This window comes from Streptomyces aurantiacus, assembly GCF_027107535.1.
Taxonomy (GTDB): domain Bacteria; phylum Actinomycetota; class Actinomycetes; order Streptomycetales; family Streptomycetaceae; genus Streptomyces.
In genome coordinates this window covers 7,379,870-7,841,242 of the sequence record NZ_CP114283.1, presented here as the reverse complement: position 1 = coordinate 7,841,242, position 461,373 = coordinate 7,379,870, and the positions used below count along the sequence as shown (strand labels likewise).

General features: G+C 70.6%; 367 protein-coding genes, 6 tRNA genes, 3 rRNA genes, 5 pseudogenes and 1 riboswitch (2 of these 382 only partly in view). Of the genes and pseudogenes, 255 read left to right on the top strand and 126 right to left on the bottom strand.

From position 1 onward, the window contains the following. The 4 genes from O1Q96_RS36555 to O1Q96_RS36540 form a co-directional block, all read left to right on the top strand. On the top strand, window positions 1–455 hold the 3' portion of the coding sequence (locus O1Q96_RS36555) for a hypothetical protein (protein ID WP_269252203.1). 154 nt of this gene lie to the left of the window's left edge; the window shows 455 of its 609 coding nt (coding positions 155–609); its start codon lies off the left edge, out of view; its stop codon occupies window positions 453–455. A 190-nt stretch (window positions 456–645) separates the two neighbouring features. Further along, window positions 646–837 carry a hypothetical protein gene (locus O1Q96_RS36550; RefSeq protein WP_269252202.1) on the top strand — a complete coding sequence of 64 codons (192 nt, stop codon included), beginning with the start codon at window positions 646–648 and terminating at the stop codon, window positions 835–837. Between the two features lie 179 nt (window positions 838–1,016). Continuing rightward, entirely contained in the window at window positions 1,017–4,067 is a 3,051-nt protein-coding gene (locus O1Q96_RS36545; protein ID WP_269253873.1) for a helix-turn-helix transcriptional regulator, read from the top strand. A gap of 90 nt (window positions 4,068–4,157) precedes the next feature. After that, window positions 4,158–4,445 carry a DUF6191 domain-containing protein gene (locus tag O1Q96_RS36540; protein WP_419587085.1) on the top strand — a complete coding sequence of 96 codons (288 nt, stop codon included), beginning with the start codon at window positions 4,158–4,160 and terminating at the stop codon, window positions 4,443–4,445. A gap of 75 nt (window positions 4,446–4,520) precedes the next feature. On the opposite strand, the gene O1Q96_RS36535 is transcribed toward O1Q96_RS36540, so the two are convergent. Both O1Q96_RS36535 and O1Q96_RS36530 read right to left on the bottom strand, forming a co-directional pair. Next, on the bottom strand, window positions 4,521–5,729 hold the full coding sequence (locus tag O1Q96_RS36535; protein WP_269252200.1) for a PQQ-dependent sugar dehydrogenase: 1,209 nt from the start codon (window positions 5,727–5,729) through the stop codon (window positions 4,521–4,523). Between the two features lie 144 nt (window positions 5,730–5,873). Further along, on the bottom strand, window positions 5,874–6,887 hold the full coding sequence (locus tag O1Q96_RS36530; protein WP_269252199.1) for an aldo/keto reductase: 1,014 nt from the start codon (window positions 6,885–6,887) through the stop codon (window positions 5,874–5,876). A gap of 75 nt (window positions 6,888–6,962) precedes the next feature. Here O1Q96_RS36530 and O1Q96_RS36525 point away from each other — a divergent pair, with 75 nt between their 5' ends. From O1Q96_RS36525 to serA, 6 genes are all read left to right on the top strand, one after another. Beyond that, window positions 6,963–7,904: a 2-hydroxyacid dehydrogenase gene (locus tag O1Q96_RS36525; RefSeq protein WP_269252198.1), complete on the top strand. Its 942-nt coding sequence runs from the start codon at window positions 6,963–6,965 to the stop codon at window positions 7,902–7,904. Between the two features lie 231 nt (window positions 7,905–8,135). Further along, complete coding sequence (locus O1Q96_RS36520; RefSeq protein ID WP_419587008.1) at window positions 8,136–11,267, top strand: putative bifunctional diguanylate cyclase/phosphodiesterase; 3,132 nt, start codon at window positions 8,136–8,138, stop codon at window positions 11,265–11,267. Window positions 11,268–11,506: 239 nt separating this feature from the next. Further along, the gene (locus O1Q96_RS36515) at window positions 11,507–13,363 is read left to right on the top strand and encodes an acetolactate synthase large subunit (protein ID WP_269252197.1); all 1,857 of its coding nucleotides are present in this window, start codon (window positions 11,507–11,509) and stop codon (window positions 13,361–13,363) included. Window positions 13,364–13,389: 26 nt separating this feature from the next. After that, on the top strand, window positions 13,390–13,917 hold the full coding sequence (gene ilvN, locus O1Q96_RS36510) for an acetolactate synthase small subunit (protein WP_217454185.1): 528 nt from the start codon (window positions 13,390–13,392) through the stop codon (window positions 13,915–13,917). A 142-nt stretch (window positions 13,918–14,059) separates the two neighbouring features. Next, window positions 14,060–15,058: a ketol-acid reductoisomerase gene (gene ilvC / locus O1Q96_RS36505; RefSeq protein WP_217454186.1), complete on the top strand. Its 999-nt coding sequence runs from the start codon at window positions 14,060–14,062 to the stop codon at window positions 15,056–15,058. A 369-nt stretch (window positions 15,059–15,427) separates the two neighbouring features. Further along, on the top strand, window positions 15,428–17,017 hold the full coding sequence (gene serA / locus O1Q96_RS36500; RefSeq protein ID WP_217454187.1) for a phosphoglycerate dehydrogenase: 1,590 nt from the start codon (window positions 15,428–15,430) through the stop codon (window positions 17,015–17,017). A 194-nt stretch (window positions 17,018–17,211) separates the two neighbouring features. On the opposite strand, the gene O1Q96_RS36495 is transcribed toward serA, so the two are convergent. After that, entirely contained in the window at window positions 17,212–18,780 is a 1,569-nt protein-coding gene (locus tag O1Q96_RS36495) for an MFS transporter (RefSeq protein ID WP_269252196.1), read from the bottom strand. 97 nt (window positions 18,781–18,877) lie between these two features. Here O1Q96_RS36495 and O1Q96_RS36490 point away from each other — a divergent pair, with 97 nt between their 5' ends. Further along, window positions 18,878–19,528 carry a TetR/AcrR family transcriptional regulator gene (locus O1Q96_RS36490; RefSeq protein WP_269252195.1) on the top strand — a complete coding sequence of 217 codons (651 nt, stop codon included), beginning with the start codon at window positions 18,878–18,880 and terminating at the stop codon, window positions 19,526–19,528. Here O1Q96_RS36490 and O1Q96_RS36485 read toward each other — a convergent pair. The 6 genes from O1Q96_RS36485 to O1Q96_RS36460 all read right to left on the bottom strand — a co-directional run bounded on the left by O1Q96_RS36485 (window position 19,476) and on the right by O1Q96_RS36460 (window position 27,251). Beyond that, window positions 19,476–20,240, bottom strand: coding sequence for an ABC transporter ATP-binding protein (locus O1Q96_RS36485; protein WP_269252194.1), 765 nt, complete (start codon window positions 20,238–20,240; stop codon window positions 19,476–19,478). The genes O1Q96_RS36490 and O1Q96_RS36485 overlap by 53 nt on opposite strands. After that, on the bottom strand, window positions 20,237–21,271 hold the full coding sequence (locus tag O1Q96_RS36480) for an ABC transporter ATP-binding protein (RefSeq protein WP_269252193.1): 1,035 nt from the start codon (window positions 21,269–21,271) through the stop codon (window positions 20,237–20,239). The genes O1Q96_RS36485 and O1Q96_RS36480 overlap by 4 nt, the downstream gene beginning before the upstream one ends. Next, window positions 21,268–23,109 carry an ABC transporter permease subunit gene (locus tag O1Q96_RS36475; protein ID WP_419587007.1) on the bottom strand — a complete coding sequence of 614 codons (1,842 nt, stop codon included), beginning with the start codon at window positions 23,107–23,109 and terminating at the stop codon, window positions 21,268–21,270. Before O1Q96_RS36475 ends, O1Q96_RS36480 begins: the two co-directional genes overlap by 4 nt. Beyond that, the gene (locus O1Q96_RS36470) at window positions 23,106–24,599 is read right to left on the bottom strand and encodes an ABC transporter substrate-binding protein (RefSeq protein WP_269252192.1); all 1,494 of its coding nucleotides are present in this window, start codon (window positions 24,597–24,599) and stop codon (window positions 23,106–23,108) included. The genes O1Q96_RS36475 and O1Q96_RS36470 overlap by 4 nt, the downstream gene beginning before the upstream one ends. Window positions 24,600–24,816: 217 nt before the next feature. Next, complete coding sequence (locus tag O1Q96_RS36465) at window positions 24,817–25,479, bottom strand: HAD family hydrolase (protein WP_269252191.1); 663 nt, start codon at window positions 25,477–25,479, stop codon at window positions 24,817–24,819. Between the two features lie 248 nt (window positions 25,480–25,727). Then, entirely contained in the window at window positions 25,728–27,251 is a 1,524-nt protein-coding gene (locus O1Q96_RS36460) for a PucR family transcriptional regulator (protein ID WP_269252190.1), read from the bottom strand. A 171-nt stretch (window positions 27,252–27,422) separates the two neighbouring features. On the opposite strand from O1Q96_RS36460, the gene O1Q96_RS36455 reads away from it, so the two are divergent. Together O1Q96_RS36455 and pruA are read left to right on the top strand one after the other, a co-directional pair. Next, a complete protein-coding gene (locus O1Q96_RS36455) occupies window positions 27,423–28,349 on the top strand; it encodes a proline dehydrogenase family protein (protein WP_269252189.1) in 927 nt (308 codons plus the stop codon). Between the two features lie 251 nt (window positions 28,350–28,600). Beyond that, complete coding sequence (gene pruA, locus O1Q96_RS36450) at window positions 28,601–30,232, top strand: L-glutamate gamma-semialdehyde dehydrogenase (RefSeq protein WP_269252188.1); 1,632 nt, start codon at window positions 28,601–28,603, stop codon at window positions 30,230–30,232. A 168-nt stretch (window positions 30,233–30,400) separates the two neighbouring features. Here pruA and O1Q96_RS36445 read toward each other — a convergent pair whose 3' ends face one another. Beyond that, window positions 30,401–32,314, bottom strand: coding sequence for a glycoside hydrolase family 97 protein (locus O1Q96_RS36445; RefSeq protein WP_269252187.1), 1,914 nt, complete (start codon window positions 32,312–32,314; stop codon window positions 30,401–30,403). A gap of 487 nt (window positions 32,315–32,801) precedes the next feature. Here O1Q96_RS36445 and O1Q96_RS36440 point away from each other — a divergent pair, with 487 nt between their 5' ends. After that, a complete protein-coding gene (locus O1Q96_RS36440; protein ID WP_269252186.1) occupies window positions 32,802–32,930 on the top strand; it encodes a hypothetical protein in 129 nt (42 codons plus the stop codon). A gap of 61 nt (window positions 32,931–32,991) precedes the next feature. Here O1Q96_RS36440 and O1Q96_RS36435 read toward each other — a convergent pair whose 3' ends face one another. Then, the gene (locus tag O1Q96_RS36435; RefSeq protein ID WP_269252185.1) at window positions 32,992–34,602 is read right to left on the bottom strand and encodes a purple acid phosphatase family protein; all 1,611 of its coding nucleotides are present in this window, start codon (window positions 34,600–34,602) and stop codon (window positions 32,992–32,994) included. Window positions 34,603–34,755: 153 nt separating this feature from the next. On the opposite strand from O1Q96_RS36435, the gene O1Q96_RS36430 reads away from it, so the two are divergent. The 7 genes from O1Q96_RS36430 to O1Q96_RS36400 all read left to right on the top strand — a co-directional run bounded on the left by O1Q96_RS36430 (window position 34,756) and on the right by O1Q96_RS36400 (window position 45,973). Beyond that, the gene (locus O1Q96_RS36430; RefSeq protein WP_269252184.1) at window positions 34,756–35,796 is read left to right on the top strand and encodes a 3-isopropylmalate dehydrogenase; all 1,041 of its coding nucleotides are present in this window, start codon (window positions 34,756–34,758) and stop codon (window positions 35,794–35,796) included. A gap of 274 nt (window positions 35,797–36,070) precedes the next feature. Beyond that, window positions 36,071–37,159 carry a branched-chain amino acid aminotransferase gene (locus O1Q96_RS36425; protein WP_269252183.1) on the top strand — a complete coding sequence of 363 codons (1,089 nt, stop codon included), beginning with the start codon at window positions 36,071–36,073 and terminating at the stop codon, window positions 37,157–37,159. Between the two features lie 102 nt (window positions 37,160–37,261). Continuing rightward, window positions 37,262–37,756 (top strand): hypothetical protein, encoded by a 495-nt coding sequence (locus O1Q96_RS36420; RefSeq protein WP_269252182.1) that lies wholly within the window; start codon window positions 37,262–37,264, stop codon window positions 37,754–37,756. 190 nt (window positions 37,757–37,946) lie between these two features. Beyond that, window positions 37,947–39,212: a TolB family protein gene (locus tag O1Q96_RS36415; RefSeq protein WP_269252181.1), complete on the top strand. Its 1,266-nt coding sequence runs from the start codon at window positions 37,947–37,949 to the stop codon at window positions 39,210–39,212. 329 nt (window positions 39,213–39,541) lie between these two features. Further along, complete coding sequence (gene cimA, locus O1Q96_RS36410; protein ID WP_269252180.1) at window positions 39,542–41,182, top strand: citramalate synthase; 1,641 nt, start codon at window positions 39,542–39,544, stop codon at window positions 41,180–41,182. Between the two features lie 277 nt (window positions 41,183–41,459). Next, complete coding sequence (locus O1Q96_RS36405) at window positions 41,460–44,480, top strand: glycoside hydrolase family 3 protein (protein ID WP_269252179.1); 3,021 nt, start codon at window positions 41,460–41,462, stop codon at window positions 44,478–44,480. 149 nt (window positions 44,481–44,629) lie between these two features. After that, complete coding sequence (locus tag O1Q96_RS36400) at window positions 44,630–45,973, top strand: hypothetical protein (RefSeq protein ID WP_269252178.1); 1,344 nt, start codon at window positions 44,630–44,632, stop codon at window positions 45,971–45,973. 183 nt (window positions 45,974–46,156) lie between these two features. On the opposite strand, the gene O1Q96_RS36395 is transcribed toward O1Q96_RS36400, so the two are convergent. The 3 genes from O1Q96_RS36395 to O1Q96_RS36385 form a co-directional block, all read right to left on the bottom strand. After that, window positions 46,157–46,939 (bottom strand): S1 family peptidase, encoded by a 783-nt coding sequence (locus tag O1Q96_RS36395; RefSeq protein WP_217454375.1) that lies wholly within the window; start codon window positions 46,937–46,939, stop codon window positions 46,157–46,159. Window positions 46,940–47,098: 159 nt separating this feature from the next. Further along, a complete protein-coding gene (locus O1Q96_RS36390) occupies window positions 47,099–47,779 on the bottom strand; it encodes a response regulator (RefSeq protein ID WP_269253870.1) in 681 nt (226 codons plus the stop codon). 125 nt (window positions 47,780–47,904) lie between these two features. Next, on the bottom strand, window positions 47,905–49,341 hold the full coding sequence (locus tag O1Q96_RS36385; RefSeq protein ID WP_269252177.1) for a sensor histidine kinase: 1,437 nt from the start codon (window positions 49,339–49,341) through the stop codon (window positions 47,905–47,907). A gap of 156 nt (window positions 49,342–49,497) precedes the next feature. Between O1Q96_RS36385 and O1Q96_RS36380 the strand changes: the two genes are divergently transcribed. Genes O1Q96_RS36380 through O1Q96_RS36370 form a run of 3 tightly spaced genes read left to right on the top strand, consistent with a single transcriptional unit; the run spans window position 49,498 to window position 52,771 of the window. Further along, on the top strand, window positions 49,498–50,430 hold the full coding sequence (locus O1Q96_RS36380) for an ABC transporter ATP-binding protein (protein ID WP_269252176.1): 933 nt from the start codon (window positions 49,498–49,500) through the stop codon (window positions 50,428–50,430). Beyond that, entirely contained in the window at window positions 50,427–51,971 is a 1,545-nt protein-coding gene (locus O1Q96_RS36375; RefSeq protein ID WP_269252175.1) for a DUF1349 domain-containing protein, read from the top strand. The genes O1Q96_RS36380 and O1Q96_RS36375 overlap by 4 nt, the downstream gene beginning before the upstream one ends. Further along, entirely contained in the window at window positions 51,968–52,771 is an 804-nt protein-coding gene (locus O1Q96_RS36370; protein WP_331276084.1) for an ABC transporter permease subunit, read from the top strand. Before O1Q96_RS36375 ends, O1Q96_RS36370 begins: the two co-directional genes overlap by 4 nt. Window positions 52,772–52,875: 104 nt before the next feature. Here O1Q96_RS36370 and O1Q96_RS36365 read toward each other — a convergent pair whose 3' ends face one another. The 4 genes from O1Q96_RS36365 to O1Q96_RS36350 form a co-directional block, all read right to left on the bottom strand. Beyond that, entirely contained in the window at window positions 52,876–53,370 is a 495-nt protein-coding gene (locus O1Q96_RS36365; protein WP_269252174.1) for an N-acetyltransferase, read from the bottom strand. A gap of 9 nt (window positions 53,371–53,379) precedes the next feature. Then, window positions 53,380–53,652, bottom strand: coding sequence for a hypothetical protein (locus O1Q96_RS36360; RefSeq protein WP_269252173.1), 273 nt, complete (start codon window positions 53,650–53,652; stop codon window positions 53,380–53,382). Between the two features lie 113 nt (window positions 53,653–53,765). Further along, window positions 53,766–54,938: a Cmx/CmrA family chloramphenicol efflux MFS transporter gene (locus O1Q96_RS36355; protein ID WP_269252172.1), complete on the bottom strand. Its 1,173-nt coding sequence runs from the start codon at window positions 54,936–54,938 to the stop codon at window positions 53,766–53,768. 356 nt (window positions 54,939–55,294) lie between these two features. Next, window positions 55,295–55,834, bottom strand: a complete 540-nt coding sequence (locus O1Q96_RS36350) for a hypothetical protein (protein WP_269252171.1) — start codon at window positions 55,832–55,834, stop codon at window positions 55,295–55,297. Between the two features lie 115 nt (window positions 55,835–55,949). On the opposite strand from O1Q96_RS36350, the gene O1Q96_RS36345 reads away from it, so the two are divergent. Then, window positions 55,950–56,549, top strand: a complete 600-nt coding sequence (locus O1Q96_RS36345; RefSeq protein WP_269252170.1) for a YdeI/OmpD-associated family protein — start codon at window positions 55,950–55,952, stop codon at window positions 56,547–56,549. 248 nt (window positions 56,550–56,797) lie between these two features. Here the strand turns inward: O1Q96_RS36345 and O1Q96_RS36340 are convergent, their stop codons facing one another. Next, window positions 56,798–57,409 carry a YceI family protein gene (locus tag O1Q96_RS36340; protein WP_269252169.1) on the bottom strand — a complete coding sequence of 204 codons (612 nt, stop codon included), beginning with the start codon at window positions 57,407–57,409 and terminating at the stop codon, window positions 56,798–56,800. 259 nt (window positions 57,410–57,668) lie between these two features. On the opposite strand from O1Q96_RS36340, the gene O1Q96_RS36335 reads away from it, so the two are divergent. From O1Q96_RS36335 to O1Q96_RS36325, 3 genes are all read left to right on the top strand, one after another. Then, window positions 57,669–60,005 carry a polysaccharide lyase 8 family protein gene (locus O1Q96_RS36335; RefSeq protein WP_269252168.1) on the top strand — a complete coding sequence of 779 codons (2,337 nt, stop codon included), beginning with the start codon at window positions 57,669–57,671 and terminating at the stop codon, window positions 60,003–60,005. A gap of 154 nt (window positions 60,006–60,159) precedes the next feature. After that, complete coding sequence (locus tag O1Q96_RS36330) at window positions 60,160–61,752, top strand: acyl-CoA carboxylase subunit beta (RefSeq protein WP_269252167.1); 1,593 nt, start codon at window positions 60,160–60,162, stop codon at window positions 61,750–61,752. Window positions 61,753–61,812: 60 nt separating this feature from the next. Next, window positions 61,813–62,004 (top strand): acyl-CoA carboxylase subunit epsilon, encoded by a 192-nt coding sequence (locus O1Q96_RS36325; protein WP_217454373.1) that lies wholly within the window; start codon window positions 61,813–61,815, stop codon window positions 62,002–62,004. Between the two features lie 303 nt (window positions 62,005–62,307). Here the strand turns inward: O1Q96_RS36325 and O1Q96_RS36320 are convergent, their stop codons facing one another. From O1Q96_RS36320 to O1Q96_RS36285, 8 genes are all read right to left on the bottom strand, one after another. After that, on the bottom strand, window positions 62,308–62,889 hold the full coding sequence (locus O1Q96_RS36320; protein ID WP_006375305.1) for a GTP-binding protein: 582 nt from the start codon (window positions 62,887–62,889) through the stop codon (window positions 62,308–62,310). Then, the gene (locus tag O1Q96_RS36315; protein WP_217455050.1) at window positions 62,870–63,451 is read right to left on the bottom strand and encodes a DUF742 domain-containing protein; all 582 of its coding nucleotides are present in this window, start codon (window positions 63,449–63,451) and stop codon (window positions 62,870–62,872) included. Before O1Q96_RS36315 ends, O1Q96_RS36320 begins: the two co-directional genes overlap by 20 nt. Window positions 63,452–63,541: 90 nt before the next feature. Beyond that, complete coding sequence (locus O1Q96_RS36310; protein ID WP_055614026.1) at window positions 63,542–63,955, bottom strand: roadblock/LC7 domain-containing protein; 414 nt, start codon at window positions 63,953–63,955, stop codon at window positions 63,542–63,544. A gap of 10 nt (window positions 63,956–63,965) precedes the next feature. Continuing rightward, a complete protein-coding gene (locus O1Q96_RS36305; RefSeq protein WP_269252166.1) occupies window positions 63,966–67,235 on the bottom strand; it encodes a sensor histidine kinase in 3,270 nt (1,089 codons plus the stop codon). Between the two features lie 373 nt (window positions 67,236–67,608). Then, window positions 67,609–68,184 carry a GTP-binding protein gene (locus O1Q96_RS36300; RefSeq protein ID WP_055520027.1) on the bottom strand — a complete coding sequence of 192 codons (576 nt, stop codon included), beginning with the start codon at window positions 68,182–68,184 and terminating at the stop codon, window positions 67,609–67,611. After that, window positions 68,165–68,563, bottom strand: coding sequence for a DUF742 domain-containing protein (locus tag O1Q96_RS36295; RefSeq protein WP_217452560.1), 399 nt, complete (start codon window positions 68,561–68,563; stop codon window positions 68,165–68,167). The genes O1Q96_RS36300 and O1Q96_RS36295 overlap by 20 nt, the downstream gene beginning before the upstream one ends. Window positions 68,564–68,667: 104 nt before the next feature. Further along, the gene (locus O1Q96_RS36290) at window positions 68,668–69,081 is read right to left on the bottom strand and encodes a roadblock/LC7 domain-containing protein (protein ID WP_044471908.1); all 414 of its coding nucleotides are present in this window, start codon (window positions 69,079–69,081) and stop codon (window positions 68,668–68,670) included. 9 nt (window positions 69,082–69,090) lie between these two features. Continuing rightward, complete coding sequence (locus O1Q96_RS36285) at window positions 69,091–72,897, bottom strand: sensor histidine kinase (RefSeq protein WP_269252165.1); 3,807 nt, start codon at window positions 72,895–72,897, stop codon at window positions 69,091–69,093. 600 nt (window positions 72,898–73,497) lie between these two features. Between O1Q96_RS36285 and O1Q96_RS36280 the strand changes: the two genes are divergently transcribed. From O1Q96_RS36280 to O1Q96_RS36240, 9 genes are all read left to right on the top strand, one after another. Continuing rightward, on the top strand, window positions 73,498–73,695 hold the full coding sequence (locus tag O1Q96_RS36280; RefSeq protein ID WP_269252164.1) for a hypothetical protein: 198 nt from the start codon (window positions 73,498–73,500) through the stop codon (window positions 73,693–73,695). A 103-nt stretch (window positions 73,696–73,798) separates the two neighbouring features. Next, the gene (locus tag O1Q96_RS36275) at window positions 73,799–74,587 is read left to right on the top strand and encodes a fumarylacetoacetate hydrolase family protein (protein ID WP_269252163.1); all 789 of its coding nucleotides are present in this window, start codon (window positions 73,799–73,801) and stop codon (window positions 74,585–74,587) included. Beyond that, window positions 74,580–76,055 (top strand): glutamate--tRNA ligase, encoded by a 1,476-nt coding sequence (gltX, locus tag O1Q96_RS36270; protein ID WP_269252162.1) that lies wholly within the window; start codon window positions 74,580–74,582, stop codon window positions 76,053–76,055. Before O1Q96_RS36275 ends, gltX begins: the two co-directional genes overlap by 8 nt. Before the next feature lie 251 nt (window positions 76,056–76,306). Beyond that, on the top strand, window positions 76,307–77,074 hold the full coding sequence (locus O1Q96_RS36265) for an HAD family hydrolase (protein ID WP_269252161.1): 768 nt from the start codon (window positions 76,307–76,309) through the stop codon (window positions 77,072–77,074). Between the two features lie 90 nt (window positions 77,075–77,164). Continuing rightward, window positions 77,165–77,236: transfer RNA gene (locus tag O1Q96_RS36260), tRNA-Gln, on the top strand. Between the two features lie 41 nt (window positions 77,237–77,277). Beyond that, window positions 77,278–77,350 (top strand) — tRNA-Glu (locus tag O1Q96_RS36255). A gap of 62 nt (window positions 77,351–77,412) precedes the next feature. Then, window positions 77,413–77,485: transfer RNA gene (locus tag O1Q96_RS36250), tRNA-Glu, on the top strand. 21 nt (window positions 77,486–77,506) lie between these two features. After that, a tRNA-Gln gene (locus tag O1Q96_RS36245) sits at window positions 77,507–77,578 on the top strand. A 21-nt stretch (window positions 77,579–77,599) separates the two neighbouring features. Then, window positions 77,600–77,672 (top strand) — tRNA-Glu (locus O1Q96_RS36240). A gap of 142 nt (window positions 77,673–77,814) precedes the next feature. Here the strand turns inward: O1Q96_RS36240 and ndgR are convergent. Next, complete coding sequence (gene ndgR, locus O1Q96_RS36235) at window positions 77,815–78,531, bottom strand: IclR family transcriptional regulator NdgR (RefSeq protein ID WP_007384919.1); 717 nt, start codon at window positions 78,529–78,531, stop codon at window positions 77,815–77,817. Between the two features lie 192 nt (window positions 78,532–78,723). Here ndgR and leuC point away from each other — a divergent pair, with 192 nt between their 5' ends. The 4 genes from leuC (at window position 78,724) to O1Q96_RS36215 (ending at window position 82,051) form a co-directional block, all read left to right on the top strand. Beyond that, on the top strand, window positions 78,724–80,154 hold the full coding sequence (gene leuC / locus O1Q96_RS36230) for a 3-isopropylmalate dehydratase large subunit (protein WP_269252160.1): 1,431 nt from the start codon (window positions 78,724–78,726) through the stop codon (window positions 80,152–80,154). 5 nt (window positions 80,155–80,159) lie between these two features. Further along, a complete protein-coding gene (gene leuD / locus O1Q96_RS36225; protein ID WP_217452553.1) occupies window positions 80,160–80,753 on the top strand; it encodes a 3-isopropylmalate dehydratase small subunit in 594 nt (197 codons plus the stop codon). Between the two features lie 267 nt (window positions 80,754–81,020). Beyond that, window positions 81,021–81,251: an SCO5555 family protein gene (locus O1Q96_RS36220; protein WP_269252159.1), complete on the top strand. Its 231-nt coding sequence runs from the start codon at window positions 81,021–81,023 to the stop codon at window positions 81,249–81,251. 137 nt (window positions 81,252–81,388) lie between these two features. Further along, window positions 81,389–82,051, top strand: a complete 663-nt coding sequence (locus O1Q96_RS36215) for an HU family DNA-binding protein (protein WP_269252158.1) — start codon at window positions 81,389–81,391, stop codon at window positions 82,049–82,051. Between the two features lie 66 nt (window positions 82,052–82,117). Here the strand turns inward: O1Q96_RS36215 and O1Q96_RS36210 are convergent, their stop codons facing one another. Both O1Q96_RS36210 and cofC read right to left on the bottom strand, forming a co-directional pair. Next, a complete protein-coding gene (locus O1Q96_RS36210) occupies window positions 82,118–82,318 on the bottom strand; it encodes a hypothetical protein (RefSeq protein ID WP_269252157.1) in 201 nt (66 codons plus the stop codon). Window positions 82,319–82,467: 149 nt separating this feature from the next. Then, entirely contained in the window at window positions 82,468–83,100 is a 633-nt protein-coding gene (gene cofC, locus O1Q96_RS36205) for a 2-phospho-L-lactate guanylyltransferase (protein WP_269252156.1), read from the bottom strand. A gap of 146 nt (window positions 83,101–83,246) precedes the next feature. Between cofC and O1Q96_RS36200 the strand changes: the two genes are divergently transcribed. The 3 genes from O1Q96_RS36200 to O1Q96_RS36190 all read left to right on the top strand — a co-directional run bounded on the left by O1Q96_RS36200 (window position 83,247) and on the right by O1Q96_RS36190 (window position 86,338). Then, window positions 83,247–84,062, top strand: a complete 816-nt coding sequence (locus O1Q96_RS36200) for a lysophospholipid acyltransferase family protein (protein ID WP_269252155.1) — start codon at window positions 83,247–83,249, stop codon at window positions 84,060–84,062. A gap of 65 nt (window positions 84,063–84,127) precedes the next feature. Next, window positions 84,128–85,078: an NAD(P)H-dependent glycerol-3-phosphate dehydrogenase gene (locus tag O1Q96_RS36195; RefSeq protein WP_419587084.1), complete on the top strand. Its 951-nt coding sequence runs from the start codon at window positions 84,128–84,130 to the stop codon at window positions 85,076–85,078. A 102-nt stretch (window positions 85,079–85,180) separates the two neighbouring features. Next, complete coding sequence (locus tag O1Q96_RS36190; RefSeq protein WP_269252153.1) at window positions 85,181–86,338, top strand: D-alanine--D-alanine ligase family protein; 1,158 nt, start codon at window positions 85,181–85,183, stop codon at window positions 86,336–86,338. 81 nt (window positions 86,339–86,419) lie between these two features. Here the strand turns inward: O1Q96_RS36190 and O1Q96_RS36185 are convergent, their stop codons facing one another. Then, window positions 86,420–86,911: a DUF3515 domain-containing protein gene (locus O1Q96_RS36185; RefSeq protein WP_269252152.1), complete on the bottom strand. Its 492-nt coding sequence runs from the start codon at window positions 86,909–86,911 to the stop codon at window positions 86,420–86,422. 20 nt (window positions 86,912–86,931) lie between these two features. Next, window positions 86,932–87,165: an Lrp/AsnC family transcriptional regulator gene (locus O1Q96_RS36180; RefSeq protein WP_217452544.1), complete on the bottom strand. Its 234-nt coding sequence runs from the start codon at window positions 87,163–87,165 to the stop codon at window positions 86,932–86,934. Between the two features lie 233 nt (window positions 87,166–87,398). Here O1Q96_RS36180 and O1Q96_RS36175 point away from each other — a divergent pair, with 233 nt between their 5' ends. After that, window positions 87,399–88,364: a thiamine-phosphate kinase gene (locus tag O1Q96_RS36175; protein WP_217452543.1), complete on the top strand. Its 966-nt coding sequence runs from the start codon at window positions 87,399–87,401 to the stop codon at window positions 88,362–88,364. Beyond that, the gene (gene thiD / locus O1Q96_RS36170; protein ID WP_269252151.1) at window positions 88,361–89,179 is read left to right on the top strand and encodes a bifunctional hydroxymethylpyrimidine kinase/phosphomethylpyrimidine kinase; all 819 of its coding nucleotides are present in this window, start codon (window positions 88,361–88,363) and stop codon (window positions 89,177–89,179) included. The genes O1Q96_RS36175 and thiD overlap by 4 nt, the downstream gene beginning before the upstream one ends. 135 nt (window positions 89,180–89,314) lie before the next feature. Here the strand turns inward: thiD and rpmB are convergent, their stop codons facing one another. Continuing rightward, window positions 89,315–89,500: a 50S ribosomal protein L28 gene (rpmB, locus tag O1Q96_RS36165; RefSeq protein ID WP_079164833.1), complete on the bottom strand. Its 186-nt coding sequence runs from the start codon at window positions 89,498–89,500 to the stop codon at window positions 89,315–89,317. Between the two features lie 248 nt (window positions 89,501–89,748). On the opposite strand from rpmB, the gene O1Q96_RS36160 reads away from it, so the two are divergent. After that, window positions 89,749–91,533 (top strand): DAK2 domain-containing protein, encoded by a 1,785-nt coding sequence (locus O1Q96_RS36160; RefSeq protein ID WP_269252150.1) that lies wholly within the window; start codon window positions 89,749–89,751, stop codon window positions 91,531–91,533. A 94-nt stretch (window positions 91,534–91,627) separates the two neighbouring features. Here O1Q96_RS36160 and O1Q96_RS36155 read toward each other — a convergent pair whose 3' ends face one another. Further along, window positions 91,628–94,609 carry a tetratricopeptide repeat protein gene (locus O1Q96_RS36155; protein ID WP_419587083.1) on the bottom strand — a complete coding sequence of 994 codons (2,982 nt, stop codon included), beginning with the start codon at window positions 94,607–94,609 and terminating at the stop codon, window positions 91,628–91,630. Between the two features lie 8 nt (window positions 94,610–94,617). Beyond that, complete coding sequence (locus tag O1Q96_RS36150) at window positions 94,618–96,456, bottom strand: HSP90 family protein (RefSeq protein ID WP_269252148.1); 1,839 nt, start codon at window positions 96,454–96,456, stop codon at window positions 94,618–94,620. A 164-nt stretch (window positions 96,457–96,620) separates the two neighbouring features. Between O1Q96_RS36150 and recG the strand changes: the two genes are divergently transcribed. The 8 genes and pseudogenes from recG (at window position 96,621) to mutM (ending at window position 104,246) form a co-directional block, all read left to right on the top strand. After that, entirely contained in the window at window positions 96,621–98,831 is a 2,211-nt protein-coding gene (gene recG / locus O1Q96_RS36145; RefSeq protein WP_269252147.1) for an ATP-dependent DNA helicase RecG, read from the top strand. 161 nt (window positions 98,832–98,992) lie between these two features. Then, window positions 98,993–99,589: pseudogene (gene rsmD / locus O1Q96_RS36140) on the top strand (16S rRNA (guanine(966)-N(2))-methyltransferase RsmD); the annotation flags it as partial. Window positions 99,590–99,615: 26 nt separating this feature from the next. Further along, window positions 99,616–100,095, top strand: a complete 480-nt coding sequence (coaD, locus tag O1Q96_RS36135; RefSeq protein ID WP_217452563.1) for a pantetheine-phosphate adenylyltransferase — start codon at window positions 99,616–99,618, stop codon at window positions 100,093–100,095. A 110-nt stretch (window positions 100,096–100,205) separates the two neighbouring features. After that, window positions 100,206–101,285: a F0F1 ATP synthase subunit B gene (locus O1Q96_RS36130; RefSeq protein ID WP_269252146.1), complete on the top strand. Its 1,080-nt coding sequence runs from the start codon at window positions 100,206–100,208 to the stop codon at window positions 101,283–101,285. A 129-nt stretch (window positions 101,286–101,414) separates the two neighbouring features. Further along, window positions 101,415–102,053 (top strand): YceD family protein, encoded by a 639-nt coding sequence (locus tag O1Q96_RS36125; RefSeq protein ID WP_269253868.1) that lies wholly within the window; start codon window positions 101,415–101,417, stop codon window positions 102,051–102,053. Between the two features lie 2 nt (window positions 102,054–102,055). Next, entirely contained in the window at window positions 102,056–102,229 is a 174-nt protein-coding gene (gene rpmF / locus O1Q96_RS36120) for a 50S ribosomal protein L32 (RefSeq protein WP_006139588.1), read from the top strand. A gap of 7 nt (window positions 102,230–102,236) precedes the next feature. After that, window positions 102,237–103,127: a ribonuclease III gene (gene rnc / locus O1Q96_RS36115; protein WP_269252145.1), complete on the top strand. Its 891-nt coding sequence runs from the start codon at window positions 102,237–102,239 to the stop codon at window positions 103,125–103,127. A 258-nt stretch (window positions 103,128–103,385) separates the two neighbouring features. After that, on the top strand, window positions 103,386–104,246 hold the full coding sequence (gene mutM, locus O1Q96_RS36110) for a bifunctional DNA-formamidopyrimidine glycosylase/DNA-(apurinic or apyrimidinic site) lyase (protein WP_269252144.1): 861 nt from the start codon (window positions 103,386–103,388) through the stop codon (window positions 104,244–104,246). On the opposite strand, the gene O1Q96_RS36105 is transcribed toward mutM, so the two are convergent. Beyond that, entirely contained in the window at window positions 104,219–104,608 is a 390-nt protein-coding gene (locus tag O1Q96_RS36105) for a winged helix-turn-helix transcriptional regulator (protein ID WP_217452534.1), read from the bottom strand. The two genes, mutM and O1Q96_RS36105, sit on opposite strands and share 28 nt — an antisense overlap. 133 nt (window positions 104,609–104,741) lie before the next feature. Then, window positions 104,742–105,872, bottom strand: a complete 1,131-nt coding sequence (locus O1Q96_RS36100; protein ID WP_269252143.1) for a CAP domain-containing protein — start codon at window positions 105,870–105,872, stop codon at window positions 104,742–104,744. Between the two features lie 131 nt (window positions 105,873–106,003). Between O1Q96_RS36100 and O1Q96_RS36095 the strand changes: the two genes are divergently transcribed. From O1Q96_RS36095 to O1Q96_RS36080, 4 genes are all read left to right on the top strand, one after another. Further along, window positions 106,004–106,285, top strand: a complete 282-nt coding sequence (locus O1Q96_RS36095) for an acylphosphatase (RefSeq protein WP_269252142.1) — start codon at window positions 106,004–106,006, stop codon at window positions 106,283–106,285. Between the two features lie 391 nt (window positions 106,286–106,676). Continuing rightward, a complete protein-coding gene (locus O1Q96_RS36090) occupies window positions 106,677–106,880 on the top strand; it encodes a hypothetical protein (protein WP_107021972.1) in 204 nt (67 codons plus the stop codon). A gap of 216 nt (window positions 106,881–107,096) precedes the next feature. Further along, window positions 107,097–110,879 (top strand): AAA family ATPase, encoded by a 3,783-nt coding sequence (locus O1Q96_RS36085; RefSeq protein WP_269252141.1) that lies wholly within the window; start codon window positions 107,097–107,099, stop codon window positions 110,877–110,879. A 399-nt stretch (window positions 110,880–111,278) separates the two neighbouring features. Then, window positions 111,279–112,697 carry a sugar porter family MFS transporter gene (locus O1Q96_RS36080; protein WP_269252140.1) on the top strand — a complete coding sequence of 473 codons (1,419 nt, stop codon included), beginning with the start codon at window positions 111,279–111,281 and terminating at the stop codon, window positions 112,695–112,697. An 84-nt stretch (window positions 112,698–112,781) separates the two neighbouring features. Here the strand turns inward: O1Q96_RS36080 and O1Q96_RS36075 are convergent, their stop codons facing one another. Further along, on the bottom strand, window positions 112,782–113,756 hold the full coding sequence (locus O1Q96_RS36075; RefSeq protein ID WP_217457943.1) for an LLM class flavin-dependent oxidoreductase: 975 nt from the start codon (window positions 113,754–113,756) through the stop codon (window positions 112,782–112,784). Between the two features lie 436 nt (window positions 113,757–114,192). Here O1Q96_RS36075 and ftsY point away from each other — a divergent pair, with 436 nt between their 5' ends. Continuing rightward, window positions 114,193–115,380: a signal recognition particle-docking protein FtsY gene (gene ftsY, locus O1Q96_RS36070; RefSeq protein ID WP_269252139.1), complete on the top strand. Its 1,188-nt coding sequence runs from the start codon at window positions 114,193–114,195 to the stop codon at window positions 115,378–115,380. An 82-nt stretch (window positions 115,381–115,462) separates the two neighbouring features. Here ftsY and O1Q96_RS36065 read toward each other — a convergent pair whose 3' ends face one another. Further along, window positions 115,463–116,116, bottom strand: coding sequence for a bifunctional DNA primase/polymerase (locus O1Q96_RS36065; RefSeq protein WP_269252138.1), 654 nt, complete (start codon window positions 116,114–116,116; stop codon window positions 115,463–115,465). A 438-nt stretch (window positions 116,117–116,554) separates the two neighbouring features. Between O1Q96_RS36065 and nsdA the strand changes: the two genes are divergently transcribed. From nsdA to ffh, 5 genes are all read left to right on the top strand, one after another. After that, window positions 116,555–118,039, top strand: coding sequence for a transcriptional repressor NsdA (gene nsdA / locus O1Q96_RS36060; protein ID WP_269252137.1), 1,485 nt, complete (start codon window positions 116,555–116,557; stop codon window positions 118,037–118,039). A 387-nt stretch (window positions 118,040–118,426) separates the two neighbouring features. Next, window positions 118,427–119,767: an ammonium transporter gene (locus tag O1Q96_RS36055; RefSeq protein WP_269252136.1), complete on the top strand. Its 1,341-nt coding sequence runs from the start codon at window positions 118,427–118,429 to the stop codon at window positions 119,765–119,767. After that, window positions 119,764–120,102, top strand: a complete 339-nt coding sequence (locus O1Q96_RS36050) for a P-II family nitrogen regulator (protein WP_269252135.1) — start codon at window positions 119,764–119,766, stop codon at window positions 120,100–120,102. The genes O1Q96_RS36055 and O1Q96_RS36050 overlap by 4 nt, the downstream gene beginning before the upstream one ends. Window positions 120,103–120,127: 25 nt before the next feature. Further along, the gene (locus tag O1Q96_RS36045) at window positions 120,128–122,575 is read left to right on the top strand and encodes a [protein-PII] uridylyltransferase (protein ID WP_269252134.1); all 2,448 of its coding nucleotides are present in this window, start codon (window positions 120,128–120,130) and stop codon (window positions 122,573–122,575) included. Window positions 122,576–122,765: 190 nt separating this feature from the next. After that, window positions 122,766–124,319, top strand: a complete 1,554-nt coding sequence (ffh, locus tag O1Q96_RS36040; RefSeq protein ID WP_217457950.1) for a signal recognition particle protein — start codon at window positions 122,766–122,768, stop codon at window positions 124,317–124,319. Between the two features lie 229 nt (window positions 124,320–124,548). Here the strand turns inward: ffh and O1Q96_RS36035 are convergent, their stop codons facing one another. Further along, on the bottom strand, window positions 124,549–125,406 hold the full coding sequence (locus O1Q96_RS36035; protein WP_269252133.1) for an MDR/zinc-dependent alcohol dehydrogenase-like family protein: 858 nt from the start codon (window positions 125,404–125,406) through the stop codon (window positions 124,549–124,551). Between the two features lie 1,182 nt (window positions 125,407–126,588). Between O1Q96_RS36035 and O1Q96_RS36030 the strand changes: the two genes are divergently transcribed. From O1Q96_RS36030 to O1Q96_RS35950, 17 genes are all read left to right on the top strand, one after another. Then, window positions 126,589–127,185, top strand: coding sequence for a hypothetical protein (locus tag O1Q96_RS36030; protein WP_217457952.1), 597 nt, complete (start codon window positions 126,589–126,591; stop codon window positions 127,183–127,185). A gap of 320 nt (window positions 127,186–127,505) precedes the next feature. Further along, window positions 127,506–127,925 carry a 30S ribosomal protein S16 gene (gene rpsP / locus O1Q96_RS36025; protein WP_269252132.1) on the top strand — a complete coding sequence of 140 codons (420 nt, stop codon included), beginning with the start codon at window positions 127,506–127,508 and terminating at the stop codon, window positions 127,923–127,925. Between the two features lie 2 nt (window positions 127,926–127,927). Continuing rightward, window positions 127,928–128,167, top strand: coding sequence for an RNA-binding protein (locus O1Q96_RS36020; RefSeq protein WP_005479813.1), 240 nt, complete (start codon window positions 127,928–127,930; stop codon window positions 128,165–128,167). A gap of 104 nt (window positions 128,168–128,271) precedes the next feature. Continuing rightward, on the top strand, window positions 128,272–128,877 hold the full coding sequence (rimM, locus tag O1Q96_RS36015) for a ribosome maturation factor RimM (protein ID WP_269252131.1): 606 nt from the start codon (window positions 128,272–128,274) through the stop codon (window positions 128,875–128,877). Then, window positions 128,877–129,698, top strand: a complete 822-nt coding sequence (trmD, locus tag O1Q96_RS36010; RefSeq protein ID WP_269252130.1) for a tRNA (guanosine(37)-N1)-methyltransferase TrmD — start codon at window positions 128,877–128,879, stop codon at window positions 129,696–129,698. Before rimM ends, trmD begins: the two co-directional genes overlap by 1 nt. Window positions 129,699–129,833: 135 nt before the next feature. Beyond that, window positions 129,834–130,184: a 50S ribosomal protein L19 gene (gene rplS / locus O1Q96_RS36005; RefSeq protein ID WP_217457956.1), complete on the top strand. Its 351-nt coding sequence runs from the start codon at window positions 129,834–129,836 to the stop codon at window positions 130,182–130,184. 44 nt (window positions 130,185–130,228) lie between these two features. Beyond that, window positions 130,229–130,987, top strand: coding sequence for a signal peptidase I (gene lepB / locus O1Q96_RS36000; protein WP_269252129.1), 759 nt, complete (start codon window positions 130,229–130,231; stop codon window positions 130,985–130,987). Next, the gene (lepB, locus tag O1Q96_RS35995) at window positions 130,980–132,065 is read left to right on the top strand and encodes a signal peptidase I (RefSeq protein WP_269252128.1); all 1,086 of its coding nucleotides are present in this window, start codon (window positions 130,980–130,982) and stop codon (window positions 132,063–132,065) included. The genes lepB (O1Q96_RS36000) and lepB (O1Q96_RS35995) overlap by 8 nt, the downstream gene beginning before the upstream one ends. Next, a complete protein-coding gene (gene lepB / locus O1Q96_RS35990; RefSeq protein WP_269252127.1) occupies window positions 131,950–132,900 on the top strand; it encodes a signal peptidase I in 951 nt (316 codons plus the stop codon). The genes lepB (O1Q96_RS35995) and lepB (O1Q96_RS35990) overlap by 116 nt, the downstream gene beginning before the upstream one ends. Window positions 132,901–132,979: 79 nt before the next feature. Next, on the top strand, window positions 132,980–133,726 hold the full coding sequence (gene lepB, locus O1Q96_RS35985; protein ID WP_269252126.1) for a signal peptidase I: 747 nt from the start codon (window positions 132,980–132,982) through the stop codon (window positions 133,724–133,726). Next, entirely contained in the window at window positions 133,716–134,300 is a 585-nt protein-coding gene (locus O1Q96_RS35980; protein ID WP_419587006.1) for an NUDIX hydrolase, read from the top strand. The genes lepB (O1Q96_RS35985) and O1Q96_RS35980 overlap by 11 nt, the downstream gene beginning before the upstream one ends. 55 nt (window positions 134,301–134,355) lie before the next feature. Next, window positions 134,356–134,664 carry a DUF2469 domain-containing protein gene (locus O1Q96_RS35975; protein WP_055510545.1) on the top strand — a complete coding sequence of 103 codons (309 nt, stop codon included), beginning with the start codon at window positions 134,356–134,358 and terminating at the stop codon, window positions 134,662–134,664. 118 nt (window positions 134,665–134,782) lie between these two features. Then, a complete protein-coding gene (locus O1Q96_RS35970; protein WP_269252125.1) occupies window positions 134,783–135,154 on the top strand; it encodes a YraN family protein in 372 nt (123 codons plus the stop codon). Continuing rightward, window positions 135,154–136,776 carry a YifB family Mg chelatase-like AAA ATPase gene (locus O1Q96_RS35965; RefSeq protein WP_269252124.1) on the top strand — a complete coding sequence of 541 codons (1,623 nt, stop codon included), beginning with the start codon at window positions 135,154–135,156 and terminating at the stop codon, window positions 136,774–136,776. Before O1Q96_RS35970 ends, O1Q96_RS35965 begins: the two co-directional genes overlap by 1 nt. Beyond that, window positions 136,773–137,915 carry a DNA-processing protein DprA gene (gene dprA / locus O1Q96_RS35960; protein WP_269252123.1) on the top strand — a complete coding sequence of 381 codons (1,143 nt, stop codon included), beginning with the start codon at window positions 136,773–136,775 and terminating at the stop codon, window positions 137,913–137,915. Before O1Q96_RS35965 ends, dprA begins: the two co-directional genes overlap by 4 nt. A 277-nt stretch (window positions 137,916–138,192) precedes the next feature. Next, on the top strand, window positions 138,193–139,029 hold the full coding sequence (gene whiG / locus O1Q96_RS35955; RefSeq protein ID WP_217457963.1) for an RNA polymerase sigma factor WhiG: 837 nt from the start codon (window positions 138,193–138,195) through the stop codon (window positions 139,027–139,029). 227 nt (window positions 139,030–139,256) lie between these two features. Then, window positions 139,257–139,814 (top strand): TetR/AcrR family transcriptional regulator, encoded by a 558-nt coding sequence (locus O1Q96_RS35950; RefSeq protein ID WP_269253866.1) that lies wholly within the window; start codon window positions 139,257–139,259, stop codon window positions 139,812–139,814. 415 nt (window positions 139,815–140,229) lie between these two features. Here the strand turns inward: O1Q96_RS35950 and O1Q96_RS35945 are convergent, their stop codons facing one another. Beyond that, a complete protein-coding gene (locus O1Q96_RS35945) occupies window positions 140,230–140,859 on the bottom strand; it encodes a M23 family metallopeptidase (protein WP_269252122.1) in 630 nt (209 codons plus the stop codon). A gap of 281 nt (window positions 140,860–141,140) precedes the next feature. Here O1Q96_RS35945 and rpsB point away from each other — a divergent pair, with 281 nt between their 5' ends. The 5 genes from rpsB (at window position 141,141) to O1Q96_RS35920 (ending at window position 145,862) form a co-directional block, all read left to right on the top strand. Further along, window positions 141,141–142,100: a 30S ribosomal protein S2 gene (gene rpsB, locus O1Q96_RS35940; protein ID WP_269252121.1), complete on the top strand. Its 960-nt coding sequence runs from the start codon at window positions 141,141–141,143 to the stop codon at window positions 142,098–142,100. Window positions 142,101–142,251: 151 nt separating this feature from the next. Beyond that, window positions 142,252–143,088 carry a translation elongation factor Ts gene (gene tsf, locus O1Q96_RS35935; protein ID WP_217457966.1) on the top strand — a complete coding sequence of 279 codons (837 nt, stop codon included), beginning with the start codon at window positions 142,252–142,254 and terminating at the stop codon, window positions 143,086–143,088. 207 nt (window positions 143,089–143,295) lie between these two features. Next, window positions 143,296–144,069: a UMP kinase gene (gene pyrH, locus O1Q96_RS35930; protein WP_269252120.1), complete on the top strand. Its 774-nt coding sequence runs from the start codon at window positions 143,296–143,298 to the stop codon at window positions 144,067–144,069. A 120-nt stretch (window positions 144,070–144,189) separates the two neighbouring features. Continuing rightward, window positions 144,190–144,747: a ribosome recycling factor gene (gene frr, locus O1Q96_RS35925; protein ID WP_107021830.1), complete on the top strand. Its 558-nt coding sequence runs from the start codon at window positions 144,190–144,192 to the stop codon at window positions 144,745–144,747. After that, window positions 144,747–145,862, top strand: a complete 1,116-nt coding sequence (locus tag O1Q96_RS35920) for a phosphatidate cytidylyltransferase (protein ID WP_269252119.1) — start codon at window positions 144,747–144,749, stop codon at window positions 145,860–145,862. Before frr ends, O1Q96_RS35920 begins: the two co-directional genes overlap by 1 nt. 272 nt (window positions 145,863–146,134) lie before the next feature. On the opposite strand, the gene O1Q96_RS35915 is transcribed toward O1Q96_RS35920, so the two are convergent. The 4 genes and pseudogenes from O1Q96_RS35915 to repSA all read right to left on the bottom strand — a co-directional run. Beyond that, complete coding sequence (locus O1Q96_RS35915; protein ID WP_269252118.1) at window positions 146,135–146,377, bottom strand: hypothetical protein; 243 nt, start codon at window positions 146,375–146,377, stop codon at window positions 146,135–146,137. A 1,205-nt stretch (window positions 146,378–147,582) separates the two neighbouring features. After that, window positions 147,583–148,818, bottom strand: a complete 1,236-nt coding sequence (locus O1Q96_RS35910) for a tyrosine-type recombinase/integrase (protein ID WP_269252117.1) — start codon at window positions 148,816–148,818, stop codon at window positions 147,583–147,585. Next, window positions 148,818–149,031: pseudogene (locus O1Q96_RS35905) on the bottom strand (helix-turn-helix transcriptional regulator). Before O1Q96_RS35905 ends, O1Q96_RS35910 begins: the two are co-directional and overlap by 1 nt. Next, a pseudogene (gene repSA / locus O1Q96_RS35900) lies at window positions 149,025–149,819 on the bottom strand (replication initiator protein RepSA); the annotation flags it as partial. The pseudogenes O1Q96_RS35905 and repSA, both read right to left, overlap by 7 nt. A 110-nt stretch (window positions 149,820–149,929) precedes the next feature. Between repSA and O1Q96_RS35895 the strand changes: the two are divergent. The 3 genes from O1Q96_RS35895 to O1Q96_RS35885 are packed head-to-tail and all read left to right on the top strand — an operon-like array spanning window position 149,930 to window position 151,657. Continuing rightward, entirely contained in the window at window positions 149,930–150,319 is a 390-nt protein-coding gene (locus O1Q96_RS35895) for a helix-turn-helix domain-containing protein (protein WP_331276083.1), read from the top strand. A 30-nt stretch (window positions 150,320–150,349) separates the two neighbouring features. Beyond that, the gene (locus tag O1Q96_RS35890) at window positions 150,350–151,153 is read left to right on the top strand and encodes a tetratricopeptide repeat protein (protein WP_269252115.1); all 804 of its coding nucleotides are present in this window, start codon (window positions 150,350–150,352) and stop codon (window positions 151,151–151,153) included. An 18-nt stretch (window positions 151,154–151,171) separates the two neighbouring features. Continuing rightward, window positions 151,172–151,657 carry an NUDIX domain-containing protein gene (locus O1Q96_RS35885; protein ID WP_269252114.1) on the top strand — a complete coding sequence of 162 codons (486 nt, stop codon included), beginning with the start codon at window positions 151,172–151,174 and terminating at the stop codon, window positions 151,655–151,657. Between the two features lie 530 nt (window positions 151,658–152,187). Here the strand turns inward: O1Q96_RS35885 and O1Q96_RS35880 are convergent. Both O1Q96_RS35880 and O1Q96_RS35875 read right to left on the bottom strand, forming a co-directional pair. Further along, window positions 152,188–152,415, bottom strand: coding sequence for a hypothetical protein (locus tag O1Q96_RS35880; protein ID WP_269252113.1), 228 nt, complete (start codon window positions 152,413–152,415; stop codon window positions 152,188–152,190). A gap of 120 nt (window positions 152,416–152,535) precedes the next feature. Beyond that, entirely contained in the window at window positions 152,536–153,006 is a 471-nt protein-coding gene (locus tag O1Q96_RS35875; RefSeq protein ID WP_269252112.1) for an SPW repeat protein, read from the bottom strand. Window positions 153,007–153,412: 406 nt separating this feature from the next. On the opposite strand from O1Q96_RS35875, the gene O1Q96_RS35870 reads away from it, so the two are divergent. The 8 genes from O1Q96_RS35870 (at window position 153,413) to O1Q96_RS44700 (ending at window position 160,673) form a co-directional block, all read left to right on the top strand. Then, on the top strand, window positions 153,413–153,799 hold the full coding sequence (locus O1Q96_RS35870; protein ID WP_269252111.1) for a hypothetical protein: 387 nt from the start codon (window positions 153,413–153,415) through the stop codon (window positions 153,797–153,799). A 232-nt stretch (window positions 153,800–154,031) separates the two neighbouring features. Further along, on the top strand, window positions 154,032–154,670 hold the full coding sequence (locus O1Q96_RS35865) for a hypothetical protein (RefSeq protein WP_269252110.1): 639 nt from the start codon (window positions 154,032–154,034) through the stop codon (window positions 154,668–154,670). Window positions 154,671–154,891: 221 nt separating this feature from the next. Then, window positions 154,892–155,998 carry a dual-specificity RNA methyltransferase RlmN gene (rlmN, locus tag O1Q96_RS35860; protein ID WP_269252109.1) on the top strand — a complete coding sequence of 369 codons (1,107 nt, stop codon included), beginning with the start codon at window positions 154,892–154,894 and terminating at the stop codon, window positions 155,996–155,998. Between the two features lie 207 nt (window positions 155,999–156,205). Then, window positions 156,206–157,321: a thiamine ABC transporter substrate-binding protein gene (locus O1Q96_RS35855; protein ID WP_269252108.1), complete on the top strand. Its 1,116-nt coding sequence runs from the start codon at window positions 156,206–156,208 to the stop codon at window positions 157,319–157,321. 107 nt (window positions 157,322–157,428) lie between these two features. After that, a complete protein-coding gene (locus tag O1Q96_RS35850; RefSeq protein WP_269252107.1) occupies window positions 157,429–159,042 on the top strand; it encodes an ABC transporter permease in 1,614 nt (537 codons plus the stop codon). A gap of 2 nt (window positions 159,043–159,044) precedes the next feature. Then, the gene (locus tag O1Q96_RS35845; protein WP_269252106.1) at window positions 159,045–160,076 is read left to right on the top strand and encodes an ABC transporter ATP-binding protein; all 1,032 of its coding nucleotides are present in this window, start codon (window positions 159,045–159,047) and stop codon (window positions 160,074–160,076) included. A gap of 10 nt (window positions 160,077–160,086) precedes the next feature. Beyond that, complete coding sequence (locus tag O1Q96_RS35840; protein WP_419587005.1) at window positions 160,087–160,482, top strand: maleylpyruvate isomerase N-terminal domain-containing protein; 396 nt, start codon at window positions 160,087–160,089, stop codon at window positions 160,480–160,482. Then, complete coding sequence (locus tag O1Q96_RS44700; RefSeq protein ID WP_419587004.1) at window positions 160,464–160,673, top strand: hypothetical protein; 210 nt, start codon at window positions 160,464–160,466, stop codon at window positions 160,671–160,673. Before O1Q96_RS35840 ends, O1Q96_RS44700 begins: the two co-directional genes overlap by 19 nt. 136 nt (window positions 160,674–160,809) lie before the next feature. Here O1Q96_RS44700 and O1Q96_RS35835 read toward each other — a convergent pair whose 3' ends face one another. The 7 genes from O1Q96_RS35835 to O1Q96_RS35805 form a co-directional block, all read right to left on the bottom strand. Then, entirely contained in the window at window positions 160,810–161,463 is a 654-nt protein-coding gene (locus O1Q96_RS35835; RefSeq protein ID WP_269252105.1) for an LAETG motif-containing sortase-dependent surface protein, read from the bottom strand. A gap of 166 nt (window positions 161,464–161,629) precedes the next feature. Next, a complete protein-coding gene (locus O1Q96_RS35830) occupies window positions 161,630–162,763 on the bottom strand; it encodes an LOG family protein (RefSeq protein ID WP_269252104.1) in 1,134 nt (377 codons plus the stop codon). Between the two features lie 24 nt (window positions 162,764–162,787). Then, complete coding sequence (locus O1Q96_RS35825; protein ID WP_269252103.1) at window positions 162,788–163,195, bottom strand: VOC family protein; 408 nt, start codon at window positions 163,193–163,195, stop codon at window positions 162,788–162,790. 121 nt (window positions 163,196–163,316) lie between these two features. After that, complete coding sequence (locus O1Q96_RS35820; protein ID WP_269252102.1) at window positions 163,317–164,999, bottom strand: hypothetical protein; 1,683 nt, start codon at window positions 164,997–164,999, stop codon at window positions 163,317–163,319. Next, window positions 164,981–165,718 carry an ABC transporter ATP-binding protein gene (locus O1Q96_RS35815; protein WP_269252101.1) on the bottom strand — a complete coding sequence of 246 codons (738 nt, stop codon included), beginning with the start codon at window positions 165,716–165,718 and terminating at the stop codon, window positions 164,981–164,983. Before O1Q96_RS35815 ends, O1Q96_RS35820 begins: the two co-directional genes overlap by 19 nt. Window positions 165,719–165,959: 241 nt before the next feature. Continuing rightward, complete coding sequence (locus O1Q96_RS35810; RefSeq protein WP_269252100.1) at window positions 165,960–167,357, bottom strand: aspartate aminotransferase family protein; 1,398 nt, start codon at window positions 167,355–167,357, stop codon at window positions 165,960–165,962. Continuing rightward, entirely contained in the window at window positions 167,342–167,857 is a 516-nt protein-coding gene (locus tag O1Q96_RS35805) for an Lrp/AsnC family transcriptional regulator (RefSeq protein ID WP_217457981.1), read from the bottom strand. Before O1Q96_RS35805 ends, O1Q96_RS35810 begins: the two co-directional genes overlap by 16 nt. A gap of 188 nt (window positions 167,858–168,045) precedes the next feature. Between O1Q96_RS35805 and O1Q96_RS35800 the strand changes: the two genes are divergently transcribed. The 5 genes and pseudogenes from O1Q96_RS35800 to O1Q96_RS35780 all read left to right on the top strand — a co-directional run bounded on the left by O1Q96_RS35800 (window position 168,046) and on the right by O1Q96_RS35780 (window position 172,143). Beyond that, the gene (locus tag O1Q96_RS35800) at window positions 168,046–169,485 is read left to right on the top strand and encodes a gamma-aminobutyraldehyde dehydrogenase (RefSeq protein WP_269252099.1); all 1,440 of its coding nucleotides are present in this window, start codon (window positions 168,046–168,048) and stop codon (window positions 169,483–169,485) included. 89 nt (window positions 169,486–169,574) lie between these two features. Further along, window positions 169,575–169,745, top strand: a pseudogene (locus O1Q96_RS35795) (spermidine/putrescine ABC transporter substrate-binding protein); the annotation flags it as partial. Between the two features lie 131 nt (window positions 169,746–169,876). Further along, window positions 169,877–170,557 (top strand): DUF6308 family protein, encoded by a 681-nt coding sequence (locus O1Q96_RS35790; RefSeq protein WP_269252098.1) that lies wholly within the window; start codon window positions 169,877–169,879, stop codon window positions 170,555–170,557. Window positions 170,558–170,691: 134 nt separating this feature from the next. Continuing rightward, the gene (locus O1Q96_RS35785) at window positions 170,692–171,522 is read left to right on the top strand and encodes an SGNH/GDSL hydrolase family protein (RefSeq protein WP_269252097.1); all 831 of its coding nucleotides are present in this window, start codon (window positions 170,692–170,694) and stop codon (window positions 171,520–171,522) included. Window positions 171,523–171,546: 24 nt separating this feature from the next. Then, on the top strand, window positions 171,547–172,143 hold the full coding sequence (locus O1Q96_RS35780) for a PadR family transcriptional regulator (protein ID WP_269252096.1): 597 nt from the start codon (window positions 171,547–171,549) through the stop codon (window positions 172,141–172,143). A gap of 52 nt (window positions 172,144–172,195) precedes the next feature. Here the strand turns inward: O1Q96_RS35780 and O1Q96_RS35775 are convergent, their stop codons facing one another. Then, a complete protein-coding gene (locus tag O1Q96_RS35775; protein ID WP_269252095.1) occupies window positions 172,196–173,341 on the bottom strand; it encodes a serine hydrolase domain-containing protein in 1,146 nt (381 codons plus the stop codon). 254 nt (window positions 173,342–173,595) lie between these two features. Between O1Q96_RS35775 and O1Q96_RS35770 the strand changes: the two genes are divergently transcribed. Together O1Q96_RS35770 and O1Q96_RS35765 are read left to right on the top strand one after the other, a co-directional pair. Continuing rightward, window positions 173,596–174,873: an alginate lyase family protein gene (locus O1Q96_RS35770; RefSeq protein WP_269252094.1), complete on the top strand. Its 1,278-nt coding sequence runs from the start codon at window positions 173,596–173,598 to the stop codon at window positions 174,871–174,873. 45 nt (window positions 174,874–174,918) lie between these two features. Then, window positions 174,919–176,598, top strand: coding sequence for an RNA polymerase sigma factor (locus tag O1Q96_RS35765; RefSeq protein WP_269252093.1), 1,680 nt, complete (start codon window positions 174,919–174,921; stop codon window positions 176,596–176,598). A 3-nt stretch (window positions 176,599–176,601) separates the two neighbouring features. On the opposite strand, the gene O1Q96_RS35760 is transcribed toward O1Q96_RS35765, so the two are convergent. Both O1Q96_RS35760 and O1Q96_RS35755 read right to left on the bottom strand, forming a co-directional pair. After that, a complete protein-coding gene (locus O1Q96_RS35760; RefSeq protein ID WP_269252092.1) occupies window positions 176,602–177,285 on the bottom strand; it encodes a glycerophosphodiester phosphodiesterase in 684 nt (227 codons plus the stop codon). Window positions 177,286–177,303: 18 nt separating this feature from the next. After that, a complete protein-coding gene (locus O1Q96_RS35755) occupies window positions 177,304–178,473 on the bottom strand; it encodes an adenosine deaminase (protein WP_419587082.1) in 1,170 nt (389 codons plus the stop codon). A 53-nt stretch (window positions 178,474–178,526) separates the two neighbouring features. On the opposite strand from O1Q96_RS35755, the gene O1Q96_RS35750 reads away from it, so the two are divergent. Beyond that, the gene (locus O1Q96_RS35750) at window positions 178,527–179,426 is read left to right on the top strand and encodes a DUF4190 domain-containing protein (RefSeq protein WP_269252091.1); all 900 of its coding nucleotides are present in this window, start codon (window positions 178,527–178,529) and stop codon (window positions 179,424–179,426) included. A 139-nt stretch (window positions 179,427–179,565) separates the two neighbouring features. On the opposite strand, the gene O1Q96_RS35745 is transcribed toward O1Q96_RS35750, so the two are convergent. Continuing rightward, window positions 179,566–180,150: a riboflavin biosynthesis intermediates N-glycosidase gene (locus O1Q96_RS35745; protein ID WP_269252090.1), complete on the bottom strand. Its 585-nt coding sequence runs from the start codon at window positions 180,148–180,150 to the stop codon at window positions 179,566–179,568. Between the two features lie 207 nt (window positions 180,151–180,357). Here O1Q96_RS35745 and O1Q96_RS35740 point away from each other — a divergent pair, with 207 nt between their 5' ends. The 8 genes from O1Q96_RS35740 to O1Q96_RS35705 all read left to right on the top strand — a co-directional run bounded on the left by O1Q96_RS35740 (window position 180,358) and on the right by O1Q96_RS35705 (window position 190,155). Then, window positions 180,358–181,878: a gamma-aminobutyraldehyde dehydrogenase gene (locus O1Q96_RS35740; RefSeq protein ID WP_269252089.1), complete on the top strand. Its 1,521-nt coding sequence runs from the start codon at window positions 180,358–180,360 to the stop codon at window positions 181,876–181,878. A gap of 49 nt (window positions 181,879–181,927) precedes the next feature. Further along, a complete protein-coding gene (locus tag O1Q96_RS35735; protein ID WP_269252088.1) occupies window positions 181,928–183,172 on the top strand; it encodes a polyamine ABC transporter substrate-binding protein in 1,245 nt (414 codons plus the stop codon). Further along, window positions 183,169–184,341: an ABC transporter ATP-binding protein gene (locus tag O1Q96_RS35730; RefSeq protein ID WP_419587003.1), complete on the top strand. Its 1,173-nt coding sequence runs from the start codon at window positions 183,169–183,171 to the stop codon at window positions 184,339–184,341. Before O1Q96_RS35735 ends, O1Q96_RS35730 begins: the two co-directional genes overlap by 4 nt. Then, entirely contained in the window at window positions 184,341–185,270 is a 930-nt protein-coding gene (locus O1Q96_RS35725) for an ABC transporter permease (RefSeq protein WP_269252087.1), read from the top strand. Before O1Q96_RS35730 ends, O1Q96_RS35725 begins: the two co-directional genes overlap by 1 nt. Then, window positions 185,271–186,071, top strand: a complete 801-nt coding sequence (locus tag O1Q96_RS35720; protein WP_269252086.1) for an ABC transporter permease — start codon at window positions 185,271–185,273, stop codon at window positions 186,069–186,071. Window positions 186,072–186,117: 46 nt separating this feature from the next. Next, the gene (locus O1Q96_RS35715) at window positions 186,118–187,545 is read left to right on the top strand and encodes an NAD(P)/FAD-dependent oxidoreductase (protein ID WP_269252085.1); all 1,428 of its coding nucleotides are present in this window, start codon (window positions 186,118–186,120) and stop codon (window positions 187,543–187,545) included. A 205-nt stretch (window positions 187,546–187,750) separates the two neighbouring features. Then, window positions 187,751–188,203 (top strand): bifunctional DNA primase/polymerase, encoded by a 453-nt coding sequence (locus tag O1Q96_RS35710; protein ID WP_217457996.1) that lies wholly within the window; start codon window positions 187,751–187,753, stop codon window positions 188,201–188,203. A gap of 128 nt (window positions 188,204–188,331) precedes the next feature. After that, window positions 188,332–190,155, top strand: coding sequence for a chitinase (locus O1Q96_RS35705; protein ID WP_419587002.1), 1,824 nt, complete (start codon window positions 188,332–188,334; stop codon window positions 190,153–190,155). An 88-nt stretch (window positions 190,156–190,243) separates the two neighbouring features. Here the strand turns inward: O1Q96_RS35705 and O1Q96_RS35700 are convergent, their stop codons facing one another. Next, window positions 190,244–190,951 carry a phosphatase PAP2 family protein gene (locus O1Q96_RS35700; protein WP_269252083.1) on the bottom strand — a complete coding sequence of 236 codons (708 nt, stop codon included), beginning with the start codon at window positions 190,949–190,951 and terminating at the stop codon, window positions 190,244–190,246. A gap of 489 nt (window positions 190,952–191,440) precedes the next feature. Then, complete coding sequence (gene gabT, locus O1Q96_RS35690; protein ID WP_269252082.1) at window positions 191,441–192,775, bottom strand: 4-aminobutyrate--2-oxoglutarate transaminase; 1,335 nt, start codon at window positions 192,773–192,775, stop codon at window positions 191,441–191,443. A 311-nt stretch (window positions 192,776–193,086) separates the two neighbouring features. Between gabT and O1Q96_RS35685 the strand changes: the two genes are divergently transcribed. The 4 genes from O1Q96_RS35685 (at window position 193,087) to rpmF (O1Q96_RS35670) (ending at window position 199,171) form a co-directional block, all read left to right on the top strand. Next, entirely contained in the window at window positions 193,087–195,210 is a 2,124-nt protein-coding gene (locus O1Q96_RS35685) for an ATP-binding protein (RefSeq protein ID WP_269253863.1), read from the top strand. Between the two features lie 179 nt (window positions 195,211–195,389). Beyond that, the gene (locus O1Q96_RS35680) at window positions 195,390–197,093 is read left to right on the top strand and encodes a PucR family transcriptional regulator (protein ID WP_269252081.1); all 1,704 of its coding nucleotides are present in this window, start codon (window positions 195,390–195,392) and stop codon (window positions 197,091–197,093) included. 335 nt (window positions 197,094–197,428) lie between these two features. Next, a complete protein-coding gene (locus tag O1Q96_RS35675) occupies window positions 197,429–198,874 on the top strand; it encodes an aldehyde dehydrogenase family protein (protein ID WP_269252080.1) in 1,446 nt (481 codons plus the stop codon). Between the two features lie 126 nt (window positions 198,875–199,000). Continuing rightward, complete coding sequence (gene rpmF, locus O1Q96_RS35670; RefSeq protein ID WP_217458004.1) at window positions 199,001–199,171, top strand: 50S ribosomal protein L32; 171 nt, start codon at window positions 199,001–199,003, stop codon at window positions 199,169–199,171. Between the two features lie 87 nt (window positions 199,172–199,258). Here the strand turns inward: rpmF (O1Q96_RS35670) and O1Q96_RS35665 are convergent, their stop codons facing one another. Continuing rightward, entirely contained in the window at window positions 199,259–202,096 is a 2,838-nt protein-coding gene (locus O1Q96_RS35665; protein ID WP_269252079.1) for a glycoside hydrolase family 3 C-terminal domain-containing protein, read from the bottom strand. Window positions 202,097–202,468: 372 nt separating this feature from the next. Here O1Q96_RS35665 and O1Q96_RS35660 point away from each other — a divergent pair, with 372 nt between their 5' ends. The 7 genes from O1Q96_RS35660 (at window position 202,469) to O1Q96_RS35630 (ending at window position 213,550) form a co-directional block, all read left to right on the top strand. Next, window positions 202,469–204,151, top strand: coding sequence for an extracellular solute-binding protein (locus O1Q96_RS35660; RefSeq protein WP_269252078.1), 1,683 nt, complete (start codon window positions 202,469–202,471; stop codon window positions 204,149–204,151). Between the two features lie 4 nt (window positions 204,152–204,155). Beyond that, window positions 204,156–205,253 carry an ABC transporter permease gene (locus tag O1Q96_RS35655; RefSeq protein ID WP_269252077.1) on the top strand — a complete coding sequence of 366 codons (1,098 nt, stop codon included), beginning with the start codon at window positions 204,156–204,158 and terminating at the stop codon, window positions 205,251–205,253. Then, entirely contained in the window at window positions 205,250–206,200 is a 951-nt protein-coding gene (locus O1Q96_RS35650) for a carbohydrate ABC transporter permease (protein ID WP_269252076.1), read from the top strand. Before O1Q96_RS35655 ends, O1Q96_RS35650 begins: the two co-directional genes overlap by 4 nt. A 156-nt stretch (window positions 206,201–206,356) precedes the next feature. Then, window positions 206,357–208,591 carry an exo-alpha-sialidase gene (locus O1Q96_RS35645; protein ID WP_269252075.1) on the top strand — a complete coding sequence of 745 codons (2,235 nt, stop codon included), beginning with the start codon at window positions 206,357–206,359 and terminating at the stop codon, window positions 208,589–208,591. Further along, a complete protein-coding gene (locus tag O1Q96_RS35640; RefSeq protein ID WP_269252074.1) occupies window positions 208,588–210,576 on the top strand; it encodes a beta-galactosidase in 1,989 nt (662 codons plus the stop codon). The genes O1Q96_RS35645 and O1Q96_RS35640 overlap by 4 nt, the downstream gene beginning before the upstream one ends. Beyond that, window positions 210,573–212,786, top strand: coding sequence for a glycosyl hydrolase family 95 catalytic domain-containing protein (locus tag O1Q96_RS35635; RefSeq protein ID WP_269252073.1), 2,214 nt, complete (start codon window positions 210,573–210,575; stop codon window positions 212,784–212,786). Before O1Q96_RS35640 ends, O1Q96_RS35635 begins: the two co-directional genes overlap by 4 nt. A 50-nt stretch (window positions 212,787–212,836) precedes the next feature. After that, window positions 212,837–213,550: a glycoside hydrolase family 12 protein gene (locus O1Q96_RS35630; RefSeq protein ID WP_269252072.1), complete on the top strand. Its 714-nt coding sequence runs from the start codon at window positions 212,837–212,839 to the stop codon at window positions 213,548–213,550. Between the two features lie 76 nt (window positions 213,551–213,626). On the opposite strand, the gene O1Q96_RS35625 is transcribed toward O1Q96_RS35630, so the two are convergent. Together O1Q96_RS35625 and O1Q96_RS35620 are read right to left on the bottom strand one after the other, a co-directional pair. Further along, window positions 213,627–215,696 carry a glycoside hydrolase family 31 protein gene (locus O1Q96_RS35625; RefSeq protein WP_269252071.1) on the bottom strand — a complete coding sequence of 690 codons (2,070 nt, stop codon included), beginning with the start codon at window positions 215,694–215,696 and terminating at the stop codon, window positions 213,627–213,629. A 115-nt stretch (window positions 215,697–215,811) separates the two neighbouring features. After that, on the bottom strand, window positions 215,812–216,825 hold the full coding sequence (locus O1Q96_RS35620) for a LacI family DNA-binding transcriptional regulator (RefSeq protein ID WP_269253862.1): 1,014 nt from the start codon (window positions 216,823–216,825) through the stop codon (window positions 215,812–215,814). Window positions 216,826–217,209: 384 nt separating this feature from the next. Here O1Q96_RS35620 and O1Q96_RS35615 point away from each other — a divergent pair, with 384 nt between their 5' ends. The 7 genes from O1Q96_RS35615 (at window position 217,210) to O1Q96_RS35585 (ending at window position 226,980) form a co-directional block, all read left to right on the top strand. Beyond that, window positions 217,210–219,156, top strand: a complete 1,947-nt coding sequence (locus O1Q96_RS35615) for an acyl-CoA dehydrogenase family protein (protein ID WP_419587001.1) — start codon at window positions 217,210–217,212, stop codon at window positions 219,154–219,156. Between the two features lie 275 nt (window positions 219,157–219,431). Next, on the top strand, window positions 219,432–220,721 hold the full coding sequence (gene dxr / locus O1Q96_RS35610; protein ID WP_269252069.1) for a 1-deoxy-D-xylulose-5-phosphate reductoisomerase: 1,290 nt from the start codon (window positions 219,432–219,434) through the stop codon (window positions 220,719–220,721). After that, window positions 220,718–222,022 carry a M50 family metallopeptidase gene (locus O1Q96_RS35605; RefSeq protein ID WP_269252068.1) on the top strand — a complete coding sequence of 435 codons (1,305 nt, stop codon included), beginning with the start codon at window positions 220,718–220,720 and terminating at the stop codon, window positions 222,020–222,022. Before dxr ends, O1Q96_RS35605 begins: the two co-directional genes overlap by 4 nt. A gap of 167 nt (window positions 222,023–222,189) precedes the next feature. Continuing rightward, window positions 222,190–223,347: a flavodoxin-dependent (E)-4-hydroxy-3-methylbut-2-enyl-diphosphate synthase gene (gene ispG / locus O1Q96_RS35600; protein WP_269252067.1), complete on the top strand. Its 1,158-nt coding sequence runs from the start codon at window positions 222,190–222,192 to the stop codon at window positions 223,345–223,347. Between the two features lie 225 nt (window positions 223,348–223,572). Next, window positions 223,573–224,421 (top strand): GNAT family N-acetyltransferase, encoded by an 849-nt coding sequence (locus O1Q96_RS35595; protein WP_269253861.1) that lies wholly within the window; start codon window positions 223,573–223,575, stop codon window positions 224,419–224,421. Between the two features lie 145 nt (window positions 224,422–224,566). Next, window positions 224,567–225,139, top strand: coding sequence for a GNAT family N-acetyltransferase (locus tag O1Q96_RS35590; RefSeq protein ID WP_269252066.1), 573 nt, complete (start codon window positions 224,567–224,569; stop codon window positions 225,137–225,139). Between the two features lie 143 nt (window positions 225,140–225,282). Then, window positions 225,283–226,980, top strand: coding sequence for a proline--tRNA ligase (locus O1Q96_RS35585; protein WP_269252065.1), 1,698 nt, complete (start codon window positions 225,283–225,285; stop codon window positions 226,978–226,980). A 52-nt stretch (window positions 226,981–227,032) separates the two neighbouring features. Here the strand turns inward: O1Q96_RS35585 and O1Q96_RS35580 are convergent, their stop codons facing one another. From O1Q96_RS35580 to O1Q96_RS35570, 3 genes are read right to left on the bottom strand one after another with little or no spacing between them, the layout of a single operon-like run. Continuing rightward, window positions 227,033–227,926 (bottom strand): aminoglycoside phosphotransferase family protein, encoded by an 894-nt coding sequence (locus tag O1Q96_RS35580; RefSeq protein WP_269252064.1) that lies wholly within the window; start codon window positions 227,924–227,926, stop codon window positions 227,033–227,035. Between the two features lie 27 nt (window positions 227,927–227,953). Further along, complete coding sequence (locus tag O1Q96_RS35575) at window positions 227,954–228,442, bottom strand: ferritin-like domain-containing protein (protein WP_269252063.1); 489 nt, start codon at window positions 228,440–228,442, stop codon at window positions 227,954–227,956. After that, entirely contained in the window at window positions 228,439–228,987 is a 549-nt protein-coding gene (locus O1Q96_RS35570) for a hypothetical protein (RefSeq protein WP_269252062.1), read from the bottom strand. The genes O1Q96_RS35575 and O1Q96_RS35570 overlap by 4 nt, the downstream gene beginning before the upstream one ends. A gap of 206 nt (window positions 228,988–229,193) precedes the next feature. On the opposite strand from O1Q96_RS35570, the gene rimP reads away from it, so the two are divergent. The 9 genes from rimP to O1Q96_RS35525 all read left to right on the top strand — a co-directional run bounded on the left by rimP (window position 229,194) and on the right by O1Q96_RS35525 (window position 241,725). Then, the gene (gene rimP / locus O1Q96_RS35565; RefSeq protein ID WP_269252061.1) at window positions 229,194–229,712 is read left to right on the top strand and encodes a ribosome maturation factor RimP; all 519 of its coding nucleotides are present in this window, start codon (window positions 229,194–229,196) and stop codon (window positions 229,710–229,712) included. Between the two features lie 2 nt (window positions 229,713–229,714). Then, window positions 229,715–230,749, top strand: a complete 1,035-nt coding sequence (nusA, locus tag O1Q96_RS35560) for a transcription termination factor NusA (protein ID WP_217458024.1) — start codon at window positions 229,715–229,717, stop codon at window positions 230,747–230,749. Window positions 230,750–230,851: 102 nt separating this feature from the next. Next, window positions 230,852–231,148, top strand: coding sequence for a YlxR family protein (locus O1Q96_RS35555; RefSeq protein WP_217458025.1), 297 nt, complete (start codon window positions 230,852–230,854; stop codon window positions 231,146–231,148). A 146-nt stretch (window positions 231,149–231,294) separates the two neighbouring features. Continuing rightward, on the top strand, window positions 231,295–234,471 hold the full coding sequence (infB, locus tag O1Q96_RS35550) for a translation initiation factor IF-2 (RefSeq protein ID WP_269252060.1): 3,177 nt from the start codon (window positions 231,295–231,297) through the stop codon (window positions 234,469–234,471). A 315-nt stretch (window positions 234,472–234,786) separates the two neighbouring features. Then, window positions 234,787–235,083 (top strand): DUF503 domain-containing protein, encoded by a 297-nt coding sequence (locus O1Q96_RS35545; RefSeq protein WP_217455331.1) that lies wholly within the window; start codon window positions 234,787–234,789, stop codon window positions 235,081–235,083. A 67-nt stretch (window positions 235,084–235,150) separates the two neighbouring features. Next, window positions 235,151–235,627, top strand: coding sequence for a 30S ribosome-binding factor RbfA (gene rbfA / locus O1Q96_RS35540; protein WP_269252059.1), 477 nt, complete (start codon window positions 235,151–235,153; stop codon window positions 235,625–235,627). After that, window positions 235,624–236,529 (top strand): tRNA pseudouridine(55) synthase TruB, encoded by a 906-nt coding sequence (gene truB / locus O1Q96_RS35535; protein WP_269252058.1) that lies wholly within the window; start codon window positions 235,624–235,626, stop codon window positions 236,527–236,529. Before rbfA ends, truB begins: the two co-directional genes overlap by 4 nt. 319 nt (window positions 236,530–236,848) lie before the next feature. After that, window positions 236,849–240,634: a trypsin-like peptidase domain-containing protein gene (locus O1Q96_RS35530; RefSeq protein ID WP_269252057.1), complete on the top strand. Its 3,786-nt coding sequence runs from the start codon at window positions 236,849–236,851 to the stop codon at window positions 240,632–240,634. Window positions 240,635–240,768: 134 nt separating this feature from the next. Further along, window positions 240,769–241,725: a bifunctional riboflavin kinase/FAD synthetase gene (locus tag O1Q96_RS35525; RefSeq protein ID WP_269252056.1), complete on the top strand. Its 957-nt coding sequence runs from the start codon at window positions 240,769–240,771 to the stop codon at window positions 241,723–241,725. A gap of 86 nt (window positions 241,726–241,811) precedes the next feature. Here O1Q96_RS35525 and O1Q96_RS35520 read toward each other — a convergent pair whose 3' ends face one another. The 7 genes from O1Q96_RS35520 to O1Q96_RS35485 all read right to left on the bottom strand — a co-directional run bounded on the left by O1Q96_RS35520 (window position 241,812) and on the right by O1Q96_RS35485 (window position 253,200). Then, window positions 241,812–242,822, bottom strand: a complete 1,011-nt coding sequence (locus tag O1Q96_RS35520) for an oligopeptide/dipeptide ABC transporter ATP-binding protein (RefSeq protein ID WP_269252055.1) — start codon at window positions 242,820–242,822, stop codon at window positions 241,812–241,814. Beyond that, window positions 242,819–243,820, bottom strand: coding sequence for an ABC transporter ATP-binding protein (locus O1Q96_RS35515; protein ID WP_269252054.1), 1,002 nt, complete (start codon window positions 243,818–243,820; stop codon window positions 242,819–242,821). Before O1Q96_RS35515 ends, O1Q96_RS35520 begins: the two co-directional genes overlap by 4 nt. Beyond that, window positions 243,817–244,827, bottom strand: a complete 1,011-nt coding sequence (locus O1Q96_RS35510; RefSeq protein WP_269252053.1) for an ABC transporter permease — start codon at window positions 244,825–244,827, stop codon at window positions 243,817–243,819. Before O1Q96_RS35510 ends, O1Q96_RS35515 begins: the two co-directional genes overlap by 4 nt. Then, window positions 244,824–245,891, bottom strand: a complete 1,068-nt coding sequence (locus tag O1Q96_RS35505) for an ABC transporter permease (protein ID WP_269252052.1) — start codon at window positions 245,889–245,891, stop codon at window positions 244,824–244,826. The genes O1Q96_RS35510 and O1Q96_RS35505 overlap by 4 nt, the downstream gene beginning before the upstream one ends. 69 nt (window positions 245,892–245,960) lie before the next feature. Beyond that, entirely contained in the window at window positions 245,961–247,802 is a 1,842-nt protein-coding gene (locus O1Q96_RS35500; protein WP_269252051.1) for an ABC transporter substrate-binding protein, read from the bottom strand. Window positions 247,803–248,171: 369 nt separating this feature from the next. Beyond that, complete coding sequence (locus O1Q96_RS35495) at window positions 248,172–252,479, bottom strand: SCO5717 family growth-regulating ATPase (protein WP_419587000.1); 4,308 nt, start codon at window positions 252,477–252,479, stop codon at window positions 248,172–248,174. A gap of 424 nt (window positions 252,480–252,903) precedes the next feature. Further along, window positions 252,904–253,200, bottom strand: coding sequence for a DUF397 domain-containing protein (locus O1Q96_RS35485; protein WP_269252050.1), 297 nt, complete (start codon window positions 253,198–253,200; stop codon window positions 252,904–252,906). A gap of 290 nt (window positions 253,201–253,490) precedes the next feature. Here O1Q96_RS35485 and rpsO point away from each other — a divergent pair, with 290 nt between their 5' ends. The 5 genes from rpsO to O1Q96_RS35460 all read left to right on the top strand — a co-directional run bounded on the left by rpsO (window position 253,491) and on the right by O1Q96_RS35460 (window position 258,985). Then, window positions 253,491–253,781: a 30S ribosomal protein S15 gene (rpsO, locus tag O1Q96_RS35480; protein ID WP_107021727.1), complete on the top strand. Its 291-nt coding sequence runs from the start codon at window positions 253,491–253,493 to the stop codon at window positions 253,779–253,781. A 340-nt stretch (window positions 253,782–254,121) separates the two neighbouring features. After that, window positions 254,122–256,344, top strand: coding sequence for a polyribonucleotide nucleotidyltransferase (locus O1Q96_RS35475; RefSeq protein ID WP_269252049.1), 2,223 nt, complete (start codon window positions 254,122–254,124; stop codon window positions 256,342–256,344). Beyond that, window positions 256,341–257,720 carry a M16 family metallopeptidase gene (locus O1Q96_RS35470; RefSeq protein ID WP_269252048.1) on the top strand — a complete coding sequence of 460 codons (1,380 nt, stop codon included), beginning with the start codon at window positions 256,341–256,343 and terminating at the stop codon, window positions 257,718–257,720. Before O1Q96_RS35475 ends, O1Q96_RS35470 begins: the two co-directional genes overlap by 4 nt. A 54-nt stretch (window positions 257,721–257,774) precedes the next feature. Then, a complete protein-coding gene (dapB, locus tag O1Q96_RS35465; RefSeq protein WP_269252047.1) occupies window positions 257,775–258,527 on the top strand; it encodes a 4-hydroxy-tetrahydrodipicolinate reductase in 753 nt (250 codons plus the stop codon). Window positions 258,528–258,532: 5 nt separating this feature from the next. Beyond that, complete coding sequence (locus tag O1Q96_RS35460) at window positions 258,533–258,985, top strand: tetratricopeptide repeat protein (RefSeq protein WP_269252046.1); 453 nt, start codon at window positions 258,533–258,535, stop codon at window positions 258,983–258,985. Between the two features lie 82 nt (window positions 258,986–259,067). Here the strand turns inward: O1Q96_RS35460 and O1Q96_RS35455 are convergent, their stop codons facing one another. After that, a complete protein-coding gene (locus tag O1Q96_RS35455) occupies window positions 259,068–259,628 on the bottom strand; it encodes a hypothetical protein (RefSeq protein ID WP_269252045.1) in 561 nt (186 codons plus the stop codon). A 125-nt stretch (window positions 259,629–259,753) separates the two neighbouring features. Continuing rightward, window positions 259,754–259,993 (bottom strand): hypothetical protein, encoded by a 240-nt coding sequence (locus O1Q96_RS35450; RefSeq protein WP_269252044.1) that lies wholly within the window; start codon window positions 259,991–259,993, stop codon window positions 259,754–259,756. Window positions 259,994–260,222: 229 nt separating this feature from the next. On the opposite strand from O1Q96_RS35450, the gene thyX reads away from it, so the two are divergent. From thyX to O1Q96_RS35410, 8 genes are all read left to right on the top strand, one after another. Then, window positions 260,223–260,963 (top strand): FAD-dependent thymidylate synthase, encoded by a 741-nt coding sequence (thyX, locus tag O1Q96_RS35445; RefSeq protein ID WP_269252043.1) that lies wholly within the window; start codon window positions 260,223–260,225, stop codon window positions 260,961–260,963. A gap of 223 nt (window positions 260,964–261,186) precedes the next feature. Further along, window positions 261,187–262,086 carry a 4-hydroxy-tetrahydrodipicolinate synthase gene (gene dapA / locus O1Q96_RS35440; protein WP_269252042.1) on the top strand — a complete coding sequence of 300 codons (900 nt, stop codon included), beginning with the start codon at window positions 261,187–261,189 and terminating at the stop codon, window positions 262,084–262,086. Window positions 262,087–262,220: 134 nt separating this feature from the next. After that, window positions 262,221–263,906, top strand: coding sequence for a ribonuclease J (locus O1Q96_RS35435; RefSeq protein ID WP_217455314.1), 1,686 nt, complete (start codon window positions 262,221–262,223; stop codon window positions 263,904–263,906). A 518-nt stretch (window positions 263,907–264,424) separates the two neighbouring features. Continuing rightward, a 16S ribosomal RNA gene (locus tag O1Q96_RS35430) occupies window positions 264,425–265,952 on the top strand. A gap of 312 nt (window positions 265,953–266,264) precedes the next feature. Then, window positions 266,265–269,387, top strand: a 23S ribosomal RNA gene (locus O1Q96_RS35425). A 100-nt stretch (window positions 269,388–269,487) separates the two neighbouring features. Next, window positions 269,488–269,604 (top strand): 5S ribosomal RNA (gene rrf / locus O1Q96_RS35420). The 16S, 23S and 5S rRNA genes sit together here, the layout of an rRNA operon. 99 nt (window positions 269,605–269,703) lie before the next feature. Continuing rightward, the gene (locus tag O1Q96_RS35415) at window positions 269,704–270,381 is read left to right on the top strand and encodes a DegT/DnrJ/EryC1/StrS family aminotransferase (protein ID WP_269252041.1); all 678 of its coding nucleotides are present in this window, start codon (window positions 269,704–269,706) and stop codon (window positions 270,379–270,381) included. 82 nt (window positions 270,382–270,463) lie between these two features. Continuing rightward, a tRNA-Thr gene (locus O1Q96_RS35410) sits at window positions 270,464–270,536 on the top strand. Between the two features lie 73 nt (window positions 270,537–270,609). On the opposite strand, the gene O1Q96_RS35405 is transcribed toward O1Q96_RS35410, so the two are convergent. Beyond that, entirely contained in the window at window positions 270,610–273,357 is a 2,748-nt protein-coding gene (locus tag O1Q96_RS35405) for a SpoIIE family protein phosphatase (RefSeq protein ID WP_269253859.1), read from the bottom strand. Between the two features lie 317 nt (window positions 273,358–273,674). On the opposite strand from O1Q96_RS35405, the gene O1Q96_RS35400 reads away from it, so the two are divergent. From O1Q96_RS35400 to O1Q96_RS35355, 10 genes are all read left to right on the top strand, one after another. Next, window positions 273,675–279,161: a HAMP domain-containing protein gene (locus tag O1Q96_RS35400; protein WP_269252040.1), complete on the top strand. Its 5,487-nt coding sequence runs from the start codon at window positions 273,675–273,677 to the stop codon at window positions 279,159–279,161. Window positions 279,162–279,485: 324 nt separating this feature from the next. Beyond that, window positions 279,486–280,172 carry a response regulator gene (locus O1Q96_RS35395; protein WP_269252039.1) on the top strand — a complete coding sequence of 229 codons (687 nt, stop codon included), beginning with the start codon at window positions 279,486–279,488 and terminating at the stop codon, window positions 280,170–280,172. Window positions 280,173–280,533: 361 nt separating this feature from the next. Further along, a complete protein-coding gene (locus tag O1Q96_RS35390; RefSeq protein ID WP_269252038.1) occupies window positions 280,534–283,275 on the top strand; it encodes a DNA translocase FtsK in 2,742 nt (913 codons plus the stop codon). 310 nt (window positions 283,276–283,585) lie between these two features. Next, window positions 283,586–284,431 (top strand): helix-turn-helix domain-containing protein, encoded by an 846-nt coding sequence (locus tag O1Q96_RS35385; RefSeq protein ID WP_269252037.1) that lies wholly within the window; start codon window positions 283,586–283,588, stop codon window positions 284,429–284,431. A 140-nt stretch (window positions 284,432–284,571) separates the two neighbouring features. Further along, window positions 284,572–286,053: a 30S ribosomal protein S12 methylthiotransferase RimO gene (rimO, locus tag O1Q96_RS35380; protein WP_269252036.1), complete on the top strand. Its 1,482-nt coding sequence runs from the start codon at window positions 284,572–284,574 to the stop codon at window positions 286,051–286,053. Next, window positions 286,050–286,856, top strand: coding sequence for a CDP-diacylglycerol--glycerol-3-phosphate 3-phosphatidyltransferase (gene pgsA, locus O1Q96_RS35375; RefSeq protein WP_269252035.1), 807 nt, complete (start codon window positions 286,050–286,052; stop codon window positions 286,854–286,856). Before rimO ends, pgsA begins: the two co-directional genes overlap by 4 nt. Continuing rightward, on the top strand, window positions 286,853–287,398 hold the full coding sequence (locus tag O1Q96_RS35370; protein ID WP_269252034.1) for a CinA family protein: 546 nt from the start codon (window positions 286,853–286,855) through the stop codon (window positions 287,396–287,398). The genes pgsA and O1Q96_RS35370 overlap by 4 nt, the downstream gene beginning before the upstream one ends. 109 nt (window positions 287,399–287,507) lie before the next feature. Next, a complete protein-coding gene (locus tag O1Q96_RS35365; protein WP_269252033.1) occupies window positions 287,508–287,882 on the top strand; it encodes a helix-turn-helix domain-containing protein in 375 nt (124 codons plus the stop codon). Between the two features lie 288 nt (window positions 287,883–288,170). Continuing rightward, a complete protein-coding gene (locus O1Q96_RS35360) occupies window positions 288,171–288,641 on the top strand; it encodes a Dps family protein (RefSeq protein WP_269252032.1) in 471 nt (156 codons plus the stop codon). A 365-nt stretch (window positions 288,642–289,006) separates the two neighbouring features. After that, window positions 289,007–289,273, top strand: a complete 267-nt coding sequence (locus O1Q96_RS35355) for a hypothetical protein (RefSeq protein WP_269252031.1) — start codon at window positions 289,007–289,009, stop codon at window positions 289,271–289,273. A gap of 137 nt (window positions 289,274–289,410) precedes the next feature. Here O1Q96_RS35355 and O1Q96_RS35350 read toward each other — a convergent pair whose 3' ends face one another. The 3 genes from O1Q96_RS35350 to O1Q96_RS35340 form a co-directional block, all read right to left on the bottom strand. Continuing rightward, a complete protein-coding gene (locus O1Q96_RS35350; protein WP_269252030.1) occupies window positions 289,411–290,175 on the bottom strand; it encodes an SDR family NAD(P)-dependent oxidoreductase in 765 nt (254 codons plus the stop codon). 196 nt (window positions 290,176–290,371) lie between these two features. Continuing rightward, a complete protein-coding gene (locus tag O1Q96_RS35345; protein ID WP_269252029.1) occupies window positions 290,372–291,190 on the bottom strand; it encodes an Fpg/Nei family DNA glycosylase in 819 nt (272 codons plus the stop codon). Between the two features lie 54 nt (window positions 291,191–291,244). After that, a complete protein-coding gene (locus O1Q96_RS35340; protein ID WP_269252028.1) occupies window positions 291,245–296,212 on the bottom strand; it encodes an ATP-dependent helicase in 4,968 nt (1,655 codons plus the stop codon). Between the two features lie 194 nt (window positions 296,213–296,406). Here O1Q96_RS35340 and O1Q96_RS35335 point away from each other — a divergent pair, with 194 nt between their 5' ends. Genes O1Q96_RS35335 through O1Q96_RS35325 form a run of 3 tightly spaced genes read left to right on the top strand, consistent with a single transcriptional unit; the run spans window position 296,407 to window position 298,335 of the window. Then, the gene (locus O1Q96_RS35335) at window positions 296,407–297,309 is read left to right on the top strand and encodes an AraC family transcriptional regulator (RefSeq protein ID WP_269252027.1); all 903 of its coding nucleotides are present in this window, start codon (window positions 296,407–296,409) and stop codon (window positions 297,307–297,309) included. Next, entirely contained in the window at window positions 297,272–298,030 is a 759-nt protein-coding gene (locus O1Q96_RS35330) for an AzlC family ABC transporter permease (protein ID WP_269252026.1), read from the top strand. The genes O1Q96_RS35335 and O1Q96_RS35330 overlap by 38 nt, the downstream gene beginning before the upstream one ends. Next, complete coding sequence (locus tag O1Q96_RS35325) at window positions 298,027–298,335, top strand: AzlD domain-containing protein (RefSeq protein ID WP_217459443.1); 309 nt, start codon at window positions 298,027–298,029, stop codon at window positions 298,333–298,335. The genes O1Q96_RS35330 and O1Q96_RS35325 overlap by 4 nt, the downstream gene beginning before the upstream one ends. 69 nt (window positions 298,336–298,404) lie before the next feature. Here the strand turns inward: O1Q96_RS35325 and O1Q96_RS35320 are convergent, their stop codons facing one another. Further along, window positions 298,405–299,349 (bottom strand): hypothetical protein, encoded by a 945-nt coding sequence (locus tag O1Q96_RS35320; RefSeq protein ID WP_269252025.1) that lies wholly within the window; start codon window positions 299,347–299,349, stop codon window positions 298,405–298,407. An 80-nt stretch (window positions 299,350–299,429) separates the two neighbouring features. Here O1Q96_RS35320 and O1Q96_RS35315 point away from each other — a divergent pair, with 80 nt between their 5' ends. The 4 genes from O1Q96_RS35315 to recX all read left to right on the top strand — a co-directional run bounded on the left by O1Q96_RS35315 (window position 299,430) and on the right by recX (window position 303,339). After that, complete coding sequence (locus O1Q96_RS35315) at window positions 299,430–299,624, top strand: DUF3046 domain-containing protein (protein ID WP_217459445.1); 195 nt, start codon at window positions 299,430–299,432, stop codon at window positions 299,622–299,624. 60 nt (window positions 299,625–299,684) lie between these two features. Next, a complete protein-coding gene (locus O1Q96_RS35310; RefSeq protein WP_269252024.1) occupies window positions 299,685–300,947 on the top strand; it encodes an AI-2E family transporter in 1,263 nt (420 codons plus the stop codon). A 271-nt stretch (window positions 300,948–301,218) separates the two neighbouring features. Next, window positions 301,219–302,343, top strand: a complete 1,125-nt coding sequence (gene recA / locus O1Q96_RS35305) for a recombinase RecA (protein WP_269252023.1) — start codon at window positions 301,219–301,221, stop codon at window positions 302,341–302,343. Window positions 302,344–302,346: 3 nt separating this feature from the next. Further along, complete coding sequence (gene recX, locus O1Q96_RS35300; protein WP_269252022.1) at window positions 302,347–303,339, top strand: recombination regulator RecX; 993 nt, start codon at window positions 302,347–302,349, stop codon at window positions 303,337–303,339. 377 nt (window positions 303,340–303,716) lie between these two features. Here the strand turns inward: recX and O1Q96_RS35295 are convergent. From O1Q96_RS35295 to O1Q96_RS44365, 3 genes and pseudogenes are all read right to left on the bottom strand, one after another. Continuing rightward, window positions 303,717–304,148, bottom strand: a pseudogene (locus tag O1Q96_RS35295) (rhodanese-like domain-containing protein); the annotation flags it as partial. Next, window positions 304,145–304,696 carry a cupin domain-containing protein gene (locus O1Q96_RS35290; RefSeq protein ID WP_269252021.1) on the bottom strand — a complete coding sequence of 184 codons (552 nt, stop codon included), beginning with the start codon at window positions 304,694–304,696 and terminating at the stop codon, window positions 304,145–304,147. The gene O1Q96_RS35290 and the pseudogene O1Q96_RS35295, both read right to left, overlap by 4 nt. Before the next feature lie 76 nt (window positions 304,697–304,772). Beyond that, window positions 304,773–304,844 carry a putative leader peptide gene (locus O1Q96_RS44365; protein ID WP_309544753.1) on the bottom strand — a complete coding sequence of 24 codons (72 nt, stop codon included), beginning with the start codon at window positions 304,842–304,844 and terminating at the stop codon, window positions 304,773–304,775. 335 nt (window positions 304,845–305,179) lie between these two features. Here O1Q96_RS44365 and O1Q96_RS35285 point away from each other — a divergent pair, with 335 nt between their 5' ends. Beyond that, window positions 305,180–306,049: an IS5 family transposase gene (locus O1Q96_RS35285; protein ID WP_269246383.1), complete on the top strand. Its 870-nt coding sequence runs from the start codon at window positions 305,180–305,182 to the stop codon at window positions 306,047–306,049. 22 nt (window positions 306,050–306,071) lie between these two features. Here O1Q96_RS35285 and O1Q96_RS35280 read toward each other — a convergent pair whose 3' ends face one another. Together O1Q96_RS35280 and O1Q96_RS35275 are read right to left on the bottom strand one after the other, a co-directional pair. Beyond that, the gene (locus tag O1Q96_RS35280) at window positions 306,072–307,667 is read right to left on the bottom strand and encodes an FAD-dependent monooxygenase (RefSeq protein ID WP_269252020.1); all 1,596 of its coding nucleotides are present in this window, start codon (window positions 307,665–307,667) and stop codon (window positions 306,072–306,074) included. Between the two features lie 283 nt (window positions 307,668–307,950). Continuing rightward, window positions 307,951–308,553, bottom strand: a complete 603-nt coding sequence (locus tag O1Q96_RS35275) for a response regulator transcription factor (RefSeq protein ID WP_269252019.1) — start codon at window positions 308,551–308,553, stop codon at window positions 307,951–307,953. A 902-nt stretch (window positions 308,554–309,455) separates the two neighbouring features. Between O1Q96_RS35275 and O1Q96_RS35270 the strand changes: the two genes are divergently transcribed. Then, entirely contained in the window at window positions 309,456–309,806 is a 351-nt protein-coding gene (locus tag O1Q96_RS35270; protein WP_269252018.1) for a hypothetical protein, read from the top strand. Between the two features lie 572 nt (window positions 309,807–310,378). Here O1Q96_RS35270 and O1Q96_RS35265 read toward each other — a convergent pair. From O1Q96_RS35265 to O1Q96_RS35250, 4 genes are all read right to left on the bottom strand, one after another. Then, window positions 310,379–311,284 carry an amino acid ABC transporter permease gene (locus O1Q96_RS35265; RefSeq protein WP_269252017.1) on the bottom strand — a complete coding sequence of 302 codons (906 nt, stop codon included), beginning with the start codon at window positions 311,282–311,284 and terminating at the stop codon, window positions 310,379–310,381. Continuing rightward, a complete protein-coding gene (locus O1Q96_RS35260; protein ID WP_269252016.1) occupies window positions 311,281–311,949 on the bottom strand; it encodes an amino acid ABC transporter permease in 669 nt (222 codons plus the stop codon). Before O1Q96_RS35260 ends, O1Q96_RS35265 begins: the two co-directional genes overlap by 4 nt. A gap of 95 nt (window positions 311,950–312,044) precedes the next feature. Further along, window positions 312,045–312,890 (bottom strand): glutamate ABC transporter substrate-binding protein, encoded by an 846-nt coding sequence (locus O1Q96_RS35255; RefSeq protein WP_269252015.1) that lies wholly within the window; start codon window positions 312,888–312,890, stop codon window positions 312,045–312,047. Between the two features lie 96 nt (window positions 312,891–312,986). Further along, entirely contained in the window at window positions 312,987–313,763 is a 777-nt protein-coding gene (locus O1Q96_RS35250; protein ID WP_217459586.1) for an amino acid ABC transporter ATP-binding protein, read from the bottom strand. Between the two features lie 281 nt (window positions 313,764–314,044). On the opposite strand from O1Q96_RS35250, the gene O1Q96_RS35245 reads away from it, so the two are divergent. Together O1Q96_RS35245 and O1Q96_RS35240 are read left to right on the top strand one after the other, a co-directional pair. Then, window positions 314,045–314,731 carry a response regulator transcription factor gene (locus O1Q96_RS35245; RefSeq protein ID WP_269252014.1) on the top strand — a complete coding sequence of 229 codons (687 nt, stop codon included), beginning with the start codon at window positions 314,045–314,047 and terminating at the stop codon, window positions 314,729–314,731. Between the two features lie 9 nt (window positions 314,732–314,740). Then, window positions 314,741–316,147, top strand: a complete 1,407-nt coding sequence (locus O1Q96_RS35240) for a sensor histidine kinase (RefSeq protein ID WP_269252013.1) — start codon at window positions 314,741–314,743, stop codon at window positions 316,145–316,147. A gap of 115 nt (window positions 316,148–316,262) precedes the next feature. Here O1Q96_RS35240 and O1Q96_RS35235 read toward each other — a convergent pair whose 3' ends face one another. Next, window positions 316,263–317,264 carry a TAXI family TRAP transporter solute-binding subunit gene (locus tag O1Q96_RS35235; RefSeq protein WP_269252012.1) on the bottom strand — a complete coding sequence of 334 codons (1,002 nt, stop codon included), beginning with the start codon at window positions 317,262–317,264 and terminating at the stop codon, window positions 316,263–316,265. Window positions 317,265–317,425: 161 nt separating this feature from the next. On the opposite strand from O1Q96_RS35235, the gene miaB reads away from it, so the two are divergent. From miaB to O1Q96_RS35220, 3 genes are read left to right on the top strand one after another with little or no spacing between them, the layout of a single operon-like run. Further along, window positions 317,426–318,946 carry a tRNA (N6-isopentenyl adenosine(37)-C2)-methylthiotransferase MiaB gene (gene miaB / locus O1Q96_RS35230; RefSeq protein WP_269252011.1) on the top strand — a complete coding sequence of 507 codons (1,521 nt, stop codon included), beginning with the start codon at window positions 317,426–317,428 and terminating at the stop codon, window positions 318,944–318,946. Window positions 318,947–318,975: 29 nt separating this feature from the next. Next, entirely contained in the window at window positions 318,976–319,242 is a 267-nt protein-coding gene (locus tag O1Q96_RS35225) for a hypothetical protein (protein ID WP_217459591.1), read from the top strand. Between the two features lie 34 nt (window positions 319,243–319,276). Then, a complete protein-coding gene (locus O1Q96_RS35220; protein WP_269252010.1) occupies window positions 319,277–320,062 on the top strand; it encodes a class III extradiol dioxygenase subunit B-like domain-containing protein in 786 nt (261 codons plus the stop codon). Window positions 320,063–320,273: 211 nt separating this feature from the next. Here the strand turns inward: O1Q96_RS35220 and O1Q96_RS35215 are convergent, their stop codons facing one another. Both O1Q96_RS35215 and O1Q96_RS35210 read right to left on the bottom strand, forming a co-directional pair. Continuing rightward, the gene (locus O1Q96_RS35215; RefSeq protein WP_269252009.1) at window positions 320,274–320,558 is read right to left on the bottom strand and encodes an antitoxin; all 285 of its coding nucleotides are present in this window, start codon (window positions 320,556–320,558) and stop codon (window positions 320,274–320,276) included. 25 nt (window positions 320,559–320,583) lie between these two features. Continuing rightward, window positions 320,584–320,886, bottom strand: coding sequence for a hypothetical protein (locus O1Q96_RS35210; protein ID WP_269252008.1), 303 nt, complete (start codon window positions 320,884–320,886; stop codon window positions 320,584–320,586). A 182-nt stretch (window positions 320,887–321,068) separates the two neighbouring features. Here O1Q96_RS35210 and miaA point away from each other — a divergent pair, with 182 nt between their 5' ends. The 6 genes from miaA to hflX all read left to right on the top strand — a co-directional run bounded on the left by miaA (window position 321,069) and on the right by hflX (window position 329,356). Continuing rightward, complete coding sequence (gene miaA / locus O1Q96_RS35205) at window positions 321,069–322,007, top strand: tRNA (adenosine(37)-N6)-dimethylallyltransferase MiaA (RefSeq protein ID WP_269252007.1); 939 nt, start codon at window positions 321,069–321,071, stop codon at window positions 322,005–322,007. A gap of 108 nt (window positions 322,008–322,115) precedes the next feature. After that, window positions 322,116–322,637, top strand: a complete 522-nt coding sequence (locus O1Q96_RS35200) for a hypothetical protein (protein WP_269253858.1) — start codon at window positions 322,116–322,118, stop codon at window positions 322,635–322,637. Window positions 322,638–322,724: 87 nt separating this feature from the next. Continuing rightward, on the top strand, window positions 322,725–323,594 hold the full coding sequence (gene dapF, locus O1Q96_RS35195; protein ID WP_269252006.1) for a diaminopimelate epimerase: 870 nt from the start codon (window positions 322,725–322,727) through the stop codon (window positions 323,592–323,594). Window positions 323,595–323,763: 169 nt separating this feature from the next. Beyond that, the gene (locus O1Q96_RS35190; RefSeq protein WP_269252005.1) at window positions 323,764–325,896 is read left to right on the top strand and encodes a RelA/SpoT family protein; all 2,133 of its coding nucleotides are present in this window, start codon (window positions 323,764–323,766) and stop codon (window positions 325,894–325,896) included. Between the two features lie 268 nt (window positions 325,897–326,164). After that, a complete protein-coding gene (locus tag O1Q96_RS35185; RefSeq protein ID WP_269252004.1) occupies window positions 326,165–327,679 on the top strand; it encodes a M1 family metallopeptidase in 1,515 nt (504 codons plus the stop codon). A 183-nt stretch (window positions 327,680–327,862) separates the two neighbouring features. After that, the gene (hflX, locus tag O1Q96_RS35180) at window positions 327,863–329,356 is read left to right on the top strand and encodes a GTPase HflX (RefSeq protein ID WP_269252003.1); all 1,494 of its coding nucleotides are present in this window, start codon (window positions 327,863–327,865) and stop codon (window positions 329,354–329,356) included. 79 nt (window positions 329,357–329,435) lie between these two features. Here the strand turns inward: hflX and O1Q96_RS35175 are convergent, their stop codons facing one another. Next, entirely contained in the window at window positions 329,436–330,638 is a 1,203-nt protein-coding gene (locus tag O1Q96_RS35175) for a trypsin-like serine peptidase (protein WP_269252002.1), read from the bottom strand. A 188-nt stretch (window positions 330,639–330,826) separates the two neighbouring features. Then, window positions 330,827–332,056, bottom strand: coding sequence for a trypsin-like serine peptidase (locus tag O1Q96_RS35170; protein ID WP_269252001.1), 1,230 nt, complete (start codon window positions 332,054–332,056; stop codon window positions 330,827–330,829). 327 nt (window positions 332,057–332,383) lie between these two features. On the opposite strand from O1Q96_RS35170, the gene O1Q96_RS35165 reads away from it, so the two are divergent. The 5 genes from O1Q96_RS35165 to O1Q96_RS35145 all read left to right on the top strand — a co-directional run bounded on the left by O1Q96_RS35165 (window position 332,384) and on the right by O1Q96_RS35145 (window position 341,302). Beyond that, window positions 332,384–333,856, top strand: coding sequence for a diaminobutyrate--2-oxoglutarate transaminase family protein (locus O1Q96_RS35165; protein WP_419586999.1), 1,473 nt, complete (start codon window positions 332,384–332,386; stop codon window positions 333,854–333,856). Window positions 333,857–334,080: 224 nt separating this feature from the next. Beyond that, on the top strand, window positions 334,081–336,051 hold the full coding sequence (locus O1Q96_RS35160; RefSeq protein WP_419586998.1) for an IucA/IucC family protein: 1,971 nt from the start codon (window positions 334,081–334,083) through the stop codon (window positions 336,049–336,051). Between the two features lie 39 nt (window positions 336,052–336,090). Then, window positions 336,091–336,948 carry a GNAT family N-acetyltransferase gene (locus O1Q96_RS35155; protein ID WP_269251999.1) on the top strand — a complete coding sequence of 286 codons (858 nt, stop codon included), beginning with the start codon at window positions 336,091–336,093 and terminating at the stop codon, window positions 336,946–336,948. Window positions 336,949–337,005: 57 nt separating this feature from the next. Continuing rightward, window positions 337,006–339,213 carry an IucA/IucC family protein gene (locus O1Q96_RS35150; RefSeq protein ID WP_269251998.1) on the top strand — a complete coding sequence of 736 codons (2,208 nt, stop codon included), beginning with the start codon at window positions 337,006–337,008 and terminating at the stop codon, window positions 339,211–339,213. Window positions 339,214–339,313: 100 nt separating this feature from the next. After that, a complete protein-coding gene (locus O1Q96_RS35145) occupies window positions 339,314–341,302 on the top strand; it encodes an ATP-dependent DNA helicase (protein ID WP_269251997.1) in 1,989 nt (662 codons plus the stop codon). Between the two features lie 117 nt (window positions 341,303–341,419). On the opposite strand, the gene lexA is transcribed toward O1Q96_RS35145, so the two are convergent. Further along, window positions 341,420–342,202 carry a transcriptional repressor LexA gene (gene lexA, locus O1Q96_RS35140; RefSeq protein WP_217459604.1) on the bottom strand — a complete coding sequence of 261 codons (783 nt, stop codon included), beginning with the start codon at window positions 342,200–342,202 and terminating at the stop codon, window positions 341,420–341,422. 518 nt (window positions 342,203–342,720) lie between these two features. Between lexA and nrdR the strand changes: the two genes are divergently transcribed. Continuing rightward, entirely contained in the window at window positions 342,721–343,269 is a 549-nt protein-coding gene (nrdR, locus tag O1Q96_RS35135) for a transcriptional regulator NrdR (protein WP_269253856.1), read from the top strand. A 152-nt stretch (window positions 343,270–343,421) separates the two neighbouring features. Then, window positions 343,422–346,319, top strand: a complete 2,898-nt coding sequence (locus O1Q96_RS35130; RefSeq protein ID WP_269251996.1) for a vitamin B12-dependent ribonucleotide reductase — start codon at window positions 343,422–343,424, stop codon at window positions 346,317–346,319. Between the two features lie 195 nt (window positions 346,320–346,514). Here O1Q96_RS35130 and O1Q96_RS35125 read toward each other — a convergent pair whose 3' ends face one another. Further along, window positions 346,515–347,048 (bottom strand): TerD family protein, encoded by a 534-nt coding sequence (locus O1Q96_RS35125; RefSeq protein WP_269251995.1) that lies wholly within the window; start codon window positions 347,046–347,048, stop codon window positions 346,515–346,517. Between the two features lie 150 nt (window positions 347,049–347,198). On the opposite strand from O1Q96_RS35125, the gene O1Q96_RS35120 reads away from it, so the two are divergent. The 3 genes from O1Q96_RS35120 to O1Q96_RS35110 all read left to right on the top strand — a co-directional run bounded on the left by O1Q96_RS35120 (window position 347,199) and on the right by O1Q96_RS35110 (window position 348,864). Further along, window positions 347,199–347,804, top strand: a complete 606-nt coding sequence (locus tag O1Q96_RS35120; protein ID WP_217459607.1) for a DUF4937 domain-containing protein — start codon at window positions 347,199–347,201, stop codon at window positions 347,802–347,804. A gap of 82 nt (window positions 347,805–347,886) precedes the next feature. Beyond that, window positions 347,887–348,546, top strand: coding sequence for a histidine phosphatase family protein (locus O1Q96_RS35115; RefSeq protein ID WP_269251994.1), 660 nt, complete (start codon window positions 347,887–347,889; stop codon window positions 348,544–348,546). A gap of 90 nt (window positions 348,547–348,636) precedes the next feature. After that, window positions 348,637–348,864 (top strand): hypothetical protein, encoded by a 228-nt coding sequence (locus O1Q96_RS35110; protein WP_269251993.1) that lies wholly within the window; start codon window positions 348,637–348,639, stop codon window positions 348,862–348,864. A gap of 18 nt (window positions 348,865–348,882) precedes the next feature. On the opposite strand, the gene O1Q96_RS35105 is transcribed toward O1Q96_RS35110, so the two are convergent. Further along, the gene (locus tag O1Q96_RS35105; protein ID WP_269251992.1) at window positions 348,883–350,124 is read right to left on the bottom strand and encodes an IS110 family RNA-guided transposase; all 1,242 of its coding nucleotides are present in this window, start codon (window positions 350,122–350,124) and stop codon (window positions 348,883–348,885) included. Window positions 350,125–350,723: 599 nt separating this feature from the next. Between O1Q96_RS35105 and O1Q96_RS35100 the strand changes: the two genes are divergently transcribed. Next, the gene (locus O1Q96_RS35100) at window positions 350,724–351,635 is read left to right on the top strand and encodes an ADP-ribosylglycohydrolase family protein (RefSeq protein ID WP_269251991.1); all 912 of its coding nucleotides are present in this window, start codon (window positions 350,724–350,726) and stop codon (window positions 351,633–351,635) included. A gap of 662 nt (window positions 351,636–352,297) precedes the next feature. Beyond that, the gene (locus O1Q96_RS35095) at window positions 352,298–353,770 is read left to right on the top strand and encodes a DUF4153 domain-containing protein (protein WP_269253855.1); all 1,473 of its coding nucleotides are present in this window, start codon (window positions 352,298–352,300) and stop codon (window positions 353,768–353,770) included. Window positions 353,771–353,984: 214 nt separating this feature from the next. Here O1Q96_RS35095 and O1Q96_RS35090 read toward each other — a convergent pair whose 3' ends face one another. Further along, window positions 353,985–355,532: an MFS transporter gene (locus tag O1Q96_RS35090; protein ID WP_269251990.1), complete on the bottom strand. Its 1,548-nt coding sequence runs from the start codon at window positions 355,530–355,532 to the stop codon at window positions 353,985–353,987. 192 nt (window positions 355,533–355,724) lie between these two features. Between O1Q96_RS35090 and O1Q96_RS35085 the strand changes: the two genes are divergently transcribed. From O1Q96_RS35085 to O1Q96_RS35075, 3 genes are all read left to right on the top strand, one after another. After that, the gene (locus tag O1Q96_RS35085) at window positions 355,725–356,348 is read left to right on the top strand and encodes a TetR/AcrR family transcriptional regulator (protein WP_269251989.1); all 624 of its coding nucleotides are present in this window, start codon (window positions 355,725–355,727) and stop codon (window positions 356,346–356,348) included. A gap of 92 nt (window positions 356,349–356,440) precedes the next feature. Then, window positions 356,441–357,142, top strand: a complete 702-nt coding sequence (locus tag O1Q96_RS35080; protein WP_269251988.1) for a ribonuclease HII — start codon at window positions 356,441–356,443, stop codon at window positions 357,140–357,142. 68 nt (window positions 357,143–357,210) lie between these two features. After that, window positions 357,211–357,840 (top strand): hypothetical protein, encoded by a 630-nt coding sequence (locus O1Q96_RS35075; protein WP_269251987.1) that lies wholly within the window; start codon window positions 357,211–357,213, stop codon window positions 357,838–357,840. 519 nt (window positions 357,841–358,359) lie between these two features. On the opposite strand, the gene O1Q96_RS35070 is transcribed toward O1Q96_RS35075, so the two are convergent. Next, window positions 358,360–358,986 carry a hypothetical protein gene (locus O1Q96_RS35070; RefSeq protein WP_269251986.1) on the bottom strand — a complete coding sequence of 209 codons (627 nt, stop codon included), beginning with the start codon at window positions 358,984–358,986 and terminating at the stop codon, window positions 358,360–358,362. Window positions 358,987–359,207: 221 nt separating this feature from the next. Continuing rightward, window positions 359,208–361,370 carry a RecQ family ATP-dependent DNA helicase gene (locus tag O1Q96_RS35065; protein WP_269251985.1) on the bottom strand — a complete coding sequence of 721 codons (2,163 nt, stop codon included), beginning with the start codon at window positions 361,368–361,370 and terminating at the stop codon, window positions 359,208–359,210. A gap of 132 nt (window positions 361,371–361,502) precedes the next feature. Here O1Q96_RS35065 and O1Q96_RS35060 point away from each other — a divergent pair, with 132 nt between their 5' ends. From O1Q96_RS35060 to O1Q96_RS35030, 7 genes are all read left to right on the top strand, one after another. Beyond that, the gene (locus tag O1Q96_RS35060) at window positions 361,503–363,281 is read left to right on the top strand and encodes a DUF4192 domain-containing protein (RefSeq protein WP_269251984.1); all 1,779 of its coding nucleotides are present in this window, start codon (window positions 361,503–361,505) and stop codon (window positions 363,279–363,281) included. 204 nt (window positions 363,282–363,485) lie between these two features. Then, complete coding sequence (locus O1Q96_RS35055) at window positions 363,486–365,570, top strand: glycogen debranching N-terminal domain-containing protein (protein ID WP_269251983.1); 2,085 nt, start codon at window positions 363,486–363,488, stop codon at window positions 365,568–365,570. Window positions 365,571–365,698: 128 nt separating this feature from the next. Then, complete coding sequence (locus O1Q96_RS35050) at window positions 365,699–366,457, top strand: NUDIX hydrolase (protein WP_217459616.1); 759 nt, start codon at window positions 365,699–365,701, stop codon at window positions 366,455–366,457. 125 nt (window positions 366,458–366,582) lie between these two features. Next, a complete protein-coding gene (locus O1Q96_RS35045; RefSeq protein WP_269251982.1) occupies window positions 366,583–368,346 on the top strand; it encodes an ABC transporter ATP-binding protein in 1,764 nt (587 codons plus the stop codon). Window positions 368,347–368,508: 162 nt separating this feature from the next. Beyond that, window positions 368,509–369,396, top strand: a complete 888-nt coding sequence (locus O1Q96_RS35040; protein WP_269251981.1) for a FadR/GntR family transcriptional regulator — start codon at window positions 368,509–368,511, stop codon at window positions 369,394–369,396. Between the two features lie 409 nt (window positions 369,397–369,805). Further along, the gene (locus O1Q96_RS35035) at window positions 369,806–371,347 is read left to right on the top strand and encodes an RNA polymerase sigma factor (RefSeq protein ID WP_269251980.1); all 1,542 of its coding nucleotides are present in this window, start codon (window positions 369,806–369,808) and stop codon (window positions 371,345–371,347) included. 133 nt (window positions 371,348–371,480) lie between these two features. Further along, the gene (locus tag O1Q96_RS35030) at window positions 371,481–372,296 is read left to right on the top strand and encodes a S1 family serine peptidase (protein WP_269251979.1); all 816 of its coding nucleotides are present in this window, start codon (window positions 371,481–371,483) and stop codon (window positions 372,294–372,296) included. 112 nt (window positions 372,297–372,408) lie between these two features. On the opposite strand, the gene O1Q96_RS35025 is transcribed toward O1Q96_RS35030, so the two are convergent. After that, window positions 372,409–372,639 carry a DUF7455 domain-containing protein gene (locus O1Q96_RS35025; protein WP_055513118.1) on the bottom strand — a complete coding sequence of 77 codons (231 nt, stop codon included), beginning with the start codon at window positions 372,637–372,639 and terminating at the stop codon, window positions 372,409–372,411. Window positions 372,640–373,079: 440 nt separating this feature from the next. Between O1Q96_RS35025 and O1Q96_RS35020 the strand changes: the two genes are divergently transcribed. The 6 genes from O1Q96_RS35020 to O1Q96_RS34995 all read left to right on the top strand — a co-directional run bounded on the left by O1Q96_RS35020 (window position 373,080) and on the right by O1Q96_RS34995 (window position 379,999). After that, entirely contained in the window at window positions 373,080–375,203 is a 2,124-nt protein-coding gene (locus tag O1Q96_RS35020) for a DNA gyrase/topoisomerase IV subunit B (RefSeq protein ID WP_269251978.1), read from the top strand. A gap of 264 nt (window positions 375,204–375,467) precedes the next feature. Next, on the top strand, window positions 375,468–375,992 hold the full coding sequence (locus tag O1Q96_RS35015) for a DUF1453 domain-containing protein (protein ID WP_269253854.1): 525 nt from the start codon (window positions 375,468–375,470) through the stop codon (window positions 375,990–375,992). Next, entirely contained in the window at window positions 375,989–377,140 is a 1,152-nt protein-coding gene (locus tag O1Q96_RS35010; protein ID WP_269251977.1) for a sensor histidine kinase, read from the top strand. The genes O1Q96_RS35015 and O1Q96_RS35010 overlap by 4 nt, the downstream gene beginning before the upstream one ends. Further along, complete coding sequence (locus tag O1Q96_RS35005) at window positions 377,137–377,817, top strand: response regulator transcription factor (RefSeq protein WP_269251976.1); 681 nt, start codon at window positions 377,137–377,139, stop codon at window positions 377,815–377,817. The genes O1Q96_RS35010 and O1Q96_RS35005 overlap by 4 nt, the downstream gene beginning before the upstream one ends. 104 nt (window positions 377,818–377,921) lie before the next feature. Then, window positions 377,922–378,410: a DUF485 domain-containing protein gene (locus O1Q96_RS35000; protein WP_269251975.1), complete on the top strand. Its 489-nt coding sequence runs from the start codon at window positions 377,922–377,924 to the stop codon at window positions 378,408–378,410. Next, complete coding sequence (locus tag O1Q96_RS34995; protein WP_269251974.1) at window positions 378,407–379,999, top strand: solute symporter family protein; 1,593 nt, start codon at window positions 378,407–378,409, stop codon at window positions 379,997–379,999. The genes O1Q96_RS35000 and O1Q96_RS34995 overlap by 4 nt, the downstream gene beginning before the upstream one ends. Window positions 380,000–380,066: 67 nt before the next feature. Here the strand turns inward: O1Q96_RS34995 and O1Q96_RS34990 are convergent, their stop codons facing one another. From O1Q96_RS34990 to O1Q96_RS34970, 5 genes are all read right to left on the bottom strand, one after another. Further along, window positions 380,067–380,747, bottom strand: a complete 681-nt coding sequence (locus O1Q96_RS34990; protein WP_269251973.1) for a response regulator — start codon at window positions 380,745–380,747, stop codon at window positions 380,067–380,069. Beyond that, window positions 380,744–382,429, bottom strand: coding sequence for an ATP-binding protein (locus O1Q96_RS34985; protein ID WP_269251972.1), 1,686 nt, complete (start codon window positions 382,427–382,429; stop codon window positions 380,744–380,746). The genes O1Q96_RS34990 and O1Q96_RS34985 overlap by 4 nt, the downstream gene beginning before the upstream one ends. Before the next feature lie 73 nt (window positions 382,430–382,502). Beyond that, a complete protein-coding gene (locus tag O1Q96_RS34980) occupies window positions 382,503–383,453 on the bottom strand; it encodes a ferredoxin family protein (protein WP_269251971.1) in 951 nt (316 codons plus the stop codon). 671 nt (window positions 383,454–384,124) lie between these two features. Further along, window positions 384,125–384,361, bottom strand: a complete 237-nt coding sequence (locus O1Q96_RS34975; protein WP_217459629.1) for a hypothetical protein — start codon at window positions 384,359–384,361, stop codon at window positions 384,125–384,127. Between the two features lie 189 nt (window positions 384,362–384,550). Then, the gene (locus O1Q96_RS34970; protein ID WP_269251970.1) at window positions 384,551–385,096 is read right to left on the bottom strand and encodes a DUF6082 family protein; all 546 of its coding nucleotides are present in this window, start codon (window positions 385,094–385,096) and stop codon (window positions 384,551–384,553) included. Window positions 385,097–385,416: 320 nt separating this feature from the next. Between O1Q96_RS34970 and O1Q96_RS34965 the strand changes: the two genes are divergently transcribed. Then, window positions 385,417–386,469: a CobW family GTP-binding protein gene (locus tag O1Q96_RS34965; RefSeq protein ID WP_269251969.1), complete on the top strand. Its 1,053-nt coding sequence runs from the start codon at window positions 385,417–385,419 to the stop codon at window positions 386,467–386,469. 57 nt (window positions 386,470–386,526) lie between these two features. Here the strand turns inward: O1Q96_RS34965 and O1Q96_RS34960 are convergent, their stop codons facing one another. Further along, window positions 386,527–388,986, bottom strand: a complete 2,460-nt coding sequence (locus tag O1Q96_RS34960; RefSeq protein WP_269251968.1) for a DNA gyrase/topoisomerase IV subunit A — start codon at window positions 388,984–388,986, stop codon at window positions 386,527–386,529. 406 nt (window positions 388,987–389,392) lie between these two features. On the opposite strand from O1Q96_RS34960, the gene O1Q96_RS34955 reads away from it, so the two are divergent. The 4 genes from O1Q96_RS34955 to O1Q96_RS34940 all read left to right on the top strand — a co-directional run bounded on the left by O1Q96_RS34955 (window position 389,393) and on the right by O1Q96_RS34940 (window position 394,285). Then, window positions 389,393–390,766, top strand: coding sequence for a M16 family metallopeptidase (locus O1Q96_RS34955; protein ID WP_374106240.1), 1,374 nt, complete (start codon window positions 389,393–389,395; stop codon window positions 390,764–390,766). Then, on the top strand, window positions 390,763–392,151 hold the full coding sequence (locus tag O1Q96_RS34950) for a M16 family metallopeptidase (RefSeq protein WP_269251967.1): 1,389 nt from the start codon (window positions 390,763–390,765) through the stop codon (window positions 392,149–392,151). Before O1Q96_RS34955 ends, O1Q96_RS34950 begins: the two co-directional genes overlap by 4 nt. Window positions 392,152–392,383: 232 nt before the next feature. After that, window positions 392,384–392,544: riboswitch (cyclic di-AMP (ydaO/yuaA leader) on the top strand. 12 nt (window positions 392,545–392,556) lie between these two features. Beyond that, window positions 392,557–393,330, top strand: coding sequence for a M23 family metallopeptidase (locus O1Q96_RS34945; RefSeq protein WP_269251966.1), 774 nt, complete (start codon window positions 392,557–392,559; stop codon window positions 393,328–393,330). 262 nt (window positions 393,331–393,592) lie between these two features. After that, window positions 393,593–394,285, top strand: a complete 693-nt coding sequence (locus O1Q96_RS34940; RefSeq protein WP_217459635.1) for a GntR family transcriptional regulator — start codon at window positions 393,593–393,595, stop codon at window positions 394,283–394,285. A gap of 308 nt (window positions 394,286–394,593) precedes the next feature. Here the strand turns inward: O1Q96_RS34940 and O1Q96_RS34935 are convergent, their stop codons facing one another. Continuing rightward, a complete protein-coding gene (locus O1Q96_RS34935; RefSeq protein ID WP_121406547.1) occupies window positions 394,594–394,875 on the bottom strand; it encodes an HPr family phosphocarrier protein in 282 nt (93 codons plus the stop codon). 245 nt (window positions 394,876–395,120) lie between these two features. On the opposite strand from O1Q96_RS34935, the gene O1Q96_RS34930 reads away from it, so the two are divergent. From O1Q96_RS34930 to O1Q96_RS34915, 4 genes are read left to right on the top strand one after another with little or no spacing between them, the layout of a single operon-like run. Continuing rightward, the gene (locus O1Q96_RS34930; RefSeq protein WP_269251965.1) at window positions 395,121–398,066 is read left to right on the top strand and encodes a bifunctional acetate--CoA ligase family protein/GNAT family N-acetyltransferase; all 2,946 of its coding nucleotides are present in this window, start codon (window positions 395,121–395,123) and stop codon (window positions 398,064–398,066) included. 41 nt (window positions 398,067–398,107) lie between these two features. Continuing rightward, window positions 398,108–398,695, top strand: a complete 588-nt coding sequence (locus tag O1Q96_RS34925) for a DUF5998 family protein (RefSeq protein ID WP_269251964.1) — start codon at window positions 398,108–398,110, stop codon at window positions 398,693–398,695. Then, window positions 398,695–399,882, top strand: a complete 1,188-nt coding sequence (locus tag O1Q96_RS34920) for an alkaline phosphatase family protein (RefSeq protein WP_269251963.1) — start codon at window positions 398,695–398,697, stop codon at window positions 399,880–399,882. Before O1Q96_RS34925 ends, O1Q96_RS34920 begins: the two co-directional genes overlap by 1 nt. 49 nt (window positions 399,883–399,931) lie before the next feature. Continuing rightward, window positions 399,932–400,588 (top strand): thymidine kinase, encoded by a 657-nt coding sequence (locus tag O1Q96_RS34915; RefSeq protein ID WP_269251962.1) that lies wholly within the window; start codon window positions 399,932–399,934, stop codon window positions 400,586–400,588. Window positions 400,589–400,659: 71 nt separating this feature from the next. Here O1Q96_RS34915 and O1Q96_RS34910 read toward each other — a convergent pair whose 3' ends face one another. Beyond that, window positions 400,660–401,454 (bottom strand): VOC family protein, encoded by a 795-nt coding sequence (locus O1Q96_RS34910; protein ID WP_269251961.1) that lies wholly within the window; start codon window positions 401,452–401,454, stop codon window positions 400,660–400,662. Window positions 401,455–401,768: 314 nt separating this feature from the next. Between O1Q96_RS34910 and O1Q96_RS34905 the strand changes: the two genes are divergently transcribed. Further along, window positions 401,769–402,596, top strand: a complete 828-nt coding sequence (locus O1Q96_RS34905; protein ID WP_269251960.1) for a sulfurtransferase — start codon at window positions 401,769–401,771, stop codon at window positions 402,594–402,596. 115 nt (window positions 402,597–402,711) lie between these two features. Here the strand turns inward: O1Q96_RS34905 and sepH are convergent, their stop codons facing one another. From sepH to O1Q96_RS34890, 3 genes are all read right to left on the bottom strand, one after another. After that, window positions 402,712–403,800 carry a septation protein SepH gene (gene sepH / locus O1Q96_RS34900; protein ID WP_269251959.1) on the bottom strand — a complete coding sequence of 363 codons (1,089 nt, stop codon included), beginning with the start codon at window positions 403,798–403,800 and terminating at the stop codon, window positions 402,712–402,714. A 449-nt stretch (window positions 403,801–404,249) separates the two neighbouring features. Further along, window positions 404,250–405,569 carry a D-arabinono-1,4-lactone oxidase gene (locus O1Q96_RS34895; RefSeq protein ID WP_269251958.1) on the bottom strand — a complete coding sequence of 440 codons (1,320 nt, stop codon included), beginning with the start codon at window positions 405,567–405,569 and terminating at the stop codon, window positions 404,250–404,252. After that, window positions 405,529–406,767, bottom strand: a complete 1,239-nt coding sequence (locus tag O1Q96_RS34890) for an MFS transporter (protein WP_269251957.1) — start codon at window positions 406,765–406,767, stop codon at window positions 405,529–405,531. Before O1Q96_RS34890 ends, O1Q96_RS34895 begins: the two co-directional genes overlap by 41 nt. A gap of 173 nt (window positions 406,768–406,940) precedes the next feature. On the opposite strand from O1Q96_RS34890, the gene O1Q96_RS34885 reads away from it, so the two are divergent. Next, window positions 406,941–408,068: a ferrochelatase gene (locus O1Q96_RS34885; RefSeq protein ID WP_269251956.1), complete on the top strand. Its 1,128-nt coding sequence runs from the start codon at window positions 406,941–406,943 to the stop codon at window positions 408,066–408,068. After that, window positions 408,068–408,892, top strand: coding sequence for an inositol monophosphatase family protein (locus O1Q96_RS34880; protein ID WP_269251955.1), 825 nt, complete (start codon window positions 408,068–408,070; stop codon window positions 408,890–408,892). Before O1Q96_RS34885 ends, O1Q96_RS34880 begins: the two co-directional genes overlap by 1 nt. Window positions 408,893–409,036: 144 nt before the next feature. Here O1Q96_RS34880 and O1Q96_RS34875 read toward each other — a convergent pair whose 3' ends face one another. After that, window positions 409,037–409,210, bottom strand: a complete 174-nt coding sequence (locus O1Q96_RS34875) for a hypothetical protein (protein ID WP_169801958.1) — start codon at window positions 409,208–409,210, stop codon at window positions 409,037–409,039. Between the two features lie 388 nt (window positions 409,211–409,598). Between O1Q96_RS34875 and O1Q96_RS34870 the strand changes: the two genes are divergently transcribed. The 4 genes from O1Q96_RS34870 (at window position 409,599) to O1Q96_RS34855 (ending at window position 413,100) form a co-directional block, all read left to right on the top strand. Then, entirely contained in the window at window positions 409,599–410,252 is a 654-nt protein-coding gene (locus tag O1Q96_RS34870) for a response regulator transcription factor (RefSeq protein ID WP_269251954.1), read from the top strand. A 5-nt stretch (window positions 410,253–410,257) separates the two neighbouring features. After that, entirely contained in the window at window positions 410,258–411,502 is a 1,245-nt protein-coding gene (locus O1Q96_RS34865) for a sensor histidine kinase (protein ID WP_269253853.1), read from the top strand. A gap of 391 nt (window positions 411,503–411,893) precedes the next feature. Then, complete coding sequence (locus O1Q96_RS34860) at window positions 411,894–412,190, top strand: DUF4193 domain-containing protein (RefSeq protein WP_005481602.1); 297 nt, start codon at window positions 411,894–411,896, stop codon at window positions 412,188–412,190. A 13-nt stretch (window positions 412,191–412,203) separates the two neighbouring features. After that, window positions 412,204–413,100 carry a hypothetical protein gene (locus O1Q96_RS34855; protein ID WP_269251953.1) on the top strand — a complete coding sequence of 299 codons (897 nt, stop codon included), beginning with the start codon at window positions 412,204–412,206 and terminating at the stop codon, window positions 413,098–413,100. 150 nt (window positions 413,101–413,250) lie between these two features. On the opposite strand, the gene O1Q96_RS34850 is transcribed toward O1Q96_RS34855, so the two are convergent. Further along, window positions 413,251–413,712, bottom strand: a complete 462-nt coding sequence (locus O1Q96_RS34850) for a DUF3093 domain-containing protein (RefSeq protein ID WP_217459649.1) — start codon at window positions 413,710–413,712, stop codon at window positions 413,251–413,253. Between the two features lie 58 nt (window positions 413,713–413,770). Here O1Q96_RS34850 and O1Q96_RS34845 point away from each other — a divergent pair, with 58 nt between their 5' ends. From O1Q96_RS34845 to O1Q96_RS34800, 10 genes are all read left to right on the top strand, one after another. Next, complete coding sequence (locus O1Q96_RS34845; protein WP_269251952.1) at window positions 413,771–414,355, top strand: PaaI family thioesterase; 585 nt, start codon at window positions 413,771–413,773, stop codon at window positions 414,353–414,355. Then, window positions 414,352–414,873, top strand: a complete 522-nt coding sequence (dut, locus tag O1Q96_RS34840) for a dUTP diphosphatase (RefSeq protein ID WP_217459651.1) — start codon at window positions 414,352–414,354, stop codon at window positions 414,871–414,873. Before O1Q96_RS34845 ends, dut begins: the two co-directional genes overlap by 4 nt. A gap of 1 nt (window position 414,874) precedes the next feature. Then, window positions 414,875–415,627, top strand: coding sequence for a DUF3710 domain-containing protein (locus tag O1Q96_RS34835; RefSeq protein WP_217459652.1), 753 nt, complete (start codon window positions 414,875–414,877; stop codon window positions 415,625–415,627). 295 nt (window positions 415,628–415,922) lie between these two features. Then, window positions 415,923–416,555, top strand: coding sequence for a hypothetical protein (locus tag O1Q96_RS34830; protein ID WP_269251951.1), 633 nt, complete (start codon window positions 415,923–415,925; stop codon window positions 416,553–416,555). Between the two features lie 262 nt (window positions 416,556–416,817). Beyond that, window positions 416,818–418,041 (top strand): alginate lyase family protein, encoded by a 1,224-nt coding sequence (locus O1Q96_RS34825; protein WP_269253852.1) that lies wholly within the window; start codon window positions 416,818–416,820, stop codon window positions 418,039–418,041. Window positions 418,042–418,100: 59 nt separating this feature from the next. Beyond that, window positions 418,101–418,796: an ABC transporter ATP-binding protein gene (locus tag O1Q96_RS34820; RefSeq protein WP_217459654.1), complete on the top strand. Its 696-nt coding sequence runs from the start codon at window positions 418,101–418,103 to the stop codon at window positions 418,794–418,796. Between the two features lie 283 nt (window positions 418,797–419,079). Next, window positions 419,080–421,638: a sensor histidine kinase gene (locus tag O1Q96_RS34815; RefSeq protein ID WP_269251950.1), complete on the top strand. Its 2,559-nt coding sequence runs from the start codon at window positions 419,080–419,082 to the stop codon at window positions 421,636–421,638. Next, window positions 421,635–422,318: a response regulator gene (locus O1Q96_RS34810; RefSeq protein ID WP_269251949.1), complete on the top strand. Its 684-nt coding sequence runs from the start codon at window positions 421,635–421,637 to the stop codon at window positions 422,316–422,318. Before O1Q96_RS34815 ends, O1Q96_RS34810 begins: the two co-directional genes overlap by 4 nt. A gap of 167 nt (window positions 422,319–422,485) precedes the next feature. Next, window positions 422,486–422,884 (top strand): OB-fold nucleic acid binding domain-containing protein, encoded by a 399-nt coding sequence (locus O1Q96_RS34805; protein WP_055615472.1) that lies wholly within the window; start codon window positions 422,486–422,488, stop codon window positions 422,882–422,884. 3 nt (window positions 422,885–422,887) lie between these two features. Then, window positions 422,888–423,607 (top strand): DUF3159 domain-containing protein, encoded by a 720-nt coding sequence (locus O1Q96_RS34800; RefSeq protein ID WP_269251948.1) that lies wholly within the window; start codon window positions 422,888–422,890, stop codon window positions 423,605–423,607. Window positions 423,608–423,682: 75 nt separating this feature from the next. Here O1Q96_RS34800 and O1Q96_RS34795 read toward each other — a convergent pair whose 3' ends face one another. Together O1Q96_RS34795 and O1Q96_RS34790 are read right to left on the bottom strand one after the other, a co-directional pair. Then, the gene (locus O1Q96_RS34795) at window positions 423,683–424,360 is read right to left on the bottom strand and encodes a potassium channel family protein (protein ID WP_149515218.1); all 678 of its coding nucleotides are present in this window, start codon (window positions 424,358–424,360) and stop codon (window positions 423,683–423,685) included. Next, window positions 424,360–425,031, bottom strand: coding sequence for a potassium channel family protein (locus O1Q96_RS34790; RefSeq protein ID WP_269251947.1), 672 nt, complete (start codon window positions 425,029–425,031; stop codon window positions 424,360–424,362). The genes O1Q96_RS34795 and O1Q96_RS34790 overlap by 1 nt, the downstream gene beginning before the upstream one ends. Before the next feature lie 428 nt (window positions 425,032–425,459). Between O1Q96_RS34790 and O1Q96_RS34785 the strand changes: the two genes are divergently transcribed. Both O1Q96_RS34785 and O1Q96_RS34780 read left to right on the top strand, forming a co-directional pair. Continuing rightward, complete coding sequence (locus O1Q96_RS34785) at window positions 425,460–427,511, top strand: APC family permease (protein ID WP_269251946.1); 2,052 nt, start codon at window positions 425,460–425,462, stop codon at window positions 427,509–427,511. A gap of 117 nt (window positions 427,512–427,628) precedes the next feature. Next, window positions 427,629–428,969, top strand: coding sequence for a class I SAM-dependent RNA methyltransferase (locus tag O1Q96_RS34780; RefSeq protein WP_269251945.1), 1,341 nt, complete (start codon window positions 427,629–427,631; stop codon window positions 428,967–428,969). 106 nt (window positions 428,970–429,075) lie between these two features. Here the strand turns inward: O1Q96_RS34780 and katG are convergent, their stop codons facing one another. Both katG and O1Q96_RS34770 read right to left on the bottom strand, forming a co-directional pair. Beyond that, window positions 429,076–431,298, bottom strand: coding sequence for a catalase/peroxidase HPI (gene katG / locus O1Q96_RS34775; RefSeq protein ID WP_269251944.1), 2,223 nt, complete (start codon window positions 431,296–431,298; stop codon window positions 429,076–429,078). A gap of 34 nt (window positions 431,299–431,332) precedes the next feature. Beyond that, a complete protein-coding gene (locus tag O1Q96_RS34770; RefSeq protein ID WP_269251943.1) occupies window positions 431,333–431,770 on the bottom strand; it encodes a Fur family transcriptional regulator in 438 nt (145 codons plus the stop codon). Window positions 431,771–432,062: 292 nt separating this feature from the next. Between O1Q96_RS34770 and O1Q96_RS34765 the strand changes: the two genes are divergently transcribed. The 4 genes from O1Q96_RS34765 to O1Q96_RS34750 all read left to right on the top strand — a co-directional run bounded on the left by O1Q96_RS34765 (window position 432,063) and on the right by O1Q96_RS34750 (window position 437,137). Further along, entirely contained in the window at window positions 432,063–433,538 is a 1,476-nt protein-coding gene (locus O1Q96_RS34765) for an MFS transporter (RefSeq protein WP_269251942.1), read from the top strand. A gap of 309 nt (window positions 433,539–433,847) precedes the next feature. After that, a complete protein-coding gene (locus tag O1Q96_RS34760; RefSeq protein WP_269251941.1) occupies window positions 433,848–434,252 on the top strand; it encodes a TOBE domain-containing protein in 405 nt (134 codons plus the stop codon). Window positions 434,253–434,350: 98 nt separating this feature from the next. Beyond that, complete coding sequence (gene modA / locus O1Q96_RS34755) at window positions 434,351–435,142, top strand: molybdate ABC transporter substrate-binding protein (protein WP_269251940.1); 792 nt, start codon at window positions 434,351–434,353, stop codon at window positions 435,140–435,142. 6 nt (window positions 435,143–435,148) lie between these two features. Next, window positions 435,149–437,137, top strand: a complete 1,989-nt coding sequence (locus O1Q96_RS34750; RefSeq protein ID WP_269251939.1) for an ABC transporter permease — start codon at window positions 435,149–435,151, stop codon at window positions 437,135–437,137. Window positions 437,138–437,170: 33 nt separating this feature from the next. On the opposite strand, the gene O1Q96_RS34745 is transcribed toward O1Q96_RS34750, so the two are convergent. Further along, window positions 437,171–441,268, bottom strand: coding sequence for a bifunctional nitrate reductase/sulfite reductase flavoprotein subunit alpha (locus tag O1Q96_RS34745; protein ID WP_419587081.1), 4,098 nt, complete (start codon window positions 441,266–441,268; stop codon window positions 437,171–437,173). A 350-nt stretch (window positions 441,269–441,618) separates the two neighbouring features. Between O1Q96_RS34745 and O1Q96_RS34740 the strand changes: the two genes are divergently transcribed. From O1Q96_RS34740 to O1Q96_RS34725, 4 genes are all read left to right on the top strand, one after another. Beyond that, entirely contained in the window at window positions 441,619–442,008 is a 390-nt protein-coding gene (locus tag O1Q96_RS34740; protein ID WP_269251937.1) for a cell division protein SepF, read from the top strand. A 132-nt stretch (window positions 442,009–442,140) separates the two neighbouring features. Continuing rightward, window positions 442,141–443,307, top strand: a complete 1,167-nt coding sequence (locus tag O1Q96_RS34735) for an AAA family ATPase (protein ID WP_269251936.1) — start codon at window positions 442,141–442,143, stop codon at window positions 443,305–443,307. Continuing rightward, window positions 443,304–443,630: a nucleotide pyrophosphohydrolase gene (locus O1Q96_RS34730; RefSeq protein WP_269251935.1), complete on the top strand. Its 327-nt coding sequence runs from the start codon at window positions 443,304–443,306 to the stop codon at window positions 443,628–443,630. The genes O1Q96_RS34735 and O1Q96_RS34730 overlap by 4 nt, the downstream gene beginning before the upstream one ends. Before the next feature lie 219 nt (window positions 443,631–443,849). Further along, complete coding sequence (locus O1Q96_RS34725) at window positions 443,850–444,311, top strand: DUF6099 family protein (RefSeq protein WP_269251934.1); 462 nt, start codon at window positions 443,850–443,852, stop codon at window positions 444,309–444,311. A gap of 150 nt (window positions 444,312–444,461) precedes the next feature. On the opposite strand, the gene O1Q96_RS34720 is transcribed toward O1Q96_RS34725, so the two are convergent. Further along, window positions 444,462–444,626, bottom strand: a complete 165-nt coding sequence (locus O1Q96_RS34720) for a hypothetical protein (protein ID WP_269251933.1) — start codon at window positions 444,624–444,626, stop codon at window positions 444,462–444,464. Between the two features lie 238 nt (window positions 444,627–444,864). Between O1Q96_RS34720 and O1Q96_RS34715 the strand changes: the two genes are divergently transcribed. The 5 genes from O1Q96_RS34715 (at window position 444,865) to argF (ending at window position 452,821) form a co-directional block, all read left to right on the top strand. Further along, window positions 444,865–445,785, top strand: coding sequence for an LLM class F420-dependent oxidoreductase (locus O1Q96_RS34715; protein ID WP_269251932.1), 921 nt, complete (start codon window positions 444,865–444,867; stop codon window positions 445,783–445,785). 391 nt (window positions 445,786–446,176) lie between these two features. Next, complete coding sequence (locus tag O1Q96_RS34710; protein ID WP_269251931.1) at window positions 446,177–447,670, top strand: 3' terminal RNA ribose 2'-O-methyltransferase Hen1; 1,494 nt, start codon at window positions 446,177–446,179, stop codon at window positions 447,668–447,670. Beyond that, window positions 447,667–450,237 carry a polynucleotide kinase-phosphatase gene (locus O1Q96_RS34705; protein WP_269251930.1) on the top strand — a complete coding sequence of 857 codons (2,571 nt, stop codon included), beginning with the start codon at window positions 447,667–447,669 and terminating at the stop codon, window positions 450,235–450,237. Before O1Q96_RS34710 ends, O1Q96_RS34705 begins: the two co-directional genes overlap by 4 nt. Window positions 450,238–450,418: 181 nt before the next feature. Beyond that, window positions 450,419–451,645, top strand: coding sequence for an arginine deiminase (locus O1Q96_RS34700; protein WP_217453945.1), 1,227 nt, complete (start codon window positions 450,419–450,421; stop codon window positions 451,643–451,645). Between the two features lie 168 nt (window positions 451,646–451,813). Beyond that, window positions 451,814–452,821: an ornithine carbamoyltransferase gene (gene argF, locus O1Q96_RS34695; protein ID WP_269251929.1), complete on the top strand. Its 1,008-nt coding sequence runs from the start codon at window positions 451,814–451,816 to the stop codon at window positions 452,819–452,821. Between the two features lie 61 nt (window positions 452,822–452,882). On the opposite strand, the gene O1Q96_RS34690 is transcribed toward argF, so the two are convergent. The 4 genes from O1Q96_RS34690 to O1Q96_RS34675 form a co-directional block, all read right to left on the bottom strand. After that, the gene (locus O1Q96_RS34690; protein WP_217453943.1) at window positions 452,883–453,335 is read right to left on the bottom strand and encodes an ATP-binding protein; all 453 of its coding nucleotides are present in this window, start codon (window positions 453,333–453,335) and stop codon (window positions 452,883–452,885) included. Window positions 453,336–453,645: 310 nt separating this feature from the next. Further along, window positions 453,646–454,917, bottom strand: coding sequence for a glycosyltransferase family 4 protein (locus tag O1Q96_RS34685; RefSeq protein WP_269251928.1), 1,272 nt, complete (start codon window positions 454,915–454,917; stop codon window positions 453,646–453,648). Window positions 454,918–455,207: 290 nt separating this feature from the next. Further along, window positions 455,208–456,041: a PaaX family transcriptional regulator gene (locus O1Q96_RS34680; RefSeq protein WP_269251927.1), complete on the bottom strand. Its 834-nt coding sequence runs from the start codon at window positions 456,039–456,041 to the stop codon at window positions 455,208–455,210. 321 nt (window positions 456,042–456,362) lie between these two features. Further along, window positions 456,363–456,566, bottom strand: a complete 204-nt coding sequence (locus O1Q96_RS34675; protein WP_269251926.1) for a DUF5999 family protein — start codon at window positions 456,564–456,566, stop codon at window positions 456,363–456,365. Window positions 456,567–456,799: 233 nt separating this feature from the next. Here O1Q96_RS34675 and O1Q96_RS34670 point away from each other — a divergent pair, with 233 nt between their 5' ends. Further along, window positions 456,800–457,243 carry a DUF6299 family protein gene (locus O1Q96_RS34670; RefSeq protein WP_269251925.1) on the top strand — a complete coding sequence of 148 codons (444 nt, stop codon included), beginning with the start codon at window positions 456,800–456,802 and terminating at the stop codon, window positions 457,241–457,243. Window positions 457,244–457,310: 67 nt separating this feature from the next. On the opposite strand, the gene O1Q96_RS34665 is transcribed toward O1Q96_RS34670, so the two are convergent. Next, window positions 457,311–459,032 (bottom strand): hypothetical protein, encoded by a 1,722-nt coding sequence (locus tag O1Q96_RS34665; RefSeq protein WP_269251924.1) that lies wholly within the window; start codon window positions 459,030–459,032, stop codon window positions 457,311–457,313. 361 nt (window positions 459,033–459,393) lie between these two features. Between O1Q96_RS34665 and O1Q96_RS34660 the strand changes: the two genes are divergently transcribed. Then, window positions 459,394–460,287 carry an alpha/beta hydrolase gene (locus O1Q96_RS34660; protein WP_269251923.1) on the top strand — a complete coding sequence of 298 codons (894 nt, stop codon included), beginning with the start codon at window positions 459,394–459,396 and terminating at the stop codon, window positions 460,285–460,287. A gap of 79 nt (window positions 460,288–460,366) precedes the next feature. On the opposite strand, the gene O1Q96_RS34655 is transcribed toward O1Q96_RS34660, so the two are convergent. Continuing rightward, a protein-coding gene (locus O1Q96_RS34655; RefSeq protein ID WP_269251922.1) for a helix-turn-helix domain-containing protein crosses the window boundary here: on the bottom strand, window positions 460,367–461,373 show its 3' portion. 523 nt of this gene lie beyond the right edge of the window; 1,007 of the gene's 1,530 nt are visible here — the last part of the coding sequence; the start codon falls outside the window, past its right edge; its stop codon occupies window positions 460,367–460,369.

Genomic DNA, 461,373 nt, shown 5'->3' with positions numbered 1-461,373 from the left:
CCGAGATCCTGGGCGAGGACGAGGACGAGCAGGCGGGGGCCGAACCCGCCGCCGGTTCCGGGGTGGGCCTGGGCGCAGCCGCCGTCGTCTCCGCCGGACTCGGCATCGTCTCGCTCACCGGCAGCTGGGTCGGCACGATCGCGCAGGCACGCGACTCGCTGTACGGCCAGCTGGAGACCGTTCAGGGCCAGCCCGTGGCCACGCAGATCAAGCAGGTGTACTCCGACTCCTGGAACGCCAACGCGCTGGTCGCCGGCTTCTTCGCACTGGCCGCGCTGATCGTCGGCGTCGTGGTGCTGGTCCGGCCCGCGTTCGGCAACCCCGACCGGATCCCCGCCCAGTCCCCGTGGGTCAAGTCCGTCGCCTGGGCGGGCGTCTCGCTCGGCGTCGTCGGCCTGCTGCTGGCCGTCCTCAAGTACTCCGACATCCTCCTGTCCATGCCGTCCGCCGGCTGACGAACCGCACGTTCTGAGGGGCCTTAGTCCCGCCGTAGGCCACTTACGGCGGGACTAAGGCCCTTCGTGCGCGCAAGATGCGGAACTCTCCCGATGTGGCGCACCCCCCTCGGAGACGAAGGTAGAGGCATCGCAAACGAGCGAAGCCGACAGTGACTCTCCACGAGTCACTCAGCCCGAGGGGTACCAGATGTTCGAGCACGAGCTCCAGCAGATCCGTTCCGCGGAAATGATCCGCAACGCCGACAACTACCGCATGGCCCGCGAGGCGGCCCGCAGCCGTCGCGCCGCCAGGCAGGCCGCGCGCTCCGGCCACGACGACAGCGAGGGGCGGGTGAACGGCCACAGCCACCGCAGGCCCCGGTTCGCGCGCGCCGCGTGAGCCCCGGGGCAGCGGAGGGCGGCCGCACGGGGGTCGGCCGCCCTCCGCGGGGCGGGGACCCGGTGACCGCTCTCCCGGCCACCGGCAGTTCCTCCTCGGGCCCGTCCGCGACCGCGGACGGGCCCGAGGCCGTGGCGGGACCCCGGATAACCAGTGCCGCGACATCGGACCCCTGTGCGATGCTCGGCGCTGTGGAGACCAGGTCCGTCAGTCCTGTCTTCGTCGGCCGGGCCGACGAACTGGACGTACTGAACGACGCGTTCGCCCGAGCAGCCACGGGCGAGCCGCAGGCACTGCTGCTCGGCGGTGAGGCCGGCGTCGGCAAGACCCGCCTCATCGAGGAGTTCGCGGTGAGGGCCTGCCGCGAGGGCGCCGTCGTGGCGGTCGGCGGCTGTGTCGAGATCGGCGCCGACGGCCTGCCTTTCGCCCCGTTCTCCACCGCCCTGCGGGCCCTGCGCCGCCAGCTGCCCGACGAACTGGCCGCCGCGGCCGCCGGACAGGAGGACGAGCTGGCCCGGCTGCTGCCCGAACTGGGCGAGACCTCCCGCGGACGGCACGACGAGGACGGCATGGCCCGCCTCTTCGAACTCACCGTCCGCCTCCTGGAGCGCGTCGCCGCCGACCGCCCGGTCGTCGTCCTCCTGGAGGACCTGCACTGGGCCGACGCCTCGACCCGCCACCTCCTCGCCTACCTCTTCCGGACGCTGCGCAGCGGCCGCCTCCTCGTCGTCGCCACCTATCGCGCCGACGACATCCACCGCCGCCACCCGCTGCGGCCGCTCCTCGCCGAACTCGACCGGCTGCGCACCGTCCGCCGCATCGAGCTCGGCCGCTTCAGCCGCACCGAAGTCGGCTGCCAGATCGCCGGAATCATCGCCTCCGAACCCGATCCGGCCCAGGTCGACGAGATCTTCGCGCGCTCCGACGGCAACGCCTTCTTCGTCGAGGAACTGGCCGTGGCCGCCCACGAAGGCTGCTGCGCCGGCCTCACCGACTCCCTGCGCGACCTGCTCCTCGTCCGCGTCGAGAGCCTGCCCGAGAGCTCCCAGCGGGTCGCCAGGATCGTCGCCGAGGGCGGCTCCACCGTGGAGTACCGGCTGCTCGCCGCCGTCGCCCGGCTCTCCGAGGACGACCTCATCGAGGCGCTGCGGGCCGCCGTCGGCGCCAACATCCTGCTCGCCACGGCCGACGGGGGCGGCTACCGCTTCCGCCACTCCCTGGTGCGCGAGGCCGTCGGTGACGACCTGCTGCCCGGCGAGCGCTCCCGCCTCAACCGCCGGTACGCGGAGGTCCTGGAGGCCGACCCCGCGCTCGTCCCGGCCGACGAGCGAGCCGCCCGGCTGGCCAGCCACTGGTACCACGCGCACGACGCCGCCAAGGCTCTGCCCGCCGTCCTCGAAGCCTCCGTTGAGGCCCGCCGCCGGCACGCCTACTCGGAGCAACTGCGGCTCCTGGAGCGGGCGATGGAGCTGTGGGACACGGCCCCCGAGGACGTACGCGCCGAGCTGCGGCCCGTCGACTACGCCGAGGTCTACCCCCCGTGCGGCTGCGACCCGCAGACCACCCCGCTGCGGTACCTCGACCTGATGGCCGAGGCCGCCGTGGCGGGCCGGTTCAGCGGGGAGCGCGAGCGCGCCCTGAAGATCACGAAGCGGGCCCTGCACCTCCTGGAGGACGAGGGCGACCCGCTGCGCGCCGCCTGGTTCTGGATCCAGCGCTCCCGGCTGATGGAGGCACGCTCCCGGGGCGACGGCTGGAAGGAGCTGTCCACCGCCCAGGACCTGGTCCGCGGACTGCCGCCGTCCGCGGTGCACGCCGACGTCCTCGCCAACGTCGCCAACTGGTCCATGCAGCACCGCCCCGGCCCGGAAGCACTCCTGGCCGCCGAGCGCGCCGTGGAGTACGCCCGCATGGTGGGCGCCCGTGACATCGAGCTGCACGCACGGCTCACCCTGGGTGGGCTCCTCGTCGAGTCGGGGGACATCGAGGCGGGGCTCGCCGAGGTGCACGAGGTCAAGAAGCAGGCCTCGGAGGCCGGTGCCGCCTACGTGGTGGGCCGCGTCCACATCAACCTGCCGTCCCACCTGGAGGGCCTCGGCCGCTCCCAGGAAGCCGTCCGCATCCTCCGGGAGGGGGTCGAACTCGCCCGGAGCTTCGGCCTGGTGTACTCCGAGGCCTGGGTCTGGGGAAACCTCAGCGAGTCCCTCTTCTCCCTGGGCCGCTGGGACGAGGCGGGTGAGGCCGGGGTCAACTCGGAGCGCATCGGCCAGAGCGAGAAGCCCCGCGGCTTCAACGCCACCGTCCACTCCCGGCTCGCCCTCGCGCGGGGCGACCTGGCCGAGGCGGGCCGCCAACTGGCAGCCGCCCGGGGCCACTTCGGCACCCATGACGTCGTGCCCCAGCATCTGCTTCCGCTGACCGCCCTCGCGATCGGCGTCGCCGCCGGGGAGGGCCGCCTCCTCGATGCCCGTGCGGAACTGAACGAGGCTCTGGGCATCGGCTTCCCGCCGGGCACCCACCGCTACGGCTGGCCCCTGCTCCTCGCCTCCGCGACCGCGGAGGCCGACGCCCGCGGGCGCCCCGGCGCCGACGAGGGCCGCGCCGACGTCCTCGAACGCCTGAGAGGCGCCGCCAAGGGCCTCGCCACGAACGTACCCGTCTGGCAGGGGTACGAGCGCTGGGTGCGGGCCGAGCTGCTGCGCGCCGAGGGCCGGGACACCCCGGACGAGTGGGCCGAGGTGCTCGACGCCTTCGAGCCCCTCGAACGCCCCTACGACCTCGCCTGCGTCCGGTACCGCCTGGCCGAGTCCCTGCTGGTCGCCGGAGGCGGCGAGGAGGAGCGGGACCGCTCCAGGGAACTGCTGAGGCTGGCCCGGGCCGCGGCCGACCACCTCGGCGCGCGCCCGCTCGCGGAGGCCGTCTCCCTGCTCGCGCAACGCGCCCGCCTCACCCTCTCCCGCACCCCCGAGCGGACCTCCACCGCTCCCGCCGACCCGGCCGAGGCGCTCGGCCTCACCAGCCGGGAGCGGGACGTCCTGCGCCTGGTGGCCGCCGGCCACAGCAACCGCCGGATCGCCGAGGAACTCTTCATCTCCCCGAAGACGGCCAGCGTCCACGTCTCCAACATCCTCGCCAAGCTGAACGTCTCGGGCCGCGGCGAGGCCGCTGCGCTGGCGCACCGGCTGCGGCTGTTCCCACCGGAGACGGTGGACGCCCGGACGACAGGGTGAGATCCACCCGCCGAGGTCCTCTCGGTGAGATCCGCCCGGGGACGCCTACGCTGGAGGAGACCCCGGGCCGAGGGAGGCACCGTGTTCAACATGATCAACGAGCTCTTCGCACCGGGCCGCAAGCACACCGACGAGGAGCGCAAGCGGCTGGAGCTGACGCGCGTCGACCTGAACGACGGTGACCCGGGCAGGGGACCGATAGACCTGACCTCAGGCAAGGTGATCGTGCGCCTGCCGGGACAGCCCGCGGGCGGCGCCCCGGACGGGCATGACCGTCAGGGTGATCCGGACGGCCAGGACGGCCAGGACGGCCAGGACGGCCAGGACGGTCACGGCGACCAGGACGGCCCGGGCGACCACGACGGTCGTGACGGTTAGGACGACCGCGACCCCTCGGCGGCATCCGGGGATTCCGGGGCCCGGAGCGATCCGGGTGCCCCCGCCTAGGCGCCTCTACGTCACCTCCAGCTGCAGAATCCGGTCGTCCCCGCTGCCGGGGGTCCCCCTGCCGTCCGTCTCGCTCGTGACCAGCCACAGCTTGTTGCCGCCCGCCGAGACCACGGTGCGCAGACGGCCGTAGTCGTCCTCCAGGAAGGCCTGGGACTCCGCCGACGCCTCGGTGCCGTCGAGCGGGATGCGCCACAGCCGCTTGCCGCGCAGGCCCGCCATCCAGATCGAGCCCTCGGCATAGGCGATGCCGCTCGGGGAGGCCTCGTCGGTCTTCCACTGGTCGACCGGGCTGTGGTACTCGGAGTCGTCGGACTTGCCCTCCGCGTCCGGCCAGCCGTAGTTGTCACCCGGCTTGATGTGGTTCAGCTCGTCCCATGTGTCCTGGCCGAACTCCGAGGCGAACAGGCGCTGCTTGCTGTCCCAGGCCAGGCCCTGCACGTTGCGGTGGCCGTACGAGTACACGGGTGAGTCGAACGGGTTGCCCGGCGCCGGTTCGCCGTCCGGCGTCAGACGCAGGATCTTGCCGCCCGTCGACTTCTTGTCCTGGGCCAGCTCGGTCACGTACGTCTCGCCCGTGCCCGCGTAGAGCATCTTGTCCGGGCCGAAGGCGATCCGGCCGCCGTTGTGGTTCGTGCCCTTCGGGATGCCCCTGAACACCGTGTCGGGTGCGCCCAGCTGCTCACCGGCCGGCCTCTTCTCGTCGTACAGCATGCGCACGATGCGGTTGTCGGAGTCCGACGTGAAGTACGCGTAGACCATGTGGTCCGACGCGTACGACGGGGACAGGGCCAGGCCCATCAGGCCGCCCTCCCCGGCGGGAGCGACTCCCGGGACCGAGCCCAGCTCGGTCTTCTTCCCGGTCTCGCCGTCGACCCTGGTGATCGTCCCCTCGTCCCGCGAGGACACCAGGAGGTCGCCCTCGGGAAGCGGCGCGAGCCCCCAGGGTGTCTTCAGGCCTTCGGTGACGGTCCGCACGACCTTCACGGAGCCCTTGGCGGGAGGCGGCGCCTCCTCGCCCGCCCGTCCGGAGGCCGAGGCCGACGTCCCCGGCTCCGGGCTGCTCGCGGGCGCGCTGTTGCCGTCGCCCGGATCCTCCCCGTCACCGGAGGAGCACCCGGCCGTCAGCAGGAGCGCGGCCGCGGCCAACACAGCCGTCACAGCTCGACGTTGCACGATCAGGATCCCTTCGACGCGGCAGGTTCTACTTTTCATACACCGCTCGGGCCCCACGAGTTCCCGATCACGGAACACCGAATCGCCGGACCCCGCCCGAACCGGGCGATACAGCCCCGAGAACCCTTCCGGCAGCCGTCCCGGCCAACCGGCCCGGAACCTGCCGAGGTCCGGCGGGCCCGCTCAGTCCCAGGATCCCAGCGCCGGCGGCAACCCCGCCACCTCGGCGAGGTCCTCCGCCGTCAGGCGCAGCCCGGCCGCCCCCGCGTTCTCCGCGGCCCAGCACGCCCGCTTCGTCCCGGGCACCGGAACCACGTGCCGCCCGCGCGACAGCACCCACGCGAGCGCCACCTGAGCGGGGGTGACGCGGGCTTCCTCCGCCGCGGCCGAGTGACGGGCGGCCACCCGTCGCAGGCCGACGACGATGGACTGGTTGGCGGCCATCATCTCGGCGGTGAAACGGGGATGCCGGGCCCGTAGGTCGTCGCGCTCGAACCCCTCACCGGGGGTGAGCGTCCCGGTCAGGAAGCCGCTGCCGAGCGGCATCGCCGCGAGGAAACCGACACCGCGGGCCTCGCACCACGGCAGCAGGCTCTCCAAGGCCTGCTGCGACCACACCGACAGTTCGGCCTCCACCGCGCTCACCGGGAAGACCTGCTGCACCCGCTCCAGCCGGCGGATCGTTTCGTCGTGCAGCCGTGCCCCCGGTCCGCGGCCGGGGCGCGCGCCCATCGCGCACAGCCCGAGCGCCCGCACCTTCCCGGCCGTCACGAGCTCCGCCATCGCGCCCCACGTCTCCTCGACCGGCACCTCCGGATCCTCGCGGTGCAGCTGGTAGAGGTCTATGACGTCCGTCTGCAGGCGGCGCAGCGAGGCGTCGCACGCCCGCTTCACGTAGCCGGGACGGCCGTTGGCCACGATGTGCTGCTCGCCGACCAGCAGACCGACCTTGGTCGACACGAAGGCCTCCGAACGCCGGTCCTTCAGTGCGCGCCCGACCAGCAGCTCGTTCTTGAAGGGGCCGTACATGTCGGCAGTGTCCAGGAGGGTCACACCCCGGTCGAGGGCCGTGTGCACGGTCCGCAGCGACTCGTCACCCCGCTGCCGCGAACCCGAGTACGCCCAGCTCATCGGCATGCACCCGAGGCCGACAGCCCCCACCTCGAGCGCCGCTGCCCCGATCGTCCTGCGCTCCACCTGGCCGCGCCCTCCCTCTCCTGGCCCCCCAAACTAACCTCTGCGTCCGCAGGCGCTTCGCATAGCCTCCTGACCATGACGTACGAAGTGTGGCTCCCGTTTCCCGCAGACGAACTCGAAGGCCTCCCCGCGGGCCCCAACTACCGCTACTGGAACGGCGAGAGGGACTTTCCCGCCGACCCCGCCGACTGCGCCTTCTACGTCGTCCCCTATATGAAGGGCGGCGACATCTCGGTGCGCCCCCTGGCCGACATGACGTCCGTACGGGTCGTGCAGACGCTGTCGGCCGGTATCGACCACGTCCAGCCGGGCCTGGAACTGCTGCCCGGCGGCGTGCAGTTGTGCAACGCGCGCGGTGTGCACGACGCCAGCACCGCCGAACTCGCCCTCACCCTGATCCTCGCCTCGTTGCGGGGCGTCCCCGACTTCGTCCGCGGGCAGGACAGCGAGGAATGGCGGTCCGGCTTCCGTCCCGCGCTCGCGGACAAAAGCGTCCTGATCGTCGGCTACGGAGCGGTCGGCTCCGCCATCGAGGACCGGCTCGTACCCTTCGAGCTCGCGCGGGTGGCGCGCGTCGCGCGCTCCGCACGCGAGACGGCGCGCGGCCCTGTGCATCCGATCGCCGCACTGCCCGAACTCCTCCCGGAAGCCGACGTGGTGGTGCTCATCACGCCCCTCACCGAGCAGACGAAAGGCCTGGCGGGCGCCGATTTCCTGGCCCGTATGAAGGACGGGGCACTCCTCGTGAACGTGGCCCGCGGTGGTGTCGTCGACACGAAGGCGCTCCTCGCCGAGCTGGAGAGCGGCCGGCTCCGGGCGGCCCTGGACGTCACCGACCCCGAACCACTGCCCCCGGGGCACCCCCTGTGGCACGCGCCCGGCGTACTGATCAGCCCTCACGTCGGCGGCCCGACCTCGGCGTTCTTCCCGCGCGCCCAGCGGCTCCTCGTGGACCAGTTGCACCGTTTCGTGAACCGGGAGCCCCTGCGGAACGTGGTCCTTACGACGGGCTCGTAGTCCTCCCCTCTCCCGGCAGCGGCAGGGCGGGGACCCGCACGGGTACCCTCCGCAGTCCCTCGAATGCGCGCCGTGTCCGCGGCCCCGCTGATCGTCACGGAGCGTAGAGGAACTATGTCCCTGAGTGACGAGACTGGTGTATCGTCCCGACAGGGGCTGCGCCGCGCATCATTCGGCGCCGGGGATCGAGAGACAGCAACAGCGAGGGGGGCGACGGGCGATGCACGGCCTATGGACCAACGATCCGACGCGGCGGGGCCGCCGACGGCGACCCTGGTGTCCACCCGCGCGCAGACGCGGCCACAGCGGCCATCACCATCGAAGGCCGAGCGGTCGCAGGAGGCACGCGCATCCGGCCCGCCGGGACCAGAGGGACTCGGGGGCGGGGCGGACCGGAGAGGCACAGTGAGCTCCCCGGTGGCGTTGCAGGCCCGCCGCCCGGCCACCGGAGGCGGACCCGGCACGGTCCCGCAGCTCATGCTCGCCCTGATGTGCGCGGCATACGCGGTCGGTTCCGCGCTCGGCTGGGGCTCGCACCGACTCGCTCTGATCATGGGCGACTTCGGGCTGAGCGCGGCGGCCTCCGCGGCGGCCGTCTCCTGCTTCCTGTGCGCCCGTGCCCGCCGCAGCCGCTTTCGACCTGCCTGGCTTCTCTTCTCGCTCTCCTCCGCGATGGCGGCGGCCGGCAACCTCGTCTGGGGCTGGTACGAGGTCGTCCTGAACCGCCCGGTGCCCAGCCCGAGCTACGCCGACCTGTTCTTCCTGTGCTTCGCACCGCCGGCCATCGTGGGACTGCTCGTCCTCGCCAAACGGCCGGTGAGCAAGGCCGGGTGGGTCTGTCTGGGCCTCGACGCCTGGCTGATCGGCGGCTCGCTGCTCACGCTCTCCTGGAGTCTGGCGCTCGCCCAGGCGGCGAAGGCGGAGGGGCCGAGCGTGCCCCACACCGCCCTGTCGCTCGCGTATCCGCTGCTGGACATCGCCCTCGTGAGCATGGTGCTCGCACTGCACTTCAGGCGCTCGGCGGTGAACCGCTCCGCGGTGAACACCGCGATCGGGGCGCTGGCCCTGACGGTGATGTGCGACGCCCTGTTCACCTCGCCACTGCTGCACAACGACTACCGCTCGGGGCAGTTGCTCGACGCCGGCTGGTTCGCCGGATCGCTGCTGCTCGCCTACGCCCCCTGGGTGGGGCACCGGAACGGACCCACGGAAGAAGAGGGGCACACGCGCGTGGTGTACGGCTACGTGCCCGGGCCCCGGCAGGGAGAACCGGCACTCGTGCCCCTCCAGGAAGGAGGTCACAGTCGGTATCCGGCCAGCAGGCCCATCACCAGTTCGCTGGCGGCACTCACTCCCTACCTGGCCGCCGCGGTCTGCACGCTGGGGATTCTCTACAACGTGCTCAACGGCCGCAGCGTCGACCGCGTCGTGCTCGTCACCGGCGGCACGGTCGTGCTCGCCCTCGTCGTGCGCCAGGGCATCATGCTCATCGACAACATCACCCTCACCCAGGAGCTGGCCCAGAAGGAGAACCACTTCCGCTCCCTGGTGCAGGGCTCCAGCGACGTCATCATGATCGCCGCCCCGAACGGCATCCTCCGGTACGTCAGCCCGGCCGCGGCCGGGGTCTACGGGCGGCCCGCCGAGGACCTGGTCGGCTCCGAACTCGCCTCGCTCATCCACCCGGAGGACCTGGGCTGCGTGGTGCACGAGGTGCGCCGCTTCCTCGCCGCCGACCCCGCCGAGGAGCCCACCACCCGCATCGAGTGCCGTTTCAGGTCCGGTGAAGGAGGCTGGCTCAACGTCGAGTCGACCGTCAACCGCCACCACGGCGGCCTCATCTTCAACAGCCGTGACGTCACCGAGCGGGTCCGCCTCCAGGCCCAGCTGCAGCACAACGCCGAGCACGACCCGCTCACCGACCTGCCCAACCGCGCCCTGTTCACCAAGCGCGTCGGACAGGCGCTGTCCGGCCGCCGCTCCTCCGACCACGGCACCGCCGTGCTCTTCATCGACCTCGACGGATTCAAAGCGGTCAACGACACGATCGGGCACCAGGCCGGTGACGAGCTCCTCGTACAGGCCGCCCGCAGGCTCCAGGACGCCGTCCGGTACGGGGACACCGCCTCCCGGCTCGGCGGCGACGAGTTCGCGGCCCTGATCGTCGGTGACGGCACCCGTGACCGCACCGCGCGCGAGCGCCACATCTTCGAGCTGGCCGACCGCCTCCGCAAGACCCTCTCGCAGCCGTACCTCATCGACGGCAACGATGTCCGGGTCGCCGCCTCCATCGGTGTGGCCTTCTCCGAGCCGGGCCTGGGAGCCGGTGAACTGCTGCGCAACGCGGACCTGGCGATGTACCGGGCGAAGGCGGCGGGCAAGGGCCGCGTCGAGCTGTACGCGCCACAGATGCAGCAGGACGTCGTACGGAAGGCGGAGCTGGCCACCCGGCTGCGCGCCGCCCTGCACGACGGCGAGTTCGCACTGCTGCACCAGCCCGTGGTCTCCCTGGACACCGGCCGGATCACGGCGGTGGCCGCACAGGCGCGCTGGCGCTCCGCCCAGGGCGTGCTGTTCACCCCCGCGGAGTTCCTGCGCGTCGCCGAGGACAACGAGCGCACCGCCGAGCTCGGCCGCTGGATGCTGGAGGAGGCCGTCGAGCAGGCCGCCGAGCGCGCCGCCACCGGGCTCGCCGTACCCATCGCCGTCCGGATGACCGCCCGCCGGCTCCTCGACCGCTCCATGCCCCTCAGCTCGGTCGAGGCCCTGCTGACCCGGCACGGCCTGCCCTCCGGCGCACTGATCGTGGAACTGGCCGAAACCGATCCCAAGATCTCCCTGGACGAGCTGGAGCGCCGGCTGAACACGCTCAGGCGTCTCGGCGTCCGGATCGCCCTGGACGGCTTCGGCAGCGGCTACGCCACGATCACCGCGCTGCGCCGCCTGCCCGTGGACATACTGAAACTCGACCGCGGTCTGGTCGAGGGCGTCGTCGAGTCCGCCCGGCTCCACAAGATCACCAGCGGGCTGCTGCGCATCGCCAACGACCTGGGACTGCAGTCCGTGGCCGACGGAGTGGATCTGCCCGAGCAGGTCATCGCCCTGCGCTCGATGGGCTGCACCCACGGACAGGGTGTCGCCTTCTCCGGGCCGCTGGACGAGTACCGACTGCGCCGGGCCCTGGCGGGGGGCGCCTACCCCATGCCCCACGGCCCCGTCGAGCCCGTCTTCGTGGGAGGCGGTGCAAGCGGCATCTACGCAGGTGGGAGCACGAACGTCTACGCGGCCGGGGCGGCCTCGGGCGGCTACGGAACCGGCATCGCGCTCCGTTCACATAATGAGACTCCCGTCCCACCCACTTGACACGCACTGCGTGCCGGGGGGAGGGTCTGTGCCATGCGCACCCGAATTCTCGTACTTGGAAAGCGCGTCGGCTGAGCTGGGACGCACCGGATCGATGACCCGGAACTCCCAGCGACCGCACCCGACGCGCTCCCCTCGCCTGCCTCACGGCACGAGGGGTTTTTTGTTGCACAGGTGACAGTCGATCAGCAATCGCACACCGTACAAAACATGCAAAAACCCTCAGCATCGAGAAGAGAATGCCGATGACCGAGCAGGCCACCGGGGCCCACCACCCGCAGCCGCGGCCCCGTTCCGGAGGACAGCACTCCGCACCCGAGCAGGTGACGGGAGCGCAGTCCCTCATCCGTTCTCTCGAGGAGGTCGGGGCCGAGACGGTATTCGGCATTCCCGGCGGCACCATCCTCCCGGCCTACGACCCGCTGATGGACTCCAAGCGGGTGCGGCACGTGCTGGTCCGCCACGAGCAGGGCGCCGGCCACGCGGCCACCGGATACGCGCAGGCCACCGGCAAGGTCGGGGTGTGCATGGCGACGTCCGGGCCGGGCGCCACGAACCTGGTCACCCCGATCGCGGACGCGCACATGGACTCCGTGCCGCTGGTCGCGATCACCGGGCAGGTCGCGTCGAAGGCGATCGGTACGGACGCCTTCCAGGAGGCGGACATCGTCGGCATCACCATGCCGATCACCAAGCACAGCTACCTGGTCACCAAGGCGGAGGACATCCCCCGGGCGATCGCGGAGGCGTTCCACATCGCCTCCACCGGCCGCCCGGGCCCGGTCCTGGTCGACATCCCCAAGGACATCCTCCAGGCGAAGACCACCTTCAGCTGGCCGCCGACCATGGACCTGCCCGGCTACCGCCCGGTGACCAAGCCGCACGCCAAGCAGATCCGCGAGGCGGCCCGGCTGATCACCCAGGCCCGGAGGCCCGTCCTCTACGTCGGCGGCGGCGTCATGAAGGCCGGCGCCACCGCCGAGCTGAAGGTCCTCGCAGAACTCACCGGAGCGCCCGTCACCACCACCCTGATGGCGCTCGGCGCATTCCCCGACAGCCACCCGCTGCACGTGGGAATGCCGGGCATGCACGGTGCGGTCACCGCCGTCACCGCGCTGCAGAAGGCCGACCTGATCGTCGCCCTCGGAGCCCGCTTCGACGACCGCGTCACCGGCAAGCTGGACAGCTTCGCCCCGTACGCCAAGATCGTCCACGCCGACATCGACCCCGCGGAGATCGGCAAGAACCGCGCCGCCGACGTGCCGATCGTCGGGGACGCCCGCGAGGTCATCGCCGACCTGATCCAGGCCGTGCAGAAGGAGCACAACGAGGGGCAGCAGGGGGACTACACCGCATGGTGGAAGGACCTCAGCCGCTGGCGGGAGAGCTACCCGCTCGGCTACGAGCAGCCAGTGGACGGCTCGCTCTCGCCCCAGCAGGTCATCGAGCGCATCGGGCAGCTGGCGCCGGAGGGCACGATCTTCGCCGCGGGCGTCGGCCAGCACCAGATGTGGGCCGCGCACTACGTCCAGTACGAGCAGCCCGCGACCTGGCTGAACTCCGGCGGCGCCGGGACGATGGGCTACGCGGTGCCGGCCGCGATGGGTGCCAAGGCCGGAGCCCCGGACCGCACGGTCTGGGCGATCGACGGCGACGGCTGCTTCCAGATGACCAATCAGGAGCTCACCACCTGTGCCCTGAACAACATCCCGATCAAGGTCGCCATCATCAACAACGGCGCCCTCGGGATGGTCCGCCAGTGGCAGACCCTCTTCTACAACCAGCGCTACTCCAACACCGTGCTGCACTCCGGGCCGGGCGCGGACGGCAAGCAGCCGAGCGCCGGCACCCGCGTCCCCGACTTCGTGAAGCTGTCGGAGGCCATGGGCTGCTACGCGATCCGCTGCGAGTCGCCGGACGACCTCGACAAGGTCATCGAAGAGGCGAACTCGATCAACGACCGGCCCGTCGTGATCGACTTCATCGTCCACGAGGACGCCATGGTGTGGCCGATGGTCGCCGCCGGCACCTCGAACGACGAGATCATGGCCGCCCGGGACGTCCGCCCCGACTTCGGCGACAACGAAGACGACTGAGAGCCGTAGGTAAAGGAAGCAGACCCATGTCCAAGCACACGCTCTCCGTCCTGGTGGAGAACAAGCCCGGTGTCCTCGCCCGGATCACCGCGCTGTTCTCCCGCCGCGGCTTCAACATCGACTCGCTGGCGGTCGGTGTCACCGAACACCCCGACATCTCCCGCATCACGATCGTGGTCAACGTGATCGAGGCACTGCCACTCGAACAGGTCACGAAGCAGCTCAACAAGCTCGTCAACGTCCTGAAGATCGTCGAACTGGAGCCTGCGGCGGCCGTTCAGCGCGAACTCGTCCTGGTGAAGGTGCGCGCCGACAACGAGACGCGCTCGCAGATCGTCGAGATCGTCCAGCTGTTCCGCGCCAAGACGGTCGACGTCTCTCCGGAGGCCGTCACCATCGAGGCCACCGGCGGCAGCGACAAGCTGGAGGCCATGCTCAAGATGCTGGAGCCGTTCGGCATCAAGGAGCTCGTCCAGTCCGGCACGATCGCCATCGGCCGCGGCGCCCGCTCGATCACCGACCGGTCGCTGCGTGCGCTGGACCGGTCCGCGTAGGCCCCGTAACAGGATTCCAGCACGACCGGAAGCGGGCGGTCGGCCGTCGTCGGCCGCCCGTATGCCGAGACCCCGGAACTTCCCCTCATCCCACCGGCATACGGTGGGACGCAACACCTGCACTCCAAGGAGAGAACCCAAAGTGGCCGAGCTGTTCTACGACGCTGACGCCGACCTGTCCATCATCCAGGGCCGCAAGGTCGCGGTCATCGGTTACGGCAGCCAGGGCCACGCCCACGCGCTGTCGCTCCGTGACTCGGGTGTCGACGTCCGGGTCGGTCTGCACGAGGGCTCCAAGTCCAAGGCGAAGGCCGAGGAGCAGGGCCTGCGTGTGGTGACCCCGTCCGAGGCCGCCGCCGAGGCCGACGTCATCATGATCCTGGTCCCGGACCCGATCCAGGCCCAGGTCTACGAGGAGTCCGTCAAGGACAACCTCGCCGACGGCGACGCGCTGTTCTTCGGCCACGGCCTGAACATCCGCTTCGGCTTCATCAAGCCCCCGGCCGGCGTCGACGTCTGCATGGTCGCCCCCAAGGGCCCGGGCCACCTCGTCCGCCGCCAGTACGAGGAGGGCCGCGGCGTTCCGTGCATCGCGGCCGTCGAGCAGGACGCGACCGGCAACGGCTTCGCGCTCGCCCTCTCGTACGCGAAGGGCATCGGCGGCACCCGTGCCGGCGTCATCAAGACGACCTTCACCGAGGAGACCGAGACCGACCTGTTCGGTGAGCAGGCCGTCCTCTGCGGTGGTACGGCCGCGCTCGTCAAGGCGGGCTTCGAGACGCTGACCGAGGCGGGCTACCAGCCGGAGATCGCCTACTTCGAGTGCCTCCACGAGCTGAAGCTCATCGTCGACCTCATGTACGAGGGCGGCCTGGAGAAGATGCGCTGGTCGATCTCGGAGACCGCCGAGTGGGGCGACTACGTCACCGGCCCGCGGATCATCACGGACGCCACCAAGGCCGAGATGAAGAAGGTCCTCGCCGAGATCCAGGACGGCACGTTCGCCCAGGCCTGGATGGACGAGTACCACGGCGGTCTGAAGAAGTACAACGAGTACAAGACCCAGGACGAGAACCACCTCCTGGAGACCACCGGCAAGGAGCTGCGCAAGCTCATGTCGTGGGTCAACGACGACGAGTGACTCCGTCGGTCCGGTCGTGGTGCCGGGGCGACCCGGCACCACGACCGTGCCCGTCAGTTCGAGGCGCGGCCACGGGGCTCCGTCCCCGGACCCGCTCCTCGTTCGCCGAAGGAGCTGAACGCGCGTGCCGGTTCGTACGCGCTGATGTGCACGTGCGGGTGATCCTTCTGCGGAGGCGCGTGAACACGGCGTGCCACCACTAGACTGCTCCACTACATACGCGTCGGGCCCACAGCGTCGTGCGTCTAACACGCGGCAACCGCGACACCGAGGAAAGAGCGGGTGCGTTCCCGCGACTTCCCGGCGCCGCTCCCTCCACCGCCTGCGGCCGTCGGGACGGCCGTCCGCAATGGACCTGTGAGGACTCACGTGAGCTCGAAACCTGTCGTACTCATCGCTGAAGAGCTGTCGCCCGCGACCGTCGACGCCCTGGGCCCGGACTTCGAGATCCGGCACGCCAACGGAGGTGACCGGGCCGAGCTGCTGCCCGCCATCGCCGATGTCGACGCGATCCTGATCCGCTCCGCCACCAAGGTCGACGCGGAGGCCATCGCCGCCGCGAAGAAGCTGAAGGTCGTCGCACGAGCCGGCGTCGGCCTGGACAACGTCGACGTCTCCGCCGCCACCAAGGCCGGCGTGATGGTCGTCAACGCCCCCACCTCGAACATCGTGACCGCCGCCGAGCTGGCCTGCGGTCTTCTGCTCGCCACCGCGCGCCACATCCCGCAGGCCAACACCGCCCTGAAGAACGGCGAGTGGAAGCGCAGCAAGTACACGGGTGTCGAGCTCGCGGAGAAGACCCTCGGTGTGGTGGGTCTGGGCCGCATCGGCGCGCTCGTCGCCCAGCGCATGTCGGCCTTCGGCATGAAGGTCGTCGCCTACGACCCCTACGTACAGCCCGCGCGAGCCGCGCAGATGGGCGTCAAGGTCCTCTCGCTGGACGAGCTGCTCGAGGTCTCCGACTTCATCACCGTGCACCTGCCCAAGACGCCCGAGACCGTCGGTCTCATCGGCGACGAGGCGCTGCACAAGGTCAAGCCGTCGGTGCGGATCGTCAACGCCGCGCGCGGCGGGATCGTCGACGAGGCCGCGCTGTACTCCGCGCTCAAGGAGGGCCGCGTCGCCGGCGCAGGCCTCGACGTGTACGCGAAGGAGCCCTGCACGGACTCCCCGCTCTTCGAGCTCGACGAGGTCGTCTGCACCCCGCACCTCGGTGCCTCCACGGACGAGGCGCAGGAGAAGGCCGGTATCTCCGTCGCCCGCTCGGTGCGCCTCGCGCTCGCCGGTGAGCTGGTCCCGGACGCGGTGAACGTCCAGGGCGGTGTCATCGCCGAGGACGTCAAGCCGGGTCTGCCGCTCGCCGAGAAGCTCGGCCGCATCTTCACCGCGCTCGCGGGCGAGGTCGCGGTCCGCCTCGACGTCGAGGTGTACGGCGAGATCACCCAGCACGACGTCAAGGTGCTCGAACTCAGCGCCCTGAAGGGTGTGTTCGAGGACGTCGTCGACGAGACCGTCAGTTACGTGAACGCCCCGCTGTTCGCGCAGGAGCGTGGCGTCGAGGTACGGCTGACCACGAGCTCGGAGTCCTCGGACCACCGGAACGTGGTGACCGTGCGCGGCACCCTCGGCGACGGCCAGGAGGTGTCGGTCTCCGGCACGCTCGCCGGGCCCAAGCACCACCAGAAGATCGTCGCCGTCGGCGAGTACGACGTGGATCTGGCGCTCGCCGACCACATGGTCGTCCTCAACTACGCCGACCGTCCCGGTGTCGTCGGCACCCTCGGCCGGATCCTCGGCGAGGCGGGCATCAACATCGCCGGTATGCAGGTCGCGCGTGCGGACGTGGGCGGCGAGGCGCTTGCCGTGCTGACCGTGGACGACACGGTGCCGCAGCCGGTGCTGACGGAGCTGGCGGAGGAGATCGGGGCCACGCAGGCTCGTTCGGTCAACCTGGTCTGAGGCTGCCCGAACCTGCTGGGGGCTGCCGCCCCCAGGCCCCCGCGTCGCGCTGTGCGCTTGTCCTCGAGCGCCGGACGGGCCGAGTGTTCGTCTGCGGGTGCGTGGGGGCTGGTCGCGCAGTTCCCCGCGCCCCTGAAGGACTGCGCCGTTGCCCGCGCCCCCAGATGGGGGCGCGGGCAACGGCGCAGTGGGGGTCAGACGCAGACCTTGTCCTGTTCGGTGGGCTTCGGTTCGCGTACGTGTACCTGGCGCAGGCTCACCGTCGCCAGGACCGCCGCGCCGAGCAGAAGCAGCGCTCCCGCGACCGCCGCCGCCTGCATCCCGCTCGTGAACGCCTCCCGCGCCGCGGCGGTCAGCGCGTCGCCCGCCCGCGATGGCATTCGTGCGGCCTCCGCGAGAGCGGCCCCGAGCGTCTCGTGCGCCGCGGCCGGCGCCGAGTCCGGCACCTCGTGGCGGTACACCGCCGTGCCGATCGACCCCAGCAGCGCCATCCCCAGCGCGCCGCCGAACTCCGCGCCGGTCTCCAGGACCGAGGACGCGGTCCCCGCCTTCTCCGCCGCGACGGTGCCCAGCGCCAGGTCCATCATCTGGGACATCACGGTGACGATTCCGGAGGCGATGACGCCGGCCCCGCCGAGCACCAGCCACATCGAGTCCGTACCGGCCGCGGTGAGCATCCCGTAACCGCAGGCGGCGAGCACGAAGCCGCCGGAGACGACGTACGCCCTGTGCACGCCCCGCTGTACCAGGTGCGCGGCGACCGGCGCGGCGACACCGACGAGCACGGTGGGCAGGAGCCCCCACAGCGCGGCCTCCATGGAGCTCTTGCCGAGCACCGACTGCAGGTACTGCGTGGTGAAGAACGCCGAGCCCATCATGCCGAACGACGACAGCAGGTTCAGTGAGACGGCGGGCGCGAAGCCCCGGCCGCGGAAGAGCGCGGGCGGGATCATCGGCGACTCGGCCGTCCGCTGGCGGTGGACGAACAGCGCGGCGAAGAGCAGGCCGACGGTCACCGGGACGACGTAGCGGACGTTCCAGCCCTCGGAGGGGATCTCCTTGAGGCCGTAGATCACCGGCAGTACCGCCGCCATGGACAGCGGCACGCTCAGCAGGTCGAAGCGGCCCGGCGCCGGGTTCCTGGACTCCGGGAGCAGGAACGGCCCGATGAGCAGCAGCAGCGCCATCGCGGGCAGGTTCACCAGGAACACCGAGCCCCACCAGAAGTGCTCGACGAGGACACCGCTCATCACCGAGCCGAGCGCGACGCCGGCCGTCATCACGCCGGACCACATGCCGATCGCTGTGGAGCGCTGGGCCGGGTCCGTGAAGAGCGTGCGGATCATGGCCAGGGTGGACGGCATCAGGGTCGCGCCGCCGATGCCGAGCAGCGCGCGGGCCGCGATGAGCGTTTCCGCGCTGTTCGCGTACGCGGCGAGCAGCGAGGCCGCGCCGAAGGCACCGGCGCCGATCAGGAGCAGTTTGCGGCGGCCGATGCGGTCGCCGAGCGACCCCATCGTCATCAGCAGCCCGGCGAGCACGAAGGCGTACATGTCGAAGATCCACAGCTGCTGGGTGCCGGTCGGCTCCAGGTCGGCGCTGATCTGGGGGATCGCGAAGTAGAGGACCGAGACGTCCATCGAGACGAGGAGCAGCGGCAGCATCAGGACCCCGAGTGCGGTCCATTCACGGCGTCCCGCCCGAGGGCCTGCGGAGGGTGCTCGGTCGGCGTCGGCGCTCGCCAGGTTGGTCGGGTTCGTCATGCCGAGGACTGTACGAGCGTATTAAACGCCTGTCTAGTACGCATGTTTAATACGGCGGTCTGGGACGGTTGTCTGTCGCGGAGGTACGCTGGCCGGCATGGGACACCGTGAGGATCTGCTCGAAGGCGCCAAGCGCTGCCTGCTGGAGAAGGGCTTCGCGCGGACGACGGCGCGCGACATCGTCAAGGAGTCGCGGACGAACCTGGCGTCGATCGGCTACCACTACGGGTCGAAGGACGCGCTGCTCGCGGAGGCGTACATCTCCATCGTCGAGGGGCTCTCCGACGACTTCGACGAGGGAGGGCAGGTCGCGGCCGGTACGGAGCCGGGTTCGCTGGAGAGGTTCCACGAGGTCTGGACGAACATCATCGGGACCATGCGCACGCCCGGCTCGCCGTGGCATCTCAGCATGGAGATCGTCGCCATGGGCGACAAGCTGCCAGGGGTGCGCGACCACCTGGCGAAGGCCCAGCGCGAAGCGGCCCGCGGCATCATCCCGGTGCTGATGGGAGGCCTGGAGGAGGACGTGCCCGAGGAGGACGTCGACACGCTGGGCAAGTTCTACATGACGCTGATGATGGGTCTCATCGCGCAGTGGACCTTCGACCCCGAGACCGCGACCGGAGCAGACGAACTCACCGAAGGGCTGCGGCGGGTCATCGGGGCGACGGGCGGGACGACGCCGCCGGGGAGGGTCAGGCAGCCGGTGGAAGAGCCGGCGAGGGAGACCGCGGTGGAGTCGTCCTGACGATCCGGCCGTCGCGCATCTGCGCGACGCGGTCGCAGAAGTGGCGTACGAGCGCCATGTCGTGACAGATGAACAGATAGCCCAGCCCGAGGCGTTCCTGCAGCTCCGCCAGGAGGTTGAGGACGCCCGCGCGCAGGGACGGGTCGAGCGCGGAGACCGGTTCGTCGAGGACCAGCAGTTTCGGCTCGCAGGCCAAAGCGCGCGCGACACCGGCGCGTTGGCACTGCCCGCCGGACAGCTCGTGCGGACGCCGGTCCCCGTGGGAGGGGTCGAGACCGACCTGCTCCAGCAGCTCGGCCACGCGGTCCGGTCCGGTCGTCCGGTCCCATCTCCCCTGTGCGCGCAGGGGTTCCGCTATCGCGTCCCGGATGCGGTGGCGGGGGCCGAGTGAGCCGTACGGGTCCTGGAACACGGGCTGCATCGCCGGTCGCAGCGGCCGCAGCCGCCGATCGTCCAGCGAGGTCAGCTCCTGTCCGTCGAACCAGACCTCGCCCGCGTCGGGGCGGCGCAGCTGCAGCACGGCCATGGCCGTCGACGACTTGCCGCAGCCCGAGGGACCGACGAGGCCGAGGGTCTCGCCGGGGGCGATGTCGAAGGACACGTGGTCCACGGCGGTGCGGGGGCCGTGGCGCACGACGAGGCCCCGTACGTCGAGGAGCGGACTCGCGGACGTCGAGGGGGTGGCGGGGCCGGCGGGGGGCACGGGGTTCACGCGGACTCCAGGAACAGGTCGGCCGGCTGGGCGGGGAGTTCGCGCCAGCGGTGGCAGGCGACCGAGTGGCCGTCGTGCGTCTGGGGCTCGGGGCTCTCCGTGTGGCAGCGGGTCGCCTCCGCGAGGGGGCAGCGGGGGGCGAAGGCGCAGCCCGGGGGCAGGTCGGCGGGGTTGGGCGGGGTGCCGGGGATCGAGGGGAGTCTGCGGCCGCGCCTCTGCAGGCGGTCCCCGGGCCGGGAGAGTTTTTCCGCGTACTCCTGCGGGAGCGACGACGACAGCAGGCCCGCGGTGTACGGCGCCCGGGGGCGGGCGAACACCTTGTCCACCGGGCCCTCCTCGGCCAGGCGGCCCGCGTACATCACCAGCATCCGGTCGGCGTGCTCCCGTACCGTCGCCAGGTCGTGGGTGACCAGGACGAGAGCGGCTCCCGCGGCCTCCGTACGGTCGGCGAGCAGGCCGAGGACCTGCCGCTGGGTCTCCGGGTCCTGGGCCGTGGTCGGTTCGTCGGCGACCACGAGAGCGGGGGAGTGGAGCATCGCCATCGCGATGACGGCCCGTTGGCGCATACCGCCCGAGAACTCGTGCGGGTAGGACCGGGACTGGGCCGCCGCGATACCGACCTCCTCCAGCGCGGCCACCGCCCTGGCCCGTGCCGCCTTGCGGGAGACGCGCTCCACCGACCGTACGGCCGCGGCGAGTTGGTCGGCGACGGGGTGCACGGGGGAGAGCGCCGAGAGGGCGTCCTGCGGGACCAGGGCGAGCCGGCGGCCCCAGAGGGCGGCCCGTACGGAACGAGGAGCGCCCACCAGCTCGTACGGACCCGTCCGCACGCTGCCCGTCACCGTGGCCTCCCGTGGCGGCATCCCGAGCAGCGCGCGGGCCGTGAGGGACTTGCCCGCGCCCGACTCGCCCACCACGGCGAGTACTTCGCCCTCGCGCACGTCGAAGGAGAGGCCCCGCACGGCTTCGACCGGGCCGAAGGAGACGCGCAGGTCCCGCACGGAGAGAAGGGGTTCGGGGGTCGGGGTCAACGGACTGGTTCCTTGCGTGGGCGGAGGGCGGGCAGGGGGAGGGCGCGGCGGATGACGCGGGCCGTCGGGGCGGATCCGGCCCCGGCGGACCCGGACCTGCCGGACCTCGTGCCGCCGGACCCGGCCCCGCCCTGCGCGTACGACGCCGACGACACCGCGAGGCCCGCCAGCAGGGCCAGCGCCACCGCCGGTGCCAGGGCCGCCCAGGGAGCGCGTTCCACATAGGCGCGGGACTCGTCCAGGAGGAGGCCCCACTCCGGGGCCGGCGGCTGGGCGCCGAGGCCGAGGAAACCGAGGGAGGCGAGGGCCAGGGCGATGCCCGGGAGGCGCAGGAGGGCGTGGCGGGTCACCGGGGCCGCCACCGAGGGCAGTACGTGACGGGTGAGGATCCACGACGGGCTCGCCCCGATGGCCCGTTGGGCCAGCAGGAACGTGGACGCGCGGACCTCCTGCACCAGCGCCGCCGCGTGCGCCGCCAGCGGGGGCCACGAGATCAGGGCGACGGCCAGCGCGGCGCCACCCGTGCCGGGGCCCGCCGCCGCGGCGACCAGGATGCCGACGATCACCGGCGGCAGCGCGTTGGCGATGTCCGAGGCGCCGGCGGACAGGCTCGGCAGGAAGCCCAGGGCCAGCGCGAGCAGCAGGCTGACCAGGCACACCGCGACCGCGGTGCCGACCGTCGACGCGGCGCCGTGCCCGAGCCTGGCCAGCACGTCACGGCCCAGCCCGTCCGTGCCGAGCGGGTTCGCCCAGGACGGGGCCCGCAGGCGTGCGGTCGTGTCCACCGTGTACGGATCGCGCAGCAGGCCCCAGCCGACGCAGGTCAGCAGCACGACTGCGAGCGCCGCCGGAACGGCCGGGTGCGCGCGCACCGGGCGGGCCGCGGGCAGCGTCAGCCCCGCGTCGCGCAGGGCCGGGCCCAGCAGCCGACGCCGGACGACGGCCGCCGCCGCGCCCGTGACGAGGCCGAGCGCGAGCAGAGCCAGCACCGATCCCTGGAGCAGCGGCAGGTCCTGCGACTTGGCCGCCCCGAGGGCCGTACGTCCGATGCCCGGCACCGCGAACACCGTCTCCACGGCGACGGCTCCGCCGGTCAGGCCGACGGTGACCATCGCGAACTGCGGTACCAGCGGCGGCAGTACGCGGCGCAGAGCCGCGGCCGAGACACGGGCCCGGCTCACTCCGGCGCCCCGCCACAGTTCCACCCACCGCTCGTCCAGGACGGCGGGCAGCGCGTCGGCGACCAGGCGGCCGAGCAGTCCGCCGGCGGGTATGCCGAGCGCGAGGGCGGGCAGCACCATGTACTGCGGACCCTGCCAGCCGGAGGTCGGCAGCCAGCCCAGCCACACCCCGAACGCCAGCAACGCGACGGTGGCCAGCAGGAATTCGGGCAGGGCGGCGAGCATCGCGGCGAACGCGCCGGCCGACCCCCGGCCCCGTACGAGGACGGGAGCCACCAGCGCGCAGGTCACCAGGACCGCGACCCCGAGGGCCGCGCCCATCAGCGCGAGCGACACCTGGAGCCCGGAGACGACCGACGGCAGGACGTCGGTGCCCGAGACCCAGGACGTGCCGAAGTCGCCGCGCGGCAGACCCGAGAGCCAGTCCCCCAGCAGGGAGAGGGGGCCCGCGTCGAGCCCGAGATCGCGGCGGATGGCGGCCAGCGCCTCCGGCGTGCCCTCCTGTTCGGCCGAGCGGGCGCGCAGGACGGTGAGCGCGGGATCACGGCCGGAGAGCCAGGGGAGCAGTCCCACGGTGGTGAGGACCACGGCGAGGCAGCCGAGCCGCGTCAGGGCGGCCCGGCTGCCTGGAGTGAACAGGCGTGCCACGGCGCTCACTTGACGTAGGTGGCCGCGGTGATCAGCGCCCGCTCGCGCGGGTCGTGCTCGACGTCCACGACACCGGCCGCGTCGCCCTGGATCACACGCTCGTGCAGCATCGGGATCGCGGCGTCGGTGCCCAGCACCGCGGCCTCCGCGTCGATGACGGCCTTGCGGCGGGCGTCACCGGCCTTCGTCCCGGCGGCCTTCTCCAGCGCCGCGTCGACCGTCTTGTCCGACAGCTGGGAGATGTTGAAGGACCCCTTCGACCCGAAGTCGCTGTAGAGGTACGCGGCGGGATCGCCCGAGTCGAGGACGGTCGCCCGGGAGAGGATGAACGCGTCGAACTCGCCCGCCAGTGCGTCGGACTCGATGTTCGCGTACTCACGCACCTCCAGCTTGACCTTGAACCCGGCCTTCTGGAGCTGCTGCTGCAGCGTCTGGGCCACCTCGGGCAGCTCGGCGCGGTCGGTGAACGTACCGATCGTGATGGTCTTCCCGGCCGGGTCACCGGGCTTGGCGTGCGACACCGGCTCGCGCAGGTCGGCGGCCCAGGGGAGGGCCGGGCCCAGCAGGCCCTTCGCGACGTCGGCCCTGCCCTCGTACACGCCCTCGACGATCGACTCGGCGTCGATGGCCTCGCGGGCGGCGGCCCTCAGGGAGGCGTCCTCGAAGGGGCCCTTCCGGGTGTTCAGATAGAGGGTGTTGGTGCGCGGCATCGGGACCTCGGTGACCAGGTCCTTGTCGAGCAGCGCGGCCTGCGACACCGGTACGGCCTCGACGATGTCGGCCTCGCCGCTGCGCAGGGTGGCCGCGCGGGCGGTGCCGTCGGGCACGAACTTCACGTCGATTCCGGGGGACTTGGCCTTCCCGCCCCAGTAGCCGTCGTAGCGGTCGAGGGTCGCGGACGAGGTGCCGTTCACCTTCGTCAGCTCGAAGGGGCCGGTGCCCGCGCCGACCGGGTCGACGGTCTTCCCCCGGTACGCCTTCGCCGCCAGGACCGACAGCTGCGGCGAGCTCAGCCGCTGCGGGACCAGCGGGTCCTCGGTGGCGGTGGTGACGGCGACGGAGTCACCGTCGGCCTTCACGGTCAGGTCCACGCCGTCGAGGATGCGGGGCTTGGGCGAGGCGGTCGCGGCCTTCGTGAGGGAGCGGACGACGGCCTCGGCGGTGAGCTTCGTACCGTCGTGGAAGGAGACGCCCTTGCGTATGCCGAAGGTCCAGGTGCGGCCGCTCTGCTGCCACTTGGTGGCAAGGGACGCCTCCGCGTCGCCGTCCTCGTCGAGCGTCACCAGGGTCTCGGCGGTGGACCAGCGCGAGAGCTTGAACGCGTCGTCGGACAGCGGCGAAAGGCCGGAACGCGGCGGGAGCATCATCGCGACGCGTACGCGCTTGCCGTCGCCGCCCGCCGAGTCGTCCGACGCGGATCCCGAGAAGCAGCCGGTGAGCAGCACCGCGGACGCCGTGGTCAGCGCGGACAGGGGGAGAAAGCGGGCGGGCAGGCGCACGGAGCACTCCGGGTAAAGGGATGGTCAATGAAGGCGTGCGCCGACCGTAGCACGATGACAATCGTTTTCAGTACTGGTGTCCGGATCCCGATCACCCGGGGCCGTTTCGTCGAATCGGACGACATCGGACGGGACCGTGCGGAGACGGACAGGGGTGGACGAACCCGGTGCGGTCGGGCCGGCGCGGGTGCCGGGCCGGGCCGGGCCGGAGGTGTCGTCACAGGGCGTCGACGGGGCGGCCGACCACGTAGCTGATGGCGGACGCGGTGTCGTCGGTGATGTGCGTGGGCCGACACGTCCCGTCGGTCCACGGCCGGCCGGCCGACACCCACACACTGCGTACACCGTCCAGGGCGGCCGCTCCGGCGATGTCGGCGTGCGGTGAGTCCCCGATCATCCAGGCCCCGCGCAGGGTGGCCCCGAGGGTGGCCGCCGCGGCCCGGAAGATCTCCGGCGCGGGCTTCGAACACCCGACCGCCTCGGAGACCACCCACCCGTGGACGATCCCGTCCAGCCCGGTGCGGCGGATCTTCGCCTCCTGCTGCGCGACACGGCCGTTGGTGACGATCACGCACGTCCATCCGGCGCCGACGGCTCCGCCGAGCGCCTCGCGCACGCCCGGGGCCGGCACGACCCGATCGGCCGCGCCCCGGTCGAGGAACTCCCGGACGGCGGCCCCGGACACGGTCTCCCCGTACCGGCCGACGAGGGCGCGGGCGACGTCCTCCCGCGGCGCGTACCCGCCGGCGTCGACGGACAGCAGCCACGCAAGGTCGTCCACGGGGAGCCCGCCGGTGGCGAGGAACGCGCGAGCCGCTTCCCGGAAGGCGGCATCGCGGTCGACGAGGGTGTTGTCGAGATCGATCATCAGGAGGGGCATGCCCGGGAGTAGAGCACGACGGGACGTGGGGCGGGCCGTCCTTTCCGGCCTCGTCCTGGAGGGCGTCGGGCGATCCGCGCACCGCCGAACCGCGGTCCGCGGTGGCCGGGAGGCGTCGGGGCCAGGGGGTTTCTGGTGGATCTCCGTGGGAGGAGGAGAGGCGTCCGGTGCGTGCTCCGGGAGTCCCCCCGGCCGGAGGCGGGGGAGTGCCGGGCGTCGCGACGCCGCGGAGATCCACCAGAAGCCCCCTAGAGGCGCTGTGCCTTGAGCGCCATGTGCAGGAGCAGGCGGGCCTCGCCGTCGTCCAGGTCGAGGCCGGTGAGCTGTTCGACGCGGGACAGGCGGTAGTAGAGGGTCTGGCGGTGGATGCCCAGCGCGGCGGCGGTGCGGCCGGCCTGGCCCGCGCAGTCGAGGAACACCTCGGCGGTACGGGCGAGTTCGCGGTGGGCGGGGGCGAGCAGGGGCCGGACGGCCGGATCGTGGGAGGCGGCCGGGGACAACGTCGACAGCAGGCGGTACGGGCCGATCGACGACCAGTGCGCGAGAGGGCCCAGCCGGGGCTCGGCCAGGGCCGCGCGGGCGGCGGCCGAGGCCTCCTGCCAGGCGGCGCCGAGGTCGGTGAGGCCGCCGCGGGGCACGGCGATCCCGGCCGCGGCCGGACCGGGCCGGAGGCCGTGGGGCTCCGCCGTCCGGCCGGCCCCGGCCGGACGGGACCGGTCCGGCGACCGCGTACGCGCAGGGTCCGGGGCCGGGTCGGACGGCGGAGGGCCGCCGTGCTCCGGGACGGCGTCGGTGACCTGCGGGGCCGCCGGTCGCCCGGGTCCGTCGGAGGCTGGCGGGCGGCCCGGTCCCCGTACGCCTTCGGTGGCCCGCCGAATCCCGGGGCCCTCGGAACCGTGCGCCGCCCGTGCGGGACCGGACGCGCGCGGGCCACCCGTCGGCCGGGGGCGCGCGGGCCCCGGGACCTCGGTGGCCGTCCGCCCCGTTCCCCGTACCTCCTCGGCCCTCTCCAGCAGGCGCGCGGCCGCCGTCGTCGCCGGGGTGAGGGCCTCCGGGGAACGGAGGCGGACCAGCAGGGCCAGGCTCTGGCCGGCGGGTTCCCAGGGGAGGGCGCACAAGGCGGTGGCGCCCGGGATGGTGCGGACGGACGGGGCGTCGTCGGGGTCGGCCGACGGCCAGGGGGCCACGCAGACCAGCGTGTGGAGGCCCTCGCCGCGGGGCCCGAGGGCCGTGCGCAGTTCCGTCACCGCCATGTCCCGCTGCCACCCGCTCCCGGCGGTGAGGACGGCGCGGAGCTCGCGGCTGAGGTCCGCACCCGCCTGGGCCTCGTCCGCGAGGAGGTCGCCGATGCGCGGCGTCACCTCCATGGCCGCGGCGAGCTGGCGCTCCGTGGGGCCCGGCTCGTCGGCCAGGAGCCACACATAGCCGAGGGCGACCCCCCGATGGCGTACGGGGAGACACACCCGGCCCCGGTGGACGCCCGCCTCCGGAGTCGGCGGGATGCGCACCGGACCGGTCGCCCGCGCGATGCCGAAACTCTCGAACCACGTGCGGACCGCCGCCGTGGAGCGGCGCGTGAGGATCGAGCGGGTGCGCACGGGGTCCAGCGCGGAGGCGTCGAGCTCGCCCTCGCTGTCGTACGCGCCGAAGGCGATCAGCTCGAAGTCGCGGTTCTCCAGCGTCGCGGGGGCGCCGAGGAGCTCCGAGATCTCGTCGACCAGTTCCTGGTAGTCACCTTTGTGTTCCGGCGTCACCCGGGCATTCTCCCCCATTTTCCCGCGCCTTCATACATCTGTCTGAGATCCAGGGCACGGATGCGTGACAGCTGTCGATGGCCGACGATCGGAGCGATCCTTAGGTTTCACGGTGGTTCTCCGTGCCGTATCCGACCGCCGCACACGGGCGGGTACGGCCTTCCGCCGGCCTTGTTGTGGAGGTGCCCCGTGTTGGGTCCCGTGATTCTCGCCGCCTCGCGCAGCGACCGGATGCGCCGTTTGATCTCGGCGGCCCCGGTGACCAGGCCGGTCGTCGACCGCTTCATCCCGGGCGAGAGCGTCGACCAGGTCGTGCCGATCATCCAGGACCTCGCGGGCAGGGGTCTGGAGCTCACCATGGACGTCGTCGGCGAGGACGTCACCACGCCCGAGCAGGCCTCCGTCGCCCGGGACGCCTATCTGGAGCTCATCGACCGTCTCAAGGGGCTGGACCTCGGGACGCGGGCCGAGATGTCCGTGAAGCTGTCCATGTTCGGGCAGGCCCTCCCCGGCGGTCACGAGATCGCCCTCGCGAACGTCCGTCCGGTCGTCGAGGCCGCCGCGGCCATCGGTACGACCGTCACGCTCGACGCCGAGGACCACACCACCCTCGACTCGATGTTCGCCATCCACGAGGAGCTGCGGAAGGACTTCCCGGAGACCGGCTGCGTCATCCAGGCCTACCTCTTCCGCACCGAGGCCGACGCCCGCCGCCTCGCCGCGAACGGCAGCCGCGTACGGCTCGTGAAGGGCGCGTACAAGGAGCCCGCGGAGGTCGCCTACCAGCAGAAGCCGGAGATCGACAAGGCGTACGTGCGGGTCCTGCGCATCCTGATGGAGGGGGACGGGTACCCGATGGTCGGGTCCCACGACCCGCGCCTGATCTCCATCGCACAGGAGCTGGGCCGGCGCGCCGGCCGCAAGCCGGACGAGTACGAGTTCCAGATGCTGTACGGGATCAGGAGCGACGAGCATCTGCGGCTCGCCGCCGAAGGGCACCGGATGCGCGTCTACACCGCGTACGGCACCGACTGGTACGGCTACTTCATGCGCCGCCTCGCCGAGAAGCCGGCCAACCTCCTCTTCTTCGCCCGCTCGATCCTCACCAAGGACTGACGTTGAAGGCGAGCGGTAGCTGTCGGCACCCAGGTGCATCCTGGGCGACGGCAGCTACCGCCCATCGGTCGGCTGAGCCGACCCGGCTCCGGAAAGGAGTTACGGAACCCGTGACTCCGCCCCCGTGGGGGCTTCTCACTCGCACGCCGCAGCGAGCTCATGACGGTCAAGCCCTGACCGCCGCCAAACATACGGACACGACTTCGGCTCTCACGGGCCGAAACCAGGCATTCACTCGGAAGAGGTAGCTCATGGACGCCGTCACCCAGGTCCCCACCCCCGTCAACGAGCCGGTGCACGGCTACGCCCCCGGCTCTCCCGAGCGCGCCCGCCTAGAGGCGAAGCTCAAGGAGCTCGCCGAGAACCCCGTCGACCTGCCGATGACCATCGGCGGCGAGAAGCGGATGGGCGGCGGCGAGCGCTTCGACGTCGTACAGCCGCACAATCACAAGGCGCGGCTCGGCACGTACGCGAACGCCACCGAGCAGGACGCCCAGGACGCGATCGACGCGGCCCTCGCCGCCGCACCCGCCTGGCGCGCGATGTCCTTCGACGACCGCGCCGCGATCATCCTGCGCGCCGCCGAACTGCTGGCGGGCCCGTGGCGCGAGACCCTCGCCGCCTCGACCATGCTCGGCCAGTCCAAGACCGCCCAGCAGGCCGAGATCGACTGTCCCTGCGAGCTCGTCGACTTCTGGCGCTTCAACGTCAGTTACGCCCGTGACCTGCTCGCCGAGCAGCCGCCGGCGAACTCGCCGGGCGTGTGGAACCGCCTCGACCACCGCCCGCTCGAAGGCTTCGTCTACGCGATCACGCCGTTCAACTTCACGGCGATCGCGGGCAACCTGCCGACGGCCCCGGCTCTCATGGGCAACGTCGTCGTCTGGAAGCCGTCCCCCACGCAGACCCACGCCGCCGTGCTGCTCATGCGGCTCCTGGAGGAGGCGGGCCTGCCGAAGGGCGTCATCAACCTCGTCACCGGCGACGGCATCGAGGTCTCGAACGTCGCCCTGGAGCACCGCGACCTCGCCGGCATCCACTTCACCGGTTCCACGAAGACCTTCCAGTACCTGTGGAAGACGGTCGGCAACAACATCGAGAAGTACCGCACGTACCCGCGGATGGTCGGCGAGACCGGCGGCAAGGACTTCGTCGTCGCGCACCCGAGCGCCGACCGCGCGATCCTCAAGACGGCGCTCACCCGGGGCTCCTTCGAGTACCAGGGCCAGAAGTGCAGCGCCACCTCGCGCGCCTACATCCCCGCCTCCATCTGGAACTCCGGTTTCAAGGAGGAGTTCGCGGCCGAGATCGACGGCATCACGATGGGTGACGTCACCGACCTGTCGAACTTCATCGGCGCGGTCATCGACGAGCGGTCCTTCGCCAAGAACAAGGCCGCGATCGACCGGGCCGTCGAGGACCCGAGCTGCACGATCGTCGCGGGCGGCACGTACGACGACTCGGTCGGCTACTTCGTCCGCCCGACCGTCGTCGAGTGCTCCGACCCGGCCAACGAGGTCTTCACGACGGAGTACTTCGGCCCGTTCCTCGCCGTGCACGTCTACGAGGACGACCAGTACGAGGAGATGCTGACCCAGATGGAGTCGGTGTCGGACTACGCCCTCACCGGCTCGGTCGTCGCGGGCGACCGCGCTGCCGCCGCGTACACGATGGACAAGCTCCGCTACGCGGCGGGCAACTTCTACATCAACGACAAGTCGACCGGTGCCGTCGTCGGCCAGCAGCCCTTCGGCGGCGGCCGCGCGTCCGGCACCAACGACAAGGCGGGCGCCCCGCAGAACCTGATGCGCTGGACGCTGACCCGCGCCATCAAGGAGACGCTGGTCCCGCCGACCGACTACCCGTACCCGCACATGGGCTGAGACGTCCCCGTACACGGGCAGACGTCTCACTGAACCGCCCCCGCCCCGGACGCATCCCTCCGGGCCGGGGGCGGCGTGCGTGCGCGACCACCCCTGCCCGGGTCCTGGCCAAAACCACCGGCGCCCCGCGCGGGCGTTCCTTCGCGCGGGGCGCCGGTCGGGCGGGTGTCAGCGGTCGCAGCTCGTGCGGCCCGCGTACCAGCGGCAGGCCAGCGCCGCGAAGCCCCCGTCCGCCACGACGGGCACGGTGAGGGTGCCGCCGCCGCGGACGACGTGCGGTGCGCGGACCAGCCCCGACGGACCGTCGGTGACGGTCTCCACGAGCCACCTTCCCGCCCCCAGCCGCATCGGTACGTCCACGCTGCGGGCCGCGCCGGCGAACGTGCCGCCGACGAACCAGCGGCCGTCGGACGCACGGCGGGCCAGGACGGCGGAGCGTCCCGGGTCGCCGGTGAGCAGGCGCGTCTCCTCCCAGCCGGTGGGCAGTTCCTCCAGGAAGCGGCGGGCCTGAGGCCGGGCCTCGTACGACTCCGGGGTGCCGGCGAGGTTCTGGATGCCGGACTCGTAGAGGACGGTCAGGCCCAACTCGCCCGCGTCGGAACCGGCGTTGGGGCGGAACGGGCGGTGGAAGGCGCCCGGGGTGAAGTCCATGGAGCCGATGACGTTGCGGGTGAAGGGGAGCACGGCGAGCTGCTCGGCGGTGTTGTTGCGCTTCTCCTCGCCGCCGACGCCCTCCAGGGTCATCACGTGCGGCCAGGTGCGCTGGATGCCCTTCGGGATCGTGGAGCCGTGGAAGTTGACCAGCAGGTGGTGCTTCGCGGTGGCCGCGAGGATGTCGTCGTACCAGGCCATCCGCTCCTGCGACTCCGAGTCCATGAAGTCGATCTTCACGCCCTTGACGCCCCAACGCTCCAGCGTGGACAGCCACTTCTCCCGTTCGGCGGGGTCGGTCAAGAGGGTGTAGTGGAGCCAGACGTGGATGCCGACACCGCGCTCCTCGCCGTGGCGCACCAGCTCGGGCATCCAGCTGTTCGTCTGCCAGTCGGGGTCGATGACCTCCCATTCGCCGGGCTTGAAGTACCAGCCCGCGTCGACGACTTCGTACGGCCAGTTCCGCTCGGCCGCGTAGTCGACGTACTTCTTCTGCGCCGCCAGACTCTGGCCCGCCTCCTTGCCGCCCGCCAGCCATGTCCACAGGGCCGCGCCGGGCTTGATCCAAGAGGTGTCGCGGACACGGGACCCCGCGGCGAGGTCGTCGGTGAACGTCGACTCGGTGACCGTCGCGAGGTCGCCGGTGACCACCGCGCGCCAGGGGGTCGTGAGTCTGCCGGACACCCGGACCGGCTCGTCGTTCCACAGACCCACGCCGAACGTCGGCGAGCCGGCGGCGTGGGTGAGGTGGGCGCCCGCGTAGCTGCCGGAGAGATCCGACTCGGCGATCAGCGCATGGCCGCCGTCCGTGGTGAACAGGGCCTGCATCGAGTACGCGCCCGCCGGCGCCGAGGCCGCCGACGGGTAGCGGGTGAAGGGGAGTTCGTTGTCCGCGCGGTAGCGGCTGACGACCGCCTCGGCGGTGGCGGGGAGGGTGAAGGCGGAGGCCTCTCGGACCACGTCGCCCTGGTCGTCGGGCAGGACGTAACGGTAGGCGACGCCGTCCCGGGCGACGTGGGTCAGCAGGTCCATGCGGGCTCCGGCCGCCGTGCGGAAGCGGAAGCGGGACTCGGTCATCCGCACCGAGCGCTCGTGGGACTTGCCCGTCGGGACGGTGTAGCGCTCGGTGACCGTCCGGTCGGAGCGGCCGGTGAGGGTCAACCCCCGGGAGAAGTCGGCCCGTTCGGTGACCAGGCCGAGGGGGGACGGTTCGAGGACCGTGCGGCCGGCACGTCCCACCGCGAGGGCCGGGCGGCCGTCCGCCGGGTCCAGGGAGACCACCGCCGTGGGGGAGCCGTGGGGGCCGCGGACCTCCCAGGAGGTGGCGGGCGCCGGGTTCTCCGCGCGGGCCGGGAGCGTTGCCGCGGCGGTGGCGAGGAGTGCGGAACAGAGCGTCAGTGCGATCGTGCGGGTCCGGGATGGGACCGCCATGTGGAACCCCTCCTGTCGAAGTCATCCGATGACTGACCGGTGAATGTGAGAGTGGAGGGGGTGCTGGGGCATGTCAAGGAATCCGACAGCATCAGACATCGGATTGCTGATGCGCCGTTCAGTAAGAGGGGACGGCAGGCGGGTCGCAGGGTCTTCTTCGCGGCTTCCCGCGAGACCGAGGGGGAGGGGCAGCGCGTCCACGACGGTGGAGCGGCTGACCGCTCCACACCGTAAGTGCAGGTCGGAGCGGTGTGACCCAAGTTGCCGTCTCAGATAGTAGGAAGTCCGAGTAACTGTGCAGACAGATGCGCGGTCCTCACCTAGCTTTGTAGGAGCCGAACGTCTCGCTAGACCAAGCGAATGGCGGTCGTGAGCCGGAGCCCCTGGCAGGCAACCCCTGCGGCACCGCTCCCCGCCCCTTCCGGCGTCTCGTAACCCCTCATCGCATTTCCGGCGCCCGCTGCCGGAGGCAAGGAGTCGATTCACCATGGCCGAGACGACCGTCCGCCGAGTCCGTCACGTCTCCCGTACGAGCGAGTCCGACCGAAAGAACGCCGCCGCGGCGCTGCAGCGTGCCCTCGACCGCAGGGACAACGGCGGCTCGACGGGCCACTGAGCGCCGTCGGCCACTGCCGAGGAGCCGGGAGCCGCACCCGCACGGGGTGCGGCGCGGGGCCTCACGCCCCGCGCCGCACCTCGAAGTGGTCGATGCGCCTGCCGCTCTCGGCGAGCGCCGACACCTTGAGCCGGGGAGCCGGGCCCGCCTCCGCCTCCACGGAGAGGAACGAGTAGCCGGTGTACCGCACCCGTGACCACTCCACGGTGTCCGGGTTCTGGTCGCGCGACCTGGTCCAGTGGTAGGTCTCCACGGACTCCCGGTCGGCGGCCTTCCCCTCGTAGCTGTCCTTCACCCCCGAGGGGAAGCTGTACAGACTCTTGCCCGCGCCGCCGGCCGTGACGTACACGATCCCGTCCCGTGTCGGGTCGGTCGAAGCGCCGACCGGCACCGGCCTGCCCACTTCGCCGTTCTTGATGGCGTCGGTCCGCTCGTACACGTGGTTGTGGCCGTTGATCACCAGGTCCACCTGGTGCTTGGTGAACAGCGGCAGCCACGCGTCCCGCACGCCGCCGTCCGAGGCGTGCGTCGACGTCGAGTAGGCGCAGTGGTGGAAGAAGACGACCACGAAGTCCACCTCCTTGCGCAGTTCGCCGAGCCGCTTGTCGAGCCACGCCGTCTGCCGGCCGTCCGAGTAGCCCTTGTTGGCGGGAATCTCGTACGACACGTCGTTCGCGTCCAGGGCCACGATCCCGACGTTGCCGTAGGTGAAGGAGTAGACGCCCGGGGCGTTCTTCGCGTCGAAGCCGTTGTCCGGGAGCGAGAAGCGCGCCGACTGTCCGCCGTACCCGTTCGGCGAGTACCACGCCTCCATGTCGTGGTTGCCGGTCGTCACCATCCACGGAACCGTCTTCGCCACCGTCTCCGTCTGCTTGAGGAACAGGTCCCAGGCAGAGGGGTCGTAGACGTCCGACTCCTTGCCATGACCCGTCACGTCCGCGTAGCAGATGTCGCCCGCGTGCAGGTGGAAGGCCGGTTCCCGGCCGAGGATGAGCTTGTCGTTGGCGAGCGCGTCGGGCGTGACGCCCTGGTCGCCGAACGCCGTGAACACGAACCTCTCCGCGCGGGCCGGGGCCGTGGTGAACGAGCCGACCGTGGAACGCCGTTCCCTGGACGCCGGGTCGAACCCCTCGTGACCGACGCCGTAGTAGTACGTCGTCCCGGGCCGCAGGCCGTCGAGCGCCGCGTGCAGGTAGTACTGGTCGAGGGCGAGCCGTATGCCTTCGAGGCCGGGCGTGTGCAGGCCGCGGACCTCGGCGTCGATCTTCCGGCTCAGCTCCGTGGGCCGCAGCCCCACCCGCACGTACGGCTTCCTGACCGCGAGCGGCACCTGCCAGGAGATCCGCATCTGGGTCTTCGGGTCCGCGCCGAAGGCGAGATGACGGCCGAAGGGCGTGACGACCGCTCCGTCCACCCGCTCGGCGGGAGAGGGGGAGGCCGACAGGGGCGAGGCCGTCCGGCTCGCCGTGTCCGTACCGGAACCCGGGCCGGAACAGCCGGTCAGCAGCCCGCCGGCCACCGCGCCCGCACCCACCAGGGCGCGGCGGCGGGAGAACTTCGTCCGCAGGTACTCGTACTGCTCCGCCATGCTCATCCGGCGTGCGAGACGCGGCGGAATGCCGACGTCGGGGACGGGGGGTCCGGGGGGCGTCCCCCAGGAAGGCGCGGTCATGACGGTGAACTTCCCAGCACACCCCAACAACCGCCATACGTACAGGTGAACGGGAACCGACAGATTGATGCGCTCCCCTCCGGCGGACGCCCGGTCGTGTCCGTATGGCGGACGCACCGTGTCATCCCGTGGGACGAGGAGTAGGGTGCCGACATGTCTCGCAGCATCAATCTCGCAGTGATCCCCGGTGACGGCATCGGTCAGGAAGTCGTGGCCCAAGGCCTGAAGGTCCTCTCGGCCGTCCTCCCGCAGGATGTGAAGCTGGAGACCAAGGACTTCGACTTCGGTGCCCAGCGCTACCACGCGACCGGTGAGACCCTCACCGACGCCGACCTGGACGCCCTGAAGAAGCACGACGCCATCCTGCTCGGCGCGATCGGTGACCCGTCGGTCCCGTCCGGCGTCCTGGAGCGCGGTTTCCTGCTCAAGCTCCGCTTCGCCTTCGACCACCACGTCAACCTGCGCCCGTCGAAGCTCCTGCCGGGTGTCGCCACCCCCCTCGCGGGCCAGCCGGAGATCGACTTCGTCGTCGTCCGCGAGGGCACCGAGGGCCCGTACACCGGCAACGGCGGCACCATCCGCAAGGGCACCCCGCACGAGGTCGCCACCGAGGTCTCCGTGAACACGGCCTTCGGTGTCGAGCGCGTGGTCCGGGACGCCTTCGCCCGCGCGCAGGCCCGCCCCCGCAAGAAGCTCACGCTGGTCCACAAGAACAACGTGCTGACCTTCGCGGGTCACCTGTGGACGAACGTCTTCAACAAGGTGGCCGAGGAGTTCCCCGAGGTCACCACGGACTACATCCACGTGGACGCCGCGACGATCTACCTCGTCACGGACCCCGCCCGCTTCGACGTGATCGTCACCGACAACCTCTTCGGCGACATCATCACCGACCTCGCCGCGGCCGTCTCCGGCGGCATCGGTGTCGCCGCGTCCGGCAACATCAACCCGAGCGGCGAGTTCCCGTCGATGTTCGAGCCGGTGCACGGCTCGGCCCCGGACATCGCCGGCCAGGGCAAGGCCGACCCCAGCGCCACCGTCCTGTCCGTCGCCCTCCTGCTGCGTCACCTCGGCTTCGAGGCCGAGGCCGCCCGCATCGAGGACGCCGTCTCCGTCGACCTCGCGGAGCGCGGCACCACGGCCCGCACGACCGAGGAGATCGGCGACGCGCTCGCCGCCCGAGTATCCGGCTGACCCGCCGGTACCACCCAAGCCGCCGGGTCGCATCCGCACCCGGCGGCTTTTCGTATGCCTCGCCGGGTGCCACCATCAACCCCTGGGCCGCATTCACACCGTTTCGCCCCCCAAGGCCTCCGTGGCACGGGTGGTGACCCCATTCCGCTCATCTCGCGCGATAATCGAACGCGAAGCCGCGGAATGAGGGAATGCTCGGACGTCCTAACACTGGCCACTGGCAGTACAGGCGTGAGCGCGGCCCGACACACACAACCGGTGAAGGACACCACTCATGACGACGCCCACGATCGAGCTCAAGCCCTCCTCGGCCCCGCTGTCCGAAGCGGATCGCGAGGCGATCCTGGCCGGCCCCGGATTCGGCCGCCACTTCACCGACCACATGGTGACGATCAAGTGGACGGAGGGCCGCGGCTGGCACGACGGCCAGCTCGTCCCGTACGGCCCGCTCGCCCTCGACCCCGCGACGAGCGTCCTGCACTACGCGCAGGAGATCTTCGAGGGACTGAAGGCCTACCGGCAGCCCGACGGCTCCGTCGCCACGTTCCGTCCGGACAGGAACGCCCTGCGTTTCCAGGCGTCCGCCCGCCGGCTGGCCATGCCCGAGCTGCCCGTCGAGACCTTCATCGAGGCCTGCGACGTGCTGATCCGGCAGGACAGCGCGTGGGTGCCGGCGCACGGCGGCGAGGAGTCGCTCTACCTGCGCCCGTTCATGATCGCCACCGAGGTCGGTCTGGGCGTGCGGCCCGCGAACGAGTACCTCTTCCTGGTCATCGCCTCTCCCGCGGGCGCCTACTTCCCCGGCGGCGTGAAGCCCGTCTCCATCTGGCTCTCCGAGGACCGGGTGCGCGCCGTCCCCGGCGGCATGGGCGACGCCAAGACCGGCGGCAACTACGCCGCGTCCCTGCTCGCGCAGGCCGAGGCGGCCGCCAAGGGCTGCGACCAGGTCTGCTACCTCGACGCCGTCGAGCACAAGTGGGTCGAGGAACTGGGCGGCATGAACCTGTACTTCGTGTACGGGGACAAGATCGTCACGCCCACCCTCACCGGCTCCATCCTGGAGGGCGTCACCCGCGACTCGCTCCTCTCGGTCGCCCGTGACCTCGGCTACCGGTCCGAGGAGGCCCGCGTCTCCAGCGAGCAGTGGAAGCGGGACGCCGAGAACGGCACGCTCACCGAGGTCTTCGCCTGCGGCACCGCGGCGGTCATCACCCCCGTCGGCACCGTCAAGAGCAACGCGGGGGAGTGGCAGCAGAGCGGTGGCGGACCCGGCGAGGTCACGGTCAGGCTCCGCGAGGCGCTCCTCGACATCCAGCGCGGTGTCGCCGAGGACAAGCACGGCTGGATGCACAACCTGGGCTGACCTGCCCCGAAGCGCATTCCCGCCCCCGCCCCTGCCGAAAGGGGCGGGGGCTCTGTCCTCGGACCGGCAGGGGCGCCCGGCGCGGTCGGATAGAACATACGAGTGAACGAAATATCCTGTGCCGCCTGCGGGCGCCGACTGACCGCACCCGTCCGGCGGCTCGACGAGATGCCCGAGCGTCAGGGCTGGGACGGCGAACCCGACGCGGAAGGACGCCGGCACGGTCCGGCGACGGTGCCGCGCGGTACCTACGTGGTCGATCCGCAGCCGTTCGGGGCGCCCTTCGAACCGTACGAGGGCGACGAGGACGCGTACGACGGGATCGTGCCCGGCGGCATGTGGATGTCCGACGAGCGGGGCTCGCTGGTCGCCGCCGGGCCGCGCGACACGTACGTCCTGCACCCGCTCGACGTGGTCGGCCTCGACTTCCACCCCGACACCTCCCGATGGGGCGGCTGCTGCGGCGCGAGCCCCTTCCACGGGGTCAACCGCGTCTGCTCCTGCGGCGCCGAGGTCGCCGTCGTGGCCAGTGACTGCTCCGGCGGCTACGAGACCCGGCTCGTCCCGGACGCCGTCCGGGTGGAGGCCGCCGGCTGATTTCCCGCCGACGCGACACCGGTCGTCCCGCCGGGACGTGCTCGCCGCCGGCCCTCCCGGACGCCTGACACCCCGTCCGGGTTGTACTCAATCCGACCGATTGACCCGTCTGCTCGCCGTGCGTTTGCATGGCCGAGGGCCCCGGCTTCGGGCCGGGGGAGAAGTGACCACGGGGAACACGGGGAGAACCATGACCACTGCACAGAGGGCCGCGCTCGGCGCTGCCCTGATCATCGGGCTGACCGGCGTCGCGCTGCCCGCGTCCGCCGCGCCGCAGCCCGCGCCGCGCACCGAGAAGGCCAGCGTGGCCCCGGACGGCGCCGACGGGGACGGCTGGTCGACGGCCAGGGGGCTGAGCGCCGACGGACGGTACCTGGCCTTCGTGTCGCAGGCGGACAATCTCGTCGCGGACGACACGAACGGCGAGAGTGACGCCTTCGTGCGGGACCTGCGCACCGGTGTCACCCGGCGGGTGAACACCACGGCGGGCGGCGGCCAGAGCGACGCCCGCGTCTTCGACCTCTCGCTCAGCGCGGACGGCCGCTACGCGGCGTTCGGTTCGGATGCGACCGACCTGGTCCCGGGCGACACGGGCGGCCGCTCGCACGTCTATGTGAAGGACCTCCGCACCGGCGCGATCGAGCGGATCGAGGACGGGTTCGCGCCCGGCTACGACACCGCCGGGGCCCCCGTGATCAGCGCGGACGGCCGCTATGTCGCCCTCGTCGCGAGCCGCTCGGAGCTCTCTCCGGAGGCCGACGGGGACGGCCGGGTCTACCGGGTCGACCGCAGGACGGACACGGCGGTCCGGGTCAGCGAGGTGCCCGACGCCGATCGGCGCAGGTCCGTCACGAACCTGTCCATCAGCGCCGACGGCAACCGGGTCGGCTACCAGTTCTTCGTGCCGTTCCCCTCCCGCGGGGACTGGAGCGACATCCACGTCCGCGACGTACCGAGCGGCAAACTGTGGCAGGTGGACAAGGCGCCGGACGGCGCGGTCTCCGACGGCCAGTCCGAGTACTCGTCCCTCAGCGCGGACGGCCGCTACGCGCTGTTCCGCTCGCTCGACTCCCAGCTGACACCGGGCGACACCAACGGCACCCAGAACGCGTTCATCCGCGATCTCAAGACGGGTGACCTGCGGCGGATCGATGCCGCCGACCCCGCGGAGGCGACCGGCTCCGCCGCGCTCAGCGCCGACAACCGGCGTCTCACCTTCGTCGCGTCGGCACCGGCCGCAGGTGACCACACGAACCGCGTGTACGTACGCGATCTGCGGACCGGCGCCACCGAGCTGGTCAGCGCCGACACCGAGGGCGGACCGAACGACGACGAGGCGCACTCGCCGGTGATCGACGCGCACGGCCGCCGGGTGGCGTTCAGCTCCTCCTCGGCCGACCTGGTGCCCGCAGACAGCTACGACCACCAGCACGCGTACGTCCGCCACCTGCGATGAGGCGGCCGCACCCGGCGGACGGTCGCGCCGAGTGACGTGACGTTCGCATACTGAGACACCCGTGGGCGCGGGGGCGGTGCTGTGCCAGACTGCCTCCGTGCTCTCGTTCGCCACGATTATTGGCAGCAGGCGCGCCGGTCCGCAGTGACCGCCCCGTACGACCACGTACAGGCGGCCACCCTCGCCCTGACCCGCGCGCAGACCTCTCGCACCCGCGAGAGGTTTTTCTGTTTCACGGCCCACCTTCAGCCGGAACCGGAGCGCGAGAGATCATGGACGGTGGAGCCGGTCATTCCGGTAGACCGAATCCGATACAGGAGCCACAAGAGATGACGGACGCAACCGACGAGAATCGCGACTCCTCCCGTCGCGGCCCCTCCCGTGTCGACGACGACTTCCACGTCTTCGACACGACGCTGCGCGACGGTGCGCAGCGAGAGGGCATCAACCTCACCGTCGCGGACAAGCTGGCCATCGCACGGCACCTGGACGACTTCGGCGTCGGCTTCATCGAGGGCGGCTGGCCGGGGGCCAATCCGCGCGACACCGAGTTCTTCGCCCGCGCCCAGCAGGAGATCGACTTCAAGCACGCCCAGCTCGTCGCCTTCGGGGCCACACGCAGAGCGGGCGGCAAGGCCGACGAGGACCCGCAGGTCAAGGCGCTGGTCGCGTCCGGCGCGCCCGTCGTCACGCTCGTCGCCAAGTCCCACGACCGCCATGTCGAGCTGGCGCTGCGCACGACCCTCGAAGAGAACCTGGAGATGGTCCGCGACACGGTCTCCTACCTCCGCTCCCAGGGCCGCCGCGTCTTTGTCGACTGCGAGCACTTCTTCGACGGCTACCGGGCGAACCCGCAGTACGCGAAGGCGGTCGTCCGGGCGGCGTCGGAGGCCGGCGCCGACGTGGTGGTGCTGTGCGACACCAACGGCGGCATGCTGCCCGCCCAGATCCAGGCCGTCGTCGCCACCGTCCTCGCCGACACCGGGGCGCGCCTCGGCATCCACGCCCAGGACGACACGGGCTGCGCCGTCGCGAACACCCTCGCCGCCGTGGACGCGGGCGCGACCCACGTCCAGTGCACGGCGAACGGCTACGGCGAGCGCGTCGGCAACTCGAACCTCTTCCCGGTCGTCGCGGCCCTGGAGCTCAAGTACGGCAAGAAGGTCCTTCCCGAGGGCGCGCTCTCCGAGATGACCCGCATCTCGCACGCGATCGCCGAGGTCGTGAACCTCACCCCGTCCACGCACCAGCCGTACGTGGGTGTCTCGGCCTTCGCCCACAAGGGCGGCCTGCACGCGTCGGCCATCAAGGTCGACCCGGCGCTGTACCAGCACATCGACCCCGAGCAGGTCGGCAACACCATGCGGATGCTCGTCTCCGACATGGCGGGCCGCGCCTCCATCGAGCTCAAGGGCAAGGAGCTGGGGGTGGACCTGGGCGGCGACCGCGAGCTGATCGGCCGCGTCGTCGACCGGGTCAAGGCACGCGAGCTCAAGGGCTACACGTACGAGGCCGCGGACGCCTCCTTCGAGCTCATGCTCCGCGAGGAGGTCGAGGGCAGGGCCCGCAGGTACTTCGAGGTCGAGTCCTGGCGTGCCATCGTCGAGGACCGCCCCGACGGCAGCCACGCCAACGAGGCCACGGTGAAGCTCTTCGCCAAGGGCGAGCGGATCGTCGCCACGGCGGAGGGCAACGGTCCCGTCAACGCCCTCGACCGGGCCCTTCGGGTCGCCCTGGAGAAGCTCTACCCGCAGCTCGCCAAGCTGGAGCTGGTGGACTACAAGGTCCGCATCCTGGAGGGCAAGCACGGCACGCAGTCCACGACGCGGGTCCTGATCTCCACGTCCGACGGCGCGGGCGAGTGGTCCACGGTCGGCGTCGCCGAGAACGTGATCGCCGCGTCCTGGCAGGCACTTGAGGACGCCTACACGTACGGGCTCCTGCGGGCCGGGGTCGAACCGGCCGAGTGACCTGGCGCCGGGTGCCCTCGGCGGGCGGGGGATCGCGCGGAGTCCCCGAGCGGTGACCAACGGCTGGCGGCGGGGGCGGAGCAACCCCCGCCGTGGCCCGCGGCGTTCACAGCTTGAACCGACAACCGGCCTGATTCCGGCGGGAGTTGCCGCCGCACCGGTTCTGGCGTGAACTCTTGACGGCTCCTCGGGGCACCAGTTGACTCACGGCGTGATCTAAGTCGTACGAGCACTCAGACATGAGGCAACAAGACTTACGAGAGCCGAGGGAAGGTCCATGCGAAGAACCGCCCTGCTCGTCTCCGCCACCCTGCTCACCGGTCTGCTCCCGTTCGCCACGGCGGCCCCCGCCGCCGGAGCGGACGACCCGGCCCCCACCCCCGTCGACCACTTCGAGGGCGAGGTGCCGTTCGCGAACCCGCCCGCCGAGGGCATCTTCACCTGGGGCAGCGACACGGACGACCCGCCCACCCTGGAACTCGCCGCCCGCGACGACGCCCCGCAGGGCGACAAGGTCCTCGCCGGCACGTACGACATCAGCGGCTACGGCGGCTTCACCCACGACTTCGCCTTCGACGCGCCCGCCCACGACTGGTCCGCGCGCAAGGGCATCCGCTTCTGGTGGGACGGCCGCGACAACGGCAAGAAGGTCAACTTCGAGCTCAAGGACGGCGGCGCCAACGGCGAGGCCTCCGAGCTGTGGACGACGTCCTTCACCGACGACTTCACCGGCTGGAAGCAGCTGGAGATCCCCTTCACCGACTTCACCTACCGTACGGACTACCAGCCTGTCGGCGGCATCGACCAGATCCTCGGCCTCACCGAGATGTGGGGGTACGCGCTCACGCTCCCGGTCGGCGTCAAGGACCGGTTCGCGATGGACGGCGTGGAGCTGTACGGCAGGGCCGACCAGTCCCTGCGGGCCAACGTGGTCACGGACGCCGCCGTGTACCCCGTGAAGGAGGGCCGCTCGGCCTCGGTGAAGATCACCGTCGCCACCACCGGCTCCGCGCCGATCGAGGAGCCGGTCACCGTCGCGTACGAGACGGCCGGCGGCACGGGGGAGCCCGGCAAGGACTTCACCCCGGTCGAGGGCGAGCTCACCTTCCCGGCGGGCACGGCCTCCGGCACCTCGCGGACCGTGACGGTGGCGACCCTGCGCGACGGCGCGGGCGAGTCCGCCGAGACCGTCCCGCTGAAACTGACGGTCACCGGCGCGAAGCCGCCCGCCGAGAACCCGCAGGTGGTCGTCGACGCGCACGGACTGCCGTACCTGGACGCCAGGTTGCCGGTGAAGAAGCGCGTCGCCGACCTGCTCTCCCGGATGTCCCTCGCGGAGAAGGCCGGGCAGATGACCCAGGCCGAGCGCGGCGCGCTCACAGCGCCGGGCGACATCGCCGCGTACGACCTCGGCTCGCTGCTCTCCGGCGGCGGCTCCACGCCGACCCCGAACACGGCCGAGGCCTGGGCGAAGATGATCGACGGCTTCCAGCTCCGGGCGCAGGCCACACGGTTCCAGATCCCGCTGATCTACGGCGTGGACGCGGTGCACGGTCACAACAACCTCGTCGGCGCCACGATCATGCCGCACAACATCGGCATCGGCTCGTCGCGCGACCCCGAACTCGCCCACGAGACGGGCAGGGTGACCGCCGCCGAGGTCCGCGCCACCGGCATCCCGTGGGACTTCGCGCCCTGCCTGTGCGTGACGCGCGACGACCGCTGGGGCCGGACGTACGAGTCGTTCGGCGAGGACCCGGCGCTCGTCGAGTCCATGGAGACCGTCATCCAGGGCTTCCAGGGGGCGCCCAGCGGCAAGGACCTGAAGAGGAACGACAAGGTCCTCGCCACCGCCAAGCACTTCGTCGGCGACGGAGGCACGGAGTACGGCTCGTCCACGACCGGCACGTACACCATCGACCAGGGCATCACCAAGGTCACCCGCAAGGAACTGGAGGCCGTCCACCTCGCGCCCTACCAGGACGCCGTGGACCGGGGCGTCGGCACGGTCATGCCCTCCTACTCCTCGCTCGACGTCCTCGGCGACGCCGAGGGGCCCGTGAAGATGCACGCCGACGCGGCGATGATCAACGGCGTGCTGAAGGGCCGCATGGGCTTCGACGGCTTCGTGATCAGCGACTGGCAGGCCATCGACCAGATCCCCGGCGACTACGCGAGCGACGTCCGTACGTCGGTCGAAGCCGGCCTCGACATGATCATGGTCCCGTACGCGTACAAGGACTTCCACAGCACGCTGACGGACGAGGCGGCCGCGGGCCGGATCACCGGGAAGCGGATCGACGACGCCGTGTCCCGCATCCTCACGCAGAAGTTCCGGCTCGGCCTCTTCGAGAAGCCGTACGCCGACACGAGCGGGGCCTCGGCGATCGGCTCGGCCGAGCACCGGGCCGTGGCCCGGGAGGCGGCCGCGAAGTCGCAGGTCCTGCTGAAGAACGCGGGCGGAGTGCTGCCGCTGAAGAAGTCGCAGAAGGTGTACGTCGCCGGCTCCAACGCCGACGACATCGGCAACCAGAGCGGCGGCTGGACCATCACCTGGCAGGGCTCGTCCGGGAAGACCATGGACGGGACGACGATCCTGGAGGGGATGCGGAAGGCCGGGGGCCCGGTCACCCACTCCAAGGACGCGACCGCGCCGACGGACGGTCACGACGTGGGAGTCGTGGTCGTCGGCGAGACCCCGTACGCGGAAGGTGTCGGAGACGTCGGCAACGGCCACGACCTGCTGCTCTCCGACGCCGACCGCGCAGCCGTCGACACGGTGTGCGGCGCCATGAAGTGCGCGGTGCTCATCGTCTCCGGGAGGCCGCAGCTCGTCGGCGACCAGCTCGGCGACATCGACGCCCTGGTCGCCTCGTGGCTCCCCGGTTCGGAGGGCGACGGCGTCGCGGACGTCCTCTACGGGAAGCGGGCCTTCAGCGGACAGCTGCCCGTCACCTGGCCGAAGTCGCAGGCTCAGCTGCCCATCAACGTCGGCGACGCCTCGTACGATCCGCAGTTCCCGTACGGGTGGGGCCTCACGACACGGACCAAGGTGCCGGAGGGCGGCCGGGCCACGCTCAAGGCCCTCGCCGTCGCCGCGGCCCTGGCCGAGAGGACCGGCTCACAGGAGGCGGGCCGCGTGATCGTCACCAAGGCGCGGCTGCTCGTCCAGCAGAAGGTCGGCCAGGACATCACGGCGGCGGTCTCGAAGCCCTTCGCCGACGCCGACCACCTGCTGCTCACCGGGCGGTACGGGGAGGCGGTGGCGAAGCTGACGGCCGCGTACTCGGCGGCCTGACCTGGCTTCCGGTGGGGGCCGCGCGCCCTGCACGGTGCGCGGCCCCCACCGGGCCGGAGTCCTGACTGGGGCAGGCCCGCAGGGGCGGCGGCGGGAGGGACAGGAGGGGCAGGCCGCCAAAAACGGCGGCCAGGAGTAGCTTCGAAGGTATGAAGGCCGCACTGACACGAGCACTGTCCGTACTCCTGATCGCGTTCGCGGCCTTGGCGGTGCTGTCCGTCGGGGCCACGGACGCCCGCGCCGCCACGGACGTCTCGACGGTGGCGGACGCCCTGCGCGAGAGTCCCGTGTACGTCGATCCGTCCATGTCCGGGCAGCTGTCCGACACGGACGCGGACGCCCTGGCCGAGAAGATCGAGCGGGCGGACAAGCCGGTCTTCGTCGCCGTGCTCCCCGCGGACTTCCCCAAGGAGAACCTCTTCCGGAACCTGCGCACCGCCACCGGCATCACGGGCCTGTACGCGGTCCGGGTCGGCGACGACTTCGACGCGAAGGCCGACTCCTCGGTCATGCCGGTCGACGCCGTACGCAACCTCGTGACCAGTGTCCAGGGCGAGAACACGAAGGCCCAGCTGGACGACTTCACGGACCGGGCCCTCGCCAACGTCGGTGGCTCCGCGCCCAGCGGCTGGAGCGAGGGCGATGGCGGCGTCGACACCGGCGCCCTGATCGGGGTCGGCGCGGTGGCCCTGGCGGGCGGCGCCGGCGCGTACACCCTCGTGCGGCGCAACCGCCGCAGGAAGGACGCGGAGCGGCAGGCCGCACTCGACAAGCTGCGGGTCGTCGTGGACGAGGACATCACCGCCTTCGGCGAGGAACTCGACCGGCTCGACTTCCACCCCGCGGAGCCCGGCGCGGACGACGCGATGCGCGCCGACTACGAGCGCGCCCTCGACGCGTACGACAAGGCGAAGTCCTTCATGGCCGCGGCCACCCGCCCCGAGGAGGTGCGCGCCGTCACCCAGTCCCTGGAGGACGGGCGCTTCTCCCTCGCCGCGCTCGCCGCGCGCCGCGAGGGACGGCCCGTCCCCGAACGGCGGGCACCCTGCTTCTTCGACCCGCGCCACGGGCCGTCGGTCGCCGACGCCACCTGGACGCCGCCGGGCGGGGCCACCCGCGAGGTACCGGTCTGCGCCGCCGACCGGACCCGGCTGGACGACGGCCACGACCCCGCCGTCCGGGAGGTCGACACGGACTCGGGCCGCCGCCCCTACTGGGACGCGGGCCCGGCGTACGGGCCCTGGGCGGGCGGCTACTTCGGCGGCGGCATCCTGCCGGGCCTGCTCGTCGGCACGATGCTCGGTTCCATGATGGCCGGGCCGGCGTACGCGGCCGACTACGGCTCCGGGTACGGGGACTTCGGCGGGGGAGGGTACGAGGGCGGGGACACGTCCGGTGCCGACTTCAACTCCGACGACTTCGGCGGAGGCGACTTCGGGGGCGGTGGAGACTTCGGCGGGGGCGGCGGCGGGGACTTCGGCGGGGGTTTCTGAGCCCTCTCGCACCGGGCACGGCGGTCCGTGACACGGGCGGCAGGAGTACGACACGTCCTCGGGCCCGGCGCCGTGTCGGCGCCGGGCCCGAGGACGTCGTGGTCACACAAGACGAGCGGACGGGGCACGGGGTGCGGGATGCGAGGCGTATCGCGGCGCGTGCCCCGCGCCCCGTCCGGTGGGTCAGAGTGTGGCTGCCGCCGACGCGATGGCGGACGAGAAGGTCGAGACCTCGCTGTAGACACCGGGGGCGTTGGCCCCGGCGCAGCCTATGCCCCAGCTGACGATGCCGACCTGGACCCAGGCATTGGCGTTGTCCTTGCGGAACATCGGGCCGCCGGAGTCGCCCTGGCAGGTGTCCACGCCGCCCGCGGCGAACCCGGCGCAGATCTCCTCGTTCGCGACGAGACCGCTGTACCCGCTGTAGGAGCGGCAGGTGGCGTCGCTGACGAACGGCACGTTGGCCTTCAGCATGTAGCGCTGCTGGGCGCCGCCCTCCCGGGCCGCACCCCATCCGGCGACGGTGAAGGTGCCGGTGTTGTACTGCGTGGTGGTGGCGATCTTCAGCGTTGGCAGGTTGATGGGCTGCGCGAGCTTGATGAGCGCCCAGTCCTTGCCGGTGCCGTTGTAGCCGGGAGCCCGGTAGATCTTGGTGGACCTGACCTGGACCCGGCCGGCGGTGGACTGGAGGTCCACGACGCCGGCGGTGGCGGTGATGCTCGTGTTGTTGCCGGTGGCGCCCACACAGTGCGCGGCGGTGAGCACGATCTGCTGGGTGTAGAGCGCGCCGCCACAGCCCATGGAGAGCCGGACCATGAACGGGAACTCGCCCTGCGCGGCACGGGTTCCGCCGACGACCGGCGCCGGGGCGGCCTGCGCGGGGGAGACGGGCTGAAGGCTGACGACCGCGAGGGCGGCCGCACCGGCGACCGCGCATCTCTTGAGCGTCTTGAGGAGGTTCTTCAACGTGATGCCTTCCGTGGGGGGTGGAAGTGACAGGCGCATGCCAAATCCAGAAGAAAAAGTCACGTCGTACCTGGCATGAGCCGGTCAATTTCTGTTGAGGGATTATGCGAACGCTGTGAGCGCCGCCACAAGGGGTGGGAACCGGCCGCTCCTATCCGGTCAGCCGACGTTCCCCGACCGCGGCACGACCAGACCCGTCTCGTACGCCATGACCACCGCCTGCGTCCGGTCTCGCAGCCCGAGCTTCGCCAGGACCCGGCTGACGTGAGTCTTCACCGTCTCCTCGCCCACGTGGAGGCGTCCGGCGAGTTCGGGGTTCGACAGCCCTTCGGCGAGCAGTCGCAGCACCTCGGTCTCGCGGGGGGTGAGGGTGGCGAGCGCGTCCCCGTCCGGCCCGTCCGGCGCACGGGGCCTCAGCCGCGCGAACTCCGCGATGAGCCGGCGGGTCACGGCCGGCGCCAGCAGGGCCTCCCCGGCGGCGACGACCCGCACGGCGTCGAAGAGCCGCTCCGCGGTGACGTCCTTGAGGAGGAAGCCGCTCGCCCCGGCGGTGAGGGCGTCGTACACGTGCTCGTCGAGGTCGAAGGTGGTGAGGATCAACACGCGTGGCGTGTGGGCGGGTTCGGCCCGGCGCATCAGCTCCGCGGTGGCCCGGATGCCGTCCGTCACCGGCATCCGTACGTCCATCAGCACCACGTCCGGCCGCTGTTCACGGCACACGCGGACCGCCTCGGCGCCGTCCCGGGCGGTGCCCACGACCGCGAAGTCCCGCTGGGTGGCGAGGAGTCCGGCGTATCCGGCCCGGACGACCTCGTGGTCGTCGGCGACGACGACGCGCACGGGCCCGCCCTCGGCGGCCGGTCCGGGAGCCTCGGCAGCCGCTCCGGAATCCGGCGGGGCGGCTGCCACGGAGCCCGGCACGGCGGCGGCCGTGGAACGCCGCGCGGTGGTTCCTCCGGGGTCTGTCACGCCAGGGCCTCCGCCCGGATCGGGAGCCGTGCCTCGACCAGGAAGCCGCCGCCGGGTGCGGGCCCGGTGCGCAGGGTGCCTCCCACGGTCGCCGCCCGCTCCCGCATGCCAAGAAGGCCGTGCCCCGCCCGGTCCGCGGCGTGGGCGGTGACGGACCCGGGACCGGCGCCGAGCCCGGGGCCCGGGCCGTTGTCGCGCACGCGGAGCTCCAAGTCGTATTTCCCATACCGGAGTTCGACGTCGACAGCGGCACCAGGAGCATGCCGGCGGACGTTGGTCAGGGCCTCCTGGACGATACGGAACGCGGTGACCTCGATGCCCGGGTCGAGCGGCGCGACCGTGCCGCTGACGATCAGCCGGGTGCCGGAACCCGCGGCGTCCCGGGACTCGTCGATCAGCTCCATCAGCTGGCGCAGCCCCGGCTGGGGGCGTCGGGTGACTTCCGCGTCCGCGTCCTCGCGCAGCACTCCGAGCAGCCGCCGCATCTCCGTCAGCGCGGCCCGCGCGGTGTCCCCGATGGCCAGCAGCCGGGTGGCGCCGTCGGCGGGCATCCCCTGCGTGGTCAGCCGTGCCGTCTCGGCCTGCACGGCGATCATCGAGATGTGATGCGCGACGACATCGTGCAACTCCCGTGCGATACGGGCCCGTTCGCCCCGCGCGGCGTGTTCGAGGAGCGTGTCGGCGAAGGCCTGCTCCGTCTCGCTGTGGGCCTGCGCCGTGGTCCGTACATGCCGGGTGATGCCGGTGGCCGCGGCGGCGGAGCCGAGCGTGGCGACCAGGACGGTCACGACGCGGACGGTGGAGCCGCCGGGGCCCGCGGCCGCCGCCAGGGCCAGCCCGACGTACGGGAGTACGAGGAGGCCGCTGAGCAGTGGTGCCCCGGCCCGTCCGAGCAGGTGGACGGCCGCCAGCTGGGCCACCGATCCCGAGAGGGTCAGGACATGGAAGGGTTCCAGGGCCAGGACGCAGGCGGTCGTGAGCGCGATCGCGGCGGCGTTGCGGGTGCCCGTCCCGCGCTCCGGCGCGAGGAGGAGGCCCACCGGCAGGGTCGTGCACAGGGTGAGCAGCACGGCGAGCGCGAGGTTGCCGCGCAGACCGGCGGCTCGTACGAGGATCTCGACGCAGGCGAGCAGCGCGAGACCGACGGAGAACACGAAGGGGGAGAAAGGGGAGAGGGGCCCCGGACCGGCAGAGGGCCGGGGCGCGACGGAGAAGCGCCCGGCGAAGGAGGCGGAGGCGAGGGCGCCCGTGCCGTGGGAGGCGTCGCCCGGGGCGCGGGCGGCACGGGCTGTTCGAGCGGCACGGCCACGGGCGGGCAGTCGGCCGTCGCCGGACGCCCTCCGGCGACGCGGTACCAACTGCCTCACTCTGCCCGCGAGTTCCGCGGAATCCGGGACCGTCCTCGCCGCTCTCACCTCGTCCTTCTCGTCCACGCCCGCCATTGTGCCGTCGTCGGCGCCGGACCGCGTCCCTCTGGTCAGCAGTGTGCGTGTCCCCCATACGAGGGATGCCGTCCCCCGGGCCGGGGAGGCGAAGACCGCTCGCGGCCGGGACGACGCCACGAACCACGGTCCCTAACCTCGCTGAGCATGGACGCAACCATCGAAGTCCTGGACCTGCACAAGAGGTTCGGGCGGACCGTCGCCGTCGACGGGCTCTCCTTCTCGGTCGGACCGGGCCAGGTCACCGGCTTCGTCGGCCCCAACGGGGCGGGCAAGTCGACGACCATGCGGACCGTACTCGGTCTGGACGCCCCCGACACGGGCACCGCCCTCATCGGCGGACGCCCCTACCACGACCTGCGCTCCCCGCTGCTGGAGGTGGGCGCGTTGCTCGACGCGGCCGCGCTGCACCCGGCCCGCCGGGGCCGCGACCACCTGCGGTGGCTGGCGCACTCGCACGGCCTGTCCCTGCGCCGGGTCGACGAGGTGCTCGAACAGGTCGGCATGGCGCAGGGGGCGCGCCGCAGGGCGGGCGGCTACTCGCTCGGCATGCGCCAGCGCCTCGGCGTGGCCGCCGCCCTCCTCGGGGACCCACCCGTCCTCCTGCTCGACGAGCCGGTCAACGGCCTCGACCCCGAGGGCATCCAGTGGATCCGCGGCCTGCTGCGGAGCCTGGCAGCCGAGGGCCGGGCCATTCTCGTGTCGAGCCACCTCATGAGCGAACTGGAAGACACCGCCGACCACTTGGTGGTGGTCGGCCGGGGTCGCCTGATCGCCGACACGGCCGTCGCCGACCTGCTGGCTGCGGCGTCCGGCGACCGCGTCGCCCTGCGCACGAGCGCGCGCACCGAGGCGATGGAACTGCTCACCGGCCGGGGCGGCACGGTCGCCGTCACCGGCCGGGACACCCTGACCGTCACCGGGCTGCCGTCGGAGCGGATCGTGGCACTCCTCGCCGAGGCCGGGATTCCGTTCGCCGAAGTGGGCGCCCACCGAGCCACCTTGGAGGAGGCGTACATGGAACTGACCCGCGACGCCGCGGAGTTCACCTCCACCGCGAACGGCGAGGCGGCACGATGACCGCGCCTTGGACGCATGCCCCCTACCGTTCCCGGCTCCAGCCGGGCCGGGCCGGGTTCGTCCGGCTGCTGCGCGCGGAGTGGAGCAAGTTCTGGACCGTACAGAGCTGGCTGCTGATCCTCGTGCTGGCGGTTGCCGCAACCGTCGGCATCTCGCAGCTCGGCGCGAGCGGCACCACCGACGACCCCAACGGCCGGCCCAGAACCGCCTTCGCGCCCGACGGCACCCGCGTGGACGACAGCTTCCGCTTCGTCCACCGGCCGCTCACGGGGAACGGCAGCGTCACGGTCCACGTGTCCGGCGTCGAGGGACAGGAGGACCACTCTCCCGAGCCGTGGGCGAAGGCCGGCGTCATCATCAAGTCGAGCACGGAACCCGGCAGTTCGTACGTGGCCCTGATGGTGACCCCGGACCACGGCGTCCGCCTGCAGTGGGACTTCACCCACGACCGGGCAGGCTCGTCCGCCACCGCTCGCTGGCTCAGGCTGACACGTTCGGGCCAGGAGCTGACCGGCTACGAGTCGCCGGACGGCCGCAGGTGGACGAAGATCGCGACCGTACGCCCGGCGGACCTCCCGAAGGCGGCCCGCGCCGGTCTGTTCGTCGCCACCCCGGCCCATCACACACTGCGCCGCTCCTTCGGCGGCACCTCCGAGACCGCGGGAAGCGCGACCGCCACCGCGGCCTTCGACCACGCCGGGCTGCGTGGCGCCACCGCGGGCACATCCTGGACCAGCACCGACGTGGGCGCCCCCGATCCGGAGGACCCGGACCTCCCGGAGTCAGGCCCGGCCCGGCCGGTGCCCGGCAGCACACAGATCACCGGCGGCGGCGTCTTCACGCTCACCGGGCAGGGCGACATCGCCCCGAACCAGACCGGCGGCGACACCGTCCAGATGAGCTTCCAGGGTGTCTTCGTCGGCGTTCTGTTCATGGTGACGCTCGGCGCGCTCTTCATCACCGCCGAGTACAAGCGCGGCATGATCCGTACGACGTTCATGGCGAGTCCGCGCCGGGGACAGGTCCTGGCGGCGAAGGCCCTGGTGATCGGGGGAGTGACGTTCACAGCGGGGCTCGTGGCGGCGGCCCTGTCGTTCCCGCTCGCGCAGGACCGGCTGCGCTCCAACGGGTTCAGGCCTCCCGCGTACCCGGACCTCTCCCTGCTGGAGGGACCCGCCGCCCGGGCGATCGTCGGCAGCGCGATCCTGCTGTCGCTGGTCGCGGTCCTCGCCCTGGCCCTGGGTGCGGTACTGCGCAGCAGTGCGGGGGCGATCACGGTGGTGGTGGTCCTGGTGATCCTCCCGCAGATCCTGGCGTTCGCTCTGCCTCTGCCGGTCGCCGAGTGGCTGCTTCGGCTGACTCCCGCGGCGGCGTTCGCGATCCAGCAGGGAGTCACCTACTACCCGCAGGTGGCCCACAACTGCCTCCCGGAGAGCGGCTGTTACCCACTGGATCCCTGGCACGGCCTGGCGGTGATGTGCGCGTACGTGGCGGTGGCGCTGGCACTGGCCGTCCGGCGCCTGCGCGGGAGGGACGCGTGAGCCGCACGGGGATGCTCCGGCCGTTCCACGCCGAGTGGACCAAGTTCCGTACGCTGCCCAGCAGTTGGTGGCTCCTGGCGGCCACCGTGGCTCTCACGGTCGCGGTCGGTGCGGCCGCGGCGGCCTCCGTCGGCACCGGCCTCTGCGCGTCGGCGGAGGCCTGCCGCGAGGACACGGTGAAACTGAGCCTCACGGGCGTCTGGCTCGGCCAGGCGGCGGCCCTGGCCCTCGGCGCGCTGTCGATGGGCGCGGAGTACGGCACCGGCACGATCCGTACGACTCTGACGGCCATGCCGCACCGGGTGCCGCTGCTCGCGGCAAAGGCGGCCGTCCTGGCCGCCGCGACCGCGGTGGCCGGAGCGGTGGCGGTCCTCGCCTCCCTCTCCCTCGGCAGGCTGCTCCTTCCCGGTGACGTCTTCACCGCGGAGTCCGGCTACCCGCTGCCGTCCCTCGCCGACGGACCCACCCTCCGCGCGGCCTTCGGCTCGGTCCTCTGCCTCACCCTGATCACCCTGCTGGGCCTCGGACTGGCCGCCCTGCTGCGGGACAGCACAGGCGCCGTCACCGCGGGTCTTGGCCTGCTGTACGTGGTCCCGGTGGTGGCGGACCTCCTGAGCGACCCGGCCTGGAGCCGTCGTCTGGAACGCTGGGCCCCCATGCCGGCGGGCCTCGCCATCCGGGCCACGAAGGATCTGTCCCGCCTGCCGATCGGCCCGTGGCCGGGCCTCGGCGTCCTGGCGGCGTACGCGCTGGGCACCCTCCTCGTCGCGGCGGCGGTGTTCAGGGCCCGGGACGCGTAGGGGACGTACGGCCGGGAGCCGGGAGCCGGCCCGTGCCCGTGTCGGCGCCGTTGTTCGTGCGGGCGTCGCGGTCCGGGGAGTCGACAGGTGTGGTCCGGGGTCCGTCAGGTGTGGTCCGGCAGGGCCAGCCACTCCTTCCACGACAGGTCCCGCCCGATGAACCGCGGCCGCTCGAAGGGCCACGCCTCGGCGATCCACCGCGGCACGAACGCGTCCAGGTCCCGCTCCAGCGAGGTCCCCACCTGGTCGTCCACGACCCACCAGGAGATCTCGGCGTCGGCACCGGCCTTCTCCGGCGGATCGATGTAGACGCACCCGTACTCGGTGGTCTCCGCCTCGTCGAACAGCACGTAGTTGAAGGACTCGTGAGCGGCGATCTCGGCCTCGTGCCGTTCCAGGTCAGCCTGGTTGGCCTCGTAGGTGATCGTGGCGGCGGGCCAGCCCCAGGCCTCCCCGAAGACCGACCACAGCCGTTCCCGGGATCCCATCACCGCCGGGTAGTCGATCGCGGCGTCCGCCCCGGTGATCGGGCGGAGGTGACACCCGCCGGGCACGTCGACGCGCAGGGGATGGACGAAGTCAGCAGGCAGCCAGGTCATGCCCGGAGGCTAGCGCCCGGCCCACCGGCCCCGCACCGGGATATTCCCGCCGCGGGCCGGGTCCGGCAAGGGCGCCCGCCCACGCGCGTACCGCTCCCCGGCCGCATGCCACCAGCCGGGCGGCGAGGTCCCGTCGATGCGGGAGGACGCCTGCCGGGGATGCAGTCCGAGCCGCCCCAGGGCGTCCGCCGCCACGTACACGGTGAACCACCCGCGCGGGCGCCCGTCCTCCCCGCGCCCGCACGTGTGGTCCCACCGCATCTCGTCCGTCACGAACGGCATCCAGTCGACACCGCGCTCCCGCAGTCAACTCCGCACGGCGGCAAGGGGCTGAGGGCGCCCGGGCGCGTTCTCGTACGCGGCGACCCTGATCCATTCGTACGCGTCGTGACCGCTCATACGGTCCATGATGCCCGAGCCGGCCCGGCGGCCCTCCTCCGTAGGCTCGTGACGCCCACGGCCAGGGCGAGCCCCACGAGTGCGGTACTGACCCACACCGGAGACCGGTAGCCGAGGCCCGCCCCGATCACGACACCGCCGAACCAAGGCCCCAGCGCACCACCCACGTTGAACGCGGCCGTCGCGAACCCGCCCGCCAGGGTCGGCGCCCCGGCCGCCGCGTACAGCACCCGTGAGATCAGCGTCGAGCCGACGCCGAACGACAACGCGCCCTGTACGAAGGCGAGTACGACCGCCGCCACCGGGTTCCCCGCGGTGAGGCCGAGGACGGCCCACCCCAACAGCAGCGCGGCCCCGCCGCCGACGAGGACCGGGCCGGGCCGGGAGTCGGCGATCCGCCCCGCGACGGCGACCCCGGCGAACGAGCCGAGCCCGAAGAGCGCCAGCACGAGGGGCACCCACCGCTCGCCCAGCCCGGTGACGCCGGTGACGAGCGGCGCGAGATAGGTGAAGGTGCAGAAGGTGGCCCCGTTCACCAACGCCCCCAGAAGCAGCGCCACTTGGAGACGAGGTGTGCGCAGGACCCGCAGCTCGCTCCGCACACTCACGTGCGCGGCAGTGGGGGACCCGCCCGGCACGGACCGCACGATCGCGAAGAGGGCCGGCACGGACAGGACGACCACGGCCCAGAACGCCGACCGCCATCCCCACAGCTGCCCCAGGAGGGCGCCGCCGGGCACGCCGGCCACACACGCGACCGTCACTCCGCCCAACAGCACCGACGTGGCCCGCCCCTTGGCGTCGGCCCCGACCATGCCGACGGCCGTCATCACGGCCACCGCCAGGAACCCGGCGTTGGCGAGCGCACCCACGACCCGGGTGGCCAGCAGCACCGCGAAGCTGTCGGTGACCGCACCGACGACGTGCACGACCAGGAAGGCGCCCAGGAACCCCAGCAGCGCCGCACGCCGCGACCACCGCCGGACCAGCACGGCCATGAGGGGCGCCCCCACGACCATCCCCACGGCGAACGCCGAGGTCAGCGACCCGGCCGCCGGTACGGACACCCCCATGTCCCGCGCGATGTCCGGCACGAGCCCGGACAGCATGAACTCCGAAGTCCCCTGAGCGAAGACAGCGAGCCCCAACAGATAAAGCCCCAATGGCATGACACGACTCCGCACACCCGTAACACCCGAAAATGGACACGGCACGCTGTACGGCGTTCCGGTGACGGTGACAGTGGCGGGGGCCTGGACGCGCTCGACCGCGACGCTTCAGCCCGACATCCCGAACAGCCACCGGAGAGCCGGTGGCCGGAGTCTTGACGCCTCGGGGCTGGACATGAGGGGCAGGTTAGTCACCCCCGGCCTTCCGGAGCCACCCGATTACCGGAGCCCTCCGACTGCCGGAGCCACCCGATGACGGAGCCACCCGATGACGGAGCCACCCGATGACGGAGGGTCCGGGTCACGCCGTGCCCGGCGCCCCGGGACACCCGGACGGGCGGGATCGCAGGGCGTCCTCACGCTCCCGGGTCCGACCGGTCGAGGGTCCACCGGCCCGAGTGCCCCGGCGGAAGGGCCAGGTCGCTTCGGACCGCCACGTAGTACCGGTCCCGGGCCACGCGCTGGCGCGCCAGCAGGGCCGACCAGCCGTCCGGGTCGTGGACGCCGGCCTCCAGGAAGCGTTCCATCTCGATGGCCGCGAGAACCCACTCGCGCGCCCGGTCGACCACGTCGGGCGCACCGAGCATCAGCAGGGCCTCCCAGGCCGGATCGCGGGCGTCCAGGGCGGCCGCCAGCTGCGGCGCCGCGTCCTCGGGGGTCAGGGGATGCCGGTTCGGGTCGTTGCCGAGGTGGGCCGCGACCCGGTAGTTCAGGGTGATGGTCTTCTTCAGCGTCCGGGCGTAGTCGGAGTACACGGCGAGGCGCCGCTCGTCCCACCGTGCCGTCTGTTCGCGCCGGAACCGGACCCGGTCCCCGCGCACGATCGCGAGATACGAGCCCAGAGCACCGATGACCACGCCTATCAGGGCCGGGAGTTGCTGTATGAACGAGGACACCGGCGCACGGTAGCGCCGACCTCCCGCACGGCCAACCCGGCCCGTTCGGCAGACCATCCGGCCGTCCGGACCATCTAGGACAGTATCTGTCCTACTGCCGTCCTACTGTGTCCTCATGGATGACACCCTCGGCAGTGCCGGCACGATCGACGGCGTGGAGATCAGGGCCTTCGCGGACACCGCGCAGCTGGACGCGTGGGTGTCCGCTCATCCGGGCCTCAAGGGAGGGGTCTGGCTGAAGATCGCCAAGAAGGGCTCCGGCCTGCCGTCGATCACGGTGACGGAGGCCCTCGACGTGGCCCTCTGCCACGGCTGGATCGACGGCCAGCGGCGAGGGCTCGACGCGTCGTACTACCTCCAGAAGTACACCCCGCGCAGGCCGGGCAGCCTGTGGTCGATGGTCAACGTGCGCAAGGTGGAGGCTCTCACCGCGGCCGGGCGGATGCGCCCCTCGGGTCTCGCGGAGGTCGCCGCCGCCCAGGCGGACGGCCGGTGGGACGCGGCGTACGAGTCGCAGCGGACCGCGACGGTCCCGGACGACCTCGCCGCCGCGCTGGACCGCAGCCCCCGTGCGAAGGCCTTCTTCGACGGCCTCGGCAGGACGGACCGGTACCTGGTCATCCTGGGCCTGCTGAAGGCGAGGACCCCCGAGGGGCGGGCCGCCCGGCTGGGGAAGGCGGTCGCCGGGCTGGAAGCGGGGCGGCCGGTGAGGTGACCGGACCCGCGGCACCCGTCTCCGGCCCGGGCTCGTCCCGCCCGCCTCGGACCTGCCTCGACGGTCTCCGGCCCGGGCCCCTCACGGCCGAGCGCCCGCCTTCCGCTCACAGGGAGCAGGAGGGCGGGCGCGCTCGACGGACGGGACGAGATCCGGCACTCGGATGGGCCCGGTATCCGGATCCGTCAGGTACCCGGATCCGTCAGGTACTCAGGCCGGCCCGTACTCGGACCGGTCGGGTGTCCTGATCAGTCGGCGTTCCGGATCGCCGAGATGTCGAAGCTCAGCTTGATCTTGTCGGAGACGAGCACGCCACCGGTCTCCAGCGCCGCGTTCCAGGTCAGGCCCCACTCGGAGCGCAGGAGCTCCGCCTTGCCCTCGAAGCCGATCCGCTCGTTGCCGAACGGGTCCTTCGCGGCGCCGTTGAACTCCAGGTCGATGGAGAGCGGCTTGGTGGTGCCCAGAATCGTCAGGTCACCGGTGATGCGGTAGTCGTCGCCGCCGAGCGCCTCCGCCTGGGTGGAGCGGAACGTCATCGTGGGGAACTCCTCCGTCTTGAAGAAGTCCGCGCTCTTCAGGTGACCGTCACGGTCGGCGGAACCGGTGCTGATGCTGTCCATCTTGACGTCGATGCTCGCCGTCGACAGCGACGGGTCGCCACCGTCCAGGTGCAGGCTTCCGACGAAGTCCTCGAAGCCGCCCTTGACGTTCGTCACCATGGCGTGGCGCGCGACGAAGCCGATCGTCGAGTGGGCCGGGTCGATCGTGTAGTCGCCGGTCAGGGCGGCCAGGTCGGGGCTCACGGCGGTGGTCGCCGCGGCAGCGGTGTCGTTCGTGTCCTTGCGGCCGAAGATGCCCATGACTAGCTCCTTTGGGGACGTGCCCCGGCTCTGCGCCGAAGCTGTTTAACGTTCAACTACGACGACCATAGACCTATTCCGTACAAGTTTCAACCTTAAGCGCGACGTGCCGGTCCGGTTACTCCTGGTCGTTATTGGTCTATACCTAAGGTCGTCCGTCGGCCCCCTGGTGGACCCGTGCAGCGCTCGTGCACCATCGCCTTGCCCCACCTGCACCGCCGTCCGACAGGCAGCACGGTCAACCGCAGGAAGGACCCGCATGAAGCTCAGCTCCGGGACTCCCACCCGCCGTACGTTCCTGCTGGCGGCGGCGCTCACGTCGAGCGCTCCGCTCCTGACGCCCGCCATCCCCGCGTACGCGGCGAACGACGACGCGTACGACACGCTCCGGCGCCGCTGGCTGGAGATCGCGCTCGGCGCCGGTTACGATCCGGCCGCCGAACCGTACGCCTCCCGGCTCGCCGAGACCGGTGAACTGGCCCGCGGCTTCCGGGAGTCCATGGCCCCGACGGCCGGTTCGCTCTGGCCCGGCCACCCCTACGACCCGCCGACAGGCATCACCCAGAGCTACAGCAGGCTGTGGACGATGACGCAGGCGTACGTCCAGGAGGGCACCGGCTCCACCGGCGACCCGGGCCTGCGCGCCGACCTCCTGCGCGGCCTCGACCACCTCTCCGCCACGGTCTACAACCCGTCCACCACCCGGTACGGCAACTGGTGGGAGTGGCAGATCGGCAGCCCCCGCCTCCTCACGGACATCGTGGCCGCCCTGCACGGCGAGCTCACCGGCACGCAGGTCGCCGCCGCCTGCGCCGCCGTCGACCACTTCGTCCCCGACGCGGTGCTCCGCGACTACACGGGCATCTCGACCGGAGCCAACCGCGTCGACCTGTGCCGATCCGTCGCCCTGCGCGGCATCGTCGGCCGCGCCCCGGAGAAGATCGCACTCGCCCGGGACGCACTCTCACCCGTCTTCCCGTACGTCACCGAGGGCGACGGGCTCTACGCCGACGGGTCGTTCGTCCAGCACACCTGGGTCGCGTACTCGGGGACGTACGGACAGGTCCTGCTCGACGGCCTTGGCCGTCTCTTCGCGCTGCTCGCCGGTTCGCCCTGGGAGGTGACCGACCCCGCCAGGCAGATCGTCCTCGACAGCGTGGAGAAGGCCTACGCGCCGCTGATCCATGACGGGTTGATGATGGACAGCGTCAACGGACGTGCCATCAGCCGTGGTTACCTCAAGAGCGACGACCGGCGGATCATGCGCAGCGACCACTTCCACGGCCAGGCGCTGATCGCGGCCATCGCGCTTCTCGCCCAGGGTGCGAGCGCCACGGAGCGAGACCGCTGGCACGGGCGGATCAAGGGGTGGATCGAACGGGACACCGTCACACCCATCTTGACGGGGCGTCAGTTCGGGGTGGCCGATCTGGCCCGGCTGCACGCCGTCGCCGGCTCGGCGGTCCCGCCCGCCCCCGAACCGGCCGGTCACCACCTGTTCGCCGCCATGGACCGGGCCGTGCACCGCGGCCCCGGCTTCACCGCGAACATCGCCATGGCGAGCGAGCGCATCGCCCACTACGAGTGCGGCAACGGCGAGAACCCGCGCGGCTGGCACACGGGCGCCGGAATGCTCTACTGGTGGGCCGCCGGCCGGGCCGACCAGTACACCGACTGGTTCTGGCCGACCGTCGACTGGTACCGGCTCCCCGGGACGACCGTGTCCACCAGGCGGCTCGCCGACCGGGCGGGCGGCGAGTGGGGCGAGCCCAAGCCCGCCACGCGCTGGGTCGGCGGCACGACGGACGGGGAGTTCGCGGCGGTCGGACAGCACCTGAAGGGCCTCGGGTCGACCCTGGAGGCCCGCACGTCGTGGTTCTGCCTCTCCGACGCGATCGTCTGCCTCGGCGCGGGGATCACCGCCACGGACGGCGTCCCGGTCGAGACGGTCGTCGACAACAGGAACCTCGGGGAGAGCGGCACGCAGACCCTCGTACGAGGTCCCGGCTGGGCGCATCTCGAAGGCCACGGCGGATGGGTCGTCCTGGACGGACAGCGCCTGCGGACCCTCCGCGAGGACCGCACCGGCTCCTGGTCCGACATCAACACCACCAGCACCACCGAACGCCGGACCCGCCGCTGGCAGACGCTCTGGCTCGACCACGGCACGGACCCGGTGGACGCCACGTACGCGTACGCCGTGTTCCCCGGGGCCTCGCGCCGCACCGTCGCGGTCCGCGCCGCGGACCGTCGCCGGCTGTCGGTCCTCTCCAACGACGCCGACTGCCAGGCCGTGTCCGTACCGGCGCCGGGGCTGCTCGCGGCCAACTTCTGGCGGCCGGGAGCGGTGGGCCCGCTCGCCGTCTCCGGCCCCGCGAGTGTGCTCGTACGCCGTCGGGGCCGGACCGCCACCCTCTGCGTGAGCGAGCCGCCGCGTACCGGAGAGGCCCTGGAAGTCGTCTGGGACCATCCCGTACGCCGGGTCGTGCGCGTCGGACCGGGCGTCGAGGTGCTCGCCGCCGGCCGCCGGCTGAGGCTGCGTGTCACCCCGGGGACGGCATGCGCCACCCATGAATGTGAGGTGACTCTCAGCTGACGGCTTTGTGTGACTCCTACAAGCCGCAGCCCCCCTGAGCAGTCGGATCGCCTGCACGCCGATGGGGTTCTGTTCAGGGGTACCAGTAAAACGGGCCGGAGACTGTACGGAGTCGACGGCCCGCTTTGCTTGGTGGACTTCGTAAGGTCGCTACATGACCGTTTTGGACGAGACCGAATCCTCGGCCGGTGAACCCGCGGACGCCCGTGGGCGTGTGGCCGAGCTGCAGGCGATCCGTACGGAGGCTCTTCGCGGCCCCAGCGACAAGGCGACCGCGGCACAGCACGCCAAGGGCAAGCTGACCGCCCGGGAGCGGATCGAGCTGCTGCTGGACGACGGCTCGTTCAACGAGGTCGAGCAGTTGCGGCGGCACCGGGCCACCGGGTTCGGCCTGGAGACCAAGAAGCCGTACACCGACGGTGTCATCACCGGGTGGGGCACGGTCGAGGGCCGCACGGTCTTCGTGTACGCGCACGACTTCCGCATCTTCGGCGGCGCGCTGGGCGAGGCCCACGCCACGAAGATCCACAAGATCATGGACATGGCCATCGCGGCCGGGGCGCCGCTGGTCTCGCTGAACGACGGCGCGGGCGCCCGCATCCAGGAGGGCGTGAGCGCGCTCGCCGGCTACGGCGGCATCTTCCAGCGCAACACCCGCGCCTCGGGCGTCATCCCGCAGATCTCGGTCATGCTCGGCCCCTGCGCGGGCGGCGCGGCCTACAGCCCCGCCCTCACGGACTTCGTGTTCATGGTCCGCGAGACCTCGCAGATGTTCATCACCGGTCCGGACGTCGTGAAGGCGGTCACGGGCGAGGAGATCACGCAGAACGGGCTGGGCGGCGCGGACGTCCACGCCGAGACGAGCGGCGTCGCGCACTTCGCGTACGACGACGAGGAGACCTGCATCGCGGAGGTCCGCTACCTCCTGACGATGCTTCCGCAGAACAACCGCGAGAACCCTCCGGCCGCCCAGTCCGAGGACGCGCCCGACCGCCGCTCCGACGTGCTGCTGGACCTGGTGCCGGCGGACGGCAGCCGGCCGTACGACATGACCAGGGTCATCGAGGAACTCGTCGACGACGGCGACTTCCTGGAGGTCCACGAGCGCTGGGCCCGCAACATCATCTGCGCCCTGGCCCGGCTCGACGGCCAGGTGGTGGGCATCGTCGCCAACCAGCCGCAGGCCCTCGCGGGCGTCCTGGACATCGAGGCGTCGGAGAAAGCTGCGCGTTTCGTCCAGATGTGCGACGCTTTTAACATCCCCATCATCACGCTGCTGGACGTGCCGGGCTTCCTGCCCGGTGTCGACCAGGAGCACGGCGGGATCATCCGCCACGGCGCGAAGCTGCTGTACGCCTACTGCAACGCGACCGTGCCGCGGATCTCGCTGATCCTCCGCAAGGCCTACGGAGGCGCGTACATCGTCATGGACAGCCAGTCCATCGGCGCGGACCTCACCTACGCATGGCCGACGAACGAGATCGCCGTGATGGGCGCGGAAGGCGCGGCGAACGTCATCTTCCGCCGCCAGATCGCCGACGCGGAGGACCCCGAGGCCATGCGCGTACGCATGGTCAAGGAGTACAAGGCCGAGCTGATGCACCCCTACTACGCGGCCGAGCGCGGCCTGGTCGACGACGTCATCGACCCCGCGGAGACCCGCGAGATCCTCATCCGCTCGCTCGCCATGCTCCGCACCAAGCACGCGGACCTGCCCTCCCGCAAGCACGGCAACCCGCCGCAGTAGTAACCCGCCGGACCCGTCGCGGCAACCCCGCGGACCTCTCTCTCACGGAGACTGACACCCATGGACATTCCTGATATCCGCGTCGAGAAGGGCCACGCCGAGCCCGAGGAGGTCGCCGCTGTGACGGCGATCCTGCTGGCTCGCGCCGCCTCCGCCCCGGCTGACGCCCCCGCCCACCGGGGCCGCGCGAAGGCCGGCTGGCGCCGCCTCGAGCGCGAGCCCGGCTTCCGGGCGCCGCACAGCTGGCGCTGAGCCTCACGAAGGGCTCCCTCTTTCTCTTTGGAAAGAGGGAGCCCTTTGGCATGTCTGCGGGCGCCGGTGGGGAGCGGGGGCCTTCATCGGCTGCGGGTCGTCGGGGCCGGTCGCGCCGTTCCCCGCGCCCCTGAAGGCCTGAAAGCCGGGGTGCACGGGGCTGTCCTTGAGGGGCGCGGGGAACGGCGCGAGCAACCACGACGGACCCGTGCTCGACGACGCGAAGCACGACGGTGCTGAACACACGACGAAGGGGGCCCTCTTTGGCAGAGGGCCCCCTTCGTACGGTTGAAGCGCCGCGGGCTAGCGCAGGCGCGCCATCAGCGCGTGCTCCACGAGCGTGATGAGCGCCGACTTGGCGTCGGCCCTGTGCCGGGCGTCCGTCGTGATGATCGGGGTGTCGGGGCCGATCTGGAGCGCCTCCCGGACCTCGTCCGGGTTGTACGGCTGGCTGCCGTCGAAGCCGTTGAGGGCGATGACGAACGGCAGGCCGCTGTTCTCGAAGTAGTCGACCGCGGGGAAGCAGTCGGCGAGACGCCGGGTGTCGACCAGGACGATCGCGCCGATCGCGCCGCGCACCAGGTCGTCCCACATGAACCAGAAGCGGTCCTGGCCGGGGGTGCCGAACAGGTACAGGATCAGGTCCTGGTCCAGGGTGATACGGCCGAAGTCCATGGCCACCGTCGTGGTGGTCTTGTCCCCGGTGTGGGTGAGGTCGTCGATGCCCGCCGAAGCGGACGTCATCACGGCCTCGGTACGCAGCGGGTTGATCTCCGAGACGGCCCCGACGAACGTGGTCTTGCCCACGCCGAAGCCGCCCGCCACCACGATCTTCGCGGACGTGGTGGAGCGGGAAGGCCCTCCGCTAGAGCTTGCGAAGTCCACTGAGCACCCTTTCGAGCAAAGTCACGTCTGGCTGACCGCCGGCGTTCTCGTCGCCGCCGGGCTGATGAATGGCGACCAGGCCCGCTTCCGCCAAGTCGGCGACGAGGATCCTGGCCACACCGAGAGGGATCGTGAGCAGGGCCGAGATCTCGGCCACCGACTTGATCTCCCGGCAGAGGTTGCAGATCCGCTGATGCTCGGGCAACTGGCCCTGCATCTGGTGCGGCTGCGCGGTGGTGTGCACCAGTGCCTCGATGGCGAGCTGGTACCGCGGCCTGGTGCGGCCGCCCGTCATCGCGTAGGGGCGTACCAGCGGATTGCTGGCGCCTCCCGCGGGTGAAGGTTCGGGGGAGCGCCGATGGGGCTGCACGGGCTGGATGCGCGGCGCCTGCGGCTGGTCGTACGGCGAGGGCCCGGGCCCCTGGGGTGCGTAGGGCTGCTGGTGCCGCGGGGTCGGTGCGGAGGGGAAGTTGTACCGGTTCGGCGAGTCGTTGCCGCCCTGGCCCTGGCCAGGGCCATAGGACCAGTTGCCCGAAGACGAACCGCCTGGGGGTGTTGCCACTTTCTCCTCCTCCGACTGTGCCGGGCCCATCACTGTGGAGCCGTCCCGAAACCTTACGGCCACGGGACGCCAAAATGCATCGCTTGTCTGCTAGTTGAGAAGGCTCCCCTGGAGCTCCGCACGCAGATCCGGCGTGAGGACCGTACCGGCTCGGTCCACCAGAAGGGCCATCTCGTACCCAACGAGACCGATGTCCGCTTCCGGATGTGCGAGAACGGCGAGCGACGAACCGTCGGAAATGGACATGAGGAAGAGGAATCCCCGCTCCATCTCCACAACCGTCTGGTTCACGCTCCCGCCCTCGAAGATGCGGGACGCGCCCGCGGTCAGGGAGGTAAGGCCCGACGCGACGGCCGCCAGCTGGTCGGCACGGTCACGCGGGAACCCGTCGGACATCGCCAGAAGGAGTCCGTCGGCGGAGACCACCACCGTGTGGGACACCCCGGGGGTGTTGTCCACGAAGTTGGTGATCAACCAGTTCAGGTTCTGTGCCGCCTGGCTCATCGGGCTCACACTAACGCTCCTGGTTGTAGGTGCTGTCAGAGCCGAAGCCCTGACCGTTCGTATCGCTGCCTGCATTACGTCCCCGCTGCACGCCCCGGCGCAGGTTGCTCAGCCTGCCCCGGACGTCCTCGGGAGCGCGGGAGACCGAAGGGCCGCCCTGTGGGGTCGATTCAGCGGTGCCCTCGACCAGATTGGCCTTGGGTACCCGCCGTGGCAGGCCCGAGGAGGTGACCCCGCCCGCCTTCGGCTTCTTCAGCTGCTCGGCACGCTGCCACATCTGGTCGTTGTTCGACCGCCAGTCGCCCTTGCCGGAGCCGTTGCTGCCACTTCCGTTGCTGTCGTTGCCGCCGAAGGGTGCCGGCGACTCCTGGCCCACGGACTGCTGGCCGCCGACCGCGGTGGATCCGCGGCGGGGGAGCCCGGCGTCGGTGGATCCGCGGCGCGGAAGCCCGGCGTCGGTCAGCTCGTGGGCGTTGGAGGGGGCCGGTCCCGGAGAGTCGAAGCCTACGCGGTCCTGCTCGGCCACGTCAGCGGCCTGCGGGGATTCCGCTTCGGGGGCGTACTCGGCGCCGTAGCCGTTCTGGTACGTCTCCTGCTGCGGCCAGTCGTCCCGGTAGGGCTGCTCCTCGAAGGCCGAGAACGTCTCCCGCGCGGGGGCGTGGGCCGGCTGGTGCTCCTCCTGGGCCGGCTCCGCGTAGGAGGGTTCCGGATACCCGCCGTTCGCCGGGAAGTACGTCTCGTCGTACGACGTCTGCTGCTGCTCCTCGTACGGCGTCTGCTGGTCGTACGAGGGTGCCTCGGTGTACGCGGCAGGGCTGCTGTCGAACGCGGCAGCGCCGTTGTCGAACGCCGCTGCGCCGTTCTCGTAGCCCTGCCCGCCGTTGTCGTAGCCCTGCTGCGGGGCGAAGCCGTCCGGGAAGGACGGGGTCTCGCCCTCGGGACCGTCGTGCGCCTGGGCCTCCAGGGCCGCGCGGCGCTCCTCACGCATCAGGGAGCGGCCCACCGGGTCCAGCTCGCGTATGTCGTCCGGGACCTCGGTGTAGCGGCTGTCGTCGAAGCCCAGCTCGGCGGCCGTGCGCAGTGAGGGCTGACCGCTCTGGAACTGCTCGCCCTGGAACGCCTGCTGCTCGTGCTCCGGGATGATCTGCGACACCGTGAAGTCGTCGCGCTGCTGGTGCTCGCCGCCGCCACCGTGGGTGATCGCGTCGGGGAGCATGACCAGGGAGGTCGTGCCGGCCTGCTCGCCCGAGGGGCGCAGCTGGACACGGATGCCGTGCCGGTCGGACAGCCGCCCGACCACGAACAGACCCATGCGCTGGGAGATCGCGGCGTCCACGGTCGGCGGGTTGGCCAGCTTGTGGTTGATGTCCGCGAAGTCCTCGGCGGTGAGGCCGATGCCCTTGTCGTGGATCTCGACCATGATGCGGCCGTCCGGCAGCCGGGTCGCCGTGACGCGGACCTTGGTCTGCGGGGAGGAGAACGTGGTGGCGTTCTCCAGGAGCTCGGCGAGCAGGTGCACGAGGTCGGTCACGGCACGGCCGTGGATCTCGGCCTCCGGGACGCCGGAGAGCTCGACGCGCTCGTACTGCTCCACCTCGGAGGAGGCGGCGCGCAGCACGTCGACCAGCGGGACCGGCTGGTCCCAGCGGCGGCCCGGCTCCTCGCCCGCGAGGACCAGGAGGTTCTCGCCGTTGCGGCGCATACGGGTCGCGAGGTGGTCCAGGCGGAAGAGGTTCTCCAGCTGGTCCGGGTCGGCCTCGTTGTTCTCCAGCTCGGTGATGAGGGTCAGCTGGCCCTCGATCAGCGACTGGTTGCGGCGCGAGAGGTTGGTGAAGATCGCGTTGATGTTGCCCCGCAGCATGGCCTGTTCGGCGGCGAGCCGCACGGCCTCACGGTGGACCTGGTCGAAGGCGCGGGCGACCTCGCCGATCTCGTCCGTGGTGGTGATCGGGATGGGCTGGACACGGGTGTCCACCCGGCCCGGGTCGGTGCGCGAGAGCTGGTCGACCAGCATCGGCAGGCGCTGCTCGGCGACACCGAAGGCCGCGTTGCGCAGCTGGCGCATCGAGCGGCTCATCTGGCGGGCCATGAGCCCGGCGATGATGAACGCGGCGAGCAGGGCGACGATGACGATCGCGCCGTTGATGAACGCGTCGCGCTGGGCGTCGGTGGCGATCTGGCCCGCTTCGTCGACCGCCCGGTTGATGAGCTCCTTCTCGACCTCGCCGTAACCGTCGAACTTGAGGGTGGAGGCCGCCATCCAGGTTTCGGGCGTGATGCCCTGCTGAGCCAGGTCGGTCGGCGAGGTGCCACTGCCGATGGCCTGGATCATGCCGGTCATGGAGGGCGGGGCCTTGTAGGTGCCGCCGGCGGCCTCGGTCTTGCTCTTCGCCGCGGCGGCCAGCTGCTTGCCCTCGGCCTCCTTCTCGGCCATCGCCTGCTTGAGACGTGCGGCGTCCGCCTCCGTGCCACCGGAGACGTACTCCTGGATGGCGATGTTCTCCAGGTACGCGTACGACGTGAACGCGGTGACCTGCTGCTTGAAGACCTTGTCGTTCGAGGCGGGCTTCACCAGGAGGTGCATGCCGATCGAGCGCTGCAGGGACTGGGCACCCTTGGCCAGGGTGATGGCGTACACGGTGCGGCCGTAGCTCGTGATGTTGCCGGTGCCGAGTCCCAGCTCGTTCGAGAACTCCGCCAGGAGGTGCTCGACGGTGACGTAGCCCTCTTCGGTCTTCGTCGGGTCCATCGCGGTGGTGTAGGCGGTCTTGCGCAGCTGGCCCAGCGTGGGCTCGGCGTCCTCCACCAGCTTCAGCCGGCGCTCAAGGCCCTGGCCGGCCGGCATGCCGACGACTTCCTGGTGGAAGGCCTTGGCCTTCTGGTCCGTCAGGGTGCGCGCCTGCTTGACCGTGGCGCTGTCCCGGTCGCCCTCCAGCAGTGGCTGGGCGGAGATGTCCCGCTCGTTGAGGAGCGCCTCGGCGTACTGCCCGGCGGCGTCGACGATCTTGGCGACCTTCTCCGCGTCCTGAGCCTCCCGCCAGGTGTCGATGGAGCTCTTCACCTGGAAGCCGCCCATGACGAGCCCGACGATCACGGGTATGAGCAGAATCGCGTTCAGTCTGGTCGGTACACGCCAGTTGCGCGGAGAGAGACGGCCGCCGCTGGGAGCGGGTGGGGCCGTCGGCTCCGAGCCGGGCACATGTGCGGGTGCCGCTCCGCGCGGCGGCGGGGTGAAGTTGCCCCGTGCCGACGGCTCGGGACCGTTCTTGCTTCGCCTCACTCGACCAACAACCTCTCGGCTCGGCACCTTCGTCGTGCCGCGTGTGTCTTTCGGCCCTTACTACTGGGCAGTTCTGGCATTCCAGCACGTCAGTGTGTGCTGGTCCAAACACTCGGAACTGAAGATTCCGAGTGACGTAAGCCCTAGATAAAACGGTCATAAAGAACGAGCCCCGCCAAAAGGCGGGGCTTTTGTGAGCACAGCGGCATCAGACGACCGCGACGCGTGGCGGTACCACCCGATATCTCTGTCGAAACGTTATGAACACCGAGGCCGACCGTGTCAAACGACACAGCCGGCTCCAATGCGTCTACGACAACTTCCGTATGGCGTTGCCGACTTGAATGACAGGACATGGCCCTCCGGACGAGTCCTACCGAAGACGGGCCATCAGGGCGTGCTCGACCAGCGTGATCAGCGCGCTCTTGGCGTCCGAACGGTGCCGGGCGTCCGTCGTGATGATCGGGGCGTCGGGCCCGATCTGCAGCGCCTCGCGGACCTCTTCGGGGGTGTAGGGCTGATGTCCGTCGAAGCCGTTGAGGGCGATGACGAACGGCAGGCCGCTGTTCTCGAAGTAGTCGACCGCGGGGAAGCAGTCGGCGAGACGCCGGGTGTCGACCAGGACGACGGCGCCGATCGCGCCGCGCACCAGGTCGTCCCACATGAACCAGAAGCGGTCCTGGCCGGGGGTGCCGAACAGGTACAGGATCAGGTCCTGGTCCAGGGTGATACGGCCGAAGTCCATGGCCACCGTCGTGGTGGTCTTGTCCCCGGTGTGGGTGAGGTCGTCGATGCCCGCCGAAGCGGACGTCATCACGGCCTCGGTGCGCAGCGGGTTGATCTCCGAGACGGCACCCACGAATGTGGTCTTGCCGACGCCGAAACCACCCGCCACCACGATCTTCGCGGAGGTGGTCGCCCGCCCTCCGTCAGAGCTTGCGAAGTCCACTGAGCACCCTTTCGAGCAGTGTCACGTCCGGGGCGCCGCCGTTGCCCTCGTCGCCACCCGGCTGGTGGATCGCGACAAGTCCGGCCTCCGCGAGGTCCGCGACGAGAATCCGTGCCACGCCCAGGGGCATGGACAGCAGGGCCGACACTTCGGCCACCGACTTCACTTCACGGCAGAGGTGGCAGATCCGCTGGTGCTCAGGGAGCAGTCCCATGAGCGCTGCCGGGTCGGCCGTGGTGCTGATCAGTGCCTCGATGGCGAGCTGGTAGCGCGGCCGGGTCCGGCCGCCGGTCATCGCGTACGGACGTACCAGCGGCTGGTCGCCCTCATCCTCGTACGTGTGAGCGTACGGATCATGAGAGGCGGTGGGCGGGGTCATGTAAGTCCTCCGGGCGGGACAGCAAGTCGGTCAGTCGTGCCGTCTGACGGGGCCGGTGGGGGGAGGGCGGCCGGACGGGTTTTCCTACATTCGGTAATGCCTTACTAGTGGAGCAGGCTGCCCTGGAGCTCGGCGCGCAGATCCGGTGTGAGCACAGCGCCCGCACGGTCCACGAGCAGAGCCATCTCGTACCCGACGAGGCCGATGTCGCAGTCGGGGTGGGAGAGGACCGCGAGGGACGAACCGTCGGACACGGACATCAGGAACAGGAAACCCCGTTCCATCTCGACGACGGTCTGGGCCACCGTGCCGCCCTCGAAGATCCGGGAGGCGCCGGCGGTCAGGGACGTGAGTCCGGAGGCGACGGCCGCGAGCTGGTCGGCGCGGTCGCGCGGAAAGCCCTCGGACATCGCCAGAAGGAGTCCGTCGGCGGATACGACGACGGTGTGGGACACCCCGGGGGTGTTGTCAACGAAGTTGGTGATCAACCAGTTGAGGTTCTGTGCCGCCTGGCTCATCTGGCTCAACTAACGCTCCTGCTGGTGAGTGGGGCTGGGGAAGCTTCCGGTCTGGCCGGTACCGGCCTGGCGACCCTGCTGGATGCCCCTACGAAGGTTGGTCAGCCGGCCGCGTACGTCATCAGGCGCACGCGAGACCTGCGGACCGGTTTGGTGCTGTTGCTGCTGAGCCGTCCCGGCGACGAGGTTCGCGCGGGGAACCCGGCGCGGCAGACCCGAGACGGTCACGCCACCCGCGGAGGGCTGGCGTACCCGCTCGGCCTGACGGCCGAGTTCGTCATTGGGGGTGCTCCGCCAGGAGGCGGAAGCGCCGGCGGGCGCCGGACGCTGCGGTGCCGCGGGAGCCTGTACGGGCTGCTGCGGTGCCTGCTCGCTCGGGGCGCCGTCGCCGCCCTGAGCCTGGTTGAACCAGTTGGTCTCCAGGGTGTCGTACAGCGGCGTGCGCCCGTCACCGGGACCCGTCGCCGGCGGCAGCTCCCAGCCGTCCGAAGGGCTCCGCCCCTCGTCGGGCCGCTGTGCGGCGCCCCTGCCGTCCGACTCCTGGGGGAGTTCGGGGCGTCGGCGGGCCTGCGGGGGCCGGCTGCCGTTGCCGTTGGCGGGCCGCTCGAACTGCCCGGTGCCACCGCCCTGACGCTCGCCGTAGCCCTGCGCCGGGAACTGACCGGTGTCCTGTTGAGCATCCTGGCGCGGCGCCGCGTACTGACCGTTGGAACCACTGTCGTAGCCGGACGCGGCGAACTGGCCGGTGGCTGCGGGGTCCTGACGGTTGTACTGGCCGCCCGCCGGCGGGGCCTGCCCCGTGCCGGAAGGATTCGGCGTGCCGAACACGTCCGGGCGGACGAACTGCCCGCTGCCCTGCTGCGCACCCGCGCCGGGGCGCTGGGCGTCGTGCTCGGGCCGCTGGAACCCCGAGGTGGACGCGGGTCCGCCCGGCCGGTCGTTGATGCGCGGCAGCTGCGAGGTGGCGTCCGGCTCGTCGTGGCCGCGCGGGGCGTCCGGCGCGGAACGCGGCACCGGCGGCTGCGCGTTGTCGTCGCTCCAGCTGGGCACGCGCGGCTGCGGGTTGCCGCCCGGCAGCTCGGCGCGCGGACCGCCACGGGGCGGCAGCTGCGGCGACTGCTGCTGGGGCCGACGGCCCTGCTCGCCGTTGCCGGCCGGCCGCTGCTGGGGCTGCGGAGGCACGGGGCCGCGGTTGCCGCCCATCGTGTCCTGGCGCCCGCCACCGAACGCGTCCTGCCGCCCGGAGTCGTTGCTGAAGTCGTTGAAGGCCTGCGGTCCGCCCGTGCCCGCCGACTGGAGGCCCTGCGGGGCACCGGCGGAGGCCGGCCTGCCCTGCGGGGGCTGCGGAGCCTGCGGGTTGCGCGGCCCACCGGGCGCACCCGGCCCACCCGGACGACCGCCCGCGTCGGGCCTGGGCAGCGCGGCCCGCGGTCCCGTACCGGAACCGACCTGTCCACGCTGCGGGCCGGAGTTCAGCCGGCCGCCGTTGCCCTGCGGAGCGCCACCACCGAGCGCGGGACCGCTTCCGGCACCGCCCCGGCGGGCCGCCGCGACACCGGCCGCGGCCTGCGCCGCCGCCGGACCGCCGACGCCGGGGGCACCCTGGCCCTGCTTGTTGCCCGGAACCTTCTTGCCGCCCTGGGCGACGTCGACGGGGAGCATGACCAGTGCGGTCGTGCCGCCGGAGTCGGACGGGCGCAGCTGGATGCGGATGCCGTGCCGCTGCGACAGACGGCCGACCACGAACAGACCCATGCGGCGGGAGACGGAGACGTCCACGGTGGGCGGCGAGGCGAGCCGCTCGTTGATGGCCGCGAGGTCCTCGGGCGAGAGGCCGATGCCGGTGTCGTGGATCTCGATCAGTACGCGGCCGTCGGGCAGCGCGTGACCGGTGACCTTGACCTTGGTCTGCGGGGAGGAGAACGAGGTGGCGTTCTCCAGCAGCTCGGCGAGCAGGTGCACGAGGTCGTTGACCACACGGCCGGCGACCTCGGTGGTCGGAACCGAGGAGAGCTCGATGCGCTCGTACTGCTCCACCTCGGAGGCGGCGGCACGGAGCACGTCGACCAGCGGGACCGGACGGGTCCAGCGGCGGCCGGGCTCCTCACCGGCGAGGACGAGGAGGTTCTCGCCGTTACGGCGCATGCGGGTCGCGAGGTGGTCGAGCTTGAACAGCGAGGACAGCTGGTCAGGGTCGGCCTCGCGGGACTCCAGCTCGGAGATGAGCGAGAGCTGACGCTGGATGAGGCCCTGGGAGCGACGCGAGAGGTTGGTGAACATCGCGTTGACGTTGCCCCGCAGCAGGGCCTGCTCGGCGGCCAGTCGTACGGCCTCGCGGTGCACGTCGTCGAAGGCCGCGGCCACCTGGCCGATCTCGTCCTTGGAGTGCACACCGACCGACTCGACGGACGTGTCGACGTCCTGCGGGTCCGACTCGGAGAGCTGCTTGACCAGCTCGGGCAGACGGTCCTGGGCGACCTTCGTCGCGGTGTCCTGCAGGCGGCGCAGCGAGCGGATCATCGAGCGGGCCACGACGAACGCGCCGACCAGCGAGACACCGAGCACCAGCAGGATCAGCGCACCGGAGATGATCGCTTCCTGCTCGGCCTCGTTGCGCAGCTCGCGGGCCTTCTGCTCCATCTGGTCGAGGAGCGTGAGCTCGATCTTCGACATCTCCAGGATCTTGGAGGAGTCGGCGTCGACCCAGTCCAGGTACGAGCGCTTGGCCTGCAGCTGGAGACCGTTGTTGCGCTGGAGCACACGCCCCAGGTAGCCGTCCGCGTCCTTGATGGTCGGGCTCGGCTCGTCGAGGGGCTTGGTGATCTGGGCCGCGTTGCCCTCGTAGATGCTCGCGAAGCTGGTGAGCTCGAAACGCTGGTTCTCGAAGGCGGAGAGGCCGTACTGCCGGTCGTTCGGCGAGAGCTCGCCGGTCGTCTTGTCCGTGGCAGGCAGGGCCGCGGCGATGATCGCGCGCTGGATGGACGCGTACTCCTTGGCGGTGGAGAAGGCCGCCAGGGCACGCGTGCGCTGGATCATCTCCGGGTTGCTGGTCGCCTCGGCCATGTCCTGGGAGAGGCCGAGCAGCTGCTCGATGAGCCGGTGGTACGCCTCGACCGTCTGGGAGGCGTTCTTCTCGTCCTGGAAGGCGTTGTTGCGGATGCCGCTGAGGGTGTTCAGCTGGGTGGCGATGGCCACCACGTTGTCCCGGACACCGTCGAGGTTCTCGTTGTTGTCCGCGTCGTCGAGCTCGTGGGTGCCCTCCATGAAGGCGGCACGCGCACGGTCCGTCTTGTCGCGGAGGCCCTTGATCGAGACGTCGGTGGCCTTGGTGCCGTTGGCGAGCGGGCCGGCCGACTTGTCGCGCTCCTCCTGGAGCGCCGCGGCGAGCTCGGTCGCCTGCTTGGTCATGTCGGTCAGCAGCTTCATGTTCTCGAGCTGCTGGATCTCGTCCATGGTGTCGCTGATGCGCAGCGCGCCCAGCGAGGTGGCGGCGACCACGGGCAGCGCGAGCAGCGAGACCAGACGCGTGGAGATGCGCCAGTTGCGCAGGGCTATTCGCGAACCGGGCCCACTGGGAGCCTTGGGCTTCGGTGGCGCGGAGGACGAGGTGCCGGGAGCACCGCTCGCCCCGTTCGGGCCGCCCTTGCCCTGGGCGCCCTTGGGCGCGCCGGGGCGCGAGGAGCCACTGTCACCGGCCTGCGCCGGTCCCGGGTTCTGGGCGTGCTGGGGCGAGGAGCCGACTGCCCTGGAGCCAGTCCCGCCTTGCGGCTCCGGCTCCGCCGAAGCGCTGCCATCCCTCTTGAAACGTCCCTGCACTAGCGTCGCAACCTCTGGACCAGGCGCCTCTCCGCGTGAACGGCGAGACGGTGTCGGCGTCTTGGAAGCGCCCTGAATGCGCTCCCATGGTGGTCGTGAGTGACCGGCGCAGGTTTCCCCTTTCCGCCGCCACTCGGCGCTGCGTTGCGCCCTTGCGCGCCGGTTCGTTCCTGCGGCGGTCCGAGGAATTCCAGCACAGTGCCGGATCTCCAACAAGGCCCATGGGTCATGCTGTGACCACCGTGACACGTTGTGAGGGCGGAGTCACGAGACGTAGAGCGAGACCTCATCCATAAGGGGCACATGCGGACGAGTCCCTCACGGGTAAGCGGTGTCCCAGTCGCCATGATCAGGAGCGGAATGATGTCTTCCGTGGCGAAAAGCCCGTTTTGGTACGGGCGCTTGGGGGCCCGGATTGACCGGTTTGCCTGCTAGTAAGTGAGGAAACTCACACGACGATCACGGCGTCTTCACGGCTTCGACAGGGAAGCGCATGTTTAGCCTGACGCTTTACAGGGATGGCAAATCCGACAACCTGCGCCTGCGTGAGGGTTCTTGAACCCGCCAGGGCGCCCTACCGAACAGGGCCCGTAACCCCAGATGAAGACGACGACGATGTTCCTCAACATAGCCAACCCGCGACGCACCACGCTGGCGCATCTCGAGGACGCCGAAGAGCTGCGTATGCCGGAGCGGCAGGAGCAGCCCGTCGAGTTCACCGAGCTCCCCGCGCAGACCGCCAACCCCCGGCGCACGATCCTGATGGACGTCCCGGTCGCGGCGGCGATCGCGGAGTAAGCCTCCCACGGGCCCCGGTCCCGATGCGCGAGAGGGCCGCCCCTTGCCGCGTTAGCCTGGAGCGTCAGACTCCGGCCAGCTCAGTGAGGGGCGCAAGGATCCCGTGCGCATCGCCAGGTTCTCCATCGACGGCAACGTCGCGTTCGGTGCGGTCGAGGGCGAGAGCCCTCCTGGATCGACCGACGGGCTCGTGCTCGACATCATCAAGGGCCATCCGTTCACGGACTTCGAGCTCTCCGGCACGAAGGTTCCGCTGAGCAAGGTCCGGCTCCTGCCGCCCGTGCTCCCCAACAAGGTCGTGGCATTCGGCCGCAACTACGCGGAGCACGCCAGGGAGCTGGGCAACGAGGTGCCCGACACTCCGTTCGCCTTCTTCAAGCCGTCCACCTCGGTGATCGGCCCCGGCGACGAGATCGCGTACCCCTCCTTCTCGAACGAGGTGCACCACGAGGCCGAGCTGGCCGTCGTCATCGGCCGTATGTGCCGCGAGGTCCCGCGCGAGCGTGTCAAGGACGTCATCCTCGGCTACACCTGCGCCAACGACGTCACCGCACGCGACGTCCAGAAGCGCGAGAAGCAGTGGGCCCGGGCCAAGGGCTTCGACTCCTCCTGCCCGCTCGGCCCCTGGGTGGAGACGGACCTCGACCCGTCCGACCTGACCATCATGTGCACGGTCAACGGCCAACAGCGCCAGCTGGGCCGCACCAGCGAGATGATCCACTCCATCGAGGATCTGATCGTCAACATCACCGAGGCCATGACGCTGCTCCCCGGCGACGTCATCCTCACGGGCACCCCGGCAGGGGTCGGCCCGCTCAGTGTCGGCGACGAGGTCGCCGTCACCATCGAAGGCATCGGCACTCTCACCAACAAGGTGATCAAGCGTGGCTAACGCGAACGTCCGCGTACGTTTCTGTCCGTCCCCGACCGGCAACCCCCATGTGGGTCTGGTCCGCACGGCCCTGTTCAACTGGGCGTACGCCCGCCACACCGGCGGCACGTTCGTCTTCCGCATCGAGGACACCGACGCGGCCCGCGACTCCGAGGAGTCGTACGAGCAGCTCCTGGACTCGCTGCGCTGGCTGGGCTTCGACTGGGACGAGGGCCCCGAGATCGGCGGCCCCCACGCGCCGTACCGCCAGTCGCAGCGCATGGACCTCTACAAGGACGTCGCCGGCAAGCTCCTGGACGCCGGGCGCGCGTACCACTGCTACTGCTCGACGCCGGAGCTGGACGCCCGCCGAGACGCCGCCCGCGCCGCCGGCAAGCCGTCCGGCTACGACGGCCACTGCCGCGAGCTGACCGCCGAGCAGAAGAGCGCGTACGAGGCCGAGGGCCGCGCCCCCATCGTCCGTTTCCGCATGCCCGACGAGCCGATCACCTTCACGGACCTGGTCCGCGGCGAGATCACGTACCTCCCGGAGAACGTGCCGGACTACGGGATCGTGCGAGCCAACGGCGCGCCCCTCTACACGCTGGTCAACCCGGTCGACGACGCCCTGATGGAGATCACCCACGTCCTGCGCGGCGAGGATCTCCTCTCCTCCACCCCGCGTCAGATCGCCCTCTACAAGGCGCTGACCGAGCTGGGCATCGCCAAGGAGACCCCGGCCTTCGGTCACCTCCCGTACGTGATGGGTGAGGGCAACAAGAAGCTCTCCAAGCGCGACCCGGAGTCCTCGCTGAACCTCTACCGGGAGCGCGGCTTCCTCCCGGAGGGCCTGCTGAACTACCTGTCGCTCCTCGGCTGGTCGCTCTCCGCGGACCGCGACATCTTCACCGTCGAGGAGATGGTCGCCGCCTTCGACGTCTCGGACGTGAACCCCAACCCGGCCCGCTTCGACCTCAAGAAGGCCGAGGCCATCAACGCCGACCACATCCGGCTGCTCGACGTGAAGGAGTTCGCCGAGCGCTGCGCCCCGTGGCTGCGGGCCCCCTTCGCGCCCTGGGCGCCGGAGGACTTCGACGTGGCCAAGTGGGACGCGATCGCCCCGCACGCCCAGACCCGCCTCAAGGTCCTCTCCGAGATCACCGACAACGTCGACTTCCTGTTCCTGCCGGAGCCGGCCTTCGACGAGGCGTCCTGGACGAAGGCCATGAAGGAGGGCAGCGACGCGCTGCTCCGTACGGCCCGCGAGAAGCTCGACGCCGCCGACTGGACGTCCGCCGAGTCCCTCAAGGAAGCCGTGCTGGCCGCCGGAGAGGCCCACGGCCTCAAGCTCGGCAAGGCCCAGGCGCCGGTCCGCGTCGCCGTCACCGGCCGCACGATCGGCCTGCCCCTCTTCGAGTCCCTGGAGATCCTGGGCAAGGAGAAGTCGCTGCGGCGCATCGACGCCGCTCTGGCGAAGCTGACCGCGTAGGCATCGCGCGGGAACACGCGAAGGGGCGGCGTCCGAAGCGGACGCCGCCCCTTCCGCATGCCCGGGCCGGCCGCCGGAGCACGGTCCGGCCCGAATCCCGCTTCCCGCAAGAATCCCGGACACTCTGAGCGCACAGGACGCGCGCGTGCACCGCGTTCCGGGGAAGGCGTCGCGGGAAAAGGGTGCCGGGACGGGCGAAGTGATCCGTTGAGGCGACGGACACGGACGGACCTTTTGGCTACCGTCGGAGCATGACGATCAGAGCCGTGGTGTGGGACGTCGACGACACGATCTTCGACTACACCACTGCCGACCGCGCCGGCATGCGCGGACATTTGGCGGCCGAGGGCCTGCTCGACAGGTACGCGTCCGTCGAGGAGGCCCTCGGCCGCTGGCGCGAGCTCACCGACCTGCAGTGGGCGAGTTTCGCGGCGGGGGAGGGAGACTGGGAGAGCGGCCGCCGGGACCGGGTGCGGGCGTTCCTGGACCAGCCCCTGACCGACAGGGACGCGGAGGGCTGGTTCGCTCGGTACCTGAGTCACTACGAGGCGGCCTGGGCGCTGTTCCCGGACGTCCTGCCCGTCCTCGACCTCCTGGCGGGCAGCCACCGCCACGCGGTGCTCTCCAACTCCAGCCTCCGCGTCCAGGACCACAAACTGCGCGTCCTCGGCGTACGGGAACGCTTCGAGTCGGTGCTCTGCGCGGCCGAACTCGGCGTCTCCAAACCCGCCGCCGAGGCGTTCCACGCGGCCTGCGAGGCCCTGGCCCTGCCGCCGCACGAGGTCGCGTACGTCGGGGACCATCCGGAGATCGACGGGCGGGGCGCCGCCGACGCCGGGCTCTTCTCGGTGTGGATCGACCGCACGGGCGTGAGTGCCGTCACGGCCCCCGGTCCGGACCCCGCACCGGGCCTTCCGACGGATCGGCTCGCCCGCCTGCGCCGGATCGCCTCGCTGGCCGAACTCCCCGGGATCCTCCGGCCCGATACCCGTTTTGGAGCGCCGTCCACCTTCGGGTAATGTTCTTCCTGCGCCGCCGGAGTGCGGGCCGAAAGGCCACAGGTCGGAGGCGCAAGCTAAAACAAAATCCCCACGGGGGTTGAGTTTCAGTGGCCTATGGTGTAATTGGCAGCACGACGGTTTCTGGTTCCGTTAGTCTAGGTTCGAGTCCTGGTAGGCCAGCTCGCAGAGCTTATCTGCATCGCAGAGACCAGCTCTGCAAGGCCCCCGTTGTGTAGCGGCCTAGCACGCCGCCCTCTCAAGGCGGTAGCGCCGGTTCGAATCCGGTCGGGGGTACAGATCCTTCCCAGGGGGACAGTTCGGGTCGCACCCGCTGACTCTCATGCAGGATCGCTAGGGCCCCCGTTGTGTAGCGGCCTAGCACGCCGCCCTCTCAAGGCGGTAGCGCCGGTTCGAATCCGGTCGGGGGTACAAGGTGGTCTAGACCACCATTGGGCTATGGTGTAATTGGCAACACGACGGTTTCTGGTTCCGTTGTTCTAGGTTCGAGTCCTGGTAGCCCAGCAGGATCATTCGTGATCTCAGGCCCCCGTTGTGTAGCGGCCTAGCACGCCGCCCTCTCAAGGCGGTAGCGCCGGTTCGAATCCGGTCGGGGGTACTCACAGAAGAAGCCCTCCCCACCAGGGGAGGGCTTTTTTCGTGCCGGATGCCCGCCGGCTCCGTGCTGCGCACCATGAGGACATCAACTCCGGCCGTTCGCTGCGGCGTTGAAGCGACCGGCCGGGGAGTCGAGACGGGTGTCAGCCTGTCCGGCGCAGCGCCTCCGACAGGCGCGCGGCCGCGTCGATGACCGCCTGGGCGTGCATCCGGCCGGGGTGGCGCGTCAGACGCTCGATCGGTCCCGAGACCGAGACGGCGGCGACCACCCGGTTCGAGGGGCCGCGCACCGGCGCCGAGACCGACGCGACGCCCGGCTCGCGCTCGCCGATCGACTGGGCCCAGCCCCGGCGCCGTACCCCTGACAGGGCCGTCGCCGTGAAGCGGGCGCCCTGGAGGCCGCGGTGCAGACGCTCCGGCTCCTCCCAGGCCATCAGGATCTGGGCCGAGGAGCCGGCCTTCATCGTGAGCGTCGAGCCGACCGGGACCGTGTCCCTGAGGCCCGACAGGCGCTCCGCCGCGGCGACACAGATGCGCATGTCGCCCTGGCGGCGGTACAGCTGTGCGCTCTCGCCCGTGATGTCGCGGAGGTGGGTGAGCACCGGACCCGCCGTCGCGAGGAGACGGTCCTCGCCCGCGGCCGCGGCCAGCTCGGCCAGCCGGGGGCCGAGAATGAAACGACCCTGCATGTCGCGCGCCACCATCCGGTGGTGTTCAAGTGCCACGGCGAGGCGATGTGCCGTGGGCCGTGCCAGTCCGGTCGCCGCGACCAGGCCCGCGAGGGTGGCCGGACCGGACTCCAGTGCGCTCAGGACAAGGGCTGCCTTGTCCAGAACGCCGACGCCGCTACTGTTGTCCATGAAACGATACTCGCGTCTCACTCTGTGAAACGCAAGTTCAATTTTCCGTGGAACGCGCCACTCTGGTAGTACAGCGGCCCGCGGACCAACGGGCCCGGCGGAAGACGTCCGGTACGAGGGGTAACGGACGGCGTCCCGCACAGGAGATCTCTAGTTGGGCCGGCGCCACACAGGCCGGCCGGAGGGAAAGCGATGGGTAGGACACTCGCGGAGAAGGTCTGGGACGACCACGTCGTCCGGCGCGCGGAGGGCGAGCCCGACCTTCTCTTCATCGATCTGCACCTGCTGCACGAGGTGACCAGCCCCCAGGCCTTCGACGGCCTCCGCCAGGCGGGGCGCCCCGTGCGCCGTCTCGACCTCACCATCGCGACCGAGGATCACAACACCCCCACCCTCGACATCGACAAGCCCATCGCGGACCCGGTCTCGCGCGTCCAGCTGGAGACGCTGCGGAAGAACGCCGCCGACTTCGGTGTGCGCCTGCACTCGCTGGGAGACGTCGAGCAGGGTGTCGTCCACGTCGTGGGACCGCAGCTGGGCCTGACCCAGCCCGGCACCACGGTCGTGTGCGGTGACTCCCACACCTCCACGCACGGTGCCTTCGGCGCGCTGGCGTTCGGCATCGGCACCTCGCAGGTCGAGCACGTGCTGGCCACCCAGACGCTGCCGCTGGCCCGCCCCAGGACCATGGCCATCACGGTCGACGGCGACCTGCCCGAGGACGTCACGGCCAAGGACCTGATCCTGGCGATCATCACCAAGATCGGCACGGGCGGCGGGCAGGGATACATCCTGGAATACCGCGGCTCCGCCATCGAGAAACTCTCGATGGAGGCCCGGATGACCATCTGCAACATGTCGATCGAGGCCGGCGCCCGCGCGGGCATGATCGCCCCCGACGAGACCACCTTCGCGTACATCAAGGGCCGCGCCCACGCTCCCGAGGGCGAGGACTGGGACGCCGCCGTCGCGTACTGGAAGACCATGAAGTCGGACGAGGACGCGGAATTCGACGCGGAGGTCGTCATCGACGCCGCCTCCCTCGCGCCGTTCGTCACCTGGGGCACCAACCCCGGCCAGGGCGCACCGCTTTCGGCAGCGGTCCCCGACCCTGCTTCGTACGAAGACGCATCGGAGCGCCACGCCGCAGAAAAGGCCCTGGAATACATGGGCTTGACCGCCGGACAGCCGCTGCGCGACATCAACGTCGACACCGTCTTCGTAGGTTCGTGCACCAACGGCCGCATCGAGGACCTGCGCGCCGCCGCGGCGATCGTCGAGGGCCGCAAAGTCGCCGACGGCGTACGGATGCTGGTGGTCCCCGGCTCCGCGCGGGTCGGTCTGCAGGCCGTTTCCGAGGGTCTGGACGTGGTCTTCAAGGAGGCCGGCGCCGAATGGCGGCACGCGGGCTGCTCGATGTGTCTGGGCATGAACCCCGACCAGCTGGCACCCGGTGAGCGCTCCGCGTCCACCTCCAACCGCAACTTCGAGGGCAGGCAGGGCAAGGGCGGCCGTACGCACCTGGTGTCGCCGCAGGTCGCCGCGGCCACGGCGGTCCTGGGCCATCTGGCGTCGCCCGCCGACCTGTCCGACACCGACGTTCGTACGCCCGCTGGAGTCTGAGAGTCATGGAAGCATTCACCAAGCACACCGGCCGGGCGGTCCCGCTGCGGCGCAGCAACGTCGACACCGACCAGATCATCCCCGCCCACTGGCTCAAGAAGGTGACCAGGGACGGCTTCGAGGACGGGCTCTTCGAGGCCTGGCGCAAGGATCCGTCCTTCATCCTCAACCAGCCCGAGCGCACGGGCGCCACGGTCCTGGTCGCCGGACCCGACTTCGGGACGGGCTCCTCGCGCGAGCACGCCGTGTGGGCCCTGCAGAACTACGGCTTCAAGGCCGTCGTCTCGTCCCGCTTCGCGGACATCTTCCGCGGCAACTCTCTCAAGAACGGCCTGCTCACAGTGGTTCTGGAGCAGAAGATCGTGGACGCGCTGTGGGAGCTCACCGAGAAGGACCCCGAGGCCGAGGTCACGGTCGACCTGGAGGCCCGTGAGGTGCGCGCCGAGGGCATCACGGCCGCCTTCGAGCTCGACGAGAACGCCCGCTGGCGCCTGCTGAACGGGCTGGACGACATCTCCATCACCCTGCAGAACGAGGCGGACATCTCCGCGTACGAGGCCAAGAGGCCCTCCTACAAGCCGCGGACCGTTCAGGTCTGATCGGACCCCGGTCCGCAAGGCTGATTCCGGCCAGGACAACAGGCCTCTGTACCCCCAATCGTGCACGGTTGGGGGTACATCTGTGTCTGCCGCCGGAAGGGGGGTTCCGGCCTTTGTGATTGGCCTCAACTACCCTTGTTTCAAGGGACCTTGCTGGGGTAGCCGAACCTCGGCAGAGCCTTGTGGGGAGATGCGCAGGAGGCCCTCGGGAGGCGGTAGTTACCCCCTGCGCAGGCGACAACTCGCCCCAGATGGCACAATCTGTGCATGGAACACGACGGCCAACTCGAGCTCTATGCGGCGGTCGCGTCCCAACTCAAGGAAGCGCACACAAGGGTGCGCGCACTGCAAGTCCCGGAGGGCGTACGAATGGCGCTGACCCGGAAGCTGCTGGTCATTACGGCCGTGGCCAAACACGATCTCGCCGATGCGACAAGGCGTCTGGAGCGGTTCACGGTGGACCTCGACGAGGGTCGAATCCCCGAAGAGGAACGCTGAGGAACTTCACGCCAGCTCTAGTTCGTTGCGGCACAAGGGTGATTAGCCCGTTTCGTGTTTGATTTGCGGTATATATCTGCCTAACGTGCGAAAAGCTTGAACACTTTCGTTCTGGCAATGTCTCCGAAGGGGAAGACGTGAACAAGGCGCAGCTCGTAGAAGCGATTGCCGACAAGGTCGGCGGGCGTCAGCAGGCCGCCGACGCGGTCGACGCCGTACTGGACGCCATCGTCCGTGCAGTTGTCGGCGGGGACCGGGTCTCGGTCACCGGCTTCGGATCCTTCGAGAAGGTGGACCGTCCGGCCCGTTACGCCCGCAACCCGCAGACCGGGGAGCGCGTTCGGGTCAAGAAGACCTCCGTGCCCCGCTTCCGTGCGGGTCAGGGCTTCAAGGACCTGGTGAGCGGTTCGAAGAAGCTCCCGAAGAACGACGTCGCGGTCAAGAAGGCCCCCAAGGGCAGCCTGACCGGCGGTTCCTCCGCCACGGTCAAGAAGGCCGCCGCGAAGAAGGCCACCACCGCCAGGAAGGCGACCGCGGCCGCGAAGAAGACCACGGCCACGGCCAAGAAGACCACGGCCAGGAAGACGACGCCGGCCGCGAAGAAGACCACGGCCACGGCCAAGAAGACGACCGCCAAGAAGACCTCGGCGGCTGCCAAGAAGACCACGGCCAAGAAGACCACCGCCAAGAAGGCGGCGGCGAAGAAGGCCCCCGCGAAGAAGGCGGCGGCGAAGAAGGCCCCGGCCAAGAAGTCGGCGGCCCGCAAGACCACCGCCAAGAAGGCCACCGCCCGCAGGTAGGCAGGGGTGCAGAGGCACACACGCGCCGGGCCGGGCTCCCACGGGGGAGCCCGGCCCGCGGCGTTCTCAGAAGGTCTGCAGAGTCACCAGGGTGATGCGGTGCCGGTCCCCGCCCTCGACCTCGATCCGTACGCGCTGACCCGGACGGAGCAGTCTGAGGCCGCCCTTGTCGAACGCCGGGGCGTCGAAGGGCACGGGGGTACCGTCGTCCAGCAGCACTTGGCCGGTGCGGGTCTCGGGGTCGTATGTGTACGCGGTCGCCTGCATGGGGGAAGGGTATGCGGTCCGTCGGCAGGAGGGGTCCTCGCGGCCGGTGGGTGATGTGCGGGCCGGAGGCGGCCGGGCGGCCAAGCCGTGCACCGGAACGGGCCCGCCCCCCCCCGGAGGAAGCGCGCGTGCGCGGCGGGCCGGGCGGCTCAGGCCGCTTTGAGGCGCTCCACGGCCGCCGCCGTGCGCGGGCCCACGCCCAGGGCCAGTGCCGCTTGCAGGTCCGCGCCCGTGTCCACGTCCTGGCGCACGGAGGGCACGCCCGGCAGGAGGAGTTCCACGGCGCCCGAGGCACGGTGGCGGGCGCGGGAATCCGTACCGAATGCGGGGAGCAATTCCCGGCCGGGGGATGCGGCCAGGAGAGTTGTTCCCAGTCCGGCCGCGTCCGGCAGGAAAGCGCGGGGGAATTCGGCGGCCCCGGACAGGACGCGCGCCAATTCCGGCGGGCGCAGGGCGGGCAGATCGGCGTTCAGAGCGGCCAGCGGGCTGTGGGGGTTCGCGGTGCGTACGGCTGCCGCCGCGTGCCGCAGTGCGGCGTTCAGACCGCCACCGGGTTCGTCCGGGACGATCCGGGCGCCCAGGGCGGCCAGCGCCCGCCCGGCCCGCACGTCACCCGTGACTACGGCCACATCTCCGACTCCGGGGCAGGCCAGAGCCGCGGTCACCGTGTCCTGCGCGAAGGCGAGGGCCAGTCCCGGGCGAAGGCCGTCGGCCGCCGTGTCCGAGAGCCTGCTCTTCGCCCGCGCAAGGGCTTTGAGGGGTATGACCAAGGTCCACTGCACGAGCGCTCCGTCCCTCTCCTGTCGCGCCCCATTGTCACCCGGCCACCGGAACGGCCCCGAGGCCGGGGCGTACGGTGTTCTCGACAGACAGGCGGCCCGGGGCGACACTTGTGCGGCCCCCCAGGCCCAAGAGGAAGGTGTACCGCGTGTCCCGCCGCAGAATCGGCTTCTGGTACCGCTTCGCAGCGTTCCTCTGCAAACCGCCGCTGGTGGTTCTTCTCAAGCGGGACTGGCGCGGAATCGAGAACATTCCCGCCGAGGGCGGATTCATCACCGCGGTGAACCACAATTCACATGCGGATCCGTTCGCGTACGGGCACTTTCAGTACAACACAGGCCGCGTTCCGCGTTTCCTGGCCAAGAGCGGGCTTTTCAAGAGCGGTTTCGTGGGGGCGGCCATGCGCGGCACCGGGCAGATCCCGGTGTACCGCGAGAGCACCGACGCGCTCAGCGCCTACCGGGCCGCGATCGACGCCGTGGAGCGCGGGGAGTGCGTCGCGTTCTATCCCGAGGCCACTCTCACCCGCGACCCCGGTCTGTGGCCCATGGTCGGCAAGACGGGTGCCGCGCGGGTGGCGCTGCAGACCAGGTGCCCGGTGATCCCGGTGGCCCAGTGGGGCGCCAACCTGCTGCTGGCCCCGTACGCCAAGAAGCCCGACCTCCTGCCGCGCAAGACGCACCGCGTGCTCGCGGGCCCGCCCGTGGACCTGTCGCGCTTCTACGACAAGGAGATGACCCCCGACCTCCTGAAGGAGGCGACCGAGGTCATCATGGCCGCGGTCACCGCGCAGCTCGAACTGATCCGCGGTGAGAAGGCGCCCGGGACGCGGTACGACCCGCGTCAGGTGCGCGTCGACCAGCGGAGCAGGACGCCGGCGCAGGAGGAACCGGAACAGGCCGCGCGGGACGTCGGCGTGCGGGAAATGACCAGGACAGAGCACGAAAAGGGGCACGGCAAGTGACGACATCCGGCAAGCCCGTCAAGGCGGCCGTCTTCGGGACCGGATCGTGGGGAACGGCCTTCGGCATGGTCCTCGCCGACGCCGGGTGCGACGTGACGCTGTGGGGACGGCGGGCCGGACTCGCCGAAGCGGTCAACTCCACGCACACGAACCCCGACTACCTGCCGGGCATCGAACTCCCGGAGAACCTGCGGGCCACCACGGACGCCGCCGAGGCCGCCCACGACGCCGACTTCACGGTGCTGGCGGTGCCTTCGCAGACGCTGCGCGGGAACCTGGCGCAGTGGACGTCACTTCTTGCTCCCGGCACGGTTCTCGTCTCCCTCATGAAGGGCGTCGAACTCGGTTCGGCGATGCGGATGAGCGAGGTCATCGAGGACGTCGCCAAGGTCGGCGCCGACCGGATCGCCGTGGTCACCGGCCCCAACCTGGCCCGAGAGATCGCCGCCCGCATGCCGGCCGCCGCCGTCGTCGCGTGCACTGACGAAGCCGTGGCCCAGCGACTTCAGGCCGCCTGCCACACCCCGTACTTCCGCCCGTACACCAACACCGACGTGGTCGGCTGTGAACTCGGCGGCGCCGTCAAGAACGTCATCGGTCTCGCCGTCGGCATCGCGGACGGCATGGGCCTCGGCGACAACGCCAAGGGGTCCCTCATCACACGGGGGTTGGCGGAGACGACCCGGCTCGGCCTCGCGATGGGCGCCGACCCTCTGACCTTCTCCGGGCTCGCGGGCCTCGGCGACCTCGTGGCGACCTGCTCCTCGCCGCTCTCGCGCAACCACACCTTCGGCACCAACCTCGGCAGAGGCATGACCCTCCAGGAGACCATCGCCGTCACCAAGCAGACCGCCGAGGGCGTCAAGTCGTGTGAGTCCGTACTGGACTTGGGACGCCGGCACGGCGTCGACATGCCCATCACGGAGACCGTCGTCGACATCGTCCACGACGGCAAGCCGCCGGTCGTCGCCCTCAAGGAGATGATGTCGCGCAGCGCCAAGCCCGAACGGCGCTGAGCGGGGCCCGGGCGACGCTGAGCGACCGGCCGCGCGACGCTCAGCGACGGGGGCCCTCGGACGCTGACTCAGCCCCGTACCAACGGGTACTCTCAACCCGATATGAGCACCGAGAACCTCCCCCAGAACACCGAGCAGCAGCTCCGCAAGCCGCGCGTGGCCGTCGTGTTCGGCGGCCGCAGCTCCGAACACGGAATCTCCGTGGTCACCGCCGGCGCGGTCCTGCGTGCCATCGACCGTACGAAGTACGACGTACTGCCGATCGGCATCACTCAGGACGGCCGCTGGGCGCTCACCGCGGACGACCCGGAGCGGATGGCGATCGTCGACCGGCGCCAGCCGAACGTCGAGCAGCTCGCGGAGTCGGACGAGGGCGGCGTGATCCTGCCCGTCGACCCCGCCAACCGGGAAGTGGTCTACAGCGAGCCCGGTTCGGTGCCCAAGGCGCTCGGCGAGGTCGACGTCGTCTTCCCGGTGCTGCACGGCCCGTACGGCGAGGACGGCACCCTCCAGGGCCTGCTGGAGCTCTCCGGCGTCCCGTACGTCGGGTCCGGCGTGCTCGCCTCGGCGGTCGGCCAGGACAAGGAGTACATGAAGCGGGTGTTCACCTCCTTCGGGCTGCCGGTCGGCCCGTACGTGGTGATCCGTCCCCGTGAGTGGGAGCAGGACGAGTCGGCGTCCCGGAAGAAGATCATCGACTTCGCGGGGGAGCACGGCTGGCCGCTCTTCGTGAAGCCCGCGCGCGCGGGGTCGTCGATCGGCATCACCAAGGTCGACGACCTGTCCGGTCTCGACGAGGCGATCGAGGCCGCCCGCCACCACGACCCGAAGATCCTCGTGGAGGCGCTGCTGCGCGGCCGCGAGATCGAGTGCGGGGTCCTGGAGTTCGAGGACGGTCCCCGGGCCTCGGTACCGGCCGAGATCCCGCCGGTGCAGTCGCACGCGTACTACGACTTCGAGGCGAAGTACATCGACTCGACCCCGGGCATCGTGCCCGCCCCGCTGACGCCCGAGCAGAGCGCCGAGGTCCGGCGCCTCGCCGTCGACGCCTTCGAGGCCGCCTCCTGCGAAGGTCTCGTCCGCGCGGACTTCTTCCTCACCGAGGACGGCGAGTTCGTGATCAACGAGATCAACACGATGCCCGGCTTCACGCCGATCTCCATGTACCCCAAGATGTGGGAGGCGACGGGAGTGTCCTACCCGGAGCTGGTGGACCGCCTGATCCAGGCGGCGCTGCGCAGGCCGACGGGCCTGCGGTAGCGCTGTGCCGGTCTGCGCGGTCCGGAGTCCGCGGGCCGCCTGCGGCCGGCCGCTCGGTTCCCCGCGTGCCTTCGGGGCGCGTCAGTCGGCGATCCCCTCGGGGATCGCCTTCTTGATGGGCGCAGCGAAGTCGACGAGAGGTCCGGCGCCCTTACCGGCCTGCTCCTTGCTGAACCGCACCTCGACGTAGGCCCTGCGCAGGCCCGTGGTGAAGACGTACGAACCGTTGTCCCGCTCCTGCACGAGCCAGGCCACGCCGTTCACCACGGTCGTGGAGGCCTTCGGGTCGAGCATCTCGGCGGGCCGCCGTACACCGCAGCGCAGTATGATCGCCGGGCTTCCCCAGCCCGCGGTCAGCGCTGACCGGGGCTCGGGATCCTCCCGATCGAGGCCGTCCACCTTCCGTGGCAACGACTTGTCCAGGTTCTGACACAGCTTGGTGGCCTTCGTGCCCGGACTGGGAACCGCGGCCGATGCGTTGTCGTCTGCTGGGGAGCAGCCCGTGGCAGCGATCAGCAGGACGAGGGCGGGCGACCCGATGAAAGAAGCACGCCGGTGACGGAAGAAGTCCACCGGCCCAGGGTAGACGGGGGCTACAGGTGCACGACCGGGCAGGTCAGGGTACGGGTGATGCCGTCCACTTGCTGGACCTTCGCGACCACCAGGCGGCCGAGCTCGTCCACCGTGTCGGCCTGGGCCCGCACGATCACGTCGTACGGCCCTGTCACGTCCTCGGCCTGGATCACCCCCGAAATCTTGCTGATCGTGTCGGCGACGGTCGACGCCTTGCCGACCTCCGTCTGGATCAGGATGTACGCCTGTACCACGGAACCTCCAGGGCGGCCACGAGGATCATGTGGGGAAAAGGAACGCCACGGTATCGCGTCGCCGCGTACCGCGGGGAGACCCGCGGGGGGCGGGGCTTGCGCGTTGGGGTACACGGACCGCGCTGGTTGACGGCCGACTCGACCGTATCGAGGTCAAGGACCGCCCGCGACCGGGCGCAGGAACAGCAGGAGACGACTCGGTTCATGGGCACGAAGGGAACAGGTGAGACTCGGTGAAGGGAACCGTGGGCGAGTTGGGGGAGTTCGGGCTCATCAAAGAGCTCACCTCACGGCTCACCACCACCCCGGCGGTACGCGTCGGGCCGGGCGACGACGCCGCGGTGGTGGCCGCCCCCGACCGCAGGGTCGTGGCCAGCACTGACATCCTCCTGGAGGGGCGGCACTTCCGGCGCGACTGGTCCACGGCGTACGACGTCGGGCGCAAGGCGGCCGCACAGAACCTCGCGGACATCGCCGCCATGGGCGCCGTGCCGACCGCACTGCTGCTCGGCCTGGTCGTGCCGGCCGAGCTGCCCGCCACCTGGCCCTCCGAGCTGATGGACGGCATCCGCGACGAGTGCCAGGTCGCTGGAGCGGCCGTGGTCGGCGGCGACGTCGTACGCGGCGACACGATCACCGTGGCGATCACCGCGCTCGGCGATCTGCGCAACCACGAGCCGGTGACCCGGGCCGGCGCCCAGCCCGGCGACGTGGTGGCCGTGACGGGCTGGCTGGGCTGGTCCGCGGCCGGGCACGCCGTGCTCTCCCGGGGCTTCCGCTCACCGCGTGCCTTCGTCGAGGCCCACCGGCGCCCGGAACCGCCGTACCACGCGGGTCCCGCGGCCGCCGGACTCGGCGCGACCTCCATGACGGACGTCAGCGACGGGCTGATCGCCGACCTCGGGCACATCGCGGAGGCCAGCAAGGTGCGCATCGACGTCCGCTCGGGTGCCGTCGACATCCCCACGCAGATGAACGACATCGGGCAGGCCGTCGGCGTCGACCCGATCCAGTGGGTGCTCACCGGCGGCGAGGACCACGCGATCGTCGCGACCTTCCCGGCCGACGTGAAGCTGCCCGCCCGGTGGAAGGTGATCGGCGAGGTCCTCAACCCCTCGGCGCTGCCTCAGGTCACGGTCGACGGAGCGCCGTGGACCAGCAAGGGCGGCTGGGACCACTTCGGGGACATCGAGTCGTGAGCGCCCCGCCCCGGGTGCTGACGGTCGCGGGTTCCGACTCCGGTGGCGGGGCCGGGATCCAGGCCGACCTGAAGACCATGCTCGCGCTGGGCGTGCACGGCATGAGTGTGCTCACCGCCGTCACCGCGCAGAACTCCCTCGGTGTGCAGGGCGCCTGGGAGCTGCCGGTGGAGGCGGTGCGCGCCCAGTACCGCAGTGTGGTGGACGACATCGGCGTGCAGGCGGTCAAGACCGGCATGCTCTCCTCCGCCGGACTCGCCGAGACCGTCGCCGAGTTGATCGGCGGCACCGACGCGCCCGCCGTCGTCGACCCGGTCGGTGTCTCCAAGCACGGCGACTCCCTGCTCGCCTCGTCCGCGCTGGACTCCGTACGGACCAAGCTGCTGCCCGTGGCCACGGTGGCGACGCCGAACCTCGACGAGGTGGCCCAGCTGACGGGCGTACACGTCGAGTCGGAGGACGGGATGCGGCGGGCGGCGGCGGCCGTGCTGTCGTACGGGCCCGCCTGGGTGCTGATCAAGGGCGGTCACCTGCGCGGGGACGCCGTGGACTTCCTCACCGACGGCTCCGAGGAGCTCTGGCTGCGCGCGCCCCGGCTCGACAACCGCCACACCCACGGCACGGGGTGCACGCTCGCGAGCGCGATCGCCTCGCAACTCGCGAAGGGAGAGGCGGTGCCGGAGGCGGTCGTGGCGGCGAAGGAGTACGTCACCGGGGCGATCGCGGCCGGATTCGTCCTCGGGGGCGGGATCGGGCCGGTGGATCACGGGTGGCGGTTCAGAGCGGCCCGCAGCTCAGGCACGCAGGGCACGTAAGCGTGTGCGCACGCGCTCGCGTGCCTGGGCGCGACCCCGGCCGTCCCCGCGTCCGAGCACAGCAAAAAGCCGGTACACCGCGAGGTGGACCGGCTTTGAGCAGCGAACCAGCAGTGGCCGCGCGCTGGCAGAACGTCAGCGCGAAACCTTGCCGGCCTTGATGCAAGAGGTGCAAGCGTTCACGCGCTTCGGCGTCCCGCCCATCACGGTACGGACGCGCTGGATGTTCGGGTTCCAGCGACGGGACGTACGGCGGTGAGAGTGCGAGATGTTGTTGCCGAAGCTCGGCCCCTTGCCACAGACGTCGCAGTTGGCAGCCACGGGTCACTCCAAAGACTTCAGATGCTCTTACGGTTGATCCCGGCATGCCGAGATCAAGATCTAGGATCTGAGTGGCGGTGCCAGGGGGAAGGCCCGATGAGATCGGGCAACCGGAGCAGCATACAACGACTGCGTCCGTACAACGAAACTACCATGGCCGGGGTGGGTGACCTCCCCGGCCCTCTTCCGGCGGGAACCCGCTCCGGGTCTACGCTGCGTCCGGGATTCGGCTGCTCAAGGAGGCGCAGGTGCCGCAGGTGCCGCAGACATTGGACGCATCCGCGGTACGTGCCTGGTGCGGATTCGCGCTGGCGGCCCTCGGCCGCGCGCGCGAGGAGATCGACGCGATCAATGTCTATCCCGTCGCGGACGGGGACACCGGCACCAACCTCTATCTGACCGTGGAGTCGGCGGCCGCGGCGGTCGAGGCCGTCTTCGCGGGCCACGCCACCGTCTCCGCCGGCCGCGCGGCGCCCGGCGCCGTCCCCGGGGTGCCGGTGGTCGATCGGCCCTCGCTCGCCGACGCCGTGCACGCCATGGCGCACGGCGCGCTCATCGGGGCCCGGGGGAACTCCGGGACGATCCTCGCGCAGCTCCTGCGGGGCATGTCCCAGGTGCTCGCCGCCGACAGTGACGCCGCCCACGCCGACGGCCCGGGCCTGGGGCTCGCCCTCCGGCACGCCGCCGACGCGGCCCGGCTGGCCGTCGCGCGCCCGGTCGAGGGCACGGTCCTCACCGTCGCCACGGCCGCCGCCGACGCGGCCTCCGGCGCGGACGGGGACTGCGCGGTGGTCGCGCGGGCCGCCTACGAGGGCGCGCGGGCGGCCCTCGCGGCGACTCCCGGGCAGCTGGCGGTCCTGGAGCGGGCCGGCGTGGTGGACGCCGGCGGACGCGGACTCGTGGCCGTGCTCGCGGCACTGGTGGAGACGTTCACCGGCGAGGCCCCCGCGGCCGGAGCGGTGCCCGTGCTGGCGTCCCCCGCGCGCGTGGGGGACATACCGGACGTGACCGCACCGCACGCGCGCGTGGACGCCGCCGTGACGGAGCCGCCCGCAGACCCGGGCGACGCGGGGGAGTGCGCAGCCGGCCCCGAGCAGGAGGAGAGCGGCCCCGCGTTCGAGGTGATCTACCTCCTGGAGGCGGACGACGCTGCCGTGGTCCGGCTGCGCGACCGGCTCGACGCGCTCGGGGACTCGCTCGTCGTGGTCGGCGGCGACGGCCTGTGGAACATCCACGTGCATGTCGACGACGCGGGCGCGGCCGTGGAGGCGGGCGTCGAGGCCGGCCGGCCGTACCGGATCCGGATCACGCACTTCGGCCTGGACGACGCGCACACGACGGGCTCGACCACCCGGCCGGTCCGGGAGCGGACCCAGCGCGCGGTCGTGGCCGTCGTCCCCGGCGAGGGTCTCGCGCGGCTCTACGCCGAGGCCGGGGCCACCACCGTCCTCGCCCGACCGGGGGAGCCGCCGGCGAGCGGGGAGCTCGTCGAGGCGGTACGGCGGGCCCACGCGGTCGAGGTGGTGCTCCTGCCGAACGACGCCGAGCTGCGCCACACCGCGGCCGCGGCGGCCGAGCAGGCCCGGGCCGAGGGCGTCAGGGTCGCGCTGATCCCCACCCGCTCCGCGGTGCAGGGCATCGCCGCACTCGCGGTGCACGAGCCCGAGAGGCGCTTCGACGAGGACGTGGTCGCGATGACCTCGGCCGCCGGAGCGACCCGGCACGCCGAGGTGGAGGTCGCGGAACGGCAGTCCTGGACCATGGCCGGCATCTGCCAGGCCGGTGACGTCCTCGGCCTCATCGACGGGGACGTGGCCGTGATCGGCTCCGACGTCACGGCCACCGCCGAGGCGGTCCTGAACCGGATGCTCTCGGCGGGCGGCGAGATGGTCACCCTGGTCCTCGGCGACGAGGCCCCGGACACCATCGCGGCCCACCTCGAAGCCCGGGTCCGGGAGTCCTACCTGGCGGTGGACACGGTCGTGTACCGGGGCGGACGCCAGGGAGCCCTGCTGCTGATCGGCGTGGAGTAGGCCCGCGCCCGGCCACGGCCGACCCGAGGCCGAGGAACGGCCCCGGGGGCGAGGCCCCTGCGACCGGCCCTGCGACCGCCCCTGCGGCCGAGCGCTACTCGGCCGGCTCCGTCGCCCGCAGCAGCCGCTCCGCCTCGGCCCGTCGCGCCGTCACCGTCTCGTCCGCGTCGTCGTGCCCGGCGTACGCGGTGAGTACCGCACGCGCGCGGGCGGCCGCCCGGCCGGGGTGCTCCAGGTCGGCCTCCAGCCGACCGGCGGCGAGTTCGGCACCCGTACGGCTGTGGAGCGCGTCCTCGCCGAGCGAGAGGAAGCCGGAGACGGCCAGGGCGATGTGGGCCAGCGCCTCCTCGAACAGGGCGCGGATCGCGTCGTCGTCGGCGTCGTCGGATACGGAACGGGCGACCAGATCGCCGAACTGCCGGTGCGTGTGGGCGAGTTCGGTCACCAGCAGCTCGCGCGCGCCGTCGTCCTCGGGCTCCGCGGCCTCGCACGCGCGGACGGCCGTGCTCATCAACTCCCTTGCCGCGTCGAGCCCGGCGGCCTCCCTGTCACCTCCGTCGTCCGTGCTGTCCGCGTCGTCGGCGCCGTTCACGCGGTCCGCCCGCACCACGAGCCACGCGCGGGCCCGCAGCGCGCGGATCAGCCCGTGGACGTTGCCGAGGGACCGCCACAGGTCACCGGCGCGCTCGTACGCCTGCTCCGCCTCGGAATCGAGCCCCGCGTGGCCCAGGGCCTCGGCGGCGAGATGGGCGAGCATCGCGTGGTCGTGCTGCTCGGGCCACCGCCGCGCGATCTCGGCGGCCCGCAGCCAGTGTTCGGCCGCCTCACGGTGCTCGCCGAGCTCGGTGAGGCAGTCGCCGAGCCACCACCGGGTCTGCACGACCGCCCCGTCGCCGTGCGTCCGCGCGTCCAGTTCCGGCAGCACCGACTCCAGCACCACGGCGGCCTCCGCCCACCGCCCCTGGCGCAGCAGGAAGCCACCGAGCTGATGCCTGGCCCAGGCGCCCAGAGTGGCCCCCTCACCCCCCTCGTCGGCCCAGTGCGACGCCTCCAGGGCGTGGTCCGCGGCAGGCCCGAACCGTCCGGTGGCGCCCAGCGTCTCGGCCAGCTGGAGGTGCAGCTGGGCCTGGCCCGTCGCCTCCATGAAGGGCGCCCCGTGCTCCAGCGCCGCCCGGGCCGCCCGCTCGGCCGCCTCGGCGTCGCCCAGATGACGCGCGAGCCCGGCGAGCCGCGCCTCGTACTCCACCGCGAACCACGGCAGCCCGGCCGCGACGAACGCCTCCGCGGCCCGCGTGAGCAGCTCCGCGGCCCTCTCCGCGTCCTGGGCGTGCGCCGCGAGCATCCCGAGCATGGCCTGGGCCTCGGCGGCGCGTGCGGCCACCAGGAGATCGTTGCCCGCTTCCGGCTCGGCGAGGGCCAGCAGCTCCCGGGCGGCGGTCTCCGCGGCGGCCAGGACCTTGGACCCGTCCCCCGCCCCGTTCGTCTCGGCCGCCTCCTGCACCCGCTGCAGCAGGATGCGTGCCCGTCCCACCAGCACCGAAGCGGCCTGCCGGACCCCGGTGCCGCCCTCCGCGAAGAGCGCGAGAACCAGCTCGTACGGCTCCGAGACCGCGGCCAGCGCCTCCTTGCTCCGGCCGGACAGGGCCAGTACGTACGCGCCACGCGCGCGCGTGGCCAGCGCCTCGCCCGGGTCGCCCGCCTCCTCGTACAGCTCGGCGGCGCGGGCGAACAGCTCCACGCCCTCGGGCCCGAGGCCCATCGCCCGGTGGTCGGTCATCTCGGCGCGGTCGCGCGGAGACAGTTCCCCGTCCCCCAGCGCCTCGGCCACCGCCGCCCACGCCGTGACGGACTCCGGGTGCAGGGACTCCGACAGCCGGCGGGCCTCGGTGAGCAGCGCGGGCAGATCCGGCCCGGTGGCGGCCGCGGGAGCCGGCACGGGCCTGACGGGAGCGGTCACGGCCCGTGCCGACCGGACGCCCAGCGGCAGGCGCTCCACCAGAGGCCGCTGGTCCATGCGCCGGCGGACCCGCCCGCTCACGTACGCCGTGCCGTTGCGCTCGTCGAAGCGCCCGGCCAGCAAAAGGGCCTCCACGCGCGCGTGGGCGGCGAGTTCGCTCGCGGTCCAGGTGCGGCCGGCCGGACCCGGCACGTCCTGGGTACCGAACCCGAGGGCGGTCAGGCGGTCCGCCAGCAGGGCGACCACGGCCAGGAAGTCCATCCGGCTGCGTGGCTCCCCGCTGTCCGTGAAGTACGCGGGACGCTCCGCGAGCAGCTCCAGGGCACGTGCCTCGTTCCCGGTGAGCGCGCAGAACTCCACGTGGTCCGCGTACGCGCCGCGCATGCTCTCCATGGGGCGCACGAGCCGGAAACCGCGCAGGTGGTGGGCCCGCGCCTCGTCCAGGCGGCCGAGCCGCAGCAGGGGCAGCAGAGAGGACGCGAGGACCGCGTGCGGTTCGTGGGCGCACGTGTACTCGCCCTCCAGGACGGGCCGCCACAGCTCCAGGGCCTCGGCGTCGGCGCCCCGCTCGGCCCGCCACCAGCCCTGGTCGTGCAGTTCACAGGCGTGGCAGTCGGCCATCCGGTCCCGGTCCGCGGCCAGCCACGCGGTGTACGCCCGCTCGGCCCGGGCCATGTCCCCGATGGACCGCGCCACCGTGAACTCGGTGCTGCGGACCGCCCGTTCCGAATGCCCGGCGAGCCGGTAGCGGTGCTCCATCTCGCCGAGCCACTTCTCGATGGAGGCGAGCGGGATGTGCGGCTGGCCGATCATGCCCGAGGACACCCACTTGAAGACCCAGTGCAGGGAGTGGGTCTCGTACTCGTCGAAGTCCTCGGGCCGTTCGTCCCACATGCGCAGCAGGCGCGCGAAGGGGACGAACATCCTGTCCTTCTCGGAGCTGTAGTTGTAGACCTTCAGCTGGTGGCCGAGCGCCTCGATCACGGCCAGCGGGATGTTCAGCTTCTCGGCCTCGGCGAGCAGCTGCTCCGCGCGCGCGTTGCGGGCGGGCCCCTCCGGCTGCTCGTAGTTCTCCTGCATCGCCCGGCGCAGCGTCTCGAAGTCCATGCCTGAGTCCATGGGACGGCTCATCGGGGACCCTCCTCCGGGGGGTTGCTGTGGGTGGCCCACTCCAGGAGCCCGATGAACGCCCGGTTCAGGAGCGCCGAGTCCGCCGGCCGCAGCGGGCGCTGCGCCATCAGAAGGGCCTGTCCGTAGAGCGACTCCGTGGCCGTGCCGATCAGTTCGCGGTCGTCGAGCGAACTGATCCGCCGGATCAGCGGGTTCAGGTGGTTGAGCACCAGACGCGCGCGCGGGGCGCTGCCGCGCAGGGAGCCGAGGATGCCCGCCCACAGGTCGTCGGCCTGCTCCTCGGCGTCCGCGCGGGCCTGCTCGTGGCGGGCCGACCGGTCGTCCAGGTGCAGGGCGGGCACGGACAGCGGATGGAAGGCCCGCAGGACGACGTCGCACCCAAGGGGGTCGAGTTTCGCCCGCGCGGCTCCCAGGAAGGCCGACAGAGCCAGTTCCTCGGCGGGGTCCACCGCGTCCAGATGCGCGGTCACCGTGTCGGCGTCCAGCTCCGCCACGACCGTCCCCGGGCGCACCGAGGGCAGCGCCTCGACGAGCTCGCTGTCGTACGTGTAGCCGCCGTTCACCACGCCCACGCCCTGCGCGGACGCGATCGGCGCGACCTGGCGGTACTCCTCCACGGTCCGCGTGAAGTGCACCACCGGGTGCCGCTGGGCGAACTCCTCCAGCGACAGATGCCCGTCGGTGGTCTCGAAGGGCAGCCACGGCAGCATCGTGCGCAGCATCTCGCTGTCGTGCCGCGCCAGGGACTTGACCCCCAGGTGGTGCACCGACAGGAAGGCGGCCAGCCGCTCCGGATCACCGGCCGCGAGCCCCGTCAGCCAGGCCCGGATCCGCTCGCCCAGCGCCTCCCGCACCCCCGCCAGGGTCTCGTCCTCGTACAGCGACTCCCTCGACGCGGTGGGCCGCAGGCTGTCCGTGTCGAGGACACAGCGCACGAAGAACGCCCAGTCGGGCAGCAGTTGTTCGGCCCGCTCGGTGAGCAGCATGCCCTTCAGGTGCACACGATGACCGGCGCGCTGGGCGGGGCTGACCGCGGACGGCAGCACGTACGCCGTCCCGCGGATCCCGGCCAGCGGCACGTTCAGCTCGATCGAGTCCAGCGGCGTGAACCCGAACAGGTCGTGGCAGTGCCGGGCCAGGGCCACCCTCCGGGTGGCTGGACTGGGGTAGGCGCGGTCCCAGGGCGCCGGAAGGTCCGTCACCGTCTCGTCGCCCACCCGGACGTCGTACGGCAGCAGCGATCCGAAGTCCCGGGCCAGCGACAGCACCCGGTCCGCGGCCAGCCAGTCCGCGGCGCCCGGGCGGGCCTCCAGGTACACGGTAGTGCCCGGTTCGGCGCGGGCCGCGTGCGGCAGCGTACGGACCGTGTAGGAGCCGTCGTCGGTCGCCGTCCACTCGACGGGCGGCGCGTCGGGCGTGCGCGCGCTGCGGCTCACCACGCGGATGCGCTCGGCGACCACGAAGCAGGCGAGCAGGCCGATGCCGAACTGGCCGAGGAAGTCGGAACGGGCCGACTCCAGGCCGTCGGCCCGCTTGGAGCTGCGGCCGATGGTCGCCAGGAGGCTGTGCACGTCCGTCTCGGTGAGCCCGATCCCGGAGTCCTCCACGCGCAGGGTGCCGCCCCCGGCGAACAGCCGCACCAGGGCAGGCGCGTCCGGCTGCTCGGCGCGGCGGGCGGTGATCGCGTCCACGGCGTTCTGCAGCAGCTCCCGCAGGTAGACCTTGGGACTGGAGTAGAGGTGATGGGAGAGAAGGTCCACGAGGCCGCGCAGGTCGACCTGGAACGTACGAGGTGACTGGGATGCCTGAGATGACTGTGAGGTCTGGGAGTCCATACGTCGCTGCGCCGGTGGGGGGACGTGCGACGGCGCGGGGTCGGGCGGTCCCGGGACGAGATGACCGCGAACAGGGCCGGAGCGGGTCATCCTAGGCCCCGAACGAGCCGTCTGACCAGCGGATTTCCGGGACGTATACGGCATTGTCAGTGCCGTGGTGTGCAATGGATCTCGTGCCCGTGCTCGAAGAACCACTGAAGAAGGTGCTCGGACCCGCCACCGCGAAGGTGATGGCCGAGCATCTCGGCCTGCACACCGTCGGCGACCTGCTGCACCACTATCCGCGCAGGTACGAGGAGCGGGGACAGCTCACCCACCTCGCCGACCTCCCTCTGGACGAGCACGCGACGGTGGTCGCCCAGGTCGCCGACGCCCGCCTGCTCACGTTCGCCTCGCCCAAGGCCCCCCGCGGCAAGGGCCAGCGCCTCGAAGTGACCATCACGGACGGCAGCGGCCAGCTCAAGCTGGTCTTCTTCGGCAACGGCGTGCACAAGCCCCACAAGGAGCTCCTGCCCGGCACCCGCGCGCTGTTCGCGGGCAAGGTCTCCGTCTTCAACCGCCGCCTCCAGCTGGCCCATCCCGCGTACGAGCTGCTGCGCGGCGACGCCGAGTCCGAGACGGTGGACACCTGGGCCGGAGCCCTGATCCCGCTCTATCCGGCGACCGCCAAGCTGGAGTCCTGGAAGATCGCCAAGGCGGTGCAGACCGTACTGCCGAGCGCGCAGGAGGCCGTCGACCCGCTGCCCGACCCGCTCCGGTCCGGCCGGGGCCTGGTCTCCCTCCCCGAGGCCCTGCTGAAGATCCACCGCCCGCACACGAAGGCGGACATCGACGACGCCCGCTCCCGCCTCAAGTGGGACGAGGCGTTCGTCCTCCAGGTGGCCCTCGCCCGCCGCCGCCACGCGGACGCCCAACTGCCCGCCGTGGCACGGAAGCCCAAGAAGGACGGACTGCTGTCCGCCTTCGACGCCAAGCTCCCCTTCACCCTCACCGAGGGCCAGCAGAAGGTCTCCAAGGAGATCTTCGACGACCTGGCCACGGACCACCCGATGCACCGGCTGCTCCAGGGAGAGGTCGGAAGCGGGAAGACGATGGTGGCCCTGCGCGCCATGCTCGCCGTCGTCGACGCGGGCGGGCAGGCGGCGATGCTGGCGCCCACCGAGGTGCTCGCCCAGCAGCATCACAGGTCGGTCACCGAGATGATGGGGGAGCTGGCCGAGGGCGGCATGCTCGGCGGCGCCGAGGACTCCACGAAGGTGGTGCTCCTGACCGGTTCCATGGGGACGGCCGCCCGCCGTCAGGCGCTGCTGGACCTGGTCACGGGCGAGGCCGGGCTGGTCATCGGCACACACGCGCTGATCGAGGACAAGGTGCAGTTCCACGACCTGGGGCTGGTCGTGGTGGACGAACAGCACCGCTTCGGCGTCGAGCAGCGCGACGCCCTGCGGGGCAAGGGCAAGCAGCCGCCGCACCTCCTCGTGATGACCGCCACGCCCATTCCCCGCACGGTCGCCATGACCGTCTTCGGCGACCTGGAGACCTCGGTCCTGGACCAGCTCCCCGCCGGGCGCTCACCCATCGCCAGCCATGTCGTCCCGGCGGCCGACAAGCCCCACTTCCTCTCCCGCGCGTGGGAGCGCGTCCGGGAGGAGGTCTCCAACGGACATCAGGCGTACGTCGTCTGCCCCCGCATCGGTGACGAGGACGACGACCCGAAGAAGTCCAGGAAGAAGCCGTCTCCCGAGGACGAGGCCGAGAAGCGCCCGCCCCTCGCGGTCCTCGACGTCGCCGAGCAGCTCGCGAAGGGCCCGCTCCAGGGTCTCGGGGTCGAGGTGCTCCACGGCCGTATGCCCCCGGACGACAAGGACGCGGTGATGCGCCGCTTCGCCGCGGGGCAGACGCAGGTTCTGGTCGCCACGACGGTCATCGAGGTCGGGGTGAACGTACCGAACGCGACAGCGATGGTGATCATGGACGCCGACCGGTTCGGCGTGTCCCAGCTCCACCAGTTGCGGGGCCGTGTCGGCCGTGGCTCCGCCGCGGGCCTGTGCCTCCTCGTCACCGAGATGCCGGAGGCGAGCCCGGCCCGCCGACGGCTGATGTCGGTGGCGGCCACGCTCGACGGCTTCGAGCTCTCCCGCATCGACCTCGAACAGCGGCGGGAGGGCGACGTCCTCGGCCAGGCCCAGTCCGGCGCCCGCACCTCACTGCGGATGCTCGCCGTCATCGAGGACGAGGAGATCATCGCCGAGGCCCGCGAGGAGGCGACCGCGGTGGTCACCGCCGACCCCGACCTGGAGCACCTGCCCGGCCTGCGTACGGCCCTCCAGGCCCTGCTGGACGAAGAGAGGGAGCAGTACCTGGAAAAGGGCTGAGCGCCGGGGCGAGCCTTCCGGGGCACGCCTCCGGGCGCGGGGCTGTCTGCGTGTGCGGCTCCCGGCGGGCGCGAGCGATCGGGAACGGCCTGGCGGTCGCCGCCCCCACGCGAACCGTCCCCCACCTGCCAGACTGAACCCGTGACCACCCCCTCGACCAAGGACCCCAGATGACCCGCGTGATCGCCGGCACCGCCGGCGGACGACGCCTGGCAGTCCCGCCGGGCACCGGCACAAGGCCCACCTCGGACCGGGCCCGCGAGGGGCTCTTCTCCACCTGGCAGTCCCTGCTCGGCGGCCCCCTGGACGGCGACCGCGTCCTCGACCTGTACGCGGGCTCGGGCGCCGTCGGCCTGGAGGCGCTGAGCCGCGGCGCCGGACACACCCTCCTCGTGGAGGCCGACGCCCGAGCGGCCCGCACCATCCGGGAGAACGTGAAGGCGCTGGGTCTGCCCGGCGCCGAGGTCAGGTCAGGCAAAGCGGAACAGATCATCCGTACCGGCGAGCCGACGGCCCCGTACGACCTGGTGTTCCTCGATCCGCCGTACGCGGTCACGGATGACGATCTTCGGGAGATCCTGCTCACACTCCGGGCCGGGGGCTGGCTCACGGGCGACGCACTCGTCACCGTTGAGCGCAGTACCAGAGGCGGCGAATTCCGGTGGCCCGACGGCTTTGAGGCACTGCGGTCCCGTCGTTATGGCGAGGGAACGTTTTGGTACGGTCGCGCCGCCTCTACGTGCGAAGACGCACGATGACCGGACCGGAGAGCGAGGGATCTGAAGTGCGCCGCGCCGTCTGTCCCGGGTCGTTCGACCCGATTACCAACGGACATCTCGACATCATCGCCCGAGCCTCCAAGCTGTACGACGTCGTGCACGTCGCGGTGATGATCAACCAGTCCAAGAAGGGCCTCTTCGAGATCGAGGAGCGGATCGACCTGATCCGTCAGGTCACCGCCGAATTCGGGAACGTCGAGGTGGAGGCCTTCCACGGCCTTCTCGTCGACTTCTGCAAGGAGCGCGACATCCCGGCCATCGTCAAGGGGCTGCGGGCGGTCAGCGACTTCGACTACGAGCTGCAGATGGCCCAGATGAACAACGGCCTCTCGGGTGTCGAGACCCTCTTCGTCCCGACCAACCCCACCTACAGCTTCCTCTCCTCCTCGTTGGTCAAGGAGGTCGCGACCTGGGGCGGAGACGTCTCCCACCTGGTGCCGCCGCTGGTCCTCGAAGCGCTCTCCGAGCGCCTCAGGAAGGACTGAGAAGTCCCCGTGTGCCTGACAGTCCGTCATCCGGTGTCGGGCGGGGCAGGTGTGGTCGTACAGTCGAACCGTCCGTCTCCATCACAGCTGTAGAGAGTGGCGAGCACACGGTGGACGTGCAGAAGAAGCTCGATGAGATCGTCTCGGCGGTCGGCAGCGCCCGTTCCATGCCCATGTCGGCCTCGTGCGTGGTCAACCGCGCCGAGCTCCTCTCCCTGCTCGAAGAGGTGCGCCAGGCACTGCCGGGCTCTCTCGCCCAGGCCCAGGAGCTGATCGGCGGCCGCGAGCAGATGGTCGAGCAGGCCCGCCTGGAGGCCGAGCGGATCATCGAGTCCGCGCACGCCGAGCGCGGTTCGCTGATCTCCGACACCGAGGTCGCCCGCCGCTCGCAGAGCGAGGCCGAGCGGATCCTCGCCGAGGCCCGCAAGGAGGCCGAGGATGTCCGGGCCGAGGCCGACGAGTACGTCGACTCCAAGCTCGCCAACTTCGAGGTCGTCCTCACCAAGACCCTCGGCTCGGTCGGCCGGGGCCGCGAGAAGCTCCTCGGCACCGGACCCGGCACCGACGAGCGGGGCTACGAGGACGAGGACGCCCCCGAGCGCAGCCACGACCCGGAGACCCTGCGCCGCAACGCCGACGAATACGTCGACGTCAAGCTCGGCGCCTTCGAGGCCGTCCTCGCCAAGACCCTGGACGCCGTCGGCCGCGGCCGCCAGAAGCTGCACGGCAGGATCGCCAGCGACGACCTGGGCGAGCTCGGCGCCTTCGGGGAGGACGGGACGACGGGGCACACCACCGACGCCGAGTACCTGGAGGGCCTCGCGGAGATCCCCGAGCGGTCCGCCCGGGTCCAGCCCGCCGCCCGGCCCCAGCCCCCGGCGGTCCCGGCCCAGCAGCAGTACGCGCAGCAGGACGCCTACGCCTACCAGCAGCAGGCCACCGACCCCTATGGCTACCAGCAGCAGTACGCGCAGCAGGACGGGTACGGCTACCAGCAGGCCGACCCGTACGCCGCCTACCCGCAGCAGGGTTACGACCAGCAGGCCCCGTACGACCAGGGCCAGCAGCAGGGCTACGCGCCGGCCCCCCAGACGCCCCAGGCGCAGGGGAACACGCTCGACGAGACCAGCCTCTTCGACACCACCATGATCAGTGCGGAGCAGCTGAGAGCGTACGAACAGGGCCGCTGAAGCCGGATTGGGCCGAGAGCGAAAGGTCCAGTATCCTGGCTCTTCGGTCGCGTGTACGTCCGCGATCACCGCTGCCCTGGAACTTCGGGGGCAGCCTCCCGAGTTACTAGATCGAAAGCAGGAACGGCTCTGAACGCCCGCCTCGACCACCGCAACCCTCTCGTGTTCGACACACACGAGCTGGGGCGGCGTCCCGGTGCGCTGCAGCGCCTGACCCGTGAGATCGACACTCCCAAGGACTTCGGTATCCAGGGAGTCATCGGAGTGCCGGAAGGCGCGCCGCTGAAGCTCGAGCTCCGTCTTGAGTCGGTCATGGAAGGGGTGCTTGTCACAGGCACCGCCCGTGCACTGGCCAAGGGGGAGTGCGTAAGGTGTCTGGAGCCGATCGAGCAGCAGCTCGAAACGGATTTCCAGGAGATGTTCTCGTACCCTGACGCCGACGACCGGGGCCGTGTGAAAGCGGAGCCGGCCGACGACGCCGAGGAAGACGAGGACACGCTCTTCATCGAGGACGGTTTGTTCGACCTCGAACCAGTGCTGCGTGATGCGGTGGTGCTCGCACTGCCGATGCAGCCGGTGTGCCAGGACGACTGCCCGGGCCTGTGCTCCCAGTGCGGAGCCCGGCTCGCGGACGACCCGGACCACCACCATGACGCCGTCGACATCCGTTGGGCGGCACTGCAGGGACTCGCCGGTTCACTCGAAGATGGCGAGAAGGACGAGATCAGCGGCGCCGAAGCAGGCGTCGACGAGAAGCAGGAGAAGTAGCCGTGGCTGTTCCGAAGCGGAAGATGTCGCGCAGCAACACGCGCCACCGCCGGTCGCAGTGGAAGGCTGCGGTCCCCACCCTGGTTGCGTGCGAGCGCTGCCACGAGCCCAAGCTGCAGCACATCGCGTGCCCTGCTTGCGGCACCTACAACAAGCGCCAGGTCCTCGAGGTCTGAGCGGCTGGTGAGAGGCACTGTGTCCAGCCCCAAGAAGGCAGACGACGCCAAGGCGGACGTCAACGCCAAGAAAAAGGCGGAGAACACAGCCTCGTCCCACACGCTTCTGGAAGGGCGGCTCGGGTACAAGCTCGAGTCCGCCCTTCTGGTGCGTGCACTGACCCACCGTTCGTACGCGTACGAGAACGGCGGTCTGCCGACCAACGAGCGCCTGGAGTTCCTCGGGGACTCCGTGCTCGGCCTCGTGGTCACGGACACGCTGTACCGCACCCACCCCGACCTGCCCGAAGGCCAGCTGGCCAAGTTGCGGGCCGCGGTGGTCAACTCGCGTGCGCTTGCGGAGGTGGGCCGTGAGCTCGACCTCGGCTCCTTCATCCGGCTCGGCCGGGGCGAAGAGGGCACGGGCGGCCGGGACAAGGCGTCCATCCTCGCCGACACCCTTGAAGCGGTGATCGGCGCTGTCTATCTCGACCAGGGTCTGGAATCGGCGGGCGAACTCGTCCACCGTCTCTTCGACCCGCTGATCGAGAAATCCTCGAATCTGGGCGCGGGCCTGGACTGGAAGACCAGTCTCCAGGAGCTCACGGCGACCGAAGGGCTCGGTGTTCCCGAGTACCTGGTCACCGAGACCGGCCCGGACCACGAGAAGACCTTCACAGCTGCTGCCCGCGTCGGAGGCGTCTCGTACGGCACCGGCACCGGCCGCAGCAAGAAGGAGGCCGAGCAGCAGGCCGCGGAGTCCGCCTGGCGGGCCATCCGCTCCGCCGCGGACGAGCGGGCCGCTGCTGCGGCAGCCGCCGAGGCTCAGGCCCCGACGGTTGCAGAGCCGGTCGAGCCGGTCGAGGACGAGGCGGTCGACGCCTCCTCACCGGCGGCGTCCGACCCGGCTTCGGCCTGACGAACCGACCTTCGCCCGCCCCCGGTCACCGGGGGCGGGCGAAGTCGTTCACCGGCACGGAAGCCGGCGGGCCGGTCCCGTGGAGAGCCCGCCGCGTCCCTGTCGTGTGCGCGACCAGCCCTCACCGGCCCGCCGCCGCCGACAACGCCGCCGCGGGCAGGGGCGGGCGACCGTGTTCCGCGCACCCGGAGGTACGCTGCGGGCGCGCGCCGCAACCATGCCGCCCGCCCAGTCGGCTGCCGCTCCCAAGGAGAAACCGTGCCCGAACTGCCCGAGGTCGAGGTCGTACGGCGGGGCCTCGAACGATGGGTCAGCGGCCGGATCGTCGCGGACGTCCAGGTGCTGCACCCCCGCGCGGTACGCCGGCACATCGCCGGCGGCGAGGATTTCGGAGCCCGGCTGAAGGGCCACCGCGTCGGACTGGTCCAGCGCCGCGGCAAGTATCTCTGGCTGCCGCTCGCGGACTCCGCGACCGCCGTGCTCGCACACCTCGGGATGAGCGGACAACTCCTCGTCCAGCCGCAGGACGCCGCCGACGAGAAGCACCTGCGCATCCGCGTCCGGTTCGCGGACGACCTCGCCACGGAACTCCGCTTCGTCGACCAACGCACCTTCGGCGGGCTCTCGTTGCACGAGACGTCGTCGGACGGGCTGCCCGACGTCATCGCGCACATCGCCCGCGACCCCCTGGACCCCTTGTTCGACGACGACGCGTTCCACGAAGCGCTGCGACGCCGGCGCACGACCGTCAAACGCGCCCTGCTCGACCAGTCGTTGATCAGCGGTGTCGGCAACATCTACGCGGACGAGGCACTGTGGCGTGCGCGGCTCCACTACGAGCGCCCCACCACCGGGTTCACACGCCCGCGCACGGCCGAACTCCTGGGCCACGTACGGGATGTGATGAACGCGGCCCTCGCCGTCGGCGGCACCAGCTTCGACAGCCTCTACGTCAACGTGAACGGGGAGTCGGGCTACTTCGACCGCTCGCTCGACGCATACGGCCGCGAGGGGGAGCCGTGCCGGCGCTGCGGCACCGTGATGCGGCGCAGGCCCTGGATGAACCGGTCCAGCTACTTCTGTCCGCGCTGTCAGCGTCCGCCGCGCGCGGTGTCGTAGCGCTCACGCGCCCCGAGCACGTCCGCCATGCGCCCCTCCACGAAGTGGATGAGGGCCAGCAGCCGCCCGGCGACCTCGCGGCCGAGCGGCGTCAGCTCGTAGTCCACCCGCGGCGGGTTCGTCGGCTGTGCCTCCCGGTGCACCAGCCCGTCGCGCTCCAGCGCGTGCAGCGTCTGGGAGAGCATCTTCTCGCTCACGCCGTCCACGCGCCGACGCAGTTCGTTGAAGCGCAGCGAGCCCTCGTACAGCGCTCCCAGCGTGAGCGCGCCCCAGCGCCCCGTGACGTGCTCAAGGGTGCCCCGGGACGGGCACGCCCTGGAGAACACGTCGAACGCGAGGTCGGGCCGATCCGTGAGGTCCATGTTCCGAGCCTACTCCTGGACAGCGCTGTCCAATAGGTTGCGCTAACCAGAATCGGGCAGACCGGTGCCGGTGCCGGACACGGCTGTGCCCCGGTCCGGGGCTTCCGGGCCGGGGCACAGCCGTACGTCCTGGCTAGTAGCCGAAGGCCTGCGTCCACCAGGGGCCGCCCGACGCGAAGTGCGCGCCTACGCCCAGGGTCTTGAAGTCGCAGTTCAGGATGTTCGCGCGGTGGCCGGGGCTGTTCATCCAGGCCTCCATCACCGCGGCGGCGTCGGCCTGGCCGCGGGCGATGTTCTCTCCGCCGAGGTCCGAGATGCCGGCCTTCTCCGCGCGGTCCCAGGGCGAGGCACCGTCCGGGTCCGTGTGGTCGAAGAAGCCCCGCGCGGCCATGTCCTCGCTGAAGGCCTCGGCCAGCGCGGCCAGCGGGCCGGACGCGGTCACCGGGCTGCAGCCGGCCTTGGCCCGCTCCTGGTTGACCAGCGACAGGACCTGGGCTTCGGCGTTGGAGACCGTGGACGCGGCCTTCGACGGTGTGGTGTCGGGCGCCTTCGCCGCCGGAGCCTTCGCGGCCGACTCCGTCTTCGAGTCCTTGACCGGGGCCTTGGTCGACGGCTTCGCCGAGGGCTTCTTCTTCTCGGTCTTCTCCGGGGCCTTCGTCGGCGAGACCGACGGGGACGCGGAGCGCTCCAGGTCGCGGCTCGTGCCCGAGTCCGCGCGGTCGTCCGCGGTGCCGTCCGTGCCGCCCTGGGTCTCCACGTCGCTCGGAGTGTCCTGGGCGCGTACCTTGTCCGCGCCGCCGCCGATCGAGAGGCTGTCGCTGCCCGGGATCAGCCCGGAGGCCACGGCGACGGCACCCATCGCGACGGCCGCCGAGACACCGAGCAGGCCGGTACGGACGGGCGTCACGCCCTTCCTGCGACGGCGCTGGCCGCGCCGGGCGCCGCGGTCGGGGGCGTAACCGTCCGCACCGTGGGCGGAGGCGTCGTCCGGCTCGAAGAGGTAGGCGTCGCTCTTCGCGTAGACGTCGCCCGTCTCGTGTATGCCGCCCGGCGAGTCGTACATCCCCGCGGTCGAGTACGGACCGCCGGTCAGGTAGTCCCCTGCGGTGCGGTGGTCGCCCGCGGTGGCGTAGTCGCCCAGGCCCGCGTCGTGGCCCGAGCCGTCCGTCGCGTAACCGCCCGTGTACGTGTCGTACGTTTGCGTGACCCCGGTGGCGCGGCCTGTGGCGGCGCGGCCGGCGGCGGAGCGTCGGTGGCGTCCCATCTCCTGGCCTTCCTCATCCTTGCGGTCAACGTTCCTCACCCGAACGAGTGAGGCTCATTGGGTCGGGACGGTACCCCATGGCGCAAGGGGGAGAAGTGTTACGAGTGCAATTGGCCGGTTAGCGTGCAGCCATGAACGAGGATGTAAGGCTGGTCGCCTGGGTACGCGGACGGGTGCAGGGTGTGGGTTTCCGCTGGTACACGCGAGCCAGGGCCCTGGAGATCGGCGGCCTGAGTGGTTTTGCTCTCAATTTGGAGGACGGACGGGTCCAGGTGGTCGCGGAGGGCCCCCGAAGTGGGTGCCAGGGGCTGCTCGACTGGCTGGCCGGAGACGACACGCCGGGCCGCGTCGACGGAGTCACTGAGATCTGGGACACGCCCCGGGGCGGCTACGAGGGCTTCGCCATCCGGTGAGATCCACTCCGCCGCTCCGGTCGCGACACCCCCGGTCGTGAGCGCGGGGCGTGCGCCGGGCACCTGCCAGAGGCAGAAAGCGCCTGGTGGTTGCCAAGAACCCCTTGCCGTGGCAGGCTCCGCCGATAAGAATGATCTCCACGCCCCCAGGGCCCCGAAAGCGAGGCCGCGCCGCCCCTTCTCAGGCCGCGCGCCCAGGGTTGCCCCCCAATACGGGGCGTGATCGTGTTGACCGTCAAACTTTTTGGTGAGACGCTGAAAGTCCCCGCGCACCTTAGCTGTTTGGCATGTAAGAGCGGCAGCAGAACTCGACAGTGCCAAGCATCGCGGGTGCGATTCCCTCACGACCCACACCGCTTCGGTCGGTCATCAGTGTGGAGGACCATCCATCATGGCAAAGGCGCTTCTCGGTTACGTCGGCGGTTCCGACCCGCGACTCATTGCCGAGATGCGACGGCTCCAGCAGCGCGTCCAGGATCTGGAATCCGAGCTCGGACGGATCCAGGCTGAGAACGACGCGCTCGCGGCTGCCGCTTCTCATGACTCGCTTCTCGAGAGCATCGACGTACCCCAGGCGGAGCCTGCGCTCACCTGATCACTGAAGAGCACAGTCACCACCACCAGTGAACAGGCTGCCCGTGTCAGCCGCTAACACAGTTGCAAGGGACGCTTCGGCGTCCCTTCTTTCTTGTCCCCGCGCGCTCTTTCACTCGCTCTTCACTCTCTTTAACGTCTGGTGTGCCCTGCACGTTCATGGGTGAAACCGCGCGTTCATGGAGTGAGACCGACCCGGAAGGTAGAGTCCGGCCGCGTGCACCTCAAGGCCCTGACCCTGCGTGGGTTCAAATCGTTCGCCTCGGCGACCACCCTGCGGTTCGAGCCGGGCATCACGTGTGTCGTGGGGCCCAACGGCTCGGGCAAGTCCAACGTCGTGGACGCCCTCAGCTGGGTCATGGGCGAGCAGGGCGCCAAGTCGCTGCGCGGCGGCAAGATGGAGGACGTCATCTTCGCCGGCACCACCGGGCGGCCCCCGCTCGGCCGTGCCGAGGTCTCGCTGACGATCGACAACTCCGACGGCGCGCTGCCCATCGAGTACGCCGAGGTCACCATCACGCGGATCATGTTCCGCAACGGCGGCAGCGAGTACCAGATCAACGGTGACACGTGCCGGTTGCTGGACATCCAGGAGCTGTTGTCCGACTCCGGCATCGGCCGCGAGATGCACGTCATCGTCGGCCAGGGCCAGCTCGACTCCGTTCTGCACGCCGACCCGATGGGCCGGCGCGCCTTCATCGAGGAGGCCGCGGGCGTCCTCAAGCACCGCAAGCGCAAGGAGAAGGCGCTGCGGAAGCTGGAGGCGATGAAGGCCAACCTCGCGCGCGTGCAGGACCTCACGGACGAGCTGCGCCGCCAGTTGAAGCCGCTCGGACGGCAGGCGGCCGTCGCGCGCCGGGCCGCCGTGATCCAGGCCGACCTGCGGGACGCCCGCCTCCGGCTGCTCGCCGACGACCTCGTACGACTGAGGGGCGCGCTCCGGGCCGAGGTGGCCGACGAGGCCGCGCTCAAGGAGCGCAAGGAAGCCGCCGAGGCCGAGTTGAAGAAGGCCCTGCAGCAGGAGGCGCTGCTGGAGGACGAAGTACGTCGGCTCGCCCCGCGCCTCCAGCGGGCCCAGCAGACCTGGTACGAACTGTCGCAGCTGGCCGAGCGGGTGCGCGGGACGGTCTCGCTGGCGGACGCCCGGGTGAAGAGCGCCACCGCCCAGCCGCCGGAGGAGCGGCGCGGACGCGATCCCGAGGACATGGAGCGCGAGGCCGCGCGGGTGCGTGAGCAGGAGGCCGAGCTCGAAGCGGCCCTGGAGGCGGCCGAGCACGCGCTGGAGGACACGGTCGAGCACCGGGCCGAGCTGGAGCGCGAGCTGGCGGTGGAGGAACGGCGCCTGAAGGACGTGGCCCGGGCCATCGCCGACCGCCGCGAGGGGCTGGCCCGGCTGAACGGGCAGGTCAACGCGGCCCGTTCGCGTGCCGCCTCCGCCCAGTCCGAGATCGACCGGCTGGCCGCCGCCCGCGACGAGGCCGAGGACCGCGCGGTCGCCGCCCAGGAGGAGTACGAGCAGCTCAAGGCGGAGGTCGACGGTCTGGACGCGGGCGACGAGGAACTCGCCGCACGGCACGAGGCGGCCAGGAGCGCCCTCGCCGACGCCGAGTCCGCGCTGACCGCGGCGCGTGAGGCGGTCACCTCGGCCGAGCGCAGGCGCGCGGCCACGCACGCCCGCCGCGAGGCCCTGGCCCTGGGCCTGCGCCGCAAGGACGGTTCCGGGGCGCTGCTCGCGGCGAAGGACCGGCTGTCGGGCCTCCTCGGTCCCGCGGCCGGACTGCTCTCGGTCACCCCCGGCCACGAGGTCGCGGTGGCGGCAGCCTTCGGCGCCGCGGCGGACGCGATCGCGGTGACCACGCCCGCTTCGGCGGCGGAGGCCATCCGCATGCTCCGCAAGCAGGACGCCGGGCGGGCGGCGCTCCTGCTGGCGGGAGCCCCCGAGCCGACGGACGCGCCGGGAGGTCCGGCCTCCTCGACCGCCGACGGGACCGGGCACGCTCCGGCGCCGGACGCGCTCGCGGGGAGCCGAGGGTCCGGCGGCGTACGCGGAGACGGCGCCGGGGGCGAGGACGGACGCGGGGGCGAGGTCGGCGGAGGAGCCGGAAGGCTGTCCGGTGAGGGAGTCGGCGCGAGGTACTCGGGGGCCGCTCCCGACGACGTCGGCACCGCCGGCGTACATGGGCAGGCGCGTGCGGACGGTCCGCCGTTCGCCGCCGATCTCGTCCGCGGCCCCTCGGACCTGATGCCTGCCGTACGTCGGCTGCTGCGGGGCATTGTCGTGGTCGGCACACTCGAGGACGCCGAGGACCTCGTCTACGCGCGGCCCTGGCTGACCGCGGTGACCGCGGAGGGGGATCTGCTCGGGGCGCACTTCGCACAGGGCGGTTCCGCCGGGGCGCCCAGTCTGCTCGAAGTGCAGGCCTCCGTCGACGAGGCGGCTGCCGAGCTCGCCGAACTGGGCGTGCTGTGCGAGGAGTTGGCCGGGGCCCAGCGTCGCGCCACCGAGCTGCGCGGGGAACGGGTCGCTCTCGTCGAGGAGTTGGGCGAGCGGCGCCGGGCCGGCGAACGGGAACGGTCCCAGGTCGCCCAGCAGCTCGGACGGTTGGCGGGGCAGGCGCGGGGCGCGGCGGGAGAGGCCGAGCGGAGCGCCGCCGCGGCCGCACGGGCCCAGGAAGCTCTCGACCGGGCCGTCGAAGAGGCGCAGGAGCTGGCCGAACGGCTCGCCGTCGCCGAGGAGATGCCGGTGGAGGAGGAGCCCGACACCTCCGTACGGGACCGGCTCGCGGCCGACGGCGCCAACGCGCGGCAGACCGAGATGGAGGCCAGGCTCCAGGCGCGTACGCACGAGGAACGGGTCAAGGGCCTTGCCGGGCGGGCCGATTCGCTCGACCGGGCCGCGCGCGCCGAACGCGAAGCGCGGGCGCGGGCCGAGCAGCGCCGGGCGCGGCTGCGGCACGAGGCCGCCGTCGCCGAGGCCGTCGCCGCGGGCGCCCGGCAGTTGCTCACCCACGTGGAGGTCTCGCTCGGCCGCGCGGACGAGGAGCGCACGGCTGCGGAGAGCGCCAAGGCGCGACGGGAGCAGGACCTCGTCGTCGCCCGGAACCAGGGCCGCGACCTCAAGGCCGAGCTCGACAAGCTCACGGACTCGGTGCACCGCGGTGAGGTGCTCGGGGCCGAGAAACGGCTGCGGATCGAGCAGTTGGAGGCCAAGGCGCTCGAAGAGCTGGGCGTCGAACCGGCCGGACTGATCGCGGACTTCGGGCCCGGACAGCTCGTACCGCCCTCCCTGCCCGCCGAGGGCGAGGAGCTGCCGGACGACCCGGAGCATCCGCGCAACCAGCCCCGCCCGTTCCATCGGGCCGAGCAGGAGAAGCGGCTCAGGTCCGCCGAGCGGGCCTACCAGCAGCTGGGCAAGGTCAATCCGCTCGCGCTGGAGGAGTTCGCCGCGCTGGAGGAGCGCCACAAGTTCCTCAGTGAGCAGCTGGAGGACCTGAAGAAGACGCGGATCGACCTTCTGCAGGTGGTGAAGGAGGTCGACGAGCGGGTCGAGCAGGTCTTCAGCGAGGCCTTCCGGGACACGGCGCGGGAGTTCGAGGGGGTCTTCGGCCGGCTGTTCCCGGGCGGGGACGGACGGCTGGTCCTGACCGATCCCGGCAACATGCTCACCACGGGCGTCGATGTCGAGGCGCGGCCGCCCGGGAAGAAGGTCAAGCGGCTCTCGTTGCTCTCCGGCGGGGAGCGGTCGCTGACGGCCGTCGCGATGCTCGTGTCGATCTTCAAGGCGCGGCCCAGTCCGTTCTATGTGATGGACGAGGTCGAGGCGGCGCTCGACGACACCAACCTGCAGCGGCTGATCCGGATCATGGAGGAGCTGCAGGAGGCGTCGCAGCTGATCGTGATCACGCACCAGAAGCGGACGATGGAGGTCGCCGACGCGCTGTACGGCGTGTCCATGCAGGGCGACGGGGTGTCGAAGGTCATCAGCCAGCGGCTTCGCTGACACTCGCCCGAACGGTCGCAGCGACCGCCGCCGGATCGGGGTCACCGCGACTGCCCTCCGGCGGCCGCCCCCCGGCTCCGTGCCCCGCACCGGTCCCGGTCCCGGCAAGCCGTACGCCCGAGGTTGGCGCGATCACGGAGTTCTCCGCGGCGCTTCCGGGGTACTCCAGAGTTCATGCTGTTTCTGTCTCTTCAAGACTTGAACACAATTTCGTTACCTGGGGCATCTTTCAGGACGGCAGGCCCGCCTCTTGACTACGAAACTTGAAGGCATAGTCTCTGCATCGATGCTTTTACCTTCAGGTGGTGGGTGGCGTAAACGTGTGCGCCACTGGAGACACCGTCCCGAAGGGCTCGCCCCCACCCCCGGCAGTGAGGCCGGTGGCCCGAGGAGTTACACGTGACCAGCACAGCGCAGCCATCCCCGTCAGGAGCCCAGGTGGCTCACCCCGAACATCTCGGGCACGTCATCTTCATCGCGGCGGCGGCCGCGATGGGCGGCTTCCTTTTCGGCTACGACAGTGCCGTGATCAACGGCGCCGTCGAGGCCATCCGGCACCGGTACGACATCGGCTCCGCGGCCCTGGCCCAGGTCATCGCCATCGCGCTGATCGGCTGCGCGATCGGCGCCGCCACCGCCGGCCGGATCGCCGACCGCATCGGCCGCATCCGCTGCATGCAGATCTCAGCCGTGCTGTTCACCGTCAGCGCCGTCGGCTCCGCGCTGCCCTTCGCCCTGTACGACCTGGCCTTCTGGCGGGTCGTCGGCGGATTCGCCATCGGTATGGCCTCCGTCATCGGCCCGGCCTACATCGCCGAGGTAGCCCCCGCCGCGTACCGCGGGCGGCTCGGTTCCTTCCAGCAGGCCGCGATCGTCATCGGCATCGCCATCTCGCAGCTCGTCAACTGGGGCATCCTGAACGCCGCCGGCGGTGACCAGCGCGGCGAGATCATGGGTCTGGAAGCCTGGCAGGTCATGCTCGGCGTCATGGTCGTCCCGGCCGTCCTGTACGGGCTGCTCTCCTTCGCGATCCCCGAGTCACCGCGCTTCCTGATCTCCGTGGGCCGCGACGAGCGCGCCCGCGAGGTGCTCCGGGAGGTCGAGGGCGACAAGATCGACCTGGACGCCCGCGTCGCCGAGATCGAGCACGCCATGAAGAGCGAGCACAAGTCGGTCTTCAAGGACCTGCTCGGCGGCACCTTCTTCTTCAAGCCGATCGTCTGGATCGGCATCGGCCTCTCGGTCTTCCAGCAGTTCGTCGGCATCAACGTCGCCTTCTACTACTCCGCGACGCTGTGGCAGTCGGTCGGCGTCGACCCGTCCGAGTCGTTCTTCTACTCGTTCACCACGTCGATCATCAACATCATCGGCACGGTGATCGCCATGATCTTCGTCGACCGGATCGGCCGCCGGCCCCTCGCGCTCATCGGTTCCGTGGGCATGGTCATCGGGCTCGCCCTGGAGGCCTGGGCCTTCTCCTTCGACCTCGTCGACGGCAAGCTGCCCGCCACGCAGGGCTGGGTCGCCCTGATCGCCGCCCACGTGTTCGTCCTCTTCTTCGCCCTCTCCTGGGGTGTCGTCGTCTGGGTCTTCCTCGGCGAGATGTTCCCCAACAAGCTCCGCGCCGCCGCCCTCGGTGTCGCCGCCGCCGCGCAGTGGATCGCCAACTGGGCCATCACCGCGAGCTTCCCGTCGCTGGCCGACTGGAACCTCTCCATGACCTACGTGATCTACACCGTGTTCGCCGCGCTCTCCATCCCGTTCGTGCTCAAGTTCGTGAAGGAGACGAAGGGCAAGACGCTGGAGGAGATGGGCTAGCCCATGAACCCGGGGAGACGGGCCAAGTCCCCGCTGTCCTTCTCCCCGTACTCGTAGGAGGGCGTGCCGCCCCGGTTCGAAGGCCTACCGGTCCTTGAGCCGGGGCAGCACGTTCTCGCAGAACAGATGCATGCTCCGCCACCCCTCGTCGACGGGCATCCCACCGGACAGCGGATGCAGTACGTAGTTGTCGAGGCCCTGCTTCAGGCACTCGTCCGGCGTCACGATCCGGTAGACGCCCTCGGCGCGCAGCTCGTCGACCGTCGTGGCCGCCGACCTCACCGCCGAGCGGATGTCGGAGGACTGCCACGAGGCGTACGTCCGCGCCTCGTGCAGGAAGTGCTCACCGTGCTCGGCCCAGGCACGGTCCGGGTCCTCGGCGAGGTGCAGGAGCGGAGTCACCGCCGGGGGCATCATGGTCCAGCCCTGCGTGCCGTACTCGACGAGCCGCTCCTTGTAGTACGCCTCGAGTTCCGGCAGGTGCGCGCTCGGGAAGAACGGCAGCCCGAGCCGGGCGGCGCGCCGGGCCGCCGCCTTCGAGGAACCGCCCACCAGCAGCAGGGGGTGCGGATCCGAGAAGGGGCGCGGAGTGACCCGCACCGTACGGCCGCGGTACTCGAACTCCTCGCCGGACCACGCCTTCAGCAGTGTCTCCAGAAGCTCGTCCTGAAGGCGGCCGCGCCGCTTCCACTCCACGTCGAAGAGCTCGTACTCCTCGGGCCGGTAGCCGATGCCCGCCACCGTGACGAGCCGGCCGCCGCTGAGGAGGTCGAGTACGGCGATGTCCTCGGCCAGGCGCAGCGGATCGTGCAGCGGGCCGATGATCGCCGAGACGGTGACCGCGATCCTGCGGGTCGCGCCGAAGACCGCGCCCGCGAAGGTGAACGGTGACGGCAGCCAGTTGTTGGCCGCGCCGTGGTGCTCCTCGGTCTGCACGGTGGTCATACCGCGGTCGTCGGCGTAGGCGGCCATCTCCAGCGCGGCCTTGTAGCGGTCGCTGAGCGAGGCGGGTGTGGCGCCGGGTTCGACGAGGTTGAAACGTACGACCGTTACGGGCATGGGAAAGTCCCCCTTCGCCGAGCGGGCGGGGTGCCGGTGGATCCGGTGCAGGGGGACGGTAGCTGACGGATCGTCAGACGGCCATAGTCCCGGAGCGGTCATGGCCCCGGACCGCCGGTCGCCCCGGACCTTCCGGCGGGTGCCGGCGGTTCCGTGGGGGCCGAGCCGTGGCATCCCGGCGGGCCGGGGCGGCACGGTCGGGATCGTGCCCGTCGTGAGCGGCGGCTCGCCGGCGACGGGGGCGTGTCATGGGCCACGCCACGCACACCGCGCCACGGCCTGTCGGTCGGCGTGGTCCATGACACGCCGCGGGGACGCTGTGCGTACCCTGACGCATTCGATACTGGGCGCGCCGTGACCGTGCCCCCGAGGGGCACGCGGCCCCACCGGCCGTGACGGACGGCCCGGCGGGAGGTCACGCCATACTGGAGCTGTTATGGAAATCGTCATCCTTGCTGTAGTCATCGCCGTGGTCGTGATCGGCGCGCTCGGCGGGCTCGTCGTCGGCAGCCGCAGGCGCAAGCAGCTGCCCCCGCCGCCCCCCGCCGCCCCCGACATCACCGCCCCGCCGGCCGAGCCGCACGTCGGCGACGAGGCCGAGACGCCGCGCGACGAACCGCGCCGCACGATAGAGGAGGTGGATCTTCCGGACGCCTCGGCGACCGCACCGGTCGTCGAAGCGCCCCCGGTCGAGGTCCCGGAGCCGACCGCGGGCCGTCTGGTGCGCCTGCGCGCCCGCCTCTCCCGCTCACAGAACGCGCTCGGCAAGGGGCTCCTCACGCTCCTCGCGCGCGAGCACCTCGACGAGGACACCTGGGAGGAGGTCGAGGACACGCTGCTCACTGCCGACGTCGGCGTGCAGCCCACCCAGGAGCTGGTCGAGCGGCTGCGCGAGCGGGTGAGGGTGCTCGGCACACGGACGCCCGAGGAACTGCGCACCCTGCTGCGTGAGGAGCTGCTCGCGCTGCTGGTGCCCGAATTCGACCGCACCGTGCACACCGAGTCCGGTCTGGACACCCCCGGCATCGTGATGGTCGTCGGGGTCAACGGCACCGGCAAGACCACCACCACCGGCAAGCTCGCGCGCGTCCTCGTCGCCGACGGCAAGCACGTGCTGCTAGGCGCGGCCGACACCTTCCGTGCCGCCGCCGCCGACCAGCTGCAGACCTGGGGCGAGCGCGTCGGCGCCCGTACCGTACGTGGTCCGGAGGGCGGCGACCCCGCGTCCATCGCCTTCGACGCCGTCAAGGAGGGCATCCAGGAGGGTGCCGACGTCGTCCTCATCGACACGGCGGGCCGGCTGCACACCAAGACCGGCCTCATGGACGAGCTCGGCAAGGTCAAGCGCGTCGTCGAGAAGCACGCCCCGCTCGACGAAGTGCTGCTCGTCCTGGACGCCACCACCGGCCAGAACGGCCTGGTCCAGGCGCGTGTCTTCGCCGAGGTCGTCGACATCACCGGCATCGTCCTGACCAAGCTGGACGGCACGGCCAAGGGCGGCATCGTCATCGCCGTCCAGCGCGAACTGGGCGTCCCCGTCAAGCTCGTCGGCCTGGGTGAGGGCGCGGACGACCTGGCCCCCTTCGAGCCGGAAGCGTTCGTGGATGCCCTTATCGGCGAGTGACATCGCGTACGAGAGGTACGCGCACGAGGAAGGGCCCCACCGCATGGTGCAGATGCGGCGGGGCCCTTCCGTGCGGGTGGCGCTAGGCGCGTGAGCGGTGCGCCACGTAGGCCAGCGTCCCGAGCAGCAGCCGTGCGGCCGGCGGCTTCGTGGCCGAGTCGAGGGCGGGGGAGCGGAGCCAGCGGACCGGGCCGAGTCCGCCGCGGTCGGAGGGCGGGGCCGTGATGTGCGTACCGGACCCCAGGCCGTGCAGGTCGAGCGACGCGTCGTCCCAGCCCATGCGGTAGAGCAGCTCGGGCAGTTCGGCCGCCGCGCCCGGCGTGACGAAGAAGTGGGCGCGGCCCTGGGGGGTGACCGCCACGGGACCCAGCGGGAGGCCCATGCGCTCGAGCCGGACCAGGGCCCGGCGGCCCGCGGACTCGGCCACCTCGATGACGTCGAAGGCGCGGCCCACGGGAAGCATCACCGCGGCGCCGGGGAACTCGCCCCAGCTCTCCGAGACCTCGTCCAGCGTGGCGCCGGCGGGGACGACCGGTGCGAAGTCCAGGGGATGCGCGCCGCGTTCGCGGCAGCCCGTCCGGCCGCACGAGCAGACTCCCGCGGCCGTCCGGGCGCCGGGCACCACGTCCCAGCCCCACAGGCCGGTGTACTCGGCCACGGTGGTGCACTCTGACGTACGGCCGCGGCGACGCGAGCCGGACCGGATTTCGCGGATGCCGCCGATCGTGAAGCCCATGCCCCCTCCAACGGGTCCGGCGCACCGGTGGTTACGTGACGGAATCGGAACGTAACTCTCAGTTCCCCTGGGTGCGCAGTCCATGCGGCGCCCGGTAGTGCCGCGGGTGGTGCGCCCGGCTTCGCGCGCCCCGATGTGCGTCACTCCGCCCACTCCCGGCCGTCATGTGTCAAGTGAATCGCGTACGAGCGGACGCGAGTTCATTCGAAGGGGTGGCGAATGGTGGCGTTTCCGGGATCGCCATGGCTGGAGGGGTGATCGTGGGATTACTGTGAGTGCACGAGTCCTGGGGACGCATGCACCAGTGGGTATGCCGGAGGCAACCCGGCTTCCCGTTCGATGGGTGAGAACGGCCGGACGGACGGCCCTGTGTACCGGCATTCTGGTAGGGCTTGGCGCACACAGCGCACAAGTGGGTTCAGGGATGGGGGCGTTCCGGTGGGCGACAACGGCGGAAGCGGGACGACCGCATCTGGCACGGACAAGCGCCCCAATGAGCTGTTGGGCTCCTGGTTCGTGCGCAGCGGCTGGTCCAAGGGTGAGCTGGCGCGCCAAGTGAACCGCAGGGCACGCCAGTTGGGAGCCAACCACATCTCGACGGACACGTCCCGTGTCCGCCGCTGGCTCGACGGCGAGAACCCCCGCGAGCCGATCCCGCGCATCCTCTCCGAGCTGTTCTCCGAGCGCTTCGGCTGTGTCGTCGCCGTCGAGGACCTGGGCCTGCGCGCCGCCCACCAGTCACCGTCGGTCTCCGGCGTCGACCTGCCCTGGACCGGCCCGCAGACGGTCGCCCTCATCAGTGAGTTCTCGCGCAGCGACCTGATGCTGGCGCGGCGCGGCTTCCTCGGCACGTCCCTGGCCCTCGCCGCGGGACCCACGCTCATCGAGCCCATGCAGCGCTGGCTGGTGCCCAGCCCCGCCTCCCCGCGCGAGGAGCCCGTTTCCGCCGCCGCCTCGCGCCGCCCCGGCCGGCTCTCCCAGCCCGAGCTGGACCTCCTGGAGTCCACCACCGTCATGTTCCGCCAGTGGGACGCCCAGTGCGGCGGCGGCCTGCGCCGCAAGGCGGTCGTCGGTCAGCTGCACGAGGTGACCGACCTCCTCCAGGAGCCCCAGCCCGAGTCCACCACCAGGCGGCTGTTCAAGGTCGCCGCCGAGCTGGCCGAGCTCGCGGGCTGGATGAGCTACGACGTGGGGCTCCAGCCCACCGCGCAGAAGTACTTCGTCCTCGCCCTGCACGCCGCCAAGGAAGCCGCCGACCGGCCGCTGGGCTCGTACATCCTGTCCAGCATGAGCCGCCAGATGATCCACCTGGGCCGGCCCGACGACGCGCTGGAACTGATCCACCTCGCCCAGTACGGAAGCCGTGACTGCGCGAGCCCGCGCACCCAGTCCATGCTGTATGCGATGGAGGCCCGCGCCTACGCCAACATGGGACAGCCCGGAAAGTGCAAGCGGGCCGTCCGGATGGCCGAGGACACCTTCGGCGACGCGGTCGAGTTCGACGAGCCCGAGCCCGACTGGATCCGCTTCTTCTCCGAGGCCGAGCTGCACGGCGAGAACTCCCACTCCTACCGTGACCTCGCCTACGTCGCGGGCCGTAGCCCCACCTACGCCTCGCTGGCCGAGCCCGTCATGCAGAAGGCCGTCGACCTCTTCGAGAAGGACACCGAGCACCAGCGTTCGTACGCGCTCAACCTCGTCGGGATGGGCACGGTGCACCTGCTCCGGCGGGAGCCCGAGCAGAGCACCGTCCTGGTGCGCGAGGCCCTCAGGGTCGCCAAGAAGGTGCGCTCCGAGCGGGTCAACACTCGTATCCGAAAAACCGTCGACACGGCCGTACGCGACTTCGGTGACCTCGCCGTCGTCGTGGACCTGACCGAGCAGCTCGCCGTCGACCTGCCCGAGACCGCCGAGGCGGTCTGACCCCAGTACGCCGGCCGCGGCCGCCGTCCTTACCGCCCGACTCGGCTCCCCCATGCCAGGTCATCGGACGGACGGCCGTGGTCGGTCACCTCTTTGCGCCTGATCCGGCGCCGCTCTCGTGGAGGCGGCCGATCGCCGCAGGGGATTCTCGAGCGGTGGTTGCGGTCGCACATGTCAAAGGTTGCGTCACGATAACGATCGAGATCGCTGCTTTCCGGCGGTTCATCGAGGCGTAACACGCAAGTCCTCTTCGTCACCCGGGCGAAACATTCAGGGGCGCCGGTCGAAACCGCGCTGCGCCAATCTCTGGCGCATAACCGGCCCACCCCTCATGACCCGCTCATGGCTTCGCCCGCACGGGGCCGTACCAAAGACGAGGAGACGCCGATGGCACCAGCCATCACGATCGCCGCAGACGCTCCCACGCTGTCTGCCGCCAACACCGGGTTCATGCTCATCTGTTCCGCCCTGGTGCTGATCATGACGCCCGGTCTCGCCTTCTTCTACGGAGGCATGGTCCGGGTCAAGAGCACCTTGAACATGTTGATGATGAGCTTCATCAGCATGGGGATCGTCACGATCCTGTGGGTGCTCTACGGCTTCTCGCTCGCCTTCGGCACCGACTCGGGCAGCGTCATCGGCTGGTCCTCGGACTACGTGGGCCTCAGCGGAATCGGCATCACGCAGCTCTGGGACGGGTACACCATCCCGATCTACGTCTTCGCCGTCTTCCAGCTGATGTTCGCGATCATCACGCCCGCCCTGATCAGCGGCGCGCTCGCGGACCGCGTGAAGTTCACGGCCTGGTCGCTGTTCGTCGCGCTGTGGGCCACGGTCGTCTACTTCCCGGTCGCGCACTGGGTGTGGGGCACCGGCGGCTGGGCCTTCGAGCTCGGCGTCATCGACTTCGCCGGTGGTACGGCCGTCCACATCAACGCGGGTGCCGCGGCACTCGGTGTGATCCTCGTGATCGGCAAGCGCGTCGGCTTCAAGAAGGACCCGATGCGCCCGCACAGCCTGCCGCTGGTCATGCTCGGCGCCGGTCTCCTGTGGTTCGGCTGGTTCGGCTTCAACGCCGGCTCCTGGCTCGGCAACGACGACGGCGTCGGCGCGCTGATGTTCGTCAACACGCAGGTCGCCACCGCCGCGGCCATGCTGGCCTGGCTCGCCTACGAGAAGATCCGCCACGGCGCGTTCACCACGCTGGGCGCCGCCTCCGGCGCGGTCGCCGGTCTGGTCGCGATCACCCCGGCGGGCGGCGCGGTCTCCCCGCTCGGCGCCATCGCCGTCGGAGCCATCGCGGGCATCCTCTGCGCCATGGCCGTGGGCCTGAAGTACAAGTTCGGCTTCGACGACTCCCTCGACGTCGTCGGCGTCCACCTCGTCGGCGGTGTCGCCGGCTCCCTGCTGATCGGCTTCTTCGCCACCGGCGGCGGCCAGTCCGACGTCGCGGGCCTCTTCTACGGCGGCGGCCTCGACCAGTTCTGGAAGCAGTGCGCCGGTGTCTTCGCGGTCCTCGCCTACTCCCTCGTGGCCTCCGCGGTGCTCGCCTTCCTGATCGACAAGACGATCGGAATGCGCGTCTCCGAGGACGACGAGATCGCCGGCATCGACCAGGCCGAGCACGCCGAGACCGCATACGACTTCAGCGGCGCCGGCGGCGGTGCCGCCCGGACCGCAGTCCCGGCCCCGGTCGCCGGTACCGCGAGCAAGAAGGTGGACGCATGAAGCTCATCACCGCCGTCGTCAAGCCCCACCGGCTCGACGAGATCAAGGAGGCCCTCCAGGCCTTCGGCGTGCACGGCCTGACGGTCACCGAGGCGAGCGGCTACGGTCGTCAGCGGGGTCACACCGAGGTCTACCGTGGTGCCGAGTACACCGTCGACCTCGTTCCCAAGATCCGTATCGAGGTACTGACCGAGGACGACGACGCCGAGCAGGTGCTCGACGTGATCGTGAAGGCGGCCCGTACCGGCAAGATCGGAGACGGCAAGGTCTGGTCCGTCCCGGTCGAGACGGCGGTCCGGGTCCGGACCGGCGAGCGCGGACCCGACGCGCTCTAGTCAGCAGACGAACAGGAGCCACTGGGTGACGAGTACGGACATGCGTACGGAAGCAGAGGACTCGGGACCCAGCGGCTATGCGGCGGCCCGGCTGCGTCTCCTCCAGGAGGGGGCGCGGTCCGGGCCGCCGCGCCGTGCGGCCCTCGCCGAACTGACCGACGACTGGCTCTCCGGTCTCTTCGACGCGGGCGCCGACCAGGCTCGCGGCATCTCACTCGTCGCCGTCGGAGGCTACGGCCGCGGCGAGCTCTCCCCGCGCAGCGACCTCGACCTGGTGCTCCTGCACGACGGCAGCGCCGATTCCGGCACGGTGGCCGCCCTCGCCGACCGCATCTGGTACCCGGTCTGGGACCTCGGCCTCGCCCTCGACCACTCCGTCCGTACTCCGGCGGAGGCACGCAAGACGGCCGGCGAGGACCTCAAGGTGCAGCTCGGGCTGCTGGACGCCCGGCACATCGCGGGCGATCTCGGTCTGACCGCCGGACTGCGTACCGCCGTCCTGGCCGACTGGCGCAACCAGGCGCCGAAACGTCTCCCCGAGCTCCAGGAGCTGTGCGCCGAACGCGCCGAGCGGCAGGGCGAGTTGCAGTACCTCCTCGAACCCGACCTCAAGGAGGCCCGCGGCGGCCTGCGCGACGCCACCGCGCTGCGCGCCGTCGCCGCCTCCTGGCTCGCCGACGCACCTCGCGAGGGCCTTTCCGACGCCCGCAAGCGCCTTCTCGACGTCCGTGACGCCCTGCACCTGGCCACCGGCCGCGCCACCGACCGCCTCTCCCTCCAGGAGCAGGACCAGGTCGCCGCCGACCTCGGCCTGCTGGACGCCGACACCCTGCTCCGCCAGGTGTACGAGGCCGCCCGCGTCGTCTCGTACGCCAGTGATGTCACGTGGCGCGAGGTGGGGCGCGTGCTGCGGTCGCGCGCCGTCCGTCCGCGTCTGCGCGCCATGCTGGGCGGCGGCAAACCGGCACCCGAGCGTTCCCCGCTGGCGGAGGGCGTGGTCGAGCAGGACGGCGAGGTCGTCCTCGCCCGCGCCGCCAGGCCCGAGCGCGATCCCGTGCTGCCGCTGCGCGCCGCCGCCGCGGCCGCCCAGGCGGGTCTGCCGCTCTCACTGCACGCGGTCCGCCGGATGGCCGCCGCGACCCGTCCGCTGCCCACGCCGTGGCCCGCCGAGGCCCGCGAGCAGCTCGTCACGCTGCTCGGCTCGGGGCCCTCGACCATCGAGGTCTGGGAGGCACTGGAGGCGGAAGGGCTGATCACCCGGCTGCTGCCCGACTGGGAGCGCGTCCGCTGCAGGCCGCAGCGCAACGCCGTGCACATCTGGACCGTCGACCGCCACCTGATCGAGACGGCGGTCCGCGCCGCCGAGTTCACCCGCCGCGTCCACCGCCCCGACCTCCTGCTGGTCTCCGCCCTGCTGCACGACATCGGCAAGGGATGGCCCGGCGACCACTCGGTGGCCGGCGAGATCATCGCGCGTGACGTGGCGGCCCGGATCGGCTTCGACCGCGCGGACGTGGCGACCCTCGCCACGCTCGTACGCCATCACCTGCTGCTCGTCGAGACCGCGACCAGGCGCGACCTGGAGGACCCGGCGACCGTGACCTCGGTCGCGGAGGCGGTCGGCTCGCAGGGCACCCTGGAGCTGCTGCACGCGCTGACCGAGGCGGACGCGCTGGCCACGGGGCCCGCCGCCTGGTCCTCGTGGCGCGGCTCCCTCGTCGCCGACCTGGTGAAGCGGGTCTCCGCCGCGCTCGCCGGGGACGACCCCGAGGAGCCCGAGGCCGCGGCGCCCACCGCCGAACAGGAGCGGCTCGCCATCGAGGCGTTCCGCACCGGCGGTCCCGTGCTCGCGCTGCGCGCCCAGACCGAACCGCCCACCGAGGAGCCCTCCGGGGACCCGGAACCCCTCGGTGTGGAACTGCTCGTCGCGGTGCCGGACCAGGAAGGCGTCCTGCCCGCGGTGGCGGGTGTCCTCGCCATGCACCGGCTCACCGTGCGGACGGCGGAACTGCGGGCGCTGGACCTGCCCGACGGCGTCCCCGGCTCCGTCCTGCTGCTCGACTGGCGGGTCGCCGCCGAGTACGGCTCGCTGCCCCAGGCCACCCGCCTGCGCGCCGATCTCGTACGCGTCCTCGACGGCTCCCTCGACATCTCCGGACGCCTCGCCGAGCGCGACGCCGCCTACCCGCGCCGGCGGGGCATCGTGGCGCCGCCGGCCCGGGTGAGCGTGGCCTCCAGCGCATCGCGGCTCGCCACCGTCATCGAGGTTCGTGCCCACGACGCCCCCGGGCTGCTGCACCGCATCGGCCGCGCGCTGGAGAACGCGCACGTCCGGGTGCGCAGCGCGCACGTCTCCACGCTGGGCGCGAACGCGGTGGACGCGTTCTACGTGACGGGGCCCGAAGGTGCCCCGTTGCCGGGGGAGCAGGCGGCCTCGGTGGCCCGGACGCTGGAGGACATGTTGCGGGAGTGAGCGCTCGCGCCGACGCCCGATCGCTGTCGCGGTGCCTCCGGCCGTCCGTGGCCGGCCGCACACTTCCCCACGCCCCTGAAGGGTGCGGACCCGGAACCTCGTGACGGGGTGGAGACCCTTCCTGGCGCGGGCAGATACCCTGGAGGGCGGACCTGCCCCCCCGCCCCCGACTTGAGGATTCGCGACCGCCGTGTTCGACACTCTCTCCGATCGCCTCGCAGCGACATTCAAGAACCTTCGCGGCAAGGGGCGCCTGTCCGAGGCGGACATCGACGCCACCGCGCGCGAGATCCGTATCGCCCTGCTGGAAGCGGACGTCGCGCTTCCGGTTGTGCGGGCCTTCATCAAGCAGGTCAAGGAGAGGGCCCTCGGAGCCGAGGTGTCCCAGGCGCTGAACCCTGCCCAGCAGGTCGTCAAGATCGTCAACGAGGAGCTCGTCGGCATCCTCGGCGGCGAGACCCGGCGGCTGCGGTTCGCGAAGCAGCCGCCGACCGTGATCATGCTCGCGGGTCTGCAGGGTGCCGGTAAGACCACGCTCGCCGGAAAGCTCGGCAAGTGGCTGCAGGGCCAGGGGCACGCCCCGCTGCTCGTCGCGTGCGACCTCCAGCGTCCGAACGCGGTGAACCAGCTGAGCGTCGTCGCCGAGCGGGCAGGCGTCGGCGTCTACGCGCCCCAGCCGGGCAACGGCGTCGGTGACCCGGTCCAGGTCGCCAAGGACTCCATCGAGTACGCGAAGCAGAAGCAGCACGACGTCGTCATCGTCGACACCGCGGGCCGCCTCGGTATCGACCAGGAACTGATGCAGCAGGCCGCGGACATCCGTGACGCGGTCTCGCCGGACGAGATCCTCTTCGTCGTCGACGCGATGGTCGGTCAGGACGCGGTCAACACCGCCGAGGCCTTCCGCGACGGCGTCGGCTTCGACGGCGTGGTCCTCTCCAAGCTCGACGGTGACGCCCGCGGTGGTGCGGCGCTGTCCATCGCGCACGTCACCGGCCGCCAGGTCATGTTCGCGTCGAACGGCGAGAAGCTGGACGACTTCGACGCGTTCCACCCGGACCGCATGGCGTCCCGCATCCTCGGCATGGGCGACATGCTCACGCTGATCGAGAAGGCCGAGCAGACCTTCTCGCAGCAAGAGGCCGAGAAGATGGCCGAGAAGCTGGCCTCCAAGAAGGGCCAGGACTTCACGCTCGACGACTTCCTGGCGCAGATGGAGCAGGTCAGGAAGATGGGCTCCATCTCCAAGCTGCTCGGCATGCTTCCCGGCATGGGCCAGATCAAGGACCAGATCAACAACCTCGACGAGCGCGACGTCGACCGCACGGCCGCCATCATCAAGTCGATGACCCCGGCCGAGCGCCAGGACGCGACGATCATCAACGGCTCGCGCCGGGCCCGTATCGCCAAGGGTTCGGGCGTCGATGTCAGTGCGGTCAAGGGCCTGGTCGAGCGGTTCTTCGAAGCCCGCAAGATGATGTCCCGCATGGCCCAGGGTGGCGGCATGCCGGGTATGCCCGGGATGCCGGGCATGGGCGGTGGCCCCGGCCGGACGAAGAAGCAGCCCAAGAAGGCCAAGGGCAAGCAGCGCTCCGGCAACCCGATGAAGCGCAAGCAGCAGGAGGAAGAGGCCGCCGCGCGTCGCGAGGCCGCGGGTCAGGCCGGCGGCGCCTTCGGGCTGCCGGGCGGCCAGCAGCCCCAGGACTTCGAACTGCCGGACGAGTTCAAGAAGTTCATGGGCTAGGACCTTTTCGTCCCCGCACCCCGTTCCGTCCCCGCACCCCGTTCCGTTCCACGGAAGCCGGGCGGGCTGAGTCCTTCGGCCCGCCCGGCTTCCGGCGTACGAGGACGAGAACGAGAACGAGATCGAGACCGTTCGGGCCATAGAGATCCGGGGCGTACCCGCAGGGACGGTTCGGACGGCTGGTCGGGGGCGACGGGGGCGAGAACCACCCCCGCCCCGCCCTTGTGCCTCAGACCGTCCGCGCGACCAGATACCGGAAGACGTTGGGCATCCACACCGTTCCGTCCCGCCGCCTGTGCGGATGCAGGGCCTCGCGCATCTCCTTGTCGACCTGAGCCTGGTCCGTGGCGGCGACGGCCGCGTCGAAGAGCCCGGTGGACAGCAGCCCACGGACCGCGTTGTCCACGTTCGCGTACCCGAAGGGGCAGGCGACCCGCCCGGACCCGTCGGGACGCAGACCGGCCCGGTGGGCGACCTCCTCCAGGTCGTCACGGAGGGCCGGACGCCAACCGCCCGTACCGTGCAGGGGTTCCGCCAGTTTGGTCGCGACCCGCAGGACCGAGGACGTGGCACAGCGCTCCGGAGGCCCCCAGCCCACGAGGACCACGGGAACACCCCGGGCGACGAGCGGGGTCGCGGCCGCCAGCGACTCGGCGAGCCCTTCGGAGTCGCCGGCCACGCACCCGATCGGCTCGAAGACGGTCACCAGGTTGTACGCCCCCGTCGCCACGTCCACGACGTCCGCGGGCCCTCCGTCGGTCAGCCGGGCACCGGCGCGCCCGCGCGTGCCCCGCGGCTCGGGCAGTAAGCGCTCCCGCGCGAGAGCCAGCCGCTCCGGCGCGCGGGCCTGGGTACCGGCGACCGAGGCCCCCCGCGCCGCCGCCATCAGCAGCGCCAGGCCGGACCCGCAGCCGAGCCCCAACAGCCGGGTCGAGGCGCCCACTTCGAGTCGCTCGTAGACGGCCTCGTAGAGCGGTACGAGCATCCGCTCCTGAATCTCGGCCCAGTCACGCGCGCGTGCCCACTGATCCACCCGGGGTGTCGTCCCCGAGTGACGTAGGTGCTGCCGCACGAGCGTAGGTGTCATCGAATGCGCCCCAATCGCCGAGAGTTGCTTCTGTGCCCAGTTTCTTCGCCCCCGTGCAGTGCGCTCACGCTTCCCCCGTATGCCAGGAAACTCCGCGCTCGTCGTGGCGTCCAGGGGTTGCGGCGCCCGGTTTGTGTGCCACCGGCGTGCGACCCGGAAATTCACATACCGGCAACATGTGCCCCCATCAACACGCCATGGCAAAGGCACCTGTTGGACGGGAACGGCCGACGCGGACCGCATGTCCGAAGGCCCTGAGGGCCGACGGGAAGACGTCCCGCAGGCTTCTTGGGGGGCTTCTTCTCGCGAGGCGGGTGGCCTGATCGCGTCGCACGGTGATGACAGTGGGTTGCGGACGCCGCCGCGCCACGCACCCGCGCGGGCCGTGGCCCCGCCCTCGAAGGCGGCGAAACGGTTCCGGCCAAGGTCCACGACCTCTGCGCCGGCTGAGGGCCGCGAGGTCTCCGTGTCCGGGGCGACGACCGCCCCGGCATCCCGTTCAGCCGCAGTACCGTCGACCGGGAACTCGAGGGTGCGCCCTCCGCGCGTCGGAACCGCCCCGTGACCTGGGGAACGGCGCCGCGAAGCCGCCCCGCCGCATCCCCGGCCGCGAGAAACCTGTGGCGAGCGGCTCCCTCGTACGCCCCCTGCCCGCTGTCCCCGAAGAGGACCCGGCGCCGCTCCCGGCCCGGTCCTGCGAGCGGGGGAGGCCCGGACGTCCGGGGCGCCGACGGCAGAGGAGGCCGCCGCGGCCGGTGCGCGTGTTCCGTGCACCCCGGCGAATAGGGCCACCGTCGGAGAAGAGGGATGCCGAGCTCGCCGCACGCGCGGCGACCGCAAGGTGCCCGTGGCCGAGAGCGGGGCGGTGCCCGTGGCCTATGACCCACCCGGTAACGTCACCGTCGTGGCCCGCGCCCAAAGAGCCCCGGCATTCCGCCGCAAGAAGGACCGAAACGCCTCTTGCGTACCCGATGACCGCAGGTGCCACGGCGTGCAGACGGTGCCTACAGGCCGGGACGTACGTGGTACTACGTACCGGCTGGGTGGGAACTGTGAGGCTTCTCCGCAGATCAGCGCACCCGCCCTCGTCAGGACGCATCAGCGGCAACTGACGGGTACGTGCAAATTATTTGGGATGCCCCGGAATAGGAACACGGAGGCACCCCGGCTCGTTGTCATTACGTGAGCACGACACCACCTGTTCTCGCCGCAGAGCTGGCAGGGGCGTGGGCCGACATTCAGCGGCACCACCCCGAGCTGCCAGATCTTGCCGCGCCAGAGTCCCTGATCGGGGAGTCGTCGTCCGCCTGCGGACACGAACTCTCCTTCGAGCGACTGCTTCACGAGGCAGTCCACGGCATCGCCGCCGCCCGAGGAGTCCGTGACACCTCCCGCGCCGGCCGGTACCACAACCGCAGATTTCTCGCGATCGCCGAGGAGCTGGGCCTGGACCACCCCGAGGAGCCGCATCCCAGCAGCGGCTTCTCGCTGGTCACGCTCAACCCCGAGGCGAAGCGGCGCTACCGCCCGACCATCGAGCGACTGCAGCGCGCCCTCAAGGCGCACACGGTCGCGACCGCCGCGGACACGGCCCGCAGCTTCCGGGGGCCGGCCGCCCGGCACGGCTCCTCCGGAGGGGGCGTGCGCGTGAAGGCGGTGTGCGACTGCGGACGGAACGTCCGTGTCGTTCCGTCGGTCCTCGCACAGGCGCCGATCATGTGCGGAGGGTGCGGGAAGCCCTTCCGTATCCCGGAGGTGGTCGGCGCGGCAGCGGTCTGAGCGGACAGCCGACACAGCGGCGGGCGTCGTGCCGCCGGGGCGGTGCGGAAGGGCGCGGCGGCACTTCGTGGGTGCCGGTTCGCGCGGCGGCCCACCTCGACGGCAGCACCCGCGGGGGCTCCTGCCCTGCCGCGGGCCGGCCGGAGACAGCCCGGGTCGAGGCGTCTGTCAGGGTGTGGCAGAATGGCCAGCTGTACTCGACAGCCGCACAGGACCCCTCTCTCCTCCGGCTGACGCGTCCATCGGGCACTCGGGTACCGCAACCCCACGCGGCAATCTCGCCGTGCCCAACCACGTCAAGACCAGGAGACACCACTTCCGTGGCAGTCAAGATCAAGCTGAAGCGTCTGGGCAAGATCCGTTCGCCTCACTACCGCATCGTCGTCGCCGACTCCCGTACCCGCCGTGACGGCCGGGCCATCGAGGAGATCGGCCTGTACCACCCGGTACAGAACCCCTCGCGCATCGAGGTCGACTCCGAGCGTGCGCAGTACTGGCTGGGTGTCGGCGCGCAGCCGACCGAGCCCGTTCTCGCCATTCTCAAGCTGACCGGCGACTGGCAGAAGCACAAGGGCCTGCCGGCCCCGGCGCCGCTGCTCGTCGCGGAGCCGAAGGCCACGCGCCCGTTGTTCGACGCCCTCGGCGGCGACGACGAGAGCAAGGGTGAGGCCATCACCCAGAAGAAGAAGGCTGAGAAGAAGGACGAGGCTGCTGCCGAGTCCGCGTCGACCGAGGCCTGAGCATGCTCGAGGAGGCTCTCGAGCACCTCGTGAAGGGCATCGTCGACAACCCGGACGATGTGCAGGTCGCCTCGCGTGACCTGCGCCGCGGTCGAGTCCTCGAGGTCCGGGTCCACCCCGACGACCTCGGCAAGGTGATCGGCCGCAACGGCCGCACGGCGCGCGCCCTGCGCACCGTCGTGGGTGCCATCGGCGGTCGCGGTGTCCGCGTCGACCTCGTCGACGTGGACCACGTCCGCTGACGTACGCGCAACACCGGCTCGGGCCGGGGAGGGCCACTGGGCCGTCCCCGGCCCGTAGTCGTCTACGCAGGAATGCAGTAGGCACACGACAGGAGATCAACGAAGTGCAGCTCGTAGTCGCGCGGGTGGGCCGCGCCCATGGCATCAAGGGCGAGGTCACCGTCGAGGTACGTACCGACGAGCCGGAGCTGCGGCTCGGCCCCGGCGCCGTCCTGGCCACGGACCCCGCTTCGGCCGGCCCCCTGACCATCGAGACGGGACGGGTGCACAGCGGCCGCCTCCTGCTGCGCTTCGCGGGCGTACGCGACCGCAACGCCGCCGAGGCGCTGCGCAACACCCTGCTGATCGCCGAGGTCGACCCGGACGCGACGCCCGAGGACCCGGACGAGTACTACGACCACCAGCTCATGGACCTGGACGTCGTCCTGAAGGACGGCACCGAGGTCGGGCGGATCACCGAGATCTCGCACCTGCCCTCGCAGGACCTCTTCGTGGTCGAGCGGGCCGACGGGACCGAGGTGCTGATCCCCTTCGTCGAGGAGATCGTCGTCGAGATCGACCTGGAGGAGCAGCGGGCCGTCATCGACCCGCCGCCGGGACTGATCGACGACCGGGCCGAGATCGCCTCCTCCAGGGATGCCGACGACGCCCTCCCCGAAGACGCCGGAAACGGCTCGGCCTCGGACAGCGCCCCGGGGGCGGACGCCTGATGCGGCTCGACGTCCTCACGATCTTCCCCGAGTACCTGGACCCCCTGAACGTCTCGCTCGTCGGCAAGGCACGCGCGCGTGGACAGCTGAATGTGCACGTGCATGATCTGCGGGAGTGGACCCACGACCGGCACAACACGGTCGACGACACACCGTACGGCGGCGGTCCCGGCATGGTCATGAAGACCGAACCCTGGGGCGACGCGCTGGACTCCGTCCTCGCGGACGGCTACGAGACGGGCTCCCACGGGCCTGTCCTGGTCGTCCCCACGCCCAGCGGCCGGCCCTTCACCCAGGAACTCGCCGTCGAGCTCTCCGAGCGCCCGTGGCTGGTCTTCACGCCCGCCCGCTACGAGGGCATCGACCGCCGCGTCATCGACGAGTACGCGACCCGCATGCCCGTCTTCGAGGTGTCCATCGGCGACTACGTGCTGGCCGGCGGCGAGGCGGCCGTCCTCGTCGTCACGGAGGCCGTGGCCAGGCTGCTGCCGGGTGTCCTCGGCAACGCCGAGTCGCACCGGGACGACTCGTTCGCGCCCGGCGCCATGGCGAACCTCCTCGAAGGGCCGGTCTACACGAAGCCGCCCCAGTGGCGCGGCCGCCAGATCCCGGACGTACTGGTCAGCGGCCACCACGGCAAAATCGCCCGCTGGCGCCGGGACGAGGCCCTGCGGCGCACGACCGCCAACAGACCGGACCTCATCGAGCGCTGCGACCCCGCGGCCTTCGACAAGAAGGACCGCGAGATGCTCTCCATCCTCGGCTGGCAGCCCGGCCCCGACGGCCGATTTGGGCGCAGGCCGCAGACCGTGGAAGAATAGGCGGCTGTTGTACGTCGTCCGGCGTGCGCCCCTGCCACAGGGGGACACGACGCCCGCCCCGACGACGGCAGCCCCCTTCTTTCACCACCTACTTCCGTTGATGACCTGTGGCATCAGCGAAGAAAGCAGACGATCATGTCCCAGCTGCTCGACTCCGTCGACTCCGCGTCGCTGCGCAGCGACGTCCCGGCCTTCCGCCCGGGTGACACCGTCAACGTCCACGTCCGCGTCATCGAGGGCAACCGCTCCCGTGTGCAGCAGTTCAAGGGCGTAGTCATCCGCCGCCAGGGCGCCGGTGTCCGTGAGACCTTCACGGTCCGCAAGGTCTCGTTCTCCGTGGGCGTCGAGCGCACCTTCCCGGTGCACACCCCGATCGTCGAGAAGATCGAGCTCGTCACCCGCGGTGACGTGCGTCGCGCGAAGCTCTACTACCTCCGTGAGCTGCGCGGCAAGGCCGCGAAGATCAAGGAGAAGCGCGACAACTGAGCTCGCGCCGGGTCCATATGAAGGCCGGATAGCATCTGGCTCACATGGACGCCCAAGCACAGCAGACGGAGCGCGACCGCTCCTCCCACCCCGCCGTGCCCGAGGAGATCTCGGACACAGAGGGGGCGGAGGGACGGTCGCGTTTCGCGTTGGCGGGCCGGGCCGCCGACTGGCTTCCGGGCGGACGGATCAGTCTGACCGTGCTGTTCTGTCTGTTCTCCCTGCTCCTCCTCACCCGCTTCGTGATCCAGCCCTTCGAGATTCCCAGCGGCTCGATGGAGCCCGGATTGAGGATCGGGGACCGCGTTCTCGTAAATAAGTTGGCGTACCGTTTCGGTGCTGAGCCGAGGCGCGGTGACGTCGTCGTGTTCGACGGCACCGGTTACTTCGGCGACGCCGACTACATCAAACGTGTCGTCGGCGTGGGGGGAGACCATGTGGTCTGCTGCGACAGGCAGGGGAGGATCGAGGTGAACGGCCGGTCGGTCGACGAGTCGACGTTCCTTCACGAAGGGGACGAGCCGTCCGAAGCAGCCTTCGACGTCGTCGTACCCGACGGCACCCTCTTCGTCCTCGGTGACCACCGCGGCGACTCCAGCGACTCCCGCGACCACCTGGGCTCCCCCGGCGGCGGCATGATCCCCGTCGGCGACGTGATCGGCAGAGCCGACTGGATCGCCTGGCCCCTCGGCCACTGGACCCGGGTCGAGCGCGCCGACGTCTACGCGCGCGTGCCCGCCGCCACGGGCCGGATCGGCCCGGGCGCGAGCGGGCCGAAGACCGCGGACGGTGTCCATGGGTAACCGCGGCAAGCCCCGCAGCGCCCGCAGTGCCGCCGAGGACCTCCTGCCCACCGGCTCCCGGCGTACCGGCGGCCCCGTACTGCCAGGCCGGGCGGAGCGGCGCAAGCTGGCCCGGAGAGTCAAGCGGCGCAGGCAGCGCTCCGCCGTCAAGGAGATCCCCCTCCTGATCGGTGTCGCGCTGCTCATCGCACTCGTCCTCAAGACGTTCCTCGTCCAGGCCTTCGTGATTCCCTCGGGCTCCATGGAGCAGACGATCCGGATCGGCGACCGCGTCCTGGTCGACAAGCTGACCCCGTGGTTCGGTTCGAAGCCCGAGCGCGGCGACGTCGTCGTCTTCAAGGACCCCGGCGGATGGCTGGAGGACGAGCAGCCGGTGGCGAAGACGGACGACCCGATCGTCGTCAAGCAGGTCAAGGAGGCGCTGACCTTCATCGGTCTGCTGCCCTCCGACAACGAACGGGACCTGATCAAACGGGTCGTCGCGGTCGGCGGCGACACCGTCAAGTGCTGCGACACCCAGGGCCGCGTCACCGTCAACGGCATGCCGATCAACGAGCCGTACATCAACCCCGGTGACAAACCGTCGTCGCTCGTCTTCGAGGTGAAGGTCCCCGCGGGGCGCCTCTGGGTGATGGGCGACCACCGGTCCAACTCCGCCGACTCCCGTTTCCACCGCACCGAGAAGTACAACGGCACCATCTCCGAGGACGTCGTGGGCCGCGCCATGGTCATCGCCTGGCCCATCGGGCACTGGAGCCGCCTGGAGGAGCACGACACCTATGTGTCCGTGCCCGACGCGTCAGGCGGGTCGACCGCCGCACTCGGCGCGTCGCATAGGGTGGCCACCGCGGATCGATACGGATTGATCCCGCTCCCGACCCCTGCGGAACTCCCGCTCGTTATGGGAGTGGTGGGCCTGCGTCGTATCCGTCGCAGGCGGCGGCACGGAGTGAGGAGTGGGTGTGGGGGATTTGGCGGTCGGCGCACGATCCGGACACGAGGGCCCCGAAGGGCGACCGGGACGATCCGAAGAGGCGGTCCCCCCGGCCGCAGAGGACGCCGTGACCTCCGGGGATGACTCCGGTGACGACGCCGGCCGGGACGAGCGGGACACCGACGGCGCCGCGGCGGCGCCGAAGAAGCCGCGGTCCTTCTGGAAGGAACTGCCGCTGCTCATCGGCATCGCGCTGGTTCTCGCGCTGCTGATCAAGACTTTCCTGGTGCAGGCGTTCTCGATTCCCTCGGACTCGATGCAGAACACCCTCCAGCAGGGCGACCGCGTCCTCGTCGACAAACTGACTCCGTGGTTCGGCTCGGAGCCCGAGCGCGGCGAGGTCGTCGTCTTCCACGACCCCGACAAATGGCTGGCGGGCGAGCCTGCGCCGAATCCGAACGCGATCCAGACGGCTCTCAGCTGGATCGGCCTGATGCCCTCCTCCGAGGAGAAGGACCTCATCAAGCGCGTCATCGGAGTCGGCGGCGACACCATCGAGTGCAAGGGGACCGGCCCGCTGAGGGTCAACGGCAAGGCGCTGAACGAGCCTTACGTGTACCCGGGGAACACGCCCTGCACGGTGGACGACGGCGGCGGCCAGTTCAAGCTGAAGGTGCCCGAAGGCAAAATCTGGGTCATGGGCGACCACCGGCAGAACTCGCTGGACTCCCGCTACCACCAGCAGGACGCGCACAAGGGCTTCGTGCCCGTGGGCAACGTGGTGGGCCGCGCCATCGTCGTCGCCTGGCCGCCCACCCGCTGGTCCACGCTTCCCGTGCCGGACACCTTCGACCAGGACCTCGGCGCCGCCGCTCCGGGTGCGCTCGGGCTCGCGGGGGCGGTGCCCCTGGTGCTGTGGCGCAGGCGTCGCCTTACCGTCGGGAACACCAGGGTGTCCGGGCCGGGTACCGCCGGGTAGGGTGCCGTCCCAGATCGCCGATCTTCCGCGGCCCGGACCTGGGCCGCGGGGTCGAATCTCCGAGTTGGGGAGCACTGGGATGAGCGGGACAAGTCGTACGGACGAGGGCCACGGACGGCTCGGCAGCACGCTGTCGGGGCTGGCCGTGGCCCTCGGCTGTGTGCTCTTCCTCGGTGGTTTCGTGTGGGGAGCGATCGTCTACCAGCCGTACACCGTGCCGACCGACTCCATGTCGCCGACCATCGTCGCCGGTGACCGGGTGCTCGCCGAACGGATCGACGGCTCCGAGATCGGGCGCGGCGACGTCGTCGTCTTCAAGCAGGCCAGCTGGGGCAACCTCCCCATGGTCAAGCGGGTCGTCGCCGTCGGCGGGGACACGGTCGCCTGCTGCACGGAGGGCAAGCTGACCGTCAACGGCAAGAAGATCGAGGAACCGTATCTGCCGAAGGGCAGCGAGGCCGAGTCGTCCGCGATCCCGTCCATCAAGGTCCCCGAGGGCCGGCTGTTCCTGCTCGGCGACGAGCGCAGCGGCTCGCTGGACTCCACCGCCCACCTGACGGAGGCCGGCAGCGGCACGGTGCCGCGCAGCTCGGTGAACGCGCGCGTCGACGCGGTGGCCTGGCCCATGAACGGCATGCTGATCCGTCCCACCGGCTTCGAGGCGCTCGGTGGCATCTCCGAGCCGGGGCCCCTGCGACTGGTTCTCACCGCGGTCGTGGTGGGCGCGGTGCTCGTCCTCGGCGGCGGGGCGTACGGGCCGATCGCCAAGCGGGCGGGGCGCCGACGGACCCGTACCGGGTCGAGGGAGCGGGCTCTTGCCGGCTGAGACACCTGGACCGGCGGGGGAGCGGTGGCCCTCCGGACCCGAGAGCCCGGGCGAGCGGTCGGCCTCGGGACCCGGTGGGCTCGGGGAGCTGCGGAAGGTCGCCCGGGTGGTCCTGCTCGACCCGAGGGACCGCATTCTGCTGCTGCACGGGCACGAACCGGAGGACCCGTCCGACAACTGGTGGTTCACGCCGGGCGGTGGTGTGGAGGGCGACGAGACACGGGAAGAGGCCGCGCTGCGGGAACTCGTGGAGGAGACCGGCATCACCGAGGTCGAGCTGGGGCCGGTGCTGTGGCGGCGGACCTGCTCGTTCCCGTTCGCGGGGCGCCGCTGGGACCAGGACGAGTGGTACTACCTGGCCCGGACGGCGGACACGCGAGAGGTGGTGCCCGAGGCCACGGGGCTGACCGAGCTGGAACGGCGCAGTGTCGCCGGAGCGCGCTGGTGGACGTGCCAGGAACTTCACCAGGCACATGAGACGGTGTATCCGACCAGACTCGCCGAGCTGCTGCGCAGGCTGCTCGACGAAGGGCCCCCGGCCAGGCCCGAGACCCTCGACACGGAAATCGTCTAGGGGCTCGCGGGGCTGGCGCACAATAGGGGGACGCACGGCTGAAGGGGAACATGCCATGAGCGCCGAGGACCTCGAGAAGTACGAGACCGAGATGGAGCTGAAGCTCTACCGGGAGTACCGCGATGTCGTCGGTCTGTTCAAATATGTGATCGAGACCGAACGGCGCTTCTACCTCACCAACGACTACGAGATGCAGGTGCACTCGGTTCAGGGTGAGGTGTTTTTCGAGGTGTCCATGGCGGATGCCTGGGTGTGGGACATGTATCGGCCTGCTCGGTTCGTCAAGCAGGTGCGCGTCCTCACATTCAAGGACGTGAACATCGAGGAGCTGAACAAGAGCGACCTCGAACTGCCGAGCAGCTGAGGAGCCCACGGCGACCGCTCGTGTGGGTGACTGAGTTGTCCACAACCGGGCGGTCGTCCACCAAGATCCACTAGCGGATCGTGGTGGGCCCAGTGTTGGCGCCGGAGGTGGTGCCGACATGAATACGTCCAAGGCACGCTACGCACTCGGCCAGTACGGCGAGGACCTGGCCGCCCGGCGGCTGACCGAATCCGGAATGACGGTCCTGCAGCGCAACTGGCGCGCGGGCAGGACCGGCGAGATCGACATCGTGGCCCGGGACGGCGACGCGCTGGTCTTCTGCGAGGTCAAGACCCGCCGCGCCGGGGTCTTCGAGCATCCGATGGCCGCCGTGACCCCCGTCAAGGCCCAGCGCCTGCGCCGCCTGGCCGAGCGCTGGCTGCAGGAACACGGAGGGGCACCACCCGGCGGCGTCCGCATCGACATCGTGGGCGTTCTGCTGCCCGGCCGCGGCGCACCCGTCGTGCAGCACGTGCGAGGGGTGGCCTGATGGGCTTCGCGCGTACGTGCTCGGTGGCCCTCGTGGGCGTGGACGGAGTCGTCGTCGAGGTCCAGGCGGATCTGGAGCCCGGGATCGCGGCGTTCACCCTGGTGGGGCTGCCCGACAAAAGCCTGACGGAGAGCAGGGACCGGGTCAGGGCGGCCGTGGTCAACTCCGGCGCCGAGTGGCCTCAGAAGAAGCTCACGGTCGGGCTCAGCCCGGCCTCGGTGCCCAAAGCCGGGAGCGGCTTCGACCTCGCCATCGCCTGCGCCGCGCTGGGCGCCTCCGAGCGCATCGATCCTCGTGTGCTGACCGACATCGTGATGATCGGCGAACTGGGTCTGGACGGACGGGTCCGTCCCGTACGGGGTGTGCTGCCGGCGGTGCTGGCCGCGGCCGACGCGGGATACGAACAGGTGGTGGTGCCCGAGTGCTCTGCCGCCGAGGCGTCACTGGTGCCCGGAGTGTCCGTGCTCGGGGTCCGCAGCCTCCGGCAGCTGATCGCCGTCCTCACGGACGAACCCGTGCCCGAGGAGCACCCGGACGGGGAGCGCCGGCCCGACCCGCTCGCGGGCCTGCGCATGCCGGGCACGGGCGCGGCCACTGGCATGCACGGCATGGGCGCCACCCAGAACGACCACGGACACGACCTGGCCGATGTCGTCGGCCAGCTCTCGGCACGGACCGCGGTGGAGGTCGCCGCGGCCGGTGGACATCATCTGTTCCTGGAGGGGCCCCCGGGAGCGGGCAAGACGATGCTCGCCGAGCGGCTGCCCGCCGTCCTGCCGCCGCTCAGCCGCGGCGAGTCCCTGGAGGTCACTGCCGTCCACTCGGTCGCGGGCCTGCTGCCGCCCGGCAAGCCCCTGGTGGACGTCGCCCCCTACTGCGCCCCGCACCACTCGGCGACCATGCAGGCGCTGGTCGGCGGCGGCCAGGGGGTGGCACGGCCGGGCGCGGTGTCACTCGCCCACCGAGGAGTGCTCTTCCTCGACGAGACACCGGAGTTCAGCAGCCATGCTCTCGACGCGCTGCGCCAGCCCCTCGAGTCGGGGCACGTGGTGATCGCCCGCAGCGCGGGTGTCGTGCGCTTTCCGGCGAGATTCCTGATGGTGCTCGCGGCCAATCCCTGCCCCTGCGGGCGGTTCTCGCAGCGCGACACTCTCTGCGAGTGCCCGCCCTCCGCGATCCGCCGCTACCAGGCCCGGCTCTCCGGACCGCTGCTCGACCGCGTGGACCTCAGGGTCGAGGTGGACCGCGTCACCCGTTCCCAGCTGACGGAGCGGGGAGCACGGGGTGAATCCACCGAGACGGTCGCCGACCGGGTCCGAGGGGCCAGGGAGCGGGCCGCCGCGCGTCTGGCAGACACCCCCTGGCGGACGAACAGCGAGGTGCCGGGGCGCGAGCTGCGCAACCGGTGGTTCGCTTTCCCGGGCGCCATGGACGACGCGGAGCGCAGCCTGGAGCGCGGGGTGCTCACCGCCCGAGGGCTCGACCGTGTCCTGCGCGTCGCCTGGACGGTCGCGGATCTCGCGGGCCACGACCGGCCCGACGCCGGCGACGTGACCCTCGCGCTGCAACTGCGCACCGGGGTCCCCCGGGGTGTGCCGATGGCGATCGGGGCGTCCTCGTGAGCGGGGACGAGGAGCGGTTCCACCGGGCTTTCCTCGCCCGCGTCGTCGAGCCGGGGGACGAGGTCTGTGGACGGTGGCTCCGCGAGGCCGGAGCGGGGGAGGTGGTCCGACGCCTCACGGGAGCCGGACAGCAGCTGCCGGGCGTGACGGACACGAGATGGGCCGGTCTGCGGGCGCGGGCCGAGCGCGCGGACCCCGAGCGGGACCTACTCCTGGCGCGGGACGCCGGGACCCGGTTCGTGTGTCCCGGAGACCCCGAATGGCCCGCGCAGCTCGACGACCTCGGGGATTCGAAGCCCATCGGGCTGTGGGTGCGAGGGCGGCCCAGTCTGCGGATATGGGCTCTGCGTTCCGTCGCGGTCGTCGGGGCGCGGGCCTGCACCGAGTACGGCGCCCACATGGCGTCCACGCTCGGGGCCGGGCTCGCGGAGAGAGGGTGGGTCGTGGTGTCGGGGGGTGCCTACGGCGTCGACGGCGCGACACACCGAGGCGCGCTCGGAGCGGGCGGGGCCACCGTCGCCGTGCTCGCCTGCGGGGTCGACCGGCCCTACCCGCGCGGCCACACACAGTTGATCACAAGGATCGCCGAACAGGGTCTGGTCATCGGTGAGTTGCCGCCCGGGGAGCATCCGACACCGAGCAGATTCATCCTGCGCAACCGCGTCATCGCGGCGTTGACCCGCGGCACGGTGGTCGTCGAGGCGGCGTACCGGAGCGGCGCTCTGGTGACCGCCCGGGCCGCACAGAGGTTGGGCCGATTCACGATGGGAGTACCGGGGCCCGCCACCAGCAGTCTCTCGGCCGGCGTGCACGAACTCCTGCGCGGGGACGCGGTGCTGGTCACCGACGCCGCGGAAGTCGCCGAGCTCGTCGGCGACATGGGGGAGCTGGCCCCGGCCCGACGAGGGCCGGTGCTGCCGCGCGACCTGCTGGATCCGGCGGCCGCCCGTGTGCTGGCCGCGTTGCCGGCCAGGGAGGAGAGGACACGGCAGGAGGTCGCCAGAGGCGCCGGGACGACCGAGGACGAGGCGATCGCGAGGCTGTACGAACTCCGCTCACTTGGCTTCGTCGAACGACACGGCGACGGCTGGAAGTTGACACGCCAGGCCACGATCTCTGTCGGTCAGGATCGGGGATGACGCTGACCGAGAGTGTTCGGCCGTCCGGGCGACGCCCCGAAGTCCTTGGAGTTTCCCGCAGTTGGCGCCTCGCAGTGATTACACAGGGCGACGGCAGAGCCCCTGGGAGGCGTCCAGCGGAACGTATCTGCGCACGGTGAGTCCCTCGATTTTCGCGCACTGCGACTCCTCAGTCACGCTACGCTCACGAGGACTCCGCTCAGACAGGCAACTCGACACCAGACAGACAGCTCACGCAGGTACCCCCAGTTCACTGCAGAACGGCACAAGGCGACGAATGCCCCAGCACACCTCCGGGTCCGACCGGGCGGCAGCTCCCCCCGCCGCCCGCGACGGCGTGCGGCCGCCCGCCCCCTCGACGCTCGACGAGCTGTGGAGGTCGTACAAGACCACCGGCGACGAGCGGCTGCGCGAACAGTTGATCCTGCACTACTCGCCGCTGGTGAAGTACGTCGCGGGCCGGGTGAGCGTGGGGCTGCCGCCCAATGTGGAGCAGGCGGACTTCGTGTCGTCGGGTGTGTTCGGGCTGATCGACGCCATCGAGAAGTTCGACATCGAGCGGGAGATCAAGTTCGAGACGTACGCGATCACGCGGATCCGGGGCGCGATGATCGACGAGCTGCGGGCGCTCGACTGGATCCCCCGGTCCGTGCGGCAGAAGGCACGCAACGTCGAGCGGGCCTACGCGACGCTCGAGGCGAAGCTGCGGCGCACGCCTTCGGAGTGCGAGGTGGCCGCGGAGATGGGGATCGCGGTCGACGAACTGCACACGGTGTTCAGCCAGTTGTCGCTGGCCAACGTCGTGGCCCTGGAGGAACTGCTGCATGTCGGCGGCGAGGGCGGCAACCGGCTGAGTCTGATGGACACGCTCGAGGACACCGCGGCCGACAACCCCGTGGAGGTCGCCGAGGACCGTGAGCTGCGGCGCTTTCTGGCACGGGCCATCAACACGCTGCCCGAGAGGGAGAAGACCGTGGTCACCCTCTACTACTACGAAGGTCTCACGCTCGCCGAGATCGGCAACGTACTCGGGGTGACGGAGAGCCGCGTCAGCCAGATCCACACCAAGTCCGTGCTGCAGCTTCGGGCGAAGCTGGCGAGCTTCGGGCGCTGACCTGGCCCGATGATCCTGCTCCGGCGCGAGGCGGTCGGCGGTGCGGTCTCGGCGGGGCTTCTTGCGCGCGGCCGGGCGCGGCCGGTTCGGCATCCCGCTTCGAGGTGTCTTGACGGGAGGAGGGCTTCGGGCCCGGGGCCATGGACCAAGCCCTCATGGACGAGAGACTCCCGTCCTGGGCGGGGCGTCCGTAAAGTGGGAGCGTGCCAAGGATTCGAGCGGCCTCCGTGGCCGAGCACCGGTCGATGCAGCGAGCCGCTTTGCTGGACGCGGCACGGTCACTGCTGTCCGAGGGCGGGACGGAAGCGCTGACGTTCCCGGCGCTCGCCGAGCGGACGGGGCTGGCGCGGTCCTCCGTGTACGAGTACTTCCGGTCCCGGGCGGCTGTCGTCGAAGAGCTCTGCCAGGTCGACTTCCCGCTCTGGGCTGCCGAGGTCGAGTCGGCGATGTCGCTGGCCGGGACGCCGGAGGGCAAGGTCGAGGCGTATGTCCGCCGGCAGCTCGCGCTGGTCGGGGACCGGCAGCACCGGGCCGTCGTGGCGATCTCCGCGAGTGAGCTCGACGCGGGTGCGCGCGAGAAGATCCGCGCCGCCCACGGGGGACTCGTCGCGATGATCGTGGAGGCGTTGCGGGAGATGGGGCACGAGCAGCCCCGGACGGCCGCGATGCTCCTTCAGGGGATCGTGGACGCGGCGGTGCGCCGGATCGAGACCGGGCTGGCCGAGGATCCCGGAGCGATCACCGACGCCGCGGTGGCGATGGCCCTGCGAGGCGTCAGGGGCTGAGCCTGCCCGCCCGCGAGGCCGCCTCCCGAGGGCGGCGGCCCGACATCTCGCCCGCTCACCTGTGCGTACGACGGCATACGACGGCATGTACTTCGGTGGCCGTTGTCCACCGCCCGCCCTGGCCCTCGCTGAACCAGACAGCCCCGCCTCTCGCCGAATCAGACCGACCGCGAAGCCCCGCGCTTTCCAGTGGGCGTCACCTGGTGGGCATCGCGAGGTGGTCATCGGCGTCGACGAGCTGATGGCGTCCTCGATACTCGCTCCGCGACGCTGGAGCCCTCGCTCCGCGATGCTGGAGACCCGCTCGCGACGCCGGAACCTCCGACCCGCGAAGCCACGGATTCCCAGCCCCGCGACCGGATCCGGCAGATCCGGTCGGGAGACCGCAGGGCTCTGGAGGCGGAGTGGTCGCTCGTCATGGCCGGTACTCCGGTGGGCCGGTGACCGGCAGCAGGCGGGAGGGCCCCCGGTCGAGCAGCCACGGCGGCAGCAGGGACAGCGGGTCCAGATAGGTGTCCGCCCGGCGCAGTCCCCAGTGCAGGCACGAGGCCGGACAGTGGGATCCCGCTGGTTCGAGTACGCCGACCACCTCGCCCGCGGCCACTTCGGCGCCCTTCTTCGCCGTCGCCCGCACCGGCTCGTACGTCGTGCGCAGGGGTGGGTCTCCCGTGCCCGTCAACTCGACCGAGACGACGCCGCGACCCGCGACCCGGCCCGCGAAGGAGACCCGGCCGGGAGCGGCGGCACGGACCGGGGAGCCGGGGGCCGCGGTGAGATCGACGCCGCGGTGGCCGTGACCGTAGGCGGTCGCCGGAGGTTCCCAGCCGCGCACCACTGACGGACGCGATCCCACCGGCCAGGCGCGGCCGACCGTCGGGACCGGTGGACCTGCACCGCCTGAGCCGCCGCCCGGGTCGCCGTCGCGGGCGGCGGCCGCCGGCCCCCCGGCGACAAGCGCGGCGGCCACCGACAGCGTCGACAGCAGGGCCATCGGCACGGCCCACAGTGCCACCCGCCACGTACGAAGAAATCGTTCTGCTCGCATACGAGAACGGTCGCGTGTGCGGCGCGAAAAAGTGGATCACGACCGGGATCTGTGGAGTACCCGTCGGTTGTGGACATCGGCGTCACCCAGCGCCTCGCGGGTCCCGTACACTTCTTGTGGCGATCCGGGTCACCGGGTCGACTTCGCACGCCCCGACATCAGGCCGTCAAACAGTCGATGTCAGCGCCCCTCGGTCCCTTGTGGCAAGGCGCAACGCGGGCGTCAGGCGCGACCGCCGTCCGGCGGACGCGGCACAACCGAGAACACCAAGGAGTACGGCCATGGCCGTCGTCACGATGCGGGAGCTGCTGGAAAGCGGCGTCCACTTCGGTCACCAGACCCGCCGTTGGAACCCGAAGATGAAGCGCTTCATCTTCACGGAGCGCAACGGCATCTACATCATCGACCTGCTCCAGTCGCTGTCGTACATCGACCGCGCCTACGAGTTCGTCAAGGAGACCGTCGCCCACGGCGGCACGGTCATGTTCGTCGGCACGAAGAAGCAGGCGCAGGAGGCGATCGCCGAGCAGGCGACCCGCGTCGGCATGCCCTACGTCAACCAGCGCTGGCTGGGCGGCATGCTCACCAACTTCTCGACCGTCTACAAGCGTCTGCAGCGCCTCAAGGAGCTCGAGCAGATCGACTTCGAGGACGTCGCCGCGTCGGGTCTCACCAAGAAGGAGCTTCTCGTGCTCTCGCGCGAGAAGGCCAAGCTGGAGAAGACCCTCGGTGGTATCCGCGAGATGTCCAAGGTGCCCAGCGCCGTCTGGATCGTGGACACCAAGAAGGAGCACATCGCGGTCGGTGAGGCCCGGAAGCTCAACATTCCGGTCGTCGCCATCCTCGACACCAACTGCGACCCCGACGAGGTCGACTACAAGATCCCGGGCAACGACGACGCGATCCGCTCCGTCACCCTGCTCACCCGCGTGATCGCCGACGCCGTCGCCGAGGGCCTCATCTCCCGCTCCGGCGCCGGCAAGGCCGCCGAGGGTGACAAGGCCGCGGGCGAACCGCTCGCCGCGTGGGAGCGCGACCTGCTCGAGGGTGGCGAGAAGAAGGCCGACGAGACCACTGCCGAGGCGCCCGCCGCCGAGGCTCCGGCCGCCGAGGCCGAGACCGAGGCTCCCGCCGAGGCTGAGGCTCCCGCCGAGACCGAGGCCCCCGCTGCTGAGGCTCCGGCTGCCGCCGAGGCCCCCGCCGCCGAGGCCGAGAAGCCGGCCGCGGCCGAGCAGGCCTGACGATCCAGCGTCACGGTTGAGTGACGGCGGGCGGCGCCGAGTGCGTCGCCCGCCGTTCACCCCCAGCCCGTAGATCTTCGGTGGACGCCCGCCCGATCAGCGGCGGACGCCGACCTCGAGACTTCGAACTCCGAGAAGAGATTCACAGATCATGGCGAACTACACCGCCGCCGACGTCAAGAAGCTCCGTGAGCTCACCGGCGCCGGCATGATGGACTGCAAGAAGGCGCTGGACGAGGCCGACGGCAACGTCGACAAGGCCGTCGAGGCGCTGCGCATCAAGGGCCAGAAGGGCGTCGCCAAGCGCGAGGGCCGCTCCGCCGAGAACGGCGCCGTGGTCTCCATCATCGCTGACGACAACACCTCCGGTGTCCTGGTCGAGCTGAAGTGCGAGACGGACTTCGTCGCCAAGGGCGAGAAGTTCCAGGCCGTCGCCAACCAGATCGCCCAGCACGCCGCCGCGACCTCCCCGGCCGACATCCAGGCGCTGCTCGCCTCGGAGATCGAGTCCGGCAAGACGGTCCAGGCGTTCGTCGACGAGGCCAACGCCAACCTGGGCGAGAAGATCGTCCTGGACCGCTTCGCGCAGTTCTCCGGCGCCTACGTGGCCACGTACATGCACCGCACCATGCCCGACCTGCCCCCGCAGATCGGTGTCCTGGTCGAGCTGGACAAGGCCGACGCCGACCTCGCCAAGGGCATCGCGCAGCACATCGCCGCCTTCGCGCCGAAGTACCTCTCCCGTGAGGACGTTCCGGCCGAGGTCGTCGAGTCCGAGCGTCGCGTCGCCGAGGAGACCACCCGCGCCGAGGGCAAGCCCGAGGCCGCGCTCCCGAAGATCGTCGAGGGTCGCGTCAACGGCTTCTTCAAGGAGGCCACGCTTCTCGGTCAGCCGTACGCGCTCGACCAGAAGAAGTCCGTCCAGAAGGTCCTGGACGAGGCCGGTGTCACCCTGAAGCGCTTCGCGCGCATCAAGGTCGGCATCTGAGTCCGTACCGCGATCGACGCGCGATCCCGCTAGGGTCGACAGCAGTCGTCCGTGCTGGTCGCGTATCCCGTTACGCGCGGGCGTGACGGACGACAGCAGAGCAGACGAGGAGGCCATTGCCGAGCATGGGATGCGAACAACACCCCACCGGCAGTGGCCTTCTTCGTATGTGCGACACGTGCGACACGTAGAAGAGGCGAGATCTCCATGACCACCACCAAGGCCGCCGACAAGGACGAAAAGGGCGATACCGGCAAGGGTGCCGGCCGTTTCCTGCTGAAGCTTTCCGGTGAGGCGTTCGCCGGTGGCGGGGCACTCGGCGTCGACCCCGACGTGGTGCACAAGATGGCCCGGGAGATCGCCGCGGTGGTCCGCGGCGGTGCCCAGATCGCCGTCGTCATCGGCGGCGGCAACTTCTTCCGCGGGGCCGAACTCCAGCAGCGCGGCATGGACCGGGCCCGCTCCGACTACATGGGCATGCTCGGCACCGTCATGAACTGCCTCGCCCTCCAGGACTTCCTGGAGAAGGAGGGCATCGACTCACGCGTGCAGACCGCCATCACCATGGGGCAGGTCGCCGAGCCGTACATCCCGCTGCGCGCCGTGCGCCACCTGGAGAAGGGCCGTGTGGTCATCTTCGGCGCCGGCATGGGCATGCCGTACTTCTCCACCGACACCACCGCCGCCCAGCGCGCACTGGAGATCGACGCCGAGGCCCTGCTCATGGGCAAGAACGGTGTGGACGGGGTCTACGACTCCGACCCGAAGACCAACCCGGAAGCGGTCAAGTTCGACTCGCTCAGCTACGGCGAGGTCATCACCCGCGACCTGAAGGTCGCCGACATGACCGCGATCACCCTGTGCCGCGACAACAAGCTCCCGATCCTCGTCTTCGAGCTTCTGACAGAGGGCAATATCGCGCGGGCGGTCAAGGGTGAGAAGATCGGCACGCTTGTGGGTGACCAGGGCGGCCGGGCCTGACCGGGGGATGGACAATGTCCTGCCGGTCGGGAACCGTGCAGGAACAAGACGCGACGCAGCCGGCCGCCTACCCGTCAAGGAACCGCAGCCGGGCCTACTCAAGACACGCAGGAGCAAGTGGTGATCGAAGAGACCCTCCTCGAGGCCGAGGAGAAGATGGAGAAGGCCGTCGTGGTCGCCAAGGAGGACTTCGCCGCGATCCGCACCGGCCGTGCGCACCCGGCGATGTTCAACAAGATCGTGGCGGACTACTACGGCGCGCTGACACCGATCAACCAGCTGGCCTCGTTCTCGGTGCCCGAGCCGCGCATGGCCGTGGTGACGCCGTTCGACAAGAGCGCGATGCGCAACATCGAACAGGCGATCCGTGACTCCGACCTCGGGGTCAATCCGAGCAACGACGGCAACATCATCCGGGTGGTGTTCCCCGAGCTGACCGAGGAGCGCCGCAAGGACTACATCAAGGTCGCCCGGACCAAGGCCGAGGACTCCAAGATCTCGATCCGTTCCGTCCGCCGCAAGGCGAAGGACGGCATCGACAAGATGATCAAGGACGGCGAGGTCGGCGAGGACGAGGGCCGCCGTGCGGAGAAGGAGCTCGACGACACCACCGCGAAGTACGTGGCCCAGGTGGACGAGCTGCTCAAGCACAAGGAAGCTGAGCTGCTCGAGGTCTGATGAACGACTCTTCCTGGGGGGCGCCGCCGCAAGCCGGGTACTGGGGGCCGTCCGACCAGGGGCCTGTCCAGGGGGTTGCCCCGGCGGGTCCCGCGTACGATGCGCACAACGCGCAGCAGACTCGCCCCATGCCCGACGTACCCGCACACGGCGGAGACCAGGACGACGACCGGGGGGCTGCTCGGACGGGCGGCCCCCTGTTCCGCGACGAGACGCCGACGCCGCCTCACCGGGCTCCGTCGCAGAATCCGCAGGAGCCCATGTCCAGCGCCGCGCAACCCGCACCCGCGCCGCAGAAGAAGAGCGCGGGCCGCGACCTGGGCGCTGCCATAGGAGTCGGGGTCGGGCTCGGCGCGGTGATCGTCGCCTCGTTGTTCGTCGTCAAGGCCGCCTTCATCGGCGTCATAACTGTCGCCGTCGTGGTGGGCCTGTGGGAGCTCACGTCGAGGCTCGCGGAGCGCAAGGGCATCAAGGCGCCGCTCGTGCCACTGGCGTTGGGCGGCGCGGCGATGGTCGTCGCCGGTTACGTCCGCGGTGCCGAGGGCGCATGGGTGGCGATGGCGCTCACGGCGCTCGCGGTCCTGGTCTGGCGGATGACGGAACCGCCCGAGGGCTACCTCAAGGACGTCACCGCGGGGGTTTTCGCGGCTTTCTACATCCCGTTCCTCGCCACGTTCGTGGCGATGATGCTCAGCGCGGACGACGGTGCGCGGCGGGTTCTCGTGTTCCTGCTGCTGGCCGTGGTCAGTGACACGGGTGCGTACGCCGTCGGCTGGCGCTTCGGCAAGCACAAGCTCGCTCCACGCATCAGCCCCGGCAAGACCCGCGAGGGTCTGTTCGGCGCGGTGGCCTTCGCCATGGTGGCGGGCGCGCTGTGCATGCACTTCCTCATCGACGACGGCACCTGGTGGCAGGGACTGGTCCTCGGTGTCGCGGTCGCGGGCAGTGCCACGCTCGGTGACCTCGGTGAGTCGATGATCAAGCGGGACCTGGGCATCAAGGACATGGGCACCCTGCTCCCGGGCCACGGCGGGATCATGGACCGGCTGGACTCCCTGCTTCCCACGGCCCCTGTGGTGTGGCTGCTGCTGGTGATCTTCGTCGGCTCCGGCTGACGGCTGACGACCACTCCTGTGCGCGGAGACGGCTGCCGGGTCCCGCGGACGGCTGCCGGGTTCGCCTGACGGTCGCGGTGGTCCGGTCGACGGGCGCCGTGGTCCGGCCGACGGTCGCCGAAGGGTGTCGCCGAGCTGCGGAAGGTACGTGAGGGACCCGCCGTCCACAGGACGGCGGGTCCCTTTTCGTGTGTCCGCAGCCGAGCTCCTCCACGTCGGCGTCCCGTCCGTCATGCCCGGGGGCGCTTGCCGCAGGACCGCCCGCGGCGTCGTCATTCCGCGCCGTACTGGTGCGGTCGGTCGCCCTGCCATTCCACCCACGACGGATCGTCCAGCAGCTCCGACGCGTCCGGCAGGCCCGCGCGGCGCAGAAACTCGATGAGGTCGGCGTCACTGTGGGCGAGGCCGGCCCTTCTGGAGTGGATCGTGACCCGCCGTCCAGCGGCGCCCGTCAGGCGGTGCACGACGATGGGGGCGGTGCTCTTTCCCTGCGGCCGGGACTGTTCGCGGCTCACAGCACACCGGAGTCGGTGTGGGGTCGGCAACGGGGGTATGCCGCGGCGCCGCGTCCCGGGGCCGCCCGGAGGGCCTGCTCGCGGGACCGCGGCTTCGTGTTCTCGCCCGTCACGCCGCGGTGGCCTGGGCGGGCGGCGCCGGGGGCGGCCATGCCGCGTGTTCGCCGCACGGCGAACTCCCGGCCGGGCGCGGCCAAGGGCAGCGTGTGCGCGGGGCGGGCGGCGGCTTCCTGCCGCTCCGACCCGGAGACGGGGTCATCTGCGCTGCGCGGCTGCCGGGCCGGCCCCGTACGGACGTTGTGCTGAGGATCCAAGTGAGACGCTTTATCGGACACGCGTTCGATTCTAGGTCCAGGGGTGACCTATATGGCAATGCCCTGCTCCAGCGGACCCGTGGGCGCGATGCCGCGGCCGGAACGGCCCGAAGGGGGTCGACAGTGCGTCGGCCAGGGGGAACGCCTCTCGCGCCGAGCCGTTCATGGCCGTCGCAGGCGAGCCGACCACGACCGCTCGACCCCGGACGACCTCCCTGCGGGACTCGGCGGCCCAGGTCACATGATTTGATCTGCGACACTGGGAGGGTTATGCCTGCACCCGGAGAACTGATGTCCTCCGGGCACGAAGAAGCCCCCCACCAGCGATGATGTCGCCAGTAGGGGGCTCTCTTATGTCCGGTGGGCCGTCCCTGGGCCGTCCGGCAGGCTCATCCCTGGGTTAGGCGACGGCGTATCGCTCCACTGCTAGCTGCGATGAACTCTGCCTTGACTGCGCGATGGCGCTCCCAGAGTCTGGCGCACTCGTCGTCATCGACGTTCCCCCGTCGCCAGTAGATACCAAGGCTCTCAGCAGCCTTGTTCAACTCGCTCAGCGCCGTGAGTAGGGCTTGATCCCTGGACAGGATCTGTATACGTGCGCATGCGAGCTTGTGGGCCGACAGATCCCATCCGCTGACGCGTCCTTCCATGTGTAGAACCCGTTCTTCCCACACTCGGTTCTGGAAGTCTGAAGCTGTGGCCGCCACCAAAGCGCACTGTTCCAACAGCAGTTCGGAGACGCGCGCCTTGTTCTCAGCCCGTTTCGCGAGATGCTGTCCGATCAGAGCGATAGCGGCACCGGCCACGGTTGCGAGTAGCGTCCCCCATGCGCCCATAGTCGGTAGTATGCCCAGATTTTCACGCACCGAATGCACGCTCGCAGGGATCGGCTTACAGGGATGCATCGTCGCCGAAGACCCCATCCAGGGCCCGGCGGGCACGCTCACTGCTGCTCGGCATCAAGTGCGCGTACACCCGCAGCGTCATCGCCGGATCGGAGTGCCCGAGGTATTCGCTCACGGCCTTGATGCTCTCGCCCGCGTCTAGGAGGACTGAGGCGTAGAAGTGGCGCAGGGCGTGCATCCCGTGGTGCCGGGCCGACGCGTACGGCTTGCCGGATTCGGGTGTCGGAATAAGGCCGGCGGCCGCAAGAGCGCGCTTCCACTCGTAGACGTTGAAGTTGCTGCGCCAGACGATCCCGTCGGCTGTGTTGGTGAAGATCAGACGCCGTTCGGTGAGCGGGCCATCCGGTCGCATCCACGGCAGCTTGATCGCCACGGGCGGGTGACTCTTCACATGCTGCTGCAGGGCGGAGGCGACCGAGGACGGCAGCGGTACGTCACGCTCCTTGTTGCCCTTGGGCGGAGCGAAGACGGCGACGCCCCGGACCAGCTTGACCTGAGTGGTGACCCGAAGGGTGTCGCTGTCGAGCTGAGAGGTGTCTTCGGCCAGGCCGATGATCTCGCCCTGTCGGAGGCCGCAGCCGCTGCCGACGTCGACCATGGCTCGGTAGCGCTCGGGCAGAGCGTCGCGGACCGCACGCACCTGGGACGGGAGCCAGGGCACGACCCGGGTGGCCGAGACGGAGGGCGGGCGGACGGACGCGGCCGAGCATGGGTTCCGGGCGAGGTGGCCGTCATCCACGGCGGCCGAGAGCACCGCGCGGACGTTGGCGTAGATGTTGCGGGCGTAGGCGCCACCTATCGAGTCGTTCTCCAGGTCGCGCACGAACTCGCGGATGTGGACCGGGCGGAAGGACCCGAGCGGACGCGCCCCGATTCGAGGGAAGGCATGCAGCCGAAGACGGGTCTCCGCTCCGATGCGTGTGTTCAGGTCGGTCGTCTGCCCAGCGAGCCAGCGTTCCGCGTACTGCTGGAAGGTCGTCCGGGCAGCCTTGGGGTCGACGTACTGACCACGGGACATGTCGGCAGCTGTCTCGGCCAACCACTCTTCGGCACGGCGCTTTTGACGGTCCGGGAAGGACTTGCTCTTCTCGGTGCCGTCCGGCCCGATGTACCGGGCCCGGTAGCGGAGCCCGTTGCCGTAGCGGTCGCTCTTGCCCTTTACCGGCTTGCCGTCCGGACCGGGCGCGGTCTTGTACCAGCGATCTTGGATGTGGCCAGCCATCAGGCAGCCTCCCCAAGCTGAGAATCCACCCAAGCCCGTACGTCGTTCGGGTCGAAGCGAAGGTGCCGACCGACTCGGAATCCGCGGGTGCCGGTGCGCTTGCGGCGCCACTGGTAGACCGTCTCGACGCTGGGAAGTTCGAACATGTCCACCAGGTCGTCAGGGGTCAGGGGTCAGGAAGCGGCTTGGCAGCTCTGAGGCCAAGGTCAGCACTCCCTTTCGTCGGCGAGCTGGTCGCGCAGGGCTTCGCGTGCGGTTTCGCGGTTGTGCTGGAGGTTGCGGGCGATGGTGGCGGCGAGGGCGGATTCGCCGGGGGTGTGGCCGTGTCCGGCGTACTGCCAGTCGGTGAGGACGAGGACGGTGTCGGGCTCGCGGTGCTCCAGGCCGAGAGCTGCGCGTTCTTGCGCGGCGCGGAAGTCGGCACGGGCTTGGCGGAGTTCGCCGAGGGTGGTCGAGTAGCGGCGGGACTTGGAGGAGAAGTGGCCGCGGAAGCCGAGCATGTGCGCCCAGGCCCACAGGCGCCGGTCCGGGTACAAGGGGTCGAGGTCCTTGCAGGCCTTGATGAGTCGGCGGGTGTGGCCGGGGACCTGGTGGCGGTCGAGTTCGGAGAGTTCACCGATGCGGCGGTCGAGGGTGCCGGTGCTCTCGGCGGCCTTGGTGGCGTACTTGGCGACGTAGGAGGCCACGGCCTGTTCGGTGATGTCGGAGCCGTCGCCGAAGGCCTTCACCGGGCGAACGTCTAGCTGAGTGCCCCACCGGAAGGTCCGGGCAGGCTGGTCCTCGGCAGCGGGAACGGAGACCGAGGTGTAGGAGTGCGCGGCGGCGGCATGGATCGCGTCGTCGAGCAGCTGCACGGTGGCCCAGGCCGGAGGCGGCGTGTCTGGTCCGTCGGCGCCGTCGATGCGGATCACGGCGTGGAAGTGCAGGGCTCCGCGCTTTTGGAACTCGGCGACCTTGCCGTACGAGACGCGTACGTGGTCGGCGAGTTCACGACGGGTGACTCGGCCTGTGGGCAACGGTAGGGCCGAAAGAAGTCACCGACCCGGAAGGATTTCCCCCCCCCAGAAAATTCTTCCGGGTCCGCAGAGACAGGCGGGTGGACGCTCTTCCCATGCGAGGAATGACGACGAACCTGACGATCGGTGAGCGAGTTGCTTGGTACCGCCGTAGGCGCGGCATGTCCCAAGAGGTGTTGGCCGGATTCGTCGGCCGCACGGTCGACTGGCTGAGCAGAGCTGAGAACAACCGGATGGAGCTCGACCGACTCTCGGTCATCAAGACGTTGGCCGATGCCCTGGACGTGTCCCTCGGTGACCTGCTTGCCGAACCGACTCTCATGGAGTGGACCGCCGACAGCGGCAACCGCACGGTGCCGGCACTTCGGTCGGCGCTGATGAACTACCGCCAGCTGACGCCGTTGTTGGGGGTGCCGACCGAGGGCGACCCCGCGCCCCTGGACGAGCTTCGCGCCAGCGTCAAGGACATCATGGGTGCCTACTAGGCTTCCCGCTACGGCTTCGCGACCCGGCGCTTGCCCCTGGTGCGGGCGGACGCTCTCATTGCGGCGAGGTCGTACGACGGCCGTGAGCGTGAGCAGGCCAACGAGCTGCTTGCGCTGACGTATCAGAGCACTGCCATGGTCCTCGGGAAAGTGGGCGAGGTGGACCTCGCCTGGATTGCTGCCGATCGCGGATTGGGCGCGGCGCAGCAGTCCGGCAACCCCGCCGTCATCGGCTCACTCTTCCGGTCCGTGGGGCACTGTCTCCTGTCGACTGGCCGCTTTGACGCCGCAGTACAGCTCATCGGTGATGCATCCGACTACCTTCGCCCGGGCCTCTCTGGAGCCAGTCCGGAGTTCCTGTCGATCTACGGGACGCTCTTCCTCGCTGGCTCGATAGCAGCCGCCCGGGCAGAGGAGCGCTCGACCGTGCGCGAGTTCCTCGCCGAGGCCGACCAGGCAGCCCGCCAACTCGGGCAGGATGCGAACCACATGTGGACCGCTTTCGGCCCGACCAACGTCGACATCCACCGTGTGGCCACCGCGGGTGAGCTGGGCGACATGCAGGTAGCCGTCGATCTCGGGCCGCGGATCGACACCAGCGGCCTCCCGACGGAGCGCCGGACGCGGCACAACATCGAGGTAGCCCGTGCCCTCAGCGCACACAATCGTGTCGACGACGCCTTGGCGATGATCCTTGAAGCCGAGTCTTGGGCACCGGAGCAGGTACGGAGCCACTACCTGGCCCGAGAACTCGTACTCACCTGGGTACGTAACCAGCGTGGCCGGCCGAGCCGGGCCATGGCGGATCTCGCCGATCGGCTGCATGTGGTCTAGGTGGGTACGCTCGGCTGCATGGCAGCGAACGAGCACGAAGCGAAGATGGCGCATCCGCGTATGGCAGCGGGTGCGCTTTTCTTCGATGCCGACGGGCGCGTCCTCATGGTGGTGCCCACGTACAAGGACTACTGGGACATCCCCGGGGGCTACGTCGAGACCGGTGAGTCTCCGCTTCAGGCTGCCAGCCGCGAGGTACGGGAAGAACTCGGCATCACGCCGACACTCGGCCGCCTCCTGGCCGTCGACTGGGCGCCGAGCGCTACCGAGGGCGACAAGGTGTTGTACCTGTTCGACGGCGGCGAGCTTGCGCCGGAGGCCGTGGAGGAGATCCGCCCACAGGCCGAGGAGCTGAAGCGCGTCATGTTCGTGGCCCCGGGCGAGATCCCGGATCGGACGATCCCTCGTCTAGCCCGACGCATTCTCGCGGCGATCGATGCCCGAGCGGCGAGCGCCCCGGTGTACCTCGAGCACGGCCAGGCGCCGGGCGATGTAGCGGTGTAGCCGAGACCGAAGGCCCTCATCCCAGCGGGATAAGACTTTCCCTACTTCATCAAGGCCCGCGCACGGCGCGGGCGCGCGCCGCCTCTGCGGCGCGGCCTGCCTCCTGTCTGCGCCCCGGCTGGCCGCGCCCGGCGGCGCGCTACGTGCATGCGGGCAGAAGCGAGGAAGTCACCCGCGGGTCAAAGACATGCCTCCGGCGGGGGCGCTCAGGCTCCGAGATGGCGGGGGCGCCGTTCGCCAGTGCCGGCCGATTGGTGGCGTGCGCGGGGAGCTCCCATCCCGCCTGCCATCGACCCAGGCAGAGCCGAGCAGTCGCGGTCCAGGGCGTCAAGGTCGTTCGTACAGTGGCGCGCTCCACCTTGACGCCCTGGACCACGCCCGCTCCACGGTGTGTGGGTCGACGGCGGACGGGACGGAAGCTGGGGTGAGTGGTGGGTGAAGGTGGGTGGCAAAGCAGGGACGGAGATTGGGGAACCGTCAGGAGAGCTTCCTCATCACCCTCAGTCCGACCGAACTCAGGGCCAGGCCCGTCAGTGCTTGGCGATCCCCACACCGAGGAAAATGCCCGCCAGCAGTGCGACGCTGCCGACGCCCATCACTGCCCAGGTGCCGCTCTGAGTGGCGGCGAAAGTTGTGGTCATTCCTGCTTGAGTCGCTGCCTGAGTGGCTTGAGCCCCGGCCATGGCTGCTTCTTGCACCGCAAGAGCCGTCTCCAGCGTTTGGACCTTGGTCTCCAGTTCAGATGCTTCCATCGTCATTCCCTTCTGCATTGTGCCACTACCGGCTCAACGTCGATCAGTGCCCGCCGACGCGACACAGCCCCGTCGGCGGGGGGCTGACACTCGTGATGAGTGCCGGTCTTCGGAGGATGGCGGCGATCACCTGTGCGTGGACGAGCGGTCGCCGGACGCCTGATCCACCCGGCGGGCAGCTGCAGCGGCAATGAGGGCCAGCAGTAGTGCGATCACGCCGACGATGATGTTGTTGACGATGGTCCTGGTGGTGCTGACGTCGCCTGCCACCACCCACGGCGCAAAGATCGTCCACACGCTGAGTGCGCAAGCGGCCCACGCCATGCTGTGCGACCGCTCGTATGCCCGGCCGAAGCCGCCGCTCATGATCACGGCGTACGCGATGCCGACGATCAGATTGTTGACCGCCAGGGTGGAGAACTCGTTGAAACCCGCGATCCACGGTGAAGCCGCCAGGTAGAGGCCTGTGATCAGGGCCATGGCCTCGACGGCCTGTGCCTTCGGAGTTGTCGCGACATGCTCGGCCATCTCGTGCCGATTACGCATCGCGAGGATGTCGGGATGCGTTGCCATGTCGGGCCGGGGTTGTGTCGTCATTCCGATACCTCCGCTTTGCCCTTTATGTGCACTTCGTGGAGCGAGTGCCCCACGGGGGACGGGGTAACCGTCACCGACTGAAGATGCTGCGGAGGGCTGGCTTGCGGGGCACTCCAATCAGCGCCTGAGGTCTCGTTGTGGCGCTGGAGTCGAAAGGGAGCCTGTGTCAAGACCGCGTACGGTCGCTGGCACCAGCGGCTGACACCAACAAGCACGAACAGCGGCGGTCGGCGCCGGACCTCGGTGGACGATCGACTGAGGCGCGGAGCAGGTTGGTCGACGTCGGCGGCGCCGCATGATCGACCTGATAAGGATGAGGCCACCTGGTTAAATCCTGTGCCCAACCGAGGGCGCCGTCCTTGACCTATGGACGGCGCCCCGATGGGCCCCTGTCCGGGAGGAACTCATGGCAGAACCGATTCACTACACGAGCTTCCCTGGCTTCGACGGCACCAGCCTGGAGGACAGCTTCGTCCTGGAGATCCAGGCAACACCAGGCCGACTGAACATCACGCTGGACCTCATGATCGGGTGGGCCCATCCGTCATGCCGGGACCCACTCGAAGGTGAGGTTGCCTGCTTCCGTAAGGCCGTGATCGAGTTTCCTGCGGTTCAGGAGCTCACCTGGACCCGCCAGAGCAGCATCAGGCCGGCAGTGGATGCCAGCGGTGAGCAGGACTGGGGCGGGATCGATGCGCTGCGACAACTCGGGGCCGTCTACCAACTCGAAGGCGACTGGGGAGCGATCGAAGTCGCGTCTCGGGAGCCGATCGTGCGGATCATCGGCAGTTGATCTGCGGTACAGCAGAGAAGTACAGCAACCGTGGCGACCGCAGGCGACCGGCACGAACCATTGCCACCCCCGTGACCAGGTCGGAAGACCTCAGCGACCTCCCCGCCCGTAGTTCGCACCGAGGGGCGCAACCGGTAGGGGTCGCCTTCAGCCATTGAGACTCCGTCGACCTCGCGAATGCCTTACGGTTACTCGTCGGATCACGTCTCATGCATTCTTAGAGGAGCGGGCAGTGAGCCCCTGGGCTATCGCACTTATTATCTATTCCTCTTTGGCTCTATTGTCCTTTTTGCCGGTTCTGCGCGTTCTTGTTAGATGGGTTGATCTTAACCCCGGTGGTCCGTCATTTGATCAGTCGCCTCATTTCTCGGACGACGGGAAGTTGCTGCTAGCGCAGAACTTTGAACGCATGCAAGGGACGCTCAAATTCTGGAAGACACAGGCGGAGCGCTACCGCATGTTTCACATCTACTCCCTGGCTTGGATCAGCCTTTCCACTGTTGGTGTTCCCCTTCTGGCGCAGGCAACCACCGAAGACCCCTGGTCCAAGTGGCTTCTGACAGTCGTGGCTACTCACTCGGCTGTACTGCTCGCCGTGTCGCGTGCGTTCCGAGTGGAAGCGCACTACAAGGCATTTAGGAGCGGTGAATCAGAGTTCTATGATCTGTATCGTCGAATGCTCGACCGCCCTAGAGTTTTTGGGACTGGCCAGCACGAGCAGATTGATAGGTATTTTGAGAACGTAGAAACAGTGCGAAGAGTTGTCCGTAGTGCGGAAACCGATAACTTTCCGTCAGTCGAAGATGCGCAGGGGACTGCCGTGTTGCGCACCGATTCTCAGTCCTCTCAGTCCGGAACGCGTCAGCAGTAACGCAGCGTGGATCACATTCCGTGCCACCCCATGCATGGAGCTACGGATCACTAGGTGGAACAGGATGCGCGCGAAGAGTACTGGTCGCGACCGCCGAGGGCTCTGGGCCGTCCCTGGGCCGTGCGAAGCCGACCAACGCCGACAGACGCCACCCACGGGTGACCACCCCCACCCCCCTGTGGCCTGGGCTACTGGAGTTGATCTGCGACACTGGGAGGGTTATGCCTGCACCCGGAGAACTCACATTCGTCGCCCCCCGCGGAGCCAAGAAGCCGCCGCGGCACCTTGCCGATCTCACGCCTGCCGAGCGTAAAGAGGCCGTTGCCGCGATCGGTGAGAAGCCGTTTCGTGCCAAGCAGCTCTCGCAGCACTACTTCGCGCGGTTCGCGCACGATCCGGAGCAGTGGACCGACATCCCGGCGGGATCGCGCGCCAAGCTCCAGGAGGCGTTGCTGCCCGAGCTGATGACGGTCGTGCGGCACCTGTCCACCGATCAGGACACCACCCGCAAGACCCTCTGGCGACTCTTCGACGGCACCCTCGTCGAGTCCGTGCTGATGCGCTACCCGGACCGGGTCACCATGTGCATCAGTTCGCAGGCCGGCTGCGGGATGAACTGTCCGTTCTGCGCGACCGGACAGGCGGGCCTCGACCGGAATCTCTCCACCGGTGAGATCGTGCACCAGATCGTGGACGGGATGCGGGCCCTGCGGGACGGCGAGATTCCCGGCGGTCCTGCCCGGCTCAGCAACATCGTCTTCATGGGCATGGGCGAGCCCCTCGCCAACTACAAGCGGGTCGTCCAGTCCATCCGGGCGCTCACCGACCCCGAGCCGGACGGGCTCGGACTGTCGCAGCGCGGGATCACCGTCTCGACCGTCGGTCTCGTCCCCGCCATCCACCGGTTCTCCGACGAGGGCTTCAAGTGCCGCCTCGCCATCTCGTTGCACGCTCCTGACGACGAGTTGCGCGACACCCTCGTCCCGGTCAACACCCGGTGGAACGTGCGCGAGGTACTGGACGCCGGCTGGGAGTACGCGGACAGGTCGGGGCGCCGGCTGTCCATCGAGTACGCGCTCATCCGGGACATCAACGACCAGGCGTGGCGCGGTGACCGGCTCGGCCGGATGCTCAAGGGCAAGCCCGTGCACGTCAATCTCATCCCGCTGAACCCCACCCCGGGGTCCAAGTGGACCGCTTCGCGGCCCGAGGACGAGAAGGCGTTCGTCGAGGCGATCGCCGCCCATGGCGTGCCCGTCACCGTCCGGGACACCCGTGGTCAGGAGATCGACGGAGCGTGCGGGCAGCTCGCGGCCACCGAGCGGTAGTCTGGCGGTCGTACGTACATCTTCATATTCCGACAGGGGAGCGCCACAGCGCTGAGAGTGCGGGAGAGCCCGCAGACCCTCTGAACCTTGCCCAGGTCATTCTGGGTAGGAAGTTCGGTCACTACTCAAGCTGTTGCGCCCTGCCCGGGACCCGACCGAGGTCCCGGGCAGGGCCGCGTCTCTTCCTGGTCACCCAGGAGGAATCCAGTGAGCACCACGAGCACCATCCGCACCACGAGCACCACCCGCAGAATCACGGCCGTGGTCGCGGCCACCGGTCTCGGCCTTGTCGTCGCCGCGTGCGGCTCGTCCGGCTCGGGCTCCGGCGACGAGGGCTCCGGCTCCAGGACCGTGACCCTCGTCAGCCACGACTCCTTCGCCTACACCAAGGACGTGCTGAAGGAGTTCGAGAAGAAGTCCGGTTACAAGGTCAGGGTCCTCAAGGACGGCGACGCCGGGCAGGCCGTCAACAAGGCGATCCTCACCAAGGACAACCCGCAGGGCGACGTCTTCTTCGGCGTCGACAACACCCTCCTGTCGCGGGCACTCGACAACGGGCTGTTCCAGTCGTACGAGGCCAAGGGCTCGGACCTGATCAAGCCCGAGTACCGGGCCGACCAGGACAAGCACCGGGTCACGCCCATCGACTCCGGCGACATCTGCGTCAACTACGACAAGGTGTACTTCAGCGAGCACGACCTGGCCCCGCCGACGTCCTTCGACGACCTGATCAAGCCCGCGTACAAGGACCTCCTCGTCACCGAGAACGCGTCCACGTCCTCGCCCGGCCTCGGCTTCCTGCTCGGGACCGCCGCCAAGTACGGCGACGGGGGCTGGCAGGACTACTGGAAGAAGCTCAAGGCCAACGGCGTGAAGGTCGTCGACGGCTGGGAGCAGGCCTACAACGAGGAGTTCTCCGGGTCCGCCGGCGGCAAGAAGGCCAAGGCCGACCGGCCGCTCGTCGTCTCGTACGCGTCCTCGCCGCCCGCCGAGGTCATCTACGCCGACCCGAAGCCGAAGACCGCGCCCACCGGCGTCGCGACCGGCACCTGCTTCCGTCAGGTCGAGTACGCGGGCCTGCTGAGCAACGCGAAGAACACCGAGGGCGGCAAGGCGCTCATCGACTTCCTGGTCGGCGAGCCGTTCCAGGAGGACATGCCGCTGAACATGTTCGTGTACCCGGTGGTCGAGGGCGCCGCGGTGCCCGAGTCGTTCACCAAGTACGGTCCGGCGGCCGAGAACCCCGAGACCCTGGACCCCGCCAAGATCGCCGACAACCGTGACGAGTGGGTCAAGTCATGGACCTCGCTCGTACTGAAGTAGAGCCGCGGGCCGAGGCCGAGGCCGAGGCTGCGGTTGAGGCCGAGCGGCGCAAGCGCCCGCGTGCGCGACAGCGCTCGCGCCGGGGGAGCGCGGCTCGGCTCGGCCTCATGGCCCTACCCGTCGCGTTCTTCGGGGTCTTCTTCGCGTACCCGGTCGCCGCGATCACCGCCCGAGGGCTGAAGACCGACGGGGTCTGGCGGTTCGGGCGGATCTGGGACGTGCTCGCGCAGCCGGACATCCGGCACGTCCTGTGGTTCACGACCTGGCAGGCGCTCGCCTCGACCGCGCTCACCCTGCTGATCGCGCTCCCCGGCGCGTATGTCTTCGCGCGCTTCGATTTCAGGGGCAAGCAGATCCTCCGGGCCGTCGTCACCGTGCCGTTCGTGCTGCCGACGGTCGTCGTGGGCACGGCCTTCCTGGCGCTGCTCGGGCGGGGCGGGCTGCTGGACGAGCTGTGGGGCGTACGGCTCGACACGACCGTGTGGGCGATCCTGCTCGCGCACGTCTTCTTCAACTACGCGGTCGTCGTCCGCACGGTCGGCGGGCTGTGGTCGCAGCTCGACCCGCGTCAGGAGGAGGCCGCGCGGATGCTCGGCGCCTCCCGGTTCGCGGCCTGGCGCACGGTGACCCTTCCGGCGCTCGGCCCGGCCGTGGCCGCCGCCGCGCTCATGGTCTTCCTCTTCACCTTCACCTCCTTCGGTGTGGTGCAGATCCTCGGCGGACCCACCTTCTCGACGCTTGAGGTGGAGATCTACCGGCAGACCTCGGAGATCTTCGACCTCTCGACGGCCGCCGTGCTGACGCTCGTCCAGTTCGTGGCGGTGGGCGCGATCCTCGCCGTCCACGCCTGGACCGTACGGCGACGGGAGACGGCCCTGCGCCTGGTAGACGCCGCCACGACCGCGCGACGACCGCACGGGGCGGGGCAGTGGGCGCTGCTCGCCGGCGTCCTCGCCGTCATCACCGTCCTGCTGGTGCTGCCACTGGCCGTCCTCGTCGAGCGGTCCCTCGACGCCCCGGGGTTCGGCTACTACAAAGCGCTGACCAGCGACGAAGGCGGCCTTTTCCTGGTACCGCCGATCGACGCCGTCGGCAACTCGCTGCGGTACGCCCTCGCCGCCACCGCCATCGCGCTGCTGATCGGCGGACTCGCCGCGGCCGCCCTCACCCGCCGGGACGCCGGACGTCTCGTACGGGGCTTCGACGCGCTGCTCATGCTGCCGCTCGGCGTCTCCGCGGTGACCGTCGGCTTCGGATTCCTCATCGCACTCGACGAACCGCCGCTGGACCTGCGGAGCACGTGGATCCTCGTACCGCTCGCGCAGGCGCTGGTGGGCGTCCCCTTCGTCGTACGGACCATGCTGCCGGTACTGCGAGCGGTGGACGGGCGACTGCGCGAGGCGGCATCGGTGCTCGGTGCCTCGCCCTGGCGGGTGTGGCGCGAGGTCGATCTGCCGATGGTGCGGCGGGCGCTGCTGATCGCGGCCGGGTTCGCCTTCGCCGTGTCCCTGGGCGAGTTCGGCGCGACCGTCTTCATCGCACGGCCCGACAACCCGACGCTGCCGGTCGCCGTGGCACGGCTGCTCGGGCGGGCCGGCGAGCTCAACTACGGGCAGGCCATGGCCCTTTCGACGATCTTGATGCTGGTGTGCGCGGTGGCCCTGCTGCTCCTCGAACGCCTTCGCACCGACCCTCGCTCCGACCGGACGGGAGAGTTCTGACCATGCTCAAGCTCGATGGGGCGACCGTGCGGTTCGACGGGCGGGCGGTGCTCGACGACGTCGGCCTCGAGGTCACCGAGCACGAGATCGTGTGCGTTCTCGGACCCAGCGGCAGTGGCAAGTCGACGCTGCTGAGGGCCGTCGCCGGGCTCCAGCAGCTGGACGGCGGGCGGGTGTTCCTGGACGGCCGGGACCTCGACGGGGTGCCCGCGCACAAGCGGGGCGTCGGCCTGATGTTCCAGGACCACCAGCTGTTCCCGCAGCGCGACGTGGCCGGCAACGTGGCCTTCGGGCTGCGGATGCACGGCGAGTCCAAACACCAACAGGCTTCGAGAGTGAGGGAGTTGCTGGAGCTCGTGGGCCTGCCGGGCTCCCACCGGCGGGCCGTCGCCTCCCTCTCCGGCGGTGAACAGCAGCGCGTCGCGCTCGCCCGTGCCCTCGCGCCACGGCCCCGGCTGCTCATGCTCGACGAACCGCTCGGCCAGCTGGACCGCTCGCTGCGCGAACGCCTCGTGGTGGAACTGCGGGAACTGTTCGGCGAGTTGGGCACCACCGTGCTCGCGGTCACCCACGACCAGGGGGAGGCCTTCGCGCTCGCCGACCGGGTCGTGGTGATGCGGGACGGGCGGATCGCCCAGTCGGGTACGCCACTCGAGGTCTGGCAGCGCCCTGCCGACGAGTTCGTGGCGCGTTTCCTCGGCTTCCAGAACGTGGCCGGGGCGACTGTCGTAGGGGAGGCGGCGGACACCCCTTGGGGCAAGGTGCCGGTACCCTCCGACGCGCCGCAGGGCGAGGTCAGCCTGCTGGTCAGGCCGGCCGGAGTACGGCTCGTACCGGCCTCGGAAGGGCTGCGCTGCACGGTGGCCGCGCGGACCTTCCGGGGCACCCATGTCGCCGTACACCTGCAGCCGCGCAACGCGCCGCGCCTGGAGGCGGCGTGCGCGCTGCGGGACGCTCCGGAGACCGGGGACGAGGTCGGGGTGGCCTTCGACGCAGCCGAAATCGTCGTACTCGAAGGGGCCCGGGCCGCCTAGGGCGCGGCTCATGACGCCACTGGGGCACGACCGCCACTGCGACGAAGTCGTCGGCCAGACCGCGCTGCTCAGGTCCCACCTCGCCGGAGCCGATCTCACCGCGACCGTGCCGACCTGCCCGGACTGGACGCTGTGGGAGCTCGCCGTGCACGTGGGCGAGGCGCACCGCTGGGCCGAGCACATCGTACGGACGGTAGCGGCGAAGAACGTGCCGGTCGAGAACGTGACCGGCGTCGGAGGGCCGCAGGACAGCGACCCGGCCGCGCTCGACGCGTGGCTCGCGGAGGGCGCCGCCCCGGCCGCCGGGACCTTCCGCACCGCCGGGGCCGACGCCGCGGCCTGGGGTCATGGGCCTGGGAGCACACGGCAGGCTTCTGGGCGCGGCGCATGGCGCACGAGACGCTGATCCACCGGGCCGACGCGGCCGTCACGGCCGGGGCGGCGTACGAGGCAGCGCCGGATCTCGCCGCCGACGCGATCGACGAGTGGCTGCAGATCGTCCGGTTCGCGCAGGAGACGTATCCCGGCGACGCCGCCAACGAACTGCGCGGGGCGGGCCGCAGCATCTTCTGGCTGGAGCGGGCCACGTTCGGCTAGGCCGCACAGGCAGGCAGGCAGGCAGGCAGGCAGGGCGAGGCAGGCAGGGCGAGGCAGGCTCGCCCGGGGCCGGAACGGCGGAGGGCCCGCCCCCTCGGTGAGGGGACGGGCCACAACGGGTACGAACAGGCTGGTCTCAGCGGCCGTTCGACGCGCCACGACGGCGCAGCGCGAACATCACACCGGCACCGGCCGCCACGAGCGCGGCCGCTATCCCTGCGATGGCCCCGGTGTTGGAGCTCGAACCGGTCTCGGCGAGGTTCGACTCGCCCGCGGGCGACGGGGTGTTGTCCCCGGTCGACGCGGCCGGAGTGCTCTGCGCCTCCGACGGCTCCGGGGACTCCGGAGTCGCCGAGGGGGTCGCGGGCGAGGAGGGCTTCTCCGAGGGCGACGGGGTCGCCGGAGGCGTCGACGTGTCCGAGGACTTGCACGCCTCGGACGGGGTGACCAGGTTCGGCTTGATGTCCTCGTCGACCTGCTTGCCGGCCTTGACGTGGATCCGGTACGTCGCGTTCGGCTTCCAGTCCTCCGAGAAGTCGATGGTCACGCCCTCGCGGGAACCCTTGACCTCCTGGCTGCCGACGAGCCTCTCGTCCGCGCCGTTCGACTCGAGGTAGACGGTGACCGTGGCCGGGACGCCGGTGGGGTCCTTGTCGGTGACGCTGATGACGCCCTTGGCGCCGTCGCACTTGGCGACGGCGGAGAACTCACTGATGTTGCAGGCGAGCGCGTTGCCGGCGAGACCCAGCGTGAGCGCGGCCGAGGCGGAGGCAACTCCGAGAATGCGCACGGAACGTGCGGTACGGCGAGATGTGGACACGATTGCCCTTCACGGGATGCACAAGAACGAGGGGGGTGGTGGGAGCGGCTGCGAAACAGCGATCCCAGACGCCTCACAGGTTTATTGGGCTCCGTCTCCGGTTGTCAATCCGTGTGTCCGTCTTGACCCCTTGGCTTTAGCTTTCGTTTACATGGGCCAGCCGGACCAGCGCCTCCGGTGCCTCCTCGATCCGGTCGACCAGCGCGATCCGGGACTCCATGGACCGCTCGCGGGCGAGAGCCTGGAGAAGAGGCCAGGTGGGGAGGCGCTCCGTCCAGTGGGTGCGGTTGACCAGGACCATCGGGGTGGGTTCGCCGCGGGACTCGTAGTAGTTGGGAGTCGCGTTGTCGAAGATCTCCTGGACCGTTCCGGCGGCGCCGGGCAGGAAGACCACACCCGCGTTCGAGCGGGCCAGCAGGCCGTCCTCGCGGGTGGCGTTGGCGAAGTACTTGGCGATGTGCGAGGCGAACGCGTTCGGCGGTTCGTGCCCGTAGAACCAGGTCGGGATGCCCACCGAGGTGTTGCCCTCGGGCCAGCGGGCGCGCACCTCGAAGGCGGCCCGCGCCCAGTCCGTCACCGACGGGACGAACGAGGGGGCCTTCGCGAGGAGTTCGCACGCCTCGTCCAGCATGGTGTCGTCGTACGGGGCCGCGTACGCGCCGAGGTTCGCCGCCTCCATCGCGCCGGGGCCGCCGCCCGTGGCCACCGTGAACCCGGCGCGCGCGAGCGCGCGTCCGAGCCGGGCCGCGCCACCGTACGCGTCCGTGCCGCGCGCGATCGCGTGGCCGCCCATCACGCCCACCACCCGTGACCCGCGCAGGAGTTCGTCGAGGGCGTCGGAGACGGCGTCGTCGTGGACGGAGCGCAGCATCGACGCGTATATGTCGCCGTCGGCCCTGGTCCGCTGGAACCAGGTGTAGGCGAGGGCGTCCGGCGTCTGTTCGTACCCCTTGTCGAGCGAGCCGAACAGCTCGTCGGGCGTGTAGAGGAGCCCGCGGTACGGGTCGAACGGCAGGCCGGGAACAGGAGGGAAGAGCAGGGCGCCGTCGGCGCGGACCTTCGCCGCCGCGTTCTCCCGCATCAGGCAGCCGAGGAAGACGGCGCCCGCGGTGTCACTGGCCAGCAGCTCTCTCGTACGGTCCGTCAGATCGACGGCCTGGACGCGGAATCCGGCGAGGGTGCCGCGTGCCGAGACGGTCGCGTCGAACTCCTCGAGCGATTCGATCTCGCGGTCACCGTGGTGGGCCACATGGGCGGGGCTCGTCTGCACCCGCCCATGTAAGCACGGGCCGGTTCAGCCCTGGACGGCCGCCGGGTCCATCCACATGACCTCCCAGGAGTGGCCGTCCGGGTCGTCGAAGCCGCGCCCGTACATGAAGCCGTGGTCCTGGGGCTCGCCGCTCGCCGAACCGCCCGCCGCGATCGCCCTGTCGACCAGCTCGTCCACCTTCTCGCGGCTCTCGGCGCTGAGACACAGGAGCACCTCGCTCGTCCTCGTCGAGTCCGCGATCTCCTTCTTCGTGAAGTCCGCGTAGCGCTGCTTGCTCAGCAGCATCGCCACGATCGTGTCGCTGATCACGACGGAAGCGCAGTGCTCGTCCGAGAACTGCGCGTTGAGCGTGTAGCCCAGCTCCGTGAAGAACTTCTTCGAGGCGTCGAGGTCGTTCACGGCCAGGTTCACGAAGATCATCTGCTGGTACATGCCTGGTCTCTCCCGTCGTGGTGATGTGCTGTTCGAAGGGGTAGACCGGAGGGCCGCCGGAAAGTCATCGGCCCGTGCGAACTCTTTCCGTACGCGCGGTCGATCTCTTCGTGTACGGGGGTCAGTGGGCCAGCGGCAGTGCCGCGAGCTCCGCGATCACCCAGGTCAGGGGGCCGAGGACGGCCAGCAGGATGCCCGCGCGAAGGGCGGCCGCGGCGCGCAGCGTCGTGGCGGGCGCGCCGATCCGCAGCAGGGCGGCCGTGGTGTCGGCGCGCGCGTTCCTCGCCTCGACCGCGGCGGTCAGGAGCGTCGCCACGGCGCACCCCGCGACGAGGAGCGCGCCGAGCGTGGTGAGGGGCCCGACGTCGGGACGCGTACCGGTGTGGAGCACGGCCATGGCGTACGCGCCCGACGCCACCGCGCACACCACGCCGAGGGGGCGTCCGACGCGGGTCGCCTCCTCCATGAGCACGCGCCCGGCCAGCAGCCGCAGGGCGCCGGGCCGTACCGCCTGGAGCAGCCTGCCGCAGAGGTGGGTGATCGCGGGGCCGGCCAGCGCCAGCCCGATCGCGGTGAGCGCCCAGCCGACGAGCACCCCCAGGGGCCCGCCGGTGAGTCCGCCGGGCAGCGCGGTCCCGTCGGCAGCGGGAGCGGTGCGGCCGGCGTACGTCTCCACCGCGAGACCGGCGGCGAGCACGGCGGCGCCCCAGGGGAGACCGGTGGGGGCGGGGAGCGGGGCCAGTGGGTGGTGGGGGTCCAGCGGGTGGCCGGGGCGACCGGGGTGGTGCGGGAGCCCGGTGCGGTCCGTGTGGCCCGTGAGGTCGGTCCGGTCCGCTCTGTCCTGGCCGCCGGGGCCGCGGGGGTGCTGCGGGGCGCCGCGGTGGCCGGGCGCGGCGAGCCCGTCGTGCGGGGGCGAACCAGCGGCGACGGGCTCGCCCGAAGAGGTGTGCGTATCGGCGAGAGCCCGGCTGTCGGTGCGGGCAGCGGAGCGGCGGGGCACGTCGAGTCCGGCGGTGGTGGCGGCCGCTCCGGGGCTGTTGTGCCCGGCGCGCGCGGCGTGTTCGTCGAGGTCTCCGTGTGCGCTCCGGGCGTGGGCGGCACCGGCCTGCGCGAGGGCGCCGGGGGCGTCCTGCCCGGGACCGTCCACGCCATCGGCGTGGCCGCCTGTCCGCGCGCCCCCTCGTGCACCGAAGCGTCCGTAGGCGCCGAACCCGACGCGCTCGGTGGAGCGTCCGTAGCCGCCGAAACCGCCCAGCCGTCCCGGGCGTCCGCCCGGCCTGCCGGCCGGCCGGTGGTCCCGCGGGCGCAGCACCACCGCGCCGGCCACCGACGCGATGACCGGGACGAGCGCCAGGAGCGTGAGGGCGGCGGGCAGGGGCAGCGACTCGTCCGCGGCGAGGAGGCCGGCCGCGTCGCCGTCGAAGGGGAGTCCGGTCAGATCGCCGCGCAGGTGCAGGAAGAACAGCAGGGCGACCATCGAACCGAGCGTGCAGGACACGGCGGTGGAGACGGCAGCGAGGACCATCAGCCGGCCGGGGCCCAGTCCGATCGCCGAGAGGCCGGGCCGGGGCCGGGTGGCCGGGTCGGTCCGGGCCACGGCGACCGCGAACTGCACGGTGGCGGCGAGCGGCGCGAGGCACCAGGCGAGCCTGAGCACGGCCGCCGCCGACGCGTCCGGGTGCCCCATCGCGTATCCGAGGGTGCACAGCAGCAGGAAGCCCGTGCCCGCCGACGCCGCGGCGACGAGGAGCCTGCGGAACTGGACGGCGGGGTGGGCACTGCGGGCTAGGCGGAGAGCGAGCACGCCGCCCGGCCTTCCGACTCGGTGACCGGCGGCAGGTGGACGGTGTTCACGCGCCGCCCGTCGAGCAGCGACACCGTGCGGTCGGCGAGCGCCGCGGTGTCCGCGTCGTGCGTGGCCAGGACGACGGTGATCCCGTGCGAGCGGGCCGCCGTGGTGAGCGTGCGCAGCACCTGGGCGCGGTCCGCGCGGTGCAGCGGAGCGGTGGGCTCGTCGGCGAAGAGCACGGTCGGCGCGGGGGCCAGCGCGCGGGCGATGACCACGCGCTGACGTTCCGCCTGCAGCAGGGCGTACGGGCGCTTGCGGGCGCAGCCGCCGACGTCGAGGCGGTCCAGCCACTCCAGGGCGGTGGTCTTGGCCCGGCGGCGGCCCACGCCCCGCAGCATCAGGGGCAGGGCCGCGTTCTCCCAGGCGTTCAACTCGGGGACCAGGACCGGAGCCGGGTCGATCCAGCCGAAGCGGTCGCGGCGCAGCCGCTCGCGGGTCAGCGGACCCATGGTGTGGACGGGCGTGCTGTTGAACCAGACCTCGCCCTGCTGGGCCAGCAGCTGCCCCGACAGGCACTGGAGCAGGGTCGTCTTGCCGCTGCCGCGTGGGCCGCCGACGGCGAGGATCTCGCCCTCGCGAACTCCGAGTGACACGCCGGTGAGTGCGGGTGAGCCGTTGTGCTTGACGTGCAGGGCGCGTGCCCAGAGCACGTCGTTGTCCGGCGGAGCCACCATCGCGTACACCTCGGTTCAGATCTGACGTGCGCTGCCCGCGCGCCTCCGGGAAGGTCGCTCGGTCCCCCGGTCGGGGGAACGAAGGCAGGGCCGATCGGTCACTGGGCACGCTAGGGAGTCGGGGCCCGGAGGCCGGACAGCACGCGGCCCCGGGGCCCCCATTCTCACTCGAACGGGCGGCACCGGGGCCGGTGTTGATCACAGGTTCAGCTCATCGGAGCCGAGCCGGGCCGAACGGGGATCAGAGCTTCGCCCAGGCCTCCGTCAGCACCTGGCGGACGATCCCCTCGATCTCGTCGAACGTCGACTGGTCGGAGATCAGCGGCGGCGACAGCTGGATGACCGGGTCACCGCGGTCGTCGGCGCGGCAGTACAGGCCGTACTCGAAGAGCTTCTTGGAGACGAAGCCGTAGAGCACGCGCTCCGACTCCTCGTCCGTGAAGGTCTCCTTGGTGGCCTTGTCCTTCACCAGTTCGATGCCGTAGAAGAAGCCGTTGCCGCGGACGTCGCCGACGATCGGCAGGTCGTGCAGCTTCTGGAGGGTGGAGAGGAACGCGCCCTCGTTGTCCAGCACGTGCTGGTTGAGGTTCTCGCGCTCGAAGATGTCGAGGTTCGCGAGGCCCACGGCCGCCGACACCGGATGGCCGCCGAAGGTGTAGCCGTGCAGGAAGGTGTTGTCGCCCTGGTAGAACGGCTCGGCGAGCCTGTCCGAGATGATGCAGGCGCCGATCGGGGAGTAGCCCGAGGTCATGCCCTTGGCGCAGGTGATCATGTCCGGTACGTAATCGAACTTGTCGCAGGCGAACATCGTGCCGAGCCGGCCGAAGGCACAGATGACCTCGTCCGAGACCAGCAGTACGTCGTACTGGTCGCAGATCTCGCGCACCCGCTGGAAGTACCCGGGCGGCGGCGGGAAGCAGCCGCCGGCGTTCTGCACGGGCTCCAGGAAGACCGCGGCGACCGTCTCCGGGCCCTCGAAGAGGATCTGCTCCTCGATCTGGTCGGCGGCCCAGCGGCCGAAGGCCTCGGGGGAGACGCCGGACCCGTGGTCGAGGAAGGCGGGCGCGCGGTAGATGTTGGTGTTCGGGACCTTGTGGGCGCCCGGGACCAGCGGCTCGAAGGGGGCCTTCAGAGCCGGCAGCCCGGTGATGGACAGGGCGCCCTGGGGGGTGCCGTGGTAGGCGACCGCGCGCGAGATGACCTTGTACTTGGTCGGCTTGCCCTGGAGCTTGAAGTACTGCTTGGCGAGCTTCCACGCGGTCTCGACGGCCTCACCGCCGCCCGTCGTGAAGAAGACCTTGTTCAGGTCGCCCGGGGCGTGGTGCGCGAGCCGCTCGGCCAGCTCGACGGCCTTCGGGTGGGCGTAGGACCAGATGGGGAAGAAGGCCAGCTCCTGCGCCTGCCGGGCGGCGGTCTCGGCCAGCTCTGCACGCCCGTGGCCCGCCTGGACCACGAACAGGCCCGCGAGGCCGTCGAGGTAGCGCTTGCCCTTGTCGTCGTAGATGTAGGTGCCCTCGCCACGGACGATCGTGGGGACGGGCGCGTTCTCGTACGAGGACATGCGGGTGAAGTGCATCCACAGGTGGTCGTACGCGGTTCGGCTGAGGTCCTTGGCAGTCACGGCTATCGGGTTCCCCACATGTAGGTCTGCTTCTTGAGCTTGAGGTAGACGAAGCTTTCGGTGGAGCGCACGCCGGGCAGGGCCCGTATGCGTTTGTTGATGACCTCCAGCAGGTGGTCGTCGTCCTCGCAGACGATCTCGGCGAGGATGTCGAACGAGCCCGCGGTCATCACCACGTACTCGACCTCCGACATCGCGCTCAGCGCGTCCGCCACCGGTTCGAGGTCGCCGTCGACGTTCACACCCACCATCGCCTGCCTGCGGAAGCCCACGGTGAGCGGGTCCGTGACGGCGACGATCTGCATCACGCCCTGGTCGAGCAGCTTCTGGACGCGCTGGCGCACGGCTGCCTCGGAGAGGCCCACGGCCTTGCCGATCGCGGCGTACGGACGGCGGCCGTCCTCCTGCAGCTGCTCGATGATGGCGAGGGACACGGCATCCAGCTGAGGAGTGCCGCTCCTGGACTCGCGGGAGTCCCTGGGGTCTGCGCTTCGACTGGCCACCAGCTCACTGTGCACGAGGGCTCGACAGTTCCGCAAGGTCTGATCGATGAAATTCGTTGTCTGGGTGCGTGCAGTCTGCGGATTTCGCAGTTCTGGGGCGATCGGGGGTGTTGAAAACGTCGGGGTGAGGATTAGGGTGGGAGCCCAGGCGTCTCAGGTAGTGGACACCTGAGCCGTAGGACATCCGACAGGAGGGCCGGGCAGTGAGCACCGAGCTGCGTCGTCTGCGCAATTACATCGCCGGAGAGTTCCGCGATGCCGCCGATGGACGGACCACCGACGTGGTCAACCCCGCGACGGGCGAGGCGTACGCCACCGCGCCGCTGTCCGGTCAGGCCGACGTCGACGCGGCGATGGAGGCCGCCGCCGCGGCCTTCCCCGCCTGGCGCGACCAGACCCCCGCCGAGCGCCAGAAGGCCCTCCTCAAGATCGCGGACGCTTTCGAGGAGCGGGCCGAGGAGCTCATCGCGGCCGAGGTCGAGAACACGGGCAAGCCCATCGGACTGACCCGGTCCGAGGAGATCCCGCCCATGGTCGACCAGATCCGGTTCTTCGCCGGCGCGGCGCGCATGCTGGAAGGCCGGTCGGCCGGCGAGTACATGGAGGGCCTGACCTCGATCGTCCGCCGCGAGCCGGTCGGCGTCTGTGCGCAGGTCGCGCCGTGGAACTACCCGATGATGATGGCCGTGTGGAAGTTCGCCCCGGCCCTCGCCGCGGGCAACACGGTCGTGCTCAAGCCGTCCGACACCACCCCGGCCTCCACGGTCCTGATCGCCGAGATCATCGGCTCGATCGTCCCCGAGGGCGTCTTCAACGTCATCTGCGGCGACCGTGACACCGGCCGCCTGATGGTCGAGCACAGGACCCCGGCCATGGCGTCCATCACCGGATCCGTACGGGCGGGCATCTCCGTCGCCGAGTCCGCCGCCAAGGACGTCAAGCGGGTGCACCTGGAGCTCGGTGGCAAGGCGCCCGTCGTCGTCTTCGAGGACACCGACATCGCCAAGGCCGTCGAGGACATCTCGGTGGCCGGATTCTTCAACGCCGGCCAGGACTGTACGGCCGCCACCCGCGTCCTCGTCCAGGAGTCCATCCACGACGAGTTCGTGACCGCGCTCGCCAAGGCCGCCGCCGACACGAAGACCGGTCAGCCGGACGACGAGGACGTGCTGTACGGGCCGCTCAACAACCCGAACCAGCTCAAGCAGGTCACCGGCTTCATCGAGCGCCTCCCCGCCCACGCCAAGGTCGAGGCGGGCGGCCACCGGGTCGGCGAGAAGGGCTTCTTCTACGCTCCGACCGTCGTGTCGGGCCTGAAGCAGGACGACGAGATCATCCAGAACGAGGTCTTCGGACCGGTCATCACCGTCCAGTCCTTCTCGGACGAGGCGCAGGCCGTCGAGTGGGCGAACGGCGTCGAGTACGCCCTCGCCTCCTCCGTCTGGACGAAGGACCACGCGCGCGCGATGCGCATGTCGAAGGTCCTCGACTTCGGCTGTGTGTGGATCAACACGCACATCCCGCTGGTCGCGGAGATGCCGCACGGCGGCTTCAAGAGGTCGGGCTACGGCAAGGACCTGTCGGGCTACGGGTTCGACGACTACACGCGCATCAAGCACGTGATGACGTCCATCGAGGGCTGAGTCCCTCGGTCCGTCCCTCTTCGGGGACGGAGAGGGGGCCGGGGCCGTCCGGGGCGCAGCGGGCCCGGGGCGGCTGTCCCCTACGTCTTCCCGTCCCGGCCGCCCGGGACGTCGTGGCCTCCGCCAACAACGAGGAGGGCACCGCCCTGGCCGAGGATCCGCTCATCTTCCCCGAGGGCGCCATGCGCGGGCGGCTCGCCGTGGCCCGCGACATCACGGCGAAGGAGCGCACGGAGTACGCGAAGCGGTGGAACGCGATCGCGCGGGGCAGTAGGAGCAGCGCCGTTCGTGTGACGCGGAGTTCCCGTGGGCGCGAGGATGGGCCGGGCACGGCCGCCGGGTCGGCGCGTCGTGCCGCGGAGCATTCACCCACCACGTCGCGGAGTGGCCCATGACCGCTGTCGCCCCACCGCCGCTGGATCACCGGCTGCGCGCTCTCGTCACCTCGGACCGGGCCGTGTCCGACCTCCGGCAGTACTTCGGCACCGGCGGGCAGCCCGGAGCGGTGCCGTTCACGGGCAGTCGATTCGAGTACCTGGCCGGCGGGGGCGACCGCCCGGCGGTCGCGAACGCGGTGACCGCCGACGACCTGATCGCGGTGCAGACCCTGTCGGTCAGGATTCCCGTGCGGGCCGCACTCGACCTCCTGGAGGGCGACCTCGGTGCCGAGGTGGGCAGGCTGCTGAGCCGAGTCCCCCTCGGCCTCGACATGGCCGAGGCCGGGGCCGCCGACCTGGCCGACGGGTCACCGGCGCACACGGCCTGGCAGCTGCTGTGCGACCAGCCCGGAATCGGGTGGGTCACGGCAGGCAAACTCCTCGCCCGGAAGCGTCCACGGCTGCTGCCCGTCTACGACCAGGTCGTCCGCTGTGTCCTCGGCCGGCCCGCGTCCTTCTGGCTGGACCTGCACACCGCGCTGCGTCTCGACGACCGGGCGCTGCACCACGAGCTGACCGCTCTGCGGCGGTCCGCCGGCCTCCCCGGGACCGTCGGAGCGCTGCGGGTCTGTGACGTGGTGCTCTGGATGCGTCACCGTGCGGACCATCAGCGGAGGAACTGCGCAGGGACCTGAGCCCGGGCCGGGCCGGGTGAGCCTGCCGGGGGCGTCCGGGCGGCACACATCACGTCACCGGCCCGTCCCGTCCCTTGTCTTATTCAACAATGTGAATAGGGTACTAGTGGGCTATGGGGAGTGGAGGTCATGCCGTGCCGGACAGCGGATACCTGCGGTACGTCGCCCTCGGTGACAGTCAGACCGAGGGGCTGGGGGACGGCGACGACGTGCGAGGGCTGCGCGGATGGGCCGACCGGCTCGCCGAGCAGGTCGCGAGCGCGACCCCCGGACTGCTGTACGCCAACCTCGCCGTACGGGGGCGCCTCGCGGGGGAGGTGCGTGCCGGACAGCTCGAGCCCGCTCTCGCGCTGCGGCCGGACCTCGCGACGGTCGTCGCCGGGGTCAACGACCTGCTGCGGCCCGCCTTCGACGCGGACGAGGTGGCCGCCCACCTGGAGGCGATGTTCGCCGCGCTCACCGCGCAGAACGCCCGCGTCGCGACCGTCACCTTTCCCGACATCGCCAGGATCGCCCCGCTGGCCCGCCCGTTCGGCCCGCGGGTCCACGCGCTCAACGACCGCATCCGCCGGGCGGCCGTCCGCCACGGCGTGGCGGTGGCCGAGACGTCTCCGTATCCTGTCGTCGTCGATCCCCGGCTGTGGAGCCCCGACCGGCTGCACGCGAGCCCGCTCGGTCATGCGCGCATCGCCGCCGCGGTCGCGCACGCGCTCGAACTGCCGGGAAGCGACGACGCCTGGACGCGCCCGCTGCCCGCGGTCGCGCCGCCGCTCTCCGGACTGCGGGCCGCCGGCGCCGAACTGCGCTGGGCCGGTTCCTTCCTGGGCCCGTGGGTCGTCCGCCGGGTCCGGGGCCGCTCGTCCGGCGACGGGCGCGAGGCCAAGCGGCCCGCCCTGCTGCCGGTGACGGTCCCCGTCGTGCCAGGTCGGAGCGGGTCCGGCAGCGATAGTCGCGCCCTTGACTAATCAACACGGTGCTAGCTTGTGCTCATGGCGTTGCGCAACGCGGTGATGGCCGCTCTCCTGGAGGGCGAGGCGTCCGGGTACGACCTCGCGAAGGGCTTCGAGGCCTCGGTCGCCAACTTCTGGATGGCCACGCCCCAGCAGCTCTACCGCGAGCTGGAGCGCATGGAGGGCGACGGACTGGTCCGCGCCCGCGTCGTCCAGCAGGAGCGCAGGCCCAACAAGCGGCTCTTCTCGCTCACCGAGGAGGGACGCAGGGTCCTGCGCGCGTACGTCGCCGAAGGCCCGGCCAAACCGCCGGCCATCAGGGACGAGCTGATGGTCAAGGTCCAGTGCGTCGACATCGGGGACGCCGCCGACATCGAGGCCGTACGGACGGCGGTCGCCGAGCGCGTCGAGCGGGCCACCGCCAAGCTCGCCCGCTACCGGCGCATGAGGGAACGCATGCTGGCCGGGCGCACCGAGGACGAGTACCTCGCCACCGCCGAGCGCGTCGGCCCCTACCTCACCCTCCAGGGCGGCATGGCTCTGGAGCGGGCGAACCTCCAGTGGGGCGACACGGTCCTCAAGCGCCTGGAACAGCGCATCGCGGCACTCGGCGGACCGGCCCGCGCCCACGGCTGACCCGGCCGCGCGCCGTCCGCGCCGGGCGGGCCTCACCCTCCGGGCGCCATCCTCACCCTCCGAACGCCGCCCGGACGATCCGCTCGGCCACCGGATTCATGCCCTCCCCCTTGGCGTCGGTCGCGTTGACCGAGTACACGAGCGTGCGGGACAGGTCGCGCGTGGCCGCGACGAGCGTGCTGTACCCCGGGCGGGCTCCGGACTTCAGCCAGAGGACGGTGCCGTTGCCCATGTCGTACCGCTGGAGGCCGGCGCTCATGGTCGCGCCGGGCACGTCGGGAAGCGTGAACATCTCCCTGTCCAGGAGCGGCCGGGGTACCAGCCGGCCCCGGAACAGCGCGAAGAGGAGCCGCTCCAGGTCCGCCGTCGTGGAGATCATGTCGCCGGCGGCCCACCGGTCCGACATGTTCCACTCGGTGGCGTCGACCAGCCTGCCGTCCGTCAGCTTCTGGTACCCGCGGTTGTGCGGTCCGTGGAGGCGCGGGTCGGGGCCGCCGGGGAAGGACGTGTGCCGCATCCCGGCCGGCCGCAGGACCCGCACGGCTGCCTGGTGCTCGTACGAGTCGCCGGTGACCTTCTCGACGAGCAGGCCGAGCACGGTGTAGTCGATGTTGCCGTACTGCTGCCGGTCGCCGGGGCGGAAGGCCGGCCCCTGGGCGACCGAGGCGGCCACGACCTCCTCGGGAGTCAGCGTCTCGTACCGCCGCTCGTAGCCCTCGCCGGCCACGTCCCCGAGCGACGAGCCCGGCTTCAGCCCGCTGGTGAAAGTGAGCAACTGCCGTACGGTGATGGGCTCGAAGTCCTTCGACAGGAGGCCGGGGAGGTACGTCTGGACGTGTCCGTCCAGATCCACCCTGCCCTCGGCGGCGAGCTGCAGCACGACGGCGGCCGTGACCACCTTGGTGGTGGAACCGGCCCGGAAGCGCCCGTTCTCCAGCGCCTTTCGGCCGCTCGGGAGATCGCGCACCCCCGCGCCGCCCCGCCAGGTGCCGTCCGTGCCGGCGACGCGTACGAGTGCGGCCGTGGTGTGTTCGTCCGGGATCCCCTCGAGCGCGGCGCGCAGAGCGGTGTCCAAAACCGCGCTCTCCCGTACGACGGCCGCGGGGGAGGGGGCGGCGAGGGCGGTCCCGGCCAGGGGGACCGCGGTCAGGCCCAGGACCACGAGGGCGGCACAGGCGGTACGGACACGGGCATGCATCAGTCGACTCCCGGAGTGATCGGTGACCTTCATCGTCCGCGCGTACGCCTTCTCGCGGATCCTCTTCGAGGAGGGCGGTGACCCTGGGCCGGACTCCGGGCAACTGCCGTTACGGCTAGGGAAGTTGTCAGGGGTTTTCCTTAGGGGGACGCGCCCCCGCACGAAAAAACTGTTATCCCGAAAGCCCTTCCCCCGTCTCCTGTGCACGCGCTCCACAGGGCGCACATGCCCCCTCACCCGCACAGGAGTTGTCCGTGGCAGAGCACAACAAGCACCGCGTCGGCCGGCGCGGCGTCCTCCGGATCGCGGGTGGTGTCGCCGCCGCCGGAGCCGTCGGCGGCCTCGCGGTCTCCCTGGGCGGGCGTGACTCGGCCGACGCCGCACAGAGCGGCGCCGTCGCGGGCCCCGGCCCCCGTCCGGCCGCCGCGAAGCGCGAGTTCGCGCACCCCGGGATGCTGCACAACCCGGGAGATCTCCACCGCGCGGAGGTACGGGTCGCCGCGGGCCGGGACCCCTGGCTGGCGGGCTGGCGGCGGCTGACCGCCAACCGGCACTCCGCGAGCACCTGGAAGCCGAATCCGCGGGCCACCATCGTCCGCGGCGGCGCCGGCCAGAACTACGGCGTCCTCTACAACGACGTGCACGCCGCCTACCAGAACGCCCTGCGCTGGAAGATCGCCGGCACGCGGGACAACGCCGGGGCCGCCGTCGCGATCCTGAACGCCTGGTCGGCCGAGCTCACCGCGGTCACCGGCAACTCCGACCGGTTCCTGGCGTCGGGCATCTACGGCTACCAGTTCGCCAACGCCGCCGAACTCGTCCGCGACCACCCGGGCTTCGACCTGGCCCGCTTCCAGAAGATGATGCGCACGGTCTTCCACCCGCTCAACGAGGACTTCCTGAAGCGCCACAACGGCGCCGTCATCACCAACTACTGGGCGAACTGGGACCTCTGCAACGTCGCCTCGATCATGGCGATCGGCATCCTGTGCGACGACACCGCCCTGTTCGACCGTGCCGTGACGTACTTCAGGACGGGCCCGGGCAACGGCTCGATCAAGAACGCCACCCCCTTCGTCTACGAGGACGAGGGCCTGGCCCAGTGGCAGGAGTCGGGGCGCGACCAGGGCCACACCGTGATGGGCATGGGACTGATCGGCGCGATCTGCGAGATGGCGTGGAACCAGGGCGTCGACCTCTACGGATACGACGGCAACCGGCTGATGAAGGGCGCCGAGTACGTCGCCCGGTACAACCTCGGCGGCGACGTCCCCTTCACCAGGTACTCCTGGCGCAACGGCACCAGGGGCGCCCACCAGCAGCAGACCGTGATCTCCGACATAGGGCGCGGGCAGATCAGGCCGGTCTGGGAGCTTTTGCACAACCACTACGCGCGGCGCCGCCGGCTCTCGGTCCCCCATATCTCGGCCATGGCTGAGAAAGTACGTGCCGAAGGCGGCGGTGGGGACTACGGGCCCAACAGCGGCGGCTTCGACCAGCTGGGCTTCGGGACGCTCCTCTACAGCAAGTGACCTTCGGCGGCCCCGGCGGGCGACCTCGGCAGGGAAGGGACGTACGTGGACGGCCGGCAGTGGCGTACGACGATCGCGGCAGCGCAGGCCGGTGACCGGCGCGCGCTCGACGAACTCGTCGAGGGCTGGCTTCCGCTGGTCTACAACATCGTCGGCCGCGCGCTGAACGGCCACGCCGACGTCGACGACGTGGTGCAGGAGACCATGCTGCGCGCCGTCGGCAACCTCGGCACACTGCGCGATCCGGACAGCTTCCGCTCCTGGCTGGTAGCCATCGCCATGCGGCAGATACGCGACCGCGCCAGGCGGCGCACCTCCGAGACGCTCGCCGACGACGCGGCCCAGGAAGTCACCGACTTCGCCGAACTCACCGTCCTGCGCCTTCAGTTGGAGGGACAACGACGTGAGGTCGCGGAAGCGGTGCGCTGGCTCGACGAGGAGGACCGGCAGCTGCTGTCGCTGTGGTGGCTGGAGGTCGCGGGCGAACTGAGCCGACGCGAACTGGCGGCGGCCGCCGGCATCAGCCGCCAGCACGCCGCCGTACGCGTCCAGCGGATGAAGGCCCGGCTGGAGGCGGCGCGCGGCATCGTGCGGGCCCTCGACTCCTCCTGCCCCGGGCTGCGTGAGCTGACCGCCCGCTGGGACGAGCGGCCCGACTCGGTGTGGCGCAAGCGGCTGGCCCGGCACATCCGGGGCTGCCGCCACTGCGCCGAGCCCGGCGAGGCGGTCGTCCCGGCGGAGAGGCTGCTCGTCGGCATCGCACTCGTCCCCGTCCCCGTCGGTCTCACGCTCTCGCTCGCCCTCGGCGGCAAGACGGCGGCCGCCGCCACGACCGCCGCCACCGGCATCGGCTGGTCCGCCAAGGCCGTCGCCGCGCTGACCAAGCCGGCCGTCGCCATGACGGCCGGGGCGACCCTCGTCGCGGGCGGCGCCTACGTCGTCACGCAGCCGGAACCACCGCCGCGGGCCGCCGCGCCCCCCACGGCGCCGAGCACGGCGTCGAGCACCGCACGGCCGAAGGTGCCCGGCCGCACCGCGACACCGGCCCCGTCGCCGCCGGCCGCCCGAACGCGGACGGACCTCTACGGCACGGTCGTCGACGCCGTCGACGAGGCCCCGGACCCGAACGCGCGGCCCGGGAACCTGCCGCGCCGACCCGAGTCCGGACTCACCAGCACCGGCGGCCCCAAGGCCGTGATGCAGCACCGCGGGGACAGTGTGACGCTCAGCGGCCGGGGCTATGTCCTGGTGCGCTGGCAGATCTCGCCGAAGTCGCGGCCGGGCGCCCTGGTCATGCCCGCCTGGACCGGCCTCAGGGGAAAACTGTTCCACGTGGCGTCGGGCGGCGGCCGCCGGATGGACGACACCTTCGCCCCGGACGCCGACGGCTACACCTCCGGCATGGGCGGCCCGGCCGTCGGACACGCCGTCCTGCCGGCCGGCGCCCAGCAGATGTGGCAGAACGAGTACTTCTACGTCGACGGCACCGTCACCCTCACCCAGAACGAGCGGGGCTGCGACTACGGGCTGATCGTCTTCCCGTCGAACCGGGACGCCGTGACCAGGGACGTCATGACCGGCCCCGGCCAAGGCGCCATCCGCTACGGCCTCGTCCGCGACACCGGACAGGACACGGCACCGACCCCTCAGTACGTCACCCGCGAGACGCCGGCCGACCCGGCGACGGTTCGGCAGAGGTCCCGGGTGACCGGCGAACGCGGCTGAACCTCAGTCCCTGCGCAGGGCGCACAGGGTGTCGATGCGGTTCGTCGTGATCGAGTCGACTCCCGCGTCGAGGAGGCGCCGCATGGACCGCCGGGTGTCGGGCGTCCACACCGACATCAGGTAGCCGTCCCGGTGGACGCGGGCGACGAGGTCCCGGTCGACCAGCCCGAACCGGTAGTTGAGCCAGCGCGGGCGCACCGCGTCGAGCAGCGCGGGCCGCGGGGGCGCGAGGCTCGTCCAGGTGAGGGCGATCTCCGCGGCGGGGTCGGCCGCACGGACCGCGAGCATGGTGCGGGCGCCCGCGCAGTAGTACACGCGCTCCTCGGCGCCGAGGTCATGGATGACGCCGACGATCCGGCGGACGGCACGCGCGTCCACCGGACCCGGCACGTCGACCATCAACCGGTCGTCGTCCGTCTCCTTGAGGGCCTCCTCCAGGGTGGGTACCCCGTCCGAGGTGAGGCCCCGCACCTCGTCGCAGGAGAGCGACAGCAGCGGCCGGTCGTGCTCCCACAGCCGCTTCAGCGAGACGTCGTGCAGGAGCACGGGCACGCCGTCGCGGGTGAGCCGGACATCGATCTCCACCGCGTCCGCGCCCTGGCGGAGCGCGGAACGCAGTGAGTCGACGGTGTTCTCACGGACGCGATAGGGGTCGCCGCGATGGGCCACGGCAGTCACGGTACGCATCGGCCCATTGTGGCTGGTTCAGGGTGCGAGCCAGCCAGCGGTGTACGTGTCGATCTCCGCGGTGAGGGCCGCCTTGCCGGGGCCGTCCAGGAAGGAGGCCTCGACGGCGTTCCTGGCGAGCGCCGCGAGACCCCGCTCGTCGAGGTCGAGGAGGCGGGCGGCCACCGCGTACTCGTTGTTGAGGTCCGTGCCGAACATCGGCGGGTCGTCGGAGTTGACGGTGACGACGACGCCGGCCCGCACGAACTCCTTGATGGGGTGCTCGTCGAGGGTGCGGACCGCGCGGGTGGCGATGTTGGAGGTGGGGCAGACCTCCAGAGGAATCCGGTGCTCGGCGAGGTGCGCGAGCAGCCTGGGGTCCCGGGCGGAGCTCGTACCGTGACCGATGCGCTCGGCACGCAGGTCCGTCAGCGCGTCCCAGACGGTCTCCGGCCCTGTCGTCTCGCCCGCGTGCGGCACGGAGTGCAGGCCGGCCGCGATCGCACGGTCGAAGTACGGCTTGAACTGCGGCCGGGGCACGCCGGCCTCGGGCCCGCCGAGCCCGAACGCGACCAGGCCCTCGGGGCGGATCTTGTCGGTGGTGGCGAGCCGGACGGTCTCCTCGGCGGATTCCAGTCCCGCTTCACCGGGGATGTCGAAGCACCACCGCAGGACGGTCCCGAAGTCGGCCTCGGCGGCCGTGCGGGCGTCCTCGATCGCGTCCATGAAGGCGCCCTCGTCGATGCCGCGCCGGGTCGACGAGAACGGCGTGATCGTCAGCTCGGCGTAGCGGATCTGCTGCCGGGCCATGTCGCGGGCGACCTCGTACGTCAGGAGGCGTACGTCCTCGGGGGTGCGGATGAGGTCGACGACGGACAGGTACACGTCGATGAAGTGGGCGAAGTCCGTGAACGTGAAGTAGTCGGCCAGCGCCTCGGGGTCCGTCGGCACCTTGGAGTCGGGGTGGCGGGCGGCCAGCTCGGAGACGATCCGGGGGGAGGCTGAGCCGACGTGGTGCACGTGGAGTTCGGCCTTGGGCAGTCCGGCTATGAAGGCGTGCAGGTCACGCGGGGTGCCGGAGGCGATCGGGTCGAGGTGGTCGGTCAAGGGTTCCTCCCCAGGAACGGCGCCGGGCCGGTGTGCGGCGGCGCGGGTGATCGGCTGATCGGTGGTTCGGGGATCATCGTAGGCCGCCGTCCGCGCGGGCAGGGCTCGGGCCGTAGCATGACGCCACGTACGACAGAACAGAGGGGACTCCGCGCATGTCCGACGACGCGCAGACGCCGGGTGCGCCGGGCGAGGAGCCGCGGGACCGCCCCGAGGATGCCGGTCCGGGGGCGGGGGTTCCGCTGGACAAGGCCCCTGCCGAGCCGAATCTTTGGGCTCCTCCGGCGGACGCGGGCCCGCTCCCGCCCTCGGTCCACGACCGGCAGACGGTCACGTCCTTCCCTGCCGCGGGGACGCCGTCGCCTCCCGGTGCCGGGTACCCCGCGGGTCCGCCGGCCTGGACCAACCCTTCCGCGCCCGCGCCGGGCGCCACCCCCGCCGACCCCTTCGCGCCCCCGGCCGCCCCGGCGCAGGGGAACCCCTTCGCACCTCCGGGCGCTCCGTACCCGGATCTTCCGGGCAACCCGTTCGCGCCCCCGGCCGGCCCCTACCCGCAGCCGCACCAGCACGCCCACCCCGCTCCGGGGTCGCCGGTGCCGCCGCCACCCATCGCGCCGGGAGGGCCGGGCGAGGTGCCCTACGGATACGGCTACCCGGGGTACCCCGGGTACGGCAGCCAGGGCGCCGCCTACGGAATGGGCCCCGGCGGTCCTGGTTACGGCTGGCCCGGGATGCCCATGATGCCCAGCAACGGGCTGGGCACCGCGGGGCTCGTGCTCGGCATCATCGCCGCGGTCGGCTTCTGTCTGTGGCCGGTGGCCCTCGCCTGCGGAGTCCTCGCGGTGATCTTCGGCGCGATCGGCCGGGGCAAGGCGCGCCGCGGGGAGGCCACCAATCCGGGCCAGGCGCTGGCCGGCATCATCTGCGGCGCCGTCGGCATGGCCCTGGCCGTCGCGTTCGTGGTGGTCTTCCTCGTCATGCCCGACGAGTCGGACGGCGGAGGCTCGGAGACGACCGACGACGGGTACAGCGCGGCACTGACCGTCAACGGCTGACCCGGACGCAGGCCTGGGCTCCGCCCCGCCCTCCCTTGTGCCTTCAGCGTGACCTGCCTTCAGCGTGGCCCGCCCCCTGCGGGGCTCGACCAGTGGCCGGGCGGGGCGTCGTGGGTCGCGCGCGCTTCCCCGCGCCTGCTCAGGCCCGGGCGGGCCGGCCGTCAGGCGGGGAGGACCGCAGCCGGTCCCGCGCCTCCATCAGCGCGAACCCCAGCAGGTTCGGCCCCTGCCACCGCTCGGGGTCGAAGGCCCGCTCGTCGTCCGCGGCCAGTCCGATCCCCCACACGCGATCCACGGGGCTCGCCTCGACCAGTACCCGATCGCCCGTACCCATCAGGAACGATCCGAGCCGAATGTCCGAGGCGAACTTGCGCACGCTGCCCTCGACCACGATCGCGAAGCGCTCCCGCTCCCAGACGGCATCGTCGAACCCCCGCACCAGTCTCCCGGCCTTCTTCGCGAGCGCGGGGCTCGACGCGTCCAGCGCATGCCGCTCCGCCTCCGCGTCACCGAACAGCCGTGCCTTGTGCGCCATCATCCAGTGCTCGGCCGTCCGGTACTCCACCCCGTCCGCCGTGAAGGGAGAGGGCCACCACTGGCTCAGACAGCTCGCCCCGACCCGCCCGTCCGCGCGCGGCCGATGGCCCCAGAAGTGCAGGTACGTGACTCTCGCCCCCGAGCGGACCGCGCTGACCAGCGTGTCCCGACAATCGATCTTCCCCATGCACGCGAGTGTGGCACGCACCACTGACACTCCGTCCTGCCTTTTCGCGGACGACTCGACACCTGGTCGACAGATTCCGTTGCGTAACCAAAAGGCAACAACGGAATCACTTGTTGGAGCACCGTTGCTCTGTCAGGATCGGCACTCAAATCGAGCTGGAGCTACGCCGACCCCCGGGTTGCGGGGAGTGCGGCGGAGGAGAGCGACATGCACAATCCGGGCCATCGCTTCCAGGCGCAGGACCACTTCGCGGACGGCGCGCAGTACATCGCCGGCCGGCTGACCAAGGGCACGTCCGGCCGCGGCCACACCGTCGTCGACCCCGCCACCGGCGACGAGGTCTACACGTACGAACTGGCCAGCACCGTGGACGTGGACGCGGCCGTGGAGGCGGCGCGGGAGGCGTTTCCCGGCTGGGCCGGGGCCACCCCCGGTGAGCGCTCCGACGCCATGCACCGATTCGCCGCGGTGCTCGCCGACCGTGCCGAGGAGTTCGCGCAGGCGGAGTCCCTCCAGTGCGGCAAGCCGATCAAGCTGACCCGGGAGTTCGACGTCCCGGGCACGATCGACAACGCGGCCTTCTTCGCCGGCGCGGCCCGCCACCTCCAGGGCCAGTCCGCCGGCGAGTACTCCGGCGACCACACCTCGTACGTACGCCGTGAACCCATCGGCGTCGTCGGCTCCATCGCCCCCTGGAACTACCCCCTCCAGATGGCCGCCTGGAAGGTCCTCCCGGCGATCGCCGCGGGCAACACCATCGTCCTGAAGCCCGCCGAGCTCACCCCGCTGACCTCGCTGCTGTTCGCCGAGGCGGCCACCCAGGCGGGCATCCCGGACGGCGTCGTCAACATCGTCACCGGCGCGGGCAAGGACGCGGGCGAGCACCTCGTCGGACACCCCGACGTCGCCATGACCTCCTTCACGGGCTCCACGGCCGTCGGCAAGCGGGTCGCCGAGATCGCCACCGCCACCGTCACACGCCTCCACCTGGAGCTCGGCGGCAAGGCTCCCTTCGTGGTCTTCGACGACGCGGACCTGGAGGCCGCCGTGCACGGCGCGGTCGCGGGCTCGCTCATCAACACCGGCCAGGACTGCACGGCCGCCACGCGCGCGTACGTGCAAAGGCCCCTCTACGAAGAGTTCGTCTCCAGGACGGCCGACCTCATGGCGACCGTCCGGCTCGGCGATCCCTTCGCGCCGGACACCGACCTCGGCCCGCTGATCTCGGTCGCCCAGCGCGACCGCGTCGCCGGGTTCGTCGACCGGGCACGCTCCTACGCGCGCGTGGTCACCGGTGGCGAGATCCCGCGCCACCTCGGGCACGGCGCCTACTACCGCCCCACCCTCGTGGCCGACGCCGCGCAGGACAGCGAGATCGTGCAGGCCGAGATCTTCGGACCGGTTCTGGTGGTGCTGCCCTTCGACAGCGACGACGAGGGCATCCGGCTGGCCAACGACACCCCGTACGGCCTCGCCGCGTCCGCGTGGAGCCGTGACGTGTACCGCGCGAACCGTGCCACACGCGAGATCAAGGCGGGCTGCGTGTGGGTCAACGACCACATCCCGATCATCAGTGAGATGCCGCACGGCGGCTCCAAGGCGTCCGGCTTCGGCAAGGACATGTCCTCGTACTCGTTCGAGGAGTACACGCAGATCAAGCACGTCATGTTCGACAACACCGCGGTGGCCAGGAAGGACTGGCACCGCACGATCTTCGGGGACCGCTAGTCACCACCGGCCGAGACCGGCCGAACCCTCCCGAAAGGGCACCACGAGCATGGAGCAGTACGAGCCCGACCGCCTGTCCCCGGCCCGGCCGGCCGCCGTGCGGCGCAGCCTCGGCAACGGCAGGGCCTCCCTCACCCGCCGTTCGCTGTTGCGCGCCTCGACGGGCGGCGCGCTCGCCCTGGGCGGGCTCGGGACGCTGAGCGCCTGCGGCATCCCCGCGGCGAAGAACACCGCGGGCGTCTCGTCCGAGGACCACTCGGCCAAGGAGAAGCGGATCAGCTTCTCCAACTGGACCGAGTACATGGACGTCGACGACAGCGAGAAACGGCACCCCACGCTCGACGCGTTCACCGAACGCACCGGCATCAGCGTCAAGTACACCGAGGACATCAACGACAACGTCGAGTTCTTCGGGAAGATCAAACCGCAGCTCGCGGCGGGCCAGGACACCGGGCGCGACCTCATCTGCGTCACCGACTGGCTGGCCGCCCGCCTCATCCGCTTCGGCTGGGTGCAGAAGCTGGACGCCTCCAACCTGCCGCACGCGTACGCCAACCTCTCCCAGCAGTTCCGCACCCCCGACTGGGATCCGGGACGCGCGTACTCGTATCCCTGGACCGGTATCTCCACCGTCATCGCCTACAACAAGAAGGCGCTGGACGGCGTGGAGGTGAAGTCGCTGTCGGACATGCTCGACAACCCCAGGCTCAAGGGGCGCATCGGCTTCCTGTCGGAGATGCGCGACAGCATGGGCATGACCCTGCTCGACATGGGCAAGGACCCGGCGAAGTTCACGGACGACGACTTCGACGCGGCGATCGCCCGGCTCCAGAAGGCCGTCGACAAGGGCCAGATACGCCGCTTCACCGGCAACGACTACACGTCCGACCTCACCAAGGGCGACCTCGCGGCCTGTGTCGCCTGGGCCGGTGACGTCGTGCAGCTCAAGGCGGACAGCCCGGACGTCGACTTCGTCATCCCGGACAGCGGCTACCTGACGTCCACGGACAACCTGCTCGTCCCCGTCAAGGCACGGCACAAGACCAACGCCGAGCGGCTCATCGACTACTACTACGAGCCCCGTCCGGCCGCGCAGCTCGCCGCGTACATCAACTACGTCTGTCCCGTCGACGGCGTGAAGGCCGAGCTGGCGAAGATCGACAAGTCGGCGGCGAACAACCCGCTGATCATTCCCGACGCCGCCATGGCGGCCAAGTCCCACTCCTTCCGCTCCCTGAGCACGAAGGAAGAGACGTCGTACGAAGAGAAGTTCGCAAAGCTGACGGGGGCGTGATCACCGTGACCACGAAGAACGACACAGACACCGGTGGCGACGTCCGTCTCTCCGGGATCAGCAAGACCTACGGCTCCTTCACCGCCGTCCAGCCCCTCGACCTGACCGTCCCGCAGGGCTCCTTCTTCGCCCTGCTCGGCGCCTCCGGCTGCGGCAAGACCACCACCCTGCGCATGATCGCCGGCCTGGAGGAACCTTCCTCCGGCTCGGTCTCGCTCGGCGACCAGGACGTCACGAACCTGCCGCCGTACAAGCGGCCCGTGAACACCGTCTTCCAGTCGTACGCCCTCTTCCCGCACCTGGACATCTTCGAGAACGTCGCCTTCGGTCTGCGCCGGCGCGGCATCAAGTCGGTGAAGAAGCAGGTCGGGGACATGCTCGACCTGGTCCAGCTCGGTGAGCAGGCCCGCAAGAAGCCCCACCAGCTCTCCGGCGGCCAGCAGCAGCGCGTGGCCGTCGCCCGCGCGCTGATCAACACCCCCAAGGTGCTCCTCCTCGACGAGCCCCTCGGCGCCCTCGACCTCAAGCTGCGCCGCCAGATGCAGCTGGAGCTCAAGCGCATCCAGACCGAGGTCGGCATCACCTTCGTCCACGTCACGCACGACCAGGAGGAGGCCATGACGATGGCCGACACGGTCGCCGTGATGAACGCGGGCCGCGTCGAACAGCTCGGCTCGCCCGCCGACCTCTACGAGAACCCGCACACCACGTTCGTCGCCAACTTCCTCGGCACCTCCAACCTCATCGAGGCCGAGGTCGACAGCAGGAGCGGCGACGAGATCGTCCTCAAGGCGGGCGGCGGCAAGCTCGTCCTGCCCGCGGCCCGGTGTTCCGCGCCCACGACGACCGGCGGCAAGGTCCTGGTGGGCGTACGTCCCGAGAAGATCTCGCTCACGCACGCCGACGCCGCGGGCGAGATCCCGGCGGGCCGCAACCGCATCACCGGCACGATCGCCGACTCCAGCTTCATCGGAGTCTCCACGCAGTACGTCATCGACAGCCCGGTCTGCCCGGAGTTCGAGGTCTACGCCCAGAACATCGACCGCGACGCACGGCTCGTGCCCGGCGCCGAGGTGGTCCTGCACTGGAACCCCGCGCACACCTTCGGTCTGGACGCCGCTCAGGACATCGACGCCGGTATCGAAACGGTCGAGGAAGAGGCGGCCTGATGACGACCGTCACCGACGCGCCACCCCTGGCGCCGGCCCCCGCACCGAAGGAGCGCCCGCCTCGCAGGAGAGGCCGCCTCACCCCGTACTGGCTGCTGCTCCCCGGCCTCCTGTGGCTGGTCGTCTTCTTCGCCCTGCCCATGGTCTACCAGGCCTCCACGTCCGTGCAGACGGGCTCCCTGGAGGAGGGCTACAAGGTCACCTGGCACTTCGCGACCTACTGGGACGCGGTGGCCGACTACTGGCCGCAGTTCCTGCGCTCCATCGCGTACGCCGGCACCGCCACGATCCTGTGCCTGCTGCTCGGTTACCCGCTCGCGTATCTGATCGCGTTCCGTGCGGGCCGCTGGCGCAACCTCATCCTGATTCTGGTGATCGCGCCGTTCTTCACCAGCTTCCTGATCCGTACGCTGGCCTGGAAGACGATCCTCGCGGACGGCGGCCCGGTCGTCGGCGCCCTCAACTCGCTGCACGTCCTGGACGTCACGAGCTGGCTCGGCGTCACGGCGGGGGACCGGGTGCTGGCGACCCCGCTCGCGGTGGTCTGCGGTCTCACGTACAACTTCCTGCCGTTCATGATCCTGCCGCTCTACACCTCCCTGGAGCGCATCGACGGGCGGCTGCACGAGGCGGCGGGCGACCTGTACGCGAAGCCCTTCACGACCTTCCGCAAGGTGACGTTCCCGCTGTCGATGCCCGGTGTCGTCTCCGGGACGCTGCTCACCTTCATTCCGGCGAGCGGCGACTACGTGAACGCCGACCTGCTCGGCTCCACGGACACCCGCATGGTCGGAAACGTCATCCAGACGCAGTTCCTGCGCATTCTCGACTATCCGACGGCCGCCGCCCTCTCCTTCATTCTCATGGCGGGAATCCTCGCCATCGTCACGCTCTACATCCGTAAGTCCGGGACGGAGGATCTGGTCTAGATGGCCCTCTTGCGCTGGTTGAAAAGCCGTCTCGTCGTCATCGCCGGTCTGCTGACGCTCGGTTATCTGCTGCTGCCGAACATCGTCGTCACGGTGTTCTCCTTCAACAATCCGAAGGGGCGCTTCAACTACGAATGGCAGCAGTTCTCCACGGACGCCTGGACCGATCCCTGCGGGGTCGCCGACCTGTGCGGCTCGCTCTCGCTGAGCCTGCAGATCGCCGGCTGGGCGACGCTGGGCGCCACCGTCCTCGGCACGATGATCGCCTTCGCGCTGGTCCGCTACCGCTTCCGCGCGCGCGGCGCCGTGAACTCGCTGATCTTCCTTCCGATGGCGATGCCCGAGGTCGTCATGGCGGCCTCGCTGCTCACGCTCTTCCTCAACCTGGGCGCGCAGCTGGGCTTCTGGACGATCCTGATCGCGCACATCATGTTCTGTCTGAGCTTCGTGGTCACCGCCGTCAAGGCGCGCGTGATGTCGATGGACCCGCGCCTGGAACAGGCGGCGCAGGACCTGTACGCGGGTCCCGTGCAGACCTTCGTCCGCGTCACCCTGCCCATCGCGGCTCCCGGAATCGCCGCGGGAGCGCTGCTCGCGTTCGCGCTCTCCTTCGACGACTTCATCATCACCAATTTCAACGCCGGTTCGACGGTCACGTTCCCCATGTTCGTCTGGGGCTCGGCGCAGCGCGGCACACCCGTTCAGATCAACGTCATCGGTACGGCCATGTTCATCGTCGCCGTACTGTTCGTGCTGGCCGGAATGGTCATCGGCAACCGCAGGAACCGCCAAAAGGCATAGCGGCACAAGGAAACCAGGAAAGCAGCAGTCGTAGGGAGTTGAAATCATGGCCCCAAGCGCCATGAGCCGTGACAAGAACTGGGCGAAGTCGCTTTCGGACGCCCAGCCGGTCTCGTACTGGCTGGACGACCCCGGCAGGCCGCGTCCCGAGCCCGCCCTCACCACCGCCGAGACCTGCGACCTGCTCGTCGTGGGCGGCGGCTACAGCGGACTGTGGACCGCGCTTCTCGCCAAGGAGCGCGACCCCGGCCGCGAGGTGGTCCTGGTCGAGGGCCGCGAGGCGGGCTGGGCCGCCTCGGGCCGCAACGGCGGCTTCTGCGCGGCCTCCGTCACCCACGGTCTCGCCAACGGCCTGACCCGCTGGCCCGACGAGATCCACCGGCTGGAGGAGCTGGGCGCCCGCAACCTCGACGCCATCGAGGCGGCCGTCGCCCGCTACTCCCTCGACTGCGACTTCGAGCGCACCGGCGAGATCGACGTCGCCACCGAGCCGTACCAGGCGGCCGAACTGCGCGAGTGGCACGAGGAGTTGAAGGGCCGGGGCCTGGCCGACGGCGTCGAGTACCTGGACGCCGAAGCCGTACGGGAACAGGTCGACTCACCGACCTTCCTCGCCGGCCTGCACGACCGCCGGGGCGTCGCTTTGCTCAACCCCGCCAAGCTCGTCTGGGGCCTCAAGCGTGCCTGCGTCGAGCTGGGTGTCCGCGTGTACGAGAACACGCCCGCGCTCGGCCTGAAGCCGTACGGCGCCGGTATGGCCGTGCGCACGCCGTACGGCAGTGTGCGCGCCCGCCGGGTCGCCCTCGGCACGAACATCTTCCCGAACCTGGTCAGGCGCGTGCGCCCGTACACCGTCCCGGTCTACGACTACGCGCTGATGACCGAGCCGCTGACCGCCGGCCAGCTCGCCTCGATCGGCTGGAAGAACCGGCAGGGCCTCGGGGACTCGGCGAACCAGTTCCACTACTTCCGGCTGTCCGCCGACAACCGGATCCTGTGGGGCGGCTACGACGCGGTCTACCCGTACGGCGGCCGGGTGCGCGCCGAGTACGACGACCGGCCCGAGACCTACGCGAAGCTCGCCGGGCACTTCTTCACCTGTTTCCCGCAGCTGGAGGGCGTGCGCTTCAGCCACGCCTGGGGCGGTGCGATCGACACCTGCTCCCGCTTCTCGGCCTTCTTCGGCACGGCGCACCGGGGGCGGGTCGCGTACGCGGCGGGCTACACGGGCCTCGGTGTCGGGGCGACCCGGTTCGGCGCGGACGTGATGCTCGACCTGCTGTCGGGGGAGCGCACGGAGCGTACGTCGCTGGAGATGGTCCGCAGGAAGCCGGTGCCCTTCCCGCCGGAGCCGTTCGCGTGGACGGGCATTGCCCTCACCAAGTGGTCGCTCGCCCGGGCGGACGCACACGGTGGCCGGCGCAACCTGTGGCTGCGGACGATGGACCGGATGGGCCTCGGCTTCGACAGCTGAGCGCCGGGCTGACCGGGACGGCCGGGGCGACCGCGTGCGGCCCGAGGGCGTGCGCGTCCGTATGTGATCCACGGGCGTACGCCCAGCTCGCTCCCGTGATCCGGTTCACCACCAACACGCAGCCGGAACCCGCGTAATGCCCGGCCCGAACCTCCCTCTCCCCTGTGACGCGACCAGCGTCGACACGAGAGAGGGAGGTTCCGCCATGACTGGGCCCAAGACGGCGGTCGAGTGGCTGGCATCCGTGGCACCGGACCCCGAGGCCTGCCGCTGGGAATGGGAGCGCAATCCGATGGGGGTCGCGCTGCTGCCGGCGGGCAAGGCGTGGGACGTGCTCATCCTGCCCGGCCGGCTCGGCTATCCGACGCTCGACGTGCTGACCCGTGTGCTCGACCAGCCCGGGCCGGTGCTCGTCGACTTCGGTGACGCGCGGATGGGTTTCCTCGTCCCGCCGGGGACGGCCGCGCGCTGGCTCGGCACGGGGGTGCGCACTGCGGGGCGCGGTACGTGGATCGTGGTGCCCTACCCCGGGCGGTCGACCGGCGGGGTCCGCTGGCTGGTCCCCCCGGACGGCTCCGGCACGCTCACCGACCCGGCGCTGCTGGAACTGGCGATGCACGAGGCGGCGGCGGGCCTCGCCGGGAACGGGGAGCGATAGCCGTGCCGGTCCCGGTAACGGGCGGCCGTACGCGGCCCGGTGGGTGTCACAGGTCTTGACAACCGGATTGGTCTGGACCAAGTTGGGCGCACTCCTCCCTCCTCTTCCCCCATGCTCTGGAGGCAGTTGTGGACCGCACCGGACGTGCCGGACCGTTCCCGCGTCACAGACTTCTCGCCGTGTGCACGGCCACCGTCCTGGCCGTACCCGGCCTCGCCGCACTCTCGTCGGCCGCCCGTGCGGCCGACGCGGACCTGGTCCGCAACGGCGGATTCGAGGCAGGACTCGACGGCTGGACCTGCACGGCGGGCACCGTCGTCGGCTCACCCGTCCGCAGCGGTGCTTCGGCGCTGAGGGCGACCCCGGCCGGCGGCGACAACGCGCGATGCGCGCAGACCGTGACCGTCCGGCCCGACTCCCAGTACGCCCTCGCCGCCCACGTCCGCGGCGCCTACGTGTACGTCGGCGCGAGCGGCACCGGCACCACCGACGTCTCCGCCTGGACGCAGTCCGCACCCGACTGGCAGCGGCTCGCCACGACCTTCCGCACCGGCCCCTCCACCACCAGGGTCACGCTCTACACGCACGGCTGGTACGGCACCGGTGCGTACCACGCCGACGACCTCTCCCTGGTCGGGCCCGGCGTCGACGCGGGGCAGCCACCCGCCGCACCCACCGGTCTCACGGTCGGCACGGTCACCTCCACCGGCGTCGGGCTGTCCTGGCCGGCGGTGCCGGGCGCGACGGGCTACGCCGTCTACCGCGACGGAGCGAAGGTCCGGACACCGGGCGGCACCTCGGCCACCGTCGACGGGCTGACACCGTCGACCGCCTACTCCTTCCAGGTCGCCGCCGTGAACGCCGCCGGAGAGTCCTCGAAGTCCCCGGCCGTCACCGCGACCACCGAGGCCGGGCCGGGCGGCGGCGACCCCGTGGACCTTCCCGCCCACGCCCTGGTCGGCTACCTCCACGCGAGCTTCGCCAACGGCTCCGGCTACACGAGGATGGCCGACGTCCCGGACAGCTGGGACGTGATCGACCTGGCCTTCGGCGAACCCACCACCACGACCTCCGGCGACATCCGCTTCGACCGCTGCCCGGCCGCCGAGTGCCCGGGGGTCGAGACCGACGCCGAGTTCAAGGCGGCGATCAGGGCCAAGCAGGCCGCGGGCAAGAAGGTCCTCATCTCCATCGGCGGCCAGAACGGCCAGGTGCAGCTGACGACGGCGGCGGCCCGCGACACGTTCGTCTCCTCCGTGTCGAAGATCATCGACGAGTACGGACTCGACGGCCTGGACATCGACTTCGAGGGGCACTCCCTCTCCCTGAACGCCGACGACACCGACTTCAAGAACCCGACGACCCCGGTGATCGTGAACCTCGTCTCGGCCCTGAAAACCCTGAAGGCCAGGTACGGCGACGACTTCGTCCTCACGATGGCCCCGGAGACGTTCTTCGTCCAGCTCGGACACCAGTACTACGGAACCGGCAAGTGGGGCGGCCAGGATCCGCGGGCCGGCGCCTACCTCCCGGTCATCCACGCCCTGCGCGACGACCTGACGCTCCTGCACGTCCAGGACTACAACTCCGGCCCGGTCATGGGGCTCGACAACCGGTACCACTCCATGGGCGGGGCCGACTTCCACATCGCCATGACGGACATGCTCCTGACCGGCTTCCCGGTCGCGGGCGACGCGGCCAACGTCTTCCCGCCCCTGCGCCCGGACCAGACAGCCATCGGCATGCCGGCCTCGACGAACGCGGGCAACGGCCACGTGCCGTCGTCGGAGGTCGACAAGACCCTGGACTGCCTGACGAAGGGAACGAACTGCGGCTCGTACACCCCGCACGGCACCTGGCCCGCCCTGCGCGGCCTGATGACGTGGTCGATCAACTGGGACCGGTACGGGGACTGGCAGTTCTCGAGGAACTTCGACCGCTACTTCGGCTGAGGCCGCACGCCGCGGCGGCGCGATCAGCCCGGCGCCGCCGCGAACACCCTCGCGAGCACCGGACCGCGCTCGGCGCCGCCCAGGCCGGCTACCGCTTCAACGACCCCTGACCGTATCGCGCGACGGCCGACGCCATGAGGTGAAGCAGGATCAGGGACAGGCACCAGCTCCCCGCCACGTCCAGCGGCCAGTGATAGCCGCGGCGGATCAGGCCGTAGCTCACGGCCGCCACCAGGACCAGGCAGGCGATGGCCAGTTCGCGGCGCAGATAGCGGTTGTGGAGCCAGGGGAGCAGCAGGAGGACGGCGGCCCCGTAGGCGACGGCAGCCGTGGCGGTGTGGCCCGAGGGGTAGTAGCCGTCGCCCGCCATGCCGGGCGGGCCGGTGCGTCCCACGGCCTCCTTCAGCGGGACGACCAGGACCGGTACGGCGGCCATGGCGGTCAGGGCCGCGAGCGGCGGAAGCCACCAGCGGGGGAGGGCCGCGCGCAGGGCACGCCACGCGACGTACGTGGCGACCGCGAGCAGGACCGGGACGGCGACCGTGACGTTGCCGAGGTCCGCGAGGAACTCGGCGGCACCCTCCGGGAGGCGGCTGCCCGCGATCGCCGTGGCGAGGCGCTCGTCCGCGCGGCGCAGCGGGGTGTCGACGGCGGCCTGCCAGGTGAGGAAGGCGAAGAGGATGCCGAGCGGGCCGAGGATCCACACCGGCCGCACCGCGACGGGGGCTCTCCCGGCGGGCTCGGGAGGCTCGGGCTGCGGCTGGGGCGGGTCCTGCTGGTCCGGCACGGTCGGCATGGCACCCAGCGTGGCAGGAACGACCGGCCGTGCGTACGCGAGGGGTCCGAAGGTGTTCCCGGATACGCCGAAGGGCTTGCACCAGGGGGGGTAGGTGCAAGCCCTTCGGTGGTACCGGCGCTCCACGCTGTCCGCTGCGACCCGCTTGCGCGGATGGTCACGGAGTGGCGCCGAGGCGTCAGATCGGATCGGGTTGTCGCGCGCCCCGGGGGGTTTGGGGCGAGCGACTGTCCGATCGGTGAGGAGACCCGGAGCCAAAGGCCCCGGTTGTGTGCGCGAAGGCACGACCAGGGCGAAGCTGGGGAGGCCCCGTCCCGGTGTCGCCCACAGTCCCCTGTGGGCGGGGTGCATCTCTCATCTGCGTAGAACCTACGACAGGGAAAGAGCGTCCGACAGGCCCAATCGGATCCCGCCATGCACCTCGCACACCTTCTTCACACGCCCCGCTCCTCGCGACCCCGAGACCGGAACCGATGAGACAGACGCCGCTCAGATGCGGGCAAAAGCCTGCTCGATGATGTCGAGACCCTCGGTCAGCAGGTCCTCGCCGATGACCAGCGGCGGCAGGAAACGCAGCACGTTCCCGTACGTGCCACAGGTCAGGACCAGCAGGCCCTCCTGGTGGCACGCCTTGGCGAGCGCGGCGGTCGCCGCCGCGTCCGGCTCCTTCGTCGTACGGTCCTTGACCAGCTCGATCGCGATCATCGCGCCCCGGCCGCGGACGTCGCCGATGATGTCGAACTTCTCCGCCATCGCGCCGAGGCGCGCCTTCATCGTCGTCTCGATCGCCTTCGCCCTGGCGTTGAGGTCGAGCTCCTTCATCGTCTCGATCGAGCCGAGCGCACCCGCGCAGGCCACCGGGTTGCCGCCGTAGGTGCCGCCCAGGCCGCCCGCGTGCGCGGCGTCCATGATCTCGGCGCGGCCGGTGACGGCGGCGAGCGGCAGACCGCCCGCGATGCCCTTGGCGGTGGTGATCAGGTCCGGGACGATGCCCTCGTCCTCGCATGCGAACCACTGGCCCGTGCGGCAGAACCCGGACTGGATCTCGTCGGCGACGAAGACGATGCCGTTGTCGGACGCGAACTCGCTGAGGGCGGGCAGGAAGCCCTTGGCGGGCTCGATGAAGCCGCCCTCGCCGAGCAGCGGCTCGATGATGATCGCGGCCACGTTCTCCGCGCCGACCTGCTTGCTGATCTGGTCGATGGCCTGCGCGGCGGCCTCCGGGCCCGCGTTCTGCGGACCGGTCGGCCAGCGGTAGCCGTACGCCACCGGAACGCGGTACACCTCGGGCGCGAACGGGCCGAAGCCGTGCTTGTACGGCATGTTCTTCGCGGTCAGGGCCATCGTGAGGTTCGTCCGGCCGTGGTAGCCGTGGTCGAAGACGACGACGGCCTGCCGCTTGGTGTACGCCCGCGCGATCTTGACGGCGTTCTCGACGGCCTCGGCGCCGGAGTTGAACAGGGCGCTCTTCTTGGCGTGGTCCCCGGGCGTCAGCTCGGCGAGCGCCTCGGCGACGGCCACGTACCCCTCGTACGGTGTGACCATGAAACAGGTGTGGGTGAAGTCCTGCAGCTGGGCGGCGGCCCGGCGCACGACGGCCTCGGCGGAGGCGCCGACGCTCGTCACCGCGATGCCGGAACCGAAGTCGATGAGCCGGTTCCCGTCGACGTCCTCGATGATCCCGCCGCCCGCGCGCGCGGTGAAGACGGGCAGCACGGACCCCACACCGGCGGCGACCGCGGCACTGCGGCGGGCCTGCAGCTCCTGCGACTTCGGGCCGGGAATGGCGGTGACGAGGCGGCGCTCCTGCGGAACTGCGCTCATGAGGGGCTCCCTGGGGTCTGGCGAACGGCTGGCGTACGGCTGGCGGGCGGCTTGCGGAACGGCTTGTCTTCGCACGCTCGGCTTCCTTCCTCGCAGGCTAGGGCCGGGAGCGGGGAGCGGGCATGCTCCATCTGGGCGTTGTCACGGGATTCGCTTGTCCGACTTGGACAGGGCGCGGCCGGGGCACGCCGAGGGGCCGGGCGCCGGTATCGCCGCGCACCCGGCCCGGTAAGCGGTGAACTCCCCTTGTGAGGGCGTTAGATTGACTCGCAGACGACGTACGGAGCGGCTGGTCAGGGGTGGCAGAGGCGATGGACAGCGACGGCACGCACGACGCACGGGGCACGCACGCCGATCGTGTGCCGCGGCCTGCCGGGCCGCCCCAGGTGCCGCCGAGGCCCGCGCAGGCGCCCGGGGCGCCGCCGCTGCCGGACGGCTCCGCCTTCCTCACCTGGCTGCGGACGCCCCGGCCCGAGGCCGCGCCGGGCGTGTGGCGGTTCGGGCACCGGCCCCGGCCGGACGAGGAGCCGGACGAGATCCCCACGCGCCAACTGCTGAGCGGGGCACTGATCGCCTTCCTCGTGGGGTGGCTGATCTGGTCACTGCTGCAGAACCGCTACCTGGGCGACTGGTGGTGGGTGCCGCTCTACCTGATCACGCCCGACTCCTGGCGCGGCGGGGACAGCCAGATCGGCAACTTCCTCGTCTACCGGGGTTATGAGCTGCTCGTCGCCCTGGCCATCATGGTCGCCGTCGGGCGGGTCGGCCGCTGGAGCGAGGTCTGGCGCCGCTTCGCGGCCCCCCACTTCCGGCGCCGACAGCCCCAGCAGGCGGCGCCCGCGCCCGAGGAGGACCCCGCCCAGTGGAACCAGCTCCGCGCCGCCGGGGCCGCCGACGCCGCCGAGCGGCTCGGCGCCGACGCGCGGGCCGGGCTCATGCGCGACGTCGACCACGCCCGGATCACCCGGGCCTGGCAGGGCGTGCGCAGCGGGCGGCACAGCCTCGCGACCTTCACCGCAGCGGTGCTCAGGGAAGGCGCCGCCGCCTGTCTGCACCCCTCCGGCGAGCGGGACCTGCCGGGCCGGCTCGCGCGGCACGACCTCGTCACGGGGCAGGTGCGGCTCGGTACGACCGCCGACGACCCGCGCAACCCGTACGCCTACCGCGGCACCGGGCTGGCGCTCGGGCCCGAGCTGCTCGGGACCTCGCTGCTCGCCGTCGGACCCGCCGGATCCGGCAAGACCGGCGGCGTCGTCTGGCCGCTGGCCGAGTCGCTGTGCCTGCACGCGCTCGCAGGACGGGCCGCCGTGGTCGTCGTCGGGGCCGCGGGAGCGGGCCTCGGCCCGGTGGACGCGTACGACGTCGTGGTGCGGGTGGGCAACCCCGAGTCCGTGTACGACCTCGACCTGTACGGCGGCACCACCGACCCGGACGAGGCCGCGGCCGTGCTCGCCGAGGCGCTCGTCGGGGATCTCACCGATCCGCATCCCAGCGGGGAGAGCCGCCGGTCCACCACCGTGCTCGCGCAGCTGCTCGGGCCGTACCGGGCCGTCCACGGGCGCTTTCCCTCCGTGCCCGAGCTGAGGCAGCTCCTCGACGGCGCGCCCGGTCCGCTCGCGGCGCTCCGGAAGGCCCTGACCGAGGGCGGCCAGGAGTCGCTGCTGCGGGAACTGGACGCGCGGGAACGGCAGCTGGGACATCCCGGCGACGTGGGGAGCGTCCTCGCGGACCGGGTGGCCCTGCTCGACCGGCCCGCCTTCGCCGGCTTCTTCGACACGTCCGGCCAGTCCCGGCCCTTCTCGCTGCGGGCCCTCGACCATCCCGTACGCGTGCGGATCGATCTTCCCCAGCGCGGGCACGCGGACGCCTCACGGATTCTCGCGCGGCTCGTGCTCGCCCAGTTCGCGGCGAGTGTCGCGGTACGCGAGGACCGGTCGCTGTTCGCCTGCCTGGTGCTCGACGACGCCACGGGCCTCGTCACCCCCGACGCGGTACGGGGGATCCAGCGGCTGCGGTCCGCCAACGCCGGGGTCGTGATGACGCTGCGCACCCTCGACGACGCGCCGCGGCCGCTGCGGTCACCGCTGCTGGGTGCGATCGGGTGCCGGGTGGCGCTGTCCGGGCTCACGCCGTGGGACGGCCAGGACTTCGCCGAGGTGTGGGGCAAGGAGTGGACCGAGGCACGGGACGTCACCGACCGGCAGATCATCGCGGAGACACCGGCGGGGAAGGCCGTGCACATGCTCCGGCGGGTGATCACGGGGAACGCGCCCACCGCCCGGGCCGTGACCGTGCGGCAGGTCGAGCGGGAGCGGTGGTCGGCGTCCGAGCTGGCCCACGGGGTTCCGCCGGGGCACGCCGTGCTCTCGCTCACCAGCGTGCAGGGCGAGCACGCGCCGCCGCTGCTCGTGGATCTGCGCAACCCGGGCGGCTGAGGAGCCGCCGGAGTCGGCAGGGGCTCGGTATGACAGGTGCGCCGAGCAGGACGTCTGGACATACGGTCACGGGCCGACCGTACGGTGAGGCAGAATCGGCATAGGTCGTTCATACATCGCGGCCAAAAGATCACACCGTCCGTGACCGTCGAAGAACCTGTGAAGACCTGAAGGCCCTGATGCCCCCCACGCTCGCCTCGCTCGTCCATCACTCGGCGCTCAAGCTCACCGTGCGCGCGGGCGGGGACCGCCTGGACACCCCTGTCCGCTGGGTCCACGCCAGCGAGCTCACCGACCCCGTGCCGTACATGGAGGGCGGGGAGCTGCTGCTCATCACCGCCCTCAAGCTGGACGCCGAGGACGCCGACGCCATGCGCCGGTACGTGAAGCGGCTGGTCGGGGCGGGAGTGGCCGGGCTCGGCTTCGCCGTCGGCGTGCACTACGAGGAGATTCCCGGGGCGCTGGCCGACGCGGCGGCCGAGGAGGGCCTGCCGCTGCTGGAGGTCCCCCGGCGTACGCCCTTCCTCGCCATCAGCAAGGCCGTGTCCGCGGCCATCGCCGCCGACCAGTACCGGGCGGTGACCGCCGGGTTCGCCGCGCAGCGGGAGCTGACGAAGCAGGCCCTGAGCGACGGGCCCGAAGGGCTGCTGTCCGCACTGGCCTCGCAGGTCGACGGATGGGCCGCGCTGTACGACGCCTCCGGGGCCGTCGTCGCCACCGCGCCGGAATGGGCGGGACGCAGGGCGGCCAGGATCACCGGGGACGTGGAGAGGCTGCGGGAGCGGGCCGCGCCCGCGAGTTCCGTCGTCGGCGGGGACCCCGCGGACGGCGAGGACCGGGTCGAACTGCACTCGCTGGGCACCGGACGGCGCGCTCGCGCCGCGCTCGCCGTCGGAACCGCAGCCGCGCTGGGAACGGCCGAGCGGTACGCCGTGCACTCCGCCATCGCCCTGCTGACGCTGACCACGGAGCGGTCCCGGTCGCTGTACGCCGCCGAGCAGCGGATCGGGGCGGCCGTGCTGCGGATGCTGCTCGCCGGGCAGCCCGACCACGCCCGGGGAGTCGCCGGGGACCTGTACGGGGGACTGCTGGACGCGCCCTACCGGATGATGCTCGCCGAGGCCGCGTCGGCGTCCGCCGGGCGGGCCCGGGCCGGCAGCGGCGACGGTGGCGGCGACGGTGAGGTGGACGCGTCGGGGATCGAGGCCGCCGCGGCCGTGCTCGCCGACGCCGGGGGCGATCTGGTGGCCGGCCTCGTCGAGATCGTGGAGTCGGCGGCCGCCCGGTCCGGCGAGGCCGTGCTCGTGGTGCCCGACGGGGAGCGGCTGGTGGTGCTCGCCGCGGACGGGGGTGCGGTGGTCGCGGCCTGCGCCCGGTACGCGGAGACCGTCGGCATCGCGCGGAGCGGTTCCGAACAGGGGACCGACGAGGACGAGCTCGTCGTGGGGGTGTCCGCGCCCGCGGGTCCCATCGCCGCCGGGGCCGCCTACAAGCAGGCCGAGCAGGCCTTGTCCGTCGCCCGGCGGCGGGGGCGGGTGCTGGTGGAGCACGAGGAGGTGGCGACGGGGTCCGTGGTGCCGTTGCTGGCGGACGACGCGGTGCGGGCCTTCGCCGACGGGCTGCTGCGGGCGCTGTACGAGCACGACGCGACGGGGCGGGGAGATCTCGTCGCCTCGTTGCGGGCCTGGTTGTCGCGGCACGGGCAGTGGGACGCGGCCGCGGCGGATCTCGGGGTGCACCGGCACACGCTCCGGTACCGGATGCGGCGGGTCGAGGAGATCCTCGGGAGGTCCCTGGACGATCCGGATGTGCGGATGGAGCTGTGGCTGGCGCTGAAGGCCACGAGCGCGGCGACGACGGTGGTGGGGGCCGGGTCGGAGTAGGCCTCCGCCCCAGCCGGGGGTGGGGTGCGGTGCGGTGGTGTTGTGTCCGCGGGCGGGTGGCGGGCCTGGTCGCGCAGTTCCCCGCGCCCCTCAGATGGGCGCCGAGCCTCCACAGGCCGGCCGCGGCCCAGGACGCCGAGCCTCCCGGCGATCGGCGATCGGCCATCGGGAAGCGGCTCTCTCGGGTCGCCGCGATTCCCGGAGCCCCCGGCTACGACAAAGCGGAGCGAGAGCGGCACGGAGTGCTCCGGGTCGGACAAGCGACCTCGGGGGGTCGCAGGCCTACCGTGGGGGTGGAAAGCCCCAGACACACCAACGGAAGGGCCGGGAACTCGATGACTTCCACCCATGCCTTCTGGCTCGCCGGTCGCCAGGCCACCGGTGAGGCCACCTTCGACGTCACGTCGCCCTGGGACGGGCGCCTCGTCGGCACGGTCGCCGTGCCGAGTGACGCTCAGGTCGAGGAGGCCGTCGCGGCCGCGTACGCCGTGCGGGACGAGTTCGCCGCCACGCCGGCGCACGTGCGCGCCGCCGCCCTGGACCACGTCAGCAGGCGGCTCGTCGAGCGGACCGAGGAGATCGCCCGGCTCATCTCCGCCGAGAACGGCAAGCCGCTCAAGTGGGCCCGCGGCGAGGTCGGCCGGGCCGTGTCCGTCTTCCGGTTCGCCGCCGAGGAGGCCCGCCGGTTCAACGGCGGAGAGGCGCAGCGGCTCGACACCGACCTCGGCGGCCAGGGGCGGCTCGCCCTCACCCGGCGCTTCCCGAAGGGCGTCGTCCTCGGCATCGCGCCCTTCAACTTCCCGCTCAACCTGTGCGCCCACAAGATCGCTCCGGCGATCGCGGCGGGCGCGCCCATCATCCTGAAGCCCGCGCCCGCGACCCCGCTGAGCGGCCTGCTCATCGGGGAGCTGCTGGCCGAGACCGAGCTGCCGGCCGGCTCCTGGTCGGTGCTGCCCGTCGCGAACGACAAGATGCCCGCGCTGGTGCAGGACGAGCGGCTGCCCGTCATCTCCTTCACCGGGTCCGACAAGGTCGGCTACGCGATCATGGACTCCGTGCCGCGCAAGCACCTCACCCTGGAGCTCGGCGGCAACGGGGCGGCGGTCGTGCTCGCCGACTGGGCCGGTGACGAGGACCTGGACCGGGCCGCGGCGCGTATCGCGACCTTCAGCAACTACCAGGGCGGGCAGTCCTGCATCTCCGTGCAGCGGGTGATCGCGGACGCGTCGGTGTACGACCGGCTGCTGCCCCGAATCGTCGCCGCGGTCGAGGCGCAGGTGACCGGTGACCCGTCCGACGACGCGACCGATGTCGGACCCCTGGTGAGCGAGGAGGCCGCCCGGCGTGTGGAGTCGTGGGTCGAGGAGGCCGTCGGGGCCGGGGCCCGGCTGCTCGCCGGCGGCAAGCGCGACGGTGCCTCGTACGCGCCGACCGTGCTGGCCGACGTGCCGGCCGACGTGACGATCTCCTGCGAGGAGGTCTTCGGGCCCGTGCTCACCGTGCAGAAGGTGCAGGGGGAGGCCGCCGCCTTCGCCGCGGTCAACGAGTCCAAGTACGGGCTGCAGGCAGGTGTGTTCACCCATGACCTGCAGACCGCCTTCCGTGCCCACCGGGCGCTGGAGGTGGGTGGCGTCGTGATCGGCGACGTGCCCTCGTACCGTGCCGACCAGATGCCGTACGGCGGGGTGAAGCAGTCCGGTGTGGGGCGCGAGGGCGTGCGGTTCGCCATGGACGACTACACGTACGAGCGTGTGCTGGTGCTCACGGGGCTCGCTCTCTGAGACCTGGCGCCGGAGCGACGGCCGGAGCCCGCTGTGCGGGGGCTCCGGCCGTCGTCGTGTGACCTGGGTCCCCAGGGGCGGAACCCCTATAGCTAGTGACAATCATTTTCAGGTAGAGTGCCGGGCATGGCCGTCCCGAAGCGCAAGATGTCCCGCTCCAACACCCGTCACCGCAGGTCCCAGTGGAAGGCGGCGACCCCCGATCTCGTCCCGTTCCACGTCGACGGGCGGGAGTACGCGGTGCCCCGCCGCCTGATCCGTGCCTACGAGCGCGGGCTCATCCGGCCCGAGGGGTGACCTCCCGCCTCCCCCGGACGAAGGGGCCCGGCACCGATGCCTTCCGGTGCCGGGCCCCTTCCTTTCCCGTCGGGCTGGTCCGGACCCTCAACCGGAGAAGCCGACGTGCGCGAGCCTCAGCGGGCCGCGCAGTCCGATGCGCAGGTCGCGGACCCCGGAGGCCTGGAGCGGGGTGCTGACAGAGGTGTAGGCGTACGGGCCCGCCGTGGGCGCGATGTGGAGGCGGGCGATCACCCGGCCGTCGTCCAGGGTCAGTTCGACCGTGCCCTCGCCCGACGCCTCGACCGTGACGGAGTGGGTCCCCGGGCCGAAGTCGCAGGCCCGGTAGAGCAGTTCGGCCGTGACGGCGTTCGCGGGTGCGACCGCGTCGCCCGAGAGCTTCGTGCGGTCGACGATCTCCGCGCCCCGCTGCTCGTCGAAGTCGACGGCGGCCAGGCCGTGTTCGAGGACCGGGCGCGGGAGGGCGGGGGTGCCGGCCAGTTCGACCGTCCCGCGGAGGCGGACGTCCTCGCTGGACGCGCCCACGAGGAGTTCGTGGCCACCGGGTTCCAGACGCCACGTGCCGTGGGCGACGTCCCAGAACTCGAAGGCGCCGAGCGGGAGTTCGAAGGACAGCTCGGTGGAGGCGCCCGCGGCGAGACGGACGCGCCGGTGGGCCAGCAGGGCGCGGCGGGGGCGCGGGACGGACGGACTCACGGGGCGGCCGTAGAGCTGGGCCACCTCGTCGGCCTCGGTGTCACCGGTGTTGGTGACCGTGAACGTGACCCGCACGGACTCCTCCCCGGCACGCGCCGAGAAGTCCCCGTACCCGAAGGACGCGTACGACAGGCCGTGGCCGAACGGGAAGAGCGGGCTGCCCTCGAAGTACAGATACGTCTGGCGGCTGCCGATCACGTCGTAGTCGAGGAGAGCGGGCAGATCCGTGTCCGAGGCGTACCAGGTCTGGGGCAGACGGCCCGCCGGGGAGACGTCCCCCGCGAGAACACGGGCCAGGGCGGTACCGGCCGCCTGACCGCCGTGGGCCGTCCACAGGACCGCGGGCAGGTCCGTGGGGTCGAGCGCGTAGGGGTAGGAGGACGTGACGATCAGAGCCGTGCGCGGGTTCGCGGCCTTCGCGGCGGCCAGCAGGCGGCTCTGATGGGCGGGGAGCGCCAGCGTGGTGCGGTCCTCCGTCTCGCGCCCGTTGATGTGCGGGTCGTTGCCCGCGACCACGAGGACGACGTCGGCGCCGGCCGCCGCGCGCGTCACCGCGACCTCGCCGCGCTCCGAGAACTCCAGCTCCAGGATTTCCGGATTCTCGTCGGCAACCTTCACGCCGTCGGCGGTCACAGAGACGTAGCGACCCGTAGCGACGTGCCTCAGGAGGTGACCGTTCTCGTGGGAGTCGTGCGGTTCCAGGCGGAACGTCTCCTGCACGAACCAGCCGCCGGGCTGGTCGGCGGAGGCGCGTACGAAGCCGTCGTCGGCGACCGACAGATAGCGGCCGTCGGGAGCGCGGAACGTGAGGACGCCGTCGCCCCAGTCGATCAGCGCGAGCTCGGTCCCGGTGTCGTCGGCGGTCAGCGGAGGCAGGTCGGTGCGGCCCGCGAGAAGGGCCGGGTCCAGCGCACCCTCGGCGCCGCGGACCTCGTCGGTCGCGTCGTCGGCCCGCGGGACGCTCAGGTACGTACCGGCGGAGGTCCTCAGACGTACGCGGTCCACGCCCTCGGCGAAGTCCACCCGGTCGGCGCCGAAACGCTCGTACAGGCCTTCGAGCGGTGTGGAGCGGTGGATGAGGGTGCCGCTGTACCAGTCGAGCTTGCACTCGTCGGCGAGCAGGCCGACCACCGCGACGCGGGTCGCCGGGTCGGTGAGGGGGAGCAGGCCGTCGTTCTTGAGCAGGACCACCGCCTGTTCCGCCGCCTCCAGGGCGAGCGCCCGGTGTGCAGGGGTGTCGAAGTCCTTGCTGTCCGCGTACGGGTCGAGGCGCGGGTCGAACTCGCCGAGGCGGAAGCGGACCGCGAGCTGGCGGCGGACCGCCGCGTCGATGTCGGACTCGGTCACCAGGCCCCGGTCCAGGGCCCCTCGAACCCGTTCGACGATCTTCGAGCTGTCCGTCCCGTGGTCCGTGAAGCTGTCGACACCGGCGAGCAGCGACGCGGCCGTCGCCTCCTCGTGCGTGTCGAAGTAGTGCTCGGAGTCGACCAGGTTCGAGGGCGCGCCCGCGTCCGAGCAGACCAGCAGCTCCTGGTCCGTCCAGGCGCGCAGGTGCTCGTCCAGGTACGGCGACACGTGGTTCGGGCGGCCGTTGACCAGGTTGTACGCGGGCATCACGCCGGCCACCGCGCCCGCCTCGACCGTCTCACGGAAGGCGCGCAGATCGTACTCGTGCAGCACGCGGGGGCGGACGGAGCTCGACCCGGTGGCCCGGTCCGTCTCGTTGTTGTGCGCGAGCCAGTGCTTGAGGACCGGCGCCGTGCGCCAGTACGCGGGATGGTCGCCGCGCAGCCCGCGGGTGTACGCGGTGGCGATCGCCGAGGTCAGCTTCGGGTCCTCCGAGTAGCCCTCCTCGTTCCTGCCCCACAGGGGGTGGCGCAGGAGATTGACCGTGGGTGCCCAGACGTTGAGGCCGACGCGGTCGTCGCGCGAGCGCATCGTGCGGGTCTCGGTGGCGACCGCCTCGCCCACCCGGCGTACCAGTTCCCCGTTCCAGGTCGCGCCCAGGCCGACCGCCTGGGGGAACACCGTCGCGGGGCCCATCCAGGCGACCCCGTGCAGCGCCTCCTGGCCGGTGCGGAAGGCGGCGATGCCGAGCCGCTCCACCGCGGGCCCGAACTGGTGCAGCATCGCCACCCGTTCGTCCAGGGTGAGCCGCGACAGAAGATCGTCGATGCGCTTCGCGAACGGCAGCTGCGAGTCGCGGAAAGGCGGCGTTTGTGCAGTCACGCGAGGATCCCTTTACGGAAGACGAGGAAAAGCCGCGAAGAACTTTCGAAGCGCTTCGATGCTCATTCGACGGATGGCCGGGTGTCAAGACACCCCGACGCAACAACTCCGAATCCTCACCGACATCCCAAGAGTTGAAAGGCACTGGTTCAGACCTCCATACCTCCCAGGAATGTTGGAATCGGCTCTTGTGCACCCCCAGGCGTTCACTTAACCTCGCAGCAACATCGAAGCGCTTCGACTGTCGAAGACGCCGCTCCTGGGTGTGCACTCCTCCTGGGTCCGCTTCAGCTCAGCCAGTTCCACTCAAGACACCGCAGCCGACGGCCGAACCGCCGGGTGTCCTGCTGTGCGCCATGAAGGGTTGACGCAATGACGCCGAACTCCCCCTCCTCCGCTCCCAGCCGGAGAAGCTTCCTCGGCTCCACGGCGGTCGCTGCCGCCGCGGTGACCGGCGGGATGCCGCTGCTGGCCGCCTGCGGTGGCTCCGACAGCGGCTCCAAGGAGGGCACGACCTCGGGCAAGGACGCGAAGAAGATCCTTCCCGCCTTCGTGGCGCAGAACGTGGTGACGCCGGACATCGCGTCGAAGAACGGCTCCGCTGTCGGGTTCACCGGCAAGCTCTCGCTCGCCGGCCTGAAGACCTCGGTGCCGCGGAAGCTCGGCAAGGGCAGCACCATCAAAATCATCTCGCCGTTCTGGGGCTCGCCGCCGAAGGGCGGCAACCCGTACTACTCGGCGATGAACGCGATGATCGGCGCCGAGATCGTCTGGCAGAACCAGGACGGCAACACGTACGACGAGAAGCTGGGCGCTGTCCTCGCCTCCAGTGACATGCCGGACGTCGTGGTGATCCCCAGCTGGAACATGGGCGGCAAGATACCCAGCGCCATCATCAGCAAGATGGCGGACCTCGGCCCGTACCTCTCGGGCGACAAGGTCAAGGAGTACCCGAACCTCGCGGCCATCCCGACCGACGCCTGGCAGCGCTCCATCTTCGGCGGCAAGCTGCGCGGCCTGCCGCAGCCCTCTCCCACCGTCCAGGGCATCGTGCCCTTCTACCGCAAGGACGTCTTCGACAAGGAGGGGTACGAAGTCCCCACCTCCGCCGACGAGTTCCTGGCCCTCGCCAAGGAGATCACCAACGCCAAGGCGAAGGTGTGGGCCTGCGACGACATGAAGTGGACCGCCTTCAACAGCTTCGGCGTGCTGTCCGGCAGCGAGAAGTCGCTCGGCTGGAACCTCGTCGACGGCGAGCTGATCTACCGGGTCGAGACCGAGGAGTATCTCGAAGCACTGGAGTGGACCCGCAAGCTGTACGCGGCGGGTGTCGTCCACCCCGACGCCAGGGCGGCGAACCAGGGCAACGCGGGCCAGCGCTTCACCGACGGCCAGGTCATGATGTACAACCAGAACATCTCGGACTGGTGGGGCAAGATGGCCGAACAGGCCACCCAGAACAAGGAATTCCGCATATCCGGCATGGACATCTTCGGCCATGACGGGGGCGACCCCCAGCTGTGGGCCGCCTCGCCCGCCGGCATCTTCGCCTTCATCAACAAGAAGGCGTCGAAGGCGGTGATCCACGACGTGCTGGCCGCCGCGAACGTCACCGCGGCCCCGTACGGCACCAAGGAGTTCATGCTCACCAACTACGGGGTGGAGGGCACGCACTACACCATCAAGGACGGCGTGCCCACCAAGAACGACAAGGGCAACCAGGAGGTCCTGAACGCCTTCGTCATGCTCGCGAGCCCGGCCCCGACCATCGCCCACCCCGACTTCCCGGACATCGCGAAGGAGCAGGTGGAGTGGCAGCAGCGGATGGGGGCCTTCACCAAGAAGTCCTCCTTCTTCGGGCTCCAGATCACCGAACCGGCCCGCTACACCAGCCTCTCCAACGACTTCGAGGACCTGGAGGACAGCGTCGTCCGCGGCCGCAAGAAGGTCAGCGACATGCAGCAGGCGGTGTCGGAGTGGAAGAGCCAGGGCGGCGACAAGCTGCGCGACTGGTACAAGAAGCTGCTGGACGACAGCGGCTCCGCGCAGGGGTGACGAAGTGGCACACAGCACCACTCCGGGCGCCGCCCCGCGCACAGCGCCTTCGTCGACGACGGACGACACCGCCGAACCCTCCGCCGGGGGGCACCGGTCCGCCCGACCCGGCAGACCCGCCAGGCCCGGCGGGGTCACCCGAGCCGAGAAGAAGGCCCTGAAGAAGGCCGCGAACGGCGGCACGCTCAGGACCCGCCTCAAGCGGGACCGCACGCTGGTCCTGATGACCCTGCCGGCCGTCCTGCTGGTCCTGGTCTTCAACTACATACCGATCCTGGGCAACGTCGTCGCCTTCCAGGAGTACGACCCGTACGTCAGCGACAACGGCTTCGTCGCCATCTTCCACAGCCCCTGGGTCGGCTTCGAGCAGTTCTCACGGATCTTCGAGGACTCGGCGTTCTGGGACGCCGTCCAGAACACGTTCGTCCTGTTCTCGCTCCAGCTGCTGCTGTTCTTCCCGATCCCGATCGTGCTCGCGCTGCTCATCAACAGCGTGCTCAGGCCCCGGGTGCGGGCGATCTCGCAGGCGATCCTCTACCTCCCGCACTTCTTCTCCTGGGTGCTGGTCATCACCGTCTTCCAGCAGATCTTCGGCGGCGCCGGCATCATCGCGCAGACCCTGCGCCGGCACGGCCACGAGGGCTTCGACCTCATGACCGACCCGGGGGTCTTCAAGTTCCTGGTGACGGCGGAGGGCGTCTGGAAGGACGCCGGCTGGGGCGTCATCGTCTTCCTCGCGGCACTGGCCTCCGTCAGTCCCGACCTGTACGAGGCCGCGGCGATGGACGGGGCCGGCCGGTGGCGCCGGATGTGGCACGTCACGCTGCCCGCACTGCGGCCGGTGATCGCCCTGCTCCTGGTGCTGCGGGTCGGTGACGCGCTCACGGTCGGCTTCGAACAGATCCTGCTGCAGAGAGACGCGGTGGGACCGGGCGCGGCGGAAGTGCTCGACACCTTCGTGTGGTGGAACGGCGTCCGCAACCAGGAGTTCAGTTACGCGGCAGCCGCGGGCCTGATCAAGGGCGTGGTCAGTCTCGGTCTCGTCCTCGCCGCGAACAAGGTCGCCCATCTCATGGGCGAGCAGGGGGTGTACAAGAAGTGAGCGCTGTCACCGAGGAACGGCCGAAGGCCCCCGGCCCGAGGACTTCCGGACGCTGGGCCGCCCCGCCGAGGCCCGCCTGGGAGGAGGAACCCCACAAGGCCGGACTCGCCGGCAAAGGCATAGTCCTGGCCGTCGCCTGCCTCGCCGTCCTGTTCCCGCTGTGGATCGTCGTCGTCACCAGCCTGTCCTCGAAGCAGGCCATCAGTGAGGCCGGCGGACTGGTGGTGGTCCCCAAGGGCATCACCTTCATCGCCTACCAGGAACTGCTGAGCGGCGGCCAGGTCACCCGTGCCACCCTCGTCAGCCTGGGGGTCACGCTCGTGGGCACGGTGTTCTCGATGACGGTGTCCATCCTCGCGGCGTACGGGCTCTCCCGCATCGGGTCCGTCGGGCACCGCTGGTTCCTGATGATCCTGCTCGCCACGATGTTCTTCGGCGCCGGCCTCATCCCCACGTACCTGCTCGTGCAGTCGCTGGGGCTGACGGACACGTATCTCGCGCTGATCCTGCCGAGCGCGATCAGCGTCTTCAACATCCTGGTCCTGCGGGCGTTCTTCATGGGCATCTCGCCGGAACTCACCGACAGCGCGCGGATCGACGGAGCGGGGGACTGGCGGATCCTCTGGCAGATCGTGATGCCGCTCTCCCGCGCCGTCATCGCGGTGATCACGCTCTTCTACGCCGTCGGCTACTGGAGCGCCTGGTTCAACGCGTCGATCTACCTCAGCGACCAGGACATGATGCCGCTGCAGAACGTCATGATCCAGCTCGTCCAGAAGCAGGAACCGCCGGTCGGCATGGGCCAGGCCATCAAGACGGGCCAGCTCTCCGCGCTCGCCGTCCAGATGGCGGTCATGGTGCTGGCCCTGCTCCCCGTCGCCTTCCTCTCGCCCTTCGTCCAGAAGCACTTCAAGAAGGGCATGCTGACCGGCGCGGTCAAGGGTTGACCTGCCGGTCCGCTCGGTTCAGCCGGGGAACCGCGGGTCGGCCGTCGACCGCGGGTCCCTTGTGGCTGGTCGCGCCGTTCCCCGCGTCGCTCAGAGGCGCCCCTCGCTGGGCTGTCTCCGCCGCTCCCGCCCCCCTCTCGCAGAACGAGGTATGTCATGCGCACGTCCCGTCCGAATAGACGCGCCGTCCTTTCCGGGACCGCTGCCACGGTTGCCCTCACCGCCATCTCCGTCGGTTCCGGCCCGGCGCTGGCGGCCACTGACGCGGACGAGAACGCGGACGGATCCGCCTACCGCTGGCGCAACGTCGTCATCGGCGGTACCGGGTTCGTCACCGGGGTGCTGTTCCACCCCTCCGTACGGGGTCTGGCCTATGCCCGTACCGACATCGGCGGCGCCTACCGCTGGGACGACCGGGCAGGCCGCTGGATCCCGCTCACCGACCACCTCGGGTGGGACGACTGGAACCTCCTCGGCGTGGAGGCGATCGCCGTCGACCCGGCGCACCCGGACCGGGTCTACCTCTCCCTCGGCACGTACGCCCAGTCGTGGGCCGGCAACGGCGCGGTGCTGCGGTCGGAGGACCGGGGCGCGACCTGGCGCCGGACCGACCTCGACGTGAAACTCGGCGCCAACGAGGACGGGCGGGGCGCGGGGGAGCGGCTGCTGGTCGATCCGCGGGACAGCGACACGCTGTGGCTGGGGACCCGGCACGACGGGCTGCTCCGGTCCACCGACCGCGGGGCGACCTGGGCGCCGGTGAGCGGCTTCCCGGGGAAGCCGAGCGCCTCCGGGCAGGGCGTCATGTTCCTCGTCGCCGCCGGGCGGGCCGTCTACGCCGGGTGGGGCGACGGCGACGGCACCCCGGGGACGGCGAACCTGTACCGCACGGCCGACGGGACGGCGTGGGAGGCCGTCCCCGGGCAGCCCTCCGGCACCTCCGCCAAGGTGCCGGTCAGGGCGGCCTACGACCGGCACACGCGCGAGCTGTACGTGACGTACGCCAACGCGCCCGGACCCAACGGCCAGTCCGACGGCAGCGTGCACAAACTGCGGACCACGACCGGCAAGTGGGCCGAGGTGACTCCCGTGAAGCCGGGCGGGACCACCTCCGACGGGTCCACCGACACCTTCGCGTACGGCGGAGCCGCCGTGGACGCCCGCCGCCCGGGCACCGTCGTCGTCTCCACCAACAACCGCTGGGCCGACATCGACACCGTGTACCGCAGCACGAACGGCGGCCGCACCTGGACGTCCCTCAAGGACACCGCCGTGTTCGACGTGTCCGAGACCCCCTACCTCAAGTGGGGCGCCGACAAGCCGAAGTTCGGCTGGTGGATCCAGGCGCTCGCCCTGGACCCGTACGACTCGAAGCACCTCGTCTTCGGGACCGGCGCGACCCTCTACGGCACCCGTGACCTCAAGCACTGGGCGCCGCAGATCCGCGGCCTGGAGGAGACGTCCGTACGCCAGCTGATCTCGCCCCCGGCCGGGAAGGCGCACCTGCTCAGCGGCCTCGGGGACATCGGCGTGATGTACCACGAGAAGCTCACGGCTTCCCCGTCGCGCGGCATGGCGTCGAACCCCGTCTTCGGGACGGCGACGGGGCTCGCCCAGGCCGCGGCCGAGCCGTCGTACGTGGTCCGCACGGGCTGGGGCGACCACGGCAACGGGGCCCACTCGCACGACGGCGGACGGACCTGGGCGCCCTTCGGGGCCCAGCCCGCCATCGCCAAGGAGGCGCCGGGGCCGATCGCGGTCAACGCCGACGGCAGCGCGCTGCTGTGGTCGTTCGTGCACTGGGACGGCACGAAGTACGCGGCCCACCGCTCCACGGACAACGGCGCGACCTGGTCCGAGGTCGCCTCCTTCCCGAAGGGCGCCACACCGGTCGCCGACCCGGCCGACCCCGCCCTCTTCTACGCGTACGACACCGACAGCGGAACCCTGTACGCCAGCACGGACAGCGGTCGCTCGTTCACGGCCCGCGCGACCGGGCTGTCCTCCGGTGACACCCAGTTCGAACTGGTCGCGGCGCCGGGGCGCAGCGGAGACCTGTGGCTGAGCCTGAAGTGGAACGGCCTCCACCGCTCCACCGACGGCGGGGCGACCTTCTCGAAGGTGGACAGCTGCTGGGCCTCGTACACGCTCGGATTCGGCAGGGCGGCCGACGGCGCCGGCTATCCGGCGGTCTACCTGGTCGGCTCGACGGAGACCATCACCGCCGTGTACCGCTCCGACGACGAGGCGAAGACCTGGACGCGCATCAACGACGACGCCCACCAGTGGGGCTGGACGGGCGAGGTGATCACGGGCGACCCGCGCGTGTACGGCAGGGTGTACCTGGCGACCAACGGACGCGGCATCCAGTACGGGGAGCCCGCCCGATGACCGCCCACGAGGCGCCCGCCCGGCCGGGCCTCGCCGACGTCACCCGCGGGCGCATCCTCTTCGGCGGCGACTACAACCCCGAGCAGTGGCCCGAGGAGACCTGGCACGAGGACGTACGCCTGATGAAGGCGGCCGGCGTCAACTCCGTCACCCTCGGCGTCTTCTCCTGGGCGAAGCTCGAACCGCGGCCGGGAGAGCGGGAGTTCGGCTGGCTCGACCGCCTGATGGACCTCATGCACGAGAACGGCATCGGGGTCGTCCTCGCCACCCCCACCTCCTCGCCGCCGCCCTGGCTGGGCCGCCTCCACCCGGACACACTGCCCCGCGACGAGGACGGGCGCACCGAGTGGTGGGGAGGCCGCCAGCACTTCTCGCACTCCAGCGCCACCTACCGCCGCCACGCCGCCGCCATCACCGAGGACCTGGCCGCCCGCTACGGAAGCCATCCCGCCCTCACGATGTGGCACATCAACAACGAGTACTGCACGTTCGACTGGGGCGACGAGGCCGCCGTCACCTTCCGCCGCTGGCTGCGGAACAGGTACGGCACGCTCGACGCCCTCAACACCGCGTGGGGCACGGCCTTCTGGAGCCAGGGCTACGGCGACTGGGAGGAGATCCTGCCGCCGCGCCACGCCCACTACATGAAGAACCCCACGCAGGTGCTGGACTTCAGGCGCTACACCTGCGACATGCTCCTGGAGTGTTACGCCGCCGAGCGTGACATCGTCCGCCGGTACTCCCCGGACCTCCCGGTGACCACCAACTTCATGCCGATGTGGGTGGGCCAGGACGCCTGGAAGTGGGTCCAGGAGGAGGACGTCGTCTCCGTCGACATCTATCCCGACCCGCGCGACCCCTTCGGCGCGCAGAACGGCGCGCTCATCCAGGACATGACGCGCTCCCAGGCCCGTGGACCGTGGATGCTGATGGAGCAGGCCGCGGGACCGGTGAACTGGCGGGGCGTCAACCATCCCAAGCCGCGCGGCCTCAACCGTCTGTGGTCCCTCCAGGCCGTCGCCCGGGGCGCCGACGCCGTCTGCTACTTCCAGTGGCGGCAGTCCAGGCAGGGCGCGGAGAAGTTCCACTCGGGCATGGTCAGCCACGCGGGGGAACAGGGGCGCACCTACCAGGAGATCAGGCAGCTGGGCACCGAACTAGTCTGCCTCAAGGGCGAGGTGACGGGCCGTCACTCCGTGTCCGAGGTGGCGATCCTCCACGAGTGGAACGCCTGGTGGGCGGGGTCCCAGGACGGCCGGCTCTCCTCCGAGGTCGACCATCCGCAGGTCGTGCGCGCCTGGCACCGCGCCCTGTGGGAGGCCCATGTCACCACGGACTTCGCGCACCCCGAGCGCGACCTGTCCGCGTACAGGCTGGTCGTCGTACCCCAGCTGTACCTGCTCACCGACGCTGCGATCGACAACCTCGTCGCGTACGTACGGGGCGGCGGCACCCTGGTCTGCGGCTTCCTGACCGGGGTCGCGGACGAGGACGACCGGGTGCGGCCCGGCGGCATGGACGGGCGGCTGCGAGAGCTCTTCGGGATCCGGACCCTGCACGAGTGGTGGCCCCTCGACCGCGGGGAGCACGCCGAGTGCGACGGCTTCCGGGGCACGCTGTGGTCCGAGGAGATCGAGGCCGGGGAGGGTGTCGCGGAGGCCGTCTACCAGGGCGGTGAACTGGACGGGCTCCCGGCGGTACTGCGCAGGGGCCGCGCCTGGTACGTCTCCACGCTGCCCGAACCCGCCGCGCTGCGAGAGCTGTTGGAGGGCGTGGCCGCCGAGGCCGGGGTGCGGCCGGTGCTCGAAGGGCTGCCCGCACAGGTCGAGGCCGTGCGCCGGGGAGACCTCCTCTTCGTCCTCAACCACGGGCGGGACCCAATCACGGTGGCCGTGCCCGGAACGTACCGGGACCTGCTCGGCGGCCGACAGGTCACAGACTCCGTGGAGCTGGGCCGCTACGGGGCGGCGGTGCTGTCGCCGTGAGCGCCGACGCCCCGCCGCCCCCGCCGCACGGCACCTGGGAGCCGAGCCCCGCCGCCCGCTGGGAGGACGCCTTCCTGAGCGGCAACGGCCGTCACGGAGCGCTGGTGTTCGGCGATCCCGGCGACGACCGGGTCATCGCCACGCACCACACCCTCGTCCGCCCCAACGGCGGCGAGCACGCCCGCCCACCGGAGCTGGCGGCCGAACTGACCGCCCTCCAGGACCGGTTGCTGGCGGGCGACCGAGCCGCGGCCGAGGACTTCACGGACGGGCGCCCCCTGCAGTGGGTGCAGCCCTTCCACCCCGCCTTCCAGGTACGGCTGCGACGGACGTCCGACGGGGAACGCGGCTACCGCCGCTCGGTCGACTTCACCACGGGCGTCGCCGAATCGGTCTGCACGGGCTGGCGCAGCCGGGTCTTCGTCTCGCGCGCCGACGACGTGATCGTCCAGTACGTGACCTCGCCGGGGCTCACCCTGGACATCGCGCTGGACCACCGACTCCCCGGTGCCCCGGGCGGGCTGGGCATCAGCGAGGGCGCGGTCCTCACCCCCGAGGGCGCCGTACTCACCCTGCGCGCCCGCTACCCCGGCAGCGACCGCGCGTACACGGGGGTGATGCTGGCCGTGGTCACCGGCGGCCGTACGACGCTGGCCCCGCCGGGCATGCGCGTGACGGGAGCGGAGTCGGTCCTGCTGCTGACGCGCCTCGCCCGGCACAGCGGGGAACTGGACACGGTGGCAGGCACGCAGGCCCTGCGCGAGCTGCTGCCGGACGACGAGGACCCGTACGGGACCCTCCTGGAGCGCCACCTGCGCCTCCACCGCACCGCGTACGCCCGCGCCTGCCTCGTCCTCGACGCCGACGACACCGAACGCGCGCTCCCCGGCTCCGAGCTGCTGAAGCGCCCCAAGAGCCCGGCCCTCCTCGAACGGCTCTTCGCGGCCGGCCGCTACCACCTGCTGTCCGCCAGCGGGATGCTCCCGCCGAGGCTCACCGGGCTGTGGACCGGCGACTGGGACACGGCCTGGTCCGGGGCGTTCACCACGGACGCCAACCTCAACCTGCAGACCGCCTCGGCCGTCGCCGCCGCGCTGCCCGAGGTCGTCGAGGCCCACGCCACGCTGATCCACGGGCAGTTGCCGCACTGGAGGGACAACGCCCGCGCCGTCTTCGGTGCCCGAGGCGTCGTCGCCCCGCCCCACACGGACGGCGAGTCCGGGCACACGTACCACTTCAGCCGCGAATACCCCCTGCACCTGTGGACGGCGGGCGCCGACTGGCTGCTCAAGCCCCTGGTCGACCACGACGAGACACGGGGGGAGCGGGACCTGCGACTGGCCGGCGCCCTGGCCGAAGTCGCCCTGTTCTACGAGGACTTCCTCACCCGGACCGACGAGCGGGGCCGGCTCGTCGTCGTGCCCTCCTACTCACCCGAGAACCGCCCGGCGAACGCGAGCTGGGGCGCGGTCAACGCCGCCATGGACCTCTCGGCGGCCCGGCACGCCCTGCTCACGGCGGCCGCGTACCACCCCGGCCCCGACGCGGACCGATGGCGGGACCTCGCCGAGCGGCTGCCCCCGCACCGCGTCAACGACGACGGCGCGCTCGCCGAGTGGGCGTGGCCCGGCCTCGACGACACGTACGACCACCGGCACCTCAGCCACCTGTACGGCGTGTGGCCGCACGACGAGATCAACCCCTACGAGACCCCCGGGCTCGCCGCCGCGGCACACCGCGCGCTCGAACTGCGGGGCGCCGAGAACGACTCCGCGCACGGGCACCTGCACCACGCCCTCGTCGCGGCCCGCCTGCGCGACGGCGAGCGGGTCGCGCACGCGCTCGGCCGGGTACTGGAGGGCGACTTCTTCCACGCCTCCCTCATGAGCGCGCACTACCCCCACCGCGACGTCTACAACGCGGACGCCGCGCACACCCTCCCCGCCCTGATCGTCGAGGCGCTGATCCAGTCGACCCCCGACCGGCTGGTCCTCCTCCCCGCCCTGCCCGCCGCCCTCCCGGCGGGTGAACTCCTCGGCGTGACCACGAGGTTCGGCGCGGTGGTCGATCTCAGCTGGCACCCGCGGGAGGCCCGGGCGGTGGTGCGGCCCACCCGCACCTGCCGGGTCGACCTCAGAACTCTCTCCGGAGCGCGACAGCTCTCCCTGCGCGCCGGAGAGGACTGCGTCCTGACCCTGGGGCCGCAGTAGATCCACCGCAGTCACATCCCCCACATCCCCCCACCCATGGAAGGGACACCATGGCAACACGCACGCTGAACAGGATCACCAAGGCCCTCCTGGCCCCCGCCCTCGCACTCGGCGCCACCATCGGTCTCGCTTCGGCCCCCGCCTCGGCGGCCGTCTGGAACTCCTGCGACCAGTGGGGCAACACCAGCCTCAACGGCTACACGCTCTACAACAACATCTGGGGCGGCGGCGCCGGCGGCCAGTGCATCTGGGCCAACTCCGGCACCAACTGGGGAGTCAACGCCAACCACCCCAACACCGGCGGCATCAAGTCCTACCCGAACGCCAAGAAGGTGATCAACAAGTCGATCACCTCGCTCGGTTCGCTCAGCAGCAGCTACAACGTCACGGTCCCGTCGTCCGGCGCGTACAACACGTCGTACGACATCTGGGACACGGACTACGACTACGAGATCATGCTCTGGGTCAACTACAACGGAGCCGTGGGCCCGCTCGGCACCTCGCAGGGCAACGTCACCCTCGGCGGCCACACCTGGTCCGTCTACAAGGGCAGCAACGGCGCCAACGAGGTCTTCTCGTTCCTGCGCACCTCGGACTCCAACTCCGGCACCGTCAACGTCCTGCCGATCCTCAAGTGGATCAAGGACACCAAGCACTGGATGGGCAACGAGACCATCGGCGACGTCCAGTTCGGCTTCGAGATCACCTCGTCGTCCGGCGGCCTGGACTTCCGCACCAACAGCATGTCGGTCTCCAGCAGCTGATCCCCGCGCGACGCAGGTGAACGACGGTGCGGCCGGCCCCTCCCGGGGAGCCGGCCGCACCCTCACGTCTGCGGGGTCACTCCGCCACCGGCAGCCGTGCCCCGTCCCGCAGGAACAGCGGAATGCGGTCCAGCGGCGCGTCGACGGTCACGGCCGCGCCTCCCTCGTACGACTCGCCGGTCCACGCGTCGGTCCAGCGCGCGCCCGCCGGAAGGTACGCCGTCCGGGCCGTCGCCCCCGCCGTGAGCACCGGCGCGACCAGCAGGTCCCGGCCGAAGAGGTACGCGTCGTCCACGGACCACGTCGCCTGGTCCTCGGGGAACTCCAGGAACAGCGGCCGCATCACCGGCAGCCCCTCCTCGTGGGCCTCCCGCATGACCTCCAGCACGTACGGCTTCAGACGCTCACGCAGGTGGAGGTACCTCTCCAGGATCGCGCCGGCCTCCTCGCCGTACGACCACACCTCGTTCGGGCCACCGGTCATCTCCGGGCCGAGCGGCGTGCCCGGGTCCCGGAAGCCGTGCAGGCGCATCAGCGGGGACAGCGCGCCGAACTGGAACCAGCGGATCATGACCTCGCGGTACGCCGGGTCGTCCGGGTCACCGCCGTGGAAGCCCCCGATGTCGGTGTTCCACCAGGGGATGCCGGACAGCGAGGTGTTGAGACCCGCCGCGATCTGGCGGCGCAGCGTCGCGAAGTCCGTGCCGATGTCGCCGGACCACAGGGCGGCCCCGTAGCGCTGACTGCCCGCCCACGCCGACCTGTTGAGGGTGATGACCTCTCTCTCGCCCGCCGCCAGCATGCCCTCGTGGAAGGTGCGGGCGTTCTCGCGCGGATACATGTTGCCCACTTCGAGTCCCGGGCCCGCCCAGTAGCGCAGGTTCTCCTGGAAACCCGGCTTCAGCTCCGGCTCGCAGGCGTCCAGCCAGAAGGACGTGATCCCGTACGGCTCAAGGTAGTTGTCCTTGATCCGCGACCAGAGGAACTCACGCGCCTCGGGGTTCGTCGCGTCGTAGAAGGCGACCTGGACCGTGGAGGCGACCTCCTTGTCCGGCCAGTCGGCGTGTGCCATGGGCCCGTACTGGGTGCCGATGAACCAGCCCCGCTGCTCCATCAGCTGATGGTTCTCGGAGAGCGGGGAGACGGACGGCCAGACGGACACGACGAGCTTGATGCCGAGTTCCGTGAGCTCCCGCTGCATCGCCGCCGGGTCCGGCCACTCGGCCGGGTCGAACTTCCACTCGCCCAGATGCGTCCAGTGGAAGAAGTCGCAGACGATGACGTCGATGGGCAGGCCGCGGCGCCTGTACTCCCGTGCCACGCCGAGGAGTTCGTCCTGGGTGCGGTAGCGCAGCTTGCACTGCCAGAAGCCCGCCGCCCACTCGGGCAGCATCGGCGTGCGCCCGGTCACCGCGCTGTACCGGCGCTGCGCGTCGGCCGGACGGCCCGCGGTGATCCAGTAGTCGATCTGCCGGGCCGAGTCCGCCACCCACCGCGTGCCGTTGCCCGCGAGCTCGACGCGGCCGATCGCCGGGCTGTTCCACAGCAGGGTGTAGCCGCGGCTGGAGGTGAGGACCGGGATGGTCACCTCGGCGTTGCGCTGGACCAGGTCGAGGACGGCGCCCTTCTGGTCGAGCAGCCCGTGCTGGTGCTGTCCGAGGCCGTACAGCTTCTCGCCCTCGTACGCGGCGAAGCGCTGCTCCAGACGGTGGTGGCCGTTGCCGACGGGGGTGTAGAGGCGCGGCCCCGGCCACCAGAAGTGGGCGCGCTCCTCGGCGAGCAGTTCGGTGCCGTCGTCGCTGCGGACGAAGCGGACCAGGCCCTCGGCGTCGACCTCCACGGTCAGCGCGCCGACGGTCAGCAGTCCCCGCCCGTCCTCGATCTTGACGGTGGCCTCCGTGGCGGGCGGCTCGTCGAGCACGGCGGCGGGCAGACCCTCCAGGACGGGCCCGCCGAGCCTGGCCCGGACCCGGACGGCGTCCGGGCCCCACGGCTCGATGCGTACGGTCTCCTGGCGGCCGCTCCACTCCAGCGCGCCGTCGCGTTCGCGGAACGTGCCGACGGTGGGGGAGGACTGGGCGAGGCTCGCGGACCCCTGCCCGGGCCTTCCGTGCTCTCCGGGCTGGTTCTCGGCAGGCTGATTCATACGGGGTGCTCCTGAAGGAAGGAGTGGCGACAGGACCCGGCGGCACGGCCGGCCGGGACAGGCGGGGTTCCCCAACTCCCCTCATGTGTACGGGAGATGGGGTGGTGTGGTGAGGTCAGGAAGCGGCGGGAGCCGGACCCGTGCTCGCCCGGACCGTCAACTCGGGTGCGATGAGCACGACTTCGTCCTTGCCGTGCCCCTCCAGCTTGGCGATCAGCTGCTCCACCGCGTTGCGGCCCATCTCCTGGGCGGGGATGGCCACCGAGGTCAGCCGCACCGACGCCTGGACGGCGACCTGGTCCGGGCAGATCGCGATCACCGACACGTCCTCCGGCACCGCCCGGCCCTGCCTGCGCAGCAGCGCGAGCAGCGGCTCGACGGCGGACTCGTTCTGCACGACGAAGCCCGTGGTGCCGGGGCGCTCGTCGAAGACCCGGGCCAGGGTCAGTGACATGGCGTCGAAGCCGCCCTCGCACGGGCGGTGGAGCACCCGCAGGCCGAGCTCCCGCGACCGGGAGCGGAGTCCGTCGAGCGTGCGCTCGGCGAAGCCCGTGTGCCGCTCGTAGACCGCGGGAGCCTCGCCGATGACAGCGATGTCACGGTGACCGAGCATCGCGAGATGCTCGGCGCACAGCGCGCCCGTCGCACGGAAGTCGAGATCCACGCAGGTCAGGCCGCTGGTGTCGGCGGGGAGCCCGATGAGGACGGACGGCTGGTCGGTGCCGCGCAGCAGCGGCAGCCGCTCGTCGTCGAGCTCGACGTCCATCAGGATCATCGCGTCGGCGAGCCCGCTCCCGGTGACCCGGCGCACGGCGTCGGGGCCCTCCTCGCCGGTGAGCAGCAGCACGTCGTACCCGTGGGTGCGCGCCGCGGTCGTCACCGCGATGGCGATCTCCATCATCACGGGTACGTACATGTCGGTGCGGAGCGGGATCATCAGCGCGATGATGTTGGACCGGTTGCTTGCCAGCGCCCGGGCTCCCGCGTTGGGGTGGTACCCGAGCTCCTGGATGCTCTGCTCGACCCGCTGGCGGGTGTCCACGGAGATGGACCGCTTGCCGCTGAGGACATAGCTCACCGTGCTCGCCGATACTCCGGCATGCTGGGCGACCTCGGCGAGGGTGACCATCCAGCTCTCCAAGCATTGTGTGAAGCGCTTCGACAGTGCGCGTTACGGACAAGGGCGAGTGAGGGTGGCTCGACAGTAGCTTGACGGCGAGTGGGTGTCCATAGGTTGTCGAAGCGCTTCGACTCCGTCGGTCGCGCGAGGGCTCCCACCGGGGCGGGAGAAGGGCCTGATGCGCGGGTGCGGGCGGGCGGGGGCTTGGCGCGCCGTTCCGCGCGCCCCTGTCGGGCGGCCCTGCGGGCCTGCCCTCCGGATCCCGGCGCGGGCACGTCCGTGGAGTGGGCCGAATGGTGCGCGAGGACTGGTGGGTGGGTCCGGAATCGGGTACATACGATCGAGTAGCACCGGTGAGTAACGGAACGGACCAAGATCCCTATTCGCGGCGAGGTGAGCCTCTTGTCCGCAACACCCCACCAGCCCGCTGTCTCCGAACGCGAGGCCCGACAGGTCGCCGAGGCCGCGCGAGAGCAGGACTGGCGCAAACCCAGTTTCGCCAAGGAGCTGTTCCTCGGCCGCTTCCGGCTCGACCTCATCCACCCCCACCCGATGCCCCCCGACGAGGACGCGCGGCGCGGCGAGGAGTTCCTCGCCAGACTGCGCGACTTCTGCGAGACCAAGATCGACTCAGCGCTCATCGAGCGCGAGGCGCGGATCCCCGACGAGGTGATCAACGGGCTCAAGGAGCTCGGCGCCCTCGGCATGAAGATCGACACGAAGTACGGCGGCCTGGGCCTGACGCAGGTCTACTACAACAAGGCGCTGGCCCTGGTCGGCTCCGCGAACCCGGCGATCGGCGCGCTGCTCTCCGCGCATCAGTCGATCGGCGTACCGCAGCCGCTGAAGCTCTTCGGCACCCAGGAGCAGAAGGACGCCTTCCTCCCGCGCCTGGCCCGTACCGACATCTCCGCCTTCCTGCTCACCGAGCCCGACGTGGGCTCCGACCCGGCGCGCCTGGCCACCAGCGCGGTACCCGACGGCGACGACTACGTCCTCGACGGGGTGAAACTCTGGACGACCAACGGTGTCGTCGCGGACCTGCTGGTCGTGATGGCGCGCGTGCCGAAGTCCGAGGGCCACAAGGGCGGCATCACCGCCTTCGTCGTGGAGGCCGCGTCGGAGGGCGTCACGGTCGAGAACCGCAACGCGTTCATGGGGCTGCGCGGTCTGGAGAACGGGGTCACCCGCTTCCACCAGGTCCGGGTGCCCGCCGCGAACCGCATCGGACCGGAGGGCGCCGGGCTCAAGATCGCCCTCACCACGCTCAACACCGGACGGCTCTCGCTGCCCGCCATGTGCGTCGGCGCCGGCAAGTGGTGTCTGAAGATCGCCCGCGAGTGGTCGTCCGTGCGGGAGCAGTGGGGCAAGCCGGTGGCCCACCACGAGGCCGTGGGCGCGAAGATCTCCTTCATCGCGGCGACCACGTTCGCCCTGGAGGCCGTCCTCGACCTGTCGTCGCAGATGGCCGACGAGAACCGCAACGACATCCGCATCGAGGCCGCCCTCGCCAAGCTGTACGGCTCCGAGATGGCCTGGCTGATGGCCGACGAGCTGGTCCAGATCCGCGGCGGACGCGGCTTCGAGACCGCCGACTCCCTCGCGGCCCGCGGCGAACGGGCCGTCCCCGCCGAGCAGATCCTGCGCGACCTGCGCATCAACCGCATCTTCGAGGGCTCGACGGAGATCATGCACCTGCTGATCGCGCGGGAGGCGGTCGACGCCCACCTCTCCGTGGCCGGCGACCTCATCGACCCGGAGAAGTCCCTCTCGGACAAGGCGAAGGCGGGCGCGAACGCCGGCGTGTTCTACGCCAAGTGGCTCCCGAAACTGATCGCGGGCCCCGGTCAACTGCCGCGTTCCTACGGGGACTTCCATCCGGCCGGACACGTCGACCTGTCCGGCCACCTCCGGTACGTGGAGCGCTCCGCCCGCAAGCTCGCCCGGTCCACCTTCTACGCCATGTCCCGCTGGCAGGGCCGGATGGAGACCAAGCAGGGCTTCCTCGGCCGGATCGTCGACATCGGCGCCGAGCTGTTCGCGATGAGCGCCGCCTGTGTCCGCGCCGAACTCCTGCGCTCGACCGAGGCGCACGGCCGGGAGGCGTACCAGCTCGCCGACGCCTTCTGCAGCCAGTCCCGCGTCCGGGTGGAGGAGCTCTTCGGCCGGCTGTGGTCCAACACCGACGATCTCGACCGCAAGGTGGTCAAGGGCGTCCTCGGCGGCGCCTACACCTGGCTGGAGGAGGGAGTCGTCGACCCGTCCGGCGAAGGTCCGTGGATCGCCGACGCGACACCGGGAGCGACCGAACGGGAGAACGTCCACCGGCCCGTCCGCTGACCCTCCCCCGGGAGGCGCCGCCGTCCCCGGCCCCGTGCCGCCGCTCACCGCACCGACGTCGTGCGGCGAGCGGCGGCACGGCGAACGGGGGAACATCGCGCGCCGGGCGGTCCGCCCACCGCGGCGCCCTGCGGCGCGGCGGGCGCGCGCGGGTCGTGCCGGGCCGCCGGCCGCGCGGTTCCCCGCACCCCCGAAGGGGACCCTCCGTGACCCTTACGAGGCACTCGCGGGACGCCCCTGTCCCGTCGGTGCGGTGTTGCGGCAACAATGGAGGGATGAGCGACAGTCCAGCCCCCCTCGCCGATCCGCATCTAGTCTTCGATCCCGTGCACGGAGTACGGGACGTCGTGATCCTCGGATCCACCGGATCGATCGGCACCCAGGCCATCGACCTCGTGCTGCGCAATCCCGACCGGTTCCGGGTGACCGGTCTCTCCGCGGCGGGCGGGAGGGTGGAGCTTCTGGCGGAGCAGGCGCACCGGCTCCGCGTCAAGACCGTCGCCGTGGCCCGCGAGGACGCCGTACCGGCACTGCGCGAGGCCCTGTCCGCCCGGTACGGGCCGGGGGAGGCCCTGCCCGAGCTCCTCGCCGGAGCGGACGCCGCCACCCACCTCGCCGCCTCCGCGGGCCACACCGTCCTGAACGGCATCACCGGCTCGATCGGCCTCGCCCCCACGCTCGCCGCCCTGGAAGCGGGCCGCACCCTCGCGCTCGCCAACAAGGAGTCGCTCATCGTCGGCGGCCCCCTGGTGAAGGCGCTGGCCGCGCCGGGCCAGATCATCCCCGTCGACTCCGAGCACGCGGCCCTGTTCCAGGCGCTGGCCTCGGGCACCAGGGCCGACGTACGCAAGCTGGTCGTCACCGCTTCCGGCGGCCCCTTCCGGGGACGTACGAAGGCCGAGCTTGCCGCCGTCACCCCCGCGGACGCCCTCGCCCACCCCACCTGGGCCATGGGCCCGGTCATCACCGTCAACTCCTCGACCCTCGTCAACAAGGGGCTCGAAGTCATCGAGGCGCACCTCCTCTACGACATTCCCTTCGAGCGGATTGAGGTGGTCGTGCACCCGCAGTCGTATGTCCACTCGATGGTGGAGTTCACGGACGGATCGACGATGGCCCAGGCGACGCCCCCCGACATGCGCGGGCCGATCGCCATCGGTCTGGGCTGGCCCGAGCGCGTCCCCGACGCGGCGCCCGCCTTCGACTGGTCGAAGGCGTCGAGCTGGGAGTTCTTCCCCCTCGACACCGACGCGTTTCCGGCCGTGGGGCTCGCCCGGCACGTCGGGGAGCTCGCGGGCACGGCTCCCGCGGTGTTCAATGCGGCCAACGAGGAGTGCGTGGACGCGTTCCTGAACGGCTCACTGCCGTATCCCGGGATCATGGAGACCGTCACGGAGGTCGTCGCCGAGCACGGCACACCCCGTACGGGAACCTCGCTCACCGTCCCGGACGTCCTCGAAGCGGAGACCTGGGCGCGCGCCCGGGCCCGCGAACTGACAGCGCGGGCGACAGCCCGGACAACAGCTCGGACGACAGCCATGACAACGGCGGAGGCTCGTGCATGACGACCCTGATGATGATCCTCGGCATAGTCGTCTTCGCGATCGGCCTGCTCTTCTCGATCGCCTGGCACGAGCTGGGACATCTCTCCACGGCGAAGCTCTTCGGCATCCGCGTGCCGCAGTACATGGTCGGCTTCGGTCCGACGATCTTCTCGCGCAGGAAGGGCGACACGGAGTACGGGATCAAGGCGATTCCGCTCGGCGGCTACATCCGCATGATCGGCATGTTCCCGCCCGGTCCGGACGGCAAGATCGAGGCCCGCTCCACCTCACCGTGGCGCGGCATGATCGAGGACGCGAGGGCCCAGTCCTTCGAGGAGCTCCAGCCGGGCGACGAGAAACGCCTCTTCTACACGCGCAAGCCGTGGAAGCGCGTGATCGTGATGTTCGCCGGCCCCTTCATGAACCTGATCCTGGCCGTCGCGATCTTCCTCGGCGTGATGATGACCTTCGGCATCCAGACGCAGACCACCACGGTCGGCAAGGTCTCCGACTGCGTCATCGAGCAGAGCGAGAACCGCTCGGAGTGCCGGAAGAGCGACACGGCGGCGCCCGCCAAGGCCGCCGGACTCCAGGGCGGTGACAAGATCGTCGCGTTCGACGGCAAGAAGGTCACCGACTGGTCCGCCCTCCAGTCCGACATCCGCGCCAACCCCGGCAAGGACGTCACCCTCACCGTCGAGCGCGACGGCAAGCAACTCGACCTGTCCGCCCACCTGATCCGCAACCAGGTCAGCAAGACGGACGGCGACGGCGGCTACGTCGAGGGCAAGTACGTGTACGCCGGCTTCCTCGGCTTCACGCCCGCCTCCGGCATCGTGCAGCAGTCGTTCGGGCAGTCCGTGGACCGCATGGGCGACATGATGCAGAACGGCGTCGAGTCGCTGATCGCCCTGCCGTCCAAGGTCCCCGCCCTGTGGGACGCGGCCTTCGGCGACGGCGAGCGCGAGGCGGACTCACCGATGGGCGTGGTCGGCGCGGCCCGCGTCGGCGGCGAGGTCTTCACGCTCGACATCCCGCCGGAGAACCAGATCGCGATGATGCTGTTCCTCGTCGCGGGCTTCAACCTCTCCCTGTTCCTCTTCAACATGCTCCCGCTGCTCCCGCTCGACGGCGGGCACATCGCGGGCGCCCTGTGGGAGTCGCTGAGGCGCAACGCGGCGAAGGTACTGCGGCGGCCGGACCCCGGTCCGTTCGACGTGGCCAAGCTGATGCCCGTCGCCTACGTGGTGGCCGGAATCTTCATCTGCTTCACGATCCTGGTGCTGATCGCCGACGTGGTCAATCCGGTGAGAATCTCCTAGCCGTACGCAGTTCACGACGGCCGGGCATGCTGCATGCCCGGCCGTCCTCCTATGGGTGGACCTGCCTGCGTGATGTGCTCCCGTCTGCGGGGGTGCCGTAATCTCGATGACTGGAGCCCGTCAGCTTTCGGGACCGACCGAATCCTTACCTTGGGGTTGCACAGCAGATGACTGCGATTTCACTCGGCATGCCGTCCGTCCCGACCAAGCTCGCCGAGCGCCGCAAGAGCCGGCAGATCCAGGTCGGAACCGTGGCGGTGGGCGGAGACGCACCCGTCTCGGTGCAGTCGATGACGACGACGCGTACGTCCGACGTCGGCGCCACCCTCCAGCAGATCGCCGAACTGACCGCGGCCGGCTGCCAGATCGTGCGGGTGGCGTGCCCCACGCAGGACGACGCCGACGCGCTCGCCACCATCGCCCGCAAGTCGCAGCTCCCGGTGATCGCGGACATCCACTTCCAGCCGAAGTACGTGTTCGCCGCGATCGAGGCCGGCTGCGCCGCGGTCCGCGTGAACCCCGGCAACATCAAGCAGTTCGACGACCAGGTCAAGGAGATCGCGCGGGCCGCCAAGGACACCGGCACGCCGATCCGCATCGGCGTCAACGCCGGTTCGCTCGACCGGCGCCTGCTCCAGAAGTACGGAAAGGCGACGCCCGAGGCGCTGGTCGAGTCGGCGCTGTGGGAGGCCTCGCTCTTCGAGGAGCACGGCTTCCAGGACATCAAGATCTCGGTCAAGCACAACGACCCGGTCGTCATGGTCAACGCCTACCGCCAGCTGGCCGCCGCGTGCGACTACCCCCTGCACCTCGGCGTGACCGAGGCGGGCCCCGCCTTCCAGGGCACGATCAAGTCCGCGGTGGCCTTCGGCGCGCTGCTCTCCGAGGGCATCGGCGACACCATCCGCGTCTCCCTCTCGGCCCCGCCGGTCGAGGAGATCAAGGTCGGCATGCAGATCCTGGAGTCGCTGAACCTCAAGCAGCGCCGCCTGGAGATCGTCTCCTGCCCGTCCTGCGGGCGCGCCCAGGTCGACGTCTACAAGCTGGCCGAAGAGGTCACCGCGGGTCTGGAGGGCATGGAGGTGCCGCTCCGCGTCGCGGTCATGGGCTGCGTGGTGAACGGACCGGGCGAGGCCCGCGAGGCCGACCTCGGTGTCGCCTCCGGCAACGGCAAGGGCCAGATCTTCGTCAAGGGCGAGGTCATCAAGACCGTCCCCGAGTCGAAGATCGTCGAGACGCTGATCGAGGAGGCGATGAAGATCGCCGAGCAGATGGAGGCGGACGGAATCGCCTCCGGCGAGCCCTCGGTGTCGGTGGCGGGCTGACCTCACGGTCCTCCCACTCCGGACGGGCTGAAGGATCCAGCCCGTCCGGCGCTCCGGGACGAGCGCGTGCGCGTACCGGCGGGGCCCGGTGGCGTGACCCCCGGGGCCGCGCCAGGAAGCGGCGGCGGGGCGGAGAAGAACCTCCCCGGAGCCACTGTGCGGCGTGGCACATTTTCCCCAGGTACAGTGCGGAGATCAGCAGACCTGATGGTGAAGGCCCCGTACGTGTTGACGCAGACGACCACCAGGGTCCTCGAGCCGAGTGACCTGGACGCCGCACTCGCCGTCCTCGACCGCGAGCCGGTCGCGAACGCCTTCGTGTCCTCCCGTGTACAGGTCGCGGGCCTGGACCCCTGGCGCCTCGGCGGCGAGATGTGGGGCTGGTACGAGGACGGCATGCTCACGTCCCTCTGCTACGCCGGCGCGAACCTCGTCCCGATCTGCGCGACCCCCCGTGCCGTACGGGCCTTCGCGGACCGCGCCCGCAGGGCGGGCCGCCGCTGTTCCTCCATCGTCGGCTCCTCCGAGGCCACGGCCCAGCTCTGGCGCCTCCTCGAACCGAACTGGGGCCCCGCCCGTGAGATCCGGCCGCACCAGCCCCTGATGGTCGCCGACCGGCTCCCCTCCGACATCGCCCCGGATCCGTACGTCCGCCGCATCCGCAAGGACGAGATGGAGGCGATCATGCCGGCGTGCGTGGCGATGTTCACCGAGGAGGTCGGCGTCTCCCCGCTCGCGGGCGACGGCGGTCTCCTCTACCAGGCGAGGGTCGCCGAACTCGTCGGCTCCGGACGCTCGTTCGCCCGTCTCGACCGCGACGGCCGAGTCGTCTTCAAGGCGGAGATCGGCGCCGCGACCTCGAAGGCCTGCCAGATCCAGGGTGTCTGGGTCGCCCCCGAGTACCGCGGCCAGGGCTTCGCGGCCCCCGGCATGGCGGCCGTCCTGCGCTACGCCCTCGCGGACGTCGCCCCGGTCGTCAGCCTCTACGTCAACGACTTCAACACGGCCGCCCGGGCCACCTACCGCAGAGTGGGCTTCCAGGAGGTCGGCGCCTTCATGAGCATCCTCTTCTGAGGAGTGCGGTCCCCGCCGGGGGGGAGGAGCCGTGACCTCCGCGGCTCGGCCGCACGGGCACTACCGGCCACCGCGGACCCGCGCCAACAGGACAACCCTCGGTCCGCCACGCCCCCGGACGAATACGCCCGGGTAGTCTCCGGGCATGCTGTCCTTCCCCGGTCAGGGCCCCCTGACGCCCGACGATGTCGTCATCGGCCCGCTGGACCTGGCCGCCCGGATCGACGAGGCGCTGACCGTCCAGGCCGTGGCCTTCGGACTCGGCGCGGACGAGATCGCCGTACGACGCCAGATCGTGCTGCGTCACCTCACCTTCCCCGGCGCCCGCGCGCTCGGCGCGACCGGCGCCGGTGACGGACGGCTCGCCGGCTTCGTCTACGGCATGCCCAACGACCGTACGCACTGGTGGTCCACCGTCGTCGAGCCGTACCTGCGAGGCCAGGGGTACGACGACTGGCTGGACCACTCCTTCGTGATCACCGAACTGCACGTCCACCCCGACTTCCAGAACCGCGGGATCGGCCGCGCCCTGATCACCACCATCACGGACAGCGCCACCGAACCGCGTTCGATCCTCTCGGCCATCGACACGGAGAGCCCGGCCCGCGGCCTGTACCGCTCGCTCGGCTACGAGGACCTGGCCAGGCAGGTCCTGTTCCCCAGCGCACCGAAGCCGTACGCGGTGATGGGCGCCCCGCTGCCCCTGCGGCGCCCCTGAGGCCCCCGGCCGCCGACAATCGATTTCCGGCGACGGCGGACCCCCGGCTAACCTCCTAAGCGGTCCCCGGGGAAGTGGGGCACGCCCCCCGCACCGCCCGGCACGGCTTAGCCATCACCCTTACGCAGCAGGAGTCGAGAACCATGGCCCAGGTCCAGCGCATGTCCCGTTTGATGGTCAAGACACTGCGTGACGACCCGGCGGACGCCGAGGTGCTCAGCCACAAACTGCTGGTGCGCGCCGGCTACGTGCGCCGCACCGCAGCCGGCCTGTGGTCCTGGCTGCCGCTGGGCAAGAAGGTCCTGGCCAACGTGGAGAGGGTGGTCCGCGAGGAGATGGACGCCATCGGCGCCCAGGAGGTCACGCTGCCCGCCCTGCTGCCGAAGGAGCCCTACGAGGCGACCGGCCGCTGGGAGGAGTACGGCCCCGAACTGTTCCGCCTGAACGACCGCAAGGGCGGCGACTACCTCCTCGGCCCCACCCACGAGGAGATCTTCACCCTCCTGGTCAAGGACCAGTGCACGTCCTACAAGGACCTGCCCGTCATCCTCTACCAGATCCAGAACAAGTACCGCGACGAGGCCCGCCCGCGCGCCGGCATCCTGCGCGGCCGCGAGTTCCTGATGAAGGACTCGTACTCCTTCGACACCGAGGACGAGGGCCTGGCCCAGTCGTACGCCCTGCACCGCGAGGCGTACCAGAAGATCTTCGCGCGCCTCGGTCTGGACTACCGCATCTGCGCGGCCACCGCGGGCGCCATGGGCGGCTCCAAGTCCGAGGAGTTCCTCGCTCCGGCCGCGGCCGGCGAGGACACCTTCGCCGACTGCCCGAACTGCGACTACGCGGCCAACACCGAGGCGATCACGTACGCGCTTCAGCCGGTGGACGGATCGGCCGTCCCCGCTCTCGAAGAGATCCCCACCCCCGAGACCCCGACCATCGAGACGCTCGCCGCGTACCTGGACGTGCCCGCCTCCGCCACCCTGAAGAACCTGCTGGTCAAGGTGGACGGCGAGATCGTGGCCATCGGCGTGCCCGGCGACCGCGAGGTCGACATGGACAAGGTGGAGGCGCACTTCGCCCCCGCCGCCGTCGAACTCGTCACGGCCGAGGACTTCACGGGCCGCGACGACCTCGTACGCGGATACGTCGGCCCGCAGGGCCTGGAGAAGGTCCGCTACCTCGCCGACCCGCGCGTCGCTCCCGGCACCGCCTGGATCACCGGCGCCAACAAGGAGGGCGTGCACGCGAAGAACGTCGTCGCGGGCCGTGACTTCGAGGTCGACACGTACGTGGACGCGGTCGTCGTACGCGAGGGCGACCCCTGCCCGTCCTGCGGCACCGGCCTCAAGCTGGACCGCGCCATCGAGATCGGCCACATCTTCCAGCTCGGCCGCAAGTACGCCGACGCCCTCCAGCTCGACGTCCTCGGCCAGCAGGGCAAGCCCGTCCGCGTCACCATGGGCTCGTACGGCATCGGTGTCTCGCGCGCCGTCGCAGCGCTCGCCGAGCAGCACGCCGACGAACAGGGCCTGGTCTGGCCCGCCGAGATCGCCCCGGCCGACGTCCACGTCGTCGCGGCGGGCAAGGCCCTCCAGACCGAGCTGGCGCTCGACGTCTCGGAGAAGCTGGGCGCGGCGGGCGTACGCGTCCTCGTGGACGACCGCGCGGGTGTGTCGCCCGGCGTGAAGTTCACGGACGCCGAGCTCATCGGCGTACCGAAGATCCTGGTGGCCGGCCGGCGTTCGGCCGACGGCGTCCTGGAGCTGAAGGACCGCCGCACCGGTGAGCGCGAGGAGCTGACGGTGGACGAGGCCATCGCCCGTCTGACGGCGAAGTGACCCCGGCGCCCGGGGGCCGCCCCTGAGCGGGCGGCCCCCGGGCCGGCAGGGCCTACAGCCAGTCGGCGAACTCCAGCAGCAGCTCGGCGTCCCGCGCCCGGCCCACGCGCCGGGCCCGTACGCCCGATTCCACGGCCCGGAACAGGGTCCAGCCGCGCAGCCGCTCCTGGTCCACGTCCAGGGACTCCGCGAGGCGCTTCACCCGGCGACGGGTGGTCGCCGCACCGGACGGCGAGGCGATCAGGTCCTCGACCCGGTCACGGACCAGCCGAGCCAGGTCGAAGGCGCACTCGCCGACCACCGGGTCGGGACCGACGGCCAGCCACGGGCTCCGCTCGCCGGCCAGGACCTTGCTCTGGCGGAAGGTGCCGTGCAGCAGGTGGGCCGCGGGCGCGGACGCCAGCAGCTCCTCGCGGACCGCGAGAGCCGCGTCCACCAGGGGCATCGCCTCCGCGTCGGCGCCCGCCCGCATCGCCCCGGCCTGCCGCCCGGTCCGCTCGGCCACCGTCTCGAAGACATGCCCGGCCGGCGGCTCGACCCACAGCCTGCGCAGCGCCCCCGCCGCCTCCAGCATCGACTTGGCCTCCGGCAGCGACCGCACCGACACATCGGGATGCAGCCGCTCCAGCAGCAGGACGCCCTCGGCGCCGGCCGGCTCCAGGAGGCGTACCGCGCCCAGGCCGTCCCAGTGCGCCAGCGCGGCCCGTTCGCTCTCGGGGCGGGCGCGGCGCGGAGCGAGCTTCAGGACGGCGGGAGTGCCGTCCGGCAGCCGGACGAGGACCACCAGGCTGCTGCGTCCGCCGGGAACCTGCACACGCTCCACGGTCGACTCGCGTAGCGCGACGGCCTGTTGGGCCGCCTGTGGCAGCTCCTCCAGCCAGTCGTCAGCGCCCGGTGCCGCCTCGCCGAGCGCCTTGACGAGACGCTGCGGCGGTTCGAAAGCCATGCGCGAGTCGTTTCCTTCCTGTATGCGTCACCCGGTCCCGGTCGCCGACGCGGTGGACGTGGCCGACCGCTCGGCGAGACCAGGGAAGGCTACGCTCTCGCCGCGCCAGCGCACCGCCCGCACCGCCGCTTCCCGCAGGGCGCCCGCCGCCGCGCGCCGCCGGCCACCGTCGGCGGCCCGGACGAGATCGGAGTACACCCCGGCCACGCGGTCCTCCAGTTCGGCGGCGAGCCGCACCGCCGAGTCCGAGTCCGTCACCGGGAACGGAAGCGCGTAGGCGGCCGCCGCCGGCTCGGGCTTCCCACCCAGGTCGCGCACGTCCCGCGTCAGCTCGTCCCGGCGTGCCCGGTGCGCGTCGTACGCGGCCCGCGCCTCGGTCCGCCGAGCCTCGATGATCCTGCCGCCCACGACTCCGTAGCCGTACACGGCGGCGTGCTCGGCCCCGAGCGCGGCCTGTACGGCCTTCAGCTCCGCCGACGCCTTCGCTTCCACCCGGGCTCTGCCGGAACCGCTCACTTCTCGTCCTCCGTCAGCAAAAACGCGTGCACCGCACCAGCCGCCGCCACCGACGCCAGCAGCCGGGCCAGCTCTCCCGGCACCTCCATGAGCGCCTTCGTGCGCCGGTCCGAGACCTCGCGCTCGGCCGCGGCGAGCCCGGTGAGGGCGTCCTTCTCCACCACCGGTACCTCGGGGGAGGGGGAAGTGCCCGGGGAGGGGGGCGTCGACGCGGACCTCGACGCGGACGCCGCGTCCGAGGCCCGCTCGCCGCCCCCGAACGCCTCGGCGTGCCGGACGACCTCCGCCAGCAGCGGTGACAGACGACCGGTCAGCGTGGGATGCACGGCGAGCACGGCCTCGTACCGCTGCGCGAGCCGCTCGCTGTCGCGGGCCGCACGCGCGCGTGCCCGCACGGCGGCGGCCGTGCTGCCCTTGGTGGTCTCGGAGGGGGAGCCGGAGGCGGAGCAGCCGGCGAGCAGCGCGGTGCCCGCACCGGCGGCCCCGGCGAGCAGGCTCCTTCGGCGCGGCCCCGAAGGGGTGCGCGACGGCAGGGTGAACGGCACGGCAGACGTCCTCGGAGGGCTCGTTCGAACGAAAAGGGCGGCAGGCCCTTGATCACGGTACCCGCGTACCGCCCCCACACCCACCAGCGGCGCCGCCCCGCCGCCCGACGGGCCACGGTGGACGGCAACACCCCCCGGGACCGGATACCCTTTGACCTGACACGCGACCTACCCACAACAGCACACGCGGCCGAGGAGTCACCCGGATGAGCACCACCCAGAGCGAGAGGCTGCGAGAGCTCCTGGAACCGCTCGTCAGCTCGCAGGGACTCGATCTCGAGGAGATCGAAGTGGACTCGGTCGGACGCAAGCGTGTGCTGCGTGTCGTCGTCGACTCCGACGAAGGGGCCGACCTCGACGCCATCGCCGATGTGAGCCGCGCGCTCTCGGCGAAGCTCGACGAGACCGACGCCATGGGCGAGGGCGAGTACACCCTCGAGGTGGGCACCCCCGGCGCCGAGCGCGAACTCGCGGAACACCGTCACTACGTGCGCGCCACCGACCGTCTCGTGAAGTTCCAGCTGGGAGACGGTGACGAGCTGGTCGCCCGGATCATCACGGTCGACGACGAGGGCGTGGACGTCGAGGTGCCCGGCGTGAAGGGGCGCAGGCCCACCGCCAGGAGACTCGCCTTCGAGGACATCGCCAAGGCGCGCGTCCAGGTCGAGTTCAGCCGCAAGGACAAGAAGGACGAGAAGGACATGAAGGAAGAGGAGGAGGCGTAGCCGTGGACATCGACATGAGTGCCCTGCGGGGCCTGGTGCGGGAGAAGGAGATCTCCTTCGACCTGCTGGTCGAGGCGATCGAGTCGGCCCTCCTCATCGCCTACCACCGCACCGAGGGAAGCCGCCGCCACGCGCGCGTCAAGCTCGACCGGGAGACCGGCCACGTGACCGTGTGGGCGAAGGAGGACCCCCAGGACCTGGAGGAGGGGCAGGAGGCACGCGAGTTCGACGACACTCCGTCGGACTTCGGCCGGATCGCCGCCACCACCGCCAAGCAGGTCATCCTGCAGCGCCTGCGGGACGCGGAGGACGACGCGACGCTCGGCGAGTACGCGGGCCGCGAGGGTGACATCGTCACCGGTGTCGTCCAGCAGGGCCGCGACCCGAAGAACGTGCTCGTCGACATCGGCAAGCTGGAGGCCATCCTGCCGGTGCAGGAGCAGGTCCCCGGCGAGTCGTACCAGCACGGCATGCGGCTGCGGTCGTACGTCGTACGGGTGGCGAAGGGTGTGCGCGGTCCGTCCGTGACGCTCTCCCGCACGCACCCGAACCTGGTGAAGAAGCTCTTCGCGCTCGAGGTGCCGGAGATCGCCGACGGGTCCGTCGAGATCGCCGCCATCGCCCGCGAGGCCGGCCACCGCACGAAGATCGCCGTCCGGTCCACCCGGTCCGGCCTGAACGCCAAGGGCGCCTGTATCGGCCCGATGGGCGGCCGCGTGCGCAACGTCATGGCCGAGCTGAACGGTGAGAAGATCGACATCGTCGACTGGTCGGACGACCCCGCGGACATGGTGGGCAACGCGCTCTCCCCGGCCCGGGTCTCCAAGGTCGAGGTCGTCGACCTCGCGGCCCGCTCCGCGCGCGTGACGGTCCCCGACTACCAGCTGTCGCTGGCGATCGGCAAGGAAGGGCAGAACGCCCGGCTCGCCGCCCGTCTGACCGGCTGGCGCATCGACATCCGCCCGGACACCGAGCAGACCGGTGAACAGGGCGGTGAAGGGCCCGGCGAACGCACCCGGGAACGTACCGGGGAATAGATCCAAGCCGCAGGTGGCTCAGATCACGACAGTTTCGTGCGCGGCAACTGTTCGATACCTGCCCCAAAGGGGTGGGGTCGGTGCAGGGAGGTAGACTTAAGAGTGTCTGGCCGGACGCATGCCCGAGCATGCCCTGAACGCACCTGTGTGGGGTGCCGGGAGCGAGCGGCCAAGACCGATCTGCTGCGTACCGTTGCGGCCGAGGGCGAATGCGTCCCCGATCCGCGCGGTACGCTGCCCGGCCGGGGTGCGTACGTACACCCCGCCCTGGTCTGTCTCGACCTGGCGGTCCGCCGCCGGGCGTTCACGAGGGCGCTGCGTGCCCCGGGAGCGCTCGACACAAAGGCGTTGCGCCATTACGTCGAGCGACAGACAGTTGCTGAGCAGGCAACACCGTAAAACGTGTCGCACGGAACCCCGTGCGGCCCTGGTACCCCGCGAGTTGGAAGTAGGTCGAGATTGCGATGAGCACTCGATGAGCACGCGATGAGTACGCCCATGAAGTAGCGACGGTCCGGACGCAACCCGGACCTAAAAGGAGCGAAGTGGCTAAGGTCCGGGTATACGAACTCGCCAAGGAGTTCGGGGTGGAGAGCAAGGTCGTCATGGCCAAGCTCCAAGAACTCGGTGAATTTGTCCGTTCGGCGTCCTCGACGATCGAGGCGCCCGTAGTACGCAAGCTGACCGACGCCCTGCAGCAGGGCAACGGCGGCGGCAAGCCCGCCCCGCGCAAGGCCGCACCGGCCAGGCCGGGTGCCCCCTCTCCCGCGCAGGCCGCCCGTCCGGGTCCGGCAGCACCGCGCCCGCCGGCCCCGAAGCCGGCCGCCGCGGAGACGCCCGCGTCCCCGGCGGCTCCGGCCACCGGTGCGCGTCCGACGCCGGGCCCCAAGCCCGCGCCGAAGCCCGCCCCGGCCTCTCCGGCCCCGGCTGCGCCCGAGTTCACGGCGCCGCCCGCGGCTCCCGCCGCTCAGGCTCCGGCAGCCCCGGCCCCGGCGGCGAACCCGCGTCCGGCCGGTGCCCGTCCCGGTGCCCCGAAGCCCGGTGTCCGTCCGGCCGGCCCCGCACAGGGCGGTCAGGGTGGTCCCGGTCAGGGCCGTGGCGAGCGCAGTGACCGCGGCGACCGCGGTGACCGTCAGGGCGCCCCGCGTCCCGGTGGCCAGGGCACGCGTCCCGGCGGTCGTCCCGCCGGCCCGCGCCCGGGCAACAACCCGTTCACCTCTGGTGGCTCCACCGGCATGGCGCGCCCGCAGGCGCCCCGTCCGGGCGGCGCCCGTCCCGGTCCCGGTGGGCCCGGCGGCGCCGGTGCCCCGGGCGCTCCGCGTCCCCAGGGCGCGGGCCAGGACCGTGGTCCCCGTCCGCAGGGTGGTCCCGGTGGCGCTCCGCGTCCCGGCGGCGGCCCCGGCGGCAACCGTCCGAGCCCGGGCGGCATGCCCCGTCCGCAGGGTGGTCCCGGTGGCGCTCCGCGTCCCGGCGGCGGCCCCGGCGGCAACCGTCCCAACCCCGGCATGATGCCGCAGCGTCCCGCTGCGGGCAGCCCGCGTCCCGGCGGTGGCCCTGGTGGCCGCGGTCCCGGTGGCGGCGGTGGCCGTCCCGGTGGCGGTGGTGGCGGCGGTCGTCCCGGTGGCGGCGGTTTCGCCGGCCGTCCGGCCGGTCCCGGTGGCGGTGGCGGCGGTTTCGCCGGTCGTCCCGGTGGTCCCGGTGGCGGTGGCGGCGGTTTCGCCGGTCGTCCGGGTGGCGGCGGTGGCGGTCGTCCCGGCTTCGGTGGTCGTCCCGGTGGTCCGGGTGGCCGTGGTGGCACGCAGGGCGCCTTCGGCCGTCCCGGCGGTCCCGCGCGTCGTGGCCGCAAGTCGAAGCGGCAGAGGCGCCAGGAGTACGAGGCCATGCAGGCCCCGTCGGTCGGCGGCGTCATGCTGCCTCGCGGCAACGGACAGTCCGTCCGCCTGTCGCGCGGTGCCTCGCTCACCGACTTCGCCGAGAAGATCGGCGCCAACCCGGCGTCGCTCGTCGGCGTGATGATGAACCTCGGTGAGATGGTCACTGCCACGCAGTCCGTCTCCGACGAGACGCTGAAGCTCCTCGCGGACGAGATGAACTTCGTCCTCGAGATCGTCAGCCCCGAGGAGGAGGACCGCGAGCTGCTCGAGTCCTTCGACATCGAGTTCGGTGAGGACGAGGGCGACGAGGAGGACCTGGTGGTCCGCCCGCCGGTCGTGACCGTCATGGGTCACGTCGACCACGGTAAGACCCGACTGCTCGACACCATCCGCAAGACGAACGTCGTCGCGGGCGAGGCCGGCGGCATCACCCAGCACATCGGTGCGTACCAGGTGGCCACCGAGGTCAACGGTGAAGAGCGCAGGATCACCTTCATCGACACCCCGGGTCACGAGGCGTTCACCGCCATGCGTGCCCGTGGTGCCAAGTCGACCGACATCGCGATCCTCGTGGTGGCGGCCAACGACGGTGTGATGCCCCAGACGATCGAGGCGCTGAACCACGCCAAGGCGGCCGACGTGCCGATCGTGGTCGCGGTCAACAAGATCGACGTCGAGGGTGCGGACCCGACCAAGGTGCGCGGTCAGCTCACCGAGTTCGGTCTGGTGGCCGAGGAGTACGGCGGCGACACGATGTTCGTCGACATCTCCGCCAAGCAGGGCCTCAACATCGAGAGCCTGCTGGAGGCCGTGGTCCTCACCGCGGACGCCTCGCTCGACCTGCGGGCCAACCCGGAGCAGGACGCGCAGGGCATCGCGATCGAGTCCCACCTCGACCGTGGCCGTGGTGCCGTCTCGACGGTCCTGGTCCAGCGCGGCACGCTGCGCATCGGCGACACGATGGTGGTCGGCGACGCGTACGGCCGTGTCCGGGCGATGCTCGACGACAACGGCAAGAACGTCGAGGAAGCGGGTCCGTCGACCCCCGTCCTGGTCCTGGGTCTCACCAACGTCCCCGGCGCCGGCGACAACTTCCTGGTCGTCGACGAGGACCGCACGGCGCGTCAGATCGCCGAGAAGCGCGCGGCGCGTGAGCGCAACGCCAACTTCGCCCGGCGCGGAGTCCGGTTCTCCCTGGAGAACCTGGACGAGGCCCTCAAGGCCGGTCTGGTGCAGGAACTCAACCTCATCATCAAGGGCGACGCGTCCGGTTCGGTGGAGGCTCTCGAGTCCTCGCTGCTCCAGCTCGACGTCGGCGAAGAGGTCGACATCCGCGTCCTGCACCGCGGCGTGGGTGCGGTCACCGAGTCGGACATCGACCTGGCGACCGGCTCCGACGCGATCGTCATCGGCTTCAACGTCCGCGCTGCGGGCCGCGCGGCGCAGATGGCGGAGCGCGAGGGCGTCGACGTCCGCTACTACTCGGTGATCTACCAGGCCATCGAGGAGATCGAAGCGGCCCTCAAGGGCATGCTCAAGCCGGAGTACGAAGAGGTCGAGCTCGGTACGGCGGAGATCCGCGAGGTCTTCCGCTCGTCCAAGCTGGGCAACATCGCCGGTGTGCTGGTCCGCTCCGGCGAGGTCAAGCGCAACACCAAGGCGCGGTTGCTGCGCGATGGCAAGGTCATCGCGGAGAGCCTCAACATCTCCGGTCTGCGTCGCTTCAAGGACGATGTCACCGAGATCCGCGAAGGGTTCGAGGGCGGTATCAACCTCGGAAACTTCAACGACATCAAGATCGACGACGTCATCGCGACGTACGAGATGCGCGAGAAGCCGCGCGGCTAGTCAGCGGCTGGCTGAACCGGTGCCGGGGTTGGCCGGCGAGGACACGTCCTCGCCGGCCGGCCCCCGCCGGGTTTCTGGGGCTCTGCCCCGGGCCCCGTTCGTTCGTGCCGGGTGCAGGTTCGTTGCGGCCGGTCGCGCAGTTCCCCGCGCCCCTGGAGGGCGCGGGCTGCTGTGCCCCAGGAATGGGACGGGCAGGGGCGGCGGGGGTGAAAACCCCGTCGAGCGGATCGGTCGTTCGTTGTACGGTTCTGGTGTCGCCGCCAAGAGTTTGGCGGGGCCACCTATCCCGTACCGGCGGGACATCCGGACACACCTATGTACGTGGGGACTCTGTCCTTCGATCTCCTCCTCGGCGACGTACGGTCGCTGAAGGAGAAACGCTCCGTCGTCCGCCCCATCGTGGCCGAACTCCAACGCAAGTACGCGGTGAGCGCGGCGGAGGTGGATCTCATGGACCTCCATCGCAGGGCCGTCATCGGACTGGCGGTGGTCTCCGGGGACACCGGGCACCTGACCGACGTACTGGACCGGTGCGAGCGCCTGGTCGCCGGGCGTCCCGAGGTGGAGCTGCTGTCCGTGAGGCGGCGGCTGCACGGGGAAGACGACGACTGAGCGTATGCAGCGTGCGGCGACGTGGATCGGCCGTACACAGAACAGTAAGAAAGAGGGAGACGGACCAGTGGCCGACAACGCGCGGGCGAAGAGGCTGGCGGACCTCATCCGAGAGGTGGTGGCCAAGAAGCTGCAGCGCGGGATCAAGGACCCGCGGCTCGGTTCGCATGTGACCATCACGGACACCCGGGTCACCGGGGACCTCCGGGAGGCGACCGTCTTCTACACGGTGTACGGGGACGACCAGCAGCGTGCCGAGGCCGCCGCGGGCCTGGAGAGCGCCAAGGGCGTGCTCCGCTCGGCGGTCGGCGCGGCGGCGGGCGTGAAGTTCACGCCGACGCTCACCTTCATGGCGGACGCCCTGCCGGACACCGCCAAGACCATCGAGGATCTGCTCGACAAGGCACGGGCCAAGGACGCCGAGGTGCGCGAGGTCTCGGCCGGCGCCGCCTTCGCCGGTGACGCCGACCCGTACAAGAAGCCGGACGACGAGCCCGACGACGACACGGACGGCGACGAGACGGACGGCGACGCCGCTAAATGACGCAGAAGCAGAAGACGCCCGACGGCCTTGTCATCGTCGACAAGCCGTCGGGCTTCACTTCGCACGACGTGGTCGCCAAGATGCGCGGGATCGCGAAGACCCGCCGGGTCGGACACGCGGGCACCCTCGACCCCATGGCGACGGGCGTGCTCGTCCTCGGTGTCGAGAAGGCGACCAAGCTTCTCGGGCACCTCGCGCTGACCGAGAAGGAGTACCTGGGCACGATCCGGCTCGGGCAGAACACCCTGACGGACGACGCCGAGGGCGACCTCACCTCGTCGACCGACGCCTCCAAGGTGACGCGGGACGCCGTCGACGCCGGGATCGCCAAGCTCAGCGGCGACATCATGCAGGTGCCGTCCAAGGTCAGCGCCATCAAGATCGACGGCGTGCGCTCGTACAAGCGGGCCCGCGAGGGCGAGGACTTCGAGATCCCGGCCCGTCCGGTACGGATCTCCTCGTTCGCCGTGTACGACGTCCGGGAGGCCGTGGCCGACGACGGCACAGCCGTCCTGGACCTGGTCGTCTCCGTCGTCTGCTCGTCCGGTACGTACATCCGTGCCCTCGCCCGTGACCTGGGCGCCGACCTGGGTGTCGGCGGCCATCTGACGGCGCTGCGGCGCACCCGCGTCGGCCCGTACAAGCTCGACTCCGCCCGTACCCTCGACCAGCTCCAGGAGGAGCTGACCGTGATGCCGATGGCGGAGGCCGCCACCGCCGCGTTCCCCCGGTGGGACGTGGACACGAGGCGCGCGCAGCTGCTGACGAACGGCGTGCGGCTGGAGATGCCCGAGGAGTACGCCGGGGCCGGTGCCGTCGGGGTGTTCGATCCCCAGGGCCGGTTCCTGGCGCTGGTGGAGCAGCAGAAGGGCAAGGCCAAGAGCCTCGCGGTGTTCGGCTGACAGCTGGTGGCCGGACCGGCCGGGGCCGGTGGCGCCCGGTCGCCGCTCTCGTCGGCCGGAGCGCTTGTCATCGTCGTGGAGCGGCGTTCACGGGGTCGCTTGTGCCCGCCGCTCCACTGTCCCCCTCGGTTCCCCCACCCAGAGGTGTATCCATCCACCCTCCTCTATTCACCCGTCCGGGCAGGCGCTCGGAGTGAACCGGGGGAGCGGGAGGGGGCTCGTTCGGCTCGGGATCTGTCGCGTCTGATCACCTCGCGCCTACCGTCGGAATCGAAGCGCCGATAGCACGGTGCGGCGCGCGCGGCGGGGAGGTTCGAGCATGGCGGGACGGGGCCCGCGGGCCGGAGGCCGTCATCAGGCACCGGACGCCGCCCGGGAGGGGCCGGATCGCGTCGGGGAAGCACCGGACCGGTCCCTGGTGCGGATCTGCGACCTGGCCGGACGGCCGCGCGGCGCCGGGTTCGTCGCGGACCACCACGGCACGGTGGTCACCAGCCACGAGGCGGTCGACGGTCTCGCCCGTCTCCTTCTGTACGTCCCCGCCGGGAACCGCACCTGCCTGGTCACGGCCGACTCGGTCACCGCTCTCCCCTCCCTCGGCCTGGCCCTCGTCCGCTGTGACGGCCTGGGCCTCCACCCGCTCCCGATCACCGTCCGGGACTCCGTCGAGACCGGCAGGTACGTCCGTATCGCGGCGGGCGGCTGGCGGGAGGCCCGTGTGCTGGGCTCGTCCGCCGTGACGTACACGGCGACCGACCGCTTCCACCTCCTGGACACAGCGCTGGAGCTGGCGATCGGCACGGCCGGCAGCGACGCGCTGCGGCTCGGGGGCGGCGCGGCCGGGGGACCGGTCGTCGACGCGGCCACCGGTGCGGTGGTCGCCGTCCTGGGCACGGCACTTCACTCCGGGCGACAGGTCGGGGGCTTCGCCGTGCCGCTGTCCGCGGGCCGCCCGGCTCCCGGCGGTGCGCTGGCCGAGCTGCTGGCCCGCAACGCCGCGACGGTGCCCGCGTACGGGGACGACCTCAACCTCGCGGGCGTACTGGAACTGACGGCCGCGGTGCCACCCCCGCCGGGTTCCGAGGGACTTCCGCACGGCGTCGAACGGCCCTGTGCGGCAAGGGAGTTCACTGCCTTCGCCCAGAGCCCGTGCACCGTCCTGGGGCTCGTCGGCGCGCCCGGCAGCGGTCGTACGACGGAACTGGCGGCGCTGGCCGCCGGGCGGGGCCAGGGTCCCGAACCGGCCCCGACCCTGTGGTTGCGCGGAGCCGATCTGCTGGCCACCGACTCGTCGGTGGCCGACGCGGCGCGCAGGGCCCTGGAGCGGGCGGGACGGATCGTGGCGGCGACGACGGCGACAGCCACGACTACGGCGACGGCGACGGCTAAGGCGGCCGCGGATGGGGATGCGATGGGGGCTGAGGCCGTGACCGTTCCTGTGCGGGCAGGAGGTTCCGCGCATACGCCTGCGTCGGCGCCTGGTGGTCCGTCCGTGATCGCGGCCGAGGCCGAGGCCGAGGTCGCGGTCTCCGGTGACGGGGCGGCGGGCGTGGAGGCCGGGCGCGGGCGAGGAGAGCTCCCGGACATCGGTCCCGAGCGGCTGGCCCGTCTCTCCGTGGACGCCGGGAGGCCTCTCCTGCTGCTCCTCGACAACCCCGAGGAAATGCCGCCGGGTCTCGCCGACCGCCTGCCGGACTGGGCCGCCGGTACCGCCGTCTGGCTGGGGGAGCACGGGGTGCGTCTCGTCATGGCCTGCCGGGACGAGTACTGGGAGCGGGCAGGGGCCGCGTTCCCGCAGGAGCTGTTGTACGGGGCGCGGTCGGGCGCGGACGAGGTCCCCGGCGGGTTCCCCTGCGTCCGACTCGGGGACCTGGAGGAGGACGAGGCACGCGAGGCGCGGGCCTGGTACGGGATTCCGGAGGGGGCCCTGGACGGAGCCGACGCGCGGCACCCGCTGACGCTGCGGCTGCTGTCGGAGGTACGGGCCGCGATGCCCGGCGCCCCGGTCGGGAGGACGGACCGGGACCAGGTCTTCGCCGCCTACCTCGACCTGATGTGTCTACGGGTGGCCGTGCGGCTCGCGACGGTGAACGGGCTGCGGGGGACGGCGGTGCGGCGCCTCGCGGCCAGGGTCTCGGGGCAGGTGCACGTGGCCGCCCGGCGGTGTCTGGGCCCGGGGGAGGGGGAGCTGGACCGGGCGGCGTTCGAGACCGTGTTCCCGTGGGGCCCGGTGCCGGACCGGCGGCTGGGCGGATGCGCCGGATGGGCGTCCGCCGTGCTCACCGAGGGCCTGCTCATGCCCGCCGGGGACGGCTACCGCTTCGTCCACGGGGAGTTCGCCGACTGGCTCCAGGGCATGCACCTCGACCTGGACGCCGCGCTCCAGGCCCTGACGCGGCGCCACGACACCGACCGCCGGGACGGCCCCGAGCACGTCGCCGCCGTCCCACGCCACCGCATCGGCCCCGTACGGCAGGCGCTGCTTCTCCTGCCGGGGCAACAGGGACACGACCACCTCACCCTCCGGCTGCGCGAACTCCTCCACGCGGTCGACGAACCGGCCGCCCTGGCCGACGACACGGACGCGGAGTCGGACGTGGAGTCGGACGTGGAGTCGGACGCGGACTCCGGGGCCGGGACCGGAACCGGGAAGGAGGACGGGGCCTGGTGGCCCACCCGTCTCCTCAGGGACGTACTGCTCGGGGTGCCCGACGCGACCCCGTATCTCGGTGTGCTGCGGCATCTCGCCGAGCATGTGGTGAGGTGGCGGGCCGAAGGGCGTGCCGTGCCAGGGGAGTTCGGCCCCGGCTTCTGGCGCCGGCTGCCCCTGCCGCAGGCGCACCGCTTCGACCTGCTGAGGCGCCTCGTCGTCGCCGACGAGGCACCGCCGGCCACCCGACCGCGCTACCTGGACGCCGTGTCCGAGCTCCTCGTCGCCGACCCGGCCGGTGTTCAGCCGCACCTCACCCACTGGTTCGACGACGACCGCACGCTCCCCGCGACCCCTGACGCCACCGTCGCCACCGCCGCCCAGGCACTGCTCCACACTTACCGGCGCCGCGCCCTGGACGACCTGACCGAGGCGCTGGCCGACAGCGGGCACGCGCGCGCGGACGAGCTGCTGGACGTCCTCGCGGAGGACGAGCCGTCCGCCCTGTGCCGCGCGGTCGACCGCTGGGCGCACGACGAGCGCCCGGCCCGGCGAGCGGCGGCGATGACGTACGGGCTGCGCGCCGCGCCGCACGTACGCACCGACGCCGACCGGGAGCTGCTGCGCTATGCCGCCCTCACCCTGCTCACCCACCCCGGCGACCGCGCCCTGCACGGGAGCGCCCTGGCGCTGCTGGTCCGCGATCCGCACACCCGGGCCCGGTACCTGCCGCAGGCGCTGGCCCGCTTCAGGGCCCGCGACCCGCGGTTGCCCCCGAGCGCGCTGGTCACCGCGCTGGAGACGCACCCGGACCCGGTGCTGGCCGCGTTCCACGACCGCCTGGGGGAACCGGACGCCGGTGATGCGCTGCGCACCCTCGCCGAGGTCACGACACCCGCACCGGCCCGCCGTGTCGCCGCCCTCGTACGCGACGTCGTGGCGCGGCGCCCGGAGACGGCCGCGCACGTGGCGGTGTACGTCGAGCGTCGGCTCGAGCAGGGGCATGACGCCCGTGCCCTGCTCCTCCCCCTCGTGACGGGGCTGCTCGACGACGGCGGGCCGCGGTTGCGGGCCGCGCTCGCCGAGGTGTTCGCGGCACCGGGCACGCCCGGCTCACGCCCGCTGCGGCGCGAGTTCCTGGACCTCCTGCTGACGCACGAACGCGATCCGGTGGTCCTGGACGCGCTCGTACGGGCCGCCGCGGAGGGCGCCGTCCACAACGGCGAGGAGTACACCCGTGCCCTGATCCACAGCGTGGGCCTGCTGCTCGTACGCACCCCGGACGGTGCCACCCGCTTCGACCGAGCGCTCGTCGACCTCGGCCGCGGTGTCCCCGGTTTCGCTCCTCTCGTCATCCGCTGGCTGACCGCCACGCCCGAGGACTGGTCCACCGTGATCGGGCCCAGCACGGGTCGCACGATGGAGAACCTCGCGGGGGCACGGGTCCCCGTGTGACCCCCGCTCCTGCCGCCGTCACGTGCCCCCTGTCACAGGGCCCATGCCGATGCGGGGCGAGAGGGCGCGGCATGGCACCCTTAGAGCTGCGTATGAGGCAGACACGGACACGGGTTCGACGAGGAGCGGTCACAGTGCAGCGCTGGCGTGGCTTGGAGGACATCCCCCAGGACTGGGGGCGCAGCATCGTCACCATCGGCTCGTACGACGGAGTCCACCGCGGACACCAGCTGATCATCAGCCATGCCGTGGAGCGGGCGCGTGGCCTGGGAGTTCCGTCCGTCGTCGTCACCTTCGACCCGCACCCGAGCGAGGTCGTCCGCCCCGGCAGCCATCCGCCGCTGCTCGCCCCGCACCACCGCCGTGCCGAGCTGATGGCCGAACTGGGCGTGGACGCGCTGCTCATCCTGCCCTTCACGACCGAGTTCTCGAAGCTGTCGCCCGCCGACTTCGTGGTGAAGGTCCTCGTCGACAAGCTGCACGCCAAGGCCGTCGTCGAGGGCCCCAACTTCCGCTTCGGTTACAAGGCCGCCGGCAACGTCGCCTTCCTCACCGAGCAGGGCAAGACGTACGACTTCGAGGTCGACGTGGTGGATCTGTACGTGACCGGCGAGGCCGGCGGCGGCGAGCCCTTCTCCTCGACCCTCACCCGGCGACTGGTCGCCGAGGGCGATCTCGAAGGGGCCCACGAGATCCTCGGCCGCCCGCACCGCGTCGAGGGCATCGTCGTCCGCGGCGCCCAGCGAGGCCGCGAACTCGGCTTCCCCACTGCCAACGTCGAGACCCTCCCGCACACCGCGATCCCCGCCGACGGCGTCTACGCGGGCTGGCTGCACGCGCAGGGCGAGGCGATGCCCGCCGCGATCTCCGTCGGCACGAACCCCCAGTTCGACGGCACCGAGCGCACGGTCGAGGCGTACGCCATCGACCGCGTGGGGCTCGACCTGTACGGCCTGCACGTGGCCGTCGACTTCCTGGCCTTCGTGCGCGGGCAGGCGAAGTTCGACTCCATCGAGGCGCTGCTCGTGGCGATCTCCGACGACGTCAAGCGGTCGCGGGAGTTGATCGAGGCGTACGACGGCGGGCGGTAGGCTCGCCGCCTCGTGGTTGGTCTGCCGACGCTGCTGGGTTTTCGGCTGCGGGTTCGGCGGGGCTTGTCGCGCGGTTCACCGCGCCCCTAGAGGGGCGCCTTGGTCCGGGCCCAGTGGCACGCCACCTGCGCCCCACCGCCCCCGTCCAGTACCGGCAGGTCCTTCCCGCGGCACGCGTCCGCGACCCCCGCGCGCTCGGCCTCCCCGCCCGCCAGGACCTGGCAGCGCGCGTGGAAGCGGCAGCCGGAGGGGATGCGGGACGGGTCCGGGGGCTCGCCGGTGAGGACGACCGGATCTCCGGGAGCCTCGGGCAGGACCGACAACAGGGCCTGCGTGTAGGGGTGCTGAGGTGCCGTCAGGACGTCCTCCACCGCTCCCGTCTCGACGATCCGGCCCAGGTACATCACCGCGACCCGGTCCGCGATGTTCCAGGCGAGACCCAGGTCGTGTGTCACCACCAGGGCCGACAGGCCGAGTTCGGAGCGCAGCCGCAGCAGCAGGGCCAGGATCTCGCCACGCACCGACGCGTCCAGCGACGCCACCGGCTCGTCCGCGACGATGAGTTCGGGCTCCAGGACGAGCGCGCCCGCGATGACCACACGCTGGCGCTGACCTCCCGAGAGTTCGTGCGGATAGCGCAGGAAGAACCGCTCCGGCGGGCGAAGTCCGGCCCGTGACAGGGCAGTCGAGACCGCCTCGCGTTCGTCGCCTCCGTACGCGTGGATGCGCAGCCCCTCCGCCACCGCGTCGTACACCGTGTGCCGGGGGTTCAGCGAGCCGCTCGGGTCCTGGAGCACCAGCTGGGCGCGTCTGCGGTACGCCTTGAGGGCGCGCGAGGAGTAGTCGAGGGGGCGGCCCGCGAAGGTGACCCGGCCCTCCGTCGGCGGGACGAGACCGAGGAGCGAGCGTGCCAGGGTCGTCTTGCCGCAGCCCGACTCGCCGACCAGCGCGACGATCTCACCGGGCCGGACGTCCAGGTCCACACCGTCGACGGCCCGCGCCCGGGCGCTGTCGCCGCGCCGGGCGGGGAAGACGACATGAAGGCCCTGGGCGCTCAGCAGGGGAGCCGCTGGGTCCGAAGCGGTCGTCCTCGTCATGTGGTGCTCCTCGCTTCTTCCGCCACGGCCACCGGACCGGCGTGTACGCAGGCCGCCGAGCGGCCCGGGTCTGCCGCCCGCAGCGCCGGGTCCTGCACGGCGCACGAGTCAAGTGCCACCGCGCACCGCGGGTGGAACGCACAGCCGGACGGCAGCGCGGACGGATCGGGCGGATCCCCCGGCAGCCCGCGCGGCGCGAACCGCGACCCGGCGTCCCCGATCCGCGGGAAGGCCGCCGACAGCGCCTTCCCATAGGGGTGCCGGGCGTCCTCGTACACCTGCCGTGCCGGGCCCTCCTCCACCACCCGTCCCGCGTACATCACCGCGAGCCGGTCGCAGGTGTCGGACAGGACGGCCAGGTCGTGGCTGATCATCACCAGGCCCAACTCCTGTTCGGACACGAGCTGTTGGAGAAGCCTCAGGATCTGCGCCTGGATCATCACGTCGAGCGCGGTGGTCGGTTCGTCGGCGATGACCAACCGGGGGCCGCAGGCCAGGGCCATCGCGATCATCACGCGCTGACGCTGGCCGCCGGACAGCTCGTGCGGGTACGCGGACGCCCGCGCCGCCGGAAGACCCACCTGCTCCAGCAGTTCGCCGGCCTTCTTCCGGGCGCCCGCCGGGGTCGCCTTCCTGTGCAGCAGGACGGGCTCGGCGATCTGGTCCCCGACGCGGTGCACGGCGTTCAGCGAGTGCATCGCGCCCTGGAAGACGATCGAGGCCCCGGCCCAGCGGACCGCCCGTACCCGCCCCCATTTCATGGTCAGCACGTCCTCGCCGTCGAGGAGGATGCGCCCGCTGACCCGGGCCCCGGGCGGCAGCAGCCGCAGCAGGGCCAGCGCCAGCGTGGACTTGCCGCAGCCGGACTCGCCCGCGATGCCGACCTTCTGGCCGGCGTCCACGGTGAGGTTCACGCCGCGCACGGCGGCCACCCCTCCGGCGTACGTCACGTCGAGGTCCCGTACGTCCAGCAGGTGTCGTGCGGTCGGCGCGCTCAACGGGCCACCCCCAGCTTGGGATTGAGGACGGACTCGACGGCCCGCCCGCACAGGGTGAAGGCGAGGGCCACGACGGCGATGGCGATGCCCGGCGGCACGAGGTACCACCACTTCCCGGCGCTGACCGCGCCCGCCTCTCGCGCGTCCTGGAGCAGGCCGCCCCACGAGACGACCGTCGGGTCGCCGAGGCCGAGGAAGGCGAGCGTCGCCTCGGCGAGGATCGCGGAGGAGATGATCAGGGTCGTCTGCGCCAGCACCAGCGGCATGACGTTGGGCAGGACGTGACGGGACATGACGTGCCAGTGGCCGCCGCCGAGGGCCTTCGCCCGTTCGATGTACGGCCTGGCCTCCACGCCGAGGGTCTGCGCCCGCACCAGCCGTGCCGTCGTCGGCCACGTCGTGACACCGATCGCCAGGATGATCGTGCCGAGCGAGCGGGACATCACGGTCGCGAGCGCGATCGCGAGCACCAGCGTCGGCATGACCAGGAACCAGTCGGTGATCCGCATCAGCACCGTCGCGTACCAGCCGCGGAAGTGGCCGGCGGTGATACCGATGAGCGCTCCGATCGCGACCGAGAGGACGGCCGCGAGCAGGCCCACGAGCAGCGAGATACGTGACCCCCACACCACCAGCCCGAGCAGGCTGCGCCCGAACTGGTCGGTGCCCAGCGGGAATTCGAGGCTGGGACTCTCCATGGGCCGCCCCGGCGCGTCCGTCACGCTCTGCACGCCGGAACCGACGGTCAGCGGCGCGGTGAGCGCGATCAGGGCGAACAGCGCGAGCGCCGCCAGGCCGAAGAGCCCCGAGCGGTGCGTGCGGTACCGCTGCCAGAAGCGGGCGGCGGAGGCACGGCGGCGCTGCCGGGCGAGGGCGCGGGGCCCGGCCTTCGCCGCCGGGGCGGCGCCCGGGGAGGGCGGCGAGGCCGTCCCCGGGGGAGCCGGTGAAGGAGAAGGCGGGGGAGCCGCGTCGGACGTCATCGGCTCGTCCGGGTCCGTCGTCGTCATCGGCCCACCCTCGGGTCGAGCAGTGGATAGATCAGGTCGGCGAGGGTGTTCATCACGATCACCGCGGCGGCGAAGACGAAGAACAGCCCCTGCACCAGCGGCAGGTCCGGCACGCTCAGCGCCTGGTAGAACAGGCCGCCCAGCCCCGGCCACGAGAAGACCGTCTCGACGAGGATCACGCCCGCGACGGTCCGGCCGAGGTTGATGAAGATCAGCGTCATCGTCGGCAGCAGGGCGTTCGGCACGGCGTGCCGTCGGCGTACGAGATCGTCCCGCAGCCCCTTGGCCCGCGCGGTGGTCAGATAGTCGCTGCCCATCTCGTCGAGCAGGGCCGAGCGGGTGACCAGCAGCGTCTGCCCGTACTCGACCGCGACCAGTGTCACGACGGGCAGGACGAGGTGATGGGCGACGTCGAGGACGTACGCGAAGCCCTCCTGGTCGCCGGACTCCATGCCGCCTGTCGGGAAGAGGCCGGGGATCGGCCCGACACCGACGGAGAAGACGATGATCATCAGCAGCCCGAGCCAGAACGACGGGATCGAGTAGAGGGTCAGCGCCAGGCCGGTGTTGAGCCGGTCCCCGAGGCCGCCGTTGCGCCAGGCGGCCCTGGTGCCGAGGTAGACACCGAGCACCGTGTAGAGCACGAACGACGTGCCCGTGAGCAGCAGCGTGTTCGGCAGAGCCTCGGTGATCTTGTCGATGACCGGTGCCCGGAACTGGTACGAGGTGCCGAGATCGCCGGTGAGGGCCTTGCCGCAGTAGTCGGTGAACTGCTCCCACAGCGCCAGATCGAGCCCGAACTCCCGTCGGTAGGCCGCCAGTTGCTCGGCCGACACCTGGCGCCCACCCGTCATGAACTTCACCGGGTCGCCGGGGATCAGCCGGAAGAGGAAGAAGCTGGTGACGAGGACGGCGAGCAGGGAGACGGCCGCGCCGCCCAGCTTGCCTGCCACGTACCGCGGGTACGCGGAGCCGCGTACCCGTGGCCCGCGGACCGTCGGCGGCCCGGCCTCCGCCGGACCGCCGGTCTTCCCGACCAGCGAGGGTGTCGCTTCAGCGGTCATGAACGGCTCTCACTACTCGGCCACTCCCGGCTATGCGGTGGTGCGGCGGTTCGGCTGTGCGGGGTCCGGCTACTCGCGGTCCTCGGCGGTCGCGCGACGGCGCATCGCGAAGAACACCCCGATGCCCGCGAGGACCACGACTCCCGCGACGATGCCGATGATGACGCCTGTCTGGCTCGAGTCGTCGGAGGACTCGCTGGCGGCGGCCGGAGTCGCCGACCACCAGCTCCAGTAGCCGTCCTGGCCGTAGATGTTCCCCGCGGCCTGAGGCATCTTCGTGATCGACGCGATCTGGTCGGTGCGATAGGCCTCGACCGCGTTCGGGTACGCCATGACGTTCATGTACCCGGTGTCGTACAGCCGTGACTCCATCCGCTTGACGAGCTCCGCCCGCTTGGCGGGGTCGTACTCGGCGAGCTGCTGCGCGTACAGGTCGTCGTACTTCTTGTCGCAGATGAAGTTGTCGGTCGCGCCGATGTCCTCGGGCGTCGCCGGGAGCGCGGCGCAGGTGTGGATGGAGAGGACGAAGTCGGGATCGGGATTCACGGACCAGCCGTCGAAGGCGAGGTCGTACTCGCCGGCCAGCCAGGGATCGCTCACGTTGTCCCGGCAGTCCAGCGCGACGCCGATGCCGAGCTCGCCCCACCACTCCTGGAGGTACTTCCCGACCGCCTTGTCCTGGGGGTCCGTCGCGTGGCAGAGCACGCGGTAGGTGATCGGCTTGCCGTTCTTCCCTACGCGCTTGCCGTCACCGTTCTTCTTGTATCCCGCCTCGTCGAGGAGCTCGGCAGCCTTGTCCGGGTCGTACGCGATGCGCTGGGCGTCCGACGGCTCCCAGTAGTACGGGGAGAAGCGCGGCGGGATGTACCCCTCGCCCTCGGCCGCGTGCCCCTGGAAGACCTTGTCGATGACCGTCTCGCGGTCCACGGCCATGAACAGCGCCCGGCGGACCTTCTGGTCGAGCAGCGACTCGTGACCGTCGCCGAACTTCTTGCCGTCCTTCGCCTGCGCGCCCGGGTTGGTGGCGAGTGCGTAGAAGCGGCGCCCCGGCGCGTCGTTGACGGTGACGTCGTCCTGGCCCTTCAGCGCCGCAGCCTGAGCGGGCGTCAGGCCGGAGACGAACGACACCTCACCCTTCTGCAGGGCCGCCACCGCCGCGTCACCGTCCTTGTAGTACTTGAAGACCAGCTCGTCGAACTTCGGAGCCCCGCGCCAGAACGACTCGTTGGGCTTCAGCCGCACGTAGCTGTCGGCCTTGTAACCCGTGAGGATGAACGGACCGTTGCCGACGACGGGGAACTTCTTGTCGTTGTTGAACTTCGAGAAGTCGCCGACCTTCTCCCACACGTGCTTCGGCACGATCGGCACGTCCAGCGCGGCCATCGTGGCCTGCGGCTTCTTCAGCTCGATGACGAGCTTGGTGGGGCTCGGAGCGGTGACCTTCTCGAAGTTCGCGACGAAGCTGCCGTTCGCGGTGGCCGCGCCCTCGTCGGTCATCATCGTGTTGAACGTCCACGCCGCGTCCTCGGCGGTCGCCTGCTCACCGTCCGACCACGTGGAGTTGTCGCGGATCGTGTAGGTCCAGGTGAGCTTGTCGGCGGAGGGTTCCCACTTGGTGGCCAGACCCGGGATCGCGTGGTTGTCCTTCGGGTCGTAGTTGGTCAGGTACTCGTACGTGAGCCGGTGGATGCTCGTACTGACCAGCCGGGCCGCGAGGAACGGGCTCAGGGAGTCGACGCTCTGCGCCACCGCGACCGTGAGGACCTCTTTGTCGTCCTTCGCCTCGGCCCGCTGGGGCGCCGGGTTGAGCGGGGTCACCAGACCGACGGTGAGGGTGAGGGCGGCGGCGCCGGCGGCCGCGAGGAGGCGGAGGACGGTACCTCTCGCGCCGTACTGGTCGTGTGTGTCCATGGCTCGCTGACCTCGCGTCATCACTCGCACGAAGATGGGCTGTTGCACTGCTCGATCCGGTGACCGCGGCCGGGTTGATGTGAGTGTCTATCAGCGGTGGTCGGCATGCGTCAACGGCCGGTGAACCCCGTGTGGCCTGCGGAAATAACGAGTTGACGCGAATTTCACGGTCATTGGTTCAGACCGGTGAAGGGGGCCTGGTCGAGGGCTGGCGACGGAGAACGGGGCTGGTACGGCGGTGTTTTGGCGCCGGGCACGCGGGGTCCGTCCACGGGTACGCCGAGGGCCCGCGCCGTGGGTGTACGGGGCGGGCCCTTCGGGTGGAACGAAGGCCGAGGGTTCGGCCGGACGGGTTACGTGAGGAGCCGGTTACTGGTGGGGCGGAGGGGGCGGCGGGGTCTGACCCTGCGAGTCCTGGCCGCCGTGACCGTTCTGGTCGCCCTGCGGAGGCTGATAGGGCGCGCCCGGCTGGAACTGCTGCCCCGGAGCCGGCGCCGGGGCGTTGGGATTGAACGGCTGGCCCGGCGCGGGCGCGGCCGCAGGCTGTTGGAAGGGCGCGCCCGGCTGAGGCTGAGCCGGCTGCTGCTGCTCCGGCTGGGGCTGCCAGCCCTGGGGAGCGGCACCCGGGTGACCCGCGTGGCCTTGCTGCCCCGGCTGCCCGGCGGGGCCGGGCGGGCCGTGCTGCTGAGGCGGCTGCGGGTAGCCGCCGGGCTGCTGCGGGGCTCCGTGCTGGGGCGGGGCCCCGTGCTGCGGATACGGCTGCCCGGGATACGGCTGGTGGGGCTGGGGCTGCTGGTAGGGCTGAGCCGGCTGTGCTGCCGGCTGGCCCTGCTGGGGGTACTGACCGGGATGCTGCTGGCCCGGGACGGGCTGGCCGGGCAGCGGCGGGGCGGCGACCGGCGGCGGGTTGCCGTCCGACGTCCACAGGCCCTGCGACTGCTGGTGCCGTGCGATGTCCTCCGCGACCAGCGCCGAGAGGTTGAAGTACGCCTCGCGCACCTTCGGCCGCATCATGTCGAGGTTGACCTCGGCGCCCGCGGCGAGGTGCTCGTCGAACGGGACGACGATGACGCCCCGGCAGCGCGTCTCGAAGTGACTGACGATGTCGTCCACCTTGATCATCTTGCCGGTCTCGCGCACCCCGGAGATGACGGTGAGGGACCGGGACACCAGGTCCGCGTACCCGTGGGCCGAGAGCCAGTCCAGCGTCGTACTGGCGCTGCTGGCACCGTCGACGGACGGCGTCGAGATGATGATGAGCTGGTCGGCGAGGTCGAGTACACCGCGCATGGCGCTGTAGAGCAGACCTGTACCGGAGTCCGTGAGGATGATCGGGTATTGCTTGCCGAGGACGTCGATTGCGCGCCGGTAGTCCTCGTCGTTGAACGTCGTCGACACGGCCGGGTCGACGTCGTTGGCGATGATCTCCAGCCCCGAGGGCGCCTGGGACGTGAACCGCCGGATGTCCATGTACGAGTTGAGGTACGGGATCGCCTGCACGAGGTCACGGATGGTGGCCCCGGTCTCCCGGCGCACACGGCGGCCGAGCGTACCGGCGTCCGGGTTGGCGTCGATGGCGAGGATCTTGTCCTGCCGCTCGGTGGCGAGCGTGGCGCCGAGCGCGGTGGTCGTGGTCGTCTTGCCCACACCGCCCTTGAGGCTGATGACGGCGATCCGGTAGCACGACAGCACCGGAGTGCGGATCAGCTCCAGCTTCCGCTGCCGCTCCGCCTCCTCCTTCTTGCCCCCGAGCTTGAACCGGGAGGAACCGGCGGTGGGCCGGCCGCTCTTCGCCTTCTGCTTCTTGTTGTTGAGCAGCCGGTCCGACGACAGCTCCACGGCCGCCGTGTAGCCGAGCGGCGCCCCCGGGTTGGTGGGCTGCCGCTGATCGTGCCGCACGGGCTGCGGCCAGGCGGTACCGGTACGGGGGTCGACCGGGGGCTGCTGCCCGGGCTGGTGCTGGGGCTGCTGGCCCTGAGGCGAGTGCGGCTGCGGCTGCGCCTGGGGTTGTGCCTGCGGCTGGGGTGCGCCGTGGGCACCGGCGTCGGCGCCGGGCTGCTGCGATACGGGCTGTTGCGGAGCAGGCTGCTGGTAGGGCTGCCCCTGCTGGGGGAACGGCTGCGCGGCGGACGGCTGGGGGGCCGCCGCCTGCTGAGCCGGGGCCTGCGGGGCAGGAACCTGCGGAGCAGCGGACTGGGGCGCGGGCGCCTGGGGAACCTGAGCGGCCTGCGGCTGCGGGAACCCGTACCCCCCGTGCTGAGCGGGCGGGTTGGGGGTGCCCGGCTGCGGGAAGCCGTAACCGGGCTGCGGGCCGGGGGCGTTGGGTGTGTTCGCGGCGGGTGCGGCGGGGCCGGGCTGGGGGAAGCCGTATCCCGCGTGCTGGTCAGGCGTGTTGGGTGTGTTCGCGGCGGGTGCGGCGGGGCCGGGCTGGGGGAAGCCGTAACCCGCCTGCTGGCCGGGCGCGTTGGGCACGGCCTGGGCCGGAGCGCCCGGCTGCGGGAACCCGTGACCGGGAGGCTGCGTGGGTGCGTTCGGAGCTGCCGGGGCGGGCTGAGCCGGAGCAGGCTGAGCGGGCGCGGGCTGGTTCGGCTGCTGGAGGCCGTAACCGTCCTGAGGTGCCGGGGCGGCGGGCTGCGCGGAGTTGGGGGCGGACTGCGGGAAGCCGTAACCGCCCTGAGCCGGATGCGGAACCGGCGCGGGACCCGGAACAGGTGCCTGAGCCGGCGGCGCGGTCGAAACCCCGGGCTGCGGCTGCGGGAAGGCGGGGGCCGCCGGGGCCGTACCGGGAACGCTGTCCTGCGGCCCCGGAGCCGTACCGGGAGCGCTGAACTGCGGGAACCCGTAACCCCCCGGCTGTCCAGGAGCTGCCGGAGCACCGGCGGCGGGCGCCGGAGTGGACGCCTCGGCGGTCGGCGCGGACGCCGGGACGGCCGCCGAACTCTCGTTGGCAGCCGCCGAGGCGGGTGCGGCCGACGGCTCGGCGTCCGCGGGCGTGGAAGCAGCGGCGGGCGGGGCAGGCGTACCGGCCGCCACGGCAGGCGCATCAGGGGCGGCGGGCCAGGCAGGCGGGGAGGGCTGCGGTGCCTGCGGCTGGAACGGCTGCCCCTGCGGCGGCACGATCGGCTGAGCCGGGGCCTCCGCCTGTGGCTGCGCCTGCGGCTGCCCACCCTCGTTCTCCGTCGACGCGGGCCACTGCCCGGCCGAAGCAGGCGCGGCAGGCTGGTACGACGGCGGCAGCGGAGGCAGTCCGCCCTGCGGCAGCGGCGGCGGAGTCCACGCGGGAGGCGTGTCCCGCACGGCGTCGGCCACCTCCGCCGCGGGCTCCGGAACGGCGACCGGCGGTACGAGGTCCTGGGGCTCGGCGTCTTGAGGCTCCGCGTCCCGGGGTTCGGCCGCGCCCGTCGGCTGCGCGTCCTGCGGCTCGGCATCGTGCGGCCGGGAGTCCTCGGGCTCCGTGCCCTGAGACTCGGGGGACTCGCCGGGCACGGAGCCGCCGACAGCAGCGGAGTCCTGTGCGGGGCTGTCGCCCTGAAGAGGCTCGGCCTCGTCCGCGAACGTCTCCACGACCTCGTCCGCGGCCTCGTCGGCCGCGACAAACGGCGCGGGCGCCGCGGGCACATCCTCCGGGGACGCCACCTCGGCCTTCCCGGTCTCTTCCGCCTCTTCCGCGCCCTCGGGTTCCTCGGCTCCCTCGTCCACGTGGTCGTCGTCCTCGGACGGGCGCCCGAACGCGACCTGGACGACCTCCGCGTCAGGCCCTTCCGCACTGTGGTCGGAGACCGCGACATCGTCGGAAGCCGCTGCTTCGTCCGCGTCCGCGTCCGTGTCCGCCCCCGCTTCCGCAACCGCGGCCGGATGTGCGGGCTGGGAGGAGGCCTCGGGCTCGGGCCGGGACTCGGTCTCGGGCGCCGACGAGGGCTCGGGCGCAGCCTCGGCCTCGGCACGCTCCGCGATCTCCCGCTTCACGGCGACCGCCGAAATCCGCATCGTGGCGCCGCTCTCGATGTCGCCGTCCCCGCCGTCCTCGTCGGCATGAGGCGCGTCAACCACGGGAGCCGCCGGTACGCCGACCGGAGGACTCGACGGCGCGACCGGCGGAGCCCACTGCCCCTGAAGGTTCGGCAGGTTCGGCAGGGCGGTGGGCCCGGAATCAGCAGCCTGCGCCTCGGGAGCCGGACCCAGAGGCTCGAACCCACTGCCCACCGGCAGCTTCGGAACAGAGCCCGGTCCGCCACTGGGAGCAACAGGAGTGACAGGGGTCACGGGAGCGTCAGGAGCCGCAAAAGCGGGGGAAGCAGGGGGAACGGGCGGAGCGGGCGGCACGAAGGGCGCCCCAGGAGAAGGAGCAGGAGCGGGGGGAGTGAAAGGCGCCCCGGGAGCAAAGGAGGGCACAGGCGCTGCCGGAGCCACGGGTGCTTCCGGCGCTCCCACCGCCCCCGCTGCTCCCGTCTCCTCCGCCTTGCCCCGCGCGCTCGTGTCGCCCTCCGCGTCCGGCTCTTCCTCGGCCGCGGCGGAGGAAGCCCCCTCCGAACTCCCCGACGCGTTCTGCGTGTACCAGGCCGGAGGGGCGTAGTCGATGGTGAACTCGCCCGTCGTCTCGACGGCGGACTCCGCGTCGGACTGGTCATCGCCGGGCGTGGCCCAGCCCCCGCGGATCCCGTCCCGATCGCTGTTCACAATTCCTCCTGGTGTGGTCGAGCACCCTCAAAGCCGTGCTGGGGCGACCGTTCTCGTCGTCCGGGGCTGTGCGACGCGCCCCGGCTCCCCCTGTCGGTGCGGCGGTCCCGTCCACGGGTTCTGCTGCCGCGCCCACCCCAGCCTAATCACCACAACCACCCCCACGGCAGGCCCGTCCACACCTCCGCTCCCACCCACTACGTCACACCCTGCCCAGAAGTGGCGTATGAACGGCCTTGTACGGAAGGCAAAGTGGACAAAGAGCGCTAAAGCGAGAAGGGCCGGTGGCATCCGTGCCACCGGCCCTTCCCGCTTCGGTTCAGTGCTCTTCGGTTCAGTGCGCTTCCGTGCGGTGTCCACCGCACGGCGTTCCTCCGCGCAGTGCTCCGCCGCCGCGTCCGACGCGGCTGCTCCGCCGCTCCGCCTACTCCGCCGCAGCCCCGCCGTTGTGCGGCGCCGGCTCCAGGTCGAACTCCCCGTCACGTGCGCCGAGCACGAAGGCCCGCCACTCCGCCTCCGTGTACCGCAGGACCGTGTCCGGATCGAGGGACGACCGCATGGCCACCGCGCCCGCGGGGAGATACGCGATCTCGACCCGCTCCTCGTGCTCCTCCGTGCCCGGCGCGCTCAGCCAGTCGACGCCCGAGATGTCCAGTGCGTAGAGTTCGTCCTTCTCCCGCTCCTTGCGCGCCTTGACGTCCTTGTCCTCTGCCCCGGTCATGGCGAAGCGACCCCTTCCCGACTTCCGACGTACGGACCCGACCTGCGAACGATCTGTCGCGTCACCCTACTGGGACCGGCCCTGGCCTCCCCGGACTCCCGGAACCCCGGTCGGTGGGGCCCTCACCCCCTGGTACGCTGTGTGACGGCCGTATGTGTACGCACCCCCGGACCGCCCCTAGGGGCCCTGGAGGACGCGCCCAGCGGATCCCGCCTCCCGAGTTACGGAAGCTCCCCTGAGAAGTGGACCAGGGGCACTCGGTGGCCATCAGAAGACTACGAGGAGTACGCGTGCCGCTCGATGCCGCTACGAAGAAGCAGCTCATCACGGAGTTCGGTCAGAAGGAGGGCGACACCGGCTCTCCCGAGGTCCAGGTCGCGATGCTCTCGCGCCGTATCTCGGACCTGACCGAGCACCTCAAGACCCACAAGCACGACCACCACTCCCGTCGTGGTCTGCTGATCCTGGTCGGTCAGCGCCGTCGCCTGCTGCAGTACCTGGCGAAGAAGGACATCCAGCGCTTCCGTGCGCTGGTCGACCGTCTGGGCATCCGCCGCGGTGCGGCGGGCGGCGCCAAGTAAGACATCGTGAAGGGAGCGGTTCCCACTCATAGGGGACCGCTCCCTTTGCTGTACGTGCGGAGTGTCACCACCCCTTTGTAGTGTGGTAGCACAACGCAATACGCAGGACACAGGGTGGCACCGCGACAGCGCACAGCGATGCGCGGCCGCCACACCGCACGAACACGAGGAAAAGCGCACCTCGCCGTCGCCGGTCCTCGGTAGTGGCCCCCGGGCGATGCGACCCGGGTGCTTCGATCGAAGACCGGCCCGCACCAGAAGGCGCGCTTCTCCGCAGAAGCGTCCCCCTGCCACACGGGCAGGCCGGGACGAAAGACGAAAAGTATCGGAGAAAACGCTAGTGGAGAACGAGACCCACTACGCCGAGGCCGTTATCGACAACGGATCCTTCGGCACCCGCACCATCCGCTTCGAGACGGGCCGCCTGGCCAAGCAGGCCGCCGGCTCCGCCGTGGCGTACCTGGACGACGACACCATGGTGCTGTCGGCCACCACCGCCTCCAAGAAGCCCAAGGAGAATCTCGACTTCTTCCCCCTCACGGTGGACGTCGAGGAGCGTATGTACGCGGCCGGGAAGATCCCCGGTTCCTTCTTCCGTCGTGAGGGCCGGCCCTCCGAGGACGCGATCCTCACCTGCCGCCTGATCGACCGCCCGCTGCGCCCGTCCTTCAAGAAGGGCCTGCGCAACGAGATCCAGGTCGTCGCCACGATCATGGCGCTCAACCCCGACCACCTGTACGACGTCGTGGCGATCAACGCCGCGTCCGCGTCGACGCAGCTGGCCGGCCTGCCCTTCTCCGGCCCGATCGGCGGCGTCCGCGTCGCGCTGATCAACGGCCAGTGGGTCGCGTTCCCGACGCACACCGAGCTCGAGGACGCCGTCTTCGACATGGTCGTCGCCGGTCGCGTCCTGGAGGACGGCGACGTCGCGATCATGATGGTCGAGGCCGAGGCCACCGAGAAGACCATCGCGCTGGTCGCGGGCGGCGCCGAGGCGCCGACCGAGGAGATCGTCGCCGCCGGTCTGGACGCCGCGAAGCCCTTCATCAAGGTGCTCTGCAAGGCCCAGGCCGACCTCGCCGCGAAGGCCGCCAAGCCGACCGGCGAGTTCCCCGTCTTCCTCGACCACCAGGACGACGTCCTGGAGGCCCTGACCGCCGCGGTCAAGAGCGAGCTCTCCCAGGCGCTCACCATCGCCGGCAAGCAGGACCGCGAGGCCGAGCTGGACCGCGTCAAGGAGATCGCCGCCGAGAAGCTGCTCCCGCAGTTCGAGGGCCGCGAGAAGGAGATCTCCGCCGCGTACCGCTCGCTGACCAAGTCCCTGGTCCGTGAGCGCGTCATCAAGGACAAGGTCCGCATCGACGGCCGCGGCGTCACGGACATCCGTACGCTCGCCGCCGAGGTCGAGGCCATCCCGCGCGTGCACGGCTCGGCGCTGTTCGAGCGTGGCGAGACCCAGATCCTGGGCGTCACCACCCTGAACATGCTCCGGATGGAGCAGCAGCTGGACACCCTTTCCCCGGTGACCCGCAAGCGCTTCATGCACAACTACAACTTCCCGCCCTACTCCGTGGGCGAGACCGGCCGCGTCGGCTCCCCGAAGCGCCGCGAGATCGGCCACGGAGCGCTCGCCGAGCGCGCGATCGTCCCGGTCCTGCCCTCGCGTGAGGACTTCCCGTACGCGATCCGTCAGGTGTCCGAGGCCCTCGGCTCCAACGGCTCGACGTCCATGGGCTCGGTCTGCGCCTCCACCATGTCGCTGCTGAACGCCGGTGTGCCGCTGAAGGCCCCCGTCGCCGGTATCGCCATGGGTCTGATCTCCCAGGAGATCAACGGCGAGACGCACTACGTCGCCCTCACCGACATCCTCGGTGCGGAGGACGCCTTCGGCGACATGGACTTCAAGGTCGCCGGCACCAAGGAGTTCGTGACCGCCCTCCAGCTCGACACCAAGCTGGACGGCATTCCGGCCTCCGTCCTGGCCGCGGCCCTCAAGCAGGCCCGCGACGCCCGCCTCCACATCCTCGACGTGATGATGGAAGCGATCGACACGCCGGACGAGATGTCCCCGAACGCCCCGCGGATCATCACGGTCAAGATCCCCGTGGACAAGATCGGTGAGGTCATCGGCCCGAAGGGCAAGATGATCAACCAGATCCAGGAGGACACCGGCGCCGACATCACGATCGAGGACGACGGCACCATCTACATCGGTGCCCAGCAGGGCTCGCAGGCCGAGGCCGCGCGCGCCACGATCAACTCGATCGCCAACCCGACCATGCCGGAGGTCGGCGAGCGCTACCTGGGCACCGTCGTGAAGACGACGACCTTCGGCGCGTTCGTGTCGCTGCTCCCGGGCAAGGACGGTCTGCTGCACATCTCGCAGATCCGCAAGCTCGCCGGCGGCAAGCGCGTGGAGAACGTCGAGGACGTCGTGGCCGTGGGCTCCAAGGTCCAGGTCGAGATCGCCGAGATCGACTCCCGCGGCAAGCTCTCCCTCATCCCTGTGATCGAGGGCGAAGGCGACAGCGACGACGAGAAGAAGGACGACACCGACAAGTGACGTCGAGCAGCTCCACGGCGACGGCCCGCACCTCTTCGGAGGCGCGGGCCGTTGCCCGTACCCAAACCCTGATCAAGGGCGAGAACGGCATCGGTACGGTCCGCAAGACCACCCTCCCCGGAGGCCTGCGCGTCGTCACCGAGACCCTGCCCTCCGTGCGCTCCGCCACCTTCGGCATCTGGGCGCACGTCGGCTCGCGCGACGAGACGCCGGCTCTGAACGGCGCCACGCACTACCTGGAACACCTCCTCTTCAAGGGCACGCGCAGGCGCAGCGCCATGGACATCTCCTCCGCGATCGACGCGGTCGGCGGCGAGATGAACGCGTTCACGGCGAAGGAGTACACCTGCTACTACGCACGGGTGCTCGACTCGGACCTGCCGCTCGCCATCGACGTCGTCTGCGACATGCTCACGGGCTCGCTCATCCTCGAAGAAGACGTGAACGTCGAGCGCGGGGCGATCCTCGAAGAGATCGCGATGACCGAGGACGACCCGGGCGACTGCGTGCACGACCTGTTCGCGCACACGATGCTCGGCGACACCCCGCTCGGCCGCCCGGTCCTCGGCACGGTCGACACGGTCAACGCCCTCACCGCGGACCGCATCCGCCGCTTCTACAAGAAGCACTACGACCCGACGCACCTCGTGGTCGCCGCGGCGGGCAACGTCGACCACAACAAGGTCGTACGCCAGGTCCGCGCCGCCTTCGAGAAGGCGGGCGCCCTCAAGCAGCAGGCCGCCACCCCGATCGCCCCGCGTGACGGCTCCCGCGCCCTGCGCACCGCCGGACGGGTCGAGCTCCTCGGCCGCAAGACCGAGCAGGCCCACGTCGTCCTCGGCATGCCGGGCCTGGCCCGCACCGACGAGCGCCGGTGGGCCCTGGGCGTCCTGAACACCGCGCTGGGCGGCGGCATGTCCTCCCGCCTCTTCCAGGAGGTCCGGGAGAAGCGCGGTCTGGCCTACAGCGTGTACTCGTACACCTCGGGCTTCGCCGACTGCGGCCTCTTCGGCGTATACGCGGGCTGCCGTCCCAGTCAGGTCCACGACGTGCTGAAGATCTGCCGCGACGAACTGGACCAGGTCGCCGAACACGGCCTGTCCGACGAGGAGATCGGCCGCGCCATCGGCCAGCTCCGCGGCTCCACGGTCCTCGGCCTGGAGGACACCGGCGCGCTGATGAACCGTATCGGCAAGAGCGAACTGTGCTGGGGCGAGCAGATGTCCGTCGACGACATGCTGACCCGCATCGCGTCGGTCACCCCGGACGACGTACGGGACGTGGCCCGCGATGTCCTGGGGAAGCGGCCCTCGCTGTCGGTCATCGGGCCGCTCAAGGACAAGCAGGCGTCCCGTCTGCACGAAGCGGTCGCGTAGTCCGCCGTGGGCCGGCCCACGGCGGAGCGAGTCCCCGACTAAGGAATCAAGAACATGAGCAAGCTGCGCGTGGCGGTCCTCGGTGCCAAGGGCCGTATCGGATCAGAGGCGGTGCGGGCGGTCGAGGCCGCCGAGGACCTGGAGCTGGTGGCCGCCCTCGGCCGCGGCGACGAACTCGAAACCCTGGCCGAGGCCGGCGCCCAGGTCGTCGTCGAACTGACCACGCCCGCCTCGGTCATGGACAACCTCGACTTCTGCGTACGCCACGGCATCCACGCCGTGGTCGGTACGACGGGCTGGACCGACGAGCGCCTCGCACAGCTGAACACGGCGTTGGCCGCGTCGCCGCGGACGGGTGTCCTCATCGCCCCGAACTTCTCCATCGGCGCCGTCCTCACCATGAAGTTCGCGGAGGTGGCCGCGCCGTACTTCGAGTCCGTCGAGGTCATCGAGCTGCACCACCCGAACAAGGTGGACGCCCCCAGCGGTACCGCCACCCGCACCGCCCAGCTCATCGCAGCCGCCCGGCAGCAGGCGGGCAGTGCCCCGCAGCCCGACGCCACCGCCACGGGCCTGGACGGCGCCCGGGGCGCGGACGTCGACGGTGTCCCGGTGCACGCGGTCCGCCTGCGCGGCCTGCTGGCCCACCAGGAGGTCCTGCTCGGCGGCGAGGGCGAGACCCTCACGATCCGCCACGACTCCCTCCACCACAGCAGCTTCATGCCGGGCATCCTGCTCGGCGTACGCCGCGTCGTGGACACCCCGGGCCTCACCTTCGGCCTGGAACACTTCCTGGATCTGAAGTAACCGCCATGACTGCGAAGATCACGTACGCCGTCACGGCCGCCGTCCTGGTCGTCTACTTCGTCCTGGTCGGCAGCCGCGGGGTGATGCTGATACAGAACGGCACGCTGATCACGGTCACCTTCGGGGTGGCCGTCCTCATCCTGCCGGTGATCGGCGTCTGGTTTCTCTGGAAGAACACCCGGTTCGTGCAGCGGGCCAACCGGCTCGCCGCCGAGCTCGACGCCGAAGGCGGGCTGCCCGTCGACGAGTTGAAGCGCTCGCCGGGCGGCCGCATCGACCGCGACTCGGCCGACGAGGTCTTCGCCCGGCGCAAGGCCGAGACGGAGGACTCACCCGACGACTGGCGCAGCTGGTTCCGGCTCGCGATCGCCTACCACGACGCCCGTGACACCCCGCGGGCCCGCAAGGCGATGCAGCACGCCATCGCCCTCCACGACGGAAGACCCGCACGGACCTGAGCGGCGATGCCTCGATCTCGACAGCGGTATGGCGAAGGGGCCCCTCCTGTGATGTGGAGGGGCCCCTTCGCCGTACGACGACTCAGGCGTGCTGCCGGTACTCGTCCGCCCACACCTCTATGCCGTCCGCGGCCCGGTCGAAGGCCTCGGGGCGTCCCAGGAAGTCCGCGTTGTGCGTGGTCAGCAGAGGCGTCGGCTCGTCACCGGAACGGTCGCCGCGGACGAGGACGAGCGCCTGCCCCTGCACCGTCCGAGGCAGCCCGAGCCACCGCACCGGCTGCTGCACGGTCCGCACCACCCGGACCTGCGCCCACGGCACCGTACGTGTGGTGAGGAACCGGACCCGGCGAAGTCCGGCCGCGCTCACCCACGCACCCATACGCAGCAGGCGCAGGGCACACGCGATGAGCACCGCCGCGACACCCAGGCACACCGCGCCCCCCGACGAGTTACCGGCCGCCGCGGTGATGACCGCCGCGAACAGCACGTACGACGCGAGCAGCAGCAGAAGCGCGGCCGCGCCGACCCGCCACGGACCGGGCCGGTAGGGACGCCGCCACTGGTCGCGGTCGTCGAACGGCAGCGCGAGATCCTCGCCCGCGTCGTCGAAGGCGCGGTCGGCGGTCAGAAAGGGCAGGGGCACGGCTGGTCCTCACACTCAATCCACGCATGGACTATGCCCGGTGAGGCTACCTAGCCGGATCTCCGCTCACCACCCGCGGGGGTCCGTAGGGGTACGCCACAGGCCATCCGACCGGCGGAGAACGGTCAACGGCGCTGGGACGCGTCGGACTGCTGCGTGTGCGCGGGCAAGACGTCGGCCGAAAGGGCGGGCGATCCGACGAGCAGTGACCCCGCGAGGCCCGCGACCACGGTGAGGCCGACGAGCCATCGGCCGGCCAGCTCTCCGGCGGAGGGGCGCTGACGCGGTGGGGGAGTGACGTTGCTGCGGAACTTGTCGGCTTCGGCGATGAAGGCGAACGGAACGGGCTCGCGCCGACGGAACATAAAGCGTGCTTCTCCTCTGGAGACTCGAAGGGACCTGACGGAACAGGCGAATCGAACGAATCGCTGTCACCGATACAGACGATCGAGTGCCCCAAACGGTGCCCTGTTTCACCGACTTCGCAGAAGTTCGGCAAAGAATGTCGCGGCACGGCACCGAACGCCCCGTTGTCAGTGCCGGGCCGTAGAGTGGTCGCCGCCCGAGCCAGTGATGGGAAGGACCCCGCAAGCCGTGACCGACACCCCCGCCGACGACCTCAAGCCCCGTTTTCGCAGTGACGTCACCGTGGAGCTGGTCAAGCACACCGCCTCCGACTCCGACGTGCTGTTCGCCGCCCGCGTCTCGACCGCCGGGGAGCAGTCCCTGGGCGAGCTGCAGAAGGACCCGGAGCGCTCCAAGGGCCTGATCAACTACCTGATGCGGGACCGGCACGGCAGCCCCTTCGAGCACAACTCGATGACGTTCCTCGTCAGCGCCCCGATCTTCGTCTTCCGCGAGTTCATGCGGCACCGCGTGGGCTGGTCGTACAACGAGGAATCGGGCAGGTACAGGGAGCTCCAGCCGGTCTTCTACGTCCCGGACGAGTCCCGCAAGCTGGTCCAGGAGGGCCGCCCCGGCAAGTACGTCTTCGTCGAGGGCACGCAGGCCCAGCAGGAGCTCACGGGCCGCGTCATGGAGGACTCGTACCGTCACGCGTACGAGGCGTACCAGGAGATGCTCGCCGCCGGCGTCGCCCGCGAAGTGGCCCGTGCGGTCCTCCCGGTGGGCCTGTTCTCCTCGATGTACGCGACGTGCAACGCCCGCTCGCTCATGCACTTCCTAGGCCTGCGCACACAGCACGAGCTCGCCAAGGTCCCGTCCTTCCCGCAGCGGGAGATCGAGATGGTCGGCGAGAAGATGGAAGCGGAGTGGGCCCGGCTCATGCCCCTCACGTACGCGGCCTTCAACGCCCAGGGGCGCGTCGCGCCGTAGCGCACCCCGACCACCCGATCGGCCGCTCCCTCGGGCACATCTGTACGGGCCGACCGAGCGAAGTGTCCGTATTGCGGCATTTCGAGAAGTTCATCTAGCCTGATCAAACGGACCCGGCACTGCTTGAACCCCCGAGCAGGCAGTGCCGGGCTCCACCTTTGTCAGGACTTGTCGCCTCCCCCGAGGGCAGACCGCACGTTGAGCAGCGAGTAGCGTGTTACCCATGGCTCCGACCTCCACTCCGCAGACCCCCTTCGGGCGGGTCCTCACCGCAATGGTCACGCCCTTCGCGGCGGACGGCGCACTCGACCTCGAAGGCGCTCAGCGGCTCGCCACCCACCTGGTGGACGCAGGCAACGACGGCCTGATCGTCAACGGCACCACCGGCGAGTCCCCGACCACCAGCAATGCGGAGAAAGCGGATCTCGTACGAGCCGTCCTGGAGGCCGTCGGCGATCGCGCCCACGTCGTCGCGGGCGTCGGCACGAACGACACGCGTCACAGCATCGAGCTGGCCCGAGCCGCCGAAAAGGCGGGCGCGCACGGCCTGCTCACCGTGACGCCGTACTACAACAAGCCCCCGCAGGAGGGCCTGTACCAGCACTTCACGACGATCGCCGACTCCACCGGCCTGCCGGTGATGCTCTACGACATCCCCGGCCGCAGCGGCGTACCGATCAACACGGAAACGCTGGTGCGTCTGGCCGAGCACCCGCGTATCGTCGCCAACAAGGACGCCAAGGGTGACCTCGGTCGCGCCAGCTGGGCCATCGCCGGCTCCGACCTCGCCTGGTACTCGGGCGACGACATGCTGAACCTTCCGCTGCTCTCCGTGGGCGCGGTCGGCTTCGTGTCCGTGGTCGGTCACGTCGTGACCCCCGAGCTCCGGGCGATGATCGACGCGTTCGTGAGCGGCGACGTCCAGAAGGCCACCGAGATCCACCAGAAGCTGCTCCCCGTCTTCACCGGCATGTTCCGGACCCAGGGCGTCATGACGAGCAAGGCCGCGCTCGCCCTCCAGGGGCTGCCCGCCGGACCGCTGCGTCTGCCCATGGTGGGCCTGTCTCCCGAGGAGACCGCCCAGCTCAAGATCGATCTTGCCGCCGGCGGGGTACAGCTCTAACCACAGACTTCACAACTGAATACGTACGACCACGCAGGCCGAGCGCCTGCTTCACCAGACAACTGCTACTGCACGAACGTCATGCGCGCCACGTGCCCTGCCAGGTACGTGGCGCGTGTGGTGAGGAGAGTCTTTTGAGTCATCCGCATCCTGAACTCGCTCCGCCGCCGAAGCTCCCCCAAGGGGGCCTCAGGGTCACCCCGCTCGGCGGTCTCGGCGAAATCGGCCGAAACATGACGGTCTTCGAGTACGACGGCCGTCTCCTGATCGTCGACTGCGGCGTGCTCTTCCCGGAGGAGGAGCAGCCCGGAATCGATCTGATCCTGCCGGACTTCAGCTCCGTCAGGGATCGCCTCGACGACATCGAGGGCATCGTCCTCACGCACGGCCACGAGGACCACATCGGTGGTGTCCCCTTCCTCCTCCGCGAGAAGCCGGACATCCCGCTCATCGGCTCCAAGCTGACCCTCGCCCTCATCGAGGCGAAGCTCCAGGAGCACCGCATCCGCCCGTACACCCTCGAGGTCGCGGAGGGCCACCGCGAGCGCATCGGCCCCTTCGACTGCGAGTTCGTGGCGGTCAATCACTCCATCCCGGACGCCCTCGCGGTCGCCATCCGCACTCCGGCGGGCATGGTGGTCCACACCGGCGACTTCAAGATGGACCAGCTTCCGCTGGACGGCCGCCTCACGGACCTGCACGCCTTCGCGCGTCTGAGCGAGGAGGGCATCGACCTCCTCCTCTCGGACTCCACGAACGCGGAGGTCCCGGGCTTCGTCCCGCCCGAGCGCGACATCTCGAACGTGCTGCGGCAGGTCTTCGGGAACGCCAGCAAGCGCATCATCGTGGCGAGCTTCGCCAGCCATGTGCACCGCATCCAGCAGATCCTCGACGCCGCCCACGAGTACGGCCGCCGGGTCGCCTTCGTCGGCCGCTCGATGGTCCGCAACATGGGCATCGCACGAGACCTCGGCTATCTGAAGGTCCCGCCGGGCCTGGTGGTGGACGTCAAGACACTGGACGATCTTCCGGATCACCAGGTCGTCCTCGTCTGCACCGGTTCCCAGGGCGAGCCGATGGCGGCTCTGTCGAGGATGGCGAACAGGGACCACCAGATCCGCATCGTCCAGGGCGACACCGTGATCCTGGCGTCGTCCCTCATCCCCGGCAACGAGAACGCGGTCTACCGCGTCATCAACGGCCTGACCCGCTGGGGCGCCAACGTCGTCCACAAGGGCAACGCCAAGGTGCACGTCTCGGGCCATGCCTCGGCCGGCGAGCTCCTGTACTTCTACAACATCTGCAAGCCGCGCAACCTGATGCCCGTCCACGGTGAATGGCGCCACCTGCGCGCCAACGCCGAGCTGGGCGCCCTCACCGGCGTCCCGCACGACCGGATCGTCATCGCCGAGGACGGCGTGGTGGTCGACCTCATCGGTGGCAAGGCCAGAATCTCCGGCAAGGTCCAGGCCGGGTACGTGTACGTCGATGGCCTCTCGGTCGGCGATGTCGGCGAGCCCACGCTCAAGGACCGCAAGATCCTCGGTGACGAGGGCATCATCTCGGTCTTCGTGGTGCTGGACACCAGCACGGGCAAGATCACCGGTGGGCCGCACATCCAGGCCCGCGGCTCGGGCATCGACGACTCCGCGTTCGTCGGCGTCCTCCCGAAGATCACCGAGGTTCTGGAGAGGTCGGCCCAGGACGGCGTCGTCGAACCCCACCAGATGCAGCAGCTCATCCGCCGCACGCTGGGCAAATGGGTCTCGGACACCTACCGCCGACGGCCGATGATCCTGCCTGTCGTCGTCGAGGTCTGAGGCGCCTCGCACGCGTCACCCCGGAGCGGAGCACCCCGATTTGCATCGGAGCGCTCCGCTCCAGTAGGTTTACGGCTCCGCCTGAACGGGAACCCGACACAACTGCGTGTCAGGACCACCCCGCGGGGGCGGGAATTCCGACTCAGAACTTCTGATAAAGTCGGAATCGCCGGAAAGGGAAACGCGAAAGCGGAAACCTGGAAAGCACCGAGGAAATCGGATCGGGAAACGGTCTGATAGAGTCGGAAACGCAAGACCGAAGGGAAGCGCCCGGAGGAAAGCCCGAGAGGGTGAGTACGAAGGAAGCGTCCGTTCCTTGAGAACTCAACAGCGTGCCAAAAATCAACGCCAGATATGTTGATACCCCGTCCATCACTTTGTGGTGGGTGGAGGTTCCTTTGAAAAAGTCCTGCCGGGCATTGTTCCGGTAGGCGCATCAGCGAGGACGCTGTGAACAGTCTTCCTTATTCCGGTTGACTGTTCCGCTCTCGTGGTGTTCTCCCGATTACGGGAATACATTCACGGAGAGTTTGATCCTGGCTCAGGACGAACGCTGGCGGCGTGCTTAACACATGCAAGTCGAACGATGAACCACTTCGGTGGGGATTAGTGGCGAACGGGTGAGTAACACGTGGGCAATCTGCCCTTCACTCTGGGACAAGCCCTGGAAACGGGGTCTAATACCGGATGATACTTCCACTCGCATGGGTGGGGGTTGAAAGCTCCGGCGGTGAAGGATGAGCCCGCGGCCTATCAGCTTGTTGGTGAGGTAGTGGCTCACCAAGGCGACGACGGGTAGCCGGCCTGAGAGGGCGACCGGCCACACTGGGACTGAGACACGGCCCAGACTCCTACGGGAGGCAGCAGTGGGGAATATTGCACAATGGGCGAAAGCCTGATGCAGCGACGCCGCGTGAGGGATGACGGCCTTCGGGTTGTAAACCTCTTTCAGCAGGGAAGAAGCGAAAGTGACGGTACCTGCAGAAGAAGCGCCGGCTAACTACGTGCCAGCAGCCGCGGTAATACGTAGGGCGCAAGCGTTGTCCGGAATTATTGGGCGTAAAGAGCTCGTAGGCGGTCTGTCGCGTCGGATGTGAAAGCCCGGGGCTTAACCCCGGGTCTGCATTCGATACGGGCAGACTAGAGTGTGGTAGGGGAGATCGGAATTCCTGGTGTAGCGGTGAAATGCGCAGATATCAGGAGGAACACCGGTGGCGAAGGCGGATCTCTGGGCCATTACTGACGCTGAGGAGCGAAAGCGTGGGGAGCGAACAGGATTAGATACCCTGGTAGTCCACGCCGTAAACGGTGGGAACTAGGTGTTGGCGACATTCCACGTCGTCGGTGCCGCAGCTAACGCATTAAGTTCCCCGCCTGGGGAGTACGGCCGCAAGGCTAAAACTCAAAGGAATTGACGGGGGCCCGCACAAGCAGCGGAGCATGTGGCTTAATTCGACGCAACGCGAAGAACCTTACCAAGGCTTGACATCGCCCGGAAAGCATCAGAGATGGTGCCCCCCTTGTGGTCGGGTGACAGGTGGTGCATGGCTGTCGTCAGCTCGTGTCGTGAGATGTTGGGTTAAGTCCCGCAACGAGCGCAACCCTTGTTCTGTGTTGCCAGCATGCCCTTCGGGGTGATGGGGACTCACAGGAGACTGCCGGGGTCAACTCGGAGGAAGGTGGGGACGACGTCAAGTCATCATGCCCCTTATGTCTTGGGCTGCACACGTGCTACAATGGCAGGTACAATGAGCTGCGATACCGCAAGGTGGAGCGAATCTCAAAAAGCCTGTCTCAGTTCGGATTGGGGTCTGCAACTCGACCCCATGAAGTCGGAGTTGCTAGTAATCGCAGATCAGCATTGCTGCGGTGAATACGTTCCCGGGCCTTGTACACACCGCCCGTCACGTCACGAAAGTCGGTAACACCCGAAGCCGGTGGCCCAACCCCCTTGTGGGGAGGGAGCTGTCGAAGGTGGGACTGGCGATTGGGACGAAGTCGTAACAAGGTAGCCGTACCGGAAGGTGCGGCTGGATCACCTCCTTTCTAAGGAGCATCTAGGCCGCCAAGCTTGCTTGGTGGTCCAGGGCCATTACGTCGGCACACGTTCGACGGTGGTTGCTCATGGGTGGAACGTTGATTATTCGGCACTCTTGGTCGTCTTCTCCTTCCAGTACTGTCCTTCGGGGCGTGGAAAGAATGAGGGAAGCGGCGAGGGTGCCGGGCACGCTGTTGGGTGTCTGAGGGTATGGCCGTATGGCTGCCTTCAGTGCCGGCCCCAGTGCACTCGCCTGTGAAGGCGGGGTGATGGGTGGTTGGTCGTTGTTTGAGAACTGCACAGTGGACGCGAGCATCTGTGGCCAAGTTTTTAAGGGCGCACGGTGGATGCCTTGGTACCAGGAACCGATGAAGGACGTGGGAGGCCACGATAGTCCCCGGGGAGCCGTCAACCAGGCTTTGATCCGGGGGTTTCCGAATGGGGAAACCCGGCAGTCGTCATGGGCTGTCACCCACATCTGAACACATAGGGTGTGTGGAGGGAACGCGGGGAAGTGAAACATCTCAGTACCCGCAGGAAGAGAAAACAACCGTGATTCCGGGAGTAGTGGCGAGCGAAACCGGATGAGGCCAAACCGTATGTGTGTGAGACCCGGCAGGGGTTGCGCATGCGGGGTTGTGGGATCTCTCTTTCACAGTCTGCCGGCTGTGAGACGAGTCAGAAACCGTTGGTGTAGGCGAAGGACATGCGAAAGGTCCGGCGTAGAGGGTAAGACCCCCGTAGTCGAAACATCAACGGCTCGTTTGAGAGACACCCAAGTAGCACGGGGCCCGAGAAATCCCGTGTGAATCTGGCGGGACCACCCGCTAAGCCTAAATATTCCCTGGTGACCGATAGCGGATAGTACCGTGAGGGAATGGTGAAAAGTACCGCGGGAGCGGAGTGAAATAGTACCTGAAACCGTGTGCCTACAAGCCGTGGGAGCGTCGCTCACAGAGTTTACTCTGTGGGTCGTGACTGCGTGCCTTTTGAAGAATGAGCCTGCGAGTTTGCGGTGTGTTGCGAGGTTAACCCGTGTGGGGAAGCCGTAGCGAAAGCGAGTCCGAATAGGGCGATTCAGTAGCGCGCTCAAGACCCGAAGCGGAGTGATCTAGCCATGGGCAGGTTGAAGCGGCTGTAAGAGGTCGTGGAGGACCGAACCCACCAGGGTTGAAAACCTGGGGGATGACCTGTGGTTAGGGGTGAAAGGCCAATCAAACTCCGTGATAGCTGGTTCTCCCCGAAATGCATTTAGGTGCAGCGTCGTGTGTTTCTTGCCGGAGGTAGAGCACTGGATAGGCGATGGGCCCTACCGGGTTACTGACCTTAGCCAAACTCCGAATGCCGGTAAGTGAGAGCGCGGCAGTGAGACTGTGGGGGATAAGCTCCATGGTCGAGAGGGAAACAGCCCAGAGCATCGACTAAGGCCCCTAAGCGTACGCTAAGTGGGAAAGGATGTGGAGTCGCACAGACAACCAGGAGGTTGGCTTAGAAGCAGCCACCCTTGAAAGAGTGCGTAATAGCTCACTGGTCTAGTGATTCCGCGCCGACAATGTAGCGGGGCTCAAGCGTACCGCCGAAGTCGTGTCATTTCAGCATATAGGGCCAACGCCCGCTGGGATGGGTAGGGGAGCGTCGTGTGCCGGGTGAAGCCGCGCCGGAAGGCAGTGGTGGACGGTTCACGAGTGAGAATGCAGGCATGAGTAGCGATACACACGTGAGAAACGTGTGCGCCGATTGACTAAGGGTTCCTGGGTCAAGCTGATCTGCCCAGGGTAAGTCGGGACCTAAGGCGAGGCCGACAGGCGTAGTCGATGGATAACCGGTTGATATTCCGGTACCCGCTGTGAAGCGTCAAACATTGAACCAGGCGATGCTAAGTCCGTGAAGCCGTTCCGGACCCTTCGGGGAAAGGAAAGTGGTGGAGCCGACGGACCAGACCTGCAGTAGGTGAGTGATGGGGTGACGCAGGAAGGTAGTCCATCCCGGGCGGTGGTTGTCCCGGGGTAAGGGTGTAGGACGTCAGGTAGGTAAATCCGCCTGGCAATAGTCTGAGACCTGATGCCGAGCCGATTGTGGTGAAGTGGATGATCCTATGCTGTCGAGAAAAGCCTCTAGCGAGTTTCATGGCGGCCCGTACCCTAAACCGACTCAGGTGGTCAGGTAGAGAATACCGAGGCGTTCGGGTGAACTATGGTTAAGGAACTCGGCAAAATGCCCCCGTAACTTCGGGAGAAGGGGGGCCATCACTGGTGATAGCACTTGCTGCTTGAGCTGGGGGTGGCCGCAGAGACCAGCGAGAAGCGACTGTTTACTAAAAACACAGGTCCGTGCGAAGCCGTAAGGCGATGTATACGGACTGACGCCTGCCCGGTGCTGGAACGTTAAGGGGACCGGTTAGTCAAACTTCGGTTTGGCGAAGCTGAGAACTTAAGCGCCAGTAAACGGCGGTGGTAACTATAACCATCCTAAGGTAGCGAAATTCCTTGTCGGGTAAGTTCCGACCTGCACGAATGGCGTAACGACTTCTCGACTGTCTCAACCATAGGCCCGGTGAAATTGCACTACGAGTAAAGATGCTCGTTTCGCGCAGCAGGACGGAAAGACCCCGGGACCTTTACTACAGTTTGATATTGGTGTTCGGTTCGGCTTGTGTAGGATAGCTGGGAGACTTTGAAGTCATGGCGCCAGCCATGGTGGAGTCGTCGTTGAAATACCAGTCTGGTCGTGCTGGATGTCTAACCTGGGTCCGTGATCCGGATCAGGGACAGTGTCTGATGGGTAGTTTAACTGGGGCGGTTGCCTCCTAAAGAGTAACGGAGGCGCCCAAAGGTTCCCTCAGCCTGGTTGGCAATCAGGTGTTGAGTGTAAGTGCACAAGGGAGCTTGACTGTGAGACCGACGGGTCGAGCAGGGACGAAAGTCGGGACTAGTGATCCGGCGGTGGCTTGTGGAAGCGCCGTCGCTCAACGGATAAAAGGTACCCCGGGGATAACAGGCTGATCTTCCCCAAGAGTCCATATCGACGGGATGGTTTGGCACCTCGATGTCGGCTCGTCGCATCCTGGGGCTGGAGTCGGTCCCAAGGGTTGGGCTGTTCGCCCATTAAAGCGGTACGCGAGCTGGGTTTAGAACGTCGTGAGACAGTTCGGTCCCTATCCGCTGTGCGCGTAGGAATATTGAGAAGGGCTGTCCCTAGTACGAGAGGACCGGGACGGACGAACCTCTGGTGTGCCAGTTGTCCTGCCAAGGGCATGGCTGGTTGGCTACGTTCGGGAGGGATAACCGCTGAAAGCATCTAAGCGGGAAGCCTGCTTCGAGATGAGTATTCCCACCAACTAGATTGGTTAAGGCTCCCAGTAGACGACTGGGTTGATAGGCCAGATGTGGAAGCCCTGTAAGGGGTGAAGCTGACTGGTACTAATAGGCCGAGGGCTTGTCCTCAGTTGCTCGCGTCCACTGTGTTGGTTCTGAAACCACGAACAATCCCATACCCTTGTTTGGCCACGGGGTATGGTGCCGCAGTTTGAGTGTTTCATAGTGTTTCGGTGGTCATAGCGTGAGGGAAACGCCCGGTTACATTCCGAACCCGGAAGCTAAGCCTTACAGCGCCGATGGTACTGCAGGGGGGACCCTGTGGGAGAGTAGGACGCCGCCGAACAACTTTTGATAGAGCTGGTCCCTGAACTTAGGTTCAGGGACCAGCTCTTTTTTGTTTTGCGTCACTTGGAGTTCACGTTGTGCGACCACCATCGGCGGCATGGGTACTGCTGCAATGCTCAGGGCCGCGGGTGTCGGAGCCGGTGACGAGGTCATCGTGCCTGCGTTCGGAAACGCCGAGGTCGCCGAGGCTGTGATCCAGGCCGGCGCGCTGCCGGTGTTCGCCGACATCGACCCGGCCACATACTGCCTGGACGCCGTCGAGGTGGACGCCGCCGTCGGACCACGGACGGCCGCCCTCGTGGCCGTGCACCGCTTCGGGCGACCCGCTGACATGACACGTCTGTGGGAGGTCGGTCAGCGGCGTGGGCTCCTGGTGCTCGAACAGGGTGAGTCCGAGGCGTCGTACGCCGAGATCGAGGAGCGCAGGGCACACGCGGCCTTTCTCGACGGGCGGTTGAGGGGCGTACGGACTCCGGAGCGAGGCGCCGGGCACACGTACCAGCAGTACGTCGTACGGGTGCCGGGGAACGGGCGGCCCGATCGGGACGCTTTCGCGCGGGCCGTGCGGGCCAAGGGCGTCGAGTGCAGGGTGCCTGTGAAGACTCCCGTGCACCGGATGCCTGCCTTCCGGCAGGACGTTTGCCTGCCGGAGACCGAGCGGGCCGCCGACGAGACGCTGACGCTGCCCGTCGACGCGTCGTTGACGAAGCGCGAGATGCAGCGGATCGTGTCCACGTGCAATGCCCTCGGTGGACTGCTCCAGCCTGCCTTCTAGTTGCTCGAACGCGGTTGGGAGCACGCAGACGTTCGGGGTATGATCTATTCCGTTGCAGCGAGGGAGACCTCGAAAGCAACAGGCCCCTATAGCTCAGTCGGTAGAGCGTCTCCATGGTAAGGAGAAGGTCAACGGTTCGATTCCGTTTGGGGGCTCAGACAGAAAAGGCCTCCGCCCTACAGGGCGGGGGCCTTTCGTGTGTCCCGGGGTCGGTTGCGCTTTTCGGGGTCAGTCCTTCTGGAGGCCAGGTACGCGCATCGCCAGGATGGCCATGTCGTCGGACGGGGCATCGCTCGCGAAGCGCTCCACCGCGCGCATGATGCGGGCGGCCACCGCACCGGCCGTCAGACCCGTGCACGTGGTGAGGACGTCCGTGAGTCCGTCGTCACCCAGCATGCGAGTGCCCTCGCGGCGTTCGGTGACGCCGTCCGTCACACAGAGCAGGACATCTCCCGGGTCGAGCGTCACCGTCTGCTCGTACAACTCCAGGTCGTCCATGACGCCTAGGAGCGGCTGGGGATCGGCGGCCGGTTCAACGGTGCCGTCCTGACGGAGGCGCAGGGGGAGCGGGTGACCGGCGCAGACCACCTTCAGGATCGCCGAGCCGTCCTCCTGGGGCCACAACTCCCCGTACAGGAGCGTCAGGAAGCGGCTGCGGGCGCCCTCGTCGAGGATCGCGGAATTCAAACGCTCCAGGACCGCGGGGCCGCCGAAGCCCTCGCGGGCCAGCAGGCGCAACGCGTGCCGGGCGAGCCCCGTGACCGCGGCCGCCTCCGGTCCCGTACCACACACGTCTCCGATGGCGAAGCCGTAGGCGCCGTCGCGGATGGGGAAGAGGTCGTAGAAGTCGCCGCCGACCTCGTTGCCCTCGCCTGCCGCGCGGTAGATGACCTCCACCTCGACGCCCTCGATGTGGGGGAGCTCCGGGGGCAGGAGGCTGCGCTGGAGGGACTGGCTGATGGCCGTGCGCTCCGAGTACAGGCGGGCGTTGTCCAGGGCCAGAGCCGCCCGGCGGCTCAAGTCCTCGGCCAGCTCCAGGATTTCCTGGCGGAAGTGCTCGTCCGTCGGCTTGCCGAGTGTCAGCATGCCGATGACGCGGTTGCGGGCCACCAGGGGAAGAACGACCGTCTCGCCGCCGACCGCGCCGGCCGTCGCCAGTGTCGTACCGATCCCGGAACTCACCGTCGCCTGTCCGCCCAGGCCTAGGCTGCGCATCGAGGTGCGCAGGGCGGCCTGGTGGGCCGCCTCCGCCGGGGCGGCCCAGACACGGGCGCCCGGAGTGGGCACCGGGTCCGGAGGGGAGATCTTCGACAGGAGGGCCTTGAGACCGTCGATGCGTTCCTCGTCCTCGTGCAGGACGTACGAGAGGTAGGGGTCCGAGGCCTGGTCGGCGATCGTGTAGACGGCACACCAGGTGGCCAGCGTCGGGACCGTCATCTGGGCCATGAGAGCCAGCGTCTGGTCGCGGTCCAGTGTGCCCGCGAGGAGGTCCGAGGCCTCGACGAGGAACGACAGCGAGCCGCGGCGCAGACGCTCCAGCTCTCCCAGCCGGGCCGACTCCACGGCGAGCGCGATGCGGTCGGCGGCGAACTGGAGACGCAGGGCCTCCTCGTTCGAGTAGCGGCCGGGCGACTCGGCCGCCACGCCGAGCGAGCCGGTGAGCCGGCCCTCGACCTTGAGGGGGACCATGACGACCGAACGCATGCCGGTGCCGCTGAGGAGCGGGACGGCGCCGGGGACGGCCGTGAGGTCTTCGTGGACGGCCGGCATGCGTGCCGAGCCGTAGCGGCCGGTGCCCGCCTCCACGGGGACGCGGGCGAACCGCTGGCGGGCGGAGGGGAGCCCGGTGGAGGCGCGCACCTCCAGCTCCGTTTCGTCGTCCGTCGCCAGGAGCAGGAAGGCGGAGTCGGCGTCGAGCATGTCGCGGGCGCGCTCCACCGTGCGCTGGAGGAGGCCGTCGAGGTCGTCCGGGGCCGGTGAGCCGATGAAGACCTCGAAGGAGTCCGACGCGTGGCCCTCGGAGCTGGTGGTCGTGTCGGTGGCCGAGACGCGCAACGGGGTCTGCAGAACCGCCCGTTCGTGGTCACGCACCAGGAGACAGACCGTCGAGGGCTCCCCGTCCGTGTCCCGTACGCGCAGGTGCGAGGCGTAGACGGGCGTGACGCGGCCGGAGGCGCCGCGCAGGCCGTAGCTGCCCTCCCAGCGGGAGAGCTGGAGGGCCTCGACGATGCCGGTACTGGTGCCGGGCGTGTGCGGCCAGGCCGCGAGGTCGGTCAGCGGCTTGCCGATGACCTGCTCCGCCGCGTACCCGAAGAGCTCCTCCGCGTCCTCGTTCCAGGCGTTGATCGCGCCCGTGCGGTCGATCTGGACGACCGCCACGCGTACCCGGCCGTCGGCGAGCGGGAGCAGATGGGAGGGGAGGGAGGGGCCCGCGGTGCGGGTCCCCACCGCGCGCTCGGGAAGGTCCAGCAGGAACCAGACCTGTTTCCGGGTGGGCGTGTACTCGACCCCCCAGCGGTCGGCGAGGGCGGCACAGAGCTGGAGACCGCGACCGCCCTCGCGGTCGGGGTTGCCCATGCTCAGCGTGCTCGCCTGGAGTGGAATCTCACGTTCCGGGTAGCGGTCCGCCACCTCGATCCGTACGCCGTCGTCGCTGCGCAGGCACAGAACGTCCGCTGCCGTGCCGGCGTGCACCACGGCGTTGGTGACCAGCTCGCTGGTGAGGACCACGGCGTCGTCGACGATGTCGGCGAAGCCCCATCCCTGGAGGGTGTCACGGACGAAGGAACGAGCGGTCGCGACGGACCGCCCGACAGGGTCGAAGCTGGCGGCCGCGCGCGCGGTGATCACAGAACTCCTTGTCCGGTCGTCGGCGGGCAGTGCTCCGTGGCCGACTCGCTCCTGCCGGGGCAGGAGCTCGTTCCCGGTCGGCCGGGGATCCTGGGGTGGTCCCCCGGGATGCAGTCCGGTGGTCATGGTGCGGTGCCCCTCCGATGCCTGCCCGCTCGTGCTCGTGCCACCGCCCAGGCCGGAAGGACCGGCGTGGCTGGACAGCCGCATGCAAGGTTACTTACCTTCGCGGTCCATGCGGATGCCGGTCGCCAGTGTTTACGTCCCGCGGGTGTGCGGACCGTGTGCGAAGCTGCCGAACTGTTATGGCCTGGTTCAACCATGGTGAAACACTGGGCAAGCTTGAAGGGAAGGTTCGGGCAGGCCGAGTGCCTGCCGGTTCGCGGAGCAGTAGTACCCGAGTACGCCGAGCAGTAATGGTCGACCCTTGCGGGAGGGACACAGTGGAGTCTGGCGCAGCGACGCGGGGCACTAAGACGCGCGCGAAAGGCGGACAGTCCCTGAGTAACCAGCGCAAACCACGCAATGGCACCACGGCGGTGGACACGGCGGCCATGAACAGGCTGCTGGCGGCCCTGGTGTCGATGCGGGACGGCAACTTCCGCAAGCGGCTCACGGTCTCCGGCGACGACGTGATGTCCGAGATCGCGGCGGTGTTCAACGAGGTGGCCGACCGGAACCTGCAGCTGACGGGTGAGCTGTCGCGGGTGCGGCGCATGGTCGGACGTGAGGGGAAGCTCACTGAGCGGCTGGAGACGGGCGCCTGTGAGGGCTCCTGGGCCGCGGCGATCGACGCGTCCAACGCGCTCGTCGACGACCTCGTACGGCCCGTCTCCGAGGTCGGCCGGGTGCTGTCCGCGGTGGCGGAGGGCGACCTGTCGCCGCGTATGGAACTGCGGGCGCAGGCCGCGGACGGGAACGGGCATCCGCTGCGTGGTGAGTTCCTCAAGGTCGGGCGCACGGTCAACAACCTGGTCGACCAGCTGTCCACGTTCACCGACGAGGTCACGCGGGTGGCCAGCGAGGTCGGCACCGAGGGCAAGCTCGGCGGTCAGGCCCGCGTGCGGGGGATGTCCGGTTCGTGGAAGGACCTCACGGACTCCGTCAACACGATGGCGTACCGGCTGACGGCCCAGGTGCGGGACATCGCGCTGGTGACGACGGCGGTCGCCAAGGGTGATCTGTCCCGGAAGGTCACGGTTCACGTGGCCGGCGAGATGCTGGAGCTGAAGAACACCGTCAACACGATGGTGGATCAGTTGTCCTCCTTCTCCTCCGAGGTGACGCGAGTCGCCCGCGAGGTGGGTACCGAGGGCGAGCTCGGCGGGCAGGCCCAGGTGCCCGGTGTGGCGGGTGTGTGGAAGGACCTCACCGATTCGGTGAACCTCATGGCCGGCAATCTGACCGCGCAGGTGCGCGGCATCGCCCAGGTCACGACGGCGGTCGCCAATGGTGACCTGTCGCAGAAGGTGACGGTGTCCGCGCGTGGTGAGGTCGCGCAGCTCGCCGAGACGATCAACCAGATGACCGAGACGCTGCGGACGTTCGCGGACGAGGTCACACGCGTCGCCAACGAGGTCGGTGGCGAGGGGCGGCTCGGCGGACAGGCGAACGTGCCGGGTGCGGCGGGTACGTGGAAGGACCTCACCGATTCGGTGAACACGGTCTTCCGGAATCTCACCACCCAGGTGCGCGACATCGCCGCGGTGACGACGGCGGTGGCCAACGGCGACCTGTCGCAGAAGGTCAGCGTCGAGGTCGCCGGCGAGATGCTGGAGCTCAAGAACACCGTCAACACGATGGTCGACCAGCTGTCCTCCTTCGGTGTCGAGGTCACGCGCGTGGCGCGGGAGGTCGGTGTCGAGGGTGAACTGGGCGGCCAGGCGCAGGTGCCGGGTGTGGCCGGTACCTGGAAGGATCTCACCGACTCCGTCAACACGGCGTTCCGGAACCTGACGGGTCAGGTCCGCAACATCGCGCAGGTGACGACGGCGGTCGCCAACGGCGATCTGTCGCAGAAGGTCACGGTCGACGTCTCCGGAGAGATGCTCCAGCTGAAGAACACCGTGAACACGATGGTCGACCAGCTGTCGTCCTTCGCCGATCAGGTGACCCGGATGGCCCGGGACGTGGGCACGGAGGGCCGCCTCGGCGGTCAGGCCCGCGTGGACGGCGTGTCGGGCACCTGGAAGGAACTGACCGACTCCGTCAACTTCATGGCGGGGAACCTGACCTCGCAGGTACGGCAGATCGCGCAGGTCACGACGGCGGTGGCCCGGGGCGACCTGTCGCAGAAGATCGACGTGGACGCGCGCGGCGAGATCCTGGAGCTGAAGAACACCATCAACACGATGGTCGACCAGCTCTCGGCGTTCGCGGACCAGGTGACGCGGGTGGCCCGCGAGGTGGGCACCGAGGGCCGTCTCGGCGGGCAGGCGCAGGTGCCCGGCGTCGCCGGTGTGTGGCGGGACCTGACGGACTCCGTGAACGGCATGGCGGGCAACCTCACCGCCCAGGTGCGCAATATCGCCCAGGTCGCGACGGCGGTGGCCAGGGGTGATCTGTCGCAGAAGATCGACGTGGACGCGCGCGGCGAGATCCTGGAGCTGAAGAACACCCTCAACACGATGGTCGACCAGCTGTCGAACTTCGCCGAGCAGGTGACGCGGGTGGCCCGTGAGGTGGGCACGGAGGGCATCCTCGGCGGGCAGGCCGAGGTGCAGGGTGTCTCCGGCACCTGGAAGGACCTCACCCAGTCCGTGAACTTCATGGCGAACAACCTGACCATCCAGGTGCGCAACATCGCCGAGGTCACGACCGCCGTCGCCAAGGGCGACCTGTCGAAGAAGATCACCGTCGACGCGCGGGGCGAGATCCTCGAACTGGTCACCACCGTCAACACGATGGTCGACCAGCTGTCGTCCTTCGCCGAGCAGGTGACGCGGGTGGCCCGTGAGGTGGGCACCGAGGGCATCCTGGGCGGCCAGGCGCACGCGTCGGGCGTCACGGGCATCTGGAAGGACCTCACCGACAACGTCAACCTGATGGCCAACAACCTGACCGTGCAGGTGCGGAACATCTCCCAGGTCGCCGCGGCCGTCGCCAACGGGGACCTGACCAGGACGGTGACGATCGAGGCGCGCGGCGAGGTCGCGCAGCTCGCCGACACCTTCAACACCATGGTGAAGACGCTGAGTTCGTTCGCCGACCAGGTCACCAAGGTGGCCCGCGAGGTGGGTACGGACGGCATCCTGGGCGGCCAGGCCCGCGTACCCGGAGTGGCGGGCACGTGGAAGGACCTCACCGAGTCCGTGAACGGCATGGCGTCCAACCTGACCGGACAGGTGCGCAACATCGCGATGGTCACCACGGCCATCGCCAAGGGCGATCTGACCAAGAAGATCGACATCGACGCGCGCGGCGAGATCCTGGAGCTGAAGACGACCATCAACACGATGGTCGACCAGCTGTCGTCGTTCGCGGAGGAGGTCACCCGAGTCGCCCGCGAGGTGGGCACGGAGGGCCAGTTGGGCGGCCAGGCGCGGGTACGCGACGTCGACGGCACCTGGCGCGACCTCACCGAGTCGGTGAACGAGATGGCCGGGAACCTGACCCGGCAGGTGCGTGCCATCGCCCGCGTGGCGACCGCCGTGACCCGCGGTGACCTCAACCTGAAGATCGACGTGGACGCCTCCGGCGAGATCCAGGAACTGCAGGACTACATCAACAAGATGATCGCGAACCTCCGCGACACCACCATCGCCAACAAGGAACAGGACTGGCTGAAGGGCAACCTCGCCCGGATCTCCGGTCTGATGCAGGGCCGCCGCGACCTCGCCGACGTGGCCTCGCTCATCATGGGCGAGCTGACTCCGGTGGTCTCCGCACAGCACGGCGCGTTCTTCATGGCGATGCCGCTGGACGACGGCAAGGACGTGGGCGCCGCGCACGACGACTCGTACGAACTGCGCATGCTCGGGTCGTACGGGTACTCGATGGGCTCCATGCCGACGTCGTTCCGGCCCGGTGAGACGCTGATCGGGACGGCTGCCAAGGAGAAGCGCACGATTCTCGTCGAGAACGTGCCGCCGGGGTACCTGAAGATCGCGTCCGGGCTCGGTGAGGCGCCTCCGGCGCATGTCATCGTGCTGCCGGTGCTCTTCGAGGGGACCGTCCTCGGAGTGATCGAACTGGCGTCGTTCCACTCGTTCACGCACATCCAGAAGGACTTCCTCAGCCAGATCGCCGAGATGATCGCCACGAGCGTCAACACCATCGCGGTCAACACGAAGACCGAGGTGCTGCTCAAGCAGTCGCAGGAGCTCACCGAGCAGCTCCGGGAGCGGTCGGCCGAGCTGGAGAACCGGCAGAAGGCCCTCCAGGCGTCCAACGCCGAACTGGAGGAGAAGGCCGAGCTGCTGGCCCAGCAGAACCGCGACATCGAGGTCAAGAACACCGAGATCGAGGAGGCCCGCCAGGTCCTGGAGGAGCGCGCCGAGCAGCTCGCGGTCTCCATGCGTTACAAGAGCGAGTTCCTCGCCAACATGTCGCACGAGCTGCGTACGCCGCTCAACTCGCTGCTGATCCTGGCCAAACTGCTCGCCGACAACGCGGACTCCAACCTCACTCCGAAGCAGGTCGAGTTCGCCGAGACGATCCACGGCGCCGGGTCCGACCTCCTCCAGCTGATCAACGACATCCTCGACCTGTCGAAGGTCGAGGCGGGCAAGATGGACGTGTCGCCGACGCGTATCGCCCTGGTCCAGCTCGTCGACTACGTAGAGGCCACTTTCCGCCCGCTGACGGCGGAGAAGGGGCTCGATTTCTCCGTACGGGTGTCGCCTGAGCTGCCGGCCACGCTGCACACGGACGAGCAGCGGCTCCTCCAGGTGCTGCGCAACCTGCTCTCCAACGCGGTGAAGTTCACCGACTCCGGAGCCGTCGAACTGGTCATCCGGCCCGCGGGCGCGGAGGTGCCGGTGGCCATCCGCGAGCAGCTGCTGGAGGCGGGCTCGCTGCGGGACGCGGACGCCGACCTGATCGCGTTCTCCGTGACCGACACCGGTATCGGCATCGCGGCCAGCAAGATGCGGGTGATCTTCGAGGCGTTCAAGCAGGCGGACGGCACGACGAGCCGCAAGTACGGCGGTACGGGCCTGGGGCTGTCCATCTCACGGGAGATCGCACGGCTGCTGGGCGGCGAGATCCACGCGCAGAGCGAGCCGGGACGCGGCTCGACGTTCACGCTGTATTTGCCGCTGCACCCGAGCGAACTGCCGCCGCAGGGCTACCCGCAGCTCTCCCCGTCCATGGAGAGCGGAGCGCTGCCGGCGGGCTCGGGTGACGAGGCCGACGCCCGGGTGGAGACACCGGCGGAGGTCAAGTCGTACCAGGAGACCCAGAACGGGGCCGCCGCGCTCTTCAGGCGGCGTCGCCGGACGGTACCCGCGGCCGAGCAGCGGCCCGCGCTGCCGGGGCACCGGACGCAGGCGCCGGACGCCTGGGACACGGGCGACGAGGAGGTGACCGTACGGTCGCGCGAGGTCTTCCGGTTCGAGGGCGAGAAGGTACTGATCGTCGACGACGACATCCGTAACGTGTTCGCCCTCACCAGTGTTCTGGAGCAGCACGGTCTGTCGGTGCTCTACGCCGAGAACGGCCGCGAGGGCATCGAGGTGCTGGAGCAGCACGACGATGTGACGGTCGTCCTGATGGACATCATGATGCCGGAGATGGATGGATACGCGACCACGTCGGCGATCCGCCGGATGCCCCAGTTCGCGGGGCTGCCGATCATCGCGCTCACCGCGAAGGCGATGAAGGGCGACCGGGAGAAGGCCCTCGAGTCGGGTGCCTCCGACTACGTGACGAAGCCGGTCGATCCCGATCACCTGCTCTCCGTGATGGAACAGTGGATGCGTGGGCAGTGAGCGGGCGGCGGGGTTTGATCGTGCGGCGGGGGATGATTGAGTGGCAGGGAAATGATCGCGAGCGTCACTTGCACGGGGCGATCGGCCAACGGTCCGGGGTGCCGGGTTGCTGACTGACTGTGCCCGGAGCCGTGTAGAAACCCGGTATTCGGGGAACCTTCTGGTCTCCCACTGCGTTTCTGCTACGTGCACAGTGACATCGCGGTGACAGGGTGTGGCGACAGGCGGGGTGCGGCTACCATGACCGGCACAAGGACGGGCGGCGCAAGGGAGTCGTCCCCTGGGGCGGCGCCCGGTGCACTGCCGGGACGAGGAGGGCGGGCCATGGTGCAGAAGGCCAAGATCCTCCTGGTCGATGACCGGCCGGAGAATCTGCTGGCGCTGGAGGCCATCCTCTCTGCGCTCGATCAGACACTGGTTCGGGCATCTTCCGGGGAGGAAGCGCTCAAAGCACTGCTCACGGACGACTTCGCGGTCATTCTGCTGGACGTCCAGATGCCGGGCATGGACGGTTTCGAAACCGCCGCGCACATCAAGAGGCGAGAACGGACCCGGGACATCCCGATCATCTTCCTCACCGCGATCAACCACGGCCCGCACCACACCTTCCGGGGATACGCGGCGGGCGCGGTCGACTACATCTCCAAGCCGTTCGACCCGTGGGTGCTGCGCGCGAAGGTCTCGGTCTTCGTCGAGCTCTACATGAAGAACTGCCAACTCCGGGAGCAGGCGGCGCTGCTGCGTCTCCAGCTGGAGGGCGGGGGCGGCAAGGCGGCCCTCGGCGACGGCAAGGAGCCGGCCGGACTGCTCGCCGAACTCTCCGCACGCCTCGCGGCAGTCGAGGAACAGGCCGAGGCTCTCTCCAAGCAGTTGGACGACGATTCGGCGGACGCGGCGGCGGTGGCGACAGCGGCCCATCTCGAACGCAAACTCACGGGGTTGCGCCGCGCACTGGACGCCCTGGAGCCCGGGACGGGGAGCGGGGCGGCTTCGCTGCCCTCCCAGAACTGACGACGAACGCGCGGGTCCGGCCGGAAGTGTGCGCCGGACCGCGCGTTGTCGGCCTGCCCGGGCCAATTTCCTGTTTCCGCCCGGGCCGAACGCGCTTCGGGAGGCGGTCGCCTTGGCGTGCGTCGGTGAAGCGTGCGGTGCCGTTCCTGTGCGGCACGGGTCAGGTGAACGGGCAAGGGCGGCGCGGCTTCGAGCCCGTGCGAGACGGGCGAGTCGGCGGTGCCGGCCGCACGGTTGCCCTCTTCAGGCAGGCCTGCCGCTGTTGAGGCGGCGTCAGTTCGGTGCCTGGGACGGGCGACACGAACGGGTGAAGCAGTAGGCACACGTGTCCGCAGTGGTCTCCACCGGTAACCTCACACCCATGGCCCCACGTCAGCCCGCAGCCAAGAAGCCGCCCGCGAAGAAGGCGGCTGCTCCGACGAAGGCTGTGGCGAAGAAGGCCCCCGCGAAGAGAGCTCCCGCGAAAAAGGCGCCTGCGAAGAAGGCCGCAGCCAGGAAAGCAGCACCCCCGAAGCCGGCGCCCAGCCCGACCGGGGGCGTGTACAGGCTCGTACGCGCCCTCTGGCTCGGAGTGGCGCACGCCGTCGGCGCCGTGTTCCGCGGCATAGGGCGGGGCGCGAAGGGGCTCGACCCCGCGCACCGCAAGGACGGCCTCGCGCTGCTGCTGCTCGGCCTCACGCTGATCATCGCCGCAGGGACCTGGTCCAACCTCCGCGGTCCGGTGGGCGACCTCGTCGAGATGCTGGTGACCGGCGCCTTCGGCCGCCTCGACCTGCTCGTGCCGATACTGCTGGCCGTCGTCGCCGCCCGGCTCATCCGGCATCCCGAGCAGCCCGACGCCAACGGGCGCATCGTCATCGGCCTGTCCGCGCTCGCGATCGGCGTGCTCGGCCAGGTCCACATCGCCTGCGGGGCGCCCGCACGAAGCGACGGCATGCAGGCGATAAGGGACGCGGGCGGGCTCATCGGCTGGGGTGCGGCGACTCCACTGACGTACACGATGGGCGACGTCCTCGCCGTGCCGCTCCTCGTGCTGCTCACGGTCTTCGGGCTGCTGGTGGTCACCGCGACCCCGGTCAACGCGATTCCGCAACGGCTGAGGCTGCTGGGCGTCAGGCTCGGCGTCGTACAGCCGCGGGAGAGCGACGAGGTCTTCTACGAGGACGACGAGCGCTACGACGAGCAGTGGCGCGAAGCACTGCCCGCGAGCCCCCGGCGCCGCCGGGCGGCGCCCGAGGCGTACGACCCGGACGACGCCGAGCAGGAGGCGCTCTCCGCGCGCCGGAGCCGCCGCAGGCGGCCCGCAGTGCAGCAGCCCGCCCTGGACCGGCCCATGGACGCCGTCGACGTGGCCGCGGCCGCCGCGGCGGCGCTCGACGGCGCCGTGCTGCACGGGATGCCGCCCTCGCCGCTGGTGGCCGACCTCACGCAGGGCGTCGGCGCGGACCGGGCCGAGCGCGAGGACTCGGGCCCGGTCGAGGAGCCGACACCGGTGCCCGCCGCCCGCGCCAAGAACACCAGGCCCAAGCAGGGGATGCTGAAGGCCGAAGTCGCCGACCTGACCAAACCCGCTCCCGACGCGCCCCGGGACCTGCCCGCGCGGGCCGAGCAACTCCAGCTCTCCGGCGACATCACGTACTCGCTGCCGTCGCTCGACCTCCTGGAGCGTGGGGGCCCCGGCAAGTCGCGCAGCGCCGCCAACGACGCCATCGTCGAGTCGCTGACCACCGTCTTCACCGAGTTCAAGGTCGACGCGGCCGTCACCGGCTTCACCCGCGGTCCGACGGTCACGCGGTACGAGGTCGAGCTCGGCCCCGCAGTGAAGGTCGAGCGGATCACGGCGCTCGCCAAGAACATCGCGTACGCCGTCGCCAGCCCGGACGTGCGGATCATCAGCCCGATCCCCGGCAAGTCCGCGGTCGGCATCGAGATCCCCAACACCGACCGCGAGATGGTCAACCTGGGTGACGTACTGCGCCTCGCGGACGCCGCAGAGGACGACCACCCGATGCTGGTCGCGCTCGGCAAGGACGTCGAGGGCGGCTACGTGATGGCCAACCTCGCGAAGATGCCGCACGTCCTGGTGGCTGGAGCGACCGGTTCCGGAAAGTCCTCGTGCATCAACTGTCTGATCACCTCGGTCATGGTGCGGGCGACCCCCGAGGACGTGCGCATGGTCCTGGTCGACCCCAAGCGCGTCGAGCTGACCGCGTACGAGGGCATCCCGCACCTGATCACGCCGATCATCACCAACCCGAAGCGGGCCGCCGAGGCGCTGCAGTGGGTCGTACGGGAAATGGATCTGCGCTACGACGACCTGGCGGCCTTCGGGTACCGGCACATCGACGACTTCAACGACGCCATCCGCAAGGGGAAGGTCAAGCTGCCCGAGGGCAGTGAGCGGGAGCTGTCGCCGTACCCCTACCTGCTGGTGATCGTGGACGAGCTCGCCGACCTGATGATGGTCGCGCCGCGGGACGTGGAAGACGCCATCGTGCGCATCACGCAGCTCGCGCGCGCGGCCGGCATCCACCTGGTGCTGGCCACGCAGCGGCCGTCCGTCGACGTCGTCACCGGTCTGATCAAGGCGAACGTGCCGTCCCGGCTCGCCTTCGCCACCTCCTCGCTCGCCGACAGCCGCGTCATCCTCGACCAGCCGGGCGCCGAGAAGCTGATCGGCAAGGGGGACGGGCTCTTCCTGCCGATGGGCGCGAACAAGCCCACCCGCATGCAGGGTGCCTTCGTCACCGAGGACGAGGTCGCCGCAGTGGTACAGCACTGCAAGGACCAGATGGCGCCGGTCTTCCGGGAAGACGTCACCGTGGGCACCAAGCAGAAGAAGGAGATCGACGAGGACATCGGCGACGACCTCGACCTGCTGTGCCAGGCGGCCGAACTCGTCGTCTCCACGCAGTTCGGGTCCACCTCGATGCTCCAGCGCAAGCTGCGTGTGGGCTTCGCCAAGGCAGGGCGGCTCATGGACCTCATGGAGTCCCGCAACATCGTCGGTCCCAGCGAGGGTTCCAAGGCACGTGACGTTCTTGTGAAGGCTGACGAACTGGACGGAGTGCTCGCGGTGATCCGTGGGGAGGCTCAACCGTAGGGAAACAGGGCGGGCCGCTCCCTTCCACGGACGGGCGGGCCACTCGGGTGACCAGGCCGGGGCCACTCGGGTGACCAGGCCGGGGCCACTCGGGTGATCCGAACGTGACTTACCCGTAAGGGAACGGTGAGCAACCGTTTCCGTTCGTCGCACGTCAAGTTGAGGGAAGGTACAGAGACCTGTCCCGGCATCAGGATGACCGGCCATTCCGATGGCGTACAAAGTCCCACCGCCCGGTTGCCCCACCCTTTCGCACCCCCCCTAGACTGAACCTCCAGCACAGGTGGCTTAACGCTCGAAAGGCGCCCCCGTGTCCATCGGCAACTCCCCTGACGACAACTCCCCTCAGGACGAGCGTCCCTACGAAGAGGACGATCGCCCCTCGATCGGCCGTGCGCTGCAGCAGGCGCGCATCGCGGCGGGGCTGACCGTCGACGACGTCAGTAACGCCACCCGGGTCCGTATCGCCATCGTGCACGCGATCGAACAGGACGACTTCGCCCCCTGCGGTGGCGACGTCTACGCGCGCGGTCACATCAAGACGCTCGCCCGTGCCGTCCACCTCGACCCCGACCCGCTGCTCGCGCGCTTCGACGCCGGGCACGGCGGGCGGCCCGCGCCGACCCCGGCGGCACCGATGTTCGAGGCGGAGCGGATCCGTCCGGAGCGCCGGGGCCCCAACTGGACCGCGGCCATGGTCGCCGCGATCGTCGCCGTGATCGGCTTCGTCGGGTTCACGCTGTTCAGCGACGACGACGGCAACAGCAGGAAGACGCAGGTCGCCGAAGGGTCCACGCCCACCGCCAGCAAGCCCGTCAAGACCAAGCCGACGCCTACCAAGCCGCAGGACCCCAAGTCCGACCCGTCCGACAGCGCCATCGCGGCCGCTCCGCAGGACAAGGTGACCGTCCAGGTGACCGCCCCCGACGGACGCAGCTGGATCTCGGCCAAGGACCACAACGGCCGGCTGCTCTTCGACGGCTTCCTGCAGCAGGGCGACTCCGAGACCTTCCAGGACAAGGAGAGGATCGACCTCGTCCTCGGTGACGCGGGTGCGCTCCAGCTGTACGTGAACGGCAAGCAGATCGAGGACGAGTTCCAGCCGGGACAGGTGGAGCGCCTCAGCTACACGAAGGGCGACCCCGAGGTCGGCTGAGCCGGGCGGCTTCGCCGGCACGTACCGGTTGACGTGCAGCGGCTTTCGCCCGGCCTTTCGGGCATGCGGGAACGGGGTTGGCCAAGATCGGCCAACCCCGTCGACGTGGGGTGTCAGTGGGACGAAGTAGTCTTGAGCCCATGCCTGAACGCCGTACCGTCGCACTTGTCACTCTTGGCTGCGCCCGCAACGAGGTGGACTCGGAGGAGCTCGCAGGCCGCTTGGAGGCGGACGGCTGGCATCTCGTGGAGGACGCCGAGAACGCGGACGTCGCCGTCGTCAACACCTGTGGCTTCGTCGAGGCCGCCAAGAAGGACTCCGTCGACGCACTCCTGGAAGCCAACGACCTCAAGGGTCATGGCAGAACCCAGGCGGTCGTCGCCGTCGGCTGCATGGCCGAGCGGTACGGCAAGGAACTGGCCGAGGCCCTGCCCGAGGCGGACGGCGTGCTCGGCTTCGACGACTACGCCGACATCTCCGACCGGCTCCAGACGATCCTGAACGGCGGAATCCACGCCGCCCACACCCCGCGCGACCGGCGCAAGCTGCTGCCGATCAGCCCCGCCGAACGGCAGAGCGCCGGTGCGGAGGTCGCCCTCCCCGGACACGGTCCCGCGGATCTGCCGGAAGGCCTTGCTCCGGACTCCGGCCCCCGCGCGCCCCTGCGCCGGCGGCTGGACGGCTCCCCGGTGGCCTCGGTGAAGCTGGCCTCCGGCTGCGACCGGCGCTGCTCCTTCTGCGCCATCCCGTCCTTCCGCGGCTCCTTCATCTCGCGGCGCCCCAGCGACGTACTGGGCGAGACGCGCTGGCTCGCCGAGCAGGGCGTGAAGGAGGTCATGCTGGTCTCCGAGAACAACACGTCGTACGGCAAGGACCTCGGTGACATCCGGCTCCTGGAGACGCTGCTGCCCGAGCTCGCCGACGTCGACGGCATCGAGCGGGTGCGGGTCAGCTACCTGCAGCCGGCCGAGATGCGGCCCGGGCTCATCGAGGTGCTGACCTCCACGCCGAAGGTCGCCCCCTACTTCGACCTGTCCTTCCAGCACTCCGCCCCCGGCGTGCTCCGCGCGATGCGGCGCTTCGGGAGCACGGACCAGTTCCTCGAGCTGCTCGACACCATCCGGTCCAAGGCCCCGCAGGCCGGTGTGCGGTCCAACTTCATCGTGGGCTTCCCCGGTGAGACCGCGGACGACCTGGCGGAGCTGGAGCGCTTCCTGAACGGCGCACGGCTCGACGCCATCGGCGTCTTCGGCTACTCGGACGAGGACGGCACCGAGGCGGCGACGTACGAGAACAAGCTGGACGAGGACGTCGTCGCCGAGCGTCTCGCGCGCGTGTCCCGGCTCGCGGAGGAGCTGGTCTCGCAGCGGGCGGAGGAGCGCGTCGGCGAGACCCTGCAGGTACTGGTCGAGTCCACCGGCTCTGCCGCCGAGGACGAGGGTGCGTACGGCCGCGCCGCGCACCAGGCTCCCGAGACCGACGGCCAGGTGCTGTTCACGAGCGGCGAAGGACTGACCGTCGGCCGTATGGTCGAGGCGAAGGTGGTCGGTACGGAAGGTGTCGACCTGGTGGCCGAGCCGCTCCCGGGCTCGCTCGGGTGTACTGAGGAGGCGGCCAGATGACCGGAGTCCCGGCATCCGCGGCGGGCGGCCCCGGTGCGCCCGGCACACGCGGTGCTGCGGGACCTTCCGGTACGGGAACCTCGGGTACGGGCGCTTCCGGCGCTCGGCCGACCGGCGCGGGTGCTTCCGGTGCCCGCACCTCCGATACGGCTGCTTCCGGCGCCCAGAACTCGAAGACGCCGCGGGGCGGAAAGCTGACCGCGGTGGCCGTGAACCAGGCCAGTCTGTGGAACGTCGCCAATCTGCTCACCATGCTCCGGCTGGTGCTCGTACCGGGCTTCGTGGCGCTGATGCTGGCCGACGGCGGTTACGACCCCGTATGGCGGGCCTGGGCCTGGGCCGCCTTCGCCGTTGCCATGATCACGGACATCTTCGACGGTCATCTCGCGCGCACGTACAACCTCGTCACCGACTTCGGCAAGATCGCCGATCCGATCGCCGACAAGGCGATCATGGGGGCGGCGCTGATCTGTCTCTCCTCGCTCGGCGACCTGCCGTGGTGGGTGACCGGGGTCATCCTCGGACGTGAGCTCGGCATCACCTGCCTGCGATTCCTGGTGATCCGCTACGGAGTGATCCCCGCCAGTCGCGGCGGCAAGCTGAAGACGCTCGCTCAGGGCACGGCCGTCGGCATGTACGTCCTGGCGCTGACGGGGCCGCTGGCGACCCTGAGGTTCTGGATGATGGCTGTGGCGGTCGCTCTGACCGTTATCACCGGCGCCGACTATGTGAGACAGGCCATTGTGCTGCGGCGCCAGGGACTGGCTGAGCGGAAGGCCGCCGCCGAGGAGGCGGAAGCGTGACCTCCACCGCCGCCGAAGTGCTGCGACTACTCACGGTGAACGGTCAGACGCTCGCCGTTGCCGAGTCCCTGACCGGCGGACTGGTGGCCGCGGAGCTCGCGGCGGTGCCGGGGGCGTCCAAGGCCTTCCGCGGCTCGGTGACCGCGTACGCCACCGACCTCAAGCGTGACGTGCTCGGTGTCGACGCCACTCTGCTGGATCAGCGCGGAGCGGTGGATCCGCAGGTCGCGGCCCAGATGGCGGCCGGCGCGCGCAAGGTGCTCGGCGCGGACTGGGGGATCGCGACCACCGGTGTGGCGGGGCCCGAACCTCAGGACGGGCAGCCGGTCGGCACGGTTTTCGTCGCCGTCGAAGGACCATCCGGAGCGCTCAACGGAGACGCTCATGGCGGGAAAGTGTCGGCGCTGCGGTTGAACGGCTCCCGGACGGAAATCCGTAAGGAGAGTGTACGGAGAGTGCTCGCACTGCTTCTGGAGCGGCTCGTGGGCGAACACACTGGGAATGAGCGGGCACAGGATACGGAACAGAACGGGGGGTTTTGATGTTTGCAGCCCTGAGTGAACACGACATCGCTCCCCGCACGGCCGCGGCGCAAGGCGGTACGGTGGGGCGTGAAGGATGCGGCTACGCGGTCCGAGGAGGGAGCCACCGATGATTCTGCTCCGTCGCCTGCTTGGTGACGTGCTGCGTCGGCAGCGCCAGCGCCAGGGCCGTACTCTGCGCGAAGTCTCCTCGTCCGCCCGAGTTTCACTCGGCTATCTTTCCGAGGTGGAGCGGGGGCAGAAGGAGGCCTCCTCCGAACTGCTCTCCGCGATCTGCGACGCGCTGGACGTACGGATGTCCGAGCTCATGCGGGAAGTGAGTGACGAGCTCGCTCTCGCCGAGCTGGCCCAGTCGGCAGCGGCCACCGACCCCGTGCCCACGCCGGTTCGCCCGAGGCTCAATGCTGTCTCGGTGACCAATGTGCCGCCGGAACGGGTGACCATCAAGGCGCCTGCGGAGGCGGTAGACGTCGTCGCCGCCTGATGGCCCACGGGCTCGCGCCCCTGGGCTGAGAAGAACGTCGTGAGAGCCCCGGCCGGGGCTTCTCCGGGGAGACCTGGAGGAGCGCGGCCGGGGCTCTTGCGTTCGGTCGGCGGCGGTCCCGTCCTTCACGGCGGGTGTTTGGGTGGACGCGGTGTCTGGGAGCGGGTCGGTGCCGCACGGAATCTCGGATGCGGCCACGGAGGCGTGTTTGTCGCGTTTGCCGGTATTGGTTGAGGCGGCCATGGTGGAGGGGCAAGGCCGGGGGTCGCCGCTGACCGGAGGATGTCGATGTACGTCGTGAAGAGCTCGTTGTCCGATGCCGATCTGAAGACCGTGTCCGAGGCGCTGCAGGGTGCGCTCGTCGACCTGGTGGACCTGTCGCTCGTGGCGAAGCAGATCCACTGGAACGTGGTCGGGCCGCGCTTCCGGTCCGTCCACCTCCAGCTCGACGAGGTCGTCGACACCGCCCGGCTGCACTCCGACACCGTGGCGGAACGTGCCTCCACGCTCGGTGTCTCGCCGGACGGACGGGCCGCGACCGTAGCGAGCAGCAGCGGTATCGGCGCCGTCCCGGACGGGTGGGTGAAGGACACCGACGCGGTGGGCGCCCTCGTGGACGCGCTCGGCGCCGTGATCGGACGGATGAGGGAACGGGTGGCGGCGACGGGGGACGCCGATCCGGTGAGTGAGGACATCTTCATCGGGATCACCGCGGACCTTGAGAAGCACCACTGGATGTTCCAGGCGGAACACGGGTGACTGCGGGTCTGCCGGGCGGCGGGTTCGCAAGCGGGCGCGGTACGGGGTGCCGGCTCCGACTCCGGCGTGGACGCGGGCGCCGGTGCGGGCTCGGGCGCCGGTTCCGGCGCGGGTTCGGTCCGGTCGGCTGTGGTCCGGCTGGGGACGGTTTTCCCGGGGGCGGGCTCGAGGCTGCGGTCGGGATAGAGGGCGCGGTCCGTGGCGGTGATGGTTTCGGCGTCGGTTCTTGTTCTGGCGCGGGGCGCGCTGTGGTGGGGCCGGAGTCGAAGGTGCGCCTGTGGCGCCCCTGGCGTGCCGGTGCGCCCTGTCGATGTGGGAACGCGGCGGTCTAGCGTCGGGCTGGAGGCGGTGCCATGAAGGGGCGGATGGGGCGAATAGGCCGGTGGGGGCTGGCTCTGGGCGCCGGTGGGCTGTGGTGGTGGGCGGTGCTGCGGCTGGCGTTCACAGCCGAAGCCGGAGTGCTCGAAGGGGCGGTCGCGGCCGGCGGGTGGGGGCTGAGCCTGCTTCCGGTGCACTGTGTGCCCAAGTCGCGGGCCGCGGGGGCAGCTGGATCGGACCAGTGGATGCGGCGGGCCTCGGAGGCATGGCGAAGGAGGCGCGGGCCGCTCCTGGGGCGGGGCGAGTCCTTCTGAGGTGCGCCGAGCGGGACTTCTCGGGCGGGCGGCAAGCGGCAAGCGACGAGGGGCCTAGGAGGCTCTTTGCGGGGAGAGCCGTTTGTGGGGCGCGAGGGCTTGCCCGTGCGTCGGGGCTTGCTGGTGGGCGCGGGCCGCTACCAGGGCATCGCCACGCCCCCGTTGGGGCGGAGGATCTGGCCCGTCGTGAACGCCGAGGCGTCCGAGGCCAGGTGCAGGACCGCGTGGGCGATGTCCTCCGGCTCGCCGACTCGGCCCAGCGGTGACATCCGGGCCATGAAGGTCTCCGTCCGGGCCTGGGCCTCACCGTCGTGGCGGTCGGTCATCGGTGTACGGATCCAGCCCGGAGCGACCGCGTTGACGCGGATGCCGTGCGGTCCCATCTCGGTCGCCAGGGTCTTCGTCAGCTGTACGACGGCCGCCTTCGCGGCTCCGTAGCAGAGCAGCCCAGGCCCGCCGGTGTCCACCGCCCCCGAGGCCATCGTGATGATGCTGCCGCGCGTGTCGGAGGCCAGCATCGAGCGGGCCGCCTCCTGGCAGGCGTACAGGACGCCCTTGAAATTGACCCCGAACACCCGGTCGAGATCCTCCTCCCGGGTCTCCAGGACGGGACTGCTGTGCATGATCCCGGCGACGGCGGCCATGACGTCCAGGCGCGCGCAGGCGGCGACCGCTTCACCGAGCTGGAGGCGGTCGGTGACGTCGAGGGTGTGGACGTGGGCCGTGCCGCCCTTGTCCTTGATCAGCGCGGCCGTCTCGTCGAGGCCCGGGGCATCGCGGTCCGCGCAGTGGACGGTCGCACCTGCCTCCGCGAGCAGTACGGCACAGGCGCGGCCGATGCCGCTGGCCGCGCCTGTGACGAATGCGGTGCGTCCGGTGAGGTCGTACGCCGTGACGGGCATGAGGGGACGGTACGAGCATTTCTGACGGGTCGTCAATTAGCTGTGGTGTGTGCAAGCCACTGGGGTTGTATGTCGCGGGGCGGTCGTGGTGGCCGGCGGGGCGGGATGACCGTCGTGGTCGGGGTGACCGTTGTTGGGTCGGTTCGCGGGCCGGGGGAGTGGTCTGCCGTCACCGGCGTGTGCGCTCAGGGCAGTGTCACCGGATGGTGCCGGGGCGTGAGGAGGGGGCCGGGCCCGACTGGCAGAGCGGGCACCAGTACGTGGGACGGTCGCGGGAGCCGTCGCCCTGGCTCGCCACGCGGATCGGGGTGCCGCAGCGCAGACAGGGGCGGGGTGCACGGCCGTAGACGTACAGATTCTGGTCGCGGCGGCCGGTCGTGATGCGGGTGGGACGGTCGCGATTGACCTCGAGGAGCTTCTTGGCGAGCGTTGGAAGGTGGGTGGTGTGCTCGGCGGAGAGCTCGCCGACGGGGAGCCAGGGCGTGACGCGGAGCAGGAAACACAGCTCGCTCTTGTAGACGTTGCCGATGCCGGCGAGATTGCGCTGGTCGAGGAGCGCCTCGCCGAGGGACCGGTCCGGGGCTCCGAGGATGTTCGCGAGGGCTTTGTCCGGGTCCCAGTCGGGGCCGAGGAGGTCGGGGCCGAGATGGCCGACCGCGCGGTCCTCGTCGGCGGTGCGGAGCAGCTCCAGGACGGGGAGCCGGTAACCGACCGCTGTCCGCTCCGCGGTGCCGAGAATCGCGCGGATCTGGTGGCCGGGGCCGCCGCGCCAGCGCTCACCCGGGGCGTAGACCTTCCAGGAACCGTCCATCCGCAGGTGCGAGTGCAGAGTCAGGCCGCCCTCGATACGGGTGAGCAGGTGCTTCCCGCGCGGGGTGACGTCCAGGACCGTGCGCCCGGTGAGATCGGCCGTGGCGTACTTGGGGACGCGGAGGTCGGAGCGCGTGAGCACATGGCCCGCGAGGGCCCGGTGCAGGCGCCGGGCGGCCTGCCAGACGGTGTCTCCTTCGGGCATGGGATCCAGGGTGGCACGGAGTGGGCGGGTGGTCCTGCGGGTGGGCGGGCGCACTCACGCGCGCAGGCGCAGACCGCGTGGGGTCGCGTGGAAACCGGCTCCTTCCAGAAGGGTGCCGAACGGAGATGTCAGTGCGGAGGCGCCGTTGACCCGCTCCACCGTGACCGTGCCGAGAGAACCCGCGCGGGCACCTGCGGCGAGGGCCTCGGCAGCCGTGCGCAGGCGTGCGTCGTGCAGGGGCGACTCGTCCGGTGCGGAGGGCCAGGCCAGGAGCGTCTTGCCGCCGCGCTCCATGTAGAGGGTCAGCTCGCCGTCCACCAGCACGACCAGGGAGCCTGCCTTGCGGCCCGGCTTGTGACCCGCGCCGGTCGGAGGTTCGGGCCAGGAGAGGGCCGCGCCATAGGCGTTCGCGGGGTCGGCGGCGGCCAGCACCACGGCACGGTCCGCGCTGCCCGCCCGGGTGCGGGAGGCAGGTCCGCCGGGGAACGCCTGCGGGGCCGTACGAGGTGAGTCGCGGAAGGCAGGCGCGTAACCCTGCTCGGAGCCGGGCGCGGAGGAGTCGGGGAAGAACGGTCCGGAACCGCCGCCCCTGGAGCCGGAACCGGCGCCCAAGGAGTAGGGGTCGCTCTCGGGCCCTAGCGCGTCGGCGGACGGGAGGCCCATGTCGTCGTCGAAGGGGTCCGGGTGCCCGGCGGGGCCGTCGGCGTGGCCCGGGCTGTGCGCACCCGGGTGACCGAGTGCGGGAGCAGCCGGGACACCGGTGTCGGGCAGGGCCTCGCCCCGCTCACGGGCGGTGGCCGCCGCGCGCAGCCGGTCGACGGCACCGTCCATCGCGAACTGCGCTGCCCCGAGCCCTTCCACCACATAGCCTCGGCGGGCCTGACCGCTGTCCTCGAATGCGGACAGGATGCGGTAGACGGCGGAGAAACCGCCCTCCACGCCCTCTGCGGCGACCGCGCCCCGGGTGACCACGCCGTGCCGGTCGAGCAGGGTGCGGGCCAGGGCGTGCGCGCGCACCGTGGCATCGGGCTCCCGGTCCGGCAGCAGTGACCAGCGGCCCGCGACGGTGGGCGGGCCGGTGCGCGAGGTGGGGCGTGCACCGGCCGCCAGGCCTCCGTACCGACCGCGGGGCATCGTGCGCTTCGCCCGGTGCGCGGTGGAGCCCGCGGTGCGGCCCGAGCCCAGCAGGGAACGCATCGGACCGAGTGTGTCGTTCGTCAGGCGGCCCGACCATGCCAGGTCCCAGATGGTGTCGGCCAACTGGGGGTCGGTGGCATCCGGATGCGTGGTGGCCCGGACCTGGTCGGTGATCTGGCGGAAGAACAGGCCGTAGCCACCGGAGAGGGAGTCCAGCACCGACTGGTGGAGCGCGGTCAGCTCCAGGGGATGCGCAGGAGGCAGGAGGAGCGGCGCCGAGTCCGCCAGGTACAGGGAGACCCAGCCGTCCTTGCCCGGCAGCGCGCCGGCTCCGGCCCAGACCACCTCGCCGGCGGCGGTCAGCTCGTCGAGCATCGCAGGGGCGTAGTGCGAGACGCGGGACGGCAGGACGAGCTTCTCCAGCGCCGACGCGGGCACCGAAGCGCCCTGCAACTGCTCGATGGCGCGCACGAGTCCGTCGAGACCGCGCAGCCCGTGCCCGCTTCCCAGGTGCTGCCACTGCGGCAGGAACTGCGCGAGTGCGGCGGGCGGTACCGGCTCCAGTTCGTGACGCAGCGCGGCGAGCGAACGGCGTCGCATCCGGCGCAGCACCGCCGCGTCGCACCACTCCTGGCCGATTCCGGCGGGATGGAACTCGCCCTGTACGGCGCGGCCGCTCGCCGCGAGCCTCTGCAGGGCACCTTCGGTGACCGCCGTGCCGAGGCCGAAGCGTGACGCAGCGGCGGTGGAGGTGAAGGGGCCGTGCGTGCGCGCGTAGCGGGCGAGGAGGTCGCCGAGGGGGTCCTTGACCGGCTCGGTGAAGGCCTCGGGGACGCCGACGGGCAGGGCGGTACCGAGCGCGTCGCGCAGGCGGCCCGCGTCCTCGATCGTCGCCCAGTGGTCGGCTCCGGCGATCCGGACCCGGATGACGCGGCGGGCCGCGGCCAGCTCCCGGGCCCACTCCGGGAGGGCTCCGCGCTCGGCCAGTTCGGTTTCGGTGAGCGGACCGAGCATCCGCAGCAGGTCCGCGACGCTTTCGGCGTCCTTGGCCCGGCGGTCCTCGGTGAGCCACTGCAGTTCGCGCTCCAGCTCGGTCAGGACGTCCGCGTCCAGGAGCTCGCGCAGCTCCGCCTGGCCGAGGAGCTCGGCGAGCAGGCGCGAGTCCAGGGACAGGGCCGCGGCGCGGCGCTCGGCGAGCGGCGAGTCGCCCTCGTAGAGGAACTGGGCGACGTAACCGAACAGCAGCGAGCGGGCGAACGGTGACGGCTCGGGCGTGGTGACCTCGACGAGCCGCACCTTGCGGGACTCCACGTCGCCCATCAGCTCGACGAGGCCAGGCACGTCGAAGACGTCCTGGAGGCATTCGCGGACCGCTTCCAGGACGATCGGGAACGAACCGAACTCGCTCGCCACCTGAAGCAGTTGGGCGGCCCGCTGGCGCTGCTGCCACAACGGGGTGCGCTTGCCCGGGCTGCGGCGCGGCAGAAGCAGGGCGCGGGCCGCGCATTCACGGAAGCGGGACGCGAACAGCGCTGAGCCGCCGACCTGGTCGGTGACGATCTGGTCGACCTCACCCTTGTCGAACGTGACGTCCGCCGCGCCCAGGGGTGCCTGCTCCGCGTCGTACTCCGTGCCGGCCTTCACGGGCTCCTGGTCGAGCAGGTCTAGGCTCATCAGATCGGCGTCCGGGAGGCGCAGCACGATGCCGTCGTCGGCATGCATGACCTGCGCGTCCATGCCGTACCGCTCGGAGAGACGGGCACCGAGCGCGAGCGCCCACGGGGCGTGGACCTGTGCGCCGAAGGGGGAGTGCACGACGACCCGCCAGTCGCCCAGCTCGTCGCGGAACCGCTCGACGACGATGGTGCGGTCGTCCGGGATGTGGCCGCAGGCCTCTCGCTGCTCCGCCAGGTAGGAGAGGACGTTGTCCGCCGCCCAGGCGTCCAGGCCTGCGGCGAGGAGCCGCAGCCGGGCGTCGTCCTTGGGCAGCGACCCGACCTCTCGGAGGAACGCCCCGAGCGCACGGCCCAGCTCGAGAGGACGCCCGAGCTGGTCGCCCTTCCAGAACGGCAGCCTGCCCGGCACCCCTGGCGCGGGGGAGACCAGGACGCGGTCGCGCGTGATGTCCTCGATGCGCCAGGAACTGGTGCCCAGCGTGAAGACATCCCCGACACGGGACTCGTAGACCATCTCCTCGTCGAGCTCACCGACCCGGCCGCCGCCCTTCTTGGGGTCGGAGCCGGCGAGGAACACCCCGAAGAGGCCACGGTCCGGAATCGTGCCCCCGGAGGTGACGGCCAGGCGCTGTGCGCCGGGGCGCCCCGTGACCGTACCGGCGACCCGGTCCCACACCACGCGCGGCCGCAACTCGGCGAAGGCGTCCGACGGGTAGCGGCCCGCGAGCATGTCGAGCACCGCTGTGAACGCCGACTCGGGCAGTGAGGCGAACGGCGCCGCCCGGCGGACCGTGGCGAGCAGGTCGTCGTACTGCCAGGTGTCGAGCGCCGTCATGGCGACGATCTGCTGGGCCAGCACGTCCAGCGGGTTGGAGGGCACGCGGAGGGACTCGATGGAGCCGGTGCGCATCCGCTCGGTGACGACGGCGGCCTGTACGAGGTCGCCCCGGTACTTCGGGAAGACCACGCCCGTGGAGACCGCCCCGACCTGGTGGCCCGCGCGGCCCACACGCTGGAGGCCGGAGGCCACGGAGGGCGGGGACTCGACCTGGATCACGAGGTCCACCGCGCCCATGTCGATGCCGAGCTCGAGGCTGGAGGTGGCCACCACCGCGGGCAGGCGCCCCGCCTTCAGATCCTCCTCGACGAGGGCGCGCTGCTCCTTGGACACCGATCCGTGGTGGGCGCGGGCGATGACCTGCGGGGCGCCCTGGGCCGCGCCCGAGCCGCCCATCAGCTCGGCCGGCGCGTGGTGCTCCCCCAGGGGCTCACCCGTCGCCCTCTCGTACGCGATCTCGTTGAGCCGGTTGCACAGGCGCTCCGCCAGGCGGCGGGAGTTGGCGAACACGATCGTCGAGCGGTGGGACTGGACGAGGTCGGCGATCCTCTCCTCGACATGCGGCCAGATGGACGGCTTCTCGGCGCCCTGGTCGGAGTCGGCCACCGGAGAGCCGCCGAGCTCGCCCAGGTCCTCGACGGGCACGACCACGGAGAGGTCGAACTCCTTGTCGGACGGGGGCTGGACGATCTCCACCTTGCGGCGCGGGGAGAGGTAGCGGGCGACCTCGTCGACCGGGCGGACCGTCGCGGAGAGACCGATCCGGCGAGCCGGCCTCGGCAGCAGCTCGTCGAGCCGCTCCAGGGTCAGGGCGAGGTGGGCGCCGCGCTTCGTGCCCGCGACCGCGTGCACCTCGTCCAGGATCACCGTCTCGATGCCGGTCAGAGCGTCACGCGTGGCCGACGTGAGCATCAGGAACAGCGACTCGGGGGTCGTGATCAGGATGTCCGGCGGGCGGGTGGCCAGGGTGCGGCGCTCGGCGGGAGGGGTGTCGCCGGAGCGGATGCCGACCTTCACCTCGGGCTCGGGCAGGCCCAGGCGCACCGCCTCCTGCCGGATACCGGTCAGAGGGCTGCGCAGATTCCGCTCCACGTCCACCGCGAGGGCCTTCAACGGCGACACGTACAGAACCCGGCAGCGCTTCTTCGGGTCGGCCGGTGGCGGTGTCGAGGCCAGCTGGTCCAGCGCGGCGAGGAACGCGGCCAGGGTCTTGCCGGAGCCTGTCGGGGCGACCACCAGGACGTCCGAACCTTCTCCGATGGCCTGCCACGCGCCGGCCTGTGCCGCTGTGGGCGCGGAGAAGGCCCCCGTGAACCAGGCGCGGGTCGCGGGGGAGAAGCCGTCCAGGGCTCGGCGTGCGGAGCTGACCATGCGTCCATCCTGCACCCGGGCACTGACAACGCGCCTGACCTGTGGAAACACGGGCGGTGGGGGTTTGCCGCGCCTGCTGCCGGCGCTGGCGGGATCCGCCGACGTCCGTTTCCCGGCCACGTCCGGGCGGCACGGGGTGGCCGGGCGGGGGCAGGTGTCGTCCGGGCCACGCCGTGGTGGCGGAGAATGGTGGCATGGCGGGCACGGGGAAGGAGCGGGCGCGGCACTGGCAGTACGCGGATCTGCCCGGTGTCGATCTCCTGCGGGCCCGGTACGTCCACAAGACCTTCGTCCGGCACACGCACGAGAACTTCGTCATCGCCGCCATCGCCGACGGCGTGGAGGTCTTCCACCACGGCGGCGCCGATCAGTACGCGGGCGCCGGCTCTCTCGCCCTCGTCAATCCCGACACCCCGCACACGGGGCGCGCCGGTGTTCCCGAAGGCTGGCGGTACGGCGCGGTCTACCCGTCGCCGGAACTGGTCGCGGAGATCGCCGCCGAGACCACCATGCTCCGTGGCGCTCCCGGATTCATGAGCCCGGTGCTCGACGACCCCTACGCCGCGGGACTGGTTCACCAGGTGCTCCGCGCCGCCGAGGAGGGCAACGCGCTCGCCGCCGACACACTGCTGCGGGTGGCCGTGACCCGGCTGCTGAGGTTGAACGGCGGACAGCTGCCGCAGCGGGCCCCGCGGACGGCGGGCGCCCGGGTGGCCGCACGCGCGCGTGCCCTGCTCGAGGAGCGGATCGTGGAACCACCCACTCTGGAACGGCTCGCCGACGACCTCGGGACCAGCCCCTTCGCCCTGTTGCGCGCCTTCCGGGACACCTACGGCATGCCGCCCCACGCGTGGCTCACCGACGCCCGTGTGCGGCGAGCGCGCCGGCTGCTGGACGCGGGCGTCGTACCGGCCGAGGCGGCCCTCACCGTGGGATTCACCGACCAGCCGCACCTCAACCGGCACTTCACCCGGATCGTGGGCGTACCGCCGGGGGCCTACCAGCGCGAGCGCAAGAACGTACAAGACCCGCGGCAGGACCCGGTCTACGGTCCGAGGCGTGGCAGAACAAACAGCTTTCGCGGACATACGAAGTGAAGACGGCGGAAAACCCGACGCCGCCGTCGTACGGGACGCCCTCGGTGTCGGAGTGGCCGTCGGACTGTCCGGCTTCGCCTTCGGGGTGACCTCGGAGGGCAGCGGGCTCACCGTGCTCCAGACGTGTGCACTCAGCCTTCTGGTGTTCACCGGAGCCTCACAGTTCGCCCTCGTGGGAGCGCTGGCCGGCGGGGGCAACCCGTTCACGGCCGCTGCGGGCGCCTTCTTCCTGGGAGTGCGCAACGCCTTCTACGGGCTGCGGCTGTCGCAGCTGCTGGCCCTCCCGCGCGCGGTGCGCCCGTTCGCCGCCCAATGGGTCATCGACGAGACCACGGCCGTGGCGCTCGCCCAGCCCACGCGGCGCAGCGTGCGAATCGGGTTCACCGTCACCGGCCTGTCGCTCTACGTGCTGTGGAACCTGACCACGTTGCTCGGCGCGCTGGGCGCCGAGGCGATCGGTGACACCGACGCGTGGGGCCTGGACGCGGCGGGACCCGCGGTCTTCCTGGCACTGCTCGCGCCGATGATCAAGACGGCCAGGGAACGGGTGGTCGCGGGACTCGCGGTCGTTCTCGGGCTCGGCCTGCTGCCCGTGCTGCCCGCCGGTGTCCCCGTCCTGGTGGCCGCGCTGGCCGCCCCGGCCGTCCTCTGGGCGGACGGTCGCCGCACGGCGCGTACGAAGGCGGCCGGCGAGCGTGACGCGGCGGAGGAGGAGCGTTGAACATCTGGATCGCGATCGGTGTCACCGCGGTGGGCTGCTACGCCGTAAAACTTGTCGGGCTGCTGATTCCCGCGGGCGTTCTGGAGCGGCCGCTCGTCCAGCGGCTGGCCGCTCTGCTGCCCGTCGCCCTGCTGGCCGCACTCACGGCCCAGCAGACCTTCGCCGACGGCCGCGTCCTGGTGCTGGACGCGAGGGCCGCGGGGCTCGCGGCGGCCGCCTCGGCGCTGTTGCTGCGTGCTCCGTTCCTGCTGGTCGTGGCCGTGGCGGTGCTGGTCACGGCGGGGGTGCGGGCACTGGCGGGCTGAGAGGGACGCTCGCCGCGTCGTGTCGCTGGTTCGGGCCGCCCCGTGCCGGGACTCGGGCGCCCGAAGGCGTCAGCCGACGGACAGCCCGTACGCCCGCAGAGTGCGCAGCGCCTCGATCGTGACGATCGGGCGTGCCTCCAGAGCGGTGCCCGGTGCCCACTGACGCCAGCGGACCGGCCAGCCGCCGTCCTCCTGCTGCTGGGCCTTCAGGAACTCCAGGGACCGTGCCATCTCCTCGTCGGTGAACCACGCGCGCGCGAGGGAGCCCGGAGTCTTCGCGTAGTCGTGGGGCAGATGGTGTTCCCCCGGTGCGTAGCCGGGTGCCACGGGGAACGCCTCGACGCGCTCGGGATCCAGTACCGCGAGCCGCTGCTCACGCACCAGGCGGCCGAGCCGGTCGGCGGCCGCCTCCGCGCGCGGGCGGTCGGTCGCGGAGTCCAGGAAGGTCACGGCGGCCTCGATCTCGTACGGATGCGACTTCGCCAGGGACTCCACCGCCTGCCAGCAGAAGTCGGTGGCCCGGAACAGCCAGGCGTGCCACACCTCGTTGCGATGCAGCAGACCCACCACGGGGCCGGTGGCGAGCAGTTCGCTGGGCGGGTCGTCCACGACCGGCACGAAGGGTGCCGACGGATAGCCGCGCTGGCTCGGATGGATCGCCGGCAACGCGCCGTCCTGCGTCGACACGGAGGTCAGGTAGCGGCACACGCGTTCCACCCGCTGCCCGCCACAGCGACCGATCGAGTCCAGGACACGCAGCGCGTGCCCCACATGCAGGGGCTGGCTGACCGGGCCGCGCAGATCGGGTTCCAGCGCGTGGCCGTACCCGTCGTCCTCGTTGCGGTAGGCGGCCAGCGCGGTCTCCACCGGGTCCGCACCGCCGCCCAGGAAGTGGTACGCGAAACGGCGCTGCTCCAGCACGCGCGCGGTGAGCCAGACGAAATGCTCGGCGCGCGCGACGGAGGTGTGCGCCGGGGGCGTCGGGGGGAGTGGGGATGCTCCTGATTCGGCCATGGGTCAGACCGTAGGGCGGAAAGCGTTCTCGGCAAGCGGTCCCGGCTCGGGCCCACTCTCAGGGGCGGGATACTGGAGTCATGCGGTTGACGGTCTTCTGGGAGCGAATGGCGGATCACTTCGGTGCGGGGTACGCCGAGACCTTCGCGTGCGACCACGTCATGTCGGAGCTCGGCGGGCGCACGGTGCAGCAGGCGCTGGACGCGGGCTGGGAGGCGAAGGACGTGTGGCGCGCGGTGTGTACGGCGGTGAACGTTCCCCACGAAATGCGCTGACAGACCGCGAAGATCCGATGGCGGGGGTCGATTGTCGGTGGCGTGGGCGAGACTTGGGCCGTGGCATCGACAGATGAGACCGCGCAGGTCGGACAGCACGCATCCCCGCTCGGCACGACACCTCCCGGGCCCCCGGCCGGAGGCACGGTCGCGGGGGGCAGCCGCATGCCGCGCTGGCTGCCGCGGGCCATGGTGCTGGCACTTGCCCTGATCGCCTGTTTCCAGCTGGGCAGTTGGGCCTTCCACCAGTTGACCGGCCTGCTGATCAACATCCTGATCGCGTTCTTCCTGGCCCTCGCCATCGAGCCCGCGGTGAGCTGGATGGCCTCGTTCGGCATGCGCAGAGGGCTGGCCACCGGTCTCGTGTTCCTCATCGTGATGATCGTGAGCGCCGGATTCGTCACGCTGCTCGGCTCGATGCTGGCCGGGCAGATCATCGACATCGTCGAGGACTTCCCGAAATACGTCGACTCGGTGATCAGCTGGGTCAACACCACCTTCCACACGGAGCTCAGCCGCGTCGACATCCAGGACAGCCTGCTGCGCTCCGACTGGCTCCGGAAGTACGTGCAGAACAGCGCGACCGGCGTCCTGGACGTGTCCGCGCAGGTGCTGGGCGGACTCTTCCAGCTCCTGACGATCACACTGTTCGCCTTCTACTTCGCCGCCGACGGCCCGAGGCTGAGGCGGGCGCTGTGCTCGGTGCTGCCGCCGGCCCGGCAGGCCGAGGTCCTGCGCGCGTGGGAGATCGCCGTCAACAAGACCGGCGGGTACCTGTACTCACGCGGTCTGATGGCCCTCATCTCCGGCTTCGCGCACTACATCCTGCTGGAGTCCCTCGGCGTGGACTACGCACCCGTGCTCGCCGTCTGGGTGGGACTGGTCTCGCAGTTCATCCCCACCATCGGTACGTATCTCGCGGGCTCCCTGCCCATGCTGATCGCCTTCACGGTCAACCCCTGGTACGCGCTGTGGGTGCTGATCTTCGTCGTGATCTACCAGCAGTTCGAGAACTACGTGCTGCAGCCCAAGCTGACCGCGAAGACCGTGAACATCCACCCGGCGGTCGCCTTCGGATCGGTCGTCGCGGGCACCGCCCTGCTCGGAGCCGTCGGTGCGCTGATCGCCATCCCGGCGGTCGCCACACTGCAGGCCTTCCTGGGGGCGTACGTGAAGCGGTACGACGTCACGGACGATCCGCGGGTCCACGGGCGCCGGGAGCGGGGCTCGGGCACGCTCCTCAGACGCGTCCGACGCCTTCTGCGAGGCAGCTCCGGGGAGCCACGGCGGGCAGAGGACGACACGCCCAGGGCCTCGTCCTAGCGTCTTTCCGGCCCGCCTCGCGCTCCCTTGGACAGCCGGGCGGCACAGCCGCGACACGCTGTCGCCCGAGGGCGTGGTGCGCTTGACACCAAAATCGAACATCCATTCTCATGGAGGTTCCGGCGAGGCCCGAGACGGGATTCAGGCGGGGATTTCATGCGGAAGTGCCCGAGTTATCCACAGGCTGGACGGGCGTCGGGGCGCATTGTCAGTGGCAGGCGTTAGCGTCTTTGACGTGAAGCGATCGACTCAAGCAAATCGGGTGGAACCCATGGCAGGAACCGACCGCGAGAAGGCGCTCGACGCCGCGCTCGCACAAATTGAACGGCAATTCGGCAAGGGTGCGGTGATGCGCCTCGGCGAGCGGCCGAACGAGCCCATCGAGGTCATCCCCACCGGGTCGACCGCACTCGACGTCGCACTCGGCGTCGGCGGCCTGCCGCGCGGCCGAGTGGTGGAGGTGTACGGCCCGGAGTCCTCCGGCAAGACGACCCTGACCCTGCACGCGGTGGCGAACGCGCAGAAGGCCGGCGGCCAGGTGGCCTTCGTGGACGCGGAGCACGCCCTCGACCCCGAGTACGCGAAGAAGCTCGGCGTCGACATCGAGAACCTCATCCTGTCGCAGCCGGACAACGGCGAGCAGGCTCTGGAAATCGTGGACATGCTGATCCGCTCCGGCGCTCTCGACCTCATCGTCATCGACTCCGTCGCCGCCCTGGTGCCACGCGCGGAGATCGAGGGCGAGATGGGCGACTCGCACGTGGGTCTGCAGGCCCGTCTGATGAGCCAGGCCCTGCGGAAGATCACCAGCGCGCTCAACCAGTCGAAGACCACCGCGATCTTCATCAACCAGCTCCGCGAGAAGATCGGCGTGATGTTCGGCTCGCCGGAGACCACGACCGGTGGCCGGGCCCTGAAGTTCTACGCCTCGGTGCGTCTCGACATCCGTCGTATCGAGACCCTGAAGGACGGCACCGACGCGGTCGGCAACCGCACCCGCGTCAAGGTCGTCAAGAACAAGGTCGCACCGCCCTTCAAGCAGGCCGAGTTCGACATCCTCTACGGCCAGGGCATCAGCCGCGAGGGCGGCCTGATCGACATGGGCGTGGAGAACGGCTTCGTCCGCAAGGCCGGTGCCTGGTACACGTACGAGGGCGACCAGCTCGGCCAGGGCAAGGAGAACGCGCGCAACTTCCTCAAGGACAACCCCGACCTCGCCAACGAGATCGAGAAGAAGATCCTGGAGAAGCTGGGCGTCGGTGTGAAGCCGGAGCAGCCCACCGCCGAGCCGGGCGCGGACGCGGCGGTACCGGCCGCTGCGGGCGAGACCGCGAAGACGGTTCCCGCTCCCGCGGCCAAGGCCGTCAAGCCCAAGGCCGCGGCGGCCAAGAGCTAGTCCGTGACACGACGATCGGACTGGGCCGAGCACGTCTACCCCGTCGCCCCCGAGGGGCAGGGCTACGGGGAAGGCATCGGTTGTGCCGGAGACAGGGACAGCGAAGGGGGCGAGCCGTACGGCGGTGACGAGCCGTACGGCCCGGACGCCTCGGACACCGGTGGGGGATACGGCGATCACGGGGGCGACGGCCGACCGGTCGGCGCCGCACGCCGTGGCGCCGGCTCGTCCCACGGTGACGATCCGCGGGACGGTGGCGGTTCACCGGGCGGCGGATCACGGCGTGGTGCCGGCCGAGGCGGTGGCGGTGGCGGTGACTGGCCGTACGGGGACGACGAAGCGCGGGGCGGCGGGTCACGGGACGAGAGCGGCCGGAGTCGCGGAGGCCGCACCGGCCGGGCGCGCGGTCGCCGGCGCGGCTTCGGAGAGGCTTCCGGCGGCCCACAGGACGGAGGCCCCCCTTCCTCGTCGAGGGCCGAGAAGGGGGAGCCCCCAGGGGACCCGGCTGAGCGGGCGCGGGCGATCTGCCTGCGCCTGCTCACCGGGACCCCGCGCACGCGAAAACAACTCGCGGACGTACTGCGCAAGCGTGAGATCCCGGACGACGTGGCGGACGAGGTGCTGTCCCGCTTCGAAGAGGTCGGGCTGATCAACGACGGTGCCTTCGCGGACGCCTGGGTGGAGTCCCGCCATCACGGCCGGGGCCTCGCCCGGCGGGCACTCGCCCAGGAGCTGAGGAACAAGGGTGTGGACGCCACACTGATCGACGAGGCGGTCGGGCAACTCGACTCCGACCAGGAGGAAGCGACCGCACGCGACCTCGTGGCGCGCAAGCTGCGCTCCACACGCGGCCTCGACCGCGACAAGCGCATACGACGTCTCGCGGGCATGCTCGCCCGCAAGGGCTACTCCCAGGGCACAGCCCTCCGCGTGGTCCGGCAGGCGCTCGAAGAAGAGGGCGAGGACACGGAGTTCCTCGGCGACGAGGCGTTCTGAGAGGGATCCCGGACGGGCCGTCCAGTGCGGCGGGCGCTGCCCGCCTCAGGGCCGGGCGGCCGACGCCCGTCGGCTCTGGGCCGGTCCATAGCGGCCCGCCGACTCCGGGCCCGCGTACGGCGCTGGAGCTTGGGCACGGTGGACGCGCGGGGGCGCCCACCGCGTTCGGGTCCGGAGCCGTGGGGCGGGCCCGGAGTCGGCGAGGCGGCTCCGGAGATGCCGGGACGCTGAGGGATGGTCCGACTGCGGGCGAGAGGGTCTTCGCTGCCTGCCGAGGGCCGAGGGTCTCAAATAGCCGGAGCCGGAGCCGGAGCCGGAGCCGGAGCCGGAGCCGGAGCCGAGGACGCGGGTGTGGGTGCATCCGCGCCGTCGGCCGTAGCGGCAGTCACCGGCAGTCCTGCCCTCCGCCAGGACTGGAAGCCTCCCACCAGGTCAGTGGCCCGATGGAGTCCCAACTGCCGCAGGGATGCGGCCGCGAGGCTCGACGCGTACCCCTCGTTGCAGACGACCACGACGCGCAGGTCGTGGCCCGTTGCTTCGGGAACGCGGTGGCTGCCCACTGGATCGAGCCGCCACTCCAGCTCGTTGCGCTCGACGACGAGTGCCCCGGGAATCAGACCGTCGCGCTCACGCAGCGCCGCGTACCGGATGTCGACGAGCAGCGCCCCGCCCGCACGAACGGCCTCGTACGCGGCCATGGCCTCCACACGATCCAGACCCGCACGCACCTGCTCCAGCAACTCGTCGATCCCTGCGGGGCCTTCGGCCGCCACGGTGCTTTCGGCCGCCTCGGGTCGCTCGACCGTCACTGCCAGTCCTCGGGGCGCTCGACCTGCTCGAGGCGCAGGACCTGTCCGCTGCGGCTGTAGCGGCTGATCCGCGGCAGCGGCGGGTAGTAGGCGTGAACGGAGACGGCGTGCTCCTGCGTGGACTCGTTGAGCACCTCGTGCACGTGGTGGCGGCCGAAGGAACGGCCCTTGCCCGCCGACAACCGCCGCTCACGGTCGATCCCCTCGGTGAGTTCGAGGGTTTTCCAGCCGTCGGTGGGAAGCCGCGCGACCAGTGAGTTCTCCTTGAGCTCACCCGACGCGGTGAGGAAGGCGCCCACCGACTCGGCGTGGTCGTGCCAGCCGGTGCCCGTGCCGGGTGGCCAGCCGATGAGCCAGGCCTCGCTGCCGCCGGGCCCCTCGAGCCGTACCCACGTACGGCCCTCGGGATCGAGAGGCAGCGACGCGATCAGCTCGGCGTCGGCGGCCGTGCGCCGTACGAAGTCCAGCAGCTCGGCCTGGGTGGGCCTGCGGACCTGAGCGGAGGCCGCGGAGTAGGCGGATGCGGGGACAGAGGGTGACACAGACACAGGTACCGTCCTGAGAGGCGTTCGCGTGGGGGCGCCGCAGCACAGAGGTGGCAGGCGCAGGGGGAGCGATGCGAATTCAGCAGGACGGGCGACACACGCAGCCCGCATAGCGGACGAGGTCCATATGGACCCTCCGCCACAGGCGCACACAGGTGTCGGTCACGATCCGGAGTACACCATGACGGTGCGGACCGGTCAACTCAGTGTCACCGACTGGACAAACAGTCGGCAGAGGGTCGACAACGGGCTCTCAGAGGTCGTTTTCATCCGTACTGCTCATATATAAACCGGTTCCCAGGGCGTGGGACTGTGGTGCGGAAGGGGCAGCGGGAGTGATTGGGGCCTGTGAATCGGATGGGGTGACGGGCGGTGCGGGATGAGGCTTGTTCCTGTCTCATCCCAGGACGCCCGGTTCTTCTGCGTGCTTCTGCCGTCACCGATGTGCGCCTGGGCGCACTTGGTCCGGAGCGGTATGCCGGAAGCATGTCTGCGCGACGTCCGTATCCGAGTGATCTGTCCGATGCCCGCTGGGGGTTGGTCGAGCCGGTGTTGTCCGCCTGGCGCTTCGAGCGCCGCGGCAGGGCCCTGGACTTCGGCCGGCCGCCCGAGCATGATCTGCGCGACATCATGGACGCGATCTTGTATGTGGACCGGACCGGGGTTCAGTGGCGCTACCTCCCGCACGACTTCCCGCACTGGAACACGGTCTACGGCTACTTCACGAAGTGGCAGCAGGAAGGTGTGTTCGCCCAGCTCAACGGTCTGCTCAGGCAGCTGTTGCGACAGAAGGAAGGACGGGAGTCCGAGCCGTCGGCCTGTGTGATCGACGCTCAGAGCGTCAAGACCTCCTCCAGCGTTCACGCCTCCAGCCAGGGCATCGACGCCGGCAAGAAGATCGTGGGCCGAAAGCGGAGCATCGTGACCGACACGCTCGGCCTGCTGCTGGCGGTGCTGGTCACCGCGGCCAGTGTCCAGGACTCCGTGGCCGGCACTCAGCTCCTCGACCAGGTTGCCGCCGGCCATCCCGGCATCCGCAAGGTGTGGGTCGACGGCGGCTACCGCCAGCACCTCGTCGAGCACGCCGCCACCCTCGGCATCGACATGGAAATCACCGCCCGCACACCCGGGACCAGGGGTTTCACCCCGATCCCGAAGCGGTGGGCGGTCGAGCGGACCTACGGATGGCTCATGCTCCACCGCCGCCTGGCCCGCGACTACGAAACCCTTCCCGCCCGCTCCGAAGCCATGATCCATCTCGCCATGACCGACCTGATGGCCCGCCGCCTCACCGGCGAGAACACCATCTCCTGGCGCGACCCGACACCGCAGACCAAACATCTGATTCCGGGATAAAACACTGGAAGAAAACGACCTCTCAGGAGGTGCCCGCGGTGGCCTCCGCCGTGGCCCGCGGGCCACCCAGTGTCGCCTCCGCCGCCTCGTACAGATCCGCCGGGCGTACGCCGCTCAACGCCGTGACCAGGTGCCCGTCCGGGCGGATCAGCAGCACCGTGTGCGGGGCGGCGCCCGGGTAGCTCTCCGCCACCAGCAGCTCGGCCCGGTGCGGCAGTGCGGTCACGGCGGCGGCGAGACGCGGCATGATCCCGGCCGTCACCCAGTGCTTGCGCTCCCATACCACGGTCCCCGGCGCGATCAGCAGGACAAGAAGGGCTCCCCGGCCCAGCCGGTCCCGCAGCGACACGGACGAACCGTCCTCCGCCGTCACCTGCGCGTCGGCGACCGGAGCTCCGAGCGCCGTGTCGACCTCGACCGAGGACTCGGCGTGCGGAGGCGCAAGCGGCGAATCGGCGTACGCCCCTGGCTCACCCAATGGACCGCGCCCCAGATGGCCGTCCGTGAGCAGGGCGTCATGGCCGCGTGCCGACCCCGGCACCGCGGACCGCAGGCCCCCGGCACGCAGCACCGGCAAGGCCTGGTCGGCGGCGCGCAGCCGGGCCGCGACGACCGAGCGACGCTCCACCTGGTAGCTGTCGAGCAGCGGCTCGTGCGGACCGTGGTGCCAGGCGAGAGCCAGCTTCCACGCGAGATTGTCGGCGTCCCTCAGCCCCTCGTCGAGGCCCTGAGTGCCGAGGGCGCCGAGCAGATGCGCCGCGTCCCCGGCGAGGAAGACACGGCCGGACCGCCACCGGCGCGCCAGCCGGTGATGGACCGTGTGGACTCCGGTGTCGAGCAGCTCGTACGGCGGCGTGGTGCCCCCGCTCCAGCCCGCGAGGGTCTCGCGGACGCGCGCCACCAGCAGGTCCGGCGTGACCAGGTCCTTCCCCGGCGGCAGCAGCCAGTCCAGACGCCAGACGTCCTCGGCGAGCGGTCGTGCGGTCACCTCTCCGGCCGAGGGGCCCGACATACGCCACGGCGGCATACGGTGCAACAACGCCTCACCCGGCCACGGGAGTTCCGCCCGCAGCGCCGCGACGGCGTGTCGTTCCACTGCGGTGCGGCCGGGGAAGCGGATGTCCTGGAGCTTTCGCACCGTCGAGCGCGGTCCGTCGCAGCCGACCAGATAGCTGCCGCGCCACCACGTCCCCCGGGGTCCCCGCGTGTGCGCCGTCACGCCCGCGGTCTCCTGCTCGACGGAGTCGAGACGGCTCTCCACGGCGACCTTCACCAGGCGCTCGGCCTTGATCGCCTCCCGCAGGGCAGCGGTCAGTACGTGCTGGGGGATGTGCAGGAGGGCGGGCTCGTCCTCGCCGAACGTGATCTGACGCATCACCTGCTTGCGCCGCAGCGACCGCCATCCGGCCCAACGAAAACCGGCCTCGGTGACAGGGATGCCCGTCAGCCGCTCGACCAGAGCGGCCGTGTCCTCGCGCAGGACGACCGTGCGCGCGAGCCGCTGTTCGTCCTTTCCGGGGCCCTCGTCCAGAACGACCGACGGAACCTCCTGACGCGCCAGCGCCAGGGCGAGCGTGAGTCCTACGGGCCCCGCTCCGACAATGATCACCGGGTCCACGGCGCGGTGCCCCCTACCCGGAGCGGCGTCCTGAGTGTCCTACCGGGACTTGCAGGTGGAGCGGGGTACACGATCACAGAACGTATGCAACCCATTGCCGCTGCTTGCGTCAAGTGACGGAGGCAGTGGCTTACTCCTGCTGGTCGGCAAGGGCTACCGAATCAGGACCGAGCCATGCGGGAAGCCGCAGAGCTATGACTCCAGGCAACCTACATCGGTGTGGTCACCAGGGCTGCGCATCCTCACTTGGCGCGATGAGAAATCTTGAGAGTTCGTCGCAAAGTCAAGCAGAGACGTCGAGTTCGTTGGCCTGCCATGCGATGCGAGCAGCGTGGAGGCGGCTGCCGACATTCAGTTTCGAGCACAAGGACCGTACGTGATCCTTCACAGTCCCCGGACTGATGGTCAGGGCGTTGGCTATGGCTTGATTTTGGAGTCCCTCACTCAGTAATTCTAGGACTTCGCGCTCCCTTGTGGTGAGGGTGTAGATTTTTTCCTGTGCAGCTCTCTTCTGTACCGACTCTGTGATTGGTGCAGTGTATTCATGAATAACCTGTTTGGAGATCTCAGGTGAGAGGGCGCAGCCCCCGCGGGATGCCGCAGTAACTGCCCATGGCAGATGCTGTGACGCGCTTTCTTGCAGCAGTATTCCGGCTGCGCCAAGGTTGAGTAGATGGCGCGCCCCTATTTCTGAGATGAACTCCGTTATGACGAGGGCGGCCGGAGATTGTACAATCCGCTTAAGTTGAATGAGGGGCTGGATTGCATCCTTGTATGAAGAAAAGAATGCCAGGATAAGCTCAGGGCGTGTGATTTTAATCAAGGATGGCATCTCGCGTGTTTTCCCTTCGGCCACCACGCTCAGTTTGAGCTGAGATTCCAACATAGCCCGCACGCCTGCTCGGAAAAAGCACCGATCGTCAATAAGTGCGACTCGCATCATTTAACCCCCCGGTCAATTCCTGCCCTGCAAAGGCTGCCGCTCTGGTCATGAGGGAGCTCGAGAAGATGTACTGCCCTCAGTCTATCAATCTGGCTGGAGAATTTCGGGTGTGATCAAATAAAATTGAGCCTGCCTTGAGCTTCTACTCTTGCTGTTTTGGGCATTCTTCATTTATCACCCATCGCGTATGTGCCCCCTTTGCGTCGTAGGGGGTGATCGTTTGCAATTGTGCCAGTTGGCGCTGAGTGCGGAGTCTTTCCTGGAGGATGTCAACCCCCTATGTAGGGGGGAGCGAGTGCGACTTCCGTCCATCAGGGGGTGTCATGCGTGCGACAACTCCGAGAGATTAGTTGGAGAAGGCGAGCCTCCTGCAGGGGTCCTCAAGCTGTGTTACGACTGAAGAAGTAGTGAGGGTGAAGGAAAATGTTTAAGAGTACTCGTGTCCGACGCGCCGTCGTTGTGCCGGCACTTGGAGTGCTTCTCACCGGTGCGTTCTCGCTCGGTGTCAGCGCCACCGCATCAGCCAGCACCACCGGCGCACAGGCGCACCCAACCGGCTGCACCTCCGGAATCGCTGACGCATGGCGAACCTACGCCAAGTGTCAGAACAGTAATGGCGGCCACTACCGTGCCATCGCGAATTGTAAGGATCCCGAGACCGGGAAGGTGACGGCGGTCGTGGGTAATTGGCTGAAGAACAACACGCCTTCCTATGCGTATTGTCACGGAGCCAGCCGGCCTTCGGTTGCGGGCTTTGAGACCAAGCCTAACTAGGGCCTTATGAGGTATCGAGGCGCCGTACGTGGCATGATCCAAAAAATACCGTTGAGAGGAAGTTCAAAGAAATGAAGAAGCATTGGTCAGCGCTGGTGTCCGCCGGTTTTATCGCGGCATCCGTCATGGGGTTTCAAGGCGCGGCTGCGGCAGCTCCCGCAGGTCCGGTCGCTGTAAAGGCCCATCCCACCGGATGCTCGGCGCAAATATTCAACCCGGATGGGCAGCAGGGTGCTACCGCCAAGTGCAACAAGAGTAATGGCGGACACTATAAGGCGATCGTGGTTTGTAAAAGGCTGCTCACTGGTGAATTGATTGACCGCGAGGCGGGGGTCTGGAAGTCCGGCGGCAGCCCTTCTATTGTTTGGTGCCCGCCGGAGTCGGCATCGCTAACGGCCGGGTTCATGACGAAGGCCTCTTAGTCTCGATAGTTCGTTATCGGCCGTCAACTTCGGTTGGCGGCCGATTCGCGTTGTGGGGGAAAGCAGAGACGTAGGCGATGGGGATACCAGAGGAAGGACTTCCCGGTCGGGCGAGCGTAGGCCAGCGTGGCAGCAAATATAGGGCGGGTTGGGTGGCGGTGAGCTGGTCTGCTGCGGATTTCCTCCGCCTGCGTTTCGAGCCGACCAGGCGGCCGCCTGCTCTCCGCTTCCGCCGAAGCAGTGGTCCACGAACCTCATCAGCGGGTGACGTAAATATTCTTCCAGGCTGCCGCGGAGTCCTGCTTCTCGAATTACTTCAAGGCGAGTACACCATGCAGATGTCAATGTGGCGGATATCGCTTGATTCAGAGGGTCTCTCTGACCGTCTCCACCTACACCACCCCAGTGGCCTGGAACACCACCCTGCGGCCGAACGTACACCAACTGGCCATTGGAGTACGGTGCACGCTCCCGAGTGCGGGCCCAGTCTTCTACGGGTGCTTTCGTCCAAGCAGCGGAGGCAGTGGCATCACACCACTGCCTCCGTACGGATCAAACAGTTTTCCTGCCACTCAGGCACCGCGGGCGCCGGTCGCCGCCGTGCCCCCCACCTCGCCGGCGTTGATGTCGTCAACGTCGTCGACCCCAAGGACCGCGCCCGTGCCCTTCTTGCTCCGCCGCAGCCTGCCCTCAAGCCAGCTCGCAAAGCTGGTGAGGATGAAGTTCAGCACGATGTAGATGACCGCCACCACGATGAAGCTGGGGATGACGTTGGCGTAGTTGGCCGCCAGCGTGCTACGCGAGTTGAGCAGCTCAGTGAACCCGAGCATCACGCCACCCAGCGCGGTGTCCTTCACGATGACGACGAGTTGGCTGACGATGGCCGGCAGCATCGCGGTGACGGCCTGCGGCAGCAGGACGTTGGTCATCACCTGGCCCTTGCGCAGACCGACCGCCATGGCGGCCTCCGACTGCCCCTTGGGAAGGGAGAGGATTCCGGCCCGTACGATCTCGGCGAGCACGGAAGCGTTGTAGAGCACCAGGCCGGTGACGACCGCGTACAGGGGGCGCTGTTCACTGCTGATGTCCGTGTAGCGGACGTAGAACTCGTTGGCGAACAGCATCAGCAGCAGAACCGGGATCGCCCGGAAGAACTCGACCACCGTGCTGGCCGCCCCCCGTACCCACCGGTGGTCGGAGAGGCGTGAGATACCGAAGAACGCGCCCAGCGGAAGGGCGATCACCATGGCGAGCGCCGCGCCCTTCAGCGTGTCGCCGAGGCCCGGCAGCAGATACGTCGTCCAGGCCTGTGACGTGGTGAACGGCTCCCACAGGGACCACTCAAGCTGCTTCTTGTCGTCCATGGCCCGCCAGATCCACCACAGGAAGAGGGCGAGCAGGACGAAGAAGACCACTGAGAAGATCACATTGCGCCGCTTGGCCCGGGGGCCGGGAGTGTCATAGAGGACGGAGGTCATCGCTTCACCGCCAGTCGCTTGCTCAGCCAGCCGAGGATGAGGCCGGTGGGCAGGGTCAGTACCACGAACCCGAAGGCGAACACCGCGCCGATGGCCAGCGTCTGTGCCTCGTTCTCGATCATTTCCTTCATCAGGGCGGCGGCCTCTGCCACGCCGATCGCCGCCGCCACGGTCGTGTTCTTGGTCAGCGCGATCAGCACGTTGGCCAGAGGTCCGATGACCGAGCGGAAGGCCTGCGGCAGGACGATGAGGCGCAGGATCTGGCTGAAGCTCAGCCCGATGGCGCGTGCCGCCTCGGCCTGGCCGACGGGCACGGTGTTGATGCCGGAGCGGATCGCCTCGCAGACGAAGGCCGCGGTGTAGGCGACGAAACCGAGCACGGCCAGCCGGAAGCCCTGCACATCGAAGTCGTCGGAGGCGCCCATCGTCACGCCGAAGATGTCGGCTAGGCCCAGCGAGGTGAAGACGATGATGACGGTCAGGGGGATGTTCCGGACGATGTTCACGTAGGCGGTGCCGAACCCGCGCATGAGCGGGACCGGGCTTACCCGCATCGCGGCCAGCAGGGTGCCCCAGACGAGGGAGCCGATGGCGGAGAGGACGGTGAGTTTCACCGTCATCCAGAACGCCCCTAGGACGTCGTAGCCTTCAAGAAAGTCGAACACAATCTCCCGCGCTTCCGGGTATGTGGCGTACGTGGAGGGCGCAGCGCGCCGCCGCCGCGATCGTGGCGGCGGCGGCGTGCCTGCGGGTTCCTGCGTTAGGAAACGATGTTGCCGATCTTCGGGGCGGGCTCGTTCTTGTAATTGGCCGGACCGAAGTTCGCGTCGACGGCCTTCTGCCAAGCGCCGTCGCTGACCATCTTCTCCAGGGCGGTGTTGACCTTGTCCGCGGTCGCGGTGTCGCCCTTCTTGATACCGACGCCGTAGTTCTCATTGCTCAGTTTGAGCCCGGCGAGCTTGAACTGGCCCTTGTACTTGTCCTGGGCGGCGAAGCCCGCAAGGATCGAGTCGTCGGTGGTCACGGCGTCCACGGCGCCGCTCTGCAGGGCGGCGATGCACTCCGAGTAGCCGCCGTACTCCTTGAGCTGGGCCTTCGGGGCGATCTCCTTCGTGACGTTCTGCGCCGAGGTGGAGCCGGTCACGGAACACAGTTTCTTGCCGTTGAGGTCCGTGCCCTTGCTGATGTCGGAGTCCGCCTTGATCAGCAGGTCCTGGTGGGCCAGCAGATAGGGGCCGGCGAAGTCGACCTTCTCCTTGCGCTCATCGTTGATCGAGTAAGTGGCCGCGATGAGCTTCACGTCGCCGCGGGCGAGCGCGTTCTCGCGGTCGGCGCTCTTGGTCTCGACCCACTCGATCTGGTTGGGCTCGTAGCCGAGCTCCTTGGCCACGTAGGTGGCCACGTCGACGTCGAAGCCGGCGAAGGATCCGTCCGGCTCCTTGAGGCCGAGACCGGGCTGGTCGTACTTGATGCCGATCTTGATCTTGTCGCCGCCGCCAGAGCCCGAGCCGGTGTCGCTGTCCTTGTCGTCGCCGCCGCAGGCGGTCGCGGTCAGAGAGAGAACCAGCGCGGCGGCAGCCGCAGCGCTGACCTTGCGAAGCTTCATGGTGAACATCCTTTGCGGTGAAGAGGAACGGGCCCTCGGTGTCGATGCCGCAGACCGGCGGGTGCGGGTGAAGCGGGTCATGAATGACGCAGGTCGTCAGTGGTGCAGGATCTTCGACAGGAAGTCCTTCGCCCGGTCGCTGCGCGGGTTGCTGAAGAACTGGTCCGGCACAGCCTCTTCGACGATGCGTCCGTCCGCCATGAAGACGACGCGGTTCGCGGCCGAACGGGCGAAACCCATCTCATGTGTGACTACGACCATCGTCATACCGTCACGCGCGAGCTGCTGCATGACTTCCAGGACCTCGTTGATCATCTCCGGGTCGAGAGCCGACGTCGGCTCGTCGAAGAGCATGACCTTGGGGTCCATCGCCAGCGCCCGTGCGATCGCGACACGCTGCTGCTGTCCGCCGGAGAGCTGCGCGGGGTACTTGTCCGCCTGGGCGGTGACGCCCACACGGTCGAGCAGCCCGCGCGCCTTCTCCTCGGCGGCCTTCTTGTCGGTCTTGCGGACCTTGAGCTGGCCCAGCACCACGTTCTCGAGCACCGTCTTGTGCGCGAACAGGTTGAAGGACTGGAAGACCATGCCGACGTCGGCGCGCAGGCGGGCGAGTTCCTTGCCCTCCTCCGGCAGCGGCTTTCCGTCGATCGAGATACTTCCCGACTCGATCGACTCCAGGCGGTTGATGGCGCGACACAGGGTGGACTTTCCGGACCCGGAGGGTCCGATGACCACGACGACTTCACCACGAGCGATGGTCAGGTCGATGTCCTGGAGCACGTGCAACGCGCCGAAGTGCTTGTTGACGTTCTTCAGCACGACCAGATCGTCGGCCGCGGGTACGGCGTCCTTGGTCACCGATACTTCGGTCATCGGCCTCTTGCTCCGTCCTCCTCGGTTGCGAGGACAGTAGTAACGCGGCACGACCAGCGTCATTACATCTGAGGGGAAATTGAGCATAACGATCCGGCAGCAAACGGACACTCTTCGTGAAGGCCGCTCCGGGCGCGTACCGGCTGCGTAACGGAACGGGGCCGCGCCCCGAACATGCTTGACGCCGTCCGCGTCCATCGGCCTGACTTCCAGGGTGCACGCGCGCGTGCTGCACGTCTATCCGCCGAGAACGTACGACCGATGAACCGAAGGGGGCCAAAATGAGACTGCTCCTCGTCGAGGACGACAACCACGTGGCGGCCGCTCTGTCCGCGGTCCTCGCACGTCACGGCTTCGACGTCACGCACGCCCGCAGCGGCGAGGAGGCCCTCCAGGCGCTCGTCCCGGAAGGCGCCGGCTTCGGAGTGGTGCTCCTCGACCTCGGTCTGCCCGACCAGGACGGGTACGAGGTCTGCGGCAAGATCCGCAAGCGGACCAGCACGCCCGTGATCATGGTTACCGCGCGCGCGGACGTACGCTCCCGCATCCACGGACTCAACCTCGGCGCCGACGACTACGTGGTGAAGCCGTACGACACCGGCGAACTCCTCGCCCGTATCCACGCCGTCGCCCGGCGCACCGTCGCCGACGACGCCGCGGCGTCGGGCGACACCGCGCTGCACCTCGGGCCCGTGCGCATCGAACTGCCCACACGGCAGGTCAGCGTCGACGGTTCCGTCGTCCAGCTGACCCGCAAGGAGTTCGACCTGCTGGCGCTCCTCGCGCAGCGCCCCGGAGTGGTGTTCCGGCGGGAGCAGATCATCAGCGAGGTCTGGCGCACCAGCTGGGAGGGGACCGGCCGCACCCTGGAGGTGCACGTCGCGTCGCTGCGCTCCAAGCTGCGCATGCCGGCCCTCATCGAGACCGTGCGCGGCGTCGGCTACCGGCTCGTCGCGCCCGCCGCGTAGCGGGCCCAGGTGCGCACACGCCTTCTCCCGCTGCTCATCATCCTGATGGCGGCCATTCTGCTCGCCCTGGGCGTCCCCCTCGCGGTGAGCCTGGCGGCGGCCCAGCAGCAGGAGGTGGTCGTCGACCGGATCGACGACACGGCGCGCTTCGCGTCCCTCGCCCAGTTCGTGGCCGACCGCCCCGAGGGGTCACGGGTCAGCCCCACGGAACCGCGCGGCAAGACGCTTCTGCAGGAACTCCACACATACCAGGATCTGTACGACATCAGCGCCGGCGTCTTCTACCGCGACAAGAAGGTCATGGCGAACGCGCCGCAGAACTGGTACCTCCCCGGGGCCGGTGAACTCCACGACTCCTTCGAGGAAGCCCTGCAGGGCCGCCGCAGCCACGACCCGGCGCAGGTCTGGCCGTGGCAGCGGGACCGTCTCGTCGTCGCGTCGCCCGTCGTCCGGGACGGTGACGTTGTCGCGGTGGTGGTCACCGACTCGCCCACCGGGCCCATGCGCTCGAGGATCCTGCACGGCTGGCTCGTCATCGGTGCCGGCGAGGCCGCCGCGATGCTTCTCGCGCTCGGCGCCGCGCTGCGCCTGACCGGCTGGGTGCTTCGGCCCGTACGCGTCCTCGACGCCACCACCCACGACATCGCGACCGGCCGCCTGAAGTCCCGGGTCGCCGCGGCCGGCGGACCACCGGAACTCAGGCGCCTGGCCCGGTCGTTCAACGAGATGGCCGACAACGTCGAGGACGTCCTGGAGCAGCAGCGCGCCTTCGTCGCCGACGCCTCGCACCAACTGCGCAACCCCCTGTCCGCCCTGCTGCTGCGTATCGAACTGCTCGCCCTGGAACTGCCCGAGGGCAACGAGGAGATCGCCTCCGTCCGTACGGAGGGCAAGCGTCTCGCCCATGTCCTGGACGACCTCCTGGACCTCGCCCTCGCCGAGCACGCCGAGGCGGACCTGCGGCTCACCGACATCGGCGAGCTCACCGCCGAACGCGTGGCCTCCTGGTCGCCGGTCGCCGACGACAAGGGCGTCCGACTCGTCGGAACCTGCCCCGCCACGACCGCCTGGGCCGACCCCGTCGCCCTCTCCAGCGCCCTGGACGCGGTCATCGACAACGCGCTGAAGTTCACGCCCGAGGGCGAGTGCGTCGAGGTCGAGGTGACCTCGAACGGCGAGGTGTCCAGGATCGTCGTGACCGACCGCGGACCCGGCCTGAGCGACGAGGAGCTGACCCGTGTCGGCGACCGCTTCTGGCGCAGCGCCGGCCATCAGAACATCAAGGGGTCGGGCCTCGGCCTGTCGATCTCCCGGGCGCTGCTCTCCGCGGGCGGCGGCTCCATCACGTACGCCTCCCACGACCCGCACGGGCTGAAGGTGACGGTCACCGTGCCACGGACGGTACCCGGCGCCTGACCGGGCCTGCACGGGCCCTCAGCGGGCGTACACGGCGTCTGCCGGAGCCGTTTCGCCGTCCAGGGCCGGGCGGGGCCCCGCGCCGCGGCCGGACCGCCTCACAGCTCGATCGCCGCTACGGCTTGACCGAGCGGTAGTAGCGGCGTGCGCCCTCGTGAAGTTGCAGAGGGTCGGTGTAGATGGCGGTCCGCAGGTCCACGCGCTGGGCGGCGTGCACCTCCTCACCGATGCGGTCGCGGCTGTCGATCACCGTGCGGGTGATCCCCTCGGCGAGTGTCGCGTCCGTACCGGCCCGCGTCACCAGAAGGTTCGCCACCGCCAGCGTCGGTACGCCGGCATCGTTCTCGGCCCCGTCGGTGTAGGTGTCGGCCGGCATCAGGGCGGCCCGGTAGAAACTGGACCTCCCGTCCGGCTTGTGCAGCTTCTGGACCAGGTCGGCCCCGATCGGGACCAGTTTGATGTCGAAGCGGTCCGAGAGTTTGCTGACGGCGCTGGTCGGGAGCCCGCCGGACCAGAAGAACGCGTCGATCTTCCCCGATTCGAGCAGCTTCGGCACTTCCTGGATGCCCTTGGGCACCGGCTGGATGTCCTTACGCGGATCGAGGCCGGCCGCCGCCAGTACATGGTCCGCGATCAGGCGCACGCCGGAAGCCTCCTGCCCCACCCCCACCCGCTTGCCCTTCAGCTGCGCGATGGAGTGCACGGGGGACTTGCGGGGAACGACCACGTGCACGTAGTCGTCGTACAGACGCACGCAGCCGCGCAACCGGTCCGCGCCGCGTCCGCCCTCGTCCTTGTACTTCTCCACCGCGTCGGACGCCGCGATGGTGAAATCGGCCTTTCCTGTGGCCACCTTCTGCACGTTCTCCTGCGAACCGTCGCTTTGCTCCAGGTCCACGTCCAGGCGCGGCATGTCCTTGGCGAGCGCCTCCTGCAGCAGCTCCCCGTACAGCTGGTACACACCGCTCGGAGTCCCCGTGCTGAAGACCACCTTCCCGTCCGGAGAGCTCTCGTCCAGGGGCAGCAGCCACCACAGCAGCAGCCCGAAGGCCACGAAGGCGGCGGCCGAACCCTGCAGGGCTCGGCGTCTGCCGATGGAGGGGATCGCCTGGAACATGCGCGCGATCCTGCCAGCTCACCGGCCCCGATGACCAGGCCTGGCTCTTCGGACGCGTACACGGCCCCGCAGCGGCGGCCGCGGGAAGCGCGACAGGCCTCCACGAGCCGGCCCGCCGCTCCGGGGCGGGACGTACTCCGGGCACCACCTACCCTTGTCGCATGAGCAGCAGCGACCGGAGCCGGGCAGTGGACCTGACGAGAACGTATGAAGTGCGCACTTACGGATGTCAGATGAACGTCCACGACTCCGAGCGGCTCTCGGGCCTCCTGGAGGACGCCGGTTACGTACGCGCCGCCGAGGGCTCCGACGGTGACGCCGACGTCGTCGTCTTCAACACCTGCGCGGTGCGAGAGAACGCCGACAACCGTCTCTACGGGAACCTCGGCAGGCTCGCCCCGATGAAGACGAAGCGGCCCGGCATGCAGATCGCCGTCGGCGGCTGTCTCGCCCAGAAGGACCGCGACACCATCGTGAAGAAGGCGCCCTGGGTGGACGTCGTCTTCGGCACGCACAACATCGGCAAACTCCCCGTCCTCCTGGAGCGCGCCCGCGTCCAGGAAGAGGCGCAGGTCGAGATCGCCGAGTCGCTCGAAGCGTTCCCGTCGACGCTGCCGACCCGCCGCGAGAGCGCGTACGCCGCCTGGGTGTCCATCTCCGTCGGCTGCAACAACACCTGCACCTTCTGCATCGTCCCGGCGCTGCGCGGCAAGGAGAAGGACCGCAGGACCGGCGACATCCTCGCCGAGATCGAGGCCCTGGTCGGCGAGGGCGTCTCCGAGATCACGCTGCTCGGGCAGAACGTGAACGCCTACGGCTCCGACATCGGCGACCGCGAGGCCTTCAGCAAGCTGCTGCGGGCCTGCGGGAAGATCGAGGGCCTGGAGCGCGTCCGCTTCACCTCGCCGCACCCGCGGGACTTCACGGACGACGTCATCGCCGCGATGGCCGAGACACCGAACGTCATGCCGCAGCTGCACATGCCGATGCAGTCCGGCTCGGACACGGTCCTGAAGGCCATGCGCCGCTCGTACCGCCAGGAACGGTTCCTCGGAATCATCGACAAGGTGCGCGCCTCGATCCCGCACGCCGCGATCACCACCGACATCATCGTGGGCTTCCCCGGCGAGACCGAGGAGGACTTCGAGCAGACCCTGCACGCGGTCCGCGAGGCCCGCTTCGCCCAGGCCTTCACGTTCCAGTACTCCAAGCGCCCCGGCACCCCCGCGGCCACCATGGAGGGGCAGATCCCCAAGGAGGTCGTGCAGGCGCGCTACGAGCGTCTCGTCGCCCTTCAGGAGGAGATCTCCTGGGACGAGAACAAGAAGCAGGTCGGCCGCACCCTGGAGCTGATGGTCGCCGAGGGCGAGGGCCGCAAGGACGGCGCCACGCACCGCCTCTCCGGCCGCGCCGCCGACAACCGCCTGGTGCACTTCACCAAGCCCGACACCGAAGTGCGCCCCGGCGACGTCGTCACCGTGGAGATCACGTACGCCGCTCCGCACCACCTGCTCGCCGAGGGCGCCGTCCTCGAAGTGCGCCGCACGCGCGCGGGGGACGCCTGGGAGAAGCGCAACACCGCCGAGGCCGCCAAGCCCGCCGGCGTCATGCTGGGGCTCCCGAAGGTCGGCGCACCCGAACCGCTGCCCGTCGCCGCGGGCGGCGGCTGCGGCCGCGACTGACCGCGTCACGGGCCGGAAAGGGGTCCCTCATGCCGTACAGCGTGGAGTTCACCGAGCGCGCAGCCCGCGTGCGGGACAGCCTCCCCGTCGAACGCCGGGAGATCCTGGACCGCGGGCTGGCCATACTGGTGACGGACCCGAGGCACAAGCTGTCGCACTCCGTGGGCGGTGACGAGGCGACCCGCGAGATAGCCCTTTCCCGGAACCTGTTCGTCGAGTACGTGATCAGTGACGGCAAGCTCGTGGTGCTCCTCCTGACCGTCATCGACCTCACGGACGTCCTCATCGAGGAGTGACGCTCGGCCGTTGTACGGGGTTACGCTGCCGATCATGCTTGTCGCCGCCGCCGTGTGCCCCTGTCCGCCCCTGCTCGTGCCCGACGTCGCCGCGGGGGCCGCACCCGAACTGGACGCCGCGCGTGCCGCGTGCACGGACGCCCTGGGGGTGCTGGCCGCCGCGCGCCCGGACCGGCTGGTGGTAGTGGGGCCCGCCGGGCAGGACGGGCGCGGACCGCACCCCGAGGGCTCACGTGGTTCGTTCCGCGGCTTCGGAGTGGATCTCGACGTGCGGCTCGGCGGGAACAGCGCGCGTCTCGGCGGGGACCGGGCCACAGCGTCGGAGGACCCGGCCGCGTTCACGTCCACGCCCTCGCTCTCGCCCGAGCGCGCCGGACGCGTACTGCCTCCCTCGCTGGCGGTCGCCGCGTGGCTCCTCGCTCGTACCGACTGGTCCGACGCCCCCGTGGAAGGCCTCGGCGTGGGGGAACCTCTCGCCGCCGAGCGGTGTATCCAGGCAGGGAGGGACATCGCCGCGCAGACCGGGCGAGTGGCCCTGCTGGTCATGGGCGACGCCAGCGCGTGCCGCACGCTCAAGGCGCCTGGCTACCTGGACGAGCGGGCGGCGGGCTTCGACGCGGAGGTCGCGCGCGCCCTGGGCGCGGCGGACGTGGCCGCTCTCAAGGCGCTGGACGCCGAGCTGGCGTACGTGCTGCAGGCCTCCGGGTGGGCCTCCTGGCAGGTCCTCGCGGGCGCGGCGGAGGAGGCGGGACTCGGGGGCGCCCTGTTGTACGTGGACGCGCCCTACGGCGTGGGGTACATGGTGGCGGCCTGGTCGTAGCGTCCCCCGGGAGCCGGGAGCCGGGAGCCGGGAGCCGGGAGCCGGGAGCCGGGAGCCGGGAGCCGGAAGGGGGCGCGCGGCTTGAGCGCAGGGCCCGCTCATCGCGTCCCTGAACGGGCACGAAGGTCCTCGGGCCGTGACGTACCGCATGAACACGGCGGACGGCCCGGAGCCGTACGTGCTCCGGGGCCGTCCGCCGATGTGGTGTCGCTCAGGATGCCGAGGGCGGTGCCGGCGGGGGCGACGGAGGCGTCGCGCCACCGTCCGGGCCGCCGTTCTCCTTGTGCGCGAGCCGGTCCAGGGCACCCTTGGCCTTGCCCGTGCCGGTCTGGATCCTGTCGCTGTACTTGCCCTTGGTCTTCTCGTCGGCCAGTTTCGCGGCCTTGTCGAGACCATGTTCGATCTTGACGATCCTGCCCTCGTGCTGCTGCGCGAAGTCAGAGACCTTCTCCCTGGCCGGCACGAGCCTGGCCTTCAAGCTGTCCAGGAGACCCATGGTTCACCTTCCCTCGCGGGAACAGTCACTTGCGGGCGCCCTCGCCGGCCTCGCTGTCGACCGCCTCCTCGGCGGACTGCTGCTTGGGAATGTCGACGGCCTCCGCCGCGGACTCCTCGGCCTCCGCAGTCACAGTCGCAGCTTCCGCTCCGGCTTCCGCCGCGGCCTCGGCGGGGGCCTCGGCCCCCTCCGACCCCTTGGCCGCTTCCTCGGCCTCCGCTTCGGATCCGGCTGTCAGGGTGTCGCTCTGCGACTCGGCGGTTGACGTTTCCTTCGATTCCTTGGACTTGGACCCATCCCTGCCAAGAAGCCGTGCAAAAACACCCATATCGTCTCCATACCCTACTCGTGTGGGCGAAATTCCGCGTCGCCCGGTGCGTCCCATTGCGTCGCCCGGGGTCACCGGCCCTCAAAACCGGCGGCTGGAACCTCGAACAGGCAACGACCCCGGACCCCCGCCGTCACGTAGCTCGTTCGAGAAGTGGTCCCGAGGTTTGCGAGACTGTTGCGGTGAGTAGTGCAGCCCCCGCTCCGCGGGTCATCGCCGTCGTGGGTCCCACCGCGGCAGGAAAGTCCGATCTCGGCGTCCACCTCGCTCAGCGCCTCGGCGGTGAGGTCGTCAACGCCGACTCGATGCAGCTCTACCGGGGGATGGACATCGGCACCGCCAAACTGACGCCCGAGGAACGCGGTGGCATTCCCCACCATCTCCTGGACATCTGGGACGTGACGGTGACGGCGAGCGTCGCCGAGTACCAGCGGCTCGCGCGCGGCCGCATCGACGCCCTGCTCGCGGAGGGCCGCTGGCCGGTCCTCGTCGGCGGCTCCGGCCTGTACGTCCGGGGGGCCGTCGACAACCTGGAGTTCCCCGGGACGGATCCCGAGGTGCGGGCCCGCCTGGAGGAGGAGCTCACCCTGAGGGGCTCCGGCGCCCTGCACGCCCGGCTGGCCGTCGCCGACCCCGAGGCGGCCCACGCGATCCTGCCGAGCAACGGCCGTCGTATCGTCCGGGCCCTCGAGGTCATCGAGATCACCGGCAGGCCCTTCACCGCCAACCTCCCAGGACACGACTCCGTCTACGACACCCTGCAGATCGGCGTCGACGTGGCGCGCCCCGAGCTCGACGAGCGCATCGCCCGCCGCGTGGACCGCATGTGGGAGGGAGGCCTCGGCGAGGAAGTGCGCGCACTGGAGGCGCAGGGGCTGCGCGAGGGGCGTACGGCATCGCGCGCCCTCGGCTACCAGCAGATGCTCGCGGCGCTCGCCGGGGAGTGCACCGACGACGAGGCGCGCGCCGAGACGGTCCGTGCCACCAAGCGCTTCGCGCGCCGTCAGGATTCCTGGTTCAGACGCGACCCACGGGTGCATTGGCTCAGTGGGGCTGCGGCGGATCTCACAGAACTTCCGCAGCTCGCACTGGCGTTGGTCGAACGACCGGTCACAGCCTGATCACGTCATGGCATCGGGACGCTCTGGCCGTCATCCGGGCCTCCGGGACCGTGCCATCATCGAGCTTCGATCGACCAAGTGGAGTCCGAGTTGGGAGGGCGCGTGGCGATGGAGGCCGGCCCCCGTGACACCACACAAGGCGCGGAACCGAGCACCGCGGGCAGCGGAGCGCACGACACCGCACAGGATCAGCAGGACCCCGACGGGGACCGGCTGAGCCCGGACGGGCCCGACGAGAGCACCGATGGTGTCACCGCCGACGGACCCGAGCCCGACGAGATGTTCGCGGGTCCCGAGGTCGAGGTCGAACTGCGCCCGCAGCGCCGTATGCGGATCTGGCAGCTCGCGCCCATCGTGAGTCTCGCCGCGCTCGGCTCCCTGATGTTCGCCTTCCCGCTCGCCTTCGACTTCGGCGACAGCGGGGCCATGATCGCCATGCTCGGCCTGCTGATCTCGTCGTGCGCCGCCGGCTGGGGCATGATGGCCGCCCGCCGCGTGGGTTACACGTGGCCCGGCCTGCCGCAGCGCGGTTCCGGCCGCCGCCCGGACTGGCGCGTCGTGATCGCGTACGCCGTGGTCGTCGCCGCGGTCGTGGTCCTCGCCGTGTGGCGCGTGGCCCGCCTGCGCTGAGCGTCGCCGCCCGCTGGTTCGCCCGGGCGCGGTCCGCCTGCCGGACCGCCAGGCCCGGCTGTCCTGCCGAGCCCTTACGATCGAGGAATGAGCACGCGGATCGCCTTCCTCAAGGGCCATGGGACCGAGAACGACTTCGTGATCATCCCTGACCCCGAGAACACCGTCGCCCTGCCTCAGGCCGCCGTCGCGGCTCTGTGCGACCGCCGCGCGGGCATCGGCGGTGACGGTCTCCTGCACGTCGTACGGTCCGCCGCGCACCCCGAGGCCCGGTCGATGGCGGCCGAAGCGGAATGGTTCATGGACTACCGCAACGGCGACGGCTCGATCGCGGAGATGTGCGGCAACGGAGTGCGTGTGTTCGCCCGCTACCTCCAGCGTGCCGGACATGTGGCCGAAGGCGACATCGCGGTCGCCACGCGCGCAGGCGTGAAGAGCGTGCACATCGCCAAGGAGGGCGACATCACCGTCGCCATGGGCAAGGCACGCCTCCCCGAGGGGAACGTCACCGTGTCCGTCGGCGAGCGCAGCTGGCCCGCACGCAACGTGAACATGGGCAACCCCCACGCGGTCGCCTTCGTGGAGGACCTCGACCACGCCGGGAATCTGTACGCCGCTCCGCCCTTCACCCCGGCCTCCGCGTACCCGGACGGTGTGAACGTCGAGTTCGTCGTCGACCGTGGCTTTCATCACGTTGCTCTGCGTGTCCACGAGCGGGGTTCCGGCGAGACCCGGTCGTGCGGTACGGGCGCGTGTGCCGTGGCGGTGGCGGCGGCGCGCAGGGACGGCGCCGACCCCGCCGTGACCGGTGTCCCGGCGACATACACCGTCGACGTGCCCGGCGGCCGACTCGTGATCACCGAGCGGACCGACGGCGAGATCGAGATGACCGGGCCCGCGGCGATCGTCGCAGAGGGTGAGATCGACACCGGGTGGCTCGAAAACGCGACCCCCTGAACCTTCGCTCGAATGGGTGATCCGTTTCACGCTCGGCGAGAGGCGGTCGGTCGGGCGTGGTGGGCTCGGTAGCATCAAGGACCGGCCCGGACGGGGGAACGACGCCATCCCCAGAGCCGCACATGCCATGGGGCACCCCGTCCGCCGGTCGACGCAGCCGGAGGTGCCCATGAGTGCGGAGGCCACGAACCCCGCGACGCCCGGCCCCATCACGCCCGGGGCTCAGCGCAGGCGGGGCCGCCCCCGGATCGATCTGCGACGTCTCGGCCGGGCCGCTCTCCTGGGGCCCGCGGCCCGCCACCGGCTGCCCGACGCGATCGGCCACGTGGTCGAGGCCCATCGGGCCCACCACCCCGACGCCGACCTGGACCCGCTGCGCCGCGCGTACGTGCTCGCCGAGTCCTCGCACCGCGGCCAGATGCGCAAGAGCGGTGAGCCGTACATCACCCACCCCCTCGCCGTGACCCTGATTCTGGCCGAACTCGGCGCGGAGACCACGACGTTGACCGCGTCCCTCCTCCACGACACCGTCGAGGACACGGACGTGACGCTCGATCAGGTGCGCGAGGAGTTCGGCGAGGAGGTCCGCTACCTCGTCGACGGCGTGACGAAGCTGGAGAAGGTCGACTACGGAGCGGCCGCCGAGCCCGAGACGTTCCGCAAGATGCTCGTCGCCACCGGCAGCGACGTACGCGTGATGTCGATCAAGCTCGCCGACCGGCTGCACAACATGCGCACCCTCGGAGTCATGCGCCCCGAGAAGCAGGAGCGCATCGCCAAGGTGACGAAGGACGTCCTGATCCCGCTCGCCGAACGTCTCGGCGTCCAGGCGCTGAAGACCGAACTCGAAGACCTGGTCTTCGCGATCCTGCGGCCCGAGGAGTACGCGCACACCCGCGAACTCATCGTCAAGAACGCCTCACGCACCGACGACCCCCTCGCCGAGATCTCCGAAGAGGTGCGCGGCGTCCTGCGCGAAGCCGGTCTGCAGGCCGAAGTCCTCATCAGGCCCCGGCACTTCGTCTCCGTGCACCGCGTCTCCCGCAAACGGGGCGAGCTGCGCGGCTCCGACTTCGGACGCCTGCTGGTGCTCGTGAACGAGGACGCCGACTGCTACGGGGTCCTCGGCGAGCTGCACACCTGTCTCACGCCGGTGGTCTCGGAGTTCAAGGACTTCATCGCGGTCCCCAAGTTCAACCTGTACCAGTCGCTCCACACCGCCGTCGCCCGCCCCGACGGGCAGGTCGCCGAAGTCCTCATCCGTACGCACCAGATGCACAAGGTCGCCGAGGCCGGCGTCATCGCGCTCGGCAATCCCTACGCGTCTCCCGCGGAGGAGCAGACCGACGGCGACGGCTCCCGCCCCGCCGACGGTGAGCGCGCCGACCCCACCCGTCCCGGCTGGCTGTCCCGCCTCCTCGACTGGCAGGAGGCCGCGCCGGACCCCGACACGTTCTGGTCCACCCTGCGCGAGGACCTCGCCCAGGACCGGGAGATCACCGTGTTCCGCCCCGACGGGGGCACGCTCGGGCTGCCCGCGGGCGCCAGCTGCGTGGACGCCGCGTACGCCCAGTACGGCGAGGACGCGCACGCCTGTATCGGCGCCCGCGTCAACGGCCGCCTGGCGAGACTGAGCACGGTCCTGAGCGACGGCGACACCGTGCAGCTGCTCATGGGGCAGGACCCGTCCTCGGAGCCCTCCAGGGAGTGGCTGGAGCACGCGCACACTCCCGTCGCGCGGATCGCCATCACCCGCTGGCTGGCCGCGCACCCGTCACCGGCCACGCCGTCCGAAGCCCCTGCCGCGACCCGCCGCCCCGCCGCGGACGGGCCCGCCGCGCGTCCGGCCGCCGCGGACGTCGTCGTCGACCAGCCCGGCGCGACGGTACGCCTCGCGGGCTGCTGTACGCCGGTACCGCCCGACGCGATCACCGGATTCTCCGTACGCGGGGGAGTGGTGACCGTGCACCGCGTCGAGTGCCCCGCGGTGGAGCGCATGAAGAGCGTGGGGCGTGCGGAGGTCGACGTGCGCTGGGGCGACACCACCGAGTGCCGTGTCACGCTCTTCGCCGAGTCCTTCGGCCGGCCCCACCTCCTCGCCGACCTCACCGAGGCCATCGCCCTGGAGGGCGTCGCCATCGTCTCGGCGACCGTCGAACCGCCCAGCCAGCAGCGCGTACGTCACACCTACACGCTGCAGCTCCCGGACGCGGCACACCTCCCCGCGCTCATGCGGGCGATGCGCGATGTGCCGGGCGTGTTCGACGTGAGCCGCGCCCAGCACCCGTCGACGACTCCGTAGAGGACCACCGGGCGGCCGCGGCACCGCGACCGTCGGACATCCGACGGCCCGCGCGTCGGCCCTGCGGCCGCCCGCCCGCACATCCGTCCGATCAGCGACCCTTCGGCCCGCTCGGCGCACCCTCGGCACATCCGCCCATGCGGTGTCGCGACCGGCATCCCGTCCCCGCTCCCGTCCCGGACCTCGGAGGTCACGCCGAAGAGCCCGTTCGGGTGGGCCCGACGCGAGTCGTCACCGCGAGGCGGGCGGGCGCTGATAGCCGTGGTCCATGCTGCGCACCCTCACGACCCCCCGCACCGCGACGCCACGCCCGCGGCCTTCCCGACAGCTGAGGACGGCGTTCCTCGCCTCCGCCGTCTCCGTCTGCCTCGTCGCCGCGAGCGCCCCGGCCCCGGTACCGCTCGGTATCGGCGACCGTCTGTTCCCGCACCTGGGCAACCCCGGATACGACGTCATGGCGTACGACCTGGCCTTCACCTATCCCGGCAGCAACAGCAAGCCGCTGCCGGCCGTCACCACCATCGACGCCCGGACGACAGACCGGCTGGAGCACGTCAATCTTGACTACTCGCACGGGGCAGTGCGATCCGTCGAGGTCGACGGAGAGCCCGCGGAGTTCCGCAGCGCGGGCGAGGACCTGGTCGTCACACCCGCCGAACCACTGCCGTCAGGCGTCCGGACGCGGATCACCGTGAGCCACGACAGCAACCCGGTGTCCACGAAGGACCAGCAGAGCGGCTGGGTGCGGACCGCGGACGGGCTGGCGATGGCCAACCAGGCCGACGCCGGACACCGTGTCTTCCCCGGCAACGACCACCCCTCGGACAAGGCGATGTTCACCATCCGGGTCACCACGCCCGAGGACTACACGGCCGTCGCCAACGGGCTGCCCGCCGGTGCGACCCGCCGCGGCACGGACACCACCTGGGTGTACCGCACCGAGCACCCCATGGCCACCGAACTGGCCCAGGTGTCCATCGGCCGGTCCTCCGTGCTGCGCCGAAGCGGCCCCGACGGTCTCCCCCTACGGGACGTGGTGCCCACCAAGGACCGCGAACGGCTCGAACCCTGGCTCAAGAAGACACCCGCCCAGATCGCCTGGATGCAGGAGAAGGTCGGTGCCTACCCCTTCGAGACGTACGGGCTGCTGATCGCCGAGGCGCGGACCGGATTCGAACTCGAGACGCAGACGCTCTCCCTCTTCGAGAGGGAACTCTTCACCCGGTCCGAGTACCCGAAGTGGTACGTCGAGTCGATCATGGTGCACGAGCTGGCCCACCAGTGGTTCGGCGACAGCGTCTCCCCGCGCACCTGGTCCGACCTGTGGCTCAACGAAGGGCACGCCACCTGGTACGAGGCCCTCTACGCCGAGGAGACGGCGGACCGGCCCATGGAGACGCGGATGCGGGCCGCGTACCGGTCGTCCGACATCTGGCGCGCGGCCGGTGGTCCGCCCGCCGCACCCAAGGAGGCCGAGCCCGGCGAGAAACTGAGCATCTTCCGCCCGAACGTGTACGACGGCAGCGCCCTCGTCCTCTACGCGCTGCGCCAGGAGATCGGCCGCCCCGCCTTCGAGCGGCTGCAGCGCACCTGGGTGAGCACCCACCACGACGGCGTCGCCGACACCGCGGACTTCGAACACCTCGCCTCGGGCATCGCGGGCCGTGATCTGAGAGGCTTCTTCAAGGCGTGGCTCTACGGACAGAAGACCCCGCCCATGCCGGGACACCCTGACTGGCGCAGCACGGCGCCGGCGGAGAAGACCGGGACGGGCACCCGGTAACCCCCGGAAATACGAGTGACGAGACGGGGCGTGCCGTGCGAACATCTTCACGTCGACGACGCCTCAGGTCGGCGGCACGGCGCTCCGGCCCCGGGCGGGAATCTCCCGGCGGCCCCGGACGTTCTGAACAGTGACGGGCCACAAGTCCGTCGCCCCAGGTATCCCCATCGACGTAAGGACCCAATGACCTCCTCTTCTTCCCCTTCCCAGGACACACAGAGCCTCGCGCAGAACAACCCCGACGGTCTTCGGGCCGATGCCCTGATGGAAGAGGACGTCGCCTGGAGCCACGAGATCGACGGAGAGCGGGACGGCGACCAGCTCGACCGCTCCGAGCGTGCGGCCCTGCGCCGTGTCGCCGGACTCTCCACCGAGCTCGAGGACGTCACCGAGGTCGAGTACCGGCAGCTCCGTCTGGAGCGTGTGGTGCTCGTCGGCGTGTGGACCTCGGGGACCGCGACCGACGCGGACAACTCGCTGGCCGAGCTGGCCGCCCTCGCGGAGACCGCGGGAGCGCTCGTGCTCGACGGAGTCATCCAGCGCAGGGACAAGCCCGACGCGGCCACGTACATCGGTTCCGGCAAGGCCAACGAGCTGCGGGACATCGTGCTGGAGACCGGCGCCGACACCGTCATCTGCGACGGTGAGCTCTCGCCGGGCCAGCTGATCCACCTCGAAGACGTCGTCAAGGTCAAGGTCATCGACCGTACGGCCCTGATCCTCGACATCTTCGCCCAGCACGCCAAGTCCCGAGAGGGCAAGGCGCAGGTCGCCCTCGCGCAGATGCAGTACATGCTGCCGAGGCTCCGGGGCTGGGGTCAGTCGCTGTCCCGTCAGATGGGCGGCGGCAAGGGCGGCGGCCTCGCCACCCGTGGTCCCGGTGAGACCAAGATCGAGACCGACCGGCGTCGTATTCGCGAGAAGATGGCGAAGATGCGCCGGGAGATCGGCGACATGAAGACCGGCCGCGAGATCAAGCGCCAGGAGCGCCGTCGCAACAAGGTGCCCTCGGTGGCGATCGCCGGCTACACGAACGCCGGCAAGTCCTCGCTGCTCAACCGCCTCACGGGCGCGGGCGTCCTGGTGCAGAACGAGCTGTTCGCCACCCTCGACCCGACCGTCCGCCGTGCCGAGACGCCCAGCGGGCGGATCTACACACTCGCGGACACCGTCGGCTTCGTACGGCACCTGCCGCACCACCTCGTCGAGGCGTTCCGCTCCACGATGGAGGAGGTCGGCGACTCCGACCTGATCCTGCATGTGGTCGACGGTTCGCACCCGGCGCCGGAGGAGCAGCTGGCCGCCGTGCGCGAGGTCATCCGCGACGTGGGCGCCACCAAGGTGCCCGAAATCGTGGTGATCAACAAGGCGGACGCGGCCGACCCGCTGGTACTCCAGCGGCTCATGCGGAACGAGAAGCGCTCCATCGCGGTCTCGGCCCGCACCGGCCAGGGCATCGACGAGCTGCTCGCGCTCATCGACGTCGAACTGCCGCACCCCTCGGTCGAGATCGAGGCACTCGTGCCGTACACACTCGGCCGGCTGGTCGCGCGCGCCCACACCGACGGCGAGGTGATCTCCGAGGAGCACACCCCGGAGGGCACGCTGATGAAGGTACGGGTGCACGAGGAACTGGCGGCGGAGCTCGCTCCGTACGTTCCCGTGCCCGCGGCCTGATCCACGGAGCGAAGGCCCGCCCCCTCTCGCAGGGGGCGGGCCTTCGTCGTACGCGCGACTCGGTTGTGTCGTACGGCGCCTACTTGTCGCCGTACTCCTCGCTCATGGTGTCGTAGATCGCCTCGGCGCCCTTGCCCAGCTGCGGTCCCGCCAGCCAGGTGTTGTCGGACGGGCCGATCGACGTGTTCGAGACGAGCACGGTCTTGCCGTCGACGACACGGAACCAGCCGCCGCCGGACGAACCGCCGGTCATCGTGCACCCGATGCGGTACATCGTCGGCAGCCCCGGGCTGAGCGAGAGGCGGCCCGGCCGGTCGACACACTTGTGCATGATCAGACCGTCGTACGGCGCCGCGGCCGGGTAGCCCCAGGCGCCCATGGAGCCCGCGTCCGCGGCGGCGGGCGTGGAGAAGTCCACGTCCAGCGCGTTGCCGACCGTCTCCTCAAGGGACTTGGAGCCGGACTCGGGCTTCACGTGCAGCACCGCGTAGTCGTACGCGGCACCCGCGCCGCCCGACTCCGAGCCGCCCTCGATCCACTCGTCCGAGGTCGAGGCCCAGTCCGCCCAGTACTGGCCGTAAGGGGCGATCTCCTGCTGCGTGGCCCTGCCGAGCTGGGCCTCGGACTTGCCGAGGTCGTTGTAGGCGGGCACGAAGGCGATGTTGCGGTACCAGCCGCCGCCACCGCCCGCGTGCACGCAGTGGCCCGCGGTCCACACGAGGTTGGATTTGCCCGGGTTGCGCGGGTCCTTGACGACCGTGCCGGAGCAGACCATCGAACCCTCGGGGGAGTCGAAGAAGACCTTCCCGACCGGGGCGGCGTTCTCGTGGTACGGGGTCTTCTCGCGCGTCGCCGTGACGGGGGCGGGCGCCGGGTCGCTCCCGCCCTGCTGGGCCGCGGCGTCCTTCGCGGAGATCGTCTTCTCCGGGTCCTCGGCGGACTTCATCCGCTCGGGCTTCCAGAGACCCGCGATCACCGGGTTGACGAAGTCCTCGGCCTCACTGAGCCACTTGTCCCTGTCCCAGTTCTTCCATTCGCCGTCCTTCCACTGGTCGACATCGATCCCGTGCTCCTTGAGCCGGTCGGCGATGTCGGCGGGAATCTCGATCTTGTCCGCGCCCGAGGCTCCGGAACCTGTGGCGGCCGACTTCTCGGCGGCGGCCTTGTCGTCACCCGAGTCACAGGCGGTGGCGGTGACCATCAGAGCCGCCGCGAGTCCGGTGGCGGCAAGGAAGCGGCGCCGCCCGCGGCTCCCCGCGAAGGACGGACGTGTGGAACGCATGGTGTTGTTACCCCCGATAGAACGTGCATCTCTCACCTGCGGGACAGGCGCGGAGAGCTCGAACAGGGCTCTCCGCGGGGCCTGTGTCACCGCGACACCCCACTATGCCCGGGGAGTCGGGGACGAACGGCGGTCGGGTGGTGAAGGTTTCCGTGAGGCCCACCCTGCCGCCGTCCGTCCTCATACCGCTACCGCTGCGCGGCGAACTTCTTGCTCACCGAGTCGTAGATGCCCTTGGCCTCCGTGCCCAGGTGCGGGCCCGCCAGCCAGCCGGCGGTCACCGGGCCGATGGAGGTGTTGGACACCAGGGCGGGACTGCCGTCCGAGCCCGTCGCGACCCAGCCGCCGCCGGACGAACCGCCGGTCATGGTGCATCCGATGCGGTACATCGTCGGCTCGGACTTGGCGATCGAGAGCCGGCCAGGCTTGTCCGCGCATTGGTACATGGTCTCCCCGTCGAACGGCTTCGCCGCCGGGTAACCGGTCGCGGTGATGTCCCCGACCTGCGACACGGGCGGAGCGTCGAAGTCCACCGGGAGGGCCGAACCGACCGTCTCCTCCAGGGACTTGCCGCCGCTGCCCTTCTCCGGGGTCACATGAATGACGGCGAAGTCGTACGAGGCGCCGTCACCGCCCGTCGCGCCACCCTGCTCGATCCACTGGTCCGAGGTCTGCGCCCAGTCACCCCACCAGACGCCGTACGGAGCGACCTCCTCCTTGGTGGCACCCGTGATCTCCGTCGCCGACATGGCGTCGTTGTTGTACGAGGGCACGAAGGCGATGTTGCGGTACCAGCCGCCCTTCTTGCCCGCGTGCACACAGTGGCCCGCGGTCCACACGAGGTTGGACCTGCCCGGGTTGGCCGGGTCCTCGACCACGGTCGCCGAGCAGACCATCGTGCCCTCGGGGGAGTCGAAGAACACCTTGCCCGCCTCGGGCGCGTTCTCGTGATAGCGCGCCGGAACCGCCTTCGCCTGCACGGGTGCCGGCTCCGGGTCGGTCACGCCCTGGTCGCCCGAGAGGTCGTTCTCGTCGACGCCCTTGCCCTGGTCCGGGTCCTCGGCCTCACGCATACGGTCCGGGTCCCACAGCCCCTGGATGATCGGGTTGATGTAGTCACCGGCCTCGCGCAGCCAGTCCTCCCGGTCCCAGTTCTTCCAGGCGCCGCCCTTCCACTGGTCGACATCGATCCCGTGCTCCTTGAGCCTGTCCTTGATGTCGTCCGGGATCTGGATCTTGCCGTCGCCGGCCGCGGCGGCCGACGTCTCGGCGCTCGCGTCGGCGTTCTCACCCGAGTCACAGGCGGTGGCGGTCAGCGCCAGCGCGGTGGCCAGGCCGACCGCGGCAAGCACGGGGGAGGTTCTGCGGCGCGGGCTCCTCCCTCGACGGGCGGTGAAGAGCGGGCGTATCGGTCGCATGGTGTGACTCCCCCTGGAGGTGAACGAACAACTCTGTGCTGCCACACGGGACTTCGTACGGATCCGGGGACCCGGCCGTGTCCGGCGTGGACCGTGGTGCTGATCAGCGAGGATCGCTGAGCGGCACACAGACTATGCCGTTGCTGTGGGGGACTTCCGACGGGCCCGCAACGGTTCCGTCACGGCAAGGATCTACGTTCCGCCGTTGCCCCGCGCGGTCCTCGTCGTTGGTACGTACGGGGGACGTTCCGGCTGCGTTCATCCCCCTGCCGCCTCCCACCGGGCGGACCGGCAACTCGCCTCTGGACAGCGGGAGGACCGACAGACGTGGCGGTGACGGAGTCTGCGCCCGAGGTGGCGCCCGCGACGCAGGAAGCGGCGGGCGCGCGCACGCTGCACGAGGACGCCGGAGCGCGCGCGGCGCACGAGGGGATCCTGCGGCGGCAGTCGGCGCGCGAGTCAGCGGCGCGCACCTATGCGCGCGCCCTGCCGATCGTCCCCGTACGAGCCCGTGGACTGACGATCGAGGGCGCCGACGGGAGCCGCTACCTCGACTGTCTCTCAGGGGCGGGCACTCTGGCCCTCGGCCACAACCACCCCGTCGTTCTGGAGGCCATCCGCAAGGTCCTCGACTCGGAGGCCCCGCTGCATGTCCTCGACCTGGCCACACCCGTCAAGGACGCCTTCACCACCGAACTGTTCCGCACGCTGCCGCCGGGTCTCGCCGACCGCGCGCGCGTGCAGTTCTGCGGCCCCGCCGGGACGGATGCCGTGGAGGCCGCGCTGAAACTGGTGCGCACCGCGACGGGGCGCGGCGGGATCCTCGCCTTCGCCGGCGCCTACCACGGGATGACCGCGGGGGCGCTCGAGGCATCCGGGGGCGCGCCCGACGTGCGGGTGGCGCGCCTGCCCTACCCGCACCCCTATCGCTGCCCCTTCGGTGTCGGAGGCGAGCGTGGGGCGGAACTCGCCGCGCGCTGGACCGAATCCATCCTCGACGACCCCAAGTCCGGGGTGCCGGGCCCGGCGGGCATGATCCTCGAACCGGTGCAGGGCGAGGGCGGTGTGATTCCGGCCCGCGACGACTGGATGCGGCGGATGCGGGAGATCACGGCGGCGCGCTCCATCGCACTGATCGCCGACGAGGTGCAGACGGGGGTGGGCCGGACCGGCACCTTCTGGGCGGTCGAGCACAGTGGCGTCACTCCCGACGTGATGGTCCTCTCCAAGGCCATCGGCGGCAGCCTGCCCCTGGCCGTGGTCGTCTACCGCGACGACCTCGACGTGTGGGAACCCGGCTCCCACGCCGGCACGTTCCGAGGCAACCAACTCGCCATGGCGGCAGGCGCCGCGACCCTCGCGTACGTCCGTGAGAACCAACTCGCCGAGCGGGCCGCCGCACTCGGTGCGCACATGATCACCCAACTCCGCGCTCTGGAGACCGACTTCGGCTTCGTCGGCGACGTACGCGGCCGGGGACTCATGATCGGCGTCGAGCTCGTGGACCCCGACAGGCCGCCCGCCGCTCCCGGAGGACCGCCTCCCGCCGCGCCCGAACTGGCGGCCGCCGTCCAGCGGGAGTGCCTGCGCCGCGGACTGATCGTGGAACTCGGCGGCCGGCACTCCAGCGTGGTGCGGCTGCTGCCACCGCTCACGATCACCGACGAGCAGGCGACCGCCGTCCTCGACCGGCTCGCGGACGCGGTGGCGGAGGTTGCGAAGGAGCCCACCGGTCCACGTGTCGCGGAGGCCCGACGACCGGTGTCCGGGCACCCCGAACAGTCGGAACGCTCCGGATAGGGCGGCGATCCGGTGCACGACCGGGCCCGGAGCCCGGGAAATGCCGCCGCGCGGTGATACCCGCCAGGTATCCCCAAGAGGCAGGTGCCTCCCCGCGCACCGCGCCCCTCCGCCGTCTTCGGAACGGGTCGGCCCCGCACCGACCAGGAAACGCACAGGTACCACCACGCCGGAACAGCCCCGGTTCGTCGCCGTACGAGCCTGAACCATCCCGAGGAACACTCTTGAATGCCACTCCCGCATCCGACGGCCGTCCCCACACCCATGAGCGAGGAGCCCACGGCACGCAGTTCCCGCTAGGGAAGGGGACCGAATCGGTCCCCCGGCAGAAGGGAGGGTCAGAGAAGTCCGAAGGGTTGCACGGCGCCACCACCGACCTGCTGGAACACCCCGATCCGCACACCGCCGCCCAGGCCGCGGCCATTGAGAACCTGCTGCGCTGCTGGGTACGCGAGCACGACCTCACCGCTCCCGCCGACGGCACCCTCCGCATCCCCCTCCCCGCCAGTGGCTCAGCCCTCCTCGTGCCGGTCCACTACTGGTCCCCCACGGGATGGCACCGCCTGGGCCCTCCCCATCTCTCCGACGCCTCGGACCAGGATCCGCCCACCGACGCCGTCACACTGGCGGCCCTGCTGGGACGTGAGACCCCGACGCACGGGGCGCCCACCCAGGCCGTCGCCTCCGCCGCGCCGGGTGCGCCGGCCGAGACCCCTGCCTCCGCCGAAGGCGGTGACCTGATCGGCCGGGTCGCGGACTCCCTGCGCCGGACCGTCGTGTTCATCACGGACCGCAGGGAGAACCCCGCTGACGGGCCCGACCTCTTCCTCTCCGCCGAGCAGTCGCTGCTGCTCGGGCACCCGCTCCACCCCACCCCCAAGAGCCGCGAAGGACTCTCCGGGGCCGAAACCCGGCTCTACTCGCCAGAGTTGCGCGGCTCCTTCGCACTGCACTGGCTGGCCGTCGCCCCCTCCGCCTTCGCCACCGACTCGGCATGGACCGAGCGCGGCCGTCCCGTAGCCGCGGAACAGCTCACCTCCCGGCTCGCCGGCGCCGGACTGCACCTGCCCGACGGGTACGCCGCGCTGCCGATGCACCCCTGGCAACTCCAAGAAGTCCGCCACCGCCCCGAGACGGCGGAACTGCTTGACGCCGGACTGCTCCGCGAGCTCGGTTCCCACGGCTCCCCGTGGCACCCCACCTCCTCCGTCCGCACCCTGTACCGCTCAGGCGCCCCCGCGATGCTGAAGCTGTCGCTGGGCCTGCGCATCACCAACTCCCGCCGGGAGAACCTCCGCAAGGAGTTCCACCGCGGGGTCGAGGTCCACCGCCTGCTGCGCGCCGGTCTCGCCGAACAGTGGCAGGCGGCCCACCCGGGCTTCGACATCGTCCGCGACCCGGCGTGGCTCGCGGTGAACGACCCGGACGGCGCCCCCGTGCCCGGTCTCGACGTGATGATCCGGCACAACCCGTTCACCCCGACGGACGACGTCTCCTGTATCGCCGGACTCGTCTCACCCAGGCCCCGAGCCGCGTCCACCGGACATCGGCATGGCGAGCAGAACAGGCCCACGACGCGATCCCGGCTCACCGATATCGTCACCCGCCTCGCCGGCCGCACGGGCCGGCCGCGCGGCGCCGTCGCCACGGAGTGGTTCCTGCGCTACCTCGAACACGTCGTCCGCCCCGTGCTCTGGCTGGACAGCGAGGCCGGCATCGCGCTGGAGGCACACCAGCAGAACACCCTGCTCCTGCTGGACCCGGAGGGCTGGCCGGGGGGCGGCCGCTACCGCGACAACCAGGGCTACTACTTCCGTGAGTCACGGCGCGCGGAACTGGACAAACGACTGCCGGGCATCGGCCAGCACAGCGACACCTTCGTCTCCGACGAGGTCACCGACGAGCGGTTCGCCTACTACCTCGCCATCAACAACGTGCTCGGCCTCATCGGCGCCTTCGGCTCCCAGCGCCTGGCCGACGAACGACTGCTGCTGGCCGCCTTCCGCCGCTTCCTGGCCAACGTCGCCTCCGGGCCCGCCCGGCTGCGCACCACCCTGCCCGCCCACCTGCTCGACTCGCCGGTCCTGCGCTGCAAGGCCAACCTGCTGACCCGGCTGCACGGACTCGACGAACTCGTCGGCCCCGTCGACACCCAGTCCGTCTACGTCACCATCGCCAACCCCCTTCATTCCTGAGGAACATGACCCACCCCGTCTCCTGAGAGGAGCGTCGCCGTGCCTCCCACCGATGCGAGCACCGACGCCGGAACCGCCCCCCGCACCGACGCCCGTAGCCGTACGAGTCCCGGTGCGGACAGCGAGGACACCCTCGACCTGCGCCTGCCCGACGAATTCCTCGCCCTCTTCGCCGAGAGGACCGGAGCAGCCGGAACGCTCGAAGGGGCGGGGGACGCCGGAGCGACCACGGAGCGGAGTGAGCAGAGCGGTGGGGAGCCGGGCCCCTGGGCCAGGGGCCCGGGACGGTGCGAGGCGAGGCCCACCCCGGCCGCCCCGGCCGGTGACGACCTGCTCGACCGCGTCGGTGACTGGGGGCCGACGGCCACCGCCGCGGGCGTCCTCCAGCTGGTCCCCGTGCACATCGACCGTGACCTTCCGCTCATCGGCCGCTGGATGGACGACCCCGCCGTCGCTGCCTTCTGGGAGCTCTCCGGTCCCGGGACGGCGACCGAGGATCACCTGCGCGCCCAGCTCGGCGGCGACGGGCGCAGCGTCCCCTGCCTCGGCATGCTCGACGGCACACCCATGAGCTACTGGGAGATCTACCGCGCGGACCTCGACCCCTTGGCCCGCCACTACCCGGCGCGCCTCCACGACACCGGAATCCACCTCCTCATCGGCGGCGTCACCAACCGGGGGCGAGGGCTCGGCACGATCCTGCTCAGGGCTGTCTCCGACCTCGTCCTCGACCGGCGCCCCTCCTGCGCTCGCGTCGTCGCGGAGCCCGACCTTCGCAACACCCCTTCCGTGTCCGCCTTCCTCAGCGCCGGCTTCCGGTTCTCCGCCGAGGTCGATCTGCCAGACAAGAAGGCAGCCCTCATGGTCCGAGACCGGGCCCTGCGCGATCTGTTGTAGCGCCGTCACTTTTAGTACACCGCTCGTCCCGATCAGGTTCCCAGTCGAGGAGTCCCCGTGCCGAACCCGTCCGCCGCCCCGGCTCCCGGAGAGCCGTCATGCCTCTACGACCCACCCGAACTGAACCCTCAACGATGGGAGCGAGCGGGGCGCCGCCTGCTCGCGAAGATGATCGGTGAATTCGCCCACGAGGAGATCCTGGTACCGGAGCCGGAGCCGGAGCCGGAGCCGGAGCCGGGACAGGAACGCACCCTCGGCGCCGTGGACCGCTCCGGCGGAACGGCGGCAGGCACCCTTCCTTCCGACCCGCCCGTCGCCACGGCTCCGGTCGGATCCCGGAGATCCGGAAGAGACGATTCACCGCAGCTGCCCGGCGCGGACGTGCTGAGACGACCGACCGCGCCGCCCATCCCCGGCCCCCCTTCCCCGCCGCCCAGCGAGACGGCCGAGGCCGCGCCCGACAGCGAGCGCTCCTACACCCTCCGCCTCGACGCCGGCGGCGTCCTCGCCTTCCGCGCCCGCCGCGGCGCGTACGACAGCTGGCAGGTGGACCCGTCATCGCTCACCTTGACCGACCCGGCTGACATGGCCGGCTTAACCGGAGCCGCGACCGCGGCCGTCCCGGGCGAGAACCCAGGTGAACCCGCACACAGGGCAGCAGCCGACCGCGGCGCCGCAGCCCCCGCCACCGGCGCGGCCGGACCCGGTGAAGCCGCAACAGTGCCGAACCCGCGCCCCTACACCGACCCCCTCGACTTCCTCTCCCGCGCCCGTGCCACCCTCGACCTCGACGGCGCCACCCTCGGGCACGTCATCCGCGAGCTGACCACGACACTGGCCGCGGACGCCCGTCTCGACCACACCGCACTCCCGGCCGCCCGCCTCGCCGACCTCGGATACGCGGAACTGGAAGGCCACCAGACCGGTCACCCCTGGATCGTCCTCAACAAGGGCCGCCTCGGCTTCTCCGCCGCCGACGCCGCCCAGTGGGCGCCAGAGGGGCGCAGAGCGACAGCCCTGCCGTGGATCGCGGTTCACACCTCGCTCGCCACCTACCGAGGTGTGCAGGGTCTGGACACCGCCGACCAGCTCTACGCGCGTGAGCTCGACCCCGCCGTCAGGGAGTCCTACGACACCGCACTGCGCGCGCGGGGGCTCACTCCGGAGTCGTACCTCTACCTGCCCGTGCATCCCTGGCAGTGGAACGACGTCGTGCTGCCGCTCTTCGCGCCCTCCGTCGCGGAGGGCGCGATCGTCCCGCTGCCCCCGGACGGCGACCTCCGCCTGCCCCAGCAGTCGATCCGTACGTTCCTCAACACCTCTCGCCCGGACCGGCACACCGTGAAACTGCCGCTGTCCGTCCTCAACACCCTCGTGTGGCGCGGTCTGCCCACGGAACGCACACTCGCGGCCCCCGCGGTCACCGCCTGGATGCACGGCCTGCGCGACACCGACCCCTTCCTCCACGACACCTGCGGGGTGATCCTGCTGGGCGAGGTCGCGTCCGTGACGGTCGGGCACCCCGTGTACGACACGCTGCCGGAGGTCCCGTACCAGTACAAGGAGCTGCTGGGCGCGATCTGGCGCGAGCCGCTCTCCCGCCATCTCGCGTCCGGTGAACGCGCCCGCACTCTCGCGGCCCTCCTGCACACCGACCCGGAGGGCCGTGCCTTCGCCGCGGAGCTGGTCGAGCGCTCGGGCCTGGACCCACGAAGCTGGCTGTGCCGCCTCTTCGCCGCGCTGCTGCCGCCCCTCCTGCACTTCCTCTACCGCTACGGCACTGTGTTCAGCCCCCATGGCGAGAACGCGATCGTTGTCTTCGACGACCACGACGTACCGGTCAGGCTCGCGGTCAAGGACTTCGTCGACGACGTGAACGTGAGCGCCGAGCGGCTTCCCGAGCACGCTTCCATGCCCGACGAGGTACGGGCTGTTCTGCTCACGGAACCGGCGGCCTTCCTCACCCAGTTCATCCACTCCGGGCTCTTCGTCGGAGTCTTCCGCTACCTGGCCCCGCTGTGCCAGGAACAACTGGGCGTTCGAGAGGCCGAGTTCTGGTCACTCGTCCGGGCCGAGATCCTCCGGCACCACAGGCTCTTCCCTGAGCTCAAGGAGCGCTACGAAACGTTCGACCTGCTCACTCCACGTATCGAGAGGCTCTGCCTCAACCGCAACCGGCTGCATCTGGACGGCTACCGGGACCGGCCGCAGCGCCCGCACGCCGCCGTGCACGGCACCGTCCCCAACCCGCTGCACCAGCCGTGATCACCCGCCACGTCACCGACGGCGCACTCGTCTTGATCACGTCCCTCCCCTCCGCGGTGATCGCCCGGTTGTCGGTGCCGCCCCGTAGGGTGGGCGGGCTATGACAGAGCCCTCACTCCCCGAACTCCTGCATGCCGCCGTCACAGCCGTCGGCGGTACGGAGCGCCCTGGCCAGGTGACCATGGCCGAATCCGTCGCGCAGGCCATCGACGACGGTTCCCATCTGCTGGTCCAGGCGGGCACCGGCACCGGTAAGTCGCTCGGCTACCTGGTTCCCGCGCTGGCGCACGGGGAGCGTGTCGTCGTGGCGACGGCCACCCTGGCACTCCAGCGGCAGCTCGTGGAGCGGGACCTGCCGCGCACGGTGGACGCACTGCATCCGCTCCTGCGCCGCCGCCCCGAGTTCGCGATGCTCAAGGGCCGGTCGAACTACCTGTGTCTGCACCGTCTCCACGAGGGAGCGCCGCAGGACGAGGAGGAGGGCCTCTTCGACCAGTTCGAGGCGGCCGCGCCCACCAGCAAGCTGGGCCAGGACCTGCTGCGGCTGCGGGAGTGGTCGGACGAGACGGAGACGGGTGACCGCGACAATCTCACCCCGGGCGTCTCGGACCGGGCCTGGTCGCAGATCTCCGTCTCCTCCAGGGAGTGCCTCGGCGCCTCGAAGTGCGCCTATGGTGCGGAGTGCTTCGCCGAGGCGGCCCGTGAGCGCGCCAAGCTCGCCGATGTCGTTGTCACCAATCACGCGCTGCTGGCGATCGACGCCATCGAAGGTGCTCCGGTCCTCCCGCAGCACGAGGTGCTGATCGTCGACGAGGCCCACGAACTGGTTTCCCGGGTCACCGGCGTCGCGACCGGAGAGCTCACCCCCGGCCAGGTCAACCGTGCCGTGCGCAGAGCATCGAAGCTTGTCAACGAGAAGGCGGCCGACCAGCTCCAGACCGCCGCCGAGGGCTTCGAACGCCTGATGGAGCTGGCGCTGCCCGGCCGCCTGGAGGAGATCCCGGAGGACCTAGGCTACGCGCTGATGGCCCTGCGTGACGCCGCCCGCACGGTGATCTCGGGGATCGGAGCGACCCGCGACAAGTCCGTCACCGACGAGGACGCGGTCCGTAAGCAGGCCCTCGCCTCCGTGGAGAGCGTCCACGACGTGGCGGAGCGCATCACGAACGGCTCGGAGTGGGACGTCGTCTGGTACGAACGGCACGACCGCTTCGGGGCATCCCTGCGGGTCGCGCCGATGTCCGTGTCGGGCCTGCTGCGCGAGAAGCTCTTCACGGACCGTTCCGTCGTCCTGGCCTCGGCCACCCTGAAGCTCGGGGGCGATTTCAACGGCGTGGGCGCCTCGCTGGGCCTGGCACCGGAGGGCACCCAGGGGGAGGACATCCCGCCGTGGAAGGGCATCGACGTCGGTTCGCCCTTCGACTACGGCAAGCAGGGCATCCTCTACGTCGCGAAGCACCTGGCCCGGCCCGCCCGGGACAGCGACCGTGGGGACATGCTCGACGAGCTCACGGAGCTGATCCAGGCGGCCGGCGGCCGTACGCTCGGCCTGTTCTCCTCGATGCGGGCCGCCCAGCTCGCCGCGGAGGAACTGCGCTCCCGCATCCCGGAGTTCCCCATCCTGCTCCAGGGCGAGGAGACACTCGGCGAGCTGATCAAGAACTTCGCGGCGGACCCGAAGACCTGCCTGTTCGGCACACTCTCACTCTGGCAGGGGGTGGACGTCCCGGGCGCCAGCTGTCAGCTGGTCGTCATGGACAAGATCCCCTTCCCGCGTCCCGACGATCCGCTGATGAGCGCCCGGCAGAAGGCGGTCGAGGACGCCGGGGGGAACGGTTTCATGGCCGTCGCCGCCACCCACGCCGCCCTCCTGATGGCCCAGGGTGCCGGCCGCCTCGTCCGGGCGACGGGGGACCGGGGTGTGGTCGCCGTGCTCGACCAACGGCTTGCCACCGCGCGCTACGGCACCTACCTCAAGGCCTCACTGCCCGAATTCTGGTACACGACGGACCGTAACCAGGTGCGACGGTCACTGGCCGCCATCGACGAGAAGGCGCGGAAGGCCGAAGAGGCCCACGAGGAGGCCTAGACACCCGTGGGCTGCTCCCGGCGAATGTCGGGGGCAGCCCACGGGGGTGCGCGCGGCGGACAGCGCAGGGCCCCGGAACCGGCGCAGGGGTTCCGGGGCCCGGTCTGGGGCGGATGCTCAGATCCGCCGGAGGACCGCCACGACCTTGCCGAGGATGGTCGCCTCGTCGCCGGGGATCGGCTGGTACGCGCTGTTGTGCGGCAGCAGCCACACGTGGCCGTCCTCGCGCTTGAAGCGCTTCACCGTCGCCTCGCCGTCCAGCATGGCGGCCACGATGTCGCCGTTCTCCGCGACCGGCTGGCGGCGGACGGTCACCCAGTCGCCGTCGCAGATCGCGGCCTCGATCATCGAGTCGCCGACGACCTTGAGGACGAACAGCTCGCCGTCGCCGACCAGCTGCCGGGGCAGCGGGAAGACGTCCTCGACCGATTCCTCGGCGAGGATCGGACCACCGGCGGCGATCCGGCCGACCAGCGGGACGTACGACGCGGCCGGCTTGCCCGCCGTGTCGGTGGGCTGCGCGGTGGACTGGTCGGAACCGCGGACCTCGTAGGCCCTGGGGCGGTGAGGATCGCGACGCAGGAAGCCCTTGCGCTCCAGTGCCATCAGCTGATGCGCCACCGAGGACGTACTGGAAAGGCCGACGGCCTGCCCGATCTCCCGCATGGAAGGCGGGTATCCCCGTCGCTGCACCGAGTCCCTGATGACCTCGATGACCCGGCGCTGCCGGTCGGTGAGTCCGGAGCTGTCCGCCCGGATGCCCGGAGGTCGACCCGGCAGGGAGCGCGCAGGCTTGGGCCCCTCCTGGTTCGCGGTTTCATTCATGGCATGCACCGGCTCAAATCGGCCCTGGGAGCGGTCCTGGGCAGTGATGGTGGCACTGTCTGCGGTGGTGGTCACGTCGGCCCCTCTCGTTCGTCTCCCTGCTGGACAACGGTAGTTGCTTTCGAAAGGTTGCGCCAAACACACGTTCGAGTGAAAAAACGCGGATGGCCTGACGTGATCATGCATCTGGGTGTATGGCTCACGCTGCGCGAGGTGGACGAAAGTACTCGTCGCCGCACTCTTCGCCGTCGATGCCGTCGCCTTGTGGGCCGGAGCGAGGCGTGGGTCAGTCTGCCATCAGGTGCCCATCAGGTCGGGAACCGGCCCCCGTCGCCATGGCGCCCACCGTATCCCCGTACGCTCCTGGCCGGAATGGCCGCGCGGCACATGCCCCTACGGATGCGACACGCGCGCCGGGTGTGAATTTCCGGGCCAAGCCCCACATGTAGTGGTTGGATTGCTGCAGTAGCCCAGAAGTTGTGGTCCCCCGGTCCTTCAGGTCCTTGGTCATCGCCTATGCTTGGGGCTGCTTCGAGGGGTCCAAAGGGCCTGTCGAGGCTATCGAGTCGTGCTGTGAAGGAGGGATGGAGCCGATGCACTGCCCCTTCTGCAGGCACCCCGACAGCCGTGTCGTCGACAGCCGTACGACGGATGACGGTACGTCGATCCGCAGGCGCCGCCAGTGTCCTGACTGTTCCCGTCGGTTCACCACCGTGGAGACGTGCTCCCTCATGGTGGTCAAGCGGTCCGGGGTCACCGAACCGTTCAGCCGTACGAAGGTCATCAACGGCGTTCGGAAGGCATGTCAGGGGCGGCCCGTCACGGAGGACGCGCTCGCCCAGCTCGGCCAGCGGGTCGAGGAGGCGGTGCGGGCCACCGGAAGTGCCGAACTGACCACCCACGACGTGGGGCTGGCCATACTCGGCCCGTTGCAGGAGCTCGACCTCGTCGCCTACCTGCGGTTCGCGTCCGTGTACCGGGCGTTCGGCTCGCTGGAGGACTTCGAGGCCGCCATCACGGAACTGAGGCAGGCGCAGCACCCCGCCGCGGCCGACGACGACGCGGGCGAGGGGTGCGAGGGAAGCGACCGTGGGTCCGCAGGGGCTGTCGAAGTCCCCGTGCCCGCCAGCGCCGCCGACTGACGAGAGGGGCCGGTACCGGCCCCGCCGACCGGCGGCGACCACAGACCTGCTGCGAGCGGACGCTCATGCGGCGCGCGCAGTGCAAGACACACACCGTGCCACGGGAAGAACGAGGCACTTCTGGGCGTTTTAGCCCGATACAGGGAGGCGGCATGACAGAGACGGCGAGCGGTCCGGCACGAGGTTCCCGCGCCAAGGGCACCAAGGCCAGCAAGGGGCTGCGCATCGAGCGCATCCACACCACCCCCGGCGTGCACCCGTACGACGAGGTGGAATGGGCGCGCCGTGACGTCGTCATGACCAATTGGCGCGACGGCTCGGTCAACTTCGAGCAGCGTGGCGTCGAGTTCCCCGACTCATGGTCGGTGAACGCGGTCAACATCGTCACCAGTAAGTACTTCCGGGGTGCCGTCGGCACCCCGCAGCGTGAGGTGAGCCTCAGGCAGCTCATCGACCGGATCGTGAAGACGTACCGGAAGGCCGGAGAGGACCACAAGTACTTCGCCTCGCCCGCCGACGCCGAGATCTTCGAGCACGAGCTGGCGTACGCCCTCCTGCACCAGATCTTCAGCTTCAACTCTCCGGTGTGGTTCAACGTCGGCACGCCCCAGCCGCAGCAGGTCTCCGCCTGCTTCATCCTCGCCGTCGACGACTCCATGGAGTCGATCCTCGACTGGTACAAGGAAGAGGGAATGATCTTCAAGGGCGGCTCGGGCGCCGGCCTGAACCTGTCCCGGATCCGCTCCTCCAAGGAACTGCTCTCCTCGGGCGGCAACGCCTCGGGCCCCGTCTCCTTCATGCGCGGTGCGGACGCCTCCGCAGGAACGATCAAGTCGGGCGGCGCCACCCGCCGCGCGGCCAAGATGGTCATCCTCGACGTGGACCACCCCGACATCGAGGACTTCATCCAGACGAAGGTCAAGGAAGAGGAGAAGATCCGCGCCCTGCGCGACGCGGGCTTCGACATGGACCTGGGCGGCGACGACATCACGTCCGTCCAGTACCAGAACGCCAACAACTCGGTCCGTGTGAACGACACGTTCATGAAGGCGGTCGAGGAGGGCGGCAAGTTCGGCCTGACGTCCCGCATGACCGGTGAGGTCATCGAGGAGGTCGACGCCAAGGAGCTCTTCCGCAAGATGGCGGAGGCTGCCTGGGCCTGCGCCGACCCGGGCATCCAGTACGACGACACGATCAATCGCTGGCACACGTGCCCGGAGTCCGGCCGTATCAACGGCTCGAACCCGTGCAGCGAGTACATGCACCTGGACAACACGTCCTGCAACCTCGCCTCGCTGAACCTGATGAAGTTCCTGAAGGACGACAACAAGGGCCGCCAGTCCTTCGACGTCGAGCGCTTCTCCAAGGTCGTCGAGCTCGTCATCACCGCGATGGACATCTCCATCTGCTTCGCGGACTTCCCGACCCAGAAGATCGGCGAGAACACCCGCGCCTTCCGTCAGCTGGGCATCGGCTACGCCAACCTCGGCGCCCTGCTGATGGCGACCGGGCACGCGTACGACTCCGACGGCGGCCGCGCCCTCGCGGGGGCCATCACCTCGCTGATGACCGGCACCTCGTACAAGCGTTCCGCGGAGCTCGCCGCGGTCGTCGGCGCGTACGACGGCTATGCCCGTAACGCGCAGCCGCACCAGCGGGTCATGAAGCAGCACTCCGACGCCAACGCCGTGGCCGTCCGTGTGGACGACCTGGACACGCCGATCTGGGCCGCCGCCACGGAGGCCTGGCAGGACGTACTGCACCTCGGTGAGAAGAACGGCTTCCGCAACGCGCAGGCCTCGGTCATCGCCCCGACCGGCACCATCGGTCTCGCGATGTCCTGCGACACCACCGGCCTCGAGCCCGACCTCGCCCTGGTCAAGTTCAAGAAGCTGGTCGGCGGCGGCTCGATGCAGATCGTCAACGGCACCGTCCCGCAGGCCCTGCGCCGCCTGGGCTACCAGGAGGAGCAGATCGAGGCGATCGTCGCCCACATCGCCGACCACGGCAATGTGATCGACGCCCCCGGCCTCAAGAACGAGCACTACGAGGTCTTCGACTGCGCCATGGGCGAGCGTTCCATCTCCGCGATGGGTCACGTCCGCATGATGGCCGCGATCCAGCCGTGGATCTCCGGTGCGCTCTCCAAGACGGTCAACCTGCCGGAGACGGCGACCGTCGAGGACGTCGAAGAGGTCTACTTCGAGGCGTGGAAGATGGGCGTCAAGGCGCTCGCGATCTACCGCGACAACTGCAAGGTCGGCCAGCCCCTCTCCGCGAAGACCAAGGAGAAGACCGCGACGGACACGGTCACGGCGAAGGCCGAGGAGACCATCCGTACCGCGGTCGAGAAGGTCGTCGAGTACCGCCCGGTGCGCAAGCGCCTTCCCAAGGGCCGTCCCGGCATCACGACGTCCTTCACGGTCGGTGGCGCCGAGGGTTACATGACCGCCAACTCCTACCCGGACGACGGTCTGGGCGAGGTCTTCCTGAAGATGTCGAAGCAGGGCTCGACCCTCGCCGGCATGATGGACGCCTTCTCGATCGCCGTCTCCGTGGGCCTGCAGTACGGCGTGCCGCTGGAGACGTACGTCTCGAAGTTCACCAACATGCGCTTCGAGCCGGCCGGCATGACGGACGACCCGGACGTGCGGATGGCGCAGTCGATCGTCGACTACATCTTCCGCCGCCTGGCGCTCGACTTCCTGCCCTTCGAGACGCGCTCCGCGCTCGGCATCCACTCCGCCGACGAGCGTCAGCGTCACCTGGAGACCGGTTCGTACGAGCCGACCGACGAGGAGCTGGACGTCGAGGGCCTCGCCCAGTCCGCTCCCCGCACGCAGGAGCTGAAGGCCGTCGTCACGCCCAAGGCCGAGGTCGAAGCGGTCAAGCCCGCTCCGCAGCAGGCCCACACCAGTGCCGAACTGGTGGAGATGCAGCTGGGCATCCAGGCGGACGCCCCTCTGTGCTTCTCCTGCGGTACGAAGATGCAGCGGGCCGGGTCCTGCTACATCTGCGAGGGCTGCGGCTCGACCAGCGGCTGCAGCTGATCCCGGGCACCGCTCGGGTGTGAGAATCCCTGGTCAGGGCGGCGGTGTCGATCACTCGACGCCGCCGCCCCGGCGTTTTCCGGCACCCGGCTCCGGGGCGTGACGCGGCAGGGGCCGGGTCCGCGGGGTCATGGGCACCGCACGAGCAGGGGGCGGTACGGCACAGGCCGCACCGCCCCCTGCCGCATGAGTCGGTCAGGAGTCGTGGGCCTCGCCCATGGCCCTCGCGAAGGTCGCCGGGTCCGTGTCGAAGCCGCGGATGCCCGGATGGAAGGTCCACTCTCCGGAGTCGTCGCGTACGAACTCCGCGACCGTCGTGGCCGTCGCCCCGAGGACGCCTCCGAAGTCGTCCTCGGCCAGGACGGTGTAGCCCTCACGGATCCGCAGAGCCGGGTTCTGCACGCCGACGAACGTGCGCCGTCCGGTGCGCTGTTGGATGGCGACACCGACCATCACGCGCGCGTAGCGCTTGTCGAGACGGGTGAGCTCCAGGGTCATCACCTCGTCCCAGCCGAAGCCCTTGCCGTCCTTGCTGTCCCGGTTGAGGTAGATGGTGCCGTCCGGGGAACGGCTGTCGAAGTGCACTACGTAGTCGGGGTTCTCCTGGGTGTCGGTCGCGAGATAGGTGGCGGCGACGATGTCCAGATCGATGGCCGGCTCACCGGCGGGACTGGGATCCCACTTCACCGAGACCTCGACCTTGCTGATGCCCTTGTTGAGGCCGTTCACCGCATCTCCCTCCTGGTCCCCTGCGTCGGCGCCCCAACTGACGGACAGTTGAGGCGTGTTGCCCATCGTGTCACGCGCGCGGGGCGCTCGTGCGGATGCAGTCCTCCCGAGCGGGACCGACGCCACGTTCCTGGGCCTTACGATGGCGCCGTGCTGGTCAAGTGGATTCGCTGCACCGTGGTGGACCGCCGCGGTTTCGAACGGGGGCAGCGGAAATGGGCGGGGCTTCTGGGGGAGCCGGGATTCCGGGGGCAGGGCGGGGGATGGAGCCGGGGAAGGTCCGGAGTCGCCCACATCTTCGCCTTCTGGGAGAGCCGTGCCTTCTACGACTCCTTCATGGCGCGTTCCCATGACCGGCTGGCCACCTCCCAGGCAGGCACCTTCAAGGATCCGCACGTCAAACTCTTCGATCACCGATTCGACGTGAAGACGGGCTTCGAACCCCGCTTCACGGAGGCCGATCTCGTACGGGTGGCGCACTGTCGCGTCCACGAGGAGCGCGCCGAGCATTTCGCGCTGATGCAGGAGAAGGTCTGGAACCCCGCGATGGCCGGTTCGCCCGGCATGGTGCGAGGGCTGTTCGGGGAGGCGCCCGGCCACGAGTTCCTGGTCCTGTCGATGTGGAAATCCGCCGCCGAGCACGGCAAATACCGGGTCGAGCGGGTGGAGCGGCTCGCCCTGCGGGCCCAGATCGAGGCGGACGTCGCGGCGCTCACGGGGGACATCGTCCAGCTGGAACCGGCCTGGACCGTCTGAAACGGTCGCGATTTATGTGACCTGCGACGTATGCAGCCCGTACGAGTGCTCGATCGGCCGCGACCCGATCTAGGGTTTCGGTATGGCACGTCCACGGCGCATCGTCCTTGTCCGGCACGGCGAGTCGGTGGGCAATGCCGATGACTCCGTCTACGAGCGTGAACCCGACCACGCCCTGGCGCTCACCGAGAAGGGGTGGCGGCAGGCGGAGGAGACGGGCAAGCGGATCCGAGAGGTCTTCGGCGGCGAGCAGGTAAGCGTTTACGTCTCCCCGTACCGCCGCACCCATGAGACCTTCCGCGCCTTCCACCTGGATCCCGGCCAGGTACGCGTCCGGGAGGAGCCACGGCTGCGCGAGCAGGACTGGGGAAACTGGCAGGACCGGGACGACGTACGCCTCCAGAAGGCCTACCGCGACGCGTACGGGCACTTCTTCTACCGCTTCGCGCAGGGCGAGTCCGGTGCCGACGTGTACGACCGGGTCGGCAACTTCCTGGAGAGCCTGTTCCGGAGCTTCGAGGCGCCCGATCACCCGCCCAACGTGCTCCTGGTGACCCATGGTCTGGCCATGCGGCTGTTCTGCATGCGCTGGTTCCACTGGACGGTCGCCGAATTCGAGTCGCTGTCGAACCCGGGGAACGCGGAGATGCGGATGCTCGTTCTGGGGGAGGACGGCAAGTACACGATCGACCGTCCCTTCGAGCGTTGGCGTGATCCGGAGTCGTACGGGTTCACCGGATAGACGCCTCACGGCCTCAAGCCGTCAAGCAGGTGGCGGCGATGTCTGTGTAGCTTTGCTGCCTGTTCGATTACGGGCGCAAGGGGAGTTTCGGTGGACGTGGTGCGCATCATGGAGTCGCTGGCCGAGCAGGGGGTCACGGTGCTCTTGAAGGCAGACGCTGAGCGCATGCGCGAGGGCATGAAGCCATGGACATTCGTCGCGAGCGGAGCCCCGTTCCACGAGGACCTGCTCGTGCGTACGGACGCGGTTTCCGTCGAAGCGTGCCTGGACACCTGCGTGCCCCGGCTACGCAAGTTCGGCCTGGTCATCGCAGAGTGAGGGCTCAGGCTTCCGCGGCTATGCGGCGGCCGGTTCGAGTCCTTCCGACGGGGACGGGAAAGCCAGTGCCTCGTCATAGCGCTGCCCGTGCTGGAGACAGTGATACATCTGGCCGACCATGCGGTTGAACAAGTTCCGCAAGGCGGAGGCGTGCCAGTCACCGTGCTTGTCGCGTCGTCGCCGGTAGTGGACCTTGGCTCCGGGCGAGGCGGTCAGAGCTGCGAAGGCCCACAAATGGCCGGCGTGGTTGAGTCGATCGTTCTTCACACGCCGCCGGGTGACGCTCGACTTCTTGCCCGAGGCCCTGGTAATCGGCGAGGAGCCCGCATAGGCCTTCAGGCCGCGGGCGTCCGCGAAGCGCGTGTGGTCGTCCCCGATCTCGGCCAGCACCCGGGCGCCCAGCTGGACACCGAGCCCCGGGAAGCTGAGGAGGATGTCAGCGTCCGGGTGCTGAGGGAAGGCCTCCTCCACCGCCTTGGCCAGGTCGTCAGCGGCGGTGCAGGCGGCTTCCAGCTGGCCCAGGAGCGCCAGCATCTGCTTGCCGAGTGCGTCCTCGACCACGGGCAGATGTCGGGCCCAGTTGCGTCGTAGCGCTTCGCGGAGCCGCTCGGTGTCGGCCTCGATTCCGCGCTGGCGGCCGGACCGCTTAAGGGCAGCCGTGATCTGTGCGCGGGTCAGCCGCGCGGCTTTGGCGGGGGTGGGCGCCAGCTTGAGGAGTTCGCGGGCCTCGGGACGGCACAGACCGTTGGCCCAGACTGCGAAGGCGTCCAGGGCAGCGGGGTAGTACTCGCGCAGCAAGGACCGGAGCTGGTTGGACATCTGCTGCCGGTTCCAGGTCGCGTCCTGCTGTGCCCGGGCCAAGACGGCGATGGCGCGGGCAAGGCCGGAGTCGTCGGGCAGCGGCCGGTGGGCGTGCATGTCGGTCCGCAGGACGTTCGCCAGGACCAGGGCATCGCCGGGATCGGACTTCTTGCCAGAAACGGAGTGCCGGTCGCGGTAGCGGGCGGCGGCCATCGGGTTGATGGCGAAGACCCGCCGCTTGCCGGTTCGCAGCACGGCGACGAGCAGGCCGCGGCTGGTCTCGATCGCAACCGGGATGGGAGTCTCCTCGGTGTCGCCGTACTCGGCGAGCAGGTCCAGCAGGATTCTGTAGCCGGCCGGGTCGTCGGTGATGTGTCGTTTGGCGAGTAACTGGCCGGTGTCGTCGACCAGTGCGACGTCGTGGGTCTTCTCCGCCCAGTCGATTCCGCAGTAAATCAAAGTTGTTCCCTCCCTGAAGTGCGTGTGTTTGCACTGGTCACGAGCGCATGCGGGCCACTCGGCTCCCTAATTCCAGGCCTCGACCACGAGGGTCGGACCGACGCCTCACTAGCCGTGTTCGTGGCACCAGCGCACCGCGCGGGCCTCGGTCTATGCGAGAGCTCAGCTGGCTCGCCTGCAATGAGAAGTCACCGTGCGGTGGGCTCGTCCCACCAACACCAACGAGGGATCAAGGCGGCGGGTGTTGACGCGCGACAGCCCGGGCGTCGCCAGTCTGTGGAAAGGCGTCAGGACCCGATCCAGCGCAGGCATCCGCCCGGAACCGACGGCCGCCAACACCACACCGTCTGGTGGTGGTCGCGAAGACACCGAGTGCCACCAGCCTCAAACGAGGCATCCATGCCAGTTGCAGCCCAGGCATCCACCCGGTGTCCGCGCGACCGCCACCACCACGAGCACCAGAACATTGCATCCGTCTATCCGGAGGCCTTCATCAGCCGGAGTGGCAGAAGATGTCACAGTCCCAGGACTCGAACAGGCCCAGCAGAACCCTCTGGATAATGCTGGATCCGTTAACAACGAATTAGAGTGGCAGGGCGATGACCGCTGACTCCTCTCCCGACGGGCGCCTCGATCGCGCCCTGGCCAGCCTGCGTGGACTCGCGGTGGGGGATGCGCTGGGCTCCCAGTTCTTCGTGCCCGCGAACTACCCGCTGCTCAAGGACCGCGTACTGCCGCCCGGGCCCTGGCAGTGGACCGACGACACGGAAATGGCCACCTCCGTAGTGGCCACTCTGGCCACCCATCACCGCATCGACCAGGACGCCCTGGCCCACTCCTTCGCCGAGCACCACGACTTCGACCGTGGGTACGGACCCGCGGTCAACCGACTGCTGCGGCTGATCCGGGAGGGCGGCGACTGGCGCGAGCTGTCCTCGGCCCTCTTCAAGGGCCAGGGTTCCTGGGGCAACGGAGCGGCGATGCGCATCGCCCCCCTGGGCGCCTGGTACGCGGACGACCCGGAGCAGGCCACGCACCAGGCCGAGATCTCGGCGTACCCCACGCATCAGCACCGCGAAGCGGTGGTCGGCGCCATGGCCGTGGCGGCCGCCGCCGCGCTGGCCGCGGCGCCGGGGGGCCCGCCCAGGCCCGACGCGCTGCTCGACGGAGTCATCGCCCTCGTGCCGCGCAGCGCCGTCGGCGCGGGCCTGCGGCGCGCCAGGGACATGCTCGACTACGGAGACACGGCCACCGTCGCCGCCGTCCTCGGCTGCGGGCGGCGTACGACCGCGCACGACACGGTGCCGTTCGCCCTCTGGTCGGCGGCGCGGACACTCGGGGACTACGAAGAGGGTTTCTGGGCGACGGCCCAGGTGGGTGGCGACATGGACACCACCTGCGCCATCGTCGGGGGTGTCGTGGCCGCCGGGAAGGCCGGGGCACCGCCCGCCGCGTGGGTGCAGCACACGGAGGCGCTGCCGGGCTGGCTGACACCGGGGGACGACGGCTAGGGCCGGCGCAGGGGCGTCCGGCGCCCTTTCGGCGGGGGCCATGTCCTCTGCCCCGCGCAGGGCTCGGTGAGACGCGGCCGGCCGTGCGCGCTGACGGCTTTCCTCGAGCGGCTGAGATGAGAAGCGACCACATCTCTGCCCTCGGCGGCGGCCGCTCGGCTCGCATAAGTGCCGCACGCGCGCGTGCCCCTGTTTCTCCTGGCCCAAGCGGCGACCACTGTCACAGCCCTGCCACAGAGAGCTCGTGACCCGCTGGGCCGACCGTCCCGCGGTTACCCTTTCCGCCACGCCGCTCGTTGATCATCGCGGGCGTGCGCCGACGAGAAGCCGGTTTCTGGGCTCCCCCGCAGCCGTTCCGGGCTGCGAGCTGCCCGGACCGGTCGGGAGGGGGTCCCGTGTCCGACACGCCGTCCGAGGCCGAGCCGAGCGGCTCGAAAGCGGAGGATCGAGCACTGAAGTCCGGCATCGAGGCCGAGGAGCCGGAGGGCACCCTTCCAGCGGCCCGCTCCGGGGACGACGCCGCAGGTGCGTCCTCGGGCAGGAGCAGGGCCGGACGCCGATCCGACGACCGCGGCGACTCCGACGGCCGCGGCAGCTCGGAAGAGGACTCGGAGGAGGACGAAGGCTGGGACGGTCCCGCCGTCGAGTCCTGGTTCGCGGACATCCAGGCGGGCACCCCGGCGCCGGTCCGCACCGAGACCCTCTGGGCCGCACTGGCCGCAGGCCTGCTCAGCATGCTCCTGCTCGGAGAAGGGCTGGCGCTCAACCTCCTGATGGTGGCGATTCCGGTCACGCTCGGCGCGTACTTCGCCGCTGGGACGGCGGGCCGGCGTCCGCGCCCCTGGACGCTGGTGTGGGGCGCCGGAGGGCTCGCCCTGCTCATCGTTCCGGCTCTGAGGGACGCCGACTGGCCGTCGTTCCTCGCCGTCGTCGCCGCGGTGGCGGTGGGCTCGCTCGCCCTGCACGGCGGCCGTACCTGGCCAGGGATGCTGTTCGGCCCGATAGGCCTCTACACGTCGCTGATCACCGGCCCGGGCTGGGGTTGGCGCGGGCTGCGCGAGCGAACCGGCGGCGCCCGCGGCAACGTGGGCCCGGTGCTGCGGGCGCTCGTGGTGGCCGCGGTTCTGCTGGTGGTCTTCGGCACGCTGTTCGCCGGGGCGGACGCGGCCTTCGCGGACCTCCTCGCGGGTCTCGTGCCGGACGCTTCCGTCTCCGGTGGTCCCTGGCACGTCGTTCTGTTCGTGCTCGGTGCCGTCGGCGCTCTCGCGGCGGCACACACGGCCGCGGCACCCGTCCAGTGGGACCGCGTCGAGGTGCCCCCGGGCCGCGCCCGTGGCCGCGTCGAGTGGGCGCTGCCCCTGATCGTGCTCGCCGTGCTCTTCGCGGTCTTCAACGCCGTCCAGCTGGCCGTCCTGTTCGGCGGATACGACGCCGTACTGGAGAAGACCGGCCAGTCCTACGCCGAGTACGCGCGCCAGGGTTTCTGGCAGCTGCTCCTGGTCACACTCCTCACCCTTCTGGTCATCGTCTTCGCCCTGCGCTGGGCCCCGCGGGACGGCTCACGCGACTGGACACTGGTGCGCGCCGTCCTCGGGACTCTCTGCGCCCTCGCCCTCGTCGTGGTGGCAGCGGCGGTGCGGCGTATGGACATGTACGTGGAGGCGTACGGACTGACCCGGCTGCGGATCTCGGTGGTGGGCGTCGAGCTCTGGCTCGGCCTGGTCATCGCGCTCATCATGGTGGCCGGTGTCCTCGGTGCCCGCTGGCTGCCGCGCGCCGTGATGGCCAGCGCCGCCGCGGGAGTGCTCGTCTTCGGAATCGTGTCACCGGACGGCCTGATCGCCGAGCGCAACGTCCAGCGGTACGAGGAGACGGGCACGTTCGACCTCGACTACGCGCGCGGGCTGTCCGCCGACGCCGTGCCGGCCCTCGACAAGCTGGAGGAGCCCCTGCGGTCCTGCGCTCTGAAGTCCATGGCGGAGGACCTGCAGGCGGAGACCGAGCCGTGGTTCGCGACGAGCTGGGGCGAGGCTCGGGCCCGGGACATCCTCGACGGGCGGGGCCTGTCCTCCGAGGCCGACTGGCAGGAGTGCGGTCGGCTGAACACCGAGCTGGCGTTCCGCGGAGGCAGCTGAAACAGCTGAGGCAGGCGCGCAGGCGCGCGCCGACCACGTACGCGCCTGCCGGCGTCGAGGACGCGCCGCTTCGGCCGCGCGTCCGAGGCACGCACGGCCTCGGACGCTCGACGGCAGGCACGGCTCGGGCGCGGGGCGCAGAGCCGCGACTTCGATCGCGTACGAACCGGGCAGGCCGGGCCACCGTCTCCCGTACGGCGGCCCGGCCTGCTGGTCAGCCCGCGGCGGGGCCCGCCGTGCCCGACAACGCCTCGAGGTCGCTCTTGCGGACCTTGATCACCACCGTGGCGGTGACCAGGGCGAGCAGGGCCATCGCGACAGCCGGGATGAAAGCCGTGGAGATGCCCTGGGCGAGCACCTCGTGACTCCAGGGAGCGGGCAGTTGGTGTGTCCTGGCGAACTCGGCCTTCTGCTCGGCCGAGGCACTGGCCATGAAGTCCGTGACCTGCTGCTCCGCCTCTTCGCGGCTCGCCGTGCCGAAGACGGTGGTCAGGATGGAGAGGCCGAGCGAACCGCCCACCTGCTGCGTGACGTTGAGCAGGCCAGACGCGGCACCCGCCTCGTGTGCGGCGACCCCGGAGACCGCGGTCAGGGTCAGCGTCACGAAGTTCAGCCCCATGCCGAAGGCGAACAGCAGCATCGGGCCGAGCACCCCGCCGAGATACGTACTCCCGGGGTCCATGAAGGTCAGCCAGCCGAGCCCGACCGCGACGAAGGCCGACCCGACCACCATGAACGGCTTCGGGCCGAGAACCGGCAGGAAACGCTGCGACAGGCCCGCGCCGACGATGATCGCGAACGTCACGGGGAGGAAGGCCAGGCCTGCCTCGATCGGCGTGTACCGCAGCACGTTCTGCACGAAGAGAACGATGAAGAAGAACATGCCGAACATCGCCGCGGCCAGGCTCAGCATGATCACATACGTACCGGAGCGGTTGCGGTCGGCGAACATCCGCAGGGGCGTGATCGGTTCCTTGGCCCGGGACTCGATCAGTGCGAACGCCGCCAGGAGGACGACCGCTGCGCAGAAGGACGCGATGGTGAGACCGTCCCGCCACCCCTCCTCCGCGGCCCGGATGAAGCCGTAGACGAGCGATGCCATACCGGCCGTCGACGTCAGCGCGCCCGCGATGTCGAAGCGCCCGGGATGCCGCTCGGACTCGCTGATGTAGAGCGGTGTGACCACGGCGATCAGCACGCCGATGGGTACGTTGACGAAGAGGACCCAGCGCCAGTCGAGCCACTCCGTGAGCATTCCGCCGGCCAGCAGGCCGATGGCGCCGCCACCGGCAGAGACGGCGGCGAAGACACCGAACGCGCGATTGCGCTCGGGCCCTTCGGGGAACGTCGTGGTGATGAGCGCCAGCGAGGTGGGCGAGGCGATCGCACCACCGACGCCCTGCAGGGCGCGTGCGGCCAGCAGCTGCCAGGGTTCCTGGGCGAAGCCGCCGAGGAGCGAGGCGGCCGTGAAGAGCAGGATGCCGGTCATGAAGACCCGGCGCCGGCCGAGGATGTCACCGGCCCGGCCGCCGAGCAGCAGCAGCCCGCCGAAGGTGAGTGTGTACGCGCTGACCACCCAGGTGAGATCGGTGGTCGAGAACTCGAGCGCGTTCTGGATGTGCGGGAGGGCGATGTTCACAATCGTCGCGTCGAGTACCACCATGAGTTGGCAGGCCGCGATGACGGTGAGCGCGATGCCGGGATGTCCCTCCCGGCGGGCCGCCCCTGGCTTTTGATCCTGGGTCAACGGAGAGGTTGTCACTATTGGGTCCCCCACGAGTGCGTTAGTGAACGCTCGCGTTCACTGCCGCGTCAAACGGTAGTGAGTCCCCGACAGTGAACGCAAGCGTTCACTGAAGTCGCTGCCGCTTTGGGCCACTTGACCGCCAACGGACCCCCGGGTCCGGGGCGGCACGCGCGCGTGCCGCTCGCCCGCTCACACGGAGACACGCTCATGGTTACTTCGGGTTGGACGACCGCCCCCGCTCGGGCGGCCTCCCCGCGCCGCCGCGGCGCCGTACTCGAACGTGCGATCCTCGAAGCCGCACTGGAACAGCTCAGCACGGTCGGCTGGAACGGCCTCACGATGGAGGGCGTCGCGGCCGGCGCCCAGACCGGCAAGGCCGCGGTCTACCGCCGCTGGCCGTCCAAGGAGGACCTCGTCGCCGACGCGCTCCAGGCGGGACTGCCGCCCCTCGCGGACGTGCCCGATCTGGGAAGTGTGCGGGACGACCTGCTGGAGCTGTGCCGACGGGCGCGCGAGGCGATGTTCTCGCGCCCCGGTTTCGCGCTGCGCTCGGTGATTCACGAATGCGACTCGTCCCAGGCCCGGCGCTTCCAGGAGGTGATCATGGAGGGGGTCGTGGAGCCGACCGTCCGTCTGCTCGGAGAGGTCGTCGACCGGGGGATCCGTCGAGGGGAGGTGCGGCCGGACGCGGCGAACCCCTACGTCTTCGATGCCATTCCGGCCATGATGATGTACCGCTCGAAGATGTGCGCGAGCGAATGGAGCGAGCGCGATCTCGAGGAGATGATCGACCAGTTCATGGTTCCGCTGCTGCGTCCGACACGTGTCTGACCGGCCTGCGGGCCGGAGGGTCGGAGGTGCTCGGTGTACTCCTGGGACCGGGGTGTCGCGTGGGGTCGAGGGCGGCGTAGGCTGAGCACGCCATGCCGTACGAACCACCTACCCACACCGTCGAGCGCTCCCTGCGCGCCACGACCGGAGCGAAGGTCGTCGCCGGCGTCGACGAGGTGGGGCGCGGCGCCTGGGCCGGCCCGGTCACCGTCTGCGCGGCGGTCACGGGCCTGCGTCGCCCGCCCGAAGGCCTCACCGACTCCAAGCTGCTCACCGTCAAGAGGCGTACCGCGCTCGCCGAGATACTGGCGACGTGGGTGACCTCGTACGCCCTGGGGCACGCCTCTCCGGAGGAGATCGACCACATGGGCATGACGGCCGCACTGCGACTGGCGGCCGGCCGGGCCCTCGAAACTCTGCCGGTGCGTCCCGACGCGGTCATCCTCGACGGGAAGCACGACTACCTCGGGAACCCGTGGCGGGTCCGTACGGTGATCAAGGGCGACCAGTCCTGTATCGCCGTCGCGGCCGCCTCGGTGATCGCGAAGGTCCAGCGCGACAAAATGATGGCCGAACTGGGTATGGACCATGCAGACTTCGGTTTTGCGGCCAACGCCGGGTATCCGTCACCGGTTCACAAGGCCGCGCTGGAGATGCGGGGACCCACCCCGTACCACCGGCTGTCGTGGGCGTATCTTGATGCGCTGCCCCAGTGGCGGCACCTCAAGAAGGTCCGCAGTTGGGCGGACGGAAGCGTTCCGGAGATCGAAGGGCAACTCGGCTTCGATTTCTGACGATCCCGTTCGCACTCATGTGCCACCCGCCTTCGCGAGTCGCACCGGCGTTTGATAAAAATCAGCTCATGCCTCTCATTCCCGAGGAGCCTCAGATTCACGAGAGTGCCCAGGGTCCCCGTGTCAGTCCGGCCACAAACCGGACCGCGCCGACCCCCCGTCCTGTACCCGGTCCCCGTCCCGCGGCTCCGCCGCGTCCCGGCCGTCCGGGTCCTGTCCGGCCGACGCCGCCTGTGCAACGCACTGCGCGCGACACGGCCGTGGCCAAGCCGGGGCCGTCCGCCCCGGCGGCCCCCACCGCAGCCTCGACTCCGCAGATCCAGCTGATCCCGGCCTCGGCCGAGGGCGCGCTGGACGCCGCCGAGGAAGCGGTCGACCTGCTCCTTGACTCGGGCAGGGTCCCCGGTGAGGTGCTGGTGATCACCACCGGCGAACCGCACCCGTGGGCCGCGCACGAGCTCTCCTTCGGTGAGGCCGCGTACTGGGCCCAGCACGACGCGGGAGACGACGTGTTCTACGCCGATGCCTCCGCAGTCGGTCGTGCCGCGTCCCGGCCCGTGGTCGTCGTCGCCGTCAACGGTGGGCCCGACACCATTGCCGCCACCGCCCTGCCGCTGGCCCTCGGCCGAGCCGGCGCCCTGCTGATCGTCTGCGGGGACCCGCAGCAGATCAACTCGGTGCTGGGCGCGGGGGTCTGAGGTCCCCCGCTCTTCCAGGGGATCTCGCGACGCAGAGGCCACCGCGGTGGCCTCTGATCGGAGCGATGCACAGAGGACGGTCCGGCGTGTGCCGGGACGGGTCGCGTAGCGCCCCCATCACAATGGCGGCGGTACGCGACCCGTTCCGGCGAGCCGGGCCAGGCCGTCGGCCAGGCGCGGCTCGCCCTCGCCGGTGCGTGACCGTGTTCGCGGTCATGCTGGCAGGGCGTCGATGTCCGTAGCGATGCGCTGAGTGTGCCTGCCCGAACTGCGTGAGGTGCTGCCACTGTGCCCGCCATACCTGTTCGTGGCGTGGCGGTGGTGCCTGCCGGGCCTGTGTGAGGCGTGACAGTTGTGCCTGCCGGAAGCGCGTGCGGCGGTGGCGCAGCGATTGCCGCACCTGTGCGAGGCCTCGCTTCTCACGCCCGCGTGATGCACGTAGCCGGGTGCGACCGGCCTCCGCGGCGCTCGTGAGAAGCGCTCCCCGCCCGTTTGCCCGTGTCCGCGGCAGCCGCAGACTCAGCGGGCGGCAGCGCGGCGCAGCATCTCCGAGGCGGCGCCACCCGTGCGTGGCTGCACGGTCTCGGCCGCCGCGAACGACTCCAGCGACTCCGGCGGCGAGTCCGCGCTGGGGCGGCGCCCTCCCCGTCCCTCACCGAGCACCTGCCAGCCGTCACGTGTCAGCGTGATGTACGCGCCACAGCGCAGTCCGTGCAGTGTGCAGGCGTCCCGCAACCCCCACATCCACGCCCCGTCCTCCTCGGTCCAACGCGCGTCGCCCTCACGGCAGTAGAGCAACACCGCCGTACGCACCGGGGTGCGGCGCCGCAGGTCGTGCGGAATGACCCGCCGCAGCTGTGCGAGCAGCGCGTTCCGGAACACCCATCCGTCCGCCGGAGCCTGCCGCCGAGTGAAGGAGGCGCTCGCGTTCAGCCGTTCGTCGGGGTCGAGCACCGCCACAATCGCGGTCGCGGGCCCGGGCCGATGCCGCGCGTGCAGCCCGCTGACGACCTCACGAGGATTGCGCAGCAGCGGAATCCCGGCGGCGGCCCATTCGGCGGGCTCGAGCATCCGGGCCAGTGGGTTGGCGGAGTTGGCGGACGTCGACATCGATGCCGCCGAGGACGGAGCGAATCCGAAGGTCACGGTCCTCCCTTCGGCTACGCGCCCACACTGCGGGCGGGGGTCGGACTGGGGGAGCGCGCCGCAGCACAGCCCGAACGGGCGGCCTCGGGAGGCCACGCGGGGCGCGTAGCCAATTCTTCCTGTCGAACTTGGTTGCGGCAACGAGCAATTGGGGCCACCGACCGTTATCTGGCGATCCGCCGCATATATCCCTGCCCGGTGTCCACACGACTACACGTTGATCACCCTTGCACGGCGAGGACCAGCGGCAACACCCCCTGTGCGCCGGCTCGCCGGAGCAGGCGCGCGGCCACCGCGAGCGTCCAGCCGGTATCGGTCGAGTCGTCCACGAGGAGGACGGGCCCTTCGGACCGGGCGAGCGCCGCGCTCAGGGACGGCGGCACCACGAGTACGCCGTCGAGGGCCTTCAGCCGCTGCGCGCTGTTGCTTCTGGAGACCTGCGCGCCATCGGCGCCCGGGGCGTATTCGATGGAGCCCAGCAGGGGCAGGCGGCCGACCTCCGCGATTCGTGCGCCCAGCGACTGGACCAGGCGTGGCCGCCGGTGCGACGCCATGGTGACGACACCGACCGGGCGCGGCTGCGCGTCGGAACTGCCCGACGCCCAGCCGCCCGGGCCTTTCGCCCAGTCCGCCAGCACACCGACGACGGCCTGCGCCACATCGTCCGGAACGGGTTCGTCCGAGGCCTGCGGTCCGAGCATGGGCCGCAGCCGGTTGCCCCAGCCGATGTCCGACAGGCGTCCCAGCGCCCGTCCGGTCGAGGCCTGTTCGCCGGCCGGGATGCGTCCCTTCAGGTCGACTCCCACGGCGGGCAGACCCGTGGGCCACATCTTCCGGGGCTCCACCTCGACACCCGCGCGGCCGAGTTCTCCACGCGCCGAGTCCAGGGCGGACGAGGACACGGCGACGGAGAAGCGCGGCTCCGTGCAGGTGTCACAGCGACCGCACGGGGCCGCTCCCTCGTCGTCCAGCTGCCGGCGCAGGAACTCCATCCGGCAGCCCGTGGTCGTCACGTAGTCGCGCATGGCCTGCTGCTCGGCCGCGCGCTGCTTCGCGACCCACGCGTAACGCTCGGTGTCGTACGCCCATGGTGTGCCTGTGGAGATCCAGCCGCCCTTGACGCGCTGAACGGCGCCGTCCACGTCCAGGACCTTGAGCATCGTCTCGAGCCGTGACCGGCGCAGCTCCACCAGTGGTTCGAGCGCGGGGAGCGACAGGGGGCGGCCCGCCTGGCCGAGAGCGTCCAGGGTGCGCCTGACCTGCTCCTCCGGAGGGAAGGCGATCGATGCGAAGTACTGCCAGATCGCCTGATCCTCCTTGCCCGGCAGGAGCAGCACCTCGGCATGCTCCACGCCCCGGCCCGCACGCCCCACCTGCTGGTAGTACGCGATGGGGGAGGACGGCGACCCCAGGTGCACCACGAAGCCGAGGTCGGGCTTGTCGAAGCCCATGCCCAGCGCCGACGTGGCCACGAGGGCCTTGACCCGGTTGGCCAGCAGATCCTCCTCCGCCTGCTGACGGTCCGCGTTCTCCGTCTTCCCCGTGTACGAGGTCACCGTGTGCCCGCTCTGCCGGAGGAAGGCGGTGACCTCCTCGGCGGCGGCCACGGTGAGCGTGTAGATGATTCCGGAGCCCGGCAGCTCGGCCAGGTGCTCGGCGAGCCAGGCCATCCGGTGGGCGGAGTCCGGCAACTGCAGCACACCGAGGCTCAGGCTCTCCCGGTCCAGTGGGCCGCGCAGGACGAGGGCGTCCGTGCTGCCGCCGGTCCCCAGCTGCTCGGCCACGTCGGCCGTCACGCGCGCGTTTGCCGTGGCGGTGGTGGCGAGGACCGGGACGCCCGGGGGGAGATCGGCGAGCATCGTCCGCAGGCGGCGGTAGTCCGGCCGGAAGTCGTGGCCCCAGTCGGAGATGCAGTGAGCCTCGTCCACCACGAGCAGGCCGGTCGCCGCGGCCAGTTTGGGCAGTACCTGGTCACGGAAGTCCGGGTTGTTGAGGCGCTCCGGGCTCACCAGAAGGACATCGACCGCACCCGCGGCCACCTCGTCCTGGATCGTGTCCCATTCCTCCGTGTTGGACGAGTTGATGGTCCGCGCCCGGATGCCGGCGCGGGCGGCAGCCTCGACCTGGTTGCGCATGAGAGCGAGGAGCGGGGAGACGATGACAGTGGGACCTGCCCCCTGCTCACGCAGCAGCGCGGTCGCGACGAAGTACACGGCGGACTTGCCCCAGCCGGTGCGCTGCACCACCAGGGCCCTGCGCTTGTCGGCCACCAGGGCCTCGATGGCGCGCCACTGGTCCTCGCGCAGCCGGGCGTCGCCCGCCGGCGCGCCGACGAGGCGGGCGAGGACGATGTCGGCCGCGGCGTGCAGCTCTTCGTTGCTCATGGCTCCATGCAACCCGATGGGTCGGACATCGCGCGAATGGGTCCGCCTGCTGTGGACAACTTCTGACGTGATCATGGTCGTGGTTATCCACAGGGCAAAGCGGAATTCTGGGATCCGCGGGATGGTCACGACATGACGAACCACAGCGAACCGGCCGGGAACCTCGGCGACGGTGACATCGACGGATGCGATGAGAACGGCGGACTGGACGAGCAGGACGGATCGGGCGGGGAGGGCGGCCAGGGCGTACGAGGTGCGCAGAGCGGACCCGGCGTGCTGGGCGGGAAGAGCGGGGGCGGCCGGTTCGGGGAAGCGGGTGGAAGCAGTCGTGGAGACGGGCCGGCGCGCCGTGAAGCCGGCTTCGGGGACGACGCCTCAGGGCGAAGCGGTCACGGCCGGGAGCGTGGTGGACACGGGGAGAGCCGTGACGGACACGGGGCGAGCCAGGACGGTACGAGTTCCGCCGATCTGGTCCATGGCCCGCCAGGCACCCCGTACCCCGAGCACCAGGTCACCCTCCGCACCCCCGCTGAACTGGCCGATGCCCTTCCCTACTTGCTCGGATACCGCCCTGAGGACAGCATCGTGCTCGTCGCTCTCCACGACAGGGACGGGCGAGGCCGTTTCGGTGGACGGGCCCGGCTCGGTATCCCCGGCAACGCGGACGACTGGCCGTCCGTCGCGGAGCAACTGACCCACGGCCTGGTGAAGGGCAGCGAACGAAGGGGCGCGCTGCCCGAGAGCATGGTCGCCTTCCTCTGCCAGGATCCCAGGGAAGGCGAATCGGGCCGAGCGGTCATGGAACGCCTGCGTCCGCTCGCACAGTTGCTGCGCACGGCATGTGGAGTGCTCGACGTCCCGGTCATCGAGGCTCTCTGCATCTCGGACGGCCGCTTCTGGTCGTACTGCTGCCCCAGCGAGCACTGCTGTCCCCCTGACGGCACGTCCATGGGACTGCCCGGTACCTCAGTGCTGGCCGCGGCCGCCACCTATGCCGGACTCCAGGTCCGGGGCACCCTGCGGGAGCTGAGGGCCAGGCTCACCCCGTGGGAGACCAAGGCGGCCGGGGCGCAGGAGTCCGCCCTGGACGCGGTGAGCATGGCGCTGATTCCCCGAATTCTGGACGACGAGAGCCGTGCCGTCGTGGCGGTCCAGACCCTGGAGCTGGCTCACCGGGCGATGCGCCGATTCGCCGACGCCACACCTGCGGCCGGCAAGCCCGGCAGTCTGGCGGCGGATCTCCGGGACGACGAACTGCTGCGCCACGACGAGGCGGCCACGTTGATTCTCGGCCTTCAGGACCGCACGACTCGGGACCGGGCAGCCGCGTGGATGGAGGGCGACGAGGCCGGACCGGCCCTGCGGCTCTGGCGGGCACTGGCCCGCCGCTGCGTCGGACCGTACGGCGAACACGCCGCGGCGCCGCTCACGCTCGCCGGATGGGTGGCCTGGTCCTCCGGCGACGAGCTGGAAGCCCGCGAAGCCCTGGCCATGGCGCTGGGAGCGGATTCCGAGTACCTCTTCGCCCGTCTCCTCCACCAGGCGTGCAACGAGGGCCTGGACCCGGAGTCGATTCGCCGCTGCCTCCGCGGGGAGCGTGCGGACCGGGTGGAGGACAAGGCGGCCGCTTCTTCACTGCCGCCGGGCGCGTCCGACGGAACGTCCGGGCATGCCCGGACGCGGCCGTCACGGGTGCCTGCCCGTCGCCGACGCAGGTCGCGGACCACGGAGAGCGCCACCGACCGGCCCGGCTCCCGACCGTCCGGTACCGGGCACACGCGCCCATCGCGATCCGCCCCTGCTGGTGCTCCGGGGACGGACGGACCGGCCGCGGGCAGCGACGGTACGAATGGCGCGGCCCGCTCCCGACGGGTCGCCGGGCGGCCAGGGACGAAGAAGGGAGACGTATGAGCGCACTGCCAAGGACGATCGGTGGAGTTCGGTGAAACGGGGCGTGACCCGGGACTGGCCCGCCCCGTTCACCAGAGTGGCGCAGCTCTCGACCGGGCCGTGCCCTCGCACAGGCCTCGCCCCGTCAAAGCCCTCACACTTCGCCGAGCCCTCACTCTTCGCCGAGCACCCACTCAGCGCACGGAGCACAGAAGAAGCCGCCCCATGCCCCTGCCCACCCAGTCCTCCATGGCCCCTGTTCCGAACAGTGGCTCCCCTGCCCTTCGCAGGTCCGCGCAGCCCTCCACAGACCGCGGCGGCGCCCCGGCCGCGCAGCCGGCGCCTACCGCGCAACGCGGCCCGGCGAACCTTCCACCCGCGCACACCGCCCTGATCTGCGTCGCCCTGCCGGGGCTCGCGATCTCCACGAAGGAGGGGCAGCTGACCGGCCACGGACTGGAAGGCTTCTACCGATCGGGCCGGCGCATGCTGTCCCGATGCCGGTTGCGGGTGGCGGGGCGTGAGCCGCTCGCTGTCCAGGCCCGGATGATCGCCGCCGACCAGGCACGCTTCGTGGCCACGCTGAGCCTGTCGGCCGACGGCGGACCCGATCCGGATGTCATGGTCGAACGGACGCGGTACGCCGACGGCACGGAGCGGATCACCCTGCGCAGCGCCGCCCACCGCCCTCTGCGCCTTCCCGTCGAGCTGGCGCTCGGCACGGACCTGGCCGAATTGGGCGCGGTCGCCGCGGGGAGGGCCGGACCCGATCTGCCGGCCAGCGTCCACGACTCCGGCATGCGGTGGTCGTGTGCCACCGGGCACTCCGTCGTCACCGCGGACCCGCCGCCCATGGATGCGCTGGCCTCCGCCGGGCTGCTGCGATGGGAGCTCGAACTGCCGCCAGGCGGCACCCGAAGCGTGGAACTGAGAGTGGGCCCGGCCGGAGCGGGCCCCATCCGGGCCGTCGCGCGCGGTGCCACGAGTCCGCTCGCCCCGGCACGGGCCGTGGGCGACGACCCCAGGGTCCCGGCGCTCCTGCGTACGAGCATCGAGGACCTCGAGGCACTCCTCCTGCGCGATCCCGTGCAGCCGACCGACACGCACCTCGCGGCCGGGGCGCCCTGGCGCTGCGGCATGGCACCGGCCGAGGCACTGGCGGCAGCACGCATGACCCTGCCCCTGGGTACCCGACTGGCCGCAGGCACCCTGCGCACCCTCGCCCGCACCCAACTCGTGGGTGCGGGGCCACGGTCCGGCCTGATTCCCGGCCCGCGACGGCAGGCCGGTGCCCTGCTGCCCCCGAGTTGTACGGGCCAAGAGGCGACCCTGCTGTTCCCCGTGGTCCTCGCGGAAGCCCGGCGCTGGGGGCTTTCCGAGCCGGAGACGGAAGAGCTGCTGCCCACGGCCGAGCGTTGTCTGCACTGGCTGCGCACGGCTCTCGGTGACGGCACGTATCTGTCCGACCCGCACCCGGGCGGGCCGTGGCGCTGCGAGACCCAGGCACACGCTCACCGGGCCGCCCTGCTGGGCGCCGACCTCCTCGACGCGTACGGCAGGGGAGGCGGCGCCGAGTTGCGGCAGCGGGCGGGGAAGATCCGGACCGCGTTCCAGGAGGACTTCTGGATCGAGGACAGAGGCGGCGGCAGACCTGCCGCCGCCCGCCTGCCGGGAGGGCGGCTCGTGCCCCACTTCGGTGCAGGCAGTGTCCATCTGCTCGACACCGGCCTGCTCGGCGCCGGCGCACCGGCTTCGGGGCTGCTCGACAGGGTGCAGACGGAACAGCTCGCGCGTCTGCTCGGCGGGCCCGCCATGGACTCGGGCTGGGGCCTGCGCAGCCTCGGCGCGAAGGAGGCGGCGTACAACCCGTTCGGGCATCGGAGCGGGGCCGTGCGGGTCCATGAGACGGCCCTGGCCGTGGCAGGGCTGGCCGCCGCGGGCTACGAGAAGGAGGCTGCTTCACTGCTGCGGGGCCTGCTCGCGGCGGCCGAGGCCTTCGGCCACCGGCTGCCCGAGATGTATGCGGGGGAGCAGCGCGCCGAAGGCGGCGCCCCGGTACCGCATCCGACGGCCTGCAGACCGTCGGCCACATCCGCGGCCGCCGGCGTCCTCCTGCTCACCTCCCTTGCCGGGATCCGCCCCGACGCCCCAGCGCGCACGGTGACACTGCGCCCGGTCCGCGGCGCTCCCCTGGGGGAGATCGGACTGACCGGCCTACGGGTCGCGGGTGCAGCCTTCTCCGTACGCGTCAGCAGGCTCGGCCTGGCCATGGTGGAGGAGGCGGCCGAAGGGCTTCAGCTGGGGGCCTGACGGCTGCTTGCCGTCGAGCCCGAGTCGGCGGAGGGCGGGCGGTGTCCCGTCCGGGAAGCAGCGGACCAGCCACTGAAGCGACCGGCGAAGGGAGTGTTTATCGTCAGGCAGACGACTATGATCTCGGCATGCCCTACGACCCGTCAGCCTTCGCGCCGTTCGCTGTCACCGTCGACCTGGTCGTGCTGACCGTGCGTCGTCACGCCCTGTGCGCGTTGGCGGTACGAAGGGGTGAGCCGCCCTTTCAGGGACGGTGGGCGCTGCCCGGCGGCTTCGTCAGGCCGGACGAGGACCTCTCGCAGGCCGCGGCTCGGGAATTGCTGGAGGAGACGGGTCTGCGCGCCCACGACCCCGATGCCCCGGTACAGGCGAACGGCGCGCACTTGGAACAGCTCGCGACCTACGGCGATCCCAAGCGCGACCCGAGGATGAGGGTCGTCAGCGTCGCCCACCTCGCTCTCGCGCCCGATCTGCCCGCGCCGCGCCCGGGCGGAGACGCACACAGCGCACGCTGGGCTCCCGTCGAGGAGCTGCTCCAGCGGGGCGGTTACGGCCGTGACGGTGAACAGGCGGCACCGCTCGCCTTCGACCATGCCCAGATCCTCGCGGACGGTGTGGAGCGCGCCCGCTCCAAGATCGAGTACTCGTCGCTCGCCACCGCGTTCTGCCCGCCCGAGTTCACGGTCGGTGAACTGCGCCGGGTGTACGAGGCGGTGTGGGGAGTGGCCCTCGACCCCCGCAACTTCCACCGCAAGGTGACCGGCACACCGGGCTTCCTCGTCCCCACGGGCGGAACGACGACCCGGCAGGGCGGCCGCCCCGCCCAGCTCTTCCGCGCGGGCGGCGCCACGCTGCTCAATCCGCCGATGCTCCGCCCCGAAGTCTGACCCCGTCCGGGACGGCCGGTCTCGAGGCCCGCGGTCCGGCCAAGTGGCCGGACCGGTAAGGAGTCTGCTCCGGAGCGCACTCACGGTTCCCGAAAAACGGTACATATCGCGCTATCTTGCTTTGGGTGATCCAGGCCATCGGACTGACCAGCAGCGCCCGCAAGGAACTTCCCCCCGCTGTCGACGACGTCTCCTTCGAGGCGCCCGCGGGCCGTGTCACGGCGCTCCTGGGAGCCCCGGACGCAGGCAAGACGACCGTACTCAAGCTCATGCTCGAACTCCAACAAGGTCGTGGAATCACCTACTTCAGAGGCCGCCCGCTGCACCGCATCGCCCATCCCTCGCGGGAGGTGGGCGTGCTCCTCGGCGAGGTTCCCGGTCATCCGGCGCGCACGGTCCGCGGTCAACTCCGCATGCTGTGCGCCGCGGCAGGCGTACCGGCTCGGCGAGCCGACGACGTCTTGGAGGTCGTGGGTCTGGTCGGTCTGCGCGACGAACGTCTGGGCACCCTCTCGCGCGGCATGGACCGCCGCCTGGGCCTGGCCTGTGCCCTCCTGTCCGACCCGCACACCCTGGTGCTCGACGGCGCCACCGACGGGCTGTCCGCCCGCGAGGCGCGCTGGCTGCACGGGGTTCTACGTGCCCATGCCGGCGCGGGCGGCACCGTGCTGTTCGCCACGGACGACCCCAAGGAGGCCGCGCGGGCCGCCGACCGGGTCGTCACCCTGGAGAAGGGCAGGCTCGTCGCCGACCAGGACGTGGCCGACTTCTCACGAACCCGGCTCCGGCCCCGTGTCGCCGTCCGCAGCCCGCACGCCGCCCGGCTGGGTGCCCTGCTCGCCACGGAGGCCCGCTCCGCCCAGCGCTCCGTGGAAGTCGTCCGGGAGGACGGCAATCGGCTTTCCGTGTACGGCAGCACCTGTGCCGACGTCGGTGAGGCCGCCTACCGCCACGGCATCCTCGTACACCAACTCGCGGACGAGGTCGGTGACATGGGAGCGGTCCCTGGACGGGAGCCCGAGGGTGGCGCTCGCGGGACGGCGGCACCCGGACCGGCCGCGGAGGGGGAGAGGACGCGCGAGTTGTCTCCCCTCCCGCCGCCCATCGCCGTTCGTCATGGCGCCGGCCCCTTGCGTCCGCTGCGCTACGAACTGCGCCGCGCGGCGGGGATCGGTACGGGTTACCTGACCGCGGCCGCCGTACTCCTCGCCTCCGCCCTCATCTCCGTACTCCTGGCCAGAGCTGGGCACACGCCGCATTCACGGCTGCTCGCCGCATGGCCGCGGGACTTTCCCCTGCCGCCCGCGGCGCTCGGTGCCGGGCTGCTCGGCGCCTTCGCCTTCGGCGACGAGTTCCGTCACCCCGCCCTGGCCGTGGACCGCGGCACCGTTCCCCGCCGCCTGGGACTGCTGGCCGCGAAACTCGCCGTCGCCGCAGCCACCGGGCTGACGCTGGCCCTCGTCACGGTGGGTGTGAACGCCGAACTGCTCCACATCGTCTACGGACGGGAACTGACAGGGGTTCCTCCGGACTGGGTCGTTCTGAGCGCGAGTTGGATCGGTCTCGTGGTCGGCTGCGCCTGGGCGGGTGTTCTGGCAGCGGGCATCTTCCGGTCGACGACCGCCGGGCTCGCGGCGGTTCTCGCCGTGCCGATCCTCGTCGTGCCGGTCGTACAAAAGGTCCTGGAGGGGCCGTCGGTTCGAACGGCGGCAGGATTCTCGACCCGGCTGCGTGAGCTCGTGCTGGTGCAGTGGCCGTTCGGGGGTGAGCACTATCTGGTGGCCGTTGCGGGTGTGATCGCCCAACCCGTCGGAGGTGCGCTGATGTTGTCGCTCACCGCTCTGCTCTGCGCGTATCTGCTCACGACTCTGCGGAGCAGGGTCCGATGACGACCGTCCGTGCACGCGTGTTCCCCTCGTGTGCACAACTCCATGCAGAACGCCCATTTCTTTCCGATAAGGCGTCAATTGCGACGCGGTGAGCGATCACCCTTTCGTGTGCTTTTCACCAAAGACCTCAAGGGAGTTGGAGGCAACGCCGACAAAGGATCCGTGACTACCCTTGCGCACACCATGATGACCGCCGCCCGTTCCGCAGACTCCGGCCTCGCCGGCCCGGGCGAACTCGATCGCTACCCCTACGGGGAGGTTCCTGGCGCGGACCGCGTCAGTCCCTCCGTGTGGGACGCCACGGATCCGGAGCTGGGCCGCGTGGGCCGACGAGCCGCCGGCAGTCGCGGACGCGGCCTGCATGGCCAACTGGTTCAGCAGCTGGGTCAGATGATCGTCTCGGGCGACCTGGGTGCCGACCGCCCGCTCGTGCCCGAGGAGATCGGGCAGCGGTTCGAGGTCTCCCGCACCGTCGTCCGTGAGTCGCTTCGTGTCCTCGAGGCGAAGGGGCTGGTCAGTGCCCGCCCCAATGTCGGCACGCGCGTACGGCCCGTCAGCGACTGGAACCTCCTGGACCCGGACATCATCGAGTGGCGGGCCTTCGGGCCGCAGCGTGACAACCAGCGGCGTGAGCTGAGCGAGCTGCGCTGGACGATCGAGCCGCTGGCCGCCCGCCTCGCCGCCGGCCACGGGCGGCCCGAGGTCCAGCAGCGCCTCACCGACATGGTCGAGATCATGGGCCACGCGATGGGCCAGGGTGACGCGCTGACCTTCTCGCGGGCCGACGCGGAGTTCCATTCCCTGCTGATCCAGGTCGCCGGCAACCGCATGCTGGAGCACCTCTCCGGGATCGTGTCGGCCGCGCTCCAGGTCTCCGGCAATCCGGTCACGGGCTGCGACCGTCCGACCGAGGCGTCCCTCACGCACCACGCGCGCATCGCCGAGGCCCTCGCTGAGGGCGACGGCTCGGGCGCCGAGACGGCCATGCGGCAGCTGCTCACCGTCCACCCCGAGGTGGAGCGCGTCGTTCCCGCGCCGCGCGAGCACTGATCGCGTACCGCGGATGGCGCGGTCGGGGGCCGTTCCCCCGGCGTGGCATCGCTCGGCCGGCGGATCATCGGCCGCCGGGCCCCGCCCGACTCCAGGAGGATTCGGCGGGGCCCGGCGGTGTGATGAGACCCTGGAATGGTCGGCTGACCTCCTCTGACCGTGTCTGGTTGCTTTTGATCGCTCACAAGATGTGACTCGGGCCACGCAGATTGGGCGTAACGCTCCTCGGGACAGCGCGATGACCTAAGAGGTGAACAGCCGAGTAGGGAATACGGGCGCCGCTCCAGGCGCTGTGACTCTTCCCGGCCCCCGCCCGCGCCGTCGGCCCATACCCAAGCCGGCGGTCGTCGGTCCCTGTCCGCACCGGACGGGGCCGGAAGCCGTTTTCCAACGTTCCGAGAGGTTGTTCGTGTCGGCCAGCACATCCCGTACGCTCCCGCCGGAGATCGCCGAGTCCGTCTCTGTCATGGCGCTCATCGAGCGGGGAAAGGCTGAGGGGCAGATCGCCGGCGATGACGTGCGTCGGGCCTTCGAAGCTGACCAGATTCCGGCCACTCAGTGGAAGAACGTACTGCGCAGCCTCAACCAGATCCTCGAGGAAGAGGGTGTGACGCTGATGGTCAGTGCCGCGGAGCCCAAGCGCACCCGGAAGAGCGTCGCAGCGAAGAGTCCCGCCAAGCGCACCGCCACCAAGACCGTCGCGGCGAAGACGGTGACAGCCAAGAAGGCCACCGCCACCGCCACGCCGGTGATGCCTGACGCCGACGCTCCCGCCGAGGACGCGTCCGCCAAGAAGGCCGCTGCCAAGAAGACGACGGCGAAGAAGGCCGTCGCCAAGAAGACCGTCGCCAAGAAGACGACGGCCAAGAAGACCACCGGCAAGAAGGACGACGCCGAGCTGGGCGACGACGAGGCGGCCGAAGAGACCGTCGGCGCCGCCAAGCCCGGCGAAGAGGAAGAAGAGGGCGGGGAGAACAAGGGCTTCGTCCTGTCCGACGAGGACGAGGACGACGCCCCCGCGCAGCAGGTCGCCGTCGCCGGTGCCACTGCCGACCCCGTCAAGGACTACCTCAAGCAGATCGGCAAGGTCCCGCTGCTCAACGCCGAGCAGGAGGTCGAGCTCGCCAAGCGCATCGAGGCCGGCCTGTTCGCCGAGGACAAGCTCGCCAACGCCGACAAGCTGGCGCCGAAGCTCAAGCGCGAGCTGGAGATCATCGCCGAGGACGGCCGCCGCGCCAAGAACCACCTCCTGGAGGCCAACCTCCGCCTGGTGGTCTCCCTGGCCAAGCGCTACACCGGCCGCGGCATGCTCTTCCTGGACCTGATCCAGGAGGGCAACCTCGGTCTGATCCGCGCGGTCGAGAAGTTCGACTACACCAAGGGCTACAAGTTCTCCACGTACGCCACCTGGTGGATCCGTCAGGCGATCACCCGCGCCATGGCCGACCAGGCCCGCACCATCCGTATTCCGGTGCACATGGTCGAGGTCATCAACAAGCTCGCGCGCGTCCAGCGCCAGATGCTCCAGGACCTGGGCCGCGAGCCCACCCCGGAGGAACTGGCCAAGGAACTCGACATGACCCCCGAGAAGGTCATCGAGGTCCAGAAGTACGGCCGTGAGCCGATCTCCCTCCACACCCCCCTGGGCGAGGACGGCGACAGCGAGTTCGGTGACCTCATCGAGGACTCCGAGGCCGTCGTCCCGGCCGACGCGGTGAGCTTCACGCTCCTCCAGGAGCAGCTGCACTCCGTCCTGGACACCCTGTCCGAGCGCGAGGCGGGTGTCGTCTCGATGCGCTTCGGGCTCACCGACGGCCAGCCGAAGACCCTCGACGAGATCGGCAAGGTGTACGGCGTGACGCGCGAGCGCATCCGCCAGATCGAGTCCAAGACGATGTCGAAGCTGCGTCACCCCTCGCGCTCGCAGGTCCTGCGCGACTACCTCGACTAGGTCTCGACCTCAGCAGGTCACCGAGGGCCCGGCTTCCGACAGGAAGCCGGGCCCTCGGTGCGTGCGGAGTGCGAGGTGCCTCACCCTGGATCACTCTGGGTTTCTCGTGACAACCGCAGAGTGAGGAGTGCGCATGAGTCGTCCCTTCGCCCGAGCGCTGGCCCTTGTGGCCGCGGCGGCCGTGATACCACTGGCGGCCCCTGCCCCCGCGACGGCCGATGTCGTCATCGGTGGCTACCCGGTCGAGATCTCCGCGGCCCCTTGGACGGTGGCCCTGTCCAGCCGTGACCGGTTCGGGGGTACACGTGCGGGGCAGTTCTGCGGGGGCGTGGTGATCGGGCCGTCCACGGTGCTGACCGCCGCCCACTGCCTCAGTGAGGACGTACTGGGTGCGCCTGCGCGTCAGATCCGGGACCTGCGGATCGTCGCGGGCCGCGGGGACCTGCGGGCGGACGGGGGCAGCGAGATCGCCGTACGCGACATCTGGATCAACCCGCGCCACGACAGCTACACGAACGCCGGGGACTTCGCCGTGCTCACGCTCGCGGCGCCGCTCGCCGCCGAGGCGGTTCTTCGTATGGCGAGCGCCGGAGACGCGGCGTACCGGCCCGGTACGGGCGCTGTGGTCTACGGCTGGGGCGACACGACGGGAAGCGGCGACTACGCGAGCGCTCTGCGAGCCGGCCGTGTCCAGGTTCTGTCCGACGCCGTCTGTGAAAAGGCGTACCCGGGCAGTGCGGACGGAACGTACTTGTCCCGCTCCATGCTGTGTGCGGGGGAGGAGAGCGGAGGCCGGGACGCCTGCCAGGGGGACAGCGGTGGGCCCCTGGTCGCCGAGGGTCGGCTGATCGGCCTCGTGTCGTGGGGGAGCGGCTGCGGGCGGGCCGGCAGCCCAGGGGTGTACACGCGGGTCTCGGAGGTCGTCACGACGCTCGGAGACGGCCGCTGAGGGCTGTCTGACGGCTTGGCCAGACGCGAGCAGGGCGGCCGCCCCTGAAATCCAGGGGCGACCGCCCTGTCACCGGCCTGTGCCGGAGATGGCTCGTCGTCTGCGCGAAGTGTCAGTGCTCTTCGTCGTTGGCGCTTGCCGGGGCGGCCGTGAGCCGCTCCGTCTCGTCCTGTATCTCAGCGGCGATCTTCTTGAGTTCCGGCTCGAACTTGCGCCCATGGTGGGCACAGAAGAGCAGTTCACCACCGCTGAGGAGGACGACGCGCAGATATGCCTGGGCGCCGCAACGGTCGCAGCGGTCAGCGGCCGTCAGCGGGCTCGCGGGGGTCAGAACAGTAGTCACGTCGCCTCTTCTCTAGCTCGACGAGCTGTCGTACCAGGGTCAACATCCAACCAGGCCGAAAACGTTCCCGCTCTGGCTCTTCCTCGAAAAAAATCTTTCCGAGTCGGCTGTCTGCTGCCGGTTGGCGGCGAATGAGCCGTATTGCGTGTCTTCGTGCCTTACGGGTTTCGCGCTCTGTCAGGTTCAGTCCTCCCGGCTGGCTTGCCGGTTGTTCTTGAGGACGTGCCCGGAGCCTAAATGGTTCATGCCTGGAAGGGAACGTGATATGTACTTCACTCCAACGAGGGATCGAACACGCATACGACTCTGGACTAGTCTGAGTTTAGGACGAGGGTGGCGTTACAACGGCTCTACCAGGCCTCGGTACCCTCGGACCGGTGACCGAAGCCGGACCCTTACCCAAAAGGGCCCCAACTGAAATTCAGCGAGGAGCGAACCGCGTGACCGCCGAGACGTCCGTGCCGTCCACAGCCCTGCTGACCGGAGCAGATCGGGACGGTTCCAACTACACCGCGCGGCACCTGCTCGTCCTCGAGGGCCTCGAGGCCGTGCGGAAGCGCCCGGGCATGTACATCGGATCGACCGACAGCCGCGGTCTGATGCACTGCCTCTGGGAGATCATCGACAACTCCGTGGACGAGGCCCTCGGAGGCTACTGCGACCACATCGACGTGACCCTCCACGACGACGGCTCCGTCGAGGTGCGGGACAACGGCCGGGGCATCCCGGTCGATGTCGAGCCCAAAACAGGCCTTTCGGGCGTCGAGGTCGTGATGACCAAGCTGCACGCCGGAGGCAAGTTCGGCGGCGGCTCGTACGCGGCCTCCGGCGGTCTGCACGGCGTGGGCGCCTCCGTGGTGAACGCCCTCTCGGCCCGCCTGGACGTCGAGGTGGACCGCGGAGGCAACACCCACGCGGTGAGCTTCCGGCGGGGCACGCCGGGCGCCTTCAAGGGCGACGGCGCCGAGGCCACGTTCGACGCGTCGGCCGGGCTGCGCAAGCTCAAGAGGATCCCCAAGACCCGCACCGGCACGCGTGTGCGCTACTGGGCCGACCGCCAGATCTTCCTCAAGGACGCCAAGCTCTCCCTGGAGAACCTCCACCAGCGCGCCCGACAGACCGCCTTCCTGGTTCCCGGCCTCACCATCGTGGTCCGTGACGAGCTCGGGCTCGGGGAGGGCGGCAGCAAGGGCGAGGAGTCCTTCCGCTTCGACGGCGGCATCAGCGAGTTCTGCGAGTACCTGGCCTCGGACAAGCCCGTCTGCGATGTGCTCCGCTTCTCCGGCCAGGGCACCTTCAAGGAGACGGTCCCGGTCCTCGACGACCACGGCCAGATGACCCCGACCGAGGTCACCCGTGAGCTGGGTGTCGACGTGGCGATGCGCTGGGGCACGGGCTACGACACGACGCTCAAGTCGTTCGTGAACATCATCGCCACCCCCAAGGGCGGAACCCACGTCGCGGGCTTCGAACAAGCGGTCATGAAGACGATCAACGAAGTGCTGCGTACCAAGAAGATGCTGCGCGTCGCCGAGGACGACGTCGTCAAGGACGACGCTCTGGAGGGACTCACCGTCGTCGTCACCGTGCGCCTCGCCGAGCCCCAGTTCGAGGGACAGACGAAGGAGGTGCTCGGCACCTCCGCCGCCCGTCGCATCGTGACGAACGTCGTCTCCAAGGAGCTCAAGGCGTTCCTGACCTCCACGAAGCGGGACGCGGCCGCACAGGCCCGTGTCGTCCTGGAGAAGGCGGTCGCCGCCGCGCGCACGAGAATCGCCGCCCGCCAGCACAAGGACGCGCAGCGGCGGAAAACGGCCCTGGAGTCCTCCTCGCTGCCCGCCAAGCTCGCCGACTGCCGCAGCGACGACGTGGAGCGCAGCGAGCTGTTCATCGTCGAGGGAGACTCGGCGCTCGGCACCGCCAAGCTCGCCCGGAACTCCGAGTTCCAGGCCCTGCTGCCGATTCGCGGAAAGATCCTCAACGTTCAGAAGTCGTCCGTGTCGGACATGCTGAAGAACGTCGAGTGCGGCGCGATCATCCAGGTCATAGGGGCAGGCTCGGGCCGTACGTTCGACATCGACGCCGCCCGGTACGGGAAGATCATCCTGCTGGTCGATGCCGACGTCGACGGCGCGCACATCCGCTGCCTGCTCCTGACGCTCTTCCAGCGCTACATGCGGCCCATGGTCGAGGCCGGCCGGGTGTTCGCGGCCGTGCCGCCGCTCCACCGGATCGAGCTGAGCCAGCCCAAGAAGGGCCAGGACAAGTACATCTACACGTACTCGGACCGCGAGCTGCGGGACACCCTGCTCGAGCTCCAGCGGAAGAACGTGCGGTACAAGGACTCCATCCAGCGCTACAAGGGCCTGGGCGAGATGGACGCGGACCAGCTGGCCGAGACGACGATGGATCCGCGCCACCGCACGCTGCGCCGGATCAACATCTCCGACCTTGAGGCCTCCGAGCAGGTCTTCGACCTGTTGATGGGCAACGACGTCGCTCCGCGCAAGGAGTTCATCTCCAGCTCCGCGGCGACTCTGGACCGCTCGCGCATCGACGCGTAGGCCGTCGGACGGGGCCGGTCGGAACGCAGACGGGCCCCGTCGCGATGGAGAGGCGGGAGCTGCGCGTGACGACGCGGCAGAGGCAGGAGCCGCCCGTGAGGACGTGGCAGATCGTCTCCACCCCCGGGTGGAGACGGACCGGTCCACGGATCCACCCATGATCCACCCTGGCGCCGATCTGCCGGCCGGTCCGTCTCCGTAGCGTCGAAGGTGTCGACAGCGCCCGCCGTCGGCACCCGCTTCTCCTCGCTCACGGAGGCCGCGATGTCCGGGCTTGTCGATGTCCTGGCGATTCTCGCCGTTGCCGTCCTGGTGATCGCTCGCCAGTTCCGCCCCCGTCGGATCGAGACGGACCGGCGTTGGTGGGTCGTGCCCGCGGTGCTGGTCTTTCTCGCCCTGCGCGAGCCCGGTCTGCTCGACCCCCGCCATCAGACGGAATCAGTCCTTTTGCTCGGCGCCGAGCTCCTCATCGCCCTGGCCACAGGCGCCGGCTGGGCGTGGACGACACGGATGTGGACGACACCGGACGGAGCGGTGTGGACCAGGAGCAGCAAGGCCAGTGCTCTCGTCTGGATCACCGGCATAGCGCTGCGGGCGGGCCTTTTCGGCCTTGGCGTCGTGCTCGGTCTACGTCAGGGCACCTCCGCCCTGCTCCTCGGGCTCGCGCTGACGCTTCTGGCCCGCTCGCGCATCCTGGCCTGGCGGGCGCACGGTCTGCGCCCGGTGACCGGGCAGAGCACGGCCTACGGTGAAGACCTGCCTCGTCCCTTGCGCAAGGAGCGGGTGTGACGGAGAACGTCTGGCAGCGCTGGCCCTCCCGCGAGGCACTCTCCCGAGCGGGAGTCCCCAGGGCGCGGCGCGGGCTCGCCACAGCCGCGCGCGTCGTCGCCGTCGGTGTCCTCCTGGGTACGACCTTCACGGGCAGTGAGCTGCATGGCTGGGGCGTCGCGGTGGCCGTTCCGGCTGTCCTCGTGTGCGGGGCCGGGCTCTGGGGCTTCCGGAGGACCACGCTCGAGCACCGGCTCCTGCCCTCTCTGGGACTGCTCGCACTGCTCCTCGGTGTCGGGTTGGTGGCACAAGGCGCAGGCGTACGAGTGCCGGCGCTCGTCCTGTGGTGCGTGTGCGGCATCACCGCGATGGAGCGGCTGCCCCTCGTGGCCGCACTGCCCGCCACCTCGGTGGCACTGGGGGCTTACGCCGTGGTCAGTGACGACAGCCGGCCGGCCGTGGTGGCCACGACCGGAGGGCTCGCCCTGCTCGGTTACGTGCTCCGGCTGGATGCCGAGGCCCGCGGCACCGCCCAGCGGCTGCTCGTCCAGGAGCGGGCCGCGCGGGCGGCCGAGGCGGAGACGGCGGCGCTCGCGGAGCGGGCCAGGATCGCGCGGGAGATCCACGACGTACTGGCGCACAGCCTCTCGGCCCAGCTCGTGCACCTGGAGGCGGCCCGGCTGCTGATCCAGAAGGGGGCGGAGAAGGGCCAGATCCTCGACCGGGTCGTCGCCGCACGGGGCATGGCCCGTGAAGGGCTGGCCGAGACCCGGCAGGCACTCTCCGCGCTGCGCGGAGAACTGTCCCCCTTGGAGGAGTTCCTGACCGAGCTCGTAGCCCAGGCCGACGAAGCGGATGTCACTGTCACGGGTGAACGGCGGCCGCTTCCCGCCGAGGTGTCCCAGGCGGTCCGCAGAGTCGCCCAGGAGGCTCTGACGAACGTCCGCAAGCATGCGCCGGGCGCCAAGGTACGCATACGGATGGACTACGGCCGGAGCGAGGTGACGCTGCACGTACGGGACTCGGGTGCGCCGCCGGGAGAGTTCACGCACTCCGGCGCCGGATACGGTCTGCTCGGAATGCGGGAACGGGCCGAGCTGCTGGGAGGCTCGCTGGAGGCCGGCCCGTACGAGGAGGGATTCGCGGTGACGCTGAAGGTGCCCGTATGACGGAAGTGGACGGCACGCCGCCGGCCCGTGTCGTCGTGGCGGACGATCAGACCGTTGTGCGCGAGGGCATCGTGACGCTGCTCGGTCTGCTGCCAGGGATCGAGGTCGTCGGTGCGGCCGCCGACGGGAACGAGGCCGTGCGACTGGTGGCCGAGCTCGACCCGGACGTGGTGCTGATGGATCTGCGGATGCCCCGGTGCGACGGAGCCGAGGCAACGGGACGCATCAGGTCGGAGTACCCGAGAACGCAGGTCGTCGTGCTCACCACGTACGCGGACGACGCGTCGCTGTTTCCCGCGTTGAAGGCCGGGGCCCGTGGCTATCTCACGAAGGACGCGGGCGGCGACGAGATCGTACGAGCCGTGCACAGCGTGCTGTCCGGGGACGCCGGACTCTCGCCGGGCATCCAGCGACGGCTGCTGGAGCGTCTGTCGGAACCGGAGCCCACCGTGCCCGCCCAGGAGACTCTGGACGGGCTCACCGCGCGGGAGACGGAGGTGCTGGTGCTGATCGCCGACGGCCTGACCAACCAGGAGATCGCCCGCAAGCTGCATGTGTCCACCGCCACGGTGAAGACCCATATCAACAACCTCTTCGCCAAGACCGGGCTCAAGGACCGTGCACAGGCCGTCCGTTACGCCTTCGGGAAGGGACTTGTGCGGCCACCAGGGGGGTGAGTCACCTGATGGGGTGAAGTACTTGGAGAGAAGAGTCAGGGATCTTCCCATTCTGTCCATCCTTGGGCACGCGGCCGAAACGGGCGGCGGACAAGGAGAGTTCGGTGGAGAAGCACGACGGTCCCGACTCCGGCAAGGTCCGGTTCGACGACCCCTGGTACGACGCGCTCGCCTCCGGGTGGGGAGAGTTGGACAGCACGGGCGCGCCCGCCTCCGCTGTGCCGACCGCGCGCAGGGAGCAGGAGGACCGGAGCGCCCGCGCAGCCGATGTCTATCTGGAGGTGCAGCGCAGTGCGGCCTTCCAGGAGGTGCGCAGCCGGTACCGGCGGTTCGTGATTCCGGCCGTCGCCGTCTTCTTCACCTGGTATGTGGGGTATGTCGTGACGGCGACCACGGCACCGGCCTTCATGGCGCGGCCCGTCGCCGGCGCGGTGAACGTGGCCATGGTCGCGGGGCTCGGACAGTTCCTCACGACGTTCCTGTTCACGTGGGCGTACGCGCGGCACGCACGGTTGCGCAGAGACCGCGCCGCACTCGATCTGCGTTGGGACACCCAGGAGCTGACGCGCAGCGTCACGGGCGGTGAGAGGTGACCGGCAACCATCAGACGTTGGCCCTGCTGCTCTTCAGCGTGTTCGTGGCGATCACCCTGGGAATCACGACCTGGGTGAGCCGTCACCGGCACGGTTCGGCGGAGGAGTTCTACGCGGGCGGTCGGCTCTTCTCACCGATGGAGAATGGTTTTGCCATCGCGGGCGACTACATGTCCGCCGCCTCCTTCCTCGGAATCTCGGGGCTGATCGCGCTCTTCGGCTACGACGGGCTGCTGTACTCGGTGGGTTTTCTCGTCGCCTGGCTCGTCGTGCTGTTCCTGGTCGCCGAACTGGTGCGCAACTGCGGGCGGTTCACGCTCGCCGACGTCGTCGCGGCGCGCATGAGCGAGCGGCCGGTACGGATCGCGGCGGGAACTTCCTCGGTGACCGTGTCCGTTCTGTATCTGGTGGCGCAGATGGTGGGCGCGGGCAGCCTGGTCGCACTGCTGTTGGGAGGCACGAGCGAGGCGGCGCAGGCCTGGACGGTCATCGGTGTCGGCGCGCTCATGGTCGTCTACGTGTCGTTCGGAGGCATGCGGGCCACCACCTGGATCCAGATCGTCAAGGCGGTCCTGCTCATGGGCGGGGCGATCGCGCTGACCGTGCTCGTACTGATGCGGTTTCACGGGGACTTCGACCAGTTGCTGCGTACGGCGGCGGGGCGGAGCGGGCACGGGGATTCGTTCCTCGCGCCGGGGCTGAAGTACGGCGGGGACTGGACGGCGCGTCTCGACTTCATCAGCCTGGGCCTCGCCCTGGTGCTCGGCACGGCCGGGCTGCCGCACATCCTGTCGCGCTTCTACACCGTGCCGACCGCGCGGGCCGCACGCCGCTCGGTCGTCTGGTCGATCGGCCTGATCGGCGCGTTCTACCTGATGACGATCGTGCTGGGGTTCGGAGCGGCGGCGATCGTCGGCCCCGACGCGGTACGCGGCTCGAACGCGGCCGGAAACACGGCGGTTCCGCTACTGGCGCTCGACCTGGGCGGCGGTGCGGCGTCCACAGGCGGAACGGTTCTTTTTGCGATCGTCGCCGCCATCGCCTTCGCCACGATTCTCGCGGTGGTCGCTGGGATCACGCTGGCCTCCTCCGCGTCCGTGGCCCACGACCTGTACGCGTCACTGCGGCGGCGGCGTTCGAAGCCGCGCAGCGAGGTCTCCGTCGCGCGGACGGCCGCGGTCGGGATCGGTGTCGTGGCCATCGCGCTCGGTCTGCTCGCGCGCGACCTCAATGTGGCGTTTTTGGTGGGACTCGCCTTCGCGGTCGCGGCGTCGGCGAATCTGCCGGTGCTGCTGTACTCGCTGTTCTGGCGGAACTTCACTACGCGCGGTGCGGTGTGGTCCGTGTACGGGGGGCTGGTGCCGGCCCTGGTGCTGGTGGTGCTGTCGCCCGTGGTGTCGGGCAGTCCCGCCTCGCTGTTCCCCGGCGTCGACCTCCAGTACTTCCCGCTGGAGAATCCCGGTCTGGTGTCCATTCCGCTCGGTTTCCTGGCGGGATGGCTCGGCACGGTCACTTCGGCGGAGCCGCCGGACGAGGCCAAGCACGCGGAGACCGAAGTACGGGCGCTCACGGGCGCGGGGGCGGTCTGAGGCCGTCCCACGGCTCGGCCCGCAGGGGTACGGGGGCGCGCCCCCGTGCCGTACTCCGCCGGTGTTTTCAGGCGCGGGTCGCCCAGACGTAGCGGTGTTCGGGGCGGCCCGCGTCTCCGTACTTCAGGCTCAGCGTGGCCCGGCCCGTGCGCTCCAGAAGCTTCAGATAGCGCTGGGCGGTCTGTCGGCTGAGGCCGGTCCGGTCGGCGATCTCCTGGGCGGACAGGGGGCTTTCGGCGGTCACCAGAGCCTGGCGTACGGCCTCCGCGGTGGTGGGGGAGTGCCCTTTGGGCAGATCAGGTTCGGAGCCCGCCGAGAGGGCGCCGAAGATCCGGTCGACCTCGGCCTGTTCGGCCTCGCCGCCCCCGTCGAGGGTGCGGCGCAGTTCGGCGTACGCCTCCAGTTTCGCGCGCAGTCCGGCGAACGCGAAGGGCTTGACCAGGTACTGGAGGGCGCCGTGCCGCATCGCCGCCTGGACCGTGGTGACGTCACGGGCAGCGGTCACCATGATCACGTCGGTCTGGTGGCCGCGCCGCCGCATCTCCTGCACCACCGCGAGACCCGTCCCGTCGGGCAGATAGTGGTCGAGAAGCACCAGGTCCAGCCGAGGCAGCTCCTCCACCTGCCGCAGCGCCTCCGCCGCCGAATGGGCCTCGGCCGCGACATGGAAGCCCGCGACCTTCTCCACGTAGGCGGCGTTGACCCGGGCGACCCGGACGTCGTCGTCCACGACCAGTACCTCGATCATCGCGGCTCCTCCTTGGTGGTCGTGGCGGCTCTTCCCGGTGCGGGACCGGGCTCCGGACCGGAGGTGAGCCCTGCCTCCGCGAGTGCCTCCGGCAGCACGATCGTGAACTCCGCGCCCCCGCCCTCCGCCTCCGCGACGCGTGCGCTGCCACCCTGCCGCTCGGCGAGGCGACGCACCAGGGAGAGACCGATCCCGCGCTTGCGGTGGGCCGGTGGCTTCTTGGTGGACCACCCGTCCGTGAAGATCAACTCACGCTGCTCGGCCGGGACCCCCGGCCCCGTGTCCCGCACCCTGAGCACAGCCGTACGCCCTTCCGCGCGCAATTCGACCTCCACGCGCGCGTGGAGGGTGCCCGCGACGGCGTCGAGCGCGTTGTCGACGAGGTTCCCGACGATCGTGACCAGCCCCCGGGCATCGACCAGCCGGTCGGGGAACAGTGTCCTGTCGGAGATCCGCAGGGCCACTGCGCGCTCCGCCGCGACGGTTGCCTTGCCCACCAGGAGAGCGGCGAGCAGCGGATCGTGGATCTTCTCGGTGACCTGTTCCGCGGTGGCCCTGTGGTCGCCGACGACCTCGCCGACGAACTCCACGGCGTCGTCGAACATCTCCAGTTCCAGCAGGCCGAGCAGTGTGTGCATGCGGTTGGCGTGCTCGTGGTCCTGGGCGCGCAGGGCGTCGATCAGGCCGCGGGTGGAGTCGAGTTCGCGGCCCAGCTGTTCCAGCTCCGTGCGGTCCCGCAGTGTGGCGACTGCGCCACCGTCGTCGGTCGGCATGCGGTTGGCGACCAGGACCCGCTGTCCGCGGACGGTGAGCAGGTCGGTTCCGCTGACGGTTCCGGCCAGGACGTCGGTCGTACGCCCCGTGCCGAGCGCCGTGCCGAGAGGCAGGCCCACGGCTTCGTCGCCGATGCCCAGCAGGCGCCGGGCCTCGTCGTTGAGCAGCCTGATCCTGCCCTCACGGTCCAGCGCGACGACGCCCTCCCGGATGCCGTGCAGCATGGCCTCGCGTTCCGCCAGAAGCCCGGCGATGTCCGAGAAGGCCAGGTCACGAGTCTGCCGGTGCACCCGTCGTGAGATCAGATAGGCGGCCAGCGCGCCGACGGCCATCGCCCCGCCCGCGTAGGCGAAGAGTCCTGGGATCGCATGGATGAGACGGGCACGCACACTGTCGTACTCGATGCCGACGGAGACCGCGCCGACGATGTCGCCGTCGGCGTCGCGCAGAGGCACCTTGCCGCGCGCCGAGCGGCCCAGGGTGCCGCTGTCGATCTGCATGACGTCTCGGCCGGCCAGGGCCTGCGCAGGGTCGGTGGAGACGCGTCCCCCGATCTCGGCGGGGTTGGTGTGCGACCAGCGCACGCCGCGCATGTCCATCACCACGACGTACTCCGCTCCGCTCGCCTCGCGGATGCGCTCCGCCTCGGCCTGGACCGGCCCGTTCGCGGAAGGGCGCGTCGATGTCAGATCCTCGGCGAGCTGCGGCTGGGCGGCCGTGGTCTGCGCGATCGCGAGCGCGCGGCGCATCGCCTGGTCGTCCAGCTGGTCGCTGAGCGGCGCGAGGAACAGGCCCGTCGCGAGTACGGCGACTCCGGCGGCGATCGCCACCTGCATCAGCAGCACCTGCGAGAACATCCGTTTCGGCATGCCGAGGCGGAGTCGTCGGGCAGGGGGAGTGGGGCTCATGCCTATGACGGTACGGGGACGGGCGCGCCGGGCCGTAGGGGGTGTGGCGTGGATCTCGTGGTCGAACGCGTGGTCAGCGGGCCGCGTGGCTCGCTGCGCCCGTACGGGACAGCTCGCGCACCGCCGTCACGTCCATTCGCGCAGGGGAACCCAGAGCCGAACCGCAGCTCTCCGCCCGGGGCGGCGACGAGGGGCCCTCGGTGACCGTGACAAGCCAGCGGCGGCCGTCGGTGTGGGCGACGGTCACCTCCCGGTGAGGTGCCTCGCCCTCGGTGCGGATCACGCTCAGCGCGTCCACCGCGTCCTCACGCACCGCGGCGCGCACAGCCAGCTCGGCAGCCTGGCCGGGCCGCTCCCAGGCGGAGCTCCCTCGACACCCCTCGGTGACTACGCGCCCGTCCCGTACGCGCTGGAGTACCTCCTTGACGGCATGGGCCTCGGCGCGTCCGTACGCGTAGCCGGAGGGCAGCACGAGAAGGGTGGGCGAGAAGCGATGGCCTCCCAGATGTGTGACCTCCCACGCTCCCTCCACTCCGGAAGCGGCGAGTTCGGCGGCGAGGGGGCGGCCGAGCAGGGCACAGCACCGGTCGCGCTTGCCGTTGGTGCACACCAGGGCGAGCGGGTTACCGGCGTGGGGAGTGCCGTCGAGTGTGGCGTCGAAGGTGCCGGACAGGCCTCTGCCGAGCTCCGTGAAGTCAAGTTTGAGCAGTTTCTCGGGGTCTGACGTGATGGCGTGGTGCAGCCATACGTTCCCCGGAAGGGTGTGGGCCGCGTACACGTGACGCCGGGCGACTGTGTGGCAGTCCGCGTGGCGCCCAGGGCGCCGAATCAGGGCGATGCGTACGCCGGTGCCTTCGACGGCCTGTTCCAGGGCGCGGCCCAGGGCCCGATCCAGGTGGCTCGAAGTCAGCGCGTTGGCACCCCAGGGACCGGGCTGTTCGACCAGCAGCCACGTCCTCGCCGTCGCGGCGGTCCCCGCGAGGGGCTCCGCCAGGTCCCGGGAGACCTTCGCGCACGTACTCACACAGGTGAGCCTAACCTGACTTGGCTTCCGGTGACTCGTGGGGCCGTGGTGTCACTGCTCCGGCAGGGGCTGAGGGGGCCGTGCCCTCATGCCGTGCTCGCTGGGACGCATCCGCAAGCGTCGGGGATCTCCCCAGGAGGCCGACACAGCGCCCGCGCGCGGGAGTCCTCGCCCGGGTACGGACGTCGTTTCACGCGGGCAATGGCCGGATCGTCCGCCCCGTCATGGACATCTCCGGGTTCCCCGGAAAATAGTCATCCCGACGTTCGCCGTGGGACGCGTGGTCGGCTGGAGCACCTACATCCTGGCAAGGCAGAAGACCCGAAAGACCATTCGGCCCACAACGCGGTGCGTGGGGGCCGATACCGCCGGTTGCAGTGCCTGCGGTGGCCTGAGTCTCACGCATCGGGCGTAGGCGTATGCCATGCGGTGAGTACGCGTGGAGTCCGACACCGTTCCGGTGTCGGACCTCCAGAAGGTCGGATCGAGTGGTCGGCTGGGTTGGCGCCGGCCTGCTCGGTTGGCCCCGGTCGTCACGGTGTGGCGCGAGGGGCGGTTGGCGGGTGGGTGCGGGCGGAGTGGAACCGTCTTCCGGAGGTGAGCCTCAACGGGGTGACCGGATGGATTTCAACGGTTGACAGGTTGATCCCTACGACAGCCCAGAGCTTGCTCTACGTGTCTGGAATGTCCGCCTTGGCGCGCACCAGCGTTTCTCTGCTGACGATGACGATGCGTTCGTAGTCGGCCCGTGCTGCGTCAGAGGGAAGCTCTTTGTCGAGCGCCGCTGTAGCTTCTGTTCCGATGACGGCGAAGTTCCCATCGCTGAGTTCGAAGATGTCCGGGCATGAGTCACCGGACAAGCTTCCTCGTTCGCGTGGGGACGCACCGATGCGGCGCACGATTTTCAAGTTCCCTGCCTCGTGTCTAGACATGGAGACCCCGTGGGCCTCACGTCTGGACGGTTGAGGACAGAGTTGAGGGCGGGGTCAGGATAGCCCGTTGGGGCGGGGAAAGATTACTCGTTTTTTGTTGCCGCCGATGTTCCTTCTTCCTCATGTTGACAGCGAGATGAACCGCTCACGGCCCGTCAACTGGGCTTATTCCGCAGGTGGTTCACCGACGACCCACCATGCTTCCGTATCCGACTCGTCCAGATCGCGGATCAACACGTCCACCATTCGGCCCACCCTGGCCTCCTCGGAGTCGTCCTTGAGGCTGGCCCGATGCGGCCGGTGCGCGTCCCAGTAGTCGCGAAAGATGGGGTTGTGGCAGACCATGCGGAGGTGGCCGTGCAGCTCCTCCCAGTTGACGACTCCGACGCGGTAGGCGAGCAGGGCGTTGGTGTAGAGGGCGTTCGCGAACAGGTACTGACGCCGCTGGGTGGGGGAGTCGACTTGGACGTTGCTGTACACGGCGGCCAGGTCGGGATCCTCCATCGCCCTGCTCAGCAGGTAGAACTGGAGGCGCTGCTGCTCGGTCAGCATGGCCTGCCGCTCGCTCCGCTCGACTTCCGCGACTCGGAGCCGCAGATCCTCGTACCGGCGTTGCTGGGCGGCCAGTGCCGCGAGTGCCCCCGCTGCGAAGGCGAGCCCCGCTGCGGCCGCGGAGCCCAGCTGTCGCTTCCCAGAGTTCTGTGTGGCCATGTCAACCCCCGAATCAGGCGGCCGTCCGCCGGTCGTCGGTTGCGGGTCGACTGATGGGGACCGGCGAGCGTTGGGCGGCGCTTGCCGTCTCCCAGGGTGCCCGAGCGGCTCTGATCGGCTGGGAGGCGGAGAGGAGGCGCACGGAGGGAAACGCGGGTCGCGCAACTCGGCGCCATGCCTGACGTGTGCCCCGCGAGCGCCGCTAACAATCGTTCACTCCGAGGGCTTTCCACCGGCTCGTATCCTGTGATGAGCATTCGTTCCCCGTCGTGAGAGCCGGTCCGTGAGCCGGTGTACGCAGAGGTGAGAGAGGTCGCGCGTTGAGTCAGGCGAGCCCCCAGCAGATCCCGGTCCTCGTCCTCGCCGGCTTCCTGGGCTCCGGGAAGACCACCCTGCTCAATCACCTCCTGCACCGCGGCGGAGGCAGCCGCATCGGTGCCATCGTCAACGACTTCGGTGCCATCGAGATCGACGCCATGGCCGTGGCCGGTGCGCTCGGCGACTCGACGGTCTCACTGGGCAACGGGTGTCTGTGCTGCGCCGTGGACGCCAGTGAACTCGACCTGTACCTGGACCGGCTCGCCCGGCCCTCCGCCGGGATCGACGTGATCGTCATCGAGGCGAGCGGTCTCGCCGAGCCGCAGGAGCTGGTGAGGATGCTCCTCGCCAGCGAGAACCCGCACATCGTCTACGGCGGTCTGGTGGAGGTCGTCGACGCCGCCGAGTTCGACGCCACCCGTGAGAAGCACCCCGAGATCGACCGGCACCTCGCCATCGCCGACCTCGTTGTCGTCAACAAGGCGGACCGCGTGACGGACCCCGACCGCGTGATCCGGCTCGTGCGGACGCTCGTTGACGGTGCCGCCGTCGTACCCGCCGCGTACGGGCGGGTCGACCCCGAGTTCCTCTTCGACTGCCGGCCGTCCGAGGAGCGGATCGGTCAGCTGTCCTTCGACGACCTCCACCGGCACGAGGAGGGCGAGCACGGTGACCCCGACGCACAGGGCGGCCATCTGCACTCCGCCTACGAGTCCGTGTCCTTCACCTCCGAAGTGCCTCTTGGCCCACGGCAGTTGATGGAGTTCCTCGACAGCCGGCCCGCGGGCCTGTACCGCATCAAGGGGTACGTCGACTTCGGCGCCGCCGACCCGCGCAACCGGTACGCCGTGCACGCCGTGGGACGGTTCCTGCGCTTCTATCCGGAGCCGTGGAGCGGGGGCGAGCGGCTCACCCAGTTGGTGCTCATCGGGTCCGGCATCGACGCGCTCGCGCTCGGCAAGGAACTGGAGGCGTGCAGGGACGATGCCCCACACGCCGACGAGCGCAGCATGTGGGGCGTCCTGCGCTACGTACAGGAGCAGGAGCAGAGCTAGGAGCGGGGCTCGGGTCGGGGACGGTCGGGGCGGTGGACCCGACCGTCCCTCCTGCCTCTAGACCGGTCCTGCCACCACCGAGACCGTCTTCGCCAGTGAGACCCCCGAGCCGTCCCGCCGCGGGTCCATCTCCGGCAGGTCCGCGGGTGTCCCGTCCTTCTGAGCGGCGCGCGCCGGGGCGGGACCGGCCCATGCCAGGCTCAGGCAGTCCTCCCCCTTGAGGAACCGCTGGCAGCGCACGCCGCCTGTGGCGCGGCCCTTGCGCGGATACTGGTCGAAGGGCGTCAGCTTCGCGGTCGTCTGGACCGAGTCGTCCAGCGTGCCGCGCGAACCCGCCACCGTGAACACCACGGCGTCCACGGCCGGGTCGACCGCCGTGAACGAGATCACCTTGGCGCCGTCCGTGAGCTTCATGCCGGTCATACCGCCCGCCGGCCGGCCCTGCGGGCGGACCTGGGACGCCTGATACCGCAGCAACTGCGCGTCGTCGGTGATGAAGATCAGGTCTTCCTCTCCCGTGCGCAGCTCGGCCCCGCCGACGATCCGGTCACCGTCCTTGAGCGTGATGACCTCCAGCTCCCCCTTGTTGGAGGGATAGTCGGGGACCACACGCTTCACCACACCCTGCTGCGTGCCGAGGGCCAGGCCCGGCGACGACTCGTCGAGGGTCGTCAGACAGACCACCTGCTCGTCGTCCTCGAGGGCCAGGAACTCCGAAATCGGCGCTCCCCCGGAGAGGTTGGGCGCAGCCGCGGTCTCCGGGAGCCGCGGGAGGTCGATGACGTTGATCCGCAGGAGCCGTCCGGCGGACGTGACCGCGCCGATCTCGCCCAGCGCCGTCGCCGGGACGGCGGAGACGATCAGGTCGTGCTTGACACGCCGGCCCTCGCTCTCCCCGAAGGGGTCGCCGTTGGCCGTACGGGCGAGCAGCGCTGTCGACGACAGGAGGACCCGGCACGGGTCGTCCGCCACCTGCAGCGGGACGGCCGCAGCGGTCGAACCGGCGGACTCCAGCAGCACCGTGCGCCGGTCGGTGCCGAACTTCTTGGCCACCGCGGCCAGCTCGCCCGACACCAGCTTGCGCAGCTCGGCGTCCGAATCGAGGATGCCGGTCAGCTCGTCGATCTCGCCGTTGAGCCGGTCGCGCTCGGTCTCCAGCTCGATGCGGTCGAACTTGGTCAGGCGGCGCAGCGGCGTGTCCAGGATGTACTGCGTCTGGATCTCGCTCAGGGAGAAGTGCTCGATCAGGCGCTGCTTCGCCTGGGCGGAGTTGTCGCTGGAGCGGATGAGGCGGATGACCTCGTCGATGTCCAGCAGGGCGACGAGCAGACCCTCGACCAGGTGCAGCCGGTCGCGCTTCTTGGTGCGACGGAACTCGCTGCGGCGGCGCACGACCTCGAAGCGGTGGTCGAGGTACACCTCCAGCAGTTCCTTGAGGCCGAGGGTGAGCGGCTGGCCGTCCACCAGGGCCACGTTGTTGATGCCGAAGGACTCCTCCATCGGCGTCAGCTTGTAGAGCTGCTCCAGGACGGCCTCCGGTACGAAGCCGTTCTTGACCTCGATGACCAGCCGCAGGCCGTGCGCACGGTCGGTGAGGTCCTTGACGTCGGCGATGCCCTGCAGTTTCTTCGAGCCGACCAGGTCCTTGATCTTCGCGATCACCTTCTCCGGGCCGACGGTGAAGGGCAGTTCCGTGACGACGAGACCCTTGCGGCGCGCTGTCACGTTCTCGACGGACACCGTGGAGCGGATCTTGAAGGTGCCACGGCCCGACTCGTACGCGTCCCTGATGCCGGAGAGGCCGACGATCCGGCCGCCCGTGGGCAGGTCGGGGCCCGGGACGTGCTTCATGAGCGTCTCGAGGTCGGCTCCCGGGTGGCGGATCAGGTGCCGGGCGGCGGCGATGACCTCGCCGAGGTTGTGCGGCGCCATGTTCGTCGCCATGCCGACCGCGATGCCCGACGCGCCGTTGACCAGGAGGTTCGGATACGCCGCAGGAAGGACGGACGGCTCCTGCTCCTGGCCGTCGTAGTTCGGGCCGAAGTCGACCGTGTTCTCGTCGATCGACTCCGTCATGAGGGAGGTGGCGTCGGCCATCCTCGCCTCGGTGTACCGCATGGCGGCCGGCGGGTCGTCGTTGCCCAGAGAACCGAAGTTGCCGTGGCCGTCGACCAGGGGCAGGCGCATGGAGAAGGGCTGGGCCAGGCGCACCAGGGCGTCGTAGATCGACGCGTCGCCGTGCGGGTGGAGCTTACCCATCACCTCGCCGACGACACGGGCGCACTTCACGTAGCCGCGGTCGGGGCGCAGCCCCATCTCGTTCATCTGGTAGACGATGCGGCGGTGCACGGGCTTGAGGCCGTCGCGGGCGTCCGGCAGGGCTCGGGAGTAGATGACCGAGTACGCGTACTCGAGGAAGGAGCCCTGCATCTCGTCGACGACGTCGATGTCGAGGATGCGCTCCTCGAAGTCAGCGCCGTCGTCGGGTCGCGGGGTCTTCGTGCTGCGGCGGGCCATCGCTGCGGCGACTCCTTCACAGTCTCTGCCGGGGCATGAACGGGTTCTGACGGGCTCCATTGTGGACCGGCCCACTGACAACGCGGACCACGACCCGTCCGGACGGGCCTGACGGACCTCGTGCCCGACCTGCCAGGCCTGCCTCGTGGGAAGTGTCGCCGACGCAGCCCACGGGACCCGGAAGACGTGAGCCGAGTATCCGAACAGGTGTTGGAGAGCGCGAGCCCACCCGCCCGCACACGACTTCGGGAGCCGTGTGATCGCACGACCGTACAGGCTCCCGACGGCGGACGCGTGCTCGCTCTCGGCGTACGGGACGCGGGAACTTCGCCAGCTGTCCGCGCGCTTGCATACAGTGGCACGACTAGCAGGAATTGAGCAGTTTTCCGCGATCGAAGGGACGTACATGCCCATGGGTCACACGGCCACAGCTGAGGCCGGCTCCGGCGGCCTGACAGCGACCGAGCACCGCCTGGCCAACGGCCTGCGTGTGGTGCTCTCCGAGGACCACCTGACCCCGGTCGCGGCGGTGTGCCTCTGGTACGACGTCGGCTCGCGTCACGAGGTCAAGGGCCGCACCGGGCTCGCCCACCTCTTCGAGCACCTGATGTTCCAGGGGTCCGGCCAGGTCAAGGGCAACGGCCACTTCGAACTGGTGCAGGGCGCCGGCGGTTCGCTCAACGGGACGACCAGTTTCGAGCGCACCAACTACTTCGAGACCATGCCGACGCACCAGCTGGAGCTTGCCCTCTGGCTGGAGGCCGACCGGATGGGCTCGCTGCTCGCCGCGCTCGACGAGGAGTCGATGGAGAACCAGCGGGACGTCGTCAAGAACGAACGCCGTCAGCGCTACGACAACGTCCCCTACGGCACCGCTTTCGAGAAGCTGACCGCCCTCGCGTACCCGGAGGGCCACCCTTACCACCACACCCCGATCGGGTCGATGGCCGACCTGGACGCGGCCACTCTCGAGGACGCGCGCGCCTTTTTCCGCACCTACTACGCACCCAACAACGCCGTGTTGTCGGTCGTCGGCGACATCGACCCCGAGCAGACGCTCGCCTGGGTCGAGAAGTACTTCGGCTCCATCGCCGGCCACGACGGAAAGCCCGCCCCGCGCGACGGTTCGCTGCCGGAGAACATCGGTGAGCAGCTGCGCGAGGTCGTCGAGGAGGAGGTCCCGGCCCGCGCGCTGATGGCCGCCTACCGGCTGCCGGAGGACGGCACGCGCGCGTGCGACGCGGCCGACCTGGCCCTGACCGTCCTCGGTGGCGGCGAGTCGTCCCGGCTCTACAACCGGCTCGTACGCCGTGACCGCACCGCCGTGGCGGCCGGGTTCGGCCTGCTGCGCCTCGCCGGAGCGCCCTCCCTGGGGTGGCTCGACGTGAAGACGTCGGGCGATGTCGAGGTGCCGGTGATCGAGTCCGCCGTCGACGAGGAGCTCGCCCGGTTCGCCGAGGAGGGGCCCACGGCCGAGGAGATGGAGCGCGCCCAGGCACAGTTGGAGCGCGAGTGGCTGGACCGTCTCGGTACGGTCGCGGGCCGCGCCGACGAACTGTGCCGGTACGCGGTCCTGTTCGGTGACCCCCAGCTTGCCCTGACCGCCGTCCAGCGCGTCCTGGACGTCACCGCCGACGAGGTCCGGGAGGTCGCCAAGGCCCGCCTGCGCCCCGACAACCGCGCGGTGCTGGTCTACGAGCCGGTCGCCCCCGAAGAGGCCGAGGCCGCCGACGGCACCGACGCCGCCGCTGAAGACACCGACGAGGAGGCGGCCAAGTGACCGAGCTCGCCACGATGGACTTCCACCCGCAGCCCCAGGCCGGCGAGGCCAGGCCCTGGGCCTTCCCGGCACCCGAGCGCGGCGCGCTCGGCAACGGCCTGACGGTGCTGCGCTGTCACCGCCCCGGCCAGCAGGTCGTCGCCGTCGAGATCCTCCTGGCCGCCCCTCTGGAGGCCGAGCCGAAGGGACTGGACGGCATCGCCACGATCATGGCGAGGGCCTTCTCGGAGGGCACCGACAAGCACTCCGCCGAGGAGTTCGCCGCCGAGCTGGAGCGCTGCGGCGCCACGCTCGACGCCCACGCCGACCACCCGGGCGTGCGGCTCAGCCTCGAAGTCCCCGTCTCCCGGCTGCCCAAGGCGCTCGGCCTTCTCGCGGACGCGCTCAGGGCGCCCGCGTTCGACGACGGCGAGATCGAGCGGCTGGTGCGCAACCGGCTCGACGAGATCCCGCACGAGACCGCCAACCCGGGCCGCAGGGCCGCCAAGGAGCTCTCCCGGCAGCTCTTCCCGGCGACCTCGCGCATGTCGCGCCCCCGCCAGGGCAGCGAGGAGACGGTCACCGCGATCGACTCCGCGGCCGTACGTGCCTTCTACGAGAAGCACGTACGCCCCGCCACGGCCACCGCGGTCGTCGTCGGTGACCTCACCGGCGTCGACCTCGACGCGCTGCTCGCGGACACGCTCGGTGCCTGGACCGGATCGCAGGCCGAGGCGCGCCCCGTGCCGCCGGTGACCGCCGACGACACCGGCCGGGTGATCATCGTCGACCGCCCCGGGGCCGTCCAGACGCAGTTGCTGATCGGCCGCGTCGGCGCCGACCGGCACGACCGGGTGTGGCCCGCCCAGGTGCTCGGCACGTACTGCCTCGGTGGCACCCTCACCTCCCGCCTGGACCGCGTCCTGCGCGAGGAGAAGGGATACACCTACGGCGTGCGGGCGTTCGGCCAGGTGCTGCGCTCCGCCCCGGACGGGACGGGCATCTCGATGCTCGCCATCAGCGGCTCCGTGGACACCCCGAACACCGGCCCGGCGCTCGACGACCTGTGGAAGGTGCTGCGCACCCTCGCCGCCGAGGGACTGACGGACGCCGAACGCGACGTCGCCGTGCAGAACCTGGTGGGCGTGGCGCCCCTGAAGTACGAGACCGCGGGCGCCGTCGCGGGCACGCTCGCCGACCAGGTCGAGCAGCACCTGCCGGACGACTTCCAGGCGACGCTCTACCAGCAGCTCGCCGCGACCGGCACCGTGGAGGCCACGGCGGCCGCGGTGAACGCCTTCCCGGTGGACCGTCTGGTGACCGTCCTCGTCGGAGACGCCGCGCAGATCGAGGAGCCCGTCAGGGCCCTCGGTATCGGTGAAGTCAGCGTCGTGACAGCGGAGTAGGGACCGGCAGTCGCAGCAAGGACCGTCGGCAGGCCGGGGCCCGGGTGACTCAGGAGTCGCCCGGGTCTCTTCTTGCGCCGAGTCTCCTGTGGTTTGTCCGTATTGGTAGAGAGGTTGCCTGTCTGCCCTGTGGCATGCGCTACAAAACCCGTGATCCGTTTGTCTATTGAAAGTGGCGACGTTTAGCTTCAGTCCGGCTGTTCGTCAGGCAGTGCGCCGCGTCCGCGGCACCGGACAGTCATCGCCGAGTCCCCGTACGGCGCGAGCCAGGGGAGCCGGGGACCCATACGTAGTCCCTGGGGTGAATCGGACGCCCTTCCCGAAGGGGGTCCGTAGGAGACCTTCCTGCTCCGAACCCGTCAGCTAACCCGGTAGGCGAGAAGGAAGGAAAGGATCAGCCACTTCATGGCGTTCACTCGCGCCACCGGGAAGCACCGTCGTCCCAGCAGCATGAAGCGCGCGACCCGCAGGACGGTGGGCGTCGCCGCACTCGCCACCACCGGTGTCGTAGGCACTCTGGCCGCCCCGGCGTTCGCCGCCGAGAGCTCGGTCGAGCAGACCGGCCTCACCAAGGCCGTCATCATCGGCGACTCGGTCGCCGAAGAGATCGACGCGCAGGCCGCCGCCCAGCAGCAGGCCGCCGACGAGGCCGCCGCCCGCGAGAAGGCCGAGGCCGACGCGAAGAAGCGGGCCGAGGAGGCCGCGGCGAAGGCCAAGAAGGAGCGCGAGGTCAAGGTTCGTGCCGCCCGCGAGGCCGAGCGCAAGCGCCTCAACGCGTACGTCTCGCCGATCACCGGTTCGTACGTCTCCACCGGCTACAAGGCCGGCGGCGCCGTCTGGTCCTCCGGCAGTCACACCGGCATCGACTTCCACGCCGCCAGCGGCACCGCCGTGCGCGCGGTCGGCTCCGGCACCGTGGTGGAGGCCGGCTGGGGCGGCGCGTACGGCAACCAGGTCGTCATCAAGATGACCGACGGCACCTTCACCCAGTACGGGCACCTCTCGTCCATCGGCGTCTCCGTCGGCCAGACGGTCACTCCGGGACAGCAGATAGCCCTCTCCGGGGCGACCGGCAACGTCACCGGAGCGCACCTGCACTTCGAGGCGCGCGCGACCGCGGAGTACGGGTCCGACATGGACCCCGTCGGATACCTCCGCTCGCACGGCGTGAACGTCTGACGGCACGACGCGTCGGCGCACCTCCGTCGAAGGCCCTGGCTCATTGAGCCGGGGCCTTCGCGTGCTCCGGGGCCTTCCGGGCTTCTTCCCGACCGTTCCCGGTCTCTTTCGCACCGGACGACTGCCTGTTCAGAGACGTGATGTGTCCAAAAAATAGCCATGGATTCCGGGCTGCCATCGGAATTTCCCGCTCACTGCAATAGAGTCACCGAACAAGCGTCGATCGACCGCGTTTCGCGGGGATTAAGGCGGAGGTCCGGTCATGCGTATTCCCGCGCGCTCGGTATGCACGGCGATTCGTGACGACATCGTCGCGGGTGTCTACGAGCGCGGCAGCCGGCTCACCGAAGAACTGCTCGCGCGTCGTTACGGCGTCTCGCGGGTCCCCGTGCGCGAGGCGCTGCGCACACTGGAGGCGGAGGGCTTCGTGGTCACCCGCAGACACGCGGGCGCGTGCGTGGCGGAGCCCACGGAGCAGGAGGCCGCGGACCTCCTGGAGATGCGCATGCTGCTGGAACCGCTGGGTGCCGCCCGTGCCGCGCAGCGCCGCACCGAGGCGCACCTCAAGGTGCTGCGCGGCCTGGTCAGACTGGGCCAGGAGCGGGCCAGGAGGGGTAACAGCGAGGATCTGCGCTCACTGGGGGGCTGGTTCCACGAGACGCTCGCGCAGGCCTCGGGCAGCCCGCAGCTGACCTCGACGCTCGCCCAGCTGCGGCACAAGATCGCCTGGATGTACGCGGTCGAGGCGCCCGCGCATCCCGCCGAGTCCTGGACCGAGCACGGGGCCATCGTGGACGCCGTGGCCCGGGGCGACAGCGACCGTGCCCGGGCGGTCACGGCACTGCACACCGAGCGGGCGACGACCGCGCACCGGCTGCGCTTTCCGGGCCGAGACCGCGTCGAGCGTGTGAGGACTTCGCAACATCCCGTAAACACGGCGGGCCTGCGGCATTAACAGTGGCGCCGTATACAAAGAGGGATATTCGGCAGGGGCATATTTCTGATGCCCATTTTCCCGCGTGCCCGGAATTGCCGAGCACGTGATTTCTGCGTGCACGGAAATCGAGTCCCGGATTGCACGCGAATAGCGCCGACGGGAAGATCTGTGACGGATGCCGACGGCACTCCACCAGGGCCGGACGTCGTGCGCAGCCGGGGGCCGGTCGTCTCCACGCGGGCCGGGACCGGACCATGGTGCGGAAACGGCGGAGCCGCGTCGCCCGGGGTGGGGGGACGCGGCTCCGCCGCACGTGATGCGTGGGGTCAGACCGTCTCGGGGAGCTCGTCGAGACCCTCGGCGACCAGCTTCGCCAGGCGGTCGAGCGCGGCGTCAGCGCCCTCGGCGTCGGACGCGAGGACGATCTCCTCGCCGCCCTGGGCGCCCAGGCCGAGGACCGCGAGCATGGAAGCGGCGTTGACGGGGTTGCCGTCCGCCTTGGCGATCGTCACGGGGACGCCGGAGGCCGTGGCCGCCCGGACGAAGATGGAGGCGGGACGGGCGTGAAGGCCCTCGGCCCAACCGACGTTGACGCGGCGCTCAGCCATGTGATGCTGCCCTTCAGGTGTCTCACGGTTGTCTAGACCATTGTTTCATACGGTGGAGCCTGCTTGAAGCGACCAGGAGCCCGGCCCGGCCAGACCCCGGCCCGACGTGGCCCCGGGCGGCTCCGATCCCCAAGACTGCCCCGCGCCCTGCCCGGACGCGAGCCCGCCCGCGCGGGACGAGAACCCTGGGAATCCGGGGGGACGCGAGCCCGCCGTTGTCGGACCCGAGCCGTACTCTGGGCCCCATGCAGACCTCGTCGGACCGGCACGAGTACCCCGCTCACTGGGAGGCCGACGTCGTCCTGCGCGACGGCGGCACCGCGCGCATCCGGCCCATCGCGGCCGACGACGCCGACCGCCTCGTCAGCTTCTACGAGCAGGTGTCCGCCGAGTCGAAGTACTACCGCTTCTTCGCGCCGTACCCGCGCCTGTCCGCCAAGGACGTCCACCGCTTCACCCACCACGACTTTGTGGACCGGGTGGGACTCGCGGCCACCGTCGGCGGCGAGTTCATCGCCACCGTACGCTACGACCGCATCAACGCCGACGGCCTGCCCGCGTCCGCCCCCGCGGACGAGGCGGAGGTCGCGTTCCTCGTCCAGGACGCCCATCAGGGCCGCGGTGTGGCGTCCGCGCTGCTGGAGCACGTCGCGGCCGTCGCCCGCGAGCGCGGCATCCGCCGTTTCGCCGCCGAGGTGCTGCCCGCCAACAACAAGATGATCAAGGTGTTCACGGACGCCGGGTACCAGCAGAAGCGCAGCTTCGAGGACGGCGTCGTACGCCTGGAGTTCGACCTGGAGCCCACCGACCGCTCCCTCGCCGTGCAGCGCGCGCGGGAGCAGCGCGCGGAGGGACGCTCCGTCGCCCGGCTCCTCGCACCCGGCTCGGTCGCCGTCATCGGCGCGGGCCGCGCGCCCGGAGGAGTGGGCCGCAGCGTCCTGGACAACCTCCGCGGGGCGGGGTTCACCGGGCGCCTGTACGCGGTGAACGGGGCACTTCAGGAGAAGGAGCTCGACGGCGTCCCGGCGTACCGCTCCGTGCGTGACATTCCCGAGCCCGTCGACCTCGCCGTCGTCGCCGTTCCGGCCGAGCGCGTTCCCGCGGTCGTCGCCGAGTGCGGTGAACACGGCGTGCAGGGCCTCGTCGTGGTCTCCGCGGGGTACGCCGAGAGCGGCCCCGAAGGCAGGGAGCGCCAGCGTGAACTCGTGCGCGAGGCGCGTACGTACGGGATGCGCATCATCGGACCGAACGCCTTCGGCGTCATCAACACCTCCCCCCGGGTACGGCTCAACGCCTCGCTCGCACCCGAGATGCCGCGCGCCGGACGCATCGGGCTGTTCGCCCAGTCCGGCGCCATCGGGATCGCGCTGCTGTCCCGTCTGCACCGGCGCGGCGGCGGGGTCACCGGCGTGACGGGCGTGTCCACCTTCGTGTCCTCGGGCAACCGCGCCGACGTGTCCGGCAACGACGTCCTTCAGTACTGGTACGAGGACCCGGACACCGATGTCGCGCTCATGTACCTCGAATCGATCGGGAACCCGCGGAAGTTCACCCGGCTCGCGCGACGCACGGCGGCGGCGAAGCCCCTGGTCGTCGTCCAGGGCGCGCGGCACGGAGGGGCAGCGCCCCAGGGGCATGCCGTACGGGCGACCCGTCTGCCCCACGCGACGGTGTCCGCCCTGCTGCGGCAGGCCGGCGTCATCAGGGTGGACACGATCACGGAACTGGTCGACGCGGGGCTGCTGCTCGCCCGCCAGCCGCTCCCCGCCGGGCCGCGCGTGGCGATCCTCGGAAACTCCGAATCGCTCGGGCTGCTCACGTACGACGCCTGTCTGGCGGAAGGGCTGCGCCCGCTGCCCCCGGCCGATCTGACCACGGCCGCCTCGGCGGGGGACTTCCACGCCGCGTTGTCGCACGCGCTGGCCGACGACGGCTGTGACGCCGTGGTGGTCACCGCGATCCCGGCCGTGGGGGAGGCCTCGGCGGCCGACGCCGCCCTGGCGGAGGCCCTGCGTTCCGCCTCGGCGGCGGCTCCGGCGAAGCCGGTGCTCGTGGTGCACGTGGAGCTCGGCGGCCTGGCGGAGGCCTTGTCCGCAGCCGCCAGCACCGCTCCACAGCCAGGGGAGCCGTCTGGCGATCAGCCGGCCGTCCAGTCGGCCGGCCGGTCGGCCGAACAGCCGGCCGGAACGGGACCGGACGCCGGGGGCGGCCCCCACCCGTTCCGCTCCGCGGAGCGCCCGTCCGCACAGGGCGAGCGACGGACGCCCGACGTGGCGGCCCCCGAAGCGGAATCCCGTCTCATCCCCGCCTACCCGGCTGCCGAGCGGGCCGTCCGCGCCCTCGCGGAAGCCGTGAAGTACGGCCAGTGGCGGCGCGAGGCCACGGATCCCGGGCGCGTGCCCGAGTACGAGGACATCGACGAGAAGGGCGCGGCCGATCAGATCGACCGGCTCCTCGGCGGCGGTGGCGAAGGAGCCGCGGCGGAGCCCGCGGTGGGGGAGGCCGGGCTCACGCTCGGCCCCGAGGACACCTGCGTGCTGCTCGGCCGGTACGGCATCGGCGTCCGACGTGCCCTGCCCGCGCCCACGCCCGGAGAAGCGGTGGCTGCGGCGGAGAGCCTCGGCTACCCCGTGGCGCTGAAGACCACCGCCCCGCACCTGCGGCACCGCGCCGACCTCGGCGGCGTACGGCTGGACCTGGCGGACGAGGAGCAACTGCGGCGGGCGTACGCGGAGTTGACCAGCCTCTTCGGGAAGCCCGAGGAGCTGCGCCCGGTGGTGCAGGGAATGGCGCCACGCGGCGTGGACACGGTCGTACGCGCGGTCATCGACCCGGCGGCGGGAGCGGTGCTCTCCTTCGGGCTCGCCGGAGCGGCGTCGGAACTGCTCGGGGACACCGCGCACCGGCTGATTCCGGTCACCGACCGCGACGCGGCCTCCCTGGTCCGGTCCATCCGGACCGCACCGCTCCTCTTCGGCTGGCGGGGCTCGGCCCCGGCGGACGTCGCGGCACTGGAGGAGCTGCTGTTGCGCCTGTCACGCCTTGTGGACGACCACCCGGAGGTGGTTTCCGTGTCCCTGGAGCCCGTCGTCGTCGCCCCGCGCGGGCTGAGCGTGCTCGGCGCCTCCGTGCGGCTCGCGCCGCCGCCCGCCCGCGACGACCTCGGCCCACGCACGCTTCCTGTGTACTGAGCGGTGCCACGCAGTCAGTACGCCCCCGTAGGATGGACATCATGGCCAAGACCAGTACGACGACCCAGGGGCTGCGAGCGGCGATCGAGCGCAGCGGCTACTACCCGGCCCTCGTGGCCGAGGCGGTGGAGGCCGCTGTGGGCGGCGAGCCCATCCGGTCGTATCTGGTGCACCAGGAGACGACGTTCGACGCCAACGAGGTGCGCCGGCACGTGACGGTGCTCGTCCTCACGGGCAACCGTTTCATCGTGAGCCACACGGACGAGCAGGCGGCGGACACCACGTCGCCGACGCCGTACGCGACGACGTCCACCGAGTCCGTGAAACTCGGGCGGATCTCGTCGGTCGTGCTCAGCCGGGTCGTGGCGAACCCCGAGAAGTACGTCGTGGGGACGCTGCCGCGCGAGGTCGTCCTGACCATCGGCTGGGGCGCGGTCGCCCGTATCGACCTGGAGCCCGCGGCCTGCGGCGACGCCAACTGCGAGGCGGACCACGGCTACACCGGCAGCTCGACGGCGGACGACCTCAGCCTGCGGGTCAGCGAGGCCGGTGACGGCCCGGACGCCGTGCGCCAGACGCTCGCCTTCGCGCAGTCGCTCTCCGAGGCGACCGCGGACGTCACCCGCTGATGGCCCAGCCCGTCTGGGACCACCCGGAACCACTCACCATCGGCTCCGCGCCCGTCCCCGAGTACGGGACCGGTTCGCTCGCGGACCTGCTGCCCACGCTGGCCGCGGGCATGGATGTACCGGACATGACCGCCTCACTCGCGGAGCTGAGCCCGGCCGACCGGAACTGCGTCTTTCTGATCGACGGCCTCGGCTGGGAGCAGCTGAAGGCGCACCCGGACGAGGCCCCCTTCATGAGTTCCCTGCTGGGCAGCTCGCGTGGCGGCACCGGCCGGCCGATCACGGCGGGCTATCCCGCGACCACCGCGACCTCGCTGGCCTCGGTCGGCACCGGGCTGCCGCCGGGCGCCCACGGACTGCCCGGCTACACCGCCCGCAACCCGGAGACCGGCGAGCTGATGAACCAGCTCCGCTGGAATCCGTGGACGCAGCCCCGCAAGTGGCAGCCCTACCCCACGGTCTTCCAGCTGGCGGACGCGGCGGGCGTGCACACGGCCCAGGTGACGGCCCCGCACTTCCAGAACACCCCGCTGACCAAGGTCGCCCTCAGTGGCGGGACGTTCCACGGACGGCTGACCGGCGAGGACCGTATGGACCTGGCCGCCGAGCAACTGGCCGCCGGGGACCGCTCGTTGGTCTACACGTACTACGCGGAGGTGGACGGCAAGGGCCATGGCTTCGGCGTCGACTCCGACCCCTGGCGCGGACAGCTCATGTACGTGGACCGTCTGGTCCAGCGCCTGGCCGAGCAACTGCCGCCGCGTACGGCCCTGTACGTCACGGCCGACCACGGCATGATCGACATCCCCTTCGGTGAGCAGCACCGCATCGACTTCGACGAGGACTGGGAGCTGCGCGCGGGAGTCGCCCTCCTCGGCGGCGAGGGCCGGGCCCGGCACGTCTACGCGGTCCCGGGCGCCGAGTCGGACGTCCTGACCTGCTGGCGCGAGGTGCTCGGCGAGCAGTTCTGGGTGGCGTCCCGCGACGAGGCGATCGCGGCGGGATGGTTCGGACCGCGGATCGACGAGCGGGTGTACGCGCGGATCGGCGACGTGGTCGCGGCCGCCCGTGACGACGTGCTGATCGTCGCGTCCGAGCGGGAGCCGAAGGAGTCGGTGATGGTCGGCAACCACGGCTCGATGACTCCGGCGGAACAACACGTCCCGCTCCTCGAAGTACGTTCCTGACCCCCTCCCCGCCCGCCAGTCACTCTTGCCGAAAGGTGCTCAACCTCCCATGTCCGAGCTGGTGTTCTTCTCCGGAACCATGGACTGCGGGAAGTCGACGCTGGCTCTGCAGATCGAGCACAACCGCTCGGCGCGCGGTCTGCAGGGCATGATCTTCACGCGGGACGACCGGGCGGGCGAGGGCAAGCTGTCGTCCCGCCTCGGCCTGGTCACGGACGCGGTGGAGGTCGAGGACGACCAGGACGTGTACGCGTATCTCGTCGACCACCTCTCGCAGGGCGGCCGTGCGGACTACGTCATCGCCGACGAGGCACAGTTCCTCGCCCCCGAACAGATCGACCAGCTCGCCCGCGTGGTGGACGACCTGGACATCGACGTCTTCGCCTTCGGCATCACCACCGACTTCCGCTCCAAGCTCTTCCCGGGCTCCCAGCGCCTCGTCGAACTTGCCGACCGGGTCGAGGTCCTCCAGGTCGAGGCGCTCTGCTGGTGCGGCGCCCGCGCCACCCACAACGCCCGCACCATAGGCGGTCGGATGGTCGTCGAGGGCGCCCAGGTCGTCGTCGGAGACGTCAACCAGCCGGAGGACATCGGCTACGAGGTGCTGTGCCGCCGGCACCACCGCCGCCGGATGACCGCGGCCAGTGCCCGGGCGGGCGCACTGTCCCCGGACGTGCTCCCGGTGGACGCGGTGGCGCGGCGCTGACGTGTGAGCGCCCGGCCGAGCGGCATGCGCATGCCGTGGGAGCACGGTGCGGCCCGTTCGCCCCGGTCGGCTCAGTGGCGCGTGCGTACCACGGAGAACACCGCGCCCTCGGGGTCCGCCACCGTCGCGACGCGACCGTGCGAGGCCTCGTGGGCCGGCCGGAGCACATGACCGCCCAGGTCGAGGACCTGGACCACGGCCGAGTCCACGTCGGTGACCTCGAAGTACGTCATCCAGTGGGCCCCGCGGTCGCGGGGAAGAGCGTTGCCGACGCCGTGGATTCCGGCCACCGGGCGGCCCTTGACGTGGAGGGTGATGTAGTCGTAGTCGGCGGAGACGACGGGCTCCTCCTCGAAGCCGAAGACCGTCTCGTAGAACTTGGCGACGCCGGCGGAGTCACGGGTGATGAGCTCGTTCCACGTGGGCGTCCCGGGCACGCCGGTGATCCCCGTACCGAGGTGGGCGGCCGCCTGCCAGACGCCGAACACGGCCCCGGAGGGGTCGGAGGCGATGGCCAGACGACCGGCGTCGTCGGCGACCAGCGGACCGACGCCGACCGTGCCACCGCAGTGCCGGACCGTCTCCGCCGTCAGGTCCACGTCGTCCGAGGCGAGGTAGGGCGTCCACGCGACGGGCAGATGACGGTCCGGCGGAAGCTGGCCGATACCCGCCACCTCCTGCCCGTCCAGCTGCGCCCGCACGTAGGCGCCCAGCTGCTGTGGACCGGGCTGGAACTCCCAGCCGAACAGTTCCCCGTAGAACTCCTGGGTCGCGGTCATCCCGTGCACCATCAGACTCACCCAGCAGGGTGTGCCGGGCGGGTACGCAGTGCCGTTCAGGCCGGCCGACCCCCGTGCCTCGGTCATCGTCACCCTCTCCTCGGCGCCTCGTGGGGCCGCTTCACTTCCGCTTCCGAACCGGGCGTGCCGTCGCCGCGGACTTGAGTGCCCGATGCCGATGGTCGCACCACCCGGGGCATGCCGCGCCCCGGTCGAACGGCCCATGGCGGGAGAATGCCCGAAAACCTGTTGCCCATCGGCTTCCCCGCGACGGCCCGGCCATGCCTGCAGGCCCGTACGGTGTGTGTCCGGTCCTGCACGCCGTGTGGTCGGTCCTGTCCGGCCGAGCAGAGTAGCCGGACCTGGACGATGTGGCCACTCCGTACGCGAGGATGGTGGCCATGAACGACATCATCTCCGCATCCCGGCTCGCCGGTGACCTGGCGGGCCCCAACCCCCCGGTCGTGCTGGACGTCCGCTGGCAGCTCGGCGGCCCGAACCTGCGCCACGCCTACGAGGAGGCACACATTCCGGGGGCGGTCTACGTGGACCTGGACACCGAACTGGCGGCTCCCGCCGGCGCGGCGGGCCGGCATCCGCTGCCCGATCCGAAGGTCTTCGGAGAGGCCATGCGCGCGGCCGGGGTGTCCGAGGACCGTGATGTCGTGGTGTACGACGGTGGCCTCGGCTGGGCCGCCGCGCGGGCCTGGTGGCTGTTGCGCTGGACGGGGCATCCGTCGGTGCGCGTCCTTGACGGCGGCCTCGCCGCCTGGAGCGGTCCGGTCGAGGGCGGCCACCCGGCCCCGGCCGCCGGCACCTTCGTACCGGCTCCCGGAGCGCTGCCCCTGCTGGACGCCGACGGCGCCGCGGCGCTGGCCCGCAGCGGTGTCCTCCTCGACGCCCGGGCTGCCGAGCGCTACCGCGGCGACGTCGAGCCGATCGACCGTGTCGGCGGACACATCCCCGGCGCGGTCTCGGCGCCGACCACCGGGAATGTGGCCGAATCCGGCTGCTTCCTCCCGGCGGGCGAACTCGCCGACCGCTTCAGGTCCCTGGGCGCCGACGGCACTTGCGAGGTGGGTGTCTACTGCGGTTCGGGTGTCTCCGGCGCGCACGAGGTGCTCGCTCTGGCGGTCGCGGGCATCCCGGCCGCGCTGTACGCGGGCTCCTGGTCGGAGTGGTCCCAGGACGAAGCGCGCCCGGTGGCGACGGGGCCCGACCCGCAGTAGCTCCCCGGCGGCGGCCGGCCGCCGCCCGACGGGCGCGGCGGCACGGGGCGGCGAACGGCGGACGGCGGCACAAAGGGCTCGCACCGAGATGGCGCGAGCCCTGTGCTGCATGTTCTCAGTCCTGCTTCTTCCGGCGTGTCCCGAAGACGATCTCGTCCCAGCTCGGCACGGCCGCTCTGCGTCCGGGACGGACCCCGTCCGCCTCCGCCTGCCGGTCGGTGGCACCGACCAGACGTTCGCGATGGCTGGCCACCGAACGCGGCATGAGCACGTCGGCGTAGGCGGAACCGGCCGAGGCGGCGGGAGCCGGGGGCTCCTCCACCTCGGGCTCGGGGTCGAGCGGTTCCTCCGTCTCGGGACGCTCCGTGGTGGAGGTGGTCGAGGCGGCGGGAGCGGTCGAGGGACGCTCGGGCACCACCATGTCGCCGCGGAAGCTGGGAACCGCCTCCAGGAGACTGGTGAGCGAGTCGCGCTCGCGCTCGCCGGTGCTCTCGTCCAGGTCGGGCTCGGGCGACGGCGAGGGCAGGCTCGGTCGCTCGATCTGCCGGTCCAGGGCACGGTCCAGCGGGCGGTCGCGCGGCAGGCGGGCGATGCGCGGAACGAACGGGAAGCTCGGCTCGGCAGCGGCGAGGTCCTCGGACTCACCGATCAGCGAGCGCGCCTCGTCGTCGACGGCCTGGACGAGCCGCCGGGGCGGGTCGTACGTCCAGCTCGCCGAGTGCGGTTCGCTCGCCACCCGGTAGACCAGCAGGACTTCCCAGGTGCCGTCGTCCCGGCGCCAGGAGTCCCACTGGACGGTCTCCTTGTCGGCGCCGCGCATCAGGAGACGTTCCTGCACCGCCTCACCGAGCTGGGGACCGGTCGTTTCTCCGGGGCGGCGGACCGGGGTCTTACGGGCCCGCTCGGCCATGAAGGCACGCTCGGCGAGTACGGGTCCCTCGAAGCGGCGCACACGGTCGACGGGGATGCCGGCGAGCTGGGCCACCTCTTCGGCGGATGCTCCGGCACGTATACGCGCCTGGATGTCTCGGGGGCGGAGATGGCTCTCCACCTCGATCTCGATCTGGCCGAGGCGGGGACGGTCGCCGCGTACGGCGGCGCGTAGACGCTCGTCAATCGGAAGCGTGTACTCCGTGCTGTCCGCAGCCTTCAGCACCAGCCGTGTGCCGTCGTTGGAGACGGCCACGACACGCAGTTCGGGCATGGGGACCTCCCGGGTGGTGCCTGCCGACGTCACGTGCGTCGCTGCTTCCGCTAGTCGAGTGTGGCCTGCCCGGGTGCAGCCTGCCACAACCTTGCCGAGTTGCCCGGCGTGTCGGGCGTGGGCCCTGGATCGCCGTTATGGCACGGTTACCTATTCGCAACGCTAAGTGACGAACCTCATCACCCTGTGCAACGAGCCCCCTCCCGGCGGTCCTGGAAGGCCCCGGACGCCCTGGCGAGTGTCCGGACCCAGGGCTCGCAACAGTACTCCATTCGGGCCACTTGCGTGGATCGGCACGCCACCGAACTTCTGTCCGGAAGCGGGAGTTGACCGCTCCGCGTGACGCTCCGTCGACCATGGCCAGCCTCGTGCTTCACATGCCCGGCGAAAACGGAAACAATCGTTTCGCCCGCATGTCCTGTGCTCGGGCAACCGGTCGGAGCGAACGGCTACTCGCCCAGGATCCGGCGCAAGTAGTCGTTCCCGAACCGCCGTTCCGGGTCGAGCCGGTCCCGCAGCTCGGTGAACTCGCCGAACCGCGGATAGACGCCGGCGAAGTACTCCGCGTCGCGGGTGTGCACCTTGCCCCAGTGCGGCCGCCCCTCGTGCGCGGTGAAGATGCGCTCGGCGGCGCTGAAGTACGCCTGGTACGGCGTGCCCCGGAACATGTGGACCGCGATGTACGCGCTCTCCCGGCCGGACGCGGTGGAGAGCGTGATGTCGTCCGCGGGGGCCGTGCGCACCTCCACCGGGAAGCTGATGCGCAGCGGCGAACGGTCGACCATGGCCTTCAGTTCACGCAGCGTCTCGACGAGGGCGGCGCGCGGAACGGCGTATTCCATCTCCGTGAACTTCACCCGGCGTGGGGAAGTGAAGACCTTGTAGGGAATGTCGGTGTAGGTGCGTGCGGAGAGCGCGCGGCTGGAGATCCTCGCGATCGAGGGGATCGTGGCGGGCACGGCCCGGCCCACGTAGTTGGCCGCGTGGAAGACGCCGTTGGAGAGGAACTCGTCCTCGAAGAGACCGCGGACGGTGCCGATCGGGTTCTCCGGGCCTGCGCTGCGGTTGTTGCGCTTGGTGCTGCAGTTGCCGGTGTGCGGGAACCAGTAGAACTCGAAGTGCTCGTTCTCCGTGAACAGTTCGTCGAAGGAACGCGTCACCTCGTCGAAACTCATCGGCTCCTCACGGGCGGTGAGCAGGAAGAGGGGCTCCACGGAGAAGGTGATCGCGGTGATGACGCCCAGGGCCCCCATTCCGACCCGGGCGGCCGCGAAGACCTCGGCGTTCTCCTTCTCTGAGCAGGTGAGGACCGAGCCGTCGGCGGTCACCAGTTCAAGGCCCTTGATCTGGGCGGCGATCGAGGCGGAGTCGCGGCCGGTGCCGTGCGTGCCCGTGCTGGTCGCGCCGGACACCGTCTGCTCCATGATGTCGCCCATGTTCGTGAGCGACAGTCCCTCTCGGGCCAGGGCCAGGTTGAGGCGCTTGAGGGGCGTGCCGGCCTCCACCGTGACGGTGCCCGCTTCGCGGTCGATCCGGCGGATGCCGGTCAGCAGTTGAGGACGGATCAGTACGCCGTCGGTCGCCGCGGCCGCGGTGAAGGAGTGGCCGGCGCCCACGGCCTTGACCCTGAGCCCGTCCTCCGCGGCCTCGCGCACGGCGGCGGAGAGTTCCTCCACGGAAGCCGGAGTGACCTCCCGCGCAGGCCGGGCGGTGACGTTCCCCGCCCAGTTACGCCAGGTGCCGCTCTTCCCGCTCACTGTGCTCCTCATGGGTCCCTCCCCGCTGCGGAACCGGCCTGCTCAGCCGGCGATACCCCAGGAAACCCACCGCGACCGCGACGGCCCCGGCCGCGACCGGAACCCCGTACCCGGCCCGCGCCCCGGCCGTGTCGATCACCCAGCCGGACAGGGAGGAACCGAGCGCGACCCCGACCGCGAGCCCGGTGCTCACCCATGTCATGCCCTCGGTCAGTTTCGCGCGTGGTACGTGCAGTTCGACGAGGGCCATCGTCGTGATCATCGTCGGCGCGATGGACAGGCCCGCAACGAACAGCGCCACGGCCAGGAACGGCAAGTTTCCGACCAGTAGGAGGGGGATCATACTCACGGCCATGGCGCATATGCCCAGCACCCACCTGCGGGCGGGCGCCCCGGCGAAGCGCAGCAGCCCGAAGACCGCCCCCGCCGCGCAGGACCCCGCCGCGTACACGGCGAGGACGACGCTCGCGGCTCCCTTGTGCCCTTCCTCGTCGGCGAAGGCCACGGTGACCACGTCGACCGCGCCGAAGATCGCGCCGGTCGCCACGAAGGTGGCCACCAGTACCTGCAGTCCGGCCGAGCGCAGGGCCGAGCCTCCCTTGTGGTGCTCACGCGGATGCGGCGGGGGCTCGGTGGCGCGCTGGGACGTCAGCCAGAAGACGCCGGCCGCCAGGAAACAGGCCGCGAGCAGCGGCCCGGCCTCCGGGAACCACACGGTGGACAGGCCGATGGAGATGATCGGCCCGAAGATGAAGCAGATCTCGTCGACGACGGACTCGAAGGCGTACGCGGTGTGGAGCTCGGGCCTGCCCCGGTAGAGCAGCGCCCAGCGAGCCCTGGTCATCGCCCCGACGCTCGGTACGCAGCCGATGCCCGCCGAGCAGACGAACAGCACCCAGTCCGGTCCCTCGAAGCGGACCGTCAGCAGAAGTCCGGCGGACGCGGCGAGCGCGCACATCGTGGCGGGCCGCAGCACCCGCCGTTGCCCGTACCGGTCGACCAGCCGGGACACCTGCGGACCGAGCACCGCCGCGGACAGCGCCATCGTCGCCGAGAGAGCGCCCGCGAGCCCGTACCGCCCCGTGACCTGGGAGATCATCGTGACCACGCCGATGCCCATCATCGACAGCGGCATCCGGCCGAGGAGGCCCGCGGTGGTGAAGCCCTTCGAGCCTGGAGCTGCGAACAGGGCGCGGTACGGGCTTGGCACGGGTGGTCTCCGGTGACGGTCCGGTAAGGCGTGAATCTGGCCGATACAGCTTACGAGTCAGGTGACCCTAACGCATATGGGGATTTCCTCGGTCGCCGTGTCCGTGCGCTGTCCGTCTGCTGTACGGCCCCCGCCGTCGCCCGGCTGTCAGCGGCGGATGGCAGGATCGAGGCATGCGAGACGCGCTCGATGCCACCCCCTACGACGCCCTGCTCCTGCTCTCGTTCGGCGGCCCCGAGGGCCCCGACGACGTGGTCCCGTTCCTGGAGAACGTGACGCGGGGTCGGGGCATCCCCAAGGAACGCCTCAAGGAAGTCGGACAGCATTACTTCCTGTTCGGCGGGGTCAGCCCGATCAACGACCAGAACCGCGCCCTGCTGGACGCCCTCCGCAAGGACTTCGCGGACCACGGCCTGGATCTTCCCGTCTACTGGGGCAACCGGAACTGGGGCCCGTACCTCACCGACACCCTGCGCGAGATGGCCTCCGACGGCCGCCGTCGCGTCCTGCTCCTCGCCACGAGCGCGTACGCCTCGTACTCGGGCTGCCGGCAGTACCGCGAGGACCTCGCCGGGGCCCTGGCGACCCTGGAGGGCGAGGGTCTGGAGCTGCCGCGCATCGACAAGCTCCGGCACTACTTCAACCACCCGGGCTTCCTGGAACCGATGGTCGAGGGCGTCCTGAAGTCCCTCGCCGAGCTCCCCGAGGACGTCCGAGCGGGCGCGCACCTCGCCTTCACGACGCACTCGATCCCGGACGCCTCGGCGGACACCTCCGGACCCGTCGAGGCACACGGCGACGGCGGGGCGTACGTGAAGCAGCACCTGGACGTCGCCCGGCTCGTCGCCGACGCGGTGCGCGAGCGGACCGGGACCGACCATCCCTGGCAGCTCGTCTACCAGTCGCGTTCGGGAGCCCCGCACATCCCGTGGCTGGAGCCGGACATCTGCGACCACCTGGAGGACCTGCACGGCGCCGGCGTCCCGGCCGTCGTCATGGCGCCCATCGGGTTCGTCTCGGACCACATGGAGGTCCTCTACGACCTCGACACGGAGGCCAGGGCCAAGGCCGAGGAGCTGGGACTGCCGGTGCGCCGGTCGGCCACCGTGGGCGCCGACCCGCGGTTCGCCGCCGCGATCCGCGACCTCGTCCTGGAGCGGGCCGCCACCGAGAGCGGCAGGGACGTGACGCCCTGCGCCCTCGGCGCCCTGGGCCCCAGCCACAACCTCTGCCCGGTGGGCTGCTGCCCCGCCCGCGCACCCAAGCCCGCCGCCGCGGGCGCCGACAGCCCGTACGCGTGATGAGGAGCCCCGTGACCGCCACAGCGGACGACGAGCTGAAGGCCGAGCTCCTGGAGATCGCGCTCGACGCGGCCCGTCGGGCCGGCGCCTTCCTGCGGGACGGCCGCCCCGACGACCTGGGTGTGGCGGCGACCAAGTCCAGTGCCGTCGACGTCGTCACCGAGATGGACATCGCCTCCGAGAAGATGATCACCGGTCTGCTGGCCGACCGCAGGCCCGACGACGGTGTCCTCGGCGAGGAGGGCGCCGACATCGAGGGCACCAGCGGTGTCCAGTGGGTGATCGACCCGATCGACGGGACCGTGAACTATTTGTACGGACTGCCCAGCTGGGCGGTGTCCATCGCGGCCCGCAAGGACGGTGAGACGCTCGTCGGGGTCGTGCACGCCCCGATGCGCGCGGAGACCTGCCGGGCCGTCCTGGGCGAGGGAGCCTTCCTGAACGACCGTCCCGCGCGCGTGCGGCCCGCTCCCGACTTCGGGCTGGCGCTCGTCGGCACCGGCTTCGGCTATCTCGCGGACCGCAGGGCCCGCCAGGCGGAGGTCGTCGGACACCTGATCCCACAGGTCCGGGACATCCGCCGGGGCGGCTCGGCCGCGATCGACCTGTGCGACGTGGCGACGGGCCGTCTGGACGCCTACTACGAGCGCGGGCTGAACCCCTGGGACTACGCCGCCGGCGACCTGATCGCCCGGGAGGCGGGCGCGCTGACCGGCGGGCGTCCAGGACAGCCCTGCTCGACGGACCTGACGATCGCGGCCCCGCCCGGCCTCTTCGAGCCGCTCCAGTCCCGCCTCGAGGAACTGGGCGCCTGGCACGACTGACAGCACGCGCCCGGCTCCCACCGACAGCGCGTACGACACGCGACGGACAGCGCGTACGCCATCGTCCGGGGCACCCCGGACGACAACGACGAAGCGGGGCCCCGGACTGGATCCGCCGGGGCCCCGCTCTCGTGACGAGCTGGATCAGACGTGTGACACGCCGACCTGAACCCCGTGCTCGGCGGCAAGGCGGTGCAGGTCGTCGAGCTCGGCCTGCTCGACCTCGGCGAGGAAGTCGTCGCCGGTCTCGCGAGCCATCGTCAGGTCGGACTCGGTCGCCCTTATGCGCTGCAGAAGTCCTGCGGTGAAAGCGTCCATGCTGCGCCCCCTCGTCCTGGGTCGTGGGTCGGTGGCACGGGGGTGTGCCGATCGGGAGGGGCGATCACGTCTCCAAGGTGCCCAGCGCAGCCCCGCTGGGCGGCGACGGTGCCGGACACCCACGCCCGCCCTGCGGAAGTGGACCATGACATACCGCATGGTGGTGCGGCACAAGCAGAGCGTGATCGCGGGGTGTAAAGCCGTCCTCCCCCCGCTCCCTTCCACGGAAACCTCAACCGCACGAGAAAATCTGGCATTCCCGGCCCCCGCACCCGCCTTACAGCCGACTTATGGCCGAAAAGGGCAGGATGGAGGCCAACCAGCGACAGACCCTGCCCGTGTGCGCCGACAAGGCGCCACGCGGGCGGACAGAGGAAGGACAAGCGACGTGCGCGTACTCGTCGTCGAGGACGAGCAGCTGCTCGCCGATGCGGTGGCCACCGGACTGCGCCGGGAGGCCATGGCCGTCGACGTCGTGTACGACGGCGCGGCCGCTCTGGAGCGCGTCGGAGTCAACGACTACGACGTGGTGGTCCTCGACCGCGACCTCCCCCTGGTGCACGGCGACGACGTCTGCCGCAAGATCGTCGAGCTGGGCATGCCCACCCGCGTGCTGATGCTCACGGCCTCCGGAGACGTCAGCGACCGGGTCGAGGGTCTGGAGATCGGCGCCGACGACTACCTCCCCAAGCCCTTCGCGTTCAGTGAACTGACGGCACGCGTGCGTGCCCTCGGCCGGCGTACGAGCATGCCACTGCCGCCCGTCCTGGAGCGTGCCGGGATCAAGCTCGACCCCAACCGCCGCGAGGTATTCCGCGACGGCAAGGAGGTCCAGCTCGCGCCCAAGGAGTTCGCCGTCCTGGAGGTGCTGCTGCGCAGTGAGGGGGCGGTCGTCTCCGCCGAGCAGCTGCTGGAGAAGGCATGGGACGAGAACACCGACCCGTTCACCAACGTCGTGCGCGTCACGGTGATGACCCTGCGCCGCAAGCTCGGCGAGCCGCCGGTGATCGTCACCGTGCCCGGCTCCGGCTACCGGATCTGATCGTGGTGGCCACGACGCCGGCGCCGCCCAAGGCGCCCCCGAAACCCACCTGGGATCCCCGGAGGCCGCAGCAGCCGTTCCCCTGGTTGCGGCCCACCATCCGGATAAGGCTCACGCTGCTGTACGGCGGGATGTTCCTCATCGCGGGGATCCTGCTGTTGTCGATCATCTATCTGCTGGCAGCCCAAGCGCTGAACACGGGCAGCGATCCGCTCTTCAAGATCGCCGGCGGCACCGACATCAAGGTCAACAGCGAGAACTGTCCTGCGGTCAACGTCAATCAGAGGCTCGACGAGTTCAATGCGGCGATCAGCAACTGCATCGACCACCAGCGTCAGGTAGCCCTGGACAACCTGCTCAGTCGTTCCCTCCTCGCCCTCCTCGGGCTCGCCGTGATCGCGTTCGCCTTCGGTTACGCGATGGCCGGCCGGGTGCTCGCGCCGCTCGGCCGGATCACTCGCACGGCCCGCTCGGTCGCAGGGTCGGACCTCTCGCGGCGGATCGAGCTGGACGGTCCCGACGACGAGTTCAAGGAGCTGGCGGACACCTTCGACGACATGCTGGAGCGGCTGCAGCGGGCCTTCACGGCCCAGCAGAGGTTCGTCGGCAACGCCTCTCACGAACTGCGGACGCCTCTCGCGATCAACCGCACGCTCCTGGAGGTGCACCTGTCCGATCCGGGTGCCCCCATGGAGCTGCAGCAACTCGGCAAGACCCTGCTCGCCACGAACGAGCGCAGCGAGCAGCTCGTCGAGGGCCTGCTCCTGCTCGCCCGCAGCGACAACCAGATCATCGAGCGCAAGCCGGTCGACCTCGCCGAGGTCGCCTCGCAGGCGGTCGACCAGGTGCGGGGCGAGGCGGACGCCAAGGGCGTGGAGATCCGCGGAGAGCAGGCCGCCGCGGTCGTGCAGGGAAACGGGGTCCTCCTGGAGCGGATCGCCCTGAACCTCGTCCAGAACGCCGTGCGGTACAACGTGGCGGACGGCGGCTGGGTCGAGGTCGTCACGCGGGTGCGGCACGGCCAGGCGATCCTGACGGTGTCCAACACCGGGCCCGTGGTCCCCGCGTACGAGGTCGACAATCTTTTCGAGCCCTTCCGACGGCTGCGCACCGAGCGGACGGGTAGTGACAAGGGCGTGGGACTGGGACTGTCGATCGCGCGGTCGGTGGCCCGTGCCCACGGCGGTCACATCGTCGCCGAGCCGCGTGAGGGAGGTGGCCTGGTGATGCGAGTCGCCCTACCTATCTGAGATCATGTCGCCGACACACGAGGATGTTCGCTTTGCGCGGAATTTTCTGGGCAGGAGAAAGGCACACTCGTGTGTGATCGATCACAAGGGCGAATTTCCGGCCATCTACCCTCCGTGATCAATACGCCTGCCGAAAGCCGGGATAATCCGGGTTTTCGGGGGTCGAGATCACGGGAAGTACACGGTGAGACGCCTTTGAAGTGCGGCATTCGGACCGTGTACGGTCCCGTTCGCCATCCAAGCCGATCACTCTCGAGGGGTCCGGTTGGGTGTCGATTGAGTAACAGACCTTGATGTGAGGCAAAATCTCCGCCTCAGGTCGGGCACAAGTCCGGCCTCTCACGCGTTACGTGCGCTGAGACACTGCAGACACCCAGAGGGGGAGAGCGACATGGCAACGGATTACGACACCCCACGCAAGACCGACGACGACGTCGATTCGGACAGCCTTGAAGAACTGAAGGCTCGCCGGAACGACAAGTCGACTTCGGCGGTCGACGTGGACGAGTTCGAGGCCGCCGAAGGCCTGGAACTGCCCGGAGCGGACCTCTCGAACGAGGAGCTGGCCGTCCGGGTCCTGCCGAAGCAGCAGGACGAGTTCACCTGCATGAGCTGCTTCCTGGTCCACCACCGCAGCCAGCTGGCCCGGGAGAAGAACGGCCAGCCGATCTGCCGCGACTGCGACTGAGGCAGGGTCGGCCGTGACAGGCTCGACCCCGCCCTGGAAGCGCCGCTTTCGTGACCGGGGAGCGGCCGGTCCGTCTCAGGACGGCTTGCAAGACGACGAGCGGGGCCGCCCGGCCTCGCTCGAAGCGGTGGACGCGACAGGCGCCTCCGGCGCCCTGGAGGTGCCGGAGAAGAAGGCGCCTGTCGCCAAGCGCCGGGCGGCCGCCGTCGGCCACGGGGTCAAGGAGGGCGTCCGCAAGGGCGGCAGCCGGGCCAGGGCCGGCCTGGCGTACCTCACCGACCGGATCATCGAGAGCGCCCCTCGGATCCCCGTACGCGACCTCGCGGCGCTCCGGAAGCAGTTCCCGGGCCTCGGCCCCGAGCAGCTCGCGGACAAACTCGTCGCGGGCGCGTGCAACGCGACGTCCACCGTGGGCGCCGGAGTCGGCGCCGCCGCGATGATGCCCATACCGCCCGCGATGCCCACGGAACTGGCCGCCGAGATCACCGGCGTCGCGGCGATCGAGCTGAAGCTGATCGCCGAGCTGTACGAGGTCTACGGCCTGCGGCCGCCGGGAACCCTGAAGCAGCGCACCACCACGTATCTGAGCTCGTGGTCGGAGGAGCGCGGCATCGACGTGACCAAGCCGTCGACGCTCAACGCGGCCCTCGGTGGACACATGAAGCGCGAGCTGCGCCAGCAGATCATGAAACGCACGGTCAGGAACCTGCCGAACCTGATGCCGTTCATGGTGGGCGCGGCCGTCGGGGCGGTCATGAACCGCCGCGACACGAGAAAACTCGCGGACCGGGTCCGCAAGGACCTCCGCAAGGTGCAGGTGCCCTGGGACGCTCTTCCGGCGCTGCCTCCGCTGGAGAAGCCGGCCGATCCGCTCACCATGGGTGACCTCCCCGGAGAGCTGGGGCGCTGATCCCGTCCGGGACGAACCCGCTTCTGGTCCGGGCCCGGCAGCCCCGTGATCCGTTGTCGCCGTCGCGCGGTGTCGTGGGGCGGGCAAAGTTCTGGCCCGCGGCAGGGAAAGTTTCCGTGCGGCCCGGCCCGGCCCGAGCCGGAGGCGGAGCTACGCGGGCGTCCGTGCCGCGGCCAGGGCCGCCGCCAGCCGCTCCGGCTCGCGGGTCGACAGGTACACGTACGGCGTCGGGTCCGTCGGGTCGGTGACCTCCACGCGCAGGGCCGTGGGGATGTAGGCACGCAGGAGCATGAAGGCGCGTGCGTCCGCCTTGAAGGAGCGCCAGGCGCGGGCCTCTTCGGGGTCGAGGACATGGGCCTCGCCCAGCGCGGAGACCGGGATACGGGCGTCGCCCGCGATCAGGGAACCGGCCACCACACGGATCCGTACGGAGCCGTACGAACTCGCCGCCACCGCCGCCACCGCCGTGCCACCCACGAACCCGCCCAGCAGGGGCAGCGTGCCGAACGGCAGCACGATCAGGGCCATCGACAGACCCACCAGGAGGGAGATGAACCACCAGGAGCGGGGTGCGGTGAGACGTTCTTCGTACGACGAGGCGGAGGGCTGCATACGGCCAAGCCTGCCACGGTGCGTGCGGCGCGCTGACGCGGAGGTAAGGTCTGCGCCTGTGAGTGGTACATCTTCGGCCCTGCGGCCCCCGGCCGACGCGGTGGCACCGGTACGGCATCCCGACGCGCCTGCCCCGGGCGAGCTGCTCGGCGCGCACTACGACCAGTGTTTCGGCTGCGGTGGCGGACAGCCGCACGGGCTGCACCTGGAGGCCCGGGCGGGTGAAGGGGTGAAGATCACCGCCGAGTTCACCGTGCAGCCCGCGCACCAGGGTGCTCCCGGCCTCGCGCACGGCGGAGTCCTCGCGAGTGCCCTCGACGAGACCCTCGGCTCGCTGAACTGGCTGCTGCGCACCATCGCCGTGACCGGGCGGCTGGAGACCGACTTCGTACGGCCCGTGCCGGTGGGCACCGTGCTGTACCTGGAGGCCGAGGTCACGGCGGTGGCGGGACGCAAGATCTACTCGTCCGCCACGGGACGCGTCGGGGGGCCCGGCGGGCCCGTCGCCGTCCGCGCGGATGCTCTCTTCATCGAGGTGAAGGTCGACCACTTCGTCGACAACGGCCGCCAGGAGGAGATCCGGGCGGCCATGGACGACCCCGACCAGGTCCGCCGTGCCCGTGCCTTCGAGGTGAACCCGTGACCCCGTCCCCGGCCCCCGTGGGCGTACTGATCAAGCGCGTCGACCCGGACGTACCGCTTCCGGAATACGCGCATCCCGGTGACGCAGGCGCGGATCTGCGGACCACGGAGAGCCGCGTACTGGAACCCGGTGAACGTGCCGTGCTCCCCACCGGGGTGTGCATCGCGCTTCCCGAGGGGTACGCGGCCTTCGTGCACCCGCGTTCCGGGCTGGCCGCCCGCTGCGGTGTGGCTCTCGTGAATGCCCCGGGGACGGTTGATGCCGGGTACCGTGGGGAGATCAAGGTGATCGTGGTGAATCTCGACCCGCGCGAGTGCGTGCGGTTCGAGCGCTTCGACCGGATTGCTCAACTGGTCGTCCAGCAGGTCGAGAAGGTGCGCTTCCGGGAGGTGGCGGAGCTTCCCGACTCGGCGCGGGCCGCAGGGGGCTTCGGTTCCACCGGCGGCCATGCCGCGGTGGGCGGCACAACGGGTGGGAATCGATACGCTTCGGTCGTATCCGACCGGGAAGGACAGTGACGTGTTCGGACGTCGCAAGAAGGGCAGTGCCGCCGAGGACGCGGCGGGCGAGGCCGAGCAGGTCGTCGACGGTGTCGACACTGAGGCGGAGCGCGAGCGCGTGAGGCTCGAGCCGGAGCCGCGTCCCGACGGTCCCTGGGACAGCGCCGAGGTGCGCGACCCGGCCGAGGGCCGGGTCGACCTGGGCGGCCTCTTCGTGCCCGGGGTCGACGGCATGGAGCTCCGGGTGGAGGTCGCGGGCGACGCGATCGTCGCGGCCACGGTGGTGCTGAAGGACAGCGCCGTCCAGCTGCAGGCTTTCGCCGCTCCCAAGCGTGAGGGCATCTGGGGCGAGGTGCGCGAGGAGATCGCCACCGGCATCACCCAGCAGGGCGGTGTCATCGACGAGGTCGAGGGCCCGCTGGGCTGGGAGCTGCGCGCGCAGGTGCCGGTGCAGCTGCCCGACGGCACGGGCGGCTTCCAGGTCGTCCGGTTCATCGGTGTGGACGGTCCCCGCTGGTTCCTGCGCGGAGTGATCTCCGGCCAGGGCGCGGTGCAGCCGCAGGCCGCCGGTCTGCTGGAGCAGATCTTCCGGGACACCGTGGTGGTCCGCGGAGAGGGCCCGATGGCCCCGCGCGACCCGATCGTCCTGAAGCTGCCGGACGACGCGCAGATGGTCGCCGAGGGTGTGCAGCAGGAGGAGCAGGCCGGGTCCCGCTTCTCCGGCGGCATGGGGCAGCTGCAGCGCGGACCGGAGACCACCGAGGTCCGGTAGCAGCACAGCCGGACGCAGGGCCGCGTACACGCACGTGCGCGACGGGCCGCATTCCCTTCGGGGAGTGCGGCCCGTCGTCGTTTCCGGCGGATCGGTGCCGGGCGGCGTCCGGGTCCCACGCCCGTGGACCGCCGCCGCGTACCGGAGCGTGGGCCGAACGAGTGAAGAAGGGCCCGAGTCGCTCCCCGGCAGCGGCCCAGCTGGTCACCCTAGGTTCGGTGGAAAAGGGATGGATCGGTCAACTCCCTTGCACCGCACATGACTTACCGATCAAGGAAGACCATGGGGCCCGGGCATGAGCACCAACTGGATCGAGAAGGCGCAGCGGTTGGGCGACGGGAGCATCGGAGGCGCGATGGATCATCCGACGGTTCCGGGCCGCGTCGTCTGGCACACCACGGAGAGCGGCACCGGCGATGACGCGTTCCGTGCCGTGGCGGCGCATCTGATCCGGGTCGCCGCCGAACCGCATCTGCTGTACGACCCGGTGACCGACCGGCTCGGCCAGTTCGGCCCGCTGAACCACAGCGCCCGCGCGCTGCGCAACGACGGTTCGACGAGGACGAACCGCGTCGGGAAGGTCTGCATCCAGATCGAGGTGCTCGGGCGGGCGGGCAAGCCGTTCACCGACACCTGGAGGCCGGGCCCGAACTACAGGGCTGTGATGGCCGCGATCAGGTCGTGGAGAATTCCGGACACCTTTCCGGCAGGACGTCTCGCGACCTCGGGCGCCGACGCGACCAACCGGCCCCGCGCGGTGTGGATGAGCAAGGGCGGGCACTACGGTCACGCGAACATCCCTGGCAACGACCACTGGGACCCGGGCAGCATCGACAGGGCCGCCCTCTTCGCCGCGGCCCCGGTCGCCGGGGCGGCGCCGGGCGTCGTAGCCGCTCCACCGGACTCGTCGCCGGCCTCGGCGAACTGATCGCCCTCACCCGTCGAAGGCCGGGCGGGGAGTACGACTCGTGGCCGAGGTCTCACAGCGGTCCGCCGGAGTTCCGGGTGCTGAACGGCCCCGGTGCGCGGCCCCTGGGCTCCGGAAGCCGTTCGGACCCCAGAGGCCGCTGCATGCCCGACTGCTGCCGTTTCCCTTGACGTGAACTTGGTCTGTACCTATGGTCACCGGCCAACGCCTGTGTTCATAAAGGCATTCCGCGTTCACATACTGGAACGGACGGCCCCCCATGATGCCGAACACCCCGGTTCCCCCGGCCCCCTCACGCCGCCGCGGGAGATCACGCTTCGCGCTGCTCGTCACCGTCGCGGCCCTGCTGGCCGGTGCCCTGGCCTGGCCCGCCGCGGAGCGCGCGGAGGCAGCGCCCGCCACCTTCGCGCACCCCGGAGTCACCGTCTCCCGCGGCCAGTTGGACTTCGCCCGGCAGCAGGTCAACGCGGGCGCCCAGCCCTGGAAGAGCGCCTACGACCAGATGATGTCGAGCAGGTACGCCTCGCTCACACGCACCGCCAAGCCCCGCGCGGTCGTGGAGTGCGGCTCGTACTCGAACCCGAACAACGGCTGCACGGACGAGCGCGAGGACGCGATCGCCGCGTACACCCAGGCCCTGGCCTGGTACGTCACGCGGGACGCCCGCCACGCGAAGAAGGCGATCGAGCTGATGGACGCCTGGTCGGCGACCGTCCGGGACCACACCCACAGCAACGCCCCGCTGCAGACCGGCTGGGCGGGCTCGTCCTGGCCCAAGGCCGCCGAGATCATCAAGTACACGTACGACGGCGGCTGGCCGAACTCCGGTCGCTTCGCGACCATGCTCCGCGGCGTCTACCTGCCCGAGGTCATCAACGGCTCGAACTCCAACGGCAACTGGGAACTGTCGATGATGGAGGCGGCCGTCGGCATCTCCGTCTTCCTGGAGGACAAGGCGTCCTACGACAAGGCCATGGCGAAGTTCCGCACCCGCACGGCCGCGTTCGTGTACCTGTCCTCCGACGGCGCCCTGCCGAAGACCGTGCCGAGCCAGAACCTCGACACCAGGCAGAAGATCGTCAACTACTGGCAGGGCCAGTCCACCTTCGTCACCGGGCTCACCCAGGAGACCTGCCGCGACCTCACCCACACCGGGTACGGCCTCTCCGCGATCTCGCACATCGCCGAGACCAGCCGCATCCAGGGCCAGGACCTGTACGGCACGGACGTCGGCGAGCGGCTGCGGCACGCGCTGGGCTTCCAGGCCAGATACCAGCTGGGCGAGGCACCCCCGAGCTGGCTGTGCGGCGGGTCGCTGCACCTCGGCCTCGGCCCGGTGACCGAGGTCGGCCACAACGCCCTGCACAACCGCCTCGGCCACGGCATGACCAACACCGAGCGGCTCACGGCACAGAACCGCCCGGCGGGGAGCAACAACCTCTTCGTGGCCTGGGAGACACTCACGCACGGCGACAACCCCAGCTGAACCGTTGCCGGTCCGGGCGCCGGACGGTGATACTGGCGCCCGGTCCACGGGGGAGGGTCATGAGTACTCAGGTCGTCACGGACACCATGGTGCGGGTGGAGAACGTCCACCGCTCGTACGGGAGCGGCACCACCGCCGTACACGCGCTGCGCGGGGTGTCGTTCGACATCCCGCGCGGTGAACTCGTCGCGCTCAAGGGACGTTCGGGCTCGGGCAAGACCACACTGCTCAACCTCGTCGGCGGGCTCGACGAGCCGGACGACGGACGGATCACCGTCGACGGGCTCGACCTCTCCGGACTCGGGGAGAACGGACTGCTGGAGCTGCGCCGGGACCGCATCGGCTTCGTCTTCCAGTCCTTCGGGCTCATCCCGATCCTGACGGCCGCCGAGAACGTGGGCGTGCCCATGCGGCTGCGCCGGGTCGACCCGCGCGAGCGCGAGGAGCGCGTCGAGCTGCTGCTCTCCCTGGTCGGGCTTGCCGACCACGCGGCACAGCGGCCCGGTGAGCTCTCCGGCGGTCAGCAGCAGCGTGTCGCCATCGCCCGCGCCCTCGCGAACAACCCGGCGCTCCTCATCGCCGACGAACCCACCGGCCAGCTCGACGCCGAGACGGGCATCGGGGTGATGGAACTGCTGCGGGCGGTCGTCCGCAGCGAGCAGGTCACCGCGCTCGTGGCCACCCATGACGCGGCCCTCCTGGACCTGGCCGACCGGGTCCTGGAGCTGGGCGACGGCGAGATCGTGGAGAGCTGAGGCCCCGGGCCCTCTCCCGGGCCCGCTCCCGGGCCCGCTCCCGGGCCCACTCCCGGGCCCGCTCCCGGAGCCGCGCCGCCGGCGGGACGGAGCCGGGGCGGCTCCGGCTCCGCCCGGCACGGCAGATCGCTGCCCGGCGCGCCGGGGTGGCGTCCGGTGCGTCAGAGTTGCGTCAGAGTTGCGTCAAAGACGCCTCCGCCCGCGCCTCTCGCCCCATTCGTCCGGATCATCGGCCGTAGGGTCTACGCAGCGTACGCAGTGCGTCTGGGAAGACAATGAGGCCATGGGACGAGGCAAGCTCCGGATCTACCTCGGTGCGGCACCGGGCGTCGGCAAGACCTACGCGATGCTCTCCGAGGCGCACCGCCGTGTCGAGCGGGGCGCGGAGTGCGTGGTGGCCTTCGTCGAGCACCACGGGCGGCCGCGTACGGAGGTGATGCTGCACGGTCTGGAGCAGATCCCCCGCAAGGACCTCGCCTACCGGGACACCGCCTTCACCGAGATGGACGTGGACGCCGTACTGGAGCGCGGCCCGGCCGTCGCCCTGGTGGACGAACTGGCGCACACCAACATCCCCGGCTCGCGGAACGCCAAGCGCTGGCAGGACGTCGAGGAGCTGCTCGCCGCCGGGATCGACGTCGTCTCGACGGTCAACATCCAGCATCTGGAGTCCCTCGGCGACGTCGTCGAGTCGATAACCGGTGTACGGCAGCGTGAGACCGTCCCGGACGAGGTGGTGCGGCGGGCCGACCAGATCGAGCTGGTCGACATGTCGCCCCAGGCGCTTCGCCGCCGGATGGCGCACGGCAACATCTACAAGCCCGACAAGGTCGACGCGGCCCTGTCCAACTACTTCCGCCCCGGCAACCTCACCGCCCTGCGCGAACTGGCCCTGCTGTGGGTCGCCGACCGCGTCGACGAGTACCTCCGGCAGTACCGGGGCGAGCACGGCATCCGCTCCACCTGGCAGGCCCGCGAACGCATCGTCGTCGGCCTGACCGGCGGTCCCGAGGGCCGTACGCTGATCCGCCGGGCCGCCCGGCTCGCCGAGAAGGGCGCCGGCGGCGAGGTGCTCGCCGTCTACATCGCCCGCAGCGACGGCCTGACGTCCGCCTCGCCCAAGGAACTGGCCGTCCAGCGGACCCTCGCCGAGGACCTCGGCGGCACCTTCCACCACGTCGTGGGCGACGACATCCCGTCCGCGCTGCTGGAGTTCGCGCGCGGTGTCAACGCCACCCAGATCGTGCTGGGCTCCTCGCGGCGCAAGTCCTGGCAGTACGTGTTCGGACCCGGCGTCGGCGCCACGGTCGCCCGGGAGTCGGGGCCGGACCTCGACGTGCACATCGTCACGCACGACGAGGCGGGCAAGGGGCGCGGCCTGCCCGTCGCCCGGGGCGCGCGCCTCGGCCGGTCCCGGATCATCGCGGGCTGGCTGGTCGCGGTGGCCGGCCCGGCACTCCTGGCGCTGCTGCTCACCCACGGCGCCGCGGATCTCGGGCTCGCCAACGACATGCTGCTCTTCCTGACGCTGACCGTGGCGGCGGCCCTGCTCGGCGGGCTGCTCCCGGCGCTCGCCTCGGCGGCCTTCGGCTCACTGCTGCTGAACTACTTCTTCACGCCGCCGCTGCACCGGCTGACCATCGCCGACCCCAAGAACTTCGTCGCCATCGTGATCTTCGTCGGGGTGGCCATCTCGGTCGCGTCCGTGGTGGACCTGGCGGCCCGCCGCACCCACCAGGCCGCCCGGCTGCGCGCCGAGTCCGAGATCCTCTCCTTCCTGGCGGGCAGCGTGCTGCGCGGGGAGACCAGCCTGGACGCCCTGCTGGAGCGGGTCCGCGAGACGTTCGGCATGGAGTCGGTCGCGCTGCTGGAACGGGCGGGCGACGTGGACCCGTGGACCTGCGCCGGCAGCGTGGGGCCGCACCCGCCGACGCTGCCCGAGGCCGCGGACGTCGACATGCCGGTCGGGGACCACACCGCGCTCGCCCTCTCCGGCCGGGTGCTGCCCGCCGAGGACCGCCGGGTCCTCGCCGCCTTCGCCGCCCAGGCCGTCGTCGTCCTGGACCGCAAGCGCCTCCAGGCGCAGGCCGAGCAGGCCCGCACCCTCGCCGAGGGCAACCGCATCCGAACGGCGCTCCTGGCCGCCGTCAGCCACGACCTGCGCACCCCGCTGGCCGCCATCAAGGCCGCCGTGACGTCCCTCAGGTCGGACGACGTGGCCTGGTCCGAGGAGGACGAGGCCGAGCTCCTGGAGGGCATCGAGGCGGGCGCCGACCGGCTCGACCACCTGGTGGGCAACCTCCTCGACATGTCCCGCCTGCAGACCGGCACGGTCACCCCGCTGATCCGCGAGATCGACCTCGACGAGGTCGTGCCGATGGCGCTGGGCGGCGTACCGGAGCGCAGCGTCGAACTGGAGATCCCCGAGACCCTGCCCATGGTCGCCGTCGACCCGGGGCTGCTGGAGCGGTCGGTCGCCAACGTCGTCGAGAACGCCGTCAAGTACAGCCCTGCCGGAGAACGCGTCCTCGTCGCCGCCAGCGCGCTCGGTGACCGGGTGGAGGTGCGGGTCGTGGACCGTGGCCGGGGCGTTCCCGACGAGGCGAAGGATCGTATCTTCGCGCCCTTCCAGCGCTACGGCGACGCCCCGCGCGGAGCCGGGGTGGGCCTGGGCCTCGCGGTCGCCCGTGGTTTCGCCGAGGCCATGGGCGGCACTCTCAACGCCGAGGACACCCCCGGCGGCGGCCTCACCATGGTCCTCACGCTGCGGGCGGGCCCCTCCCGCCCGCAGCCTCTGGTGGAAGCAGTGGAACCCGTACAACCGGAAAGGCAGGCTTCATGACCCGCGTCCTCGTGGTCGACGACGAGCCGCAGATCACCCGGGCCCTCGTGATCAACCTCAAGGCACGCAAGTACGAGGTGGACGCGGCCCCCGACGGCGCCACCGCGCTGCAGCTCGCTGCCGCCCGCCACCCCGACGTGATCGTGCTCGACCTGGGCCTGCCCGACATGGACGGCGTCGAGGTGATCAGGGGACTGCGCGGCTGGACGCGGGTACCGATCCTCGTGCTGTCCGCCCGGCACTCCTCCGACGAGAAGGTCGAGGCGCTCGACGCCGGAGCCGACGACTACGTGACCAAGCCCTTCGGCATGGACGAGCTGCTCGCCCGGCTGAGAGCGGCCGTCCGCCGGGCCGAACCCAACGGGGGCGGCGAGGACGACGTGATCGTCGAGACGGAGGACTTCACCGTCGACCTGGCCGCGAAGAAGGTCGGCCGGTCGGGCCGCGACGTGCGTCTCACCCCGACCGAGTGGCACCTCCTGGAGGTGCTCGTGCGCAACACGGGCCGCCTGGTCAGCCAGAAGCAGCTGCTCCAGGAGGTCTGGGGCCCCTCCTACGGCACCGAGACGAACTACCTGCGGGTCTACATGGCCCAGCTCCGCCGCAAGCTGGAGGCGGACCCGTCCCATCCCCGGCACTTCATCACGGAGCCGGGGATGGGGTACCGGTTCGAGAGGTGAGTCCGGAGTCGGCCGGGGGTCCGGGGGTCGCCCCCCGGGGGGGTGCGGTATCACGGAGCCGGGGATGGGGTACCGGTTCGAGAGGTGAGCCGGTTCGGGGCGTACGCCGGTTCGGGCGGTGGCACCACGGGTACGTACCTCTCAGCGGCCCCCGGTACGCTTCAGACATGAGTGCTGTCCCTCGTTCCGAAAAGCCGGCGGGCCGGTTCCGGCGGATGATCGACCGGCTCTCCTCGTCCCAGGAGGACCTGGAGTCGGAGGAGCTGCGCGAGGACACCGAGACCGCGGGCTGCACGCGCATCGGTGACTGCCGCGACCGACAGGTGGTCACGGTTACTGGTACCTTGCGCACGGTCACTCTGCGCCCGAGGGCCGGTGTCCCGGCCCTGGAGGCCGAGCTGTTCGACGGTTCGGCCGCCCTGGACGTGGTGTGGCTCGGCAGACGCTCCATAGTGGGGATAGAGCCGGGGCGCAAGCTGATCGCGTCGGGCCGGATCTCGATGAGCCGGGGCCGCCGTGTGCTGTTCAATCCGAAGTACGAACTCAGACCCCTCGGACGGGAGTAGCCGGTGACGTCGCTCGACAAGCCGACCGAAGACGCCCAGCGGGATTCGCGGGCGGTGACCGAGGCCGCGCTCTTCGAGGCGTTCGGCGGTCTGCGGGGCATGATCGAGACGGTCCTGCCGGGCCTGCTCTTCGTCACGATCTTCACGATCAACAAGGACCTGCACTCGGCGGCCATCGCGGCCCTCGGTGTCTCCATCCTGCTGGTCGTGGTCCGCCTGGTCATGAAGGACACCGTCAAGCACGCGTTCAGTGGCGTCTTCGGTGTCGCCTTCGGCGTGGTCTTCGCGATGATGACGGGCAACGCGAAGGACTTCTACCTGCCGGGCATGCTCTACACGCTCGGCCTCGCCCTCGCCTACATCATCACCACGCTCGCCGGAGTCCCCCTGATCGGCCTGATCCTCGGCCCGGTCTTCAAGGAGAACCTCTCCTGGCGCACGCGCAACCCGGGCCGCAAGAAGGCGTACGCGAAGGCCAGTTACGCATGGGGCCTGATCCTGCTCGCCAAGTGCGCGATCCTCTTCCCGCTCTACTGGTGGGCCGACACCACCCAGTTCGGCTGGGTCCTGATCGCCCTGAAGATCCCGCCCTTCCTGCTCGCCGTCTGGCTCACCTGGGTCTTCCTGGCGAAGGCGCCGCCGCCGATCGACGTGTTCGCGGAGATGGAGGCGGAGGAGCGCGCGGCGAAGGAGCGGGAGTCCGCCGCACGGTCCGCCGACTAGACGCCGCGGCAAGCCGACAGAAGGAGGGGCGCCCGGAGACATCTCCGGGCGCCCCTCCTTCTGTGTCCGCGGACGTCAGCCCGTCGCGTCCTCGCGGCGTACCGACAGCAGGTCCTCCAGCTGTTCCTCGCGGGCCTGGGCCGCCACGAACAGCAGCTCGTCGCCCGCCTCCAGGGAATCCTCCCGGGTCGGGGTGAGCACCCGGGTGCCGCGGATGATGGTGACCAGGGAGGTGTCCTCGGGCCACGCCACGTCTCCGACCTGGGTGCCGGCGAGGGCCGACTCCGGGGGCAGGGTCAGCTCGACGAGGTTGGCGTCGCCGTGGCTGAAGCGGAGCAGCCGGACCAGGTCGCCGACGCTCACCGCCTCCTCGACCAGGGCCGACATCAGCCGGGGCGTGGAGACGGCGACGTCCACACCCCACGACTCGTTGAACAGCCACTCGTTCTTGGGGTTGTTGACCCGGGCGACGACCCGCGGGACCCCGTACTCGGTCTTCGCGAGCAGGGAGACGACGAGGTTGACCTTGTCGTCCCCGGTGGCAGCGATGACCACGTTGCAGCGCTGCAACGCGGCCTCGTCCAGGGAGGTGATCTCGCAGGCGTCGGCGAGCAGCCACTCCGCCATCGGGACGCGCTCGACCGAGATGGCCGTCGGCGCCTTGTCGATCAGCAGGATCTCGTGCCCGTTCTCCAGGAGCTCGCCCGCGATCGAGCGGCCCACGGCGCCGGCACCGGCAATGGCGACCCTCATCAGTGACCGCTCTCCTCTTCGGGGCCCTCGGCGAACGACGCCTCGACCTTCTCGATGTCGTCCGTGCGCATCATCACGTGCACCAGGTCGCCCTCCTGCAGCACCGTCTGCGAGCTGGGCAGCACCGCCTCGCCCAGCCGGGTGAGGAAGGCCACGCGCACGCCGGTCTCCTCCTGGAGCCGGCTGATCCGCTGGCCCACCCACGCCGTCGACGCGTGCACCTCGGCGAGCTGCACTCCGCCGGTGGGGTCGCGCCACAGCGGCTCGGCGCCCGACGGCAGCAGCCGGCGCAGCATCTGGTCGGCCGTCCAGCGGACGGTGGCGACGGTCGGAATGCCGAGGCGCTGGTAGACCTCGGCGCGGCGCGGGTCGTAGATACGCGCCGCCACGTTCTCGATGCCGAACATCTCACGAGCCACCCGGGCGGCGATGATGTTCGAGTTGTCCCCGCTGGAGACGGCGGCGAACGCGCCGGCCTCCTCGATGCCCGCCTCGCGCAGGGTGTCCTGGTCGAAGCCGACGCCGGTCACGCGACGGCCGCCGAACCCGGAGCCCAGTCGTCGGAAGGCGGTGGGGTCCCGGTCGATCACGGCGACCGTGTGCCCCTGTTGCTCCAGGGTCTGGGCAAGAGCGGAACCCACTCTTCCGCAACCCATGATGACGATGTGCACGACCGTCCTTCCGATGTGAAAAGTTACTGCTCAGGCTGAATCAGGGTCTCAGACCGACGCCCAAGCTACACACGCGCGGTCCGTCGGCGGCACCCCCGTGCAGATTCGCCCATTTCCCGCCGACGATCAACGGCGGCTGATGCTGCGCACGCTGACCATGGTCAGGATCCCCAGGCCGACGAGTCCGGCCGCGGCGCCGATGAGTTCAGCGGTGGCGTGCATGGAACCTCCATGAATTGGCAAAGGGCGGCAAAGTTTTGGCCTTTTTCATATAGGCATGGGGATTCACCCGGCCAGGGAATCCGGAAGCGCGCCCGCACCGTATTTCACTCGTAGAGCAGATCGCGGCCGAGGATCCCGTCGATCGGCCGCGGCGGAGGGCGGGGGAGGGTGGGCGTGGGCATGTTCGACCGCTTACGATCCTCTCCGTGTCCAAACTGACCGACGTGCCCAAACGGATCCTGATCGGGCGCGCACTGCGCAGTGACCGGCTCGGAGAGACGCTCCTGCCGAAGCGCATCGCACTCCCCGTCTTCGCTTCCGACCCGCTCTCCTCCGTGGCCTACGCACCGGGGGAAGTGCTCCTCGTCCTGTCCATCGCGGGCGTGTCGGCCTACCACTTCAGCCCCTGGATCGCCGTCGCGGTCGTCGTGCTGATGTTCACCGTCGTGGCGTCGTACCGGCAGAACGTGCACGCCTACCCCAGCGGTGGCGGCGACTACGAGGTGGCCAACACCAACCTCGGCCCCAAGGCGGGCCTCACGGTGGCCAGCGCGCTCCTCGTGGACTACGTCCTCACCGTCGCCGTGTCGATCTCGTCGGGCATCGAGAACCTCGGCTCGGCCGTCCCGTTCGTCGTCGAGCACAAGGTGTTCTGCGCGATCGCCGTGATCGTGCTGCTCACGCTGATGAACCTGCGCGGGGTCAAGGAGTCCGGAAAGCTCTTCGCGATCCCGACGTACGTCTTCGTGGTGGGTGTCTTCCTGATGATCGCGTGGGGTGCCTTCCGCGGGTTCGTCCTCGACGACACGATGAAGGCGCCGACCGCCGACTTCGAGATCAAGGCCGAGCACCAGGGGCTCGCCGGTTTCGCCCTCGTGTTCCTGCTGCTGCGTGCCTTCTCCTCGGGCTGTGCCGCGCTCACCGGCGTCGAGGCGATCAGCAACGGCGTCCCGGCCTTCCGCAAGCCCAAGTCCAAGAACGCGGCGACCACGCTCGCGGCGATGGGCCTGCTCGCCGTCACCATGTTCTGCGGGATCATCGGCCTCGCCATGGCGACCAACGTCCGCATGGCCGAGAACCCAGCGCACGACCTGCTGGAGAACGGTGTCGCGGTCGGCTCCGACTACGTCCAGAACCCGGTGATCTCGCAGGTCGCCGAGGCGGTGTTCGGTGACGGCAGCTTCCTGTTCATCGTGCTCGCCGCGGCCACCGCGCTCGTGCTCTTCCTGGCCGCGAACACCGCGTACAACGGCTTCCCGCTGCTCGGTTCGATCCTCGCGCAGGACCGCTATCTGCCGCGCCAGCTGCACACCCGCGGCGACCGGCTCGCCTTCTCGAACGGCATCGTCCTGCTCGCCGGCGCGGCCATCCTGCTCGTCTGGATCTACGGCGCCGACTCGACCCGCCTCATCCAGCTCTACATCGTCGGCGTGTTCGTGTCCTTCACGCTGAGCCAGACCGGCATGGTCAGGCACTGGAACCGCCACCTGGCCACCGAGAAGGACCCGGCCAAGCGCCGCCACATGGTCCGCTCCCGGGCCATCAACGCGTTCGGCGCCTTCTTCACCGGCCTGGTCCTGGTCGTCGTCCTCGGCACCAAGTTCACGCACGGCGCCTGGGTCGCGCTGCTGGGCATGGTGATCTTCTACGCGACGATGTCCGCGATCCGGAAGCACTACGACCGGGTGGCGGAGGAGATCGCCGCGCCCGAGGGCCCGTCCGACGACAGCGTGCGCCCCTCCCGCGTCCACTCCGTCGTCCTGGTCTCCAAGATCCACCGGCCGGCACTGCGTGCCCTCGCCTACGCCAAGCTGATGCGCTCCGACACCCTGGAGGCGCTCAGTGTCAACGTCGACCCGGCGGAGACGAAAACCCTGCGGGATGAGTGGGAGCGACGTGGCATCACCGTGCCGCTGAAGGTCCTCGACTCGCCGTACCGCGAGATCACCCGGCCTGTCATCGAGTACGTGAAGGGCCTGCGCCGGGAGTCCCCGCGCGACGCGGTGTCGGTGATCATCCCCGAGTACGTGGTCGGCCACTGGTACGAGCACCTGCTGCACAACCAGAGCGCGCTGCGGCTCAAGGGGCGGCTGCTGTTCACGCCGGGCGTGATGGTGACGTCCGTGCCCTATCAGCTGGAGTCCTCCGAGGTCGCCAAGAAGCGGGCCCGCAAGAGGCAGGACTGGAACGCGCCGGGTTCGGTGCGCCGCGGTCCGGCGGAGGAGCGGCCGAGGGAGTCCTCCACTCCGAAGAAGTGAGAACACCCCGGGGCCGGTGGTGCCGACGGCCTTGTGGCGAGCGGCCGGGCGGCGTCCACGTAGACTGGTGGGCTGTTGTCCGGCCGTTCCCCATCTCGCATCTGGAGTCACCCCGTCATGCAGGCAGAACCGAAGAAAACGCCGGCGGGGTCGCTCGTGGGACAGGAGTACGAGGTCGAGATCGGGCCCGTCGCGCACGGCGGCCACTGCATCGCCCGTACCGACACCGGTCAGGTCCTCTTCGTACGGCACGCGCTGCCCGGCGAGCGGGTCGTGGCACGGGTGACGGACGGTGAGGAGGACTCGCGCTTCCTGCGCGCCGACGCGGTCGAGGTCCTGGAGGCCTCCAAGGACCGTGTCGAGGCCCCGTGCCCCTACGCCGGTCCCGGGCGCTGCGGCGGCTGCGACTGGCAGCACGCCAAGCCGGGCGCGCAGCGGCGGCTGAAGGGCGAGGTCGTCGCCGAGCAGCTCCAGCGGCTCGCGGGCCTCACGCCGGAGGAGGCCGGCTGGGACGGCACGGTCATGCCGGCCGAGGGCGACAAGCTGCCCGCCGGTGAGGTGCCCTCCTGGCGTACGCGTGTGCAGTACGCGGTCGACGAGGACGGCAACGCCGGTCTGCGCCGCCACCGTTCGCACGAGGTCGAGCCGATCGAGCACTGCATGATCGCCGCGCCCGGAGTCTCCGAACTGGGCATCGAGCAGCGGGACTGGTCCGGCATGGAGTCCGTCGAGGCGATCGCGGCGACGGGTTCGCAGGACCGCATGGTCATCCTCGAACCGAGGCCGGGTGCCCGACTGCCCCTGGTCGAACTCGACAAGCCCGTCTCCGTCATGCGCGTCGAGGAGCACGACGGCGGCATCCACCGGGTCCACGGCCGTGCCTTCGTCCGTGAGCGTGCCGACGGCCGTACGCACCGGGTCGGCAGCGGCGGCTTCTGGCAGGTCCACCCGCAGGCCGCCGACACCCTCGTCAAGGCGGTCATGCAGGGCCTGCTCCCGCGCAAGGGCGACATGGCGCTCGACCTGTACTGCGGCGTCGGCCTCTTCGCCGGTGCCCTCGCCGACCGCCTCGGTGACAAGGGCGCGGTCCTCGGCATCGAGTCCGGCAAGCGCGCGGTGGAGGACGCCCGGCACAACCTCGCCGCGTTCGACCGCGTCCGCATCGAACAGGGCAAGGTCGAGACGGTCCTCCCGCGCACCGGCATCACCGAGGTCGACCTCATCGTCCTGGACCCGCCGCGGGCCGGCGCCGGCAAGAAGACGGTGCAGCACCTGGCTTCACTGGGGGCGCGCAAGATCGCGTACGTCGCGTGCGATCCGGCGGCGCTGGCACGGGACCTGGCGTACTTCCGGGAGGGCGGGTACCGGGTGCGGACGCTGCGGGCGTTCGATCTGTTCCCGATGACGCATCACGTGGAGTGCGTGGCGATTCTTGAGCCGGTGAAGAAGGACAGCTGAGACGTCCTGCGTCCCCGTCCCGTCGGCGGACGTCGAGCGGAAAGGGCGATGCCCGGGCCGGTCCACGTGGACCGGCCCGGGCATCGCCCTTGTGCGGGTGGGGTGATCAGACGAGGTCGAAGCGGTCCAGGTTCGAGACCTTGACCCATGCCGCGACGAAGTCGTTCACGAACTTCTCCTTCGCGTCGTCGCTCGCGTAGACCTCGGCGAGCGCGCGCAGCTCGGAGTTCGAGCCGAAGACGAGGTCGGCGCGGGTGCCGGTCCACCGGACCTCGCCCGTGGCGGCGTCGCGGCCCTCGAAGGTGGTCTGGTCACCGGAGGTCGAGCTCCACGTCGTGCCCAGGTCGAGAAGGTTGACGAAGAAGTCGTTCGTCAGGGTCCCGGGGGTGTTCGTGAAGACGCCGTGCGCCGACTGCCCGTGGTTCGCGCCCAGGACACGCAGGCCGCCGACGAGGACGGTCAGCTCGGGGGCGCTCAGGTTGAGCAGGTTCGCCTTGTCGAGCAGTAGGAACTCGGCGGGGAGGCGGTTGCCCTTGCCGAGGTAGTTGCGGAAGCCGTCGGCGGTCGGCTCGAGCGCGGCGAACGACTCGACGTCCGTCTGCTCCTGCGAGGCGTCCACACGGCCCGGCGTGAAGGGGACCTCGACCGCGTGACCGGCGTCCTTGGCGGCCTTCTCCACGGCAGCGGCGCCGCCGAGCACGATCAGGTCGGCCAGGGAGACCTTCTTGGCGCCGGAGTTGAACTCCTGCTGGATGCCCTCCAGGGTGCGCAGCACCGTCGCGAGCTGGTCGGGGTTGTTGACCTCCCAGCCGCTCTGCGGCTGCAGACGGATGCGCGCGCCGTTGGCGCCACCGCGCTTGTCGCTGCCGCGGAAGGACGAGGCGGACGCCCACGCGGTGGACACCAGCTCGGACACGGTCAGCCCCGAGTCGAGGAGCTTGGCCTTGAGGGCCGCGATGTCACCGGCGTCGATGACCTCGCCCTCGGCCGCCGGCAGCGGGTCCTGCCACAGCAGCGTCTCCGACGGGACCTCCGGGCCGAGATACTGCGACTTCGGGCCCAGGTCACGGTGGGTCAGCTTGAACCAGGCGCGGGCGAAGGCGTCCGCGAACTGGTCGGGGTTCTCGTAGAAGCGACGCGAGATCTGCTCGTAGGCCGGGTCGAAGCGCAGCGCGAGGTCCGCCGTCAGCATCTTCGGGGCGTGGCTCTTCGACGAGTCGTGGGCGTCGGGGATGGTGCCCGCGCCCGCGCCGTCCTTGGCCACCCACTGGTTGGCTCCGGCGGGGCTCTGGGTCAGCTCCCACTCGTACTCGAACAGGTTCTTGAAGAAGCCGTTGCTCCACTGGGTGGGCGTGCTCGTCCAGGTGACCTCGAGGCCACTGGTGATGGTGTCGCCGCCCTTGCCGGTGCCGAACGTGCTCTTCCAGCCGAGGCCCTGCTGCTCCAGCGTGGCGGCCTCGGGGTCGTCGCCGACGTTGTCCGCCGGGCCCGCGCCGTGGGTCTTGCCGAAGGTGTGACCGCCCGCGATCAGGGCGACCGTCTCCTCGTCGTTCATCGCCATCCGGCGGAACGTCTCACGGATGTCGCGGGCCGAGGCCAGCGGGTCCGGGTTGCCGTTCGGGCCCTCGGGGTTGACGTAGATGAGGCCCATCTGGACGGCGCCGAGCGGGTTCTCCAGCTCACGGTCGCCGGTGTAGCGCTCGTCGGCGAGCCAGGTGGTCTCGGGGCCCCAGTACACGTCCTCGTCGGGCTCCCACACGTCGGCGCGGCCGCCGGCGAAGCCGAAGGTCTCGAAGCCCATCGACTCCAGGGCGACGTTGCCGGTGAGGATCATGAGGTCGGCCCACGACAGGCTCTGGCCGTACTTCTTCTTGACCGGCCACAGCAGACGGCGGGCCTTGTCGAGGTTGGCGTTGTCCGGCCAGCTGTTCAGCGGGGCGAAGCGCTGCTGGCCGGCGCCGGCGCCGCCGCGGCCGTCGCTGATCCGGTAGGTGCCGGCGCTGTGCCAGGCCATGCGGATCATGAGCGGGCCGTAGTGGCCGAAGTCGGCGGGCCACCAGTCCTGGGAGGTCGTCAGCACCTCGGCGATGTCCCGTTTGACCGCGGGAAGGTCGAGGTTCCCGAACGCCTCGGCGTAGTCGAACTCCTCACCGAGGGGGTTCGCCACCGCGGGGTTCTGGGCGAGGATCTTCAGGTTGAGGCGCTCCGGCCACCACTGACGGTTTCCGCCGCCCTGGGTCGGGTGGGGGGCGCGCCCGTGCGCGACCGGGCAGCCTCCCGTCTCCTCCGGCTTCGGGTCCGTGACGATCGCGTCGTGGTTCTCGGTCATGGGGGAATCCTTCCGAACGTGGTGGATCACAAGCTCAGGAACTGCGGGCGGTGGAACAGTCGGGGCACTGGCCCCAGTAGATGACCTCGGCCTCGTCGACGGAGAAGCCGCGGTCGTCGGAAGCGGTCAGGCAGGGGGCGTGGCCGGTCGCGCAGTCGACGTCGGCGACGGCCCCGCACGTCCGGCACACGAGATGGTGGTGGTTGTCCCCGACGCGCCCTTCGAACCGGGCCGGGCTGCCGGGCGGTTCGAGGCGGCGTACGAGTCCTGCCGCGGTGAGCGCGTGGAGCGCCTCGTACACGGCTTGGAGGGAGATGTGGCCCACGCGGGTGCGTACCCCGGAGGCGATGGCCTCGGCATCGAGGTGATCACCGTCCCGGACGGTCTCGAGCAGCGCGACGCGGGCGGCCGTCACCCGCAGCCCGGCACCACGGAGCTCGCCGGCGGTGGTCGGAGTCCCGGATGCGGTCATGGGCCAAACCTACTTCCATAAACACGAACAGTTCAAGTAAACGAATGATGCAAGTTTTGGCGTGTCGCGTTGGGCGGGTGTTCGCCGGTCCGTCGTCTCGTGTCCTGGACGGGTGGTGAATCCGGGGTGGGGCACGGCTGTCGGGTGTTCGCGCGCCCCCTCCGGCCCGTGCGGCCTCCGGCCCGTGCGGTATGGGCGATGCACTGGATATGTAAGATGCACATTCTGTGCATGATGCATTCCGGGGTCCGGCGCGTGGCGCCATGGCCCGGAAGCCCTGGAGGGGAGCCCCGTGGAGAGTTCTGACAGTCCCAAAGCCGAGAACCGCTCAGGCGGTGTCATCGGCATCCTCGCCTTCGCCGGCATCGTCGCCGCGGTCACGCAGACCCTGGTGGTGCCACTGATCGGGGAGCTGCCGTCGCTGCTCGGCACCAGCGCCTCGAACGCCTCGTGGGTGATCACCGCCACGCTGCTGGCCGCGGCGGTGGCGACACCCGTCGCCGGACGCCTCGGGGACATGTACGGCAAGCGGCGCATGCTGCTGGTCTCGCTGATACCGCTCGTCGTGGGCTCGGCGGTCTGCGCCCTGTCCTCCTCCGTGGTCCCGATGATCGCCGGGCGCGGCCTCCAGGGCCTCGGCATGGGCGTGGTGCCCCTCGGCATCAGCCTCCTGCGTGACGTGGTGCCTGCGGAGAAGCTGGGCTCGTCCATCGCGATCATGAGCGCATCCATGGGGGTCGGCGGCGCGCTCGGCCTGCCGTTCTCCGCGGCGATCGCCGAGAACGCGAGCTGGCGGGTGCTGTTCTGGGTCGTCGCCGCCCTGGCCCTCGCGGTCGCCACCCTGATCTGGTTCGTCGTGCCGGGCGGCCGGGTGAACACCGCCGCGGGCCGCGGCTTCGACCTGGTCGGCGCGGTCGGCCTGGGCGCCGGACTCGTCTGCCTGCTCCTCGGGGTGTCCAAGGGCGCCGACTGGGGCTGGGGCAGCGCCACCACCCTCGGCCTGCTCGGCGCCGCGGTCGTCGTGCTGGCTGCCTGGGGCCGGTGGGAGCTGCGGACGAGCGAGCCGCTGGTCGACCTGCGGGTGACCGCCCGCCCGCAGGTGCTGATGACGAACGCGGCGTCGGTCCTCGTCGGATTCGCGATGTACGCCCAGTCGCTGGTCGTGCCCCAGCTGCTGCAGCTGCCCGAGGCCACCGGCTACGGACTGGGCCAGTCGATGCTGGCCATGGGGCTCTGGATGGCCCCGGCAGGCCTGATGATGATGGTCATGTCGCCGCTCGGCGCCAAGGTCTCGGCCGCGCGCGGACCCAAGGTCACGCTGACCGCCGGAGCCCTGATCATCGCCCTCGGCTACGGCCTCTCGCTGCCGCTGCTCGGCTCCACCGGTGGTCTGCTCGTCGCGACCATCGTCTGCAACACAGGCGTGGGCTTCGCCTACGGTGCGATGCCGGCCCTCATCATGGGCGCGGTGCCCCAGTCGGAGACCGCTTCGGCGAACAGCTTCAACACGCTGATGCGCTCGATCGGCAGCTCCGTGTCGGCCGCCGTGATCGCGGTGGTCCTGGCCCAGATGACCACGGACTTCGGCGGTTTCGCCCTGCCCTCCGAGGGCGGATTCCGCGTCGCCATGCTGATCGGCTGCGCGGTGGCTCTCGCGGCCGCGGCCGTCGCCTTCCTCATCCCCGTCCCCAAGGCGGACGCCTCCGAGTCCGGAACGGCGCCCCGCCCCGCCGCTCCCGAGGCGGCCGGAGCCGAGGCCAGGGCCTGACTTCCCTGGCTCCGGCTTCGACCCCACAGCCTTGACGCACCTGCCCGGGCCGGACTCAGGCCGGGCAGGCGTGCGCGGAGGCACCACCGGCTCAGGCCGGAGGGCATACCCGGCGGGCCGTGCCTACGGAACTCGGTCCGCGGTCGCCGGAGCAGGAGCAGGAGCAGGAGCAGGAGCGGGAGTGGCCGAGTCCGGAGTTCGGAGCACTGGGCCACCGGTGTCGCACGACCCGCGACCTGTACCGCACCTGCCATGGACAATCGATGTGTGCATTGCAGATGAAAGGGTTCACGGCCTAATCTGTTGCATATGCAGTCCTATACCATCGGTCAGGCGGCGCGTCTGCTGGGCGTGAGCCCCGACACCGCGCGCCGCTGGGCGGACGCCGGCCGGGTCACGACCCACCGTGACGACAGCGGCCGTCGCGTCATCGACGGCCGGGACCTCGCCGCCTTCTCCGTCGAGCTCGCGCAGAACGGCACCGCCGGTACCGGCGAGGACGAGACCTCCTACACCTCGGTCCGCAACGCGTTCCCCGGCATCGTCACCGCCGTCAAACTCGGTGACGTCGCGGCCCAGGTCGAGATCCAGGCCGGCCCGCACCGGCTGGTGTCCCTGCTGACCCGGGAGGCAGTCGAGGAACTGGGCCTGGAGGTCGGCATGCGGGCCACCGCCCGCGTGAAGTCGACCAACGTGCACATCGACCGCACCTGACCGCAGCCCTCCGCGGCGCGTCGCCGTCCCGGCGCGGCCCCGTCCCATCCGCTCGGACGGCGGCGCCGCCAGTCCGCAGTCCCAAGGAGCCCGCCACCGTGTTCCCCACCCGCCGCCGCGCCGCCACCGCGGTCCTCGCCTCCGCCCTGCTCGTCACGCTCGCGGCCTGCGGCGCCGACGACGGCGACAGCGGCAGCGGTACGCAGGCCGCCGCGGGCTCCTCGAAGGCCGAGCTGACCGTGCTCGCCGCCTCCTCGCTCACCGACGTCTTCAGGACCGCGGGCGCGGTGTACGAGAAGGAGCACCCCGGCACGAAGGTGACCTTCTCCTTCGCCGGATCGCAGGAACTGGCCGCCCAGGTGCGGCAGGGCGCCCCCGCCGACGCGCTCGTCACCGCAGACACCAAGACGATGGACGGGCTGGAGTCCGACACCGGAACACCGGTCGTCATCGCCAGGAACCGCCTGGTCATCGCCACCGGCAAGGGCAACCCGGAGAAGATCGAAGGCCTCGACGACCTCGCGGACACCGGGCTGAAGGTCGTGCTCGCGGCCCCCGAGGTCCCGGTCGGCCGCTACAGCCGGCAGATCCTCGACGCCCGGAAGATCACCGTGAAGCCGGTCTCCGAGGAGCCCAACGTCCGCGCCGTGCTCAGCAAGGTCGAACTCGGCGAGGCGGACGCAGGCATGGTCTACAAGACCGACGCGGCCGCGGCGACCGGCAAGGTCGACGCCGTGGCCATCCCCGACGGCCAGAACGCCATCGCCTCCTACCCGGCCGCGACGCTGAAGGAGTCGAAGCACTCCGCGGCGGCCGCCGCCTTCGTGAAGTGGCTCTCCTCCGCCGAGGCCCGGAAGATCCTCACCGACGCGGGCTTCGAGAAGCCGTAACCGGCCATGAAAGCCGTACGCACACACGGGCCGGACCACGGAAGCAGGCGCTCCCGCGGCTTCCGCGCGCCTCTCCCGCTGGCCCTTCCCGCGCTGCTCGCCATCGTCTTCCTCGTCCTTCCGCTGGCCGGCATCCTGGCCCGCACCGACTGGGCGGATCTGGGCGGGCACCTGAGCGACCCGGACGCCAGCGAGGCGTTGCGCCTCTCGCTGGTCGTCTCCTTCTGGTCGCTCGGCCTGTCCCTCGTACTCGGTGTCCCGCTGGCCTGGCTGCTGGCCCGGGTGCCGTTCCCGGGCAAGGCGCTCGTCCGCTCTCTGGTGCTGCTGCCGATGGTGCTGCCGCCGACCGTCGGCGGTGTCGCGCTGCTGCTCGCGTTCGGGCGGCGCGGGCTGCTCGGACCCTGGCTGGAGGACACGTTCGGCGTCACGCTGCCGTTCCACACCTCGGGAGCGGTCCTCGCCGCCACGTTCGTCGCGATGCCCTTCCTGGTGATCAGCCTCGAAGGGGCGATCGCCGGGCTCCGGCCGCGTTACGAGGAGACCGCGGCCTCGCTGGGGGCCTCCCCGGTACGGGTGTTCGTGACCGTCACCCTGCCCATGGTCGCCCCGGGCCTGATCGCCGGGGCCGCACTCACCTGGGCCCGCGCCCTCGGGGAGTTCGGCGCCACCATCACCTTCGCGGGCAACCTCCCCGGCACCACCCAGACCCTGCCCCTCCAGGTGTATCTGCTCCTCCAGGACGACCCGCAGGCCGCCACCTCCGTCTCCCTCCTTCTCCTCGCCATCGCCATGGCGGTCCTCGTCGCCCTGCGCGGCCGTTTCACGGGCACCCCGGGCGGCACACGCTCGTACGCGGCCAAGCCGCCCCCGGAGGAGGACCCACCGGCGGCGACCGAGGCCGGTACGGCCCCCGCCGACGGCCTCGCTCCCGGTTCCGCTCCCGGACCCGACGGGACGCTCTGGTCGCTGCACGCCGACGTCACCGGTTTCAACACGCTGGTCCTGGACGCCGACCCGGGCACCACCATCGCCGTCGTCGGACCCAACGGCGCGGGCAAGACCACCCTCCTGCGCGCCCTGCTCGGCCTGACCCCGCGAGCCCACGCCGACCTGCGCCTGGGCGGCACGGACGTCACCGGACTGCCCCCGCACCGCAGGAAAGTCGCCTGGGTGCCCCAGGACGGCGCGCTGTTCCCGCACCTCACCGCGCTCGCCAACACCGCGTACGGGCTCCGGGCGCAGGGCGTGCGCAGGGCCGAGGCCCGTCGGGCCGCACAGGAGTGGCTCGACCGGCTCGGCGTCGGCCACCTCGCGCACCGCAGACCTGCCCAGCTCTCCGGCGGACAGGCCCAACGCGTCGCCCTGGCACGGGCGCTGGCGGCCCGCCCCCGGCTCCTGCTCCTCGACGAGCCGCTGGCCGCACTCGACCAGAGCACCCGCGCGCGAGTACGCCACACCCTGCGCCGACACCTCGACGGCTTCGGCGGCGTCTGCCTGATCGTCACCCACGACCCCGTCGAGGCGGTGTCCCTCGCGGACCGTGTCCTCGTACTCCACGAGGGCCGCGCCCTTCAGGACGCGCCGCCCGCCGAGGTCACCCGGCACCCCCGCTCGCCGTGGGTCGCACGGATGCTGGGCCGCAACGCCTGGCCCGGCACGGCGAGCGCCGAAGGACTCGAACTCGCCGACGGGGGAGGCCTGTTCGTCATCGCCGAACCGCTGCCCGTGGGGACGCCGGCGCTGGCGATCATCGCTCCCGAGGCGGTCTCCGTCCACCGGGACAGACCCACCGGCAGCCCCCGCAACGTCTGGCCGGGCACGGTGCGCGAGATCACGGCCAGCGGCAGCCGGCTGCGCGTACTGATCGGGTCCGACCACGCGCCCGACGTCGTCGCGGAGATCACCCCGCAGGCCGCCGCCGAACTCGGCCTCGCGGACGGCGTGCCGGTGTGGACCAGCGTCAAGGCGACCGAGACGACCGTGGTGCCCCTCTGAGCCGGCCTCCTGGGCAGTGCCGGACGCCCCTGGTCAGTACACGTCCCTGACGTACCGCTTGTCCGCCGCGAGCTGCTTGACGTACGCGGCGGCCTCGGCCTCGCCCAGGCCGCCGTGGGCGACCGCGATGTCCCGCAGCGCCCGGTCGACGTCCTTCGCCATGCGGGAGGCGTCCCCGCAGACGTAGAAGCGGGCGCCGTCCTGGAGCCACGACCACAGTTCGGGCCCGTGCTCGCGCATCCGGTCCTGGACGTAGACCTTGGCGCGCTGGTCCCGGGAGAACGCCGTGTCCAGGCGGGTCAGGGTCCCGTCGTCGACGAAGCCGGTCAGCTCGTCCTCGTAGTAGAAGTCGGTCGCCCGGTGCTGCTCGCCGAAGAACAGCCAGTTGGGCGCCCGGTGGCCGAGGGCCCGCCGCTCCTCCAGGAAGCCGACGAAGGGCGCGACTCCGGTGCCGGGCCCCACCATCACCATCGGGGTCGCCGGATCCGCCGGGGGCCCGAAGTGCGGGGAGCGCTGCACGAACACCGGTACCGGCGTGTCCGGTTCGGCGTCGGCGAGGAAGGGCGAGCAGACCCCGCCGCGCGCCTGTCCGCCGAGGCTCTCGTAGCGCACGACGGAGACCGTCAGCGACACGAGGTGCGGGTCGGTGAGCGGGCTGGAGGATATGGAGTACAGGCGCGGCTGGAGCCGCTTCAGGGTCCCGGCCCACTCCTGGGCGCTCGCCCGCACGGGGTACTCGGCGATCACGTCGACGGCCTGCCGCCCCCAACTCCACTTGGCCAGCCCGTCCTTGTTGTCCGGACGCAGCAGCCTCTTCAACTCCCGGTTGTCGGCGGTGTGTTCGGCGACGAAACGCAGCAGGTCGGGGGTGATCCTGGTGATGTCGAAATGCCGCTCCAGCGCGTCGGCGAGAGAGGTGTGGCCAACTCCGCTCACCTCCACCATCGTTGCCGCGTCGAGTCCGGCCGCCTCCAGCCATTCGGCCACCAGGGAAGCCGAGTTGACCGGCCGCACGCCGAGCGCGTCCCCGGCCTCGTACGTCAGCGGCGTATCGCTGCCGCGGGTGTCGAAGGTGAAGCGGCGCACCTCCTTGTCCGCGCCGGGCAGGCTGAGCAGCCGGTTGCCGACGAGCCGGGCGGTGACGGCAGCGGGCCTCCTCGACGGGGGAGCGGGCGCGGGAGCGGTCTCCTTGCCCGGTGCGAGCGCGGTGACCACCTGGTCGAGCCAGGCGTGCGCGGACGGCTCGTAGTCCGGTTCGCAGTCCGTGCGGGGAGCGAGCCGCACTCCGCCCAGCTCGTCCAGCCGCTGGTCGAGCCGGCGGCCGTGCCCGCAGAAGTCGTCGTACGAGGAGTCGCCGAGCGCCAGTACGGCGTAGCGCACGCCGTCCATGCGCGGGGACCCCGGCTCGTCCAGGGCCGACCAGAAACCGGAGCCGTTGTCGGGGGCGTCCCCGTCGCCGAACGTACTGGTGATGAGCAGCAGGTCCGCACCGGGCGGCAGCGCGCGCGGGTCGGCTTCGTCCATCCCGACGAGCGTGGCCCGATGGCCGGTCGCGGCGAGCCGCTCTGCGGCGGCGGTGGCGAACTCCTCGGCGTTCCCGGTCTGCGAGGCCCACAGGACGACGACCTCGCGAAGAGGCGTGGCCGGGCTCTGCGGGGTGGCCGCGGCACGCGAGTACATCCCGGCGAGAACACCGTTCACCCAGAGTGCGTGGTCGGGGTCGAAGGGGGCGTCGGCCGGCAGCACGGGCACCCCCTCGGCGCCGGCGGGAAGTCCGGCGAGGAACCCGGTGAGGTACTGGCGCTCCTGGGCGGTCAGGACGGGGGGAGGTGCGGGGGCGAGCCCGAAGACCTCGCCGACGGGGGCCGTCGCGGGAACACCGGCCAGGCGGGCTGCGGCCGAGTGGTCCTCGGCCCGTCCGGCGCCGGAGGAGCCGGGGCCCGGAGGCAGAGCACCCAGCGGAGCCCGGGGCGGCGCCCCGCTCCCGGAGGGGGACGGAACGGGGGAGGACACCCTAGCCACCGCGACCGCGCAAACCTTCAGCTCGGGCTGGAACGACACGGGGTCGACGGCGTCACTGGTGACGGCGTTGACGCTCAGGTACTCGCCGAACAGGTCGTTCCAGTGGAACGGAGCGAACAGACACCCCCGCCGCACCCGGTCCGTCACCACCGCGGGCAGCACGGCGCGCCCCCGCCGGGAGGCGACCTCGACCCGGTCCCCGTCGGCCACGCCCAGCTCCGCGGCATCCTCCGGATGCACCTCCACGAACGGCCCCGGATCGAGCTTGTTGAGCTTGGCCACCCGCCCGGTCTTGGTCAGCGTGTGCCACTGGTGCTGGAGCCGACCGGTGTTCAGTACGAAGGGGAAGTCGTCGTCGGGCAGTTCGGCGGCCGGCAGGTGCGGCCGGGCGTGGAACACGGCCCGCCCACTGGCCGTGGGGAAGACCGGCCCCCCGTTCACGGCCCCCGCCCCCTCACCGGAACCCGCCTCGTCACCGTCCCCGGAACCGACGTACCGGATCGGGTTGCGGTCGGGTCCGTCCTCCCGCGCGGCCGGCCACTGCACGGACGTGTCCCGCAGCCGCTCGTACGTCACACCTCGCAGGTCCCACCCGGTCGCGGGGTTCCACGCCCGCTTGATCTCCTCGAAGATCTCTTCCGCGCTCTCGTACGAGAACCCCTGTTCGTAGCCCATCTCGCAGGCCACCCGGGCGATGAGACGCCAGTCCGCGAGCGCCTCGCCGGGCGGTTCCACGGCGGCCCGGGCGAGCGTGAGGTTGCGCTCGCTGTTGATGAGGACGCCCTCGGTCTCGGTCCACATGGCGCCGGGCAGCACGACATCGGCGTACGCGTTGGTCTCGGTCTCGGCGAACACGTCCTGCGTGACGACGAACTCGGCGGCCTCCAGACCCTCGATGACCGTGCGGCGGTTGCCCACCGAGGCGACGGGGTTGGTGCAGATGATCCAGCAGGCCCTGATCTCGCCGTCGGCCATCTTCCGGAACATCTCGACCGTGCCCTTGCCGACCCCGTCCTTGCGGAGGGTGCCGGGCGCCAGCTCCCACAGCTCCTCGACGAAGGCGCGTTCGTCGTCGACGAGTACGGACCGCTGGCCGGGCAGGCCGGGCCCCATGTACCCCATCTCGCGGCCGCCCATGGCGTTGGGCTGTCCGGTGAGCGAGAAGGGGCCGGACCCCGGACGGCAGATCGCGCCGGTGGCGAGATGCAGGTTGACCAGCGCGTTCGTGTTCCAGGTGCCGTGCGTGGACTGGTTGAGGCCCATGGTCCACAGGCTCATCCACTCGCCCGCCTCGCCGATCAGCCGGGCGGCCTCGCGGAGGTCGTCCTCCGCGATGCCGGTGATGCCGGCGACGGCGGCGGGCGGGTAGTCGGCGAGGAAGCCGGGCATCGCGTCCCAGCCCTCGGTGTGTGCGGCGATGAACGCGGGGTCGGTGTGCCCGTTCTCGTGGAGCAGGTGCAGCAGTCCGTTCAGGAAGGCCAGGTCGGTCCCGGGCCTGATCCGCAGGAACAGGTCGGCCTTGTCGGCGGTGGCGGTGCGCCGCGGGTCGACGACGATCACCTTCGCGCCCGCCGACCTCACCCGGTCCACCATCCGCAGGAAGAGGATCGGATGGCAGTCGGCCATGTTCGAACCGATGACGAGGAAGACGTCCGCCTTCTCGAAGTCCTGGTACGAGCCGGGCGGCCCGTCGGCGCCCAGCGACAGCTTGTAGCCCGCGCCCGCACTCGCCATGCACAGCCGGGAGTTCGACTCGATCTGGTTGGTCCGTACGAAGCCCTTGGCCAGCTTGTTCGCCAGGTACTGGGCCTCCAGGCTCATCTGCCCCGAGACGTAGAAGGCGAAGGCGTCGGGACCGTGCTCGTCGATGACCGCCCGCAGCCGCCTCGCGGTCTCGGTGATCGCCGCGTCCACGGGAGCCGGCTCCGGCTCGGCCCCGCGGTCCTCCCGTACGAGCGCGGTGGAGAGCCGTCCCGGGGCCGCGAGCATGTCCGCGGTGGTCGCCCCCTTGGTGCACAGCCGGCCGTGGTTCGCCGGGTGCGTCTTGTCCCCGGAGGCCTTCAGGACCGTACGCCGCCCGTCGGGGCCCATCCCGATGTCGAGGACCATGCCGCAGCCGACGCCGCAGTACGAGCAGACCGTGCGCACCTGGGTCGTGGGGGAGGTCGTGCTCACACGCTGCCTTTCTCCGGCCTTCTCGGATCAGTCTGCGGCGTTCTCGGAACGCTTCCGACAGAACCTCGGTACGTGAGCGTACGAATTGCCCGTTACGCCTGTGTCACGTGGCGCGATCATGAGGAGTTACACCCGTCACACAGTCGCATCCGATCCCGTGTGAGGGGCCCTGAACTGGTCGCGGCCGGTCGGCTGCGGACCGTGTCGCATTGGGCCGAACGGGTGACCATGCGCAACAATGGTCAGTGCAGGGCAATCAATGCGATTCAGGTCGGGGGGAGCCGGTGAACAGCCACGACGTCACCGATGAACAGTGGGAAGGGCTCGCCCAGGTCGTTCCGTTGCGCGGCCGCGATGCCTGGCCGTCGGCGGTCGGCCACCGGTCGATGCCGGAGGCGGAGACCGAGACGCGGCGCCGCTTCGTGGTCCTGCGGATCAACATCTTCGCGGACGCCCGTGAGGTCGCCGAGACCCTGATGGCCGGCATCCCGGTCCTCCTGGACCTCACCAGCGCCGAGACGGACGTCGCCAAGCGGGTGCTCGACTTCAGTACGGGCGTCGTCTTCGGCCTCGCGAGCGGGATGCACCGGGTGGACCGGAACGTGTTCCTGCTCACGCCGCCCGGGACCGAGGTGCGCGGACTGATGGAGGGGGCGGGGATTCCCGGCGTCTGACGGGGCCGGAAGCCGGGCCCGGCCCGGTGCGCGGGGAGTGCGCCCGTCCACCACGGCGGCCGGGTACCTCGATCGTAGGAAGGTCCGCGGGCGAAACGGTTCGGCCTCCGGGCGGAGCCCTACCGTCCGGATATGACCTTGTCATCGCCCGGGACCCGCGCGGAAGCCGAACCACGACCGGACCGGCCGAGCGTCACCGAACTGCGGCTCTCCGCGTTCGCCGCCCACCGCCGCGCCGGATTCCCGCTCGGCCCCCTCAGCCTCTTCTCCGGACCCAGCGGCAGCGGCAAGTCCAGTGCCCTGCGCGCCTACGAGGCACTGGCCCGGCTCGGCGGTGGCGCCGAACTGGACGAGGTGTTCCCGGACCCGGTGGCCTGTGTGCCCGAGCGGGCCCGGCCCGACTCCCAGCGGCGGCGCGGGTTCCGCATCGGCTGCACGGCGGACGGCCCCGAGGGCCCCGTACGGCTCGACGTGGCCGTGCAGGCCGAACCCGAACTGCGCATCGTGGGCGAGCGGTTGACCGCCGGCGGGCTCACCCTGCTGGAGACGGCCCTGCGCGATCCGGGCCGCCGTACGGTGCAGGCGGCCTGGCACACCGCCGGTTCGTCCCCGGTGACGAGGGCGCCGCTCCCCGACGACCGGCTCGGCACCGCGCTCCTCCCCCTGCGCGTCGCGGGCAAGACGGACGGCCAGCGGCAGGTCCTCGCCGCCGCCGAACAGATGGTGGTCGCCCTGCGCTCGGTCTACGCCTGCGATCCGCTGCCCCGCTCCATGCGCTCCGCCGTACCGCTCGGCGCGGGACGGCTGCTGCGCGGCTGCGGCAACCTCGCCGAGGTGCTGTGGCGTACGCGCGCCGAGTGCGGGCGGCGGCACGGACTTCTGGTCGACGCGGTGCGGGCGGGCTGCGCGGGGCCGGTCCGCGACCTGCTGGCGGAGACCGCGACCGGCGGGGTGGACGGGACGGTCCGGGCGCTGCTCGACCGCGGCGACGGTCTGCGGACACCGCTCGGGCGGCTGGGGGACGGGGAGTTGAGATACCTGGCGCTGGCCCTGGTGCTGCTCACCGGTCCCGGTGTGCTGGAGGTCGACCCGGCGGGGGAGGTGCCCGCGGCGCTGCAGACGCTCACCGTGCTCGCCGACGGATTCGACCGCGACCTGGACCTACGGCAGCGGGTGGGGCTCGTGCGGCTGGCCGCCCGGATGTGCGAGCGCGGGCACATCCGGCTGGTGGGGGCGGTCAGTGACGCGTCCTGGGCGGCCGGGGTGGGCGGGGTGACGGTGGTAGACCTGGAGCCGTGACCGAACTTGATGTGGCGACACTGCAGCGCAGGCTGGCCGCGTTCGCCGCCGCGCGGAACTGGCAGCCCTACCACACGCCCAAGAACCTCGTGGCCGCGCTCAGTGTGGAGGCGTCCGAACTCGTCGAGATCTTCCAGTGGTTGACACCCGAGGAGTCGGTCCGGGTGATGGACGACCCGCAGAAGGCACCTCGTGTGAGGGACGAAGTCGCGGACGTGCTCGCGTACCTGCTGCAGTTGTGCGAGGTGCTCGGGGTCGATCCCCTCGCGGAGCTGGACGCGAAGATCGACCGGAACGAACGGAGGTTTCCGGTGGGGGAGTGACCCGGGCCGCTCCGGCGTTCAGCCCCCTCCATCCCCGGGAACGGGCTCGAAATCCCCGATTGTCACTCTCCGGAGTTGTTGATCTGTCCACATTCGATTCCGTGTCCACAGATTTCAGGCTTCCTCTGGCTTTTCGTCCCGAGGCACTTCACTCTGGGTAGTGGACAGGTGGAGTTCGGGCAGGCGTGTGAAAAGCGCGTCGGGACAGAGGGGCAGCGCATGGACGCGGTGCGGCTCATCGGAGCGAGCAGGTGTGCCCTGATGGGGAGCGGCGACGCCCCCGAGATCATGGCGGAGGCCTGGCAGGCACAGGCCCTCGCCCAGGCGATAGGCAGTCGGCTGGCGGTGTCCGGGCCGCCCGAACTACGAGGGGAGGCACTGGGGCTGACGGAGCTGGCCGGCCGGGGATGCGGGGTGCTGGACGCTCCCGTGCTCGACATCAACAGACTGCGGGCCGCGCAGCTCACCGAGCTCGGTGACGCGCGCCGGGCGCTGCTCGACCTCGGTGGCCTGCTCGGCGAGGTCGGTATCGCCCTCGTCGGTATCGCCTGCGGAGCGGCCGACGAGGGGACGTACTGGCAGTGCATGGAGGCCATCGACGCGGCGGACGAGGCGCGCGACCGGGTGCTGGAGATGCTCCGAAGACTCGCGGTACGGGATCAGGAGGCGGCGGCTGGGTAGCCGGGGTCCGATTCGCCCCCCGGCTCTCGCCCTCCCCTTGCACTGTGCGCGGCACCTGCTCGGGGACGCTGCAACCGGACCCGCGCGCCCCGAACGCGAACGCCGGAGAAGCGGGCAGGGGCGGCGGGACGAACTGTTCGGGCGAACTCTTCAGACGCAGTCGGGACGGTCGGCCGGAGCCGGAGACGGCCGAGCGCCCGACTGCTGGAACTCGGCGTCGAGTTGCGACAGATCAGCGTTGAGCGTCGTCATCAGCTCCTCCATCTGCTGCAGCAAACCCTTGGGCTGCGACGAGGGAACGGCTTCCTGGGACATGACGGCCTCCTCGGCCTACGCCCTCCCTAGGAGGGAGAATCAGCAACGCGCCGGGCCGGCCGCCGGCGACGGGTGCCGGGCGGTCAAGACTCCGCCCGAGCCAACGATCACCGTGGAGCCGGGTAACTGGCGCCGGTCCGCGCCGGGCGCACTGTTGACGGATTTCACCCGACGGGGGACGAGAAGGACCCCCGGTACCGATGGGGTTGACCGGCGTTCGACCGTGCAGGATGGAGGCATGGATCTTCGAATCTTCACCGAGCCCCAGCAAGGGGCGACCTACGACACCCTGCTCGCCGTGGCGAAGGCCACCGAAGACCTGGGGTTCGACGCCTTCTTCCGCTCCGACCACTACCTCCGCATGGGGTCCGTGGACGGGCTTCCCGGGCCGACGGACGCCTGGATCACCCTCGCCGGACTCGCTCGCGAGACCAAGCGGATCCGTCTCGGCACACTGATGACGGCCGGTACCTTCCGCCTCCCCGGCGTCCTGGCGATCCAGGTCGCCCAGGTCGACCAGATGTCCGGCGGCCGCGTCGAACTGGGCCTGGGCGCAGGCTGGTTCGAGGAGGAGCACAAGGCGTACGGCATCCCGTTCCCGAAGGAGAAGTTCGCCCGCCTTGAGGAGCAGCTGGCGATCGTCACCGGGCTGTGGGGGACCGGCATCGGCGAGACCTTCAGTCACGACGGCACCTACTACCAGCTCACCGACTCGCCCGCGCTGCCCAAGCCCGCGCAGGCCAAGGTGCCGGTGCTCATCGGCGGCCACGGAGCGACCCGCACACCGCGTCTCGCCGGCCGGTACGCCGACGAGTTCAACATGCCGTTCGCGTCGGTCGAGGACAGCGAGCGCCAGTTCGGCCGGGTGCGGGCCGCCGCGGTGGAGGCCGGCCGCAAGGGCACCGACCTCGTCTACTCCAACGCGCTCGTCGCCTGTGTGGGCAAGGACGACGCGGAGGTGGCCCGCCGGGCGGCCGCGATCGGCCGGGAGGTGGAGGAGCTGAAGGCGAACGGCCTGGCGGGTTCCCCGGACGAGGTCGTCGACAGGATCGGCCGCTTCGCGGAGATCGGCTCCCAGCGGATCTACCTGCAGATCCTGGACCTCGACGACCTGGACCACCTGGACCTCATCTCCTCGCAGGTCCAGTCGCAGCTGTAGCGGTGACGGCCCGCTCCCGCCGGGTCGGCCGACGCCACCGGGCGGCCCGGCGACCGGCAGTGCCGGGCTCGGACCGCGTGGTCGCTCCCGCCGGGACGCGGCGCGGGCGCGCGCTCCGAGGAGCAGCCGAGGGGACGAAAATGCCTGCGTGCGGCACGGGTGTTCGCTGTACGTTGAGCGGGCGCGCCGACGAAGGGGCGCCGCGCGGGCGGCCTGCCGCGGCGCGGCGTACACACCGCTGCGAGGGCGAGTGAGGGCCAGGAGCGGTGATCCCGGGCGCGCACTCCCGTCGCTGTGGTTCGCCGGTCTTTGGCGCGTGCGTGCCCCGGCGCGCGGTGATCGGGCAGCACGGTAGGTTCCCGCAGTTCAGAAGACGTTTCGAGGCAGAACAGTGTTCCTGACGATCAGTACCACCGGCTCCCCGGAGCGCCCCGCGACCGACCTCGGTTTCCTGCTGCACAAGCATCCCGACAACGCGCAGGCGTTCTCCACCTCCTACGGCAAGGCGCACGTCCTCTATCCCGAGGCGAGCGCGGAGCGCTGCACGGCGGCGTTGCTCCTGGAGGTCGACGCGGTCGCACTGGTCCGGCGTGGCAAGGGCAAGGGCCGTGGCGGCGCACCGGACGCGGCTCTCGCGCAGTACGTCAACGACCGCCCCTACGCCGCGTCCTCGCTGCTCGCCGTGGCGCTGAGCAGCGTGTTCTCCAGCGCGATGAAGGGTACGTGCCACGCCAGGCCCGAGCTGCCCGCGCGACCGCTGCCCCTGCGCATCGAGGTGCCGGCCCTGCCGGCCCGCGGCGGCGCCGGTCTCGTGCGCGCGCTCTTCGAACCGCTCGGCTGGACGGTGGCTGCCGAACCCGTGGCGCTGGACCCGCAGTTCCCCGAGTGGGGCGACTCCCGGTACGTGAGCCTCGTCCTGGAGGGCGAGCAGCGTCTCGCCGACGCGCTGCGGCATCTGTACGTCCTGCTGCCGGTGCTCGACGACGCCAAGCACTACTGGGTCGCCGGCGACGAGGTCGACAAGCTGCTGCGGGCGGGGGAGGGCTGGCTGCCGGACCACCCGGAGCAGAAGCTGATCACCAGCCGCTATCTGTCGCGCCGCTGGTCGCTGACGCGGCAGGCCATGGAGCGGCTGGAACTCGTCCGGCTCGCCGAGACGGACGACAGCGCGGTCGAGGAGATCGACAACGCCGTCGACGAGCGGACGGACACCGAGGAGAAGCCCGTACCGCTCGCCGTCCGGCGGCGCGACGCGATCGTCGCCGCGCTGCGGGCCGCGGGCGCCGCCCGGGTGCTCGACCTCGGCTGCGGGCAGGGCCAGTTGGTGCAGGAGCTGCTGAAGGACACGCGTTTCACCGAGATCGTCGGTGTCGACGTCTCGATGCGGGCGCTCACCATCGCCGCCCGGCGGCTCAAGCTGGAGCGGATGGGGGAGCGGCAGTCCGCGCGCGTGCAGCTCGTCCAGGGATCGCTCGCGTACACGGACAAGCGGCTCAAGGGATACGACGCCGCGGTGCTGAGTGAGGTCGTCGAGCACCTCGACCTGCCGCGGCTGCCCGCCCTGGAGTACGCGGTGTTCGGTTCCGCGCGCCCGAGGACCGTGCTCGTGACGACACCGAACGTCGAGTACAACGTCCGCTGGGAGAGCCTCCAGGCCGGCCACGTCCGGCACGGCGACCACCGCTTCGAGTGGACCCGCGCCGAATTCCGGGACTGGGCGGACGCGGTGGCCGCACGGCACGGGTACGGCGTGGAGTTCGTACCGGTCGGCCCCGACGACCCGGAGGTGGGGCCGCCGACCCAGATGGCCGTCTTCACCGCAACCACCGACACCACCACAACCACCGCCACCACACGGAACGCGAAGGGGGAGAAGGCCGCATGAGCGACGACCACGAGACCAGGGTGCGCACGCTGCCCGTCACCGACCTCTCCCTCGTCGTGCTGATCGGCGCGTCCGGTTCGGGCAAGTCCACCTTCGCGCGCAAGCACTTCAAGCCGACCGAGGTGATCTCGTCGGACTTCTGCCGGGGACTGGTCGCCGACGACGAGAACGACCAGAGCGCCAGCGGGGACGCCTTCGACGTCCTGCACTACATCGCGGGCAAGCGGCTCGCGGCGGGCCGGCGCACGGTCGTGGACGCGACCAACGTGCAGCAGGAGGGCCGCAGGCAGCTGATCGAGCTCGCCAGGAAGCACGACGTGCTGCCCATCGCCATCGTCCTCGACGTGCCCGAGCAGGTGTGCGCCGAGCGCAACGCCTCGCGCACCGACCGCGCGGACATGCCGCGCCGCGTCATCCAGCGGCACACCCGCGAACTGCGGCGCTCCCTGCGGCACCTGGAGCGCGAGGGGTTCCGGAAGGTGCACGTCCTGCGGGGCGCGGAGGAGGCAGAGAGCGCCGAGGTCCGCACCGAGAAGCGGTTCAACGACCTGACCCACCTCACCGGCCCGTTCGACATCATCGGCGACATCCACGGCTGCGCGTCCGAACTGGACGCGCTGCTGGGCAAGTTGGGCTACGCCGACGGTGTGCACCCGCAGGGGCGTACGGCCGTCTTCGTCGGCGACCTCGTCGACCGCGGCCCGGACTCCCCGGGCGTCCTGCGCCGGGTGATGTCCATGGTCGACTCGGGCGACGCGCTGTGCGTGCCGGGCAACCACGAGAACAAGTTCGGCCGGCACCTCAAGGGCCGCAAGGTCCAGCACACCCACGGGCTGGCCGAGACCATCGAGCAGATGGAGGGCGAGAGCGAGGAGTTCAGGCAGCAGGTACGGGAGTTCGTGGACGGACTCGTCAGCCACTACGTCCTCGACGGCGGCCGTCTCGTCGTCTGCCACGCCGGGCTGCCCGAGAAGTACCACGGGCGTACGTCGGGCCGGGTGCGCTCGCACGCGCTGTACGGCGAGACCACCGGCGAGACCGACGAGTTCGGGCTGCCGGTGCGCTACCCCTGGGCCGAGGACTACCGCGGCCGGGCGGCAGTGGTCTACGGCCACACCCCCGTCCCGGAGGCCACCTGGCTGAACAACACCATCTGCCTGGACACCGGTGCCGTCTTCGGCGGCAAGCTCACCGCGCTGCGCTGGCCGGAGCGCGAACTCGTCGACGTACCGGCCGAGCGGGTCTGGTACGAGCCGGTCAAGCCGCTGGCCTCCGAGGCGCCGGGCGGTCACGAGGGACGGCCGCTCGACCTCGCGGACGTGCACGGCCGCCGGGTCGTCGAGACCCGGCACGCGGGCCGGGTCTCCGTGCGCGAGGAGAACGCGGCCGCGGCCCTGGAGGTCATGAGCCGCTTCGCCGTGGACCCGCGGCTGATGCCGTACCTGCCACCGACCATGGCGCCCACCGCGACCTCCAGGGCGGAGGGCTACCTGGAGCACCCGGCCGAGGCCTTCGAGCAGTACCGGGCGGACGGCGTCGCCCGGGTCGTGTGCGAGGAGAAGCACATGGGGTCGCGGGCCGTGGCGCTGGTGTGCCGGGACGCCGGGACCGCGCGGGAGCGGTTCGGAGCGGCCGGCGTCTCGGGCGCGCTGTACACCCGTACCGGACGGCCGTTCTTCGCGGAGCCGGCCGGCGGTTCGGCCGAGGGTGTCTCCGTCACCGAGGAGATCCTCGGGCGGGTGCGGGACGCGGTCACGGAGGCCGGCCTGTGGGCGGAACTGGAGACGGACTGGGTGCTGCTCGACGCCGAGCTGCTGCCCTGGTCGCTGAAGGCGTCGGGGCTGCTGCGCTCGCAGTACGCCGCGGTGGGCGCGGCCGCCGGTGCCGTGTTCCCGGGAGCGGTCGCCGCGCTCGAAGGGGCGGCGGCGCGGGGCGTCGACGTGGCGGACCTGCTCGCCAAGCAGCGTGAACGGGCCGTCGACGCGGCCTCCTTCACCGACGCCTACCGGCGGTACTGCTGGACCACGTCGGGCCTGGACGGAGTGCGGCTCGCGCCCTTCCAGATCCTCGCAGTCCAGGGGCGGAGCCTGGCGGGTGTGCCGCACGACGAGCAGCTCACGCTGATCGACCGGCTGGTGACGGCCGACCCGTCCGGGCTGCTGCAGACCACCCGGCGTCTCTTCGTCGACACGGACGACCCGGCCTCGGTGGAGGCCGGCGTCGACTGGTGGCTGGAGATGACGGGCCGCGGCGGCGAGGGCATGGTCGTCAAGCCCGTCCAGGCCCTCGCGCGCGGCAAGGAGGGACGCCTGGTGCAGCCCGGGATCAAGTGCCGGGGCCGCGAGTACCTGCGGATCATCTACGGGCCGGAGTACACCCGGCCCGAGAACCTCGACCGGCTGCGGGGCCGCTTCCTCAACCACAAGCGCTCGCTCGCGCTCCGCGAGTACGCGCTGGGGCTGGAGGCGCTGGACCGGCTGGCGGAGGGGGAGCCGCTGTGGCGGGTCCACGAGGCCGTGTTCGGGGTGCTGGCCCTGGAGTCGGAGCCGGTGGACCCGCGGCTGTAGAGGTCTGCGGGGGTTGCCTCGCCCTGGAGCCCGCACTTTCGGAACGCCGGACGGGCTGAGAGCCTCAGCCCGTCCGGGGGGCCGGGGACCGGGGTGGGGGTCCGGGCGGGCAGGAGCGGCGGAGGCGAAAACCTCCGCACTTCGGTGGGTGAACGCGCGTCCGGATGGTCAGGATGGAGACATGGCATTCCATGTCGACTCCGAGGCCGGGCGCCTGCGCCGCGTCATCCTGCACCGGCCGGATCTGGAGCTCAAAAGGCTCACCCCCAGCAACAAGGACGCCCTGCTCTTCGACGACGTGCTGTGGGTGCGCAGGGCCCGCGCGGAGCACGACGGTTTCGCGGACGTCCTACGGGATCGCGGAGTCACCGTCCACCTCTTCGGTGACCTGCTGACCGAGACCATGGCCATCCCGGCGGCCCGGTCGCTCGTCCTGGACAGGGTCTTCGACGAGAAGGAGTACGGGCCGCTCGCCACCGACCACCTGCGGGCCGCCTTCGAGACGCTGCCTGCGGGCGAGCTGGCCGAGGTGCTGGTCGGCGGGACGACCAAGCGGGAGTTCCTGGAGGCCCACGCGGAGCCGACGTCCGTGCGCTTCCACGTCATGGACCTCGACGACTTCCTGCTCGGACCGCTGCCCAACCACCTCTTCACCCGCGACACCTCCGCCTGGATCTACGACGGCGTCTCCATCAACGCCATGCGCTGGCCCGCGCGCAGACGCGAGACCGTGCACTTCGAGGCGATCTACCGGCACCATCCGCTGTTCAGAGAAGAAACGTTCAACGTGTGGTCCGAGGGACAGGCCGACTACCCGTCCACCATCGAGGGCGGCGACGTACTCGTCATCGGCAACGGCGCCGTGCTCATCGGCATGAGCGAGCGGACCACCCCCCAGGCCGTGGAGATGCTCGCGCACAAACTCTTCGCCACCGGCTCGGCACAGACGATCGTGGCCCTCGACATGCCGAAGAAGCGGGCCCTCATGCACCTCGACACGGTGATGACGATGGTCGACGGCGACACCTTCACCCAGTACGCGGGGCTCGGCATGCTCCGCTCGTACACCATCGAACCGGGCGTCGGCGACAAGGAACTGAAGGTCACCGACCACCCGCCGGAGCACATGCACCGCGCGATCGCCGCGGCACTGGGGCTCGACAGGATCCGCGTACTGACCGCCACGCAGGACGTCCACGCCGCCGAGCGCGAACAGTGGGACGACGGCTGCAACGTCCTCGCGGTCGAGCCGGGCGTCGTCGTCGCCTACGAGCGGAACCAGACCACGAACACGCATCTGCGCAAGCAGGGCATCGAGGTGATCGAGATCCCGGGGAGCGAACTGGGGCGGGGGCGCGGCGGACCGCGCTGCATGAGCTGCCCGGTCGAGCGGGACCCGGTGGGCTAGGCCGACAGGGCCTGGGCCCGGCCTGGGGCCGCCGACTCCTAGGCGCCCCCCGAGCGGGACCGATACCCGGGGAGCGGGGCCGACGTCTCGAGAACGAGACCGTATAGAAATGTGGAGCGTCGTATAGAATTCCAAGAGTCCCTGTTTACGTAACCCTGGAGCGCCCCCATGGCGACAGTCCCGTACGCCCTCGCCGGCCGACACTTCCTGAAGGAGCTGGACTTCACGCAGGAGGAGTTCCGCGGCCTGATCGAGCTCGCCGCCGAGCTGAAGGCGGCGAAGAAGGCCGGGACGGAGATCCAGCACCTGCGGGGCCGGAACATCGCGCTGATCTTCGAGAAGACCTCGACGCGCACGCGCTGCGCCTTCGAGGTCGCGGCGGCGGACCAGGGCGCGTCGACCACGTACCTGGACCCGTCCGGCTCGCAGATAGGGCACAAGGAGTCCGTGAAGGACACCGCCAGGGTGCTCGGCCGGATGTTCCACGCGATCGAGTACCGGGGGGACAGCCAGGAGGGCGTCGAGGAGCTGGCGGCCCACGCCGGCGTGCCCGTCTACAACGGCCTGACCGACGCCTGGCACCCGACGCAGATGCTGGCCGACGTGCTCACCATGGCCGAGCACTCGGCCAGGCCGCTCGACGAGATCGCCTTCGCCTACCTCGGCGACGCCCGCCTCAACATGGGCAACTCGTACCTGGTCACCGGCGCACTGCTCGGCATGGACGTACGGATCGTCGCGCCCAGGGCCTACTGGCCCGCCGAGGTGGTCGTGGAGCAGGCGCGTGAGCTCGCCGTGCGCAGCGGGGCGCGGATCACGCTCACCGAGGAGGTCGCCGAGGGCGTCGCGGGCGCCGACTTCGTCGCCACGGACGTGTGGGTCTCCATGGGGGAGCCCAAGGAGGTCTGGGACGAGCGCATCGTCGCCCTGGGCCCGTACGCCGTGACGATGGACGTCCTGCGCGCCACCGGCAACGCGGACGTCAAGTTCCTGCACTGCCTGCCCGCCTTCCACGACCTGGGCACCAAGGTCGGCCGCGAGATCCACGAGCGGCACGGCCTGGACTCCCTGGAGGTCACCGACGAGGTCTTCGAGTCGGCCCACTCGGTCGTCTTCGACGAGGCGGAGAACCGGCTGCACACGATCAAGGCGGTCCTGGTGGCGACGCTGGCCTGAGTGCCCGGCGTCGTGACCGGCTCACGCGTGGGGTGTGAGCTGCGAAATCACTCGGGCGGCGCTATGCCGGCTTCCGCTGGTGCGGTACCACCGGCAGTCGGAACCAGACCGCCTTCCCGGACTCCGTCGGGCGATGGCCGCACGACGAGCTGAGGGTGCGGATCAGCAGCAGCCCGCGGCCGTGCTCCTGCCAGGGGTCCGGCTCGTCCGACGGATCGGGGACCGTGAGATCGCCCGGCGGGGCCGGATCGGGGTCGTGCACCTCCACCTGACACCCGGTGGGCAGCAGCTCCACGACCAGCTCTATGGGGGCGTCGCCCCTGGTGTGCTCCACGGCGTTGGCCACCAGCTCCGCGGTGAGCAGTTCCGCGGTGTCGCTGTCGGCGGTGTACTCGATCTCGGCGAGTGCGGTACGGACCAGGGCGCGGGCGACGGGCACGGCCGCTGCGGTGTGCGGCAGGGCGATGCGCCAGGAGGCTGGGGCGTGTGGCTCGTGCAAGGCGGGTCCGTTCATGGAGCAGGATGTCCTGCTTTCAACTTTAGGAATGGTACGACGCAACCGGACAGAGGCGCTCGGCGGGCACTTTTCGGGACGTTCGGCCTGCTGTCGGGCTGCTTACCCGGATGAACGGTCCGCCTCCCGCGGTCTGCTCCCGTCGTTACCGTGCTATCGACGAGTCGTGACCCGGCGAACGGAGTCGTGACCCGGTGACCCGTTCTGTCGCGTGTCCATGACGGGAGTCATGGAGGGCTGACAGGCCCGTGGTGTAGCGCGCCCCCACCCCACTTCCGGCACTCGGCCGGCGCACCCCACGCCCTGGTGATCATGTGTGGCGTCCTGTCGTGGCGTCCGCCGTCCGGTGCCGCAGGCCCGGGAGGCCGCCCGGTTCGGTACGCCCGCAGAGTTCGCCGAAGAGGGCCTCCCAGTGCGGGCGCACGGCGTCCGGGCCGTACGAGGCGGCGGTCAGCAGGGCCGCGACGCCCAGGTCGGCGCGCAGGGCCCGGTCACCCATCAGCCTGGCCATGGCATCGGCCAGCGCGTCGGGGTCCTCGGGCGGCACCAGCAGGCCGTCGACCTCATGGGTCAGCACGTCCGACGGCCCGGTCGGACAGTCGAAGGCCACCACCGGCAGCGAATGGCTCATCGCCTCGATCATCACCATCGGCAGCCCCTCGAACCGCGAACTGAGCACGTGGAACGAGGCCTTGGCGAGCTCGTCGTCGAGCCGGTCCGTGTAACCCATCAGGAACACGTGGTTGTAGAGGTGGTGCTGCTCGATGAGCGCCCGCAGCTCGGCCTTCCTCTCGCCGCTGCCGTAGATCCGCAACTGCCAGTCGGGATACGTCCCGACGAGCTTCGCCCACGCGGGGATCAGCAGGTCGAAGCCCTTCTGCGGGAAGAGCCGCCCGGCCGCCACCGCGATCCTGGAACGGTGGTCCGAGGGGACCTGGTCGAGGGAGTGCACGGCGTTGGGGATACGGACCACCCGGGTGCCGGGCAGCAACCGTGCGTACTCCTCGCGGTCCCGTTCCGTCAGGACGGCGACCGCGTCGAAGCGCGGATAGGTCTCCCGGATGCGCCGCCGCACGTCACCCCTGTGCGTGCCGTGGTTCATGTGCTCCTGCGCCACCCGCACCACGCCGCCCGTCGCATGCTCCGCGGCGAGGAAGTTGAGCGCGGGCCGGGTGGTCACGAGGATGCCGTCGCGCAGCGAGGAGAGATACGCGATCAGCCGTAGCTCGACGTACCGGTTGAGGTGACGGTGGCCGGACTCGCCCGGCGGGACATGCCGCGCGGGCCGCCCGGTCAGCCGCCCGCGGCGCCAGTCCTGCCACCGTGCGGCCACGCCCCGGACCGGGGTCCGGGTGTCCTCGCGCTGATCGACGACCGTGGTGACGCCGACGCGCGGGTCGAGCGGGAACCGGAGGTCGTCCCGGCGGCGCAGCGCGCTCACCAGCTCGACCTCCCAGCCCGCCCGCACAAGGGAGTTGGCCTGGTTCACCACCGTGCGGACGGTGCCGCCGCGACCGTACGCGTGCAACAGCAGATAGCGGACCTTCGGCCGTCCCGGCACGTGTGTCCGATGGACCGTCATATGGCAGCTCCCGTACGGCATTCCAGCGAAAGGTTGTCCTTCACCGTGTAGTACGGACGCCCGCTCAGGCCCTGTACGCGCTGCTCCGGAAAGACCATGATCTTCTTCTTGCCGTGGATGTCGTCGAGTTGACGTCCCGCCCTCGACCGGGCCTCGCCGGCGGTGAGACGGATGTCCCACTCCTCGACGTCGTCGGCGTCCGGGACCGCCAGGCCGGCGAGGGGCAGAAGAGGGCCGGAGCAGCCCGAGCGTTCCCTCAGCGACGGGGAACGCGGCCGCCCCGCGCCGCTTCAGGCCCGGGGCGGCCTCGCCGGTACGCCCGCGAAGGCCGCCCCGGCGTCCCGCAGCCGCTCGTGCAGGGCCCGGAACACCGCCGCCGAGCGGACGCCGGGCCAGTCCTGGGGCAGCAGCGCGGGAGGCAGCCCCGGATCGGCGTACGGGAGATGGCGCCAGGAGTCGAGAGCGAACAGGTAGTCGCGGTACGCCTCCTCCTCGGGGGTGTCGGACCGTGCCTCCCAGTCGCGCAGCACGCGCGCGTGGCGGTCGAGGAACGCCTCGTGCTGCTTGGCGATCGCGGCCAGGTCCCACCAGCGCGCGACCGCCTCGGCCGTCGGCGCGTACCCCAGGTGCGTCCCGCGGAACAGCTCCACGTACGCGTCGAGTCGCAGCCGCTCCAGCGTGTGACGGGTCTCCTCGTAGAGACGGGAGGGGGCGAGCCACACCCCCGGGGCGGCCGTCCCGAAGCCGAGACCGGACAGGCGGGAGCGCAGCACGTGACGTTTCTGCCGCTCGGACTCCGGCACGGAGAACACGGCGAGCACCCAGCTGTCGTCCGCGGGGGGTGAGTCCGCGTAGACCCGCCGGTCGCCGTCGTCGAGCAGCTGCCGCGCGTCCGGCGACAGGGCGTACCCGGCGGCGCCCGTCGCGGTGCGGGCCGGCAGGAGCAGTCCACGGCGTTTGAGCCGGGACACCGACGAACGCACGGAGGGCGCGTCCACGCCGACCGCGGCCAGAAGCCGGATCAGTTCGGCCACGGGTACGGGACCTGGGGCGAAGCGGCCGTACGCGCCGTAGAAGGTGACGATGAGGGACCGGGGGGCGTGCTGCTCGGACACGTTGATCACTCTAGATCGTCACCGTCACGAGAGATCACCATCCGGGGGCAGGGGATCACTTTCCGTTCGTACGGAACGACCCTCCGTGCGTCCCGGGTTGACGCCCCGGGGGTGCCTGAGCTCCAAGGTCATCCGCTCCCTGTCGTGGTGGGACGGTACCAGGAGCGTATCGATGTCATGACGACAGTCGACAGGGCGCGATACCCGGCTTTCGCCGCCCGGCGGCTCTCATGGCCCGGCGGCTCTGACGGCCCGGTGGCTCTCATGGCCGGCGGCTCGCGTGCCGCAGTCGGCGCCCGTCCTCGTGTCGTCGACGAAGTCCGAGAGTGGTCAGGCGGCGATGGCCAACTGCGCGGCCGGCACCCGGTGCGGGCCGACGACCCGTCCGTCGGGCAGCAGCGCGCCGGTGTCGTCGAAGACGATCGCGCCGTCGCACAGCAGGTACCAGCCCTGCTCGGGGTGGGCGGCGACGATGTGCGCGTCGTCGCGGTCCGAGCGGCCGGCGGAGGGGCACGAAGTCTGGTGAGAACACATGATGGGCCTCCGCCTGCGAGGAGTTGGTCGGCGTTGTCGCCGCTCGTATGGATAGACCATGCGCCTGTCGGGAACTCATCGGAACAGCCGGAAGGGAAACGTGACAACACGCGGACAACACTCGGACGAGCCCAGGACGGACGGTGCGGACTCGCCACCGAAGGGGTGATGATCACGCTCGCGGGCGCGCCGGGCCGGTACCTGTGGAGGCCCCACTTCCAGGAGGTACTCCGATGACATTGCGCCAGGTCATGGGCACAGCCGCCGGTTCGGCCCTGCTGCTGCTCGCCGCCCCTTCCGCTCACGCCCTGTCCCAACCGCCCGCGTCCGCCGCGCCGTTCGAGACGGTGACCGTCGACCCGACGGGCACCGTCACGGCGGACGGCACGGTCACGCTCTCCGGCACCTACCGGTGCACGGGCGGTACCGGTCCGGTCTTCGTGAGCTCCTCCCTGGGCCAGGGCGAGAGCGGCGTCCGCAAGGGTGTCGGCGGCACCAGTGCGGTCTGCGACGGCGCCGAGCACCGCTGGACGAACACCGACCGCACGGAGCCGGGCCGGTTCAAGCCCGGCGCGGCGCGGGTCGAGGCCTCGCTGATGGAGCTGCGCTCCGGTGGCGGCCTTCCGCTCCCGTACTTCCACGCGGCCCAGAAGCAGGACGTCACGCTCGTCGGCTGACACCGCCGAGCGCGCCACGACCCGGCCCGCCCCCTGGAGCCCGAAAGGGCCGGGGCGGGCCGCGTCGTCAGCCGTCCCTCCGTTCCCCGCCCCGCTCCGGCAGGCAGCCACCGTCCTCCAGGGGCCCGTCCACATAGCTGGAATCGAGCCGGTAGACCCCCGCCCGCCGCACGGTCAGCCGCGTCCAGGGCCCGTCCGGTCGTACGCAGGCCCCGTCGGCCCGCAGCCACGGCGAGTACCGCACCCGTACGGTCACCGTGCCGGCGCGCGGCACCCTCAGCACCACGGCGGCCTCGCCCGCCCGCACCACCCTGGCCGGTGCCGAGACGAGCGGCTCCGCGTCCCGGACGCGGTAGATCCTCCAATGAGCGTCGCGCCAGACGGGCTTCAGCCAGTCCTGCCCGGAGGTGACCAGGGCCGCCTCGTGCTCGGCGGGCCCGTCGGGCGTCCCGTTCGGCACGACGACGTGACCGACGGCCCAGTGACGCAGCCAGGCGTGATAGCGCGGCGCGTCGAGGGCCTCCTCGTAGAACAGGCGCCCCCGCTCGACGTCCAACTGCCGGTTCCAGCCCCGCATCAGCTGTGCGTGCGGGGCGAAGAGGGCGGCTTCACGGTGGTTGCGCGCGGGCACCACCTCGACCCGGTCGCGATCCGCGCCCAGCCGGTCGAGTTCCTTGAGCACACCCTGGGTGTGGACGGCCCAGGCCGGTACGGACGTGGCGACCCGCAGGTCGCTGACGGTCGTCATGGTGGTCCAGACGAGCGACGCGGCGAGCGCGAGGGCGAGCGGGCGCGCCCGGGGCGCGACGGCCCGGGGGCCGCCGGGCCGCGCGGCGGACCGCAGGCACACGAACAGCAGCGCCGGGGCGAAGAGCGCAGCGAGCCGCTCCACGTTGGTGCCGATCGGCGAGGGGACGAGACAGGTCAGCACCACCCCGACGGCGTAGACGGCCGCCCCGGCCCGCACCACCCGCCACGCACGGGGAGCCGTCCACACCACGGCGGCGGACAGGACCACCGGCATCACCATGCGGCCCGCGGCCATCGGCTGCTCACCCTGGAAGGGGAACAGAACGGCCGTCAGTGCGACGACGGCGACGGGCGGCACGCAGAGCACGAGGCACTTGGCGTAACGCCGGTCGAGCAGATACGCGGCGCCGGCCACCAGCAGGAAGAGCCCGGCCACCGGGCTCGCCAGGGTCGCGAGCAGCGCGCCCAGCGCGCCCGCGGTCAGCCGGTCCGCCCGGTCCGGCCGTCCGGCCAGCGCCAGCAGCCCTCCGAGACCGAAGGCCAGCCCGAGGGCGAACGTGGTGCGCCCCGAGGCGACGTTCGCCCACAGCCCGAACGCACCGAGCAGCGCGGGCCACAGTGGCGCCCTGTCCACGGTCCGCTCCAGCAGCGCGCCCAGCAGCCAGGTGGCCGTCACCCCGGCGAGGACGGAGACGGTGCGCACGCCCAGCACCGCCATCAACGGAGGCGACAGCACGCTGTAGTTGGCGGTGTGCGTGCCGCCGTACCAGAAGAGCCCGTACGCCGTGTCGGGGTTGCGGGCGACGAAGCCCGCCCAGGCGTACTGGGCCGCGAGATCGCCGCCGCCCGTCGCGAGGAAGGCCGCCCACACCCCGTACAGCGGAAGAACGGCGAGGACCGCGAGCGACGCGGCCCGCCGCGACCACGGCCGAGGCGGCAGCGGCCGGTACCCGGCTGTCCGGCGGACCTCACGGACGCGGTCCGGCGCGGGCGGAGCGGGCGGAGCGGGGACCGGCACGGACAACGGCTGAACGGACATGGAAACGGTTCCTGAGGCAGGGCGGAGACGGACGGGGAAGCGGTCCGGTGACCGGTGCAACGACCCGCCGCCACCGGCCGTCACGCTCCGCGGGCGCCGCCCCCCCCGGATGCCCCGGAAGAGCCCCGCGAGCCCCGTGACCTGCTGCGTCGGGCGGCCCGGACGCGCTGACCCGTCCCGATGCCCGACGGCTGCCGCCCGCCCCCGCCCGCCCGTTCCCGGCTGTGGCCCGAGGCTCCGGGGAAGGCCCACCGCCGCGGGCACTCTTTTGGTTCACGTCTCCCCGTTGCGCGATGCGGTGCCAGCGGTTCATTATCAGGAATCCTGTTAATTTAACGTTGCAGTGATTGGTGGCCGAGCCATGCCATTCAGCCCCGGAATCCAGGCCAGAGCGATCCAGCTGCTGCTCGGCCGGATGATGTCCCGCGTACACAAGGACCTGCGCTTCACCGACATCCCGAAGCGGACCGAGGTCCTTCGCGTGGAGACCGGCGCCGGACCGGTGACCTGCACCGTCTACCGTCCGCCGGCCGGCACGGCGGCCCCCGCCCCCGTGTACGTCAACTTCCACGGCGGTGGGTTCGTGGTCGCCCGCCCCCAGCAGGACGACCACATCTGCCGCTACATAGCCGCCACGGCCGGCTGCGTCGTGATCAACGTGGACTACGCCGTGGCCCCGCAGCGGCCGTTCCCCGCTCCCCTCACCCAGGCGTACGACGTCACCGAGTGGATCGCCGGGAACGGTGACACGGGCGGCTGGGACGGTTCGCGACTCGCCGTGGGCGGACACAGCGCCGGAGGCAACCTGACCGCCGCGGTCTGCCGCACGGCCCGCGACCGCGGCACCTTCACGCCCCGGCTCCAGATCCTCGACTCGGCGCCGTTCGACCAGCTCGCCGACCCGGCCACCAAACCGTCACCCCTCGCCAAGCCACTGCTCACGCCGCAGCTCATGCGGATCTTCACCGCCGCCTACGTCCCGGACCCCGCGGACCTCACGCATCCTCTCGTCTCGCCCGGACTCGCGGACGACCTCGCCGGACTGCCGCCCGCCCTGGTCATCACCGCGCGGAACGACCGGCTGTGCGAGGAGGGCGCCGCCTACGCGAAGGCCCTGGAGGCCGCCGGCGTCCCGGTCACCCACCGCGTCTTCGAGGGCGTCGACCACTACTTCACCCACACCGGCCCGGTGCCCGAAGGGAAGGAGGCGATCGACCTGATGGCCACCACCCTGCGCACGGCTCTGAGCGCCTGACGCGGGTCGGCCGCCGTCAGGCGACCGCCCCCTCGTCCGAGAAGGGGCGGTCGGCGAAGAAGGCGACGGCACCCGCGCGTCAGATGTCCCGGAAGATCTCGATCTGCGCCCCGACCGAGTTGAGCCGCTCGGCGAGTTCCTCGTAGCCACGGTTGATGACGTACACGTTCCGCAGTACGGACGTGCCCTCGGCTGCCATCATCGCCAGCAGGACGACGACCGCGGGGCGCAGGGCGGGCGGGCACATCATCTCGGCGGCGCGCCAGCGGGTCGGGCCCTCGACCAGCACGCGGTGCGGGTCGAGGAGCTGGAGGCGCCCGCCGAGGCGGTTGAGGTCCGTGAGGTAGATCGCCCGGTTGTCGTAGACCCAGTCGTGGATCAGCGTCTTGCCCTGCGCGGAGGCCGCGATGGCCGCGAAGAACGGAACGTTGTCGATGTTCAGGCCCGGGAACGGCATCGGGTGGATCTTGTCGATCGGCGCCTCCAGCTTGGAGGGCCGGACGGTCAGGTCCACCAGGCGCGTACGGCCGTTGTCCGCGAAGTACTCGGGCGTACGGTCGTGGTCGAGTCCCATCTCCTCCAGGACCGCCAGCTCGATCTCCAGGAACTCGATCGGCACGCGGCGCACGGTCAGCTCGGACTCGGTGACGACCGCGGCGGCCAGCAGGCTCATCGCCTCGACCGGGTCCTCGGACGGTGAGTAGTCCACGTCGACGTCGATGTTCGGCACGCCGTGCACGGTGAGCGTCGTGGTGCCGATGCCCTCCACCCGGACACCCAGCGCCTCCAGGAAGAAGCACAGGTCCTGGACCATGTAGTTGGAGGAGGCGTTGCGGATGACGGTCGTGCCGTCGTGGCGGGCGGCCGCCAGCAGCGCGTTCTCGGTCACCGTGTCGCCGCGCTCGGTCAGCACGATGGGACGGCCCGGGGTCACCTTGCGGTCCACGCGCGCGTGGTAGAGACCCTCGGTGGCCGCGATGTCCAGACCGAACCGCCGCAACGCGATCATGTGCGGCTCGATGGTCCGCGTCCCCAGGTCGCAGCCGCCCGCGTACGGCAGCTTGAAGTTGTCCATGCGGTGCAGCA

Excerpts from the sequence above, each read along its gene's own strand:
- O1Q96_RS36325 (WP_217454373.1), top strand. The coding sequence starts at position 61,813 with ATGGACATTCCTGATATCCGCGTCGAGAAGGGCCACGCCGAGCCCGAG.
- O1Q96_RS34815 (WP_269251950.1), top strand. The coding sequence starts at position 419,080 with ATGGGACGAGGCAAGCTCCGGATCTACCTCGGTGCGGCACCGGGCGTC.
- O1Q96_RS35175 (WP_269252002.1), bottom strand. The coding sequence starts at position 330,638 with ATGCGTTCCACACGTCCGTCCTTCGCGGGGAGCCGCGGGCGGCGCCGC.
- ilvN (WP_217454185.1), top strand. The coding sequence starts at position 13,390 with ATGTCCAAGCACACGCTCTCCGTCCTGGTGGAGAACAAGCCCGGTGTC.
- O1Q96_RS35355 (WP_269252031.1), top strand. The coding sequence starts at position 289,007 with ATGGGGCGAATAGGCCGGTGGGGGCTGGCTCTGGGCGCCGGTGGGCTG.
- O1Q96_RS34930 (WP_269251965.1), top strand. The coding sequence starts at position 395,121 with ATGCAGACCTCGTCGGACCGGCACGAGTACCCCGCTCACTGGGAGGCC.
- O1Q96_RS35630 (WP_269252072.1), top strand. The coding sequence starts at position 212,837 with ATGGCAACACGCACGCTGAACAGGATCACCAAGGCCCTCCTGGCCCCC.
- O1Q96_RS35645 (WP_269252075.1), top strand. The coding sequence starts at position 206,357 with ATGCGCACGTCCCGTCCGAATAGACGCGCCGTCCTTTCCGGGACCGCT.
- O1Q96_RS35345 (WP_269252029.1), bottom strand. The coding sequence starts at position 291,190 with ATGCCCGAAGGAGACACCGTCTGGCAGGCCGCCCGGCGCCTGCACCGG.
- O1Q96_RS34945 (WP_269251966.1), top strand. The coding sequence starts at position 392,557 with ATGGCGTTCACTCGCGCCACCGGGAAGCACCGTCGTCCCAGCAGCATG.
- O1Q96_RS34750 (WP_269251939.1), top strand. The coding sequence starts at position 435,149 with ATGAAAGCCGTACGCACACACGGGCCGGACCACGGAAGCAGGCGCTCC.
- O1Q96_RS35100 (WP_269251991.1), top strand. The coding sequence starts at position 350,724 with ATGACCGCTGACTCCTCTCCCGACGGGCGCCTCGATCGCGCCCTGGCC.
- rimP (WP_269252061.1), top strand. The coding sequence starts at position 229,194 with ATGAGCACCACCCAGAGCGAGAGGCTGCGAGAGCTCCTGGAACCGCTC.
- O1Q96_RS34810 (WP_269251949.1), top strand. The coding sequence starts at position 421,635 with ATGACCCGCGTCCTCGTGGTCGACGACGAGCCGCAGATCACCCGGGCC.
- O1Q96_RS34880 (WP_269251955.1), top strand. The coding sequence starts at position 408,068 with ATGAGGAGCCCCGTGACCGCCACAGCGGACGACGAGCTGAAGGCCGAG.
- gabT (WP_269252082.1), bottom strand. The coding sequence starts at position 192,775 with ATGAGCGCAGTTCCGCAGGAGCGCCGCCTCGTCACCGCCATTCCCGGC.
- O1Q96_RS35210 (WP_269252008.1), bottom strand. The coding sequence starts at position 320,886 with ATGGGTGTTTTTGCACGGCTTCTTGGCAGGGATGGGTCCAAGTCCAAG.
- ndgR (WP_007384919.1), bottom strand. The coding sequence starts at position 78,531 with ATGGACAACAGTAGCGGCGTCGGCGTTCTGGACAAGGCAGCCCTTGTC.
- dapF (WP_269252006.1), top strand. The coding sequence starts at position 322,725 with ATGAGCACGCGGATCGCCTTCCTCAAGGGCCATGGGACCGAGAACGAC.
- dapB (WP_269252047.1), top strand. The coding sequence starts at position 257,775 with ATGAGCAAGCTGCGCGTGGCGGTCCTCGGTGCCAAGGGCCGTATCGGA.
- O1Q96_RS35075 (WP_269251987.1), top strand. The coding sequence starts at position 357,211 with ATGCCTCTCATTCCCGAGGAGCCTCAGATTCACGAGAGTGCCCAGGGT.
- O1Q96_RS36295 (WP_217452560.1), bottom strand. The coding sequence starts at position 68,563 with ATGACCCCGCCCACCGCCTCTCATGATCCGTACGCTCACACGTACGAG.
- O1Q96_RS34675 (WP_269251926.1), bottom strand. The coding sequence starts at position 456,566 with ATGTGTTCTCACCAGACTTCGTGCCCCTCCGCCGGCCGCTCGGACCGC.
- O1Q96_RS35750 (WP_269252091.1), top strand. The coding sequence starts at position 178,527 with ATGTCCGACGACGCGCAGACGCCGGGTGCGCCGGGCGAGGAGCCGCGG.
- O1Q96_RS35015 (WP_269253854.1), top strand. The coding sequence starts at position 375,468 with ATGTCCGGGCTTGTCGATGTCCTGGCGATTCTCGCCGTTGCCGTCCTG.
- rimO (WP_269252036.1), top strand. The coding sequence starts at position 284,572 with ATGCCTGAACGCCGTACCGTCGCACTTGTCACTCTTGGCTGCGCCCGC.
- O1Q96_RS34955 (WP_374106240.1), top strand. The coding sequence starts at position 389,393 with ATGCCCATGGGTCACACGGCCACAGCTGAGGCCGGCTCCGGCGGCCTG.
- O1Q96_RS35740 (WP_269252089.1), top strand. The coding sequence starts at position 180,358 with ATGCACAATCCGGGCCATCGCTTCCAGGCGCAGGACCACTTCGCGGAC.
- O1Q96_RS34660 (WP_269251923.1), top strand. The coding sequence starts at position 459,394 with ATGCCATTCAGCCCCGGAATCCAGGCCAGAGCGATCCAGCTGCTGCTC.
- O1Q96_RS35825 (WP_269252103.1), bottom strand. The coding sequence starts at position 163,195 with ATGTACCAGCAGATGATCTTCGTGAACCTGGCCGTGAACGACCTCGAC.
- rplS (WP_217457956.1), top strand. The coding sequence starts at position 129,834 with ATGTCCCAGCTGCTCGACTCCGTCGACTCCGCGTCGCTGCGCAGCGAC.
- nrdR (WP_269253856.1), top strand. The coding sequence starts at position 342,721 with ATGCACTGCCCCTTCTGCAGGCACCCCGACAGCCGTGTCGTCGACAGC.
- O1Q96_RS35875 (WP_269252112.1), bottom strand. The coding sequence starts at position 153,006 with ATGACGACACAACCCCGGCCCGACATGGCAACGCATCCCGACATCCTC.
- O1Q96_RS35580 (WP_269252064.1), bottom strand. The coding sequence starts at position 227,926 with ATGGCTTTCGAACCGCCGCAGCGTCTCGTCAAGGCGCTCGGCGAGGCG.
- O1Q96_RS36065 (WP_269252138.1), bottom strand. The coding sequence starts at position 116,116 with ATGGGCTTCACGATCGGCGGCATCCGCGAAATCCGGTCCGGCTCGCGT.
- O1Q96_RS35365 (WP_269252033.1), top strand. The coding sequence starts at position 287,508 with ATGATTCTGCTCCGTCGCCTGCTTGGTGACGTGCTGCGTCGGCAGCGC.
- O1Q96_RS35220 (WP_269252010.1), top strand. The coding sequence starts at position 319,277 with ATGCTTGTCGCCGCCGCCGTGTGCCCCTGTCCGCCCCTGCTCGTGCCC.
- O1Q96_RS35130 (WP_269251996.1), top strand. The coding sequence starts at position 343,422 with ATGACAGAGACGGCGAGCGGTCCGGCACGAGGTTCCCGCGCCAAGGGC.
- O1Q96_RS35920 (WP_269252119.1), top strand. The coding sequence starts at position 144,747 with ATGAACGACTCTTCCTGGGGGGCGCCGCCGCAAGCCGGGTACTGGGGG.
- O1Q96_RS36290 (WP_044471908.1), bottom strand. The coding sequence starts at position 69,081 with ATGAGCCAGGCGGCACAGAACCTCAACTGGTTGATCACCAACTTCGTT.
- O1Q96_RS35450 (WP_269252044.1), bottom strand. The coding sequence starts at position 259,993 with ATGTTCCGTCGGCGCGAGCCCGTTCCGTTCGCCTTCATCGCCGAAGCC.
- O1Q96_RS35965 (WP_269252124.1), top strand. The coding sequence starts at position 135,154 with ATGGGCTTCGCGCGTACGTGCTCGGTGGCCCTCGTGGGCGTGGACGGA.
- O1Q96_RS35780 (WP_269252096.1), top strand. The coding sequence starts at position 171,547 with ATGGCGTTGCGCAACGCGGTGATGGCCGCTCTCCTGGAGGGCGAGGCG.
- O1Q96_RS35405 (WP_269253859.1), bottom strand. The coding sequence starts at position 273,357 with ATGACCACCGGACTGCATCCCGGGGGACCACCCCAGGATCCCCGGCCG.
- ispG (WP_269252067.1), top strand. The coding sequence starts at position 222,190 with ATGACTGCGATTTCACTCGGCATGCCGTCCGTCCCGACCAAGCTCGCC.
- O1Q96_RS35485 (WP_269252050.1), bottom strand. The coding sequence starts at position 253,200 with ATGACCGGGGCAGAGGACAAGGACGTCAAGGCGCGCAAGGAGCGGGAG.
- O1Q96_RS36460 (WP_269252190.1), bottom strand. The coding sequence starts at position 27,251 with ATGGGGGAGAATGCCCGGGTGACGCCGGAACACAAAGGTGACTACCAG.
- tsf (WP_217457966.1), top strand. The coding sequence starts at position 142,252 with ATGGCGAACTACACCGCCGCCGACGTCAAGAAGCTCCGTGAGCTCACC.
- O1Q96_RS35720 (WP_269252086.1), top strand. The coding sequence starts at position 185,271 with ATGGCCCTCTTGCGCTGGTTGAAAAGCCGTCTCGTCGTCATCGCCGGT.
- O1Q96_RS35520 (WP_269252055.1), bottom strand. The coding sequence starts at position 242,822 with ATGACGAGGACGACCGCTTCGGACCCAGCGGCTCCCCTGCTGAGCGCC.
- cimA (WP_269252180.1), top strand. The coding sequence starts at position 39,542 with ATGACGGACGCAACCGACGAGAATCGCGACTCCTCCCGTCGCGGCCCC.
- O1Q96_RS35350 (WP_269252030.1), bottom strand. The coding sequence starts at position 290,175 with ATGCCCGTCACGGCGTACGACCTCACCGGACGCACCGCATTCGTCACA.
- O1Q96_RS36095 (WP_269252142.1), top strand. The coding sequence starts at position 106,004 with ATGAACGAGGATGTAAGGCTGGTCGCCTGGGTACGCGGACGGGTGCAG.
- O1Q96_RS35265 (WP_269252017.1), bottom strand. The coding sequence starts at position 311,284 with ATGACCTCCGTCCTCTATGACACTCCCGGCCCCCGGGCCAAGCGGCGC.
- O1Q96_RS34720 (WP_269251933.1), bottom strand. The coding sequence starts at position 444,626 with ATGTCCCAGGAAGCCGTTCCCTCGTCGCAGCCCAAGGGTTTGCTGCAG.
- leuC (WP_269252160.1), top strand. The coding sequence starts at position 78,724 with ATGGGTAGGACACTCGCGGAGAAGGTCTGGGACGACCACGTCGTCCGG.
- recG (WP_269252147.1), top strand. The coding sequence starts at position 96,621 with ATGGATCTCGTGCCCGTGCTCGAAGAACCACTGAAGAAGGTGCTCGGA.
- O1Q96_RS35255 (WP_269252015.1), bottom strand. The coding sequence starts at position 312,890 with ATGAAGCTTCGCAAGGTCAGCGCTGCGGCTGCCGCCGCGCTGGTTCTC.
- O1Q96_RS35530 (WP_269252057.1), top strand. The coding sequence starts at position 236,849 with ATGGCGGGACGGGGCCCGCGGGCCGGAGGCCGTCATCAGGCACCGGAC.
- O1Q96_RS34825 (WP_269253852.1), top strand. The coding sequence starts at position 416,818 with ATGCCGAACACCCCGGTTCCCCCGGCCCCCTCACGCCGCCGCGGGAGA.
- O1Q96_RS35970 (WP_269252125.1), top strand. The coding sequence starts at position 134,783 with ATGAATACGTCCAAGGCACGCTACGCACTCGGCCAGTACGGCGAGGAC.
- O1Q96_RS36495 (WP_269252196.1), bottom strand. The coding sequence starts at position 18,780 with ATGACGAACCCGACCAACCTGGCGAGCGCCGACGCCGACCGAGCACCC.
- O1Q96_RS34990 (WP_269251973.1), bottom strand. The coding sequence starts at position 380,747 with ATGATCGAGGTACTGGTCGTGGACGACGACGTCCGGGTCGCCCGGGTC.
- O1Q96_RS35975 (WP_055510545.1), top strand. The coding sequence starts at position 134,356 with ATGAGCGCCGAGGACCTCGAGAAGTACGAGACCGAGATGGAGCTGAAG.
- O1Q96_RS36515 (WP_269252197.1), top strand. The coding sequence starts at position 11,507 with ATGCCGATGACCGAGCAGGCCACCGGGGCCCACCACCCGCAGCCGCGG.
- O1Q96_RS35080 (WP_269251988.1), top strand. The coding sequence starts at position 356,441 with ATGCCGTACGAACCACCTACCCACACCGTCGAGCGCTCCCTGCGCGCC.
- O1Q96_RS35415 (WP_269252041.1), top strand. The coding sequence starts at position 269,704 with ATGGGTACTGCTGCAATGCTCAGGGCCGCGGGTGTCGGAGCCGGTGAC.
- O1Q96_RS36365 (WP_269252174.1), bottom strand. The coding sequence starts at position 53,370 with ATGACCTGGCTGCCTGCTGACTTCGTCCATCCCCTGCGCGTCGACGTG.
- O1Q96_RS36360 (WP_269252173.1), bottom strand. The coding sequence starts at position 53,652 with ATGCCGTTCGTGACGGACGAGATGCGGTGGGACCACACGTGCGGGCGC.
- O1Q96_RS35775 (WP_269252095.1), bottom strand. The coding sequence starts at position 173,341 with ATGCATGCCCGTGTCCGTACCGCCTGTGCCGCCCTCGTGGTCCTGGGC.
- O1Q96_RS36310 (WP_055614026.1), bottom strand. The coding sequence starts at position 63,955 with ATGAGCCAGGCGGCACAGAACCTGAACTGGTTGATCACCAACTTCGTG.
- O1Q96_RS34920 (WP_269251963.1), top strand. The coding sequence starts at position 398,695 with ATGGCCCAGCCCGTCTGGGACCACCCGGAACCACTCACCATCGGCTCC.
- dapA (WP_269252042.1), top strand. The coding sequence starts at position 261,187 with ATGGCTCCGACCTCCACTCCGCAGACCCCCTTCGGGCGGGTCCTCACC.
- O1Q96_RS34780 (WP_269251945.1), top strand. The coding sequence starts at position 427,629 with ATGCAGGCAGAACCGAAGAAAACGCCGGCGGGGTCGCTCGTGGGACAG.
- pgsA (WP_269252035.1), top strand. The coding sequence starts at position 286,050 with ATGACCGGAGTCCCGGCATCCGCGGCGGGCGGCCCCGGTGCGCCCGGC.
- O1Q96_RS35660 (WP_269252078.1), top strand. The coding sequence starts at position 202,469 with ATGACGCCGAACTCCCCCTCCTCCGCTCCCAGCCGGAGAAGCTTCCTC.
- O1Q96_RS36435 (WP_269252185.1), bottom strand. The coding sequence starts at position 34,602 with ATGACCGCGCCTTCCTGGGGGACGCCCCCCGGACCCCCCGTCCCCGAC.
- O1Q96_RS36075 (WP_217457943.1), bottom strand. The coding sequence starts at position 113,756 with ATGCCCGTAACGGTCGTACGTTTCAACCTCGTCGAACCCGGCGCCACA.
- O1Q96_RS35885 (WP_269252114.1), top strand. The coding sequence starts at position 151,172 with ATGGCAGCGAACGAGCACGAAGCGAAGATGGCGCATCCGCGTATGGCA.
- O1Q96_RS34685 (WP_269251928.1), bottom strand. The coding sequence starts at position 454,917 with ATGACGGTCCATCGGACACACGTGCCGGGACGGCCGAAGGTCCGCTAT.
- O1Q96_RS35710 (WP_217457996.1), top strand. The coding sequence starts at position 187,751 with ATGACTGGGCCCAAGACGGCGGTCGAGTGGCTGGCATCCGTGGCACCG.
- O1Q96_RS34935 (WP_121406547.1), bottom strand. The coding sequence starts at position 394,875 with ATGGCTGAGCGCCGCGTCAACGTCGGTTGGGCCGAGGGCCTTCACGCC.
- O1Q96_RS34670 (WP_269251925.1), top strand. The coding sequence starts at position 456,800 with ATGACATTGCGCCAGGTCATGGGCACAGCCGCCGGTTCGGCCCTGCTG.
- O1Q96_RS35065 (WP_269251985.1), bottom strand. The coding sequence starts at position 361,370 with ATGAGCAACGAAGAGCTGCACGCCGCGGCCGACATCGTCCTCGCCCGC.
- O1Q96_RS34705 (WP_269251930.1), top strand. The coding sequence starts at position 447,667 with ATGAGCGACGACCACGAGACCAGGGTGCGCACGCTGCCCGTCACCGAC.
- O1Q96_RS36405 (WP_269252179.1), top strand. The coding sequence starts at position 41,460 with ATGCGAAGAACCGCCCTGCTCGTCTCCGCCACCCTGCTCACCGGTCTG.
- O1Q96_RS36425 (WP_269252183.1), top strand. The coding sequence starts at position 36,071 with ATGACGACGCCCACGATCGAGCTCAAGCCCTCCTCGGCCCCGCTGTCC.
- O1Q96_RS35715 (WP_269252085.1), top strand. The coding sequence starts at position 186,118 with ATGGCCCCAAGCGCCATGAGCCGTGACAAGAACTGGGCGAAGTCGCTT.
- O1Q96_RS35275 (WP_269252019.1), bottom strand. The coding sequence starts at position 308,553 with ATGTTGGAATCTCAGCTCAAACTGAGCGTGGTGGCCGAAGGGAAAACA.
- O1Q96_RS36220 (WP_269252159.1), top strand. The coding sequence starts at position 81,021 with ATGGAACACGACGGCCAACTCGAGCTCTATGCGGCGGTCGCGTCCCAA.
- O1Q96_RS34760 (WP_269251941.1), top strand. The coding sequence starts at position 433,848 with ATGCAGTCCTATACCATCGGTCAGGCGGCGCGTCTGCTGGGCGTGAGC.
- O1Q96_RS34665 (WP_269251924.1), bottom strand. The coding sequence starts at position 459,032 with ATGTCCGTTCAGCCGTTGTCCGTGCCGGTCCCCGCTCCGCCCGCTCCG.
- O1Q96_RS35270 (WP_269252018.1), top strand. The coding sequence starts at position 309,456 with ATGAAGAAGCATTGGTCAGCGCTGGTGTCCGCCGGTTTTATCGCGGCA.
- O1Q96_RS35850 (WP_269252107.1), top strand. The coding sequence starts at position 157,429 with ATGGCCCTACCCGTCGCGTTCTTCGGGGTCTTCTTCGCGTACCCGGTC.
- O1Q96_RS36340 (WP_269252169.1), bottom strand. The coding sequence starts at position 57,409 with ATGGGCATCTTCGGCCGCAAGGACACGAACGACACCGCTGCCGCGGCG.
- O1Q96_RS35200 (WP_269253858.1), top strand. The coding sequence starts at position 322,116 with ATGGAGGCCGGCCCCCGTGACACCACACAAGGCGCGGAACCGAGCACC.
- O1Q96_RS36050 (WP_269252135.1), top strand. The coding sequence starts at position 119,764 with ATGAAGCTCATCACCGCCGTCGTCAAGCCCCACCGGCTCGACGAGATC.
- O1Q96_RS44700 (WP_419587004.1), top strand. The coding sequence starts at position 160,464 with ATGGCGCACGAGACGCTGATCCACCGGGCCGACGCGGCCGTCACGGCC.
- O1Q96_RS35225 (WP_217459591.1), top strand. The coding sequence starts at position 318,976 with ATGCCGTACAGCGTGGAGTTCACCGAGCGCGCAGCCCGCGTGCGGGAC.
- O1Q96_RS35170 (WP_269252001.1), bottom strand. The coding sequence starts at position 332,056 with ATGCGACCGATACGCCCGCTCTTCACCGCCCGTCGAGGGAGGAGCCCG.
- O1Q96_RS35545 (WP_217455331.1), top strand. The coding sequence starts at position 234,787 with ATGTACGTGGGGACTCTGTCCTTCGATCTCCTCCTCGGCGACGTACGG.
- O1Q96_RS35680 (WP_269252081.1), top strand. The coding sequence starts at position 195,390 with ATGCCCCCCACGCTCGCCTCGCTCGTCCATCACTCGGCGCTCAAGCTC.
- O1Q96_RS36440 (WP_269252186.1), top strand. The coding sequence starts at position 32,802 with ATGGCCGAGACGACCGTCCGCCGAGTCCGTCACGTCTCCCGTACGAGC.
- O1Q96_RS35790 (WP_269252098.1), top strand. The coding sequence starts at position 169,877 with ATGACCGCTGTCGCCCCACCGCCGCTGGATCACCGGCTGCGCGCTCTC.
- O1Q96_RS35590 (WP_269252066.1), top strand. The coding sequence starts at position 224,567 with ATGCTGTCCTTCCCCGGTCAGGGCCCCCTGACGCCCGACGATGTCGTC.
- O1Q96_RS35585 (WP_269252065.1), top strand. The coding sequence starts at position 225,283 with ATGGCCCAGGTCCAGCGCATGTCCCGTTTGATGGTCAAGACACTGCGT.
- O1Q96_RS36415 (WP_269252181.1), top strand. The coding sequence starts at position 37,947 with ATGACCACTGCACAGAGGGCCGCGCTCGGCGCTGCCCTGATCATCGGG.
- O1Q96_RS34985 (WP_269251972.1), bottom strand. The coding sequence starts at position 382,429 with ATGAGCCCCACTCCCCCTGCCCGACGACTCCGCCTCGGCATGCCGAAA.
- O1Q96_RS35510 (WP_269252053.1), bottom strand. The coding sequence starts at position 244,827 with ATGACGACGACGGACCCGGACGAGCCGATGACGTCCGACGCGGCTCCC.
- O1Q96_RS36445 (WP_269252187.1), bottom strand. The coding sequence starts at position 32,314 with ATGGCGGTCCCATCCCGGACCCGCACGATCGCACTGACGCTCTGTTCC.
- O1Q96_RS34905 (WP_269251960.1), top strand. The coding sequence starts at position 401,769 with ATGAACGACATCATCTCCGCATCCCGGCTCGCCGGTGACCTGGCGGGC.
- O1Q96_RS35605 (WP_269252068.1), top strand. The coding sequence starts at position 220,718 with ATGACGACCCTGATGATGATCCTCGGCATAGTCGTCTTCGCGATCGGC.
- ftsY (WP_269252139.1), top strand. The coding sequence starts at position 114,193 with ATGGAAATCGTCATCCTTGCTGTAGTCATCGCCGTGGTCGTGATCGGC.
- recA (WP_269252023.1), top strand. The coding sequence starts at position 301,219 with ATGGCAGGAACCGACCGCGAGAAGGCGCTCGACGCCGCGCTCGCACAA.
- O1Q96_RS34715 (WP_269251932.1), top strand. The coding sequence starts at position 444,865 with ATGGATCTTCGAATCTTCACCGAGCCCCAGCAAGGGGCGACCTACGAC.
- O1Q96_RS35185 (WP_269252004.1), top strand. The coding sequence starts at position 326,165 with ATGCTGCGCACCCTCACGACCCCCCGCACCGCGACGCCACGCCCGCGG.
- O1Q96_RS35285 (WP_269246383.1), top strand. The coding sequence starts at position 305,180 with ATGTCTGCGCGACGTCCGTATCCGAGTGATCTGTCCGATGCCCGCTGG.
- O1Q96_RS35340 (WP_269252028.1), bottom strand. The coding sequence starts at position 296,212 with ATGGTCAGCTCCGCACGCCGAGCCCTGGACGGCTTCTCCCCCGCGACC.
- lepB (WP_269252128.1), top strand. The coding sequence starts at position 130,980 with ATGGGTAACCGCGGCAAGCCCCGCAGCGCCCGCAGTGCCGCCGAGGAC.
- O1Q96_RS34895 (WP_269251958.1), bottom strand. The coding sequence starts at position 405,569 with ATGAGGAGCACAGTGAGCGGGAAGAGCGGCACCTGGCGTAACTGGGCG.
- O1Q96_RS35190 (WP_269252005.1), top strand. The coding sequence starts at position 323,764 with ATGAGTGCGGAGGCCACGAACCCCGCGACGCCCGGCCCCATCACGCCC.
- O1Q96_RS35145 (WP_269251997.1), top strand. The coding sequence starts at position 339,314 with ATGACAGAGCCCTCACTCCCCGAACTCCTGCATGCCGCCGTCACAGCC.
- O1Q96_RS35005 (WP_269251976.1), top strand. The coding sequence starts at position 377,137 with ATGACGGAAGTGGACGGCACGCCGCCGGCCCGTGTCGTCGTGGCGGAC.
- O1Q96_RS35880 (WP_269252113.1), bottom strand. The coding sequence starts at position 152,415 with ATGACGATGGAAGCATCTGAACTGGAGACCAAGGTCCAAACGCTGGAG.
- O1Q96_RS36335 (WP_269252168.1), top strand. The coding sequence starts at position 57,669 with ATGAAGCTCAGCTCCGGGACTCCCACCCGCCGTACGTTCCTGCTGGCG.
- O1Q96_RS34745 (WP_419587081.1), bottom strand. The coding sequence starts at position 441,268 with ATGGTCCTCGACATCGGGATGGGCCCCGACGGGCGGCGTACGGTCCTG.
- O1Q96_RS35725 (WP_269252087.1), top strand. The coding sequence starts at position 184,341 with ATGACGACCGTCACCGACGCGCCACCCCTGGCGCCGGCCCCCGCACCG.
- O1Q96_RS36155 (WP_419587083.1), bottom strand. The coding sequence starts at position 94,609 with ATGGACTCAGGCATGGACTTCGAGACGCTGCGCCGGGCGATGCAGGAG.
- truB (WP_269252058.1), top strand. The coding sequence starts at position 235,624 with ATGACGCAGAAGCAGAAGACGCCCGACGGCCTTGTCATCGTCGACAAG.
- O1Q96_RS34860 (WP_005481602.1), top strand. The coding sequence starts at position 411,894 with ATGGCAACGGATTACGACACCCCACGCAAGACCGACGACGACGTCGAT.
- O1Q96_RS34970 (WP_269251970.1), bottom strand. The coding sequence starts at position 385,096 with ATGGCCACACAGAACTCTGGGAAGCGACAGCTGGGCTCCGCGGCCGCA.
- O1Q96_RS36280 (WP_269252164.1), top strand. The coding sequence starts at position 73,498 with ATGAAGACGACGACGATGTTCCTCAACATAGCCAACCCGCGACGCACC.
- O1Q96_RS34805 (WP_055615472.1), top strand. The coding sequence starts at position 422,486 with ATGAGTGCTGTCCCTCGTTCCGAAAAGCCGGCGGGCCGGTTCCGGCGG.
- O1Q96_RS35735 (WP_269252088.1), top strand. The coding sequence starts at position 181,928 with ATGGAGCAGTACGAGCCCGACCGCCTGTCCCCGGCCCGGCCGGCCGCC.
- O1Q96_RS34820 (WP_217459654.1), top strand. The coding sequence starts at position 418,101 with ATGAGTACTCAGGTCGTCACGGACACCATGGTGCGGGTGGAGAACGTC.
- O1Q96_RS34725 (WP_269251934.1), top strand. The coding sequence starts at position 443,850 with ATGGACGCGGTGCGGCTCATCGGAGCGAGCAGGTGTGCCCTGATGGGG.
- O1Q96_RS35500 (WP_269252051.1), bottom strand. The coding sequence starts at position 247,802 with ATGGACACACACGACCAGTACGGCGCGAGAGGTACCGTCCTCCGCCTC.
- O1Q96_RS36195 (WP_419587084.1), top strand. The coding sequence starts at position 84,128 with ATGGTCCTCGCCGACGCCGGGTGCGACGTGACGCTGTGGGGACGGCGG.
- O1Q96_RS35505 (WP_269252052.1), bottom strand. The coding sequence starts at position 245,891 with ATGACCGCTGAAGCGACACCCTCGCTGGTCGGGAAGACCGGCGGTCCG.
- O1Q96_RS34915 (WP_269251962.1), top strand. The coding sequence starts at position 399,932 with ATGTCCGAGCTGGTGTTCTTCTCCGGAACCATGGACTGCGGGAAGTCG.
- pruA (WP_269252188.1), top strand. The coding sequence starts at position 28,601 with ATGGACGCCGTCACCCAGGTCCCCACCCCCGTCAACGAGCCGGTGCAC.
- O1Q96_RS34960 (WP_269251968.1), bottom strand. The coding sequence starts at position 388,986 with ATGGCCCGCCGCAGCACGAAGACCCCGCGACCCGACGACGGCGCTGAC.
- O1Q96_RS36545 (WP_269253873.1), top strand. The coding sequence starts at position 1,017 with ATGCTCGGCGCTGTGGAGACCAGGTCCGTCAGTCCTGTCTTCGTCGGC.
- O1Q96_RS36525 (WP_269252198.1), top strand. The coding sequence starts at position 6,963 with ATGACGTACGAAGTGTGGCTCCCGTTTCCCGCAGACGAACTCGAAGGC.
- O1Q96_RS35215 (WP_269252009.1), bottom strand. The coding sequence starts at position 320,558 with ATGGGTCTCCTGGACAGCTTGAAGGCCAGGCTCGTGCCGGCCAGGGAG.
- O1Q96_RS35250 (WP_217459586.1), bottom strand. The coding sequence starts at position 313,763 with ATGACCGAAGTATCGGTGACCAAGGACGCCGTACCCGCGGCCGACGAT.
- O1Q96_RS35845 (WP_269252106.1), top strand. The coding sequence starts at position 159,045 with ATGCTCAAGCTCGATGGGGCGACCGTGCGGTTCGACGGGCGGGCGGTG.
- O1Q96_RS35815 (WP_269252101.1), bottom strand. The coding sequence starts at position 165,718 with ATGGTGGCTCCGCCGGACAACGACGTGCTCTGGGCACGCGCCCTGCAC.
- O1Q96_RS35360 (WP_269252032.1), top strand. The coding sequence starts at position 288,171 with ATGTACGTCGTGAAGAGCTCGTTGTCCGATGCCGATCTGAAGACCGTG.
- katG (WP_269251944.1), bottom strand. The coding sequence starts at position 431,298 with ATGACCGAGAACCACGACGCGATCGTCACGGACCCGAAGCCGGAGGAG.
- O1Q96_RS34885 (WP_269251956.1), top strand. The coding sequence starts at position 406,941 with ATGCGAGACGCGCTCGATGCCACCCCCTACGACGCCCTGCTCCTGCTC.
- whiG (WP_217457963.1), top strand. The coding sequence starts at position 138,193 with ATGCCCCAGCACACCTCCGGGTCCGACCGGGCGGCAGCTCCCCCCGCC.
- O1Q96_RS36380 (WP_269252176.1), top strand. The coding sequence starts at position 49,498 with ATGGACGCAACCATCGAAGTCCTGGACCTGCACAAGAGGTTCGGGCGG.
- O1Q96_RS36210 (WP_269252157.1), bottom strand. The coding sequence starts at position 82,318 with ATGCAGGCGACCGCGTACACATACGACCCCGAGACCCGCACCGGCCAA.
- O1Q96_RS35945 (WP_269252122.1), bottom strand. The coding sequence starts at position 140,859 with ATGCGAGCAGAACGATTTCTTCGTACGTGGCGGGTGGCACTGTGGGCC.
- O1Q96_RS35870 (WP_269252111.1), top strand. The coding sequence starts at position 153,413 with ATGGCAGAACCGATTCACTACACGAGCTTCCCTGGCTTCGACGGCACC.
- O1Q96_RS35910 (WP_269252117.1), bottom strand. The coding sequence starts at position 148,818 with ATGGCTGGCCACATCCAAGATCGCTGGTACAAGACCGCGCCCGGTCCG.
- O1Q96_RS35335 (WP_269252027.1), top strand. The coding sequence starts at position 296,407 with ATGGCGGGCACGGGGAAGGAGCGGGCGCGGCACTGGCAGTACGCGGAT.
- O1Q96_RS35085 (WP_269251989.1), top strand. The coding sequence starts at position 355,725 with ATGGTTACTTCGGGTTGGACGACCGCCCCCGCTCGGGCGGCCTCCCCG.
- O1Q96_RS34940 (WP_217459635.1), top strand. The coding sequence starts at position 393,593 with ATGCGTATTCCCGCGCGCTCGGTATGCACGGCGATTCGTGACGACATC.
- O1Q96_RS35315 (WP_217459445.1), top strand. The coding sequence starts at position 299,430 with ATGCGGTTGACGGTCTTCTGGGAGCGAATGGCGGATCACTTCGGTGCG.
- O1Q96_RS36490 (WP_269252195.1), top strand. The coding sequence starts at position 18,878 with ATGGGACACCGTGAGGATCTGCTCGAAGGCGCCAAGCGCTGCCTGCTG.
- O1Q96_RS36400 (WP_269252178.1), top strand. The coding sequence starts at position 44,630 with ATGAAGGCCGCACTGACACGAGCACTGTCCGTACTCCTGATCGCGTTC.
- lepB (WP_269252126.1), top strand. The coding sequence starts at position 132,980 with ATGAGCGGGACAAGTCGTACGGACGAGGGCCACGGACGGCTCGGCAGC.
- O1Q96_RS36355 (WP_269252172.1), bottom strand. The coding sequence starts at position 54,938 with ATGCCATTGGGGCTTTATCTGTTGGGGCTCGCTGTCTTCGCTCAGGGG.
- O1Q96_RS36465 (WP_269252191.1), bottom strand. The coding sequence starts at position 25,479 with ATGCCCCTCCTGATGATCGATCTCGACAACACCCTCGTCGACCGCGAT.
- O1Q96_RS35395 (WP_269252039.1), top strand. The coding sequence starts at position 279,486 with ATGGTGCAGAAGGCCAAGATCCTCCTGGTCGATGACCGGCCGGAGAAT.
- O1Q96_RS34735 (WP_269251936.1), top strand. The coding sequence starts at position 442,141 with ATGACCTTGTCATCGCCCGGGACCCGCGCGGAAGCCGAACCACGACCG.
- O1Q96_RS35060 (WP_269251984.1), top strand. The coding sequence starts at position 361,503 with ATGACGAACCACAGCGAACCGGCCGGGAACCTCGGCGACGGTGACATC.
- O1Q96_RS36105 (WP_217452534.1), bottom strand. The coding sequence starts at position 104,608 with ATGGACCTCACGGATCGGCCCGACCTCGCGTTCGACGTGTTCTCCAGG.
- O1Q96_RS35675 (WP_269252080.1), top strand. The coding sequence starts at position 197,429 with ATGACTTCCACCCATGCCTTCTGGCTCGCCGGTCGCCAGGCCACCGGT.
- O1Q96_RS34830 (WP_269251951.1), top strand. The coding sequence starts at position 415,923 with ATGAGCACCAACTGGATCGAGAAGGCGCAGCGGTTGGGCGACGGGAGC.
- hflX (WP_269252003.1), top strand. The coding sequence starts at position 327,863 with ATGACCTCCTCTTCTTCCCCTTCCCAGGACACACAGAGCCTCGCGCAG.
- O1Q96_RS35840 (WP_419587005.1), top strand. The coding sequence starts at position 160,087 with ATGACGCCACTGGGGCACGACCGCCACTGCGACGAAGTCGTCGGCCAG.
- O1Q96_RS34850 (WP_217459649.1), bottom strand. The coding sequence starts at position 413,712 with ATGCAGCCCTCCGCCTCGTCGTACGAAGAACGTCTCACCGCACCCCGC.
- O1Q96_RS36055 (WP_269252136.1), top strand. The coding sequence starts at position 118,427 with ATGGCACCAGCCATCACGATCGCCGCAGACGCTCCCACGCTGTCTGCC.
- O1Q96_RS36035 (WP_269252133.1), bottom strand. The coding sequence starts at position 125,406 with ATGACACCTACGCTCGTGCGGCAGCACCTACGTCACTCGGGGACGACA.
- O1Q96_RS34770 (WP_269251943.1), bottom strand. The coding sequence starts at position 431,770 with ATGACCGCATCCGGGACTCCGACCACCGCCGGCGAGCTCCGTGGTGCC.
- O1Q96_RS34700 (WP_217453945.1), top strand. The coding sequence starts at position 450,419 with ATGGCATTCCATGTCGACTCCGAGGCCGGGCGCCTGCGCCGCGTCATC.
- O1Q96_RS35390 (WP_269252038.1), top strand. The coding sequence starts at position 280,534 with ATGGCCCCACGTCAGCCCGCAGCCAAGAAGCCGCCCGCGAAGAAGGCG.
- O1Q96_RS36265 (WP_269252161.1), top strand. The coding sequence starts at position 76,307 with ATGACGATCAGAGCCGTGGTGTGGGACGTCGACGACACGATCTTCGAC.
- O1Q96_RS35685 (WP_269253863.1), top strand. The coding sequence starts at position 193,087 with ATGGACAGCGACGGCACGCACGACGCACGGGGCACGCACGCCGATCGT.
- O1Q96_RS35625 (WP_269252071.1), bottom strand. The coding sequence starts at position 215,696 with ATGAATCAGCCTGCCGAGAACCAGCCCGGAGAGCACGGAAGGCCCGGG.
- O1Q96_RS35320 (WP_269252025.1), bottom strand. The coding sequence starts at position 299,349 with ATGGCCGAATCAGGAGCATCCCCACTCCCCCCGACGCCCCCGGCGCAC.
- O1Q96_RS35700 (WP_269252083.1), bottom strand. The coding sequence starts at position 190,951 with ATGCCGACCGTGCCGGACCAGCAGGACCCGCCCCAGCCGCAGCCCGAG.
- O1Q96_RS36520 (WP_419587008.1), top strand. The coding sequence starts at position 8,136 with ATGGACCAACGATCCGACGCGGCGGGGCCGCCGACGGCGACCCTGGTG.
- O1Q96_RS36020 (WP_005479813.1), top strand. The coding sequence starts at position 127,928 with ATGCTCGAGGAGGCTCTCGAGCACCTCGTGAAGGGCATCGTCGACAAC.
- O1Q96_RS34875 (WP_169801958.1), bottom strand. The coding sequence starts at position 409,210 with ATGGACGCTTTCACCGCAGGACTTCTGCAGCGCATAAGGGCGACCGAG.
- rpmF (WP_217458004.1), top strand. The coding sequence starts at position 199,001 with ATGGCCGTCCCGAAGCGCAAGATGTCCCGCTCCAACACCCGTCACCGC.
- O1Q96_RS35050 (WP_217459616.1), top strand. The coding sequence starts at position 365,699 with ATGCCCTACGACCCGTCAGCCTTCGCGCCGTTCGCTGTCACCGTCGAC.
- dxr (WP_269252069.1), top strand. The coding sequence starts at position 219,432 with ATGAGCGACAGTCCAGCCCCCCTCGCCGATCCGCATCTAGTCTTCGAT.
- argF (WP_269251929.1), top strand. The coding sequence starts at position 451,814 with ATGGCGACAGTCCCGTACGCCCTCGCCGGCCGACACTTCCTGAAGGAG.
- O1Q96_RS36430 (WP_269252184.1), top strand. The coding sequence starts at position 34,756 with ATGTCTCGCAGCATCAATCTCGCAGTGATCCCCGGTGACGGCATCGGT.
- O1Q96_RS36535 (WP_269252200.1), bottom strand. The coding sequence starts at position 5,729 with ATGAAAAGTAGAACCTGCCGCGTCGAAGGGATCCTGATCGTGCAACGT.
- O1Q96_RS35030 (WP_269251979.1), top strand. The coding sequence starts at position 371,481 with ATGAGTCGTCCCTTCGCCCGAGCGCTGGCCCTTGTGGCCGCGGCGGCC.
- O1Q96_RS35055 (WP_269251983.1), top strand. The coding sequence starts at position 363,486 with ATGCCCCTGCCCACCCAGTCCTCCATGGCCCCTGTTCCGAACAGTGGC.
- O1Q96_RS36330 (WP_269252167.1), top strand. The coding sequence starts at position 60,160 with ATGACCGTTTTGGACGAGACCGAATCCTCGGCCGGTGAACCCGCGGAC.
- O1Q96_RS36345 (WP_269252170.1), top strand. The coding sequence starts at position 55,950 with ATGGATGACACCCTCGGCAGTGCCGGCACGATCGACGGCGTGGAGATC.
- O1Q96_RS35460 (WP_269252046.1), top strand. The coding sequence starts at position 258,533 with ATGACTGCGAAGATCACGTACGCCGTCACGGCCGCCGTCCTGGTCGTC.
- O1Q96_RS36190 (WP_269252153.1), top strand. The coding sequence starts at position 85,181 with ATGAGCACCGAGAACCTCCCCCAGAACACCGAGCAGCAGCTCCGCAAG.
- O1Q96_RS36375 (WP_269252175.1), top strand. The coding sequence starts at position 50,427 with ATGACCGCGCCTTGGACGCATGCCCCCTACCGTTCCCGGCTCCAGCCG.
- O1Q96_RS36540 (WP_419587085.1), top strand. The coding sequence starts at position 4,158 with ATGATCAACGAGCTCTTCGCACCGGGCCGCAAGCACACCGACGAGGAG.
- O1Q96_RS35245 (WP_269252014.1), top strand. The coding sequence starts at position 314,045 with ATGAGACTGCTCCTCGTCGAGGACGACAACCACGTGGCGGCCGCTCTG.
- O1Q96_RS35760 (WP_269252092.1), bottom strand. The coding sequence starts at position 177,285 with ATGCGTACCGTGACTGCCGTGGCCCATCGCGGCGACCCCTATCGCGTC.
- O1Q96_RS34910 (WP_269251961.1), bottom strand. The coding sequence starts at position 401,454 with ATGACCGAGGCACGGGGGTCGGCCGGCCTGAACGGCACTGCGTACCCG.
- O1Q96_RS36550 (WP_269252202.1), top strand. The coding sequence starts at position 646 with ATGTTCGAGCACGAGCTCCAGCAGATCCGTTCCGCGGAAATGATCCGC.
- lepB (WP_269252129.1), top strand. The coding sequence starts at position 130,229 with ATGGACGCCCAAGCACAGCAGACGGAGCGCGACCGCTCCTCCCACCCC.
- rlmN (WP_269252109.1), top strand. The coding sequence starts at position 154,892 with ATGCCTGCACCCGGAGAACTCACATTCGTCGCCCCCCGCGGAGCCAAG.
- O1Q96_RS35235 (WP_269252012.1), bottom strand. The coding sequence starts at position 317,264 with ATGTTCCAGGCGATCCCCTCCATCGGCAGACGCCGAGCCCTGCAGGGT.
- pyrH (WP_269252120.1), top strand. The coding sequence starts at position 143,296 with ATGACCACCACCAAGGCCGCCGACAAGGACGAAAAGGGCGATACCGGC.
- O1Q96_RS35745 (WP_269252090.1), bottom strand. The coding sequence starts at position 180,150 with ATGGGGAAGATCGATTGTCGGGACACGCTGGTCAGCGCGGTCCGCTCG.
- O1Q96_RS35115 (WP_269251994.1), top strand. The coding sequence starts at position 347,887 with ATGGCACGTCCACGGCGCATCGTCCTTGTCCGGCACGGCGAGTCGGTG.
- sepH (WP_269251959.1), bottom strand. The coding sequence starts at position 403,800 with ATGCCCGAACTGCGTGTCGTGGCCGTCTCCAACGACGGCACACGGCTG.
- miaB (WP_269252011.1), top strand. The coding sequence starts at position 317,426 with ATGAGCAGCAGCGACCGGAGCCGGGCAGTGGACCTGACGAGAACGTAT.
- O1Q96_RS36090 (WP_107021972.1), top strand. The coding sequence starts at position 106,677 with ATGGCAAAGGCGCTTCTCGGTTACGTCGGCGGTTCCGACCCGCGACTC.
- O1Q96_RS36150 (WP_269252148.1), bottom strand. The coding sequence starts at position 96,456 with ATGGACTCCCAGACCTCACAGTCATCTCAGGCATCCCAGTCACCTCGT.
- O1Q96_RS34690 (WP_217453943.1), bottom strand. The coding sequence starts at position 453,335 with ATGAACGGACCCGCCTTGCACGAGCCACACGCCCCAGCCTCCTGGCGC.
- rpsB (WP_269252121.1), top strand. The coding sequence starts at position 141,141 with ATGGCCGTCGTCACGATGCGGGAGCTGCTGGAAAGCGGCGTCCACTTC.
- O1Q96_RS34795 (WP_149515218.1), bottom strand. The coding sequence starts at position 424,360 with ATGAGGGTCGCCATTGCCGGTGCCGGCGCCGTGGGCCGCTCGATCGCG.
- O1Q96_RS36100 (WP_269252143.1), bottom strand. The coding sequence starts at position 105,872 with ATGGGACGCCACCGACGCTCCGCCGCCGGCCGCGCCGCCACAGGCCGC.
- O1Q96_RS35620 (WP_269253862.1), bottom strand. The coding sequence starts at position 216,825 with ATGGTCACCCTCGCCGAGGTCGCCCAGCATGCCGGAGTATCGGCGAGC.
- trmD (WP_269252130.1), top strand. The coding sequence starts at position 128,877 with ATGCGGCTCGACGTCCTCACGATCTTCCCCGAGTACCTGGACCCCCTG.
- leuD (WP_217452553.1), top strand. The coding sequence starts at position 80,160 with ATGGAAGCATTCACCAAGCACACCGGCCGGGCGGTCCCGCTGCGGCGC.
- O1Q96_RS34925 (WP_269251964.1), top strand. The coding sequence starts at position 398,108 with ATGGCCAAGACCAGTACGACGACCCAGGGGCTGCGAGCGGCGATCGAG.
- O1Q96_RS35640 (WP_269252074.1), top strand. The coding sequence starts at position 208,588 with ATGACCGCCCACGAGGCGCCCGCCCGGCCGGGCCTCGCCGACGTCACC.
- O1Q96_RS35895 (WP_331276083.1), top strand. The coding sequence starts at position 149,930 with ATGCGAGGAATGACGACGAACCTGACGATCGGTGAGCGAGTTGCTTGG.